We start from the raw sequence: 461373 nt of genomic DNA, 5'->3' as shown, positions 1-461373 counted from the left end.
GGTCGGGCCCCGCGTCATCCTCGACGACCTGTACGAGCGCACCGGCGTGCGCTGGAGGCCGCCCAACGGCGACCCGTCGCGGTTCGGCTCGGTCGAGGTCGCGGCCGGCGAGGTGGCCGCCGCGTACGCGGTGCTCGCCCAGGCCGCCGCGACCGGCGACCCGGTGGCGGCCGCGGTGCTGGGCTGGATGACGGAGGTGCCGGAGTCGCAGACGTTCGGGGCGCGCCAGGCGGTGGGCAGTGCGGATGCCGCGGTCAAGTGCGGCTGGTACGGCGGCCCCGACGAGACGTGCCTGCGTACGCACGCGGTGGCGGTCGTGCCGCAAGGAGGCACGAGGGTGAGCGTGGTCGTGGCCATGACCGCGCTGCCCTACACCGACCCGTACGAGCGCGAGGTCTACCGCGAGCGGGTCAACACCGGCATGTCCGTGGAGGACCGGCACGAGAAGCTGGCGGGCGAGCTGCTGCGCGGCCTCATGACGCGGACGATGACCGAACTGGGCCACACCGAGCGCTGAGCGTCGAGCCGCGGCCGCCCCGAGCGCCCAGCCCGGAGCCGGGTCAGGCTGGAGCCGGGTCAGGCCGGACGCTGAGCGGTGAGTCAGGTTGCGTTGAGCGTGGGGTCAGGTCGAGCGCTGAGCGCGGGGTCAGGTCGGGCGCTGATCGGGGAGCCAGGTCGACGTTGAGCGTGAGGTCAGGCCGGGCGCTGAGCCCGCTTCAGCTCCTCGATGATCTGCGCGAGCTCCGGCGGGTCGACGCCCTCCGGCAGCTCCTCGGCCCACACATGGCCGCGGAAACCGGCGACCTCCTCGTCGGTCAGCGCACTGGGCACCACGGCGGGCCTGGCCTCGTCGAAGCGGGCGAGGTAGAACGGCTCGCGCCGCACGTACCGTACGCCGAGCCAGGTGAAGTCGCGATCGATCTCCACCATGTGCTCCGACACCGCCGCGCCGGGCAGCCCGGTCTCCTCGGTCAGCTCACGCTTGGCGGCCTCCAGCGGGCTCTCGCCGGGTTCGAGCCGGCCGCCGGGCGGCTCGAAGATGTCGATGCCGGCGATCCAGTCGTACCAGTGCATCAGCAGCACCCGGCCGTCGCGGTCGAGGCAGACGACGCGGGCGGCGGGGGTGTCCTGGACCTCGGTCATGCGTCCTCGGCGATCACGAGCGCGAGCAGCCCGGGGAAGCGCTCGTCGAACTCGGCGCGGCGCAGCCGGTTGAGGCGGCGCGCGCCCTCGTCGCGCTGCTCCAGCAGCCCGACGTTGCGCAGGACCGAGAAGTGGTGGCTGAGCGTGGACTTGGCGACGGGCAGGTGGTTGAACGTGCCGCAGGCCCGCTCCCAGTCGGGCACCCCGGCCAGCTCGCGCACGATGCGGCGGCGGATCGGGTCGGCGAGCGCCTCGAGGGCGGCCTGGAGCGTGACCTCGGCGGGCGCGGTGTGGGTGAGCCCGCGGGCCCTGCTCGACGTGGTACGCACGTTCTGTTCCATCTCAGTCGAACATCCTACCTGCGGGTTCACCGCTTCATGGCCCCGTCGGCGATCGCGTCGGCCGCCTCGCCGATGGCCACGCCCACGATCTCCAGCCGCCGCACCAGCTCCCGTTCCTTCATGGCCTCGGCGGACAGCTCGCCGGAGAAGATGCGGGAGATCTCGTACTGGTACATGCGCCGGATGGCGCCGCCCGCCTTCTTCGCCTCCAGCGCGTCCTGGGCGACCACCGAGGGCCGGGAGGTGAGGTTGCGCACGGCGTTCTCCAGGGCGTCGATGCCGACGATGACCTGGTCGAGCAGCGGCGTGAAGCGGATCTGGTCGGGCACCCGGTACAGGTGGGACTCGCGGACGAAGTCGCGCAGCGAGTCGAGCACGTCGTCGATCGAGCGCGAGAGCCGGAACAGGTCCTCGCGGTCGATGGGGGTGACGAGGGCGGTCTTGAGCTCGTCGATGAGGCGGGCCCGCTCCTCGTCGCCGAGGTGCTCGATCGAGCGCATCTGCTCGTGCGCGCCCGTTCTGCCGACCTCTCCGCCGATCATGGCCATGGCCAGCCACGCGCCCTCTTTCGTGGCCTCGAGCTGGCCGAGCAGCGCCTCGGACAGCGCGCTGTCCATGCGCCCTGTCATGAGGTCCCGGATCCGCCTCAGTCGTTTCACGTACGCACCCCCACTAACGAGATCGTCACGACAGCCTCACGCCCGCGAATCCCTTCACCAGTAGTGCGAGGCCCCATCCCAGGAGCCCGCTGGCCGGCAACGTCAGCAGCCAGGCCGCCGCGATCTTGCTCGCGGCGTACCAGCGGACCCGCCCGCCGCCTTGCGCGACGCCCGCGCCGATGAGCGCACCGGCGATGGCCTGGGTCATGCTCACCGGCATGCCGGCCGCCGCGGACGCGATCACGGCCGTGCCGGCCGACAGCTCGGCGGCGACGCCGTGCGGGGGCCGCGAGACGATGATCTCGCGGCTGAGCGTGCGGCCGCCCCTGGGCAGCCCGTACATGGTGCCGATGCCGAACAGCAGCGCGACCAGCACCGTGTACTGGACGGGCGCCCCCGTGAACCCGGCCGCGACCATGAACACGGCCAGCATCTTCTGGGCGTCGTTGGCCGCGTACGCCAGCGTCTGCAGCAGGAACCCGGCCCAGTGCCAGCGCCACAGGCCCCTGGCGGTGGTGGCGGCGACCAGCACCCGGATGAGCACCCACGCCAGCAGCCCGCCGACGAAGGGCGCCGCGATGCCGAACGCCAGCACCAGCGCGACCGACCCGCCGGAGACCGGCAGGCCCCAGCCGAGCCCGGCCCCGGTGAGCCCGCCGACCACGGCCAGCGTCAGGCTGGTCGGGCGGCCTTTCGCGCTGAGCACGGTCACCACGATCAGCGCGGCCACGACCGCGATCGTCATCGCGGCGCGCCCGCCGGGGTCGTCGAAGGAGGCCAGCCGGTTGACGAACGTCAGCGCCACCTGGTGGGTGAGCAGCGGCACGGTGGCCACCGCGACGACGAGCACGGCGACCCCGGTCACCGGCCGCACGGTGGGCAGTTTGAGCCCCGTCGCGACCAGCGCACCGCCGTCGTTGACCCCTGAAATCACGGCGAACAGACAGGCCACCACGATCAGTACGACGGCGTCCAAGGAAACGTGCTCCATCTCCGCCCCGCCGGCCTGCGACGAGGCAATTCACGCCACCTACGGTATCGGTCCAGGTTTCAACCGACTTAACTACCCTGGAACAGAACCAACAGCATCACTGCCTCGGGACTTCCCGGGTACCCTCGACGGTGACCGCCCAGCCCGGAAGTCTGACGCTCGGGGGCGGCCCATTGTTCGAAGTCCGCGAGAGTGAAGGCATGACCAGCCCCGCCGAATACATCCTGACGCTGTCCTGTCCCGACCGGCCCGGCGTCGTGGCCGCCGTCTCCGGCCTGCTCGCCGGACACGGTTGCAACATCATCGAGAGCCAGCAGTTCGGCGACAGGGTGGGGCAGCGCTTCTTCATGCGCGTGCAGTTCTCGGCGCCGCTGGGCGAGGACGAGCTCAACGCCGCTTTCGCCGCGCTCGCGCCCGACTTCGCGATGGAGTTCACGGTCCGCGACGTGGCCAGGAGGCCGCGCGTGATGATCATGGTGAGCAAGTTCGGCCACTGCCTCAACGACCTGCTCTACCGGGTACGGTCCGGGACGCTCGGCATCGAGATCGTCGCCGTCGTCTCCAACCACCCTGACCTGCGGCCGCTCACCCAGTCGTACGGCATCGACTACCACCACCTGCCGGTCACCCCCGAGACCAAGCCCAAGCAGGAGGCCGAGGTGATGGCGCTGGTCGAGCACTACCAGGTCGATCTGGTGGTGCTGGCCCGCTACATGCAGGTGCTGTCGGAGGAGCTCTGCGAGAAGCTGGCGGGGCGGGCCATCAACATCCACCACTCGTTCCTGCCGTCGTTCAAGGGCGCCAAGCCCTACCACCAGGCCCACAACCGCGGCGTCAAGCTCATCGGCGCGACCGCCCACTACGTGACCGCCGACCTCGACGAGGGCCCGATCATCGAGCAGGAGGTGGTCAGGGTCAACCACAGCCACTCGCCCGAGGACCTGGTGGCGATGGGGCGCGACGTCGAGTGCCTGACGCTGGCCAGGGCGGTCAAGTGGCACGCCGAGCAGCGGGTGCTGCTCGACGGCCACAAGACGATCGTCTTCCCGCGCTAGGACCGGTACGTCCTGGAGCCCGGCCCTTGAGCTCGGTTCTATAGCCCGGTGTGCCGGGCGAGGAAGGTCAGCGTGTCGGCCCACAGGTCCGCCGACCTGCTGACCGCGCGGGCACCGTGACCCACCTCGGCCTCGTTGCGCAGCAGCACCGGCTTCCCCGAGGCGGAGGCGTGCTGCAGCGCCGCGCACATCTTCCAGGCGTGCAGCGGGTGAACCCGCGTGTCGGACTGGAAGACCGTGAACAGCGTCGCCGGATAGTCCACTCCCTCCTTGACGTGGTGGTAGGGGGAGTAACCCAGCAGCCACTGGAACTGCTCGGGGTCGTCGGCGGAGCCGTACTCGACGTTCCAGGTGGCGCCGAGTCCGAACTTCTCGTACCTGATCATGTCGAGCAGCGGCGCCGAGCAGACCACGGCCGCATACAGCTCGGGACGCTGCGTCAGCGCCGCGCCCACCAGCAGGCCGCCGTTGGAGCCGCCGGAGATGCCGAGCTGCTCCCGCGTGGTGACGCCGGTGGCGATGAGGTGCTCGGCGGCGGCGTGGAAGTCGTCGAACACGTTCTGCTTGTCGGCCAGCATGCCCGCGCGGTGCCACTCCTCGCCCTCCTCGCCGCCGCCGCGCAGGTTGGCGATGGCGTAGACGCCGCCGGCCTCCACCCAGGCCAGGATCGAGGCGGAGTAGCCGGGGGTCATGGACAGGCCGAAGCCGCCGTAGCCGTACAGGATGGTGGGCCGCGGGCCGGACGCCTCACCCGCCGGCGAGATGATCAGCATGCGGACGTCGGTGCCGTCCTTCGAGCGGTAGACCACCTGCTCGGTACGGACCGGCGGCACCTCCACCACGCCCGGCGAGGCCGCCCACAGCGTGGTCTCGCCCGTCCGCGCGTCGTAGCGCTGCACGGTGGGCGGGGTGGTGTTGTCGGTGTAGCCGAACCACGCCTCGTAGCCGCCCTCGGGACGCTCGGCGATGCCGCCGATCGTGCCGAGCCCCGGTGTCGGCACCTCGCCGATGCGCTCGCCGGTCGCCAGGTCGTGCACGGTGATCTCGCTGATGGCGTGGCGGGTCCAGCCCACCAGCATGACCGGGCGCTCCAGGTCGTCGAGGATCGCGAAGTCGGACAGCACCGCCTCGGGGTCCTCGGGGATCAGGTCGCGCCAGCCCTCGAAGCCCGGCTCGGACGGGTCGGTGACGCACACCCGGCCCCGCCGCGCCTCGCGGTCGGTGTGGATGTACAGCTTGCCGTCGCGGCCGAACACCAGCCCGGTCTGCGCGTCCACGCCCTCCTGCACGACCCGCAGCTCGGGCCGGTCGATCGGCGAGGCCGTCAGGTCGGCGACCCACAGGTCGTTGCGCGGCGCGGTGCCCTCATGGGCCGAGATCTGCAGCCAGCGGCCGTCGCGGGAGACCGAGACGCCGTAGTAGTTGGTCATCTTCAGGCCCTGCCCGAAGATCATCACGTCGTCCTCGGCGGAGGTGCCGACGCGGTGCAGGTAGACACGGCGGTGGAACTGCCGCTCGTCCTCGGGCACCTCGTGCGCCGGCAGCCGGCGCACGTAGTAGAACGCCTCGCCGCCCGGCAGCCAGGCCACGGGGGAGTAGCGGCAGCGGTCGATCGGCCCCTCCACGCGCTCGCCCGTGGCGACGTCCATGACGTACAGGACCGACTCCTCGTTGCCGCCCACCGAGAGCTGGTAGGCGAGCAGCCGCCCCTCCTTGTCGGGCTGCACCGCGTCGAGCGTGGTCAGCCCCGACGGGTCGATCGCCGTCGGGTCGATCAGGGCGCGCTCGGTGCCGTCCGGCTCGACCACGTAGTAGACGGCGTGCTCCTTGTCGGGCGTACGCCGGGAGAAGAAGTAGCGATCGCCGCGCCAGGCCGGCACCCCCACAGAGCCGGACTTGAGCAGCTCGGCGATGCGGTCCTTGAACCGCTGCTCACCTCGCTCCTGGGCGTACAGCTCGGCCTGCGCGTTCAGCCACCCCTTGGTCTCGGGGCTGTCCGGGTCCTCGAGCCAGCGGTACGGGTCGGGGACGGGGGTTCCGTGCAGGATGTCGACGGTGTCTTCGCGGCGTGCGCTCGGGTACGGCTCTCGCGTCATGGACCGAACCCTACTGCCAACGGGCATGCGTAAAGTGCTGGTCGAGCGGGCATAAAACGTATCGTGCGTCCCACTGGTCATTCCAGGGTGAGATTTTTTGGGGTGGCGGGGACCGCGGTGCAAACGCCAAACTGGGTGACAGGACGGTGCCGTGGTGACCACCCGTCGGGCCGTCCGGCGGAGGTCCATTGTGACGGAAGCACGAGTGCCCCAGGAGGGGTCGATAGCCGGGACATGCCGCGGCATGTCCCCTTTGATACGCGCGCAGTACGGAGAGGCCCGATAATGCGCCAGGTCCTGCTGCTCAACGCCACCTACGAGCCCTTGACCACCTTGTCGCTGCACCGGGCGATCGTCCTGGTGCTGCGGGACAAGGCCGAGGTCGTCCACCGCGACGGCCGCGGCGCGGTGCTGCGCTCCGCGAGCCGCACGCTCGACGTGCCCTCGGTGATCAGGCTCCGCAGATATGTCCGTATCCCCTACCGTTCCCGCATTCCGCTGACCAGGGCCGCCCTCATGCGGCGCGACGACTACCGCTGCGCCTACTGCGGGCAGAAGGCCGAGACGATAGACCACGTGATCCCCCGGTCGCGAGGCGGCACCCACACGTGGGAGAACTGCGTCGCCTCGTGCACCACGTGCAACCACAGGAAGGCCGACAAGTACCTCGAGGAGCTGGGGTGGACGCTGCGCGTGCGCCCCGCGGTGCCGAGGGGCGCCCACTGGCGGCTCATCGGCGCCTCCCTCGTCGGCGACCCGCAATGGGCGCCTTACTTGGAAGCCGCCGCATAAGTCCGGCATAACACCACATTGAGGGTGGAGGCCGCGCCTGACAGCATGGTCAGGCATGTGGACCTTCACCTCGGACGTCGAGGAGTACGCCGCGGTCGCCGAGCCCTTCCTGCTCGGCGACCCGGTCCGCAATACCGTCGCGCTCACGGTGCTGGCCGCTCTGCGCGCGGGCATGCCCGCCAAGGGCGCCCGTTTCGGCTGGTGGACGGTCGACGGCGAGGTGCGCGGCGCGGTCTTCCACACGCCGCCGCATCCCGCCGGGCTCTTCGCGGTGCCCGTGGAGGCGGTCGCCCCGCTGGTGGCCGGGTTCGGCGGCGATCTGGCCGTGGCCGTCGGCCCGCTGGACGTGACCGCCGAGGTCGCCCGGCTGCTCGGCGCGCCCAAGCGGGTGGTCTCCGAGCGGCTCTACCGCCTCGGGACGCTCGCCGTGCCCGACGTCGCGGGCCGGGGCCGTCCCTGCGTGCCCGGCGACTTCCCGCTGCTGGTGAGCTGGTATCACGCCTTCGGCGAAGAGGTCGGCATGGGCGAGGGGGACGAGGTCGAGCGGGTCGCCAGGCGGCTGGCCGGCAGGGAGCTGTTCGTGTGGGAGGCCGACGGCGTTCCCGTCGCCATGGCCGCGCTCTCGCCTGCCTGTGGCGGGGTGTGCCGCATCGGGCCCGTCTACACGCCGCCGTCACGCCGCAAACGCGGTTACGGGGCCGCCGTCACGGCGTACGCCAGCCGTACGGGGAGGGACGAGCGCGGGGCCGAGGTCGTGCTCTTCGCCGACCTGGACAACCCCACCAGCAACGCCATCTACCAGGCCATCGGCTACGAACCGGTCGGCGACTACGCCCATGTCATGTACGCCTGACGCGGTTACCATGGCTGCATGCCGCGTTACGACTTCAGATGCCGCGCCTGCGGCTCCACCTTCGAGGTGTCCCGTCCGATGTCGGCCTCCGACGACCCGGCCGTCTGCCCCGAGGGCCACGACGACACGGTGAAGCTGCTGTCCACGGTCGCGATGACCGGCAGCGCCGCCGCGCCCCGAGCGGGCGGCGGCTGCTGCGGGGGCGGGTGCTGCGCCTCCTAGCCGGTCTCCCGGCCGGTTGTCACTGTGGTCCTCCGGCCGGTCGCCGCTCCGGTCCTCTGGCCGGTCGCCGCTCCGGTCCTCTGGCCGGTCGCCGTTCCGGCCTCGCGGCCGGTCATCGCTGTGGTCCTGCGGCCGTGCTCCGGTCGCCGCCGGCCAGCCCGTGGCGGCGGCGACCGCCATCCTCGCCATCCGCTCGACCGTCGCGACGCCCGCCTCCATGGTGGGGCTGCGCTCCGACAGCACGGCGATGACGAGGTCGTGGCCGGCGACGATGAGCCGGCCCACGCTGTTGACCGTCCACAGCCCGCCGTGCTGCTCGGCGGGCAGCCAGCCGTTCTTGAGCGCCGCCTCGCCGCCCGCGGCCGCCGCGCTGACGCCCCACGCCTGCGACGGCTCCACCGACGACATCAGCTCCAGCGCGTAGCGGCGCGCCCGGTCGGGCAGCGGCCCACCGGGTACGAGCAGCCGCTCCAGCACCTCCACCTGCTCCGACGCCCGGCTGCGGGTGTAGCCCACCTCCGTGGCCGCGCCCGGTTCGATGTGTCTGACGCCCAGCCTGCGCAGCGTGCGGGCCAGGCCGTCCGCCCCGCCGACCGCCGCGTAGAGCTCGCGGGCGCAGTGGTTGTCGCTGTGCCGGATCATCTGCGAGACCAGGCGCTGCTCGTACGCGCTGAGCCGCCGGTCCCGCGCCCGCATCAGGAACGCCAGCAGCACGTCCACCTTGGCCACGCTGGCCAGCAGGAACGAGGCGCGCTCCCGAAAGGCGTAGCGGGCGCCCGTGGTGCGGTCGTGGACGGCCAGCGCCGCCCGGCCGGGACGCCCGCGCAGATAGCGCTCAAGCCGCCGGTCGAGGGCCCGCCACACGTCGGCGGGCGGCGCGCTCTCGGCCGGCGCCGGCGCGTGCTGGACGGGGAGGCTCGGGGGCGGCGCCGCCTCCTTGGTCCCGGCACTGCCGGGGAGGGCGAGCAGCAGGGCGGCGAACAGCGACAGCTCCCGTACGCGCATGTGCGGGAGCCTGCCAGCCGCCACTTCAACGGCCGGGACGTCGCAGGTCAAGCCCCGGCCAGATCTCGCGCCGCGCCCAGGGGTGACCGGGTGTTACGCGGCGTTGGACGCGCGCCGCTTGCGGCGCTGGAACGGCAGGAAGCGGTCGGCGAGGTGCGGCCTGGACGGCGTCAGCGTCGGCTCGACCGCGATGATCCGGTCGAACCTGAACGCCCTGATCGCCCGGCGCATCCGGCACACGCCGACGAGGTACCAGTATTCGCGGTGCACCAGGCACGTCACCGGCTCCACGTCACGGACGGTCACGTGACCGGAGGCGTCGCGGTAGTGCAGGCGGACGTTGAGCCGGCTGGTGATGGCGTCGGCCATGAGCCTGGCCCGCGCGGCGACGTCGGCGGGCAGCGGCTCGGTGAGGGTCGTGAGCGTGGTGGCGATGACGTCGTCGTCGAGGTCGAGGTGCTGGAAGGCGTGCTGCAGGCCACGCCGTGCGGTGACGGCCTGCGGCCCCGCCCCGAGGTGGGCGAGGGAGAGAGCGAGGGCGGCGATCTCGGCGGTCGTCAGCGGGCGGGAATCGTGCTTCACGACTGTCGTCATACCCCAACAATAGAGATGACCGCCGACAGTTTTCGAAAGTCTGTCCGGAAGGACAGTCCTCTCATCAGGCGCTGCAGGAAGGGTGCTCCACAGCCGGTCCGGCCGGAGGCGCGGCAGGTCGAGCGGGATGAGGCCCGCGCGGAAGGCCAGGACGAACGACGAACGGCTCCGAGCCGGACGCCACGACCGCGTTCATGGAAGAACCCCCGCCGGAGGGCGGCGGGGGTTCGTTCCGTCAGAGGTCAGCGGGAGAGCTGCGAGAGGTCGCGAGAGGCGCCCGTGGAGGCGGACGTCGTCATCGCCGCGTACGCCTGCAGCGCCGCGCTCACCGGCCGGTTGCGGTCGCGCGGACGGTAGCCGCCCAGGTCGGCCAGCAGCCGCTCGCGCCGCCGCGCCAGCTCGTCATCGGAGACCCGCAGCTCCAGGGTCCGGTTGGGGATGTCGATGTCGATGATGTCGCCGTCCTCGATCAGCGCGATCGCCCCGCCCTCGGCCGCCTCGGGGGAGGCGTGGCCGATGGACAGACCGGAGGTGCCGCCGGAGAAGCGCCCGTCGGTGATCAGCGCGCACGCCTTGCCCAGGCCCTTGCCCTTGAGGAAGGACGTCGGGTAGAGCATCTCCTGCATGCCGGGGCCGCCCTTGGGGCCTTCGTACCGGACGATGACCACGTCGCCGGCCTTGACCCGGCCGCCGAGGATGCCGTCGACGGCCTGCTCCTGCGACTCGAACACCACGGCGGGGCCGCTGAACTTCCAGATCGACTCGTCCACGCCGGCGGTCTTGACCACGGCGCCGTCGCGGGCGATGTTGCCGTACAGGACGGCCAGGCCGCCGTCTGCGGTGTAGGCGTGCTCGATGTCGCGGATGCAGCCGTTCTCGCGGTCGAGGTCGAGGGTGTCCCAGCGGTTGTCCTGGGAATACGCCTTGACCGTGCGGACGTTGCCGGGCGCCGCGTGCCACAGCTCGACGGCCTCGGGCTTGACCGACGGCGAGCGCACGTCCCAGGCGGCCAGCACGTCGCCGAGCGTGCCGCCGGCGACCGTGTTCACGTCGCGGTGGATCAGCCCGGCCCGGTCGAGCTCGCCCAGGATGGCGGGGATGCCGCCGGCGCGGTGAACGTCCTCGACGTGGTACTTCGCGGTGGCGGGGGCGACCTTGCACAGGCACGGCACCCGCAGCGAGAGCTCGTTGATCTCCTTGAGCCCGAAGTCGACCTGCGCCTCGCGGGCGGCGGCCAGCAGGTGCAGGATCGTGTTGGTCGAGCCGCCCATGGCGACGTCGAGTGCCATCGCGTTCTCGAACGCCTCGCGGGTGGCGATCGAGCGCGGCAGCACCGACTCGTCGCCGTCCTCGTAGTAGCGGCGGGTGATCTCGACGAGCTTCCTGCCGGCGTCCTCGAAGAGCTGCTTGCGGGCCTTGTGGGTGGCCAGCACGGTGCCGTTGCCGGGCAGCGCCAGGCCGATGGCCTCGGTCAGGCAGTTCATCGAGTTGGCGGTGAACATGCCGGAGCACGAGCCGCAGGTCGGGCAGGCGTTCTCCTCCATCTGCAGCAGCTCGGCGTCGGAGACGGAGTCGTCGGCGGAGGCGATCATGGGGTCGATCAGGTCGAGCTTCTTGCCGGGCGTCTTGCCGGCCTCCATGGGACCGCCCGACACGAAGATCGTCGGGATGTTCAGCCGGAACGCCGCGAGCAGCATGCCCGGCGTGATCTTGTCACAGTTGGAGACACAGATCAGCGCGTCGGCACAGTGGGCGTTGACCATGTATTCGACGGCGTCGGCGATCAGCTCGCGCGACGGCAGCGAGTAGAGCATGCCGCCGTGGCCCATGGCGATGCCGTCGTCGACCGCGATCGTGTTGAACTCGCGGGGGATCGCCCCGGCCTCCCTGATCGCCGCGGACACCACATCGCCCACCTCGCGCAGATGCACATGACCGGGGACGAACTGCGTGAAGCTATTGGCCACCGCGATGATGGGCTTGCCGAAATCGCTCCCGGCTACGCCGGTCGCCCGGAGCAGGGCCCGGGCACCGGCCATGTTCCTGCCATGGGTGACTGTACGTGACCTGAGGGCGGGCATTGGCGCTTCTCCCATCGCTTAGTGAGTCTTCACATGGTACGACCACCGCCCGGTAAATGAGACGACTGTCCAGACGGCGGACAGCCGTTATCCGATCGTGCCCTTCAAGATCGACGAGGCCATGACAAGCGGCCGCCCGCCTCGGAGAGCGAGGCGGGCGGCCGGTGACGTCAGCGGGGGATCGCGGGGATCCCGGCGGAGAGCAGGGGCTCGCCGAAGGGGCGTGGGGGGATCAGTCCTCGCCGTAACGCGGGGGCAGCACCTGCGCGGCGATCTCGTAGATGCGGTCGATCTCGGCGGCGGTCAGCGCCCGCTCGCGCTTGGTGATCCACTTGCGAGCCCGGTGGCCCTCGTAGACGTCCACGTCGCGAATGGTCATGATCTTCCATGGGACCGCGGGGCCGTAGATGGCCAGCGACGGCACGACCGAGATCTCGCGGCCGAACTTCTCGCTGATCAGCTTGCTGGCCTCGGACGCCTCCCACTTGGCCTCGGAGAGCCGGTCCTTCTTGTCGAACGGGCCGTGGAAGAGCTTCTTGCCCATCTGCACGCGTACGGGCAGACGGCGATCCCACTTCTCGGAGTCGACCGCGTAGACGCCCGTGGGACCCACCACCAGATGGTCGATCTGCGCCTCGCTGCCCGGAATCGCCCGGGCGTGCAGCGTGCGGTAGCCGCTGCGTTCGAGTCTGCGCAACTGCGCTTCGGTGCGGCGCTCGGCCACCGACGTGCGCCGCCACGCGGGCACGGACGAGTTGGACCGCGAACGGTAGATCGCCTCCGCGATGGCCGCGATCACACCGGCGGTCACTCCGATCCGCCAGTCGCGCACGAGGAAGCCCACCACGATCGCGACGGCCACGCCCAGCAGGACGCGGTTGCGCAGGCGGCGGACCCGTGGTTGCTGCAGCAGGCTGAGCACGGACGCGCGCTCGACCGGCGCGTACGTGGAAGTGGGCGCCGAAGGCTTCGCAGCGGCGGTCTGCTCGCTGCTTTCTGGCCGGTCGCTCACCCAGATGGGCGAGGTGTTGTGACCGTCTTCACGCTGGTTGTCGGAGTCCACGCAACTCACCGTAGCCCGGGGTTTCAATCGATTCCTAGTGTTGCCGCGTCCATAGTTTTATGGCCCGGCTCATCGTGTTCCACGCAGGTTTTCGGGGTATGTCTTCTGTTCTTCTCTAGAGATGCCCGAGGGGTCCGAACGTGCCTGAACTCCATGAGCTCTCCGCGCTCGATCAAGCCCGCTCCATCCGTTCGCGCGACATCTCACCCGTCGAGCTCACGCGCCACTACCTCGACCGGATCGAACGCATCGACCCGGGCATCGGAGCGTACGTGACCGTGACCGGCGAGCAGGCACTCGACCAGGCACGACGCATGGAACGCGAGCTGCCCGACGGACCGCTCGCCGGAGTGCCCGTCCCGGTGAAAGATCTTAACCTGGTGAAGGACGTTCCGATCGGTTTCGGCTCGGCCACGTACCGTGACTTCGTGGCGCCCGTGGACGACACCATCGTCGTACGCCTGCGCGAGGCCGGCACGATCATGCTCGGCAAGACCGCCACGCCCGAGTTCGGCCTGCCCTGCTACACCGAGACCGCGGTCGGACCGCCCGCCCGCTCCCCGTGGGACCCGCGCACGTCGGCGGGCGGATCCAGCGGGGGAGCCGCCGCGGCCGTGGCCGCCGGGCTCGCCCCCGCCGCCCAGGGCAGCGACGGCGCCGGCTCGATCCGCATCCCCGCCTCCGTCTGCGGCCTGTACGGCATCAAGCCCACGCGCGGCCGCATCAGCTTCGCCCCGATCATCCCCGACCTGGCCGGGCTGTCCACCAACGGCCCCATCGCGAGGACCGTCGCCGACGCCGCCGCCCTGCTCGACGTCATGGCGCACAACATGCCCGGCGACCTCTACCTGGCGCCGCCGCACGAGGGCACGTTCCTGGAGTGCGCCCGCCGCGAACCCGGACGGCTGCGCATCGCCCGCTACGCCGATCCCGTCGTGCCGGAGGCGGAGGTCCATCCTGAGGTGCTGCTCGCGTACGAGGAGGCCGCCAAGACCCTCGCCGACCTCGGCCACGACGTCGTCGAGATCCCCCGGCCCTTCGGCCCCGAGCTGGTGCCCGCGTTCGTCACCCTCTGGTACGCCTTCGCCTGCATGCACCCCGTACCCAAGGAGAACGAGCACCTGCTGCGGCCGCTCACCCGCTGGCTGCGCGGGCGCGGCGACGCCACCACCGCGCCCGACTTCCTCCAGGCGCAGGCACGGCTCCAGCTCGCCACCCGCGCCGCCCTGGAGATCACGAACGCCTACGACGCCGTCCTCACCCCGACCGTCACCCAGCCGCCGCGCCCCGTCGGCTGGTTCGAGGACGTGCACGATCCCGAGGAGACGTTCGAGCGGATGAAGCGCTTCGCCGCCTTCCCCGCCATCTACAACGTCACCGGCCAGCCCGCCGTGAACCTCCCGCTCCACTGGAGCGCCGACGGGCTGCCCATCGGCGTCATGCTGGCCGGCCGGATCGGCGGCGAGGGCCTGCTGATCTCCCTGTCGGCCCAGGTCGAGGCGGCCAAGGGCGGCTTCTGGGGCGACCGGCGGCCACCGATCTGGTGAGACACCCGCGCCGGGTCTGGCCGGACTCAACGGTGCGGTCTACGGTCATGGCATGAACAGCGCGGCAGAGATCCTGCTCGTCCTCATCGGGGGGTCCATGGGGCTGTTCGTTCTGATCAGCCTGCTCGTCCTGGTGCCCGGACGCGGCGGGCCCCGCCCCGACCGCTCCGGCCCCGTCTGGCTGGGCGGTCCCTCCAGGAGCGAACGCGGAGTGAGCACGTCCGGCGTGGTGCTGGCGGACCGGGTGCCGCAGTGGGCCGAGACGCCTGAGCACGACTGGCGCGCCCTCGCCGAGACCGCCGAACCGAGCGGCCGCGTCGGCGGCGCCTCAGCGGGCTGGTGAGGCGGCCGTGCGAGGACTGACCGCCGCGCAAGCCGGGTCGCGGGGAGGTGCCCGATGCGGGGACTGACCGCCGCGCAGGCCGACGACATCAGGCAGGCGCTGCACACCGCCGAGCGTCGCAGCGGCCTGCGCTTCGCCCTCTACCTGGGCGAACCCGCCGGCCCGCGCCGCCACTTCGCCGAACGCCTGCACGCCGCGCTCGGCCCCGAGGCCCCCGACGCCGTGGTCGTCTTCGTCGACCCGGCGGGGCGCGGCCTGGAGATCGTCACCGGCGAGAACGCCAGGCGGCGGCTCAGCGATGCCGCCTGCCGCCTCGTCGCGATGTCGATGGCCACCGCGTTCAGCGTGGGCGACATCGCCGGCGGCCTCCTGTACGGCGTCGCCGCCCTGGGCGAGCAGGCCACCGCCCGCCGCTGACCTCGGTCGCGTACCGCCGCGCCGGGAGCGGCAGGACGGCGGCGAGGAGGGGACGGCGGGGAGGGGACGGCGAGGAGGGGACTCAGAGACGTTCGAGGAGGGTGATGATGTGCTTGCTGACGCCCTCCAGCAGCCTCGACGGCTCAATGGGGGAGTCGGCGATCGCCGAGAACAGCGACGGCAGCCCCGGCAGCGGGAACCCGTCGTCCTTCAGCGCGGCCGCGCCCACGGCGTTCTTGTCCAGCGTGGCCCGGCTGCGCTCCCAGGCGTCCAGCACCTCCTCCGGCGACGGCACCCCGAACCCGTGGCCCACCGGCGCCGCGTGGCGCAGCCGTACGAGCGGGGTGTCGGCGAAGGCCAGCGCCGTACGGGCCCGCGTCTCCAGGCCGGCCCGCGCCTCGGGATCGATCCAATCCATGGCCGTGCAGGGGTTGCGGCAGGTGGCCACGCACACCGCCAGCGCCCCGGCCACCTGGCTGTGCTGCCGGTCGAAGTACGCCCGCCACCCCTCGGCGGGCTCCACCGACACGCGCAACGTACGGTTCGTGGCGGACTGCTCGGACTTGGTGTGATCGCACTCCCGATCCCCGATCACCCCGAACCTGCTCCCCACCGCGCTCAGCCCCTCCGGCCACTTCGCCGGGTCCCCGGCGTGGCCGAGCTGCGGCTCGAACGCCAGCAGCGGCAGGTACTCGCTGGCGATGTGCACGGCCGCGATCATCGGGCTGAGCTCGCGCCGGTCCCACCGGGCCGCGATGACCTCCAGCAGCAGTCCGTACGCGGGCCGCAGCGACTCCAGGGCACCGCGCGGCTGCTGGCGCGGGGTCTGCGGCATGTGGCATGCGCGGGCCTGCCGCCGCAGGTCGGCGGGCACCGCGCGGGCCTCGGCCGCGAAGTCCTCGGCGTCGAGCGAGAGCAGCCGCTGCCCGAACTCGCACACGTCCGCGATCTCCGCGGCGGATACGAGCGCGCCGAGATCGGCGAAGGCGTAGCGGCGGGCGAGGGCGATGAGCAGGTCACGAGTCGAGTCCACGCGACGACTTTCTCACGTTCGGCCGACGATTACGGAAATGAACCCCTTCTCGCCGCGACCCGAGCGTGGAACGCCCCGGCCGAGGCGCGCCGGAACCGAACGCGGGAGCCGCCGCAGCGGCGCCCGTCAGCACAAGCCGAACTGGCGCTACGGCCACCAGCGGGCGGAGGTCAGGGGCAAGGGGCGCGGATGCACTGGATCTTGCCGGGCGGCTTGCCGATCGACGGCTCCGTGGTGGGCTCCTCCGGCCCGGGCGTCAGCGTCGGCTGCTCGTCCGTCGGCTCGGGCTCTGGCTCGGGCTCGGAGGTCGTGGTGGGCGGCGACGTGGGCGTGCGGGTGGGGGTGGTGGGCTCCACACTGGGCTGCGGGGCGGTGGGCACGGGCGACTTGACGGACGCCGTCGGCTTGGGGGTGTGTGAGCGCTTGACCGGCTGCGTCGTAGGCCGCTTGGTGCCGGCCGTCGGCGTGGGCGGCTCGATGTCGACCGGCGTGCCGAGGAAGGTGGGCGGCGAGACGGTGGCCCCGCCGCTGGTCGGCTCGGCGGGACGCCACCACACCCACCCGGCCATGACGGCCGTCACGAGCACGGCGACGGCCATGGTGAGCCCGGCCCGCAGGGCCTTGCTGCGCCGCCGCGGCGCGGGCAGCTCGCGCGGCGCGCTGAGCGCCCTGCGCGCCGCCTCGGCCATCTGCGGCGCGGACTGCCAGCGCGCCTCGGGCGACTTCTCCAGCGCCCTGGCGACGACCTGCCGCGGCCCCGGCGGCACGCTGTCGGGCAGCCGGGGCACGGGCGAATTGAGGTGCTTGAAGATGATCTGTACGGGGGTGTCACCCTGGAACGGCAGCTGCCCGCTCAGGCACTCGTACGCCACCACGCCGAGCGCGTAGATGTCGACGGCCGGCGTGACGTCGCTGGCGGTGGCCATCTCGGGCGCGCAGTAGCCGGCCGAGCAGAGCATGGTGCCGGTCGCGGTGAGGTTGCCCGCCGAGGCCGAGTGGGCGATGCCGAAGTCGGTGAGCACCACGCCGCCGCCGGCCCTGACCATGAGGTTGGCCGGTTTGACGTCGCGGTGGACGATGCCCTGGGCGTGGGCGGCGGCCAGCGCGTCGGCGACCTCCGCGACCAGCCGCATGGTGGCCTCGACGCCGAGCGGTCCGCGCCGCAGCACGCGGTCGAGCGACTCGCCCTCGACGTAGGCCATCACCAGGAAGCTGACCCGCCGGCCCTCCACCTCGCAGACGCCGTAGTCGTAGACGTCGACGACGCCGGGGTGCCGCAGGGTGGCCATGGCCCTGGCTTCGTTCTGGAAGCGCTGGATGAAGGTCGGGTCCTCGCTGAGCGCCGGCATCAGCACCTTGACCGCGACCGTGCGGCCGAGCACGGTGTCGTCGGCACGCCAGACCTCGCCCATGCCGCCTCCGCCGAGGCGGTCGCCGAGCACGTAGCGGTCGTTGAGGGTGGTCCCCGGGCCTAGCACTGTTCGAGGCTAACACCGCTGCCGCGGCGACACCGTCAACTCCGTGTAGCCGGTAGGCCACCGAGACCTACCGGCTACACCGATGAGACCCGATTCAGGCCGAAGCGGCGTCCTTCTCCCGGTTGCGCAGGGCGCGGCCGACGCCGTCGGCGCCCTCCAGGACGAGCCGGCGCAGCGCCTGCGGCGGCTGGGCGTCGTCGAGGAAGCGCTGGGCGGCCTCCACCGTGGCCGGCTCGATGAGCAGCGCGGGGAAGCAGCCCGTGGCGAACGTCGACGCCTGGTCGAACGTCCACTCCTTGTAGATGCGCCCGACCTCGGCGAAGTACTTCTCCCGGTACGGCGCGAGCAGCTCCACGTGGTGCGGGTCCTGGAACCCGGCGATGGTGGCCCTGGCGATGTGGTTGGCCAGCTTGCCGCTCACGATGCGCTCCCACGCCGCCGCCTTGGCCTCGGCCGTCGGGATGGCGGCCCGGCACGTGGCGGCCGAGCGCTCGCCGGTGGCGGTGGGGTCGCGGCGCAGCTCGGCCTCGATGTCGTCCGCGCCGCGCCGCCCGCCGGAGACCAGCGCCTGCAGCAGCGTCCAGCGCAGGTCGGTGTCCACGGCCAGGCCCTCGGGCACCGAGGTGCCGTCGAGGATGTCCTGCAGCAGGTCGAGGTCGGCGGGCGAGGTGGCGACGGCGGCGAACGCCTGCACGAACGCGAGCTGGTGGTCGGAGCCCGGCTCTGCGGCGGCGATCAGCTTGCGCAGCTCGGTGGCCAGCAGCGCCAGGCCCTCCGCGCGCCAGGCCGGGTCGGCGTACTGCTGCACGGCCTGGCGGGCCTGGCGCAGCACCGCCTGCAGGACCGTGAGGTCGCTGACCGTGGCGACGCCGGAGACGACGAGCCTGACGTAGTCGCGGGTGGACATCTCGCCGTCGCGGGTCATGTCCCAGGCCGCCGACCAGCACAGCGCGCGCGGCAGCGACTCGGTGAACTTCGCGATGCCGCCGTCGACCAGCGTCCGCAGCGAGCGCTCGTCGAGGCGGATCTTGGCGTAGGTGAGGTCGTCGTCGTTGAGCAGCACCAGGTCGGGCTGCTCGGCCCCGACCAGCTCGGCCACCTTCGTACGGGCGCCGACGACGTCGAGCTCGACCCGCTTGGTCCTGGTCAGCTCGCCGTCGGCGAGCTTGTACAGGCCGATCGCGATGCGGTGCGAACGCAGCGTCGGGTAGTCGGCGGGGGCCTCCTGCAGCACCTCGAACGAGGTGAAGCGGCCGTCGGACACCTCGAACTCCGGCCGCAGCGTGTTGACCCAGGAGGTCTCCAGCCACTCCTTCGACCAGGAGGACAGGTCCCGGCCCGAGGTGCGCTCGAGGGCGTCGAGCAGGTCCTTCAGCTCGGTGTTGCCCCAGGCGTGCTGGGCGAAGTAGTCGCGTACGCCGGCCAGGAAGTTGTCCAGCCCCACGTACGCGACGAGCTGCTTGAGCACGGAGGCGCCCTTGGCGTACGTGATGCCGTCGAAGTTGACCTCGACCGCCTGCATGTCGGGGATGTCGGCGGAGATGGGGTGCGTCGAGGGGAGCTGATCCTGGCGGTAGGCCCAGGCCTTCTCCACGTTCGCGAACGTCGTCCACGCGCCGCCGCCCCACCGGGTGGCCTCGGCCTGGGCGAGCACCGACATGTAGGTGGCGAACGACTCGTTGAGCCACAGGTCGTCCCACCAGCGCATGGTGACGAGGTCGCCGAACCACATGTGGGCCATCTCGTGCAGGATCGTCTCGGCGCGCCGCTCGACCAGGGCGTCGGTGACACGGGAGCGGAAGACGTAGTCCTCCAGGAACGTCACGCAGCCCGCGTTCTCCATCGCGCCCGCGTTGAACTCGGGCACGAAGAGCTGGTCGTACTTGCCGAACGGGTAGCGCACGCCGAACACCCGGTGGAAGAAGTCGAAGCCCTGCCGGGTGACCTCGAGGATGTTGTCGGCGTCGAGGTGCTCGGCCAGCGAGGCGCGGCAGTAGACGCCGAGCGGGATGCCGTCGTGCTCGGAGGTCACCTTGTGGTACGGCCCGGCCACCAGCGCGGTGATGTAGGTGGAGATGGCCGGGGTGGGCGGGAACTCCCACCGCTTGGCCGCCTGCACCGTGCCGTGCTTGCCCTTGTGCTCGGGCAAGTCGGTCACCGTCTCGACGGCCGCGTTGGAGACGACCTCCCAGTCGGCGGGGGCCAGCACGGTGAGCTTGAACGCCGCCTTGAGATCGGGCTGGTCGAAGCACGCGTACATGCGGTGCGCGTCGGCCGTCTCGAACTGGCTGTGCAGGTAGACCTTCTGGTCAACCGGGTCGACGAAGCGGTGGAGTCCTTCGCCGGTGCGCATGTAGGTGCAGTCGGCGTCGATGACGAGCTCGTTGCTCTCGGCCAGCGACGGCAGCGGGAAGCGCCCGCGTTCGGCGTCGTAGGCCGACACGTCGAGGTCCTCGCCGTTGAGCGTGACCCGCCTGACGTTGGCGCCGTGCAGGTCGATGAAGGTGGACGACCCAGGAGCGGTGCTGGTGAAGCGGACCTTCGTGACGCTCTCGAAGCGCTCGTCTCCCTCGGTCAGGTCGAGTGCCACGTCGTACGACTCGACCGTCAGCAGCCGGGCGCGCTCGCGAGCCTCGTCCCGGGTCAGGTTGCCTGCCAACTTGTGCTCCTTTTCACCACTTCGTCGGGGTTGTCGGTATCCTGCCACGCCGGGAATAGGACCCGAACCACCTCAGGTTACGGGCTGACATGACAGAGAAGATTCCCGTGGACCTCTGGTTCGACCCCGCGTGTCCGTTCGCCTGGATCACATCGCGGTGGCTGCTCGAGGTCGAGAAGGTCCGGCCGATCGAGCCGCGCTGGCGGCAGATGTCGCTGTACTTCCTCAACGAGGAGAAGGACGTCCCCGCCGATTACCTTGAGCGCGCCGCGAAGGGCATGGGCTCCGTACGGGTCATCGCCGCGGCCGCCGCCAAGCACGGCGAGGAGTACATCGGGCGGCTCTACACCGCCATCGGCACCCGGCTGCACAACCAGGGCCTCGGCAAGGAGCCCGAGCGGCTGCGCGAGGTCATCGAAGACTCGCTCGACGAGGTCGGCCTCGACCGTTCGCTCGCCGACGAGATGCGCTCGGAGGAGTGGGACCCGGCCATCCGCGCCTCCCACGAGGAGGGCATCGGCCTGGTCGGCGAGGAGGTCGGCACCCCGATCATCCGCGTCGGCCAGAACGCGTTCTTCGGCCCGGTGATCACGAAGATCCTGCGCGGAGAGGACGCGGGCAAGCTCTGGGACGGCGTCCTCCAGGTCACCCAGTACGACGACTTCTTCGAACTGAAGCGCACCCGGACCAAGCGTCCGCAGTTCGACTGACACTCCGGGAGCAGAAAAGTCGGTCGCGGTGTAAAGGGGCTTATCCCTGATTATGGATGAGCCCTCGCGTCCAGGGCCCGGTCGCTGTCAGTATGGGGTCATGCGTCAGCTGTACATCGACGGCTCCTGGACCGCATCGGCTTCCGCCGAACCCATCGAGGTCGTGAACCCGGCCACGGAAGACGTCATCGACCATGTGCCCGCCGGCACCCCCGACGACGTCGAGTCGGCCGTGGCCGCGGCGCGGCGCGCCTTCCCGGCGTGGGCGCGCACGAGCCCCGCCGAGCGGGGCAGGCTGCTCGCCGAGGCGGCGGAGCTGCTGAGACAGCGATCGCATGACATGGCCAAGACGATCGCCACCGACATGGGTGCGCCGCTGGGGTTCGCGCTCAAGGTGCAGACGCTCATGCCCGCGACCGTCCTCGCCTCCTACGCCGAGCTGGCGGAAAGCCACCAGCGCGAGACGCGCACCGGCAACTCGCTGGTGGTCAAGGAGCCCGCCGGCGTCGTCGCGGCCATCACGCCGTGGAACTATCCGCTGCACCAGATCGTGTGCAAGGTCGCGCCCGCGCTGGCCGCCGGCTGCACGGTGGTGCTCAAGCCGAGCGAGGTGGCGCCGCTCGCCGCGTACGCGCTGACCGAGATCTTCGACGAGGTGGGACTGCCGCCCGGCGTGTTCAACCTCGTCAGCGGCCGCGGGCCCGTCGTCGGCGAGGCCATGGCCACCCACCCCGACGTCGACATGGTCTCCTTCACCGGCTCCACCGCCGCGGGCCGCAGGGTGGCCTCGCTGGCCGCCGAGACCGTCAAGCGGGTGGCGCTCGAGCTCGGCGGCAAGTCCGCCAACGTCATCCTGCCCGACGCCGACCTGCCGCTCGCGGTCAAGGTCGGCGTGGCCAACTGCTTCGTCAACGCCGGGCAGACCTGCTCGGCCTGGAGCCGCATGCTCGTCCAGCGCGACCAGTACGACGAGGCCGTGCGCCTGGCCGTCGAGTACGCCCGCGGCTACCGCGTCGGCGACCCCTTCGACGACTCCACCAAGATCGGCCCGCTGGTGTCGGCCGCCCAGCGCGACCGGGTCATCCGCTACATCATCCGGGGCGAGGAGGAGGGCGCCCGGCTGGTGGCCGGCGGCACCGAGCGGCCGCACGAGCGCGGCTACTACGTCGAGCCCACGGTCTTCGCGGGCGTGGAGCCGGGCATGACGATCGAGCAGGAGGAGATCTTCGGCCCGGTGCTGTCGCTGATCCCGTACCTCGACGAGGACGACGCCGTCAAGATCGCCAACGGCACCCGGTACGGCCTGGCCGGTGCCGTCTGGGCGGGCACCCAGGAGCGCGCGCTCGAGGTCGCCGGCCGCCTGCGCACCGGTCAGGTGTCGATCAACGGCGGCCGCTTCAACCCGATGGCCCCCTTCGGCGGCTACAAGCAGTCGGGGCTGGGCCGCGAGCTGGGCGAACAGGGCCTGGAAGAATTCTTCGAGATCAAGGCCCTGCACCTCTGACCGGCGTCCCGGCACCTCTGACCGGCGTCCCGCGCTGCCTCACGCGCCCCCACGCCGCGAAGCGGCCTTGCGCCTCTCGCAGCAGCGCTCCGCCTCAGAGCGGGGCTGCGTCTGCGAGTGGCGCTGCGCGTGAGTGGCTCTGCGCCTCTGGGCGGTGCTGCGCCTCCGCGCGGCGCTCCTCCTCTCACCGGCTCTGCGCCCTCATCACAGGGACCTTGCGCCCCTGCTGGTGTCGGCCCCGCCGGGCGGCGTGAAGGCAAGAGGCGCACGCGAAGCGCGGCGCTAGGCGGCTCGGGGCGGCTCTAAGGCGGCGCCGGGACCTCGGGGACGAGCAGCCGGGCCGCCCGGCGCCGACGCGAGCGTTGCAGGCCACGCCGCGGCGCCGCTGCCTCCGTACGGGCGCGCGCACGGCGCGAAGCCGTCCAAGTCAGCGCGACCGTTGTGGATGCAGGCGCGCATGCCGACACGGACGTTCCAGGCGCGCATGTCGGCAGAGGCGTCGCAGGCGCGCAAACGTACGTGCCGGGCGGCCCGGCCGGTCGGCACGAGCGTTTCAGGCGCGCAGCCGCCCGTGCCGCCGCCGTGGGCTCAGACGAGCAGGCCGCCCGTGGCCAGGATGTTCTGGCCGGTCACCCAGCGCCCGTCGGGCCCGGCCAGGAACGCCACCACCGCCGCGATGTCGTCGGGCCTGCCGAGCCGCCCCAGCGCGGTCATGGCAGGCGTGCGCTCCAGCGCCTCGGGCGGGTTGGCCCCGCGCAGCATGTCGGTGTCGGTGGCGCCGGACGAGACCGCGTTGACCGTGATGCCGCGCCCGCCGAGCTCGCGCGCGGCCACCTTGGCGAACTGCTCGATCGCCGCCTTGCTGGCGCAGTAGAGGGCCAGGGTGGGCGCGGGCACCTGGGTGTTGAGCGAGGAGACGTTGATGATCCGCCCGTTGTCGCGCATCACCCGGCCCGCCCACTGGATGGCCAGGAAGACGGCCTTGGTGTTGACCGCGAACACCCGGTCGTAATCTTCGTTCGTGATCGCGTCGATGGGCTTTTGCGCCTCGGCGGTGGCGGCGTTGTTGACCAGGATGTCGAGGCCGGGCAGCCGCGCCTCCGCCTCGGCGAACAGCCGCCGCAGGTCCTCCTCGTCGCCCACATCGGCGCGTACGGCGTGTGCGCCCGTTTCCTTGGCGACCTGCTCGGCCGCCTCGTCGGAGCTGCGGTAGCAGAAGACGACGTCGGCGCCGTCGGCGGCCAGGCGCTCGACGATCGCCTTTCCGATGCCTCTGGCGCCGCCGGTGACCAGCGCGCCCTTGCCGGAAAGTACGCTCATGCCGCCCAAGCTACGCCTGAAGCAGGATCGTCCGGGCCTCGGTTCGCGGCAGGCGATCAACATAGAGCTTGCCGTCGAGGTGGTCGGTCTCGTGCTGCAGGCAGCGGGCCAGCGAGCCGCGGGCCTTGAGCCGTACGGGCCGCTGCAGCCGGTCGAGGCCCTCGACGGACACGCCCGCCGCGCGGGCGACCGGAGCGTAGAGCGGCTTGCCCGTTCCCCGGTCGGTCACCGACAGGCAGCCCTCCTGGTCGATCACCTCTTCGGAGTCGTCGACGGTCAGCACCGGGTTGATCACGTGTCCCCTGCGCCCGGCGATGTCGTAGACGAACAGCCGCCGCGACACGCCGATCTGCGGGGCGGCGAGACCGACGCCGTTGACCGCGTACATGGCCTCGAACATCTCCTCGATGAGCCTGCGCAGCTCGCGGTCGAAGTCGGTCACCGGCTCCGCGGGCGTGCGCAGGACGGGGTCGCCGATGGCCCGGATCTCTCGCATGGGTCTTGCTCTCGCTTCCGTGTAAGGACTGGATGCGGCTAGGAGTCCTTACTGTAGCGGCCGCAACCCTTCATCGGGGGCTGTGAAAGACTGGAACCGTGCGTGTCTACATCGGTGCCGACCATGCCGGCTATGAGCTCAAGAACCACCTCGTGTCCTGGCTGAAGGACCATGGGCACGAGGTGACCGACTGCGGTCCCTTCGTCTACGACGCCGAGGACGACTACCCCGCGTTCGTGCTGCGCGCGGCCGAGGGCGTCGCGGGCGACCCTGGCAGCCTGGGCATCGTGATCGGCGGATCGGGCAACGGCGAGCAGATCGCCGCCAACAAGGTGCGCGGCATCCGCGCCGCCCTGGCCTGGAGCGAGGAGACGGCCAGGCTGGCCCGCGAGCACAACAACGCCAACATCGTCAGCGTCGGCGCTCGCATGCACTCCATCGAGGACGCCACCAGGTTCGTGGAGGTCTTCCTCTCCACGGCGTTCTCCGGCAGCGAGCGTCACAGCAGGCGCATCGCGCAGCTGACCTCCTACGAGACCATCGGCCAGCTGCCCTCGCTGCCGTCGTAGTCAGCCCTTGCGCTTGGCCTCGCGCCTGGGCATCTCATCACGCAGGGGCCGCCGGTCGGCGGCCTCCTGCTGCTGCTTCGACGGTCTCGACACGTCGCGGGCGCGCATGGCGACCACCGGCGTGATCTGCAGACTTTGCAGTGCCATGACTTCGAGCCTACGCCAGGATCCGGCGCCGGTCGCGGGACCGGCGCCGGGAAACCGGCCCTAGAAGACCGGCCCTAGAAGACCAGCCCCGTCCACGGCTTCGGGCTCCACGACATCGCCGTGGCGAGCCTGCGCACGGTGCCCGCGGTGTGCTCGCGCAGCAGGCCCGCGTGAAGCTGCTCGGTGAGCAGGCCGTCGCCGAGGTAGGCCGAGCCGAGCGAGGCCACCGGCAGCGTGACGTCCGGCTCGTCGTCCACCGGCTTGCACTCGGCGCCCGACAGGTCGGCGGTCAGCCGCCAGCGGCCCGCGTTCCACGGGCACACGTCGTCCTCGACCTCGATCACCGCGTCCACCGGCGCCGAGTACGACCGCGCCGACAGCGCGCGGTCCACCTCGACCAGGCGCACCCACAGCTCGTCGGACCAGCGGGCGCGGACCTGGCGGTGGTCGGCGAGCAGCGCGAGCAGCGGGTCGTCGGCCGGCCTGCCGTAGGTCTCGACGCGGGTGACCAGGTCGCGGTCGAGCACGCTGCGCCACAGCAGCGCGTAGGCGGCCGGGTCGGCCGCCTCGATCTCGCCCAGGTACAGCGTGCCCGCGGGGAGGTCGTTGTCGTCCCACGACGCCTTAATGCGGAACAGCGCGTAGCCGCGGACACCCTGGTCGTCTTCGGCCAGGATCGAGCGCAGCGGGCCGTGGCCGTTCTGATCGGGCTCTTCGTCGGCGAAGATCTCGTCCCAGATCTCCCGGCTGCGCACGTAACGGCCCGGGCGCTGGGTGACGACGGAGGCGAACAGCTCCTCCAGCTCCGCACGCACCTCGGCGGGCTGCGCCACCCTGAGCCGCAGCGACGGGTCCTGGGGAGCGTTCGGCACGAACGCCGAGCGGTGGGTGTCGATGCGGAACGGCAGGTTGGTGGACGCCCTTCCGTACCCGTACCGGCCGTAGATGACCGACTCGGAGGCGTAGAGCGCGGCCACGGGCTCGCCGCGGTCCCGGATGTCGGTGAGCTGCCTGCGCATGAGCGAGGACAGCACGCCGCGGCGGCGGTGCGAGGGCAGCACGGCGACGGCCGTCACCCCCGCGACGGGCAGCTGCCCGCCTGGCACCGTCATCGTGAAGCTGAAGATGGAGGTGACGCCGGCCATCTGGTCGCCGTCGAAGGCGGCGAGAGTACGGTCGAACTCGGTTCGAGCCTTGTTCCGCTCAAGAAGAGCGGGATGCAGCGTCCAGCCGAACGCCTCCTGGAGCACCCGGTTGAACGCCGGCCACTCCGACTCGTCTATCGGACGGATCGGGTACGTCATTCATCCACGGTAGGAGCGGGCAAAGGGGTGGGGCCACCGAATTATCCCTGCTTAATGATCAAGGCGTTGGTCAAGTGGGCTGCCCAAACACGGGTCAGACCGATACAGTCAGGCCCATCATGAGTTCCCGTCCGGCGCCGCTGATCCCGCCACGGGTCCGCGCCGCCTTGGTGCGGGTGCCGTTCTTGGTGCATGTCGTTCGGTTTGTCCGGCGCGTGCTGATCGCCCGCGACCGTAACCTGCTCATCACGCTCACCGTGCTGGCGCTGGTGATCGGGTTCCTCGCGGCCGAGGTCTCCCACGAGTGGTTCTCGCCTTCGCTGCTCATCCTCGTCACGCTCGTCGGCGGGCTCCAGCTCCGGCTGCGCAGCCTGGTCAAGCTGCTGGTGGGCGTCGGTGTCGCGCTCGGCTACATCGCCGTCAATCTCGGCGTCGGCCGGATCGGGCTCGGGCTCGGCGTGACCATCCTGTTCACCTCCGTGCTCGCCGTGCTCATGGCGCGCACCCGGGGCAAGCTCGGCGTGCAGGGCCTGCGCGGCGACGCGATGCTGCTGGAGCTGCGCGACCGGCTGAAAAGCCAGGGCGAGCTGCCGCCGCTGCCCAAGGACTGGGGCGCCAAGGTCGTGCTCAAGCAGGCCGGCGGCTCGTCGTTCGGCGGCGACTTCCTCGTCTCGATGCGCGACGGCGACACCGTCGAGATCGCGCTGGTCGACGTCTCGGGCAAGGGCGTCGATGCCGGCACGCGGGCGCTGCTGCTGTCGGGCACGTTCGGCGGGCTGCTCGGCTCCGTCGACGACTTCCTGCCCGCCTGCAACGCCTACCTGCACAGGCAGCGAGCCGACGAGGGCTTCGTCACCGCCGTGCACCTGCGACTCGACCTCGCCACCGGCGACTACACGATCACCTCGGCCGGGCATCCACCGGTGGTGAAGTTCGACGCGGGCACCGGCAACTGGCAGGTCGCCTCCGCCAAGGGCGTCGTGCTCGGCGTCGTACCCGACCTGCACTGCGAGCCCGACAGCGGCACCCTGCGCAAGGGCGATGCGCTGCTGCTCTTCACCGACGGGCTCATCGAGCAGCCGGGCCGCGACATCGACGCCGGGCTCGACCGGCTGCTCGGCGAGGCGGAGCGGCTGCTGCCCTCCGGCTTCCGTGACGGCGCAAGAGCCCTGGTCAACGCCATGGTCTCCGGCCACAACGACGACTGCGCGCTGGTGCTCATCTGGCGCCCGTGACGTTTCACACGGGACGAGTCGTGACAGCGGTCACTGGCGACGCCCGCCGTCCGCTTGAGAAGCTCTAGGGGGTCGGGCCCCCGGCGGAGCGGCGCGGCTCCACCGGGGCCCGTCACGACACTCTCCCGCGCGCCGGACCGCTCACAGCCAGCCGCAGTCGCTCGCGATGCGGACCGCGTCGAGCCGGTTGCGCGCGCCCGTCTTGCACATGATGCGCGACAGGTGATTGCGCACGGTGCCGACCGACAGGAAGAGCTGGTCGGCGATCTCCGTCGAACGCGCGCCGCCCGCCGCGATGCGCAGCACGTCGAGCTCACGCCTGGTCAGCGGGTTGTCGGCGCAGCGCAGCGCGGCCACCGCCAGCTCCGGCTCGATCGCCCGCCGGCCCGCGGCCACCTGGCGCACGCCCTCGGCCAGGCGCTCGGGGCGTACGCACAGGCTCATGAACCCCAGCGCGGGACCCGCCAGCGCCTCGCGCACCTGCGCCGGGTTGGGCGAGGCCGACAGGATCAGCACCCCGCACCGGGGCGCGTGCTCGGCGAGCAGGTCGCGCGCCGGCGGCCCGGGAAGGTCGAGATCGACGACGGCCACGTCGGGATCGGCGCTCTGCGCCGCCAGGACGACCTCGTCGGCGTGTCCGGTCTCGGCGACCACCCGCATGTCGGGCTCGGCCCCGAGCGTGGCGAGCAGACCACGGCGCACCAGCGGCAGGTGCTCGGCGATCAGTATGCGGATCAAGACGCCCCCCTCCATCGTCTCTTAGGGTGATCGTCTGATCGCAAACTGTCAATGCTTGTCAAAAGCGGTAAGCCGTAAGGCGTGGCGAGTTCGACTACTCTGGGGCTGTCGGACCTAATCGTCTGTCCCAATCGTCTGCCGGGAGCGCGCCTAGATGAACTGGCTTTACGCCGTGGGGATCATCCTGTTCCTCCTCGGTCTGATGGTCTCCATCGCGCTGCACGAGCTCGGCCACCTGGTCCCCGCCAAGCTCTTCGGCGTCAAGGTCACCCAATACATGGTGGGCTTCGGCGGCACGGCGTGGTCCCGGCGCAAGGGCGAGACCGAATACGGCATCAAGTGGATCCCGTTCGGCGGCTACATCCGGATGATCGGCATGTTGCCGCCGCGTCCCGGCGACGACCCCCGCAAGGTGCGCAGCACCGCCACAGGGCCGTTCCAGGGGCTGATCGAGTCCGCCCGCGACGCCGCGCAAGAAGAGGTGCGGCCCGGCGACGAAGACCGTGTCTTCTACCGCAAGAAGTGGTGGCAGAAGGTCATCATCATGTCGGGCGGCCCGGCGATGAACTTCGTACTCGCCTTCGTCTTCTTCAGCATCCTGCTGGTCGGCATCGGCCTGCCCACCTGGGCGCCGATCGTCTCGCCCGACACCAACACGTGCGTGATCCCCATCAGCGAGCAGCGTACGCAGTGCGCGCCCGGCGACAAGCCGACCCCCGCCGCGCAGGCCGGCATGAAGCCCGGCGACAAGCTCGTCACCTTCGACGGCAAGAAGATCGGCTCGTGGGAGGACGCCACCAAGCTCATCCGCTCCCACGGCCCCGGCCCGGCGAAGATCGGCATCATCCGCGACGGCAAGCCGATGACGCTCGACGTCACGCTCATCGCCCAGGACCGGCCCAACCTCGAAGACCCGTCGAAGATCGACAGGAACGTCGGCTTCCTCGGCGTGCTGCCCACCGAGGTGATGCAGAAGCAGAGCATCGGCCAGGTCATCGGCTACATGGGCGACCTGTCGGTCCGGGTCGCGGGCTCCCTGCTCAACCTGCCCAACAAGATGGTCGGCGTCTGGCACGCCGCCTTCTCCGGCGAGGAGCGCGACCCCGAGGGCCCGGTCGGCGTCGTGGGCGCGGGCCGCATGGGCGGCGAGATCCTCGCCTCCGACCTGTCCACCGAGAAGAAGATCGCCATCTTCGTCAACCTGCTGGCCGGCTTCAACCTGGCGATCGGCATGTTCAACCTGCTGCCGCTGCTGCCGCTCGACGGCGGCCACATCGCGGGCGGCCTGTGGGAGGGCATCAAGCGGGCGTACGCCAAGATCATGCGCCGGCCGGAGCCCGCGTACGTCGACATCGCCAAGGTGTTGCCGGTGACGTACGCGGTGGCCATCGTCATGATCATCATGGCCGGTCTCCTCGTGTACGCCGACCTCGTCAACCCGCTCACGCTGACCAACTGACCCGGCTGCCGCCGCTGCGCTGAGGCGGCGAGGGAGGGAGCACCGGCCGCCGATGGCGCGCGGGCTTTCCAGGCTTTCCGGTGGGATCAGCCGAACGGCCGCGGAACGCGGCCGTTGCACAGCAGCCCGTCCATGAGGACCGCCAGCATGTGCTCCACACCGGCCCGGTCGGCGGCCGACTGCTCGCCGGCCCAGGCGACACCGGCGGCCAGGTGAAGGACCTGCGAGGCGTCGATGTCATCCCGGACGGCGCCGCCGCGCTGGGCCGTCGCGACGAGTTCGTACGCAGCGGCGCGCATGGCATGGCAGGCCGAGTACAGCGGCGACGTTTCGTCGTGGAGCACGGTGGCGACGCTCGCTGCCAGCCCTCGATACGTCATGAGGTGGTTGACGAAGAGCTTCAACCAGGCCACGAGCGCCTCCCCTGGTGAGTGCTCAGCCTGAAGCCTGGCGGCCTCGGCGGCGAGGGCTTCGTAACGGTCGTCGAGTACGGCCGCCACCAGAGCCTCGCGGGTGGGGAAGTGGCGGTAGAGCGTACCTGAACCCACGTTGGCGTCGCGGGCGATGTCATCGAGCGAGGTCTCCACGCCCGCGCGCGCAAACGCTGCCCTCGCCGCAGCGAGCAGCCTTTCCCGATTGCGCTGCGCGTCTGCCCGCATTGCCCGCATTGCACGCGATGCCCTCTTGTCGCCCATTGCTCCCTTCCGCTCGAACCATTGTAGCGGGGACTGTCTCCGGATACGGTCAGTCTTACCGGAGATAATCCCCGGATGGCGGCCGTCGTGTGGCAAGGAGGCTACGGCAGTGATCACAGAAGTGAAGGCGAAGCTGGGACGCGTGGGAGTGTGGCTTGGCGGACGCCGCTTCCATGACACCCCGGTCGAAAGCTGGCGCCACGCGGTGCGGCGCATTGAGCAACTCGGGTATGGCTCGCTATGGGGGCCTGAAGGAATCGGCGGCAAGGACGCCTTGGCCAACGCAGGCATTCAACTCGCCGCGAGCAGGCACTTGCTGATCGGTACCGGAATCGCCAACATCTGGGCGCGTCATCCCGCCACAATGCAGGGCGGCGCCGCGACGTTGGCCGAGGCCTACCCCGGACGGTTCGTCCTCGGAATAGGCGTCAGCCAACGGCTTCTGGTCGAAGCCGGCGGGCTGGACTACGGCCGTCCCCTCAAGGTCATGCGGGACTATCTCGACGAGATGGACCAAGCGATGACGCGCAACCCGCCGGCTGCGCCGTTCGTCCGGGTGTTGGCCGCCTTGCAGCCCCGCATGGTGCAACTGGCCCGCGACCGCACCGACGGCGTCCATTCGTATGCGGCCCCGGTCGAACACACCGCGCTCGTCCGCGAGGCCCTGGGGAGCGACAAGTTGCTCATCCCCGAACAGGCGTTCGTCATCGAACCCGATCCTGAGCAAGCCCGTGCCATCGCGCGGCGGTACCGAGGCAAGATCAGCTCCGATTCGCCGTACGCGCGCAATTGGCTACGTCTCGGCTATGGCCACCAGGACATGGCCAACGGAGGAAGCGATCGGCTGGTCGACGCGCTGGTCGCGTGGGGCACCCCGGACGCCATCGCCGCGCGTGTTCAAGCGCAACTCGACGCCGGCGCCGACCACGTGCTTGTCCATCCCCTCGCAGATGACATGTCCACGGCCATCGAGCAACTCGAACACCTTGCGTCTGCATTGCCTCCTGGATGGGGGTGAGGCTGTCAGTTCAGGCGACCCAGGGCCCCATCGCGGACCCGGCACTCCGAACGCTCAACCGCATAGGGGCCGCCGGCGCAAACGCCGTCTCGATTCGTGGATGTACATCACCAGATGCGATATCCCCTGGTCATCCCCTGGTCATCCCCTGGTTTCAGTTCATCGAGATGTGCACGTGGTCGTAGTGGTTCTCGGTGATGCTGCCGCGGTCGGCCATGGCGCGCCAGCCGGTGCCGGAGTTGATGCGCTGCTTCCAGATCACATACTTCACGCCGAGCTTGTCCTTGTTCTGCAGCGCCCACTCGGCGATGCGGTCGCCGAGCGCGTTGTTGGCGGGCGTCGGCATGGTGCCGCCGGTGCTCATCATGAAGTCGCAGGCGCGGCCGAGCGGGTGCTCACCGCTGGAGCCCGCGCGGAAGCAGCCCACCGTGTACGGCAGCGAGAAGTTCTTTTCGATCTGGGCCTTCATCAGCCGCGTACGCGGGGTGATGTTGTCGGGGCCGCCGGGCAGCTCGGGCGCCCAGGTGCCGTTGGACCTGCGGCCCGTGGCGACCGGCACCAGGTCGCGCAGCTTCTTCTCGATGTCGCTGATGACGCCTTCGGCCTCGCGGCGCTGCTTCGCCACCTCGGCCGCGTCCTTCTTGATCTTGGCGGTCAGCGCGGCGGCCTCATCGCTGGCCTTCTTGCGCTCGTCGCGGGCCTTGGCGACGCTCGCCACCATGGCCTGCTGCTCGGCGGTGAGTTGTTCGAGCAGGGCCGCGGTGCCGGCGTCGCCCGGCATCATGAAGCCGGGCAGCGACGGGTCGATGTTCTGGTAGCGCAGGCGGGCGATCTCGGCGACCCGCTGCTCGGCGGCGGCCAGGGTCTGCTCGGCGGCGGCCAGCCTGGCCTGCGCGGCTCTGGCGGCCTCCTGTGCCTTGGCCAGCTCGACGCGCTTGAGGTTGTACTTCTCGATGAGCTTGTCGACCTTGCTGTTCAGCTGCTTGAGCTGAGCGCGGAGCTCGGACTCTTTCGGTTTCGGGGCGGCCGTCGCCGCGTGCGCCGGGAGGACGGCGATGGCGGCGGCGGCGATGAGACCGATGGCAAGTTTCGCGGGGGACGAAGCCGCCACGTATGAGTTCCTCTCCCTCTGCCGGCCGGGTTAGCTGACGGGTTCGGGCATGGGAGTCGCTCCCTACCGCCGTAGCGGATTCACCCCAAGGTGCGGTTGGGTCCCCGGCTCCCGGGCGACGCGCCCAGGATTAGGCGGGCATCAGCCGCGTTACGGCCGATGCATATGGGGATATTAGTGGTAGATCATGAGTCATGCGACCTTAAGTAGAAATCTATTAGTGATCGATCTGTGATCGGATCATGCGCGCCGCTTCCTCGGGCCGCACGTCGTTCACGAACGCCCCCATCGCCGACTCCGAGCCTGCCAGGTACTTGAGCTTGTTGGGCGCCCGCCGGATGGAGAACAGCTCCAGGTGCAGGTACGCCAGATCGCGCCCCGTACGCACCGGCGCCTGATGCCAGGCCGAGATGTACGGCATGACGACCCCGAACAGCCCGTCGAACGCCCGCAGCACCGAGGTGTAGAGCGGCGCGAACGCGGCGCGCTCGGCGTCCGTCAGCGCCGCCAGGTCCGGCACCTGCCGGTGCGGATAGATGTGCACCTCGAACGGCCAGCGCGCGGCGGCCGGCACGAAGGCCGTCCACAGCTCGTTCGAGGCGACCACCCGCGTGCCCTCGGCCCGCTCGGCGGCCAGCACGTCGGCGAACAGGTTCCCCGGCCCCTTGTAGCGCTCGGCGGCTCCGAGCTGCAGCTTCGTCCTGGGCGTGACGTACGGGTACGCGTAGATCTGGCCGTGCGGGTGCGCGATGGTGATGCCGATCTCCGCGCCCCGGTTCTCGAAGCAGAAGACCTGCTCGACGCCCTCGATGCCGGACAGCTCCGCCGTACGGTCGGCCCACGCCTCCATGACCAGCACCACCTGCTCGTCGGAGAGCGCGGAGAAGGAGGAGTCGTGGTCGGAGGTGAAGCACACGACCTCGCACCGCCCCACACCCGGACGGACCTCGCTCAGCCCGCCCACGGCCTCATAAGTCCCGAAATTTCCGGAGAAGGAGGGGAAGCGGTTCTCGAACACGACCACGTCGTAGTCGTACGAAGGGATCTCCGTCGCGCGCTCGTCCGACGACGGGCACAGCGGGCACTCGGCCGTGCCGCCGGTCGGCAGGAACGTCCGCGTCTGCCGGTGCCCCGCGATCGCGATCCACTCCTCGGTGAGCGGGTCGTAGCGCAGCTCCAAGGCCGGCGGCCGGGGGTCGAGCCGGCGGCGGTCGATCGCGCTCCTGTCGGCGTCGTCGCGCCGGTCGTAGTAGATCAGCTCCCGGCCGTCGGCGAGATGGGTGATGGTGCGCTTCACGACGAGCCCTCCGCGATGATCAGTTCGCCGGCCCGTTCAGCCAGCTCCGTACGTGCTTCCTCCGGCAGGCCCGCGTCGCTGACGACCACGTCGGCCTCGTCCAGCTCGGCGATCGTGCTGATGCCCACCGTGTTCCACTTCGTGTGGTCGGCCGGGACGACCAGCCGGCTCGCCGCCGCCACCAGCTCCCTGTCGGTCTCCGACTCCAGCAGGTTGGGCGTGGTGAACCCGGCCCGCACGCTCATGCCGTGCACGCCGAGGAAGAGCGTGTCGACGTGCAGGCGGCGGATCGCGGCCACCGCGACCGGCCCCACCAGCGCGTCGGACGGCGTGCGCACGCCACCCGTCAGCACGACCGTGCGGTCGGCGCGCGGGTTGCGGTGGAAGACCTCGGCGACCGGGATCGAGTTGGTGATCACGGTCAGCTCGGGCACGCCGATCAGGTGGTGCGCCAGCGCCCACGTGGTGGTGCCCGCCGACAGCGCCACGGCCGTGCCGGGGCGTACGAGCATGGCCGCACGCTTGGCGATGGCCTCCTTCTCCTGCTGCTGCCTGGCCGACTTGGCGGTGAAGCCGGGCTCCTCGGTCGAGCCGGGGCCCAGTGCGGTGGCTCCGCCGTGCACCTTCTCCAGCAAGCCGCGCTCGGCCAGCACCTCGAGGTCGCGCCGGATGGTCATGTCGGAGACGCCGAGTTCGCGTACGAGGTCGGCCACTCGCACGCCGCCGAGCCTGCGGACGCGTTCGAGTATCGCCTGCTGACGCTGCTGTGCGAGCACACCTGCTCCTTCCAACACATTCCACCAAATTATGACATGGACATGTTGGGGAATGTTAGTTCGTGCGGAGCGCTTGCGCTGGTCACCGTGTGGGGAGACGTTGAGTCAGAAGCAGTGCCGATCACCGGGAGGCGACCTATGGCAAGGCGCGCACGCAAGGCCAGGGCACGCAAGAAGAAGAAGGCGAACCACGGAAAGCGCCCCACCGCGCGATGACGGACGGCAGGGTGGCCGCCGCCGATCGCGGTCACCCGCCCGCCTAACCAGGCAGTTCCGTGAGCGCCTGGTCGATGCGCTCCTGCGGCAGCATGTAGTCCTCCAGCTCGTCCGCCAGATACCGGTCAAAGGCGGCCAGATCGAAGTGCCCGTGACCGCACAGCGCGGTCAGGATCACCTTCTCCTCGCCGCTCTCCTTGCACCGCAGCGCCTCCGCGATGGTCTCCGCCAGCGCGTGCGTGGGCTCGGGCGCGGGCAGGATGCCCTCGGTCCTCGCGAACCGTACGCCCGCCGCGAAACACTCCCGCTGCGACCGGGTCACCGCCGTGAACAGGCCCAGCTCGTACATGTGCGACAGCAGCGGCGACATGCCGTGATAGCGCAGGCCGCCCGCGTGGATCGGGTCGGGCACGAACGAGTGGCCCAGCGTGTGCATCTTCAGCAGCGGCGTGAACCCGGCCGCGTCGCCGTAGTCGTAGGCGTACACGCCGCGCGTGAACGACGGGCAGGCCGCCGGCTCGACCGCCCTGAACTCCGTCTCCAGCCGCCCCGCCAGCTTCTCCCGCAGGAACGGGAAGGCCAGGCCGGCGAAGTTCGAGCCGCCGCCGGTGCACCCGATCACCAGGTCGGGCATCTCGGGAAGCTGCGCGAGCGCCTCCTCGCCGATGACCGTCTGGTGCATCAGCACGTGGTTGAGCACGGAGCCGAGCGCATACCTGGCATCGTGGTTCGCGGCGGCCACCTCCACCGCCTCGCTGATCGCGATGCCCAGGCTGCCCGGCGAGCCGGGGTCGTCGGCCAGCACCTTGCCGCCCGCCTTGGTGACGGGGGAGGGGCTTGCGTGCACGGTCGCGCCGTACACCTGCATGAGAGAGCGCCGGTACGGCTTCTGGTCGTAGGAGGCGCGCACCATCCAGATCCGGCACTCCACGTCGAACTGCGAGCAGGCGAACGCCAGCGCCGAGCCCCACTGTCCCGCGCCCGTCTCCGTGGTGAGCAGCCGCACGCCCTCGCGCGCGTTGTAGTACGCCTGCGGCACCGCCGTGTTCGGCTTGTGCGAGCCCGCGGGCGAGACGCCCTCGTACTTGTAGTAGATCCTGGCCGGCGTGCCCAGCGCCTTCTCCAGCCGCCGGGCCCGCATCAGCGGCGTCGGCCGCCACAGCCGGTAGACGTCGAGGACCTCCTGCGGGATCGGCACGAACCGCTCGCCACTCACCTCCTGCGCGATCAGCTCCGCAGGGAACAGCGGCGCGAGATCGTCGGGGCCCACGGGCTGCCGCGTGCCGGGATGCAGCGGCGGCGGAGGCGGCTCCGGCAGGTCCGGAACGATGTTGTACCAGTTGTTGGGGATCATCGCCTCAGTGTGCGCCGCCGCGTGCCCGCGTTCCAGTACCGCCCGGCATCAGCACCGCGAGCCGCGCCGGATGGTCCGACCGCACCACCACGTCCGCGCTGCGCTGAGGGGCGGCCTCGCGCTCGTACCGCTCGTACGCGGGCAGCCGCCACCGCTCCTCCTCCTGCGTGCCGCGTTCGAGCGCGCCCGGCGACAGCCACAGGTGCACGCTCACCTCGAACGCCAGCCCCCGCCCCAGCAGCAGCGTCCCGTCGACCAGCACCACCCCGCCGGGCGGCAGCTCCTCGTACGGCAGCCGGTACGCCCGGTCGATCGCGCTGTTCCACAGCGCCGGCAGCACCCGCCCCGAACCGCCCGGCTCCAGCGGGTCCAGCACCTCCCGGCGCAGGGCCTTCACATCCAGCCAGTCGTCGTAGAAGGCGTCGGGGTCGGTCCTGCCGAACTCCAGCCGCAACGACGCGGGCCGCAGGAAGTCGCCCGCCGACACCCGTAGCACCGGCCGCCCGCGCAGCCGCACCGGCGCGACCAGCTCGTCGGCCAGCGCTGCTGGCCGTGCCGCGGGCGCGCCGTCCACCGCCACCCGGACGTACGAGCCGGGCGGGCGGTCACAGATCAGCTCGGCCAGCTCCTCGACGAGAGCCTCACGGGAGATCGGTCGCGCACGCACCCCACCCAGCCTACGAGCGTGGCGCATCGGGACGGAAAGGACGGCATCCGGTGTTCGCCCGGCGCGGAAGACGCGGAAGGCCAGGCTCCCCGGCGTGGGGGTTGACCTGGCCTTTCCGTCTCTTGGAGCGGACGACGGGAATCGAACCCGCGTAGCTAGTTTGGAAGACTAGGGCTCTACCATTGAGCTACGTCCGCGCGAACCGGTCGAACTCTGGTCTAGACTTCATCCGGTCGTCAGAGCGTAAGCGTACCGGAGTCCCGGGGCGCTTGCGCAACCGGCGAGACGGGGCGTGGCGCAGCTTGGCAGCGCGCTTGCTTTGGGAGCAAGAAGTCGCAGGTTCAAATCCTGTCGCCCCGACCAGCGCAAAAGGCCCTTCCCGAGCCGGGAGGGGTCTTTCGCCTAATTGGTGAGTGATTGAGCCTCGACGGCGCGAACATGTGGTCCATCGCCACAGCGCCGGGCCTGGGGTACCGGCCAAGCCTGCTTCCGGCGGACGGCTTCGTCACTGCGGTGCCGCTGTGGCCGACTCGCCGCCGAGATCTCCCCAGGTGGCACGCTGTTGTCCGAGATCATTTACACGAAGCTTCGGGGCAATCCCCGCAGCGCCACGGGGTGGTTCGAAAGGCCTTGTACGCTGGCGGGCCTTCGCCCCACAGGCGTCGCTCAGAGTTGGCGATGTTCCGCTCCGTTCGATCACTAGGTGTACTTGGCCATGGCCCGCTCAGCCGCGCGGCTTGGGCAGGGCCTGGTGATCTGCGCGGTGTGGGTATTGGGAGAGCAGGTCACCGCGACTTCCGGCGCCGACGAGCTAGGGACTGTCTCGCCCAGGCCGGGTTGACACAGTGGTCGAAGCACCGCCTACCTGGGTCACAAGCGATAACGGAGTAAGACCCACAGATGCGCCAGGTGGTACGCCATGAAGGCCGGAGTAGCCGAATAGGGCCGATGAGTTCAAAGGATGCCTTGAGGTTGCGCTCCGATCTGGGGTGACCGTCGCGCAGTACAGTTGCTGCTCATTGCAGCGCTTGGTGGGAGGACGGGCTGGCTAGAGTCATGGTGCTTAGGGTGGACGCGTTCTCGGAGGCGATAGCGTTCTCCACCCGCTCCACGAGCGTCTTGAACGCCGAATCGTCATTGAGACCCTCATAGACCCCTGTACGGGTCTTGTAATGGAACAGCTCGTGGCCGAGTGCTTGCTCGGTGGATCGATAGTTCTTCCACTGCTCCCTGTAGTGGTACACGCTCTCCAGTGAGACCAGCGTCACGACCATCAGGCTGATCAGCGTGGTGGCGATGTCGATGAAGGGAAGGTCGATGTTCACGAGCACAGGGACGACTGCTCCTCCGACCACAGCCAAGGTACTGAGCCGGAGGTGAAGGGCTTTGGCCTTGATCGCCTTGCGGTCGTATCAACCCCTGTACTGTTCTAGGCGCTGTTCGATGTACTCGGTCGGTCCGAGCGTCGTGCCCATCTGAGGCGGTTCCGCTGACGAGGAGGACGGGTCTGCTGGCATGCTCTAACCTTCCGCACGCTTCGGATCGGAGTGGCACGCACCCTTATGTGCAGCCCCAAGCTGAGGACTGGCGCGGGTGATCTTATTGGTCGGCGATGTCGCTTTGCCAGCTGAGTGACTAATTGTGTAACGGTCCAGGCGTACAGGTGTGGACATGCGTGACCGGGTCGGGCCATGCTCGCAGGGCGAAATGCGAACTGGGCCGACGAGCACTACGACCACATCGACAGGCTGCGCCTGGCCGGTCTCGGCGTTCCCGTGCACGTCCCCGAGGGAGCGCGCCTCCAGGGTCTCGACGTCGTCGGGCACGCCCCGGGCGAGGAGTTCGACGCGGCGGGTTTCCACGTCAGGACGGTGGGCGGGCGGCACGCGATCGTCTACGGCGACAGCCCCGACTGCCCCAACCTCGGCTACGTCGTCGACGACCGCCTCTACCACCCCGGCGACTCCCTCGACTCGCCCGAGCCGTCGCGCCCGAGCGGGCGTTCGGCATCCACGACGGCCAGATCAACGAGCGCGGCCTGGAAGCCGTCAACCATCGGCTCGCCACCGAGACCGGCGGTGTCTGCTCGTGGCTGCCCCCTGGTGGCGTCGCCCCGTGAGCATGCCCGCCCTGAGCATGCCCGTCCTGAACATGCCCGTCCTGAACATGCCGGGCCTGCATGCCGGGCCTGAGCAGAAGGGTGCATTTACCTGCACTTCATCGGGTAGCCAGCGCGATTCCCCCCGCGCGTCCGCGTCCTTAGCGTCGGACGTACCGAATCAAGGGGAGGCAGATCATGGCGATAGCACCGCAAAGCCGCACCACCGGCAGGGTCGCGCACGTCGCTCTGTGGGTTCTGCAGGTCGTGCTGGCCGGGTTCTTCGTGATGAGCGCACTGGGGAAGTTCACCGGGGCCGAGCCGGCCAAGTCCACGTTCGAGGCGATCGGGTGGGGTGACTGGTTCCGCCATCTGACCGGCGTCCTGGAGGCGGCGGGGGCGGTGGGGCTCGTGGTGCCGCCGCTGGCCGGGCTGGCCGGGCTGGCGTTGGTGGCGCTGACCGCGTGCGCGGCGCTGACGGAGTGGCTGGTGCTCGGGGGACCCGGCGTGCTGCCGCTCTCCGTGCTCGTGCTCTGCGCGGTGATCGCATGGGGCCGCAGGGACTCGACGAAGCGCCTGTGGTCGCTGGTCTCGAGGCGCTGAGGGGCATCATGGCGGCCATGGACCTCTTCGACGGCGATCCCATGGCCGAGCCGCTGACCTACCCGGGCCGGATCCCCGAGGGCTCCGGGGTGCTGGACGGAGACGCGTACGTGCCGCTGCGGCCCCACGGCCGGCCGGAGACGTGGCGGGCAGGGGAGGGGACGCTCAGCGGGCTGCTGGCGGCGCGGGGGTGCGCGCCGCTGCACGCCCGCCACCGCGTGATCGCCGTCGGGTCCAACGCCGCGCCCAGCCAGGTGCGCAGGAAGTTCCTGAATCACGGGGTACGCCCGGTCGTCCCCATGACGGTCGCCGACGTGCCGGGCATCGCTCCGGGCGTCTCCGCACATGTCAGCAAATGGGGGTATGTGCCCGCCGCGCCGGTGCCGGCCCCGGGGGAGACCGCCAGGCTGTTCGTGCTCTGGCTCGACGAGCAGCAGCTCGCCGCGCTCGACCGCACCGAGCCCAATTACGTACGCCGCCCGCTCGCGCACTCCGTCACCCTGGAGGGCGGCACCCGCCTGCCGCCTCCGTTCGTCTACGAGGGCAGGCACGGCTGCCTGAGGGACTCGGACGGCGACGGCCGCCCGCGCCGCCTGACCGCCCAGCGCACGCTGATCGGGTCGCTGCTCGACGGCTCCGCCGCCCTGCGCCGCCTGTGCGGCGACACGCCCGAGAAGTTCGTGGCGAACGTCAGGCACGACGCCGTACGCGCGGCCGCCTACAAAATCCTCCAAAGCCACTTTCGCGCCGAACAAGATGACATATCGGAATAAGGTCGGTCGGCGTGATCGACACCCGAACCGTTCCGCCCCTGACCGGCGACGAGCGGACCATGCTGACCAACTGGCTCGAATGGCACCGCGCCACTCTCGCCGTCAAGTGCGCCGGCCTCACCGACGAGCAGTTGCGCCTGCGCTCGGCGGAGCCCTCGGCGATGTCCCTGCTCGGCCTGGTCAGGCACATGGCCCACGTCGAACGCGTATGGTTTCGCGTCGTGCTCGACGGCGAGGCCCTGCCCAAGCTCTGGGACAAGGACCGCGACAACGACGCCGACTTCAAGGAGGTGGACACCGCCTCGGTGAAGGAGGCGTTCGACGTGTGGCAGGAGGAGATCGAGCGCGCCCGCGCCATCTCGGCCGCCAAGCCGCTCGACGCGGTGGGAGACCGTAACGGGCGCGAGTGCACCCACCGCTACATCCTGGTGCACATGATCGAGGAGTACGCCCGCCACAACGGTCACGCGGACCTGCTGCGCGAACGGATCGACGGCGTCACCGGCGAGTGAGCCCGCCTTCGAGACCCGCTCAGGCGTCGGCGCGGAACAGCGCCCAGACCGCCTTGCCGCCGCGCGCCAGCGGGTCCCAGCCCCAGCACTGGCTGTAGGTCTCGACGATGTAGAGCCCGCGCCCGTTCTCGGAGATGAAGTCGGGCTCCTTGGGCGTCGGCACCTCGTCGCTCGGGTCGGCCACGGCCAGCAGCACGTGCGGCGCGACCCGCATGAGCAGCAGCTCGATCCCGTGCCGGCCGCCTGCGTACATCGCGTACCTGACCGCGTTCGTGACCAGCTCAGAGACCACCAGGGCGGCGTCGTCGCTCAGCTCGTGCAGGCCCCAGCGGCGCAGCGTGTTGCGGGTGACGTCCCGCGCGGTCTTGACCGAGTCGGCCTGAAAGGGCAGCGGGCACGAGGTGGTGTAGGGCTTGCCACCCGTGAACAGGTGGTCGAAGCCCACCTCACGGGTGATCTGCAGGCAGTCGGCAGTGGCCAGAGGGTCCTCCACCATGCTGCCGATACCTCCCCGTAAAGCCTTGGTCAGTGCATGTATGGCCCAATATGCACTAAGCCATCATGGGTCACGAACGCGGCAGCTGCAAGACCCAAATGCACGTGCAGGTGCAATGTGCAACCGCAAGCGGCGTTTCGGGGTCATAGGTATCCGAATCGGACACCACGCTGAGACCTTGTCATACCTGGCGGTGTGGTGTCACTGTGTGTGCGGACCTTGATAGGAGGCAAAGTGACGCAGAACCAGCCGGGTTCCGGGCCGACGGCGCTGCGCATCCTCCTGGGCTCCCAGCTGCGCAAGCTCAGGGAAGCGAAGAACGTCACTCGCGAGGAGGCCGGCCACATCATCCGCGGGTCGGAATCCAAGATCAGCCGGATGGAACTCGGCCGAGTGGGGTTCAAAGAACGTGACGTGGCGGACCTGCTGACCCTGTACGGGGTGGTGGATGAGGAGGCTCGCGCCGCGGTGCTCGACCTGGTCGCCACCGCCAACGAACCGGGCTGGTGGCACCGGTTCAACGACGTCCTGCCCACGTGGTTCCAGGCGTACGTCGGCCTCGAGGAGGCCGCGACCAGGATCAGGACCTATGAAGTCCAGTTCGTGCCGGGACTGTTGCAGACCAAGGAGTACGCAAGGGCTGTGGTGACCGCCGGGGCGGCGGGCATCGGGGCGGAGGAGATCGCCAGGAGGGTGGACCTCCGTCTGGAGCGCCAGCGGATTTTCGACAAGCCCGACGGACCCGTCTTCTGGGCGGTGATCGACGAGGCCGCGCTGCGGCGGCCGATCGGCGGCGTCGAGGTGATGAGGGCGCAGATCGAGCACCTCATCGACCTCATGCGCCAGCCGAACATCACCATCCAGATCATGCCGTTCAGCTACGGCGGGCACAGCGCGGAAGGGGGCGCGTTCAGCATCCTGCGCTTCGCCGACACCGACCTGCCGGACGTCGTTTACGTCGAGCAGCTGGCGAGCGCGCTCTACCTGGACAAGCGTGAGGATGTGGACCGATACACCGAGGTGATGGAGCGGTTGTGCGCCGTCAGCACCACCCCGGATGAGACGATCGAGCTGCTGAGGACGATCGCGGACGAGTTCTGATCGCGTTTTCTCAAAGCGGTGGCGTCGTGGTTGGGTATGCATCTGCCCTAGACTGGCCATCGGCGTTGGATGCCGCCGTGGCGGAGCATGCCCAACACCGCTCATGTGGGCGCGGCGCGTGAGCCGTACCGAATGGACGCGCCCGCGATCACTCGTAGCTTGATCAAGGAGACCATTCCGTGAAGACCGCTGTCGAGGAGCTCAGCCCGACCCGGGTCAAGCTCACTGTCGAGGTGCCGTTCGACGAGCTGCGCCCGAGCATGGATGCGGCGTACAAGAAGGTCGCGCAGCAGGTGCGCGTCCCCGGGTTCCGGCCTGGCAAGGTTCCGGCCCGCATCATCGAGCAGCGCTTCGGCCGGGCGGTAGTGCTGGAGGAGACCCTCAACGACGCGGTGCCCAAGCTGTACGGCCAGGCCGTCGACGAGGTCGACGTGTTCCCGGTCAGCCAGCCGGACATCGAAGTCACCAAGATCGACGACGGTGAGCAGATCGAGTTCACCGCCGAGGTCGACATCCGGCCCAACTTCGAGGTCCCCGACTACCAGGGCATCGAGGTCACGGTCGACTCCGCCGAGGTCTCCGACGAAGACGTCGACGCCCAGCTCGACGCGCTGCGCCAGCGGTTCGCCACGCTCACCGGCGTCGACCGCCCCGCGGCCAACGGCGACTTCGTCGTGATGGACCTGCGCGCCGAGATCGACGGCGTCAACATCGAGGAGCAGCAGGCCAACGAGGTCTCCTACGAGGTCGGCGCCGGCTCCGTGCTGCAGGGCCTCGACGACGCGCTCCAGGGCATGTCCGCGGGCGAGGAGAAGAGCTTCAAGACCGAGCTGGTCGGCGGCAAGAACGCCGGCGAGGAAGCCGACGTCATCATCAACGTCAAGTCGGTCAAGGAGAAGGTCCTCCCCGAGCTCGACGACGAGTTCGCCCAGCTCGCCAGCGAGTTCGACACGCTCGACGAGCTCAAGGCCAGCATCCGCGAGCAGGCCCGCCGCAACAAGCTGATCGACCAGGTCGTGCAGGCTCGCGAGAAGGCGCTCGACGCGCTGCTCGAGAAGATCGACATTCCGATCCCCGAGAGCGCGCTCAAGGCCGAGATCGACGCCCGCAAGCACAACCTCGACCACCAGATCGCCGAGAGCGGCCTCAGCCGCGAGGCCTTCTTCCGCCTCTACCAGACGACGGAGGAGGAGCGCTTCGCCGAGTTCGAGAAGAACTCCGCGCGCGCCATCAAGGTCGGCTTCGTGCTCGACAAGATCGTCAAGGCCGAGGAGCTGGGCGTCTCCGAGCAGGAGCTGACCAACTTCGTCGTGCGCCGCGCCATGGAGATGGGCGTCCAGCCCAACGACCTGGCCAAGCACCTCGCCGACAACGACCAGCTCACGCTGGCCATGGTCGAGATCGTGCGCGACAAGGCCAAGTCCGTCCTGGGCGACGCCGCCAAGGTCGTCGACACCGACGGCAACGAGGTCGACCTCAAGGCCATCTACACCGAGATCAACGGTGAAGAGGTCGTTCAGGAGGAGAGCGAGTCCTCCGAGGAGGCCAAGCCCGAGGCCTGACGCCTCACCCGGCTTCGGAAAGCCCCCGGGGACGGTCCCGGGGGCTTTCCCATGCCCGGTCGGCCGTGACCGGCGCTGAGAGAGCCCAGCACGCATCGTGGGCGCGCGGGGCGTACGAGAGCCGACTCGGGCACGTGACGCTCTCAGAAGCCGTCTCAGCGCTCCCAGCGCCCCGCCCGCGTCCCCGACCCTGCGTTCCGCAGGGGCTTACACCTCGTACGGTCACGAAAGCCGCACGCGAGGACAGCCGCCGCGCCGCCCGAACCTGCGCCGTCAGCGAACAGCGCCAGGGACCGGGCATGAGCTGTAGGCGGCGCGCGTTAAGGTCACAAGCAAAGCCAATCGATTACGACGCATCGGAAGGTGACGCTGTGACCAGCCCGCCGACCTTCTATCAGCCTGAGTCTCGAGGCCGTGAGAACGGCTCCGCCTTCCGGCTTGAGGACCAGCTCTACCAGCGCCTGCTCCGGGAGCGCATCATCGTGCTCGGGCAGGAGGTCAACGACGAGATCGCCAACCGCATCTGCGCCGAGCTGCTGCTGCTCGCGGCCGACGACCCCGAGCGCGACATCACGCTCTACATCAACTCGCCCGGCGGCTCCGTCAGTGCCGGCATGGCCATCTACGACATGATGGAATACGTGCCTAACGACGTGTCCACCGTGGTCATGGGCATGGCGGCATCGATGGGGCAGTTCCTGCTCACGGCCGGGGCCAAGGGCAAGCGTTACGCTCTGCCGCACGCCCGGGTGATGATGCACCAGCCTTCCGGCGGCATCGGCGGTACCGCCGCCGACATCGCCATCCAGGCCGAGCAGATGCTTTATGTGAAGAAGACGCTGGCCGAGCGGATCGCCTACCACACCGGGCAGCCGCTGGAGCAGATCGAGGCCGACTCCGACCGCGATCGCTGGTTCACGGCCGAGGAGGCCAAGGACTACGGCTTCATCGACCACGTGGTGCGCAGTGCGCGTCAGGTGCCCTCCGCGGGCCCGGTTTCCTAGGGGGAGCTGACATGAACATCCAGAGCCGTTACGTTCTCCCCTCCTTCGTCGAGCGCACGTCGTACGGCGTGAAGGAGATGAACCCCTACAACAAGCTCTTCGAGGACCGCATCATCTTCCTCGGAGTGCAGATCGACGACGCGTCGGCCAACGACGTGATGGCCCAGCTGCTGACGCTGGAGTCGCTCGACCCCGACCGTGACATCAGCATCTACATCAACTCGCCCGGCGGCTCCTTCACCGCCATGACGGCGATCTACGACACGATGCAGTTCGTCCGGCCGGAGATTCAGACCGTCTGCCTCGGCCAGGCCGCCTCCGCCGCGGCCGTGCTGCTGGCCGGCGGCACCCCGGGCAAGCGGTTCGCGCTGCCCAACGCCCGGGTGCTGATCCACCAGCCGTCCACCGAGGGCGGTGGCCAGGGAAGCGACATCGAGATCCAGGCCCGCGAGATCCTGCGCATGCGCACGCTGCTCGAGGACATCATCGCGAACCACACGGGCAAGACCTCCGCCCAGATCCGCAAGGACATCGAACGCGACAAAATTCTCAACGCGGTCGAGGCAAAGGCGTATGGTCTGATCGATGACATCATCCCGTCCAGGAAGAAGCGAGCTCAGGCCGTCGCTTCCTAGACGAGACGTGACGCACCGGGGCGCTGCCCGATAGGGCACGTTCCGGTGCGACTCGCCGCTAGGGGGCTCACTGAGGGCCCAGAAGACGGTAACGTCGAAACCTGAGCGGTTCGGCCTAGTCCGGAGGATGTCCGGAGACACTGCTCTCGTGAGCAGGGCGGTCCCACGCAAAGGAGTATCTGGGGTGGCACGCATCGGCGACGGGGGAGACCTGCTGAAGTGCTCTTTCTGCGGAAAGAGCCAGAAGCAAGTCAAGAAGCTCATTGCCGGTCCAGGCGTCTACATCTGCGATGAGTGCATCGATCTCTGCAACGAGATCATTGAGGAGGAGCTGAGCGAGTCCTCCGAACTCAAGTGGGACAACCTGCCCAAGCCGAGGGAGATCTACGAGTTCCTCGACGCCTACGTCATCGGTCAGGACAAGGCGAAGAAGGCTCTCTCGGTAGCGGTGTACAACCACTACAAGCGGGTGCAGTCGGGCGACCGGGGCAGAGACGACGGTCTCGAGCTGGCCAAGAGCAACATCCTGCTGCTCGGGCCCACGGGCTCGGGCAAGACGCTGCTGGCGCAGACGCTGGCGAAGATGCTCAACGTGCCCTTCGCCATCGCCGACGCCACCGCGCTCACCGAGGCGGGATACGTCGGCGAGGACGTCGAGAACATCCTCCTCAAGCTCATCCAGGCCGCCGACTACGACGTCAAGAAGGCCGAGACCGGCATCATCTACATCGACGAGGTCGACAAGATCGCCCGTAAGAGCGAGAACCCGTCGATAACGCGCGACGTCTCCGGCGAGGGCGTGCAGCAGGCGCTGCTGAAGATCCTGGAGGGCACCACCGCCTCGGTTCCTCCGCAGGGTGGCCGCAAGCACCCGCACCAGGAGTTCATCCAGATCGACACCACCAACGTGCTGTTCATCTGCGGTGGTGCGTTCGCCGGCCTGGAAAAGATCATCGAGTCGCGCATCGGCAAGAAGGGCATCGGCTTCAACGCGATCATCCGGTCGAAGGAAGAAGTCGACACCGCCGACATCTTCGCCGACGTGATGCCGGAGGACCTGCTGAAGTTCGGCATGATCCCCGAGTTCGTCGGCCGGCTCCCGGTCATCACCTCGGTGCACAACCTCGACCGCGAGGCCCTCATCCAGATCCTCACCGAGCCCCGCAACGCGCTGGTCAAGCAGTACCGCAAGCTGCTCGAGCTCGACGGCGTGGAGCTGGAGTTCACCGACGGCGCCCTCGAGGCCATCGCCGACCAGGCGATCCTGCGCGGCACCGGCGCCCGCGGCCTGCGCGCCATCCTGGAGGAGGTGCTCCAGTCCGTCATGTACGAGGTGCCCTCCAGGCAAGACGTCGCCAGGGTCGTCATCACCCGAGAGTCGGTGCTCGAACACGCGATCCCGACCCTCGTACCGCGCGACCAGCTCGCCGCCAAGCAGCAGCGCACCCCGCGCGAGAAGTCGGCCTGAGCGCCGCCTCCGGCAGCGCAGCCGACACCGCCGGCGCCCCGTGGTCATAAACCATGGGGCGTTCCGCTTTTCCGTCTCCCTAGAATTGGATGCTGTGACAACGCCAGAGCTGCCCACCCAATACACACCGGCCGACGTCGAGACCCGCAGCTACGAGCGCTGGGTATCCGAAGGCTACTTCCGCGCCGACCCGGGCAGCTCGCGCGAGCCGTACACCATCGTCCTGCCGCCGCCCAACGTGACGGGCGTGCTGCACATCGGCCACGCACTCGACCACTCCATCCAGGACGCGCTGACGCGCCGTGCCCGCATGCGCGGCTACGAGACGCTCTGGCTGCCCGGCATGGACCACGCGGGCATCGCGACGCAGAACGTGGTCGAGCGTGAGCTGGCCAAGGAGGGCAAGTCCCGCCACGACCTGGGGCGCGAGGCGTTCGTCAAGCGCGTCTGGGAGTGGAAGGAGGAGTCCGGCGGCCGCATCCTCGGCCAGATGCGCAAGCTCGGCGACGGCGTGGACTGGTCGCGCGAGCGGTTCACCATGGACACCGGGCTGTCGCGGGCCGTACAGACGATCTTCAAGAAGCTCTTCGACGACGGGCTGATCTACCGCGCCGAGCGCATCATCAACTGGTGCCCGCGCTGCCTGACCGCACTCTCCGACATCGAGGTCGAGCACAGCGAGGACGAAGGCGAGCTCGTCTCCATCCGCTACTCCGACGAGATCGTGGTGGCCACCACCCGCGCCGAGACCATGCTCGGCGACACCGCCGTGGCCGTCCACCCGTCGGACGAGCGGTACGCGCACCTGATCGGCACCATGGTCGAGGTGCCGCTGACCGGCCGCATGATCCCGGTGGTCGCCGACGAGCACGTCGACCCCGAGTTCGGCACCGGCGCGGTCAAGGTGACGCCCGCCCACGACCCCAACGACTTCGAGATCGGCCGCCGCCACGACCTGCCGTCGATCGCCATCATGGACGAGCGCGGCGTGATCACCGCGCACGGGCCCTTCGAGGGGCTCGACCGGTTCGAGGCGCGTCCCGCGGTGGTGGCCGCGCTGCGCGCCGAAGGCAAGATCGTCGACGAGAAGCGGCCCTACCTCCATTCCGTCGGCCACTGCTCGCGCTGCAAGACGGTGGTCGAGCCGCGGCTGTCGCTGCAGTGGTTCGTCAACGTCGCGCCGCTGGCCAAGGCCGCCGGCGACGCCGTGCGCGACGGGCGTACCCGCATCCACCCGCCGGAGATGGCCAAGCGTTACTTCGACTGGGTCGACGACATGCACGACTGGTGCATCTCGCGCCAGCTCTGGTGGGGCCACCGCATCCCGGTCTGGTACGGCCCCAACGGTGAGGTCGTCTGCGTCGGCCCCGACGAGGAGCCGCCCGCTGGCTACGTCCAGGACCCCGACGTCCTCGACACCTGGTTCTCCTCGGGCCTGTGGCCGTTCTCCACGCTTGGCTGGCCCGACCGCACGCCCGACCTGGAGCGCTTCTACCCGACCTCGGTGCTGGTGACGGGCTACGACATCCTGTTCTTCTGGGTCGCCAGGATGATGATGTTCGGCCTGTACGCCATGGACGGCGAGCCGCCGTTCCGTGTCGTCGCGCTGCACGGCATGGTCCGCGACCAGTACGGCAAGAAGATGTCGAAGTCCTTCGGCAACGTGGTCGACCCGCTCGACTGGGTCGAGCGCTTCGGCGCCGACGCCACCCGCTTCACGCTGCTGCGCGGCGCCAACCCCGGCGCCGACGTCGCGGTGAGCGAGGAGTGGGCGGCAGGCTCGCGCAACTTCTGCAACAAGATCTGGAACGCCACCAGGTTCGCCCTGATGAACGGCGCCGCCGTGGGCTCGCTGGAGGGCGCCGAGCTGACGGCGGCCGACCGGTGGATCCTGTCGCGGCTGCAGTCCGTCATCACCCAGGCCGACGCGGCGTTCGAGGAGTTCGAGTTCGCCAAGGCGTCCGACCTGCTCTACCACTTCGCCTGGGACGAGGTGTGCGACTGGTACCTCGAGCTGGCCAAGATCCAGCTCGCCGAGGGCCTTGAGCACACCCGGCTGGTGCTCGGCCACGTGCTCGACGCGCTGCTGCGGTTGCTGCATCCGCTGGTGCCGTTCGTGACCGAGGAGCTGTGGCGGGCCGTCACCGGCGGCGAGTCGATCGTGATCGCCCCGTGGCCCACGGCCGACCCGCGCTACACCGACCCGGCCGCCGAGGCGGAGATCGAGGCGTTGCAGGAGCTGGTGACCGAGGTCCGCCGGTTCCGCTCCGATCAGGGGCTCAAGCCCGGCCAGAAGGTGGCCGCGCGGCTCGGCCTGTCCGGCACGCCGCTGACCGGCCAGGAGAGCGCCATACGCGCGCTGCTGCGCCTGACGGAGCCTGGGGAGTCGTTCAGCACCACCGCGCGCCTGACGGTGAGCGGTGTGACCGTTGAGCTCGACACCGCCGGCGCCATCGACGTCGCGGCCGAGCGCAAGCGCCTGGAGAAGGATCTCGCCGCCGCCCGCAAGGAGGCCGCGCAGGTGGCCGCCAAGCTGGGCAACGAGCAGTTCATGGCCAAGGCGCCGCAGGAAGTGGTGGCCAAGGTCAAGGCACGTGCCGAGCAGGCGTCCGCGGACATCGAGCGCCTTGAGGCACAGCTCGCCGCTCTGGGCGTTTAGACCGTACGGTCGCCGGGAAGGTCCATTTGTTACCGGAGATGGACCTTCCCGGTCCCAGAGGCTGGTAAAGTTTTGAACCGCAGGGCCGCCCGGCCCTGACATCCCAGTGAACGAACCCCGATCTTCGGGTTGCGTCCGCCGTGCGGTTGGACAAGAGCCGAATGTTGGAGTAAGTTTGAAGGGTTGCCTCGGAGAGAGGCGAGTCCGGAAGATCCCGGAACGGGCGGTTTGACAAGATTCGTCCGGATCGGGTAATCTGGAGGAAACGAAGTGTGCGCCTCGCGCACCAGGGTCTCCCAAGGATTCTGGTGCGGATGTACGCGTCCGTTTCTTGAGAACTCAACAGTGTGTTAAAAGCCAGTGCATGATGCATTACCCCGTCATGTTTCCATGACGTGGATTCCTTTTAGTTGGCATCAATGTTGTTGATGTCGGCTGGGATTGTTTTCCAGACATTGTTTGGAGAGTTTGATCCTGGCTCAGGACGAACGCTGGCGGCGTGCTTAACACATGCAAGTCGAGCGGAAAGGCCCCTTCGGGGGTACTCGAGCGGCGAACGGGTGAGTAACACGTGAGCAACCTGCCCCTGACTCTGGGATAAGCCTGGGAAACTGGGTCTAATACCGGATACGACCTCCGGCCGCATGGTCTGGTGGTGGAAAGTTTTTTTCGGTTGGGGATGGGCTCGCGGCCTATCAGCTTGTTGGTGGGGTAGTGGCCTACCAAGGCGACGACGGGTAGCCGGCCTGAGAGGGCGACCGGCCACACTGGGACTGAGACACGGCCCAGACTCCTACGGGAGGCAGCAGTGGGGAATATTGCGCAATGGGCGGAAGCCTGACGCAGCGACGCCGCGTGGGGGATGACGGCCTTCGGGTTGTAAACCTCTTTCAGCAGGGACGAAGTTGACGTGTACCTGCAGAAGAAGCGCCGGCTGAACTACGTGCCAGCAGCCGCGGTAATACGTAGGGCGCAAGCGTTGTCCGGAATTATTGGGCGTAAAGAGCTCGTAGGTGGCTGGTCGCGTCTGCCGTGAAAGCCCGCAGCTTAACTGCGGGTCTGCGGTGGATACGGGCCGGCTAGAGGTAGGTAGGGGCAAGTGGAATTCCTGGTGTAGCGGTGAAATGCGCAGATATCAGGAGGAACACCGGTGGCGAAGGCGGCTTGCTGGGCCTTACCTGACGCTGAGGAGCGAAAGCGTGGGGAGCGAACAGGATTAGATACCCTGGTAGTCCACGCTGTAAACGTTGGGCGCTAGGTGTGGGGGTCTTCCACGATCTCCGTGCCGGAGCTAACGCATTAAGCGCCCCGCCTGGGGAGTACGGCCGCAAGGCTAAAACTCAAAGGAATTGACGGGGGCCCGCACAAGCGGCGGAGCATGTTGCTTAATTCGACGCAACGCGAAGAACCTTACCAAGGTTTGACATCACCCGGACCGGTCTAGAGATAGATCTTCCCTTTTGGGCTGGGTGACAGGTGGTGCATGGCTGTCGTCAGCTCGTGTCGTGAGATGTTGGGTTAAGTCCCGCAACGAGCGCAACCCTTGCTCCATGTTGCCAGCAACCTCTTCGGAGGGTTGGGGACTCATGGGGGACTGCCGGGGTCAACTCGGAGGAAGGTGGGGATGACGTCAAGTCATCATGCCCCTTATGTCTTGGGCTGCAAACATGCTACAATGGCCGGTACAGAGGGCTGCGATACCGTGAGGTGGAGCGAATCCCTAAAAGCCGGTCTCAGTTCGGATTGGGGTCTGCAACTCGACCCCATGAAGTCGGAGTCGCTAGTAATCGCAGATCAGCAATGCTGCGGTGAATACGTTCCCGGGCCTTGTACACACCGCCCGTCACGTCACGAAAGTCGGCAACACCCGAAGCCCGTGGCCCAACCCTTGTGGGGGGAGCGGTCGAAGGTGGGGCTGGCGATTGGGACGAAGTCGTAACAAGGTAGCCGTACCGGAAGGTGCGGCTGGATCACCTCCTTTCTAAGGAGCATCTTCACTCTTCACCGGCGAGTGTCTGGTGGGGTGGTGACAGCTCACTAGTGGAGCACTGGTTATTCGGTGCAGCGCGGTCGCTGCCTGGTTAGTACCGTCTGGTCTTCTCCTTCGTGGGGATGGCTGGGAGTGGGAAGGGCAGGTTCAGGGGTCGTGGGGTATCGGGCACACTGTTGGGTCCTGAGGAAACGGGCGACCGGTTCCTTGGAGACAGGGCCATTGAAGAGTCCGGTGATTATCGGGCTTGGATGTGGATCGCTGTTTGTTGTTTGAGATTTGCATAGTGGACGCGAGCATCTTTGTGGCCAAGTTTTTTAGGGCACACGGTGGATGCCTTGGCATCAGGAGCCGATGAAGGACGTGGGAGGCTGCGATAAGCCTCGGGGAGTCGCCAACCAGACGTTGATCCGGGGATGTCCGAATGGGGAAACCTAGCACCAGTCATGTGGTGTTGCCTCCGCCTGAATGTATAGGGCGGTTGGTGGTAACGCGGGGAAGTGAAACATCTCAGTACCCGTAGGAAGAGAAAACAATAGTGATTCCGTGAGTAGTGGTGAGCGAAAGCGGATGAGGCTAAACCGGGCGTGTGTGATAGCCGGCAGGCGTTGCATGTTCGGGGTTGTGGGACCTTCCGGTGGCTTCTGCCGGAGCCACGAGCAGTGATAAATCCGTCTGATAGTCGAAGCCTCTGGGAAGGGGCGCCGTAGACCGTGAGAGCCGGGTAGGCGAAATTGGATGGACTGTTGGAGGGGATCCCAAGTAGCACGGGGCTCGAGGAATCCTGTGTGAATCTGCCAGGACCACCTGGTAAGCCTAAATACTCCCTGGTGACCGATAGTGCACGAGTACCGTGAGGGAAAGGTGAAAAGTGCCCCGGTGAGGGGTTGTGAAAGAGTACCTGAAACCGTGTGCCTACAAGCCGTAGGAGCTTAGCTGGGCTTGCTCAGCTGTGATGTGACTGCGTGCCTTTTGAAGAATGAGCCTGCGAGTTATGGTGTGTGGCGAGGTTAACCCGTGTGGGGGAGCCGTAGCGAAAGCGAGTCTGAAGAGGGCGTTTGAGTCGCATGCTGTAGACCCGAAGCGGGGTGATCTACGCATGGGCAGGTTGAAGCTCAGGTAAGACTGGGTGGAGGACCGAACCCACCAGGGTTGAAAACCTGGGGGATGATCTGTGTGTAGGGGTGAAAGGCCAATCAAACTCCGTGATAGCTGGTTCTCCCCGAAATGCATTTAGGTGCAGCGTTGCGTGTTTCTTGCCGGAGGTAGAGCACTGGATGGCCGATGGGCCCGACAAGGTTACTGACGTCAGCCAAACTCCGAATGCCGGTAAGTGAGAGCGTGGCAGTGAGACTGCGGGCGATAAGGTTCGTAGTCGAGAGGGAAACAGCCCAGATCACCGACTAAGGCCCCTAAGCGTGTGCTAAGTGGGAAAGGATGTGGAGTCGCAGAGACAACCAGGAGGTTGGCTTAGAAGCAGCCATCCTTGAAAGAGTGCGTAATAGCTCACTGGTCAAGTGATTCTGCGCCGACAATGTAGCGGGGCTCAAGCACACCGCCGAAGTCGTGGCACTGACAGGATCTTCGGGTTCTGTTGGTGGGTAGGGGAGCGTCGTGCAGCCGGTGAAGCAGCAGAGTGATCTAGTTGTGGAGGCTGTGCGAGTGAGAATGCAGGCATGAGTAGCGAATCGAGGGTGAGAAACCCTCGCGCCGGATGACCAAGGGTTCCTGGGCCAGGTTAATCCGCCCAGGGTAAGTCGGGACCTAAGGCGAGGCCGACAGGCGTAGTCGATGGACAACGGGTTGATATTCCCGTACCCGCTTCAACGCGCCCATACTGAACCCCTTGATACTAAGAGTCCTTAAGTCCCTCGGTCCTTCGGGATTGGGGTGAGGCTGAACGCTCGGCCTGATTGGGTAGTAGGTAAACGATGGGGTGACGCAGGAAGGTAGTCCAGCCCAGGCGATGGTTGTCCTGGGGTAAGCATGTAGGGCGGAACGTAGGCAAATCCGCGTTCCTTTTGCCTGAGATGTGATGCCGAGCCGATTGTGGTGAAGTGGATGATCCTATGCTGCCGAGAAAAGCCTCTAGTGAGTGTTGTGGCGGCCCGTACCCTAAACCGACTCAGGTGGTCAGGTAGAGAATACTAAGGCGATCGGGTGAACTGTGGTTAAGGAACTCGGCAAATTGCCCCCGTAACTTCGGGAGAAGGGGGACCTCTGCTGGTGATGGCACTTGCTGCTGGAGCTGGTGGGGGTCGCAGTGGCCAGGGGGAAGCGACTGTTTACTAAAAACACAGGTCCGTGCGAAGTCGTAAGACGATGTATACGGACTGACGCCTGCCCGGTGCCGGAACGTTAAGGGGACCGCTTAGCTGACGTAAGTTGGCGAAGGTGAGAACTTAAGCGCCGGTAAACGGCGGTGGTAACTATAACCATCCTAAGGTAGCGAAATTCCTTGTCGGGTAAGTTCCGACCTGCACGAATGGCGTAACGACTTCCCCGCTGTCTCAACCGCAGACCCGGCGAAATTGCACTACGAGTAAAGATGCTCGTTACGCGCAGCAGGACGGAAAGACCCCGGGACCTTCACTACAGCTTGACATTGGCGTTTGGAGCGTCTTGTGTAGGATAGGTGGGAGACTGGGAAGCTCGGACGCTAGTTCGGGTGGAGTCGTTGGTGAAATACCACTCTGGTCGTTTTGAACGTCTAACTCTGGTCCGTGATCCGGATCGGGGACAGTGTCTGGTGGGTAGTTTAACTGGGGCGGTTGCCTCCTAAAGGGTAACGGAGGCGCCCAAAGGTTCCCTCAGCCTGGTTGGCAATCAGGTGTTGAGTGTAAGTGCACAAGGGAGCTTGACTGTGAGACTGACGGGTCGAGCAGGAGCGAAAGCTGGGACTAGTGATCCGGCATCGGCGTGTGGAAGCGGTGTCGCTCAACGGCTAAAAGGTACCCCGGGGATAACAGGCTGATCTTCCCCAAGAGTCCATATCGACGGGATGGTTTGGCACCTCGATGTCGGCTCGTCGCATCCTGGGGCTGGAGTAGGTCCCAAGGGTTGGGCTGTTCGCCCATTAAAGCGGTACGCGAGCTGGGTTTAGAACGTCGCGAGACAGTTCGGTCCCTATCCGCTGCGCGCGTAGGAGACTTGAAAGGGGCTGTCCCTAGTACGAGAGGACCGGGACGGACGAACCTCTGGTGTGCCAGTTGTACCGCCAGGTGCACGGCTGGTTGGCTACGTTCGGAAGGGATAACCGCTGAAGGCATCTAAGCGGGAAGCTCGCCTTGAGATGAGGTCTCCCACCCACGTTGTGGGGTAAGGCTCCCGGGTGATGACCGGGTTGATAGGCCGGAGGTGGAAGCGCGGTAACGTGTGGAGCTGACCGGTACTAATAGGCCGAGGACTTGACCACAAAGCTTTTGCTCGCGTTCACTAGGCAATTCTGAGACAGCAAATGGTGTGCTGTTTCGTGGGGTTACGGCGGTTATGGCGGGAAGGAAACACCCGGTTACATTCCGAACCCGGAAGTTAAGCTTCTCAGCGCCGATGGTACTGCACTCGGGAGGGTGTGGGAGAGTAGGTCACCGCCGGACAATCTTTGATGAGAGGGGTCTTGGTATCTGGTTTCGGATACCAAGGCTCCTCTTTTTTGTGTGTGTTGGGGGTGGGGTTCTGGCATCTGTTGTGGTGTCGGAGCCCCTCTTTTGCATGCCTGGGCTTTTTTGTGTGTGCGGGCTTTTTGTGTGTCCGGGTTCTTTGGCTGGTGGTGGGTGGGTCGGGATTCGGCTGGTTCTGGTTTCTTAGGTCGACATATCGCTCGTCGGAGATGCGGTCTCTCGTCGGCTGCCAAAGCTTCAGGCGCGGGGTCGTGGTGCGCTTGACGGGCCTTTTCCTGCGGCTCTGGGGCGGCCTCTTGAATGGTCTACCGGAGCTGCTTCGCCGGTCTTATGCGGGGCTTTTTCGAGGGCGGAGGCATTCCTCTGCAGGAGCATTACCGTGGCGCTCAGAGGCGGTTCTTGCGCTCGGAAGCCCGGGGCGCTGAGGGGGCTTTGCGGCTTCTCTGAGGGCTCTGGCCGGGGTTGTCGGAGGCCCTCCGCGTTACGGGGGCGTACGGACCGGTGTGGGAGGTCAGTAGGGTTGAGGGGTGGATTATCGTGCGGTAGAACGCGCGATCATGGATCGTGGCGTCGAGTGGGATTTCGAGCCGACGCTCGATCGGATCGCGGCCCTTCTTGACCTGCTCGGCTCGCCGCAGCGGGCGTACCCCGTCATACACATCGCCGGCACCAACGGCAAGACGAGCACGGCGCGGCTGACCGAGGCGCTGCTGCGCGAGCGCAACCTGAGGGTGGGGCGGTTCACCAGCCCGCATCTGGTGTCGATGCGCGAGCGGATCACGGTGGACGGCGAGCCGCTGAGCGAGGAGCGCTTCGCGCAGGTTTACGAGGAGATCATCCCGTACGTCGAGCTGGCCGACACGCAAGGCCGGCGGATCCAGTTCTTCGAGCTGCTGACGGCGATGGCGTTCGCGGCGTTCGCGGACACGCCCGTCGACGTCGCGGTGATCGAGACCGGCATGGGCGGCTCGTGGGACGCGACGAACGTGGCGGACGGTGTGGTGTCCGTCATCACGCCCATCTCGCTCGACCACACCGACCGACTCGGGCCCGACATCCCCAGCATCGCGGCGGAGAAGGCCGGCATCATCAAGCAGGGGCAGACGGCGGTGCTCGCGCAGCAGGAGCTGGCGGCGGCTGAGGTGCTGATGCGCCGCGTGGCCGAGGTCGGCGCGGTGGTGGCGCGCGAGGGCCTGGAGTTCGGGGTCATGAGCCGGGAGGTGGCGATCGGCGGGCAGCTGATCACCTTCCGCGGGCTCAAGGGCGTCTACGACGACGTCTACCTGCCCCTGTACGGCGCTCATCAGGCGAGCAACGCCGTGTGCGCGCTGGCCGCGGTAGAGGCGCTGACCGGCGGCGACGACCAGCTCGACGTCGATCTGGTGCGCCAGGCGTTCGCGACGGCGTCCTCGCCGGGGCGGATGGAGGTGGTGCGGCGTTCGCCCACGGTGGTGATCGACGCGGCGCACAACCCCGGAGGCATGCAGGCGACGCTCGACGGGCTGCATGAGGCGTTCGACTTCGCCAAGGTGATCGGCGTGGTCGGCGTGATGCGGGACAAGGACGTCGAGGCGCTGCTCGAACTGCTGGAGCCGGTGCTCGACGAGGTCGTGCTCACGCGTAACTCCTCGCCCAGGTCGATGCCCGTGGCGGAGCTGGCCGCGCTGGCCGAGCCGATCTTCGGCGACGACCGCATCCACGTCGTCGAACGCCTCGACGACGCCATCGACCAGGCCATCGGCATCGCGGACGCCGAGGGCGAGTTCAGCGGCACGGGCGTGTTCATCACCGGGTCCGTCGTCACGGCCGGCGACGCGCGGTTGCTCCTCAAAGCGGACGGAACACCATGAAGTTCGACGTCACTCCAGGCATGCGCAGGCTCGGCGGCACCGTGCTCGGCATGGAGGCCATCGTCGCCGCGCTCGTCACGCCTGTGGCGATCAACGGCGGAGTGGCGACCGGGCTCGCCGTGACCGTCGGCATCGGGCTCGCCGTGCTGTGCGTGGTCATCGCGGGCCTGCTCAAGTGGCCGTTCGGGTACATCGCCGGGACCGTCGTGCAGGTGCTCGCGATCTGCACGGGGTTCCTCGTACCGACGATGTTCTTCCTCGGCGCGATCTTCGCCGCGCTGTGGATAACGGCGATTATCGTCGCTCGCCGTGTCGAGGGCGCTACTTCCCGCTAAAGTCGGCCACTATGGCCGTCCCCCAAGTACGCGGCCGCCGCTTCAGGCGCGCCCTAGTCGATCGTGGTCGCTCGACATTCTGCTCGGGCTCCTTATCGTGATCTCGCTGCCTCTGGCGGTGGTCGCGGTGCCCAACACGCTGTCCGTCGTCGCCGGGCTGCTGCCCCCCGACCTCGCCGGGGCCGGGCTCATGCGGACGCACGGGCTCGCGCTGCCAGCGCTGATGCTGGCGGTGCCGCTCGCGGTCGCGCTGACGCGGCGGGTGCCCGCGGCGCCGCTGCTGGTCGGCGCGCTGGCGCTGGTCGCCGTTTCCGACGCGGCGGGCGGCTACGCGGCGTCGGAGCTGCTCGTCGGCGTGGTGCGGGTGCTGCGCGGCCTCGGCTCCGGCGGGGTGCTGGCGATCACGCTCGTCGCCGTCTGGGACCGGGCGCCGGTGCTGCGCGGGCTGTGGGCGGGTGTGTTCGCGATGAGCCTGCTCACGGCGCAGGCGCTCGCGCTGTGGCCGCTGGACGAGGTGACGAGCTGGCGGGTGACGCTGCAGCCGTACCCGATGGTCACGGGCATCGCGCTGGGGCTTGCGGCCGTGCATCTGGTCGTGTGGATGATGGCCGGGCGGCCGGTCGGCGAGGGCTTCGAACGCGGCGAGCTGAAGCGGCTGCTGCTGCTCCTGGGGCCGGTGGCGGTGGTCGCCGCGGCGGCCGTCAGCACGGCGAGCGCCGGCTGGCGGTCCGGGGCGGTGATGCTGATCGCGGCGCTCGCGGTGACCGGTCTGCTGGGGCTCGCCTCGGTCGGCGGCGTGCACCGGCGTGTGATGGCGTACGTGATGGTGGCGGTCGGCGTGGTGCTGCTGCCGAGCGCGGCGCAGGTCACGATGGCCGAGATGGGCGGGCTCGGCGGTCCTGGGCTGCGGGGCCTGTGGGTGGCGTACACGGTGGCCGGAGTGCTCGCGATCCTGGCCGCGGTGGCGGTGCGGCTGCTCGCGCGCGGCGGCGGTCGCTGGCTCGTGCCGCTGGGGCTGCTGGCCATGGTGGTCGGGCTCTGCTCGGTGCGGCTCGTGGTGCCGTCGGCCGACGGGATGGTGCTGACGGTTCCGTTCAGCCTGCTCGCCGTGGGGGCGGCGGTCGCGGTCACGGCGGCGCTGCAGGAGGTCGGGGTCGGCGCGGCCGCGTACGGGCTGACGCTGTGCTGCACGGGCGTGCTGGCGGGGTTCCTGCTCGGCGCGGGCGTGCAGATGGCGATGCTGGAAGGCGTACGGTCGCCGCAGGAGCTGGTCGACGGCTTCATGGGGGCGCTGCACTGGTGGGCGCTGATCAGCGGTTTCCTGATGGTGGCGATCATCGTGCTGGCCGCGCTGACGGCACGGCGGCCCGGCAGGGATCCCGCGGTGCCCGAGACGCCCTGCGCGGGGCCGCTTGAGCCCACCGACGTGCTGCTCGTGTCCGCGCCCGCCGGCGACCGGCTCGCCGCTGAGGCGCCGGGCGTGGCCGAGCCCGTCGTGACGTGGGGGTCGCTGAGCCCGGGTGACAAGCCCGCACCCGCGGTGCCTCCTCCCGGGCAGTCGCCCGAGGACTCCGGCTCCAGGTGAGGTGCCGCCGTACGGGATCGCCCGAGGATGCCGGTTCCAGGTGAGGCGCCGCCGTACGGGATCGGATGAGGAGGAAACGAGGGTAGGGGCGCGCCACGGTAAGCTGAGTGCCCTGCTACGGCGGCGCGTGGGCGCGTGCCCCGCGACGCGACCTCGCGGCCAGGCCGGTGCCCGCGGCCGCGATCACACCCATGTTCGAAGGAGAACCCCACGTGTCCGAGCGCACTCTTGTCCTGATCAAGCCCGACGGGGTTAAGCGCGGCCTCATCGGTGACGTGATCGCCCGTGTGGAGCGCAAGGGCCTCAAGGTCGTGGCGATGGACCTGCGCACTCTCGACGCCGAAACCGCCAAGGCGCACTACGCCGAGCACGCCGAGAAGCCGTTCTTCGGCGAGCTGGTCGAGTTCATCACCTCGGGGCCGCTGGTCGCCATGGTCCTCGAGGGGCCGCGGGCCATCGAGTCCTTCCGCGCGCTGGCCGGCGCCACCGACCCGGTCAAGGCCGCCCCCGGCACGATCCGCGGCGACCACGCCCTCGAGATCGGCGAGAACGTCGTTCACGGCTCCGACTCGCCCGAGTCGGCCGCCAGGGAGATCAAGATCTTCTTCCCCGACCGGTTCTGAGCGATCCGCTTCGGCGAGCCCGCGCAGCCTCGGCTGCGCGGGCTTTTCTGTCGGTGGGGCGGCGTAGGGTTCTGGCATCGCGGACGCCGGGTGTGGGCGGCCGGGACCGCTGTGGCTCAAGTGGTGGATCGTTCCAGTCGGCTATCGGATGTTGTGGTGCAATCCGGGCAAAGCTGCGGTTGAGGTAGGGGCTGGAGATTTTTGACAGGCGCGATGGCTCATTGCGCGCATCGGTGGGTACGTCACGTTACGATTCGAATTCATTCCGTAGTCACTCGCGAACGACGTTACGGAGGGCTCCGTTCCCCATGGGCAGCAAGCTCGCGTTCCTCGGCCGTGACATGGCGGTCGACCTGGGCACCGCCAACACGTTGGTCTACGTGCGTGGCCGCGGCATCGTGCTCAACGAGCCGTCAGTCGTCGCGATCAACACGGCTACCAGCAAGATCGTGGCGGTCGGCATCGAGGCGAAGCGGATGATCGGCCGCACACCGGGCAACATCATCGCGGTCCGCCCGCTCAAAGACGGTGTGATCGCCGATTTCGACGTCACCGAACGGATGTTGCGCTACTTCATCCAGCGGGTGCACCGCAGACGTCATTTCGCCAAGCCGCGCATCATCATCGCCGTGCCGAGCGGCATCACGAGCGTGGAGCAGCGGGCGGTGAAGGAGGCCGGCGACCAGGCGGGGGCCAGGAAGGTCTACATCGTCGAGGAGCCCATGGCCGCGGCCATCGGAGCCGGGCTGCCCGTCCACGAGCCCACCGGCAACATGGTGGTCGACATCGGCGGCGGCACCACCGAGGTGGCGATCATCTCGATGGGCGGCGTGGTCACCAGCCAGTCGATCAGGATCGGCGGTGACGAGCTCGACCAGGCGGTGATCGCGTTCGCGAAGAAGGAATACTCGCTGATGCTGGGCGAGCGCACCGCCGAGGAGATCAAGATCGCCATCGGCTCCGCCTGCCCGATCGGCGAGGAGTCGCACGCGGAGGTGCGCGGGCGCGACCTGGTCAGCGGGCTGCCCAAGACCGTCATCGTGTCGAGCGAAGAGATCAGGAAGGCCACCGAGGAGCCGGTCAACGCGATCGTCGACGCGGTCAAGACCACGCTCGACAAGTGCCCGCCCGAGCTGTCCGGCGACATCATGGACCGTGGCATCGCGCTCACCGGCGGCGGGGCGCTGCTCAAGGGGCTCGACGAGCGGGTCAAGGCCGAGACCGGCATGCCGGTCCACCTGGTCGACAACGCGCTCGACTCGGTGGCCATCGGCTCCGGCAAGTGCGCGGAGGAGTTCGAGGCGCTCCAGCAGGTCCTGGTGCCGGAGTCGCGACACTGATGAGAGACTCACGCCGTGCCCGGCTCGTCCTGGGAGTGCTGCTTGCGGCCGCACTCGTCATCCTGACCGTCGACCACCGCACGGGTGACAGCTCGCCGCTGCGCCCGCTGCGCGCGGCCGGCGCCTACCTGTTCGGCACGGCGGAGCAGTTCAGCAGCGTGGTCGTGCAGCCCGTCGGCGCGTTCCTGCACGCGCTCGTCACCGCCCCGGCCGCGCAGGAGCGCATCGAGGCGCTCAAAGAGGAGAACGCGAAGCTGCGGGCCGGGCTGCTGGCGGGCAAGCTCGACGCCGACCGGTCCAAGGAGCTGAAGAAGATGCTCGGGCTGGCCGGCATCGGGGGCTACAAGACGGTCCCCGCCAACGTGATCGCCAGGCGCGGGCTGCCCGGGTTCGAGGATGCCGTGCAGATCGACGTGGGCACCGGCGACGGCGTACATCCGGAGATGACCGTCATCAACGGCGACGGGCTGGTGGGGCGGGTGCTTCAGGCGACCTCCCACACCTCGACGGTGGCGCTGATCAGCGATCCCGCCTCATCCGTCGGGGCACGCCTCGAGGGCGGCAAGGAGATCGGCGTCGTGCACGGCGTAGGCGAGCACGGGCGGCTGGTGCAGTTCCGGCTGCTCGACTCGACGGCGCCGCTGAGCAGGGGCGGGCGGATCGTCAGCTTCGGGTCGCAGAACTGGCGGCCGTACGTGCCGGGGGTGCCGATCGGGGTGATCGAGCGAGTGGAGTCCACGCCCGGCGAGCTCACCCGCATCGCCTACGCGCGGCCGTATGCGGACCTGACGGCGCTCGACGTGGTGGGCGTGGTGGTGGAGGCGCCCAAGCGCGACCCGCGCGACGCGGTGCTGCCTTCGAAGGAGACGGCGCGATGAGGCGAGGCGCGAGCGGTTACGGAAAGGGGGCGTGGTGATCGGCGGGTTCTCCGTGGTGCTGGCGCTGCTGGCGCAGGTCATGCTGGTCAACCGGATGGCGCTGCCCGGCGGCGGCGCGCCCGATCTGGTGCTGCTCGCCGTCATCGGCACCTCCCTGACCAGAGGGGCGGCGCCGGGGGCCGTGCTCGGGTTCTGCACCGGGCTGCTGGTCGACGTCATGCCGCCCACCGCGCATCTCGTGGGCCAATACGCGTTCGTGCTGGCGCTCGTCGGCTACGTCGCCGGGCGCGGCGCGGGCGGGCCCGTCACCACCGTCGTGCTGTGCGTACTGATGGCGCCGCTGCTCGCGGCGGCCGTGGGCGGCCTCATCTCCGACCCCCGCGTATCGCTGGCCACCCTCACCGAGCAGGTGCCGGTCACGATCGTCTACACGCTGCTGGTCTCGCCGATCGTGATCTGGCTGACGACTAGGGGCAGACAGGCGAGGTTCTCGACATGACCAGGATGCGGGCGCGGTTGCTGGTGCTGCACGTCATCGTGGTGACGCTGCTGGTCGTGCTGGCCATGCGGCTCTGGCAGGTGCAGGTCGTGCGCGGGCAGGAGTTCGTGACGCGGGCGACCGAGACCAGGACGCGGACGGTCATCGTGCCGGCCGTGCGCGGGCAGATCCTCGACGCCAAAGGACGCCCCCTGGTGCGCAACAAGACCGCGCTCGTCGTCTCCGTCGACCGCAACCAGCTCCTGCGGATGAAGGATCGCGGCATCGGCGTGCTCCGCAAGCTGTCGCAGGTGCTCGGCAAACCGGTCGCCGACCTGCAGCAGCGCATCACGCCCTGCGGGCCCGGGGTGGGCAAGCCGTGCTGGGCGGGGTCGCCGTACCAGCCGGTCCCGCTGGACGAGAAGGTCGACACCCGCGAGGCGCTGCAGATCCTGGAGCGTCAGGAGGAGTTCCCCGGGGTGACGGCGGAGATCCACTCCGTGCGGCAATACCCGCTGGGCCGGTCCGGGGCGCAGATGCTCGGCTACCTGCAGCCCGTCACCGAGGCCGAGCTGGAGAAGCGCGAAGGGCTCAAGGCCAGCTTCTCCGGGGTCGACCTGGTGGGGCGCGACGGGCTCGAATACGTCTACGACGACGCGCTGCGGGGCAAGGCCGGGTGGCGCAGGGTCCAGGTCGACCGCATGGGCAAGGCGCTCGGCGTCGAGGAACAGGTCACACCCGTCCCCGGCGACCACCTGGTGACCAGCATCGACGCGCGGGTGCAGCTGGTCGTGGAGAAGGCGCTCGACCGGGCCATGAAGTCGGCGCCCGCTGCCGACGGCGGGGCGGCGGTGGTGCTCGACGCCCGTACCGGGCGGGTGGTGGCGCTGGCCAGCGCGCCCAGCTACGACCCGGAGATCTGGGCGGGCGGCATCTCGGCGCGCGGCTACCAGTGGCTGCTGTCGGAGAAGTCGGGCAAGCCGCTCGTGTCGCGGGCGATCAACGGGCAGTTCGCGCCCGGCTCGACGTTCAAGATCACCTCGGTGACGGCGATGCTGCGAGCCGGCTATCCGCTCAACGGCACCTACGGCTGCCCCGGCTCCGTCAACGTGGGCGGGCGGGCGTTCAACAACTTCCGCGGCATCCCGCTGGGCACGCTCAGCCTCCACACGGCGCTGGTGAAGTCGTGCGACACGATCTTCTACAAGGCGGCCTATGAGCAGTACCTCAAGGACGGCGGGCGCTATCCGAAGAAGAAGCCGAAGGAGATCTTCGCGAACACCGCGCGGGCGTTCGGCTTCGGCTCGCCGACCGGGGTGGACCTGCCCGGCGAGTCCGCCGGCCGCATCCCCGACCGGGCCTGGAAGAAGGCCATGTGGCAGAGCACCAGCGCCACCAACTGCGAGCGGTCGCGCAAGGGGTACCCGGAGGTCAAGGACAAGGCGCGGGCCGAGTTCCTCAAGCGTCTGGCGCTGGAGAACTGCACCGAGGGCTTCCTGCTGCGGCCCGGTGACTCGGCCAACTTCTCCATCGGCCAGGGCGACGTGCTCGTCACGCCGATGCAGCTCGCGCGTGCCTACGCGGCGCTGGTGAGCGACGGCAAGGTGCGCAGCCCGCGCATCGGGTGGGCGCAGGTGCGGCCCGACGGCAAGGTCGTGCGGACCATCCCGGTGCCGGTCGTCGGCAAGCTGCCGCTGAGCGAGAAGGAGCGGCGCTACATCAAGAACGCGCTCAGCCACGTCGCCGAGGACGGCACCGCGGCGGGGGCCTTCGCCGGGTTCCCGATGAACAAGGTGCGCGTGGGCGGCAAGACCGGCACGGCGGAGGTCTGGGGCAAGCAGGACACCTCGTGGTTCGCGTCGTTCGCGCCGACGAAGAATCCTCAGTACGTCGTCGTCGTGATGGTCTCCCAGGGTGGCATGGGCGCCCAGACGGCCGCACCGGCTGCCAGGGAGATCTACGAGGGCATCTACGGCATCAAGCGCAAGCCCGCGGTGCCTGGTGGGCGGCTGACGACCCGGCTGCCCAGGTTCGCCCCCGACGGAACGGTGGCCGGGGGATGAGCGGGCTTGCGGTCGCCGGTGCTCGGGGCTTGAGCGGGCTCAGACCCCTTGGCGGCCTCAGCCGAAGCGGGCTCGGGGTCGGCGATGCTCGGGGCTTGAGCGGGTCAGCTGCCGGCAGCGGTCGGTGGATGACCTGGTATGGCGTCGGCGGGGGCCGCGGCGGGGGCGGGCTTGTCACCGGCGGTGGTCGTGGGAAGGGCGGGCTTGTGGCCGGGGGTGGTTGCGGCCTGAGCGGGCTTAGAGCCGGTGGGGCTCTGGGCCTGAGCGGGCTCAGGGCCATCAGGAGCCTGGGCGTGAGCGGGTCTGGAGCGGGTGGTGGCCACGGCGGGCTCGGGGCCGTGCGTGGTCGCCGGGCGAGCGGGCTTTCGGCCGAGGGTGGTCGCGGGGTGAGCGGGCTTTCGGCCGAGGGTGGTTGTGGTTTGGGAAGGCTCGGGGCCGAGGGGTGTCGGGGGGCGAGTGGGGGCGCGGGCCTTGGTCGTCTGGGACTGAGTGGGCTTGGGCTGGGGCTGGGACTGAGTGGGCTTGGGCGGGGGCTGAGTGGGGCCGGGGGCCTGGAGGGGAGGGGTGTGAGGTGAACGCGCGTACGGTGGCGATCCGGCGACCCTCCCTCCTGCGGCGGATGGCGCGCGAGAACTCCGTCGTGCGCAGGCTCGACGGGCTGATGCTGGTCGCCGTGCTGGGGCTGTCGGTGATCGGCACGCTGCTGGTGTGGTCGTCGACCAGGACGTGGGCGCCGGGATCCACGGGGCTGGTCAAGAAGCACATACTCAACGAGACCATCGGCATGGTGCTGTGCGGCCTCGTGGCGATGATCGACCATCGGGCGATGCGGGCGTACGCGCCATTGGTGTACCTGCTGTCGCTGGTCGGGCTCGGGCTGGTGCTGACGCCGCTGGGCGCGACGATCAACGGGTCGCACTCGTGGATCCTGCTGGGCGGCGGGTTCGCCGTGCAGCCGTCGGAGTTCGCGAAGGTGGGGCTGCTGCTCATCATCGCGATGCTGCTGGCGCAACCCGCGGAGGGCACCGACCGGCCACGCGGGCTGGATGTGGTGCTGGCGCTCGTCGCCGCCGGCGTCACCATGGGCATGGTCATGCTCCAGCCCGACCTGGGCACGGCGATGGTGCTCGCGATCATCACGGCGTCCGGGCTGGTCATCTCGGGAGTGCGCAAACGGGTCATCGCGCTGATGACGCTGGCCGCCGGGGCCGCGGTGTTCTCGGTGTTCTACTTCCAGATGCTGGAGCCGTACCAGGTGGCGCGGTTCACGGCGTTCGTCGATCCGAACGTGGACCCGCGCGGGGTCGGCTACAACAGCACCCAGTCCATGATCGCGATCGGGTCGGGGCAGCTGCTGGGCAAGGGGCTGCTCGGCGGCGGGCAGACGACCGGGCGGTTCGTGCCCGAGCAGCACACCGACTTCATCTTCACGGTGGCGGGGGAGGAGTTCGGGTTCCTCGGGTCGGTGACGGTGGTGATGCTGCTCGGCGTGGTGCTGCTACGCGGGCTGAAGATCGCCAGGCAGTGCGAGGACCGGTTCGGGACGCTGGTCGCGGGCACGATTGTGTGCTGGTTCGCGTTCCAGGCGTTCATCAACGTGGGGATGACGATCGGGATCATGCCGATCACCGGCCTGCCGCTGCCGTTCGTCTCCTACGGCGGTACCGCCACCTTCGCCAACCTGATCGCGGTCGGGTTGCTGCAGGCCATCAAGATCCGGCGGCAGTCGTTCGACTAGCGCCTGCCTGTCTGCCTGCCACTCTGCGCATCGTCTGCCGGTCTGCTCTTCTGTCAGTGCATCGCATGCTGGTCCTGCCCTCGTGGCGGTGCAGCAGCAGGCTAGCGAGTGCGCGTTCGGAGACGGTGGTGTTTGTGCTGGTCAGTGGGGTTTTGTGGGGTCGGTGCAGGGCGTGACGACGGGAAATGTGACGGCGGACTCGGCAGGTGCCGAGCGCCGCTACGCTTGGACGTATGCCTGTCGAGTCGATTTTCCACCGCCTGGAAGCGCTCCTGCCGAAGGTGCAGAAGCCCATCCAGTACGTCGGGGGTGAGCTCAACTCGACCGTCAAGGACTGGGACTCCGCCGACGTGCGGTGGGCGTTGATGTACCCGGACGCCTACGAGGTCGGGCTGCCCAACCAGGGCATCGCCATCCTCTACGAGATTCTCAACGAGCTGCCGGGCACGCTCGCCGAGCGCACGTACGCGGTCTGGCCGGACCTTGAGAAGCTCATGCGCGAAGAGGGCGTGCCGCAGTTCACCGTCGACGCGCACCGCCCGGTCCGCGCCTTCGACGTGCTCGGCGTGTCGTTCGCGACCGAGCTCGGCTACACCAACCTGCTGACCGCGCTCGACCTGGCCGGCATCCCGATGCTGGCCGTCGACCGCGGCGAGGACGACCCGATCGTGCTCGCGGGCGGCCACGCCGCCTTCAACCCCGAGCCGATCGCCGACTTCCTCGACGCGGCCGTGCTCGGCGACGGGGAGCAGATCTCCATCGCCATCACCGAGGTCATCCGCGAGTGGAAGGCGGAGGGCCGGCCGGGCGGCCGTGACGAGCTGCTCATGCGCCTCGCCGAGTCCGGCGGGGTCTACGTGCCGAAGTTCTACGACGTCGAATACCACCCCGACGGGCGCATCAGGCGCGTCGCGCCCAACCGGCCCGACGTGCCGTGGCGGGTGCACAAGCACACGGTGATGGACCTCGACGAGTGGCCGTACCCGAAGAAACCGCTCGTGCCGCTGGCCGAGACGGTGCACGAGCGGTTCAGCGTGGAGATCTTCCGCGGCTGCACGCGCGGGTGCCGCTTCTGCCAGGCAGGCATGATCACGCGTCCCGTACGCGAGCGCTCGATCACCACGATCGGCGCGATGGTCGAGAACGGCATCAAGCAGTCCGGCTTCAACGAGGTGGGCCTGCTGTCGCTGTCGTCCGCCGACCACTCCGAGATCGGCGACATCGCCAAGGGCCTCGCCGACCGCTATGAGGGCACCAACACCTCGCTGTCGCTGCCCTCGACCCGGGTCGATGCGTTCAACATCGACCTGGCCAACGAGTTCTCCAGGAACGGCAGGCGCTCGGGCCTGACGTTCGCGCCGGAGGGCGGCTCGGAGCGCATGCGCAAGGTGATCAACAAGATGGTCACCGAAGAAGACCTGATCCGCACCGTCACCACGGCCTACTCGCAGGGGTGGCGGCAGGTGAAGCTCTACTTCATGTGCGGGCTGCCCACCGAGCAGGACGAAGACGTGCTCGGCATCGCCGACCTGGCCAAGAAGGTCATCAAGGCGGGCCGTGAGGTGACCGGCAGCCGCGACATCCGCTGCACGGTCTCCATCGGCGGTTTCGTACCCAAGCCGCACACCCCGTTCCAGTGGGCGGCGCAGGCCGACCACGAGACCGTCGACAGGCGGCTCAAGGCGCTGCGCGACGCGCTGCGCAGCGACAAGGAGTACGGCCGCGCCATCGGCTACCGCTACCACGACGGCAAGCCGTCCATCGTGGAGGGGCTGCTGTCGCGGGGCGACCGCAGGGTCGGCGCCGTCATCAGGGCCGTCTGGGAGGACGGCGGCCGCTTCGACGGGTGGAGCGAGTACTTCTCGTACGAGCGCTGGATGAAGGCCGCCGAGAAGGTCGGCGTCGACGTCGACTGGTACACCACCCGCGAGCGCGAGGAGAACGAGGTCCTGCCGTGGGACCACCTCGACGCCGGGCTCGACCGCGAGTGGCTGTGGCAGGACTGGCAGGACGCCATCTCCGGCGGCGAGGTCGAGGACTGCCGCTGGACCCCGTGCTACGACTGCGGCGTGTGCCCGACCATGGGCACCGAGATTCAGATCGGCCCGACGGGGCGGAAACTCCTTCCTCTGACGGTGGTCTAGCGCGCTCAGTGGGCGAGCCGTGTCTCGGCGTACACGTTCACGCGCGAACGCGGCTTATCCTGAGACGTAGGAACTCTTACAAGGGAAGGACGACAAGCTCTGAAACCTGTTCCCGACGGGCCACCGCCCGCGCCCACGGTGCAGCGCCTTCGTGTGCGTTACGCCAAGCGCGGCCGCCTGCGCTTCACCAGCCACCGCGACATCTCGCGGGCCGTCGAGAGGGCGGTCCGCCGTGCCGGCATTCCGGTGGCCTACAGCGCGGGCTTCTCGCCCCACCCGAAGATCTCCTACGCGGGCGCGGCGCCGACCGGCGTCGCCAGCGAGGCCGAATACCTCGAGATCGGTGTCACCGCGCAGTGCGACCCTGACCAGGTCAGACAGGGCCTGGACGCGTCGCTGCCGCCCGGTCTCGACGTTCTCGACGTTGTGGAGGCGGGCCCGGGGGGCCTGGCCGACCGCTTGGAGGTCTCCGACTGGGAGGTGCGGCTGCCCGGTGCCGACCGCGAGCTCGCCGAGGTGGCGGTGGAGAAGTTCCTCGCGGCAGGCACGGTGGAGGTCGAGCGCCTCACCAAGAAGGGCCCCCGTCGCTTCGACGCGCGGGAGGCCGTCGTGAGGCTCACGGTGTCCGAGGGAACCGCCAGAACCGCAGCTCAGGTGCAAGAGGAGCCGTGTGTCATACTGCGCATGGTTGTTCGGCACATGACGCCTGCCGTTCGACCCGACGACGTGCTCACAGGGCTGCGCCTTGTGGCCGACTTCGCGCCGCCGGTTCCCCCCGAGGTGACCAGGCTGGCGCAGGGGCCGCTCGACGCGACTACTGGTGCGCTTGCCGATCCGCTCGGCCTGGACCGCGACGACACGCGCGGCGGCGAGGCGGAACCGGCGGGTGAGCACGTCGCCGGTTAAGGACGTGCCCGGCGAGAGCCGAGCACGACCGCTGACAGGACTTGGCGCCGGCGCGCTCTCATCGAGAGCGCCGGCGGACAACGAGACACGAGGGCTCCTGCGCGGCGCGGCGACGCGCCCGGGAGCTGACGGGAGAGCGCCCGCATGCTCGACAACGAGCCCAACGCCGGGGCCACTGGCCCTGACGGGGAGACAAATGAACAGCCCCAGGTGACCAGGCGTCGCCGCTCCAGCAGGCCCGCGGGCCCTCCGCCGGAGCTGCCAGAGGAGCCGGCGTCCGTGCCGGTCACCGTCGCCGCCGCGAGGACGGCGCCGGCGGTGGTCAAGGTGGAGCCGGTGCAGATCAACGCCGTGCAGCGCGCGGCGGGTGAGCCGGCGCCCGAGCTGCTCGCCGCCGTGGACGACACGCCGAAGGTGAAGACCGTTCCAGCCGGTACGGCCATGCTGGCCACGCCTGCCGTGGAGACCGTGCCGAGCGGCGCGTCGGGGACGAGCCGGACCGAGAACGGCCAGGTGACCGGGGTTGAGGCGGCCGAGGAGGCCGCCGCCGAGAAGCCGAAGAAGACCACGAGGACGCGTTCCACCGCCACGACGACGCGGCGGCGTGCGACCAAGAAGGCCGCTGAGGCGGAGGCTCAGGAAGAGCCCGCCGAGGGTGCGGCCGCCGCGCAGGAGAAGCCTGCCGAGGCTGAGGTCCCCGCGCCGGCCAAGCGGACCAGGACGCGGAAGAAGGCCGCGGCGACGGCCGAGACCGCCGCCGATGCGCAGCCGGCCGAAGGCGCCGCCGCCGCGGGCGGTGAGACCGCCGCCGGTGCCGCGACCGCTGACGGCACGGCGGCCGGCCATGGTGCGGCCGCTGACGGTACAGCGGCCGATGCCGGTGCCGCGGCGGAGGGCGTTCAGGACGCCGGTGCCGTTGCCGGCGAGACCGCTGCCGCCGCCGCTGAGGCCGGTGAGGAGGCGCCTGCCCGGCGGACGCGGACGACGCGTACCCGCACCAGGACGACCGGCACGACCAGGCGCAGCCGCGCCGCCCGCGCCGCCGAGGAGAGCGCCGAGGGCGAGCCTGAGGCGAGCGCAGAGGCCGCGGCAGGGGCGGAGGCGACGGCGACCACCGAGGTGGCCGGTGCGCAGGCCGGAGAGGCCGCTCAGAGCGCCGAGGCCGCGGCCGGCGCCACAGCCGGCGACCAGGACGCCGAGGTCGCCGCGAGCGCTGAGACCACCGCGGACGTGACCGCGCAGGCCGCCGCAGCCGGGAGCGCCGAGGCCGGCCGGGACGACGATGACGTCGTCGAGACCCTGCCCGAGGACGAGCCGCTCGACGACGAGCCCGCCGGCGAGGACCTCGACGAGGACACCGTGCGGCCGAGCCTGCTCGCCGACCCGTTCGCGCTGAACGCGCGCAGGGAGTCCGAGCCCGGCACCGCGTTCCTGCGGCCCGCCGCGATCTTCGAGCCGCTGTTCCAGGCGCCCGACCCGAGCAAGGCCAAGCCGGCCGTGCCGCGCAGGACCGAGCCGGAGCCCGAGCCCGACCTGGCCGACGCCGACGACGTCGTGGACGAGACGGTCACCGACGAGGAGACCGACCTCGACGCGCCCGACGAGCACGAGGAAGAGACCGGCGGCCGCCGCCGTCGCCGCCGCAGGGGCGGCCGTGGCCGCGGCAAGTCCCGCGAGCGCGACGAGTCCGAGGACACCGAAGAGCCGCAGCCGGAGGAAGAGCACGAGGAGGAGCCGGTCGCCGAGGAGGCGCCGCAGGAGGAAGAGGTCTCCACCTCGCGCCGCCGTCGCCGTCGCCGCCGCAGGGGCACCGACGAGAACGTCGAGCCGGCCAGCGACGACCCGCCGAACACGGTGGTGCGCATCCGCGCGCCGCGCTCCGGCCGTACGGCGGCGCTCGACACCGCCACCGACGGCGTGCAGAGCGTGCGCGGCTCGACCAGGCTCGAGGCCAAGAAGCAGCGCCGCCGCGAGGGGCGCGAGCTGGGCCGCCGGCGTCCGCCGATCATCACCGAGTCGGAGTTCCTGGCCCGCCGCGAGTCGGTCGACCGGATGATGGTGGTGCGCCGCCAGGGCGACCGTACGCAGATCGCGGTGCTCGAGGACGGCGTGCTCGTCGAGCACTACGTCAACCGCGAGGCCAGCCAGTCGTACGTGGGCAACGTCTACCTCGGCAAGGTGCAGAACGTGCTGCCCTCGATGGAGGCGGCGTTCGTCGACATCGGCAAGGGCAGGAACGCCGTCCTGTACGCCGGTGAGGTGAACTTCGACACCGTCGGTCTGGAGGGGCAGCCGAAGCGGATCGAGTCGGCGCTGAAGTCCGGCCAGTCGGTGCTGGTGCAGGTCACCAAGGACCCGATCGGCCACAAGGGCGCGCGGCTCACCTCCCAGATCAGCCTGCCAGGGCGTTACCTCGTCTACGTTCCCGACGGGTCGATGACCGGCATCAGCCGCAAGCTGCCCGACAAGGAGCGCAGCCGCCTCAAGAGCATCCTGAAGAAGGTCATGCCGGAGAACGCCGGCGTGATCGTGCGCACGGCGGCCGAGGGCGCCTCGGAGGAGGAGCTGGCCCGCGACGTGGCCAGGCTGTCGGCGCAGTGGGAGAACATCCAGAAGAAGGCCAAGTCGGCCAGCCCGCCCGAGCTGCTGTCGGCCGAGCCGGACCTGACGATCCGGGTCGTGCGTGACGTCTTCAACGAGGACTTCACGAACCTGGTGGTGCAGGGCGACGACGCCTGGGACACGGTGGACGAGTACGTCAAGTACGTGGCTCCCCACCTGGCCGAGCGGCTGTCGAAGTGGGACACCGAGCAGGGCGACGTCTTCGAGCAGTACCGCATCGACGAGCAGCTGGCCAAGGCGCTCGAGCGCAAGGTGTGGCTGCCGAGCGGCGGTTCGCTGGTCATCGACCGCACCGAGGCGATGACCGTCGTCGACGTCAACACCGGCAAGTTCACCGGCCAGGGCGGCAACCTGGAGGAGACCGTCACCAGGAACAACCTGGAGGCGGCCGAGGAGATCGTCCGCCAGCTCCGGCTGCGCGACATCGGCGGCATCATCGTCATCGACTTCATCGACATGGTGCTGGAGTCCAACCGCGACCTGGTGCTGCGGCGGCTGCTTGAGTGCCTGGCCCGCGACAGGACCAAGCACCAGGTGGCCGAGGTCACCTCGCTGGGCCTGGTCCAGATGACCCGTAAGCGGGTCGGCCAGGGGCTGCTTGAGGCGTTCTCGACGCCGTGCGAGTGCTGCAACGGGCGTGGCCTGCTGATTTCGACCGAGCCGGTCGAGAGCAAGCCCGAGCCGCGCGGCACGCAGGGCAAGATGGCGGTCGAGAAGGCGGTCGCGGAGAAGGTTTCCGCGGCCAAGGACACCTCAGGCCGTGATACCGTGACCGGTGCGCTTGATGACGTCCCGGCTGAGGACGACCAGGCAAACCAGACTTCCGGCAGGGGGCGGCGACGCTCGCGCCGAGCCAAGTCCGCCGAGTAGCTCTCGGCGAGCTTCCGACGATCCGTCCGGTTCGCCTAGGGGCCCGGTAATCCGGTACCCTGGTGAACCGGTGCGTCAGGTGACGTGCCCTGTTGGCGCGCTTACTAAGGTTCGTCGGTCACAGACCGGCCGAATGACGGGCGCAGCATTCGGCGGCCTCCTCTCCGTGAGGCGGCTGATGATCGAAAGCAACAGTGAGTCAGTAGAAGGGTTCCGCGGTGTACGCGATCGTTCGTTGCGGCGGCAGGCAGCAGAAGGTCTCCGTCGGTGACGTCCTCGAGGTGGACAAGGTCGCCGGCGAGGTCGGCTCTTCGGTAGCGCTGCCGACGGTGCTCGTCGTCAACGATGGCGACGTGACGACCGAGGCGGGCAAGTTCACGGTCAACGCCGAGATCATCGGTGAGACCAAGGGCCCGAAGATCAACATCCTCAAGTACAAGAGCAAGACCGGTTACAAGAAGCGCCAGGGCCACCGCCAGCGGTACACCCAGGTGAAGATCACCGGCATCGAGCAGGCCTGACGGGAGTTTGAGAGATGGCACACAAGAAGGGCGCGTCGTCCACCCGGAACGGTCGTGACTCCAACGCCCAGCGGCTTGGTGTGAAGCGCTTCGGCGGCCAGCTGGTGAACGCGGGCGAGATCATCGTCCGTCAGCGCGGCACCCACTTCCACCCCGGCGACAACGTCGGCCGTGGTGGCGATGACACGCTGTTCGCGCTCAAGGCGGGCCACGTGCAGTTCGGCGTCAAGCGCGGCCGGCGAGCCGTGAGCATCGTTCCCGTCGCGGAGTAAGGTTCCTCCTTCTCCTTCGACTTTTCAGGGGTGGATCGACCGATCGCGTGTCGATCCGCCCCTTTTGCTGTTCGTACGGCCGGGATGCTCCCATAACGGCCGGGGCGTTTGGGTATGAGAGGCCTCCTTGCGGGGCGATGGAGGGATAAGGGCATGCCGGACTTCGTGGACCAGGTGGTCCTGCACGTCAAGGCCGGTGACGGAGGGAACGGATGCGCCTCCATCCACCGGGAGAAGTTCAAGCCGCTCGGCGGCCCCGACGGGGGCAACGGCGGGCGCGGGGGCGACGTCATCTTGGAGGTCGACCCCAACACGGCGACCCTGCTCGACTACCACCGCCGCCCGCACCGCAAGGCGCCCAACGGCAAGCAGGGGCAGGGCTCACACCGCGACGGCGCCAACGGCGACGACGTGATCCTGCCGGTGCCCAACGGCACCGTGGTCAAGGACGCCGCCACAGGTGAGGTGCTGATCGACCTCGTGGGCGCCGGTACGCGGTACGTCATCGCGCAGGGCGGCCGTGGCGGTCTGGGCAACGCGGCCCTGGCCACCGCCAAGCGCAAGGCGCCCGGGTTCGCGCTGCTCGGCGAGCCGGGCGACGAGCTCGACGTGGTGCTGGAGCTGAAGAGCGTCGCGGATGTCGCGCTGGTCGGGTTCCCGAGCGCGGGCAAGAGCTCGCTCATCGCGGCGCTGAGCGCGGCCAAGCCGAAGATCGCCGACTACCCGTTCACCACGCTGATCCCCAACCTGGGCGTGGTGACCGCGGGCGAGAACGTGTTCACGGTCGCCGACGTCCCCGGGCTGATCCCCGGCGCGTCGGAGGGCAAGGGGCTCGGGCACGAGTTCCTGCGCCACGTCGAACGCTGCGACATGCTCGTGCACGTCATCGACTGCGCGACCATGGAGCCGGGCCGCGACCCGATCACCGACTACGAGGTCATCGAGGCCGAGCTGCACGCGTACGGGAAGCTGGAGGACCGGCCGCGGCTCGTCGTGCTCAACAAGACCGACGTGCCCGACGCGCGTGAGCTGGCCGAGCTGGTCAGGCCCGAGTTCGAGGAGCGGGGGCTGCGGGTCTTCACGATCTCGGCGGCGACCCGCGAGGGGCTGCGCGAGCTGGCGTACGCGATGGGCGAGTGGGTCGCCGCGGCCAGGGCCGCCAAGCCGATCGAGGAGCCCACGCGCCTGGTGATCAGGCCCAAACAGCTCGGCGAGGCCGGGTTCCAGGTGCGGCGGGTCAACGACAACCTGTTCCAGATCACCGGCGAGAAGCCGGAACGGTGGATCAGGCAGACCGACTTCACCAACGACGAGGCCGTCGGCTACCTCGCCGACCGGCTGGAGCGGCTGGGAGTCGAGGAGGAGCTGGTCAAGGCCGGGGCCGAGCCCGGGGCCGAGGTGGTCATCGGGCCGATGGAGGGCGGTTACGTCTTCGACTGGCAGCCGACGGTGAACGCCGAGTCCGTACGGCAGGGGCCGCGCGGCACCGACAACCGGCTCGGCTGACCACAGCGCCGGCCGGTTCGTTCACGGACGGCCGGCCCCGCACCGGCCTCCGCCCCTCGCGGACGGCTGGGTCGGCCGGGAGATCGGACGGGGTCGGCCCGTGAGATCGGACGGCTGGGTCGGTCGGCCCATGAGGTCGGACGGCTGGGTCGGCCCGTGAGGTCCGTACGGTCCGTGCGGAGAGCGCGAGCGACCGCCACACCCCGCTCCGAAGACGCGGGCTCGTCCGCGCAGAAGCGCCGTCCGCGGGGGTTCAGTGGCCGCGTGGGGCGGCTTCCGCGGCTGCCCGGACGGTTGGGCCGGGGGCCGTTCTCCGGGGCGGTGGGCGGCCGTGGAGCCGGTGCGTCAGGTCGGTGTCCCGAGCCGGTTTCCGGCCCGTCTCAGGGGTTGAGCACGATTCAAGCCGTCCTGGTGCGAGCGGATAGGCTTCCACACGTGCGGGAACAGATCAGCTCAGCGTCGAAAGTCGTTGTCAAGGTCGGCTCCTCCTCGCTCACCACCCCTCAGGGAACGATCGACGTCGATAGGGTCGATGCCCTGGTGGACGTGCTGGCGGCGCGGCGCCGGGCCGGGACGCAGATCGTCCTGGTCTCCTCCGGAGCGATCGCGGCGGGCCTCGGCCCGCTCGGGCTGAGCACGCGACCGCGCGACCTCGCCACCCAGCAGGCCGCCGCATCCGTCGGCCAGGGCGTGCTGGTGGCCCGCTACACCTCTTCCTTCGCCCGCTACTCGCTGCGCGTCGGCCAGGTGCTGCTGACCGCCGACGACATGATGCGCCGCGCGCACCACGCCAACGCCCAGCGCACCCTCAACCGGCTGCTGGAGCTCGGCATCGTGCCCATCATCAACGAGAACGACACGGTGGCCACGGACGAGATCCGCTTCGGCGACAACGACCGGCTGGCGGCGCTGGTGACGCATCTCATCCACGCCGACGCGCTCATTCTGCTGTCGGACGTCGACGCGCTCTACGACGGCCCGCCGAGCCGCAGCGGTTCGCGCCGGCTGGCCGAGATCCGCGGCCCCGAGGACCTCGTCGGGGTCGAGCTGGGCAAGAACGGCGCGTCCGTCGGCACCGGCGGCATGGTGACCAAGGTGCAGGCGGCCAGGATCGCCACCGGAGCCGGCGTGCCCGTGGTGCTGACCGCGGCCGCCCACGCGGCCCAGGCGCTGGCCGGCGCCGACGTCGGCACCTACTTCCACCCCGACGGCCGCCACCCGGGCACGCGGCTGCTGTGGCTCGCCCACGCCACCACCGGGCGCGGCCGGCTCCACCTCGACCAGGGCGCCGTCGAGGCCATCGTGGGCCGCCGCAAGTCGCTGCTGCCCGCCGGGGTGACCTCGGTGGAGGGCGACTTCGCCGCGGGCGATCCCGTGGACCTGTGCGCCCCGCACGGCGGCGTGGTGGCCCGCGGGCTGGTGAACTTCGACGCCGCCGAGATCCCCGGCTTGCTCGGGCGTTCGACCAAGGAACTCGCGAGCACGCTGGGCCCCGAATACGAACGCGAGCTGATCCACCGCGACGACATGGTCATACTGGAATCCCACAACTGAACGTTCCAACGAGGAGCACGCGATGTCCGAAGAGTTCCTGAGCGTCGCCCGCGCGGCACGAGAGGCCGCCGCCGAGCTGGCCCCGCTGCCGCGGGCGCCCAAGGACCGGGCGTTGCGCGCCCTCGCCGACGCCCTGATCGCCCACGCCGCCGAGCTGGTCGCGGCCAACGCCGAGGACGTCGAGCGGGCCAAGGCCCAGGGCACATCCGAGGCGATGATCGACCGGCTCCGGCTCGACGAGGCCAGGATCGCCGCCATCGCCGAGGCCGTACGCCAGGTGGCCGATCTGCCCGACCCGGTCGGCGAGGTGGTGCGCGGCTCGACCCTGCCCAACGGTCTCGAGCTGCGCCAGATCAGGGTGCCGCTGGGCGTGATCGGCATCATCTACGAGGGCCGCCCCAACGTCACCGTCGACGCCGCCGCGCTCTGCCTCAAGAGCGGCAACGCCGTGCTGCTGCGCGGCTCGTCCAGCGCCTACTCCTCCAACACCGCGCTCGTCCGCGTCATGCAGGAGGCGCTGGAGGGCACCGAGGTGCCGGCCGGGGCCGTCCAGCTCGTGCCGGGACGAAGCCGCGACTCGGTCAAGGAGCTGATGCGGGCCCGCGGCCTGGTCGACGTGCTGATCCCGCGAGGCGGCGCGTCCCTGATCAACTCGGTGGTCGAGGAGTCCACGGTGCCGGTGATCGAGACCGGCGTCGGCAACTGCCACGTCTACGTCGACGCCGAGGCCGACGTCGACCTGGCCGTGCAGATCCTGGTCAACGCCAAGGCGCAGCGGCCGTCGGTGTGCAACGCCGCCGAGACGTTCCTCGTCCACGAGGACATCGCCGACGCGTTCGTGCCCAAGGCGCTGGCGGCGCTGCGCGAGGCCGGCGTGACCGTCCACGGCGACGAGCGGATCGCCGCCTACGACCCGCAGGTCGTGCCCGCGACCGAGGACGACTTCACCGCCGAATACCTCTCGCTCGACATCGCCGCCGCCGTGGTCGGCTCGCTGGAGGAGGCCGTGGCCCACATCAGGCGCTACGGCTCCGCCCACACCGATGCCATCGTCACCCGGTCGCAGCGGGCCGCCCGGCGGTTCGTCGCGCTCGTCGACTCGGCCGCCGTGGCGGTCAACGCCTCCACCAGGTTCACCGACGGCGGCGAGTTCGGGTTCGGCGCCGAGATCGGCATCTCCACCCAGAAGCTGCACGCGCGCGGCCCGATGGGCCTGCCCGAGCTCACCTCGACCAAGTGGGTCTACACGGGCGAAGGACATCTGCGCACGTCAGAGGGCACGGTGGTGGCCGGTTAGTCGGCGTGTCGGCCTGACCGGCGCGGGTGGCGTCGCTTGACTGGGGCACATGGAAATCGTCGTCGCCCTCGCCTTCTCCGCTGCGGTGCTGTTCGGCGCGGACCGGCTCATGCTGTGGCTGGAGCGCCGAGGTCACGTCAACTGGCGCGGGAAAGGGCGCAGGCGGCTGTCGGACGAGCCTGTCACGCGGCTCGACAGCATGCTCTCCGACCACACACGCCGATAAACCTTCGGCGTGCCTCAAGCGGTGACAGCGGCACCGGCGCTAGGGTTGTGTCCCTTATGGGCGCGCCGGGCGGGGAGGGACGGTGAGCAAGCTCGGCAAGGTCGGGCCGTACAGCCTGGTCGAGCGGCTCGGCCGGGGTGGCATGGGCGAGGTGTATCTCGCGACCACCCGCCGCGGCGAGCGAGTCGCGCTCAAGGTCCTGCACGACCTAGCCGAAGACGAGACCTCGCGCATCCGATTGGAGCGCGAGGTCCGAGCGCTGCGCAGGGTCGAGAGCCCGTACGTCGCCAAAGTGCTCGACGCGGACCTCGACGGCGCGCGGCCGTACCTGGTGATGGAGCACATCGAGGGCGACACGCTGCTGGAGCGCGTCCGCAAGGAGGGCCCGCTCGACGTCTCCGAGCTGGTCGAGCTCGCGCAGGGCATCGCCGCCGCGCTGGCGATCATCCATGCGGCCGGCGTCGTGCACCGCGACCTCAAGCCGGGCAACATCATCATGGGCGCGCGCGGCCCGGTGCTCATCGACTTCGGCATCGCCCAGGTGCTCGACGCGACGCGGCTGACCATGACCGGTACGTTCCTCGGCACGCCCGGCTACACCGCGCCGGAGATCTTCGCCGACGAGCAGGTCGACTCGCCCGCCGACGTGCACGCCTGGGCCGCGACGGTGGCGTTCGCGGCGACGGGGCGGCCGACGTTCGGGCGGGGCACGGCCGAGGCGCAGATGTACGCGGTGCTCAACGGCCAGGCCGACCTCAAGGGCGTGCCGGTGGAGCTGTTGCCGCTGATACGGGCGGCGCTCAACAGGGAGCCCGGTAAGCGGCCCACGGCGGCTCTGCTGGCCGATCGGCTGTCCAGGCTGGCCAAGGCCACGAGCGCGGCTGAGAGCGAGCCTCAGGCGGCCTCAGGGCGCGTTGCCGACGCTGCGGAGGAGTCCGGCAAGGGTACGGCCGCGCGCGGCAGGGCGGCGCCGGATGAGGCCGCGACGCCGCGCGGCGAGGCCAGAGCGAGGAGCCGGCCCAATGTGCCCGCCGAGGGCAAGGTGCCGCCGCCGCGCAGCCGGGGCGGCCGGGCCGTGCCGGAGAGCGGGCGTCCCGGGCGTGCTCTGCCGGAAGGCGGGCGTGCCGGGCGGGTCGTGCCCGAGAGCGGCCGGGCCGGGAGCCGGGCGGTGCCCGACGGCAAGGGGCAGGCGCTCGCGCGCAGCCGGGCCGAGGGCAAGGTGCCGCCGCCGCGCGGACGTACCGGCGGGGACGGCAAGACCACCGGGCCCAGGGCCAAGGTCACCGCGTCGCGGCAGCGTACGGCGGCGGCCGTCAGGAGCAGGACGGCCACGCAGGACCGGCGCAAGACCGCCGGGCTGCGCGAGACGCACACCACGCTGCCCGCGGGCAACGGCGCGCTGCTGCTGCTCGCGGTGCTGGCCGTGCCGTGCGTGGTGGTGTCGGTGATCTGGCCGATCGCCTCGATCGCCATCACGACGCTGTTCGTGGTGCTGACCAGGACCCTGTGGATGAGCCACTGGATGGTCTGGAAGCGCAGCTCCCGGCGCATGCGGGTGCTGCTGCGGGTGCTGCTCTTCCCCGTCGCGCTGGCCGGGGCGGCCTCGTCGGCGGTCGTGTGGCCTGGCGTGCCCGTCGCGGTGGCGGCGGGCGGTGCGCTGTGGGCGACCGGCGGCGGTGAGATCACGCCCGATTGGTGGCAGGAGGCCGCGCCCGTGACCGTGGCCGGGGTGGTGTTCGGGATGCTCTGCGGCGGGATCACCGGGCGCGAGATCGAGCGGGTCGGGCAGCGGCTGCCCGAGCTGCGCAGGGAAGGGCTGCGCGCGCTGGCCGTGCTGGGCGGGTTCGTCGCGCTGTGCGCGGCCGCCGTACGCGCCATCGCCCTGCTGCTCTGACCCTCGGCTCGCCGCCTTCTCGCCGCGGGGTCCCGTGCGCCTGCGGCTCGCCGGTGAGGCTCATGGTGGCCCGCCGCTACGGGCGGCGGGCCGGCGCGGCCGATCAGGCGGATCCGCCGCGCGGAGGCGGTGTCGTACTCAGCGGTGTCGTACGCACCTGGGGCGGTGCAGTGCTCAGTCGCGGCGGGCGAAGCGGTTGAAGATGCGCTCGCCCGCGTTGACCGCGCCCTCGGCGACGTCGCGTAGCACGCCGATGAACGGGTCCTGCGACTGCTGCCAGGAGGCGCGGTAGGACTCCGCCGCCGCCTTGATCTCGTCGGTGACCCTCGCACTGGCGTCGTCCTCCCGACGGGGGTAGTCGCCGCCGATGATCCGGTCGTACTCGCCGCTGCGCTGCCACTTGTCCAGCTCCGCCACGCGCACCACCGCGAACGGGTGGGTCGTGCCGAGCAGGTTGAGCACCTTGAGGAAGCCGTCGCGAAGGTCGCCCGCGGTGTCGTACTCCTGGAACTGCTCCAGGAACGCCTCGATGTTCATCTCGTGGGTGTAGTCACCGCCCGCGAGCTTCATCAGCGCGCGCTTGGCCGACTCGGGGTTCTGCCCCACGAGCAGGCCGCCGCGGTCGGACGACAGCTCGGACTTGCGGTACCACTCCTCCAGGCCCGCGACGATCGCCCGCAGGCCGATGTAGCCGAGCGGGATCCAGGCGACGCGGGTGGCGAGGCGGGTGAGGATGTCGAGCATCGTCCGGTAGACCGCGTGCCCCGACAGGATGTGGGAGGTCTCGTGGCCGATGACGAAGCGCTGCTCCTCCTCGTTCATGAGGTTGAGCAGACCGGTGGTCACGACGATGAACGGGTCGTCGAAGCCGATCGCCTTCGCCTGCACCTGCGGGTCCTGCTGAACGTAGATCTCCGGGATCCGGTGCAGGTCGAGGGTGTAGGCGGCGTCGCGGCCCATGTCGTAGAGGGAGCGGAACTGGGTCTCGCTCACTCGTACGGCCGACGCGAGGTACATCAAGCGGAGCCGGCGCTCACTGACGAGGCCGGACATCTGCTTGAGAACGGTATCGAACCCACTCAACTTGCGCAGAGCGACCAGGGCGGACCGGTCTGCGGGGTGTTCGTAGGCTCGGGACGAGATGCCTGGCAGTTGGACGCGATTGCGGTCCGGGGTGGTCGTCATGCCCGGCATGCTACGTCCGCAACGGAAGTGATGCGCGGTCATCCTGAAGGGGGGTGCCGTCGAGTTGTCCGGAAGCGTCCGCGTAAGGTCCGTTTCATGATGAATGCGCCTGGTGTGCAGGGGAAGCGGCGAGTAGGTGTGATGGGTGGGACGTTCGACCCCATCCACCACGGGCACCTCGTCGCCGCCAGCGAGGTGGCTCACCACTTCCAGCTCGACGAGGTGGTCTTCGTGCCGACGGGCCGGCCGTACCAGAAGTCGGAGCGGGAGGTGTCGGCGCCCGAGGACCGCTACCTGATGACGGTCATCGCGACCGCCTCGAACCCGCGCTTCTCCGTCAGCCGGGTGGACATCGACCGTCCGGGACCGACGTTCACGATCGACACTTTGCGCGATATCTCGAAAATTTACGGTCCTGAGGTCGAACTGTTCTTCATCACCGGCGCCGACGCGCTCGGCGCCATCCTCGGCTGGCAGAGCGCCGACGAGTTGTTCCAGCTCGCCCATTTCGTCGGCTGTACGCGCCCCGGGCACACCTTGCACGACCCCGGCCTGCCGGAGGGCCGGGTGACGCTGCTGGAGATCCCCGCGCTGGCCATCTCGTCGTCCGAGTGCCGGCAGCGCGTCGCCAAGGGCGAACCGATCTGGTATCTGGTGCCCGACGGAATCGTGCAGTACATCAACAAGCGAGGGCTGTATCGCTCGGCCGGATGAGCCTGCTCAGGGCGTCCTCGTGGCGTAGGTGAGGGGTTTCGGCCCGGAAGGGTACCCTCAACATAAGGGCATGCTGCCGACACAGGAGGACAGACCCGCATCGTGACCGCATCTGACAAGGCCGTCCAGCTCGTGCGCATCGCCGCGGAGGCCGCGGCCGACAAGCTGGCCGATGACATTCTGGCCTACGACGTGAGCGAACAGCTCGTCATCACCGACGCCTTCCTGCTCTGCTCCGCCACCAACGACCGCCAGGTTCGCGCCATCGTCGACGAGATCGAGGAGCGGCTGCGCACCGAGGCCGACGCCAAGCCCGTACGCCGCGAAGGCGAGCGTGAAGGGCGGTGGGTGCTGCTCGACTACATCGACATCGTCGTGCACGTACAGCACGAAGAGGACCGCACGTTCTACGCCCTCGAGCGCCTGTGGAAGGACTGCCCGGCCATCACGCTGCCGGAGAGCGTCATGCAGGCCAATCTCCAGCGGGCGCGCGCGTGACCGACCGACACGACCTGGCGCCTCGCGCCGATTGCGAGCGGTCCGCATGAGCAGAAGGATCGTGTGCCTGCGTCACGGACAGACCCTGTGGAACGTCGAGCAGCGTTTCCAGGGCCACTCCGACATCCCCCTCGACGAGACCGGCATGGCGCAGGCCGAGCGTGCGGCCTCGCTGCTGGCCGCACTGCGGCCCACCATGATCGTCTCCTCCGACCTCCAGCGGGCCAACGACACCGCGCAGGCCCTGGGCAGGCTCGTCGGCCTCGACGTGGCGATCGACAAGGACTTCCGCGAACGGGGCGGCGGCGAATGGGAGGGGCTGACCCGGGAGGAGATCGCCGCCCGGTGGCCCGAGGAGTACGCCGCCTGGGAGGCTCCGGGCGGAGAGCCCGTCACCGAGGTCGCCACCAGGGTCGCCAATGCGATGCGGCGCTGGGCGGCCCGCCTCGACGACGACGGGCTGCTCGTCGTCGCCTCCCACGGCGCCGCCCTGCGGCTGGGCATCTGCGAGCTGCTCGGGCTGCCCGAGCAGCTCTGGCCGGCGATCGGCGGGCTGGGCAACTGCTCCTGGTCCGTGCTGCAGGAAGGGCGGCGCGGGTGGCGGCTGCTCGAGCACAACGCCGGCACGCTGCCCGAGCCGGTGCGCAGCGACGACAAGCCGGAAGCGGAGGTCTGACCACCTGCCCGGGTGCGGTCCCGGCCTGTAGGTCTGCCTCCCTCCCGCCGGGTGCGGCCTGTGTGAACGGGCTGTACCCGGCTTTTCGCATGCCCGGGCATGGCGCCGGAGTGGCGGGTGAGGTCTGCCGGGGTGACTGGGACGGTTGCGATTAGGTGAATCGGGGCGGTTGGCTATATGCTCTCGGAGCGCCGCAACGGGTGGACTCGGAGCGGTGACCAGGGGCTATAGCGCAGTTGGTAGCGCGCCTCCATGGCATGGAGGAGGTCTGGGGTTCGAATCCCCATAGCTCCACGTTCGAAAGCCTTGCCCCGCTGATCGCCGGGCAAGGTTTTTTGCTGTGCGGGGCGCTCCGAGCAGCGGGACATCGTGCGCGCGGCGCCGCCGGACGGAGCGGTGCCGCGGCGCCCGTGAGCATGGGAAAAGGCCGGGCGCTGAGCCCGGCCTTGAGGGGAGGAACGGGTCAGTGCTGGGCCGCCTCGCGGTGTGCGGCGCGGCTCGCAGGGACGGCGGTGAGGCTGAGGACCACCGTGACCACCCCGACGACCCAGGACGTCCAGGACGCCCCCTGGCCCTCGGTGTACGTGATGGCCCACGGAGCGACGAACAGCAGCACACCCCACAGGGCGTTGAGCCATTCCGTCGCCACGGTGCCCGGCTTCGCCAGGGAGACGAGCGAGGTGAGCGCGATGAGGACACCCAGGACGATCAGTGAAGCGGCGGCACCCGAAGCGCCGTCGACCCAGATCGGGGAGAGTGCCGCGTAGATGCCGGCGACCAGGGTGACCCAGTCCTGCCAGCGTGACCATGCCTTCATGAGAACCTCCGCCATCGGCGTTTGTACTCGGCTGGCCTTTTCGGTCAGTCGATCGCTGCAACCCGGCGGGGGTGGCAGCGATTCCACTGTGCTATGTGACCTTTTCCACAGTGTACGTCCCGGCACGTGAGGTGTAGCGGGGCGTTCGGCGGCACTTCGGCAGGGCCGGGCGGGGGCCTTCGCGCCGGCTCGATCACCGGCGGTTGTAGCGGGCGGCAAGCTCGTATGTCGTCGTCGCCATCCGCTCGCGTAACTCCGGCGGCGACAGGACCTCGGCGTCGGTGCCCAGGCGCAGGAACTCGCACACCGCGTGCTCGATCGACTCGATCGGCACCGTCACCTGCGTCCAGCCCTCCTCGTCGGGCGCTGAGGCGCTCTCTCTGGCCGCCGCCACCACGCCGGGCGTCATCAGGTCGGCCAGGCGTTCGACGCCGCGCGGCGACAGCCGTACGATCGCCTCGCCCCAGCGCAGCCGGGCCTCGAACTCGGCGAGATACCCCTGCCAGTACGCCTGCAGATCGAAATCCTCCGGCCGGGCGAACCCGCCGGGCAGCGTGTGCAGGTCGAGGATCTGCGAGACGCGGTACGTGCGGACGTGCTCGCCGGAGCGCGCCACCAGGTACCACCGTCCGGCCTTGATGACCAGCCCGTACGGCTCCAGCCGCCGCTCCACCTCCTGAGGCGCCCGCCAGCGGCGGTAGCGGACCTGGAGGGGACGCTCGTTCCAGACGGCGTCGGCCACGGCCGGCAGGTGGGTGACCGGCTCGGGGTCCCGGTACCAGGTGGGCGCGTCGAGGAGGAAGCGTTCCTGGATGCGTCCGGCGCGGTCGCGCAGCTCCACCGGCAGCGCGGCCATCAGCTTGAGCTGCGCCGCCGCCACCACCGCCCCGAGCCCCAGTTCGGCGGCGGGGCCGGGCAGCCCGGCGAGGAACAGCGACTCGGCCTCGTCGGCGGTCAGACCGGTCAGGCGGGTGCGATAGCCGTCCAGGAGCCGGTATCCCCCTTTGGGGCCCGCGTCGCCGTAAAGGGGGATACCGGCCGCGTGGAGGGACTCGACGTCGCGGTAGATGGTGCGTACGGACACCTCAAGCCGCTCCGCCAGCTCCTGCGCGGTCATCCGGCCCCGTGTCTGCAACAGCAACAGGATGGAGACCAAGCGGGAGGCACGCACATCGCTGACACTACCTGTCAGTGACCCGGTCTTACCGTGCCGCGCATGAACGACTTCGACTTCCTCGCCGGCCGCTGGAACGTCCTCAGCCGCCGCCTCATCAAGCCTCTGTCGGGAAGCGGCGCATGGGAGGAGTTCCCCGGTTTCTCGGTGGCCACCCGGCACTTCGGCGGCGCGGCCAGCGTCGATGAGATCGAGTTCCCGACCAAGGGGTTCAGCGGGATGACCGTGCGGCTGTACGACGTGCGGGCCGGGCAATGGGCCATCTACTGGGCGAACAGCGCCACGGGGCGGCTGGACACCTCGGCCATGGTGGGCGGGTTCGACGGGGACCGCGGGAAGTTCCACGGCGAGGAGACCGTGGCGGGGCGGCGGGTGCGGTGCAGGTTCGTCTGGACGGTGATGGGCCCCGGCGCGGCCCGGTGGGAGCAGGCGTTCTCCGATGACGGAGGGCGTACGTGGGAGACGAACTGGACGATGGACTTCAGCCGGGCGTGACCGCCTGCGTCGCGGCGGGGAGCGGGCGCGTGGTCGCGTCGGCGTTGCTGCGTGCCCACAGGACGGCGGCGACGGCCCCGGCGGCGATCAGCAGGACGAGCCCGCCTGCCACGATCACCCACCACCAGGCGGACCTGGGCGGCTTGGCCTCGTAGACGGGCACGTCGGGGAGCAGGTCGGGGGTGTACGGGAGCCGCTGCGTATGGGGCGACTCCGCCGAGCCCTGGGGGAGCGGAGCCGGGCGCGGGAAGCGGTGCCTGATCGTCCGGTCGGGGTCGGCGCCGGGAGCGGAGCCGGAATCGAGGTTGATGGTGGGCTCGAAGTCGGGGGTGCGATCGGAAGCGGGGTCAGGGCCGGGGGTGTGTTCGGGAGCGGAGTCGGGGGCGGGCTCGTGCGGGCCGGGCTGCTCTCGCGTCATGATCCCCTCAGACGAGCTGCGTGATAGGGATTTACGCCGACATTGTCACACTTCTCCCGGCTGTGTCGTCCAGCCTGCATGACATCTGTACTCGTCACAGGAGGCAGCGGGCGGCTCGGCCGCGCGGTGCTGGAGAAGCTGGTCGCGGCCGGGTACGACGTGCGGGCCGTGAGCCGGTCACGCAGGGCCGGCGCAGGAGGCGTGCGATGGGTGGTGGCGGACCTGACGACCGGGCATGGCCTGGCCGAGGCCGTGTCGGGGGCCGACGTCGTCCTGCACCTGGCCTCGGCGCCGTACAAGGGGCGCTACACCCGGCGGGTGGAGCTCGACGGCACGGCGGCGCTGCTCGCGGCGGCGCGCGAGGCCGGGGTGCGGCATCTCGTCTACGTCTCGATCGTGGGCGTGGATCGGGTGCCGTGGGGATATTTCCGTACGAAGGTACGCGCTGAGCGGCTCGTCCGGGACGGCGGCGTGCCCTGGAGCATCGTGCGGGCCACCCAGTTTCACGAGTTCGTGGCCGAGGCGTTCCAGGGGATGGCCAGGTTCGGCGTCATGGTCGTCGATCCGGGCGTCCCGGCTCAGCCGGTGGACGTACGCGACCTGGCCGGGCACCTGGCCGGGGTGGTCGCCCGCGGGCCCGCCGGTGCGATCGAGGAGTACGGCGGGCCCCAGACCCTCACCATGGAGGAGGCCGTACGGCGGTGGCTGCGGGTGCGCGGGCTGCGGCGGCCGGTGCTGCGGGTACGCGTCCCCGGCGCGCTCGGCCGTGCCTTCCGCGCCGGTCACCTCGTCACCGAGGCGGCCCCTGCGGGCGCTATCACCTGGGACGACTACCTGGCCGGGCGCTCCAGCGGGGATCGTCCCGGCAAGGTCTGAGGTCGGCTCCTGCGTCCATTTGCCGTGCCGGTCGCGTGCTACTGCTCGGAGGGAGGCTGGTAGCCCTGGGACGGCGGCTGCCAGCCCTGCTGCGGCGGCTGTCCACCGGGTTGGGCCTGCTGGCCGGGCTGCTGCGGTGCCCAGCCGGGCTGTGCCTGCCCACCGTGCCCGCCGGGCTGGGACCATCCGGGATCGGGCTGGTGGCCGGGCTGCGGCCAACCGTGCTGACCCTGGTCGGGCTGCGGCCAGCCGGGTTGACCGTGCTGGGCGTGGTGGCCGGGCTGGGTGGGCCAGGTCTGCGGCTGCCCGGCGGCGGCCGGTTGCGGGGTGCGGCGGGCGACCACGCCGAAGATCAGTAAAGATATGCCGACCGCCTGCGCCAGGGTCCCGAGCCCGGTGCCCACCGGCAGGACGATCTCGTACGCCGTGCGCCCGAGCTTGTCGATCAGCGTGCTCATGGAGAAGGAGACACCGACCTGGCCGATGAACCCGACGAGGAGCACGACGCACCCCGCGATACCGAGGTTCGCGCCGCGACCGTGGTCCTTCTTGCGCACCGCCAGCAGGATGATCCCCCCGACGAAGACGATGACCATGAGCAGCGCGTTGATGATGTTGATGACGAGGTTCAGCATGCCCATCCGGTGAAGACTCCCATGGGGGGACGAAAGGTGACCTGACGACGCTACGTGGCTCGGCGGAGATCTTCCACCGCACGTGTGATCGAGTCGAGGTCGTGGCTGCCCTCGTACCGTACGCCGTTGATGAAGAGCGTGGGCGTGCCGCGCACGCCGCTCGCCTGCCCCGACTCCTCGTCCACCGCGATCCTGGCGACGTGGCGCGGTACGTCGGCCCAGGGCTCGACGCCGAGCTGGGCGGCGTAGCGCTCAAGGTCGGCGTCGGTGAGGAAGCGCTGGTTGGAGTAGAGGATGTCGTGCATCTCCCAGAACCGGCCCTGGTCGGCGGCGGCCTCGGCGACGATGGCGGCGGGGGCGGCGCGGGGGTGCAGGGTGCGCAGCGGGAAGTGCCGGAAGACCATGCGCACATCGGGGTTCTGCCGCAGGACCTCCTCCAGGATGGGCTGGAGGCGGCCGCAGTAGGGGCATTCGAAGTCGGCGTACTCGACGATCGTCACCTTGGCGCTGGCGGGCCCGCGTACATGGTCGCCCCGCCCCACGGGCACGGCCAGCGTCTTCGGCAGGTCCTGCGACGGCTCGGCGTCGGGCGGGGCGCACACGCCGCCACGGTTCCACGCCAGCCGGAAGATCACCCAGCCGAGCGCGGCCGACAGCAGCGAACCCGCCAGGATGCCGATCTTCGCCTGGTCGTGCAGCGCCGGGTCGTCGAAGGCGAGGTCCACGATGAACAGCGCGACCGTGAACCCGATGCCGGACACGGCGGCCCCGCCGAGCACCTGGCCCCAGACGAGGTTGCCGGGCAGGATGCCCCACTTGAGCCGCAGCGGCAGCCAGGTGCCGAGCGCGATGCCGGCGAACTTGCCGACCAGCAGGCCCAGCGCGACGCCGATGGCGATGGGCGAGGTCACGGCGGCGCTCAGAGTCTCGCCGTCGAGCCGCACGCCGGCGTTGGCCAGCGCGAAGACGGGCACGATGACGTAGCTGCTCCACGGGTGCAGGCGGAGCTGTAGCCGCTCGTTCACCGAGACGGCCCGCTGGACGCGCCGCGCGGCCTCCCTGGCGGCGGCCGCGCTCGGCGCGACCGTGAACCCCTGCACGGCCTCCCCGGCCAGCAGCAGCTTGTGGTCGGTGGGGGCGTAGACGAAGACGAGCATGCCGAGCGCGATGCCGACGAGCGTGGGGTGCACGCCGCTCTCCAGCGTGGCCAGCCACAGCGCGAACCCCAGCACGATGTACGCGGGCGCCCGCCAGATCTTCAGCCACCGCAGCGTGACGATGGCCGCGAGCACCAGCGCGGCGATGATCAGGGCGGGCACCGACAGCTCGGCGGTGTAGAAGATCGCGATGATCATGATCGCGAGCACGTCGTCCACGATCGCCAGCGTCAGCAGGAAGGCCCGCAGCGGCTCGGGACACCGGGCCCCGACCACGGCCAGCACGCCCAGTACGAACGCGGTGTCGGTGGCGATCGGCACGCCCCATCCGCCGGCGCCGGGCCCGCCCGCGTTGAACAGCAGGTAGACCGCGGCGGGGACGAGCATGCCGCCGAACGCCGCCACCGCCGGTACCGCGATCAGCCGCCGGTCCCTGAGCTGCCCGAGCCGCACCTCGTAGGAGACCTCGAGGCCGATGAGGAAGAAGAAGAGCGTCATCAGCCCGTCGTTGACCCAGTGGCGCAGGTCGAGGCTGAGCTGGGCGTCGCCGAACGACAGGCCGACCGGCGTGTGCCAGAACGCCTCGTAGGTGTCGCCCCACGGCGAGTTGGCCCAGAGCAGGGCCAGCACGGTGGCGACGAGCAGCACGCTGGTGCTGCCCGCCTCGGTCCGCAGGAACGACCGCAGCATCTCCCATCCCCCCTCGCAGCGATCCTAGGCGGGAGGGATGCGTGGCAGAACGCCGCCTCCAGGAGGGACGCGAGTGACGCTAGCCGGTCTCGAAGAACAGGTGGAAGGCGGCGTCGCGGGCGAGCAGGAAGCCGACGATCGCCAGCGCCCAGCTCAGCATCGACCCGGAGTGCTTGGCCAGCCAGGCACGCAGCCGTTCGAGCTTCGGCTCGAGCCGGGCTCCGGCCGCCGCGCGCAGCACCATGAAGGCCAGCGCGGGCAGGATCATCACCAGCACGTACGCCGCCAGCACCGGCAGCCACTGTGCCGCCCGCAGTCCGGCGCTCGTCATGATCCCGACCGCGCCGAGGTACGGCAGCATCGTGGCCACCTCGACCGCCCCGGCCGTCAGCCCGAGCAGCACCATCGTGCGCGGCCCGCCCACCTTGGGGGTGAACGTGCGCTCCGGCAGCCCGCGCTTCGCCCGCCGCTTGGGGTCGAAGCGGAAGCTCAGCGCGAACAGCACGACACCGATCGCGAGCTGCACCGCGTAGGCGGCCCGGCTCTGCAGCGCGCCGCCGAACGCGTCCATGGCGGCCCCGGCTCCCAGCATGAGCGCCACCCCGACCAGGAAGTAGAAGCCCGCCACGGTGGCCAGGTAGGTGAGCAGCCGGCCGCCGCGTCCCCGTTCCGTGGTCAGCAGCAGGAAGACGGGGATGCCGAGGGTGCCGAAGCTCGTGCTGTCGATCAGCGCCAGAGCCGCGAGCGTGAGCAGCAGCGCGACGGTCATGAAGCGATGATGCCGACCGAGGCTTCCCGGCCGCCTCCTCCGGCGGGCTGAACCCGGCGTACATCCTTATGCTCATCCCCTCCGGAGGTGGCCCGGAGGAGCTGGCGGTGGCCCGGAGGAACCGGAGGGGGCCAGAGGAACCGGAGGAGGCCCGGAAGAGCCGGCGAGGCCCGGAGGAGCCGGAGGTGGCCCGGAGGAGGGCCAGGGGCCGGAGGAGCCGGAGGAGGCGCGGGCGTCAGAGGTTGCGCAGGTAGGCCAAGGAAGGCGCGAAGAAGTACTCGCCGCCCTTCATCGTGACGGTCTGCGCCACCTGCGACTGCGGAACGGACGTCTCCGGCTTGCCCCAGACCTTGGGGAAGCTCACCTCGATGTCACGCTCGCCCTGCCCGATGACCGGGTCGTGGCCGGTCGCCGGCATCTCGAAGTCGGGGTTGTTGGCCCAGGTCTGCTGCATGAACTCGAACTGGCCGAGCAGGCTCGAGTTGAACGCCATGAACAGCAGGCCGACCTCGCCGCTCGGGCGCTCCTCCGGCGGGGAGTCGTCCCACGGGTCGTCGGTGCGCTCGCCGTACGTCTGCCCGCGCCGCGCCATGCCCACCTCGCGCCCGAACGAGCGCGGGTTCGTCTTCCTGACGTGCCCCGAGAACGGGCACTTGGAGCCGTCGTCGGCGTCGAACGTGAAGTCGTTGACGACGGGACCTCCGGCCGGCCTGGGCTTCAGCGTCAGCGGGGTGCCGTCCTTGAAGCGGCCGACGAGCATGGCGCCCGCCCGCTCGCGGTCGGCGCCCTGCAGGCCGAGGCCGTCGGCCAGGTCGCGCTCGATCTCCTTGAACGCCCGCACGTTCTGCTCCAGCTTCCTGAACACCAGGTAGCTGCCGTGGTGGCGGGTGGGGTCGGGCGCGAACGGGTCGGGCACGAGCACGTTGCCCAGCGGGAACGCCGGATCCCAGTGCTTCCTCGGCTCCTTGTCCACCTCGTCGGCGAGGAACAGCGGCTGGCTGCGGCCGTCGACGTAGCCGAAGTGCTCGATGCCGTCGCCCGCCAGGTTGCGCATGCCCTGACCGCGCTCCTCGCCCAGCAGCCTGGCGCTCTCGGGCAGGTCGTCGATGATCTCCTGGCGCAGCCGATCGACCGGGGCGCGCTCGGCGTCGCCGATGAGGATGACGGCGTGGATCTCCCGCTGGTAGGTGCGCTCCCACTCCTCGACGGGCGGATCGTTGACGATGGCGACGCGCCGCTTCATGCCGTCGCGGAAGACCGGGTCGCCGAACCTGCGCACCTCTTCGGCCGAGTGGCCGAGGTCGCGGTAGCCGGCCTTGCTGATGCCGACTCCGACGTACGGGGTGCCGGGCCAGCGGCAGGCCGCGAAATCGCGCACCTCCTCAAGGTGGTGGCGGGCCGACTTCATTTTGGTGGTGGCCAGGCGGCGCAGAAACGCCCGCCCTTCGGCCACGTCGTTGAAACGGACGAACAGCACGGACATGTGCTCGCGTACGTGGGCACGCAGGATGTTCGGCTGCAGATTGTCCAGCATGGCCTTGGTGTCGGCGTCGAGCGAGGCCGAATCCCAGGCGAGAGGTCGTTCATTGTCAAGGTCGACAGGCATGCCGCTGTCCCTTTCCCCGTTCACCCGATCACATGAAATCGGACCCCCTGCGCGTTGAGGGAGGAAAGGGCGGCGGAAATCCCCCGGTATTCAACGCGTCCAACCATGACGACTGTCGACGGCCCGGGAAAGTTTCCGGCTCAACGGGATCGCTGCATTTCCCGATGCGGGCTACGCCGCCGGGCGTATCCGGGCCGCCTCCCTGGGGACGATGGCCGGGCGGCCGCGCGGTGGCAGCGTGGTGGCATGGATGTGCTCCGCCGGCTGCTCGGCCGGCTGTCGGTGCTGTACGTGCTGGTCTTCTTGACGTTCGCGCTGGCGCACGCAGGGGTCGCGATCGGCCCCATCCGCGAGCCGGTGATCGTGCCCGCCGTCATCGTCGAGACGCTGTGCGCCGCCGCCCTCGCCGTAGGCGCGTACGGCGCGCTGGCCGGACGGGCGTGGGCCTGGGACGGCCTCCTCTACGGCCACGCGGCCGCGCTGGGCGGGGTGCTGCTCGGCATCGCGGCCACCACCCTGCGCGGAGGCGGCGGGGACGCGGATGCGCCTAGCGCGTTGCTGCTGACCTATCACGCCACGATGGCGGTCGTGCTGACCGCCGGGCTGGTGGGCGCCTTCTACGTCTCCCGGGCGCGCACGTAGTCACCCTTCCAGGGTGCGCAGGTAGCCGGCTGCCGCTTCGAGGTCGTCCTCGCCGAACACGCGGATGCCCTCGGACTCCAGCAGCGCCGTCGTGACGCCCTGGCCTGGCGTACGCCGCCCGGAAAAACTCCCGTCATAGACGGAGAGCGCACCGCAGGAGGGGCTGCCCTCCTTGAGCACCGCCATCCGGATGCCGTTGGCGCGCGCGACCGCGAGTGCTCCCCGCGCGCCGGCCACGAACGCGGCGGTCACGTCGGCGCCGTCGCTCGTCAGCACGCGTGCCGAGCCCGCGAGGACCGCAGCGCCGCCCAGACCGCCCTCGATCTCGGATGCGGGGCGCGGGACCGGCAGCCCGCCCGCCACCTCGGGGCAGAACGGCACCAGCCGCCCCTCCTCCCGCCACCCGGCGAGCAGGGCGGCCGAGCTGGTCTTGGCGCGGCCGTCGTAACGCACCTTGCGGCCCATCAGGCAGGCGCTGACGAGGATCTTCTCCACGTCTTCGATCCTATGAGCGCGATCGGCACCAGCGAGACCGCGGTCAGGCCCGCCACCACCCAGAACGCGTACGCGAACGGCCGGGCGACGCCCGCCGCGGTGAACGCCTGCAGCGCCATGGTGAGCACGGCGACGCCGAACGGCGCGGCCAGGCGGACGGCGATGGTGCTCAGCGTGGTCGCCGCCGGGATCGCGGAACGCTCCAGCGTCGCGAACGCCGCCGCCATCACCGACGTGGACACCAGCCCGTGCCCGAGCCCGACCAGGAACATCGGCGCGAAACCGCCGCCGAGCAGCGCGAAGGCCACGATGCCCGCCGTCGCCACGACCACGCCCGCCGCGCCGATGCCGCGCCCGCCCTTGCTATCGCCGAACAGCCGCAGGTCCAGCAGCGTGCCCGGCGAGCGCAGGGCTCGTACGACGAACGCCGCCACCAGCGCCAGCCCCGCCGGCAGCACCGGCAGCGCGCCGCCGCCCGGCTCCGACAGCCCGTAGACGACGGCCGCGAGCCCGGGGGAGAGCAGCGCCAGACCGGCCAGGTCGAGCGGCTGCGGGCGGTCGCCGGGCTCGGCGAGCAGCAGCACGAGCGCGGCCAGCCAGACGCGCCGCGCGCCGAACCTGCCCGTCGCCCAGCCGGTGACCGGCACCGTCATGGACAGGGCGAGCAGGTAGGCGGTGACCGTCCACTGGACGGCCGCGTGGCGGCCGAGCTCGGCGCCCGCACGATGACGCTGTACTCGTACATCGAGCGCAAAGAGGACCTTCTCGCGCTGATGGCCGATGAGATCGCCGCCGAGGCCCACGTCGACGAGCCGCTACCGGACGACTGGCGGGAGGCGCTGCTGCTGCTCGCCCGGCGCGAGCGCGACCTGGTGCGCCGCCATCCCTGGCGGGTCGATCTCATCTCCCAGCGCGTCCCCGTCGGTCCCAACGGGCTGCGGCACGTCGAGCAGAAGCCGGCCGCCATCGACCGGCTGGCGGCGAGCGGGGTGGCGGTCGGCCGGCTGACGGCCTGGCGGATCCTCGCGGCGTTCAACGACTACATGACCGGCTTCGTGATCAGGGAGGCGCAGGAGCGCGGTGCGCCCCGCGAGGAGGGGATCAGCGAGGCCGAGCGGGCCGCGCTCGCCGAGCCGTACATCAGGGAGCTGGTCGCGGGCGGCGAGTTCCCCCGGCTCGGGCCGATGATCGAGGAGGGCGTGCAGGGGGCGGACGACAATTTCGAGCGCGGTCTCGGGTGGGTGCTCGACGGCATCGAGGCGCACCTGCGCGGAGGGCCGGAGGGCCGCTCATGAAGCCGACTGCGGGCCGGTCCTGAAGGCGGGCCCTGAGCCGGTCAACGGCCGATCGCGCAGGGGCCGGTCGTCGGCGGGGGCGACGCCCCCGGGCGATAGCCTTACCCCCGATGAACACCACCGTCTCCACGATCGTCATCTCGGGCTCGCTGCTGCTCATGCTGATGAGCCTGATCAACGCGATCCGCAACCGGCCGATGGGCATGGTGCTGCTGGTCGGCTTCGCACTGCTGGAGGTGGCGGTGCTGGTGCAGGCCGGGTTCGTGATCGCCGGAGTGGTGGGCGGCGCGGGACCCGACGACAAGGCCACGCTGTTCGGCTACGTCGGCGGGGAGGTGCTGATCCCGCCCGCGGCGGTGTTCCTCGCGCTGGCCGAGCGCAGCAGGTGGGGCTCGGCGATCCTGGCCGTGGCCGGGTTCGCGATCGCCGTGATGACGGCCAGGCTGCTGCAGATCTGGCAGGGCGTGGCGTGACCGGCTCGATCAGCACCGGCCCCGGGCGCGCGCTGATCGCGGTCTACGGGCTGTTCGCGCTGGCCGCGGGGTCGCGGGCGGGCGTGCAGATCGCCACCAGGTTCTCCGAGGCGCCGCTGGCGTACTCGCTGTCGGCGTTCGCCGCCGCGGTCTACATCCTGCTCACCGTCGCGCTGTGGCGCGGCGCGCGGCGGCTGGCGCTCGTCTCGCTCGGCATCGAGCTGGCCGGGGTGCTCGTCATCGGCACGCTCAGCCTGGTCGATCAGGCGGCTTTTCCCGACGAGACCGTGTGGTCGGCGTACGGCAAGGGTTACCTGTTCATCCCCCTCGTGCTGCCTCTGGTGGGCCTGTACTGGCTGTGGCGCCGGCGTTAACGCCGTCATCGCCTGGGCAGTGGCAGAGCCCATGAGCATGATCGAGCATTCAGAAGACGTCAAGGTCCCCGTACGCGTCGCGTACGACCAGTGGACGCAGTTCGAGAGCTTCCCCGAGTTCATGGAGGGCGTGGAGTCGGTCAAGCAGCTCAGCGACACCCGCACGCGGTGGGTGGCCGACATCGCCGGTGTGAGGCGCGAGTTCGAGGCCGAGATCGCCGAGCGGCACCCCGACGAGCGCGTCGCCTGGCGCAGCGTCGATCGCCCCCACCACGCCGGTGTGGTGACCTTCCACCGCATCGACGACAACACGACCAGGGTCACCCTCCAGATGGAGTACGACCCCGAGGGCTTCGTCGAGACGGCGGGCGACTGGCTGCAGCTCGTCCGCATGCGCGTGATCGGCGACCTCAAGCGGTTCAAGACGTTCATCGAGTCGCGCGGCGGAGAGACCGGCGCGTGGCGCGGCGACGAGCCGGGGCCGCACCAGGAGGGCTCCACGTACGGTGGCGGCGGCCGGCCGGTCCCGCCCGGCACGGTCGGCGGCGACGGCAGGGAGCCCGGCGGCACGCTGCCTCCTCCCGGCCCGATTCCCCTGAACGAGCCGCCCGCAGGCCCGCCCCGGCCGGTGCTCTGACCAAAACGGCGTCTATTCCCCGAGGCCGAAAGAGCGGTGTACATCACATTCGGCGCCCCACTCAAAACTCGCATTTAACGGCGGATAACCTTATTAAGTCCGGATTGGCGCAGGTCAGGGCCTGTGCCGTGCGACCCGAGAGCGCGCGGAGCGAGTAACAGGAACCCTCGGAACCCCTCCGAGGGTTCTTCAACGCCCGGAATAAACGGGGATTTTGTCCCTGTTAGGGTTGGCATTCGTCCCATGATTTGATGAGTGGAGGATTGTCTTCAGTCATGAGCGTGCTCGCGCAAGAGTCCCGTGGCGGTAGCGGCAGCGGCAGCAGCACCCGCCTCGCTTGGCTCCTCGTTCTGGGAATCGTTCTGGCCGCACTCAACCTGCGCACCGGGGTCACCAGTGTCGGTCCGCTGCTCGATCAGCTCGCCGCCGGGCTCGGCATGTCCAGCGCCGGCACCGGCCTGTTGACGACCCTGCCCGTGCTGGCCTTCGCCAGCGTAGGCGCCGTGACCCCGTCGCTCGCCAGGCGGATCGGGGAGCATCGGCTGCTGCTGCTCGCCCTCGTCACCCTGGGCGCGGGACTCCTCGTCAGGTCGCTGGTGGACTCCGCACCGGTGTTCCTGGTGAGCAGCGCCGTCGCGCTGTCGGGCGGCGCCGTGGGCAACGTGCTGATCCCGACGCTGGTCAAGCGCCACTTCCCGGCGCGTACCGGGATCATGACCACTGTGTACACCACCGCACTCGCGGTCGGCACCATGCTGGCCGCCGCCGCGACCGTGCCGATCGAGCGCGCGGTGGGTGACTGGCACGTCGCGCTCGGCGTGTGGGCCGCCCTGGCGCTCATCGCCGCCGTTCCGTGGCTCGCGCTGCTGCGCAACGAGCCGGCGCGGGACGCCAACGCCAAGCACGCGGGCATCGGCCGCCTGGCGCGCAGCAAGCTGGCCTGGATGGTCGCGATCTACTTCGGCAGCCAGTCGATGATCGCCTACATCTTGTTCGGCTGGCTCGCGACCATGCTGACCGACAACGGCTTCAGCACCGCTGAGGCGGGGCTGATCCTCGGCCTCTTCACCGCGCTGAACATCCCCGTCTCGATCGGCGTGCCCATGATCGCCTCGCGCTTCGGCGACCAGCGGCCGCCCATCGTCGGGCTCATCGCCTTCTACGTGGTCGGCTTCCTCGGCCTGTGGTTCGCGCCCTCGGCGGCCTGGGTGTGGGTGGTGTTCGTGGGCATCGGGATGGGCTCCTTCCCGCTGGCGCTGATGCTGCTGGCGCTGCGCACCCGTACGCCGGAGAGCACCGCCGCCCTGTCGGCCTTCGGCCAGAGCGCCGGCTACCTGATCGCCGGTGCCGGTCCGCTGCTGGTCGGCGTGCTGCGGGATGTGACCGACGGCTGGACGGTGCCGTTCGTGCTGATATTCGTCGTGCTCACCGTCCAGCTCCTCACCGGCCTGTACGCGGGCCGCAACCGCTATCTGGAGGACGAGCGCCCCGCTGCCACAATGGCCGGGTGAAATCCACGCTCGTCACCTTTCCCAGCGGCCTGACCAGCGGCCGCTCGCAGATCGTCGGTACCGTGCCGGTCGAAGGTGGTCGGCACGGTCTCGTCGTTTCCGAAACCCCCTTCCATCCGCTCGACCACACCTGGCCCGACCAGCCCGCGGACCGGGGCACGATCGGCGGCCTGCCGGTCGTCGACTGCGTGACAGGAGCGCTCCCCGAGGACGGGGAGATCCTGCTCGGCACCGACATCCCCGTACGGCGCGGCGCCGAGGGCTGGGAGTGGCTGGTCGTGCACGTCACCGACTCGCCGCTGCCCGTGGGCACGGAGGTGGAGCTCGAAGTGGACCGCGAGCACCGTACGGGGCTGTCGGCCGGTCACACCGCCTGCCACCTCGCCGCGCTCGCGCTCAACGCCGCGCTGGCCGGCCGGTGGCGCAAGGAGGCCCGGCCGGATTCGCTCGGCCACCCCGACTTCGACCAGGCCGCCATCACCTCGTCCCGCATCGAGCCGTACGGCAGCGTGGACGTCTACCGCCTCGGCAAGTCGCTGCGCAAGAAGGGGTTCTCCGCCGACGACCTCGACCCGTCGGCCGTCGCGGATGAAGTGAACGAGCGGCTGGCCGGATGGGTGGCGGCGGACGCCCCCGTACGCGTGGAGGTGCCGGGGCCCGAGCTGACCGCCCGGCGCACCTGGCACTGCTCGCTGCCCGACGGCGAGGCGTCGATCCCGTGCGGCGGCACCCACGTCACCCGTACGTCGGAGCTCGGCTCCGTCTCGATCGCGCTCACGCTGGACGACGCGGCGCTCACCATGAAGACGACTGTCAGCATGTGTTGACAGCCGGCCCCGTGTCAGCACATGCTGACACCATGGACGTAAGAGAGCTGGCCGAGACGGCCGCCGGCCGCGACCCAGGCGACGGCCTGCGCGCCGTGGCCGCTCTCAGAGCGCTGCTCGAGGAGCTGGAGGCGGCCCACGTCTCCAACGCCCGCGCGCAGGGCTGGTCGTGGGAGCAGATCGCCGACGCGCTGGGCGTACGCCGCCAGACGGCGCACCGTAAGCACGCCCGCAGGACGGGGAAGGCAGGGGGTCGATGATGTTCACCAGGTTCACAGAAGGTGCCCGCCGGGCCGTGGTCGCGGCCGGGATCCATGCGCTCGACGCCGGACGGCCCACGCTCGACGCCGCGCCGATCCTGCTCGGGCTCGCGGAGGTACAGCCGTTCGCGCTGAAGCACTTCACCGCCGACCCGGCCGACGTGCGCCGGCTCGCCGGGCTGCCCGACCCGCGCGCGCTGCTCGCCACGCTCGGCATCGACCTCGACGAGGTGCACCGCCGCACCCGTGCGGGCGCCGAGGACCCGCGGCGATGGAGCCTGCGCCGCTCGCGCGTGCGCCCGCTGCGCGTCACCCTGTACGGGCCGCTCGGCTCGCTGCCTCTCACCCCGGCGGCCAGGAAGGTCGTGGAGGTGGCCAAGTCGCGGCCGGGCCCCGTCACCGGCGAGCGCCTGCTGTGGGGGCTGCTCGCCGACGGCGGCAACGGCGCGCGCCGGATCCTGCGCGCGGCCGGGGTGGACGTGGCGGCGCTGGTACGCGAGGCCGCCATCCCCGCCCGCCGCGCCGCCTGACCGCCCGCCGGGCCGCCTGACCGCCCGCCGGGCCGCTGACCGCCCGCTCTACCGCCCGGCCGCCCCGGCGTGCCGCCTGATCGAGTGCGGCGGAGTCGGGTCACGCCCTCATAGCGCCGCCCGCATGATGGGCGGCGGGCGGTTAGACGGCGGGGCTGAGGTGGGCGAGTTTGTCGGGGTTGGCCATCACGTAGATCGTCTCGATCCGGCCGTCCACGACGACGAGCGAGAGCACGCCGACGACCCGCCCGCCTGCCGACATCACCAGGGCGGGCGCGCCGTTGATCGCCTGGATGTCGTACGACACCTCCGCCCCGGCCGCCTGGCCGACCGAGGCCATGAACCTGGCGATGTTCGCCGGGGTCTTGATGGACAGCAGGAAACGGCTGACGTTGCCGGACCCGGTGATGACCCGCAGCGCCGCCTTGGCCTTGCCGCCGCCGTCGCTGACCATCGCCACCTGGTCCGACAGCAGCGAGATGAGCCCGTCCAGGTCGCCCTCCATCGCCGCGTCGAAGAAGCGCTCGGTGATGCGCCGCCGCTCGTCCCGGTCGACGTCGTAGCGGGGCCGCCGCTCGCGTACGTGGTCGCGGGCCCTGCGGGCGAGCTGCCTGACGGCGGGCTCGCTGCGCCCGACGATCTCCGCGATCTCCGCGAACGGCAGGTCGAACGCCTCGCGCAGCACGAAGACCGCCCGCTCAAGGGGTGTCAGCGTCTCCAGCACCACCAGCAGCGCCAGCTCGACGGAGTCGGCCAGCTCGGCGTGCTCGGCGGCGTCGGGTCCGGTGCTGATCGGCTCGGGCAGCCACGGGCCCACGTACGACTCCCGCCGCGTCTTCGCCTGCCGCAGCCGGTCGATGGCCAGCCGCGAGGTCACCGTGACGAGGTACGCCTTGGGGTCGGCGATGTCCGCCCGATCGGCTCCGGACCAGCGCAGCCACGCCTCCTGGACGACGTCCTCGGCGTCCGTCACGCTGCCCAGGATGCGATAGGCGACGGACATCAGCAGGCCACGGTGCTCCTCGAAGGTCGGCATGAACCCTAAGACGTATCACGGAACCGCGACGTGACACGAGGGCTCCCAACCTCCGTTATAGTTGTGGATCGCAAGGGGCTATAGCGCAGTTGGTAGCGCGCCTCCATGGCATGGAGGAGGTCTGGGGTTCGAATCCCCATAGCTCCACCCGATCGAAAGCCTCGCCGTCCGGCGAGGCTTTTCGCATCTCCCGGTCGTTCAGCGTGCGGAGAGCTCGTCGAGCACGGCCAGGTAGTGCGGGTTGCGCATGGCGCCGAGCACATTGCCCCACGGGTCGACCACCGACGCCGTCACGAAGCCCGAGCCGTCGCCCTGCTCTCTGATCGCCCGGTGCTCCTTGGCGCCCATGCTCAGCAGCCGCTCCACCGTGGCCTCCAGATCGTCCACGTGCCAGTACGCGATGGCGCCCGCGGGCCGGTCGGTCGTGCCGGGCCCTGCGGCGCAAGGTGGGCGTAGCGGGTGTCGATGATGCCGAACTCGTGCTGGTAGTCGCCCAGACGGAACTCGACGTATCCGGGCCGGTGGTAGTACGGCTCGATGCCGAGGAACTCGGTGTACCAGGACTGCGCCGCCTCCAGGTCGGCGGCCCAGAACGTCAAAGTGGCGATTCCGCGGAGCGTGTCGGTGGCCACCGCGCGCCGGGATCTGGAGGCGCTGCCGGCGGCGGGCGTCCCCGTCTATCCGCAGGCGGGCCGGGGCGGCGGGTGGCGGTTGCTGGGCGGGGCGCGTACCGACCTGAGCGGATTGTCCTCCTCGGAGGCGCAGGCGCTGTTTCTGCTCGCCGGGCCGGCCGCGCACGCGACGCCCGAGGTGAAGTCCGCGCTGCGCAAGCTGCTGCGGGCGTTGCCGGAGACGTTCAGGGAGGAGGCGGAGGCGGCGGCGAGCGCCGTCGTGGCCGATCCCGCCGCGTGGGGCGCGGTGGGCAAGGAGCCGCCCGGCCTGATCAGGGTGCTGCGGGACGCCACCTGCACGGTCCTCGGCGAGGAGGAGGATGGGCGGGACAGGGTGCGGGTGGCGGCGCCGATGGCCCTGTCGCTCGCCGAGCAGCTCGCCGGGTGGGGCGCGCGGGCCGAGGTGGTGGGGCCCGATGAGGTCGGGGCGGAGCTGGCGCGCATCGGCGCTGAGCTGGTCGCCCGCTACGCCTCCTGAGCGGGGAGGCCAACGCAGGCGCGGAGCCGGTGGCTCACTACACCCCCTGAGCGGGGCGACCGGTGTGGCGCACCTCGCCGGCGTGGCGAGAACCCTCGTGCGGTGAGCAGGGCCTGAACGCGGCGGGAAAGCAGAGGGCCGGAGGTGGAAGCCTCCGGCCCGTTTTCTATGTCAAGCGGCCGGGACGGCCGCCGAGGGTCAGGAGTAGTGGCGCGGGCGGCGCCGGCCGAACGACTTGCCGACGTGGAAGCCGCCGGGCAGGTGCACCGACACGTGGCGGCGGCCGTCGGGCGTGGCCGAGACGTGGAAGCGGCGCCCGCCGAAGCTGCTGCTGATGCCGTGTCGCGAGAGGTCGACCCGGAACGGACCGAGTTTGACCGACTTGCTGTAGTGCCAGCCCATGTGCCTCCTCCGCCGTCATGCGCTCTGCCAGAAGAACGTCCGGCGCGGCGGCCGGGTTCCCGGCCCGACTGGTCGGGCGTTCGCGCGCGCAAGTGGACCTCGGCCCGGCCGGCACCCCGGGTCTACGGTGAGAGCAGGTTCCGGCGAAGGGTCATCGACATGTTCGTGATCGCTCATCTGAGCGACGTCCACATCGGCGCGACTCCCGAGGCCGTCAGCCGTACGGAGGCGGTCATGCGGTATCTGGACGCGCTGCCGGGCGAGCTCGACGCGGTGCTCGTCACCGGCGACATCGCCGACCACGGCCGCGCCGAGGAGTACGAGACCGCCGCCAAGCTGCTCGCCTCCCGCCACGCCGTGCTGATCGGCCCCGGCAACCACGACGTGCGCGCCGAGTTCCGCCGCGTCCTGCTCGGCGATCAGGGGGAACGGAGCACCCGGCCGGTCAACCAGGTGCTGCGCACCCCGAACGCGATCTACGCGATGTGCGACTCCTCGATCCCCGGCGAGGACGCGGGCCGCCTGGACGACGAGACGCTCGGCTGGCTCGGCGGCGTGCTGGCGGGCAGTGGCGGGCTGCCGGTGTTCGTGGCCTTCCACCACCCGCCGGTCCAGCTGCACGGCCCGGCCATCGACGGCATCAGGCTGCACGAGACCGGCCGCCTTGAGGCGCTGCTCGCCGAGCACCCGAACGTGCCCGCCGTGCTGGTGGGGCACGCCCACACGGCCGCCGTCACCACGTTCGCGGGCCTGCCGCTGCTGGTGGGCGGCGGCGTGGTCTCCACGCTGACGTGGCCATGGGAGGGCGGGGTGACCTTCGACGACTGCATCGACTACGCGCTGCCGCCGCTGATCGCCTTCCACGTCTTCGATGAGAACGCGGGCCGGGTGACCACCCACTACCGCGTCGTGCCGTGAGAGCGGCGGCGGGCCTGTGCGGAGGCCCGCCGCCGGGTCTCACCGCTCGCTGAGCTCGATGAACGTCACCGAGTATGCCGGGAAGTCGTAGGTGAAGGCCGAGGAGAAGCCGTTCACCCGCTGCCGCCGCGGCGAGATGCGATCGGGGTCGGAGATCGAGTTGACGTCGGACGGCTCTCCGGTCAGCGACGTCACGGTGGCCGACGGGCGCAGCCGGGCCGTGCCGAGGTCCACGCTCGCGCGTACGGCGCCGTCCTGGGCGTTGACGACCTTGAGCGTGATCGTCTTCCCGTCCCTGGAGACCACCTGGTACAGCGGCTCGACCCGGGAGTCGTCGACGAACTCGTTGATCTTCTCGCCGTCCAGCCAGGTCGTGATCGTGCGCCCGCTGACCTGCACCTTCAGCCGGTAGTCGCGGCCGGTCTCGACGGTGGTCGGCGACGTGGCGATCGACGACTTACCGCCGCCCACGGCCTTCTCGACGGCGGACTGGGTGTTGTTCCAGCCGCCGACGTTCCACCAGTAGAAGTTGCCGCTGTCGCGGACCCCGAACATGAGCAGGAAGCCCTCGGCCCCGGCGGTCTTGCGTGCCGTCACCTCGATCGTGTAGTTCGACCAGTCGGCCGAGCCCGCCGTGGAGCGGGCGTCCTCGACTTGGGCGGTCTGCACGTACGCGCCGTCCTCGACGGCCCAGGTGCCGAGGCCGGGCGACCAGCGGTCCGCGCCCGCCGAGAAGTCGTCATCCAGCAGCACGGTGCCGTCGGCCGCGGTGACCTTGACGTCGTCGTAGCGGACGGCGGTGTTCCACGCGCCCAGCCCGACGGCGCCCTTGATGTCCTCGACCGGCCTGGGCTCGCCCTCGAACCTGCTGGGCACGATCCGGTCACCGACGTTCGTGGAGAACAGCCGCTGCACGTGGTAGCTGGGCGAGCCGTACGCCTCGTCGTTGTCGAACCAGATGAGGTCGGGCGTCCAGTCCACATAGTCCACGTTGGCGAGCAGCGGCGCGTACGACGCGAGCCGGACCACGTCGGAGTTGCGCTCGATGCCCGTCAGGTACGACGCCTCGCTGAGCGCGTTGTAGAAGGTGTTGCCCCGGGAGGCGTACTCGCCCACGAACACCTTCGGCCCCTCGCGGTCGTAGGAGTCGTAGCGGCGGTTGTTGGCGAGGAACCAGTCGGGGTTGTTGTAGTAGTGCTCGTCGACCAGGTCGGCCTTCTGGTCGCGGGCGAACTGCCACATCCGGTCGAACCAGGCGCCCTGCGAGGTCTGCCCGGCGTTCGAGATGATCTTGATTTCCGGATGCTTCGCCCTGATGGCATCGGCGAACTTCGGATAGTTGGTGAAGAACTCCTCGTAGATCTCCTCGTTGCCGAGCCCGATGTACTCAAGGCCGAAGGGCTTCGGATGCCCCATCTCGGCCCGCTTCTTGCCCCAGGTGGAGGTGACGGGGCCGTTGGCGAACTCGATCAGGTCGAGCGTGTCCTGCACCCAGCGGGCCAGCTTGGCCTCGTCGGTCAGCGGGCGGTTCTCGCCGCAGCCGTTCACGCCCACCGACAGCACCGGCAGCGGCTTGGCCCCGATGTCCTCGGCGAACTGGAAGTACTCGTAGTAGCCGATGCCGTAGCTCTGGTTGTAGCCCCAGAAGTTGAAGTTGGTGGGCCGCTCCTCGACCGGGCCGATCGTCTCCTTCCACTGGTAGATGCGGCGCCGGTCGCCGGTCTCCGCGTACGGGTCGTAGGTGCCGACGTTCGTCACGCAGCCGCCGGGGAAGCGCAGGAAGCTCGGCTTGAGATCGGCGATCAGCTCGGCCAGGTCGGCGCGCATCCCGTGCCCCTTGAACGTCTTGCGCGGGAACAGCGAGACCATGTCGAGGTCGGTGCGCCCGGCGGGCGCCTGGACGACGAGCCGCCCGGCGTCGGTGGTGGCCGAGGCGGTGAACGATGCGCGGTACTTGGCCCAGCCGCCCGCCTTGACGCGCACAGTGGCCCGGCCCAGCACCTTCGTGCCGTCCTCGACCGTCACCGTGAGCGTGGCGGGCTCGGCCCGCCTGGCCCACAGCGACAGGTCGTAGCGCTCGCCGGCCTTCAGCGGCACGCCGCGGTTGAACCCGGCGTTGCTCACCCCGGCCGTGCCCCCGCCGGTCACGTCGAGCCGCAGGTAGTTGCGGTTGTTGGAGTTGAGCGGCTCTTCGCCGGAGACGGTCAGCGTGGCGGTGGCGCCGCGCTCTGCCTTGCTCCAGGCGGTCAGGCCCGTGTAGCCGGGCTCGTCGATGGAATTGAACTCGAACGAGCGGTTCTGCACCAGCTCGGCGTACAGGCCGCCGTCGGCGGCGTGGTTGATGTCCTCGTAGAAGACGCCGTACAGGTCGGGGCTGACCTTGGTGCCCTTGGCCCGGGTGTCCACGGTGAGCTCGCCCGTGCTGTAGCGCTCGATCCGGAACTTCGCGGCCTCACCGGGCGCCGCCATCACGAGCGCGCCGCCCTTGACGGCGACGGCCTGATCGCCCGAGGCGAGCCTGACCTTGCCGCCGCCCGCGTCGGTGAGCCGGAAGACCGAGCCCTTCCCGCTCAGCCGCAGCTTGGCCGCGGCCTCCAGATACGTGCCGCCGGACTCCTTGAGCTTCACGCCGTCGCCGCTCGGCTCGGCGGTGAAGGCGAGGCTCGTCATGTCCGCCGACGCCGAGGCGCGCACCGTGCCCGAGCGGTCCGCGCTCAGGTACGGCAGCGCCGGAGCCCGCAGCGTGAACGTCCCCTCCGGCACCACCGCCCGGCCGGGAGCCGCCTTGATCGCGAAGTATTCGAAGCCCACCCGCATGGAGGTGCCGTTCTGGGCCGAGAGCCCGAACAGCCCGACCTGCCCGACCGACAGCCGGGCGGTCATCTTCGCCGCCTGCACCCAGGCGGAGCCGTCCCAGTACGAGGAGACGAACTCGTCGCCGGTCCTGGCCAGCTTGAGTATCTCCGCGCTTGAGCCGGGCCTGGCCGCGAACTGCGCGGTGAAGGCCGCCCCGACCTCGGTGGCCGTCTCGATCACCGGGCCGCCCGCGAAGCCCACGTGGGCGAGGCCCGCGCGCACGTAGTTGTCCCAGTCCTGCCAGGCCAGCAGGCCCGCGCTCTGGTAGTCGAGCGCCACGGGGGCGCTGAGCTTGGTCACCACCTCGAAGTCGCCGTCGGGGACGTCCACGAGGAACAGGTTCCTGGCGTTGTTGGTGGCCTGGTGCGTGTCGCCGGTCGAGGTGTCGAGGCGTAACGCGCCGCCGGACAGGCTCCAGCGGGAGTCGTCGGGGGAGAGCACGCTCCAGTCGGGCCCGAGCGTGGTGCCGTCGAACTCGTCCACGATCGCGCCGTCGGGGATCGGATCGGGGGCGGGATCGGCCGGGGCGCGGGCCGGTGCGACCAGGGAGGCGGCCACGAGCAGGGCCGACAGGGCGATGCGCGACATGAGCGGGGGGCTCCTCATGGGTTGTTAGCGTTAACACATAAGTGAGCGTTAACAACTGCGATCGGCGATTAGTTAAGGACGTCCGACCAGGGGCGTCAAGAGGCGGCTGTGTAACCCGACCGTAATCCGGCGAGCCCTTGACGGGAGTGATTGTGAGCGTTCACAGTCGGGGCCAAGCCAGGAAAGGAGCACGGCTGTGAGATCCACCCTGGGGCGCCGCCCGCCCGTCATGGCCGACGTGGCCAAGGAGGCCGGCGTGTCGCATCAGACGGTTTCGCGCGTGCTCAACGGCCATCCGAACGTCCGCAGCGAGACCCGTACGCGGGTGCTCCAGGCCATCGACAAGCTCGGCTACCGCCGCAACCTCGTCGCCCGCGCCCTGGTCACCAAGCACTCGAGGACGCTCGGCGTGGTCAGCTTCGACACCACCCTGTACGGCCCGGCCAGCACCGTCTACGGCATCGAGCAGGCGGCCAGGGCGGCCGGCTACTTCGTCAGCGTCGTCAGCCTCACCTCGATCGACCGGGCCGGCGTCCGCGACGCCCTCGACTACCTGGCCGAGCAGGGCGTGGACGGCGCCGTGGTGGTCGCGCCGCAGCGCTCGGCCGCCGAGGCGCTGGCCGACCTGCCGCCCGGCATGCCCGCCGTCGCGGTCGAGGGAGCGATCGGGGGCGAGGCCGGCGGCGGACAGGCCGGTGACGTCTCGGTCGTCTGCGTCGACCAGGTCGCGGGCGGCAGGCTCGCCACCGAGCACCTGCTGTCGCTCGGCCACGAGACGGTCTGGCACGTCAGCGGCCCCTCCGACTGGCTGGAGGCCGAGGGGCGCCTGGCCGGGTGGCGGGCAGCGCTGGAGGAGGCGGGCCGGGAGGTCCCGCGCCCGCTCGCCGGCGACTGGAGCCCGCGCTCGGGATACGAGGCGGGCCGCAGCCTGGCGCACATGAGGAACGTCACGGCGGTCTTCGTCGCCAACGACCAGATGGCGCTGGGCGTGCTGCGGGCGTTCACCGAGCAGGGGGTGAGAGTGCCCGAGCAGGTGAGCGTGGTCGGCTTCGACGACGTCCCCGAGTCGGCGTACTTCTCGCCGCCGCTCACGACCATCAGGCAGGACTTCGACGCGGTGGGCAGGCACGGCATCGAGGTGCTGATACGGCAGCTCGAAGGCGGCCACGACGGGCGGGAGCGGCTGGTGGTGCCGCCCTCGTTCGTGGCCAGGGCCAGTACGGCCCCCGTGGCCTGAGCCGCCGCGGCAAGGCAGGACGCGCTGCCCCCCGAGCCGGGGTGTTAGCGCTCACACCAGGAAGGAAACCCCCCACGTGTTCAAGAGGATCTCGGCGCTGATGCTCGCCGGGCTCACCGCGCTCGCGGTGACGTCCTGCGGCAGCGAGGGCGGCGGCACCGGTGGCGACGCAGGCGCCGGTGGCGGGAAGGACGACGCGATCGTCATGGGCTTCTCCCAGGTCGGCGCGGAGAGCGGCTGGCGTACCGCCAACACCAAGTCCGTGCAGGAGGCGGCACAGGCGGCGGGCATCGAGCTCAAGTTCTCCGACGCCCAGCAGAAACAGGAGAACCAGATCAAGGCGATCCGCTCGTTCATCCAGCAGCGGGTGGACGTCATCGCCTTCTCCCCGGTGGTGGAGTCGGGCTGGGACCCGGTGCTGAACGAGGCCAAGAGGGCGAACATCCCGGTCATCCTGACCGACCGCGCGGTGGACTCCCAGGACACCTCGCTCTACAAGACCTTCCTCGGCTCGGACTTCGTCGAGGAGGGCAGGAAGGCCGGTCAGTGGCTGGTCGAGGAGTACAAGGACTCCGACGAGACCGTCAACATCGTCGAGCTGCAGGGCACGACCGGCTCGGCCCCGGCCAACGACCGCAAGGCCGGCTTCGCCGAGGTCATCGGGAAGGACCCCAAGTTCAAGATCATCGCCTCGCAGACCGGCGACTTCACCCGGGCCAAGGGCAAGGAGGTCATGGAGGCCTTCCTGAAGGCCCACCCGGACATCGACGTCCTCTACGCGCACAACGACGACATGGGGCTCGGCGCCATCGAGGCCATCGAGGGCGCGGGCAAGAAGCCCGGCGAGGACATCAAGATCATCACCGTGGACGCGGTGCGCGACGGCATGCAGGCGCTCGCCGACGGCAAGATCAATTTCATCGTCGAGTGCTCGCCGCTGCTCGGCCCGCAGCTCATGGACCTGGCCAAGAAGATCGTGGCGGGCGAGCAGGTGCCGCCCAGGGTGGTGACCGAGGAGACCACCTTCACCCAGGAACAGGCCAAGGAAGCGCTGCCCAGCCGCCAGTACTGACCGGGCGCCGCAGGGCGTGACGACGAGGAGCGGCGGCCCGGCGCAGGCGTCCGGGCCGCCCCTCATGCACGGAAAAATCCACGGAAGGGGAAAGGCACATGGCCGTACCCGCGCCGGTCCTGACGATGAGCGGGATCGGCAAGAGGTTTCCGGGGGTGACGGCCCTGGACGGCGTGAACCTGCGGCTGCTGCCCGGCGAGGTGCACGCGCTGATGGGCGAGAACGGAGCGGGCAAGTCCACCCTGATCAAGGTGCTCACCGGCGTGTACGCCGCCGACGCGGGCACCATCGAGCTGGACGGCAGGCCCGTGGCGTTCGGCAGCCCGCTGGAGGCGCAGCAGGCCGGCATCAGCACGGTCTACCAGGAGGTGAATCTCTGCACGAACCTGTCCGTCGCCGAGAACATCCTGCTCGGCAGGGAGCCGCGCCGCCTGGGCCGCATCGACTGGCGGCGCATGCGGGCCCGCGCGGGCGAGCTGCTGGCGCGCCTTGAGCTCGATCTCGACGTGGCCGCGCCGCTGTCGTCGTACTCGCTGGCCGTGCAGCAGATGGTGGCGATCGCGCGGGCCATCGACATCGACGCGAAGGTGCTGATCCTGGACGAGCCGACCTCCAGCCTGGACGCCGACGAGGTGCGGCAGCTGTTCAGGGTGATGCGGCGGCTGAAGGACGAGGGCATCGCGATCCTGTTCGTCTCGCACTTCCTCGACCAGATCTACGAGATCTCCGACCGCATGACGATCCTGCGCAACGGCCGGCTGGTCGGCGAGTACGCCACCCGCGAGCTGCCGCAGGTCGAGCTGGTCGCGAAGATGATCGGCAAGGAGCTGGCCGCGCTGGAGCGGCTGCACGGCGCCTCCGAGGTGGCGGAGCGGCCGCTGGTCGAGGCGCGCGACCTCGGCCGCACCGGGGCGATCGAGCCGTTCAGCCTGACCATCCACGAGGGAGAGGTGGTGGGGCTGGCCGGGCTGCTCGGCTCCGGCCGTACGGAGATCGCCCGGCTGCTGTTCGGCGCGGACCACGCGAGCACCGGCGAGATCGCGATCGGCGGCCGGCCCGCCTCGCTGCGCACGCCGCGCGCGGCGATGAACCACAAGATCGCCTTCTGCTCGGAGAACCGCAAGGCCGACGGGCTGATCCCCGACCTCACCGTGCGCGAGAACATCATCCTCGCGCTCCAGGCCACCCGGGGCTGGACCAGGCCGGTGCCCCGCGACCAGCAGGACGAGCTGGTCAGGAAGTACATCGAGGCGCTCAAGATCAGCCCGCCCAACCCCGACCACCTGGTACGCGACCTCAGCGGCGGCAACCAGCAGAAGGTGGTGCTGGCCAGGTGGCTGATCCTGGAGCCCAGGCTGCTCATCCTGGACGAGCCCACCCGCGGCATCGACGTCGGCGCGAAGACCGAGATCCAGCGCCTGGTGGCCGAGCTGTCCGGCGGCGGGATGGCGGTGCTGTTCATCTCGGCCGAGCTTGAGGAGGTGCTGCGGCTCAGCCACAAGGTCGAGGTGCTGCGCGACCGGCGGCTGGTGGCCGAGCTGCCCAACGACGCCGGCCTGACCACCGACGTGCTGATGGAGACGATCGCGAGCGGAGGGCGGACCTCATGAGACGCCTGATCTGGCCGATCGCGGTGCTCATCGCGCTGCTGGCGCTGAACGTGTTCTTCACGCCCGGCTTCTTCTCGATCGAGGTCAAGGACGGCCACCTCTACGGCAGCCTCATCGACATCCTGCGCTTCGGCGCGCCGCTCATCCTGGTCGCGCTCGGCATGACGCTGGTCATCGCGACCGGCGGCATCGACCTGTCGGTGGGCTCGGTGGTGGCGATCTCGGGCGCGCTGGCCTGCCTGCTGATCAGCGGGGACGCGAGCGTGTTCACCGCCGTTGCGCTGGCGCTCGGCCTGTGCCTGGTGCTCGGGCTGTGGAACGGGTTCCTGGTGGCCGGCATCGGCATCCAGCCGATCATCGCCACGCTGATCCTCATGGTGGCCGGGCGCGGGCTCGCCCAGCTCATCACCGACGGGCAGATCATCACCGTCAACAGCCCGGCGTACAAGGAGATCGGCGCCGGCTACTGGCTGGCCCTGCCGTCCGGCATCATCATCGTGGCGGTCGTGCTGGCCATCACCGCGTTTCTGACGAGGAGGCTGGCGCTGGGCGTGCTCATCGAGTCGGTGGGCGGCAACGCCGAGGCGAGCAGGCTCGCCGGCATCAGGTCGCGCGGGATCATCGTCATGGTCTACGCCTTCGCCGCCCTGTGCGCGGGCGTCGCCGGCCTGATGATCAGCTCGAACGTCTCCAGCGCCGACGGCAACAACGCCGGCCTGTGGATCGAGCTCGACGCGATCCTGGCCGTGGTGATCGGCGGCACCTCGCTGGCCGGCGGGCGCTTCTCGCTCGGCGGCACCGTGCTGGGCGCGCTCATCATCCAGTCGCTGACCACCACGATCTACTCGATCGGCGTGCCGCCGGAGACGACGCTGCTGTTCAAGGCGCTGGTGGTGACGGCGGTCTGCCTCATCCAGTCGCCGTCGTTCCGTGCGAAGGTGCTGCGCGGGCGAGGGCGCGGGCGTGCGGCGCCGCCCCCGGTCCCGGCCCCAGCCGCACAGGAGGAGACGAGCGCGCCGGACGGAGTGAGGTCATGAGCACGATGAGCGGGACGGCGGCGCTCGGGCGGGTGTCCGTGCCGTCGAAGTACCTGCCGGTCCTGGTGACCGGCTGCCTGTTCGTGGCGATGTTCGTGGCGGGCGGCATCCGCTACGAGGGCTTCGCCCACGGGCAGGTCATCTTGAACGTCTTCATCGACAACGCGTTCCTGCTGGTGGTGGCCGTCGGGATGACGTTCGTGATCCTGACCGGCGGCATCGACCTGTCGGTCGGCTCGGTGGTGGCGCTGTCGACGATGATCGCGGCCAGCCTCATGGAGGGGCCCGGGTGGCCGCCGTACCTGGTGGTGCCGCTGGTGCTGCTCATCGGCTCGGGGCTCGGGCTGGTGATGGGGTACATCGTGCAGGCCTTCGACATCCAGCCGTTCATCGTGACGCTGGCGGGCATGTTCCTGGCGCGGGGCCTGTGCTACACGATCGGCACCGACTCGATCCCCATCCGCGACGCCACGTTCACGGCGTTCGCGCAGGCCAGGATCGATCTGTTCGCCGATCTGTGGATCTCGCCGAGCGTGGTGATCGCTGCCGTGGTGGTCGCGGTGGCGGCGTACGTGCTGCACTACACCCGCTTCGGCCGGTCGGTCTACGCGACGGGCGGCAACGAGCAGTCGGCGATCCTCATGGGGCTGCCGGTGGGCCGTACGAAGATCATGGTCTACACGATCAGCGGGTTCTGCTCGGCCCTGGGCGGGGTGCTGCTGACGTTCTACATGCTCTCCGGTTACGGGCAGCACGCCGCGGGCATGGAGCTCGACGCGATCGCGGCGGTGGTCATCGGCGGCACGCTGCTGACGGGCGGCAGCGGGTTCCTGCTGGGGACGGTGCTCGGCGTGCTCGTGCTCGGCCTGATCCAGACGATTCTGAGCTTCGAAGGGACGCTGTCGTCGTGGTGGACGAAGATCGTCATCGGCGCACTGCTCTTCGTCTTCATCCTCCTGCAGCGGCTGTTCTCGGTGCGGACGCGGAGGTGAAACGCTGGTAACCGGTAAGAAACCTGCCCATTTGCCCGCTCCGACGGGTGTCACGCCTGGTCAGAGGGGAGGCGGGCGGCTCGCGCAATCGACTGGAAAGTTACCATCAGGTTATGCCCGGGCGTTGACATGGTCGTTGTTAGCGATAACAATCGGGCGAAGCAGGTGTGTGCTTTGTTGTGATTCGTCCGGTTCTACGGACGGATCTCCTTACTTTATCCGGCAGCAGCCGCGTTCCAGCGCTGCCGCGACCCCCATGGAAAGGGACACTCATGAGGTTGGGACGAATCGGGGGCGTGGTGTCGGCCATCGCGCTCGCCGCGACCATGACGGCGTGTGGATCGAGCACGAAGACCATCGACGCCGAGACATCGGCTTCGGCCGCCGCCGGCAACGCGGGCGCCCTGATCGGCGTCACGATGCCCACCAAGTCATCCGAGCGCTGGATCCACGACGGTGACAACGTCAAGAAGCAGCTCGAGCAGCTCGGTTACAAGGTCGACCTCCAGTACGCGGAGAACGACATCCCGACGCAGGCCAACCAGATCGAGAACCAGATCACCAAGGGCGCCAAGCTCCTGATCATCGCCTCGATCGACGGTACGGCCATCACTTCGCAGCTCCAGCAGGCGGCCGACGCCAACATCCCGGTCATCGCCTACGACCGGCTGATCCGCAACAGCCCGAACGTCGACTACTACGCGACCTTCGACAACTTCAAGGTCGGCGTGCAGCAGGCGACGTCGCTGCTCAAGGGCCTCGGCGTCGAGGACGGCAAGAAGGGCCCGTTCAACGTCGAGCTCTTCGCCGGCTCGCCCGACGACAACAACGCCACGTTCTTCTGGAACGGCGCGATGTCGGTGCTCCAGCCGAAGATCGACGACGGCACGCTGGTGGTCAAGAGCGGCCAGACCGACTTCAAGCAGGCCGCCATCCTGCGGTGGGACCCCGCCACGGCGCAGAAGCGCATGGAGGACATCATCACCAGCACCTACACCGGCGGCACCAAGGTCGACGGCGTGCTCTCGCCGTACGACGGCCTGTCCATCGGCATCCTGTCGGCGCTGAAGAGCTCCGGCTACAGCAAGCCGTACCCGATCGTGACCGGCCAGGACGCCGAGCTGCAGTCGGTGAAGTCGATCATCGCCGACGAGCAGTACTCCACGATCTTCAAGGACACCCGCAAGCTCGCCGAGCAGACGGTCAAGATGGCCGACGCCGTGCTCAAGGGCCAGCAGCCCGAGGTGAACAACACCAAGGACTACGACAACGGCAACAAGGTCGTGCCCTCGTACCTGCTCGACCCGGTGATCGTCGACAAGAGCAACTACAAGGACGTCATCGTCGGCAGCGGCTACTACACCGAGGACCAGCTCAAGTAAGGGACCGTGCCCCGGGGACGGCGTCTCGATGACGTCCCCGGGGCGGTATCCCTGAACGCGAGGGGCATATGACCGAGCACATCTTGCGGATGAGCGGGATCACCAAGACGTTCCCGGGCGTCAAAGCGCTCCAGGACGTCAACCTGTCGGTGCGCAGGGGTGAGATCCACGCCATCTGCGGCGAGAACGGCGCCGGCAAGTCGACGCTGATGAAGGTGCTGTCGGGCGTCTACCCGCACGGCACCTACGAGGGCGAGATCACCTTCGAGGGCAAGCGCTGCGAGTTCGGCGGCATCCGCGACAGCGAGCACGCCGGCATCGTCATCATCCACCAGGAGCTGGCGCTCAGCCCGCAGCTGTCGATCGCCGAGAACATCTTCCTCGGCAACGAGCGCGCCACCCGCGGCTTCATCGACTGGAACCGCACCAACTACGAGGCCGCCGAGCTGATGAAGCGGGTCGGCCTGCGCGAGAACCCGACCACGACGATCTCCGACATCGGCGTGGGCAAGCAGCAGCTCGTCGAGATCGCCAAGGCGCTGTCGAAGAAGGTGAAGCTGCTCATCCTCGACGAGCCCACCGCGGCGCTCAACGACGACGACTCGGCCCACCTGCTGGACCTGCTGCGCGGGCTGCGCGACGAGGGCATCACCTGCGTGATCATCTCGCACAAGCTCAACGAGGTGATCGCGATCGCCGACTCCGTCACGATCATCCGCGACGGGCGCACGATCGAGACGCTGGACATGGCCACCGACAACGTCACCGAGGACCGCATCATCGCGGGCATGGTGGGCCGCGCGCTCGACAACCGCTTCCCGCCGCACGAGCCGAAGATCGGCGACGAGGCGCTGCGCATCGAGGACTGGACGGTCTACAGCCCGGCCCAGCCGGACCGCAAGGTGGTCGACGGCGCCTCGCTCATGCTGCGGCGCGGCGAGATCGTCGGGCTCGCGGGGCTCATGGGCGCCGGGCGCACCGAGCTGGCGATGAGCGTCTTCGGCCGCACGTACGGGGTGCACATCTCCGGCAAGATCTTCAAAGACGGCAAGCCGGTCGAGATCCGCAACGTCCAGGACGCGATCAGCCACGGCATCGCCTACGCCTCCGAGGACCGCAAGCGCTACGGGCTCAACCTCATCCAGGACATCAAGACCAACATCAGCGCCGCCGGGCTCAAGAGCCTGGCCAAGCGCGGCTGGGTGAACGAGAACGAGGAGTACCGGGTCGCCGAGGAGTTCCACAAGAGCATGAACATCAAGGCCCCGAGTGTGGACAGCATCGTGGGCCAGCTCAGCGGCGGCAACCAGCAGAAGGTCGTGCTGTCGAAGTGGATCATGACCGAGCCGGACGTGCTCATCCTCGACGAGCCCACCCGGGGCATCGACGTCGGCGCCAAGTACGAGATCTACACGATCATCAACAGGCTGGCCGACCAGGGCAAGGCCATTCTGGTGATCTCCTCTGAGCTGCCCGAGCTGCTCGGCCTGTGCGACCGCATCTACACGCTCTCCGAAGGACGCATCACCGGAGAGGTGCCCCGCCAGGAGGCCACCCAGGAAAGCCTCATGTATCTCATGACCAAGGGACAGGAGTAGCTCCCATGAGCAGCATCACGCCCACCGGCCTGCGTGAGGCCGGAGCCGCGGGCGAAGGAGGAAAGGCGCCCAGGCAGCCGGGCCGGGTGTCGCTCGGCGGCGTATCGCTCAACCTGCGATCGAGCGGCATCTACATCGCCTTCGCGCTCATCATCGTGCTGTTCTCGGTGCTCACCGACGGCGCGCTGCTCCAGCCGCAGAACATCTCCAACATCATCGTCCAGAACTCCTACGTCCTGATCCTCGCGATCGGGATGATCCTGATCATCATCGCCGGGCACATCGACCTGTCGGTCGGCTCGGTGGTGGCGGTCACGGGAGCTCTGGCCGCGGTGCTCATGGTCAACATGGGCTGGCCGTGGCCGCTGGCCCTGCTCGCCACGCTGGTGGCGGGCGCGCTCATCGGAGCCTGGCAGGGCTACTGGATCGCGTACTTCGGGATCCCGGCGTTCATCGTGACGCTGGCCGGCATGCTGCTGTTCCGCGCGCTGACGCTGACCGTCCTCGGCAACCAGGGCATCGGGCCGTTCCCCGACCAGGTCCGTACGCTGGCCAACGGCTTCACCGACGGCTACCTCGGCAACATCGGCCTCGGCCCGCTCGGCGGCGCCGACCTGTTCAGCCTGCTCATCGGCATCGTCGCGATCGCCGGCATGGTCGCCGCGCAGTGGCGCACCAGGAGCGCGCGCAAGGGTTACGGCCAGGCCGTCGAGCCCATGGCGCTGTTCGTGCTGAAGATGGCGGCGGGCGCCGCGATCATCCTGTTCCTGGTGGTGCAGCTCGCCCGGTTCAAGAACCTGCCGTGGGTGCTCGTGCTGCTGGCGATCCTCGTGCTGGGCTACTCGCTGATGGCCAACCGCACGGTCTTCGGCCGGCAGATCTACGCCATCGGCGGCAACCTCCAGGCCGCGATCATGTCCGGCGTGAAGGTCAAGTCCGTCGTGTTCTGGATCTTCGTGAACATGGGCGTGCTGTCGGCCATCGCCGGCATCATCTTCGCCGGCCGGCTCAACCAGGCGGGCCCGACCGCGGGCAACAGCTTCGAGCTCGACGCGATCGCCGCGGCGTTCATCGGCGGCGCGGCCGTGCAAGGCGGCGTCGGCAAGGTGGTCGGCGCCATCACCGGCGGCCTGATCATGGCGGTCATCAACAACGGCATGTCGCTGATCGGCTCCCCGAGCGAGCGGGTCATGCTCGTCAAGGGCGCGGTGCTGCTCGCGGCCGTCGCGTTCGACGTCTGGACCAAGCGCAGGGCGGGTGCCGCAGGACGCTGAGAGCTCATGGGGAGCCCGCCACCAAGATCACGCGGGCTCCCCTGAGTAAGATCCCCCCGAGCGAAAGGAGAGACCGTGACGACCCCCAAGCGTCGCGTGCCGGTCATGGCCGACGTGGCCAGGGAGGCGGGCGTGTCGCACCAGACGGTCTCCCGGGTGCTCAACGACCATCCCAACGTCCGGCCGGACACCCGCGCCCGCGTGGAGGCGGCGATCAGCCGGCTGGGCTACCGCCGCAACCTCGCCGCCCGCGCCCTGGTCACCAAGCGCTCGCGCACCCTGGGCGTGGTCAGCTTCGACACCACCCTGTACGGCCCGGCCAGCACCATCTACGGCATCGAGCAGGCGGCGAGGACCGCCGGCTACTTCGTCAGCATCGTCAGCCTGAAGTCGATCGACACCGCGAGCGTCGGCGACGCCATCGACTACCTCGCCGAGCAGGGCGTGGACGGCGTCGTGGTGGTGGCGCCGCAGCGCTCGGCCGGGCGCGCCCTGGAGAACCTGCCCGCCGGCATGCCCGCGGTCGCGGTCGAGGGCACGCACAGCACCGATGTGTCGGTGGTCTGCATCGACCAGGCCGAGGGCGCCAGGCTCGCCACCCGCCATCTGCTGGAGCTGGGCCACGAGACGGTCTGGCACGTGGCAGGCCCGCAGGACTGGCTGGAGACCGAGGGCCGCATCGAGGGCTGGCGCTCGGCGCTGGAGGAGGCGGGCCGCCCGGTGCCCGAGCCGCTGGCCGGTGACTGGAGCCCGCGCGCCGGCGACGAGGCCGGCAAGAGCCTGGCCGGCATGGACGGCGTGACCGCCGTGTTCGCGGCCAACGACCAGATGGCGCTCGGCGTGCTGCGCGCCCTGTCCGAGAAGGGAGTGCGGGTGCCGGAGCAGATGAGCGTGGTCGGCTTCGACGACATCCCCGAGTCCGAGTTCTTCTCGCCGCCGCTCACCACGGTCAGGCAGGACTTCGACGTGGTGGGGCGCCACTGCATCGAGGTGCTGCTGCGGCAGATCGAGGCGGGGCCGGCCGCGTTCGAGCGGCTGGTCGTGCGGCCGAGCTTCGTGGTGCGGGCCAGCACCGCCCCTGTCCGGTAGATGATGGGCATGCCCCCGGAAACCCCTGGAGTTCAATGTGAACGCTAACAAGTACGTCGTCGGAGTGGACTTCGGCACGTTGTCAGGACGTGCCGTCGTCGTACGCGTCAGCGACGGCGCCGAGCTGGGCAGCGCCGTCCACGAGTACGCGCACCGCGTCATCGAGCAGACCCTGCCCGGCACCGACGTGCGCCTCGGCCCCGACTGGGCGCTGCAGTCGCCGCAGGACTGGCTCGACGTGATCAAGAACGCGGTGCCGCAGGCGATCGCCGCCGCGGGCGTGCCGGCCGCCGACATCATCGGCATCGGCACCGATTTCACCGCCTGCACCGTGTTGCCGACCACGGCGGACGGCACGCCGCTGTGCTTCGAGACGCCGGAGGTGCCGCACGCCTGGCCCAAGCTGTGGAAGCACCACGCCGCGCAGCCGCACGCCGACCGCATCAACGAGCTGGCCGCACGGCGCGGCGAGAGCTGGCTGCCCCGCTACGGCGGCAAGATCTCTTCGGAGTGGGAGTTCGCCAAGGCGCTGCAGGTGCTGGAGGAGGCCCCCGAGGTCTACGCCAGGGCCGAGCGCTGGATCGAGGCCGCCGACTGGATCATCTGGCAGCTCACCGGCGTGGAGAGCCGCAACATCTGCACGGTCGGCTACAAGGGCATCTTCCAGGACGGCAGCTACCCGTCGCGGGAGTTCCTGGCCGAGCTGAACCCGGGCTTCGCCGACTTCACCGACAAGCTCGCCACTGGCCAGGTCGGCGACGACGTGAACGGCGTCACGCTGGCCCCGCTGGGCGGCCTGGCCGGCCGGCTCACCGCGCAGGCGGCCGAGTGGACCGGCATCCCCGAGGGCGCGGCCGTCGCCGTCGGCAACGTGGACGCCCACGTCACCGCGGCCGCCGCCGACGCCGTCAGGCCCGGCCAGATGGTCGCCATCATGGGCACCTCCACCTGCCACATCATGCCGAGCGACCGGCTGGCCGAGGTGCCCGGCATGTGCGGTGTCGTCCAGGACGGCATCGTGCCGGGGCTGTGGGGCTATGAGGCCGGGCAGTCCGCGGTCGGCGACATCTTCGCCTGGTTCGTGGAGAACTTCGGCACCGAAGGCCACGACGAGCTGACCGCGCTGGCCGAGAAGCAGGCCGTCGGCCAGCACGGGCTGGTCGCGCTCGACTGGTTCGGCGGCAACCGCTCGGTGCTGGTCGACCACAACCTGTCCGGCGTGATCGTCGGCCAGACCCTGGCCACCAAGCCCGAGGACGTCTACCGGGCGCTCATCGAGTCCACCGCCTACGGCGCGCGGATGATCGTCGAGACGTTCGAGCAGTCCGGCGTGCCGGTCGAGGAGTTCGTGGTGGCCGGCGGGCTGCTGAAGAACTCCTTCCTCATGCAGGTCTACGCCGACGTGCTGCGCCGCCCCCTGTCGGTCATCGGCTCCGACCAGGGCCCCGCGCTCGGCTCGGCCATCCACGCCGCGGTCGCCGCCGGCGCCTACCCCTCCATCGAGGAGGCCGCCGCGGCGATGGGCAAGCGCACCGAGCGGGCCTACGAGCCCGACCCGGACCGCGCCGACGCCTACGACCGGCTCTACGCCGAATACCGCAGGCTGCACGACTTCTTCGCCGACGGACGGATGCTGCACACGCTGCGCGCGATCAGGAACGAGGCAAGCGCATGACTTCCCCCGATGTGACCACTCTCCGCAAGACGGTCGCGGACCTGCACGCCGAGCTGGTCCGCTACAACCTGGTGGTGTGGACGGCCGGCAACGTGTCGGGCCGCGTGCCGGGTGAGGACCTCTTCGTCATCAAACCGTCAGGCGTTTCCTACGACGAGCTGACCCCGGACAACATGGTCGTGTGCGACCTGGACGGCAACCTCGTCGAGGGCGAGCACTCGCCGTCCAGCGACACCGCCGCGCACGCCTACGTCTACCGCAACATGCCCGACGTGGGCGGCGTCGTGCACACCCACTCCACGTACGCCTCGGCCTGGGCCGCCCGCGGCGAGGCCATCCCGTGCGTGCTGACCGCGATGGCCGACGAGTTCGGCGGCGAGATCCCGGTCGGGCCGTTCGCGCTCATCGGCGACGACTCCATCGGCAAGGGCATCGTCGAGACGCTCAAGGGCCACCGCTCCAAGGCCGTGCTCATGCAGAACCACGGGGTGTTCAGCATCGGCAAGGACGCCAAGGCCGCCGTGAAGGCCGCCGTGATGTGCGAGGACGTGGCCCGTACGGTGCACATCGCCCGCCAGCTCGGCGACCCGCTGCCCATCGCGCAGGACGACATCGACCGCCTCTACGACCGCTATCAGAACGTCTACGGACAGAGGAGCCCGCGTTGACAATCTGGTTTCTGACCGGCAGCCAGGGGCTGTACGGCGAGGACACGCTGCGCCAGGTGGCCGAGCAGTCCCGGCGCATCGCCGAGCAGCTTCCCCTGCCGGTGGAGTGGAAGCCCGTCCTGACCGACGCGGCGGCCATCCGGCGGGTGATGCTGGAGGCCAACGCCGACGACGACTGCGCCGGCGTGATCGCGTGGATGCACACGTTCTCCCCGGCGAAGATGTGGATCGCCGGGCTGGACGCGCTGCGCAAGCCGCTGCTGCACCTGCACACGCAGGCCAACGTCGAGCTGCCGTGGGCCACCATCGACATGGACTTCATGAACCTCAACCAGGCCGCACACGGCGACCGTGAGTTCGGGTTCGTCCAGACGCGCCTCGGCGTGCCGCGCAAGACGGTGGCAGGGCACGTCAGCGACCCTGCGGTGGGCGAGCGCATCCTCGCCTGGCACCGGGCCGCGACGGGCCTCGCCGAGCTGCGCACGCTGAAGCTGGTCCGCTTCGGCGACAACATGCGCGACGTGGCGGTGACCGAGGGCGACAAGGTCGAGGCGCAGCTCCGCTTCGGCGTCTCGGTCAACACCTACGGCGTCAACGACCTGGTCGAGGCCGTGGACGCCGCCTCCGACGCCGAGGTGACCGCGCTCGTCAAGGAGTACGAGGAGCAGTACCGCGTCGTGCCGGAGCTGCTCGGCGAGCGCAACGAGTCGCTGCGCTACGCGGCCAGGATCGAGCTGGGCCTGCGCGGCTTCCTGGAGGCGGGCGGCTACAAGGCGTTCACCACGAACTTCGAGGACCTCGGCGGGCTGCGCCAGCTCCCCGGCCTGGCCGTGCAGCGGCTGATGGCCGACGGCTACGGCTTCGGCGGCGAGGGCGACTGGAAGACCTCGGTGCTGGTGCGGACGCTGAAGGCCATGACCGGCGGCAAGGGCGGCACCTCCTTCATGGAGGACTACACCTACAACCTGACGCCGGGCCAGGAGCTGATCCTGGGCGCCCACATGCTGGAGGTCTGCCCGTCGATCGCGGCGGACACGCCGTCGTGCGAGATCCACCCGCTCGGCATCGGCAACCGCGAGGACCCGGTGCGGCTGGTCTTCGACGCCGAGCCCGGCCCGGCCATCGTGGTGGGCCTGGCCGACATGGGCGACAGGTTCCGCCTGGTGGCCAACGAGATCGACGTGGTCGCCCCGCCGCAGCCGCTGCCCAAGCTGCCGGTGGCGCGCGCGGTGTGGAGCCCGCGCCCGAACCTGCGCACCTCCACCGAGTCGTGGCTGACCGCGGGCGGCCCGCACCACACGGTGCTGTCGAAGGCGGTGGGCCGCGAGGAGCTGACGGACCTGGCCGACATGCTGGGCGTGGAGCTGGTGATCATCGACGCCGACACCACGACCGAGCGGTTCGCCAAGGAGCTGCGCTGGAACCAGGCGTACTACCGGCTGGCCCAGGGCCTGTGAGCCCGGCGGGTTCCCGCGCCGGGCTCACAGGCCCGGCGCGGGGACTCGCGGGCACCCGCCGGAGGGCGGCGGGCGATGTTGTGGGAAGGTGAACCGCGTGACGCTGACCAATTGGGCTGGAAACACCACATTCCACGCGAAAGAAGTCCATCATCCGACGTCCCTCGACGAGCTGCAGCGGCTCGTCGCGGGCAGCAGCAGCGTACGGGCGCTGGGCAGCGGCCACTCCTTCAACCACGTCGCCGACACCACCGGCGACCTGGTGGTGCTGGACCGCATGCCCGAGCTCGTGGAGATCGACAGCGCCGCCGCCAAGGTGCGCGTCGGCGCCCGCATCACCTACGCCCAGCTCGCGCCGCTGCTGCACAAGGCCGGGTTCGCGCTGGCGAACATGGCCTCGCTGCCGCACATCTCCGTCGCCGGCTCGGTCGCGACCGGCACTCACGGCTCCGGCGTCACCCAGCCGGGCCTGGCCTCCGCCGTGTCCTCGATCGACCTGGTCACCGCCGACGGCTCGCTGCTGACGCTCTCGCGCGGCGACGCCGACTTCCCCGGCGCGGTCGTCTCGGTGGGGGCGCTCGGCATCGTCACCTCGCTCACGCTCGACCTGGTGCCCGCGTTCGAGCTGCGCCAGTACGTACGCGAGGGACTGACCCCCGACGCGCTCGCCGACTTCGACGCGATCATGGCGAGCGGCTACAGCGTCAGCCTGTTCACCGACTTCCGCGACACCCGCGTGTGGCTCAAGCGCGAAGACGAGCTGACCGACCCCGACTGGTACGGCACCACGCCCGCCGACGGCCCGCGCCACCCGCTGCCCGCCATGCCGCCGGACACCTGCACCGGCCAGCTCGGCGTCCCCGGCCCCTGGTACGACCGGCTGCCGCACTTCCGCGCCGACTCCCCGCCCAGCGGCGCGGGCGACGAGCTGCAGTCGGAGCTGCTGCTGCCCAGGGAGCACGCGGTCAAGGCGCTGCGCGAGCTGTTCGCGATCGGCGACCGCATCCGCCCGGCCCTGCAGATCTCCGAGATCCGCACCATCGCCGCCGACGAGCTGTGGCTGAGCCCGTTCAACGGCCGCGACACCGTCGGCATCCACTTCACCTGGGTCAGGGACGTCGACACCGTCATGCCCGTGCTGGAGCTGGTCGAGCGGACGCTGGCGCCGTTCGACCCGCGGCCGCACTGGGGCAAGCTGTTCACCCGCTTCCCCGAGTGCCCGCCGCGCTTCAAGGAACTGGCGCGCAGGCTCGATCCCACGGGCAAGTTCGGCAACGCGTTCACCCGCGTACTGCTGGGGGAGTAGCGCACCCGCGCGGGGCTGCGCCGCATGACGTAGCCCCGCACCGGTCCGCGAGACGATGTGCCGCGCCCGCCCGTCGGCGATCGTGAAGGGCATGACAGACCACCCCTTCAGATTCGGCGCCGTCGGTGGGCGGGCGCCCGATGCCGCCGCGTGGACCGGCCTCGCCCGCAGGGCCGAGAGCCTGGGATACGACACGCTGCTGGTGCCCGACACGCTCGGCACGTTCTCGCCGTTCCCCGCCCTGGCCGCGGCCGCCGCGGCGACCACGACCCTGCGCCTCGGCACGTACGTGCTGAGCGTCGCCAACCGCACCCCGCGCGCGGTCGCGTGGGAGACCGAGACCCTCCAGACGCTCAGCGGCGGCCGGTTCGAGCTGGGGCTCGGGGCCGGGCGGCCGGACGCCGAGCAGGACGCGGCGGCGCTCGGCGTGCCCTACGGCACCCCGGGCGAGCGCGTCGAGCGGGTCATGCGGACCATCGACGCCGTCGGGAACACGCGGATCCTGGTGGCCGCGTCAGGCCCCAAAATGCTGCGCCTGGCCGCGCAGAAGGCCGACACGATCGCGCTCGGCCTGCCGGTCCACTACACCGAGGAGCAGGTGGCGGCCAGGCTGGACGAGCTGTACGAGCTGTCCGGCGACCGTTTCCACGACCTGGAGCTGGCCATGAACCTGGCCTTCGCCGGCGAGGACCCGCCCGGCTGGGTAGCAAGCCGCTTCGGGCTCACCGGCACCGGCGTGCTCATCGGCACGCCCCAGCAGATGGCGGACACGCTGCTGCGCCGCCGCGACAGCCTCGGCGTGTCGTACGTCTCGGTGAACGCCCAGTGCATGGAGGCGTTCGCGCCCGTCGTGGAACGCCTGGCCGGAACCTGACAGGAGTTGACAGGTAAGCCTGCCAGGCTGTCCTCATGACCCGGATGACAGCCAAAGGGACTTTCGATATCACCGTCTGGACGCCGCAGCCGCCGGTGCACGAGCGCGACGGCGTCACGATCCAGCTCGTCACCCTCAACAAGACCTGGCACGGCGACCTGACCGGCAGCAGCGTCGTCACCATGCTGACCGCCACCACGCCGGTGGAGGATTCGCGCTCGTACGTGGCGATGGAACGCTTCGAGGGCACCCTGCACGGCCGGTCGGGGTCGTTCGTGGTGCAGCACGACGGCGTGAGTGACGCGGGCGCTCAGTCGACGCTGGTCAGGGTCGTGCCGGAATCGGCGACCGGCGAGCTGCGCGGGCTCAGAGGCCAGATCGGCATCTCCATCGCCCCCGACGGCACCCACTCGTACACCTTCGACCACACGCTCTGAGCGCATCTTCGGCCGCACGTTCCGAGCCGCCCCGCCGTACCGAACAGTGGCGGTAAAACCGGTGGCCTCTCGGGCGCCGCCCGTGAAACGGTCGAGTCCTGATGATCCGATGGAACGAGGCAGGACACGAGCGATCGGCGCCCTGGCGATCCGTGCTCGGCGCGCCGCCACCCGCCCGCGTGGTCGTCGCCGACGACCGCACCAGAGCCGCCACCGCGTATCGGCTGGCCTGCGAGGGCACCGCGCTGCTGTGGCGCGGCGACTTCCACAACGCGCGGCAACTGCTGGCCGCGATGGGGCGGCGCGGCAAGCCCGCCGCCCCTGGCAGCGACTTCCACCGCTACCGTCAGGCCCGTGCGCAGCGCGCCCGCACCCTCGGCATGCTGCTCATCCCGTACGACGCGGGTCACGTGGTGCCGCTGCGCCGCGCCCCCGACGTACGGGCGGCCTGCGCCGCCGTGCACGGCCCGCACGCCCCGCCCGCGGTGGGCCCGCTGCGCGAGCTGCTCGGCCTGATCGGCGCGCACGAGTGGCGGGTGAAGGGCGTGCACGTGCCCGCGCTCGGCGCCCGCGTCCACCCGCACTACGGCGTCTTCTCCCCGGTCAGGAGCGAGTACGTCGACCTGGTGGCGCAGGCGCCGCTGCCCGGCGACCGGCTGGCCTTCGACATCGGCACCGGCACAGGCGTGCTCGCGGCCGTGCTGGCCAGGCGCGGGGTGCGCCGCGTGGTGGCCACCGACCTCGACGCGCGGGCCGTCGCGTGCGCCGGCGACAACCTCGGCAGGCTGGGGCTGGCCGACCGGGTCGAGGTGATGAAGGCGGACCTGTTCCCGCCCGGCCGCGCGCCGCTGATCGTCTGCAACCCACCGTGGCTGCCCGCCAAGCCGGTCACGCCGCTCGACCACGCGGTCTACGACCCGGGCGGCCGCATGCTGCGGGGCTTCCTGGACGGGCTCGCCGAGCATCTGGAGCCCGGGGGCGAGGGCTGGCTCATCATGTCGGACCTGGCCGAGCACCTGGGGCTGCGCGGCCGGGGCGAGCTGCTCGCGGCGTTCGAGCAGGCGGGCCTGCGGGTGGCCGGCCGCCTCGACGTGACACCGCGCCACGGACGTTCCCGTGATCCGGACGACCCGCTGCACGCCGCCCGCGCGGCCGAGGTGACCTCGCTCTGGCGGCTGCGCCGCTGACCGCCGCTGTCTGCCCGGGTCCCGGACGCGTGGCCCGGCCGCCTGGTATGGCCGGACACCGGCCCCGGCGCGCCCGCATGTTAGCCGGGGCCTCTCCGCGGCAGAGGAGACGTATGCATATTGCGGGAGTACAGACCGTTTTGCCCGAACATCGTTACGGGCAAGCGGAGATCACCGAGGCGTTCTCCCGGCTGACCGACTGCGACGAGGAGCTGCTTCGCCGGTTCCACGCGGCCACCGGCGTCCAGGGCCGCAACCTCGCCCTGCCCCTCGCCGACTACGCCAAGCTCGACTCCTTCGCGCGCGCCAACGACGTCTACGTCGAGCGCGCGCTGGAGCTCGGTGAGCAGGCACTTGCCGGGGCGCTGCGCAAGGCGGACATCCCTCCTGAGAAGGTCGATCTTCTGCTGTTCTGTTCGACCACCGGGCTGTCCACGCCCTCGCTCGACGCCAAGATTGCCCAGCGGATCGGGCTGCGGCCCGACGTCAAACGGGTGCCGGTGTTCGGGCTCGGCTGCGCCGCCGGCGCGTCCGGGCTGTCCCGCCTGCACGACTACCTGCGCGGCTGGCCGGCACACGTCGCCGTGCTGGTCTGCGTGGAGCTGTGCTCCCTGACCATCCAGCGTGACGACACCTCCATCGCGAACCTGATCGCCAGCGGGCTATTCGGCGACGCCGCCGCCGCGGTCGTCGCCACCGGGCGCGGGCCCGGCCCCGAGGTGGTCGCCACCCGCAGCCGCCTGTATCCCGACACCGAGCACCTCATGGGCTGGAACGTCGGCGACCACGGCTTCCGCATCATGCTGGACGCCGACCTCACCTCCTTCGTCGAAGAGGTGCTCGCCGCCGACATCAAGGCGTTCCTCGCCGACTACGGGCTGACCACCGACCAGGTCGCCAACTGGATCTGCCACCCCGGCGGGCCCAAGGTCATCGAGAAGATCGTGGACACGCTCGGCCTGCCGCCGAAGGCGCTCGACGTGACCTGGCGATCCCTGCGCGAGCACGGCAACCTGTCGTCGGTCTCCGTGCTCCACGTCCTGCAGGAGACCCGGGCCGGCCCGGCACGCCCGCCGTGCTGATGGCCCTCGGCCCCGGCTTCTCCGCCGAGCTGCTGCTGCTGCACTGGTGAGCGCTTATCTCGTCCTCGTCGGGCTGGTCGTCCTGGAACGGCTGGCCGAGCTCGTCGTGGCCCGGCGCAACCTCGCCTGGGCCCGCGCGCGGGGCGGCGTCGAGTACGGCAGGGGGCACTACCCGTTCATCGTGCTCCTCCACGTGGCGCTGCTGGCCGCCGCGCCCGCCGAGGTGTGGGCTTTGCACCGGCCCTTCCTGCCCGCGCTCGGCTGGCCGATGCTGGCCCTCGTCGTGCTGGCCCAGGGGCTGCGCTGGTGGTGCATCCGCACGCTCGGGCACCAGTGGAACACCCGCGTCGTGGTGGTGCCCGGCCTGCCGCTCGTGGATCGCGGGCCCTACCGGTGGTTCCGGCACCCCAATTACGTGGCCGTGGTCGCCGAGGGCATCGCGCTGCCGCTGGTGCACACCGCCTGGGTGACCGCCGTGGCGTTCACCGCCGTCAACGCCGCGCTGCTCGCCGTCCGCATACGCGTCGAGGAGCGGGCTCTGGCACTCTGAGGTGCCATGGACGAAGTGCTGACCATGATGCGCGAGGCGGCCGGACGTACCGCCGACCTCGTCGAGAGCGTGTCCGGCGACGAGCTCTCGCGACCCACGCCCTGCTCCGAGTACGACGTCAAAGGGCTGATCAACCACCTGGAATGGGCCATGACCCTGTTCGAGTCGGTGGGGGAGGGCGGCGGGTTCCCGCCGCAGAAGGAGTACACCGGCGACTTCCGCGCGCGGGCCGAGCGCATGCTGGCCGTCTGGGAGCGTCCCGAGACGTGGGAGGGCACGTGCGAGGCCATGGGCGGCCTGCCCAAGACGACGCTGGCCCGCATGGCGCTGACCGACCTCGTCGCCCACGGCTGGGACCTCGCCAAGGCGACCGGCCGCGACTTCCAGGCGTCGCAGGCGGCGGTGGAGCTGCTGGTGGAGTTCGTCGCGCAGCAGGCGCCTGTGGGGCGGAAGATGGGCGCGTTCGGGCCCGAGGTGAAGGTGGCGGACGACGCTCCCGCGTTCGACAGGTTCCTCGGCCTCATCGGGCGGGACCCGGCCTGGAAGCCGTGACGCACTGAACGGGCCGTGGCCGCCTTGCGCGCGGGCCGCGATGCTGAGCGGCGCCGTGTCACGGCGCCGTCCCCTTCTCGCGGGCTCGCCGCCTCAGGGATCTCACCCGTCACAAAGCATCACGTGCTGATCGCGGTTTGTGCTCGCTTGTATCACCGGCCCGGCCGGGCTGTGCGGTATTCCGTCGTACGGCTCGGAGGTGTTGAGATGAAATTTCGGCCTTTAGCGGCGAGCATCGGCCTGGTAGCGCTCCTCGGCCTGGCGGCCTGTGGCGGTGGCGGCGCCACGAGCGGCGACACCAGGCCCGCGCCGGCCCGGCAACCGGGCGTACCGGAAAGCCGGATGACCGCCACGACCGCACCCGATGAGCAGAACGAGCGGGACGAGCAGGAGACCACGACGGCGCAGATCTCCACGTTCGCGCTGGACGTGGACACCGCCTCGTACGGCTACGCCCGCCGCGCGCTCGAGGAGGGCCGCTGGCCCGCTCCCGCCGAGATCCGGCCAGAGGAGTGGGTCAACGCCTTCAGGCAGGACTACGCGCAGCCCTCCGACGACGGCTTCACCGTGCACATGGACGGCGCCATGCTGCCCGGCCGCGACGAGGCCGTGATGCGGGTGGGCCTGCAGACCCGCGCCTCCGACCCGGCGGCCCGCCGGCCCGCGAACCTCACGTTCGTGGTGGACGTGTCCGGCTCGATGGCCGAGCCGGGCCGGCTCGACCTGGTGAAGGCGGCGCTGCTCAAGCTGCTCGACCAGCTCGCGCCCGGTGACCAGGTCTCCATCGTGTCCTTCAGCGACGACGCCGACGTGCTGGCCAGGATGACCCCGCTCACCGCGAGGGACGAGCTGCGCGCCGCCGTCGGCGAGCTGGCCATCGGCGGCGGCACCGACCTGGAGTCCGGCCTGGTCGCCGGCTACCAGGAGGCGGCCAAGGCGTACCGGCCGGCCGCCACCAACCGCGTCATCGTGCTCTCCGACGGCCTGGCCAACCAGGGCGACACGCAGTGGCGGTCGCTGCTCGACCGGGTCAAGGACTACGCGGGCAGGCAGATCACGCTGCTCACCGTCGGCGTCGGCCGCGAGTACGGCGACGAGCTGATGGAGCAGCTCGCCGACAATGGCGACGGCATGGCCGTGTACGTCAGCACCCAGGAGGAGGCCGACAAGCTCTTCACCACGCAGCTTCCCGCCACCATCGAGCTGCGCGCCCGCGACGCCAAGGCCCAGGTCGTCTTCAACCCCTCCGTGGTGGAGAGCCACCGCCTCATCGGCTATGACAACCGCACCATCGCGGCCGAGGAGTTCCGTGACGACGCCCGCGACGGCGGCGAGATCGGCCCCGGCCACTCCGTCACCGCCCTGTACGCGGTCAAGCTCAAGCCCGGCGCGCGCGGTCAGGTCGCCCAGGCCACCGTGCGCTGGCAGGACCCCGACACCAGGGAGGCGTCGGAGGCGAGCGAGACGCTGTCCTCCGGCGACCTGGCCGGCGACCTGTGGGGTGAGGCGTCACCCCGGCTGCAGGTGAACGTCGTGGTGGCGGCGTTCGCCCTGTACCTGCGCGACAGGAAGGCGTTCGGCATGGACTTGCCCGAGCTGGCGAAGCACGCCTGGCCTTGCGCCCGTGACCGAGGATCCGATGGTGTCCGAGCTGGCCACGCTCATCGAGAAGGCCAGGTCGATCGCATGATTCCGGTCCCGGGGTTCCGGCTCCTTGCCGGGGCCCCGGGAAAAGGCGTGCAGAGAGGGTCTCAAAGTCGGATACACTCGTACAGGCACGCGGGGCTATGGCGCAGTTGGTAGCGCGCCTCCATGGCATGGAGGAGGTCTGGGGTTCGAATCCCCATAGCTCCACAGCGCGTGACGAGGCCGCTCCCGGGGTTCGGGAGCGGCCTTTTTCACGCCTTCTCTTCGGCGGCCGCGGCCCGTACGTGGTCGGCGGCGCGGAACGTGCGGCGGTAGGCGAGCGGCGCGACGCCGACGGCCGCGTGCAGGCGCTGGCGCAGCGAGACCGCCGTGCCGAAGCCCGCCCGCCTGGCCACCTCCTCCACGCCCAGGTCGGTCGTCTCCAGCAGGTGCCTGGCGTGGCGGACCCGCTGGCCGGTCAGCCACTTCGCCGGGCTCTGCCCGGTCTCCTCGCGAAAGCGCCGGGTGAACGTACGGATGCTCATCTTGGCGTGCTCGGCCAGCGCGGCGAGGTCGAGCGGGGCGTCGAGGTTGGCGAGCATGTACTCACGGGTGGCCGCCGTGCCGCCGCCGGCCTCGTCGGGCAGCGGCCGGTCGATGTACTGCGCCTGGCCGCCCTCGCGCCACGGCGGCATCACGCACCGCCGGGCCGCGGCGTTGGCCACCTCGCTGCCGTGGTCGCGCCTGATCACGTGCAGGGCGAGGTCGAGCCCGGCGGCCACGCCGGCCGACGTCAGCACGTCGCCGTCGTCCACGAACAAGACGTCGGGGTTGAGCGCGACCCGCGGGAAGAGGCGAGCGAAGCGCGGCGCCTCGGCCCAGTGCGTGGTGGCCGCAGGCCGTCCAGCAGCCCGGCCGCCGCCAGCACGAACGAGCCCGTGCAGATCGACATGACGCGGGGCCGCCCCTGCAGCGCGGCGCGGAGCGTGCCGGAGATCGTGCCATCCCGCAGCACCGCACCGCCGTGGACGCCGGGCACCACCACGGTGTCGGCGGTGTCGAGCACGTCGAGGTCGTGGTCGGGCAGCACGGTGTAGCCGGCCTCGCAGCGTACCGGCATGCGGCCCTCCGAGCAGGTCACCACCTCGTACAGGCGCTCGCCCGACGGCGTGCGCGCCGCATGGAAGACCTGGCCGGGCACCCCGAGGTCGAGCGGCGCGAAGTGGTCGAGCACCAGCACGGCGATGCGATGAACCATGGCCGGATTCTTGCACATATTGGCTTTCCGGCCACTCGTGGCGATGCGCGGTGATCCTCCAGGATGTCCGCATGACTGTGCGCACCACCCCCGCCACCCGCCGCAGGGTGCATCGGGCCTGGTACGTGGCGGCCGTCGCGTTCGTGGCCATCCTGGGCGCGGCCGGCTTCCGCGCCACCCCCGGGGTGCTGATCACCCCGTTGCAGGAGGAGTTCGGCTGGTCGGCGGGCACGATCTCGTCGGCGGTCTCGATCAACCTGGTGCTCTACGGGCTGACCGCGCCGTTCGCCGCAGCCCTCATGGACCGCTTCGGCATGCGCCGCGTGGTCGCCGCCGCGCTGCTGCTGATCGCCGCGGGCAGCGGGCTGACCGTGCTCATGACGGCGAGCTGGCAGCTCCTGCTGTTCTGGGGTGTGCTGGTGGGCCTGGGCACGGGGTCGATGGCGCTGGTGTTCGCCGCGACGGTGGTGGACCGCTGGTTCGTCCGCCACCGGGGGCTCGTCACGGGCGTGCTGACCGCCGCGGGGGCCACCGGGCAGCTCATCTTCCTGCCCCTGCTCGCGCACCTCGCCGAGGGGCCCGGGTGGCGCGTCGCCTCGCTGACCGTGGCAGGGGCGGCGCTGGCCGTGGTGCCGTTCGTGTGGTGGCTGCTGCGCGACCGTCCCGAGGAGGTCGGCACCACCGCGCTCGGGGCGGAGCCCGGCGCCGTGCGTCCCGCGCCGCCCACCGGGGTCAATGCGGCGGTCAGGGCCGTCACCGTGTTCGCGAGCGCGGCGCGTACCCGCCCGTTCTGGCTGCTCGTCGGCGGCTTCGCGATCTGCGGCGCCAGCACGAACGGCCTGGTCGGCACCCACTTCATCCCCGCCGCTCACGACCACGGCATGGCCGAGCCGGTCGCCGCGAGCCTGCTCGCCGTCATCGGGATCTTCGACATCGTCGGCACCGTCGCATCCGGCTGGCTCAGCGACAGGATCGACCCCAAGGTGCTGCTCGGCGTCTACTACGGACTGCGCGGCCTGTCGCTGATGGTGCTGCCCGGCCTGTTCGCGGCCACCACCGAGCCCAGCATGCTCATCTTCATCGTCTTCTACGGTCTCGACTGGGTGGCCACCGTGCCGCCGACCGTCGCCCTGTGCCGGAAGATCTACGGCACCGACGGCGCCGTGGTGTTCGGCTGGGTGTTCGGCTCGCACCAGGTGGGCGCCGCGATCGCCGCCGTCGGCGCCGGACTGACCCGCGACCACCTGGGCGCCTACGACCTCGCCTGGTACGCCGCGGGCGCCCTGTGCCTCCTCGCCGCCGGCATGTCACTGGCCATCGGGCATGCTAGAGGGCGATGAACGCCGAGCTTTATGTGTTGCCGCTGGTCGTGCGGATCGAGCGCGCCACGCCCCCCGAACGCACCGATGCCCTGGAGGCCGCCGCCAAGGCGGTGCTCGACCTGCTGGCCGACCCGGGGGAGTGGGCCGCCGAGGTGCACGCCTGGGAGGCGACCGGGAAGATCCGCAAGGTGGTGCGCAGGGCCAGGGGCGCCGAGTGGCGCCGCGCCGTCGCGCTGCCCGGCCGTACGATCGAGCACCGCACCGCCGAGGTGCGCGTGCACCCGCCCGTGCCGCTCGACGGCTGGCCCCGCGACCTGGCCAGGCTCCAGGTCAAGGGCACCGAGCTGACCGACACCGTCGCGCCGGGCCCCGCCGAGCCGCCCATCCTGTGGGAGAACCCGGCGCTGGAGATGTCCGCGGGCAAGGCCATGGCGCAGGCCGGGCACGCCGCCCAGCTCGCCTGGTGGGCCAGTGACGAGGGCGAGCGGGCGGCCTGGCGGGAGCAGGGGTTCCCGGTGACCGTGCGCAAGGCGGAGAGCCCGGCCGCGTTCGAGGCCATGGCGGCGGCCGGGCTGCCGGTGGTGCGGGACGCGGGGTTCACGGAGATCGAGCCGGGCTCGTGCACGTTCGTGGCCGACGCGCCGTGGCTGGCCGGACGGGTGGCCCGACCCTGAGGCTGATCGAGGAGGGTGGCCGCTTTCTGCCCCGACCAGACCGAAAAGGCGCCTTTCCGGAAACGCCAAGATTGCACTTCGGTAGCTTCATGGGCGCAATGCCGGGATATGTCGTACGCTCCCGTCGTGCCACATGGGGAAGATGAGGTCAAGGGTTCCCAAGTGAGACCGCCCGTGCGTCGCGGGATCCCGGCTTCTCCCCCCAAACGCTCCCGCATCGGTGACATTCGGATGCGGGTGGTGTACCGGGGGCTGGCCGTGGCCGGCGCCGTCGTGGTCGTCGCCGCGACGCTGGCCGTGGTGCTCCCGTCCGAGCCGGACGAGGTCGCGGCGGGGCCGGTTACCGCGCCGCCGGCCGCACCGTCCTCGTCCGGCTCCGCACCTGTGCCCCCGCCCACTGCGTCTCCGTCGGCCACTCCCGTCAAGGAGCGGGCGACGCCGCGTCCGGGCACCTCGCTCGCGCCCGGCTACACGGCCATGGAGGCCCTGTACGCCGACCCGCGCGTGCCCAGGCTGACCCGCTCCGTCAAGCGCATGCCCCTGCGCTCCCCGGGCAAGCGCTTCATCAAGGACCGCAGGGCCTGCTGGTGCCGAGGCTGCCCCGGCCGTGGAAGAGGTACGGGGCGGCGCCGTTCACCACCAAGCAGGTGCTGCCCAAGCAGCGCGGCACCGCGTTGCGCGGCGTCTTCGTCACCTGCCCCCTTCCGATCATGAAGCAGAAGTCCCCGCGCGACACGGCGCTGCTGGCCGCCCGCTGGACGCTCAACCACCACCCCAAGGGCTCGCGCATCACCTGGCTGGCCTCCCAGCCGGTCAAGCGCGGATGGATGCTCGCCTACCGCGTCACGTACGGCAAACACAGCTCCCGCGCCGCCGTCGTCGTGGTCGACGGGGGAATGAGCAAGCCGGGACTGGCGTTCGTGTCAGTGCCGGATTCGCAGCGCAAGCAGTGGCGCGACATCGGCCGCGTGGCCTCAGGGGTGCGTGTTCTAGGCTAGAAAGATCATGAAAGCGGCGATGTTGGGGAGTGACGCCGTGGAACGCTCTGGACCGCCGCAGGCGCCGAATAAGGGCAAGGGTAAACCGCCCTGGCGTTCGGAAGGCCTGCCCGGCACGCCCGGAGGCCGGCCCAAGATCAATTGGTGGCGCTTCATCGTCACCTTGCTCGTGGTGTACGCGGGTTTCTTCGTCGTGTCGTCGTTCGTCGACAGCGGCTCGGTGGAGACGATCTCGTACACCGAGTTCACCAAGCAGGTGAACGCCAAGAACGTCAAGGACATCTACGCCCAGGGCCTGTCGGTCGAGGGCGACCTGCGCACGCCGGCGAAGAACCCCGAAGGCGGCGCCACGTACACGCGCTTCGCCACCGAGATCCCTGCCTTCGCCAACACCGACCAGCTCGACGAGCAGCTCGCCAACGGCCAGGTGGAGATCACCTCCAAGCCGATCACCCGCGGCTTCTTCTCCAACCTGCTGCTGTCGCTGCTGCCCGTGCTGCTGTTGGCCGGCCTGTGGATCTGGATCATGCGGCGCGGCGCCAGCATGATGGGCGGCGGCCTGGGCGGGCTCGGCAAGTCGAAGGCGGCCAAGCCCGTCGACGCCAACCAGGTGCGGGTCACGTTCGAGGACGTCGCGGGCATCGACGAGGTCGAGAACGAGCTCGTCGAGATCGTCGACTACCTCAAGGACCCCGCCAAATACCGCAGGCTGGGCGCCAAGCTGCCCAAGGGCGTGCTGCTCGCCGGCCCTCCCGGCACCGGCAAGACGCTGCTGGCCAGGGCGGTCGCCGGTGAGGCCAAGGTGCCGTACTTCTCCGCCAGCGCATCCGAGTTCATCGAGATGATCGTCGGTGTGGGCGCCTCGCGGGTGCGCGACCTGTTCGAGGAAGCACGCAAGGTGGCGCCGTCGATCGTGTTCATCGACGAGATCGACGCCATCGGCCGCGCCAGGGGCGGCGCCGGCGGCATCGGCGGCCACGACGAGCGCGAGCAGACGCTCAACCAGATCCTCACCGAGATGGACGGCTTCTCCGGCGCCGAAGGCGTGATCGTCATCGGGGCCACCAACCGTCCCGAGATCCTCGACCCGGCGCTGCTGCGTCCCGGGCGCTTCGACCGTACGGTGCAGGTGGGCCTGCCCGACGCGGCCGGTCGCACCGCGATCCTCGCCGTTCACACGCGCGGCGTGCCGCTCGACGGCGAGGTCAGCCTCGAACAGATCGCCAAGACCACGCCCGGCATGACCGGCGCCGACCTGGCCAACCTGGTCAACGAGGCGGCGCTGCTCGCCGCCAAGCGCGGCCGCGAGAAGGTCACCATGTCCGACTTCGCCGACGCGCTGGAGAAGCTGCAGCTCGGCGCGGCCCGCAGCATCGTCATGCCGGAGGAGGAGCGCACCCGCACCGCCTACCACGAGGCCGGTCACGCGCTGCTCGGCATGCTCCAGCCCGGCGCCGACCCGGTCAGGAAGATCTCCATCATCCCCCGCGGCCGGGCGCTCGGCGTCACGCTCTCCACCCCCGACACCGACCGCTACGCCTACGACGAGCAGTACCTGCGCGGGCGCATCACCGGCGCGCTCGGCGGCATGGCGGCCGAGCAGGTGGTGTTCGGCGTCATCACCACCGGCGCCGAGAACGACCTCGAACAGGTCACCATGATCGCCCGTGGCATGGTGGGCCGGTGGGGCATGTCGGAGAAGGTCGGCCCGCTGACCATCCTGCCCAACGACGGCCAGCAGCCGCAGGCGTCGCCCGTCACGCTCGCCATGGTCGACGAGGAGGCGCGGCGGATCGTGGACGAGTGCTACGAGCGCGCCGTTCAGATCCTCACCGACAACCGCGACAAGCTCGAGGCCATCGTGGGGGCGCTGCTCGAGCACGAGACGCTGGACGAGACCGAGGCGTACGCGGCGGCCGGGCTGCCGAGGCCCGACGAGGACGGCAAGCCGGACGCCTCCGGCGGCGAGGGCGACAAGCCGGCCGCGTCCTCGGACGGTGACGGTATGTCTCCCGCGTCCCCCGACGGGGACGGCAAGCAGACCGCCTCCGCCGACGGGGACGGGAAGCCGGCGGCCGCCTCCGACGTGAACGGGAAGCCGGCCGCCTCTTCGCGCCCGACGGCCTCGCCGCAGCACTCGCCCGCGGAGGTGCGGCGCACGGCGGCGGAGGGGCGCTGACGTTTGCCGCAGGGCTCTGCTGACGGGTTGCCTCAGAGCTCTGCTGACGGTCGCCGCACGCTCTGCAGACGGTTCCCGCAGGGCTCTGAGCGACGGCGTGTCCTTTCCAAAATTTAGGACATTCCGGACGTTGCTTGGAGTCCTGCTCGGGAACGTTTCCCGAGACAAGTGTGATCGGGGGACCGTCGTGACACTTAATGACGAGCTTCTCGCCGGACTCGGAGCCCCAGGGCTGGAACAGATCGCGGGGATGCTCGGTACCGACCAGCTCACGGCCCGCAAAGTCACCGAAGCCGTGTCCGGAACGATCGTGGGCGGCCTGGCGTACAACGCCGCACACCCGGACGGCGCCGACGCCCTGCGCGGAGCGCTCGACGACCACATGGACGCCGACCCCTTCAACGGCGATGTCGCCTCTCTGACCCGCGACGGACACAGCATCCTCGGTCACATCTTCGGCGCCCAGGCCACCGAACGGGCCGCCGCCCGGCTCGCCCAGCTCGCCGGCGTCGGCTCCGCGCGCATCATGAAGCTGATGCCCCTGATCGCCCCCATGATCATGTCCCTGCTCGCCAACCGGGCCGTCGAACGCGGTATGGACTCCGCTGCCCTCGCCGACGACCTCGACCGCGAGCGGACGTCTCTCTCGGGCGGGCTCGGAGAGCTCATCGACGAACTGCTGGGCGACGTCCTCGACGGGAGCGGCATGCCGCGGCCGCCCGCGCCGTACCCGGCGTATCGGACGGAACGGGAAGTGACGCCGGGGAGCACGTACAACGCGGACTGGTGATCGTTCGCGTGCTGTTCGTTTTCCGGATTCTCCCTACAACCCCGACTGGAGCTTCCACCTCGACCCCGACACGATCTCCTTCTTCGACCTCACGACGGAGGTCTGCGACGCCGGCACCCAGTACGTGGAGGACCACCTGGACGAGGTCGGGGGCGCGTTCCTGCCGGGCAACGTGTGGTGCCCGTGGCGCTCCCACCTGGTGGAAGAGGTCAGCGGCTCCTGAGGGCGCTTCGTAGCGACTGACGGCGCGGCACTTTCGATGGCCGGGAGTGCCGCGTTCTTCATGTTTGTCTGGGCCGGTGTGCCGCGCGCTCGTTCCGGCTCGTGCGACGCGTTCGTTCTGACTGGCGTGCCGCGCTTGATTTGGCCGGCGTACCGCGCTCATCGCGTTGAGCCCACCAGCACCCGGCCGCTTCCATCGCCTCTATCGCCGGGCGCAGGGCTCGGTGCCCCGCGAAGCCGCCTCCAACGCGTCCATCGCCGGGCTCGGAGCGCGGCGTGCCTCGAAGCAGCGTCTATGAAGCAGCGTCCATCGGCCCGGCGTGGTGCGTCCCGAAGCCGCTCCATCGCGGGCTCCCGGTGCGGCGCGCTCCCGAACCACCGCCTCGCCGACCGCGCGAGGAAGCCGGGTTCCGGTGCGGCCCCTGCCCGGAGCCGCCGCCCGCGCCTCGTATTGGTGCCCGGAGCCGCCGCCCGCGCCTCGCGTTGTTGCCTGCAACCACGCGAGGCGCCATCACGCCGCAACTGGCACCTGCGGCCCGCCTCATCGCCCGCACCGTCTGGCCGCACGCACGCTCGCCTGCCCGCGCCACGCCGACGTTGATTCACCGATCTGTGCGGTCGCCTCGTCGTTCGGTGGCATCGGCGACCGTCTCTCCTGGGCCGTGGGTGCTGGGGCGGTTCGCTGCGGGATGGACGACCCGCCCGGGTGGCTGCTTGACAACGAGGGCCGGGAGTGACATGGGGCCGTCCTGCGGCCGGTAGGCTGTTGTGGTGATCGTTCTGGCTTCAGCCTCCTCCGCACGCCTGGCTCTCTTGCGCAGTGCCGGGCTCGACCCGAAAGTGATCGTCAGCGGCATCGACGAGGATTCCTACTCCGCCTATTCTCCCGCCGCGCTCAGCCTGGTGCTGGCCAAGGCGAAGGCGGAGGCGGTGGCGAGCGGGCTCGACGAAGGACTGGTCATCGGCTGCGACTCGATCCTGGAGCTCGACGGCCGCCCGTACGGCAAGCCCGCGACCCGCGAGGAGGCCATGGAGCGGTGGCGCCTCCTGCGCGGCCGCACGGGCCGTCTCGTCACCGGTCACTGCGTCATCGACGTCGCCGCGGGCCGCCAGGCGGCCGAGGTCGGCACCACGGTGGTGCGCTTCGCGCAGCCGTCCGAGGAGGAGATCGCCGCGTACGTCGAAACCGACGAGCCGCTCAACCTGGCCGGGGCGTTCAGCATCGAGGGACGCGGTGGCTGGTTCGTGGACAGCATCGAAGGCGACCACGGCAACGTGCTCGGGATCTCCCTGCCGCTGCTGCGCGAGCTGTTCGCCGAACTCGGTTACTCGATCACGTCGTTCTGGCGCTAGCCTGCCGGGCATGCGAGCAGTGCGTGATTTCACCGGCGGGGTCGGCTTCTTCTTCGAAGGGCTCGGGTGGGTCGCCAGGCATGGCAGATGGTGGCTGTTCGGGCTGATTCCGGCGCTGATCGCGTTCGCGGTCTACGTGATCGCGTTAGTCCTCCTCGGGACGAACGCCTCCGACCTGGCCACGTTCCTGACGCCGTTCGCCGATACGTGGAGCTGGCGGGAGATCTTCCGCGGGGTGGTGGCCGTCGCGCTGGTCCTGGGCGGGCTGGCGGTGGCTGTGCTGACGTTCACGGCGGTGACCCTGACCATCGGCGACCCGTTCTACGAGCGGCTGTCGACCGAGGCGGATCCCTTGGAGTCGGAGGACGACCAGCCGTGGTGGCGTACGCTGCCGCGATCCATCCGCGACAGCCTGGTGACCCTCTTCTACATGCTGCTCTTCACGGTCCCGCTGTTCTTCCTGGGGTTCGTGCCCGTGGTCGGCCAGACCGTGGTGCCGGTGCTGGGTGCGCTCGTGTCCGGGTTCTTCATGACCGTCGAGCTCACCACCTTGGCGCTGGAACGTCGTGGCATGGCGCGCAAGGAGCGTTTCGCGTTGTTGCGGGCTAATAAGGCCAGTGCGCTGGGGTTCGGGGTGGCGGTCTTCGTGCTGTTCCTGGTGCCGTTCGTGGCGGTGATCGCCATGCCGGCGGCGGTGGCGGGGGCGGCTCTGCTCGTACGGAACCGGTTGGCGCCTGTCGCCTGACCTGCGTACGGGGGCCTTGTCCACCTGCGTACGGGGGCCTTGCCCACCTGCGTACTGGGGCCTTGCCCACCTGCGTACGGGAGTTCTGCCTATCTGCGCGCTGCGGGCGACGAGGCCGCAACCCGTGATCCACAGCAAAGAGTCTGAGACCACCTGATGGCGCGATGCCCGCGGTGCGGGCGATGAGGCCGTAAGCCGCTATCCACAGGGTCGCCTCGCGCCTCTTCCGTCGTCCACAGAACCGCATTCGGCCAATCCAGAGCCTTCGCCGCCCGGCACCCTATGGGGCCATGACGACGAACCGCTCGCCTCGCCCGGCCTCTCGTACCCCCATCACCTCCAGCTCACCATCGGCGTTCGTCCCGGCGCCACGCTCGCCCATCACCCGTGCCTCCACACCCACCACGGAAGTCACCGGCACGTGGGGCTTTACACCCTCAGCCCTGGAGAGCTCGGAGCTCAAGACCGCAGCAACCGCGAAGACCGTCCAAGACGGGCCTGCCGCGGAGACCTCAGAGCCCGACACCTTCAGTCCTGCTGCCCTGTACCCCAACAGGACCGACACCCGCAGAGCCGAGTCCGACAGGACCGACGCCGACGGGCTGGATGCCGACTGCCGTGACATCAACGGGACAAGCACCGACAGGGCGGACACCGACGGGCAGGAAACCGACCGCGGGGACGCCGTGATGACGGACACCACCGTTATGAAGACGGCCGGCTCGGACGCGAGCGGCACGAGGACGGCCGGCTCGGGCGCGAGTGCCACGAGGACGGCCGGCACGGACACGAGTGCGAAGAAGGGAACGGAGGAGGGCAGCCCGGACGGTGACATCTCCGACCCCTTCAAGTTCTCGTCCGAGCCGTGCCTGACGCTCACCTGCCCCACCGACATCCTGGCCGCCGTCCCCTACCTGGTGGGCTTCCACCCCGCCACGAGCCTCGTCGTGGTCGGCCTGGCGAACGGGCGCGCCAAGATGGTGGCCAGGTGGGGCCTGCCCTTCCCGCCCGGCACCCTCAACGCGATGGCCCCGCTCATCGACCGCGAAGAGGTCACCGACATCGTGATCGTCGGCTACGGCCCGGGTGACCTGGTGACACCGGCGGTCGACGAGGCCAGGAACCTCGCGATGGCGACCGGCGTGCACGTGGGGGAGGCCCTGCGGGCACATGAGGGCCGCTACTGGTCCTACATCTGCGACGTACCGACCTGCTGCCCAGCCGAAGGCACCCCTTACGACCTCTCGACGAGTCCGATCGCGGCCGAGGCGACCGTACACGGGCTGGTGGCCCTCCCCAACCGCGAAGCGCTCGAACGTACCGTCGCCCCTGTGACGGGCCCCGTGCGGACGGCCATGCGCAAGGCCACGTCCGAAGCGATCGCCGGCTTCAGAGCGGACCTCATGGCCGCCCGCGACCTCGACACCTTCGCCCGGGACTTCGTCGCCGACGGCTTGGCCAGGGTCCGCTCGGCCCTGGAGATTCATACGGGAGGAGGCCGGCTCAACGACGAGGAGGCGGCGAAGCTGGGCCTGGCCTTGGCGGTCATGAGAGTGCGAGACGAGGCATGGACCCTCATGCACGAGTCCCACGCCGCGCTCTGGAGAGACCTGACCCGCCGCCTGGAGCCGCGCTTCGTACCCCCGGCCGCGTCCCTGCTCGCCATGGCCGCCTGGCGCGCCGGCGACAGCGTCCAGGCCACGGTCGCCCTCGAACGCGCCCTGACCACGGACCCCGGCTACTCGATGGCCAACCTGCTCATGCACGCACTTCACAACCTGCTCTCCCCGTCCATCCTGCGCGACCGCCTCCCCACCCCTGCAGAACTGGACACCGCCATGGGCCCCGTCAGCCCCGCCTGGCTCCTCCCCCTGATCAACCTCCTGGACGAAGAAGGTCCAGACCCCACGGAGTAACGCACCTCGCCAGGGGCCGAAGGTACGCGCTCAAAGCCACCCACCTCAGCACCCGGCTCACCCCTCAACACACACCGCGAGGCACGGTCGCCTAGGAGCCCGCAACCCATCACCACGCAGCCACGCCGACGTCCGACTGTCACGGCACGAGGTCGCCGACGACAGCTGGCCTTCGGCCGCGCACCCCTGCATGCGGGAAGAAGGGCCGACGTCCGACTGTCACGGCACGAGGTCGCCGACGACAGCTGGCCTTCGGCCGCGCACCCCTGCATGCGGGAAGAAGGGCCGACGTCCGACTGTCACAGCACAGGTCGCCGACGACAGCTCGCTTCCGGCCCCGTCCCCGCCCGCATGCGGAAGGAAGGTCTGCATGATCACCCGTTGGACCGCCTGAACAAGGAGGTCGAACGTCGCACCGCCGTGTTCGGCATCGTCCCCAACCCCCGAAACACTGCTGCGGCTGGGCCGGTATCCCCTCACCCGCCATCCTCAGAGCTACGTTCCTGTGTCTCAGAGGCTGATCGCGGTCCCCTCGGCTGGGGTGTGTCCCGGCGTCATCTTTGGCTGGAAGGCGTCCCGGCATCGCCATCGGCCGGGAAGCGTTCCGGTACCGCCGTCGGTTGGGTTGTGTGCCTGCCGCGCCATCCGCTGGGCTGCATCCCCATGCAGCCTTCATCAAGCGGTGGCTTTCGCTGCCTGTCGCTGGGCGGTATCCCCGTCTGCCTGTCGCTGGGCGGCACCCCGTCTCCCCGGCGGCTGGGTGGCACCCCGCTCCCTGGCCGCTGGGTGGCATCGTGGTGGGCGCGTTTGCTGGGCGGCCTCCTCGTGTCCGCGTTCGCTGGGTGACGCTGCCGGGCCGTCGTCCCACTACGGCATCGCCCGTACCGGGTTGTGCATTGCCGACGTTCTGTTCCTCAGGGTGCGGTCGCTGGCGGGGGAGAGCAGCTGACGAACTTGGGAAACTCCGGCTGCGAAAGAACCCTGCGGCCGTAACCCCGGTGGGTCGCCGGCGAACTCGGGAAACGCTAGCTGATCAGAGCAGGTCACCAGGGGACTTTTGGGCATGACGACAGTCGGGGTAGCGCTCGGCGACGGAGAGGAGGCTAAAGGGAGCCTTCTTCTCTTTTGCGGCGCTCGTTGTAGGTGCGCATCCGCTGCGGGTACCCCGTCAACTGCACGTCGTACACCGGCAAGGCGAGATCGCGGGCGACCTTGTGGATCACGGCGGGGGAGCCGACTCTGCGCCTGGTCCACTCGCCGTCGTCGGCCACCGCCACGGCGGTGGTGTCGGTGGCGAAAGTCTCAGGTTCGACGTAGAACTCGACGCCTCGCCGCGAACGGGCAAAGGCGATGAGCGCCTCGATGTCAGCGTCAGTCGCCTCGCGGTCGAACTTCGCGATCTTGCGGCCGCGCAGTCGACGAATGCCGTAGCGGTCTCGCCATCTCATGAATCCTTTTTATACCGTCTCGGGCTCGAGCGCGTCGGGGACGATCTAGGGGACGCATCCGGGATTCTCCTGATGCACGAACCGCTCAGGCGACGCAGTATGTCAGTATCAGCTCGATACTCTGAGGGAGAGGCATGGCGAATATGGCTGGGGTGCCGAAAACCCCCGGGCCGGGGCGGATGCCGCCAGCTCATCTGCGCGTCACCAACCAGGACCGCGAACACGTGGTGGAGCACATCAAAGCCGCCTACGCGGACGGACGCTATGACAAGCTTGAGTTCGACGAGCGTTTGGAACGCGCGATGACCGCGCGCACGCACGGCGACCTCATGCCCATCATGAATGAGATCTACGGCCCGAACGCCGTGCCACAGCTCGCCCCCATGCCGCCCGCTCCGGTGGCGCAGGAGGGTCCGGCCGAGAGCCACGAGCGCCTCGGCGGCGCCCTCGCCCACCTGATCCCGCTCCTCGGGTTCCCGATCGTCGGCCCGCTGCTCCTGCTGGTAACGGGCGCGAAAACCTCGCCCTACATGCGCAAGCACGCCCTCGAAGCGCTCAATTTCCAGATCACCGTGGTCGGGGCCACGATATTGCTGCCGTTCACCGTCGTCGGGATCGTGCTCTTGCCGTTCATCCTGGTCTTTGGGGTGGTGCTTTCCGTGGTCGGCGGCGTCAAGGCCCTGCAGGGGGACGATTTCCGTTACCCGATGACGCTCCGCCTGGTGAAGTGACCGGGCCGGTCTCATCTTCAGTTTCGGGGGCGTTTCTGTACGTCGTCGCGTCGTCCCGCCGAGGTTCGTGCATCTCGGCGGGTGTACTGCTTTTTGGTGCGATATGGGGGTCGAGTGAGTCCGCGTCCCTGATATAAATCAGGGTGGATTTCGGTGAATGTCCTGCTCAGGCGGCTGCGGTTAGGGTCTTCTGTTTGTGGCGATGGGCGGGTGTTTGCCGGCGCAGCGCGTGGTCGTCGTCCGCTCGGCAGAACTCGCGGGCTCGCGGGCTCACGAGATCACGGGCTAACGACGCTTGCGGGCTTACGGCGGCCGTGGGCTTATGGCCGTTTGGGGCTCACGGGTGCGGGCTCATGGGCTCACAGGCTCATAGCGTTCGGCAGGGCCACGGCGTTCGGCAGGGCTCACAGCGTTCGGCAGGGTCCCGGTGTTTGGGGCCGTGGGTGGTCGGCCCCGCAATGCTGCGGGAGGCGTGTAAGCGTCCTGCGGTCAGCGGGCGAGGACCTCGTACTTGACCTGCATGACCCCGGCGCTGGTGTTGCCGATGGCGGCGAAGGCGGCCGTGGAGAGGTCGAGGCAGCGGCCTCCGACGTACGGGCCTCGGTCGTTGATGCGGACCGTCACCGACTCGCCGGTTCTGGGGTTGGTGACGCGGACCTTACTGCCCAGCGGGAGGGTCTTGTGGGCGGCCGTCATGGCGTTGGGGTTGAAGCGTTCGCCGCTGGCCGTCATCTGGGGCTCGCCGTAGTAGGAGGCGCCGCAGGTGCCCGAGGAGATGACGCGGAGCTTCGGCTTCTTGGGCTTCGACGCTGCCGGTCGGTTTGCGGTGCTCTGCTCGGTAGAGGTGGTACGGGTGCCGCTTGAGGTTCTCTGGTCGGCCGCAGAACGTCGGTGGGTGGATGAGGGGCGTTCGGTGGAGGTGGGTGCCGATGGCGAGGGAACCGCGGCGTTGGGGAGGGTGGCCGAGTTCTGGTGGTCGGGGGAGGTGGTGGGGTCTGGCTGGGTGGCCCTCGCCAGGTCCTGGGTGGGTGCGGGCGACGGGGATGCCTTCGTGGTCGGGGAAGGCGGGGTGAGGGCCGCTGCGGGCTTGGGGGAGTCGTCGTTGCCGATCATGGCCCAGGCGGTGGTCGAGGCGGCTGCCGCGATGGCCACGCCGGCTGTGATGGCGGCCCAGCGGCGCTGGCTCGGGGAGAGCTTGCGGGTCTGCGGGGACGGCTTGCGAGAGTGCTGGCCCAAGGTAAACCACGGTCCTGGATAGGGGATAGGGCAGGGAAAGGCCGGGCCGGCAGGGGTGGATGGCGTACGGCGGCCGATCCGACGGCGGGGCAGGGGGCCCGCGCGGTCGGGGACGAAGATATGCGACAAACAGCAGGTAAAGGCAACTTAATGGGACATCCAGTGATGTTTCTCACCGTGGTTAAGTCCGTCCCAAAGGGTGGATCTTGATCCAGGCGGTGCGGGAGGTCGCCCGCCGACCGCAACCACGAACGCGAGCATCGTCGGCTTCTTTGCGCGGACGGTGGGCTGCACGTCGGCTGCGGTGGGGCTCGTTCGGGACGCTCGTCGGGGGCGGTGACGCAGCGTCGCGAGCGCAGCGCAGATCGTGGGTGAAGCGGAGGGGGTTGAACCGCTCCGGTTGAGGGATGAACGTGGTGGCGAGGGCCCGTTCAGCCAAGGGCAGGCCAAGCGCTCCGGGAGAGCTGAAGCGCTCTGGGTAGGGCACGGCACCTCAGGCAGGCCGAGACCTACCAAGGCAAGCCAAGGCAAGCAAGCCCTGTCAGGGCGGTCCAAGACCCGTGAAGGCAGGCCAAGACTTGTTAGGGCGCAAGACCCGTCAAGGTGGGCGGGACCTTTCAAGGCGGGCCTCAAGGCGGGCCAAGACCTTTCAAGGCGGCCCAGACCTGTCAAGGCGAACCAAGACCTGCGAGGGTAGGTCAACGCCTGTCAGGGCAGACCGAGGCAGGGATGCGTGTCGGGCTTGGCCAGAGTCCCCTGGGTGCCCATAGGCGCGGGCGCTCTCAGCCGGTGGAGGGTCTGGCGCGCTTCTCACCCGACGACCTGATCCTGGAGCGCGGCGCTGCCGAGAGCCCCACGGTGCACGGGCGAGGGTTCTTTCCCGCAGTGCGCGGGCGTGCGTTCAGAGGAGGAGGGCGCGGACCGTGTCGACGGTGTCGGCTTCCTCGGGACGTTTGTCCGGGCGGTAGCGCAGGACGCGGGCGAAACGGAGGGCCATGCCGCCGGGGTAGCGAGGCGAGCGCTGCACGCCGTCGAACGCGATCTCCACGACCAGCTCAGGGCGCAGCCGTACGGTCCACGAGTCGGTGGGCCCCTCGGCCAGCTCCAGGAAGCGCTCGGTCTGCCAGGCGAGCAGCTCGTCCGTGAGCCCCTTGAACGTCTTGCCGAGCATCACGAACCCGCCCTCCGGGTCGCGTGCACCCAGGTGGAGGTTGGAGAGCTTGCCTTCGCGGCGGCCGTGGCCCCATTCGGCGGCAAGGACCACCAGGTCGAGCGTGTGGCGGGGCTTGACCTTGATCCAGCCCGCGCCGCGTCGCCCGGCCGCGTACGGCGAGTTGAGCGACTTGACCACGAGCCCCTCATGCCCTGCCTTGACCACGTCGGTGAAGAACTTCTCCGCCTCCGCCACGTCCCCCGTCACCAGGCGCGGGGTCAGCAGGGCCGGCGGCACCGTACGGGCCAGGACCTCCTGGCGCTGCGAATAGGGCAGATCGAGCAGGTCGGCGCCGTCGACGCGCAGCGCGTCGAAGAAGAACACGCTCAGCGGCGTGCGCTCGCGCAGCTGAGCGACGTTGGTCTTGGAGGAGACGCGCGCCGAGGTCACCTGGAACGGATGCGGGCGGCCGTCCGGGCGCAGGGCGATCACCTCGCCGTCGAGTACGAGGTCGCCGGACGGCATCTCCAGGACCGCCTCGACCAGCTCGGGGACCTGCGGGGTGATGTCGTCGAGCGTACGGGTGAAGACCCGCACCTCTTCGCCGGAGCGGTGGGCCTGCACGCGGATGCCGTCGAGCTTCCACTCCAGCGCGGCCGGGGCGCCGGCCTTGTCCAGGGCGGCGGCGACGTTGGGGGCGCTGCCCGCCAGCATCGGCGCGACCGCTCGCCCCACCTCCAGCCGGAACGCCCGCAGCGCCTCCACCCCGCCGCTCAGCGCCGCCGCACCGACGGCGGGCAGCGAGCCGCGCAGGGTCAGCGCCCGGCGTACGTCGGCTGACGGCGCACCCGACGCCTTGGCCACCGCCTCGATCATGACGCCGTCGAGGGCCCCCTGCCGCAGCTCCCCGAACAGCAGCCGCCGCATGAACTGCTGCTCCTGGCTCGTCAGCCCCGCGAACAGCTCGGCCACCAGCACCTTGCGCGCCGCCTGCGAACCCTGGCCCGACACCGCCTTGATCCGGCTGAGCAGCGCGTCGACCGACGTCAGCGTGGCGGTGGCGGCCAGCTTGGGCTGCGGGATCTCCTCCAGCGTGCGCCAGCCCACGCCCACCTGGCGCTGGGGCAGCTCGCCCGACAGGTAGGAGATCGCGATCTCCGCCTCGTCCGGGCCGACCCGGCCCAGCAGCTCCGCCAGGTGGCCGATCTTGCCTAGCCTGGCGGACGTGCGCGTCACCGCCTCGGAAACCCGGACCACGTCGATCAGAAGCACACGCCTATGGTGCCTCACGGGGGTGACATTTCCCCACCTGATATCGGCATATCTGCAGAGTGTGTCGGTAAAGCGGGTGAAGGCCCTGGATATGGTGCTGTGGCGAAAAAGGGGATCTAGTCGGCTGTTGGTGTGGCGGTAATACTCCGCCTCCGCGCGCGGGCGGGAAATGCGAGGGGAGAGTGGGTGGATACGGGGCGGTGGACAGGCGAGGGCGGGTCTCCGTAGTGGAAGCGGTACGCGGGCGTGCGTCGGTAGATGTCCGCGGCCGAAGGGGGCGGCGCGTCGGGAGGTGTACGTGGTCGAAGGGGGGCGGCGCGTCGGGAGGTGTACGTGGTCGAAGGGGGGCGGCGCGTCGGTGGGTGTCCGTGGCGGAAGGGGGCGGCCGGGCGCGCGTTGGTGGGGACGCCCGGAGTAGGAACGGGGTCGCGAACGTTGCGAGCGGGCGTGGGCGCCGCCGTGGCTGGGCGTCGATGGCGGGGCGTCGATGGCGGGGCAGGGTCAGTGGCGGGACGGGATGTCGGTGGGACGGGGTGGGTGGCAATCGGGGTTCATGGCGCGCGTGCTTGCCGAGGCGGGAACGCTGCCGGGGACCCTCGTGGCGGGTGCCTGCGGCTGGGAACGAGTGCGCAAGCGCGAAGGGGTCGATGGGGGCGGGTGTCGGACGCTGGTGGGGGGAGAGCGTCTGCGCGGAAGCGGGTGCGCGAAGTCCCGGTCAGCGCCCGGGGCGAAGACGATGCCCCGAGCGCGAGGAGTGAGTGGGTGGCCGGGTCGTGGGGGCGCTGATACGCGGGGTGCGCGGCGTGGGCCGGAGGCGGAACGGGTGCCGCGAACGTCTGCGGTGGGTGATCGCGGCCGGGACAGGTGCTGCTGCGCGCAGGGGCGTGCGTTCGCGGTCGTGCGAGCTCGTCGGGCCGAGCGTTCGCCAGCAACAACTGCTCGGGGCGGTGTCGCGGTGAGACCGTGTGCGCGGGGAGAGCGGGTGCGCCGTAGGCCCGTGTGCGCGGGGAGAGCGGGGGTACGCGGTGGGACCGTGTGCGCGGGGAGAGCGGGGGTACGCGGTGGGACCGTGTGCGCGGGGAGAGCGGGTGCGCCGTGGGCCCGTTAGCGGGTGCGCGGGAAGGGGTGGGTCCCGGGGCCGTGCGGGGCCGGGGCGTCCTTTCGTTGAGGGCGCCCCGGCTCAAACGGACGTCAGTTCACGCCGAGCAGGTCGACGACGAAGATGAGCGTCTCGTTCGGCTTGATGCGCGGCGGAGCGCCGCGGGTGCCGTACCCGAGGTGCGGCGGGATGACCAGCTTGCGCCGGCCGCCCACCTTCATGCCCACGACGCCCCGGTCCCAGCCGCTGATGACGTGCCCGGCGCCCAGCGGGAACTCGAACGGCTGGCCGCGGTTCCACGACGCGTCGAACTCCTCTCCGGACGAGAACGAGACGCCCACGTAGTGGACGCGTACCTTCTGGCCGGCCTTCGCCTCGGGGCCGTCGCCGACGGTGATGTCCTCGATTTCGAGATCGGCGGGCGGGTTGCCACCGGGGAAGTCGATCTCGGGCTTTTCGAGTGCCACGAATAGGCTCCTGTTGTCGTTGAACACGGACCCGACGACTCTATGCGGTGGCGCGGCGCGGTCGTGCAGAGCCACCCGTCCCCAGATGTCACCAGCTCTGGTGCAGCGGCATGCCCTCGGCGTACCCGGACGTGCTCTGGACCCCGACGACGGCCCGCTCGTGGAATTCTTCCAGGTTGGACGCCCCCGCGTACGTGCACGCCGACCGCAGCCCGGCCACGATGGCGTCGATCTGATCTTCGACGCTTGGCCGCTTGGGGTCGAGGTACATGCGCGAGGTGGAGATGCCCTCCTCGAACAGCGCCTTCCTGGCCCGCTCGAACGGGGTGTCGTCGGCGGTCCGCAGCCGGACGGCGCGCGCGGACGCCATGCCGAAGTTCTCCTTGTACTTGCGGCCGTTGGCGTCGGTGTGGGTGTCGCCGGGCGACTCGTACGTTCCGGCGAACCAGGAGCCGATCATCACGTTGGAGGCGCCGGCGGCCAGGGCGAGCGCCACGTCGCGCGGGTGCCGCACGCCGCCGTCGGCCCACGCGTGCCGCCCGAGCCTGCGGGCCTCGGCGGCGCATTCGAGCACGGCGGAGAACTGCGGCCGACCCACGCCGGTCATCATCCGGGTGGTACACATGGCGCCGGGCCCGACGCCGACCTTGACGATGTCGGCTCCGGCGTCGACCAGGTCGCGTACGCCGCCGGCGGTCACGACGTTGCCCGCCGCGACCGGCACGCCGGGGTCGAGGGCTCTGACGGCGCGCAGAGCGGAGATCATCTTCTCCTGGTGGCCGTGCGCGGTGTCGACGACCAGGCAGTCGATGCCGGCGTCGAGAAGCTCCTTGGCCTTGGCGGCCACGTCGCCGTTGACGCCGACGGCGGCGGCGATGCGCAGCCTGTTCTGATCGTCGACGGCTGGCTGGTAGAGGGTGGCGCGCAGCGCGCCCGTACGGGTGAGGATGCCGACCAGCCGCCCGTCGCCGTCGACGATGGGCGCGAGGCGGTGGCGGCCCTCGTGCAGCCGCTCGAACGCGCCGCGCGGGTCGAGCCCGGCGGGCAGGGTGAGCAGCTCGCTCGACATGACCTGGGAGAGCTGGGTGAACATGTCGACGCCCTGGCAGTCGGCCTCGGTGACGACGCCGACGGGGCGGTTCTCCCAGTCGACCACGATGACCGCACCGTGCGCCCGCTTGGGCAGCAGCTGCAGGGCCTCGCCGACGGTGGCGTGCGGGGTGAGGGTGAGCGGTGTGTCGTGGACGAGGTCGCGCTTTTTGACCCAGTCGACCACGTTGGCGACGACGTCGAGGGGGATGTCCTGCGGGATGACGGCGATGCCGCCCCGCCGTGCCACGGTTTCGGCCATGCGCCTGGCGACCGCGGTCATGTTGGCCACGACGATGGGGATGGTGGTGCCCGTGCCGTCGTTCGTCGAGAGGTCGACAGCGAGCCGCGAACCGACCGCGGAACGCGACGGCACCATGAACACGTCGCTATAGGTCAGGTCGTAATGGGGCTCGAGGTCGTTGAGAAATCTCACGTTCATCCATCTTATGTGCTGACTGGTCAACAGGGGTTTTCCCCCTTTCCGGGGGCCTTATGATCGGCCCGGACACTTTTGGGGGAGGGAGGGTCTGTGAACGTCACGGAAAGGGCCGAGCTGATCGTTGTCGGCTACGTCGTTCGCACCACCAATGCCGACGAAATGGATCCGGCGCGCGCGAAACTGCCGGCGGTGTGGCAGCGGGCGGGCGCTCCTGGAGCTTTCGCCCATGTGCCGGGCCGTGTCGACGAGAACCTGTACGCGGTGCTCACCGACTTCGAGAGCGATCATCACGGGGCCTTCACGCAGATCGTCGGCACGGGCGTGCGCACGGTGCCGCGCCTGCCGGAGGGGATGGTGGCGGTCCGCGTGCCGGCCGGGCAGGCGATGAAGATCGAGGTACGCGGGCCGATGCCGCAGGCGCTGACCGACACCTGGCAGCAGGTGTGGAAGCACACCGAGTCGGGCGGTGCTCCGGCGCGCGCCTTCACCACGGATCTCGAGGTGCATCACCCCGAGGGCGTGGACCTGTACATCGCGGTCTGACGGACCGGATGCAAAGGTGCATCGCGGTCTGACGGATCGCGTTCAGAGGTACGCAGCGGTCTGACCAGACCGCATCCGAAGGTTGAGAGACCGAGCACGGCGGCCGCCGTGCTCGGCGGCCACGGCCAGGCCGGGCGGCAAGGGCGCGCGGCTGCACGAGGCGATCACGCTCAAGGACTACGCGCCCGCCGCCCGCCGGCACTCCGGCTGACGGACGGTCAGGCGAGCACTCCCTGCTCGCGGAGCTTGGCCGCCTGCTCAGCCGGGAGCCCCCAGCCGGACAGGTCCTCAAGGCGGGTGGCGGGCGACAGGTCGGGAGCGGGCACGCCGAGCAGGCGCGGCGCGGGCATCGGCTGGACGACGCCGCCGACGTCGGTGAACGAGCCGCGCGCCACGTTGTGCGGATGCGCGGCGGCCTCGGCCATCGACAGCACGGGCGAGACGCAGGCGTCGGAGCCGTCGAAGACCTCCTCCCACTCGGCGCGGGTGCGCTTGCGGAACTCCGCGGCCAGCCGGTCGCGAAGGGCCGGCCACTGGGCGGGGTCGTTCCTGTCGGGGAGGCCGGGATCACCGTCCAGACCCATGCGGCGCAGCAGCTCGGCCCAGAACTTCGGCTCCAGCGCGCCGACGGCGAGGTACTGCCCGTCGGCGGTCTCGTACGTGTCGTACTGCGGGGCCCCGGTGTCGAGCAGGTTGGTGCCGCGCGGGCCCCAGGCGCCGCTCTGGACGGCCTGGTAGAACATGGCGAACAGCACGGCGGCGCCGTCCACCATGGCCGCGTCGATCACCCGGCCCTTGCCGGTGCGCTCCCGCTCGTACAGGGCGAGCAGCACGCCGTAGGCCAGCATGAGCCCGCCGCCGGCGAAGTCGCCGAGTATGTTGATCGGCGGGGTGGGCTTGCCGCCCGCGCGGCCGAGCATCGACAGCACGCCGGAGATCGCGATGTAGTCGATGTCGTGCCCGGCGGTCGGGGCGAGCGGCCCGTCCTGGCCCCAGCCGGTCATCCTGCCGTAGATCAGCCTCTCGTTGACGGCGTGCAGGTCGTCGGGGCCGATGCCGAGCCGTTCCGCCACGCCGGGGCGGAAGACCTCGATCACCACGTCGGCGTTCCTGGCCAGCTCCTTGAACGCGGCCACGCCCTCGGGCGACTTCAGATCGAGCCCGATCGTGTGCTTGCCGCGGTTCATGACGTCCCTGCGGGGAGCGTCGCGCACGGCGCCGACCCGGTCGACGCGCAGCACGTCGGCGCCGTGGTCGGCGAGCATCATGCCGGCGAACGGTCCTGGGGCGAGCCCGGCGAGCTCCAGCACGCGCACGCCGGTCAGCGGACCTCGGCTAGTCTCGGGCATCGGCCTCTCCTTGCTTGGGATCCCGACCAAGTAGAACAACATTCGGTGATCTTCTGCAAGCGGCCTTGCCGACCTCCCCGCGAAGTCCGGGCAGGTATGGGAAACTTGCCCACTGTTCGGGTGGTCTACAGGTGGCCGTCGATGACGGCTGCCTGCAGCAGGCGCACACGCGCCGCTACAGGGGTAGGACATGGTTTCGGAGAGCAACCGGCTCATCGCAGGGCGCTACCAGTTACTGCGCGAACTGGGCCGCGGCGGGATGGGTGTGGTCTGGGAAGGCCGCGACACGCTGCTCAACCGGCAGGTGGCCATCAAAGAGGTGCTGCTGCCGGACAGCCTGTCGCCGGCCGACAAGGAACGCCAGCTCCTGCGGACCGCTCGCGAGGCCCGTACGGCGGCCAAGCTCAACCATCCCAACGTCGTCGCCATCTACGACGTGGTCGAGGAGGGCGGCCGGCCGTGGATCGTGATGGAGCTGGTCAGCCACCCGTCGGTGGAGCAGGTCGTGCTCACCACGGGTGCGCTGCCGGTGCGGGAGGCGGCGAGCCTGGGCCGTCAGGTGCTGTCGGCGCTGCGCGCCGCCCATGAGGCGGGCATCCTGCACCGCGACGTCAAGCCCAGCAACATCCTGTGGTCGGAGAAGGACGGCCGCGCGGTGCTCATGGACTTCGGCATCGCGACCGTCGAGGGCGACGTCTCACTGACCAGCACCGGCATGGTGACGGGCTCGCCGAGCTTCCTCGCGCCGGAGCGGGTACGCGCCGAGAACGCGGGCCCGGCGTCCGACCTGTGGTCGCTGGGCGCCACGCTGTACGCGTGCATGGTCGGCCGCTCGCCCTTCGACCGCGGCGACGCGATGTCCACGCTCAACGCGCTCCTCACCGAGGAGCCCGACTACCGGCGCATCCCGCCGATCATGCACCCGATCCTGAAGGGCCTGCTGCAGAAGGAGCCCGAGGACCGGGTGGACGCCGACGAGGCCGACCGGCTGCTGCAGGCCATCATCGCGGCCAAGCCGGCGCCCGTGGACTTCGACGATCCGGATCGCAAGCGCGGTGGCGGCCGCGCCCTGCTCGCCGCCGCCGCGACGGTGGTGCTGGTGCTCACGGGCGGCGCGGTCGCGTACTTCAGGACGGCCTCGCCCGCCGAGGGCACGCCGCGCGCCACCACGCAGCCGGCCGCCGCGACCAAGCCCATCACGCCGACGGCCACGCCCACGGCGACGCAGACGAGCGCGACGCCGACCCCCACGCCCAGCGCCGCCAGGCGCGCCCCCCTGGTGCGGGTGTGGAAGTCGCGCGACGGCTGGGCCATCCTGCGGCCGACCGGCTGGCGGGGCGCGCTCGGCGAGGCGTACACGGAGTGGACCCGCCGCGACCGCAACGCCCACCTCGGCGTGGAGGCCGTCTACAGCCGGCTCGACCCTCACCAGCTCATGCGCGACTCGCAGGAGACGTTCCGGCAGAACGCGCGCACGGTGGTCAACCGCGGGCAGCGCACGGTCATGCACAAGGGCATCAAGGCCGTGGAGTGGGAGTTCACCTGGATCGCGGGCGAGCAGAACGACGCCGCCTGGGTCCGGCCCGGCACGCGCTACCACGAGATCCGCAGGGCCCTGGCCACCGACGAGGCCGCGTACGTGCTGTCGTGGACGGTCACCGAGGACCAGTGGCTGCGTAACAGGGCACTGATGCGGCAAGTGATCGGCAGCTTTACTGTGAGGGCATGACCCCCTGGAACCTGCTGGCCCTGCCTCCGCTTCCCGAAGAGCTGCTCCGCGGCCTGCTCGCGCCGCTCGGCGACCGGGTGGAGGTCAGGGTGCCCGCCTCCCGCGACCGCGCGGCGCTGCTCGCCGCGCTGCCGGAGGCGGAGATCGTGCTGGGCGACTGGACCGGCGAGCTCGTCATGGACGCCGAGGCCGTCAAGGCGGCGCCGCGCCTCGCGTTCGTGCAGCAGCCGTCGGTCGGAGTCGACGGCCATGACCTCGACGCGCTGGCGGCGGCCGGGGTGCCGCTGGCCAACACGCCGGGCGTCAGCGCCGTGGCGGTCGCCGAGTGGTGCCTGGCCGCCACGCTGGCGCTGCTGCGCAAGCTGGCCGAGGCCGACGCCGCCGTACGCGCGGGCAAGTGGCCGCAGCAGAGCCTGCAGCCCCACGAGCTGCGCGGCCGGCGGGTCGGCGTGGTCGGCTACGGCCCGATCGGCGCCGGCTGCGCCGCGATGTTCCGCGCGCTCGGCTGCGAGGTGTCCTACTGGACCCGCACGCCGCGCGAGGACCCCGGCTTCGCCGACCTCGACACGCTCGTGTCCACCTCCGACGTCGTGGTCGTCGCGATCGCGCTGTCGGCGCAGACCCGCGGCCTCATCGACCCCGGCCGCATGAAGCAGGGCGCGCTGCTGGTCAACGCGGCCAGAGGCGGCGTGGTGGACCAGAAGGCGCTGGTGGCGGCCCTGAGCGAGGGCCGGCTGGGCGGCGCCGCGCTCGACGTGTTCGACGTGGAGCCGCTGCCGCCCGGTGACCCGCTGCGCGAGCTGCCGAACGTGTTGCTCTCCCCGCACGTGGCCGGCGTGACCGCCGAGTCGACCGGCCGCCTGCTCACCGTCACCCTCGACAACCTCGCCGCCGCCGTCGAGGGCCGCGAGGTGGACGGCGTCCTGAACGGCGTTCGGCCGGTGATCGTCCGAAAACTTCCGCAATCACCTACCAATTAGGCGATTCACCTGGCACGATAAACAGTTTTCGTGTCTTTAACGCACCCCGGTCTGTTCGGGCCGGGCGGGTGGAGATACCGTGCTACGGACGATCTCTACCAGCTCAAGGGGGTGCTACGTGAACGAGCGACGCGTACCTGAAGGGCGCGGCGCCGGCACGGCACCGACGGAGGAGGGGCCGTGACGACGACGATGTCGACACACCGACGGGCAGTAGAGCAGATTCGGCAGTCGTACGCCGAGATCCCGGGCGACGCGGCTCCCCGGCTGGCCAAGGCCACGTCCAACCTCTTCAGGTTCCGCGACGGCGGCAGGACGGCCAAGCTCTCGGCCAAGGATCTCGACGAGGTCATCAGCGTCGATCCCGAGACGATGACCGCCGAGGTGCAGGGCATGACCACCTACGAGCACCTGGTGGACGCCACGCTGCCGTACGGGCTCATGCCGTACGTGGTGCCGCAGCTCAAGACCATCACGCTGGGCGGCGCCGTGACCGGGCTCGGCATCGAGTCCACGAGCTTCAGGGACGGCCTGCCGCACGAGTCGGTCGAGGAGCTGGAGATCCTCACCGGCGACGGCCGCATCGTCGTCGCCCGCGACGACAACGAGCACCACGAGCTGTTCCGCGCCTTCCCCAACTCCTACGGGACGCTGGGCTACGCGCTGCGCATCAGGATCAAGCTGCGCAAGGTGCAGCCGTACGTGCACCTCACCCACGTCAAGTTCACCGACGCGGGCAAGTGCATGCTGGCCATGCAGGAGATCTGCGACAGCATGGTGTACCAGGGCGAGAGCGTCGACTTCGTCGACGGCGTCTTCTTCGGCCCCGGCGAGATGTACATCACGCTCGGCCGCTTCGCCGAGCGCGCCCCGTACGTCTCCGACTACACCGGCATGCGCATCTACTACCAGTCGATCAGGCAGCGCAGCCGCGACTGGCTGACGATCCGCGACTACCTGTGGCGCTGGGACACCGACTGGTTCTGGTGTTCGCGCGCGTTCGGCGTGCAGCAGCCGGTGGTGCGCTCGCTGATGCCGCGCCGCTGGATGCGCTCCGACGTCTACCGCCGCCTGGTCGCGCTGGACAGGAAGTTCGGCCTGACGGCCCGCATCGACCGCTGGCGTGGCAAGCCGGTGAGCGAATCGGTCATTCAGGACGTCGAGACGCCCGTCGAGCGCGGGGCCGAATTCCTGGAGTTCTTCCACGAGAAGGTGGGCATGACTCCCGTGTGGATGTGCCCGCTGCGCGCCGGGTCTCGGTGGCCGCTCTACCCGCTCGAGCCGGGCAAGCTCTACGTCAACTTCGGATTCTGGGGAATGGTGCCGCTGCCAAAGGGCCAGTTCGACGGTTACTACAACCGGCTCATCGAGCGTTCCGTGCACGATCTCGACGGCCACAAGTCGCTCTACTCGACCTCGTACTACGCGCGTGAGCAGTTCTGGCAGCTGTACAACGGCGACGCCTATTGGCCGGTCAAGCAGGCATACGACCCCAACGGACGCCTGCTCGACCTGTACGAAAAGTGTGTGCGGGGAAGGTGAGCAGATGGCTCTGGCAACCATCTTTGAGAAGATCGTCGGCCCTGAGGCGAACATCGCGTTCACGGCGTACGACGGCAGCAAGGCGGGGCCCGACGGCGCCGACCTGGCCATCGAGGTCAAGTCGCCGATCGCGGTGGCGCACCTGGCGCACGCGCCGGGCGAGCTGGGCCTGGCGAGGGCGTACATCTCGGGGCACATCGATGTCCAGGGCGACATGTACACGCTGCTGGACCGGATGTGGAACATCACCACCAACGACCTGACGACCGCCGAGAAGATCGCCGCCGTCCGCTCGCTGGGCATCAAGCCGCTGCTCATGCGGGTGCCGCCGCCTCCGCAGGAGATGCGGCAGAGCGCGCTGGCCAGGCTCGGCTCCCGGCACGCCAAGCAGCGTGACGCGGAGGTCATCCACCATCACTACGACGTCTCCAACCGCTTCTACGAGTGGGTGCTCGGCCCGTCGATGGCCTACACCTGCGCCTGCTTCCCCAGCGAGGACGCCACGCTGGAGGAGGCCCAGTTCGCCAAGTTCGACCTGGTGGCGCGCAAGCTCGGGCTCAAGCCGGGCATGCGCCTGCTCGACGTCGGCTGCGGCTGGGGCGGCATGGTCATCCACGCCGCCAAGCACTACGGCGTCAAGGCGCTCGGCGTCACGCTGAGCCGCCAGCAGGCCGAGTGGGCGCAGAAGGCGATCGCCGACGCGGGGCTGCAGGACCTCGCCGAGGTCCGCCACATGGACTACCGCGACGTCACGGAGACGGGCTTCGACGCGGTCAGCTCGATCGGCCTGACCGAGCACATCGGCAAGGCCAACGTGCCGCGCTACTTCGAGTTCCTGTACGGCAAGCTCAAGCCCGGCGGCCGCCTGCTCAACCACTGCATCACCCGGCCCACCGGCAAGGAGAAGACGTTCAACAAGGGCGGCTTCATCAACCGTTACGTCTTCCCCGACGGCGAGCTGGAGTCGGTCGGCTGGCTGATCCGGCAGATGGAGGACCTCGGCTTCGAGATCCGCCACCAGGAGAACCTCCGCGAGCACTACGCCAAGACGCTGCGCCACTGGTGCGACAACCTCGACGCCAACTGGGACGACGCGGTCGAGGAGGTCGGCATGGGCACCGCCCGCGTGTGGGCGCTCTACATGGCCGGCTGCATCGTGGGCTTCGAGCGCAACAAGGTGCAGCTGCACCAGGTGCTCGGGGTCAAGCTCGACGAGAAGGGCCGCTCCGGCGTGCCGCTGCGCCCCGCCCGCGACTGGCCCTGATCCTGATGTGAACCGGCATGGCGCCGGGCGTGCCGGCCGCGCGCCCGGCGCTGATCCGGTTCATGGCACGGAACACAGCACGGCTCCCGGACCACATGGCCCGGGAGCCGCGGTGACACCCCCGTGACGTCAGGAGACGGCGGCCTGCTCGCCCGTCGTCGCCGTGCAGCGGTGCCGGTCTTTGGCATGGCGCTCTTTCGCGTGCCGCCCCCGGCTCGGAGGGAGCTCCTTCTGGGCGTCCTCCAGCGTCTCCTGTGGCTGCTCCTTCGGATTGTGGGGCTTAGCGTGCCTGCCCACGTGCTGTCTCCTTCGTTGTCCCCCAACTGCTTAAAGTGACCGTATGGCTACCCTCAGCGCCGGGGCAAGGGGGTTATCCGGTAAAGGAGAAGTCGTTACCGACAAGCGACCAAGCCATCCGCGCGTCCGCGCTGATCAGGTAGAACAGGCGGTTCCGTTCAGGGTGAAAGCGGCCGGTTCGCCGGTGTCGCCGTTGTGCGTGCCCTGGAAGCCGAACGACGCCGAGCCGCCCGGCGCTATCGAACCGTTATAGGAGACGTTGCGCGCCGTCACCTGGCCGCTGTCCGGCGTGATCGTGGCGTTCCACACCGACGTGATCGTCTGGCCCGCGGGCAGCGTGAAGCCCAGCGTCCAGGACGACAGCGGCGACTGACTGGTGTTCGTCACCTTCACCTCGGCGGTGAAGCCGGTGTTCCAGGTGTTCATCGTGTACGTGACCTGGCAGTCGCCCGGCGGCTCAGGCGTGATCGTCGGGTTGGGGCCGGGGTCGTCGTCGGCGAGGCCGAAGAAGTCGATGACCATGGCCGCCATCCCGCTCTGCGGCAGGCTGTGGCCGACGCCCTGCAGGCTGATCGCCTCGACCGGGGCCGTCGTGCCGGTGCCGCCGTAGCGCGTCCTGGTCCAGCCGGAACGCGGCTGGTCGGTGAGGCTGGGCGTCTGGCTCAGGCCGTGGACGTTGGTCCACTGCTTGATCTGCTCCTGGAAGTTGGGGTAGCGCAGCGTGGCGTCCTCGGTGCCGTGCCAGATCTGCATGCGCGGGCGGGGGCCGCTGTAGCCGGGGTAGGCCGCGCGTACGAGGTCGCCCCACTCCTGCGGGGTCTTGCTGATCTGGCCATTGGCGCAGGCGCTGTTCCAGCTCGACCCGTCGGTGGTGGCGAAACAGCCGAACGGCACGCCGCTGAACGCCGCCCCCGCCGCGAACACGTCGGGGTAGGCGCCCAGCAGGACGTTCGTCATCATGGCGCCGGAGGAGGCGCCGGTGACGAACGTGCGCGCCGGGTCGGTGTTGTAGCGCTGCTGGACGTACCTGACCATGGAGACGATCCCGACCGGGTCGCTGCCGCCGTCGTGCCGCAGCGCCTGCGGCGATGAGACGTCGAAGCAGGAGCCGCTCCGCGTCGCGGACGGATAGATGACGATGAACTTGTGCTGGTCGGCGAGCCGGGCGAACTCCGTGCCCGAGTAGAAGGCGGGGCCCGACCCGGTGCAGTAGTGCACGGCCACCAGCAGCGCGGGACGGTCGGGGACGCCGTCGGGGACGTACAGGTGCATGCGAAGGTTGGTGGGGTTCGTCCCGAACCCGGTCACCTCGGTGAGCTGCGCCGAGGAGGCCGGGGGTGCGGTGATGAGGCCGGTGACCACGAGCGCCGCGAGGGCGATCAAGGCGCCGGCCAGTCGAGCTCTCAGCTTCATCGAGATCCTCTCGCAACTGCGGCCGAAATATTGCGAGTGTGAGCAGAAAATTTCGGTCTCGCAATGGGCCTCGTGCGGGCCGCCAGGCTCAGAGGCCGTGAGCTGCCGCGAGAGCGTCTCGGAAGCGAGAACTCTATGAAACTTTCGGCCGTCAGGCGTCGCCGGCCAGCTCCTCCAGCGTGTCCTTGAGCCCCTGCCAGGCCACCGCGGCGTCGGGGGTGCGGGCGTGCGGACTCCGGAACCACCGGACGAAGTCGGCCACGTCGTCCAGCGCCCAGCGCAGCCGGTAGAGCGTCATCAGCCGCTCGTCGGGGGTGCGCCCGGTGGCCTCGGCGTAACGCGCGCGGTCCTCGGCGGTCTCGGCGACCAGCCACAGGTCCCGCTCAGCAGCGGCCACGCCCACCGTGTCCCAGTCGACCAGCAGCAGCCGGCCGCGCGAGCGCAGCAGGTTGCCGGGATGGGGCTCGCCGTGCGTCACCACCGGCTCGCCCGGCTTCTCCGCCAGCAGGTCGAACTCCTCAAGCGCCCGCCGCAGCGTCCCCGCGTGGCTCGTGACCAGCTCCCTGGCCGGCTCGGAGTAGGGGCCGCCGAGCCAGGGCAGGTCGCCGTCCTCCTCCGCGGCCAGCCGCTCCAGCAGGGCGCGGCCCGACGGCTGCACCGGGGCGAGCGGGGCGGACAGCGGCGGCGGGGTGGCGTGCAGCGCGGCGAGCAGGTCGATGACGGCCGCGCGCTCGGCGTCGTCCTGCTCGTCGCCGAACTCTCCCGAGCGTCCCTCCACGTACGGGTACACGCTCATCGCGTAGCGGCGGCTGTCGAGCCTGCGCAGGGTGGCGCCCTCGTCGTCGCGCAGCGGTGACACCACGAAGTCGAGGCCGGCCTGCTCGCGCAGCTCCGCCGCCGTGTCCAGGGCGAGCCGCACCTCGTCGTACGCCCGCCGGCGCACGTCGACCACGGTCACGAACCAGCGCCCGCCCCGGCCGTCCGCCACCCAGTGGTAGTCGCCGAACCCGACAGGTGCGTATTCGAGCGTCGCCGCATCGACGCCCCACGCCTTCAGCGCGGGCCGCAACATCGCCTCATCGAAGTCCTGTGGCCGATCCCGCATGCCCAGCAAGCTACCGGGACCGGCCCCGCGCCTTCATCCCGATTGATCGGATCGCTCAATCAGCTCGGTGGCGGCGAGCACGTCGGTGACGGCGTGGTCGGCCTCGTCCGGGCGGGGCACGAGCCCGTGGTCGATCCGTTCGTCACGATCCCGAGCGTCCATCCGGCGGCGCGTAACCGGGCGAGCCCGTCCAGCACCTCCGCAGGGCACGTCACCAGCCACGGCACCGCCTCCGCGCCCAGGCGCCGCTGGGCGGCGAACTCCGCGGCCCAGCGCTCGAACGCGGCGTGCCGGTCGATCAGCGTGTTGTCCAGGTCGAAGAGGGCGAGGGGCATGCCCGCGCGCTACCAACCGCGATCAAGAACCCGGTCGTGAGCAGGGCGCCGCCCGCACGACCGGGGCGGCGCCCGTCGAGCGCCCTTACGGCCTCAGCCCGCCGAGCGCAGCTCGCGCTTGAGGATCTTGCCGGTGGCCGTCATCGGCAGCGAGTCGCGGAACTCGATGATGCGCGGGTACTTGTAGGCCGCCATGTTCTCCTTGCACCAGGCGATCAGCTCGTCCTCGGTGATCGTCGCGCCGGGGTTGCGGATGACGTACGCCTTGATCTCCTCGCCGTGCGACTCGTGGGGGACGCCGACGACGGCGGCCAGCGAGACGTCGGGGTGCGTGACCAGCACCTCCTCCAGCTCGCGCGGGTAGACGTTGAAGCCGCCCCGGATGATCATGTCCTTGGCGCGATCGACGATGGAGTAGTAGCCGTCGGCGTCGCGGGTCGCGATGTCGCCGGTGCGGAACCAGCCGTCCCGCATGACCTCGGCCGTCGCCTCGGGCCTGCCGTAGTAGCCCTTCATGATGTTGTGGCCGCGGATGGCGATCTCGCCGGGGCCCTCGCCCTCGATCGTCTTCCAGTCGCCGTCCACCAGCTTCATCTCCACGCCCCAGATGGGGGTGCCGATGGTGCCGGGCTTGGCGGGCCTGCCGGGCTGGTTGAAGCTGGCGACGGGCGACGTCTCGGAGAGCCCGTACCCCTCCAGGATGCCGATGCCGAAGGTGCGCTCGAAGTCGTTGAGCACCTCGACGGGGGAGGCCGCGCCGCCCGCGACGGCGACCCGCAGCGAGCGCGGCACCTCCATGCCCTCGGAGTGGATCTTCGTCAGCATGCCCCAGTACATCGTGGGCACGCCGGCGAAGAACGTCACCTTCTCCTTCAGCATCGTCGCCAGCGCCTCCGCGGGGTCGAAGCGGGGCATCAGCACGACGGTCGCGCCGCGCAGGAAGCCGGTGTTCATCACCACGGTCTGGCCGAAGGAGTGGAAGAGCGGCAGCACCGCGAGGTAGACGTCGCCGCCTTCCTCGGCGGGGAACATCTTGTCGCTGACCATGGCGTTCATCACCATGTTCTGGTGGCTCAGCTCCGCGCCCTTGGGCAGGCCGGTGGTGCCGGAGGTGTAGAGGATCACCGCCGTGTCGTCGGGGGCGGTCTGCACGGTCTCGAACTCGGATGGCAGCCCGTCGATCGCCGCCCAGATCGACTCGCCGTACTCGGACTCGGTGGCGAGCGGGGTCGCGGGCAGCACGAAGAAGTGCTCACAGCGCTCGGCCGCCTCGAAGCCCGCCTTGCCGCGCTCGCCGAGCGGGAGCTCGGGGGTGCCTTCGAAGCAGAACAGCGCCTTGGCGTCGCTGTCGTCGAGGTGGTAGGCGATCTCGCGCGACTGCAGCAGCACATTGAGCGGTACGACCGTGGCGCCGGCCTTGAGGATGCCGAAGTAGACGAACGGGAAGTACGGCAGGTTCGGGCAGGCGAGGGCGACCTTGTCGCCCTTGGTGATACCGCGCGCCACCAGCAGGTTCGCGACCTGGTTGGCCACTGTGTCGATCATGGAGTACGGCAGCCGCATGTCGCCGAAGACGATCGCGGTGCCGTCGGGGGTGTTCCTGGCGCTGTCCTCCAGGACGATCGACAGGTTGAGCATGACGCCTCCCTATAGAACGGCTTCGCGGTCATCTTGTCAGGACCCCCATACCGACCGGTAGGTAGCGCGGGTCACAAGTGGATATGGACGCGTTCCCCGGGCGTGGAGTAAGCAAGGGGCAGGTGATCGAGCCCCGTGGAGGAGACCAATGGAGTACGACTACGTCATCGTCGGGGCCGGCTCTGCGGGGTGCGTCCTGGCCAACCGGCTCTCCGCGGATCCGGGGCTGTCGGTGGCGCTGATCGAGGCCGGCGGCAAGGACGACAAGCTGGAGATCCGCATGCCGGCGGCGTTCTTCAAGCTCTTCAAGACCGAGTACGACTGGAACTACTCCACGGTCAAGCAGGGCGAGCTGTCCGGCCGCGAGCTCTACTGGCCGAGGGGCCGGGTGCTGGGCGGATCGTCCTCGCTGAACGCCCAGATGTGGGTGCGCGGCTGCCAGCAGGACTACGACCAGTGGGGCATCCCGGGCTGGGCCTACGACGACGTGCTGCCGTACTTCCACAAGGCCGAGCACCGCGTCGGCAGCAACCGCGGCGGCGTCTACGGCACCTCCGGCCCGCTCTACATCTCCGAGCTGCGCAGCCCCAACGAGACCACGGCCGCCTTCCTGCGGGCCTGCGAGGAGCTGGGCATGACCCGGCTGCCCGAGCTGAACGGCCGCTCCAACGAGGGCTACAGCCCCACCCCGGTCACCCAGCTCAGGGGCCGGCGGTGGAGCTCGGCCGACGCCTACCTGCGCTCGGCGGGCAACCGGCCCAACCTGCACGTCATCACCGGCGCCACCGTGTCGCGGGTGACGTTCGACGGCAGGCGGGCGACCGGCGTCGAGCTCAGCGGCGGCCGCCAGGTCAAGGCCAGGCTGGAGGTGGTGCTGGCGGCCGGGGCCATCGGCTCGCCGTACCTGCTGATGCGTTCGGGCGTCGGCGCGGCCGGCGAGCTGCGCGACGCCGGGGTGCCGGTCGTGCACGACCTGCCCGAGGTCGGCAAGAACCTCCAGGACCACCTGGTGACCGGCGTGTACGTCGAGTGCCGCAAGCCGGTGACGCTGACCAAGGCGGAGTCGCTGCCCAACCTGCTGCGCTACCTCGTGCTGCGCTCCGGCATGCTGACCACGAACGTGGGCGAGGCGGTGGCGTTCATCAGGACCTCGCAGGACGAGCCCGCGCCGGACATCGAGCTGGTGTTCGCGCCGGTGCCGTTCAAGGACCACGGGCTCACCCCGCCGACCGGCCACGGCCTGACCGTCGGCGTGGTGCTGCTGCAGCCGGAGAGCCGCGGCAGGGTCGGGCTGAACGGCCGCGACGTCGTCATCGACCCCGCCTACCTGACGGCCGAGGCCGACCTCCGGCGGCTGGTCGCGGGGTTGAAGCGGGCCAAGCAGGTGGTCGCGACGGAGGCGATGAAGCCGTACGCGGGCGGGCCGATGGAGCCGTACTGGGGGCCGGAGACGGACGAGGAGCTGGCCCGGTGGGTACGCGAGCGCGCCGAGACCCTCTACCACCCGGTCGGGACGTGCAGGATGGGCGACGACGACAGCTCGGTGGTGGACCCGGCGCTGCGCGTGCGTGGCGTGGAGGGGCTGCGGGTGGCCGACGTGTCGATCATGCCGACGCTCAACCGCGGCCACACCCACGCCCCCGCCATCATGATCGGCGAGAAGGCGGCGGACCTGATCAGAGGCCACAAGGCTTGAGCCGTTCACCCGGCTGCCGCGCATCAGCCCGGCTCCGCCGGCGTTCTGACGCCGCGGTTTACCGGCGGGCATCCTCGCTGGTCAGGTGGCGAGAAGCCCGGGCCGGGCGACAGGGCGCGTGCTAGGTTTCGCTCTCATGGAGATCAGGACGATCCACGCCAACGGTGTGGAGTTCGCGTATCTGACACTGGGGGAGGGGCCGCTGGCGCTGTGCCTGCACGGCTTCCCCGACACCGCGCACACCTGGCGGCACCTGATGCCCGCGCTGGCCGAGCGCGGCTATCGCGCGGTCGCGCCCTTCATGCGCGGCTACGCGCCCACGGAGGTCCCCGCCGACGCCGCGTACGAGACCGCCGCGCTGGTGGCCGACGTACGCGCCCTGCGCGAGGAGCTCGGCGGCGGCGAGGACGCCGTCATCATCGGCCACGACTGGGGCGCCTTCCCCGTCTACGCCACCGCCGGCCGCTTCCGCCGCGCCGTCGCGCTCGCCGTGCCGCCGCCCGGCGCGATGGGCGCCGCCTTCCTCGACTACGAGCAGCTCAAGCGCTCGTTCTACATCTACCTCTTCCAGACCCCGCTGGCCGAGCAGGCCGCCGCCGTCCCCGGCTTCTTCGAGAACCTGTGGCGCGACTGGTCGCCCGGCTACGACGCGAGCGAGGACCTCGCCTTCGTCCGGCGCAGCATCGGCGAGCCCGCCAACCTGTCCGCCGCCATCGGCTACTACCGCGCCATGCTCGGCACCACGCCGCCGTCCGGCCGCTACCCGGACGTCGAGCCTGCGGTCACCGGCCCCGTCCTCTACCTGCACGGCGCACAGGACGGCTGCCTGGCCGCCGGCCTGGCCAAGGACGCCGTCAACCACCTGCCCGATGGCTCGCGGGCCGAGCAGGTCGACGGCGCCGGGCACTTCCTCCACCTCGAACGTCCCGCCGAGGTCAACCGCCTCATCCTCGACTGGCTCGGCCCCGCCTCCTGACGCCTCTCCGCCGCCGCTCGCCGCGGCCGGCCAGGTCCTGCCGCCGCGCACGTACACCGTACGTAAGAAGCATTGACGTAAGTGGATGCTTTTCCCATGATTGCCACATGAGCGTCCTGGACTTCGATCTGTCGGACCGCGACTTCTGGGCCCGGCCCATGAGCGAACGGGAGGAGGCGTTCGCGCGGCTGCGCAGCCTGGACGGCCCCGCCTTCTTCGAGGAGATGGAGATCTCCTACGCGCCCAAGGGTCCCGGCTACTACGCCCTGGTCAAGCACGCCGACATCCTGGAGGCCAGCCGCAACCCCGAGATCTTCTGCTCGGGCGACGGAGGCGCGACGAACATCCCCGACATGCCGGCGGAGTTCGCCGAGTACTTCGGCTCGATGATCAACATGGACGATCCCCGCCACGCGCGGCTGCGCAGGATCGTCTCGCGCGCCTTCACACCGAAGATGATCAAGCAGTTCGAGGCCGACGTGGAGGCCGCCGCCGCGGGCATCGTGGACGACCTGCTGGCCAAGGGTCCGGGCTGCGACTTCGTGACCGAGGTGGCCGCCCGCCTGCCGCTGAAGATCATCTGCGACATGATGGGCATCCCCGAGCGGGACTACCAGTACGTCTTCGACCGCTCCAACGTCATCCTCGGCGGTTTCGACCCCGAGTACACCGGCGGCGACCTCGACCAGATCGCCGAGCGCCTGCTCACCGCCGGCATGGAGCTGCAGCAGCTCGTCCAGGACCTCGCCGCGCACCGCGCCGAGCATCCCACCGGCGATCTCACCTCGTCACTGGTGAACGCCAATATCGACGGCGAGCGGCTGACCATGCAGGAGCTGGGCTCGTTCTTCATCCTGCTGGTCGTCGCGGGCAACGAGACCACCCGCAACGCCATCTCCCACGGCCTGCACATGCTGACCGAGAACCCCGACCAGCGCGCGCTGTGGCTGGAGGACATCGACGGCCGCGCGCCCGGCGCGGTCGAGGAGATCGTCAGGCTCGCCTCCCCGGTGAACTTCATGCGCCGCAAGCTCACCAGGGACTACGAGATGAACGGCCACCTCTACCGCAAGGGACTGAAGGTCGTGCTGTTCTACTGGTCCGCCAACCGCGACGAGTCGGTCTTCCCCGACCCGCTGCGCTTCGACATCACCCGCAACCCCAACCCGCACGTCGGCTTCGGCGGGCCGGGGCCGCACTTCTGCCTGGGCGCTCACCTGGCCAGGCGCGAGATCACGGTGATGTTCCGCGAGCTGCTGCGCAGGGTGCCGCGGATCGAGGGCGGCGAGCCCGACCGCCTGCACTCCAGCTTCATCAACGGGATCAAGCACATGGAGTGCAGGTTCTAGCCGGCGCGGGTGCTAGCCGGCGTCGGTGAGCCTGATCTGGTTCATCACCGTACGGATGTCGGGCAGCAGCGACTTCTTGTCGGCCGGGATCGACATGAACACGATGGCCGGCTTGGCGGCTCCGGTGTTCACGGCGATCGTCGCGATCGTCGCCTTCTCGGTGTCGGAGGTCAGCGAGTACGCGATCAGCCGCCCGGTCTGGTCGCCCACCTTGATCGGCTGCTGGGCGATCTTGCGGACCTTGTTGCCGGTGGGGAAGAACCGCTTGCGCGCGTCCAGCACCACCTGCTTGATCACCGGCTCCAGGTTGTCCTGCTCGTAGTAGGAGGCCATCCGCTCCTGGAGCGGGCCCGCCATGATCACGGCGTAGCGCTGCGGCGCGACCTGCACGTACTGGCGGTGGGTGAAGTTGTAGGTGCCGTTGATGGTGGCGGCGGGGCGCTGGTCGAGCTGCCATTCACCGCCCAGGCGCGGCACCGAGATGCCGGCCGAGGCGACCGCGAGCCGGCCGGTGACGGGGCTGGCCTTGCCGGGGTACCTCGGCAGCGGGCCGATGGACGTGGCGGTCTTGGTGGCGGTCGGCTTCTTCGACGCGGTGGCCTCCGTCGCCGCCGTCTCGCCTGCGCTCGCCGCGTCGTCGGAGGCGAGCGGGCCCCACAGGAACGCCCACAGCAGCGCCGCGACCAGCGCCACCACGACCGAGCCGCCGAGCGCGTAGACCCAGACCGGCTTGCCGGAGTCCTCGTCGAGGTCGTCCTGCTCGCCCATGGCCTGGTAGTTGTCGCCGAACACCGTGTTCCAGAGCTCCTGCTGGCGCTCCGGCGGCGGCGTGCGCGAGCCGCTGATCTGGCCGGCGGTGACGAACCTGTGCTCAGGGTCTGACGGGTCGCGGCTCAGGTTGGAGCCGGGGCGGGCGGACTGGTCTTCGGCGGCGGGCGAGCCGGTGTGTGTCGAATCCATGGAGGTGGAGGGGACCGCGCGTTCGTTGAGGAGGTTCTCGGTGTGCTGGGCGTAGGTGACCGTACGCTCGTCGGCCGGATGTGACCGGTGCTGCTGGGACTGCGGCTGGTCGTGGGACTGCCGGGGAGGCGGCAGGTCCTGTCGCGGGGTGTTGCTCTTGTCGTACATCACCGTGCGTTCCGCCGGTGGCGGGTCGGCCGGCTTGTCGGCGGGCGGCCACGGGGCGGGGCTGGACAGGTTGGACCACGCGTCGTGCGACGGCGCGGGCGGCTGCGCCCAGGCGGGCACGGGGTCGGCGGGCTGCCCCGGTGGCGGGGTGCCCTTCGAGGAGACCTCGGGCCAGCCGCCGGGCCCCGCGGGGCTCTGCGGCGGCGGCACGGGCTCGGGCCACGACGTCTGCGTGTCCTGCGGGTTCGCCTCGGGCCATGAGGTGATGGGGCCGCTCTGCGGGGACGACTCCGGCCATCCGCCGCCGCGCGGCTGCTCGGGCCACGACGGCGGCTCGGGGGCGCGGCCGCCGCCCTCGTGCCGGCCGCCGTCGTGCCGGCCGCCGTCGTGCGGGCCGCTGCTGGGACGGCCGTCCTCGAAACGGCGCTCTATGAGCCCGCCGTCGTGCCGGCCCGGCTGGGGCGGGCGGATTCGGGGCGGACGGGCTCGATGAGGTCGGGCCGCGTGTTGTCGGGGCTCGTGGACGCGGGCTCGTAACCGCCGGCGTCCCTGCGCGCGCCCCGGGGGCGCGGCGCGGCGGGCGGCTCGGGCCACGAGGGGTCCTTGCGCGGCGGCTCTGGCCAGGACGGCTCCGGCGTCCGCCGCGGCGGCTCAGGCCAGGAGGTGGGCGCCTCGGCCGCGGGCGGCTCGGGCCAGGCGGGCGCGGGAGGCGTCTCGCGCCTGGGCGGCTCGGGCCAGGACGAGGGCATATGAGGTCCGGAGTTCTCCGTTGCCATTGCCGCCGGTCCTCCCGAGTTCGTGTCCGGATGTCCCGTTATATCCGGATTTGACGTGTCACGCATGATCCCATGGGATTTTCCAGGAGACCCCGGTGGTTCCGCAGCGAAACGAGCGAAGCCATGCGGATCGGTAGGCGGATCCTGCAGGGGCAGGTCGTTCTCCGGTCTATCTCGCTCAGCTGGGTACACCACGGCGACAAGGCTATTCTTACGGGAAGAATGAGGTCACAACGGATACATCACCATCAGGTCTCGCCGGACCTGAAGGATCCATTGTGCCCGCAGAGCCCTGCCGAGTGCCTGCAATCAGCCGAAGACGTGCGCTAGGCTTGACACATGCGTTCCGCGACCCTGCTTCTTAGCGGGCCGCGACGGCCCTGAAGTTCTCGCCGTCGCGGCTCCACCCCTCGTTGTGTGCACGAGGGGTTTTCTTATGGGTCCGAATCAAGTCCAGAAGGGCAGTAGCCGTGAGTGAGTATGACCCGCAGGCGCTGCAGGCCAAGTGGCAGCAGCGATGGGAGGAACAAGAACCCTACCGTGCCAGCGAAGACCCCGCGGACCCCCGCGAGCGCCGCTACATGCTGGACATGTTCCCCTACCCCTCGGGTGACCTCCACATGGGCCACGGCGAGGTGTTCGCCATCGGCGATGTCGTAGCCCGCTATTGGATGCAGAAGGGCTACAACGTCCTGCACCCGATCGGCTGGGACTCCTTCGGCCTGCCCGCCGAGAACGCCGCGATCAAGCGCAACGCGCACCCCGCCGAGTGGACCTACGCCAACATCGAGACGCAGGCCAACTCGTTCCGCCGCTACGCCGTCTCCTTCGACTGGTCGCGCCGCCTGCACACCAGCGACCCCGACTACTACCGCTGGAACCAGTGGCTGTTCATCCGCTTCTTCGAGCGCGGGCTGGCCTACCGCAAGGGCGGCCTGGTCAACTGGTGCCCCAACGACCAGACGGTGCTGGCCAACGAGCAGGTCGTGGGCGGCAAGTGCGAGCGCTGCGGCGCCGACGTCATCAGGCGCGAGCTGACGCAGTGGTACTTCAAGATCACTGACTACGCGCAGCGCCTGCTGGACGACATGGACCAGCTGACCGGCTGGCCCGAGCGGCTGCTGACCATGCAGCGCAACTGGATCGGCCGCTCCGAGGGCGCCGACGTGCAGTTCGAGATCGAGGGCCGCGACGAGCCCGTCACGGTCTACACCACGCGCCCCGACACCCTGTACGGCGCCACGTTCTTCGTGGTCGCCGCCGACGCGGCGCTGGCCGACGAGATCGTCACCGACGAGCAGCGCCCGGCGTTCGAGGCCTACCGCGCCGAGGTGGCCAAGCTGAGCGACATCGAGCGCCTGTCCACCGAGAAGGAGAAGACCGGCGTCTTCCTGGGCCGGTACGCGATCAACCCGGTCAACGGCGAGCGCATCCCGGTCTGGGCGGCCGACTACGTGCTGTCCGACTACGGCCACGGCGCCATCATGGCGGTGCCCGCCCACGACCAGCGCGACCTGGACTTCGCCCGCAAGTTCGACCTGCCGGTGAAGGTCGTCGTCCACACCGGCCTGGCCGACCCCGGCGAGACCGGCGTGGCCACGCCGGGCGAGGGCACCCTGGTCAACTCCGGCCCGCTGGACGGCCTGTCGAAATCCGAGGCCATCCGGAAGATCATCGAGATCCTGGAGGCCGAGGGCAAGGGCCGCGGCGCGGTCAACTACCGGCTGCGCGACTGGCTGCTGTCGCGCCAGCGGTTCTGGGGCACGCCGATCCCGATCATCCACTGCCCCGACTGCGGCGAGGTGCCCGTCCCCGACGAGCAGCTGCCGGTCACGCTGCCCGACATGCGCGGCGAGGCGCTGGCGCCCAAGGGCGTCTCCCCGCTGGCCAGCGCCACCGAGTGGGTCAACGTCGAGTGCCCCAAGTGCTCGGGTCCCGCCAAGCGCGACACCGACACGATGGACACCTTCGTCGACTCGTCGTGGTACTTCCTGCGCTACTGCTCGCCGGGCTACACCGAAGGCCCGTTCGACCCCGAGCAGGTGCGCAAGTGGGGGCCGATCGACCAGTACGTCGGCGGCATCGAGCACGCGGTGCTGCACCTGCTGTACTCCCGCTTCTTCACCAAGGTCCTGTACGACATGGGCATGGTCGACTTCACCGAGCCGTTCATGCGCATGCTGAACCAAGGGCAGGTGATCAACGGCGGCAAGGCCATGTCGAAGTCGCTGGGCAACGGCGTGGACCTGGGCCAGCAGATCGACGAGTTCGGCGTCGACGCCGTACGCCTGACGATGATCTTCGCCGGTCCGCCGGAGGACGACATCGACTGGGCCGACGTCTCACCGGCGGCCTCGCAGAAGTTCCTGGCCAGGGCGCTGCGCGTGATGTCCGACGTCACCAGCGAGCCGGGTGTCGCGTTCGACGGCGGTGACGCCGAGCTGCGCAAGGTGACCCACCGCACGATCGACGAGGTCACCAAGCTGATCGAGGCTCAGCGCTTCAACGTCGCCGTGGCGCGCATGATGGAGCTGACCTCGGCCACCCGCAAGGCCATCGACTCCGGCCCCGGCCCCGCCGACCCGGCGGTGCGCGAGGCCGCCGAGACGCTGGCGATCATGCTGTCGCTGGTCACCCCCTACACCGCCGAGGAGGGCTGGGAGCGGCTGGGCCGCACCGGTTTCGTGGCGTTCGCCGGGTGGCCGGAGGCCGACCCCGCGCTGCTGGTGCAGGAGTCGGTCACCTGCGTGGTGCAGGTGGCGGGCAAGGTACGCGACCGGCTGGAGGTCTCGCCCGACATCACCGAGGCCGAGCTGCGCGAGCTGGCCCTGGCCTCGGAGAAGGTCGCCGGTTACCTGAACGGCGCGCCGCGCAAGGTGATCGTCCGGGCGCCCAAGCTGGTCAACATCGTCCCGTAGGTCACACCTCGCGCAGGGCCGGCAGCAGCTCCTTCTCGGCCCAGTCGAAGAAGTGCTGCTGCCGGTCGTGCCCGATCTGCACGAGCGCCACGTGGGTGAACCCGGCGTCGGCGAACTTCCTGATGCCCCGCACGACGGCCTCGACGTCGTCGCCGCACGGCACGCTCTCGGTCACGTCCTCGGGGCGGACCGTTTTCGTCGCGGCGGCGAAGTTCACCGGGCCGGGCAGCTCGGCCATGACCTTCCAGCCGCCGACGCTCGACCAGCGCCACAGCTCGTGCGCGCGCTGGATCGCGGCGTCGCGGTCGGTGTCGTAGGAGATGGCGAGCTGGCCGTAGACCGGCTTGCCCTCCCCGCCCGCGGCCTTGAACTGCCGCACCACCTCGGTCATCGGCTCGTTGATGACCAGCACGTCGCCATACTGGGCGGCCAGCTCGGCCGACTGGCCGCCTGATGCGGCGATGCCGATGGGGACGGGCTCGTCCGGCAGGTCGTACAGCTTGGCGGAGTCCACGTCGTAGAACTCGCCCTGGTGGGTGACGTACTCGCCGCTGAACAGCTTCTTGATGATCAGCACGGCCTCGGCGAACATGCGGTGCCGGGTGTCCACCGGCGGCCAGCCCTCGCCGATCACATGCTCGTTGAGGTTCTCGCCCGCGCCGAGCCCGAGGGTGAAGCGCCCCTTGCTCAGCACGCCCATCGTGGCGGCCTTCTGCGCCACCACCGCCGGGTGGTAGCGCATGATCGGGCAGGTCACGTACGTCATGAGCGGCAGCCGCTCGGTCACCTGGGCGGCCGCGCCGAGCACCGACCAGCAGTAGGGCGAATGCCCCATCTCCTCAAGCCAGGGGAAATAGTGGTCGGAGATGACGGCGAAGTCGAAGCCGATCCGCTCGGCCGCCGCGGCGTAGCCGACCAGCTCGTGGGCCGGCGTCTGCTCGGACATCAAGGTGTAGCCGATCTGTACCATGCGTCCCGGCTACCCCGCTTTGCTCACATTAGCGGCGGCGAAGCGGAGATCAATGATGGTCGCGCTCGCACAGTTCCTCGATCACCAGGCTCAGCCCGATGCCCAGCAGCCACACGTCCTTGACCACGCCGATGCCCTCATGGCTCGGGCGCAGGCTGCCCTCCTTGCGCATGCCGGGCGTGCGCAGGTAGAGGCCGACCAGCCCTGCCGCGAAGCCGGTGAGCGCCGCACCGGCCAGCAGCGACGGCACGAACGGCGCGAGCAGCGCCGCCCCGAGCGCGATCTCGCCGCGCGCCAGCAGCCGGACGAACTTCGCCGGCTCCATCTTCCCCAGGAACGGGTACGTCGTGGCCGCCATGCCGTGCAGACCCGCCGCGGCACCCTCGTCGGCCCCGAGCATGTCGATCCCCGAGTTCAGGATGACGGCCCCGGCGGCCAGGCGGGTGGGCATGTGGTGGGCGCGGGTGAAGATCCTCATCGGTGCCTCACAAGGTCGGGAAAAATGGGCAGGCGTCCCCTTCCCTTGGGGGCTGCGTACATCCCGACCTTGGGATTTCCCTGGGTGTGACGTGCCCTCGGGTGGAAGAATTCTTGGGCTTCGCTTGGCGTCGGCGATTAATGTGCAGGGGTGACAAATGGCGCATACCTGAGATACCCGCACCTGCACGGTGACCTGGTCACCTTCGTCGCCGACGACGACGTCTGGCTGGCCCCGCTGGAGGGAGGGAGAGCCTGGCGCTTCACGGCCGACCGCGTGCCGGTCTCCAATCCGCGATTCTCCACCGACGGCAGCCGCATCGCGTGGACCAGCACCAAGGAGGGCGCCGCCGAGGTGTTCGCCGCCGAGCTCGACGGGCCGGAGGGCGAGCGGCTCACCTACTGGGGCGGGGCGGCCGCCACTGTGGTGCGCGGCTGGACCCCCGGTGGTGACGTGCTGGCGGTCAGCGCGGCCGGGGAAAGCTCGTTCTCGCGGCGCTGGGCGTACGCGGTGCCGCTTGACGGCGGGCCGGCCACGCGGTTGCCGTACGGGTGGGTCAGCGACGCCGCCGTGGACGGAACGCGGGTCGCCACCGTGTCGTCGCTGTGGCGCGAGCCCTCCCATTGGAAGCGCTACCGGGGCGGCACCGCCGGCAAGATCTGGGTGGACGCCGAGGGCAGCGGCGAGTTCGTCCGGCTGTTCGCCGACAGCACCGCCCAGTACTGGTCGGTGAGCTGGGTCGGCGACCGGCTGGTCTTCCTGGCCGACATCGACGGCGTCGGCAACGTCTACTCGTCCCTGCCCGACGGCTCCGACCTGCGCAAGCACACCTCACACGAAGAGTTCTACGCCCGCCACGCCACCAGCGACGGGCAGCGGGTGATCTACTCGCACGCCGGTGACCTGTGGCTGCTGGAGAGCCTGGACGCCGAGCCGTACAAGCTGGACGTGCGGCTCGGCGGTCCCCGGCCCGGGCGCGCCAAGCGGCCCGCGCCGCTGCGGGTGGGCTCGTACGCGCCGGACGCCACCGGCCGGGCCAGCGCCGTCGAGATCCGCGGCACGGCCCACTGGGTGACCCACCGCGACGGCCCCGCGGGCGTGCTGCGCGCCGAGCCCGGCGTCCGCGTACGGCTGCCGCGCGTGCTCGACGCCGACGGCAAGGCCGTGTGGATCTCCGACGCCACCGGCGAGGACGCCCTGGAGATCGGCACCCCCGGCGGCGAGATCAGCACGCTGGCCGCGGGGCAGCTCGGCCGCGTGCTGGAGCTGGCCGCCGCACCCGACGGCAAGCACGTCGCCGTCGCCAGTCACGACGGGCGGCTGCTCGTCGTGGACGTGGAGAGCGGGAACATCAGGGAGCTGGACCGCACCGACCAGGGCGACATCTCCGGCCTGACGTTCTCGCCCGACTCCGGCTGGCTGGCCTGGGAGTTCCCGCACGAGGAGCTGTTGACGCAGATCAAGCTGGGCCGCGTGGACGGCAGCTCGGTCATCGAGGCCACCCCCGCCAGGTTCAGCGACTACAGCCCCGTCTTCACCAAGGACGGCAAGCACCTCGCGTTCCTGTCCGCGCGCACGTTCGACCCCGTCTACGACACGCACGTGTTCGACGTGTCCTTCCCGTACGGGGTCCGGCCGTACATCCTGCCGCTGCAGGCCACCACGCCCTCGCCGTTCGACCCCTCGCTCCAGGGGCGCGGCTTCAACGGCGAGGACGACAAGCCCGCCAAGGGCGACGACAAGCAGAGCGACGACGCGCCGCCGCGCACCGAGGTGGACGCCGAGGGGATCTTCGACCGCGTGGTTCCCGTGCCGGTGCAGGCCGCCCGCTACGGCAACCTGCGCGCCGCCAAGGACGCGCTGCTCTGGCTGCGCTACCCGGTCGCCGGCCGGCTCGGCGACGGCAGCGAGCAGAACCACGAGATCGTGCTCGAACGCTACGACCTCAAGAAGCGCTCCAAGTCGGAGCTGACCAGGGAGGTGCGCTCGTTCGAGGTCAGCGGCGACGGCTCCCGGCTCGTCACCAACGGCAAGAACGGCCTGCAGACCAGGGCCGCGAGCGAGGGCGACGAGGCCGTCACCATCGACCTCGACCGGATCAACGTGCAGATCGACCCGGTGGCCGAGTGGCGCCAGGGCTTCCGCGAGGCCGGCCGCCTCATGCGCGACCACTTCTGGCGCGCCGACATGGGCGGCATCGACTGGCAGGGCGTGCTCGACCGCTACGAGCCGCTCGTCGAGCGCATCGGCGCGCACTCCGAGCTGATCGACCTGCTCTGGGAGACGCAGGGCGAGCTGGGCACCTCCCACGCCTACGCCATCGGCTCGGGCGGCGGCTCCGACCCGCGCCGCCGCCAGGGCCTGCTCGGCGCCGACCTGACCAGGGACGAGGACGGCGTCTGGCGCGTCACCCGCATCCTGCCCGGCGAGACGTCCGACCACGCCGCGCGCTCGCCGCTGCTCGCCCCCGGCGTCGCGGTCCGTCCCGGCGACGCGATCGTCGCCGTCGGCGGACGCCCGGTCGATCCGGTACGCGGGCCGCTCGCGCTGCTGGCCGGCACCGCGAACCAGCCCGTCGAGCTGACCGTGCGGCCCGCATCGGGCGGGGACGTGCGCCGGGTCGTGGTCACCCCGATCGACGACGAGACCCCGCTGCGCTACCACGACTGGGTGGCCGGTCGCCGCGCGTACGTCAAGGAGGCGTCCGGCGGGCGGCTCGGCTACCTGCACATCCCCGACATGCAGGCGCCCGGGTGGGCGCAGTTCCACCGCGACCTGCACACCGAGATCGCCTGCGACGGGCTGATCGTGGACGCGCGGGAGAACGGCGGAGGCCACCTGTCCGAGCTGGTCCTGGAGAAGCTGTCGCGCAAGGTCACCGGATGGGCGCTGGTCCGCGGCTACCGGCCCATGCGCTATCCCGAGGACTCGCCGCGCGGGCCCGTCGTGGCCATCGCCGACGAGTTCGCCGGGTCCGACGGCGACATCTTCAGCGCGGGCATCAAGAACCGGGGGATCGGGCCGCTCGTCGGCGTGCGGACGTGGGGCGGCGTGATCGGCATCGACTCCCGCTACTCGCTCGTGGACGGCACCGTGGTGACCCAGCCGCGGTACTCGTTCTGGCTGGAGGGACCCGGCTGGGGGGTGGAGAACCACGGCGTCGATCCCGATGTCGAAGTGGTGATCACGCCGCAGGACCGGGTCGCCGGGCGTGACCCGCAGCTTGACAAGGCGATCGAGCTGGCGCTGGCGGCGCTGGAGGAGAACCCGCCCGCCACGCCGCCCGAGCTGCCGCCGCTGCCCGCCTCCTGACCCGCCTTCCGGCCGGGCCATCGGTCGCCCGCCACCTGGCCGCCGCGCATCCGGTACGGCCTACCCGCCTCTTCCCGGCGGGCCGCCCCTTCGGGCCTGCGCCGTCATGGCCCGGCCGCCTTCATGGCCGGGCGCTGTGGCGGGCGGCCCGGCCGGTGGGTCAGCGCACGGTGGCCAGGCGGGTGAGGATCTCGTCGAGTATGGCCTCGGTGGTCGCGAAGTTGAGCCGTACGCAGTGCTCGCCGCCGGGACCGAAGCCGGCGCCGTCGTTCAGCTTGACCTTGGCCTCGCGCTCGATCACCTCCGCCATGCCCGGCCGCCCCACCTCCAGCCAGGCCAGGTACGTCGCATCAGGCACCCGGTAGCGGAACGTGCCGGGCAGCCGTTCGGCGATCGTGCGGCGGTTGCGGTCGAGCAGGGCCAGGGTCTGGGCCAGCCAGGCGTCCCCGTGCCGCCAGGCCGCGACCGTGGCCTCGACGCCGAACACGCTGGGGGAGCCGTACACGAAGGGCGGCTGTGCCTCAAGGGCGGCGCGGACGCCCGCGTGCCCGAGGTGGGCGACCGAGCAGCGGATGCCGCCCAGGTTGAACGCCTTCGTCGCCGAGGTGAGGGTGACCGTGCGTTCCGGGAGGACGGTGGCGAACGGGATGTGCCGGTGCGGCTCGTACACGAGGTCGGAGTGAATCTCGTCCGCGATGACCAGCAGGTCGTGGCGTTCTGCGCACTCGGCCAGCGTCTCAAGCTCGGCGCGGGTGAAGGCGCGGCCGGTCGGGTTCTGCGGGTTGACCAGTAACAGCACCCGGCAGCCCGACAGGTCGGGCACCTCGAAGCGCCAGGTGTCACCGTCAGGTTCGAGGCGGATGGGGTGGAGGGGACGGTCCATGACCTGCAACGTGGTCAGGAACGGGTGGTAGGCGGGGGTGTGCACGGCCACCCCGTCGCCGGGCCGCGTCCAGATCTGGAGCAGCACCTGCAGCGCCTGGTTGAGATCGTTGAACGAGCGGACGAGCGAGGGGTCGGCGTCCCAGCCGTACCGGGCGGACATGCGCTCGGCGAACGCCTCGGCCAGCGGGCCCGCGGTCGGGTCGAGCAGCCAGGCGGGGTAGCCGAGGTCGCCGGCCGCACGCTTGGCGAGGACCTCCTGGACGGCGGGGGCCGTGGGCAGGTCCATGTCGGCGACCCAGGCGGGAATGACGCCCGGTTCCACCGCCGCCCACTTCAGCCCATCATGCACTGATTTAAGGTCTATTGGGGGATATGCGTCCTCCACGCGGCCATTCTAGGATCTTTCAATGTGATGAGGCGGTGGCGCGGCTTATGGCAGGCTGGGCGGCCATGACTCCCCACCCGAAGATCGGCGCCATCGTCGAGACGTACCTTTCCGTGGCCGACGCGGAGGCCCCCGGGCTGGTGGAAGGGCTCTACCTCGAAGGCTCGGCGGCGCTCGGCGACTACCAGCCCGAGACCAGCGACGTCGACTTCGTGGCCGTCACCACCGAGCCGCCCGCGCCCGGCGTGCTCGAACGCATCCACACCCGCCTCGGCGCCCACCCGTTCCAAGGCATCTACCTCACCTGGGACGACCTCGGCCACGACCCCGCCGAGCTGGGCGAGCGCCCGCAGGCCGAGGGCAGCAGGCTCAACCGGCGCGGCGAGCCGAACCCGGTCACCTGGCACACCCTCGCCCGCCACGGGCTGACCTGCCGGGGGCCGAAGCCCGAGGAGCTGGAGATCTGGAACGATCCCGCCGTGCTGGCCGCGTGGATCGACGGCAACCTCGACCGTTACTGGCGGCGGCTCGTCACCCGCGCCTCCCACCTCGTCTCGCCGTGGGGGCTGACCTGCCTCGGCGGGTACGGCACGGTCTGGGTGGTCACCGGCGTCTCCCGCCTGCACTACACGCTGGCCACCGGGGAGATCGCGTCCAAGACGGCCGCCGCGCTGCACGCGCTGGAGACGTTCCCCGAGCGGTGGCACCGGGTGGTGAACGAGGCGCTGCGGCTGCGCCGCGACGACTCCGCGCAGCCGTCGCTGGCCGGGCTGGTCTCGGGGCTGGCCGAGCACTTCGGGACGCCGCGCCGCTCGCTGTACGGCTCGCCGTTCGAGCGGCGGCGGGACGTACTGGAGTTCGCCGATCAGGTGATCACGGCGGGGCACCGGCTGTACCAGGCGCGGGGGGATTGACCGGGCCTCGGGCTCGGGGTACGAATGCGATCCCGACGACGCGGAACCCGGTGGCGCAGTGTTAGCGCTAACACCAGCTCCCTTCCACGCCCGGGGCTCCCGGCCGGGCCGCGTGATCGAAAGGACGCCTATGACCGCACTCTTACGGACAGCCCTCGGCCTGCTCGTGGCCACAATGCTCCTCGTGATCCTTCCACCGGGCGCCGCCCACGCCTCCCCGGCCGTGCAGTACACCAACCCCATCGCCGCCCAGCGCGCCGACCCGCACATCTTCCGGCACACCGACGGCTACTACTACTTCACCGCCACCGTCCCCGAGTACGACCGCATCGTCCTGCGCCGCGCCACCACCATCCAGGGCCTGGCCACCGCCCCCGAGACCGTCATCTGGCGGCGGCACACCACCGGCGAGATGGGCGCCCACATCTGGGCACCCGAGATCCACTTCATCAACGGCAAGTGGTACGTCTACTTCGCCGCGGGCCGCGCCGACGACGTCTGGCGCATCCGCATGTACGTCCTGGAGAACGCCGCCGCCAACCCCCTGACCGGCAGCTGGACCGAGCGCGGCCGCATCGTCACCCCGTGGGACACGTTCTCGCTCGACGCCACCACTTTCGTCGCGGGCGGCGTGCGCTACCTGCTCTGGGCGCAGCAGGAGCCGGGCATCGCCACCAACTCCAACCTCTACCTCGCGCGGATGGGCGCCGACCCGTGGACCATCACCGGTCCCGTCACCCGGCTCACCGTGCCCACGCTGGCGTGGGAGACGCGCGGCTACAAGGTCGCGGAAGGGCCCGCCGTGCTGCAGCGCAACGGGCGGATCTTCCTGACGTACTCCGCGAGCGCCACCGACGCCAACTACTGCATCGGCCTGCTCACCGCCTCCGCCTCCGCCGACCTGCTGCAGGCGTCGTCGTGGACCAAGAGCCAGACGCCCGTCTTCGCCAGCAACGCCGCCACCAGCCAGTACGGGCCGGGGCACAACTCCTTCACCGTCTCCGAGGACGGGCAGAGCGACCTCCTCGTCTACCACGACCGGAACTACCGGGACATCTCCGGCGACCCGCTCAACGACCCGAACCGGCGCACCCGCGTACAGAAGGTGTACTGGCGCTCCGACGGCACGCCCGACTTCGGCATCCCCGTGGCGGACGGGGTCACGCCGGTGCGGCTCATGGCGTACGACGTGGCCGGGGCGGCCGTACGGCACTGGGATTTCCGTGCCCGCCTGGAGAGCGACGTCACGCCGCTGGCCGACTCACAGTTCAGAATCGTCAGCGGGCTGTCCGGCAGCGGCACCGTCTCTCTGGAGTCGGCCAACTTCCCCGGCTACTACCTGCGGCACCGCAACTTCGAAACGTGGGTGCACCAGCGGGACGGCTCCGCCCTGTTCGACGCGGACGCCTCGTTCATCCGGCGCAGCGGTCTGGCCGGCAGCGGCACCGTCTCGTTCGAGTCGGTCAACTATCCCGGCTACTACCTGCGGCACCGGGCGGGGACGGTGTGGGTGGAGCGGGACGACGGGACGAGCGCGTTCCGCAGCAGCGCCAGCTTCATCTTGGAGTGAACGCCGGGGCGGCGGACAAGCGTGGCCAGGGCCGGCGGCACCAGAGCGCGGAAGAGCAGCGACACCAGGAAGCGCGAGGAACCGCCGGCCCGGTCACCCATGCGACATCGGGGCCGCGAAGCTGTGCGACAGGCGGAGGCACGAGAGGAGGATGTACCTCGGCTGTACCTCGGCGAGCGATCGGAAACGGTCTCGTGACGCACGTCGCCGCCCGCGCGGAGGAACACCCTCTGCTCGGACGGACGCCGCCTGCGCGGACGGGAGAGCGCCTGCGCGAACGGACACCGCCTGGGCGTACAGGCACCGCTTGGTGTGCGGACATCGCTTGCACGGACGGACACCGCCTGGGCGGACGGACACCGCCTGGGCGGACGGCCGCCGCCTGGGCGGACGGACACCGCTCGGGTGCGCAGACACCGCTTGGGCGCGCAGAGACACCACGAACGTCCCGACGCCCAAACGCCGCAGCCGCACTTACGGCGCAGACACCGCGAACGCGCAGGCGTCCAGTACCGCAGACGCCGCCCGGACCGGAAGCATCGCCGTCCGGACCGGACGCGCCGCCGCCCGGACCCGACGTACACCCGGACCCGACGTACACCGCCTTGACCGGACGCGCCGCCGCTCGGACTGGCCGTGCACCGCCTGGACCGGACTGGACGTACAGCCACCCGGACTGGCCCCTAGACGTACCGCCGCCCGAACTGGACATGTACCGCGGGGACCGGACGCCGCCCGACCTGCAGACGTCAGGAACGCACCGACGGCGGAGAGGTGGAGACACCGCCCCCGCGTGGAGACGTTGGGACACCGCCCGCAGGGAGAGGTGGAGACACCGCCCCGCGTTAGGAGACGCACACCACGAGACCCTTCCCGCGAAGAGTCAGATACGAGTGGGACCCGAGTGAGGAGAGACCAGGAGGTCAGAGGCGGCGGAGTACCGCTACCACCTTGCCCAGCACGCTGGCCTCGTCACCGGGGATCGGCTCGTAGTTGGGGTTGTGGGGGACGAGCCAGACGTGGCCGTCCTTCCGCTTGAAGGTCTTCACCGTGGCCTCGCCGTCGATCATCGCGGCCACGATGTCGCCGCTCTCCGCGACGGGCTGCTGGCGTACGACCACCCAGTCACCGTCGGCGATAGCGGCCTCGATCATCGAGTCACCGGTGACCTGGAGGAGGAACAGCGTGCCCTCACCGACGAGCTGCTTGGGCAGCGCGAAGACGTCTTCGACGCTCTCTTCGGCGAGGATCGGGCCACCGGCGGCGATGCGGCCGACGAGCGGGACGTAGGCGGCGGTCGGGCGGTTGACCGTGGGCTCCTCGGTGCCCGCGTCGGGGTCGACCCACAGCACCGGCTCGCCCGGGAGGCGGACCTCCAAGGCGCGCGGGCGGTGCGGATCGCGCCGCAGGTAACCCTTGCGCTGAAGGGCGGTGAGCTGGTGCGACACGCTGGACGTGCTGGTCAGCTGCACCGCCTCGCCGATCTCACGCATGGAGGGCGGATATCCGCGCTGCTGCACCGAGTCGCGGATCACCTCGAGGATCTTGCGCTGCCTGGGTGTCAAGCCCAGCGCGTCTCGTCGGCGCACCGCGAGGTCATTGACCCCGTTTGTGCCATCCCGCTCGGTCATGCTCTTCCTCCTCGCCTGGCGGCCCGCCTCACCGGCGGACCTCCCGGTGTGTGGTCCTGATGTCGCACACAGCGACCGTATCGCTGTTGAAGATCATCTTCAAACAATTGTTCGAGTCTTCCTCGAAATTGTCGCCAGTGTGGTGTACAACATCGTACGGGAGTTCGATCGACACCGTGTTCGATTCGCCGATCTTATTTGGCCTTTTCCTCAGGCCGCACGGCAGGAGGTCATCCATGCGAACGCCCACAAACTCGGACACGACCAGCGGAGACGTCAACCGGCTCACCTTGATCGCCGAAGCGACGCGGAGTGACGATCGACGGACAGACAATACGCGGGCGGGGGGGTAGTGTTCGCGTGAATTCCGGCAAGAGGTTGGGGCCCCGTGGGAGTCGTGGGGGGAGGCCCCATTTGCACCTCGTACCACCGCCGCGCACCGGCGAAGACGTCGAGCAGTCGGCACAAAACAACGGGATTCCGGACGAGATAGGGATTACGGGAACGCGCCGTGCATCGGGAAGTCGCGACACGCCCGACAGCATCGGCGACGCGCTTCGAAACGAAAGACGCCCGGCCGGGGCGAGCCGGGGGAGCGGCGACCTGGGAGGCTCCGCGCCGTCCAGGAGCGGAGAAGCAGCGGCGGGTAGCGCGGAGACGAGCGACACGCCGGCCTGGGCCGTAGCAAATCCTGGCAGGTCGCGCTGGTGGCAGCGCGGCGGGGATGGGCTGCGCGACGAGGCGTCCCAGCCCGGCAGGCCAGGCCGGTGGCAACGCGGCGGGGACGGGCTGCGCGACGAGGTGTCCCAGCCCGGCAGGCCAGGCCGGTGGCAGCGCGGCGGGGATGGGCTGCGCGACGACGTGCCTCTGCCCGGCAGACCACGCCGACGCGGGACGAACGCCAGCGGCCTACCCCCCGACCCCACCCCCTCCCGGGCTCGCGAGGGCAGTGCCCGCACCGCGTCCACGCCCGTCACCGGAGGCGGCGAGGGTCCCGGCGATCTCCAGCGAGGTGACGGCGCGGGCGGCGAGTCCTCGGCGGCCGGTACCGGGAGCTGGGACGCTCCTGCGCCTCTCCGTAGTGGCGACGGCAGGGGTCACGCCCTGCCGTCGCCCGCCGTCGGACGTAGCAACGCTGCCGCCCGTCTCCGGTGGGACGATGGCATGATCCGCGCATCCTCGGAGGACGGAGCCGGGAGCCCCGGCGGTCCTACGCGGCGTGGTGATGGCGTAGGCCGCGCATTGCCAGGGACCGCGGGTAGGAGTGGGGACGCTCCTACGCGTGCTCGGCGCGGAAGTGGCAGGGGGCGCGCCTTGTTGAGTGCCGCTGGTGGGAGCGGCGGTGCTCCTGAGGCTCTCCGGCGCGGTGACGGCGGTGCTCTCGAAACTCTTCGGCGCGGTGATGGTGGTGGTCACGCCGTGTCGCCGTCCACCGCCGGACGCAAAGACGACGCTCCTGCTCGTTCCCAGCGCGGTGATGGCAGGGGGCGCGTCTCCTCGGCGGGGGCCGGAGTAGGGGGCGGCGCTCCTGCTCGCCTGCGGCGTGGTGATGGCACGGGCCGCGTTTCGTCACCGGCCTCCGCTGGAATCGGCGGCCCCTCTGGGCCGTCTCGGCGTGGTGAGGGCAGGTCTCCTAAGTCGTTCCGGCGTGATGAGGGCAGGTCTTCTGGGTCGCTCCGGCGTGGTGAGGGCAGGTTTGACACCCCTCTTGGCCGTGTCCTCGCTTCCCGGAGCGTGCAGGGCAAGGCCATTGGTGGCATCGCCCTCTTCCGGCGCTTCCGGAAGCGAGCCGACGCTGGTGAGGTCGGCGGCGTACCCCAGCGGGCTCGGCTGACGCTTATTCAGGGAGAGGCCGGGACGCGTGAGTCGGAGCGAGCCGGCAGATCCGGGCGACGCTCTGCGCCGGCCACCAAGGAACACGGCGGCGCGCTTTCATCGGGCCGAACCAGCGGGGCCGCGAGGCCAGGGGCGAGCGCGACCAGGCGGGGGAAGGCGGCAGGTCGGCAGGCGGAGGCTGACCCCGAGGCGGGATCGCAGCGCGAGACGACGGGCGAGCGCGAAAAGGCGGCTCTCGCTTCCCGCCGGGGCAGCGTGGTCCAGCGGGGCGGCGCGGCTCGGCGGGGCGGCATGGCTCAGCGGGAGAGCACCCTCGGGCGCGGGAACGCTGCCGTGCAGGACGGCGCGACCTGGCGGCCCGGTCGAGCTGGGCAGGGCAGTGCGGCGGGGCTGGGGAGTGCGATCGGGCGGCAGGACCGGACCGGGCGGGACGGTGGGTCTGGGCGAGACAGTGCGATCGGGCGGGGGAGTTCGGCCGGGCGGGGGAGCGCCGCGAGGCCCGTGAGCGTGGGCGGGCGGGAGCGAGGCGGTGCGCCTGGGCTGGGGAGGGCCGGGGCGAGGCGGCAGGCGGCTCCTGTGCGGTTGACGCGGCGCGGACGGATCGTGCTGGTCGTCGCGGCGGCGTTGCTGTCGCTGGGCGGCTTCTGGCTCGGCACGCGGGCCGCTGGTTACGCGGCGGTGCAGGTAGTGGTGACCGACCACACCGGCCTGCCGTGGGTGGAAGTGCACAAGGGGGATACGTTGTGGAAGATCGCTGATGCGCTCGCGGAGGGGGAGGACCCCGCTGCTCTGGTGGAGGAGATCAAGCGGCTGAACGGCCTGCCCGACTCCTTCATCCAGCCCGGCAGCCGTCTGTACGTGCCGAGAAACGCCGCCGCGTTACGGTGATCGACCCCCAAGGCGATCGCTCCGGGGCAACAGCATTCCGGGCGAGCCCGCCACCGTGTTCGGTGTTCGGGTGGGGTGCACTATGACGATCACTTCCGGGTGGGCTGCGCTACGGCGGTCAGCCCCTGAAGGGGTGCGCCACGCCGGTCAGTTTCCGAGGGGGTGCGCTACGGCGGTCAGCCCCTGAGGGGGTGCGCCACGCCGGTCAGTTTCCGGGTGAGGGTGCGCAACCGCGATCAGCTCACCGGTGGGTGCGTTACGCCCATCAGCTTCCGGATGAACGAGCCGCGATGATCAGCGCCCGGGTATGTGCGCCACGCTGATCCCTCGACACTCCGACCCCCGAAGATCCCGGCAAGGCCGCACCCCGCCTGGCAGGGGAGCACCCGGAGGGCGGGGCAGTGCGGCCGGAGGGGAGAGCTTGGGGCCCGTGTAGGTGGGAGCGCGTGAGTCGGGTGCGGAATGCGTTGGCAAGCGTGACTGGTTGGTCGGATGAAACGGCGGTCATCGCGACGGGAGGAAGCGTGGCGAGTGTCGGTCGGTCTCGCTGTGAGATTCGTTCACGTGCGAGGCCGAACACAACCGATGTGACGCTCTCACCTGCGAGAAGATCACCCGCGGCGGCGCGACACGCCCGGGACGCGTGAGCCCGGTGGGCTGATCAGCGACTTCGGCGGAAAGAGTCGGCTCGAGTTGCGTTCATGGCGGCGCGCTTCTACGGTTGGACCACAACATCTAGTAGTTTCACCGATGTAGTTCACCACACCTTGTGTTTCCGTGACCGCTCCATGGGGTGCCGTGGAGCGTGCTTCAGCGTCCCGTCACGGGGTTTTCTGCGGCGTGTGGTGGCCGCAGGTCTTGGAGGCGAAAAAGCGTGCACTGTCCGTTCTGTCGCCACCCTGACACCAGGGTCATCGACAGTCGCTCGACGGACGACGGTGCGGCCATCCGGCGCAGGCGGACCTGTCCCGAGTGCGGACGCAGGTTCACCACGCAGGAGACCGTACTGCTCATGGTGAGCAAGCGCAGCGGAGTGACGGAGCCGTTCTCGCGTGACAAGGTCGTCGCGGGCGTACGGCGGGCCTGCCAGGGCAGGCCGGTCAGTGAGGATTCGCTGGCGCAGCTGGGGCAGCGGGTGGAAGAGGCCATCAGGGCGAAGGGTGCGGCCGAGATCCCGTCCAACGAAGTGGGGCTGGCCATCCTCGGGCCGCTGCGCGAGCTGGATGAGGTGGCGTACCTGCGGTTCGCATCGGTGTATCGCGGTTTCGAGAGCCTGGCGGACTTCGAAGCCGAGATCAAACAGTTGAAGGCGGAGAAGGGGGAGTCATGACGGAGACGGCCAGCGGTTCAGTGGCGCGCGGGGGCAAGCGTCCGCGTAAGGGCCTGAAGATGAAGCGGATCTTCACCAAGCCCGGTGTGCACCCGTATGACGAGATCAAGTGGGAGCGCCGGGACGTCGTCATGACGAACTGGCGCGACGGGTCGGTCAACTTTGAGCAGCGAGGTGTCGAGTTCCCCGACTTCTGGTCGGTGAACGCGACGAACATCGTGACGACCAAGTACTTCCGTGGCGCCGTGGGCACGCCGCAGCGCGAGTGGAGCCTCAAGCAGCTCATCGACCGGGTCGTGGGCGTCTACACGAAGACGGGTCTCGAGCACGGCTACTTCGCGAGCGAAGAGGACGCCGAGATCTTCGACCATGAGTTGAAGTACGCGTTGGCGCACCAGATATTCGCGTTCAACTCGCCGGTGTGGTTCAACGTGGGCACGCAGTCGCCGCAGCAGGTGAGCGCGTGCTTCATCCTCTCCGTGGACGACACGATGGAGTCGATCCTGGAGTGGTACAAGGAAGAGGGCGTGATCTTCAAGGGCGGCTCCGGGTCGGGTGTCAACCTGTCGCGGATCCGTTCCTCGAAGGAGTTGCTGTCGAGCGGCGGCACGGCCAGCGGGCCGGTGTCGTTCATGCGCGGCGCCGACGCGTCGGCGGGGACGATCAAGTCCGGCGGCGCCACCCGCCGGGCCGCCAAGATGGTCGTGCTCGACGTCGACCACCCCGACATCGAGGAGTTCATCGAGACGAAGGCGCGCGAGGAGGACAAGATCCGCGCGCTGCGCGACGCCGGGTTCGACATGGACCTCGGCGGCAAGGACATCGTCTCGGTGCAGTACCAGAACGCCAACAACTCCGTCCGCGTCTCCGACGAGTTCATGCGCGCGGTGGAGAACGGCGGCGAGTTCGGCCTGCGCGCCCGCCTGACCGGCGAGGTGATCGAGAAGGTCGACGCGCGGACGCTGTTCCGCAAGATGGCCCAGGCCGCCTGGGAGTGCGCCGACCCCGGCATCCAGTACGACGACACGATCAACGACTGGCACACCACCCCCGAGACCGGCCGCATCACCGCCAGCAACCCCTGCAGCGAGTACGTCCACCTCGACAACTCCTCCTGCAACCTGGCCAGCATCAACCTGCTGAAGTTCCTGCAGGACGACGGCTCCTTCAACATCGCCGACTTCGTCAAGCTGACCGAGCTGATCATCACCGCGATGGACATCTCGATCGTCTTCGCCGACTTCCCGACGGAGAAGATCGGTGAGACGACGCGGGCGTACCGGCAGCTCGGCATCGGCTACGCCAACCTCGGCGCGCTGCTGATGGCGACCGGCCACGCCTACGACTCCGACGGCGGCCGGGCGGTGGCGGCGGCGATCACGTCGCTGATGACCGGTGTGTCCTACCGGCGCAGCGCCGAGCTGGCGAGCGTGGTGGGCCCGTACGAGGGCTACGCCCGCAACGCCGAGCCGCACAAGCGGGTCATGCGCAAGCACGCGGCGGCCAACGACGACCTGCGCACCATCGGCACCATGGACGCCAAGATCCACGCCGAGGCGACGCGTCAGTGGTCGGAGTGCCTGAAGCTGGGCGAGAAGTACGGCTACCGCAACGCCCAGGCCAGCCTGCTGGCCCCCACGGGCACGATCGGCCTGATGATGGACTGCGACACGACCGGCATCGAGCCGGACCTGGCGCTGGTCAAGTTCAAGAAGCTCGTCGGCGGCGGCTCGATGCAGATCGTCAACCAGACGGTCCCGCGGGCGCTCAAGCAGCTCGGCTACCAGCAGGAGCAGATCGAGGCCATCGTCGAGTACATCGCCGAGCACGGCCACGTCGTCGACGCCCCCGGCCTGCGCCAGGAGCACTACGAGGTGTTCGACTGCGCGATGGGCGAGCGGGCGATCGCTCCCATGGGGCACGTCCGGATGATGGCGGCCACGCAGCCGTTCCTGTCCGGCGCCATCTCCAAGACCGTCAACCTGCCCGAGTCGGCCACGGTCGACGACATCGAGCAGGTCTACCTCGAGGGCTGGCGGCTCGGACTGAAGGCCCTCGCCGTCTACCGCGACAACTGCAAGGTCGGCCAGCCGCTGTCGGCCGGCGACAGCGCGAAGAAGCAGGAGCAGAAGGCCGAGCCGGAGGTCAAGGTCGTCGAGGTCAACCGGCCGACCCGCCGCCGCATGCCCAACCAGCGGCCGAGCACGACCACCCGGTTCACGGTGGGCGGCGCGAAGGGCTACATGACCGCCTCGTCCTACCCGGACGACGGTCTCGGCGAGGTCTTCCTCAAGATGTCCAAGCAGGGCTCGACGCTGGCGGGCGTCATGGACGCCTTCTCGGTGGCGATCTCCATCGGCCTCCAGTACGGCGTGCCGCTGGAGACGTACGTCAGCAAGTTCGTCAACATGCGGTTCGAGCCGGCCGGGATGACCGACGACCAGGACATCCGGATGGCCACCTCGGTGATGGACTACATCTTCCGCAGGCTGGCCCTTGACCACCTGCCGTACGAGGAGCGGGCGGCGCTCGGCATCTTCTCGGCGGCCGAGCGGGCGGCGCAGCAGCGCGGCGAGGACCCGGCGGCGCTGCAGGAGGCGGTCGACCGCGAGGCGCTCGCGCAGTCGGCTCCGATCGAGTCGGCGGCCGCCGCGGCTGCCGCCACCGCCGAGCCGAAGGCCGAGAAGGAGCTGCCGGCCGTCAAGCAGGAGCTGACGCTGGAGAGCCACCGGCGCTTCACGGCCGACGCGCCGCTCTGCATGACCTGCGGTACGAAGATGCGCCCGGCGGGCAGCTGCTACGTCTGCGAGGGCTGCGGTTCGACCAGCGGCTGCAGCTGATCTGACGCCGCTGATACGGGCGGTCGCGTGACGACCGTGTGAACGAGGGGGCCCGGATTCCGATCCGGGCCCCCTCTGCGTTGCTTACGCGGTGGGTCAGAAGTCGAGCACTGAGCGCAGCACGTCGGGTTTGTTGGTGATGATGCCGTCCACCCGGTACGTCACCATCCGCCGCATGACGTCGGGGTCGTCCACCGTCCAGGTGAGGACGTCCATGCCGAGCTTGTGGACCTGGCGCACGTACCCGGCCGTCACATCGTCGTACGGCGGGTTGATCTGGTCGGCGAACGAGGCCAGCCCCGGCAGCTCACCGGTCGAAGGCGTGCCCAGCAGGCCGATCGGCACCTGCGGCATCAGGCGCGCGAACCGGCGCATGGAGTTCCAGTCGAACGACTGCACCACCAGCCGCCCCGGCGCCAGCCAGGAGGAGTGCCGGCGCAGCTCGGCGGCGATGCGGCTCTCGATACCCGGGTAGAGGCTCGGGGACTTGACCTCGAGCAGCAGGCCGATGCCCTCGTCGCGCATCTCCTCCAGCGCCTCGCCCAGCGTGGGCACGGGCTCGCCCTTGTACTTGCCGGACTTCCAGGAGCCGGCGTCGAGCTTGCGGATCTGGGCGAGGGTGAGATCGCCGACGTTCCACGGAGCGAGGTCCGGGAAGCGGCTCTCCACGTCGGTGGTACGGGTCAGCGTGGTGTCGTGCATCAGGACCAGGTGGTGGTCCTTGGTCTCCTGAACGTCCAGCTCGAACATGTCGGCGCCTTGGTCGGCGGCCAGGCGGAACGCGGCGAGGGTGTTCTCCGGCGCGTACGCGGAGGCACCGCGGTGGGCGACGGCGGTGACCGTCGCCGCGGCGCTCTCCACCGCGCTGGTCGCGTTCGCACCGGGGGCGGCAGGGGTGGGGAAGATGAGGGACAGTGAGGCAATGGTCAGCACGGCGAGCCGCTGAATCATGAGTCTCCTCTGGTGGGAAGAGATGACGACTCGACGGTGACAAGATCTTGTGACTTCGAGTTGAGGGGAGGGTAACCCAGCGGTGCCGCACGGATGAGCAATAGACATGCGGATCGAAGGTAAAGAAATCCGCGGGTTGGCCGACCTCGGGGAGGTTCGCGCGGCATTACGCGACATACCGTGCCAAGGGGGCAGGCGGCGGGGAGGGACGTTCCGCGCGAACGGCGCAGGCGGGTGGTTCTGTGCGAACGGCGCAGGCAGGCGGTTCCGTGCAAACGGGGGCGTGCGGGTGATTTCGTGTGGACGGTTGCGTGTGGGCGATTCCGTGTGAAGGGTGCAGGCGGGTTGTTCTGTGCAAACGGGGGCGTGCGGGTGGTTTCGCGTGGACGGTGGCGTGTCGGGGGTTCTGCGCAAAGGGCGCAGGCGGGAAGTTTCGCGTGAACGGTGGCGCGCGGGGCGGCTCTGCGCGAACGGTGGCTCGTCCGGCGAGGCGCGGCGTCAGCCGATGGGCAGGGACGTTCCGTACAGGCGGCTCACACGGATCCTGATCACGAGGCGCTGGTCCGCCACCATCCGACGCAGAAACGCCTCCTCCTGCCCCGGCCCCGAGACGGCGGACGGCGGCTGCATCGCCAGCAGCTCCCTGCCCACCTCGTCGCCCGGCTCGGTGCTCACCGGCGACAGCTCGGCCTCCCCCTCGGCCACGACGAAGGCCATGAAGTCGTCGCTGGCGACGTACAGCGCGCAGCGCGGGTCCTTATGGAGCCGGCGCACCTTGAGCCGCCCGGCGATCGTGGAGATGCGGACGACGCGCTGCTGCGGGTCCCAGGTGTAGGCGACGGTCGACAGATGGGGGTGGCCGCTGCTCTGGTTGGTGGCCAGCGCGCCGAAGCGCTGCGCGGCCAGGAGGCCGGACAGTTGCTCATCCCGCATGGACTGGGGCGCGGGCCCCGCTCCCGGACCGTACTTCTCCGCCATTCACCGACCCATCGGCTAGATAAGGGGAAATATCACCTTATATCGAGATGCCGAGCTGGCGGCTGAAGGTCTGCAGGTCAGAGATCACCCAGTATTCGGCGAATCGCCCCTCCCGGGCCCGCAGAATGTCGTGCCCGCTGAAGGCGACCCCGGTGCCCTCGGGCGCCGTCGCCCCGGGCAGCCCACCCCGGTAGATCCCCGCGAACGTCCACCGCGCCGCCACGAGATCGCCGTCCACGATCGGCCCCACGTCGAGGGTCAGGTGCACGCCGGCGAACGGCTCGTGCGCCTGCCGCAGCGCCTCGGCGAGTCCTTCGGGCCCCGAGACGTCCATGCCGGGCCAGTGACCGACGAAGCCGGGGGTGACCAGCTCGCCGGTCAGGGAGAAGTCGCCGTTCCACAGCTCGAAGAGCCATCGTCGGTAGAGGTCGGCCGGCATACGTCCCCCCTACCCGGTGACCTGTAGGTTACGACTCATGAACCTCGCCATTACCAGTGGATACGTTGTGCCCGTCGACGGCGACCCCATCGACGGGGGAACCGTCCTCATCCAGGACGGCAAGATCGCCGCCGTCGGCCGGGACGTCGCGATCCCCGAAGGCACCCGCGTCGTCGACGCCGCGGGCCGCTGGGTGCTGCCCGGCTTCGTGGAGGCCCACGGTCACCTCGGCGTGTACGAGGAGGCCGAGGGCTGGGCGGGCCAGGACACCAACGAGATGACCGACCCCAACGGCGCCCGCCTGCGCGCGCTCGACGCCATCAACCCGGCCGACATGGCCTTCGGCGACGCGCTGTCCGGCGGCGTGACCACCGCCGTGATCAAGCCGGGCTCCGGCAACCCCATCGGCGGCCAGACGGTCGCGGTCAAGTGCTGGGGCAGGACGGTCGACGAGATGCTGATCAAGGAGCCGGTCAGCGTCAAGAGCGCGCTCGGCGAGAACCCCAAGCGCGTCTACGGCGAGCAGAAGAAGCTGCCCTCCACCCGCCAGGGGGTCGCCGCGGTGATCCGCGACGCGTTCATGAAGGCACAGGACTACAAGGCGAGGAAGGCCGCGGCGGCGGACGAGGGCAAGCCGTTCGACCGCGACGCGACGCTGGAGACCCTGGTACGCGTGCTCGACGGCGAGCTGCCCTGGTGCCAGCACACCCACCGCGCCGACGACATCGCCACCGCGCTGCGGCTGGCCGACGAGTTCGGCTACCGCCTGGTGATCAACCACGGCACCGAGGGCCACCTGCTGGCCGACATCCTGGCCGAGCGGAACGTCCCGGTCATCATCGGCCCGCTGTTCACCAGCCGGTCGAAGGTCGAGCTGCGGGAGCGCTCGCTGCGCAACCCCGGCATCCTCGACCGGGCCGGCGTCGAGGTGGCGATCACCACCGACCACCCCGTCGTGCCCATCCACTTCCTCGTCCACCAGGCCACGCTGGCGGTCAAGGAGGGGCTCGACCGGGCCGCCGCGCTGCGCTCGATCACCGTCAACCCGGCCCGCATCATGGGCATCGACGACCGGGTGGGCGCGCTGCGTCCGGGCCTCGACGGCGACGTGGTCATCTGGGACGGCGACCCGCTCGACGTGATGAGCCGCGCGGTGCAGGTTTTCATCGCGGGCCGGGAAGTGTATTCCTACGCAGACGGCGAATCCGTGGTGGCAGATCCTTATTACCGGGAATCGAGCGACCGTTAAGCGTGCGTGACGGCCGGGGCGCATAGCCGGTCGGGGAGACGGGAAGAGAGGGCACCACCATGACTGCTCCGCTGCTCGCCCAACGCCCCAGCAAGGCCCTGCTGATCGGGCTTGTCGCCTCCGGTCTCCTCGCGCTCATCGTGCTCGCGGTGATGCTGCACGCCGGCGGTCCCGTCGGGTTCGGCCTGTCCGCGCTGCTGGGCCTCGCACCCCTTCCGGTGCTCCTCGCGGCCGTGCTCTCGCTGGACAGGCTCGAGCCCGAGCCGAAGCTCAACCTGGCCTTCGCCTTCGCCTGGGGCGCGGGCGTGGCGATCGTGGCGGGCATCGCGCTGACGCTCGCCGGCCAGGAGCTGTTCACCAGGGCCGGGTACGCCGCCGCGACCGTCCGCGACGTGGGCTCCATCGTGCTGGCCCCGGTGATCGAAGAGGCGCTCAAGGGCTCCGCTCTGCTGCTGCTCCTGCGCAGGCGCGCGGAGATCGACGGGCTGACCGACGGCATCGTGTACGCCTCCATGACCGGCCTCGGCTTCGCCACCGTCGAGAACGTCGGCTACTACCTGCTGGCCTTCGGCGAAGACGGCCCCGGCGCGGCCGTGCAGCTCTTCGTGATGCGCGGCCTGATCGACCCGCTCGGTCATCCGATCTACACCTCGATGATCGGTCTCGGTGTCGCATACGCGCTGACCCGCGGCACCGCGGGCAGGTACGCCGCCATCCCGCTCGGCTACCTGGGCGCGGTCTTCCTGCACGGCCTGTGGAACGGGGCGGCGAGCACAGGGTCGCTGAACGTGCTCGGCGGCGCGTACCTGGTGATCATGGTGGCGCTGATCGTGCTGATCGTGGTGACCGTCAACGAGCGCCGCCACCTCATCGCGAAGATGGCCTACTACCTGCCCGCCTACCAGGCCACGGGGCTGATCAGCGACGCCGATCTGCGCATGCTCACCACGCTGTCCACCCGCAAGGCGGCCCGCAGGTGGGCCAGGAAGGCGGGGCTCGGCCGGGCCATGAGCGACTACCAGCACGCGGCGACCGAGCTGACCATGCTGCACGTCAGGGCCGAGCGCAAGGGAATGGACCCGGCGCGGTTCGCGGCCGAGCGCGACGCGTACCTGGCGGCGATGGCCAGGTCGCGCCGCTGGTGAGGGGCGCCGGTACGAGCGGCGCGGCGGGCGCGGGTGAGGCTCGCACGGGCGGCACGAAGGGCGCGGGTGAGCTCGTACGAGCAGGACGGCCGGCGGGGGTCAGGCTCGTACGAGCAGGACGGCGGGCGCGGTCAGGCCGGTGAGCAGGATCGCGGCCGTCACCGCGACCGTCGTGCCCTGCGACAGGCCGAAGGCCGCCACAGCGGCCGCCATGCCGGCCGCGCCCAGCGACGAGCCGATGTACCTCGCGGTGTTGTTGGCCCCCGAGCCCATGCTGACCCGGTGGGCGGGCACGCTCTCGATCGCCAGGTGGCTGATGGAGGAGTTGATCAGCCCTGAGCCCGTCCCGCTGACCGCCAGCCCGGCAACGAGCAGCGGCAGCGACAGCGAGGTGGCCAGGCTGAGCAGGCAGAGGTAGCCGGTCGCGCTGAGCGCGAGGCCGAGCGCGAACCGTTCGGCGGTGCGCAGGCGTACGCGGGCGGACAGCAGCGACGTGACGAAGGACATCCCCGCCCAGACCGCGAACAGCCAGGCGGTGTCCAGCGCGGTCAGCCCGTACGACGCCTGCAGCAGCGTCGGCAGGTAGCTGAGCAGTCCCACCACCGCCGTGCCCACGATCACCGCACCGCCGGTCGCGACCAGGAACAGCGGACGCCGGAACAGCGCCATGTCGAGCAGCGGCTCGCGCCGGCGCAGCTCGACGGCCACGAACGCGGCGATCAGCACCGCGGCCGCTCAGAACGCCCACACCACGACAGGCCGCGACCAGCCCAGACGCCCCTCGGTCACGCCCGCGACCAGCGCCGCCAGGCCGAGGGTGAGCAGCACCACGCCCGGCAGGTCCGGCCGGCGCGGCGCGGGCGCGCGCGACTCGTCGAGCGCCCTTGCCGACACCACGGTCAGGGCCAGCGCGGCGGCGGCGGTCAGCCAGTAGACCGCCCGCCAGCTCACCGCCGTCGCCACCAGGCCGGACAGCAGCGGGCCCGCCATCGTGCCGAGCCCGATCATGGCGCCGTAACGGCCGGTCGCGCGCACCCGGGCGGCGCCGGTGGGGAAGGCGTGTCCCACGATGCCCAGGCCGGCGGCCAGCATGGCCGCGCTCGCCCCGCCCTGCACGAGCCTGGCCAGCACGAACGTCACCACGCCCGGACTCGCCGCGGCCAGCACGCTCGACGCGGCGAGCACGCCGCTGCCGATCACGAGCACCATCCTGCGCCCGTAGTCGTCCGCGAGCCCGCCCGCGACCAGCAGCGATGACGACAGCCCGAGCGCGATCGAGCCGAGGATCCACACCGGCCCCGTCGGCCCGGCCTCCAGCGACCGCGCGATCTGCGGCAGCGTCACCATCGGCGAGGAGAAGTTCGTCATGGCGAGGAACGGAGCCGACGTCGCCACGGGAAGCGTCCACCGCCGGGGAACGGCCACCGAAGGTTCGGTCATTGAACTCACACCGCGCACGGTAGCACGGTTCGGTGAATGAACTAACATGTGGGGCGTGGCGCTCGGAAAGGACTACGCAGGCCAGGACTGCTCGCTGGCCAGCGCGCTCGAAGTGATCGGAGAGCGGTGGACGCTGCTCGTCGTCCGCGACGCCCTGTACGGCGTGCGCCGCTTCGCGGACTTCCAGGCCCACCTCGACATCCCGAAGGCCGTGCTGTCCCAGCGCCTGTCCACGCTCGTCGCCGCCGGCGTCCTCGAACGCCGCCGGTACCAGGACTCACCGCCGCGCCACGAGTACGTCCTGACCCCCATGGGTCACGAGCTGTGGCCGCCCGTGCTGGCGCTGATCGGATGGGGCGAGCGGCACCTGTCCGAGCGCGGCCCGCGCCGGCTGTTCCACCACGTGGCCTGCGGCATCCGGCTCGATCACGCGTCCCGCTGCCCGTCCTGCGATCGTACGGTCCCTCTTGAGGAGATCGAGATCCGCCCGGGTCCCGGCCTGCGCCACGACGCCAGGCAAGATCCGGTCAGCCGCGCCCTTCAGACCCCGCACCGGATGCTTTCCCCCATTTCTGAAAAGATTGGGGAAACCCCCGAAGGGAGATCACATGACGTGGACGGAGATCGAGTCGGAGGCTGAGCTCCGCGAGCTGCTGGGAGAGGTCAAGCCCCGGGCCGCCACGAAGGACCGGCCTCGCCTGCACCAGCGCGACCGCGAGTGGCTGGCGGCCTCGCCGTTCTGCCTGATCGCGACGTCCGACGACACCGGCGCCTGCGACGTCTCGCCCAAGGGCGACCCCGCGGGGTTCGTCCACGTCATCGACGACACCACGATCGCCATCCCGGACCGGCCGGGGAACCGCAGGGCCGACGGATTCCGCAATATCCTGAAAAATCCGCACGTAGGGCTGATCTTTCTGATTCCGGGGCGGAACGAGACCCTCCGCATCAACGGCCGCGCCCGGCTCGTCCGCGAAGCGCCGTTCTTCGACGAGATGATCGTCAAGGGTCACCGCCCGCATCTCGCGCTCGTCGTCGAGATCGAGCAGATCTTCCACCACTGCCCCAAGGCGTTCCTGCGCTCGTCGCTGTGGAAGCCGGACACCTGGAACCCCGGCGCGCTGCCGTCGCACGCGCGGATCATCAAGGACGTGCAGCCGGTGGAGGAGACGCTCGAAGAGCTCGAACGTTACTACGGCGACTCTTACAAGGAGCGCCTGTACGGCTGAGTCGAAAGGGCGCCTGAACGGCTGAATCGGAAAGGCGCCTGCACGGTGGATCAAGACCGCTTGAAGCGCCTGAGCGGCTGCATTCGCCGCCTCGCGGTCCGGGCCCGGGTCGCGGCCCGGACCGCGGTGAGGCTCGGCGAACGGGGGTCTCAGGCGGCGGGGGTCGGCCCGCCCGGAAAACGGATGACGTTTCTGCCGGTGTAGGCACGCAGGTCGACGACCTTGGCATCGGCAGGGGGCTTGCGACGGCGATCCGCCGACCGGATGTCGCGGATCTTGTGCCTGGCAACAGCTGGCGGCACCACCACAAGCCTCTTCATCGTGAGCCCCCCGTGATAGTCCTGTTACCTATGTTATCTACAGATACCCCCGTAAGTTCGGTGTAAGGAGCAAGTCAGTAGGGAAGCCGGCGACCCGCCGGCGACCGCAGGTCGAGCTCCAGCGCCGGCCGGGGGCGCCGCTTGGCCGACTTCGTGACTCTGACGCGTTTCATGGTGTTTCCCCCTTCCGAAGCGCGTCCTTCTCCTTAACGTCCGTGTGCCGCGTCGGCGACGCGATGACGGCTCCTTGCCCGCCGCCATGCGCGCCAACCTAATCCGGGCCGCCTGCTCGCTCAACGTATTTCTACGAAGACGGCAGGAGTCTCTCGTGACGGGTGAATGGTCGCGGCGGGTGCTGATTCGTTTGAGAACGGGGACCGGCGCGTCTCTCGCGTCCCCTCTTCCGCACCCTACCCCTGACTCGCCACCTCATCAGCGCCGCTCATAAGGCCTGGTCATCAGCCCTGGCAGTTGCCCCACGACTTGCGCCCGCCCCACGCGGTGACGCGGTTGTCGGGGTCGCGCGTCCAGCCGCTGTAGCGCACACACTTCCAGGCCCCGTCGATGTGGCCGGCCTCGGCGTAGTAGCGGTAGCGCTGGACGTCCTCGCTCCGGCCGCCGCCGCGCACTTCGAGGTAGGCGCCGGTGGTCGTGCGGGCGCCCACGTAGGCGGTCTTGATGGCGGCCACGCAGTTCTTGCCGCTGCGCTTGTTGTACATCAGGTAGACGTGGCCGAACACGGCTCCGCGCGGGGTCTTCATCGCCCGGTGGCCGTCCTTGACGCGGTGGAAGCCCTTGCCGCAGACGCGTTCGGGGGTGTACGCGGCCGCGGCGGCGTACGCGGGGGCGGGGACGGCGGCGATCCCGGCGGCGGCGAGCGCGGCCGCGATGATCGTTCGGGTCAGCACGAAGAACCCTTCTGGAAGGTGAGCATGAGCAGGACGATCTTTACTGTGCTTTGACCGAAATTTCAACCGAAACGATCGGATGCCCGTCATGTCGGGACTAGTGGTGAAAGGCCGGAATATAGAGCGCTCTTGGGGAAGGGGGACCGCGTAACCGGGTATGCGACCGGGCGGACCGACCGATTGAGGGGATCACCATGGCCGTCTGCGAGACCTGCGGAAACGACTACGACATGGCCTTCGAAGTGCGCGCGCAGGGAGCCGTGCACACCTTCGACTGCTTCCAGTGCGCGATCGAGGCCATGGCGCCCATCTGCGAGCACTGCGGCACCAAGGTCATCGGGCACGGCGTGCAGTCGGGCGAGCACTGGTACTGCTGCGCCCACTGCGCCCGCCAGGAGGGCACTCAGGGCATCGTCGACCGCGTGATGGCCGGCACCGCCACCTGACCCCGCCCCGATGTAGCAACGCCGCCCAAGGAGGAAGCGCGACGTGCCGCGCCGCCGCGCCCGAGCCGAGCGCGGCGCGACGAATCGCGGCCTGGTCAAGGTGGACGAGCCTGAGGCCGGGGCCAGGCGGCGAAGCCTGAGCGTGGCGCGCGGCCGGGATCAGGCGGCGAAGCCTGAGCGTGGCGCGCGGCCGGGATCAGGCGGCGAAGCCTGAGCGCGGCGCGCGGCTAGGTCAGGCGGTGAAGCCGATGTCCTCGTACTGGAGGTCGAAGAAGCCGCGCGCCCCCACGTTGGCCAGCGTCTCGCGGACGGCCACCATCTGCGGGCGCTGGTAGAGCGGCAGCACGTTCACCAGCGGCCAGAGCAGCTTGTCGGCCTCGTTGGTCAGCGCACGCGCCTGCACCGGATCGAGGCTCTGCGCGGCCCGGCTCATCGCCTTGTCGATCTCCGCAGACCCGGTACGCCCGAAGTTCGCGTTCCAGTTCTGGCCGTTGGTCGCGTTGGCGTAGATGCCGTAGCTGCTGGAGACCGGGAACGGCGTGCCGATGTAGGCGAACGGCGTGATGTCGAAGTTGCCGGGGATGACGTACTTGGTGAAGAAGTCGTCGCTCGGCACCGCCTTGATGGTGAGCTTCACCCCGATCTGCGCGAGCATGCTCTGCGCCAGCTCGCCCTCGGCCTTGCTGATCTGCACCCCCGACGGCACCACGAACCGCAGGTCGAGCGTCCTGCCCTGCCTCTGCCTGACCTGGCCGTTCAGCTTCCAGCCCGCCGCGTCGAGGAGCTGCTTGGCCTTCTCGGGGTTGTAGACGCCGAGCTCACCGGCGTTGTCCTGGTAGCCCTCCTGGGTGTTCATGAAGAAGTGGTTGTTCAGCACGGTGATCGGCCAGTCGAGGCCCTGCAGGTCGGACTGCGCGATGGCCTGGCGGTTGATGCCGAGCTGGATGGCCTGGCGGACCCGTACGTCCCTGAGCAGGTCGCTGGAGCCGTTGAAGGTGAAGTGCCGGAAATCGGGGCCGGCGGCCGTGCGCACCTGCGCGCCCGTGGTGGCCTTGGCCCGCGCGTAGTCGGGGGCGGACGGCCCGATGTCGATGATGTCCAGCTCACCGTTGCCGAACGCGCTGATCAGCGAGTCCTGCTCGGAGGCCCGGAAGATGATCCGGTCGAGCTTGGCCCGCCGGCCCCACCAGGCGTCGTCGCGGACCAGCGTGATCGTCTTGGCCGTCTGGTCGAACCCGCCGAACTTGAACGGCCCCGCCGTCACCGGGATCTTGTTGAGCCACGCGGTGTTGAACGACTCGGGGTTACGGTTGGTCGAGGCCGGCAGCAGCGGCCCGAACAGCGCCTGCCAGTCGCCGAACGGCCGTTCGAACGTCACCACCACCTCGTAGTCGTCCTTGCCCCGCGCGACCTTCTCGATGTCCTGGTAGCCGGTGGAGGAGACGATGCGGTAGTCGGGGTCGCGCCCGTTGAGCGCCTGCCACTGGGCGCGGTAGTCGGCCCACGTGATCGGCTTGCCGTCGGACCACTTGGCCTTCGGGTTGAGCCGGTACGTCACCACCTGCTTGGGCTTCTGGCTGGTCACCCGGGCGTCGAGCACGTAGTCGGTGTCGACCGAGATCTCCGCCTTCTCGTTGGAGACGAACGGCCCCGGCAGCAGCGCGTTGCTGACCACCGCGGCCATCGCCAGGTTGCCGTCGACGTGGTTCCTGTTCCACTGCGTGGGGAACTCGTTGATGCCCCAGCGCAGCGTCCCGCCGTCCTTGACCTTCTCGCGCGGCTGCGGGTTGATGTCGTACGCCTTGAGCTCCCGCTCATCCCCGGCGCTGTCAAGGCCACTCGCGCCGCTGCCCTGCTGGTCGCCGCAGCCCGCCAGCAGCAGCGCACACGCCACGGCGGCCGACACGAGTCGACGTGATCGTTTCATCGAGCGTATCCCTCCCGGATCGAGCGAGGTCTAGACGACTTCGCGCCTGTCTGCGTAGTGGCAGGCCGCCCCCTGGTCCTCGTCGCCCACCATCCGCACCTCGGGCTCGACCTCGACGCAGAGCCGGCGCTCCGCATCGGTCAGCTCGGCGCGGAACTTGGGGCACCTGGTGCGGAAGCGGCAGCCCGAGGGGGGATGGGCGGGGCTCGGCAGGTCTCCTTCGAGGAGGATCCGTTCGCGGGAGCGCTCGCGTACGGGGTCGGGGAGGGGGATGGCCGACAGCAGCGCCTGCGTGTACGGATGCATCGGTGTGCCGTAGACCAGCTCCACCCGCCCGATCTCGGCGATCCTGCCGAGGTACATCACGGCCACCCGGTCGGCGATGTGCCGCACCACCGCCAGGTCGTGCGCCACGAACAGGTAGGACAGCCCGAGCCTGGTCCGCAGCGAGTCGAGCAGGTTGATCACTCCAGCCTGGATCGACACGTCGAGCGCGGAGACCGGTTCGTCCAGCACCAGCAGCCGGGGCTCCAGCGCGAGCGCCCTGGCGATGGCGATGCGCTGACGCTGGCCGCCGGAGAAGTCCTGCGGGTAGCGGGCCGCGTGGGAGGGGTCGAGGCCGACGAGCGCGAGCAGCTCACCGACCCGGCGCGCCGGGTCGGGCCTGCCGTGGGTCCGCAGCGGCTCGGCCAGGATGTCGTGGACGGTCATGCGGGGGTCGAGCGAGGCCAGCGGGTCCTGGAAGACGACCTGCATGTCGCGGCGGATCTCGTTGCGTTCGGCCCTGGTGAGCTTGGCGGTGTCGTGGCCGAGCACGACGATGCCGCCCTCCTGGGGCGCGGCCAGCTCGAGTATCTGCGTCAGCGTGGTGGTCTTGCCGCTGCCCGACTCGCCGACCAGGCCGAACGTCTCGCCCTGGCGGATGTCGAAGCTGACCCCCGCCACGGCGTGCACGGTGCCCACCCGCCGCTTGAAGATCGCGCCCTTGAGCAGCGGATAGTCCTTGACCAGGTGGCGCACCTCCAGCACCGTACGCTCGCCGCGCACCGCCAGATGGGTGCCCTTTTCGGGGGCCGCGTGCCTGCCGGGCGGCCGGGGGTGCACCTCCTGCCAGCGGATGCACGCCGCCCGGTGGCCCTCGCCGACGTCGAAGAGCGGCGGCTCGGCCTTTTCGCACTCGTCGATGCGCATCGGGCAGCGCGGTGCGAACGGGCAGCCGGACGGCAGCTCGCTCGGCGACGGCGGGTTGCCCTCGATCGGCGTCAGCGGCCGGCGGGCGCCCGCGTCCACGCGCGGGATCGAGCCGAGCAGCCCCACCGTGTACGGCATCCGCGTCCGGTAGAAGACGTCGTCCACGCCGCCCACCTCGACGGGCCGCCCCGCGTACATGACGAGCACCCGGTCGGCGAACCCGGCCACCACCCCCAGATCGTGGGTGATCATGATGATCGCGGCGCCGGTCTTGGCCTGCGCCCGTTTGAGTACCTCCAGCACCTGCGCCTGGATGGTGACGTCGAGCGCCGTCGTCGGCTCGTCGCAGATGATCACATCGGGGTCGTTGGCGATGGCCATCGCGATCATCACGCGCTGCCGCATGCCGCCGGAGAACTCGTGGGGGAAGGCGAGCGCCCGCTCCGACGGGTGAGGGATGCCGACGAGGTCGAGCAGCTCGACGGCCTTGACCAGCGCGGTCTCCTTGCTGACCCGCTGGTGGACGCGGACGGCCTCGGCGATCTGGTCGCCCACGCGGTAGACCGGGGTGAGCGCCGACAGCGGGTCCTGGAAGACCATCGACATGGTCTTGCCGCGGAAGGAGTTGAGCGTGCGCTCGGGGGCGCCGATCAGCTCGCGGCCGTGCAGGCGTACCGAGCCGGTGACCCGCGCGCTCGGCGGCAGCAGCCCCATCACGGCGGCGGAGGTGACCGACTTGCCGGAGCCCGACTCGCCGACGATGCCGAGCACCTCGCCGGGGCGTACGGCGTAGCTCACCCCGCGCACGGCGGGCACGTCGCCGAACGACACCGTGAGGTCGCGTACCTCCAGCACCGGCTCGGCCGTCATCGCGCCCTCCGCGATGAGGAGGGGTCGAACGCGTCCCGCAGCGCGTCGCCGACGAGGTTGACCGCCAGCACCGTGATCACCAGCAGCCCGGCCACGAACCAGAATGTCCACGGCGCGTAGACCGCGGTCTTGGAACCATCGGCGATGAGCGTGCCGAACGACACGTCGGGCGGCTGGATGCCGAACCCGAAGTACGACAGCGAGGTCTCGGTGAGTATGGCGCTGCTGACGTTGAGCGTGGCGTCCACGATGAGCAGCGAGGACAGGTTGGGGATGACGTGGCGGAAGATGATCCGCACCGGCGGTACGCCCATGTAGCGCGCGGCCTGCACGTACTCGCGCTGTTTGATCGAGATCGCCATGCCCCGCACGATCTTCGAGGTGACCATCCACAGGAACAGCGCCAGCATGATCACGAACAGCGGCCACTGTCCCGCGCCGAACAGCGGCGACAGGATCGCGAGGATGAGGAACGCCGGCAGCACGAGCAGCAGGTCGGTCACCCAGCTCAGCGCCCGGTCGGTCCAGCCCATGAAGTAGCCGGCGAACGCGCCCACGATCGCTGCCAGCGCCGTGGACACCAGCGCCGCCAGCAGCCCCACCACCAGCGACTTCTGCATGCCGCGCATGGTGACGGCGAAGACGTCGGCGCCCGTTTGGAGCGTTCCGAACCAGTGGCGCGCCGACGGCGGCTGCAGGAACGCGGTGAAGTCTTTGTCGGTGTACGTCCACGGGCTGAACAGCGGCCCTGCGAAGGCCAGCAGGAACATCAGCGCGAGCACCGCGAACCCGATGCGCCCCTGCGTGGAGGCGAAGAAGCGCCTGGACACCACGCGCGCCCTGGACGGCGCCCTGACGACCGTGCCGTCGGACAGCTCTTCCGCGAGCTCCTCGTCTGACAGCGTCATCCGGCCCGCACCCTCGGGTCGAGCGCGGCGTGCAGCAGGTCGGCGGCCAGCGAGGCGCACAGCACGGCGACGGCGGCCAGCAGCGAGATGGCGGCGACGGTGTTGACGTCGTTGCTGAAGATCGAGTTGATGAGCTGCTCGCCCAGGCCGTGCCAGCCGAAGATCTTCTCCGTGAACGTGGCCCCGGTCAGCAGCGCGCCGAAGGTGAACGCGAAGTAGGTGACCACGGGGATCATCGCGGTGCGCAGCGCGTGGCGGGTCAGCGCCTTGCGCCTGCTCAGCCCCTTGGCCCTGGCCGTGCGGACGAAGTCGGCGCCCAGCACGTCGAGCATCATGTTGCGCTGGTAGCGGCTGAACACCGCGATCAGCCCGACCGACAGCGAGATCGTCGGCAGCACCAGGTGTTGCAGCCGGTCGGCCACGTGGCCCCAGAAGCCGGTGGTGAGCCCGTCGCTGTATTCGCCGCTGACCAGCAGCAGCGGGCGGCCGAACACGTTTTCGTTGGCCCACGACGCCACCAGGATCAGCATGTTGGCCAGCACCACCACGGGCACCGCGAGCACCACGAACGACAGGCCGGTGGACAGCCGGTCGAACCAGCCGTACTGGCGGACCGCGGCCAGCGCGCCGGTGGCCACGCCGAGCAGGCTGCCGCACACCAGGCCGAGGATGACCAGCCGGAACGTCACGCCCATGCGGCGCTTGATGTCGTCGTTGACCGGCGCGCCCGCGACCGTCTTGCCGAAGTCGCCGCGCAGCACCCCGCCCGCCCAGGTCGCGTACCGTTCGAGCAGCGGCGTCTTGTCGTTGAGGTTGAGCGCCGTGAGCTGGGCGTCGACGACGGCGGGCGGCGGCTTGGGAGTGCGGTCGGCGTAGTTGGAGCGCGGGTCGAGGGCCATGGCGGCCAGGAGGTAGGCGAGACTGGCGGCCACGATCACGAGCACGGCGTAGTTGAGCAGCCTGCGGGCCAGGAACCCCGCCATCGCCCTCCCCTCCTACGCAGCCGAACGTGCCGACACGCCACCGAATGTGGCCCATCGTAGCCATATTGCTACACGAAGTGAGGGGGTGGCGCACCTGATGCGCCGAAGAAAGTCGGGCCGGGAGCGTCAGCGGCCGGCGAGCTCGTCCACCGCGGTGCGGACGTCCTCGCCGGTGATCGTGGTGAGGTCGGCGGCGCTGGCCGATCCGCCGCGCGCGGCGTGGGCGGCGAGCCGGACGTCGCGGCGCATGGCCGCGCGCTCGAACAGCGAGCGGGCGAAGCGGCCGTTGCCGAGCCCGTCGATCAGCCGTTCTTCGCACACCCAGGCGAACACCTCGTCGAGCCTGCTCAGCGCCTCCTCGTCGAAGGTGTCGCCGGCCTGCTCGGCGAGCAGCACCGCGATCTGCCGCAGCTCGGCGGGGGTGTAGCTGGGGAAGGCCACGCGCTGGTTGAAGCGGCTGGCCAGGCCGGGGTTGGTGGCGAGGAAGGCGTCCATCTCGCGCTCGTAGCCGGCCAGCACGATGACGAGCCGGTCGCGGTCGTCCTCGGCCCGCTTGAGCAGGGTCTGCACGGCCTCGGCGCCGAACGCGTCGCCGCCCTGGTAGCCGGGGTTGACCAGGCTGTAGGCCTCGTCGATGAAGAGCACGCCGCCGAGCGCCCTGTCGATCAGCTCGTTGGTCTTGATCGCGGTCGCGCCGAGGTGCTGGCCGACCAGGTCGGCGCGGTGCGCCTCGACCACGTCGGGCCTGGCCAGCAGGCCGAGCGCGGCGAAGATGCGGCCGAGCACGCGGGCGACCGTGGTCTTGCCGGTGCCGGGCGGTCCGGTGAAGACGAAGTGGCGCATCTGCTGCGGCGTGGGCAGGCCGCGCTCCTGGCGCATCCTGGCCACCTGGAGCTGGGCGGCGATCGCGTGCACCTGCCGCTTGACCGGGGCGAGGCCGGCCATCCTGTCGAGGTCGGCCAGCGCCTCCTCCAGCGTGGGCGTGGCGACGTAGCCGCGGAAACGGGCGGTCAGCTCCTCGAACGCCTTGGTGACGTCGGCCGTGGTGGTGGTGACGAGGTCTTCGGTGGTCGGGGTGCCGCCCGCGCCCACCACGCGCACGTCGCGGGCCTGCGCGGCGGCCTCCACCAGGCTGCGCGCGAAGCGGGCGTTGCCCAGCTCGTCGACCAGGCCACGGCGGTGGACGTCCTCGTAGAGGCCGAGCAGCACGCGCCGGGTCTCGGTCGTCATCGTGTCGCCCCTGCGCCGCTGCAGCAGCTCGGTGACCTCGACCAGCTCGGCGGGGGAGTAGCCGGGGAAGCGCACCCGGGTGGCGAACCTGCTGGCCAGGCCGGGGTTGCTGGACAGGAACGCGCTCATCTCCTGCTCGTAGCCGGCGAGGATGATGATCAGCCGGTCGCGGTCGTCCTCGGCCCGTTTGAGCAGGGTCTGCACGGCCTCGGCGCCGAACCTGTCGGGCTGGCCGTCGGATGAGTTGATCAGCGCGTACGCCTCGTCGATGAAGAGCACGCCGCCGAGCGCCCTGTCGACGAGCTCGTTGGTCTTGATCGCGGTCGCGCCGAGGAACTCGCCCACCAGGTCGGCCCGCTGCGCCTCGACGACGTAGGGGGTCTCCAGCAGGCCGAACGCGTAGAAGATCTTGGCGAGCGCGCGGGCGACGGTGGTCTTGCCCGTGCCCGGCGGGCCGACGAAGACGAAGTGCCTGGTGGGACGGCCGGTGGAGTAGCCGGCCTCGGCGCGCAGGCGGCCGGCCTCGATGGAGGCGGCGATGGAGCGCACCTGCTCTTTGACCGGCGCGAGGCCGATCATGCTCTCCAGCTCGGCGAGCGCCTCCTCGACGGAGATCTGCGGGGGAGCGGCCTGCTTGTCCTGCGGGGCCTCGAGGCGGCCCTCGCGCGCCCTGACGCGGACCTGCTGCTCCTCGGCGGCGGCGGTCTCGGCCCTGACCCGGCGGGCCAGCAGGAACCGCTGCACGAGCACGGCCCCGGCGGCGGCGTACGCCACCCAGACCGCGATCGTGTCGGAGACGAGGGCGACGGCGGCGGCGAGCACCCCGGCGGGCACGAGCGCCATCAACGTGGTCACCCACGGCGTCACCCAGCGGATCAGATGGGCGGCCCCCGCGACGGGCAGTGACAGCGCGACCATGAGGTGCACGGTGCCCGCGCCTGGCGGGAACAGCGTCGCGAAGACCGGCAGCGCCAGCACCACCCAGCCGGCGACGACCAGCACGGTGGCGGCGGCCCTGGGAAAGCGCATGGTCAGCGCGACGAAGGCGAGCAGCAGCAGCACCAGGGGGAAGGTCTGCAGGAGGTCCCAGCCGAGCGCGGCGCCGACGCCCATCGCGGCCACGAGCACGACCGCGTAGACGACCCGGCGCACGGCCGGGGGAATCTGGAAATAACGCAGCCGAACCTTCTCGAACAGATCCCGCGCCACGGCCCTCCCCGCGGTCTGGGTCCTGCCGGACTCACGCATCACGCCTCCCCGGTCCGCCCCCGGTTATACCGCACCGGGCCGACGGTTGGGCGGTCCTGACACGCTAGGTCGAGGTCACGAAACGGGCGATGTGCCGGCCGAGCTCGGCTCCCGCGTCCTCTTGCAGGAAGTGCCCCGCGCCGTTGATCACGGGATGCTCCAGGCCGGAGGCGCCGCGTAGCGACTTGCGAAGAATGGGCGCCATGCCCCCGGTGATCGGATCGCCGTCGGAGAACGCCACCAGCACCGGGCGGTCGAGCGTGGTGAGGATCTGCCAGGCAGCGCGGTTGGCGGGCGCCGCGGGGTCGTCGGGTGTGGTGGGCACCAGCCCCGGCATGGCGCGCGGCCCCGCCTTGTACGGCTCGTCGGGGAACGGCGCGTCGTAGGCCGCCCGCACCCGCGGCGGCAGCGTCGTCTTGCAGCCCGCCTGGACCAGCCTGGCGACGTCCAGCACGCGCGCCTTGCGCACGGTCTCCCTGAAGCGGTGCCAGACCTCGGGCATGGGAATGTCACCGGTCGGCAAGCCCGTGTTGGCCGCCACGATCCTGGCCACCCTGCCGGGGTGCTCGGCGGCCAGGCGCAGCCCGATGAGGCCACCCCAGTCCTGCCCGACGATCGTCACGCCGGTCAGGCCGAGCGCGTCGTACAGCAGCGCCCTGGTCCACTCGACGTGGCGGGCGTAGGTGTGGTCGGCCGGGTCGGCGGGCTTGTCGGAGCGGCCGAAGCCGATGAGGTCGGGCGCGATCGCCCGCAGCCCGGCCGCCGCCAGCTCGGGCATGACGTGCCGGTAGAGGAACGACCAGCTCGGCTCGCCGTGCAGCAGCACGACGGGCTCGCCGCCGGCGGGGCCGGCCTCGACGTACGCCATCCGCAGACCGTCGCCGACCTCGGCGTAGCGCGGCTCGTAGGGAAAGTCGGGCAGTCCGGTGAAGCGCTCATCCGGGGTGCGCAGAATCCGCATAGAACAATATTCTCATCAGCGCCGCTGGTGCCGTCCGGGAAACTCGCCGACAAGCACCTCCTTGGGCGTCACCCACAGCACGTCCGAGCCCGCCTGCGCCACCCCGCGCACCTCCACCCAATACCGGCGCTGCGTCGGATCGGAGGCGAACACCGCCACCCTGGGGTCCTCCTCGATGGCCCGCCACGCCTCGGTCTCGGCGATCAGCCGCAGCTCGCCCGACGAGGTGACGCCGGCCACCGCGCCCGCCACCCGGGGGCCGAGCGCGTCGCCGTAGGACAGCACGATGCTGCGGGCGTAGGAGAAGGTCTGGCGGACCTGCGCGTCCAGCGGGACCGAGGGCTCCGCGCCCATCGGCAGGTCGCACATGAGCATCGACGAGCGCCACGGGCCGGGACCGCCGCGCCACCAGGCGAGCAGCGCGCGCCCCGCGTACACCACGGCCGTCGCGAGCAGCGCGCCAAGCCCGATCCGCCACGGCCACGCCTGCCCCAGCAGGCCGCCCGCCGCGCAGCCCGCCGCGCCCAGCACCACCAGCGCCGCGGCCGCCGACAGCGCACGGTCGCCGTGCCGACGGGCCCGCAGGTAGCTCCGCACCATCGGGTACGGTACCGCCACCGCGGCCACCGCCGCCCGCGGCTCCACCGCCAGCGCGCCGCCCACCAGCGCCACCAGCACCGTCCACGTCCTGCCGAGCACGATCCACAGCAGCACGCCCACGTTGCGCCGGGCCGTGCGCTCGGCCGCGCGCGCCGGCAGCGTCTCGGCCAGCGCCAGGAGCGGACGTCCCCGCCACGTCTCGGCCAGCACCCTGACCGCCGCCAGTGCAGGCCAGCTCAGCACCACATAACCGGCCAGCCCCGCCCAGACCGGGTCCAAGGCGGGCGGCAGGGCCGGCACCGCGCCCAGCAGCAGCCAGGCGGCGAACGCCGGGATCGCCAGCGCCGCCGACACCACCGACACCCCCAGCCAGGGATCGCGGCACAGCATCGCCCTGGCGTACGCCCACGGCGTCACCCGCCGCGCGTGCCTGACGGTGAGCGGCACCAGCAGCGCCAGCACCGCGAACCCGCCGAGCCGCGCCTGCGCGCCCCAGTCGAGCAGCAGCGCGGCGGCGGCCACGGCCAGCGTGGCGATCGCCGGCAGCAGCCTGACCTGGCGCGACCACACCTCCAGCGCCCGCCTGGCCCGCCCCGTATCGCGGTGCGCGACCGGCCACGCCGGATCGTGGTGTGCGCGCGGCGGGTCCCAGCGCACCAGCGCCAGGCCCAGGTTGACGCGGGCCTGCGGGTTGCCGGGGTCGATGGCCAGCGCGGCCCGGTACGAGCGCTCGGCGCGTACGTGCTCGCCCCGCAGCAGCGCGAGGTCGCCCAGCATGACGGCGGGCGATGGCTGCTCGGGCGCGAACTTCCCGGCGAGCGCCGCGTGCTCGACGGCCTCCTGCCAGCGGCCGGGGATCCGGCGCAGCACCGAGGCGAGGCGCAGCCTGGCCGGCCATGAGCCCGGCGACAGCTCCACGGCGCGCCGGGCGGCGGGCAGGGCGTCGGCGTCGCGGCCGAGCCGCTCGTGGGCGAGGCTGATGAGCCGCTGCGGCCACTCGGCCGTGGGCTCGCGGTCGGCGGCGTAGCGCGCGGCGTCCAGCGCGGATTCTGGACGGCCGGCGTTCAGCCTGGTCACGGCCTCTTCGCACCATTCGCGGGAGGACCGGTCGGATGGCTCGGTGGTGCTGTCACGTCCGTCGGTCCCCACAGGTCCCATGATCGGCTGTCAATCGATCGATGGATAGATCCCGACATATGGCTGTATCTCTCTAGAGAGATCCGGCCTGACCGTGGATCGTCCGATACCGCTATGACAAGTGCCTGACATGGCCTAAGCTGCCACGCAAGCCCGAGCGCCGGAGCCACGACACCCCACCGCGGCTTCGCCGCCGGTCGATCAACAGCACGTGCGGGCCCTGTGATTCGGATCGGCCTGCAAGGAGGCCCATGACCGTCACACAGGCCGCACCCGTCGTACGCGTCGCCGACCGGAACCCCCAGGAGCGCCGCTGGTCCATCCTGGTGCTGCTCTGTCTGAGCCTGCTGCTCATCACGGTCGACGCGACCGTCCTGCACATCGCGGTGCCCGCGCTCACAGCCGCGCTCGAGCCCTCCGCGGTGCAGCTCCTGTGGATCATCGACATCTACTCGCTGGTCGTCGCGCCGCTGCTGATCATGTTCGGCACGCTCGGCGACAAGTACGGGCGTAAACGGCTCGTCCTCTGGGGGTTCGCGCTGTTCGGCGTGGCCTCGGCGGGTGCCGCGCTCGCCCCGATGCCGCTGACGCTCATCCTCGCCAGGGCGCTGCTCGGCGTGGGCGGCGCGATGATCATGCCGGCCACGCTGTCGCTGATCCGCCAGGTCTTCACCGACCGGCGCGAGCGGGCCATCGCGCTCGGCGTCTGGAGCGCGGTCGCCGCGGCCGGCGCCGCCGTCGGCCCGCTCATCGGCGGCGTGCTCGTCGGCATCTGGTGGGGCGCGGTCTTCCTCATCAACGTGCCGATCCTGCTGGTGCTGCTGCCCGCCGCCGTACGCCTGCTGCCCGAGTCGCGCGAGCGCCCCGACCGGCCGTGGGACGCCGCCAGCGCGATCCTGTCGGTGCTCGGCATCCTGGCGCTGGCCTTCGGGCTGAAGGAGGCCGGGTCGGGCAGCCTCATGCCGCTGTGGGCCTCGGTGCTGGTGTTCGCGGCCGGGCTGGGGCTGCTCGCGGCGTTCGTTCACCGGCAGACGCGGCTGCGCGAGCCGTTCCTGCAGATCGGGCTGTTCAAGCGGCGGCCGTTCACCACCGGCGTCGCCGGGGTGCTGCTCGGCGTGTTCGCGCTGGTCGGGCTCCAGCTCATGCTCGCCCAATACCTGCAGCTCGTGCTCGGCGACAGCCCCGTACGCGCGGCGCTGCGCATGCTGCCCCTGGTCGCCTCGGCCATCGCCGGCGGGCTCGCCGCCGCCCACATCCTGCCCAAGATCGGCATGCGGGCCACCATGAGCGGCGGCCTCGCCCTCGTCGCGCTCTCCCTGACCCCCACGCTGACCTGGGGCGTCGAGGGCCATCCCGTGATGCTCGCGTGCTGCTTCATCGGCATCGGCTTCGGTGTGCAGGTGGCGCTGCTCGCCGCGTCCGACACGATCATGGCGGCGGCGCCCGAGTCGCAGGCGGGCGGCGCGGCGGCGATCGAGGAGACCGCGTACGAGCTGGGCGCCGGGCTCGGCGTGGCCGTGCTCGGCACGATCACCACCATCGTCTACGCCCCCGGGCTCCCGCCCGTCCCCGGCGTGCCGGACAGCGGCATGGACGAGGCCCGCCAGTCGCTGGCCTCGGCCGCCCACGTCGCCGAGCAGATCGGCGGCCAGACGGGTGGTGCGCTGCTCGACGCGGCCCGGTGGGCCTTCGTCAACGCCCTGCACACGACCGTCGTCGTGAGCGTCGTCCTGCTCAGCCTGACCGCCGTGCTGGTGGCCATGCTGCTCCGCCGTGATTGAGGTGTGCCATGTCCCGATCAGGGCAGACATCTACCGTGAGACAGGCCCTCCGTGACCTCGCCGCTCTGGTCGCCCGCTTAGGCGTGGGCGGGATCTTCTTCTCCAACGGCTGGGCCAAGCTCGAAGACGGCCTGAAGATCACCGGCGCGAAGTTCATGGAGCAGGGCGCGCCCGCCCCCGGCGCCTGGGCCACGGTCACCATGCTCGCCGAGCTCATCGGCGGCGCGCTGCTCATCGCCGGGCTCGCCGTCTCCATCACGGGGCTCGTCCTCTTCGCCGAGGCGCTGGCCGTCTTCCTGGTCGCGCCGCCGCTCAACCCCATCACCCTCAACGAGCTGATCCTGCTCGCCGCGGCCTCGCTGCTGCTCGCCGTCGTCGGCGCGGGACGGGTGTCGGTCGATCACATGGTCGTCATCAGACGCAGGGAGTCGGAGGCAGCCGACGAGTTCGCCGCCGACACCGAGGCCGACCGCGTGATCGCCGCGCTCAAGGGGCCCGAGGCGCCCAAGCCGCCCGATCCGATCGAGAAGCCCGCCGAGCCCGCCGCCACACCGGCGCAGGCCCGTACGCCCGCCAAGCCCCCCGCGAAGACACCCGCCAAGCCCCCCGCGAAGACACCCGCCAAGCCCCCCGCCAAGACACCCGCGAAGCCCCCCGCGAAGACGCCCGCGAAGGCACCGGCCGCGGACGAGGACACCGTGCCGCACCCCAGGCCGGGCGCCACCGCCAAGGATCAGGGCGACGGCGGCGAGGATCAGGGTGACGGCGGCGAGGGCACGGCGTCCCCCAGCGACACGCTCGTGGCCGGGCGCAAGAAGTCCGCGCCGCGCAAAAGCCGGCCCGCCTCCGGGTGATCCGAAATCCCTTGGGTTCCAGCCCGCGCGGCGTTAGACTCCCCGACACATGAGACCGATGAAGATCCTCGCCCTGGCCGCGCTCGCCGTCTCGTTAACCGGCTGCCAGGCGGGCGGGCTCTTCGCGCAGGAGCCCAAGCCGGCGGCGGCCCGGTCCGCGAACGACACGGCCCAGGAGGCGGCACAGGAGACGGCACAGCAGCCCGCCCAGAAGCCGGCGCAGCCGGCCGCCCCGACCTCCACCGCACCGCCCGACAAGGTGCTGGCGAGCAGGGAGGGCTCGTTCGAGCACACCAAGTTCAGGGTCGACATCGTGCAGTTGCTGCGCCGCGACCGCTTCGTCAACCTCACCTTCACCGTCACGGTGCTCGATGATGGCGGCGATGTAACCGGCTGGAGTGTGCACAGCGCCTTCTCGGCCTCGCCCAGCGCTCAGCCGAAGGTGGACGGCGTCTTCCTGGTGGACGTCAAGAACGCCAAGAAGCACCTGGTGGCGGTCGACAGCGAGGGCAAGTGCGTGTGCTCCCGGATCCAGGCGCTGTTCCTCAAGAAGGACGACACCGCGGTGCTCTCGGCCACGTTCGCCGCTCCGCCGCCCGACGTGACGACCGTGGACGTGCACATCCCGAACGTGGGGACGCTGTCCGATGTTCCGATCTCTTAGCGCCGCCGCGCTGGCCCTGCTGCTCGGCGGCGCTGCCGAGCCGACCCAGCCGCCGCTCGCGGGGGAGACCCCGGTCAACGCGCCGGTCCTCGACATCGACCCCAGGACCCTCGACGTCAGCGGCAAGGTGCTCGACATCACCGAGCGGACCTCCAACCTGGACGAGTCGGTGACGAACGAGACCAGCGGCCGGCAGCGGACGATCATCGTCGCCGCCGACGTGCTGTTCGCCTTCGACAAGGCCACGCTCTCCGGCAAGGCCAAGAGCCGCCTCGACCAGGCGGCCGACGTACTGAAGAAGGAGGCGCAGGGCAAACCCGTCTCGATCGACGGCTACACCGACTCCAAGGGCTCCGACTCCTACAACCTCGACCTGTCCAAGCGGCGGGCCGAGGCGGTGCGCGACAAGCTGGCCGAGCTCGTGCCCGGCGTCCAGTTCAGCGTGGCGGGGCACGGCGAGGCCGACCCCGTCGCGCCGAACACCCTGCCGGACGGCAAGGACAACCCGGAGGGGCGCGCCAAGAACCGCCGCGTGGAGATCTCCTTCACGAAGTGAGCGGGGCTCACATGCCGGCGGTGAGGCGGGCGACCGTGCGCATCTTGTTCATCGCGTCCAGCGCCGCCACCTTGTACGACTCCGCCAGCGTCGGATAGTTGAACACCGCGTTGACCAGGTAGTCGATGGTGCCGCCGCACCCCATCACGGTCTGCCCGATGTGCACCAGCTCGGTGGCTCCCGTACCGAAGACGTGCACGCCGAGCAGCCGCCGGGTCTCGGGGGAGACCAGGAGCTTGAGCATGCCGTACGAGTCGCCGATGATCTGCCCTCTGGCCAGCTCCCGGTAGCGGGAGACGCCCACCTCGAACGGCACCTTGTCGCGGGTCAGCTCGTCCTCGGAGCGGCCGACGAAGCTGATCTCGGGGATGGTGTAGATGCCGATGGGCGGCAGCTCGGCCAGGTCGCCCGCCGGTTCGCCGCAGGCGTGCTGGGCGGCCAGCCTGCCCTGCTCCATCGAGGTGGCGGCCAGGGCGGGGAAGCCGATCACGTCACCGACGGCGTAGATGTGCGGCACCTCGGTGACGAAGTTCTCGTCCACCTTGATCCGGCCCCGGTCGTCGGCGGTCAGCCCGGCGGCCTCCAGGCACAGCTCGGCGGTCTTGCCCTGGCGGCCCGCCGAGTACATGACGCAGTCGGCGGGGATGATCTTGCCGCTCTCCAGCAGGGTGAGCGCGCCGCGGGGCCGCCGCTCGACGGCCGCCACGTTCTCGCCGAACCTGAAGGTGACCGCGAGGTCGCGCAGGTGGTACTTCAGCGCCTCGACGATCTCCAGGTCGCAGAACTCCAGCATGCGGTCGCGCCGCTCGACCACCGTCACCTTGGTGCCGAGCGCGGCGAACATGGAGGCGTACTCGATGCCGATCACACCGGCGCCCACGACGACCAGCGTCTCGGGGATGCGGTCGAGCCGCAGGATCGCGTCCGAGTCGATGATCGTCTTGTCGTCGAACTCGACGCTGTCGGGCCGGGCCGGCGAGGTGCCGGTCGCGATCACGATCTTGTCGGCGGTGACCTTCTTCTCCTCCTGGCCCTCGCCGGTGATGCCGATCGTGTGCGGGTCGAGAAAGCGGCCGGTGCCCTGGAGCACGGTCACGTGGTTGCGGGCGAGCTGGCTGCGGATCACCTGGATCTCGCGGCCGATGACGTGCTGGGTGCGCATGCCGAGGTCGGCGACCGTGATCTCCTCCTTGACGCGGTAGCTCGCGCCGTACAGCTCGCGCTGGTTGAGCCCCGTCAGATAGAGGACCGCCTCGCGCAGCGTCTTCGACGGAATCGTGCCCGTGTTGATGCAGACGCCGCCGATCATGTTCCGTTTCTCGACCACCGCCACGCGCCTGCCGAGTTTCGCGGCCGCGATGGCCGCCTTCTGACCGCCCGGTCCCGAGCCCAGCACCACAACATCGAAGTCCGCCACGCCGTCCAGTGTGCGGGCGGCACATCCGGCGGAAAACCCCCTTCTGGAAGACTCCGGGCTATGGCTCGCAGATTCACGCAGGTGGACGTCTTCTCCGACACCCCGTACCTCGGCAACGCGCTCGCGGTCGTGATCGACGGCGAGGGGCTGAGCACCGAGGACATGCAGCGCGTCGCCAGGTGGACGAACCTGTCCGAGACCACCTTCCTGCTGCCGCCGGGCAGCCCTGAGGCCGACTACCGGGTCCGCATCTTCACCCCCGACCAGGAGCTGCCGTTCGCCGGGCACCCCACGCTGGGCTCCTGCCACGCCTGGCTGGAGGCGGGCGGCGAGCCCCGTACGAAGGGGCAGGTGGTGCAGGAGTGCGAGGCGGGGCTCGTCACGCTGCGGATCACCGATGACGGCCTGGCCTTCGAGGCGCCCCCGCTGGTCCGCTCGGGCCCGGTGGACGAGGGGCTGCTCGGCGGGGTGGCCGCCGCGCTCGGGGTGGAGCGCGGCGACATCGTGGCCGCCGAGTGGGTCGACAACGGCCCCGGCTGGATCGGGGTGCTGCTGGCGGACGCCGAACGGGTGCTCGCCCTGCGGCCCGGCACGATGCCGCAGGCGGTCGGCGTGGCCGGGCCGTACCCCGAGGGCTCGGAGTGCGCCTTCGAGGTGCGGGCGTTCTTCCCGCAGCACGGCGCCACCATCGAGGACCCGGTCACCGGCAGCCTGAACGCGTCGCTGGGGCAGTGGCTGCTGGGCAGCGGGCGGGCACGCGCCCCCTACATCGCCTCCCAGGGCACCGTGATCGGCAGGCGGGGCCGCGTCCGCATCTCCGCGGACGACGACGGCCGGGTCTGGGTGGGCGGCGCGGTCACCACCTGCGTCACCGGCGGCCTCACCCGCTGAACCGCTGCGCGAGCGCGAACCGCACCCGGTCGCCTGGCCGCAGCTGCGCGGCCACCGGCAGGTCCGCGCTCAGCACCACCGCGATCACCGGGTAGCCGCCCGTGGGCGGATGGTCGGCGAGGAACACGATCGGCTGCCCGCTGGGCGGCACCTGGATCGCCCCCGTGACCATGCCCTCGCTCGGCAGCTCGCCCTGCCTGGCCCGCGCCAGCTCGGCCCCGAGCAGCCGCACGCCCACGCGGTTGCTGTCCTGGCTCACCTCGTACGGCCGGTCGCACAGCACCTTCAGCGCGCCGGCCTCGAACCAGTCGTCGCGCGGCCCAGGCACCACCCGCAGCACGGGCGGCCGCGGCCCGGGCAGTGGCGCCTGATCGACGGTGATCGTCCCGTCGGGCACGCCGACCGGCAGCACCGTGCCCGCCCGCAGCGGCGGCGGCCCCAGCCCGGACAGCGAGTCGGTGGACCTGCTGCCCAGCACCGGCTCGACCGCGATGCCGCCGCGCACCGCCACGTACGTGCGCAGCCCCTCGGCAGGCAGGCCGAACCGCAGCTCGGCGCCGGCCGGCACCCAGAACGGCGCCCCCATGCCGGGCCGCACCCCGGACGCGCCCGCCGCCCGCACCTCCAGCGGCGCGCCGGTCACCGCCACCCAGGCGGCGTCGGCGAAGCGCAGCCGGGCGCCGCCGAAGGTCAGCTCGATCCCGGCCAGCCACTCGGCGTTGCCGACCAGGCGGTTGGCCAGCCGCAGCGCGGGCGCGTCCGCCGCGCCCGAGCAGGGCACTCCCAGATGCGCGAACCCCGGCCGCCCGAGGTCCTGGACCGTCGCGTACGGCCCCGGCGCCACGACCTCGATCATGCCGCCTCGAATCGCACCCGGGTGCCGGGACGGAACAGCGACGGCGGGTCGGCCGTCACGTCCCACACCCGCACCGGCGTCCGCCCGATCAGCCGCCACCCGCCGGGCGAGGCCGTCGGATAGACCGCGGAGTACGGCCCCGCGATCGCCACCGACCCGGCGGGCACCGACGTGCGCGGCGTGTCCAGCCTGGGCATCTCCAGCACCGGATCGAGGCCGGTGAGATAGGCGAAGCCGGGGGCGAACCCCAGCCAGCCCACCACCAGCTCGCGCCCGGTGTGCCGGGCGATCACCTCGTCCGCGGAGATCCCGGCGAGCTTCGCCACCGAGTCGAGGTCGGCCCCGTCATAGACCACGGGGATCGTCACCAGCGGCCGGTCGGGCGCGTCGCCCGCCGCCGCCCTGCCGCTCTCCTCGCGCACGACCGACTCCAGGCGCGCCCGCAGCCGTCCCTGATCGGCCCCAGGCGCCACCACCAGCACCGTCTCGGGGCCCGGCACGATCTCCACCACCCCTTCGGGACGCTCTTCCCGCAGCGCCGCGTCCACGCGGTGCGACAGCTCCAGCGATCCCGTCTCCACGAGCAGCCCGTGCTCCCCGGCCGTCCTGATCACGCGAACGCCTGGAGGACCACTCCGGCGGACAGCAACGCGTCGCGCACTCCCTGCGCCAGCCGGACCGCGTCAGGCGTGTCTCCGTGGACGCAGATGGATCGGGCGGAGATCGGCACCGAACCGCCGTCTACGGCCGTCACAGAGCCTTCCAGGGCCATCTGGCGGGCACGTGAGGCCACCGCCTCGGCGTCGTGGATGACCGACCCGGGCTCGCGGCGCGGCACCAGCGTCCCCTTCGGCGTGTAGGCCCGGTCGGCGAACGCCTCGTTCACCGTCGGCACGCCCTCGGCCGCGGCCACCTTGTGCACCACCGAGCCGGGCAGCGTCAGCACCGGCAGCGAGGGGTCGTAGTCGGCCACCGCCTCCACCACCGCCGTGGCCTGCGCCTCGTCGCGGCAGATCCGGTTGTAGAGCGCGCCGTGCGGCTTGACGTAGGAGACCCGGCCGCCCATCGCCCTGGCGATGCCGTCGACGGCGGCGAGCTGGTAGAGCACCTCCGCGCACAGCTCCTCGGGCTCGACCTCCATCTCCCTGCGCCCGAAGTGCGCCAGGTCGCGATAGGACACCTGAGCCCCGATCGCCACGCCCCGGTCGACGGCCGCCGCGCACGTGCGCCTGATCGTCACCGGGTCGCCCGCGTGAAACCCGCAGGCCACGTTCGCGCTCGTGACGATGTCCAGCAGCGCGAGGTCGTCGCCGAGCCGCCAGATGCCGAAGCCCTCGCCGAGATCGGCGTTCAGGTCGATCACCATGCCACCCACCATGCCACCCACCGTGCCGTCCACCATGCCATCCACCATGCCACCCATCATTGGGGCAACGGCTATCTCGGCGCGACGAACAACGTCTGACCGGCCGCGCCGATCTCGCCGTTCTCGTCATAAAGGGTGCTCCGGGTCAGGCCGCGGCCGGACGGGCCGTGCACGGTCGCGGAGTCCATGCACATCCATTCGCCGGTCGCGGCGCGGAACAGTGAGATCGTCAGATCGACGTTCACGAACAGGTGGGTGTCGAAGCCGAGCGCGGCGCTGATGCCGTTGCCGCTGTCGGCGAGCAGCGCCACCCGTTCGAACGGGGCCGGCTCCTCGCCCTCCACCAGCGGCACCCGCTGCCTGGCCCATACCGTCGCGGGGCCGGCCTGCGCGGGGCCTCCGGCGACGAAGCGCCACTCCATCGCGCGGCCGTAGCCGAAGCCGGAGGCGATCCAGGAGTCGTCGACCGGCGCCGAGCCGGGCGGGGCGGGCGCGTCCGCGGCGCCCACGGAGGAGGTCTCGGCGGCGCGGATCCGCCACAGGGTGGCCCTGACGTACTCGCGGCCGCCCGACGACACGCTCGCCGACAGGCACTGCACGCGCTTGCCGTCGCGTACGACGTCGGTGCTCACCTCGAGCTCGGCCACCGGCACCGGAGCGAACACGTCGGCGGCCAGCCTGGACGGCTCGAGCCCCGGGCGCGGCGCGGTCTGCGCCAGCTCGTGCGCGATCAGCGCGGCGACGGGGCCCATGTGCTGCGTACGCGGATCCCACGGGCCCTGGGTGTGCTCGGAGGCCAGGTAACGGCCGCGGGCGAGCCGCCGGTAGAACGCCATGGAAGAAGACTCTAAAACTCGTCCGGGATGTCCGCGATGTCGTCGAGCGCCGCCGCCAGCTCGTCGGGATGGCCGCCGATCCGCTCGACGATCTCGATCAGGACATGGAGCACGTCGTGGCGGTCGTGGCCGAGATCGAGCAGCCGCTGCGCCGCCTCCCAGAGCTGCGGCGGGTCGCCGTCCCACAGCCGGCTCGCGATCTCCTCGTGCCAGGCCAGGTGCTCCTGGTCCATGCCCGCGTCGTGGTCGATCTCGAGTAACGTACGGCGGTCCGCGGGGTCGGCCGGGTCGAGCCGGTCGAGGTCGATGCCGTTGTGCGTGCCCTGCAGGTAGGGGAAGGCGAAGGCCCGCCTGGCCAGCGCCGACAGGTCGCCGTCCGGCAGCAGCCGCTCGAGCAGCGCCCGGTCGAGCCCGAACGTCGTCGGGTCGCGGTAGGCCTCGGGGAACTTCCCTATCGCCTCCCACACCGCGTCGAGCGTGGCCTTGAGCCCCTGCTCGGGCAGGCCCGTGCGGCGCGCGGCGAAGCGCACCCACGCCGCCAGCACGTGCGGCATCGCCTCCTGCTCCGCCTCGCTCAGCATCACCTTGCGCGGCAGCCAGTCGAGCAGGAACGTCTCGCACTTGATCGGGCTCACCCGCAGCGGCCGGTTGAAGTCCTGCTCGCAGCCGTAGTCGATGATGTGGTCGGCGCAGCGCGAGGCCGCCGACGGGTCGGACAGGTGCTCGGCGTCGTCGGAGGCCAGGAACTCCGCCGCCAGCATGGCCCGCCGCTCCCTGCTGTAGGGGGCCTCGCTGTGCAGCGGCGCGGGCCGCTTGCGCCCGGGGGCAGCGCCTTCAGCCTCGCCCTGGCGAAGGCGTGGTAGGCGCTGTAGCTGTCGCTGACCGGCGGCGGCGTCTTCGGCTCCCTGGTGGCCTTCATCGCCGACTCCAGCAGCGCCCTGGCCTGGTCGGGCTCGATCTCCTCGAAGATCAGCAGCGGGTTGTCCTCCGCCTCGGCCCTGGCCTGCTCCAGCAGCTTGTCGACCTGCGAGGAGACCCAGGCGTCGCGGGCCATGCCGTTCATGTTGTAGTCGACCACCAGGACCAGCGCGTGGCGGTCGATCGGCTGGTCGCTGTCGTTCCACCGGTAGGCGAAAGTGCAGATCACGGTGTCCTGGTCGCCGTAGGCGTCGCGCGAGACGTAGCAGGCCGGGCTTGACCGCGCCCACCCGGTCGGCCCAGCCGGGACGGGCCACGCCCGACTCCATCATCGCCAGCGCCGCGCCCTCGGCCTTGGCGCCCTGGCGCGCGGTGCCCAGGTAGGCCAGGCAGATCAGCAGGGTCAGCGAGGCCGGAGTGCCGGCCTTGGCGGCGTAGTCGACCAGCCCCTCCCCGAGCACCTGCTCGACGTCACCGCCCCTGACGCGCCTGCCCCACCAGGCGCCGATCATGTCGGAGACCATCAGCTCCGCGTCGAGGGGAGTGCGTACGGCCAGCAACTCACGAGCCGCCTGCAGCATCTCCTTGAACACGTCATCTGGAGGAGTGCTCTCCCCGGGAACTCGTCGGTGTCGGCGCACACCCTCACTCTCTCGTATTCCGGGCGCGGACAGTGCGGAGAACACGGCCCGGTGACCTCGATGTTATCGGCGATGGCGAGCGCGCCGGCACACGCCGATCAGGACACTTCGCGCCACGCCTGCCTCGTCCCGCGCGCCTCGCCGCTCCCTCAGCGGTGGCCGCGCGGCGGCGGCGCGGAGTTGACGATCGCGAGCAGGTGCTCGCGCGCGATGCGTTCTACGATCTCGGGTGTCGCCGAGATGCCCAGATGCTGCGCGCACGCGCACACGTCGGCCACGCATCGGTCGATCGTGTCCACGGGCACGGTCAGGAACTCTTCGGCCAGCCTGTGACTGACCGGCTCCCGCAGGAACCGTGTGGCCAGAGCGAGCATAGGAGTGAGATTCCTCTGGAACCCTAGGGGCAAACCCCCAGGAATGTCTGCAGGGCGACTTGCGCTCCCATTTCACCTTTTCTCGGGCGCGTGTCAAGGCTCCCTAGAGCCTGTGTTCACTTCACCCGGCGGGCTTTCATGCGAAGCTGTCTCCATGCGCATCCAGCTCGCCCAGCGGAGTGAGGCCGACGAGCTCCTCGGCCGCAGCCCGCTCGCCCTGCTCGTCGGCATGCTGCTCGACCAGCAGATCCCCATGGAGTGGGCGTTCACGGGGCCGTACACGATCTCCGAGCGGCTCGGGCACGACCTGACCGCCGAGGAGATCGCCTCCTACGACCCCGAGGCGTTCGCCGCCCTGCTCGCGGAGAAGCCGGCCGTGCATCGCTACCCCAAATCCATGGCGGCCCGCATCCAGGCGCTGGCTGCCTATATCGTCGAGCACTACGACGGAAGGCCGGAGAAGATCTGGGCCGACGCCGCCGACGGTCAAGAGTTGGTGAAACGACTCATGGCCCTGCCGGGATACGGCAAGCAGAAGGCCCAGATCTTTTCGGCATTGCTGGGCAAGCAGTTGGGGATCCAGCCACCAGGCTGGCGGGAAGCAGCCGGACTCTACGGCGAGGAGGGGTCGTACCGGTCGGTGGCCGACGTGGTCGACGCCGACAGCCTGGCCCGCGTGCGGGCGGCCAAACAGGAGGCCAAGCGCGCGGCCAAGGGCCAGTAGGGCCAAGAGGCCGTGGCGGGGATCCGCCCCGGCGATCTGGCGCTGTAACCTGATCTTGCTGCGCAATGTGGAGCGACTTTGACAGGATGCGTAGACCCTAGAGGCGACAGGGCCGCGGCGGGGGCTTCCGTCCGTACATGCCCATCGTCGATGATGTACTGCAGGATCCGGTCGCCCGGAGCTGCGCTACGCCGATACACAGTTATGGAGATGTGCCGCGTGGGAGACCCTGGCACGCGACGGAGGTGCGGACCATGAGCGCCGAGACCTCCGTTCCCCGTCCCCGGGAGTCGGATGTGGACATCTCAGACTCCGCCCTCTTCAAGGGCATGCTGTCGGAGGCCGAGTTCGCCTTCGCGTTCTTCGACGCCGAGGGCCGCATCCAGCGGGTCAACGACGTCTTCAGCGACGTCGTCAACGTGCCTGCGGACCGCATGCTCGGCCGGCAGCCGGTCGAGGTGCTGGCCGCCGACCTCAGCCAGATCATCACGCACGCCGTGCAGGCGGTCATCGAGGGTGACGCGCCGGTCACCGAGGGTCGCGTCCGCGTGCGCACCGCCGAGGGCGACACGCGGCACTGGTCGCTGTCGTTCTCGCCGGTTCACGACGACACGGGCGAGCTGCGCGCGATCGCCCTGATCGGCCTCGACGTGACCGAGAGCCGCCAGACCGAGGAGGCGCTGCGCCGCAGCGAGGAGCGCTACCGCTCGCTCGTCGAGGCGCAGTCCCAGCTCGTCTGGATCACCTCGCCCACCGGCGCCGTGGTCGAGGACGCGCCGCAGTGGCGCGCCATCACCGGCCAGGGCCTGGAGGAATACCTCGCCAACGGCTGGCTCGACGTCGTCCACCCCGAGGAGCGGCAGCAGACCGAGGAGGCCTGGCGCGAGGCGCTGCGCGGCCGCACGATGTTCGAGTGGAACTACCGGGTGCGCACCCGGGCCAGCGGCTACCGCCACTTCGAGGTGCGGGCCGTGCCGATCATCCGCCATGGCAGGGTGGTGGAATGGGTCGGCGCCAACACCGACGTCACGCCGCAGCGCGAGGCCGAGGAGATGCGCGGCAGGCTGACCGACCAGCTCGGCGCCGCCGCCCTGCGCACCGCCCGGCTGCAGGGCGCCACGGCCATGCTGGCCGAGGCGCTGACCGTCGAGCAGGTCGTCCAGGTCATCATCGACGTCGGCCGCACCGCCCTGGCCGCCGACCGCTCCGCCGTCGCGCTGCTCGACACCGACCGCGCCGCGCTCAAGCTGATCAACGGCGAGGGCATCATGGAGGCGTCGGGCGTCACCGGTGACGAGATCCCGCTGTCGCACTCCAACGTGATGACCATGGCGGTCAACAGCCGCCGCCCGGTCTTCGCCGAGTCCCCCGAGTCGCTGAAGGCCCAGCTCCTTGAAGCGGGCGGCGACGAGGAGATGCTGGAGCAGTTCCTCGCCCAGGGCGACGAGCAGGCGTGGGTCGGCCTGCCGCTGCTGGCCGCGGGCCGGGCGCTCGGCGCGCTGCGCTTCTCCTTCACCCGCCCGCAGAAGATCTCCCAGGAGGACGGCGTCTTCCTGGAGGCGCTGGCCGGCCAGTGCGCGCTGGCGGTCGAGCGGGCCACGCTGTTCGAGCGCGAGCACCGCACCGCCGAGACGCTGCAGCGCAGCCTGCTGCCCGACCGCCTGCCGGTGGTCAAGGGCCTGGTGCTGGCCCAGCGCTTCCGCTCCGGCAGCCGCCACGTCCAGGTCGGCGGCGACTGGTACGACGCGTTCGTGCTGCAGGACGGGCGTGTCGCGGCGGTCGTCGGCGACGTCATGGGCAAGGGCGTCAAGGCGGCGGCCGGCATGGGCCGCATCCGCAACGCCATGCGGGCGCTGGCGCTGACCAACCCGCCGCCCGCGGCCGTGCTCACCGGTCTCGACCGCGTCTTCGAGGCCACGGAGGAGGAAGAGCAGGTCACCACGCTCGCCTACATGGTGGTCGAGCCGGTCACCGGCGAGGGCACGCTCGCCATGGCCGGTCATCCGCCACCCGTCCTGGTATCGCCGCAGGGCACGGCGATTCTCTGCGACGCCGAGCCCGGCACTCCGCTAGGCTGGCCGACCAGCCGTCGGCAGTTCAGGTTCGTGGTGCCGCCCGGCCACACCGCCGTGCTCTACTCCGACGGTCTCGTCGAGAACAGGAAGCGGGGGCTGGATGCGGGACTCGCAGAGCTTTGCAGTGTTGTGACCGAAGCGCCGCCGGAGGTGGTGAGCAGTCCTCACATGCTGCTGGACTTCCTGGTTGACCGGATGTTGTCTGGATATGAACAGGATGATGACGTTACCGCGCTCGCAATTCACGTCCCACCGGCCACGAAGAGTGACTGAATGAAACAGTCATAACGGTTGCTTTCGGGTATCAGTGCCCCGCTTACGTACGCACTACTGTCTTGGTCGGCCTAGGGTGGAGGTCAACCGCCGGGAGGTGGCCGTATGGATCGCGGGGTCGTGCCACAATGCTGTGCAGGTCCGTCGCGGTCCGCACGGCCTCACCGATCTCCGAGAGAGGCAACAGCCCCCCAGCGGGCATCTGGGTCCATAGTCGCCACGCGTTCGTTCGAGAGGTGTTCGTGTCGCCTGCAAGTTCGACTCGCTCGAAGCCACAAGAGCTGAACGAGCCCGTCATTCAGCGACTGCTCGAGCGTGGGCGCTCGCAGGGTTTCCTCGAGTCTGAGGATGTCCGTCAGGCCTTCGAGGAGGCGGACATCCCCATGTCGCACGCCGCCGCGTTCTTGCGGAACCTCAGCAAAGAGGGCGTGACCGTGGTGGTGACCGCCGCGGATTCGGCTGCGCCGAAGAAGTCTCGTCCAGCAAAGCGCCGCACCGCCGCCCCCGTCAAGACCAAGACGGCGGCGGCCGCAAAAGAGCAGCAGCCCGAGACCGTGACCGCGGTCGTGGGCACCGCTGAAGCCGAGCCGGCCGCCAAGAAGGCGGCCCCTGCCAAGAAGGCCGCTCCGGCGGCGAAGAAGGCCGCGGCATCCGCCGCCGCCAAGAAGGCCGAGCCGAAGAAGAACGCTGGGCCTGCCGAGAGCAAGACCAAGGCGACCAAGGCGCCCAAGACGGCCGACGTCCCGCGCGCCGACGCCGATGACGACGAGGACCTTGAGCTCGACGGCGACGTAGTGCTCGACGACCTCGAGGACATCGACGTCGACGACGAGATCGTGACCGACGACGACGCCGAGGCCGACGCTGACGACGACGCCGACGACGACGACGCGCCCAAGGCCGCCGGGTCCGCCGACGAGAAGAACGAGGACGAGGTCCTCATCCTCTCCGACGACGACGATGACGCGCCGGTCGCCCAGGTCGCCGCCGCCGGCGCCACCGCCGACCCGGTCAAGGACTACCTCAAGCAGATCGGCAAGGTCCCCCTGCTCAACGCCGAGCAGGAGGTCGAGCTGGCCAAGCGCATCGAGGCCGGCCTGTTCGCCGAGGAGCAGCTGGGCAGTCCCGAGGCCGAAAACCTGCCGGTCGACGTCAAGGCCGAGCTGGAGTGGATCGCCGAAGACGGCCGCCGCGCCAAGAACCACCTGCTGGAGGCCAACCTCCGGCTCGTGGTCTCGCTGGCCAAGCGCTACACCGGGCGCGGCATGCTGTTCCTCGACCTGATCCAGGAAGGCAACCTGGGCCTCATCCGGGCGGTCGAGAAGTTCGACTACACCAAGGGCTACAAGTTCTCCACGTACGCCACGTGGTGGATCCGGCAGGCGATCACGCGTGCCATGGCCGACCAGGCGCGGACCATCCGCATCCCGGTCCACATGGTCGAAGTGATCAACAAGCTGGCCCGCGTCCAGCGGCAGATGCTGCAGGACCTCGGCCGTGAGCCCACGCCGGAAGAGCTGGCCAAGGAGCTGGACATGACGCCCGAGAAGGTCGTCGAGGTCCAGAAGTACGGCCGCGAGCCCATCTCCCTCCACACCCCGCTGGGCGAGGAGGGCGACAGCGAGTTCGGTGACCTCATCGAGGACTCCGAGGCCATCGTCCCGGCCGACGCCGTCAGCTTCACGCTGCTGCAGGAGCAGCTGCACTCGGTTCTCGACACGTTGTCGGAGCGCGAGGCGGGTGTCGTGTCGATGCGGTTCGGCCTCACCGACGGCCAGCCCAAGACGCTGGACGAGATCGGCAAGGTTTACGGGGTCACCCGTGAGCGCATCCGCCAGATCGAGTCCAAGACCATGTCGAAGCTGCGTCACCCGTCCAGGTCGCAGGTCCTCCGCGACTACCTGGACTGATCCTTCCCCTCGGGGCCCCGCGCGGGCGGCCCCGCCTGGGTGTGCCAGACGCCCCGCCGGAATGTGGTTCCGGCGGGGCGTTTCGGCGTTCCGCTGCGCCGCTTGGCGGGCCTACTTCCGCGGCGCTGCCGCTGCCCCCCTGATTCACGCAGTGCTGCTTCTGCGGCGCTGCTTCTGCGGCGCTGCGTTCGTGGTCCCGCTTCCGTGGGTCCTCTCCCGTGGCCCTGCGTCTGCGGCACTCGGGCCTTTCCACGCTGTGCCGGGACACGCCGTCCGGGCGCGTTGTGCCGGGACACGCCGTCCGGGGGCGCTGTGCCGGGTCGTGCTGTCCGGGCGCGTCGCCCGGGGTCCTTCGTCGGTCGGAGGGGTTGGTCGCGTTCAGGCCGACAGGTGCACGTCCAGGACCCAAGGGCGGGTGGCGCGGGCCGGAGCGGTGAGGCGGGTGATGTAGCCGAGGGAGTCGAGGAGTTTCGCCAGCTCGTCGGGGGTGGACGGCTGGGTGGGCTGGTGGAGGAGGGCGCGGGCGATCTCGCCCCGGGTGGCCTTGGCCATGTGGCTGACGACCTTGCCGTCCCTGAACACACGTACCGTCACCGAGCGCGACCCCGGCTGCCAGGCCCCCGCGTACGTGGCCGAACGCAGGTCCACCACCAGCCCCGGCAGCCGGTCGAGCTCCTTGGAGATCCCCGGACGCCAGAAGGCGGCAAGACCGCCGAGCGGCGGCAGGCTGACGCCCATGGACAGGCGGTAGGGCGGGATGCGGTCAGTGATTTTCACCACACCCCACAGGCCGGAGAAGATCAGCAGGCTCTCCTCTGCCCGCGCTCGCGCCTCGCCGTCCAGAGTCGCCAGGCCGAGGTTGTCGTACAGGACGCCGGTGTAGAGGGCGCCGGCGGGCAGGGTGGGCGCGGTCGCCAGCGCGAGGTTCTTGTCCAGCTCGCCCGCGAGGCCCGGCGTCAGGCCCAGCACCTCAAGGGCGTCGCGGCGCTTGGAGGCGCGTACGAGCGCGTTCATCACCCGCTTGCGTGACTTGCCGAGTGAGGGGAAGGACAGCTCGCCCACGGGCGGGCCGTCGCCCTCCGACGCCTTGCCTTCGGACGGCGGCAACAGGATCAGCACGGTCACCTAGCCTATGGCCCTTACCGGGGCACCTTTCCGGAGGGGCTCCCGGCTCCGCAAGGGCTTCCGGCGCGCGGGTGAAAGGTCCGTCGCTAGGCTGCGCGGGTGAATTTCGACCTGCTCGTTCATGAGGCTTGGCCCGCTTATGAGGTGCGGGCGTACGAGGGCTGGCTGCTGCGACACTCCGGCGGGGTGACCAAGAGGGCGAATTCCGTGCTGGCGCTGGAGCGGCCGGCCGATCTGGACCGGGCGATCCGGGCGGCCGAGGACTTCTACCGCGAGCGCGGGCAGCGGTGCGTGTTCTCGGTGGGTCCTGGGACCATGCAGGGGCTGGACGACGAGCTCGAACACCGGGGGTACGAGGTGGTCGATCCCACGCTCATCATGTCGGGGACGCCCAAGGGCGAGCCCGCCCCCGAGGTCAGGATCCAGGAGCGGCCCTGGCCGGGCTGGCTGGAGACCTGGTGGGCCGTGGACGGCCGGTACGCCGACGGGATCGCGGCGGCCGAGCGGATCTGCACCGGCGTGCCGGCCTGGTACGCCGCGTACGAGGAGGACGGCCGGGCGGTGGCCGTGGGCCGGGCGGTCCCGCAGGGCGACACGCTCGGCATCTACTGCATGGCGACGCTGCCCGAGGCCCGGCGCAGGGGACTGGCGAGGACGGTGCTGCGAGCGCTGGTGGCGCACGCGGGCGGCGGACCGGCGTACCTGGTGGTGACGTCGCGGAACGCGGGCGCGCAGGCCCTCTACCGCGGCGAGGGCTTCACCGCCGTGGGCCGCTACCACTACCGCGCGGCCCCTCTCTGACCCGCACCCCCTACCCCGGTATCACCGCGATCAGGTTCCCCGGTATGACGACACGGCGGCCACCTCCCCTCTAGCCTTCGCCCCCCAGGGATCGGCAGGCGGGAGCGAGGGGGAGACAGGCATGCGGCCGTACGAGACGGCGCCGTCCACCGCGAAGGCGACCACGGGCGCCGATCCCGGCCTGCCGCACGAGGGGACCGGCCTCGTCGGCTCCCGCCGCCGGGCGCTGCGCCGCACGCGCGCCGCCGCGGACCGGGGAGAGGCCGGTCCCGGCCCGAGTCCGTCCGAATCCGGGTCTTAGGCTGTGTCCATGACCTCGAAGGTCGTCGGTCCGCGCGCGGTGGTCGCGGGCTCGTCGCGCCGGTGGGTACGGCTGATGCCCGCGGTCACCGCGCTCGCGCTGTGCGTCTGCCTGCTGCCGGCCACCGGCATCCTGCTCACCAAGTTCTACGGCCTGATCGCCGGCGTCGGCGCCGTGCTGACCATCACGCAGGTGGCGCCGCTGCTCCTCGCCGTCGTACGGCCGCTGCCCGCCTGGGGCATGATGTTCACCGCCGACGTGGCCGGGGCGCTCGTCCTGCGCGCCGCGGACTTCCCTGAGCAGCTGATGTGGCCGTTCCCGTCCACGGTGATCCTCGCCCACACCGCGGTCTGCCTCGCCCTGGGCCTGAGCGAGCGGGGCCGGACGCTGCTGCTGGTGTGGACGGCCACGGCGGTCGCGAACGTGATGCTGCTGTTCTTCACACCGCACGGCGTCGAGGCCAGGAACCTGCTGTTCACCGTGCTCGGCGGGGCCGCCCTGCTGATCGGCGGCGTGCTGCGGGAACGCGCCGAGGTGCGGCGCAAACTGGTCGAGCAGGAGACGATCAGCGAGGCCGAGCGCGCCCGGCGGACGCTGCTGGAGGAGCGGGCCAGGATCGCCCGTGAGCTGCACGACGTGGTGGCGCACCACATGTCCGTCATCACCGTCCAGGCCGACACCGCCGAATACCGCCTCGACCGGTTGCCGCCGGAGGTGCGGGAGGAGTTCACGAACATCGCCGCGACCGCGCGCAACTCGCTCGGCGAGATGCGGCGCCTCCTCGGCGTCCTGCGCAGCAGCGAGGAGACGTACGAGGAGCTCGCGCCCCAGCCGGGCCTGGCGCAGATCGGGCAGCTCGTGGACGCGACCGCGCGGGCGGGCGTGCCGGTGGACTTCGTTCCCTGCGACGTGGAGGTGCCCGCCGCCGTCGGCCTGTCGGCGTACCGGATCGTCCAGGAGGCCCTCGCGAACGTCGTGCGGCACGCACCGGGAGCGCGCACGCAGGTCTCCTTGTCGGTGCCGGAGCCGGGCGACGGCGGCGACGGCGCCGGGCGGCTGAACGTCCTCGTCGTCAACGGGCCGCCTCCCCAGCAGCCCGCCGCGCCGTTAGAGTCGAGCAGCACCGGGCACGGGCTGGTCGGTATGCGCGAGCGGGTACGGCTGGTCGGCGGCACTCTCGAGCTCGGACCGCTGCCGGACGGCGGCTTCCGGGTGGCCGCTCGGCTGCCCTTGAGCGAAGAGGACTCCACGTGACGACACGCGTCATCATCGTCGACGACCAGGCCATGGTGCGCGCCGGTTTCGCGGCACTGCTGGCCGCGCAGGGCGACATCGACGTGGTGGGCGAGGCGTCCGACGGCGCGCAGGGCGTGGAGCTGAGCCGCCGCACCCGCCCCGACGTCGTGCTGATGGACGTGCGGATGCCCGTGATGGACGGCCTGGAGGCCACCCGCCGGCTGCTCTCGCCCCCGGCGGGGGTGACCCATCGGCCCCGCGTGCTCATGCTGACCACGTTCGACGTCGACGACTACGTCTACGAGGCGCTGCGGGCCGGTGCCAGCGGCTTCCTGCTGAAGGACGCGCAGCCGGGCGACCTCGTCGCGGCGGTCCGCATCGTCGCCAGGGGAGACGCGCTGCTCGCCCCGTCCGTGACGCGCCGGCTCATCGCGGAGTTCGCCAGGCAGCGTCCCCTGACCCGCGGCAAGTCCGCGCAGCGGCTGAAAGAGCTGACAGAACGCGAGACCGAGGTGCTGACCCTCGTGGCGCGCGGCCAGTCGAACCAGGAGATCGCCCAGACCCTGATCCTGGCGGAGCAGACCGTCAAGACCCACGTCAGCCGCATCCTCACCAAGCTCGACCTGCGCGACCGCGCCCAGGCCGTGATCTTCGCGTACGAATCCGGGCTGGTGACCCCGGGCGAGTAGCACGCCCGCACGCCACCCCCTACTGCGGTATCCCTGCTTTTGGCTCCCCGGTATGACGCGGCGGACACGGCCGCCGCCGCAGACTCCTACTCAACCTTTTGAGCCCATCCCCCACGTGAACGGGGTTCTTCCAGGTCTCGGCTCGAAGGTGAACGCCTGTCGCACACCGGGCCGACATCCGGCCTACGCGACCTGACGCCATCACCCAGGAGGTTCCGCAGTGCCACCACAGGACGACACGACCGCACCCGCCGCCACCGAGACGAAAATCGTACGGGCGGGTGACTTCGAGGTCGGGGTCATCGAGAGCGGGTCCGGCGTGCCGCTCGTGCTCGTGCACGGCGGAGAGAGCGACCGCACCCAGTTCACGGCGCTGCGGTCCCACTTCGGCCCGGGCATCCGGGCCATCTCGTACGACCAGCGCGACTCGGGCGTCACCGTCAACCCGCCGCATCCGTACACGATGGCCGACCTCGCCGACGACGTCGTGGCCCTGCTGGACGCACTGGACCTGCCTCAGGCGCACCTGCTGGGCACGTCGTTCGGCGGCGCCGTCGCGCAGCACGCCGCCCTGCGGCACCCCGAGCGGATCGCCTCCCTCATCCTGGTCGCCACCGCACCCAGCTGGGCCATGCAGAGCGGGGTGGCCGACGAGCTGCTGTCCATGAGTTACGAGGAGCGGCAGCGCAAGGCGCTCGACCTCTTCTTCACCCCCCAAGGCCAGGCCGCGCAGGGCGACCGGGTGAAGGTGCTCGTCAAGCGCAGCCCCGAGCAGAACGCCCGCCGCGAGCAGGTCATCCAGCAGCACGAGGTCCGTGACCGGCTGCCGGAGATCACCGTGCCGACCCTCATCGTGCACGGCTCGGAGGACCGGCTGGCCCCGTTCGCCGACGCGCAGCTGATGGAGAAGGAGATCCCGAACGCCCGGATGCGGGTCATCGAGGGCGGACGGCACGCGATCGCGACGGAGTTCCCCGACACGATCGCGCGGTGGGTGCGCGAGTTCATAGGGGTGGACGCGTGAGCGCCGCCGCCGCACCCCGGCACGTTCAGAAACGGAAGGAGATGCAGCATGAGTGACGCGGCCCGCGAGGTTGCGGATCAGATGGCCAAGGCGGCCGGGGAGTGGATCGACTCCCTGGACGCCGAGCAGCGCAAGCTGGGTGTCGGACCGGTTCCGGGCGCGGGGGAGGCGTCCGAGGCCGAACGCACCAGCTGGTACTACACGCCCACCGACCACGGCGGGCTGACGTTCTCCCAGCAGCGGCCGGCCCAGTACCGCATGGCGATGCGGCTGCTCGCGAGCGGGCTGTCGGAGGCCGGGTACAACACGGTCGCCACCGTCATCGGCCTGGAGAACGTGCTCGACCGCGTCGAGGACTTCTCGGTGTACTGGGGCCGCGAGCGCTCCCGCGACCCCGGCATGTACTACCTGCGCGTCTTCGGCGAGCCCGGCGGGACCGAGCCGTGGGGCTGGCGCTTCGGCGGCCACCACATCTCGGTCAACTTCCTCGTGATCGACGGGCGGGTCGCCGCCAGTACGCCCCTGTTCATGGGCGCGGACCCGGCCGCCTCGCCCCTGCTCGGCGGTGCGCTGCTGCGCCCGCTGGGAGCGCCCGAGGACCTGGCCGGCGAACTGGTCCGCTCCCTGGGGCCCGATGCGGCCAGGCAGGCCATCCTGCTGCCGCGGCCGCCGTACGACGTCGTGGCGGGCAACAGCCCCCGGGTCGACGACCGCCTGATCAAGCGCCGCGAGCTGTGGCGTCCCGAGCAGAACGTGCCGGACCGCCCCGACCAGCCGCACACCCTCCTGGACGACGAGGAGCGGCGCGCGGTGTCGCTCACGCCGCCGCTCAAGGGCGTGCCCGCATCCGAGCTCGACGCCGGGCAGCGTGAGCTGCTGCGCGCCCTGCTCGGCACCTACCTCGGCCGGGTGCAGGACGGCATCTCCCCGCTGTCGCGCTACGACGACCCGGCGCAGCTCGACGCCGTGCACTTCGCCTGGGCCGGCTCGACCGAGCCCGGCGCGCCGCACTACTACCGCCTCCACGGCCCGCGGCTGCTCATCGAGTGGACCAAGGTCCACCGGGGCGCCAACCACTCCCACGCCGTCTGGCGGGACCCGGAGACCGACTTCGGCGGCGACGTGCTGGCCGAACATCACGCCGCACACCACGCGTCCTGATTCACGGCGTCCCGAGCGCCCCCGCACCCCCGGTCCGGCACGTGACCCCGTCCCGCGTGTCCACCCCCCTCACGGCCCGAGCCCCCACGCGTACGCACGCCACGGGGCCGAGCCGGCGTGTACCCAAGCCACCCGTGCCCCCCGGAACGGAAGGTCACCATGGCCGGTCAGCACCACGCACCGACCGACGCACCGCCTCACCAGACCCGCCCCACGCTGCGCGGACTCTTCGGCATGTCCGCATCCACCCACTGGCTGGCCTCCGCGACAGCCCAGTCCGTGCTGGAACGCGGCGGCAACGCCTTCGACGCCGCCACGGCGGGCGCGTTCGTCCTCCACGTCGCCGAGCCCCACCTCAACGGGCCCGGCGGCGACCTCGTCGCCGTGCTGGCCACCGCCGACGACCCGGCCCCGCGCGTGCTGGCAGGTCAGGGCCACGCCCCGCGCGCCGCCACCATCGAGCACTTCCACGCCGAGGGGCTCGACCACGTCCCGGGAGCGGGCGCCCTGGCCGCCGCCGTCCCCGGCGCCGTCGACTCCTGGCTCTGGCTGCTGGCCGAGCTGGGCACCTGGGAGCTCGACGAGGTCCTCGCCTACGCCATCGAGTACGCCGAGCACGGCGTGCCCGTCGTGCCCCAGCTCGCCCGCGTCCTGGCCACGGTCGAGGACCTCTTCCGCGAGCACTGGCCGACCTCGTACGAGCTGTGGATGCCCGGCGGCCGCGTCCCGCACCCGTACAGCATGCTCACCAACCCCGTCTACGCCCGCACCCTGCGCAGGCTGATCGCCGAGGGCACCGGCATGACGCGCAGGGCGCGGATCGAGTCCGCGCGCCGCGCCTGGCGCTCCGGGTTCGTGGCGACCGCCGTGGAGGAGGCCGCCGCCGTGCCGCACCGGCACTCCTCGGGCACCGACCACGCCGGAGTCATCACCGCCGCCGACTTCGCCGACTTCGAGCCCTGGCTCGAACCCGCCGTCACCGCCAGGTTCCGCGGGATCACGGTGGCCAAGGCGGGCCTGTGGTCCCAGGGGCCCATGCTGCTGCAGGCCCTCACCATGCTCGACCACTTCGACGACGCGCGGATCGACCCGTCGACCGCCGAGGGCGTCCACACCATCACCGAGGCGCTGAAGCTGGCCATGGCCGACCGGGAGGCGTACTACGGGGACCTGGACCCGGCGGACGCCAAGAAGGTGCTGGGCCGGCTGCTGTCCCCCGAGTACGCCAAGGAACGCGCCGGTCTGATCGGCCCGGTCGCCGCCACCGAGTTCCGGCCCGGCGACATCGGCGTCAGGCGGCCGTACGTACCGCCTCTGGAGACGCGCCGGCCCGAGGTGCAGGCCGACGGCGTGGGCGAGCCCACCGTGCAGCAGACCGGGCAGACCAGGGGCGACACCTGCCACATCGACGTCGTGGACCGCTGGGGCAACATGATCTCCGCCACGCCGTCCGGCGGCTGGCTGCAGTCCTCCCCGGCCATACCCGAGCTCGGTTTCGCGCTCGGCACGCGGCTGCAGATGACGTGGCTCGACCCGGCCGCGCCCTCGTGCCTCGTGCCCGGCCGCCGTCCGCGGACGACGCTGACGCCCACCCTGCTGCTGCGCGACGGCGCCCCCGTGGCCGCGCTCGGCACACCCGGCGGCGACCAGCAGGACCAGTGGCAGCTCATCTACCTGGTGCGCACTCTCGCCCTGGGCTTCGACCCGCAGCAGGCGATCGACGCGCCCGCGTTCCACACCACCGCGGTGCCGAGCTCGTTCTGGCCGCGCACCTGGACGCCGGGCGGGCTGGTGATCGAGGGACGCGTGGACCTGGCGATCGTGGACGAGCTGCGCCGGCGGGGCCACGACGTCACCGTCTCAGGGCCGTGGAGCCAGGGCAGGCTCTCGGTCGTCACCCGCGACCCGGACAGCGGCGTCCTGGGGGCGGCGGCGAACCCGCGCGGCGCACAAGGCTACGCGGTGGGTCGATGAGCAGCGTGGCGACGATGGCGCGACGGGTCTCGCTTCCCGGCCTGATGCTCGCTCTCACCTTCGCGACGGGCGTCGTGGACGCCGTCGGATACCTGCGGCTCGACCAGGTGTTCGCGGGCAACATGACCGGCAACGTGGTCATCCTCGGCATGGCCGCCACGGGCACCACGGACCTGCCGGTGCTCGGCCCCGCCGTGGCGCTCGTGCTCTTCCTCGCCGGCGCCGCGCTGGGCGGGCGGGTGCTGCGCACCGCGGAATCCGGCTGGGACGTCCGGTGCACGGGCCTGCTGACCGGCGTCGCGCTGATCCTGGGCCTGGCGGCGCTCGTCCTGGTCGTCGCAGGGGCGGACGCCATCCCGGGCCTGCGCCCCGCGATCGCCGCCTCGCTCGCCCTGGCCATGGGGATGCAGGCGGCCACGGCCCGCCACCTGGCGGTCAAGGACGTCACCACCGTCGTGGTCACCTCCACACTCACCGGGCTCGCCGCCGACTCCCGGCTGGGCGCCGCCCGCTCCCAAGGCGCGTTGCGGCGGGCCGCCGCCGTCGCGTGGATCATCCTCGGCGCGGCGGCCGGCGCGGCGCTGTGCCAGGTGCACGAGGGCTTCGCGGTCGCGGTGGCGGCGCTCGTCGTCCTCGCCGTCAGCGCTCTCGGCCACCTCACCGCCCGGTCCGATTCCCACCCGGTGCCGGCCACGACAGGACAAGCCACCCCTCCGGCGGACACCCCCGCGTCCGCGCGGCCGGTGGCGCGTACGGACAAGGGCGTCCCGCGTGCCACCGGCCCTCATCTCGCCCGGCACCAAGGGAAAGGACGCCCATGACCACACCCCCCACCGCCCCGCCGGTCCGCATGAGCAGGGCCGCCGTGGCGGCGCTCGCACTGCTGGCCATCGCCATGGGCTCGCTGGAGTCCGTCGTGGCGCCGACGCTGCCGCTCCTGCAGCGCGAGCTGAACATGACCCCGACGGAAGGGGCGCTGCTCAACATCGTGCTCGCCGTCACCGGCGCGCTCGTCGCCCCGATCGCCGGCAAGTTCGGCGACCGCTACGGCGGCAAGCGGGTCCTGATGCTGCTGACGGCCATCGTCTCGGCAGGCGGCCTGACCTCCGCCGTCGCGCCCAACCTGCCGGTGCTCCTGGTCGGCCAGATCCTGCAAGGCGCGATGGTGGGCTCGCTGCCCCTGGCGGTCATCGTGGTGCGCAAGCACCTGCCGCAGGGCGAGGCCAAGGCCGCCATCGGGCTGATCAGCGGGATGCTGGTCGGCGGCTCGATGGTGGGGCTGCTGGTCGCGGGACCGGTGGCGGAGTCGCTCTCCCGGCACTGGATGTTCGCGCTGCCCACCATCGTGATCATCGCGGTCACCCTGCTGACGAAGAAGCTGCTGCCCGCCGACGCGCCGGGGGCATCCGACGGCTCGCGCCTCGACTGGCCCGGCCTGCTGCTGCTCAGCGGCGTGCTGTGCACCCTCATGCTCACGCTGATCCTGGCGGCCGACGCGGTCTCGCAGCCGCTGCCGTTCATCGTGATGCTCGTCGTGCTGGCCGCCTTCGTGACCGGGTGGATCGCCGTCGAACGCCGCGCCACCGCGCCCATGATCGACCTGCGGATGCTGGCCCGCCCCGTGGTCTGGAAGTCGTGCGTGGTGACGTTCGTGATCTGCCTCGGCACCGCCAACGGCGCCTACCTCGTGCCTCAGCTGCTCGACGTGTCAGGCGACGGATACGGCTTCGGGCTGTCCCCCAGCGCGATCGGCTTGATCCTCCTGCCCGGCGCCGTCGCCTCGACGCTGGCCGGGCCGCTCGGCGGGATCGGCGAGCGGCGCTTCGGCCCGCGCGCGATGACCTTCGTCTCGACCGTCATGATGGCCGTCGCCCTGCTCGGCCTGGCCGTCGCGCACGACGAGATCTGGCAGGTCACGCTCGGCAAGGCGATGATCGCGCTGGCCAACGGCCTGTGCGTCACGGCCATGATGACCAGCGTCGCCTCCTCCGTCGCCGAGAACGAGACCGGCATCGCCACCAGCATCATCCTGGTGACCCGCGTCACGGGCGGGGCCGTGGGCGGCATGCTCGGCGGCGCGCTCCTCACCGCTCAGATTCCCCCGGCTCACACGTGCCAGGCCGAGTCCGGCTTCGTCACCGGCTTCTTCATCGCAGGCATGACCGCGGCGCTGTGCCTGTTCGTCGTCCGCACCATGAACAAAGGAGTCAAGGCATGACACTCACCGATGCATCCGGCGGCGGCCGCGTCTCGCCCGCCCGCACCGTCCTGGTCTCCGGAGCGAGCATCGCGGGTCCCGCCGTGGCGTACTGGCTGAAGCGCTACGGCTACGAGGTCACCATCGTCGAGAAGGCGCCCGCGCCGCGGGGCGGCGGCTACGCCATCGACATCCGCGGCACCGCCCTGGGCGTCATCGAGCGCATGGGCCTGCTGCCCTGGCTGCAGGAGGTGCAGGTCCATGTCAACCGGAGCACCTTCGTGGAGAACGACGGCGACGTGGTGGCCACCCTGCGCCCGCAGGCCGTCACCGGCAGCGTCGCGGGCCGGGACCTGGAGATCCGGCGCGGCGACCTGACCGAGGCGCTGATCTCGACGGTCCGCGACGACGTGGAGTTCATCTTCAACGACTTCATCGTCGGCATGAGCGAGACCGGCCACGGGGTGGACGTCACCTTCAAGTCGGGGACCGCCCGCACCTTCGACCTGGTGATCGCCGCGGACGGCATGCACTCGCACACCCGCGAGCTGGTCTTCGGCCCCGAGCAGCCGTTCCACCGCTACATCGGCTACTGCTTCGCCATCTACACCATGGACAACATCCTCGATCTCAAGGACGAGATCGTGATGTGGAACGATCCCGGCCGGGCCGCCGCCTTCTACGCGGCGAAGAACGAGGTGAACGCCATGCTCACCTGGGCCCAGCCGGAGACGCCGTTCCACGCCTTCGGCGACCTGCAGGCCCAGCGCGACCTGATCAGCGAGGTCTACGCCGGCGCCGGCTGGGTGGTGCCGGACATGGTGGCCGCCCTGCAGAAGGCGGACGACGTCTTCTTCGACGCGGTCGCGCAGATCCGCATGCCCCGCTGGACCAGCGGCCGCCTCGCGCTGGTCGGCGACGCCGCGCACGCGCCGTCGTTCCTCACCGGGCAGGGCACCAGCACGGCCCTCGTCAGCGCGTACATGCTGGCGCTCTCGCTCGCGCGCGCGAACGGGGACCACGTGGCGGCCTTCGCCGCGTACGAGCGCGACACCCGCGGCTTCGTCACCGCGAACCAGGACCTGGTGGGCACGGGCCGCGCCACCCTCATGCCGACCACCGCCGAGGAGCTGAGGAAGCGCGACGACAGACTGCGCAGCCTCAGCGAGCTGCCGCCCACGCAGGGCAACCCGGTGCATTCCTCGCTCGTCCTTCCCGAGCCTTACACCGGCCGGTAGGCCACCCGCCTCCCGGGTGCCGGGCGCGGTCTGGGGCCGGGCCTCCGGCGGGCGCCGACGACGCCGCTCGCCGCCGCCTTCGTCCCTCGGCCGCGCCCGCCACCCGGGCCTCCCAAGCCCCGTCCCGGGCCCTACCGGCGGCCTCCGGTCGCCCGGGACGGCTTCTCTCCTCGGCACGGACGCGGACGACACGGTCGCGGACCGGGCCGCACCGGCCCTGCTCCGGACGGTCATCGCGTGGTGGCGGAGAGCACCGGGTGGCGGACCGATGAAAGCACAACGGCGACTCCGAGCGGACCCGGAGTCGCCGTCGTGCGTTTCGCTCTATGTGGTTGTCTTACACGACCAGCGCCGTATCAGCGCTCGTCGTTGCGGGCGGTTGCAGGGGTTTCGCTGAGCCGGGCCGACTCGTCCACGATGTCGGCGCCCTTTTCGCGCAGCGCTGCGATGTGCTGACGCCCATGGTGAGCGCAGAACAGCAGCTCCCCACCCACAGGCAGGGTCGCGCGAATGTAGGCCTGGGCGCCGCAGCGGTCGCAGCGGTCGAGGGCCGTCAGCGGCTTAACGGGGGCGAGAGCTCCAGTCACGTATCGCCTTTCGTGTCACCCTCGCCGGAGCGAGGATCTGGCGTCAGTCACTTGGAACAACATCTAACCGGACGTGGACGTTCCCAACCGCCCCCTCGCTACGCCGAGAGCGGAATGTGTCCGAAAGTAATGACGATCAGCCCGTTGGTAACGGCAAACGAGCGGCCATGGCAAGCTTGTACGCGCGCGTGCGGTAAGAACGGTAGGCTACGCACACGTGTTCGATGACTAGGCCAGGGGAGCTGAAGTGACGCTAGTGGAGGCGGGTTACACGGCTCGTCACCTGTCGGTGCTCGAGGGTCTCGAGGCCGTCCGCAAGCGCCCGGGCATGTACATCGGGTCCACCGACAGCCGCGGGCTCATGCACTGCCTCTGGGAGATCGTGGACAACGGCGTCGACGAGGCGTTGGCCGGCTACTGCGACCGCATCGAGGTCGAGCTCTACGCCGACGGCTCGGTCGAGGTGCGCGACAACGGCCGCGGCATCCCCGTCGACATCGAGCCCAAGACCGGCCTGGCCGGCGTCGAGCTCGTCTACACCAAGCTCCACGCGGGCGGCAAGTTCGGCGGCGGCTCCTACGCCGCGTCCGGCGGCCTCCACGGCGTGGGCGCCTCCGTGGTCAACGCCCTGTCGGCGCGCCTCGACGTCGAGGTCGACCGCGACGGGCGGGTCCACGAGATCAGCTTCAGGCGCGGCGTCCCCGGCATCTTCGACGGCGAAGGCCCCAAGGCCAAGTTCAAGAAGAAGTCCGGCCTGCGCATCGGCGACACGATCCCTAAGAACGTCACCGGCACCCGCGTCCGCTTCTGGGCCGACAGGCAGATCTTCCTCCCCGACGCCGAGATCTCCCTCGACGAGATCCACGTGCGCCTGCGCCAGACCGCGTTCCTGGTCCCCGGTCTGACCCTGGCCGTCTACGACAGCAGGCACGAAGAGCGCACCGAAGAGGAGTTCCGCTTCGACGGCGGCATCGCCGAGTTCGTCGAGTTCCTGGCCCGCGACGAGCCGCTCTGTGACGTGCTGCGCCTGCAGGGCGTCGGCCACTTCCACGAGACCGTGCCCGTGCTCGACGAGCAGGGCCACATGACGCCCACCGAGGTCCAGCGCGAGCTGAGCGTCGACGTGGCGCTGCGCTGGGGCAAGGGCTACGAGTCCACCGTGCGCTCGTTCGTCAACGTCATCGCCACGCCCAAGGGCGGCACCCACCTGACGGGCTTCGAGCGCGGCCTCGTCCGTACGATCAACGAGGTCCTGCGCGAGACCCGCCTGCTCAAGAACGGCGACGACCCCGTCACCAAGGACGACATCTCCGAGGGCCTGACCGGCGTGGTCACGGTCAGAGTGCCCGAGCCGCAGTTCGAGGGGCAGACCAAGGAGGTGCTCGGCACCTCCGCCGCCAGCCGCATCGTCTCCCACGTCGTCTCGCGCGAGCTGAAAGAGCTGTTCACCAACCCGCCGCGCGGCTACAAGCAGCCGCTCAGGTCGGTGCTGGAGAAGATCGTCGCCGCCGCCAAGGCCCGCATCGCCGCCCGCGAGCACCGCGACAACCAGCGGCGCAAGAGCGCGCTGGAAAACTCCGCGCTGCCCGCCAAGCTGGTCGACTGCCGCAGCGACGACGTCGACCGCAGCGAGCTGTTCATCGTCGAGGGCGACTCCGCGCTGGGCACCGCCAAGCTGGCCCGCGACTCCGAGTTCCAGGCGCTGCTGCCGATCCGCGGCAAGATCCTCAACGTCCAGAAGGCGTCCGTGAGCGACATGCTCAAAAACGCCGAGTGCGCGGCCATCATCCAGGTCGTCGGGGCCGGTTCCGGGCGCACGTTCGACATCGACTCCGCCCGCTACGGCAAGGTCATCCTCATGGCCGACGCCGACGTCGACGGCGCCCACATCCGCTGCCTGCTGCTCACCCTCTTCCACCGCTACATGCGGCCGATGGTCGAGGCCGGGCGCGTCTTCGCCGCCGTGCCGCCGCTGCACCGCATCGAGCTGATCAACCCGGGGCGCGGCAAGGAGAAGTACATCTACACCTACTCCGACGCCGAGCTGCAGAAGGTGCTGCGGGACCTGGAGCGGCGCGGCAAGCGGTGGAAGGACCCGGTGCAGCGCTACAAGGGTCTGGGCGAGATGGACGCCGACCAGCTCGCCGAGACCACGATGGACCCGCGCCACCGCATCCTGCGCCGCGTCCGCATCGAGGACGCCGAGGCGGCCGAGCACATCTTCAACCTGCTGATGGGCAGCGAGGTCGCGCCGCGCCGCGAGTTCATCGTCAACAGCGCGGCCGAGGTCGACCGCGACCACATCGACGCCTGACCCCGCGCCATCGGGTCATCCGGTCTCATCGATCGGCCGGGCTGCCGCGGCGTGGCCCGGCCGGTCGCCCTGGCCTGACTCACGCGGGCCGCGGTCCGGGGAGGTCTGCTGGGCGGCGTTCGGCTCGGCCCGACGTCGCGATCGGCTCGGCCCGATGTCGCGATCGGCTCGGCCGGGGGCGCCTGATCCCGCGCCGGGTGGTTTCTCGGTGAGCAAGGCGGAGCGCGCAGCTCGCCCGCCGACCCGGCCGACGCGACCAGGCCGGTCGGATCGACTCACGAGGTCGAGTCGCTCGGCGCGACTCACGCGGCGGGGCTGGTCGGTTCGACTCGTGAGATCGGGCAGCTCGGCGCGACCCGCCGGCGGGGTCGGTCGGTTTGACTCGCGAGGTCGAGCTGCTCGGCGCGACACGCGCGGGCCGCGCTGCCCGGCCTGGAGCGGTCGGCGGGGGCGCCCAGCCTGAACCGGTCCGCTGGACGCCTGTTCGCCGGTCCGCCCGACGTGCCCGGTCGGCCTGACGTGCCCGGTCGGCCTGACGTGCCCGGTCGGCTCGACGTGCCCGGTCGGCTCGACGCGCCCGATCTGCCGGCCCGCGTCCGCGACGGCGGGGCGATTTATCGGGTCTCGGGCAGAGGTTGATCCGAAACGGCCTTCAGCGTGGCCCGAGAGGCTTCTGCGTAGGGCCGGGACGAAGCCAGAGACGGGAGGGGCCGACGGGCCTCAATGGGCTTGTGAGGCGTTTAAGGCGTGCCTTGGTCACCTTTGACCGCCTGCGGCTCTTGCCTTGCGCTGATGGCGTCTCAGGGCCGTACCGAAGCCCTTCAGCTCGGTCAGCCGGTGTACGGCGACAACCGGCCGGTGTGTACGTCGTAGATGGCGCCGGCCACCGGCATGTCCGAAGGCAGGAACGGTGTGCTCGCGATCCGGGTGAGGTCGTGGCGGAGCGCGGCGGCCTGGTCGGGGACGGTGTGGAACTCCAGGCTGCGGGTGTCCACCCCCTGGGCCAGGGTGAGCTCGTGTACGTCGGCGTCCGTCACCTTCGTCATGCCGCAGTCCGTGTGCGGCATCACGAGCACCCGCTCCACGCCGAGCAGGTAAACGGCCAGCACCAGAGTGCGCAGGACGTCATCGGTGACGCGAGCGCCGGCGTTGCGCAGGATCTTGGCGTCGCCGGGCTTGAGCCCGAGCAGGCCGAGCGGGTCGATACGGGAGTCCATGCAGGTGACCACGGCCAGCCCACGGGCCGCGCGGCCGGTCAGCTCAGAGGCGCCGAAGCTTTCGGCGAACGTGGCGTTGGCGGCGTAAAGGTCGTCGAACGCACTCATGCCTCAAATGATCCCGCACCTCATATAAGTGATGTTCGCGGGGGCCCGACTGGCCGTACTTGGCAAACGTCCCACGAAAGAGCCTCACTTCGAGTGATGATGTCGTAGCCGTACGTACGTCACCGAAGAAGGTTTGTCGTGAGTAGGTCAGAATCGCTCGCCGAGTACCTCCGTGCTCAAGCCCGGCGTCGCCTCGACCGCGTGGAGTCCAGGGATGAGGGGCGGAACGCCAGGTGCGCGCTCGCGCTCCTCGACGCCGCCGCCTACGCGGCCACCCTGCCTGACGACGACCCGCTCATACAGATGCTCGACCAGGCCGGTTGCTTCGGTCCGCTGGGGTGCGAGGAGTTCGATCCGGGGAGGCCGGCACCAAGCTGATCCGGCACTGGGAGGGCGGGGAGCCGCACGATCTGCTCCTTGCTCTGCCCGCCGCCATCGCCGCCGCCGCTTCCTAGCCGGGCCGCCGGGCTCGCCGGTTGCGCGCACGCCGGACCGCCGGGCTCGCCGGTTGCGCGCACGCCGGACCGCCTCGGCGGCCGCACCGGGGCGCATGCTGGACCGCCTCGGCGGCCGCACCGGGGCCCGGCGGCGCTGAGCATGCCGGACCGCCTCGGCGGCCGCACCGGGGGCCAGGCGGCGCTACGCATGCCGGCGTGGTGGACGCCGGTGCCGTGACGCACCGGCCGCGACAGCGCCCGGCCGAACCGCGCCGAACGGGTCTTGCGAGGCTGCCGAGGCGGTGCCGGACGAAGGGCTCAGGCAGGCTCGTTGCCCGGCTTCCACTTGATGCCGCAGCCGATCGACGGGTTCTGCTCCTGCGGCACCGGCTTGCCCTCCAGCACGGCGTCGATGGCGGCCCGCAGCGACGCGCCGGTCACCGGCTCCTTATTCCCGGGCCGCGCGCCGTCGAACTCGCCCCGGTAGACGAGCCGCAGGTCGCCGTCGTACAGGAAGAAGTCAGGGGTGCAGGCGGCGCGGTACGCCTTGGCCACCTCCTGGGTCTCGTCCAGCAGGTACGGGAACGTGAACCCCGCACGCCGCGCCTGCTCGGCGAGGTGTGTGGGATCGTCATCCGGGTAATTCACACTGTCGTTGCTGCAGATGGCGACCATCGACAACCGCGCGCCGTAGTCCTTGGCCAGCGCGCCGATGCCGTCTTCGATGCGCCGCACGTACGGGCAGTGGTTCGACAGGAAGGCGACGAGCGTGGCGGGCGAGCCTTCGAGGTCCTTCAGCGAGACGCTGCCGCCGTCGATGGCGGTCAGGTCGAAGGCGGGCGCGGGAGTGCCGAGTGGAACCATGAACGAGTTAGCAGCCATGACGTCCATTGTCATCATGGAGAGGCGGGACAGTGATGGGCGGGATCGCCGCGTTCAGGACCACCGTGCTCGATTGCCCCGACCCTAGGGGGCTGGCGGAGTTCTACTCCCGGCTGCTGGGCTGGCCGATCACCTCGGCGGACGACGAATGGGTGGTGGTCACCGACGGCGGGTCGCCTTTCCGGCTGGCGTTCCAGCTCGCCCCCGACCACCGGCCGCCCGACTGGCCGGGCGGCTCGCGCCCGCAGCAGATGCACATCGACGTGACGGTCACCGACATGGACGAGGCCGAACGCCAGGTGCTCGCGCTCGGGGCGCGCAAGCACGAGCACCAGCCGAGCGAGGACGACTCCTTCCGCGTGTTCCTCGACCCGGCGGGCCACCCGTTCTGCCTCTGCGTCGATTCAGCAACCGACTGACGCGGGGCGTACGAGCCCGGGCCGGGCGATGGGGACTGCTCCCGGCCCGGGATGAGGGGCTGACCTCCGCACATCGCGAGAGGTCAGCCCCGACTCCCAGCGCGCAGCCCGAAGGCCAGAGCCCGGAGCCTCCGAGCGTCAGCGGGTCGCCTGGACCAGCAGGTCCACCGCCTTACGGACGTTCCCTGCGGCCACCTCATGGTCGGCGAGCGCCTGCAGGCCGGGGCGCTTGCCGGCCTGCCGCGCCACGTCGCGGGCGACCGACGCCACGGCGTCGTCCACCTCGTACGCATCGCTCTTCGACCGGTCAAGCAGCGTCGCGGCGGCCGCCGGCGCGCCGAGCACCGTACGCCGGTCGCGGACGGAGCCGTCAGCGTTCCAGTGGCGGCAGGACAGGGCCGGGGTGAGCGCGAGTGCCGCCGCCTTGGACGCGACGTCGCCGCGCGCCGGCCGGTCGCGGGCCGCGGCGATCAGGTCGGCGACGGCGGCACCGCGTACGGCTCATCGACGACCGGGCCGGAGTGAGACGGGCGCGGGGGACGCCGGAGCGTCCCCGCCCGCCGTTACTCCTCGTCGGAGGCGGACGATGTCTGCTCGGTGGCCGAGTCAGAGCCGCCCGGCAGGGCCTCGGGGCTGGAGGCCAGCGCGCCGCCGATGGCGCCGATGGTGTGGGTCAGGCGTACGCCGGAGCCGTCGCGGCGGCCCAGCTCGCCGGGCAGCGGCACCGGCTTGCCCACCGCGGAGACCGCCTTGGCCGGGGCCGGGCCCGCCCAGGCGAGCAGCAGCACGTCTTCGCCCTTGAGGAACCGCTGGGCGCGGACGCCGCCGGTGGCGCGGCCCTTGGGCGGGAACTCGGCGTAGTCGGAGACCTTGCCGCCGCCCACCTGGGTGCCGGGCAGCGCCGTGGAGGACCCGGCGATGGTGACCACATGGGCCGGACGCTGAGGATCGACGGAGCCGAACCAGATCACCCGCGCGCCCTCGTCGAGCCGGATGCCGGCCATGCCGCCCGCGGGCCTGCCCTGGGGACGTACGAGCGAGGCTGGGTAGCGCAGCAGCTGCGCGTTGGAGGTGATGAACACCAGGTCGTGCGACTCCGACACCAGCTCGACCGCGCCCACGACGCGGTCGCCCTCCTTCAGCGTGATCACTTCGAAGTCGTCGCGGTTGGCCGGATAGTCCGGCACCACGCGCTTGACCACGCCTTGGGCGGTGCCGAGCGCCAGGCCGGGACTCTCGGGATCGAGCGAGCCCAGCCCGACCACCTTCTCGTCGGGCTCAAGGGAGACGTACTCGGAGACCGGATGCCCGCCCGACAGCGACGGCGGGTCGTCCGACGACGGCAGCGTGGGCAGATCGACCACCTGGATGCGGATCAACCGGCCGTGTGAGGTGATGACGCCGACCTCGCCGCGTACGGATGTGCGCACCACGCTGACCAGCACGTCGTGGGCCGACCGCTGGCCGTCGCCGGGCAGCGGCGAGGCGTCGGCGGTGCGGGCCAGCAGGCCGGTCGAGGACAGCAGCGCCAGGCATGGGTCGTCGGCGACCTGCAGCTCCGTCACCGGGGCGCGGGTCACGCCCGGCGACTCCAGCAGCTCCGTGCGGCGCGGCGTGCCGTACTTCTTCGCGACGTCGGCCAGCTCGCTGGAGACCACCTGGCGCAGCTTGGTCTCGGAGGAGAGGATCTCGTTGAGCTTGGCGATCTCGTCGGTCAGCGTCTCCTTCTCCCGCTCCAGCTCCAGCTTGTCGTAGCGGGTCAGGCGGCGCAGCGGCGTGTCGAGGATGTAGGACGCCTGGATCTCGGTGAGGTCGAAGACCTCCATCAGGCGGGTGCGCGCCTGGGAGGAGTCGTCGCTGGACCGGATGACCTGGATGACCTCGTCGATGTTGAGCAGCGCGATGATGAGGCCGTCGACCAGGTGCAGGCGCTCCTCGCGCTTGCGCCGGCGGAACTCCGAGCGGCGGCGCACGACGTCGAGCCGGTGGTCGACGTAGACTTGCAGCAGCTCGCGCAGCCCGAGCGTGCGGGGCTCGTCGTCGACCAGCGCGACGTTGTTGATGCCGAACGTCTCCTCCATCGGCGTGAGGCGGTAGAGCTCTTCGAGCACCGCCTCGGGGATGAAGCCGTTCTTGATCTCGATGACCAGCCGCAGGCCCTTGTGGCGGTCGGTGAGGTCCTTCAGGTCGGCGATGCCCTGCAGCTTCTTGCTGGTCACCAGCTCCTTGATCTTGGCGACCACGCGCTCGGGGCCCACGTTGTACGGCAGCTCGGTGACGACGATGCCCTTGCGCCGCGGCGTGATCTGCTCGATGGAGCACTTGGCCCGCATGCGGAACGTGCCGCGCCCGGTCTCGTACGCGTCGCGCACGCCCTGCAGGCCGATGATCTGGCCGCCGGTCGGCAGGTCGGGCCCCGGCACGAACTTCATCAGCTCGTCGAGCGTCGCGTCGGGCTTCTTGATCAGGTGGCGGGCGGCGGCGACGACCTCGCCGAGGTTGTGCGGCGCCATGTTGGTGGCCATGCCGACCGCGATGCCGCTGGTGCCGTTGACCAGCAGGTTGGGGAAGGCCGACGGCAGCACGACCGGCTCGGTCTCCTGGCCGTCGTAGTTGGGCTTGAAGTCGACCGTCTCCTCGTCGATCGACTCGACCATCAGCATCGCCGCGGGGGCCAGCCTCGCCTCGGTGTAACGCATGGCGGCCGGCAGGTCGTCGGGCGAGCCGAAGTTGCCGTGGCCGTCGATGAGCGGCAGGCGCATCGAGAACGGCTGGGCCAGGCGGACCAGGGCGTCGTAGATCGCGCTGTCGCCGTGGGGGTGCAGCTTGCCCATGACGTCGCCGACGACGCGCGAGGACTTCACGTGGCCGCGGTCGGGCCGCAGGCCCATCTCGTTCATCGAGTAGAGGATGCGCCGCTGGACCGGCTTGAGGCCGTCGCGAGCGTCGGGCAGCGCCCGCTGGTAGATCACCGAGTAGGCGTACTCGAGATAGCTCCTGCGCATTTCAGAGGAGACGTCGATGTCGACGATCCGCTCCTCGAAGTCCTCGGGCGGGGGTGCTGTCGTGCGTCGGGCCATCGTATGCTGCGCGGCTGCCTCGGCCGTCGCGCCGAGGGGAAGCGCATCCTCCTTCTGTTCTTGTGCTCTAACCGTAGCCGTCAGCTCGCTGGAGAAGCGTCAGATCGGCGTGCGAGGCGGCGATGCGGCCCGTCTCCCGGCGCCGCGCGCGGGCGGCGGGCCGGCGCGGCCACGCGGCCGGAAGGGGTGGGGACGTCTTCGCCTATGGCAGATGATCGCACGAGCCAGGTCGTCTGTGGCGTATCCATGGTGTCGCTCACGCTTGGGGTGCCCGGGGAGAAGATGGCGTCGACCATCATGCCGAGGCTCCGATCCTACTCGATCCGTACGAGTTATCGCAGACTTGTTCGATCGGCGCGCGCTCCTTTGGCCGATCAATTGCTTGGTCTTGCGTTCGGTGCGAGGGATCCGCATCCGTCTCCGGAAGGCGTCATGATCGAGTTCCATCCCGTGACCGAGCACATCGGCGCGCCCGGGTTCCAGTGCGGGCTGCGCCGGCGCCGGGCAGGCCGGCCTTCTGGGACATCCGCTCCACCCAGCACCACGCCGTCGCCGACTCCATCGAGCGCCGCCGCATGCACCGCGTCACGATCAACGCCTTCCCCGAGCACGCCGACCCGGCGTGAGCCGCGTCCGGGGGCGGGATCGGCGAATTCCGTCGCCCGGAGCTGGTAACAAGGGAGGCATGATTGATGCCCCCGACGCCGCGATGCTGCGGGAAGAGGCCGAAGAGCGGCTGCAGGCCCTGGCCGGCGAGCACGCCAGGCTGCGTGACGACCAGTGGGCCGCCATCAAGGCCCTGGTGCTCGACCGCCGCAGGGTGCTCGTCGTGCAGCGCACCGGCTGGGGCAAGTCGGCCGTCTACTTCGTGGCCACCGCGCTGCTGCGCGAGCTGGGCGAGGGCCCCACCGTGATCGTCTCGCCGCTGCTCGCGCTCATGCGCAACCAGATCGCCGCCGCAGAGCGCGCCGGCATCAGAGCCGTGACGATCAACTCCGCCAATCCCGAGGCGTGGGAGGAGATCTACGGCCAGGTCGCCGACGGCATGGTCGACGTGCTGCTGGTCAGCCCCGAGCGGCTCAACAACCCCGACTTCCGCGACAACGTCCTGCCTGAGCTGGCCGAGAGCGCCGGGCTCGTCGTGGTCGACGAGGCCCACTGCATCTCCGACTGGGGACACGACTTCCGGCCCGACTATCGCCGGCTGTCCACGCTGTTCGCGCAGCTCCCGCCCGGCATCCCCGTGCTGGCCACCACCGCCACGGCCAACGCCCGCGTCACCCGCGACGTCGCCGAGCAGCTGCGCCTGCCGCCCGAGCTGCGCGGCGAAGACGACGACACGCTCGTCCTGCGCGGCCCGCTCGAGCGCGACAGCCTCCACCTGAGCGTCGTCCGCCTGCCCACCGCCGAGCAGCGGCTGGCCTGGCTCGCCCAGACGCTGCGTGAGCTGCCCGGCTCCGGCATCGTCTACACCCTCACCGTGGCCGCCGCCCACGAGATCGCCGGCTACCTGCGCGACCAGGGCTTCGAGGTGGCCGCCTACTCCGGCCAGACCGAGCCGTCCGAGCGCCTGGCCGCCGAGGAGGCGCTGCTCGGCAACAAGATCAAGGCGCTGGTCGCCACGAGCGCGCTCGGCATGGGCTTCGACAAGCCCGACCTCGGCTTCGTGGTCCACGTCGGCGCGCCGCAGTCGCCGGTCGCCTACTACCAGCAGGTCGGCAGGGCCGGGCGCGGCGTCGAGCGGGCCGAGGTCATCCTGCTGCCCGGCGCCGAAGACCGCGAGATCTGGGCGTACTTCGCCTCGCTGGCCTTCCCGCCCGAGCCCCTCGTCCGTACCACGCTCAAGACGCTCGAAGAGCGCGGCGTCATGTCCACCCAGGCCCTGGAGTCCGCGGTCGATCTCAGCCGGGGCCGGCTGGAGATGATGCTCAAGGTGCTCGACGTCGAAGGCGCCGTACGCCGGGTCAAGGGCGGCTGGGAGGCCACCGGCGCGCCGTGGGAGTACGACACCGAGCGCTACTCCCGCATCGCGGCGGAGCGCCGCGCCGAGCAGGAGGCCATGCTGGCCTACCTCACCACCACCGAGTGCCGCGAGCAGTTCCTGCGCCGTCACCTCGACGACGACACCGCCACGCCCTGCGGCCGCTGCGACAACTGCACCGGCAGCCACCGCTCCACCGAGATCGCCGCACAGGCCGTCGAGACCGCGCGCGAACGCCTTACCAGGCCGGGCGTCGAGATCGAGGCCCGCAGGCAGTGGCCCACCGGCATGCCCGACCTGTCCGGGCGCATCAAGCCCGAGCTGGGCGCCGAGCCCGGCAGGGCGCTCGGGCGGCTCACCGACATCGGCTGGGGCAACCGGCTGCGCGAGCTGCTCGCCGGCGACGACGCCCCCGTGCCCGACGACGTGTTCGCCGCCGTGGTCAAGGTGCTGTCGGCGTGGGAGTGGAAGGAGCGGCCCGTCGCGGTGGTCAACGTGCCGTCGGCGAGCCGGCCGAAGCTCGTGCGCGGGCTGGCCGAGCGCCTCGCGCAGGTGGGGCGGCTGGCCTATCTGGGGGAGCTGGGCTACCGCGCGGGCTCGCCGGGGCGGCAGTACAACAGCGCGCAGCGGGTGCAGGCGGTCAGGGCCACCCTCGCCATGCCGAAGGATCTCAGCGCCGCGATCGGGCGGTGCGGCGGGCCCGTGCTGCTGGTGGACGATCGTGTCGACACCGGCTGGACCATGACGCTGGCCGCGGCTCAGGTGCGCCACGCGGGCGCGCCCGCGGTGCTGCCGCTGGCGCTCGCCGTGACCAGCTGAGGAAGGGCTTCCTTTGAGAACGGCCTGAGGGCTGGAACGGCGGGCCAGGGGCTCGAAGGGCCGCCGGAGCGAAACGGCGGGCCAGGCTCGGGCGGGCCGCCGGGCAGAAACGGCGGGCCCGGCTCGAAGGGCCGGCCGATCAGAACGGCGGGCGGGCGCCCAGGTGCAGGATCGCCTTGGACGCCAGCCTGCAACCCGAGGCCAGCGCCTCGGCCGGGGGCTTGCCCTCCAGCCACGGCGGCAGGAACCCGGCACAGAACGCGTCACCGGCCCCCGTGCCGTCGACGACCTTCTCGACCGGCTCGGCGGCCACCCGCACGGGGTCGGGGCGGCCGTTGCTGAACCACAGCGCGCCGTCGGCGCCCATCTTGATCACGACCTGCGGGAACCACGCCGTGAGCACCTTGGCCGCCGCCTCGGCGTCGTCGCGGCCGGTCAGCACCTTGGCCTGGTCGACGTTGGCGAACAGCAGCTTCGCGCCGTTGGTCCACTCGAGGAACGGCTCGGCTCCCGTACGCTCCAAAGGCGCCGACGACGCGCAGTCGACCGAGATCGACATCCCGGCGTGCCGTGCCATGTCGAGCGCCGCGAGCCCGGCCTCGCGCGACCCCTCGTTGATCAGCGTGTAGCCCGACAGGTGCAGGTGGGAGCCCTGGGTGAACAGGTCGCGCGGCAGGTCCTCGGGCGACAGGGCGGCGTTGGCGCCGGGGTCGGACAGCATCGTGCGCTCGCCCTTGTGGGTGACCAGCACCACGCACGTGCCGGTGGGACGCTCGGGGTCCATGACGAGCCGGGCGTCGACGCCGTAGCCCATGAGTTCCATGTCGCGGTTGCGACCTGTGATGTCGGCGCCTCTGCGGCCGATGAAGGCCACCTCCGCGCCCTCGACGGCGAGCCAGGACGAGATGTTCGCCCCCGAGCCTCCGCCGTGCATCGTCACGATCGCCGGGGTGTCGCTCGCCCGGGCGAGCGCATAACGGGCGCGCGCGACCGCGTCGGTCATGAGATCGCCCACCACGACGACCCGCGTCATGATGTCACCACCTTGCTGCCTACAGATCGAGCCTGGCCACGGCAAAACGCCACCGCAAAACTAACAGCTTCCGAGCTGCTCGTGGGGCGTACCCCTATTACCGGGCAGGAGTCGATGCACAAGCGTTGCCCAATGGGGCCCCAGCGTCTTGACATGTGGGATCCGGGTTTACGCTCGTGTCTGTGGAGGCACAATATCCGGCCCACTGGGAGGCCGATGTCGTCCTTGCCGACGGAGGCACCGCGCACGTGCGGCCCATCAAGCCCGCCGACGCCGACCGCCTCCGTTCGTTCTACTCCCGCCTGTCCGACGAGTCGATCTATTTTCGGTTCTTCGGCCCGCGCCCCCGGCTCTCCGACCGCGAGGTCGAGCGCTTCACCAACGTCGACTACGTCAACAGGGTCGCGCTGATCGCCACCATCGGCACCGAGATGGTGGCCGTCATCCGCTACGACCGCACAGGACCCGGCGAGGCCGAGGTCGCCTTCCTCGTCGAGGACGCCCACCAGGGCAGGGGAGTGGCGTCCGTGCTGCTCGAACACCTGGCGGCCACCGCACGCGAGCGCGGCATCGAACGCTTCATCGCCGACGTGCTGCCCGCCAACATGCGCATGATGGGGCTGCTGCGCCAGGCCGGTTACACGGCGCAGAGCCAGTTCGAGGACGGCGTCGTACGCATGACGCTCGACCTCACGCCCACCGAGACCTCCGCCGAGGTCACCGCCGCCCGCGAGCACCGCGCCGAGTCCCGCTCGATCGCCCGGCTGCTCACCCCCGGCTCCGTCGCGGTGATCGGCGCCTCGCGCGAGCCCGGCGGCGTCGGCCAGACCGTGCTGCGCAACCTGCTGGCCGCCGACTTCACCGGCCCCGTCTACCCCGTCCACCGCGAGGTGCGTGCGGTGGCGGGCGTGCGCGCGTACCCGAGCGTGACCGCCATCGACGACAAGGTCGATCTCGCCGTGGTCGCCGTGCCCGCCGAAGGCGTCATCGACATCGTCAAGGAGTGCGCGGAGAAGGGCGTGCACGGCCTGGTCGTGGTCTCGTCCGGCTTCGGCGAGACCGGCCCCGAGGGCAGGGCCAGGCAGGACGAGCTGGCCCGCATCGCCCGCTCCTACGGCCTGCGCGTCGTCGGCCCCAACTGCCTCGGCATCGCCAACACCGACCCCGCCGTCAAGCTCAACGCCACGCTCGCCGCCACCGTCCCCGGCCGGGGCAACGTCGGCTTCTTCAGCCAGTCGGGCGCGCTCGGCACCGCGCTGCTCCAGCGGGTCGCCCAGCGCGGCATGGGCATCTCGACGTTCGTCTCGGCGGGCAACCGGGCCGACGTCTCGGGCAACGACCTGCTGCAGTACTGGGAGGAGGACGACTCCACCGAGGTCATCCTGCTCTACCTGGAGTCGCTCGGTAACCCGCGCAAGTTCACCCGGCTGGCCAGGCGCATCTCCCGGCGCAAGCCCGTCGTGGTGGTCAAGAGCGGCGGCACCCCGTCCGGCCACTCGGCCGCCGAGCTGGGGCTGCCCGACTCGGCGATCAGCTCGCTGTTCGAGCAGGCGGGGCTCATCAGGGTGGACGACCTCATCCAGCTCTTCGACGTGGGGCAGCTGCTGGCGTACCAGCCGCTGCCCGACGGCCCGCGGGTCGCGCTCGTCACCAACTCCGACGCGCTCGGCCTGCTCGCCGCCGACGCCTGCCTGTCCGCGGGTCTCGAACCCCGAGAGCCCGTCAACCTCGGCCCGGCCGCGGGGCCCGGCGAGTACGGGGCCGCGCTCGCCGGCGAGCTGGCCTCCGGCGAGGTGGACGCCGCCGTCGTCATCTACATGCCGCCGATCCCGGGCGACACCGACGCGGTGGCCGCCGAGCTGCTGCGCGTCTCGAAGGGCTCCGGCAAGCCGGTGCTCGCCACGTTCGAGGGGCATCTCGGCATGCACCCGGCGCTGCGCGTCCCCGGGGACGAAGGGCCCGCACGCGGGTCCATCCCGTCGTACGCCGCCCCCGAGGAGGCCGTACGCGCACTCGCCCACGTCGTCCGCTACGCCCGCCGCCGCGCCCAGCCGGTGGCCCCGCCGCCCGAGCTGACCGGCATCGACACCCAGCGGGCGCGGACGCTGGTCCGCGAGACGCTGGCGGGCACCGCGCCCGAGACCCCGCCTGGCGGGTTCGCCCAGCCGGGGCCGCCCGTCGAGATCGACGCGGCCGAGCTGCTGTCCTGCTACGGCGTTGAGGTCTGGCCCGCCGAGGTCGTCCGCTCGCCCGACGAGGCGGTGGCCGCGGCCGAACGGCTCGGCTGGCCGGTGGTGGTCAAGGCGGCCGACCCCGCGGCCTCGCGGCGGGCGGGCACCGTACGCCTCGGGCTGACCGGCCCCGAGATGGTCCGCCACGCCTACGCCGAGCTGGTGCGCGAGCACGCGGAGCTGGCCGTGCAGCGGATGGCGCCGCAGCCCGCCGTGCCGACCGTGGTCGGGGTGATCGAGGACCCGGCGTTCGGGCCGGTGGTGTCGTTCGGGCTGGGCGAGGTGACCGCGCGGCTGCTGGCCGACCAGAGCTTCCGCCTCGCGCCGCTCACCCGCGAGGACGCCTCCGACCTGATCCGGTCCGTACGCGCCGCGCCGCTGCTCTTCGGCCAGTACGGCTACCCGCCCGTCGCGGTGGACGCCCTGGAGGACCTTCTCGTACGCGTCGGGCGGCTCTCCCACGATCTGCCCGAGGTGGCCAGGCTCGACCTCGACCAGGTGCTCGTGGGGGAGTCGGCGGTGGTGATCCTCAGCGCCCGCGCGACCCTGCGCACCCCGGCGGGGCCGCGGCTCGACGGCGGCCCGCGCCGGCTGTCGTGACCGGGCCTGTGGGCGCTGACGGGGGTGCGTCAGCCCTGAGCGAAGGGGGAGGGGCCGAGTGCCCGCTGATGACCCGGCAAAAGACGTTATAGAGCGTTATATCCGGCGGGTGAGTGCACTGCCCGTCCCTGGCAGGATGGAGCCATGAGGGAAACCCGAGTCTCAGCCGCGGGCCTGCGCGACGCGATCGAGCGCAGCGGCTACTACCCCGACCTCGTCACCGATGCGGTCGAATCCGCGCTGGGCAAGGAGGCCGTGACCGCGTTCGTGGTCCACCACGAGGCGACCTTCGATCCCGCGATGGAGGTGCGCCGCCACGTCACCGTGCTGGTGCTGACCGCGACCCGGCTGCTCGTCTGCCACACCGACGAGCACCCCGCGGTGGAGGGGGTCTCGGCGTCCCACGCCTCCACCACCACCGAGGCGGTGCGGCTGAGCCGCGTCCAGTCGGTCGCGGTCACCCGTGTGGTGCCCGACCCCGCCTCCTACGTGCCCGGCGTCCCTCCCACGGAGGTGACGCTCACCATCGGCTGGGGCGCCATCTCTCACGTCGATCTCGAGCCCGCCACCTGCGGCGACGAAAACTGCGAGGCCGACCACGGCTACACCGGCGCCATCACCGCCGACGACCTGTCGCTGCGCGTCAGCGAGGCCGCCGACGGGCCCGAGGCGGTCTCCCATGTGCTCGCCTTCGCCAAGGCCCTCTCCGAAGCCACCGCCCGCGCCACCGCCTGACCCTCGCCCACCCGCGCACCTCTCACCCGCCAACCGCCACCCCACCCGGCTGCGAGCGCCGCGCGCAGATCACCCGTGCCCGCGCCGTGTCGCCGCACGCGGATCAGGCCCGCTCCTGGGCCGTGTCGCCGCGCGGATCAGGCCCGCTCCTGGGCCGTGTCGCCGCGCGGATCAGGCCCGCGCCCGCGCCGCGTCTCCGCGCGCCGTCCCGTGCTCGGGCTCGCGTGCGGTGTCCGCGTGGGCGGCTTCCGCTGTGCACGTGCTCGCGCACCTAGCGCGCTCAGCGCCGGCGTTCGTGCGGCGGGACTGTGGAGTGCCGTTCGCGCCGGGCGCCGACCCGTGCTGACGCATGCGGCACCTGGGCTTGCGGGCACTCGCCCGCGCCGCGCTGAGCGTGTCGGTCGCTGAGCGTGTCGGCCCGCTGAGCGGGCGCCGTTTCACGCCCCCGCACCCACGGCGAGTCGTCCGTGTCGGTGCCGTGCGCACGCCAGTCCGTCAAGAGCCGCTCGTGCCGGTGCTTGCGCGGTGGGCCTGCGGGGTGTTGTCCGCGTCGCGCGCCGCCCCCGGCAACGCCACCGGCGACTCCACCCGCGCCTGCGCGCTTGAGCACTGCCTGCGCCCTGACCCGTACCAGCGTCGTCCGCGCCGCGTGCTCGCGTCGACCTACGCCTGCGCCCGCCCCCGCCCTGGCCCGGGAGCGTTGGTCGCGTCGGTGGTCAGGTCGTCTCCGCGTCCGCCTGCTGGGCGTCGTCCGCCCTGCGTCTGTGTGGTGGGGCCGGCGCAGTCTCGGCGGTGCAGTTCCTGGGCGCTCGCCTGGCTTTTCGCGCTGCTCTGCCGCCCCTGCTGAGGGTGTCGCGGAGCGCCGGGCGGGCGATCGGGGCGGGGCTAGACTGAGGGGCATGCTGGTGCCCGGATACGGCGGCGCGTCGCTGGCCGACTTGCCAGGTTCCCTGCTGGCCGCGCTCGGGCTGCCAGAGCCTAACCTGCTCGACCTCGATGCCGCCGACCGTGTGTGCCTGTTCCTGGTCGATGGTCTCGGAGCGGAGCTGCTCGACGCCCACCCCGAGCGGGCCCCGTTCCTGGCGGCGCACCGTACGTCCAGGACGCTCAGCGCCGGGTTCCCCGCCACCACCGCCACCAGCCTGTGCACCCTGGGCACCGGCCTGACGCCCGGTGAGCACGGCATGGTGGGCATGATGCTGGCCGTGCCCGGCACCGGAAGCATGCTCAACTGCCTGCGCTGGACCTTCCCGGGCGACGAGCCGATCGACCCCGAGGTGTGGCAGCCGGCCCCCACCGTCTACCAGCGCGCCGCCGCAGCGGGCATCGAGCCGGTCTACGTCGCCCCCGCCGAGCTGGCGGGCACCGGTCTGAGCCGGGCCACCTTCCGCGGCGTCCGGCACGTGGCGGCCGGCTCGGTCGACGAAAGGGTGGCGAGGGTCCACGACGTGCTGCGGGAGCGCCGCCGTTCCCACGTCACCGTCTACTACGGCGACCTCGACGCCGCCGGCCACATGCACGGCTGGGGCGGCGACGAGTGGCTGCGGCAGCTCGAGATCGTCGACGCCATGGCGAGCCGCCTGGCCGAAGGCATGCCGCCCGGCTCCGCCCTCTACGTCACCGCCGACCACGGCATGGTCAACGCCACCGAGAAGATCGATGCGGAGAGCGTCCCCGAGCTGGCGGAGGGGGTGGCGATGCTGGGCGGCGAGGCCAGGGCACGCCACGTCTACACCCGTCCGGGGGCCGCAGGGCAGGTGCTCGACGCCTGGCGGGAGACGCTGGGCGACAAGGCGTGGGTGGTGTCGCGCGAGGAGGCGGTCGAGTCGGGCTGGTTCGGCCCCCGCGTACGCGAGCCGTGGCTCGCCCGCATCGGCGACGTCGTGGCCGTCCCCCGTACCGACCTGGCCATCACCGCTCCCAGCAGGCATCCCGTCGAGGCGCAGTTCGTCGGTTACCACGGCTCGCTGACGGCGGCAGAACAGCACGTCCCGCTTCTGGAGGTACGCCCGTGACCAGCCCGCTCATCACACCCGCCGCGCTCGCGGAGCTCGCCGATCGTGGCGGGGTCACCGTGCTCGACGTGCGCTGGCGGCTCGGCGGGCCGCCCGGCATCGAGTCCTACCGCGAGGGCCACATCCCGGGCGCCGTCTACTGCGACCTCGACACCGACCTGGCCGGCCCGCCCGGCACGGGCGGGCGACACCCGCTGCCCAGTGCGGAGGCGTTCCAGAGCGCGATGCGGCGGCTCGGCGTCTTCGACGGCCGCCCTGTCGTCGTGTACGACGACGCGGCCGCCACGACCGCCGCCCGCGCCTGGTGGACGCTGCGCTACTTCGGCCACCAGGACGTCCGCGTGCTCGACGGCGGCCTGCCCGCCTGGATCGCGGCCGGTCACCCCGTCACCAAGGAGGTGCCCGCACCCGTCGAGGGCGACTTCACCGCCAGGCCGGGCGGCATGCCGATGCTGTCGGCCGACGAGGCGGGCGAGCTGGCCGGGCGCGGCGTGCTGCTGGACGCCCGCGCCGCCGAGCGCTACCGCGGCGAGGTGGAGCCCGTCGATCCCGTGGCCGGGCACGTCCCCGGTGCGGTCAGCGCCCCGACCACCGACAACGTCGGCCCCGACGGGCGCTTCCTGGCGCCCGATGAGCTGCGGTCGAGGTTCGCCGGGCTGGGCGTCGGCGAGGGGACGCGGGCGGGCGCGTACTGCGGCTCCGGCGTGACGGCCGCACATGAGGTGCTGGCGATGGAGATCGCGGGCCTGCCGGCGGCGCTGTACGTCGGCTCCTGGTCCGACTGGGTCAGCGACCCGTCCCGCCCCGTCGCCACCGGCTGACCGGCAGCGCCTGCGCCAGGGCGCCCCGGGGTCAAGCGGCCAGGGTCGGGTGACTCGGCTCAGGTGGCCGGGGCTGGGCGACCTCGGCTCAGGCGTCCGGGCTCAGTAGAGCGGGAAGTCGCCTGCGCCGAAGCAGGTGAAGCCCACCTCGCCGGTCTTGGCCGCCGCACACGCCAGCGCCGCGTCGGGTGCCTGCCCGGCCGCCACGAGCTCGTGGAAGGTGCTCATCACCGCCCGTGCCTCCTCGTCGCCTATCGGCACCATGCCGGCGATCACGCACGACGAGCCCTTCGCCAGGAACGTCCCCGGCAGCCCGAGCGGCGCGCCCTCCATGGGCGTCCGCGACATCCCGGAGTTGCACGCCGACAGCACCACCAGCCCGGGCGTCCGGGGCAGTTCCAGCAGGTCGTACGCCATGAGCGCGCCGTCCTCCAGCGTGATGCCCGACCCCAGCGGGGTGCGCGCGTGGAACGTCCCGTGCGCCGCCAGGTGCACGACGTCGGCCGTGGACAGCGCCTCCCGCACCGGCCCCACCCGCCCCTCTGTGAGCCGTCCACCGGGGTGGCAGCGCACGACGTGGGCCACCTCGGTACGAGCGTGCTCCAGCTCCGGGCCCGCCGCGGCCACCACCACGGGCGGGCTCCCGGGCCGGCGAGCAGCAGCGTCGGCGTTGGCACGCGCCCGCAGCCAGGCGGCGGTGCCGGCCGCCACGCTCACCGGGCGTTCGCGGAGGGCGGGGAGCGCGCCCCAGGGGAGCTTGTGCAGGCCGGCCACCGGCACGATCACCAGCGGTCGATCATCGAGGTCGGCCAGCAGGGGCCGCAGGACGAGCTCTTCGAGGGCGACGGCGGCCGCGTCGGTGTCGTGGCGCTGGGTGGGGCGGCGCAGGGCGTACCGCAGGCGCAGGATCGCCTCGCTGATCTCCTGAAGGTCGCCGACCCGCCGCAGCAGCAGGTGCCGCTCGGTGATCATGACGGCGAGCAGTGCGCCGCGGTCGGCCACATACTCGACCAGGGCGCTGCCTCCCAGCTCCGCCCGTACGCGTTCGGGGTCGGGGAGCGCGCTCGCGTGGGCGGGCGAGGCGACGGCCCGCCAGCGTTCGGCCCACTCGAACACGGTGCTCGCGCTGCCCTCCCGTACGGCCAGCTCCAGCCCGAACGCCGCCAGCCGCTCGCCCGACCTGGCCGCGTGCGCGCGCAGCGACGGGTCGTCGAAGCCCTCCACGCGCCCGCTCACCTCGGCCAGCCCGTCGCGGACGGCGGTGAAGGCTCCGGCGGGGTCGTCCAGGAGCGCCGACTTGAGCGCGAGCGCGTGCTGGCGCACCGTTCCCGGGATCAACGCGGCCCGCACCGGTCGTCCGGCCCGCGCCGCCTCGGAGTCCGGCGCCCGCTCCCCGACCCGCTCATCGGGCCGTCCAGCAGGCTGTTCTGCCGCCCTGGTGAGGTGGGTGAGCTGGTCCAAGGCCGTGCGGCGGTCGTCCAAGGAGAGCGCCGTCTCGGCCGCGACCAGCCGCAGTGCCGCCGCGACGGCCACGTGAGCGTCGCACTCCTCCAGCTCTCCGGCGCACTCGGCCAGCTCGGTCAGCAGCTCGCGGGTGACGGGACCGAGCGCCAGCCGTGAGCGCAGCACCACCTCCCTGGCCAGCGGCAGCCACGTCGTACGCTGCTGCGCCGCGAGCTCGGCGGCGGCCTGCTCGGCCACCTGCAGGGCCCGGTGCGGGTCGCCGGTGAGCAGTTCCACCTGGGCGAGCTTCAGCCGCGCCTCGGCCAGCGCCACCAGCGCCCCGGACGCCTCCAGGTCGGGTACGGCCAGGTCCAGCATCGCCCTGGCCTCGCCCGGCTGGTTCACGGCCAGGAGGGCATCGGCGAAGTCGGCCCGCATCGTGGCCAGCCGTTCGGGAAAGCCGAAGAGGGCGTCCTCGGCCTCGTGGTAGTGCTTGAAGGCGGCGGCGAGGTCGCCGCGACGTACGGAGAGAAAAGGCAGGTTGGCGGCGGACAGCCGGGCGAGGTGCCGCAGCCCGGCCTCCTTGGCGATGCGCAGGCAGTCCGTGAGGTCGCGTAGCGCCGCGTCCCAGTCGCCCCGGTACGAGTGGATGAGCCCTCGGTTGAGCAGCCCGCCGGCCAGGAACCTGCGGTCGTCCATGGTGCCCGGCGCCTCCGCGAGGGCCCGTATCGCACGGTCGCAGGACGAGATGGCCTCCTGGTGACGCCCCAGCCGGGCGAGCGCGACCGCGCGCTGCGTGTCGAGCTTGGCGCGGTCGATCGGCGACAGATGAGCCCAGGCCAGGGCGGCCACGCGCAGCGCCTGGAGCGGATGGCCACGCTCGGTGCGTACGGTCACCAGCGACAGCCGCGCCTGCGCGACCCGCCCGGGCGGAGCGTCCGGCAGGGCGATGGCCTCCAGCAGGTGGTGCTCGGCGCTCTCCAGGTCGCCCAGCTCGCGCGCGGCCAGCGCCATCGACCGCAGCGCCACGGTTTCGGCCTCGGGGCACCCGTCACGCCTGGCGGCCTCCCTGATGGCGCCGGCGACTCGCAGCGCGCGGTCGGGTTCGACCAGCGAACGCATCAGCGCGGACTCCGCCGCCTGGACGAGCGGATGGACGCCCCTCGTGACCTGCTGGTCCGTCGCTGCGCTCATAACCGGCCTCGGAGGAGGAGACGGCCGGGAGCAACGCGCGGACTCCCGGCCGGGTCAGGGGTGGGTGCGCACCCCCGTGGCCGGTGTCGGGTCAGGGGTGGGTGCGCACTCACGTGGTCGGTATCGGTCAGGGGCGGATGCGCACCCACGTGGTCTGTACGGGTGGGTGCCCCGGCCTGTGGCACACCACGCTCAGCCACCCGGGCGGCAGGCCCGTGGCGACGAAGTGGCCGGTGGGGGCGATGCGCCGGGTCAGGGTCAGGTGCGGCGACCGTACGTCGACGAGCGCGCCTTCGCCGGGATAGGGGGAGATGTGACCGGCGACGTCGATGAGCCCGTCGCCCTCCGTCACCTCCAAATCGAACGTGAGGCCGGCGGCGATGAACCGCACCAGATGGGAGCTGTCGTTGTCGCGCACGCTGCGGATCGTGGCGGACTCGGTGTGGGCGGCGGTCACGGCCATCGGGACCCGAAGCCGATAGGCGTCACGTGCGGCGGCGGAGACGTGACCCGGGATCGGGTCGTTCCCGGCGGCCAGCCGGAGGGCCGCCAGGAAGTACTCGTCGTTGATCATTGCGCTGTCTCCTGTAGTGAGAGCAGAGTGCGCAGTTTCTCCAGGCAGCGTGCCTTGGTGGGCCCGATGCTGCCGTCGGGCAGCCCGAGCCGTGACGCCACCTGCTGGTTGCCGACCTCGTACGCGACAAGTTCCAGGATCGAGCGGCAGGGTTCTTGCAGTGTGGAGACCGTCTTCCAGAGCCGGCGCCGCCCGTCGGCCTCCAGCACGGCGGCGGCCGGGTCGGGCTCGTCGACCGGATCGGTCACGGAGACGAGGGGCGGCTCCTTGCGCTGCATGGCAAGGGCCTCGCGACGAACGGTGGTCACGAGCCAGCCGCCCACGCTCGCCGGTTCCCTGATGTCGTGCAGATGCTGCAGCAGGCGGAGCCAGGCGCCCTGGACCGCGTCGGCGGCGTCGACCGGGCTCAGGCCGCAGGCGCGGGCCACCGCCCACATGCGCGGCCCGTACCTCGCTTCGAGCTCGTCCCATGCGGCCCGGTCGCCCTTGGCCGCGGCCGCGAGCAGCTCCGCTGGATCACGCAGATCCCGCATACGGCCTCCTTCCGCCCGGCCAGGGGAGGCGATCATGCCTCCCCGTGATGGTCCGGGGACTGAGCGTAAACTCTACAGACTCGCCGGGAAGAGGACTCCCAGATCCTGAATTTGCGGGGTCGCCTCGGAGTCGAGGAGCCTGTCGATCCACTGCCGTGCGGGTTCGTTCCTGGCGGCGTCGGCGATGGCTCCGGCCACCAGCGCCGTGGCGAACGACGTGCCGCTCCACGCCGCGTACCCCTCGAAGTCGCCGGTGTGCAGGTAACTGCTCGTCAGCCAGTCGCCCCGGGCGCAGGCGTCCACCCACGTGCCGTAGCCGGAGTAGGGGGCCCGGCACTGCTGGGAGGCGTCCACGGCGGCCACGCCGACCACGAAGGGCAGCGCCGCGGGCCAGAACGGGTGGTCGGAGGCGGTGTTGCCGGCGCAGGCCACGGTCACCGTGCCGGTCGGCGTGGCGGCGAGCTCGGCGATGGCGTCCGACAGCAGGGGCGGCGGCCGGCCGTCGAAGGTGTAGCCGCCGAACGACAGGTTGAGCACGTGGGGCGGCCGCTCGCGCATGCGGTGCAGGGCGCGTACGACGGTCGCCTCGTCGGTCACGCCGTCGCCGTCGAGCACCCGGTGCACGCGCAGCGACACGCCCGGGGCCCGCCGGGTCAGAAGTCCGGCGATGAACGTGCCGTGCCCCGCCTGCTGGCCCTCCATGGCGTCGGCCTCCTGGGGGCCGAGCCTGGCGTACCAGTCGCTGCCCGCCCACCACGGGTGCTTGGCCACGCCGGTGTCGAGCAGCCCCACGACGACGTCGGAGCGCGGCCGGTGATGCGGCCGGTGACCGATCGGAGGCGTGGGGAAGGGCCGTGAGGCCGGGCCGCCGAAGAACAGCGGCTGGCCGCGGAAGACGTGGTTGGGAGAGGCCCGCAGGCCCTGGTCGCGCAGCTCGGCGGTGAGCTCGCACGGATCGACGCCGTCGGCCAGATGGACGACGCAGACGCCGTCGGCCTCGGAGACCGCCTGGGTCCAGCGGCGCGCGGCGGACAGCGCCGTGCGGTCGGTCAGCACCTGACGTGGGCGGACGAACGCCTCCCCGACTGATTGGATGTCCATGAGCCGGTATCTTTCCTTGGGAGGCGACCTGTCACCCGCCACTTCAGCACCAACTTGGTATGGCCCCCCTCTGGTGCCGATCAGCGACCGACGGTAGTCTCTCCCTAGTCACTTGTGATCATCCCGGGACGAGGCCGTTGGGGAAGGCGCACCTCGTACCGAACGGGAGGTCCGGTGTCTGCTCGTGGCGTTCTTTACGTCCACTCGGCTCAGCCCGCGCTGTGCCCTCACATCGAATGGGCAGTCGCGGGTGTCCTTGGCGTGCCCGTAGACCTGACGTGGACTCCGCAGCCCGCCGCGCCCAATGTCGTGCGGGCCCAGGCGGAGTGGGAGGGACGGCCTGGCATCGCGGCGGCCATAGCCTCCTCCCTCATGGGCTGGCAGCGTCTCAGGTTCGAGATCACCGAGGATGCCTCACCCGGGGTCGACGGCTCCCGCCATGCCTACACGCCGTCGCTCGGCCCGTTCACGGCCGTGATCGGCGCGAACGGCGACATCATGATCCCCGAAGACCGGCTGCGCACCGCGATGATGATGGCCGCGCAGGGGCGGTGCGTGCTTGAAGACGAGCTGGACAAGCTGCTGGGCCGGCCGTGGGATGAGGAGCTGGAGCCGTTCCGGTACGCCGGGGACGGCGCGCCCGTCAGGTGGCTGCACGCGGCCGTGTGATCGCCGGGGACGAGGCCGCCGGGGTGCGAGGGAGGCTCCCCGTGCGCCCGTCCCGCCGCCTGACGCGCGTGACGAACGCCTTTGACACGTGTAGAGCCCTGATCAGTCTGAAGAGCGCCTGCTGCTCGTAGAGAGCGCCTGTGAAAGACGAACGAGGCCCCGCACCGAAAGACGGTGCGGGGCCTCGTTCGTATCGCTCTAGCGGCTGCACAGCCGCGCCCTGGGGCGGTCCTACAGCGGGATGTTGCCGTGGGCGCCCCTGGCCGGGGTGGCCTGGGAGAGCACCTTGGCGATCGCGCCGCGCGTCTCGGCGGGCTTGATCACCTCGTCGATGACGCCCAGCTCCTGGGCCCTGACCAGCCCGCCGGCGAGCTGCTTGTGCTCTTCGGCCAGGCGCTGCTCCAGCTCGGCCCGCTCCTCCTCGGGGACCGCGGCGAGCTCGCGGCGCTTGAGCACGCGCACCGCGGCCACCTCGCCCATGACCGCCACCTCGGTGGTCGGCCAGGCGAAGACCTTGGTGGCGCCCAGCGCGCGGGAGTTCATCGCGATGTACGCCCCGCCGTACGCCTTCCTGGTGATCAGCGTGACCCGCGGCACCGACGCCTCGGCGAAGGCGTGCAGCAGCTTGGCTCCGCGCCGGACCACGCCGTCGTGCTCCTGGCCGACGCCGGGCAGGTAGCCGGGCACGTCCACCAGCACGACCAGCGGCACGCCGAACGCATCGCACATGCGGACGAACCGGGCGGCCTTCTCGGCGGAGGTCGCGTCGAGGCAGCCGCCGAGCCGCATCGGGTTGTTGGCGATCACGCCGACCGTGCGCCCGCCCATGCGGCCGAGCGAGGTGACGATGTTGGGCGCCCACTTGGGGTGCAGCTCCAGGCCGGGCTCGTCGAGCAGGCCGTTGACCAGCGGCTTGACGTCGTAGGCGCGGCGCGCGGAGTCGGGCAGCAGGGACGAGAAGTCGACCTCGCCGATCTCGCCGAGGCGGATGCGGCCCTGGTGGCCGAGCAGCGTGGCGAGCCGGCGCGCCTTGACGAAGGCGTCGGTCTCGGTCTTGGTGACGATGTGGGCCACGCCGCTGCGCTTGGCGTGCGGCTCGGGCCCGCCGAGCGCGGCGGCGTCGACGTTCTCGCCGGTGACGCTGCGGACGACGTCGGGGCCGGTGACGAAGATGCGGCCGGTGTCGGCCAGGATGACGAGGTCGGTGAGCGCGGGACCGTAGGCGGCGCCGCCGGCGGCGGGGCCGACCACCACGGAGATCTGCGGCACGACGCCGGACGCCTTGGTCATGGCGGCGAAGACCCGGCCGACCGCGTGGAGCGACTCGACGCCCTCGGTGAGGCGGGCGCCGCCGGAGTGCCAGATGCCGATGATCGGCACCCGCTCGCGTACGGCGACGTCGTAGGCGTGCACGATGTGCTCGCAGCCCTCGCCGCTCATGGCGCCGCCCTGGACGCGGGCGTCGCTGCAGAACGCGACGACGGGAACGCCCTCGACGCGGCCCGTGGCGGCCAGCGCGCCGCTCTTGTCCTCCGGAGTGATCAGCCGCAGCGAGCCCTCGTCGAGCAGCGCGGTCAGGCGGACGACGGGATCGCGGGGATCAGCGGGCTCCTGATCGGAGCCCTCGCTCACCACCCGGTTGTCGAGCACGGTCATTTAAGCCCCCTTAAAGACGACGGCCACGTTGTGACCGCCGAACCCGAACGAGTTGTTGACCGCGGCGATGTCGCCCTCAGGCAGCGCGCGGTTCGCCTCGTGGACGAGGTCGACCTCGATGCCGTCGTCGAGGTCGTCGATGTTGATCGTGCGCGGGACGATCCGCTCGTGCAGGGCCTTGATGGTGAAGACCGACTCGATGCCGCCGGCTCCGCCGAGCAGGTGTCCCGTCATGGACTTGGTGGAGGTGACGAGCGGGTGGCTGCCGATGGCCTTGGCGATGGCCTGCACCTCGCCGACGTCGCCTGCCGGGGTCGAGGTGGCGTGGGCGTTGACGTGCTTGACGTCGTTGCCGGAGATGTCGGCGTCGGTGAGCGCCATCGTCATCGCCATGATCTGGCCGCGGCCCTCGGGCTCCGGCTGGGTGATGTGGTGCGCGTCGGCGGAGTAGCCGACGCCCGCGCAGTAGGCGTAGATGCGCGCGCCGCGCGCCTTGGCGAACTCCTCCGACTCCAGCACGACGATGCCCGCGCCCTCGCCCAGCACGAAGCCGTCACGAGCGCGGTCCCACGGGCGGGAGGCGCCCTCGGGGTCGTCGTTGCGGGTCGACATGGCCCGCGCGGCGGCGAAGGCGGCCATGTTGAGCCCGTGGATGGCGGCCTCGGTGCCGCCCGCCACGACCACGTCGGCACGGCCGGCCCTGATCATGTCGAGCGCGTAGCCGATGGCCTCGGCGCCGGACGCGCAGGCCGACACCGTGGCGTGCACGCCGGCCTGGGCGCCCAGGTCGAGCCCGACCCAGGCGGCCGGGCCGTTGGGCATGAGCATCGGCACGGTGAACGGCGACAGCCGGTTCCAGCCGCGCTCGCGGTAGGTGTCGTAGGCCGACAGCGTGGTGTTGATGCCGCCGATGCCGCTGGAGACCACGACGCCCAGCCGCTCGGGCGCCACCTCGGGGGCGCCGGCGTCCTTCCATGCCTCGCGGGCCGCGACCAGCGCGAACTGCTCGCTGCGGTCGAGCCGCCGGGCCTCGGGCCGCGGCAGCACCTCGGTGGGATCGACCGCGGCCGTCCCCGCGAACTTCACGGGGACGGTGTCGACCCAGTCGGTCTCCAGGGTCTTGACGCCCGACCGACCGGCGAGGAGCGCCGACCAGGTCGAGGTGACGTCTCCACCGACGGGCGTCGTCGCGCCAAGCCCGGTGACGACGACACGTACCCGGTTCGCACTCACGTTTCGCGCTCCTTGCTGGTCAGTGATCGGTTGATCGGTGAAACAATCCGAGGTCAGCCCTGGATGAAGTTGAGGACGTCCTTGACCGTCTTCAGGTTCTTGAGCTGGTCGTCGGGAATCTCGACGCCGAACTCGTCCTGGGCGGCCACGGCGATCTCGACCATGGACAGGGAGTCGATGTCGAGGTCGTCCACGAAGCTCTTCTCGGGGGTCACCTCCGAGGCCGGAATGCCGGTGATCTCGTTGATGATCTTGCCGAGGCCTTCGAGGATCTCCTGCTCGGTGGCAGCCATGTCGCTAGTTCTCCTTTGATTTCCTGGGTTCTGTACGGGCGATGCCGCACAAGTCTGGAAGGGCGAGCGGGACCCCGTCAGGGGATCTCGATCACCTGTCCGGCGTACGTCAGACCCGCGCCGAAGCCGAGCACCAGCGCCAGGCCACCCGACTGCACTTCGCCGCGCTCCAGCATGCGCGAGAGCGCGAGCGGGATGGAGGCGGCCGAGGTGTTGCCGGCGTGGACGATGTCGCGGGCGATGACGGCCTTGTCGGCGCCCAGCTTACGGGCGATCGACTCGACGATGCGCAGGTTGGCCTGGTGAGGCACGAACGCGGCGAGCTCCGACGGATCAACGCCAGCGCGCCGGCAGGCCTCGAGCGCCACCGGGTGCAGGGCGGTGGTGGCCCACCGGAAGACGGTCTGGCCCTCCTGGTGGAGGCTTTCGTTGCGGTTCTTGATGTAGATGGCGTCGGCCTTGTCGCCGGCGCTGCCCCACACGACGGGGCCGATGCCGGGCGTCTCGGCCGGACCGACGACCGCCGCGCCGGCGCCGTCGGCGAAGATCACGGCAGTGGAGCGGTCGGTCCAGTCGACCCACTGCGACAGCTTCTCGGCGCCGATGACCAGGACGTGCTTGGCCGAGCCCCCGCGCACGGCGGCGCTGGCGGTGCCGAGCGCGTAGCAGAAGCCGGCGCAGGCGGCGTTGATGTCGAAGGCGCCGGGGGCGGTGATGCCCAGGCGGTGCGCCACGACGGCCGAGGCGTTGGGGATCTGGGTCTCCATCGTGCAGCTCGCCACGATGACGAGGTCGATGTCGTCGGGCGTCAGGCCGCTGGCCGCGAGTGCCTTGCCGCCGGCGATGGTGGCCATGTCCTCGACGGTCTCGGCCGGGGAGGCGATCCTGCGCTCCTTGATGCCGACCCGGGACTGGATCCACTCGTCGTTGGTGTCCATGGTCTTGGCCAGGTCGTCGTTGGTGACGACGTTGGCCGGCTGGTAGTGGCCGAAGGCCAGCACCTTGGCGCCGGGAACGATGTCGGGGATCTTCATGGGATCAGCTCCCTGGCCGCGTCGAGGTCGTCGGGGGTCTTCAGCGCCACGGTGCGCACGCCGCGCAGCCCGCGCTTGGCCAGGCCGGTCAGCGTGCCGCCGGGCAGCAGCTCGATCATGTCGGTCACGCCGAGCGCGGCCATGGTCTCCATGCAGGAGTCCCACCTGACAGGGCTGCTCACCTGCTTGACCAGCTTCCGCAGGAACTCGGCGCCGCTCGCGACGGCCTGGCCGTCGGCGTTGGACAGCAGCGTGACCTTGGGGTCGGCGGGCTCGACGGCCTCGGCCGCGGCGCGCAGGCTCTCGACCGCCGGTGCCATGTGGTGGGTGTGGAACGCTCCCGCCACCTTCAGCGGAATGAGGCGGGCGCGGGCCGGCGCGTCCTCCTTGAACGCGGCGAGCTGCTCGAGCGTGCCGCCCGCCACGATCTGGCCGGCGCCGTTGATGTTGGCGGGGGTCAGGCCGTGCTTTTCGATGGCCGCGAGCACGTCGGCCTCGACGCCGCCGAGCACCGCGGTCATGCCGGTCTCGGTGACGGCGGCCGCCCTGGCCATGGCCCTGGCGCGCTCGCGGACGAGGCCCAGCGCCTGCTCGGGGGTGAGCACCCCGGCGAGCGCGGCGGCGGCGAACTCGCCGACGCTGTGGCCGGCCAGCACGTCGGGGCTCGCGCCGAGCGCCTCGGCGGCGGCCAGCGCGGCGGCGACGAGGAGCGGCTGAGCCACGGCGGTGTCGCGGATCTCGTCGGCTCCAGCGGTGGTGCCGTAAGCGATCAGGTCGAGCTCTACGACTTCGGACCAGGCGCCGAGCCGGTCGGCGAGGCCGGGCAGCTCGAGCCAGGGAGTCAGGAAGCCCGGTGTCTGGGCACCTTGGCCCGGGGCGACGAGTACAAGCACAAAAACCACCTTGCCCTGTAGGACTTCGACACGCGGATAGAGATCCGCACGAACTTTGTCCGGGGTGATTTGTAGGTTCCCTACAGTGGGAGTTTCGGCGGCATTACGTTAGCGATCGCCATGTTTCGGCGTTTTCGGACAGCCTGCCGAGGATGAGACCCACCTGCAGAGTGAACGCCGAGCGGCCCTCGGTCGGCTGGTAGCCGGTCAGCTCGGTGATCTTCTTGAGGCGGTAGCGCACGGTGTTGGGGTGCACGAACAACAGCCGCGCCGTCGCCTCCAGCGAGGTGCCCTGCTCCAGGTACGTCGCCAGCGTGTCGAGCAGCGGCGTGCCGGCCAGCGGCAGATAGACGTTCTCGATGAGCTGCTGCCTGGCGTCGGCGTCGCCGTCGAGCGCCCGTTCGGCCAGCAGGTCTTCGGCGTGCACCGGCCGGGGCGCGTCGGGCCAGCCGCAGGACGCCTTGAGCCCGGCCAGCGCCGCCCTGGCCGACCTGGCGGCGGCGTGCAGGTCGGGCACCTCGGGGCCGATGACGATGGGGCCCACCCCGAACCTGGACACGACCTGCTTGGCGGCGTCGTTGGCGTTGCTCGCGCCGCCCACGATCACGATCAGCCGGTCGGCCTGGACTCCGGCCAGCAGGTCCATGCCGATGCGCCTGCCCTTTTCGCGCAGCCCGTCGATGACCGCGCGCGGGTCGTCGTCGGGCGCGTTGCCGGCGATGACCACCACGGGGGAGGAGGTCCAGCCGAGCGCGGCGGCCCAGGAGTGCAGGCCGTCGTCCACCTCGCCGCGCACGAGCGCGTCGACGATCAGCGCTTCGAGCCGGGCGTCCCACGAGCCCCTGGCCTCGGCCTCGCGCGCGTAGACCTGGGCGGCGGCGAAGGCGACGTCGCGGGTGTAGCGCAGCATCGCCTGCTGGAGCTGGTCCTCGCCGCCGGGTGCGGCCAGCTCGTGGGTGCGCGCCTCGACGACCTCGACGACGACCCTGACGACGTCGACGGTCTGCTGGAGCGAGATGGAGCGCTTGAGCTCGCGCGGCGCCGTACCGAAGAACTCGATGCTGGGTGTGGGACGGTTCTCGCCGGCGTGCTGGAACCATTCGACGAACGCCGCGATGCCGGCCTGGGCCACCAGTCCCACCCACGAGCGGTCCTCCGCGCTGAGCGCGCGGAACCACGGCAGTTGCTCGTCCATGCGCGCCATCGCCGCGGTGCCGAGCGCGCCCATGGCGCGCTCGAGCCTTCGTGTGGTGTCCTCCCGGGTCCGGTCTGTCACGCCTCCTAGAGTGCCAGGTCCCCCCGGATGTCCGGAACGGCGGTCAGCGCCGTACCGGGAGGGCGGTTCAGATGACCGCGACGGCGGTGATCAGGCCGATCGCGACGTGCGTGGTCGCGAGCAGCCGGGCGCCGGGCTGCAGCTCCTGCTCCTTGATGAGCTCGCGGACGGAGATGCCGACGATCTTGTCGAACAGCAGCATCGCCAGCGTCTGGACCACGATGCCGACCAGGCCGTACACCGCCGTGCTCGCCAGGCCCTCCGACAGCCGGCCGCCCGCCGCCCAGATGGAGGCGGCCACGATGAGGCCGATCGCGATCATGGCGGAGGTGGCGAGCAGGGTGGCGTTGGGGTTGCGCTCGGAGCGGATGACCTGGCTGAGCTTGCCCGGCGTGGCCAGGTCGATCACGTAGAAGCCGACGATCATCAGGATGACGCCGACGGCGGCGTACGCGGCGATGATGCCCGAGCCACGGGCGAGGGTCTCAAGGAGGGTCACTGCAGTTCCATTCGAATGAAGGACACGGGTCGGGACAGATCAGTCAGCGATGCGGTGCGGGACGAAGGAGGAGGTGTCGTCGGTGATGTAACCGGTCGTCTCCCTGATGCCGAGCCCGGCCGCCTCGTCGGCGACCACCCAGGCGCCCAGCACCGGCCGCTGCCCTTCGAACTCCGGCAGCGGCTCGAAGGCCTGATGCACGTAGCCTTCGCGGCCGTACATGCCGGGCGTCTCCCGGACGCCGCCCGGGGTCACGATGCGCATCGACGCGCCTTCCCTGCCGAGCAGCGGCTTGGAGATGAACGAGGTCAGCTCGCGCGGCCCGTCGAGGTAGGCGGGCAGCAGGTTGGGATGGCCGGGGTTGAGCTCCCACAGCACGGCCAGCAGCGCCTTGTTGGACAGCAACGCCTTCCACAGCGGCTCGACCCACGTGCCGTAGCGTACGGCGTGCCGCCCGAACTCGTCGGCCAGCATCCACTCCCACGGGTACAGCTTGAACGTCGAGCGCATCACGCGCCCCTCGACGTCCACGAAGCAGCGGTTGAGCGGGTCCCAGCCGATGTCCTCCATGGCGATGGCCACGGTCTCGATGCCCGCCTGCTCGGCCGTCTCCTGCAGGTAGGCCACGGTCATGGCCTCCTCGCCGGTCTCGTCGGCGTTGGTGAAGGCGAAGTGGGTGGGGCCGGGCGGCAGGCGCAGCTCGCGCCAGCGGTCGATGAGCCGCTCGTGCACCGAGTTCCACTGGTCGCCGCCGGGGAAGACGTCCTGCAGCCAGAACCACTGCACCACCGACGACTCCACCAGCGACGTGGGCGTGTCGGCGTTGTACTCCAGCAGCTTGGCCGGGCCGGTGCCGTCGTAGCGCAGGTCGAAGCGGGCGTACAGGTGGTCGTCGCGGCGCTCCCACGAGCGGGCCACCGCCTCCCAGGCCCACTCGGGGATGGCGAAGTCGGCGAAGCGGCCGGTGGCGACCACGTGGTCGGCGGCCTGGAGGCACATCCGGTGCAGCTCCTCGACCTGGCTCTCCAGCTCTTCGACCTCGTCCATGGAGAAGACGTAGTGCACGGACTCGTCCCAGTACGGGCGGCTCAGCCCGGCCGGGTGGGCGGCGCGGTGGTAGGCCAGGCCGTGGCCTTCGATGATCTTCTCCCAGCCGTCCCTGGGAGGGGAGTGCTCGCGGCGCATCGCTCAGCCCCCGGAGCCCCAGCCGCGGCCGCCGAAGCCGCCTCGCTGGATCGACTTGCCGCTCCTGCTGCTGATGATCACGTTGGACGGCTTGAGCGTGGTGCCGTCCATGACCCGGTTGCCGACCCGGCGGCCGCCGTAGTACCAGACGTACGCGCCGTGGGAGCCGCCGTAATAGTGGTGGCGGGTCGAGGTGCCGTCGTCGTCGCAGTAGGAGTCGTCCACCACCACGTAGCCGTCGCCAGCCGGCGTGCTGCCGGGGGTGGCCGTGAGCGGGCTCGGGCTGTCCGTCGGGGTCTGGGTCGGAGTTGAAGTCGGGGTCGGGGTCGGGGAGGCGCTGTCGCTTGCCGAGAGGGAAGCGGACGGGGAGGCGGTCGGTGTCGCGGGGAAGTCGCCGTAGCCGGGTGGCAGGTCGCCGTCCAGCAGGACGCAGTCGGCCGTGACCTGCTCGTCGTCGTCGACCGCCGCGCAGTAACCCACGACCATCACCGACACGACGCCGAGGACGGTCAGTGGGATGACTTTGGACGATTTGCGTGGCGGTTGCTTGGACGCCTTGGACGGCTGTGGCATGAAACTCCTGCTTTCCTGAGCCGATCACACTAGCGGCGGCCCTTACCCCCGATCAATGGCCCCTGGCAGATTTGCCCTGTTCAGGGTTGGTGCTCCCGGTCGCCGCCCTACTGGGGTAGGACTGGACGCATGGATCCCGTCGAGGCCCTGCGCGAGATCGCCTTTCTCCTCGAGCGCGCGGGTGAGCCCCCGTACCGCGTGCGTGCCTTTCGCCGCGCCGCCGCGGTGATCGACGAGCTGTCCCCGCAAGAGCTCGCCCGTCTCACCCGCGACGGCGGGCTCGGTGATCTCCCCGGGATCGGGAAGGTCACCGCTCTTGTGGTCAACGAAAGTGTTAAAGGTCAGGTTCCTACCTATTTGCGGCAATGCGGGCGACCGTAGACGTCCAGCTCGACGAGGAGACCGCGCGGCTGCGGGCGGCGCTCAAGGGCGATCTGCACAGCCACTCCGACTGGTCGGACGGCGGTTCGCCGATCGAGGAGATGGCGCGGGCGGCCATGGCGCTCGGGCACGACTACTGGGCGCTGACCGACCACTCGCCGCGCCTGACCGTGGCCCGGGGGCTGACGGCCGGGCGGCTGGAGCGGCAGCTCGACGAGGTGGCCGCGCTGAACGAGCGGCTCGCGCCGTTCAGGATCCTGACCGGCATCGAGGTGGACGTGAACCCCGACGGCTCGCTCGACCAGGAGCCCGAGCTGCTCGACCGGCTGGACGTGGTGGTCGCCGGCGTGCACTCCAAGCTGCGCATGGGATCCGAGGACATGACCCGCCGCATGGTCACCGCCATCGCCGACCCCCGTGTGGACGTGCTCGGCCACTGCACCGGGCGCATCGTGCAGGCGGGCGGCAAGCGCGGGGCCAAGCGGCCCGAGTCGGAGTTCGAGGCCGAGCTGGTCTTCGAGGCGTGCCGTCAGTTCGGGGTGGCCGTCGAGATCAACTCGCGGCCCGACCGGCTCGATCCGCCCAAGCGGCTGTTGCGGCTGGCGTACGAGATGGGCTGCCTGTTCGCGATCGACTCCGACGCGCACGCGCCGGGGCAGCTCGACTGGCAGCGCTTCGGGTGCGAGCGGGCCGCCAGGTGCGGGATCGAAGCGGACCGCATCGTCAACACCTGGCCGCTCGACCGGCTGCTGGAGTGGACGCGCGCCTGACACGCCCGCCCCCTGGTCACCGCGCCTGACGGACCTCCTGCCGTGCCGCGCGCGTCCGCCTGCCGTGCCGCGCGCGTCCGCCTGCCGGCCCTGCCCGCTGGAGTGGACGCGCCCGTGAGCGGAAGAATCGCCGATCGTCACGTGGTGGAAAGCCGGGCGAGGCGCACCTGCACTCGCGTGAGGTGCCGCGCTCCGCTCGGCCGCCGGCGGAGGCGTGAGACTTCCCTGGCGGCGGGGTTACCTGGGTGTCGCGGGGCCGCCGCGAGGCCCGCGATTGTCGGTGGCGGCGCGTAGCGTTCCGGCTGTGAACCGTACCGACCGGCTCTACGCGCTCGTCGAAGAGCTGCGCGCCATCGCGCCCCGCTGCCGCTCGGCCCGCGAGCTGGCCGAGCGGTTCGAGGTGAGCGTACGCACGATCGAGCGCGACATCACCGCGCTGCAGGAGTCGGGCGTGCCGATCTACGCCGAGCCAGGCCGCAAGGGCGGCTACGCCATCGACAGGAAGGTGTCGCTTCCCCCGCTCAACTTCACGCCCGCCGAGGCCGTCGCCATCGCGGTGGCGCTCAGCAAGGCGGGCGACCAGCCGTTCGGCCGCCAGGCCCGTAGCGCGTTACGCAAGGTGGTGGCCGCCATGCCGGGCCCCGAGGGCGAGCTGGCCAGAGAGCTGGCCCGCCGCGTGCTGCTCGCCAGGCCGCAGTCCGAGCCGGGGGAGGAGATCCGGCCGCTGGGCGGCGAGGGCATCTCCAGGGCCATCGAGGAGGCGCTGCTGCGCCGCCGGGTGCTCAGGCTCGAATACGCCGACGCGAAGGGTGCGCTGACCACGCGCGACGTCGAGCCTGGGGTGTTCCTGGGCGGGCGCGGCGGGTTCTGGTACCTCGTGGGGTGGTGCCGGCTGCGCGACGACGTACGCGTCTTCCGCCTCGACCGCATCGCGTCCGCCACTGTCACCGCCGAGCGCTGTCCCGACCGGCCTTTGGAGGGTTTCGCCACCGATGTGCCAGAGATGGTCGTCCACGGCACCGTGCTCGACTGACAATCCGAGAATTCTTTCGAAAACACCGACATAGGGTTGTCGCCTTCGCCGGTCATCGTGGATCTGTCCGCACCCCCGAGGAGACGACGGCGTCCATGAACCTTCATCTCAGGTGATCATCCGCTCGCCGGTCGGAGAGAGCGCCTTCCCCGCGAGATCCCGGCACGGCGAGCGGGCCGCCCCGCGGCACGGGGCGGGTCACCCATCGCCCTGGACACGCCGCCGATCGCCGAGCGGCGGCGCGTCCAGGGCCCTGCGCCGGCGCCCCCAGCGTCCCCGAGCGTCCCCGAGCGTCCCCGAGCGTCCCCGAGCGTCCCCGAGCGTTCCCGAGCGTTCCCCGGCTTCCCCGAGCGTCCCCCGGCGTACCCGGTGCCCGCCTCCTTGCGCCGGCGTTCCCTGACGTCCCCCCTTCCCGCGCCGGCTTCGGAAGTGGGCGGCCCTGGGCGATCGCTCAAGGGCAGGCCGCCGCCGCTGCGGCCGTCCCTGGGCGGCCGTTCGGCGGCGGTCGTCTTACAAGGAGGCGGCCGACAGCCAGCGGTCGAGCAGGTCGCGGTCGCCGTGCACGGTGACCGCGCCGGGGGAGCGGCGGTTGTAGAGCACGAGCAGCAGGTCGCGGACCGGGCCCCGCAGGGCCACGTCGCCCTTGGCGTGCCCGCGCTCCCACGTGATCTTCCCGGCGGGGCCCTGCGTGATGGTCCACTCGCCGTCGGCGTCGCTCGCGTGGAGGTGGATCGTGGCCCCCTCCACGTCGAGCTCGGCCAGCGGTTTGGTGACCCAGCGGGCCTCCGGCAGGTTGTGCAGGAGCTCCTCGATGCCCTCGATCGCGGTCTCCGCCGGGAACTCCGGCTCGACGCCGAGCGCGATCTCGACGTCCGCCCGGTGCACCAGCAGCTCGAAGAACATCCGGCGCGGCCACCACGAGGCCCGCTTGTCCGGGCCCCACGTCCACACGGTCGTCGACGGGTCGGTGGCGCGCAGCGTCTCCAGCATCTCGGCGGCTCCCGCCGTCAGCCACGCCGCGTCGCCGTGGGCGCCCTCCGGCAGTCCGGTGGGCACCTGAAACGACCAGATCCGCTCTTGCACCTGGTTGCGCAGCACGTGCACCGCCCAGCGGTGCATCTGCCCGACGTGGGTGACCACGTCGCCGACCGTCCAGCCCGGGCAGGTCGGCACCGGGACCGTCAGGTCGTCCGCCAGCGTCGCCAGCCTGGCCGTCTCGGCCTCGATTCGAGCGAGGTAATCAGTCACCGTGCCTACATTAGGCGGCCGGGCACGTCGTTCCCTTCTGCGGCATCTTGCCTTCGATCAGGTACGCGTCCACCAGGCCCTGGACGCACTTGCTGCCCGACAGGTACGCCCCGTGCCCCTCACCCTCGTACGTCACCAGCGTCGCGGTCTTGAGCTGGGCCGTCAGCTTGGGCGCCCACTCGTACGGCGTGGCCGGGTCGCCCTTGCCGCCCACCACCAGGATGGGCGCGGAGCCGGTGGCGTCCACGTGCCGTGCCTCGTCGCTGCCCTTGGCCGGCCAGACCGAGCACAGCCCGCCCGAGCCCTCGCTGCCGAACAGCGGCGAGATCTTCAGCGCCGCCGCCTCGGTGCGCCGCAGCGTCGCCTCGTCGGGACGTTCGGCGGTGTCGACGCAGGTGATGGCGGGGAAGCTGGTCATCTGCGTGGAGTAGTTGCCGTTCGGATCGCGCCCGGTGTAGGAGTCGGCGAGGTAGAGCAGCGCGTCGCCCCGCCCCTTGAGCGCCTCGCCCAGCGCCCGCTCCAGGAACGGCCAGGTCAGCTCCGAGTAGAGCGCGGCGGCCACGCCGGTGGCGGCCAGGCCCTGGGTGAGCGCGCGGCCGCCCACCTGCAGCGGCTTGGTGGTGAGCTGGTTCATCAGCCGGGTGACGTTGGCGTCGGCCTCGGCCTGGGTCTTGCCGACCTCGCAGTTGCCCTCGGCCACGCACGCCTTCAGGAAGCTCTCGTACGCCTTCTGGAAACCGCGCGTCTGGGCGATCGTGCGCTGCTCGAAGGTGACCGTCGGGTCGAGCGGCGCGTCCAGCACCATGCGGCCGACGTTCTTCGGGAACAGCGTGGCGTAGACGCCGCCGAGCTGGGTGCCGTACGACATGCCCACGTAGTTGAGCTTGGCGTCGCCCACGGCCTCGCGGATGCGGTCCATGTCGCGGGCGGCGTTCACGGTGCCGATATGGGGCAGGATCTTGCCGGAGTGCTGCTGGCAGAGGGAGGCGAACTCCTTGTTGACCGCGTCGGCCTCCCGGCGCGTCTCCTCGTTCGCGGGAAGCGTGTCGAGCGAGGTGAACCTGTCCATCTCGGCGCCGTCGCCGCAGCGCACGCCCGAGCTGCGCTCGACGCCGCGCGGGTCGAAGCTGACCAGGTCGTAGTGGGCGCGCAGCGTGGTGAGCGCCTTGGCGGCCTGGTCGAGCGTGTCCACGCCGGACGCCCCAGGCCCGCCGAAGTTGAACACCATCGAGCCCAGCTTCTTCTTGCCCGTGGCGGGCAGTTTGATCAGCGCCAGCTCGATCTTCTCGCCGTCGGGCTTGGCGTAGTCGAGGGGCACCGCGAGCTTGCCGCACCGTACGGACTTGTCCTGGGCGGCCGGAGGCTCGCCGTCGGGACGCTTGATGTCGGTGCACGGACCCCAGGCGATCGAGCCGGACCCGGCGGCGGGCGCGGGGCTGGACCCGTCACGGGTCTCGGAGGCCGGCTGGGCCGGTGCGGTGGAGCAACCTGCGGCCGCCAGGACCAGGGCGGCGGCGATAACGCGACGCATGACGAAACTTCCCCTCACATCTCTTCAGGGGGAAGTAGTGCCCACAATACGGCAACCTGCACCAATGGCCGGTGAAGCGGCACGCACCCCTCCTGAACGTGCCGCCTCACCAGCGCGACGGGGCGGACGGCAGAATATGGCGGCGCTCCCGCGAATCATTTCCCACGGGAGCGCCGGACGACGGATGGCTCAGACGCCCATCGACTGGGTGTCGTTGCTCTCCGCGCCGCCCGCCTCGGTGACGCCGTTCTTGAGGTGGTAGCGGGCGATGGCCTCGCGCAGCACCTCGCCGTCGAGCTCGCCCCGCTTGACCAGGCTGTTCAGCACGGCCAGCGTGATCGAGGCGGCGTCGACGTGGAAGTGGCGGCGCAGCGCCGAGCGCGTGTCGGACAGGCCGAACCCGTCGGTGCCCAGCGAGGTCCAGTCACCCGGCACCCACTGCGCGATCTGGTCCGGCACGGCCTTCATGTAGTCGCTGACGCCCACGAACGGGCCCTGCGCCTCCGACAGCGCCTGCGTGACGTAGGGGACGCGGCGCTCGGCGTCGGGGTTGAGCAGGTTGTGCTCGTCGCACTTGAGCGCCTCGCGGCGCAGCTCCGACCACGACGTCGCCGACCACACCGCGGCCGACACGCCCCAGTCCTCGGCGAGCAGCCGCTGCGCCTCCATCGCCCACGGGCCGGCCACGCCGGAGGCCAGGATGTTGGCCTTGGGCCCCTCGGTCTGCGGGCCGTCGGCGAACTTGTACAGGCCCTTGAGCAGGCCCTGCACGTCGATGCCCGGCGGCTGGGCCGGCTGCAGGTAGGGCTCGTTGTAGACGGTCAGGTAGTAGAAGATGTCCTCCGGCTGGTCGCCGTACATCCTCCTGAGGCCGTCCTTGACGATGTGGGCCAGCTCGAACGCCCATGACGGGTCGTAGATGACGGCCGCCGGGTTGGTCGAGGCGAGCAGTGGCGAGTGGCCGTCCTCGTGCTGCAGGCCCTCGCCGTTGAGCGTGGTGCGGCCTGCGGTGGCGCCCAGCAGGAAGCCGCGGCCCATCTGGTCGCCCATCTGCCACATCATGTCGCCGGTGCGCTGCCAGCCGAACATCGAATAGAAGATGTAGACCGGGATCATGTGCTCGCCGTGCGTGGCGTAGGAGGTGCCGGCCGCGATCGCCGAGGCCATCGAGCCCGACTCGCTGATGCCCTCGTGCAGGATCTGGCCCTGCACGGCCTCCTTGTACGACAGCAGCAGCTCACGGTCGACCGCCTCGTACGTCTGCCCGTGCGGCGAGTAGATCTTCGCCGTCGGGAACATGGCGTCCATGCCGAACGTGCGGGCCTCGTCGGGGATGATCGGCACGAACCGGTGGCCGATCTCCTTGTCGCGCATGAGGTCCTTCAGCAGCCGGACGAACGCCATCGTGGTGGCGACCTGCTGCTTGCCCGAGCCCTTCTGGAAGGTGGAGTAGACGTCGTCGCCGGGCAGCTTGACCGGCTTGGCGCGGACCACCCGCTTGGGCAGCACGCCGCCGAGCGCCGCGCGGCGCTCCTTCATGTACTGGATCTCGGGGTCGTTCTCGCCCGGGTGGAAGTACGGCGGCAGGTCGGCCTCCAGGGCCGAGTCGGGGATCGGCAGGTAGAGCCGGTCCCTGAACTCCTTCAGCTCGGCCTTGGTGAGCTTCTTCATCTGGTGGGTGGCGTTGCGCGCCTCGAAGTCCTTGCCCAGCGTCCAGCCCTTGATGGTCTGGGCGAGGATCACCGTCGGCTGGCCGACGTGCTCGCGGGCCGCCTTGAACGCGGCGTAGACCTTGCGGTAGTCGTGGCCGCCGCGCGACAGCTTGCGGATGTCGTCGTCGGACAGGTGCTCGACCATCTTGCGCAGGCGCGGGTCGGAGCCGAAGAAGTGCTCGCGGATGTAGGCGCCCGACTCGACGGAGTACGTCTGGAACTGGCCGTCGGGCGTGGTGTTCATCTGGTTGACCAGCACGCCGTCCACGTCGGCCGCGAGCAGCGGGTCCCAGTCGCGGCCCCACACGACCTTGATCACGTTCCAGCCGGCGCCGCGGAAGAACGCCTCCAGCTCCTGGATGATCTTGCCGTTGCCGCGTACCGGGCCGTCCAGCCGCTGCAGGTTGCAGTTGATCACGAACGTGAGGTTGTCGAGCTCCTCGCGTGCCGCCAGGCCGATCGCGCCCAGCGACTCGGGCTCGTCCATCTCGCCGTCGCCGAGGAAGGCCCAGACGTGGCTGCGGCTGGTGTCCTTGATCTGGCGGTTGAGCAGGTAGCGGTTGAACCGCGCCTGGTAGATCGCCGCGATCGGGCCAAGACCCATGGAGACCGTGGGGAACTCCCAGAAATCGGGCATCAGCCGCGGGTGCGGGTAGGAAGGCAGCCCGTGGAAGCCGTGCGACAGCTCCTGGCGGAACGCGTCGAGCTGGGCCTCGTTGAGCCGGCCCTCGAGGAAGGCGCGCGCGTAGATGCCGGGGGCCGCGTGACCCTGGAAGAAGACCTGGTCGCCGGACTCGCCGTGGTCCTTGCCGCGGAAGAAGTGGTTGAAGCCCACCTCATAGAGGGACGCGGCGGATGCGTACGTGGCGATGTGGCCGCCGACGTTGGTGCGGGCGTTGGCCCTGGACACCATGACGGCCGCGTTCCAGCGGATGTAGGCGCGGATGCGGCGCTCGATGTGCTCGTCACCCGGGAACCAGGGCTCACGCTCCGGCGGGATCGTGTTGATGTAGTCGGTGCTGCGCAGGCCCGGCACGCCGACCTGGTGCTCGCGGGCCCGCTCCAGCATGCGCAGCATGAGATAGCGGGCTCTGGTGCGGCCTTCGGTCTTGACGACGCTGTCGAGAGACTCGAGCCACTCGTTGGTCTCGCTGGGATCGACATCAGGCAGCTGGCTGGGTAGGCCGTCGCTGATGATCGAGAATCGCTGGCGTCCGGAAGCCACTGGGTCTCGCCTTCCGAGATGGACTGATGTCTGGTCTGGGTCGCCTTCCATCCTGGTCGCTAGCCGGAGAAAACGCATCTCTACTAGCAAGTAACCAGAGTGTCCCTGCTGGCAGGGCAGCCCCTGATGGCCTAGACCACCGATGGTAGGACGAATCGCCACCAAAGGTTACATGTCGCAAGCAATTTAACAAGACCAGAAAACTCACGAAATTTCGCTCGAATCCTGGCTGCTTGCGCGATGTCTCCTCCGTAGTCTTAGCCTCCCCCTAGGGGAGGCTTCTCACGCGTGAGCGGGCGAGTCTATCCGCCCTGCTCGCCGGGGCGCTCCAGGATGGCTTTAAGACGACAACCTCCGACCGGCCCCTACGCCACGAATCCGCCCCTGGCTTTCACGCGGCGAACCCCTCGGTATGGGGGCACCTATCGGTATGGGGACACCTTAGGGAACGGGGCGCCACAAATTCGTCCATAACGGACAGAGCGCGCTCGTCGTCCCGTGCCTCAGACTCCTGTTCCTCGGCCGTTCCTCGGCCCGGTCGGGCGATCGAGGGTGCTCGTGGGCTCTTGGTGCAACGCCCGGCGCCGTCTCGGACGCGGTGCCGGCGCGGCCGGGTGCTCTACGCGTACTACTACAGGTGCTGTACGCGTACTACTAAGGGAGACGCTCCGCGCCTACCGAGGGAGACGCTCCGCCTCCGCCTACTAAGGGGAGGCGCTCCGCGGTTCGCTGAAGGGGCCGAGGGCTCTCCGCCGTCACTTCGATCGCCTTCGCCGCCATCTTGCCGCGCCGCTCCTCAGCATGCCTCCTTAATAAGAAGGTCTCCTTACAAGTCGCCTCGCTCCTGCCAAGGGGCCGGCGGCGGCATGCGTCGGTGATGCGTCCCCCTCGGCGGGTGATCGGTGGGGCGGGCCTGGTCGCTTGGGGCCGCGCTCGGGACCGGCTGAACACGGGGCTATCCGAGTCTGGCGGCATTCGGCCTGGCGGGATTCGAAGCCCGGCATCGAGCCGGCCCGGCACGAATCCGGCCCGGCATCGAGCTGGCCCGGCACCGGACCTGGCACCGGCCGGACCTGGCGCCGACGGGATCTGAAAACGGCCGGGAGCGTAACCTGCCGGGCCTGGAAGTGCTCGAAGGTGTGGGCCGGCGGTACCCAGGCGGGGCACCGCCGGCGGCGAGCGGGCCCAACGCATCCGCCCCTTCTCCGTAACAATTCGGTCATGATTTTCCGTCGCCCTCCAGAAGCGGCAAAACTTAGGAATCTCGCTTTTCATCCGGCATTCCGCGTACCAATGTGAGAGGTATGAATGCGACGGTTGGCGACCGCCTCCTGGTACATGGCAATACCGTTGGTGAAAGGGACAGGAGCGGCGTGATCACGGAGGTCCGGGGGCCGGACGGGGCGCCCCCGTACATCGTGGCCTTCGACGACGGCCACACCGGGATCGTCTTTCCGGGGCCCGATGCCGTGGTGCTGCATCAGTAAGATTCCCGCGTGAGATCTGAAATCATCGCTGTGGCCACCGGTTCCCGGGAGGCGGTGCACGACATCACGGCCCAATGCGCCGATTTCGTGCGGGCTCAGGGCGGCGACGGGTTGCTGCACGTGTTCGTGCCGCACGCAACGGCCGGGGTCGCACTGCTCGAGCTGGGTTCGGGCAGCGACGACGACCTGCTGGCCGCTCTGCGTGATCTGCTGCCCGCCGATGATCGCTGGCGCCATGCCCACGGCTCGCGAGGTCACGGCCGGTCGCACGTCATGCCCGCGTTGATCCCGCCGTACGCCACGATCCCCGTGCTGGGCGGGCGAATGGCGCTCGGCACGTGGCAGTCGGTCGCCTTGATCGACTTGAACGTCGACAACCCGCAACGCCAGGTTCGCCTGTCGTTTTTGTCTGATTGATTCCGGCCGACCAGGGCCGTACCCGTGGCGACCGTTGACGACTGAGGGTCACAGCGTGTGGACTGTGCCGAAGCGATAAACCGCATAAGCGGGGCCACTCAAGCAGGAGGGATAAACGTGAGCGCGACCGCGGGTCAGGCGCAGGGCGAGCGCGGCCTGGCCGAACGGCTCGGCCTCAAGCCGGGTCAGGTGGTGCAGGAGATCGGTTGGGACGAGGACGTCGACGACGAGCTTCGCGAATCCATCGAAGACCTGACCGGCAACGAGCTGCTGGATGAGGACGCTGATGAAGTCGTCGACGTGGTGCTGCTGTGGTGGCGTGACGGTGACGGCGACCTCTTCGACGCTCTGACCAACGCCATGCGAGCACTCGCCGACGGCGGCCAGATCTGGCTGCTGACTCCCAAGGCCGGGCGCGAAGGCCACGTGGAGCCGAGCGACATCGGGGAGGATGCCGCCACCGCGGGTCTCTCGCAGACCAGCAGCATCTCCGCCGCGGCCGACTGGTCCGGGACCAGGCTCGTCCCGCCGAAGGGCAGCCGCCGATAGGGGCCGCAGCGCCTGCCGTACGGCAGGATGGACCTGTGAACGCACATCCTGCCGAGGTCGGCGCCCAAGCTCCTGATTTCGAGCTACAGGACCAGCACGGCACCCCGGTGAGCCTGCGACAGTTCCGGGGCGAGAAGGTCGTGCTGGTCTTCTACCCGCTGGCGTTCAGCGGGATATGCGGCAGCGAGCTGTCCGCTCTGCGCGATCAGCCCATCGAGGGCGCGCGGTTGCTGACCGTGTCCGTGGACTCGGTCTTCGCACTCCGCGCGTGGGCTGATCGCGAGGGCTACGCGTTCCCCCTGCTCTCTGATTTCTGGCCACATGGACAGGTCGCTCAGGCGTACGGTGTGTTCGATGAAGAGAAGGGCGTCGCCCGCCGGGGGACCTTCATCCTCGACGGCGAGGGCGTGATCCGGTGGTCGGTGGTCAATCCGATCTCCGAGGCGCGTGACATCGCCGACTATGTCAAGGCACTCGCCGACATCACTTGACGTTCAAGGACATCGCCGACTTCGGAGGATACGATGCCCTGCTTCCGGTGCGGGGCCCGGCAGACGGACCCGGTGCGCGGAGTGAGCCCGTGGCAGCGCGGGGTGCGCAACGATTCCCAGGTGCTCATCTGCCCGGACTGTCAGCGGCTGCACGACCTCGACCTCGACTCCTGCGCGACGTGCGGGTCCACGGCGCTGTTCTGCCGGCTGGGCGAGGTCGAGTGCAGGGGCTGCGGGGCCGTGTGGATGGCCCGCTCGTCCGCGGGCCCGATCGACCCGGCCGCCGTCGCCGCGCCGCCCGGGCTGTCGGCTGAGGTGGAGGCCGCGCTCAACCGCGTCCTCGGGCGGGCCTGAAGGGCCCTGTACGGTCCCCGGGGCGCCCGTTCGGCTCCCTCGCTCCTCACAGCGGTTTGCGGGGCTCTGTGATGCTTTGGGACCTCGTGGGCACGTACGTGCGGTTGAGCCGAGGAGGCAGGGCAGGCCGGCGAAGTGCTGATCGGCATCCCCGTTCACCTGCCGATCTCGCCGATCTTGTCTCTGGGGCCGGACACCCTTTCCAGACATTTGCTGAGCTGCGCTATCGTCTCCTTCCGTGTCCGCAATGAGTTCGTTCGTCGTCGCGCTTGACGTCGGTGGCACGTCCATGAAGGGCGGCCTGGTCAGCGAGTCCGGCGCGGTGCTGCTGAGCGAGCGGCGCCCCACCCCTCGGAGCGAGGGACCGGAGGCGGTCGTGGCCGCGATCTCCGACTTCATCAGCCACCTGGCCGCCTCGGGCGACGGCATCCCCGCCGGCGTCGGGCTGGCGGTACCCGGGCTGGTGACCGAGGACACCGCCGTGTACGCGACGAACCTCGGGTGGCGCGACGTCCCCGCCACGGACTTCACCACCCTGGACATCCCGGTCATGCTCGGGCACGACGTCCGCACCGGGGGCCTGGCGGAGAGCATCCTCGGCGCGGGCCGCGGCGTGTCGGACTTCCTCTTCCTTCCCATCGGCACGGGCATCGCCGGCGCCTCGATCATCCGCGGCGAGGCGTACGGCGGCGCCGCCGGCTGGGCGGGCGAGATCGGCCACACCCCCGTCTTCCCCGACGGCGAGCAGTGCGCGTGCGGGCAGTTCGGCTGCCTGGAGACGTACGCGTCGGCGGCCTCCGTCGGACGCCGCTACAGCCAGCGGGCCGGCGTCGAGGGCGTCAAGGCCGAGCAGGTGGTCTCCTCCGACGACCCCATCGCCATCGAGGTCTGGGACGAGGCCGTGGAAGCGCTGTCGCTGGCGCTGGCCACGTACACGCTGCTGCTGGACCCGTCCCTCATCATCCTGGGCGGCGGTCTCGCCGAGGCCGGTCCCGCCCTGTTCGATCCCGTACGCACGCGCCTGGTCAAGCGCCTGGCCTTCCGCGAGGCGCCCCCGCTCGTACCCGCCGCGCTCGGCGTCGACGCGGGCATGCTCGGCGCCGCCCTCCTCGGCTGGCGCGCCGCCGGCCGCCCCGAGCTGGGACCCGGGTGGGTGGTGGATGTGCGATCGGGCCCGTTGGTGTCGTAAGGTGTAGTGCCGATCAGGGGCGGTTAGCTCAGCGGTAGAGCACTCGCCTTACAAGCGAGGGGTCACTGGTTCGAACCCAGTACCGCCCACCTGCGACATCAGCCCCGTCTCCACTTAAGGAAACGGGGCTTCGTGCCATGAGCGTGCCATCAGGCTCCGGCGTCGCCGGTGATCTTCGCGTTCATCGCATCTCGCGGCTCCATGCGTGATCATGGGCCGGATCCGGTGCCGGGGTGGACCGTCTCGGTGACGGCTGTGGCGGAGTGGTCCGCCAGGCGTGAGATGCCCCCGGAGGGGAGAAAGCGGGCGGTTACCGGACTTCCCCTGCCTTCTGGTTCCATGATCGTCCATGAACGCAGCCCGAACGACCGTCCGGAGAAGGTGGCTCAAGCTTCTCACGGCCCTTCTCGCCATCCTCCTCCTCGGGTCGATGGGCCTGTACGAGCTGATGAACGCCCGGACCTTCCAACTTGCGGGAGACCTGACCGACCGCGTGGCGACCGGTGAGAAGGTCGTCGCCCTGACCTTCGACGACGGCCCTGACGAGCACACCCCCGAGATCATCGACGTCCTCGCCGAGCAGCGCGTTCGCGCGACGTTCTTCGTCGTCGGCTCTCAGGTCGAGGCCCGGCCGCAGGACGCGCGGGCGCTGGTCGCCGCAGGCCACCAGCTCGCCAATCACACCTACAACCATCGGCGAATGGTCTTCGTTTCCCCCGCCACGGTGGCGAGTGAAATCGAACGCACCGATGCGGCCATCCGGAGGGCCGGGCAGCGCGGCGAGATTCTGTTCCGCCCGCCGACCGGCAAGAAATTGCTGGTGCTACCGCTGTATCTGGCCGGCAACCAGAGGCGCACGGTGATGTGGGATGTGGAGCCGGATTCGGGTAAGACTCCGACCGCCACCGAGATCGTCACGGCTGTGCGCAAGGAGACGAAGCCAGGATCGATCATCTTGCTCCACCCCTGGTACGCCGGCGGGCGGAACACTCGCGAAGCCATCAAGGGCCTGATCACCGGCCTTCGTGAGGACGGATACCGATTCGTCACGGTCTCAGAGCTGCTCGCCTTGCGAGATCGTTGACATGGGTCCTGCCCTTGTCTCATTGCGTTAGGCCGCTGCTTCGAACCCGGTACCGCCGCCCGGTCCGGAACTCATGTCGTCCGGTACGTTCCGCGTTGCTCCCGCCAGTGCCGCGACCACCGGTGGCGCTGCCGGCGTCGCGGCGCGAGGCACCGGCGAAAATGAGAAGCGCTCGTGAAGGGCGTTCGCTAATCTGACGGTGGCATAAGGCGGAAAGCGCTTCGAAGATACCTTCAAACCGCTTCAGCGGCAGCTTTCCGTCTTTGCGTCCCCCAATTGAACAGCACCTTCCCGGTGCGACGATCGATGCGGTTTCGCTGTATGAAGCCGCCGCCGTCAGTTTCTCGGGAGGGATAAGATGCCGGAGAACGTGCCCGGTGCGAAGGCGAGGAATGCTTCGTTAAGGTGCCGGAGAAATCCGGTTCCCTGACCCGGGTCTCGTCGGCTCGGCCGGCGGATCCTGGCTTATAGCCCTTCGCCGCTTGGATCTCGGGCACGTTCTCCTGAACGGATCCCTCCCGGTCTAAGTCCGAGGAGGATCCGTCGTCTCATGGCGAAGTTCAACCACGCCGCGCGCACGGCCGCGACGTCTCCGGTCGTCACGGAGCGGACGCCGTCCGTGCGCACGTACGAGGGCGCTCCCGGCTACGTACGCGACGCCAAGAGCGAGCTCTTCCTCCTCGCGGTCACTCACATGGTCGGCGAGCCCACCATGTACGAACGGCCCAGGAAGCGCGACCGGCGGTTCCGGAGGCTCGTTCACCAGGTGGCGGTCGAGGACGGCGAGTGGCTGGCCAGGTTCCTGCCGTGGCTGCGTACCGAGGCGAACATGCGTTCCGCTCCGGTCGTCGCCGCGCTCGAAGCGGTCAGGGCGCGGCTCGACGCGGGGCTGCACGGACTGAACCGGCAGCTCGTCGACGGCGTGCTCCAGCGCGCCGACGAGCCGGGCGAGGCGCTCGCCTACTGGACGTCCAGGTACGGACGATCCATCCCGAAACCGGTCAAGCGCGGCATCGCCGACGCCATCCGTCGTCTCTACAACGAGCGGAGCTTGCTCAAGTACGACACCGCCTCCAAGGGCTACCGCTTCGGCGACGTCATCGACCTCGTCCACCCGTCCCCGCACCCGGACAAGCCGTGGCAGGGCGACCTCTTCAAGTACGCGCTCGACCGGCGCCACAGACGCCGTAACGGCATCCCCGAGCGGCTGTCGGTGCTGCGCCGGCGCGCGCACCTGATGGCGCTGCCGGTCGCCGAGCGGCGCGCCGTGCTCACCGGCGACGATCCCGAAGAGGTGGCGGCGAGGCTCGCCGGGGCGGGCATGACCTGGGAGGCGCTCGCCGGATGGCTCCAGGGGCCCATGGACGCCGCGGCGTGGGAGGCCGTCATCCCGAGCATGGGGTACATGGCCCTGCTGCGGAACCTGCGCAACTTCGACCAGGCGGGCGTCGGCGACGCCGCGGCCGAGAAGGTCATGGCCAAGCTCGCGGACCCGGACGAGGTGGCCAGTTCGCGGCAGCTCCCGCTCCGGTTCTACTCCGCTTACGTGGCGGCGTCGTCCCGGTGGCGGCCTGCGCTGGAGCGGGCGCTCGCCCTCGCGACCTCGTGCATGCCGTCGTTCCCTGGCAGGACGCTCGTCCTCGTCGACACGTCCGGGTCCATGACGTGGCTTCGGATATCGGCGCGTTCTACGGTCTTGCCGGTGCAGACGGCGGCGCTGTTCGGCGCCGTCCTCGCCGCCCGGGGCGACCAGGTGGACCTGTACGGCTTCGCCGACGGCGTCTTCAAGCACCGGGTCCGGCCGGGCGGCTCGGTACTGGAGGAGGTGCAGGCGTTCTGCGAGCGGATCGGCGAGGTCGGTCATGGAACGCGCATCGCCGATGCGGTGCGGGCGACGTACCGGGGGCATGATCGCGTCGTCATCCTGTCGGACATGCAGGCCATGATCGGGTTTGCGAGCGACGGCGTCATGGACTCGGCGCCGGGCGACGTCCCGATGTACGGCTTCAACGTGCTCGGCTACAAGACCGCCGCGATGGCGACAGGGCGGGCTGACCGGCACGAGTTCGGCGGCTTCTCCGACGTCGCGTTCAGGCTGATCCCGCTGCTGGAGGCCGGGAAGAGCGCCGACTGGCCGTTCTGAGCCTCACGGGCTCGTGGTCGGGACCCAGTAGCGGCGCTTGCGTTCGGTGATGCCGATGAGCCGCCCGCCGTTGGCCTCGATGACCCGGCGTGAGGCGACGTTGGTCAGGTCGCACATGATCAGGGCCCGGTCGATGCCCAGCGAGCGGGCGATCGGCAGCGCGGCGGCCAGCATGGCCGTCGCGTGGCCCTGGCGGCGGGCGCTGGGGCGGACGTCGTAGCCGATGTGCCCGCCCTGCTCCTCCAGGGCGGGGGTCAGGCGGTGGCGGATGGCCAGGCGGCCGAGGAACCGGTCGCCCTCGGCCCACCAGAGGGTGGTCATCGGTACGAAGCCCGGCCGCACCCCCTCCTGGGAGCGCTCGTTGAGCACCCGCGTGACGTACGCCTGGAAGGCCGCCGGGCTCGTCAGGGCCTGCGGATCGACGTCCTCGACGAACCACGGCACGGGAAAGTCGCGGTCGGCGCGGAACTCCGCCATCGCGTCCCGGAAGGACGGCAGCAACGCGGGGTCCGGGTCGATCAGCTTCGGCATGGCGACCATGGTGCCCGCGACAGGGCGCGACGCCAAGTCTCACCTCCGGGAGGCGGGCCGCCTCGGGCCGTAAGGTCGTGTTGTGGATGATCAGAGGGCCCAGGCTCACGCTGCCGCTGGAGCGCTGTTCTTCGACGACGTCGGCCGGTTGCTGCTGGTCACGCCTACGTACAAGTCCTCTCTGGACATACCGGGCGGGTACGTCGAGCCGGGGGAGACCCCGCACGAGGCGTGCGTCCGTGAGGTACGGGAGGAGCTGGGCATCCAGCCGGCCATTGGGCGCCTTCTCGTGGCCGACTGGGCGCCGGACTCCAGGGACGGCGACAAGGTGCTGTTCGTGTTCGACGGCGGGGTGCTGAGCGACGAGCTGCTCGGGCGGATCACGTTCGCGGACGGCGAGCTGAGCGCGTACGCGTTCCACCCCGTCGAGGAGCTGGACGAGCTGCTGATCGAGCGGCTCGCCCTCCGGCTCAAGGCCGCCGTCACCGCGTACGAGCGCGGCGAAACCGCCTATCTCGAACACGGCAGGCCGGTCTAGATGGCGGCAGGAGACCCACGCGTGGTTCCACGCGCACCTGATCGACCCGAATGACGTCGATCCCCGCGTCTACGATTGCGAGCTGAACCTGCAGGCCATGGCCTGGTTCAAGCGGGAGGCCACGCACTCACTCGAGCGGGTGCCCGGTTATCTCGCGATCCTCGCCAGGCACGGGGTGGAGTGCGTGCGGGTCAGAGGGACGATCCGGGCAGGGTGATCTACGAGGACCCCCATCAGATCGTCGCCGTCCCGTACGGCGGGAGTTAGCGGCGCCGGCCCCGGCGGTTGCGTGGGGGAGAGGTGCGGCGGGCGGTGCTCTTCTGCGCGGGCTTTCTGGATGTGCGGGGCTTCTCCGCCGGTGCGGTGGCGGCGGGGGTGCGGCCGCGGTGGCTGTTGACGGTCCGGCCGCGGACGATGCCGATGAAATCTTCCATCAGGTCCGTGGTGGCGTCGGCGAGCCAGGCGAGCCCGATCTGCGACTGCGGCGCGTCCGTCACCGGCCGGTACGTGAGGTCCTTGCGGTGGTAGAGCCGGGCCAGTGACTGGGGGACGAGCACGAGCCCCGCGCCGGAGGCCACCAGCGGGATGGTCTCGGCCGTGGTGTCCGGGCGGGTGAAGGCGGGCAGGCCGGGGCGTTCCGTCCACTCCAGGGCGTCGTCGAGCGGGTGGAAGATCTCCTCGTCGGCCAGGTCGGCCAGCGTCACCTCGTCGGCGGCGGTCACCACATGGTCCTTGGGCACCACGACCACCGTCGTCTCGATGTAGAGGGGGATGACGTTGAGCCCGTCGCGGTCGATCGGCAGCCGGACGAACCCGGCGTCGGCCCCGCCCTCGCGCAACAGCGACAGCACCTCGGGGGTGGGCGCCATGACCAGGGTGATCGGCACGTCGGGCTGCCGCTCGGTCCACACCCTGGCCCACTTCGCGGGGGTCACGCCGGGCGCGTACGCCAGCCGGAACGTCTCACCATCGGTCACCGCCACAGCGTACCGATGTCAGCGAACCCGCCCCGACTGGCTACGCTTGGCGACATGACCTCGTCCAAACCGAAGAGCATCCAGACGATGAAGCCCGAGACGGCGGCCAAGAAGCTGGGCGTGCTCTTCTCGGCGACCCCTGCCGAGTTCCGCGCGGGCGTCGTCTCCAGGGACGAGCTCAACGCGATGCAGAAAGAGCCGCCCGCCTGGCTCACCGAGCTGCGCCGCAACGGCCCGCACCCCAAGCAGGTCGTGGCCGCCAAGCTCGGCGTCTCCATCTCGGGCCTGGCCAGGGCCGGCATCACCGAGCCGCTCACCACCGCCGAGATCGAGCAGATCAAGGCGGAGCAGCCGGAGTGGCTGGAACGCGAGCGCTCCGTCTACGCCGAGGCCCGCAAGGAAGCCGCCCGCCTCAAGCAGCAGAAGCAGGACAAGCAGGACTATCAGGAGAAGCGGGAAAGGCGGCAGCGTTAGCCTGCCGCCCCGAGCGCTCCCGCCCCCACTCCCGCCGTCTTCAGGCCGCGCTTCTCGCTTGAGGCCGTGAGTCCCGGCGGCTCAGGTGTGCGGGTGGACGGTGACGAAGATGCCGCGCACCTGGGTGCCGTCCGGGTCGTCCCAGACGCCGGAGACGTGCCCGATCGCGTCCTTCGGGAGCGGCGCGGCGACCTGAAGGACCCGGTGCAGGCGCAGGGTCGTGCCGGGCGGGCCGGGCAGCGTTGTGCCCTCGGCGTCATCGGCGTCATCGGCACTGTCGGCGGTGCCGCGCGCCGCCGTCCCCTGCGCCGCGGGGGCGGTGTAGGCGCGGGTGACCGTGGGGTCGGGGGTGTCGCTGACGTTCTGGGCCTGGGCCTGGACGCGTCCCGCCACGAACGCGGTGAGCTGGGTGATCAGGACGGGGTCGTGGCAGCCGTCGTAGATCCAGCGCCGTCCCAGCACCCCGTGCTCGGCGGTACCGAGCAGCGCGTGCTCGGCGCCGTCCAGCGCGGCTCCCCGATACGTCAGCGGCACCAGGTACGTCGTCGCCGCACCGCCCGACACATCGTTGAGCACCATGAACTCGATGCCGACCTCTCCCTCGGGGTCGTCGAGCCGGAAACCGCCCGCCCTGACCAGCTCGGGCCGAGCCGGGCCGCCGCGGTACCACGGCCGGGTGGGCAGCCAGGGCGTGAGCAGCTCCAGCTTGGTCGGCTTCATCGTCGTGCGGTGGATGACGGCCATACCGGGAGATCCCTCTCGTCGAGCGGACACGGACCTCCCGGATTGTACGGATGCATCCCCGGTGTCAGACCGTCATGGGCTCGCCGTTGGCGATGACGTTCTTGAGCACGAGGTTCTCGACGTTCTCGATGACGTTCGGGGTGGCGGTGGTGCCGAAGTCCACGTCGGTGAGCGTGACGTCGCGGATGGGCGCGTCCGGGTAGCCGCGCAGGTTGAGCGCGCGTTCGGCGGTCCCCACGGTGACGTCCCTGACGTCGATCCCGCGTACGGACGGGTTGAACCCGTGCCCGGGCCCCTCCTCGTAGAAGAAGTTCACGTCGATCACCGAGCCGCCGACCTGGCCGATCTCCAGGTCCCTGGCGTGGAAGCCCTCGATGAAGCCGCCGCGCACGGAGTTCGTCTTGAACCGCAGCGCGATGTCGAGGTTGGGGCTGGACATCGCGCAGTCCCTGATGAACACCTCGCGCACGCCGCCGGACATCTCGCTGCCGATCGTCATGCCGCCGTGCCCGTCGCGCATGGTGCACTTCTCGACCAGGATGTGCTCGCTCGGCACGTTGACCCGGCGGCCGTCGGCGTTGCGGCCCGACTTGATCGCGATGCAGTCGTCGCCCGTGTCGAACGTGCAGCCGCGGATCACCACCATGCGGCTCGACTCGGGGTTGCAGCCGTCGTTGTTGGGGCCGTGAGAGACGACGGTGACGTTCTGGACGAGGACGTTCTCCGACAGCGTCGGGTGGATCTCCCACATGGGCGAGTTGACGATGGTGACGCCCTCGATGAGCACGTTGCGGCACCGGTACGGCTCGATGAAGGACGGCCGCAGATAGCCGCCCTCACCGTAGCGGCGCCGGGCCACCGGCACACCCCCCTCGGCTTGGGCGAACAGCGCGGCGCGCGCTGCTGACTGCTCGGGTTCGCCCGGGTCCCAGCCGTGGTCGCGCTGCCCCTTCCACGGCCACCAGTGGTCGTTGCCGGCCCGACCGTCCAGCGTGCCTGAGCCGGTCACCGCGATGTCGCTGCGGCCGTAGGCGTAGATGAGCGGCGAGTAGTTGAACAGCTCGACGCCCTCGAACCGGGTCAGCACCAGCGGCAGGTACGCCCCCGGGTCGGTGCTGAACAGCAGCGTCGCACCCTCCTTGACGTGCAGGTCCACCCGGTCGAGCAGGTGGATGGGGCCGGTGAGGTAGCGGCCTTCCGGCACGTCCACATGGCCGCCGCCCGCCTCGTGGCAGGCCCTGATCGCGGCGCGGATGGCGGCGGTGCAGTCGGTCGTGCCGTCGCCGCGCGCGCCGAAACGGGTGATGTCGAAGCGGCGGTGCGGGAAGACCGGCGGGCGGACGCGGGCGGCGATGCGGTTGGCACGGGCCCAGGGTGCTCCCGGGTGCGCGGTCGACGCGCCGGCGGAGGACTCGCGGGCGAGGGCGGCTCGGGGGTGAGAATCGGAACGGCGGCGGACATCGCCAGGGCACGCATGGCGGCACGGCGGCTCAGCACGGCAACTCTCCCTGTCACGCTCGGGGTGGCCCGGAGCATATGCCGACCCGTTGCGGTGATCTAGGGGTCAGGCGGCTGTTCGTGCTGGAAACGCGGTGCAAACGGTTGCAGGATTCGTGCAGGGGCCGCGCGCGGGACGGCCGCAGGGGCCACGGCGGCGCGCAGGGCTGTCAAGGGCGGCGCCGCAGGGCTGTGCGGCAGGGCGCCGCGACCGCCCAGGCATGGGCGGTCGCGGCGCGGAGCGGGCTCAGCAGGTGCTGGCGCCGTCGAAGTTGCGGACGCCGCGGGGCACCTTCGACCAGATGGTGCCGCCGGGACGGACCGTGTGGCAGCTGCCGTCGGTGCCGTGGGCCCACACGATCTTCAGGCGCAGGGTTCTGCTGCAGTCGTTGCGGGCGTAGCCGGTCTTGGTGATGGTGCCGGTGGTCTGCCAGACGACCACGCAGGACGGCGCGTTACCGGCGGGCGCCATGGCCTGGGCGGGAGCGGCGGCCGCGCCGAGGGCGCAGCACGCGACGGCGAGGGTGGTAAGAGTCTTGCGCACGGAACGTGTCCTTCCTGATGCCATCAGTTACCCAACGAGTAGTAATCGATTGACTACAGGAAGTCAACGACATGGATCATAAGGAAAGTGTCCGCATATCTATACAAAACGGACATCGAGCTACTAACCTGGCATCGCTCCAGTGGGGGCCGCCTGGAGCGCCAAACGTCGCAGACGTCGGGGCCCCTCCCGCCCCCGGAGGGGCCCCGCGCCCATGTCTCGGGGTCCCGTTGTGTCCCTCATATGGCGAAAAATCGAATGAGGGCGACTCGCTGCACCTCTAGGGTGTGATCCGTGACCAAGCTCAATCAGATCCTCGCCGTCGAGAAGGGTGTGAAGTCGGACGTCCAGCGCAAGGTGACGGACGCCTACAACCGGATCCAGAAGGCGCCCCTGCTGTCCGGTCTCTCTCGCACGTACCAGCCGATCGACGATGAAGGCGAGCAGCTGCCGCCCGAGTCGACGCGCGTGCAGGTGCAGGCCGAGGAAGTGCTCAAGGACGTCGGTACGGCGCTCACCCGGCTCTTCGACGTGACCGCCACCAAGGACTGGGCCAACTGCGAGGCCAAGGCCGACGTGGTGGTCGACGGCGAGGTGCTGCTCGAGGACGTGCCGGTGACGTACCTGCTCTTCCTGGAGAAGCAGCTCAGCGAGGTCTACGCGTTCGTCTCCAAGCTGCCCACCCTCGACCCGGCCGAGACCTGGACGCGCGACGAGGCCACCGACACCTGGCGCACCGAACCCGTCAAGACCACCAGGACGAAGAAGGTGCCGCGCAACCACGTGCTCGCCGAGGCGACCGACAAGCACCCGGCGCAGGTGCAGGTCTACAACGAGGACGTCGTCGTGGGCTACTGGACGAAGATCGCCTTCTCCGGCGCGATGCCGCAGCGGCGGGTGAACGAGCTGCTGGCCCGCGTACAGAAGCTGCAGGACGCGGTGAAGTACGCGCGCGAGGAGGCGAACGGCACGGAGGTCGTCGACCGTAAGATCGGAGACAAGGTGTTCGCCTACCTGTTCAGGTGAACCCTCCCCTAGACCCCCTCGCCTTCGGGCGAGGGTGCGCCAGGAGCGCAAGCTGAGGCTGAGGGCTGAAGCTGAACGGCGGTGAGTTGGGGGTTCGAGTCCTCCCCGGGGGCACATGCCCCAGGTGGCCCAAATGGTAGAGGCAACCGCCTGAGACTCAGATTCTCGCTCCAGATTCAGCATTCGCCGCCGGACGCCGAAGTGACCGAGGACGGGCTGTGATGGTGAGATGCCGGTTCGACTCCGGTTCGGGGCTCTTTCCTGCCCCGGTGGCTCAATGGTAGAGCGCACGTCATAACGACTGATCCGTTCTCTTGAAAGACTCCGGCGCCGAATATGGCGGCATCACTCAGGCCCCCCGGTATGGGTAGACCGGGGGGCCACCGCCTTTTCGCAGGTTCTTCACACGCCGTGTGATCAGCGGCGGCGCAGCCTGCCGGCGGCCAGATCCAGGACATGGATGCGCTCGTGGTGGGCGCCCGAGCCGCCGCCCCGTCAGCGCCCCCGACGCCCCCGACGCCCCGGACGCCCCGGACCGCCCGTACAACGTGGAAAAACTGCTCTAGGGCCCTTGCCGGGGCGCGGCCGCGGGACGATGGTGGAAGGAGACCCGGCCGGGGCCTGCTACCCGGCGGGAAGTCCCGCCCGGACGGCGAGATGGGTGGCGGTGACCGGCGAGGCCACCAGACCTGCCGCCGCTTGACGGCACCTCGGCCGCTCCGGGTGGGACGCGGGTCGCCGGCAGGCGCCCTCGCCCGGCGCGCCGGACCAGAGCCTTCCCAGCGCGCGCTACCAACGGTGGTGGACCTGCGGGCGGATGAGCTCGTCGTAGACGTCGCGGACCGTCGCGAGCGCCGCCTCGTCGAGCGGGGGCAGGGCGTCGGCGGCGGCGTTGGCCCTGGCCTGCTCGGGGTTGCGGGCGCCCGGGATCACCACCGAGACCCCCTCCTGGTCGAGGATCCAGCGCAGCGCGAACTGCGCCATCGTCGCCCCCGGCGGCACCAGCGGCGCCAGGCGGCGCACCGCCTCAAGGCCGGTGGCGAAGTCCACGCCCGAGAACGTCTCACCGACGTCGAACGCCTCCCCATGCCGGTTGAACGTGCGGTGGTCGTCGGGCGCGAACGTGGTGTTCTCGTCGTACTTGCCCGACAGCAGGCCGCTGGCCAGCGGCACGCGGGCGATGATGCCGACCCCGGCGGCGCGGGCGGCGGGCAGGACCTGTTCGAGCGGCTTGAGGCGGAAGGCGTTCAGGATGATCTGCACGGTCGCCACGCCGGGCCTGGCGATCGCGGTCAGCGCCTCCTCGCAGGTCTCCACGCTCACGCCGTACGCGGCGATCTTCTTCTCCGCCACCAGCGTGTCCAGCGCGTCGAACACCGCGTCCGTCGAGTAGACCGGCGTCGGCGGGCAGTGGAGCTGCACCAGGTCGATGGTGTCCACGCCGAGGTTCTTGCGGGAGCGCTCGTTCCAGGCGCGGAAGTTCTCCATCACGTAGTTCTCGGGGATCTGCTCCACCCGGCGGCCCATCTTGGTGGCCACCGTCAGGCCCGGGTGCTCCTTGGCGAAGCGGCCGACGATCTGCTCGCTGCGGCCGTCGCCGTAGACGTCGGCGGTGTCGATGAAGGTGACGCCCGCGTCCACCGCCGCTTCGAGCGTGGCGATCGCGTCGGACTCCGTCACCTGGCCCCAGTCGGCGCCGAGCTGCCAGGCTCCGAGGCCGACCACACCGACCTGGCGTCCGGTACGTCCCAACACGCGCTGTTCCATGGGTGTCTGCCTTTCTCGAACGTGACCAGGCACCAGTGTCCCGGATGCCAGGACCCTCAGCGCACGCCGGGGCCAGGGGAGCGCGCGAGGCGGGGGAGCGCGGCACGTACCCTAACTGCCATGATTCGTCCCGCCACACCCGCTGACGTGCCCGAGATCGTCAGCATGATCCGCGAGCTCGCCGAGTACGAGAAGGCCGCACACGAGGTGCGCGTGACCGAGGAGCAGCTCCGCGACACCCTCTTCTGCGACCACCCCGCGGCCTTCGCGCACATCGCCGAGCAGGACGGCGAGGTGGTGGGGTTCACGCTGTGGTTCCTGACCTACTCCACCTGGCGCGGCGTGCACGGCATCTACATGGAGGACCTGTACGTCCGCCCGCAGTACCGGGGCGGCGGCCACGGCAAGGCGCTGATGCGCGAGCTGGCCAGGATCTGCGCCGAGCGCGGCTACGCCCGCCTGGAGTGGGCGGTCCTCGACTGGAACGAGCCGTCCATCGCCTTCTACGAGAAGCTGGGCGCGGTCAACCAGAGCGAGTGGTACCGCTACCGGCTGACCGACGAGCCGCTGCTCCGCCTGGCCGGCGAGGCGGCCGCCCGACCGTGATCCCGCCGTGAACGCGGCCACGCAGGTCACGCACAGTGACGTGACCTGCGTGACACAAATGCGGATCAGACGCCGGCGTGCGTCCTGCTCCGCGTGCTCTCGGACTGATCGAACATGCCCATCTCGGGCTCCTCGAGCTCGCGGTGGGTCTCCTCTATCCGCAGCGCGACGCCGATCGCGAAGAACGTCGGCGCCCACTCGCCTACGAAGATCCCCCACCTGTCGGCCCGGTCGAGCCCGGCCTTCTCGGCCTTCGTCGATACCGCCCAGCTGGCGAAAGCCAGCGCGATCGACGCCAGGCCGCACGTGTACATGTGGCCGGACTTCACGCCCATCTTGTGCAGCTGTTTGATCATGATTCCCCCTTGTCTGAGAGCTGTTACCCCAGCAGGGGGCCGATAACCGATCATTAACGCCATGTTTCGAGGGTGACGGTTGTGCGGTGCTTGTTACCGAGGTGAATCACACGTAACGAACGCACAGCCACGCAGGGTCATCGTGCGTAATGAGCCCTTCCTACCTTGGGCATCCCCGGACGCCGAGCGTAGGAGAGGTCGATGGCGCGCTGGATCGCCGAGTGGCACCCCGATGACCCAGCCTTCTGGGAGAGCACTGGCCGGCGGGTGGCCCGGCGTAACCTGATCTTCTCGATCGCGGCCGAGCATCTCGGCTTCACCGTATGGACGTTGTGGAGCATCGTGGCGACCAAGCTCGGGTCGTACGAGTTCTCCACCGACCAGCTTTTCTGGCTGGTCGCGCTGCCCAACTTGATCGGCTCCGTGCTGCGGGTGCCCTACACGTTCGGTCCCGCCAGGTTCGGCGGGCGCAACTTCACCGTGGCGAGCGCGCTGCTGCTGCTCATCCCGGCGGTGCTGCTGGGCGTGGCGGTCAACAACCCGGGGACGCCGTACTGGCTGTTCCTGGTGATCGCGGCGCTGGCCGGGTTCGGCGGCGGGAACTTCGCCTCCAGCATGGCCAACATCACCTACTTCTATCCGCGCAGCAAGCAGGGCATCGCGCTCGGGCTGAACGCGGCGGGCGGCAACATCGGCGTCAGCTCGGTGCAGCTCGTCATGCCGCTGGTCATCGGCTCGCTGGGGCTGGCCGCCGCCGGATGGTTCTGGGTGCCGTTCATCGTGGCGGCCTCGATCTGCGCGTACTTCTTCATGGACAACCTCACCAGCGCCAAGGCGAACCCGCGTGAGCAGCTCGCGGTGGCGGGCAAGGCGCAGACCTGGGTGATGTCGTTCCTCTACATCGGCACGTTCGGCTCGTTCATCGGCTACTCGACGGCCTTCCCGCTGCTCAGCCAGAGCCTCTTCCCCGACGCGCCGTACGCGGCGGTCGCCTTCGTCGGCCCGCTGCTCGGCTCGCTGGTCAGGCCGGTCGGCGGCTGGCTCGCCGACAGGCTCGGCGGCGCCCCGGTCACCTTGTGGAACTTCGCCGCGATGGGCGGCGGCGTGCTGCTGGTGTGGCTGGCCGGCGCGGGCGGCTCGTTCTGGCTGTTCTTCCTCGCCTTCCAGCTGCTGTTCGTCACCTCCGGCATCGGCAACGGCTCCACGTACCGGATGATCCCGGCGATCTTCCAGGCCAAGGCCGTGGCCGAGCGCGGACCCGGCGAGGAGGCCCTGCTGCACGGCAAGCGCCAGGCCAGCGCCGCCATCGGCATCATCTCGGCGGTCGGCGCGCTCGGCGGGTTCCTCATCAACCGGGCGTTCGGGATGTCGTTCGCCGCCTCGGGCAGCCCCGCCGCCGCCTTCCTCGCCTTCGGCCTGTTCTACGCATCCTGCTTCGCCCTGACCTGGTGGTGCTACACCCGCAAGGTCGGCGTCAACATGGTGGCGAGCCTCGCGCATGCCAGGGTCTGACGTGACCGCGACGCACTGTCCGTACTGCGCGCTGCAGTGCGGCATGAAGATCGGGCCTGGGCCGGCCATCACTCCGCGCACGGACATCCCGGCCAACGCCCCCGGCTCGCTGTGCCAGAAAGGGTGGACCGCCGGCGAGCTGCTCACCAACGGCGAGCGCCTCACCACCCCGCTCCTGCACGGCGAGCCCGTGGAGTGGGACGTCGCGCTGGACTACGTGGCCGAGCGGCTGTCCGCCATACGCGCCGAACACGGCCCCGACGCCGTGGCCGTGTTCGGCGGCGGCGGGCTGACCAACGAGAAGGCGTACTCGCTGGGCAAATTCGCCAGGGTCGCGCTCGGCACCAGCCAGGTCGACTACAACGGCCGCTTCTGCATGTCGTCGGCCGCCGCCGCGTCCATCAGGGCGTTCGGCATGGACCGGGGCATGCCGTTCCCGATCACCGACCTGGCCGAGGCCGACGTCGTCATGCTGGCCGGGGCGAACGTGGCCGAGACCATGCCGCCGTTCGTCCGCCACCTGAACGGGCCCCGCCTCATCGTCGTCGACCCGCGCCGCTCGCCGACCGCCCGCCTCGCCTGGCTGCACCTGCAGCCCACCCCCGGCACCGACCTGGCGCTCGCGCTCGGCCTGCTGCACATCGCGATCGGCGACGGGCTCGTGGACGAGGAGTACGTGGCCGCCCGCACCACCGGTTTCGACGAGGTGCGCACCGCGCTCGCCTCCTGGTGGCCGGAGCGGGTCGAGCGGATCACCGGCGTGCCGGTGCACAAGATGCGCCAGGCGGTCAGGGCGCTCGCGGCGGCGGAGCGGGCGTACATCCTGACCGGACGCGGCGCCGAGCAGCACGCCAAGGGCACCGACACCGTCACCGCGTTCATCAACCTGGCGCTCGCGCTCGGCCTGCCCGGCACGGAGGGCTCCGGCTACGGCTGCGTGACCGGGCAGGGCAACGGCCAGGGCGGCAGGGAGCACGGCCAGAAGGCCGACCAGCTCCCCGGCTACCGCAAGATCGACGACCCGGCCGCCCGCGCGCACGTGGCGGGCGTCTGGGGGATCGCGCCCGACGACATCCCGGGGCCGGGGCGGTCGGCGTACGAGCTGCTCGACGCGCTCGGCACCCCCGAAGGTCCCAGGGCGCTGCTGCTGTTCGGGTCGAACCCGGTCATCTCGGCGCCCGCCGCCGAGCACGTCGCCGAGCGCATCGGCTCGCTGGAGCTGCTGGTGACCTGCGACTTCGTCATGTCGGAGACCGCCGCGCTGGCCGACGTGGTCTTCCCGGTCACGCAGTGGGCCGAGGAGACGGGCACGATGACCAACCTGGAGGGCCGGGTGCTGCTGCGCCGCAGGGCGCTGACCCCGCCTCCGGGGGTGCGCAGCGACCTCGACGTCATCGCCGCGCTGGCCGCGCGGCTCGGCCACACCTTCGAGACCGAGCCCGCCAAGGTGTTCGACGAGCTGCGCCGCGCCAGCGCCGGCGGGCCCGCCGACTACTCCGGCATCACCTACGAGCGCATCGCGAACGAGACCGGCGTGTTCTGGCCGTGCCCGTCGGAGGAGCACCCGGGCACGCCCCGCCCGTTCCTCGACCGCTTCGCGCACCCCGACGGCCGGGCCAGGTTCGTGCCCGTCCAGCACCGGGCCGCCGCCGAGGAGATCGACGACGACTACCCCGTCTACCTGAGCACCGGCCGGGTGCTGTCCCACTACCAGAGCGGCGCGCAGACCCGCAGGATCGCGCCGCTCGTCGAGGCCGCACCCGAGCCGTACGTCGAGCTGCACCCCGACCTGGCCGAGCAGCTCGACATCGCGGCCGGTGACGTCGTGCGCGTCAGCAGCAGAAGGGGCGAGAGCAAGGCCGTGGCCAGGATCAGCGACGCCATCAGGCGCGACACCGCGTTCATGCCCTTCCACTGGGAGGGCGCCAACAGGCTGACCAACCCGGCCCTGGACCCGGTGTCGCGGATGCCGGAGTTCAAGGTCTGCGCCGTCAGGGTGGAGAGGGATTCATGAGGCTCGTCGTCGTGGGCAACGGGATGGCCGGGTCACGCCTGGTCAGCGAGGTACGCACGCGTGACCCGCACATGAAGATCACCGTGTTCGGTGCCGAGGAGCGGCGCCCGTACAACCGGATCCTGCTGTCCAACGTCCTGGCCGGCAGCGCCAGGCCCGATCAGGTCCGCCTCGTCGACCCGGGCTGGTACGAGGCCCACGGCGTCGAGGCCGTCTTCGGCGACCCGGTCGCCCACATCGACAGGGAGACCCGGCACGTCGTCACCCGCGGCGGGCGGCGTGAGCCGTACGACCTGCTGGCCCTCGCGACCGGCAGCGACGCGATCGTGCCGCCGATCCCCGGCGTGGAGCGGGCCGTCCCCTTCCGCACGCTCGACGACTGCGAGCGCATCATGCGGGCGGCCGAGCAGGCCCGCGCGGCCGTCGTGATCGGCGGCGGGCTGCTCGGCATCGAGGCCGCCCGCGGCCTGGCCGGGCGCGGCCTGCCGGTCACGCTGCTGCACCTGGCGGGCCACCTCATGGAACGCCAGCTCGACGTGGAGGCGGGCCAGGTGCTCGGCGAGACACTGACCGGGCTCGGCGTCGGCATCCGCACCGGCGTCAGCGCCTCCGCGGTCGAGGCGGACGGCGTCCGCCTCGACGACGGCGAGCTGATCCCCGCCGATCTGGTCGTGCTGGCCTGCGGCGTGCGGCCGGTGACCGGGCTCGCCGCGGACGCCGGGCTGGAGGTGCGGCGCGGCATCGTCGTGGACGACGAGCTGCGCACCGACGACCCGTCGATCTTCGCGATCGGCGAGTGCGCCGAGCACGACGGCACCGTGTACGGCCTGGTCGCGCCCGCCTGGGAGCAGGCCACGGTGGCCGCCGAGGTCATCACCGGCGGCAAGGCGCTCTACCGGGGCTCCCGCCTGGTCACCAGGCTCAAGGCCAAGAGCGTCGAGCTGGCCGCGATGGGCGAGACCCAGCTCGGCGAGGAGCAGGCCGAGGTGGTGCGCTTCAGCCACCGCGCCCGCGGCACCTACCGCAAGCTCGTCATCAAGGACGGCCGGCTGGTCGGCGCGATCCTGCTGGGCGAGAGCGACGCCGTCGGCACCCTCACCCAGCTCTTCGACCGCGGCGGGCCGGTGCCGGGCGACCGGGCCGGGCTGCTGTTCCCCGGGCTGGCCGCGGCGCCCGTGGCCGACAGCCCGACGCTGATGCCGGACGCGGCGACCGTCTGCCGCTGCAACAACGTGACCAAGGGCCAGATCAGGGCGTGCTGGGAGGCGGGCGCCCGCGACGTGGACGGAGTGGCGGCCGCCACCAGGGCCACCACCGGATGCGGAACCTGCCGCGACGCCGTGGAGGGCATCGTCGGCTGGCTGTGCGAGCAGGAAGGGATCTCAGTGTGAACAGGATCGTCGTCGTCGGGTACGGCCCGACCGCCCACCGGCTCGTCGAGACGCTCACGAGCAAGGGCTTCCACGGCAGCGTGACCGTCATCGGGGAGGAGCCGCGACCGGCCTACGACCGCGTCCACCTCACCTCCTACCTGTCCGGCACGTCGGCGGACGACCTCACCTACGCGGTGCCGGACGGCGTCGTCACCCGGCTGAACACCCGGGTCACCGGCATCGACCGCGAGGCCAGGCGGGTGACGCTGGCCGACGGCGGGACCGAGCCGTACGACGTGCTCGTGCTGGCCACCGGCTCGACCCCGTTCGTGCCGCCGGTGCCCGGCGCCGAGCACGCCTTCGTCTACCGCACCATCGAGGACCTCGACGCCATCAGGGCCGCCGCCAAGGACGCCGAGCAGGGTGTGGTCGTCGGCGGCGGGCTGCTCGGCCTTGAGGCCGCCGACGCGCTGCGCGGGCTCGGCCTCAAGACCCACATCGTGGAGATGAGCCCCTGGCTGATGCCGCGCCAGGTCGACGAGGGCGGCGGCTCGGTGCTCAAGTCGCACATCGAAGGGCTCGGGCTGACCGTGCACACCGGCGCGGGCGTCCAGGAGATCGTGCACGACGACGGCGAGGTGAGCGGCCTGCGCAAGCCCGACGGCACCGTCATCGACGCGCAGGTCGTGGTCTTCTCCGCGGGCATCAGGCCGCGCGACGAGCTCGCCAGGCAGGCCGGGCTGGAGGTCGGGCCGCGCGGCGGCATCGTGGTCGACTCCGGCATGCGCACCTCCGACCCCGCCATCTACGCCGTCGGCGAGTGCGCGCTGGCCGGCGGCATGATCTACGGCCTCGTCGGGCCCTGCAACACGATGGCCGAGGTGGCCGCCGACCGCATCATGGGCGGCTCGGCCACGTTCGAGGGCGCCGACATGTCCACGAAACTCAAGCTGCTCGGCGTCGAGGTCGCCCAGTTCGGCGCCATGGACGGCGCGCTCGACGTCACCTATATGGACCCGGTGGCCGGCGTCTACAAGAAGCTGTTCATCAGCGACGACGCCCGCACCCTGCTCGGCGGCATCTGCGTGGGCGACGGCGGGCCGTACACGGCGCTGCGGCCCTTCGTCGGCAAGGAGCTGCCCGCATCGCCGTCCGACCTGCTCTTCGCCGGGGCCGGCGCGGCGCTCGACCTGCCCGACGAGGCGCAGGTCTGCTCCTGCAACAACGTGTGCGCGGGCGACATCCGCACCGCCATCGCCGACGGCGCCACCGAGGTGCCCGCCATCAAGGCGTGCACCCGGGCCGGCACCACCTGCGGAAGCTGCGTGCCGATGCTCAAGCAGCTGCTGGAGAAGTCGGGCGTCGAGGTCAGCAAGGCGCTGTGCGAGCACTTCGCGTACTCGCGGGCCGAGCTGTTCGACATCGTACGGGTGCGCGGCATCACCACCTTCTCCGAGCTGATCGCCCAGCACGGCCAGGGCAGGGGCTGCGACATCTGCAAGCCCGCCGTGGCCTCCATTCTCGCCTCCCTGCACAACGGGCACGTGCTGGAGGGCGAGCGGGCCGCCCTGCAGGACACCAACGACGCCTTCCTCGCCAACATCCAGAAGAACGGCACGTACTCGGTCGTCCCGCGCATCCCCGGCGGCGAGATCACGCCCGAGAAGCTCATCGTGATCGGCGAGGTGGCCCGCGACTTCGGCCTCTACACCAAGATCACCGGTGGGCAGCGTATCGACCTGTTCGGCGCCCGCATCGAGCAGCTTCCCGAGATCTGGCGGCGGCTCGTGGACGCCGGGTTCGAGTCGGGCCACGCCTACGGCAAGGCCCTGCGTACGGTGAAGTCCTGTGTCGGCTCCACCTGGTGCCGCTACGGCGTGCAGGACTCCGTGGGCATGGCCATCGCGCTGGAGCTGCGCTACCGCGGCCTGCGCTCGCCCCACAAGATCAAGTCGGCCGTCTCCGGCTGTGCCCGCGAGTGCGCCGAGGCCCGCTCGAAGGACTTCGGCGTCATCGCCACCGAGCAGGGCTGGAACCTGTACGTCGGCGGCAACGGCGGCTTCAAGCCCCGCCACGCCGACCTGCTCGCCAAAGACCTCAGCACCGACGAGCTGATCAGGACCATCGACCGGTTCCTGATGTTCTACATCCGCACCGCCGACCGGCTGCAGCGCACCGCCGCCTGGATCGAGTCTCTGGACGGCGGGCTCGACTACCTACGCGAGGTGATCATGGAAGACTCGCTCGGCATCTGCGCCGATCTCGACGCGCAGATGGAGCACCACATCGCCACGTACGCCGACGAATGGGCCGCCACCCTGGAGGACCCCGAGAAGCTGAAGAGGTTCGTCAGCTTCGTCAACGCCCCCGGCGTTCCCGACCCGTCCATCGTGTTCGCCAGCGAGCGCGGCCAGATCAAGCCGGTGATGTCCCGATGAGCTGGACCGAGATCTGCGCTTACGACTCCCTGCTCCCGGAGACCGGCGTCTGCGCCCTCGTGGACGGCGTCCAGGTCGCGGTCTTCCGCACCTTCGACGGCGAGCTCCACGCGCTCGGCAACCTCGACCCGTTCAGCGGCGCGTACGTGCTCTCGCGCGGCATCGTCGGCACCAGGAAGGGCGAGCCGACGGTCGCCTCACCGCTGCACAAGCAGGTGTTCTCGCTGGTGACCGGGCGGTGCCTGGACGACGAGAGCGTCTCGGTGCCGACCTATCCGGTACGCGTGAACGCGGCGGGCGTCGTCGAGGTCACCCTGGAGGCGCCCGGCCACGAGGCGCCGGCGATGCCCGGCTACGCGCCGGTCTCGCTGTCCGCCTCCAGGGTGCCGGCGTCGGCCGGTGGATAGACGTGGGGGCTGCGATGCGCCACCGGGAGCACGCACCGCCGTCCTGACTCGACGCTTTCGCAGCGTTCGGCGTCCTCGCGCTGCGGGAGGGGTTCGGGGTTCGCCATGATTCGCGGCACTGTAGGCACGCTATCGGCGCACCCCGGCCCGCTGGTATCAGGACGGCAACGAAAGAACCTCTGACCTGTCTCTCCCGAACCCGTTAACCGCTACCGTCTGAAATACCCGCACCCGGTAAAGGTGCCGTGCGAAGTGGCTAAACCCCGCATTCGCCGTTGAGCGGCGGGGGCATCTAAGCGGCCATGAGCAAGATTTTTCAGCGCAGGGCACTCCTGCTGGCCGCGATCGTCCCCGCCCTCATGGTTGCGGGCTGCGCCGCCAACACCCAGGCCATGAAGGGGGCCGCGAGCCCCACCGAGATGGAATCCCCAGGTGCCGACACCTCTCCTGAGGACTCGGCCTCGCCGGGCGACACCGCGGGCGGCGGGCAGGCGGAGACGGCCGTCCAGGGCTTCTTCGACGCGCTCAAGTCGGGCGACGTGGACCAGGTCACCGACACCTTCGCCGACGACGCGGTGGTCCTGCTCGCCGGGCAGCCCACGGCGGAGGGCAGCGAGGCTATCAAGTCGCTGTTCGAGAAGCAGCTCCAGGGCGGCAACGGCATGAAGCAGGCCACCCACACCATCGACGAGACCCGCACCGCCGGCGCGGACGACGCCATCGTCCGGGCGACGAGCAAGCAGGGCAACGACAACATGCGCGAGCTGTTCGTGCTCACGCGGGAAGGCGAGGAGTGGAAGATCTCGCAGTTCATGAACAACAAGGGCTGACGAGATCCGATCCGTGACGCCCTGATCGGGGGATTGACGAGCGCGCCGCGAGGAAACCGCCTCGCGGCGTTCAGGCGCTCGCCGCAGGGCGTCGTCAAGGCGCTGTACAAGGCGCTGTCATGGTGTGGAAGCGGGGGAGGCGGCGGGTCGCAGAGGGCCTGCCGCTGCCCTGACCGGCCCGCGAACGTGGCCGAGCCGGGCGCTGCCAGGGCCGCGTGTATCGCGAAGGGGGCAGCGCTGCTGGAGCCGGTATCGCGACCGGGACGCTGCCAGAGCCGGTATCGCGACGGGGACGCTGCCAGAGCCGGTATCGCGACGGGGACGCTGCCAGAGCCGCGGGCATCGCACAAGGGGCATCGCCGGAGCCGCGCGTCGGCGGCGCCGAGCCCGGCGCTGGGTTCGCAGGTCCGGCGCTAGGTACGCGAGGATCGGCCGGGGATGCGGGGGCTGATACGCCGCTGGTCCACCAGCGCGAGGTAGACGGCGAAGGCCCCGCGAGTCCACATGTCGGCCTGCTGCGCGGTCAGGCTGATCTCCTCGCCCTCATGCGAAACGATCATGTATCCGTTCAGCGGCAGGGGCTTCCACGCCACCAGCACGTTCTCGTAGACGAGCAGGTCGAGCATCGCGGATAGATATTCGCGTCCCGAGGCGGACACGGCGCAAGCCTCCTCGCTCCTCGCCGAATTCTCGCCCTCGCCTTTCTCGCCTCCCATTGTGCGCGCCTGGAGGGGATTTTCGCGCCTGCTCCGAAGGGAAAACGGCCCGCCGATCGAGAAATGGGCCCGCCGATCGAGAAATCGGCCCGCCGATCGTTCCGGGTACCGGGAACCTCTGCCGGGCCTGCGGTGTATGGGGACCGGAGGTGGTTCTCATGCGGAGAACGATGATCGCACCGGCCGCGCTGGCGCTCGCGGCGGCCCTGCTACCGGCCCTTGATTCCGGGGCGGCATTACCGGCGTCCGCTTCTGAGACGAGGTCCGCAGTGGCGTCCGCTGCTGAGGCGGTGGGCCTGCGTGCGGGGGCGGCGGGGGCCTCTGCGGTGGTGGGCGTTCGTGCGGGGGCGGCGGGGGCTTCTGCGGTGGTGGGCGTTCGTGCGGGGGCGGCGGGCGCTTCTGAGGCGGCCGGTGTGCGCGCGAAGGCGAATGGTGGATGGGCGGTGACGTTGCTCGATCCCGTGCCGACCCGGTTCGAGAGCGGGCACACGTACGCGGTGGGGTTCTGGGTGCTGCAGCACGGCACCCACCCGTTCGAGGGGGAGCTGGAGCCGGTCGGGCTGCGGCTTACCCGGGCGGACGGCCGCAGCGTGACCTTCCCGGGGACGCCCCTGCCCGAGGCCGGGCACTACGCGACGTCGGTGGCGGTGCCGCGGGGGGAGTGGAAGGTGGAGGCGCTGCAGGGGTGGTTCCCTCCGTACGAGGTGGGGGTGCTCAAGGTGCCCGGTGACTTGCGCGTCGCGCCGGTGCCCGCCCAGATGGTGTCGGGCCGGCGTACCGAGGAGCGCTGGGGAGCGATCCGGCCTCCGGAGGTCGAACCCGGCGAGGTCCCGGTCTACGTCCCCGCCCCTGCCGCCGCGCTCGATCGGGTCGCGGCCCCCGCCAAGAGCCCGGCACCCGGCGCCCAGGCCCAGGGCACCACGCCTCCGGTGACGGACGCGACCACCGGTGACAGCACGGCGGGCGAGGATGGCACGGCGGACACGAACGGGACAGCGGCCGATGCCGGCTCGGCGAGTGTGGCGGGCGGGCGGAGTGCGGCCCCGGAGGCCGGGGTGCCCGCCTACGCCCTGCTGATCGCCGCCGTTGCCGGCGCCGGGCTCGCGGTGGCGGCGCTCCGGCTGGCGGCACGGCGACGGCGGCAGGAGCCGGACCCGCCGACGGACCCCTCAGCGGACACCCTCGCCTTCCCGTAACGGCCGCACCCGTGCCGGATGCCCTGGCCGTGAGGGCGGTGCCCAGGCCCGGTCATCCGCGCCTTCCCGTGACGGCCGCATTCGCGCGGGATGCCCTGGCCGTGAGGGGGTGCCCAAGCTGACGCTCCCGCTTCACCGTGACGGCCGCACCCGCGGCGGTCAGCGGCGTGCGGTGAGCCTCAAAGGTCTTGTTCCTGCTTGTCCAGGAGAGCGATCGAGACGGCGACGGCCTTGGCGCAGTCGCGGTTTTCGATGGCCTCCAGCAGATCGGCGTGCCAGGGGTCCGGCTCGAAGGCCGCCTCCTCCTGGTCCCTGACGCTGTCGTGCAGCGCCTCGCTCATGCTGCGGTAAAGGTCGCCGAGCAGCGCGTTGTGGGCGGCCATCGCCACGCTGACGTGGAAGTCCACGTCGGCGTCGGCGAACGCGTCGAGGTCGCTCGCCTCGGCGGCGGCGTCTCGGCGGGCCAGGGCCGCACGCATCGCGGCCAGGTCGTCGTCGGTGCGCCGCTGCGCCGCCAGCCGGGCGGCGACGAGGTCGAGGCCGCGCCGTACGTCGATGATGTCCATCGCCGCCGCCTTGTCGAGCCGGCGCCGCAGGGCGACCTCGGACTCGTCGGTGGCGGTGACGTACGTGCCGTCGCCCTGCCGGGTGTGCAGCAGCCCGGCGTGGGCCAGGACGCGTACCGCCTCGCGTACGGACAGCCTGCTCATGCCGAGGCTCTCCGCGAGCCGGCTCTCCGACGGGATCTTGGTGCCGACCGGCCACACCCCTTCGGCGATCTCCCGGCGAAGCTCGGCGATGGCGGCGTCCACGAGTGAGGTCCGAGCGACGTTACGCATCCACGTTCTCCTCAAACGGCTGACGCCATCCACCCTAGATGCCGGAAGGGGCGGTTGGACGATCACCCCTGGGGCCGGGCGAGTTCGGCGGCCAGCCGTTCGATGGTCTCGCGGCCTTCGAGCGGGCGCAGCCAGGCGGCGGGCAGTGCCTCGCGCCCGCGCAGCGCGCCGACGATGTTGCCGCACACCGAGCCGGTCGAGTCGCTGTCGCCGGAGTGGTTGACCGACAGCAGCAGGGCACGCTCCACGTCGGGCTCGGCGAGGGCGCAGTAGACGCCGATGGCCAGGGCCTCCTCGGCCACCCAGGCGCCGCCGAGCGACTCGACCGCCTCAGGGCCGGGCGTGCCGGTCGCGGCCAGGTCGAGGGCGGCCTGGAGCGCGGCGGAGGTCTCCTCGTGCTTCGGGTAGCCGGCCAGCAGGCCGAGGGTGCGGCGTACGGCGGGTTCGAGCGCCTCGCCCGCCATGAGGTGCGCGATGATCGCGGCGAACGCGCCGGCGGCCAGGTAGCCGGTGGGATGGCCGTGGGTGATCTGCGCGCAGGCCGCCGAGAGCTCGAACGCCTCCCTGACCGCCCGCTCCCCGCCCTCGGGCGGTGCGATCAGGCCGAACGGGGCGGAGCGCATCACGGTGCCGCAGCCCTTGGAGTCGCGGTTCACCGGACCGGGCTCGCCCCACGGGGCCGGTCCCGGGAAGGGCCGGTGCAGGCCGGACAGGCAGGCGTTGCCGGGGGCGCGCCTGGAGTACAGCCAGCCCTCCTCGCGCAGCGAACCCGTGTGGTGCGGCAGCGAGGCAGGGGGCGGGGTCCGGTAGTCCTGGGTGTCCAGCCACCGCAGGTACGCCCGCCGCACCGCCTCCACCGTGTCGCTGTTCACCCGGCCCACGTCCACCGGATTCTCGTCCACCGGGCGCCCGTCCACGGGGCCGGTGTCCGTGCGCACGCCCCGCGCGTCGGCGGGCGCTTTGGTCGCCGCTTCGTTACCGTGAGCCGCGGATGTGGAGGCGCGGGCGGTCAGGAGGCCCTCGACGGTGAAGAGCGTCATCTGGGTGTCGTCGGTGATCAGCCCGGTCGTGCCCCGCAGGCCCTCGACGTACCCGCCGATGCCGGCGGCGCCGTGAGCCCTGCGGATGTCCCGCAGCGAGTCGAACTCGATCGGCGCTCCAAGCGCGTCACCGATCGCACCGCCCAGGAGACAGCCCAGCACCCGATCCAGAACATCCATACGTCGGATCTTGCCACCTTCCTGACCGTCTGAGACGGTGGCGCTTGTTCACCAACGTCCCGGAGGTCACGCGTGTCACAATTACGCCCAGCCCTCTTCGCGGTCGCCCTCACCCTCGCGATCGCGACCCCGGCCCAGGCCGCGACCGGTCCGGCCATCACCGTCAAGGACGGCCGCACCCAGCCGGTCTTCTCGTACGCGGACGCGATCCGCGAGCACGTATATGTCGAGTCCACCGTCGACAGCGACTCCGACGGCGCGCTCGACAGGGTCAGGGTGGACATCATCCGGCCCAAGGAGTCCGGCCCGGCGCTCAAGGTGCCGGTGATCATCGATGAGAGCCCGTACTACGACAACTCGGGTCGCGGCAATGAGGGCGAGCGGAAGGTGTACGACGCCGCCGGAAATGTCGTGAAATTCCCGCTGTTCTACGACAACTACTTCGTCCCGCGCGGCTACGCCGTCCTCAACGTCGACATGCTCGGCACCACCAAGTCCGACGGCTGCCCCGACATCGGTGGCAAGGCCGACGTGCTGGGCGGCAAGGCGGTCATCGACTGGCTGAACGGCCGCGCCAAGGCGTACCGGGCCGACGGCACCCCGGCCGTGGCCGACTGGACGACCGGCAAGGCCGCCATGATCGGCAAGTCGTACGACGGCACCCTCGCCAACGCCGTCGCCGCGACCGGCGTGGACGGCCTGAAGACCATCGTCCCGATCTCGGCGATCAGCTCCTGGTACAAGTACCAGCGCTCGAACGGCGTCATCTACAACTACGACTACGCCTCCTGGCTCGCCGGCTACATCGACACCGACCCGGCGGAGAAGTGCGCGCACGTGCGCGACAGGATGGACGCCGAGGACGGCGACGACACCGGAGACTACAACCGGTTCTGGGCCGAGCGCGACTACATCAAGGGCCTGCTCGGCGACGCCTCCAAGGTCAAGGCGAGCGTCTTCGTCGTCCACACCGTCAACGACCTCAACGTCAAGCCCGACAACTTCTCCGTCTGGTGGAAGGCGCTGGCCGACCGCAACGTGCCGCGCAAGATCTGGGTCGGCCAGACCCAGCACGTGGACCCGTTCGACTTCGAGGGCCGCAGGGGCCTGTGGGTGGACACGCTGCACCGCTGGTTCGACCACTGGCTGCTCGGCGTGCGCAACGGGATCATGAACGAGCCCCGCGCGGACGTCGAGGTGGCCCCGGCGAAGTGGATCACCCAGCGCGACTGGCCGGCTCCGCTCGCGCTCAAGGTGCCGCTGCGCCCGTCGGCCGACGGCACGCTCGGGCTGAGGCCCGCCAAGCGCAACAGCACCGCCTCCTTCACCGACGTGCGTATGAGCGAGAACGACATGGTGGCCGACGTGGGCACGGACAAGCCCGGCCGGGTCGCGTTCACCACGGGCCCGCTCCCGCTGAACCTGCGCCTGTCCGGCACGCCGACCGCCGACCTGCGGGTGAAGCTGGACAAGCCGGCGGCCAACCTGACCGCGCTGCTGGTGGACTTCGGCACCGACACCCGCGTCGACTGGCGCAACAACCAGGGCATCACCACGCTCACCGAGGAGGACTGCTACGGCGAGAGCACCGCTGAGGACGACGCCTGCTACCGCAAGGTCGTCACGAACGTGGCCACCCGCCCGCTGGAGATCGTCGCCCGCGGCTGGATCGACGTGCAGAACCGCGACTCGCTCAGCGAGGCCAAGCCGCTGCCCGTGGGCACGTACGGCACGGTCAAGTGGCTGACGCTGCCGCAGGACTACACGTTCAAGAAGGGCCACCGCATCGGCCTGATCGTGGCCGGCACCGACTCCACCTACACCGGTGAGCAGGCCACCGGCGCCAACGTCACCATCGACCTGCGCAACAGCAGCGTCAGCGTGCCGTTCGTGCTCGGGACCCCGCTGGCCGACGTGCCGAAGGACGCGACGACGTTCCGCGGCCCGGCCGAGCCGGCGCTGCCGGAACCCGAGCCGGGGTTCCACTTCTTCTAAAGATCCCTCTCGGGTAGGGGGCCCGCACCGGGCCTCCTACCCGGCTCCTGCCCGGCTGCTATCCGCAGCTCGCGTCGGGGGAGGGCGTCCAGGCGACGTTCAGGGTGAGCGTGCCGCCGGCGGTGGTGGTGCCGCCCGTGGTCTCGCCGTCGCCGGTCGCGGTGCCCGCCCACTTGACGGTGATCTTCCCGCGCCGTACGTCAGGCCAGGCGTCGCAGCGCTCCAGCCGGTCGGGGACCCGGAAGCGGGTGCCCGAGACGGTGATGCCGTCGCTGCCGGTCGCGGAGACGATCTCGCAGTCGCCGGTGCACGCCAGCGCGAACGATCCCGTACGCCGCTCGCCCAGCCACGCCGACGACGGCGACAGCTCGGCCACCGGGGCCGCGGGCTTCGGCAGGGCGCTCTTCCTGGGCACGGCCTTGATGCCCGATCCGGCGGCCTCATCGGCACCCGCACCGGACGGCTCCCGGCCCTGCGCCTCTCGCCCGGTCGCCTCTGGCCTGGCCTTATCGGCCTTCGACTCCCTGCCCGCCGCCTCACGTCCCGTCGTATCGGAGCCTGGCGCCTCGCGCGCCGGCTCCTCGGGCCGCGCGCTGCTCCCGGCCTCCGGCTGCGGGCTGGTCGTGGCCTTGCTCTCGGAGCCGCCCCCACCGCCGCCGGCGGAGCCGGGCGCCGCGCTGGACTGGGCGGCGGCCTTGCTGAGCGCCGGCTGCCCCGCCTGGCCGTTCATGAGTGCCCAGATCAGCCCGGCGGCCAGCAGGCCCACGCCGGAGATCAGCGCCAGCCTGACCACGGTCCTGATCGGGGCGCCCTGCTCGGGGTCGTCGTCGGGCGGCTCGCGCCAGTACTGCTGCCACTGCCCGCCGTCCCCGCCGGGCGGCTGGACGAAGTTCGCCACCGTGATTCCGCCGTACCGGATGACCGGGGCCTCGTGGCGCACGCCGTTGCTCTCGCCCTTGAGCGCGGTGCTGTAGACGAGCTTGTCGCCGTTCACGCCGCCCCGGAAGGGCCTGGTGCGGCTCGGCGGCGTGAACGGATGCCGCCCGCGCACCGACGGCGCCGCGATGGGCTCCCCGGGGGCCTGATCGACGGCATCGCGGCCGGTTCCGATATCAGCGCCGGTGCCTGCGCCGGTGTCCGTGTCGTACTCGGCGTACGTGGGGGCGGCCAGCGGCATCGGCATCGGCTGACGTGGCGCGGGCGGCTTCGTGATGCCCTCCAGCGGCAGCCGCGCCGCGGGGATGGTCGGGGGCTCCTGGTCGGCGGCGGCCGCGCCCGCCGCCGACCAGGGCTCTCCCGGGGTCGCCGTCGTGGGGCCGGCGACCCGGGCGGACGGCATGGCGTCGGCGACCGGCGGAGACTGCGACGACGTCTCCACCAGTGTGCGTGCCTGCACCGGGAAGCCGTCAGCCCGCCAGAGAGGTCCCTCGCCGGGCAACGGCTGCGCGGACGCCAGCCGGTTGGGAAGCGTGCCGGGCAATGTGGCGATGGGCAGGCGGCGCAGCAGCGCGGCCGCCGTCATCGTCCTGGGCGCGGCCCGGCAGGACGCGCAGGAATGGATGTGCCGGCCGATCCTGGCCCTGGCCCGGCGGCCGGGCGCGGCGACCCACGCCTCCATCCGGGCGGCCAGGTCGGGGCAGCCGTCGCGGGAGCGGGCCGCGATGATCGCGGCGAACCACTCCTCCAGGCCGGATGCGGCCCTGGCGACGATGCCGTGCACCTCGGCGGCGGGCAGCTCGAAGATCACGGCCAGCTCGGCGTCGGACAGGCCGTGCCGTACCGAGAGGTCGAGCAGCTCACGCTGCGGCCGCTCCAGCGACAGCAGGGCCTCGGGCAGCAGCTCCGACATGCGGCCGGGGCGCGACCAGGAGCCGATGCTCGCCGGTGTCGCCACGAACGCCCGGTGCGCGCGGGCCACCGCGTACAGCCAGGGGCGGCGCAGGGCGGGATCCACCACGCGGTCCGCGTACAGGTGCGCCGTGATCGCGGCGCCGGCCACGGCCTGCTCGGCGTCGCCTGCGGCGAGCTCGGTGCGGCAGTAGTCGTAAAGGCGGGCGCCGTGCTTGTCGCACAGGTCACGGATGGCCTGGCGTGCGTCGTCCGGCAGGGTTCGCCACATCCGGTGTCACCTCCTCCATTCGGTACGCGGGCGGGTGGCGGTCAAGCGTCAGGCCCTCCCCACGGCTTTGGGCACGGCGTTCTGGATCGGCTTCACGGGATGCGGCACCGGGTCGAGCAGCGACGCCTGGGCCAGGTAGGCGCGGGTGGCATCGGGGTCGCCGGCGATGGCCCGCAGCCCGGCCATGGCCGCTTCGAGCCTGGCGCTGTCACGTTCCCGCACGCCGGCGGGCCGTGTCTCGCCGCGCGGGATCACCCGGTGCATGAGCACCGAGCGCCGCCGCCACGCCCACGCCTCCAGCGCGGCCGCGGGGGCGTACCCGCCGATCACCGCCGCGATCACCTTGGCGGCCTCGGCGGCGTCGTGGATGCCCGCGTTCATGTTGAGCCCGCCGATGGTGGAGGTCGAGTGCGCCGCGTCGCCCACGAACAGCACCCGTCCGCACCGGTACGAGGTCAGCACCCCGCGCGAGAGCTGGAACCTGTCGGCCCCCGTCACCCTGATGGGCTCGGTGGCGCCCGGCAGAGACCGGCGGACCAGCAGCGACAGGTTCGACGGCGACAGTGGCTCGTGCGCCTCGCACGGCAGCTTGAAGATGATCCGCCAGTGGTCGGGCAGCGCGAGCAGCGTGCACGACTGCTGCACGTCGCGTACGTACGTCAGCGGCGCCAGGCTCGGCAGCAGCCGGTCGAGCGGCGCGTCGGTGAAGACCCGCAGCGCCTGGGCCGTGCAGGTGTTGCGGGGGAACGGCAGGCCGAGCGACGCCCGCACGGTGCTGTGCGCGCCGTCGGCGGCGATCATGTACCGGGCCCGCGTCCAGGTGTGGCCGACGCGGACCCGGATGCCCGTGCCGCCCTCGGCGATGCCGTCCACCTGCGTGCCGAAGCGCACGTCCACGCCGGGGTAGACGTTGAGCGCCTCCAGCAGCAGCGGCGTCAGCGCGCTCTGGTCGGCGTGAATCCTGAAGGGGTGCTTGGTCAGGCCGTCGAGCCGGTTCATGCCCATCTCGGCCAGCACGAGCCCCGACCTGTCGCGCCACTGCACCCGGTCCACCACCCGGCCGCCGGCGACCAGCCTGGCGGCCACGCCGAGGTCGGCGAGCAGGTCGAGGGTGGCGGGGTGGAAGGTGCAGGCGCGCGGCTGCCTGGGCAGCTCGGTCTCCCGCTCCAGCACGGTGACCGGGATGCCGGCCCTGGCCAGGGAGAGCGCGGCGGTCAGTCCCGCCGGCCCGGCTCCGGCGACGATGACGCCGTTCATGCCCTGCCTCCCGTGTGCGCCACCCTCCGCACGACCGTCCTGCGGTGGGGGAGGGGGCTGAACGTCACCTGCCGCCCGAACGCCCTGGACAGCGACCACCAGGCCACGCAGAGGTTGGTGGTGAGCAGCCTGCGCTCGTTGCCGGTGGTCAGCGGCCCGAGCACGGGCAGGGTCGGCAGGCCGGTGCCGGTGAACAGCAGCGCCGCGTCCTCCGGCGGCTCGGCCGACTCGACCTGGGCGATCAGCTCCTCGGGGGTGACCGCGTACGAGGAGTAGCCGTCGCTCGCGCGGATCTGCACGACCTGCGTGACGGTGACGCCGGCCGTCTTCCAGAACCGTTCGGCGAGTTCGGTCACCCACGGCTCGTACGGCGAGACCAGCACGATCTCGCTCACGCCGAGATGGTCGAGCGCTTCGCGGGTGGCCATCGTCGCCGAGGCGACCGGCAGCTTCGTCGCCGCCGTCAGCTCCATGCACTGGGCGCGGTCCTCGTCGGGGCCCAGCAGGTAGCGGGGCTCCGTGCAGGCCATGACCAGCGCGTCCAGCCGCAGGCCGCCGAAGGCGCGCGCCATCGCGGGCAGCGCGGCGTTGTAGCTCTCCAGGCGGTCGGTCAGCGCGGGCAGCGGGCTGATGGGGAGGCGGGTGACGTACATGTCGGCACGCGAGCCGAACAGCCGGGTGAGTTCCGGCTCGGCGGAGGGGTTCTCCGGCGCGACGATCACGCCGATCCTGCCGCGGCTCACAGCGTGCCCCGGACGGTGCGCATGGTCTTCCTCCTGTGCGGGAAGGCGAGAAACGGTCACGAGGCTCGGTGCCGGAGCGCCTGGTCGATCTCGGTGATGGCCTCGACGGACACCTGCCGGATGCGGCGCAGCCGGTGCACGGTGCGCGCCTGCGGAGGCGGGCCCGCCCTGTCCTCGTCGCCGTGGGGTGGCGGCGGGCCGGGCCTCACGCCCCGCGGGTGCACTTCGTGCGGTTGTGACCTGCGCGTTTCGTCGGTGAGCATGGGCGCTCCTGATCTATAGCGGGGGTCCTGATCGGTTGCGGGCGAGGTCGGGGGCCTGCGGGCGGGCGCGGCCGCGTGCCGCGTACCCGGCCGGAGGCGGCGCGCCGTGCGGCGAGGAGCCGGCGCGGGACCGCCGGCCCCTCCTCCGCCGCGCGCTGAGATCGTCGTCCGGTCTCACGTCCCGCCGCCACGGCGACCCGCACCAGCGCCGTGGCGGCGAGCAGAACGGCGGCCGGCGGGACGGCCGAGGGCCCGTGCCCTGGCACTGCCGCCCGCCGGGACGGCCGGTCGATCGGCTCTGTGGCGCCCGCCCTGCCGATCGACCCGCCGATGCCGCGAAGATGAAGCCGGCCCCAGGCGCTACCCCTCGAGTTGGCCAGCACGCCAGCCGCTACCGCGCTGGCCAACAGCACCGCGCCGACTGAGTCGGGCACGTGCCGCACGGTGCCGGAGGGGCGGGGAAGCGCCGGGGCCGGCGCTGGGTGCGCTGCCACCGTTCCCGCACTGTCGGCGTACGGGCTTGGCAGGCCGCGCGCGGCCCGCACCCTCCCGTCGCCTGATGGCAGCGCCGGCATTCCGGCGCCTGCGCTCGTGCGCACCGGCGCGCCGCCCGAAGGCGGCCGGCCGGTCGAGTGAGCGCCGGTGTACGGCGCGAGCGAGGCGGAGAACCGCGCCGCGGCGCCGATGTCGGGACGGGACCCGTGAGGACGCCGGCCGTCGCCACGGAACCCGTCAGGACGGAAGCCATCCGAACGGGGCCGCCCTCCCCGCTGTCCTGGCCGGGGTGCGGCCGTGATGACCGCGGTCGCGCCCGTGCCTCGTGTGGTCGTCATCGGGCCGTCACCGCTCTCGCGGCCACGTTCGGGACGCTGACGCAGACCATGCGCTCCGTCAGCCCGGCACCGTGTGCCACCAAGCGGGGCCCGGCCGTCCGCGTACGCACCGGTCCCGCACCACCGGCGACCGTACGCGCGACCTTCGAGGCCAGGACGAGGTGCTCGCCGCAGCGCCGGGCCACCTTGGCCTCGAGACCGGCCACCTGCGCCAGCCTCAGCCGCATCGGCTCCAGCGACGACCGGCGTTCGAGCCCTTCGAGGTCGGCCAGCCTGGCGGGCCAGCGCAGCGCGTCGGCGCAGCGGGCCTCGACCTCGGCGGGCACGTCCCGCGCAGGGTGCCCGTCGTGGCACAGCCGGGTGGCGAGCATGACGGCGGTGAACGCCGTCTTGTCGAAGTCGGCCAGCCGTCCCTTGAGGGCCGCGCCCAGCATCCTGACGCGGTGGCTCAGGCAGACCGCACTCCACCCGAGCAACAGCAGCCGTTCCGGTCCCGTCTCCGTGTGCCAGCCGGCCAGCCGCAGCTCGCGGGCCATCCGGTGGTAGTAGCGCCAGCGGTGACGGGGGCTGTCCAGCCAGACCTGGAGGCCGCCCAGAGGCAGCTCGGCGACATGAACCTCGTCGCCCGCCTCATGCCCGGCCACGCGGGCGCAGATGCGGCGCACCGCCTGTTCCTGCCCGGCGGAGACCGGATCCTCCAGGAACCGGGAACCATCCCGGTGCTCCATGGTCATGTCCGGTGCCACCTCCTTACCCGGGGAACTCTCCAGAACCCGTAGGCTGTTAAGCCACAGTTACCACGCACTCCTGATAGTCCGCTTATATGGTGGGATATGTCAACTCACAGTTTGCGAATAAGTTGATACCCCATCGCGTGGCAGAGCTTGCCCGCATGGCAGGGGACACCGGGCCCCGCGTCCCTTACGCTGGAAAAGTTCACGGGCGGTAGGAGGTGCGCCGTGGCGAACTTCGCCGAGCGGCTCGATCTCGCGCTGACCAAGCGCGGTTACACCGGCGCGCAGGTCGCCGCCGCCCTGACGGAGGCCGGCATCCCGATCACGCGCGCCTACATCAGCCAGCTGCGCACCGGCAAGCAGACCAACCCGACGCTCCAGGTGCTCAGGGCGCTGGCCTCCTGCCTGCAAGTGAGCGTGGGCTGGCTGGTCGGTGACGACTACCTCGAATCGGGCTCGGTCGAAGACCTGCAACTGCGGGCCGCCTCACTCGGGCTGGCCGCGTCCGGGCTGTCGGAGAGCTCGCTCGAAGTGCTGCGCGGCGTGGTCGAGCTGGCGCGCAAGGCCGAGGGCCTGCCGGAGGAGCCCGAGCGCGAGCGCACCGCCGACATCCCCGACGCGGTCGCGCCGCTGAGCGACCCGCAGCGCCGGGCGCTCGGCAAGCGGCTGCACGGCCTGCGCGTGTCCGCCGGGCTCTCGGCCGAGCAGGTCGAGACCGCGCTCGGCAAGGGCGCCGCGGCGATCCCCGCCATCGAGGAGGGCCGCATCGCGCCCGCGCCCATCACGGTCGAGCGCCTGCTGACCCTTTACGGCGTCACCGCGCCGCCCATCCGCGAGTACGTCCTGAGCCTGGCCAGGGGTGAACGCGAGGCCGCCTGGTACGACGCCCAGACGGTGCCGGTCTGGCTGGCCACCGGCTACGCGCTCGAACAGCGCGCCACCGTGATCCGCAGCTACCACACCCAGTTCGTCCCGCCGCTGCTGCAGACCGAGGAGTACGCGCGGGCCGCCATCACCGTGGCCGGCCCCGCCACCTACGGCCAGCAGACCGTCGACGAGGCCGTGGCCCTCGTCATGGCCCGCCAGGAGGCGCTGCCCCGCGACAACGGGCTGGTGCTGTGGGCCGTGATCGACGAGAGCGTGCTGACCCGCTCGATCGTCGGGCGGCACGTCCAGCTGCGCCAGCTCGACGTGCTCCTTGAGCATGCCAAGCGGCCCAACGTCTCGCTGCACGTGGTGCCGATGGACGATCCCGTGTACGTGCCGCGCACCGGGCCGTTCACGATCTGGCGCTTCGCCGAGGCGTACGAGCCCGACATCGCCTGCGTCCACGGCATCGAGTCCGACACGCTGATCAGCGACGCGGCCTCGGTGGAGGTGTACCACCAGGCGTTCACCAAGCTGTCGGTGACGACGACCACCCGGGACGAGACGTTCGAGGTGCTCAACCAGCATCGCGAAAGGCTTTCGCGTTCGCTCGGGAAATGAGCGGCTTACCGCCGCACTAGATCTTTCACGCCGCGCCGCTTTCCGCCTGCCGGAAAGGTCGCTTCCTGCCGGTTGAATCGTCGAATACCGGGCCGCGCGCCACCCTGCCGAGATCGCCCTGGTTGGGCGGAGTAACCGCCTTGCGAGATCGTTCGTGCCGCGTCGCGCGCCTGCCCCACGAGATCGTTGATGCGGGGCCGTACCCCGTCCCGTGAGATCGTTGTGCCGGGACCGCGCGCCTGCCCCGTGAGGTCGTTGATGCGGGGCCGCACTCCCGCCCCGTGAGGTCGTTGACGCAGGACCGCTTCCCGCCCGCGAGATCGTTGATGCGGGGCCGCTTCCCGCCTGCGAGATCGTTTATGCCGGGGATGGGGTAACTGACATATACCCAAAACCAATAGTTTTTCCGGTTGTTTTTCCCGGTCTGCGGGGGATCATAAGGCTTGGGTCATCGAGTGGGGTCCGTAAGGACAACTTTCTCCGAGATTGTGGGCGAGGGGAAAGGGGCAACACTCAATGCGTCAGCGTGCCATCCGAAATCTGGCGAAGCTGGAGCTGACCCAAGCGAGAGTCACCCGGATTCTCGACGCCGCGGCCGGCGGGAAGAACCATTTCTCGGCCGATCGTGACGTCGTGCGGCGCTACGACCAGGCCGCACCCGTCACCACCACGGCCGCCCGTGCCGTGCTGCGGTTCCTGACCCGGGTGGTCCACCACCTGGCGCTCCAGGGAGTGGACCAGTTCGTGATCGTCGGCAGCGGGGTGCCCAGCGGCCTGCCGCCGGGCCTGCAGTTGCACGACGTCGCGCGCAGGGGGCTGACCGCGTCCGTGCCTCGCGTGGTCTACGTCGAGAACGACCCGATGGTGCTGGCCGGCGCGCGCGCCACCATCGAGCCCATCACCGATTGCGTCCGCGTCGTCGAAGGCGACCTGAGCGAGATCGACGAGGTGCTCGACGACCCCGTGCTGCAGACGTTCCTCGACTGGGACCGGCCCATGGCCGTGCTGCTGCTGTCGGCCTACAGCCTCAACGACGACGAGTACTTCCACTACGTGATCAAACGTATCCGCCAGGTGGCCCCCGAGCAGAGCTACCTGACGCTGGTGCAGACCACGTTCGACGCCATACCCGCCGAGCTGCTGCCGGCCATCCACGACCTGCTGGCGATGACGCTGCCGGGGCACGCCGTACGCACCCGGGAAGAGGTCAAGGCGCTGCTCGAGGGTCTGAACCTGGTCGAGCCGGGGCTGGTGTGGGTCCCGGACTGGCGGCCCGACGCCCTGGAGGACTGCGATCCCGGCGCGTCCGGCACGTACGGGGCCGTCGCGCACATCCCATGACGCGGACGGCGGGGCCGGACAAGAACCGGCCCCCGCGCGAACGGCCCCTTCGAGCGGGGCCCGGTCGGCCCGGCCCGGCCCGGTCCGGTGGGCTCAGTCCCACCAGAACGACCAGGCGTGTCCCCCGATGATCTGCTCGGCGTACCCCTGCAGGTCGCCCGGCCCCTGCACCACGTTGTCAGGACAGAACGTCCAGTGCTCGGCCGCCACGTGCAGCGCGTGATCGGGATCGACCGGCGGCGCCGCCACGCTCAGGTCGAGCGTGTTGAACCCGACGCTCACCACGCGCGCCCCGAAGCGGTCCTCCCAGCTCCGCACGACCGCGGCCATCGGCACCATCCACTCGTTGTGGTGCAGCGCCCCCTGCCAGCCCATGACGGCCAGCGCGTCGGCGCCCCTGCCGGCCGCGACCAGCCCCAGCGGCATCCCCTTGGCCGCGAGCTCGCCGGCCAGCCACTCGGCCACCGCCTCGGGATCGGCCCGCAGCTTGCCGGGCGGTGCGGGACCCGGACAGATCGCGCCGAACGGCTCTAACTCCGACAGCGCCTCAGGCGGCATCTGCGCCACCCACTCCTCCCACACCTCGGCCATGAAGCCCTCGGCGGTGAAGTGGTCGATCTGGCGGGGATCGTCCGGCACGACCTGCCCGACCCCCCATGGCTGCGCCGACTCGTCCAGCAGCAGCGGCCACAGACCACTGTGCGGGTGCCATTCGCGCAGCAGCGCCCAGTCGGCGCCGGTCGCATGGTCATCGCTCATCCAGAACGCCGGTCGCGGTGCCTTGCCCTGCCCGGTGTAGCCGGGGTCTGGCCAGACGACGTCGCCGGGAGGCAGCGTGATGGGCAGTCTCCTCCCCCTGCCGCCGTCGGCGAACAGCTGGCACAGCTCGCGTGGCAGCTGATGATCGCTCATGCCCTACCGTTCCGATACCGAATGCTGTCTCGGAGATGGTAGTGCGGCCGGTCGTCTCGGCACCTGCGGCGGGGGCAGGGGTTGCGCGCACCGGGCAGAATGGTGGGCTGTGATCCCCTTCGACGCGGTTCTCACCGACTTCGACGGCGTGCTGCGCCACTTCGACCACGCTGCCCAGGCCGAGATCGAGGCCCGTTACGGCCTGCCGCTCATCAAGACGGCCTTCGACCCCGAGCTGATCATGCCGGCCACGCTCGGCCGGCGCACCGAGGCCGAATGGGCCGAGTCGATCGCGGTGGCCCTGGGCGGCGACGAGCGCGCCCGGCAGGCGGTGGCCGAGTTCATCGAGATCAGGTTCTGGGTGGACGAGCAGGTCAAGGAGCTGCTCGCCCGGGTGCAGGCGCACGTGCCCGTGGTCATCGTGACCAACGCCATGGACACCCTGGAGTCGCACATCGACATGCTCGGGCTCACGTACTTCGCCGACGCCGTGGTCAGCAGCGCCAGGGTCGGCGTGGCCAAGCCCGACCGGCGCATCTACGAGATCGCCGCCGAGCAGGCGGGTGCCGCGCCGGAGCGCTGCCTGTTCGTGGACGACCGGCTGCAGAACGTCGAGGCGGCCAGGGCGCTCGGCATGACCGGCGTCCACTACCGCACGTTCGACGATCTCGCCGCAGTGCTGGGTTGAACCGGGCCGGGTCGAACCGGGCCGGCCTGAATCGGGCCGGGTTGCATCGGGCGGGGATGAGCGGCGCCGGATTGAACCGGGCCGGGATGAGTGGGGTGGGGTGCCGCGCGATCGGGCGCCAGGAGCGAGCGGGCGTCTCCGGCGCGGCTCGCGCCGTCCGCGCCGGAGACCTTCCGGCCGCCGTCCCCCGCCCCTGCGGGCGGGCTGCGCTCCTCGCCGGGCTGGAGGAACGGCGGCTGAGCGCCGGTCAGTACCCGCCGTAGGGATTCTGGGAGGGGGGCCGGGTGGCTGGGGCGCTCGTCTTCTGGCCCGACGGCTTCGGCGCAGCGGCCGCCCCGTTCGAGCTGACCTTCGTGCCCTTCGGCGCGATCACGCCGATCAGGCCGTGCTTGGTGCCGTCGATGCCGGCGGAGAACCACAGGGCCTTCTCGCCGCCGGTCGCCGCGGTGCCGGGCTCCAGGTCCCACAGACCGGGCAGCACGATCGGCTTGCCCGCGGAGTCGCGCAGCGCGCCGAGGTGACGGCCCCGCTTGTACGCGTGCACGGTGCCGTCGCCGAAGTTGCCGACGAGCAGCGCGCCCGCGTACTCGCCCCAGCCCTTGGGCGCGGCGGTCAGACCCCAGGGGGCGTTGAGCCCGGCCCGGGAGATGCGCCCGGTGAGCCGCCCGTTGGCGTTGAACCGGCTGACGAAGCCCTTGCCGTCGCCGAAGACCGGCTTGCCGGTCTTCGGGTCGCGCAGGGCGTAGGCGACCCAGATGTTGCCGTTGACCACCGCCACGTTGTAGGCCTTGTAGCCCTTGGGCAGCGCCGAGTCCCTGAACTGCCAGCGGGCCAGCTTGACGCGCCGGAAGTCCTGGTCGAAGGCGTGGATGCGGCCACTGGCGAAGTCGGCAGCCAGCAGGAACGCCTCGTCCTCGGTCTGGACGAGCTCCAGCCCCTTGTAGTCGGCGCCGCGGGTGAAGGCCGCGATGATCGCGTTGGCCGGGTCGACCTCCGCGTTCCAGCCGGTGATGGCGCCGCTCGGGCTGGAGAAGATGAACGTGGCCGGCTTGCCCTTGACGGTGAAGCCGTTGCCGGGGTTGAACACCTGGCCGGTCGGGGCTCCGCCCGGGATCGCCACCTCCGTCTTCTCCTTCTTGCCGGTGCCGGAGTAGACGGTGGCGGTGCCGGTCCCAGTGTTCGAGACCCACAGAGTCTTGCCCATGGCCAGGCCCCACGGGTTGACGACCTTGGGGTCGGTGACAGGGGCTTTGCCCTTGACGTCCGACACAAGGTTGATGACGTCGAAACGCGTCCTGGTGGTGGCGTGTGCGGGAGTGGTGAGAGTCGCTCCCAGAACGACCGCAACAGCGCAGAGTGTGATGATGCGTGGCCGCATCCGGTGCCTCCTAATGAGCGCTTGTGACGCGAGATACGTGGGCGGCGGGTAGCGGGTTCAGCCGGACCGGAAATGGAGTTCTCAGCCGTCCTGAGGGGGAGAGGAAAAGCATGAAAGTCTTGGGCATCGACATCGGCGGTTCCGGCATCAAGGGCGCGCCGGTCGACACGGAGACCGGTGAATTGGTGGAGGAGCGGCTGCGCATTGCCACGCCTGAGCCGTCGGGGCCGGACCCGGTGGCCGGAGTGGTGAGCGCGATCAAAGAACATTTCGACTGGAACGGTCCCGTCGGCGTGACCTTTCCCGGCGTCGTCGTGGGCGGTGTGGTGCGCTCGGCGGCCAACATCGACCGCTCGTGGATCGGCGTGGACGCGGCCCGGCTGTTCGGCGGCGCGACCGTGCTCAACGACGCCGACGCGGCGGGCCTGGCCGAGATGCGCTTCGGCGAGGGGCGCGGGCGGCAGGGGACGGTGCTGGTGCTCACGTTCGGCACCGGCATCGGCAGCGCGCTGTTCACCGACGGGGTGCTCGTGCCCAACACCGAGCTGGGGCACCTGGAGCTGCGCGGCAAGGACGCCGAGCACCGCGCCTCCGCCAGGGTGCGCGAGGAGCACGACCTGAGCTGGGAGAAGTGGGCGGGGCGGGTGGAGGAGTACCTGCGGCACGTCGAGATGCTGTTCTCGCCCTCGCTGATCATCATCGGCGGCGGTGTGAGCAGGAAGGCCGAGAAGTTCCTGCCGCACGTGAAGCTCGACACGCCCATCGTGCCCGCCGGTCTGCAGAACCAGGCCGGCATCATCGGCGCCGCTCACGCCGCCGCCGGACGCGCATAGCCGCCGCAAGCGTCCGGCCGCGCGACGGCCGCGCATAGCCGCCGCAAGCCCCCGGACGCGTGACGGCCGCTGCAGGCCCGTCGCGCGCCGAGGTCTTTCACGGACGTGGTGCCCGAGCCGGTCACCGCGAGCAGGCCCGTCGCGCGCGCCGGGCCTTTCACTTCACGCCGGCGGCGTCAGCCTCCGAGGGCCTCGGCCATGGTGGCGAGGCGGCGCGCCAGCGCCTCCGCCTCCTCCGGGGTCATGGGGGAGTTCATCCGCTGCTCGACGGCCGTCACATCGGCCCTGGCCGCATCCAGGCGCCGCCGCCCCTCCTCGGTGAGCCGGGCGGGCAGCGCCCGGCCCGACGGGGCCGTCGCGGGCCGCTCGACGAGCCCGGCCTCCTGCAGGTGCTGCAGCAGCACGTTCATCGACTGCCGGGTGACGAACGTGCCGCGCGCCAGCTCGGCGTTCGACATGCCGGGCCGCTGCCTGAGCAGCTCCAGGCACGAGTACTGCGGGGTGGTCAGCCCGTGGGCGCGCAACGCGTCGTCCATGGCCGCCCGCAGGGCCGCCTGCACCCGCTTGAGCTGGTAACCCACGCTGAGATCGAGGTCCTCTTGCGCCATGTCAGCATTCTGACATACAGTCTCTATGTCAAAGTCCTGACATCGCAGAGGAGACACCATGACCGCCATCGGAATCGACTTCGTCGCCCTCCAGGTCCGTGACCTCGACAGGGCCGCCGAGTTCTACGAGAGCCGCCTCGGCCTCAAGCGCGCCCCCTCCGCCCCGCCCGGCGCCGTGGTCTTCGCCACCGAGCCCGTTCCCTTCGCCGTACGGGAGCCGCTCCCCGGCGTCGAGCTGCCCGAGCGCCCCGGCACCGGCGCCGTCCTGTGGTTCGCCGCCGACGACGCCCAGAAGCTGCACGACGAGCTCAAGGAGGCCGGCGTGCCGATCGTGGCGCCGCCGGCGGACGGCCCGTTCGGGCGCGTGTTCAGCTTCGCCGACCCCGACGGCTACGTGATCACCGTGCACACCCGCTAGGGCGGCGATATTTGGGATGCGCGCGGCGGGCGCGTGGGGCAGCATGGACGGTTGGCTCCGGTGACGCGGGGCTCAAATATCCTGAAAGCAGTATGGGAACGCCTTCGTTGTCCTCGCCGTCCACACCTTCCCACCAGGCCCACCAGGCCCGACCGGCCCGTGCCGATCGGCCGGCCCGGCCTTCCGGATCCCTCGCGGAGATCCAGGCCCGCCTGCCCGAGCTCATGCCGCGCGACCAGCGGCGGCTGCGGCGCAGGCTCGACGGCATGCGCCGGGTGCGCTCCCGCGAGGCGCGCGACAAGATCGCCGCCGAGATTCTGGCCGACGTGGAGCGTGCCGAGCAGCGCCTCGAACGCCGCCGCGCGGCCGTGCCGGCGGTGACCTACCCGGAGAACCTTCCGGTCTCGCAGCGCAAGGACGACATCCTCGCCGCGATCCGCGACAACCAGGTCGTGATCATCGCCGGCGAGACGGGCTCCGGCAAGACCACCCAGATCCCCAAGATCTGCCTGGAGCTCGGGCGGGGCGTACGCGGTGTGATCGGCCACACCCAGCCCCGCCGCATCGCCGCCCGCACGGTCGCCGAGCGCGTGGCCGAAGAGCTCGGCACCGAGCTGGGCGAGGTGGTCGGCTACAAGGTCCGCTTCACCGACCAGGCGAGCGACCGCACCCTGGTCAAGCTGATGACCGACGGCATCCTGCTGGCCGAGCTGCAGAACGACCGCATGCTCGACCAGTACGACACGCTGATCATCGACGAGGCCCACGAGCGCAGCCTCAACATCGACTTCATCCTGGGCTACCTGAAACAGCTGCTGCCCAAGCGCCCCGACCTCAAGGTCATCATCACCAGCGCCACCATCGACCCCGAGCGCTTCTCCCGCCACTTCGACGACGCGCCCATCATCGAGGTCTCCGGCCGCACGTACCCGGTCGAGGTGCGCTACCGCCCGCTGGGCGACGACGACGACCAGACGCAGGGCATCGTCGACGCCTGCCGCGAGCTGATCGGCGAGGGCCCCGGCGACATCCTGGTGTTCCTGTCCGGCGAGCGGGAGATCCGCGACGCCGCCGACGCCCTGGGCAAGGCCGAGTTCCGCAACACCGAGGTGCTGCCGCTGTACGCCCGGCTGAGCGCCGCCGAGCAGCACCGCGTCTTCCAGGCCCACACCGGCCGCCGCATCGTGCTGGCCACCAACGTCGCCGAGACGTCCCTGACCGTGCCCGGCATCAAATACGTCGTCGACCCCGGGTACGCGCGCATCTCCCGCTACAGCCACCGCACGAAGGTGCAGCGGCTGCCGATCGAGCCGATCTCGCAGGCCAGCGCCAACCAGCGCAAGGGCCGCTCCGGCCGTACGTCCGAGGGCATCTGCATCCGGCTGTACGAGGAGGAGGACTTCCTCAACCGGCCGGAGTTCACCGACCCCGAGATCCTGCGCACCAACCTGGCCTCCGTCATCCTGCAGATGACCTCCATCGGGCTAGGCGACATCGAGGCGTTCCCGTTCGTCGAGCCGCCGGACCGCCGCCAGGTCAAGGACGGCATCAACCTCCTGCACGAGCTGGGCGCGTTCGACGCGGGCAACAAGCTCACCCCGATCGGCCGCAAGCTCGCCCAGCTCCCCGTGGACCCGCGCCTTGGCCGCATGGTGCTGGAGGCGGAGAAGAACGGCTGCCTGCGCGAGGTCATGGTGATCGCCGCCGCGCTGTCCATCCAGGACCCGCGCGAGCGCCCCGCCGACAAGCAGCAGCAGGCCGACGAGAAGCACCGCCGCTTCGCCGACCCCGAGTCGGACTTCATGGCCTACGTCAACCTGTGGAACTACCTGCGCGACAAGCAGAAAGAGCTGTCCTCCAGCGCGTTCCGCCGGCTGTGCAAGGCCGAGTTCCTCAACTACCTGCGCGTGCGCGAGTGGCAGGACATCTACAGCCAGCTCCGCCAGACGCTCGGCGTCCAGCCCAACAGCCGGCCCGCCGACCCGCAGCAGATCCACGCCTCGCTGCTGGTCGGCCTGCTGTCCCACATCGGCGTCAAAGACGTGCTGGACAAGCAGCGCGATCAGGGCGGCCGCCGGCCGATCCAGGAGTACATCGGCGCGCGCAACGCCCGCTTCGCCATCTTCCCCGGCTCCGCGCTGGCGAAGAAGCAGCCGCAGTGGGTCATGTCGGCCGAGCTGGTCGAGACCTCGCGCCTGTGGGCCAGGGTCAACGCCAAGATCGAACCCGAGTGGGTCGAGCCGCTCGCCCAGCACCTGGTCAAGCGCACCTACTCCGAGCCCCACTGGGAGAAGAAGCAGGGCGCGGTGATCGCCCTGGAGAAGGTCACGCTGTACGGCGTGCCGCTCGTCGTCGGCCGCAAGGTCAACTACGGCCGCATCGACCCCGACCTGTCGCGCGAGCTGTTCATCAGGCACGCGCTGGTCGAGGGCGACTGGGACACCCACCACAAGTTCCTCAAGGAGAACCGCCGGCTGCTCGGCGAGGTCGAGGAGCTGGAGAACCGCGCACGCCGCCGCGACATCCTCGTGGACGACGAGACGCTCTTCGACTTCTACGACCAGCGGGTGCCCGCCGACGTCGTCTCGGCCCGCCACTTCGACGCCTGGTGGAAGAAGGCGAGCAAGGAGCAGCCCGACCTGCTCACGTTCTCGCCCGAGATGCTGGTCAACGAGGGCGCCGACGTCAGCGCCCGCGACTACCCCGACACCTGGAAGCAGCTCGGTCAGCGGATGAAGCTGACCTACCAGTTCGAGCCGGGGGCCGACGCCGACGGCGTCACCGTCCACGTGCCGCTGGCGCTGCTCAACCAGATCACCTCCGACGGCTTCGACTGGCAGATCCCCGGCCTGCGCGAAGAGCTGATCACCGCGCTGATCCGGTCGCTGCCGAAGAACCTGCGGCGCAACTTCGTACCCGCGCCCAACTACGCCAAGCAGGTGCTGGCCGGGGTCAAGCCGGGCGGCGAGCCGCTGCTGGAAGCCGTCGAGCGCGAGCTGTTCAAGCTCACCGGGGTACGCGTGCCGCGCGACGCCTGGCAGCTCGACCAGGTGCCCGACCACCTGCGCATCACGTACCGGGTGATCGACGAGAAGCGGCGCACGGTGGCCGAGGGCAAAGACCTCGACGAGCTCAAGCGCCGCCTGGCCCCGCGCCTGCGCGAGACGCTCTCCCAGGCCGGTGACGACCTCGAGCAGACCGGCCTGCACACGTGGAGCTTCGGCACCCTGCCCAAGGTGTTCGAGCAGGGACGCATGAAGGGCTATCCGGCGCTCGTGGACGCCGGCGACTCCGTCTCCATCAAGATCTTCGAGACCGAGGCGGAGCAGCGCCGCTCCCACTGGCCGGGCGTGCGCCGCCTGCTCCTGCTCAACGTCACCAACCCCGCCAGGTCCCTGCTCGGCGGCCTGTCCAACCAGGCCAAGCTGGCCCTGTCGCGCAGCCCGCACGGCGGCGCGGTGGCGCTGTTCGACGACGTGATCAACGCGGCGGTCGACAAGCTCATGCTGGAGGCGGGCGGCGCCGTCTGGGAGCCGGACGCCTACGACCGCCTCTACCAGCACGTCCGCGCCAACCTGTACGACACCGCGAGCGACGTGCTGGCCAAGGTCGAGCAGATCCTCAGCGTCTGGCACGAGGCGGGGGTCCGGCTGGAGTCCCTGCGCCCGAGCGCCGCCGCCGACGACGTACGCGACCAGCTCGGCAGGCTCGTCTATCCCGGCTTCGTCACCGCCACCGGCTATCGCAGGCTGCCCGACGTGCTGCGCTACCTGCGCGCCATCGACCGCCGCCTCACCAAGCTGCCCGAGGACCCGTGGCGCGACGAGGAGTGGATGGACCGCGTCCACAAGGTCGAGGACGACTATGACGAGCTGCTGGACAAGCTGCCTCCGGCGCGGCGGAACGACCCCGACGTGGTGGAGATCCGGTGGATGATCGAGGAGCTGCGGGTGAGCTTCTTCGCCCAGACCCTCGGCACCCCCACGCCCGTCTCGGAGAAGCGCATCGCCAAGGCGATGGACCGGCTCCTGCCCTGAGCTTTGGCGCGGTCGCCGACACGCCCGGCGCGTGAGAGAATCGCCCCTTGCGTCGATTGTCCGGTTCTCCAGGGCCGGGTGGCCGGCGCTCCGTGGCCGTTCGCGCAGGAGGATCGATGATCAGAGCAGTGGTGTTCGACGTCGGTGAGACGCTCATCAGCGAGAACCGCATCTGGCGCCGCTGGGCCGAGCGGCTGGGCGTCACGCCCTTCGAGCTCATGGGCGCGCTGGGCGGCATGGCGGCCATGGACCGGCCGCACACCGACGCCTTCCGCCTGCTGCGCCCCGAAATCGACCTCGACGCCGAGGCGGCGGCCTGGGAGCGCGACGACCCCGACGGCCTGCGCAACCGCTTCGACGCCGATGACCTCTACCCCGACGTGCGCGAGGCGCTGGCGGCCATCAGGGCGGCGGGATACCAGGTGATCATCGCCGGCAACCAGCCGCGCCGGGCCTACGACGCGCTCGTGGCCATGGACCTGCCCGCCGACTCGGTGCACACCTCCGACGGCTGGGGGGTGGCCAAGCCGGAGGCGGGCTTCTTCGCCAAGGTGGCCGAGGTCGCGGGGTGCGCGCCCGGCGAGATCCTGTACGTGGGGGACAGGCTGGACAACGACGTGCTGCCGGCCGCGAAGGCGGGCATGCGCACCGCGCTGCTGCGCCGCGGCCCCTGGGGTTACCTGCACGCCGAAAGGCCGCAGGCGAAGGCCGCCGATGTCATCATCGACGACCTCCACGCCGTGCTCCCCGCCCTGCGCGACCTCACCTGAGTCACCTGGCGGGCGACCCTCGCGTGCGACTCCTTGCGGGCGACAGGCGAGGTCGCCGGACCGCGCCTGAGGTCCTCGGCGCGCGGGTCAGCTGAGGTGCGCGGGTCAGCTGAGGTCGTCCTCCGAGTCGATGCGCAGCGCCCGCTCCTCGGGCGACAGGTCGTCGGTGTCGCCGACGTACAGCGTGGCGATCTCCTCGCCGTCCAGGTCGGGGCCGAGCCCCTCGTCCGGCTGGGTCAGCCGGTGCTTGGGGCGCGGCCCGCGCAGCCGCTCGGGCGCCTCGCGCCGCAGGCGCTCGTCGAGCGTGTCGTGATGCCGGGGGTCGTCTTCGACGATCTCATGCCGGAATCCGAGGTCGTCGGTCCACTCCTCGACCTCGATCTCCTGCTCGTCGGCCAGACCGAACCGATCCGGCGGCAGCTCCGTCATACGACTACCCCTACCCTCTGGACGGGCCGGAATCCTAGGATCCGGCCTTCTTCGAAAGCCTGGGCCGGTTTCCGGGCGACCCTGTAGCGGCACCCGCTACCCGAGGGGTCAGCGTCCAATCGCGGAGCCGACGAGCGAGCGCGGGTCGGCCGCGCCCGCCAGCATGCCGTCCTCGCGTACGTCGATGAGGTGGGCGTGGCCGAACGAGCTCCCGTAGGGGAGCGCCGCCACCCGGTGGCCGAGCGCCGCGAGCCCGTCGGACCAGCCGGCGCCCTCCTCCAGGTCGAGCACGGCGTCGTCGGGCGCGTCCCAGGTGTCGAACCCGGTGCCGCCGGTGCCGAGCCGCCAGCGCGGCGCGGCGATCGCGCGTCCCGGCTCCTCGCCGTGGCGCAGCAGGCGGGTGATGACCTGCAGCAGGATCTGCGGCTGGGCGTCGCCGCCCATGGTGCCGACGACGGACCTGAGTGTGCCGTCGGGGCGGGTGATCAGGGCCGGGGTCAGCGTGTGGGGCGGGCGGCGGCCGGGGCCGTACTCGGCGGGATGGCCGGGCTTGAGCGAGAAGCCGATGCCGCGGTTGTGGAGGTTGATCCCGGTACGGGGCTCGAACACCATGCTGCCGAACCCGGCCGCGTTCGACTGGATGAGCGAGACGCCCATGCCGTCGCCGTCGACCACGCACAGGTACGTCGTGTCACCGGGCTGTGCGGGCGCGGCGAGCCGCAGCCTGGACCGGGAGTCGATACGCGCCCGCCGCCGGTCGATCTCGGCCGGGTCGAGCAGGTCCTTGGCGTCCTCGTGCAGCACGTCGAGCCGGTCGTGCCCGGCGATCCTGGCCGACTCGGCGAGCAGGTGGGCCCAGGCGGGGTGGGCCGGCGATGCGGGCAGGTCGAGGCCCTCGGCGATGGCGAGGGACATCAGCAGCAGATAGCCCTGGGAGTTGGGCGGCATCGAGTAGACGTCGTGTCCGTACGCGCGGGTCTTGAGCGGCTCCACCCAGTCGGCGCCCGGCAGCGCCAGGTCGGCCTCGATGTACTCGCCGGCCCCGAGCTCCATCAGGCCCTGACCGAACTCGCCCAGGTAGAAGCCCTTGCGGCCGCGTTCGGCCACGGCCTTGAGCGCGCGGGCCACGCCGGGCCGGGTGACGCGGTCGCCCGCGGCGCGTACGGAGGCGAAGTCGCCGCCGCCGGGCCGCCGGGCGGCGCTCGCCGCGCCCGCCGGCATCAGCGGCGAGGCGGGGAACCCGGCTTCGGCCAGCCGGATCGCGGGCGCCAGCAGCTCGGCCATGGGCAGCCTGGCGTACTTGGCGTGGAGCGCGACCCATCCGTCCACGCACCCGGGCACGGTGACGGATCTGATGTCGTGCAGGTGGGGCATGCGGGTATGGCCCTCGGCCCGCAGGCGGGCGGGATCGGCACCGGATCCGGCCCGTCCTGAGGCGTTCAGCGCGGTGACGGTCGCACCGTCGTGGACGAGGGCGAACAGGTCGCCGCCGAGCCCGCACATGTGGGGGGCGACGACCGCGAGCACGGCGTTGGCGGCGATCGCCGCGTCGGCGGCCGAGCCGCCGCGCTCCAGCATCGCCAGCCCGGCCGCCGATGCCAGGTGGTCGACGCTGCACACCATGCCGGATGGCGCGTATCTCGTGTTGTGCACGGCACGAGCGTACGCGCCTTCGTCACGCCCGACGTCACTCCTTCTCGCGCAGCCGCGCCTTGGTCTCCTCGAGCTCCTGGCGCAGGGCGGCGATCTCCCGCTCCAGCTCCAGGATGCGGCGGATGGCGATGAGCGTCATGCCTTCCTCGGCCATGCGGGTGACGTGCTGGACGATGAGGATGTCGCGCCGCGAGTAACGCCGCTGGCCGCCGCTCGACCGGCTGGGCTTGATCACGTCGTGCTGGTCGAGCCGGCGCAGGAAGGCGTGCTGCACCTTCAGCATCTCCGCCACCTGCCCGAGCGAATAGAGAGGCGCGTGCTCGTCGTCGAGGGGCAGGTCCGGCATGTCATCTCCTCACGTGGTCGGGGGCGGGGGCGGTCCGAGGATGCCCGCCCCCGGACCGCGTGTCAGGCCTTGAGAGCCTTGGGCTCGCCGCGCCGGATCGCTACCTTACGCGGCTTCGCCCGCTCCAGAACGGGGATGCGCACGGTGAGCACGCCGTTCGCGTAACCCGCGTCGATCTTGTCGCTGTCGAGGTGCTCCGACAGGTAGACACGCCGCGTGAACGTGCCCATCGAACGCTCGCGCACGAAGAGCCGCGCGTCGTCGGGAACCTGCTCCTCGCGCCGGGCGGTGACGCTCAGGACGCCGCGGTCCACGGTCACGTCGATCGAGTCGGGGTCGATGCCGGGCAGGTCGAAGCGCAGGATCACGTCGTCGTCGCGGCGCACGCCGTCCATCGGCATGATCGCGCCGTCGCCGTCGAAGGCCTGCCGGGCGATGCGGTTGAACTGGCGCTCGAACTCCTGCAGGAACGGGTCGATCGAGGTCAGCAACATTTCCACGTCCCTCCCTTGTTGGTTGTGAGTCTGTAGCTAACCTCCAACTTCAGTTATAGGTTAGCTACTCATCCGTTCGCAACCAAATCGGGGGAAAACCTATTCCCGCCCAGGTCAGGCGAGGATGCCGCTCAGCAGGCCGAGCACATGCCACGTTCAAACGCGGTCAGACGAATTCCGCGGGCTGGTCCCGGCTCACCAGGGCCGCGTAGTGCCCGCCGCGGGCGATCAGCTCGTCGTGGGTGCCGCGCTCCACGATCCGCCCGTGGTCGAGCACCACGATCTGATCGGCGTCGCGCACGGTGGACAGGCGATGGGCGATGGTGATCGTCGTACGCCCCTTCGCCAGCGCGTCGAGCGCCTCCTGCACGGCCTTCTCCGTCTGCGTGTCCAGCGCGCTGGTCGCCTCGTCGAGCACCAGGATCGGCGGGTCGCGCAGGATCGTACGGGCGATGGCCAGGCGCTGCTTCTCGCCGCCGGAGAAGCGGTAGCCGCGCTCGCCCACCACCGTGTCGTAGCCGTCGGGCAGCGCCGCGATGTGGTCGTGGATGCGCGCCGCCCGCGCCGCCGCCTGAAGCTCCTCGTCGGTGGCCGACGGGCGGGCGAAGCGCAGGTTGTCGGCGACGGAGGCGTGGAACAGGTACGTCTCCTGCGAGACCACCCCCACGGTCGCGCTGAGCGTCTCGAACGTCAGCTCACGCACGTCCACGCCGTCGATGGTGACCCGGCCGCCGGTGACGTCGTACAGGCGGGGCAGCAGGTAGCTCAGCGTGGTCTTGCCCGAGCCCGTCTCGCCCACGATGGCCAGCGACGAGCCCGCGGGCACCGTCAGGTCGATGCCGGTGAGCGTGGGCGTGTCGCCGTAGGAGAAGTCGACCTGCTCGAAGCGGACCTCGCCGCGCACGTCCGTCAGCTCCCGTGTACCGGGTTGGATGTCCACCGGCAGGTCGAGATACTCGAAGATGCGCCCGAACAGCGCCAGCGAGGTCTGCACCTCGACGCCGAGCCGCAGCAGCGACACCATCGGCCGGAACAGGCTCGTCTGCAGCGTCGTGAACGCCACCAGCGTGCCCACCGAGATCGCCTCGGTGTGACCTGCGGCCCAGTAGATGGTGGCGGGCATGGCGGCCATCACGAGCTGGATGGACGCCTGCCGCCAGCGCCCCGCCATGCTGGTGGCGACGCCCAGCTCGGCCAGCTCGTGCGAGGACCTGGCGAAGCGCTCGGTCAGCTCCGCCGAGCGGCCCATCGTGCGCCCGAGCAGGATGCCGCTGATCGACAGCGACTCCTGCACCATGGAGGCGATGCCGGCCAGCTTGCGCTGCCGCTCGGAGGTGATGCGCTTGCGCTCGGCACCGACCTTGCGGCTGATCCACACGAACACCGGCAGCAGCGCGAGCGAGAGCAGCGTCAGCCGCCAGTCGAGCGCGGCCATGGCGACGACCGTGGCGATCACCGTGGTCAGGTTGGAGACGAGCGAGGCGGCCGTCGAGGTGACGACCGCCTGCATGCCGCCGATGTCGTTGGCGATGCGCGACTGCACCTCGCCGGTTCTGGTGCGGGTGAAGAACGCGAGCGACATGCGCTGCAGGTGGGCGTAGACGGAGACGCGCAGGTCGTGCATGACCCGCTGGCCCACGGTGGTGGACACCAGCGTCTGCAGCACGTCGAACACCGTCGTCGTGATCGCCACGAGGATCATGCCGAGCGCCAGCAGCGTGAGCAGCCCGGCGTCCCTGGCCGGGATCGCGACGTCGAGCACTTCGCGCAGCAGGAACGGCGAGGCCAGCCCCACCAGCGAGGACAGCAGGATGAGCAGGGCCACGACGGCCAGGCGGCCGCGGTAGGCGCCGAACAGCCTGATGATGCGCCCGATCGGCGCGCGCGGTTCCTCCGCCAACGTGGAGCTCCCTTCGCAGACGGCCATCCCCACAGAGGGTAGGTCGCGGCCGGCCGGCGAGCCGCGCGCGGGCGGGCCAGGAACAGCCTGCGCCGCGACGACTTCGGCGCCCGCCGGAGAGCCGCGCGTGGATGGGGTCAGGACTGATCCGGCAGGTTCCTCGGCAGGTAGCGCCCGGACAGGCGGGCCAGCTTCAGGCTGAGGTGCAAGGCCAGCCGCTCACCGCCGTCCTTCAGGTCGGTGCGCGCCAGCTCCTCCACCCGCTGCAGCCGGTAGTACAGCGAGGTGCGGTGCAGCCGCAGCGCCCGCGAGGTGGCCACCGCGCTGCCCGCCAGGTCGAGGTACGTCTCCAGCGTCTCCAGCAGCGGCAGGTACTGCTCGTCGGCGAGCAGCCCTTCGAGCCCCGGATGCAGCTCCTGGTCGGGCAGGCGGGTGAGCATCCGGTAGACGCCGAGCCTGGCCCACTCCGCCGTGGGCCCGAGCCCCGGCACCCGGGCCGCCACCTCGGCCGCGCGCCTGGCCTCCCGGTACGACTCCGCCGCCTGCGCGAGCTCCGGCCTGGACCGCCCGATCCCGACCACCACCGGCACCGGCATGGCCGCGTGCAGCTCGTCGGCCGGCACCGGCGGCCCCGCCGTGAGCAGCACCCCGTGGTCGTAGCGCACCAGGTGCAGCGGGTGGTGCCCGCTCAGCCGCCGCCGCAGCGCCAGCAGTCCCTGCTCCACCGCCAGCCGGAGCGCGTCGTCCGGCTCGGCCGTACGCGGCCTGGCCACCTGTACGGTCACCGGCTGCGCCTGCGGGAAGGCGCCGGCCTCGATGAGCTGCCTGGCCGCGTCCTCCTCGCCGAGCAGCAGCCCGGTCACCGCCTCCAGCTCCCGCTGCGAGGCGAGGTCGCCGGCCAGGCTCTCGTGGAATAAGGCCAGCGCCAGGCCCGGCGCCGCGCGGGCGGCCTCGGCGACGTCGGCGTCGGGCATGGGCGGTTCGGCGTCGATGAACCACAGGAAGCCGAGCAGGCCGTCGGCGTGCCGTACGGGGACGCAGACCCGCGGCAGCAGCCCGAGCTGCGGCGCGCCCGGGGTGCGCAGCGGCTCGGTGGCCTCGTTGATCCCGGCGGCGCGCAGCCACTGCCGCACCTCGGGCACGGTGTGCCGGCGCAGGATCGAGTCGCGGCGGACGTCGTCCACCGCGCCGCTCTGCTCGCTGTAGGCGACCACGCGCTGGTTGCGGTCCTCCAGGAGCAGGGGGCGCCCGAGACGCGTGGCGAGCTCGTCCACGGCCCGCTGAAGATCCGCCACGATGGCACCTTTACCTGCATTTTTCATCAAATGACGGAAATGTCACTACAGGTCTTCCCTACAACTGCTCGGTGATCTCCGTCAACAGTCTCTATACGGTCATGCCGTGAACGCCCCGAAGAAGCTGCTGAAGGGTCTCCTGGCGGCCATCGTGCTGTTCCCGGTGAGCCTGGTGGCGACCCCCGCTTCCGCAGCACCCCCCGAGAACCCGGAACATCCCTGGCGGCGCGACCACTGGCCGCAGACCCAGCCCTGGCAACTCGACGAGTCCCTCGACGCCGGTGAGCAGGCTCTGCGCAAGACGCCGAGCAGCGGGCTCAAGCCCATCGACCCGCAGAACTGGAAGAACCCCGACAACATGACGTGGGCGGACTACAAGAAGCCGCCCGGCACGAAGTGGAACGACCCGAACGTCAAGGGGTCGCAGCGCACCTTCAAGGGCGCGCTCGTGCTGCTCGACTACCCCAACCAGCCGTTCGTGGTGACCCAGCCGCAGAACTCCACGGTGTACGGCAACCCGAGCGCCGACGCCCACGACATCCCGCGCGAGAAGGTCGCCAAGTTCTACGAGGACTTCCTCAACACCCCGAACGCCCTCAACAAGGGGCACACCATCCACGAATACTGGATGGAGGACTCCGGCGGCCGCATCGGCGTGGAGCTGACCGGGTTCGGCCCGTACATGATGCCGGGCAAGGACCACGAGTACGCGATGGAGTACCAGCGCGAGTCGTGCCCGGCCGGCGACACCTGCAACAGGAACCTGCGCGCCGACGGCAACGCCGCCTGGATCGCCGACGTCGGCCAGGAGGTGGCCGACCAGTTCGACTTCATCTTCTACCTCAGCGCCGGGCAGGACGAGTCGGCCACCTGGCAGGAGTTCGGGATGATGAAGTTCCCGACCAAGGAGGACGTCACCGACGAGTGGGGCCCGCCGGACGACGCGCTGCCCAACTGGTCGCCCACCCGCTACGTCGAGTGGACCTCCTGGCAGGCCGGCTCCAACTTCTGGCCCAACGCCCGCTTCGGCATCGACTCGGTGCAGGCCGAAAGCTCCGGCATGGCGACGTTCGCCCACGAGCTGAGCCACATCATGGGCATCGCCGACAACTACAACAACCCGTACGGGCAGCCGCCGCGGCGCTCGTACACCGGCATCTGGGAGATGCTGAGCCGCGGCAGCTTCAACGGACCCGGCGGCCCGCACTCCCGCTGGCTGATCCCGCCGGTCGCGGGCGCGTCCCTGGGCTCCCACCACATGCTCCGCAACAAGATCAAGCTGAACATGGTGGACGAGGCGAACGTGCTGCGGCTCAGCCGCGAGGCGCTCGCCGAGTCGGGCCTGGTCACCGCCAGGGTGACCGCGCGCGTGGTCAAGCCGGGCAAGAACGAGCTGTCCGGCATCAACATCGCCATGGATCAGGACCGCAGCAGCTGCGACACCACCGATCCGCTGTGCGACGGCGGCGGCTACGACAACTACACCATCGAGGTCGTGGACCGCATGGGCAGCGACTCGTTCACCCCCGACTCCGGCGTTCTGCTCGCCAAGACCAAGAACGAGGACCGGGCGCCGTTCGAGTGGGTGATCGACGCCAACCCGCAGGACATCGGCATGACCGACTACGTGCTGCCCGACGGCACGAAGGTCCCGATCACCGTCGGCGACTACCGCCAGCTCTCCGACGCCCTCTTCCACGCCGGCACCGACTCCGGCAGCGAGTACGAGTACGTCGATGAGGCCAACCGGCTGCACTTCTACATCACCGACGTGCACCGCAACCGTGAGGGCGAGCTGTCGTACACGGTCGCGATCCGCTCGCTCGACGGCGCGGGCCCGCAGCGGCGCGGGGTCAAGCTGCTGCCCTCGGCCGGCCTGCCGTCCGGCAAGAACGTCTCCACTTGCAAGTTCCCGCTGATCAACACCGGCAAGAAGGCCCCGGCGCGCGGGCAGCACCCCGAGGACGTCAGCGCCTACCTCAACGCCGACATCTACCGGCTCACGGCCGAGGTCCAGGGCAAGGGCTGGAGCGTCCGCGTGCCGAACGCGCTGGCCTCCGTGGAGTTCGGCAAGCAGAAGCTGGTCAGCGTGGACGCCGTGCGCGACGGCGGCGCTCACGTGGCCAAGGTCAAGCTCACGGCCACGTCTGAGAGCGACCCGGCCAAGAAGATGACGGCCACCTGCACCGTCATCGGCTGACCGGCGATCCACTGGACGACGATGGGGCGCGGCAGGCGCGGGCCGTGCCTCATCGTCCCCAGATCGGCTAGGTCAGGGGCGAGCGGAGCAGCTCGCCCGCCGTCTGCCTGGCCTCCATGATGCTCTCCTCGAACAGCTTGCGGACGTGGCTCGCCTGGTCCGACAGCTCCCTGATGCGGTCGTGCGCCAGCTCGTCGCGTACGGTCTCCGCCAGCAGCTGCTGGTACTCCGGCGTCTTGGCGGCGAGCTTCTCCAGCCGCTGGTGCGCGTGATACGCCTTGTCCGCCTTGATCACCTGCTTGGCGTACTTCTCAAGGTGGCGTACGCGCCGGGTCAGCGACGTCCAGGCCGCGTCCAGCGCGCTGGTGTACGGCCGGAACGCCTCCTCCATGTCCGGCGGCAGCTCACGCGGCACCAGCTTGCGCTGCTCGGCGTGCATCGACGACAGCCGCCGCAGCCGCTGCGCGATCTGCCAGAGCTCCTCCGGCAGCGACACCTGGTTGTCCACGCTGTCGATCAGCCGTTCCTTGTGCACGGTGGAGTTCAGGATGGCATCCACGGCGTTCTGCGCCCTGCGCAGCAGCATCTGGCAGGGATGATCGAGATCCTCGGGTAGCACGTAGTGCTCGGCGTGCGCTCTGGCCAGCTGCAGTCTTCGCCTGGTCGTGCGGTAGGCGCCGTCCGTCGCCAGCCACCTGAGCAGCACGATGACACCGGCTCCCATGCCCATGACGAACAGCGGCGCGCTGCCGGTGATCATGAACAGCAGAAGGAGGAGGGCCGGGAGGACGAACAACACGGCCGGATTGTGTGTGGTGTCCATGCGCGCACCGGTACGAGCCTGGCGGAGAATGTGCGGGCTCGACCGCAGCTCGGCCGAGACCTCCGGGCGCAGCGATGGATCGATCACCAGCCGGGGAGGCAGAGCTCGTGGATCCATACGTTCATGCTGCGTTATGAATCTCCAATTCGCTGCATTCTCGGGGACATATAGGGTCGTGATCGTGAGCGAGACGACGAGGTGGATCGACCTTGAAGGCGCGGTCAACGCGCGTGACCTGGGCGGATTGCCCACGATTGACGGTGGCCGCACCCGGCGCGGGCGGCTCTACCGCGCCGACAACCTGCAGGCGCTCACTCCCGCCGACGTGGCGCTCCTCGTCGGCGAGCTCAACCTGCGGCACGTGGTCGATCTGCGCTCGACCGCCGAGGTGCACCTGGAAGGCCCCGGCCCGCTGACCCGGGTGCCGGAGGTGCGCCACCACCATCTGACGCTCTTCGCCGAGGGCGGCCGGCACACCGACGTCGATGCCGACACCGATGCCGACACTGATGCCGACACTGATGCCGACACTGATGCCGACACCGAGGCCGACGCCGCCATAGATGGCATCGACGGCGAGCGGGTGCTGCCCTGGGTGGACCGGGTGCTCGACGAGGAGCTGCGGGTCACCGGGTTCTACTTCGGCTACCTGCGCGACCGGCCCGACGCGGTGGTGGCCGCGCTGCGGACGATGGCGCTGGACGACGGCGCTGCGCTGGTGCACTGCGCGGCGGGCAAGGACCGCACCGGCGTGGTGTCGGCGCTGGCCCTGGAGGTCGCGGGCGTCACCAGGGAGGCCATCGTCGAGGACTACGTGGCCACGGGGGAGCGGATCGAGCTGATACTCAAGCGGCTGCGCAGCAGCGACACGTACCGGGACGACCTCGACTCCAGGCCCGCCGACGACCACATGCCGCGCGCCCGCTACATCGAGCAGTTCCTCGGTGTGCTCGACGACCGGTTCGGCGGCCCGATGGGGTGGCTGGCCGCGAACGGCTGGACCGACGCCGACACGGCGGCGCTCCGCGGGCGCCTGCGCGACTGACGGCCCGGCGCTTTGGACCGACGGGCCGCTCTGAGGACGGCGAGCCGCTTGTGGTTGGCGGGCCGCTCTGAGGACGGCGAGCCGCTTGTGGGCGGCGGGCCGTTTTGAGGACGGCGAGCCGCTTGTGGGCGGCGGGCCGCTCTGGGGACGGTGAGCCGCTAGCGGGCGGAGGGCCGCTTGGACGGCGGGTTGTTTCCGTGCGGACTGCCCGGCTTCAGCCGAGGTTGACGACGACGCCTTCGGAGGCCGACCGGCGGGCCGCCTCGATGACGGTCAGCGCCTCCACAACGCTCTGCGGATCCACCGGGGGCGCGCCGCCGTCGCGCAGCGCCGCCGCCACCTGCCGGTAGAAGTCCAGGTACGCCCCCGGCTCGGTGCGCACGACGCGCCGCTCATCCGCGGGCTGATCCTCGGTGCCCAGCACGCCCCAGCGCTCCTCCACGTCGTCGCCGAAGCCTGGCGTGTCGGGCGTCATCCCGGCCCGCAGCCGCTCCTCCTGCACGTCCATGCCGTGCTTGACGAAGCCGGACGCCGAGCCGAGCACCCGGAACCTGGGCCCGAACCGGGCGGCCACGGAGCTGACCCACAGGTGCGACCGCGCCCCGTTCGCGTGGGTCAGCGCGATGAAGGTGTCGTCGTCGGCCGCCACCCCTTCGCGCCGCACGTCGCTCTCGCAGTAGACCGCGCGTACCGGGCCGAGCAGCTGCAGCGCCTGATCGATCAGGTGGCTGCCGAGGTCGTAGAGCAGCCCGGGAACATCGTCAGGGCCGCCGCTCTCACGCCAGCCGCCCTTGGGCACCGGACGCCATCGTTCGAAGCGCGACTCGAAGCGCAGCACCCGGCCCAGCGCCCCTTCCTCGACCAGGCGGCGCACGGTGCGGAAGTCGCCGTCCCAGCGGCGGTTCTGGAACACGGTGAGCATGAGGCCGCGCTCCTCGGCCAGGCGGATCAGCTCGCGCCCCTCATCGGCGGTCCTGGCCAGCGGCTTGTCCACGACCACCGGCAGGCCCTCCTTGAGCGCGGACGCGGCCGTTGACACGTGGGTGCGGTTGGGGGAGGCGACCACGACGAGGTCGCAGCGGCCCCACAGCTCCTGTACGTCGTCCACTGCGGCGGCCCCGTACCTGGCGGCCACCTCGGCCCGGCGATCGGGGTTCCTGGTCACCACGGCGGCCAGGGACAGGCCGGGGGCGGCGTGGATCAGCGGGGCGTGAAAGTAGGCGCCCGCCGTGCCGTAGCCGACGAGGCCGACGCGGATCTCGCTCATCGGCTCAGGGTAACCGCTGCCCACCCGCCCGCCCTAGAGCGCCCGCTACTCCTCGTCACGCCCGCTACTCCTCGTCACGCTCGGCCAGGAAACGCTCGAACTGGGCGGCCAGCTCGTCGCCGGTGGGCATCGGCGTGGCCTCCGCCAGCAGGTTCTCCTTCTGGGCGCCCGCGGCGAACGCGTCGTACTGCTGCTCAAGGCCGATGATCGCGGTGGACAGCTCGGCGGAGGCCCTGATCTGCTCCTCGATCTCCGTCGTCGTACGCCGGGCGGCCTCGTGCAGCTTCTCCATCGGGAAGACCAGCCCCGTGCCGCGCGTCACCGCCTCGAGCGCGGTCACGGCGGCGGTCGGGTACTCGGCCTGCGACAGGTAGTGCGGCACGTGCACGGCGTAGCCCACGGCGTCATGGCCCTTGGCGCCCAGCCGCAGCTCCAGCAGGGCAGCCGCGCTGCCGGGCACCTGCACACGGCCGAACACGCTGGACTGCGTGGAGATCAGCTCGGGCCGGCTGGCGTGCGCGGTGATGCCGAGCGGCCTGGTGTGCGGCACGGCCATGGGGATACCGTGCACGGTCACCAGCTTGCTCACGTTCAGCCGCTCCACCAGCTCGCCCACGGCCTTGGCGAACAGCTCCCACTCCCGGTCGGGCTCCGGTCCGTTCATCACCAGGAACGGGGTGCCGGTCGCGTCCTCGGCGGCGTGCACGGCCAGCTCGGGGCTCTCCCAGTCCACCCACCGGTCGGTGTCGAACGTCATGATGGGACGCCGCGACCGGTAGTCGAGCAGCCGGTCCACGTCGAACCTCGCCACGACCCGGTGCTCCAGCTCGGCCAGCAGGTGGCCCAGCGCGAGGCGTCCGGCACCGCCCGCGTCGACGAAGCCGTCGAAGTGGTACAGCAAGACCGGATCATGCAGCTCGGGCGCGTCGTCTGCGAGCTCGTAGAGATCCTTCGGGTCGAACACGGTTGGACAGCCTTTCCCTAGGTACTCTTCACCAGAACCTACGGCGGGTCGGAACGATTCCGTGCAGGGCACCCTATCGAGGGAAGAACGGATATATGGACCGGGCGCCCGAGCCCGAACGGTTCGTCGGGAGGCTGTTCGGCCTGGCCAGAGCGGGGGAGACCCGCGACGCTCAGGACGTACGTCGAGACCGGGGCGCCGGTCGGCCCTGATCGACGGCAAAGGTGACACTTTCCTGATGCCGGAGGCTTATCACGGTCACGCCGCGACTCTGTGCATGCTTGTCACACTCGGCGCGGACCCTGAACCGGGCCGGCGGCCGGAGATGAACGCCGTTTGCGGGTGCGGTGCCCGAGAAGTCGTCCGCCGTGGTCAGAGCGTTGCCGGATGGCGGGGCCGATTCGGAGGTCAAGCGTCCGTCTGTCCTGCATACTCGTAAATGTCGGCAAATTTCCAGATTCTTAATGGTTCGTGCAGATCGCTTCATAGTATGAAATACCGATAAAAGAGCGCGAAATTGTCGAGTGTGGCCTTTCGGACACTCTCTAGTCATGCTGGTAGGCGTGGCTACATCTGCGTACTCCTTCAGTAGGCGACCACTCCGCATCCCTCCGCTGCCATGTCCGTTCCCGAACGAGGTCAACGTGCATGCCTCAGAGGTCGACAAGGAGAGCCACCTATGGCTGGCCGCCTCCAACATGCTGAACGGCGCCGAGACCATCGAGCACTTCCGGCGCTCCAAGATCGGCCTGCTCGCGGCACGGACCAACCCCACCGTGCCGCGCGAGAGCCTCCGGCTGATCAACGACTGGTACAACTGGCTGTTCGCCTTCGACGACGCGTTCTGCGAGGGCGAGCTGATGGGGCACCGTGCTTCCGCACTGGCCCGCGCCCTGCCACCGCTCCTGGAGATACTCGACGGTCGCCGGAGACCCCCCGACGACGACCCGTTCGGGCTCGCCTTGCAGGAGCTCCTGCAACGGATCTCCGAATGCGCCACCCCCGCCCAGGTGGACCGGTGGCGGACCACGGTGAAGGAATACCTGTTCGCCCAAATCTGGGAGGCCGCCAACCGCGAGGTGGACCTCATCCCCACCCCCGAGGACTACGTCCTGATGCGCCGCATCACGGGGGCCACCTACACCTGCTTCGCGCTCATCGACGTCGGCGGCGGCTACCGGCTCGAAGCCGAGGAATGGCACCACCCCGATGTCCGCACGCTCTCCGACCTCGCATGCGACCTCATCGGGTGGGACAACGACCTGCTGTCGTACGCCAAGGAACGCGGCAACGACAAGGCCCGGCACAATCTCGTCACGGTGCTGGCAACCCACAAGTCCCTCACCCTGCAGGAGGCGCTGAGCGAGGTCGCGCAGATGCACAACGACGCGATCAACGCATTCATCGCTCGGCGCTCGGCGCTCGAACAGTGGGCGTCGCTTCCGGTCCGCAAGTACGTCCGCGGCCTCGAACACTGGGTTCGCGGCCACATCGAGTTCTCCCTCGGCAGTGCCCGTTACGTGCACGCCTGGCCTGACGGCACACAGTGGCCGGAGGCCGTCTGACGGTCCCCCGAATCAGTCCTCGTCGGAGGCGTCCGCGTCGTCGAGCGCGAGCGCGGACGCCTCATCGAGGTCGAGCCTGGCGCCGTCCTCGAAGGCGTTCTTGTAGGCGAGCTCGCCGAGCTGCCGCTGGCACAGGCGTACGCAGTCATTGTGCTCGTCGGTCATCCAGGGCGCGCCGAGCTGCGGCAGCCCCGCCGTCCTCCAGTTCTGATGCAGCGCCCCGAGCAGCTGGACGGCCGTCAGCGACCGGCCGAGCTTGACGAAGATCCGCGCCGTCGTCTCCAAGGCCGTCAGCGTGCCCATCGTGTCGTGGAAGTGCCGCTTGATGCGCAGCGCCTCCCTGGCGTTCTGCAACGCGTCCGCGGCGCGGCCGGCCGCGAGCCTGGTGCTGGCCAGCGCCCACTGCGCGTGGGAGCCGACCCACAGCTCGCCGCGCTCCTGGCACACCTGCAGGCAGTCCTGCAGCAGCGACTCGGCCTCGTACAGCTCGCCCTGTGTGGTCAGCACGATCGACAGCTCGACGATCGCGGGCAGCAGGCCGGGGTTGAGCTCCTTGTTGTCGGTGTTGAACTCGATCGCCACCCCGAGCAGCGCGCTGGCCTTCTGCAGATCGCCCTGGAGCAGCGCCGCCGTGCCCTGCATCTTCGAGGCCAGGATCACCGCGCGCGAGTCGCCGACCTGCACGGCCTCGGTGCTGCACGTCTCGGCCGCCGCCAGTGCTCCCGCGCTGTCGCCCTGCGCGCTCTTGGTATAGGAGAGCACCCACAGCGCTTTGCAGCGCTCTCTGCTCACGGTGGGATTGGCCTCAAGCGCCCGCTCCAGATAGAGACGGCCCTCGCGGGCGAAGCCGCAGCACACCCACATGAACCACAGCGACGACAGCAGGGTGAGCGCCAGCGGCTCCTTGCCCGGCGTGGACAGCGCGTGCTCAAGCGCGAGGCGGACGTTGTCGTGCTCCTGCCGCATGCGGACGAACCAGTAGATCTGCCGCGGCCCCGACCAGGCGTCCTCGCTGCGCTGCGCCAGGCTCAGGTAGTACTCCAGGTGGCGCTGGCGCAGCTGCTGGGTCTGGCCCAATTTCTCCAGCCACTCCTCGCCGTACTCGGCCAGCGTGTCGATCAGCTTGTAGCGCACGCCCGCGTGGTTGCTTCTGATGAGCAGGATCGACTTCTCCACCAGGCCCGTCACCAGGTCGGTGATGTCCTCCGACGGCAGCCGCCCGTCGGAGCAGACGAAGCGGGCCGCCTCCAGCTCGAAGTCGCCGGCGAACACCGACAGCCGCGCCCACAGCAGCCGCTCGGCGGGCTCGCACAGCTCGTGGCTCCAGCCGATCGCCGCGCGCAGCGTCTGGTGCCGCGGCAGCGCCGTACGGCTCGCGCCCGCCAGCAGGCTGAACCGGTCGGCCAGTAAAGCGAGGATCTGCTCGACCGACAGCGCGCGCAGCCGCACCGCCACCAGCTCGATCGCCAGCGGGATGCCGTCGAGCCTGCGGCACAGCTCCGCCACCGGGCCGATGTTGTCCTCATCGAGCACGAAGTCGGGCACGCTGGCGCTCGCGCGGGCCGCGAACAGCTGCACCGACTCGTTGGTGAACAGGCTCTCCGCCGGGTCGTCACCCGGCACCTGCAGCGGCGGCACCGGCACGACGTGCTCGTACGGCAGGTGCAGCGACTGGCGGCTGGTGGCCAGCACCTTCAGGTTGGGCGCCGCCTCCAGCAGCTCGTGCACCAGCTCGGCGCAGCCCTGCACCAAGTGCTCGCACGTGTCGATGATGAGCAGCATGTCGCGCTCGCCCACCCAATCCGACAGCGACTCCGACTCCGCCCGCGAGGACTGGTCGGCGATGCCGAGCGCCGAGGCGATCGTGTGCCTGACCATGCCCGCGTCCTGCAGCCGGGCGAGGTCGGCGAACCACACGCCGTCGGGATATTGGGCGCGCACCTGATGGGCCAGGCGCAGCACCGTACGCGACTTGCCCACACCTCCGATGCCTGTCACGGTCACCAGGCGTGACTCGTTGAGGTGCCGTTTGAGGTTGGCGAGGAGACGTGTCCTGCCGATGAAGCTGGTCAGCTCCGCCGGTAGATTGCCTTCTCGCCGCCAGCCTGTCGGGGTGGCCATGAGCAGCCTCACGGGGGGATCGGCGACACCTGCCTACGCATCGTACCGCTGACCTCGCGAACTGTCCTTGATCCCGACGACACATCGGGAATGGGTTTGTACGCCTCGGTAGCATGTACGGCGTGAAGGATTTCCTACCCGAGCAGACCTTGGACGACACCGACCTCGGCTGGGGCGACTGGCGCGAGGCCGACGACGACTCCTTCTACCTCGAGAACCGGCCCCCGCACTGGGACTGACCAGGTGACCTCCGGCGACCACGTTCTGCGCCCCGCCAGGCCCGCCGACTACGACGCCATCGCCGCCGTGGTCGACGACTGGTGGGGCCGGCCGGTACGCGCCTCGCTGCCCCGGCTCTTCCTCGACCACTTCCACGCCACCAGCCTCATCGCCGAACGCCCCGGCTCCGGCGACCTGGCCGGCTTCCTCATCGGGTTCCCGTCGCCGTCGCTGCCCGACGATGCGTACATCCACTTCGTCGGCGTCCACCCCGCGGCCCGGGGGAGCGGTCTGGCGCGCACCCTGTACGAGAGCTTCTTCGCCCTCGCCCGTGATCACGGGCGGCGGGTCGTCCGGGCGATCACCGCGCCCGTCAACACGGCGTCCATCGCCTTTCACCGCAAGATGGGCTTCACGGTCTCCGGCCCGGTGCCCGACTACAACGGCCCCGGCACCAGCCTGATCACCTTCACCCGTTCTCTCTGACGGTTTCTCCGTACGTCGTCCGGCGAGAGGCGTCCGTGTTGTGCGGCGAGAGGCGTACGGACGGCACGTCAAGCACTTTGCGTAACTTATCCACCACTTTCCGTATGTGTTGATCGTTGATCGGGAAAGTCTCTGATCACGGCAAGGAGGTGGTTCGGTGGCGCATATCCTCACCCGGCGGAAGCTGACCGGCGAGCTCGTCGCGGAGTTCCTCGGCACGATGGTGCTCATCTTGTTCGGCTGCGGCGTCGTCGCACAGGTCATCGCCGCCGAGCTGGGCGACCACGACAGCATCGCGTGGGCGTGGGGGATCGGCGTGACGCTCGGCGTGTACGTCGCCGGCCGGACCACGGGAGCCCACATCAACCCGGCCGTGACGCTGGGATTCGCCCTGTTCAGGGGGTTCCCGTGGCCGAAGGTCCTGCCGTACGCGCTGGCCCAGACCCTCGGCGCGTTCGTCGCCGCGCTCATCGTGCGCTGGAACTACACCGAAGTGCTGGCCATGGCCGACCCCGGGCACACGATCAAGACCCAGATCGTCTTCTCCACCCTGCCCGGCAACGGCACACTGCCGGTCTCCATGTGGGGCGGGCTGCGCGACCAGATCATCGGCACCGCGATCCTGCTGTTCGTCATCTTCGCGCTCTCCGACGTCCTCAACATGGCGCCGGGAGCGAACATGGGGCCGTTCCTCATCGGCCTGCTCATCGTCGGCATCGGCATGTCGTTCGGCACCGACGCCGGTTACGCCATCAACCCGGCCCGCGACTTCGGCCCCCGCCTGGCCAGCTGGCTCACCGGCTACGAAGGCGCCTGGCGAGATCAGCATGGGGACCCGTACTGGTGGGTCCCCATCGTCGGCCCGCTGGTCGGCGGAGCGCTCGGCGCCGCGCTCTACCAGCTGTGCATCGCCCGTTTCCTGCCGCAGGGCGAGGACCGCGACACCGTCAAGCCGTCAGATTGAGAGTGAGCCATGCCTGATTTCGTCGGCGCGGTGGATCAGGGCACCACCAGCACCCGCTTCATGATCTTCGATCACGACGGCGCCGAGTACGCGAAGTACCAGCTCGAACACGAGCAGATCCTGCCCAGGGCCGGCTGGGTCGAGCACAACCCGATCGAGATCTGGACCAGGACCGCCGCCGTCATCCAGACCACCCTTCAGCGCACCGGCCTGCACTTCGACGACCTGGCCGCGCTCGGCGTCACCAACCAGCGGGAGACCACCGTGGTGTGGAACCCGCGTACCGGCCGCCCTTACTACAACGCCATCGTCTGGCAGGACACCCGTACCGACCGCATCGCCGCCGCGCTCGAAAGCGACGGCCGCGGGCAGGTCATCCGCGACAAGACGGGGCTGCGGCCGGACGCGTACTTCTCCGGCGGCAAGATCCAGTGGATCCTCGAGAACGTGGACGGCGTCCGCGAGGCCGTCGACCGCGGCGAGGCCGTTTTCGGCAACACCGACACCTGGACGCTGTGGAACCTCACCGGCGGCGTCAACGGCGGCGTGCACATCACCGACGTCACCAACGCCAGCCGCACCATGCTGATGGACCTCGACACGCTCGACTGGGACGACGAGCTGCTGTCGTTCTTCGGCATCCCGCGCCAGATGCTGCCCGAGATCCGCCCCTCCTCCGACCCTTCGACCTACGGTGTCACCTTCCGGTACGGCCCGCTCGGCGGCGAAGTCCCCATCACCGCCATACTCGGCGACCAGCAGGCCGCCACCGTCGGCCAGGTCTGCTTCGCGCCCGGCGAGGCCAAGAACACCTATGGCACCGGCAACTTCCTGCTGCTCAACACCGGCACCTCCCGCGTACGCTCGGAAAGCGGCCTGCTCACCACCGTCGCCTACAAGTTCGGCGACCAGCCCGCCGTCTACGCGCTCGAAGGCTCGATCGCCGTGACGGGCTCCGCCGTGCAGTGGCTGCGCGACCAGCTGCACATCATCACCTCCGCCCCGCAGAGCGAGACCCTGGCGCGGCAGGTGGCCGACAACGGCGGCGTGTACTTCGTACCGGCCTTCTCCGGGCTCTTCGCGCCGTACTGGCGGGCCGACGCGCGCGGCGCCATCGTCGGGCTGTCCCGCTTCAACACCGACGCCCACATCGCCCGCGCGACCCTGGAGGCCATCTGCTACCAGACCCGCGACGTGGTCGAGGCGATGCAGCGCGACTCGGGGGTGGTCCTGGACGTCCTGCGAGTGGACGGCGGTGTCACCTCGAACGACCTGTGCATGCAACTCCAGTCCGACATCCTCGGCGTTCCCGTCAGCCGCCCCACGGTCTCCGAGACGACCGCCCTGGGCGCGGCGTACGCGGCCGGCCTCGCCGTCGGCTACTGGCAGGACACCGACGAACTCAGCACCCACTGGGCGGAGGACCGCCGCTGGGAGCCGACGTGGACGGAGGAGCAGCGCGAACAGGGCTACGCCGGCTGGAAGAAGGCCGTCACGAAGTCCTTCGGCTGGCTCGACTAGCGCCGCCGAACCGACCCCGCCCTTCGACCGGCTCGGGGCACTGAGACGGACATGGGTGTGGGGCTAGTGGTGTGGGTGGGGCTGACCACGTTGTGGGGCTGGTGGTGTGGGTGGGGCTGACCACGTTGTGGGGCTAGTGGTGTGGTAGGGCTGACGCGGATGCTGGGCGAGCGGAGTGGGGTGGGGCCTGACACGGTAGCGATGAGGTCGCGCTCCCACCCGGTCGGGCGAGACCGTGCCCACCCGGCGCACGAGGTTCCGGGCCTGCCGGTCTGGCGAGCTTGCGTCTCCCACCCGCCGGGCCTTTGGGCTCCTAGCCTGCCACGCGAGATGGCGTGTCCTGCCGGTCTGGCGAGCTTGCGTCTCCCACCCGCCGGGCCTTTGGGCTCCTAGCCTGCCACGCGAGGCGGCGGGCCCTGCCGGTCCGGCGAATTCGCGACACCTCGCCCGGCGCGTGACATTCGTGCCCCGTCCGTCTGGCGAGGCTGTGTTCACAGGTCCCGGCGGACGAGGGACGCACACCCTCGCCGCCGGGACGCACAGCGTGCGCAGCAGCCGGCTCTGCCGGGTGGCGGCTCACCGGCGGTCGGTCGGCGGACCAGCTCAGCTCACTACGTCCTTCGTACGGAAGCGGCGGAAGGCGATCGCGATCAGGATGGCCGCGTACGTGATCGACACCGATGCGCCCTTGGCCATGCCGCTCCAGTCGAGCTCCGGCGCCAGGGCGTCGAGCCAGGCGTTGTTCCAGAACGTGGGCAGGAACTCGCGCAGCGACCCCAGCGCCTCGACCGCCTGCAGGATCGTGCAGACGATCCACAGCCCGACCGCCCCGCCCACGGCGCCGAGCGGGGAGTCGGTCATGGTGGAGAGCAGGAACGCCAGGGCGGCCACCACGAGCTGGCTGACCAGGGCGTACCCGATCACGATGCCGAACCGGGGCAGGACGTCGAGCGCCGGTATGACCTCTCCGGTGCCGGGCACCTGGATGTCGTCCCAGCCGAACGCCAGCGTGCCGGCGAGCAGCGCCATCAGCGGCAGGCAGATCACCGCCGCGGCCGCGTAACCGAGCGCGACGATCAGCTTCTGGCGCAGCAGCCGGTCGCGGGGGATCGGCGCCGCCAGCAGGTAGCGCAGCGACGACCAGTTGGCCTCGCTGGCCACGGTGTCGCCGCAGAACAGCGCCACCGCCACCACCAGCAGGAAGTTGGCGGAGACCGACAGGGCGAAGGCGGCGAAGTTGAGGCCGCTTTCGGTGGCGAGGTCGGAGATGCGCAGCGACGACTGCCCCTGCCCGCTCGACTGCGGCCCGAACTGGAACGCGATCACCAGGATCCACGGCAGTGCGAGCAGCAGCCCGAACATGCCGATCGTGCGCCGCCGCTTGAACTGCCTGACGATCTCGACCCGCAGCGGCAGCGTGCGGCGGGGCGCGTAACCGGTCGCGGCGGTCATGACTTGTCTCCGATGAGGTCGAGGAACACGTCTTCCAGGCGCGGCCCGTGCCCGTTGCCGGTCGCGGCCGAGCTGAGCAGCCGCGACACGGGGCCGGTCGAGACCAGCCGCCCGCGCCGCATCACCACGACGTGGCTGCAGCTCTGCTCGACCTCCGCCAGCAGGTGGCTGGAGACGATCACGGTACGGCCGTCGCGCGCGTAGCGCTTGAGCACCTCACGCATCTCGCGGATCTGGGGTGGGTCGAGCCCGTTGGTGGGTTCGTCGAGCACGAGCAGGTCGGGCAGGCCGAGCATCGCCTGGGCGATGGCGAGGCGTTGCCGCATGCCCTGGGAGTAGGTGCGTACGGCCCGCTCCAGCGCCTTGCCGAGCCCGGCGATCTCCAGGGCCTCGTCGAAGTGCGCGTCGGCGACGGGCCTGCCGGTGGCCGCCCAGTAGAGCTCGATGTTGTCGCGGCCGGACAGGTGCGGCAGGAAGCCGGGGCCTTCGACGAACGAGCCCAGCCGGGACAGCACGGGCGCGCCCGGCGTCACGCGTTCGCCGAAGATGCGGATCTCGCCGGCGTCGGGCTGGATGAGGCCCATCATCATCCGCATCGTGGTCGTCTTGCCCGCGCCGTTGGGGCCGAGCAGGCCCAGCACCTGGCCCTGCTCGACGCGGAACGACAGGTTGTCGACGGCCAGCTCACCGTTGCGGTACGCCTTGGTCAGCCCGCTGATCTCCAGCGGCACCTCCGAAGAAGAGGCCGTGGGCCCTTCGTCCGCGGCGGTGTCACCGGAGCCGGCGCGCTCGTGTGCCTTGCTCCTGTCGCCGTTCACGACGACCACGCGCGCGGACGGCGAACCGCCCGGGCTCACCTTCTCGGTGCCGTTGGAGCTCACCTTCTCCGCGGCCGCGCTCTCGCCGTCTGCGCCTTCCGCAGCCCTTCCGTTGGAGCTTGCGTTCTCTACGGACCTGCTCTCCACGGCCGTGCCATTCGCGACTGCGCCATCTGCGCTGTCCGCGACCGCGCCATCCGTGTTTGCGCCATCATCCGCGTTCACGCCATCCGCGACGGCGGCCTTCGCCGATGCGCCGGTGGCGGTGCTCACCACGTCGGGTGTCGGGTCCGTGCCGATCGGACGGGCGCTCTTACCGGCGAGGGCGGGGCGGCGGCGGGACGAGGTGCGGCCCGTCACCAGGATGACGGCGGCCACCACCACGGCGACCAGCGGCATCGCCCACACCCACCAGGCGACCCCGGTCGGCGCCGCGGCCAGCGTGCGGACGGTGGGGATCGTCACCGCCGGGGAGGCCAGCTCGACCTGGTAGGCGGCCGGCTGGTCCGGCGTCGCATAACCCATGTCGGTCGTCGTCACCACCAGGCGCAGGCGGTGGCCCACGGCGAAGCGGTGATCGACGGCCGGCAGCGTGATCGTCGCCTCGGCGCTCTGCGAGCCCTCCGGGATGGAGACCCGGAACGGCGCCACCAGCCCGGCGGGGAGTGTGGGCGGCTGGACGGTGTCGGCCACGTCGTACAGCTTGGCGAACAGCGTCACATCTCCCGAGCCCGACACCCTGACCTTGACGGTCGGGCTGCCCGTGAGCTGGAGCGGAGCGGTGAGCGGCTGCGACTCGAAGGCGGCGCTCTGGCCCGGCATGTCGATGGACACGCCGCTGCCCTGGCCGCCCAGCAGGCCGCCGATGCCGGGAACGCTGGAGATGGAGGCGGGCGCGCCGCCCGGCGGATTGACGATGTTCTGGGTGGGGCCCGCGAGCCGGACCGTGGTGGTGTCGGTGCCGGTCAGGCCGGGGTAGGAGCCGGCCTCGGGGTGGAGGCGGATGCGCTGGCGGGTGCCGGGGTCGCGCCCGCCGTCACGGGTCACCGTGAACGCGCTCACCGGCGGCGCGGCATCACCGGAGCCCTCACCCTTGAGGTAGCGGGCGAACCAGGCCGAGGTCTGCTCGAACAGCCAGTCGGCCTCGCCGTTGCCGCCGTCGTGGCCGCCGTCGAACCAGGCGATGCTCACCGGCGTGCCGCCGCTCGCGATGGCCTTGGCGTTGGCGTCGGCGTGGCTGATCGGGAACAGCGAGTCGCGCTGCCCCTGAATGAGCAGGGTCGGAGCCTTGATCTGCCCGGCCACCGTGACGGGGCTCGACTTGCGCAGCAGCTCCACCGCCTCGGGCGTGGCCCGGCCGTCGGTGGCGACCTTCTGGTAGATGTCGCAGATCTCGGGCAGGAACCGGCCGCAGCGCGCCTGCTCGGGCGTCAGTGGCGCGGCGGCCTCGCGGCGGCCGAGCAGCGAGGCGGTGTCGAGCGAGACGCCCTGGCCGAAGAAGATGCCGGCCCACATGCGCTTGAAGACCCCGTCGGTCCCGTCGGTCTCCCCCTGCCTGGCGGCGTTGGGGAACAGCGCGTCCGCCAGGTCGGACCAGGTGATCTGCGGGACGATCGCGTCGACGCGCTTGTCGTAGGCCGCCGTCATCAGCGCGATGGCGCCGCCGTAGGAGCCGCCCGCGATGCCCACGCGCGGGTCGCCCGCCGCGTCGAGCTGCACGTCGGGGCGTTTGGCGAGCCAGTCGATGAGCTGCTTGACGTCTTTGACCTCGTAGTCGGGCGAGTTGAGCGCGATCTGACCGCCGGAGCGGCCGAAGCCGCGTGCCGACCACGTGAGCACGCCGTAGCCCTGCTGGGCGAGGCGGATCGCCTGGTCACGCATGCTTCGCTTGCTGCCGCCGAACCCGTGGGCGAGCATGACGACGGGAGCTTTCCCGCCATCGGGCGGCGGGAAGAACGTCGTGTCGAGCTGGACCTGTTGGTCGTCAGCCGGTCCATCGACGACGGTTATCTGCTGGTCTTGGCCCCGCACTTGAGGCGCCGACGGCCATACGAGCCATGTCGCCACCCCAATGAGGGCGAGTGCCACTACCAGAGCGGCCACACGCTTCATGTGGTGAGCCTACTTTCCGCACCTGAGAGATCCCTGAGACGGCGTACGCGCGGACGCACGCCGAGTGACGAAGCGGCAGAGCAGGGGGTCTTCACGACGGTTGTCACGCCAGGAGCGCGTAGACCGTCGTCGCCTGGGCGGTGACGTCGGAGCCGCCGTCGGCCCGCATGGTGATGTCGGCGAAGGCCAGCGTGCGCCCGAGCTTGGTCAGGCGTACGTCGACCAGCACGTCTTTGCCGGTCACCGGCCGCTGGAACGTAGTGGACTGCTGCACCGTCGTCATCGGCACGAACCCGCCGCGCGCCGCCGAGATCGCGACGACCGTGGCCGTGTCGGCGGCGGCCATCATGGCCTGGCCGCACAGCCCGCCGCCCTCTCTGGCCAGGTCGTCGGACCAGGGGAGGCGGACGATCGCGTGGCGCTCGCCGACCTCCTCCACGCGCAACCCGAGCTGACGGATCCAGGGGGCGAAGTATTCCTGGAGGATCGCCTCTGCTTCTTCTGAAGTCACGCGGCCATCATGCACGCTGGACGGGACGGGCGGACCGCCTCGCTCACGACCTGTGGACAAGCGGCCCCGGCCCGCCGACGCCTGTGGACGAGCCGGGAGGACGGACGCGCATGCCGGCCATGAACGACGACGACAACAGCGACAACAGCGACAACAGCGACAGAAACGACGACAACGCCGCGGTCGAGGTGTTCCTGCCCTCCACCTACGAGAAGGCCGTCCCGTACAACCTCTTCGCCCGCCTCCGCGAGGAGAGCCCCGTCTGCCGGATTCCCGAGCCCGCCGTCGGCCCCTGGCGGGCCGGTCCCGGTTACTGGGCGGTTTTCCGGCACGCCGACGTCAAGCATGTCCTGCGCACCCCCGAGGACTTCTCCTCCCACCTCGGCGCCACCCAGATCCGCGACCCCGACACCCCGGCCGACCTGGAGTTCGTCCAGGTGCAGATGCTGAACATGGACCCGCCTGGCCATTCCAGGCTGCGCAGGATCGTGGCGGCGGCGTTCACGCCGCGCGCCGTGCGCGCCCTGGAGCGGACGATCGCGCAGCGGGCGGCGGCGCTGTTCGAGGAGGGGGAGTGCGACTTCGTGGAGGTGGCCGCCGACCTGCCCGTGTGGACGCTCGCGCACATCATGGGCGTGCCCGAGCAGGACAAGCGGCTGCTGTACGACTGGGCGTCCCGCGTCATCGGCTACCAGGACGCCGACTACGCGGGCCTGTCCACGGCGGACGTCAACGCCCTGACCCCCATGGGCCGCCGGGCCGTGCAGGTGAGGCCGCGGCCGGAGCCGGGCGTCAACCCGCGGTCGCGGGCGGCGCTCGCCGACATGTTCGCATACGCGCACGCGCTGGCCGAGTCCCCCGTGGACGACGAGTCGATCATGTCCGCGATGCGCAGGGGCGGCTTGACGGAGGCCGAGTTCGAGAACATGTTCTTCCTGTTCGCCGTCGCCGGGAACGAGACCCTGCGCAACGGCATCCCCGGCGGCCTGCTCACGCTCCTTGAGCATCCCGCCGAGTTCGACCGCCTGCGCGCCGACCCGGTGCTGCTGGACTCCGCGATCGAGGAGATGCTGCGGTTCTGGCCGCCGGTCATGCACTTCAGGCGTACGGCGACCCGCGACCTCACGCTCGGCGGCCGGCGGATCAGGGCCGGCGAGAAGGTGGTCGTCTACCACGCCTCCGCCAACCGTGACCCGGCCGTCTTCCCCGACCCGGACCGCTTCGACATCGCCCGTACCCCCAACGACCACGTGAGCTTCGGTTTCGGCCCGCACTTCTGCCTGGGCGCGCACCTGGCCCGCGCCCAGCTCCGCTCGGTGTTCAGGGAGCTGCTCTCCTGGGACGTCGAGCTCGTGGGCACGCCCCGCCGTCTCGTCTCCAACTTCCAGAACGGCCTCAAGCATCTCCCCGTACGCCTGCGCCGCCGCACGAGCAACCGCTGAGGCCACCACGACAACCGCGGAAAAACCCCGCGACTGGCCGCACCCCCCGCCGCCTACCATCGGTGCCTGTGGTGGACTACCTGAGCATCAACCGGGCCGACTGGAACGCGCGCGTCCCCCTCCACGTCTCCAGCGACTTCTACGACGTCGAAGGTTTCAAGAAGGGACGCAACGCGCTGCGTACGACATCGTCTACACCGGCATCGGCGCTCTCGTCTGGCTGCCCGACATCACCCGCTGGGCCGAGACCGTCGCCAGGCTCCTGAACCCCGGCGGCTTCCTCTACCTCGCCGAGTTCCACCCGATCACCGAGGTGTTCGACGACGAGACCGGCACCGCCCTCACGCACGACTACTTCGACAAAGGGCCCCACATCTGGTCGGATCCGGGCACCTACACCGGCGGTCTGCACGATCACCCGACGTCGGTGCAGTTCAGGCACGGCATGGGCGAGATCGTCACGGCGCTCGTGAACGCAGGTCTGCGCCTTGAGTTCCTGCACGAGCACGAGTACACGCTGTTCCGCCGCTTCTACGCGCTCACCGAGCGCGACGGCGCCTACTGGGCTCCGGAGGGCGCGCCCAGGGTGCCGCTCATGTTCTCGCTGCGCGCCTGCGCACCTCCGGCGGCAGGGCGCTGATCTCGTACGTCGTCCTTCGAAGCGGCCCTGAAACCCCTCCGGGCACGGCTTTTCGGACGCTTGACCGTAAGATTTCCGGCGTGAAGTCTCCAGCATCGCTCAAGAAGGCAGCCGCCTGGGCCGCGCCCTACTGGACCCGCGGCGAGGCGGGCCGCGACACACCGCACGACCTGTTCAGGGTGCTCTACTTCGGCTGGCTGGTGGCGCTCACGCTCAAGCTGCTCGGTTCGGCCTGGGACGTCTCCTGGCACTTCAAGTGGCTGCGCGACGACCTGGCGCCCCCGCACCTGCTCAACTCCGTCGGCACGGCCCTCGTCGTCGCCCTGACCGTGATCCACGGCTACACCGGCTACGGCGTGGACAAGGCGGCGCTCAGGCTCATCCAGTGGGGCACCGGCGTCTTCCTCGTCGCGGTGCCGCTCGACCTGATCAACCACCGCATCAACGGGCTCGACATCACCTCGTGGAGCCCGTCCCACATGATGCTGTACGCGGGGACGTTCCTCATGATCGCAGGCGTCATCCGCGGCTGGTACATGGGAGCCCCGCCCGGCCGCGAGCGTACGGTCGTGCTGGGCGCGTTCTTCGCGTTCTTCCTGGAGAACGTGCACTTCCCCGAGCAGCACCAGGAGTACGGCGTGCTCTCGCTCGGCGCGTGGGACAACGGCGCGACCTACGCCGAACCGATCCTGCTGCGGTTCGCGGCCGACCAGATGCAGCGGCCGGTCGACAGGGAGATGATGGCCGGGTTCACGCTGCCCGTGCCCGACTACGTCTACCCGGTCTACGCGGTGATCGCCGGGCTGGCGGTGCTGGTGCTGGCCAGGCGGCTGATCGGCCGGTTCGGGGCCGCCACGCTCGTCGCGGCGGGCTATGTGGGGTTCAGGACGGTCATCTGGCCGCTGCTGACCTTCACCGGCTTCCCGCCGTCGGCGATCCCGTTCTTCCTGATCGCGGCCGGGCTGCTGGTGGACGTGGCGTTCCTGGTGCGCTGGCCGTACGTGCGGGCGGTGCTGGGCGCGGTCATCGCGACGGCCGCCGCGTATGGCGCGCTGGTCGTGCAGAACGCGGCCATGGGGCCCGTCTACGGCGCGATCAAGGGCCAGGAGGGGCTGCTCGGCGCGCCCCCACTGGCCACCTCGTCGGCGGTGTGGGCCGGGATCGGCCTGCTCGTCGCCTGGCTCGCGATCGAGGCCATCACGAGCCGGCGGAACGTGCCCGCCGGTGCCCCGGCCCCGGTGGTGGCGGCGCCGGCCACCACCTGAGCAGCGGCGGTCAGGCGATCGAGGAGCGGGTGATCGCCACCGCCACCCCGTACGCCAGACCCATCACGCTCACCTCGGCCACCGTCCACCCGATCAGGGCGGTGGCCTGTCCTTTCCTGATGGCGGGCAGCAGCCGGAACCGGATGTGCCCGGCCAGCGGCACCAGCAGCGCCACCAGCGCCGCCTTGGTCACCACCAGCAGCCCGTAGTCGCTGGTCACGATCGCGTCGGGCAGGGTCACGCCGGGCGTGAGCGCCATCGTGCTGAGACCCGTGATCAGCCCCGACAGCGACACCAGCAGCAGGCACATGGTGGCGATCTTGGAGAACCTGGGCAGCGCCAGGGCCAGCAGGTCGCGGCGCCGGGAGAGGAACGCGACCGTGACGATCAGCCCGCCGGTCCACGCCGCCGAGCCCATCACGTGGACCTCCATCGAGATCATGATGGGGTCGTGCCAGATCGAGTTGACCGCGTGGCCGGTGACCGGGATCGGCAGCAGCCCGAACAGCGCCACGATGATCCGCAGCTCGGCCGGCACCTTCTCGCCGAACCGCACCGCCATCAGCCCGATCCCGGCCGCCGCCAGCGCGCACGCGGCGCTGAACAGCAGGCCCTGGCCCGTGCCGACGCTGTCGACGTAGTCGGCGATCATTCCGAACGTCGGCACGACGCCGGGGTTCAGCTCTGCGGTCTGGAAGACGATGGTGAGCAGCGCGCAGATCGCCCACGCCCACGCGGCCGTCACGGCCAGCGGGCGCACCCGCCGCAGCACCGGCTCGGTACGCTCCGGCGCGTCGAAGCCGAGCAGCTTGGGCAGCAGGCTGAGCCCGACCACGGCCACGGCGGCGATGTCGAGCAGCGCCCGCACCACGGGCAGGCCGATCGCCACGACGGGCCCCGGCATGGGGATGCCCGGTACGGACTCCTGCGCGGTCAGCGAACTGGCCGCCACGGCGGCGACGACCGCGCACACCCCGAACGCGCCGGCCAGCAGCCGCCCGCCGGTCTCGCGCGTCTGGGGCAGCGGGGGAGCAGCGACACTCACGCCCCCGCCCCCTCACCGGGACGCCCGCCGCCGGCCCGGTCCCGGCTTCGCCTTCGCTCCCGGCGCCTGCGGTGGACGCGGCGGCCGCGGGCGCGGCGGGTGCCTCGGAGGGCGCGGCGGCCGGCGCCGCGGGGGCCGCAGAAGCAGTAGGGGCCACGGGAGCGGCGGGTCCGGCGGTGCCGGAGGCTGCAGGGGCCGCAGGAGCGGCGGGGGCCGAGCGGCGCAGTGCGACGACGGTGCCTATGGCGAGCACGACCAGCGCCCCCAGAACCCACACCACGGCCATCCCGGCACCACCGTTGGCGGCCGCCTCGGCAGCGGCCGCGTCGGAGCCGGGCTCCTGCGCGGCGGGTGGGGTGGCGGGCGCGGCGGCGCCTCCGGCCGTCACGGTGAACCCGATCTTCCCGGTGACCGGGTGCCCGTCGGCCGACAGGATGCGGTAGCCGACCGTGTACGAGCCGGCGGGCAACGGCTTGACCTGTACGGTGACGCGTTCGGCCGCGACGACGGCGGCGCCGTCGGCCCACGAGCCTCCGTCGGCGGACGTGACGCCTACCTGCGCGTACCCCTGACGCACCGCCTGGTCGAACACCAGCGTCACCCGTTCGGGCGGGGCCGTCAGCGTGGCACCGTCCTTGGGATCGCTGCTGATCAGCACGTTGTGCGCCCGCGCCGGCGACCAGAGCACCCCGGTCGCGGCGACGGCGAGCAGCAGGACCGTGAGTAGCCGCCTCACAGATCGCAACCTTCCATCGAACCTCGTCATGAACCTGTATATGGTCCCATCCATGGCGGACCTGTTCGGCGGCGCGGCCCCCTACTACGCGCGATACCGCTTCCGCCACCCGGAGCCGGCGATCGGGCATCTGGCGGAGGCGTTCGGGGCGGACAGCACGGTGCTCGACCTCGGCTGCGGCCCTGGCACGGTGGCGATCCCGCTGGCCGGGCGGGTGCGCGAGGTCCTGGCCGTCGATCCCGACGAGGACATGCTCGCGGAGGGCAGGCGCCTGGCGGCGCGGCGGCCGAACGTGCGCTGGATCGCCGGCGACTCCGAGCGGCTGCGGGAGCTGCCCGCGTTCGACCACGTGGTGATGGCCAGGTCGTTCCACTGGATGGACCGGCGGGCGGTGCTCGCCGAGCTGGACGCGCTGCTGCCGCCGGACGGCGTGGTGGCGCTGGTGGGCCCGGCGGTCGATCACCCCGAGTTGCCGTGGGAGCCGGCGATGCGGCGGGTGCGGGACGCGTTCGGCATCAACACGTTCACGGCGCGCAACAGCTACCAGGCGACCGGCGTGCCGCACGAGGCCGTGCTCGGCGGCTCGCCGTTCAGCGTGCTCGGCAGGGCGCGGTTCGAGCAGCGGCTGACGTACGACGTGGCGGCCGTGATCGGCCTGCAGCTGTCGTACTCCTACACCGCGCCGGCCCGCCTCGGCGACCGGCTCGGCGCCTTCACCGAGGCGGCCAGGCGCGCGCTGCTCGCCGACCATCCGCCGGGCACGTGGGAGGTGACGACGGTCACGGAGGTGCTGACGGCGCGACGCCCGCCCGGATCCCCATGAGCTTCCCCGTGCGCCTGCCGGCCCCGGGTCCGCCTCCGGCGGCTCTCGGCGCGGGCCGGAGGAGCCAGGCGGAGGCCGTCCGATGAGACCGGAGGGTGAGGGTCACAGGTTCTCCGCGGGCACCCCCAGCTCCATCGCCGCCGCCGTGCGGATGAGCACGTTGACCCGGCGCCGTGACAACACCTTGGGATGCGTGTGCGTCTGCACCGCCAGCCCGTCGATCAGGGCGAACAGCCGCCACGTGGTCGCGTCGGGATCCTCGCAGTCGAAGTCGCCGCTCGCCACGCCCGCCTCGATGATCGTGCGCATCAGCGTGCGGCCCCTGGCGTCGATGCGCCGCGAGATCTCCTCGAGCTCGTCACTGCGCATGGCCTCGGACCAGGCGTCGATCCACAGCCGCCAGCCCTCCGTGGGGATCGCCGGCGAGCAGAGCCTGAGCAGGGAGCGCAGGCGTTCGAGCGGCGTGCCCGAGGAACGCTCGACATCGGCGAGCGCCTCGAGATGCACGCGCGCCGCGTAGCCGAATGCCTGCGCGAACAGCTGCTCCTTGGTCTCGAAGTGGTAGAAGAGCAGGGCCTGGCTGACTCCGGCGGCCCTGGCGATGTCCAGGGTCCTGGTGTGCCCGAAACCTTGCTCCGCGATCACCTCGCAGGCCGTCTTCAGCAAATCCTCGCGCCGTAATCGGCTGAAACCAGTTGTCACAGCGAGTAACTCTAACTTCTGATCACTAGTATTTATAGGACAAAACGGACGTCGGTCCTTCTGGTTATGTGAAGCCCCTGTATGTCTCAGTTGTCCCGTTCATCATGATCATGGTAGCCATGGCACTAGAACGGCTTTCGGTTGGGGTCGCAACACATTCCGTCAGCCGTTACTTCTCGGCATTCTGACTACAAAACGGGCACCCTTGTCGGAGTCCTCGACCCGCAGCGTCCCGTGGTGCGTCTCGGCGATCTCCCGCGCGATCGGCAGGCCGAGACCCGTGCCGCCCGCGTCCCGGTTGCGGGCCGCGTCCAGGCGCAGGAAACGCCGGAACACCCGCTCGCGATCCTCGGGCGCGATGCCCGCGCCGTCGTCCAGCACCTCCATCACCGCCTGGCCGCCCTCGCCCCGCACGGTGATGGTGATCGTGCTCTCGGCGTGCCGCTCGGCGTTGTCCAGCAGGTTCGTCAGCAGACGCGCCAGCCGGTGCCGGTCGCCGGTGACCACCACGCCCGGCTGCAGCGAGGTGACGATCCGCTTCGAGCGCTGCCTGGCGGTCTCGCCGGCGACCAGCTCGCCCAGGTCCACCGGCTCCAGGGCGCCGGGCTCGCCCGCGTCCAGCCGGGCCAGCGTGAGCAGGTCGCTGACGATGTTCTGCAGCCGGTCGATGCTCGTCAGCAGCTTCGACGCGGTCTCGCGCCAGTCGTTCTCGTCGGGATCGAGCAGCGCCATCTCCAGCTCGGTCCGCATGGCCGTGATCGGGCTGCGCAGGTCGTGCGAGGCGTCGGAGACGAAGCGGCGCTGCTGGTCGAGCGCGGACTCCAGGCGTTCGAGCGTCTGGTTCGCGGTCAGGGCCAGGCCCTTGATCTCGGCGGCGGTCTCCGGTACGGGCAGCCGCAGCGAACCGTCGCCGGCGGTGATCTCGGCCAGCCGTTCGGTGATGTCCTGGACCGGAGCCAGCGTCCTGGCGACCACCCGCGAGACGCCGAACCAGGCCAGCGCCACCAGCGTCACGGTGAACAGGAGGAGGAACGCGATCGCGGCCGGGCTGACGTACCAAGGCGGCAGCGGGCCGAAGGCGTAGACGAGCCAGTCGCCCTCCGGCTCGTACACGCGAAACGACACCATGATCTCGCAGCGGCCGCCGAACTCGGGCAGGTCGCAGATCGTGGCGACGCGGGTGGCCTCGTCGAGCGCGGGGGTGGCGTGGCTCAGGCGCGGCGATCCCGCCAGGTTCGGCGTCGAGGAGACCACCTGCCCGGAGGCGTTCACCACCTGCAGCCCGTCGAGGTCCATCGAGGTCACGCGGGGGAGATGGTCGTCCTTGATGAGGTGCACCACCCGCAGCGCGCTGCTGAGGACCTCGCGGGTCCTGATGTCCACGATCGTGCTGCGCGTCGCCCAGAGCAGCAGCGCCGCCGCCCCTACGCAGAGCAGCGCCGTGGCCACGCCGGCGAGCGTCGCCAGCTGCGTGCGTATGGACCGGCCCGGCCGTGCGATCACTCCCCATCCCCCTCTGAAGGCCAGGTGACCACATCGGGCGGCTTCTCCTCGAATCACCGGAGATTCCATGACGAATCGGGCGGGCAAGCACCAGAGCAATGCTCTATGCGTGCCGCGGTGAGCTGATTAGAGTAAGTGAGCACTGATGCCGAGGAGTCGAAGTGAACCTTGCTGAGTATCGGCGTGCGGCCCGCCAGTGGCTGCAGGAGAACGTACCGTCCGGCGACTACCCCGAAGCGGAGGCCATCCCCCGCGCCAAGGAGTTCATGGCCAAGCTGTACGACGCCGGCTACTCCGGCATCAGCTGGCCGAAGCAGTGGGGCGGACAGGGCCTGACCCAGGCGGAGGAGCGGGCCTTCGCCGAGGAGGCCCGCGACTTCACCCTGCCCACCTACGTCTTCTCGATCGGCCTCGGCATGACCGGGCCCACGATCGTCGACCGCGGCACCGACGCCCAGCGCGCACGGTTCATCCGCCCGCTGCTGCGCGGCGAGGAGATCTGGTGCCAGCTCTTCTCCGAGCCCGGCGCCGGCAGCGACGTGGCCGGCCTGCAGACCAGGGCCGTCCGCGACGGCGACCACTGGATCATCGACGGCCAGAAGGTGTGGACGTCCGTCGCCCAGCACGCCGACTGGGGCCTGCTGCTCGCCCGCACCGACGTGGAGCAGCCCAAGCACAAGGGCCTGACCATGTTCGTGGTGGACATGCACCACCCGGGCGTGACCGTCAGGCCGCTGAAGGACATGTCGGGCCGGGCCAACTTCAACGAGGTGTTCGTCGACGCCGTCCCCATCCCCGACGAGCACCGCATCGGCGAGGTCAACGACGGCTGGAGCGTCGCCGTCACGACGCTGCTGCACGAGCGGCTGTCGATCTCGGCGGGCGTCGGCATGAGCGGCCAGAAGGAGAACCCGGCCGCGCTCGGCGCGCTGCGCAAGGAGGTCGACACCTCCGACCCGCTGGTCCGCGACCAGCTCGTCGAGCTGCACATCCGCAGCCGCGCCCTGGAGCTGTTCAACGAGCGGCTGGCCCAGGAGACGAAGGCGGGGGTCTTCCCCGGCGCCCGCGGCAGCGCCGCCAAGCTGCTGCTCGCCGAGCTGACCCAGTTCCAGGCCGACCTCGCCACCCGCCTCGTCGGCCCCGAGGCCACGCTGGCCGGCCACCCGCTCGCCCGCGCGATCTCCATGGCCCCCGGCATGGCGCTGGGCGGCGGCACCAACGAGATCATGCGCAACATCATCGGTGACCGCGTGCTCGGCCTGCCGCCGGAGCCGCGCGTGGACAAGAACGTGCCGTTCAAGGACCTGAAGGTGGGGACGCAGGGGTGAAGCTCGTACTCAGCACCGAACAGCAGGAGCTGCGCGCGGCCGTACGCGCCTTCCTCAGCGCCGCATCGCCGGTGTCGAAGGCCCGCGACGGTTACGACCCGCAGGTGTACGCGCGGCTGGGCGGCGAGCTCGGCCTGTCCGGCCTGATCGTCCCCGAGGAGTACGGCGGCGCCGGCGCCGGGCTGACCGAGCTGGCCGTCGCGCTGGAGGAGACCGGCGCGGCCCTGCTGCCGGGACCGTTCCTCGCCACCGCGTTCGCCGCCATCACGCTGAGCGGGGTGCCCGACAAGGAGCTGCTCGCCGGCATCGCCGAGGGCCGCATCGCCGCCACCGTGCACGCGAGCGAGGTCGCCTACGACGGCGCCACCGCCACCGGACGGCTCGGCCAGGTGCTCTCCGGCATGGAGGCGGACGTGCTGATCGTGCCCGCCGGAGCAGACGACGGCCCCGTGCTGCTGGCCGTCGAGCTGGCCGGGCCCGGAGTCAGCAGGAGCCCGCTGGAGACGCTCGACATCACCCGCGGCCAGGCCGAGGTGGTGCTCGCCGGCGCCCCGGCCCGGCTGCTCGGGCCCGTCCCCGAGACGGGCGTCTTCGAGCGGATGTGCGTGGCGCTGGCCGCCGAGCAGCTCGGCGTGATGCGCGCCGCGCTCGACGCCATCGTGGCCTACGCCAAGATCCGGGTCGCGTTCGGCCGCTACATCGGCTCCTACCAGGGCGTCAAGCACAAGCTCGCCGACATGCACGCCAAGCTCGAACAGGCCGAGTCGATCGTCAGGTACGCCGCGTGGGCCGCCGACGAGTCGCCCGCCGACCTGCCCGAGGCCGCCGCGCTCGCCCAGGCGTACGTCGGCCGCGCCTGCTTCGAGGTGGCCCGCGACCACCTGCTGCTGCACGGCGGCATCGGCTACACCTGGGAGCACGACGCCCACCTGTTCTACAAGCGGGCCAAGGCCGACGAGGTGCTGCTCGGCCCGCCCCGCCTCCACCGCGCCAGGCTCGCCGAACTGCTGGAGCTCTGAATGGACATCAGCGGGCTACCCGGCTTCTACGCCATCGCCGCCGCCGACCCCGGCCGCCTCGCCGTGATCGACGCCGACGGCACGCGGACCACGTACGGCGACCTGCTCGCCCGCGTCAACCAGGTCTCCCACGGCCTGCGCGCCCGCGGCCTCGCCACCGGCGACGTCGCCGCGGGCGTGCTGCCCAACGGCATCGACGCCCTGATCATGGTCATGGCCACCGCCCAGATCGGGCTCTACTACGTGCCGATCAACTGGCACCTGACCGCCTCGGAGATCGCGTACATCCTCAAAGACTGCGACGCCAAGGTCGTCGTGACCGGGCCGGAGTACGCCGTGCCCGGCGGCGAGATCGGCACGGACGGGCTCGCCGGAGGGCAGCCCGCCGGCGCGCCGGACGACCGCACCGCCGGGGCCGTCATGTGGTACACCTCCGGCACCACCGGCTTCCCCAAAGGCGTGCAGCGCCCGCTGCCCGGCAGGGAGCCCGAGGCGACGCTGCCGCTGCACCAGTGGTTCATCGGCGAGGTCGCCGACCTGAAGCCGGGCGACGCGCGGCACCTGGTCACCTCGCCGATGTACCACTCGGCGCCCTGCGCGCACGCCCAGCTCGCGCTGCACCTCGGGCACACCGTGGTCATCGCGCCCCGCTTCGACCCGGCCGGAACGCTGGAGCTGATCGAACGCCACCGCATCGACAACGCGATGATGGTGCCGACCATGTTCCACCGCATGCTGCGGCTGCCCGGCGACGTCAAGGCCAGATACGACGTCTCCAGCCTGCGGCAGGTCGTCCACACCGCCGCCGCCTGCCCCGTGGCGGTCAAGAAACAGATCATGGAGTGGTGGGGGCCGGTCCTGTACGAGTACTACGGCTCCACCGAGTCCTCCATCGCCTTCGCCGTCAAGCCGCACGAGTGGCTGGCCCGCCCCGGCACCGTCGGGCGGCCGGTGCCCACGTTCGAGGCGAAGATCTGCGACGAGTCCGGCGACGAGCTGCCGCCCGGCGAGCCCGGCCTGGTCTACGTCAAGTCCGGCATCGGCACGTTCGAATACCGCAAGGACCCCGCCAAGACGGCCGCCTCCAAGCTGGGGGAGCTGGGGGAGTGGTACACCCCGGAGACATCGGCTACCTCGACGACGACGGCTACCTGTTCCTGTGCGACCGGCGTACCGACATGATCGTCTCAGGCGGGGTGAACATCTATCCCGCCGAGATCGAGGCGGCGCTGCTCGAACACCCCGCGGTGGCCGACGTGGCCGTCATCGGGGTGCCCGACGAGGAGTGGGGGCACAACGTGGTCGCCCTCATCCAGCCCGCCGCGAGCGCCGAGCCCGGGCCTGCGCTGACGGCCGCGCTGCTGGAGCACTGCGGGCCGCGTATCGCCAGGTTCAAGCATTCCAAGGTGATCGAGTACCGCGAGACGCTGCCACGGACGCCGACGGGGAAGCTGTCGCGGTCGAAGGTGCGCGAGGACTACCTGGCCTCCCGGCCCGGCACCGGTTCCTGATCGGCGACGGGGCTTACTCGGCCGGGCTCATTCGGCCGACGGGGTTCACTCGGCGACGAGGAGGAGCGCCTTGCCCACCAGCCGGCGTTCCTCCAGCGCCGCGTGCGCCTCGGCGGCCCGCTCCAGCGGCACCGCGAGCCCCACCTCGGCCGTCAGCCGCCTGGCCGCGGCCTCCCGCATGGTCTGCTCGGCTAGCCCCCTGAACTCCTCCGGCGCGAACTGGACCTGCTCCATCCCGACGACCAGCACCCCGCGCCGCTCGGCCTCGGCCGGGTCGATCAGCGCGGCCGACCCGCTCGGTACCCCGTACGCGAAGAACCGCCCGCCCGGCCCCAGCAGCCGGAAGGCGGACCCGCCCACCTCGCCCCCGACCCCGTCGAAGACCACGTCGAACGTTCCCGCGAACTCGGCGTAGCCGATGACCTTCGCCGCGCCCGCCGCCGAGGCCGCTTCCCGCTTGGCCGGGTCGTGCGCCGCCGCCGTCACCGTCGCGCCGGCCGCACGCGCCAGCCGTACGACGGCCAGCCCGAGCGCCCCACCGGCCCCCGTGACCAGCACCTCGGCGCCCGGCTTCAGCTCCGCCGCCCCCACCAGGCTCAGCGCGGCCGGACCCACCTGGATCAGCGCCGCCGCCTGCCGCCACGTGACCTCACCGGGCACCTCCACGACGGTCTCCACCCCGGCGACGGCCCGCTCGGCGTACGCGCCTCCGCCGGGGAGCTGCGCGGCCACCCGCCTGCCCAGCCATCCGGCGTCCACCCCGTCGCCCACGGACACGACCCGCCCGGCCACCCCGGTGCCCGGCACGAACGGCGGCTCGGCGGGGAACCAGTCCCGCCCCCACCCGGCGCGCAACTGGGCGTCGATGGACATGACGTCCACCACGCAAACGCCGATGACCACCTGCCCGGGACCGGCCACCGGCTCCGGCGCCCGGCTCACCTGAAGCACCTCGGGGCCGCCGTACTTCGTCACTTCAACGACTCGCATGCGGCCGAGTCTGGTACCTCGACTTCGCTTGAGGTCAAGCGCCGGCGTGCGCGGCGAGGATTCGCCGCGCACGCCGGGCCGCACGCCGATCGCAGCAGCCGTCAGCCGAACAGGTTCTGCGCCTGCTGGAAGACCACGATCACGGTCAGCGTGCCGAAGAACAGCACCGACCAGATCAGCGCGCCCAGCCGGTACGAGCGCACCTTGAGCGCCTCCGGCAGCGCCTTCCGGTTGAGGACGATCAGCAGGATCGAGTACACGAACATCATCACGGCCGCGAAGCACGCCGAGAACACCAGCAGGATCAGCGGCTGGTCCAGGCCCGCCAGCAGGATCACCGTGCCGAACAGCGCCAGCGCCCACACCACGATGAAGTAGACGCGGTTGACCGAGATCGGCTTGTCCCGCAGGTAGACCGTCTTGATCGTGTCGGAGGCCAGCCGCGAGGTGTAGTCGACGATGCCCATCGCCGAGGCGAACAGCGCCAGCGCGCCGATCACCCAGAACAGGATGCCGAACCACGGCCCGACGACGTCCTGCAGCACCTCGCCCTCGGCCTGCAGGAAAGCGATGCTGTTCTCCAGCCCCGGCTTACCGAACACCGTCGAGTACGCCAGCATCGACATGAGCGCGATCGTCACGAACGACACGACCGCGAACGTCCACGCCTGCTCCACGTTCGCAAAGCGCCACCAGTTCTTCCAGCGCGCCAGGTTCTCCTTGGTCGGCGCGAACTGGAACCCGGTCGACGAGACCGCTTCCTCCTGGCCGGTGACTGGGCTGACCAGGCGCGGCACGTACAGGCCCATGCCGAAGCCCTTGTCGCGGATCCAGTTGCTCTGGCACAGGTTCTGGCCGCCGCCCGCGCCCGCGTACGCGATGGCGCCCATGAGCACGGCGAACTCCAGCGGCGGGACCGGGAACCGGGCGTCGACCGTCAGGCCCCGGCCGAGCTGCACCCAGCTCTCGGCGGTGATCGCGACCACGATGCCCACCACGATCAGCGTCGCGACCAGGGCGATCTTCACGAAGATCACCTTCTCCAGCGCGGTGTAGATCACCGGCGCCAGCGTCAGCCCGAGCGCGATCACGATCAGCATGGCGATCGCGATGTAGCGCACCGAGCCCTCACCCGTGCCGGTCAGGTACGTCACCATGGTCGCGGACGTGGTCACCCAGCCCGGCCAGAGGTTCGAGCACAACGTCATGATCACGAAGACCAGGCCCCAGTGCTTCCACATCCGGCTGAACCCGGTCAGCGCCGTCTCGCCGGTGGCCAGCGTGTAGCGCTCGATCTCCATGTTGAGGAACCACTGGGTGATGATGCCGATCGCGGCACCCCAGATGAAGACGAGACCGACCTGCGAGGCGATGTACGGCCACAGGATGAACTCGCCCGACGCCAGCCCGACACCGGCGCCCACCAGGCCGGGGCCGATGATGCGCCAGGTGGAGCGCGGCGGCTCGGGAAGGTCGCGGACTTCTACGGTGGGCAGGACTCGCGAAGGAACGGTGGGAGTGAACTCCGACATGCGGATCTCCTTGTTCGGCATTCCTGCCGTCACATTACAGAGACCTATAACGGCGGTGGAATACCTAAGTAATCGACACGACATATTCTCCGCGAGTGGTGAAACCCACCACAAGTCCGCCCGCCGCCATGGCTCCGCCCAGCGCCTCGCGCATCGCCCGCCGCCAGGCGCGGGCCGCGTACGCGTTGTCCCGGCGCAGGCGTTCGATGTCGCTCGGCGTGCCGACGAGGAGCGTACGGCTCTGTGGTGAAATGCCAGGCTCAAGCGCCGGCTGTGGTGAAATGTCGGGCTCAAGCACCGGCTCCCCGTTCGGCCCCTCCCACAGCCGCACGGTGGCTTCCCGTGGATCGTGATCTGCCCCGGTGTCTTCGTCGAGATGCCAGACCGCCATGAGCCTGTCGGACTCGTCCCCCTCGTTGATCGCATCGGCCATCACCCCGTAGAAGTCCGGCAGGTACTCCTCGGGGCGGGCGCCCAGCTTGACCAGGTTGAAGTAGGCATTCCGGCGTACGAGGGGGTCGAACGTCCACGTGATCCGCTCAAGCCCCCGCTCCAGGCACCACCACTTCTGGTGGGCCTTGAGCGCGTACCCGATGCCCCGTCCCACCACGGCGCCCGTCACATGCGAGTGCAGCGCCCGCCCCGCCGCCCGGAACCCGACCGACGCCCCCACCAGCTCGTCGCCCGCGTACGCACCCGCCACGTAGTTGCCGGTGTGCGCGAACTCCACCATCAGCTCCACCGTCGCCGGCACGTTCGTCGGCCCGGGCCGCCAGATCTCGTCGAAGAGCCGGTAGACCTGCTCGAACTCGCCGATCTCGCACAGCTCCCTGACCACCACCCCGGCCCTGGCCGCCGCCTCCTCGTGCTCCATGCCCCCATTTACGCACGTCACCGGTATGTGCCCGCACCCGGCACCACCCTCCGTCCCGGAGTCCGGACGGCGGGCCCGGAGGACGGGGGCGCGCCGGCGACCCGCCCCCGGCCACCTTTCACCCCATGGTCTTCGCGCCGTCGAGGGACTCGCGGATGATGTCGGCATGGCCCGCGTGCTGGGTCGTCTCGGCGATGATGTGCAGCACCACCCGGCGCGCCGACCAGCGCGCCCCAGGCTCGTTCCACGGCGCCTCCGGCAGCGGGTGGGCGACGTTGAGGTCCGGCAGGGTGGCGACCACCTCGTCCGTCCTGCGGGCCACCTCCTCGTACGCCGCCAGCACCCCGGCCAGCGTCTCATCGGGCAGCAGCCGGAAGTCGGCGGCCCGCTGGGCGAAGTCCTCCTCGGTCATGTCGGTGAAGTTCTTCATGGCCGAGGTGCCGTTCAGGATGAAGTCCACCCAGCTCCGCTCGACCGAGGTCACGTGCTTGATCAGGCCGCCCAGGCACAGCTCGCTGGCGGTCGTACGCGCGCGGGCCTGCTCGTCGGTGAGGTCGCGGGTGGTGAAACGCAGGAAGTGGCGGGCCTGCGCCAGCTCGGCCAGCAGGTCGGCGCGCTCGCCGGTCACTTCGGGGGTGCTGCTCAGCGTCTCAACGGTCATGGGTGATGCCCTTCTTCTCGGTCGCTTCCCCTCCACGATGACCTCCATTGCGGCCACTTTCCGTCCGCAATGACAAAGACAATGGAGAACATGGCGAACACCAGCACCCGTACGTTGCGACTGCTCTCCCTCCTGCAGACCCACCGCTACTGGCCGGGCAGGGAGCTGGCCGAACGGCTCGGCGTGTCGCCGCGCACCCTGCGCAGGGACATCGACCGCCTCCGCGAGCTGGGCTACCCGGTGCGGGCGCAGCGCGGCGTGGACGGCGGCTACCAGCTCGCCGCGGGCGCGGCCCTGCCGCCGCTGGTGATCGACGACGAGGAGGCGGTCGCCCTGGCCGTGGGCCTGCAGGCCGCCGCACAGAACCCGGTCGAAGGCATCGCGGAGTCGTCCGTACGGGTGCTGGCGAAGGTCGTCCAGGTGATGCCGGTACGCCTGCGCCGGCGCATCGACGCGCTGCGCGCCATGACCGTCTCCGCCGGCTGGGCAACCCCGCCAGGGCCGCCGCCGACCCCGCCGTCCTCACCACGGTCGCCCTCGCCTGCCGTGACAGCGAACGCATCCGGTTCTCCTACACCGCCGCCGGCGGCAACAGGACCGAGCGGAACGTCGAGCCGCACCGCCTGGTGTCCATCGGCCACCGCTGGTACCTCGTCGCCTACGATCTCACCCGCCACGACTGGCGCAGCTTCCGCGTCGACCGGATGTCCGCCCCCGAGAGCACCGGCGCCCGCTTCCGCCCCCGCGAGCTGCCCACCGCCGACGCCGCCGAGTTCGTCCAGGCCGGCCTCGACAACATGCAGCCGCAGACGTACCGGACGAAGGTCCTCGTGTACGCCCCGGCCGACGAGGTGCGGGCGCGCATCGGCCGGTGGGCCACGGTCGAGGAGGCCGAAGACGGGCACTGCCTCGTCTACATGGGCACCGACGACCTCGACTGGCCGATCATGGCCCTCGGCAGCCTGGAGGCCGACTTCCGCGTCATCACCCCACCCGAGCTCCTCACCCGCATCCACGCCTGGGGCGCCCGCTTCACCCGCGCCCGGTGACCACGTCCCCGCCTCTGGGCCACCCGCCGCGACCCTGACCCGATGACCCGCCAGCTCCACAACGCCGAGCTGCTGCTGCGCCGCGAGCTGCCCGCCTTCTGCTACGACTACCGGCCCGACCTGACCGCCCTCGCCGCCACCACGGCGCCGTGGTGCCTGGCCGCCGGGCGCGACAGCGTCGGCAAGCCGTATCACACCGCCGTCCGCCTGCTGTCGGAACGCCTTGGCGTACCCTGCCATGAGTTCCCCGGCGGCCACGTCCCGTACATGCAGCACCCGGAGGAATTCACCGCGACACTCAGCGCCGTCCTGGAGGGCTTCGCACCATGACGACCGATTCCAGACCGACGGGCGAGGTGCCCGAGCCGCCCACCCGGCCCAGGCTCACCCGCGAGTACCTCGCCACCGCCGCGCTCGCCCTCATCGACGCCCACGGCCTGCGCAAGTTCTCCATGCGCAAGCTCGGCACCGCGGTCGGTTTCGACCCCATGGCTTTCTACCGCCACTACGACGACCAGGAGGCGCTCTTCGACGGCGTCGCCGAGGCGATGTTCGACGAGATCGACGTGGACACCCTGCCCTGGGACGGCACCTGGCAGGAACTCGCCCGCGAATACTGCCTGCGGCTGCGCGACACCCTCCTGCGCCATCCCCACGCCGTCCAGGTGTTCGCGACCCGGCCGGTACGCTCTCCCGCCGCCATCGACGCCGGCGTCAAAATGCTGAGCAAGCTCCAGGCCGACGGCATCCCTCCGGCGCAGGCCCTGCGCCTCACCCGCTGCCTGCGCGAGTTCACCGTCGGCCACGCCCTCGCCATCGCCGTCACCAAGCTCGGCGCGGAACGCCGCAGCCGCAAACCCGAGCCCGGCAGCCCCGACTACAACCTCCTCGCCGAAGCCGCCGACGCCACCACCCTCGACGACCACTTCGAACCCGGCCTGACCGCCCTCCTGGAGGGCTTCGCCCACCCCACCTCCTGAGGTCACTGCCAGGTCTCGCCCCTTAGGGCCGTTGTGGGTGCCGCTCGTTGGGCTGGCCGCTGCGGGTTTCGCTCTCTGGACCCCGCTTTGGGCCTTACCCGCCGGGTAGCAGTGCGCCTGTCCGTTGAGGTCGCTGCGGGGCGTGCTTGCTGGGTAGTCGGTCACCCCGCACAACGGCCGATCAGCGGACCGCCTCGATCAGGGCGCGGAGGAGGGCCGTGCGGCCGGGGAGCTCCGACACAAGCACGTGCTCGTGGTCCGCGTGCGCCCCGCCGCCCACCGCGCCCAGCCCGTCGAGGGTCGGGCAGCCTACGCCGGCCGTGAAGTTGCCGTCGGAGGCGCCGCCCACCGAGGCGGAGGTGAGCGGCGGCAGGCCCAGCTCCGCCGCCAGCTCCTGGGCGCGGGCGAAGAGCGCGGCCGACATGGACGCTTCGAGCGGCGGCCGGTTAGGCCCGCCGACGACCTCCAGGCGGGTGCCGGGCACGACGGGCCGCAGGGCGTGCATCGCCGCGTCGACCCGCTCCTGCTCGGCCACCTCGGCGACCCGTACGTCCACCCCGACCGACGCGAAGGCGGGAACGGTGTTGAGCGTCGAGCCGCCCGACAGGACCGTCGGCGTCACGGTCGTCGCGCCCGCCCCCAGCCCGGCGATGGCCAGGATCTGGTGGGCCAGCTCGATGCCCGCGTTGGCCCCCTTCTCCGGCTCCAGCCCGGCGTGCGCGGCCTTGCCGTGGACGTTGACGGTGTAGAGCGAGGTGCCCTTCCTGGACGTCTTCAGCGCCCCGCCGTCGGCGCTCGCCTCCATGACGAACGCGGCGGCCAGCCCCCGCGCGGTGTCCTGGATCAGCCGCGACGACGTGAGCGAGCCGACCTCCTCGTCCCCGGTGATGAGCAGCGTGATGCCGTCGAGCGAGTCGAGCCCGGCCAGGGCGTGGAACGTCTGCACCAGCCCCGCCTTCATGTCGAACACGCCCGGCCCCCTGGCCACCCCGTCGATTACCGACCAGGGGTGGGTGGCGAGGCTGCCCATCGGCCAGACCGTGTCGTGGTGGCCGAGCAGCAGCACCTTGGGCGTGCCGAACGACCAGCGCAGGTGGGTGACACCGTCGATCACCAGGAACTCGGGCTCGCTGCCCAGGTGACGGGTGCCCATTGCGGCCACCACCTTGGCGCTGCGGGCCACGGCCTCCAGGTCGCTGGAGAACGACTCGCAGCAGACCAGCTCCTCAAGGTCGGCCAGCATGCCGGCGAGCTCCGGAAAGGTGGTGTGGTGGTCGGTCATGCCGGTCGTCCCCCGAAGGTCGTACGTACGTGAACCCGCATCAGAGCAGCTCCCCGAACAGGCGCCGCACATTACCGCCGATGATCTGCATGACGTCCTTCTCCGGCAGACCGCGCGCCAGCAGTCCTTCGGTCACCATGGGCAGCCCGGCGGGACCCTCCAGGCCCGGGATCGCCTTCTTCGGGTCGAGGCCCCTCACGGGGACGTCCTCGCAGCACGGCGGCGTCAGGTCGTCCATCACCTCGCGGATGAAGTCGGGCCCGAGCCCCACGTGGTCGATGCCGGCCACGGAGACGATGTGCTCGATGTGGTCGAGCAGCCGGTCGAGCGTCATGTCCTCCTCGCGCTCGGCGAGGAACGGGGCGAAGAAGTTGACGCAGATGACGCCCCCGTTGGCGGCGATGGCGCGGAGCTGGTCGTCGGTGAGGTTGCGGTGGTGGTCGCGCAGGGCGCGGGCGGAGGAGTGGGTGGCGATGACCGGCCTGGTGGCCAGCTCGAGCACGTGGGCGACGCCGGAGGCGCCGAGGTGGGAGACGTCGAAGATGATGCCGAGCCGCTCGATCTCCCGCAGCGCCTCGACCCCGTGGGAGGTGAGCCTGCTGCCGGTGTCGTCTTCGCCGCTGCCGTCGGCCAGGGGAGTGCGGCCGAAGTGGGCGATCGACGCCACCCTGACGCCCAGGCGGTGCATGGTGGAGATGAGCTCGACGTCGGCGTCGAGGCCGGGCATGCTCTCCATCGCCAGCACCAGCGCGATCTTGCCCGCGTCGAGCGCCCGGTCGATGTCGCCTGCGTCGAGGCAGAGGCTCACGTGGTCGGGATTACCCTCGGCCAGCACGTGAGCGCACTCGATCATGCGCAGCGTCTGCCGCAGCGCGCCCTCGGGCCGGTATTGGTCGTCGATGAAGACCGGCAGCACCTGCACGTTGACCCCGCCGTCCTGGAGCTGCGGCAGCCATCGCTCACGGAAGAACGAGGCCCACTGCTGCGGCGGCCGTGCGGAGACCGCCATGAGAAGGTCGTTGTGGGTGTCGGCCACGATAGCGCGCTGATGCAGGGGAAGCGTCATGCTCAGGACGTTATCGCGCGCCCGTGACCTGCACCATCGTGCCCCGGTCCGATCTTTGGCGTCCGATCCTGGTCTGACGCACCATCACGGCGGCTCCTACCCTGCTCCGACGGGCTGGTACGCGGGCTCCGGCGGCCTGGCCGTCAGCCTGCGGTAGAGCGTGGTGGGCCCAGGCCAGTTGTTCGTCACGCGCCCGTCGGCCGTCTTGTACCAGCTCCGGCAGCCCGCGCCCCACACCATCCTGCTCATGGCCGCGTCGAGCTGCCGCCGCCAGGCCGCCATCGCCTCCGGCCGCACCTCGATGGGCCCTGACCTGCCGAGGTACGGCAGGCACGCCATGATGTGCGCCACCTGGCACTCGATCATGAAGACGATGGAGTTGTGCCCGAGGTTGGTGTTGGGCCCGTACAGCATGAAGAGGTTCGGAAAGCCCGGCACGGAGATGCCGAGATACGCCTCGGCGCCGTCCTTCCACCGCTCGTGCAGCGAGCGCCCCTCGCGCCCGATCACCTCCATCGGCGTCAGGAACTCGGTGCTCTTGAAGCCGGTGGCGTACACGATGGTGTCCACCTCGTACGTGCCCGCACCGGTCTCGACCCCCTTGGGGGTGATGCGCGCGATGGGATCGGTCACCAGCGACACGTTGGGCCTGCTCAGCGCCGGATAGAAGGAACTGTCGATGATCACCCGCTTGCAGCCGGGCGGATAGTCGGGCGTGAGCTTGGCCCGCAGCCCGGGGTCGGGCACCTGATCGCGCAGGTGGCGCAGCGCCCGCTGCCTGAGCAGCCCCTCGCTCCAGCCCCGCGCCAGCGCCGGATAGAGGGTGCCCTCGGCGTAACGGTAGATCCACTCGCGGTACGCCCGCTGCAACCCCGGCACGAACCGGAACGCCAGCCGCGCGACCGGCCCGAACACGGCGTCCGGCTTGGGGATCACCCAGTTGGGCGTGCGCTGGAAGAGGTAGAGGTGCGCGGCCCGCTCCGCGACCCGCGGCACGAGCTGGGCCGCCGACGAACCGGTGCCGATCACCGCGACGCGCCTGCCGGTGAGATCGTGGTCGTGGTTCCAGCGGGCCGAGTGGAAGGAGACCCCCTCGAAGTCCTCTATGCCGGAAATGTCCGGCAGACGAGGCCGGTTGAGCTGTCCCACCGCCATGACGACCACGTCGAACGTCTCCGTACGCGCGCCGTCGGCGGACGACGTGGTGACGTGCCAGGCGCCGCCCTCGAAGACCGCCCGCCGTACCTCCGTCCGTAAGCGGATTTTCCGCCTGACGCCGTATTTATCGGCGCAATGGTGGAGGTAGCCGAGGATTTCCGGCTGCTCGGGGTAGCGCCGCGTCCAGCTCGTGTACTTCTCGAATGAGTACGAGTACAGATGCGAGGGAATGTCGCACCCCGCCCCGGGATAGGTGTTGTCCCGCCACGTCCCGCCGAGATCGTCCGCCTTCTCGAAGACGCTGTACGTGCGGATCCCGGCCTTCTCCAGCCGGATCGCCATGCACAGCCCGCCGAAACCCGCTCCGATGATCGCGACGCGTGGCGCCATGCCCGTCCCTCCGCAAGTCAGGATTCACTTACATTACGCCGAACGCCGCCGCCGCGACACCCCTCGATCTCCCGCGTACCGGTAGTCTGCGCAGGTGGCTGCTGTGACGTTGAATGACGTGATCGGAGTGCTCGAGGCGGCCTATCCGCCCGCCCGGGCCGAGTCGTGGGACGCGGTGGGGCTGGTCAGCGGAGATCCGGCGCAGGAGGTGCGGCGGGTGCTGTTCGCGGTCGACCCGGTCGCCGCCGTGGCCGACGAGGCGCTGGAGTGGGGCGCCGACCTGATCGTCACCCACCACCCTCTCTACCTGCGCGGCACCACCACCGTGGCCACCACCACGCCCAAGGGCCGCCTCGTCCACACTCTGATCAAGAACGACATCGCCCTCTACACCGCCCACACCAACGCCGACGTGGCCAACCCCGGCGTCTCCGACGCCCTCGCCAGGGCGGTCGGGCTGACCGGAGACCTCGTGCCGCTCCAGCCGTTCCCCGACGACCCGTGGCGCGGGCTCGGCCGCATCGGCGAGCCGCCCGAGGAGACGACGCTGGAGGAGTTCGCCGAGCGCGTGGCCAAGGGCCTGCCGCGCACGTCGTGGGGTATCCGCGTGGCCGGCGACCCCACACGTCCCGTGCGGCGCGTCGCGGTCAGCGGGGGAGCGGGCGACTCCCTGCTCGGCGCGGCCAGGGCCGCCGGCGTCGACGTCTTCCTCACCGCCGATCTCCGCCATCACCCGGCCAGCGAGTTCGTTGAGGCGGGTGGCCCTGCGCTGATCGACGCCGCGCACTGGGCGACCGAGTGGCCCTGGCTTGACAGCGCGGCGTCCATCCTGCGCGAGAGTGGCGTTAACGTTGAAACGCGTGTCTCCGCCACGGTCACCGATGCTTGGACAAGAGGATATTGATCATGAAAGCAGCCCCTGAGGCACAGAAGCGACTGCTCGACCTGGCAGAGCTCGACACCACGCTTGATCGGCTGGCACACCGCCGCCGCACCTTGCCCGAGCTGGCCGAGATCGACGAGCGCTCCAAGCTGTACGCCAGGCTCGTCACCCAGGTGATCGAGGCCGAGACCGAGGCGGGCGACCTGGCGCGCGAGCAGGCCAAGGCCGAAAGCGACGTCGATGCCGTACGCACCCGCGCAGAGCGCGACCAGAAGCGCCTCGACTCCGGGGCCGTCACCTCGCCGCGCGACCTCGCGAGCCTGCAGTCCGAGATCGCCTCGCTCCACAAGCGGCAGGGCGACCTGGAAGAGGTCGTTCTTGAGATCATGGAACGCCGCGAGGCCGCCGACACCAAGGTGACCGACCTGATCGCCAAGCGCGACGAGGTCCGCGCCGAGCTGTCGGCCGCCGAGGAGCGCCGCGACGCCGCGCTCGCCGAGATCGAGAAGGAGGTGGCCGAGGTCCAGGGCCGCCGCACGACCGTCGCCGGCGACATCCCCGCCGACCTGCTCAAGCTCTACGAGAAGCTCAGGGAGCAGTACGGCGTCGGCGCGGCCATGCTGCGCGGCGGCCGGTGCCAGGGCTGCAAGGTGGCGCTGTCCATCGCCGAGATGAACGCCATCAAGGCCGCCCCCCACGACGAGGTGCTCCGGTGCGAGGAGTGCCGCCGCATCCTCGTCCGTACCGCAGAGTCGGGCCTGTGACCTCCTACGTCATCGAGGCCGACGGCGGCTCGCGCGGCAACCCGGGTCCGGCCGGTTACGGCGCGGTCGTCAAAGACGCCTCCGACGGGCAGGTCCTGGCGGAGGCGGCGGAGGCGATCGGCGTCACGACCAACAACGTCGCCGAATACCGCGGGCTGATCGCCGGCCTGCGCGCCGCGCTCGACCTGGGCGGCGAGGGCGCGCAGGTGGCCGTACGCATGGACTCCAAGCTTGTCATCGAGCAGATGGCGGGCCGCTGGAAGATCAAGAACGAGGGCCTGCGCCCGCTGGCGGCCGAGGCGGGCTCGCTGGTCAGGCGGCTGCGGGTGACCGAGTGGACCTGGATCCCGCGCGAGCGCAACCAGCACGCCGACCGCCTGGCCAACGAGGCCATGGACGCCGCCGCCCAGGGCCTGGCGTGGAAGGCGGGCGGCGCCGCGTCCGGTGGGGCGGGGGAGTCCGCTCCGGCGGGCGCGTCCGATTCGGCGGGAGTGTCGGGTACGGCGGCGCCGTCCGTGCCGAAGCAGACCGACCTCCTCGACGCGGGCGACATCGCCGAGCTGTCCGCCCCCACGGCCTCGGTCGCCACAGCCCAGCAGACGACGGCCAGGCGTACGGGTGCGGGCACCGGCACCGGCTGGGCCCCGCCCACCCGCGTCGCCACCTCGCTGCTCCTGCTGCGCCACGGCGAGACCGAGCTGTCCGTCGAACGCCGCTTCTCCGGTCGCGGCGACGCCGAGCTGACGGCCAACGGCCTGGCCCAGGCGTCGGCGGCGGCCGAGCGGCTGGCGCGGGAGCCGTACCGGCTGGATGTCATCGTCTCCTCGCCGCTGAAGCGCGCCCGCCAGACCGCGCAGGCGGTCGCCCAGCGGACCGGCCTCGACGTGGAGGTCTGGGACGACCTCCGGGAGGCCGACTTCGGCGCGTGGGAGGGGCACACGTTCACGGAGGTGCAGCGCCGCTGGCCCGCCGAGCTGAACGCCTGGCTCTCCGACCCCGATGTGGCCCCGCCCGGTGGCGAGAGCTTCGCCGAGACCTCCCGCCGCGTGCAGGCGGCCAGGGAGCGCCTGATCGAGCGGTACGAAGGCCGCACCGTGCTCGCGGTCTCCCACGTCACGCCGATCAAGCTGCTCCTTCAGGACGCGCTCACAGCGCCCCTGCAGGGCATCTACCGCATGCACCTCGACCTGGCGTGCCTGTCGCTGATCGAGTACTACGCCGACGGCCCCGCCGTGGTGAAGACTTTCAACGACACGGCCCACCTCCGCTGACATCGCCCGGGGCCGGGTTCGTGGGCACGGCCCCGGGCATGAGCGATCAGATCTCGCCGTTGACGGGGGATGACCGAGGGTTTGATACCCTCCTGCAGACGAGTCGGCCGGGCGGCCGCGTCGGGCCTCCGGGCCCGCCGAGGAAGGTCCGGGCTCCACAGGGCAGGGTGGTCGGTAACACCGACCCGGGGTGACCCGCGGGAAAGTGCCACAGAAAGCAGACCGCCTCCCGGCCTCGGCCGGAAGGTAAGGGTGAAAGGGTGGTGTAAGAGACCACCAGCGCCTGCGGTGACGCAGGCGGCTCGGTAAACCCCACCCGGAGCAAGGTCAAGAAGGGACTCCCTTCGGGGTGTCCCGCGCGCGACGCTTGAGGGCTGCCCGCCCGAGTCGCGCGGGTAGACCGCTTGAGGCCGCCGGCAACGGCGGTCCTAGATGGATGGCCGCCCCTTCGCAAGAAGGACAGAACCCGGCCTACAGGCCGACTCGTCCTCTTCTTTTCCTTCGAACAGGCACGGGCCTGCATCGGAACATCATCGGGCTTTCTGCGGCCGTCGTCGCCACGGCGACGCGTATAAGGCCCACCTGGCTCACCTGCCCGACCGTTTCGGTCCGCTGGAACCACAGAGTCTCTGACCACGTCAAGGTAAAGCCCGGACGCCGGCGCGAGACCGGGTCGCAGCGTAGTGTCGATTCCAATCGAATGACCGTTCGATCGACCGGTATTGCGATGCCGTGGATGTGACTATCGCCTTTTGGTCACCTCTGATGTAACAGAACCTTCGGAGCTTCACGCCGACCATTCGAGCGATTCGTCGCCGCGAAACGAGAAGACATGAACGGTGATTTACTTCCGCCCGGTTCTGTTTCTCATGACAATCCTGCGGTTGTCCGGGTCATGGCGGCGATTGATGGACTGCGGCCGTCAGAGTGGGGAGCTCTGCTGTGCGACGCTTACCGGGCGGCCTTGAATTTCAAGCGCATGGGTAACGTTGACCATCTGGTCGAATTCGCCAAGAATCTTATCGCGACCGTTCATCTGCGTGGCGTCCCTGCATATGTGGAAGCGTTGGAGAACGCTCCTCCACATCGGAGCGGATCGGGCGGGCCCGCGGACGTGGACGAGGTGGTCAAAGTTTCGTTGGAGTAGCGATGGCGAGGCTCCGGCTCCAGCAGCGTAGTCGCAGGATCTTGGCGGAATGGCTGGGCTCGGACAGACCGAAAGAAGGGGATTCGGAGCTCGTCATCGAAGTTCTTCATTCGATTATCGATGGCACTTGGCGCCAAAGATGGTACATCGAGGATCAACCATATGACGGTCCTTTGATGCCGATTCAAATGATTTGGGCTAGTGGCACCTTGGTGGTGATGATCCGGATGTGGCCGGCAGAGGACCCTCCCGAATTTGAAGTGATCAATATTTTCGATGTGACCGAAATCCCGGAACTCGGCGTTCCTAGATCTTGCTGAGACCGCACACCGGCTCGAACCGCAGCCGATTTCGCACCGTCGTCCGTCGAACCCGCGTAGCCCTGGATGGCCGCGTCGGTGCGCATCATCCCGGCCGATTGAAGGATCAGGGAGCGTAGTGCGCGCTCTCGCAGCCCCTCTTCTGAATGGTGTGCGGACGCGTCGGACTCCGGTCAGCGCTTCAGTACGGCGGCGCCGAGGATGTGGGTGAGCGGCGGCACCGGGGGGTTCGGCGCGAAGGGGAAGCGGTCGATCCACGCCACCTCGAAGCCGGCGCGCTCGATCTCCGCCAGCGTGTCGCGGTTGGGGTGGCAGCCGTCGGCCGCGCGGTGCCAGGCGGGGGTGATCAGATCCTGAAGCAGGGCGATCGGGCGGCGCGGGGAGCGTACGTGCTCGTAGAAGTGGAGGCGGCCGCCGGGGGCGAGCACCCGGACGATCTCCGCCAGCGCGCTCCGCTGCTCCGGCACCGAGCACAGGACGAGCGAGACGACGGCGGCGTCCATCGTGCCGTCACCGGCCGGGAGCGCGCCCGCGTGGCCGGGCACCACGGACACCGGCACCGGTGCCGAGCGCGCCTGCTCGGCCGCGTGGGCGCGCAACGTGTCGTCCGGCTCCACCGCCACCACCTCCGTGACGGCTGGCGGGTAGTGGGGGAAGTTGCGGCCGTTGCCCGCGCCGATCTCGATCACCCGCCCCTGGAGGCCGGCAAGCAGGCGGCGGCGGTGCTCGTACGCGCCGCGCCGGTCGGCCAGCTCGGACGCCCGGATGTAAGCCTGCGCGAAGCGGGGATGCTGGAACTCGGCACGAGACGTGTTGACCATATGTACAGCATGCCTCGTACGCGCCGAGGCGGGGCGGGGACGGTCGCCCTGCCGGTGTGGAGACGGTCGCCCTACCGGGCGGAGGCGGCCGCCCTGCCGGTGTGGTGACGGTCGCTCTGCCGGAGCGGGGACGGTCGCCCTACTGGGGCGGAGGCGGCCGCCCTGCCACCCAACAGCGGCCGCCTCAGCCCCTCCGGCCCCTGGGAGCCGGGACCGGCGTCGCGAGGAACGCCGTGGGCAACGGGGCGGGCCTCGCCGGCACCGCGACCCTAACCCCGCCCGGCGTGCCCGGTCTGTGGAGAATTACCTAGAACGCGGCTCGTCGCGTGCTCGGCGGTCACGATCTCGCGGGCGGGCCCGCCCACGTACGGCGTGGCGGGCCGCAGCGGCGGCACCATGTGGACGCGCGCCGAGCTGATATCGAAGTACAGCCCGACCAGCTCCAGCTTGCCCGCCCTGACCTGCTCGTCGACCTTCCGGTACGTGCGCAGGTTCTCGAGCTGCTGCTGCACGTTCACCCGGCACAGCACGTCCAGTGCCCCGCTGTGCAGCCGGTCGCCCTCGCGCTCGATGAACGTGGCCAGGCTGTGGTATCCGTGCCGCAGCCACCGGCGCAGCCCCGGCAGGCTGCCCGCCTGCACGCCGGCGCTCAGGAGCCCCGCCATCGCCCCGCAGCCCGAGTGCCCGCAGACGGTGATGGTGCGGACGTTGAGCACCTGCGTGGCGTACTCGATGGCGGCCACCACCGAGTCGTCGTGCGGCTCCGCGCCCCTGCGCGGGACGAGGTTGCCGATGTTGCGCACGGTGAACAGGTCGCCGGGCCCGCTCGCGGTGATCAGGCTGGGCACGATCCTGGAGTCGGCGCAGGTGATGAACAGGTGCGAGGGCTGCTGCTTGCGCGCCAGCTCGGTGAAGATCGGGCGGACGAGCGGCGCCGTACGCCGGTGGAACTCGCGCGCCCCCGCGGTGAGCTGGCACTCGGCACCAGTGCTGTCGGGCGGCGTGGCGGCGGTGCGGCGCCGGTGCGCCCACGGCAGCCACGACCGGTCGGGCGCCTTCAGCGGCGACTTCTTCGGCAGCGTGCGGCCGCCGCTCGCGGCCAGCGTGTACCACTCGTCGTGGAGCTCGTCGATGTCCACGGTGCCGCCCATGCGCTCGTGGTCGAGGCGCCAGGAGTGCAGGGCCTCGAAGGCGGCGTTGTCCATGAAGTCGATGTTCAGATCGAGGTCCACATGGGAGCCCGCGGGGATGGCCCGCAGCTCGTGCGTCAGCCTCGGCACGCCGAGGAACGTCAGCGACCCCGAGATCGTCACCCGCAGCCGCCCGTCGCGGTCCTCACGCTTGAGCACCGTCAGCATGGTGAGGCGGCGCAGCGCCAGCAGCGCGGCCAGCGCCAGCCCCGCCAGCACGCCCTCGGCCAGCCCGAGCAGGATGACCGTGACCATCGTCACCACGTACACCGGCACCTCGCCGTGCCCGTGCACCTTCTTGACGTGGCCGAGGTTCACCATCTGGACGCCGATGAAGACCAGCAGCGCCGCGAGCGCCTCCAGCGGGATCAGCGTGATCGTCCAGCCGAAGCCGAACGCGAACACCAGCACCCACACCCCGTGCAGGATCGCCGACCACCGGGTGCGCCCGCCCGCCTGCACGTTCGCGCTGCTGCGCACGATCACCCCGGCGACCGGCAGCCCGCCGAGCGCGCCGGTGACCATGTTGGCCACGCCCTGACCGGTCAGCTCCTGGTCGAGGTCGGCCCTGCGGCCGGTGTGCATGCCGTCCACGGCCACGCAGCACAGCAGCGACTCGCAGCCCGCGAGCAGCGCCACCAGCAGCACCGCGCCCACCACCAGGTGCCAGTCGCCCTGCGGCAGCACCGGGAACGCCCACTCCGCCACGCTGTCGGACAGATCGACCCGTGTCACGTCCCAGCCGAACGCCCACGCCGTGACCGCCGCCGCGAACAGCGCCGCCAGCGGCGCGGGCACCACCTGGATCCGTCTGGGCAGCCGCGTCCACAGGGCCAGCACCAGGATCGTGAGCACGCCGACCGCGGCCTTGTGTCCGTGCAGGTTCGCGATCTGGCCGGGCAGCTCCACCAGGTTGGCCACGGCCGAACGCTGGGAGCTGCCGCCGAGCACGATGTGCAGCTGCGCGAGCGCGATGATCACGCCGACGGCGGCCAGCATGCCGTGGATGACCGCGGGCGAGACCACCAGCGCCGCCCTGGCCGCCTTGAACACCCCCAGCACGAGCTGCACGACCCCCGCCAGCAGGGTGATCATGCAGGTGGCCCGCCAGCCGTAGGTGTGCACGAGATCCACGACCACCAGCGACAGGCCCGCGGCCGGGCCGCTGACCTGTACCGCGGATCCGCCCAGAGCGCCCGCAACGATGCCGCCGACCACCGCGGCGATCAGACCGGCGACGAGAGGCGCCCCCGAGGCCATCGCGATGCCCAGGGACAGGGGCACCGCGACGAGGAAAACCACGAGCGAGGCCGGCACGTCATGTCGGAGGGTGCTCAGCCAGCTACTCTTCGTGTCGCGGAACATGGAGCAAACCCTATTGCTCCGTCTCCCCTGCTTTAGGGGGGCGTCACGCTGGTTTTACGGATTAATGGGTACGAAAGATCACCGATAGTAATCGTGGGGAAGATCCTGGTCAGGGGCCGCCCTGCGGTGGCTGCCGCTCCTGCGCCCCCTGCTGTAGGAGGAGCGGCCGCTCTCCGGGGCCGGAGGCTCGGGCCATGAGGCGGAGGCGGGGCTGGTGGTGATGTCGCCCGTCTCGTACGCGCCCATCGCGAACGGCGACGCAGGCTGCGCGGGAGGCGGCGTCGGCGCGGAGAGCACGTCGTAGTTGGAGACCGCCCGGCCGGGCACGGTCGGGGTGCCGGTGGCGGGGGAGGGACCGGTCAGCGGGTCGGAGTCGTCGGCCACGGCGTAGCCGGAACTCACCTCGTACGTGGCGGGGTAGGACGAGCGGGCCGCGGGCTGCTCGAACCCCGGCCAGGAGGTGGCACCGCCATAGGACGTGCCGCTGCTCGGCGCGGGGTCGTCGAGGATGTCGGGTGAGGGTGAGGCGGGCCACGAGCCGGACGTGGTGCTCGCCGCCGGCCTGGAGGTGCTGCCGTAGCCGGTGTCGAGCGGGTCGGGCGTGCCGCCGTACGCGGGGAACGGGTCGCTCGTCGGCGCGCCGTGGACGGGCGCGGCGGGCGCGGCGGGGAAGCTGCCGCTGGAGGTGGGGCTGACCGCCGGGAACGAGCCGCTGCCCGTCGCCGCCGGGGTGGCGGGGTAGGAGCCACTGGTCGTGCTGCTCGCGCCGTAGGAGCCGCCGGTGGCGGACTGGCTCGACGAGACGCCGCTGGAGGCGACCGGCGCCGGCCTGGTGGGGGGCTCAGGGGGCGTGGGGGCGGGCACCGGCTGGGCGCCCGGGCCGAGGATGCTCATGACGTCGGAGGTCGGCGCGGCGAACGTCACGGTGCGCTGCTCGGCGAGCTCGGCCTTGCTGGGGACGCGCTTTTGCGGCTCGACGAGGTCGGCGAGGCCGGCGGCGGGCTGGCGCTGAGAGGAGGACTGGCGCTGAGAAGAGGGCTGGCGCTGGGGGAGGGGGGCCTGAACGGTGGTCGCGTCGGGGTCGGCGGAGGCGGTGGCGGGCTGCGGCCTGGCCGAGCGCGAGGAACGCTTGGCGGGGCGCTCGCCGGGTCGTCCGGAGGGGCGCGCGGGCCTGTCGGCCTGGGCGGCGGGGCGCTGCTCGCGCTCGGAGTGACGCTCGGAGGTGCGCTCTGAGTGGCGGTCGGCGGAACGAGAGGAGGAGGATGCCTTCCTGGCGGCGACGGTGCCCCCTGCACCGAAACCGCCTTCTTCCGCCTCACTGCGGATGCTGGCCCAAAACTCCTCGTCATCGTCGTCGTTGACCGGGTTGCCCCACTCGTCGACGCCACGACGGCCACGCTGCCCGGTGCGCACCGGCTTCTGCTTCGGCGCGTCGATCGGGCTGAAATCAGGGCTGAAGTTGGCCATGCGCGGTTCGTGCTTGGCGAACTCGTCCGTGGAGCGCGTCTTGGTCTTCTCCTCCTTCTCGGCCATCTCCTTCAGCCGTTCGGGGGAAGCGAGCTCTCCCTGCGGTTCATCGAACGCATGCCCAGTGCCACGACGACGAGCACGAGGAGCACGACAGCGACCAAGCTCACTACGACCGCGATCATTGCACCACCCTCAAAGCCATGGCCTCTCTCTGGCACCGGTGAGATCGCGCGGCCATCGACGCGATCTGCCCCCTTTGATCACCAGTGCCTAACGATTGGATCTGATTGTGTCGGACCGGTATGAGAGTTGTCACACCCTACGTGAAGAATTGGTACACCGGCACTACATGTCGTGTTCGGGGTCTCACTCGATGCCCACCGCCGTCAGTCGTCCGCGGGCGATGGTCTTGCCGGCGATCTCTTTCAGGATCTGCGGAAGCTCCGGGCCCTCGTCGAGCTCGACCCTGTCGTTCAGCGTGTAGACGGTGAACCGGTAGCCGGCCTTCTCTTCGCAGGGCGGCTCGTAGCCCTCGCGACCGCTGGTCACCTTCGCCTGGCCGGAGCCTTCCGGCGGGTCGGCTGCGGCGTTGGGGCCCAGCTCGGTCGTGGTCGCCGGGATGTTGTAGATCACCCAGTGCACGGCCGAGTCCGACCCGGTGTGGCTGTCGACCACGATCGCGATCGACCTCGCCTCGGACAGCGGCTGGCTCGACCAGCGCAGCGGCGGGCTGCCCTGGTCGCCCTTGCAGGAGTATTCGCGAGGCAGCGGCTTGCCCTCGCGCAGCTCAGGACTCGTGACGTTGATCTCCGCGATGTCCTTCGCCTGGGATCTGCCGATGAAGCCGAGGCTGCCGCAACCTGCCGAGGCGAACGCGACACCCATCGCCGTCACGATGGCGGCGACGCGTCGCACGCGTGATGCCGTGGTACACAGCCCCATGCCGGACGATGCTACGCGGCTTGCGGCGGTGCGCAGACCGTTTCTCGATGGTCCGTGCTCGGTAAAGGATCCGAAAACGGCCGTATTGACGGCATCCGGGTAGTGAAGTTGGCCACATGAGAGGGGTACGAGAGGCCTCCTGGGAATGCGGGGGTTGGAGGGACGAAAGCCCTCTTACCTGCGCATTCGCCTTTTCGTCGGATGACCGGAAGATAGCCCGTTGACCACCGTAAAGGCGACATTGGTGTCGGGGTGGATAACGGCCGAAAAACCAGGTGTGCCAGCTCGTACGTAAGGGTAACGGAGCCGCTTCGTTGCGCGATCATCGGGGTTTCCGGACGGCGGCTGGCCACGTTGCGTGAGGCGATCGCGCAGTGGTGCGGTCACGCGCTTGCCGGGCCTGGCTGGCACGAACGTGGCCGCCGCCGACGTGGCCAGGCTCGACAGCCTGCGGCCGGCCGCCACCGAGCATGGCATCGCCCCGGCCGCCCGCCGAACCGACACGCCGAGCCCGGGCGGGGAGGCCGGTGGACAACGGGCATGCGAGCCGATCTCCTGCCCGGTTCGCACCCTAAGCTGGGCTTGTGACGTCAACAGGCCCGCTGCGGGATCCGGCGAACCGCGTCTCGCCCAAGGCCATCCGGCTGTGGCTGCTCGAATCCCTGGTCGCCTTGGTCTTCTTCGTGGGCGGCGCGCTGCTGGTGTCGACGTGGGTCGGCGGGAGCGGGTGGCCGTGGGTGCCCGACTGGCTCGCCGCCTCGCCGTGGCTGCCGCCGCTCGCGGTGGCGGTCGTCGTCCTGCCGTTCCTGGCGGCCGAGCCGTTCGTACGGTACGCCGTGCACCGCTGGGAGCTGTCAGGCGACGTCGTCTACGCCAGGTCGGGGTTCCTGACCAGGGAGTGGGTGTTCGTGCCCGTGAGCCGCATCCAGACGGTCGACAAGGGGCAAGGATGGTTCGAGCGCATGCTCGGGCTGGCGACCCTGGAGATCCGCACGGCCTCACACGCCGGCTCGTCCACCATCCAGGGCCTCGACTTCCACGTGGCGGCCCGGCTCGCCGAACAGCTCGCGCACCGGGCCGAACAACTCCGGGACGACGCCACATGACCGGCCCCCACCCCGCCCCGGACGACGACCCGAGGGACGGCACGGAACCGCCGGCACCTGATGCCGAGAGCCGTCCCGCGGGACCGCCACCACCGCACCCCGGTGCCCCGAGCCACCCGGTCGGGCCGCCGCCTCCGCCTCCCAGCGCCAGCAGCAGGCCCGCCGTGCCGCCCCCGCCGCCTCCTGGAGCCGGAGGTCATCCCGGTGTGCCGCCGCCACCACCTTCTGGAGCCGGAGGTCATCCCGGTGTGCCGCCGCCACCACCTTCTGGAGCCGGAGGTCATCCCGGTGTGCCGCCGCCACCGCATGGGCCGGGCGGGCCGTATCCGAGCGCGGGCGGTGGGCCGTATCCGAGCGCGGGCGGCGGGCCGTACCCGGGGCAAGGCGGCGGGCCGTATCCGGGGCAGGGCCATGGGCGGGGGCCGTGGGAGGGGCCGGTGCGGGTGGCGCAGCGGCTCAGCCCCAAAGTGCTGCTCATCGACCCCGTACGCACGCTCCCCTCCCTCCTCCTCCCGCTGGTGGGCGTGCTGTTCGTCGGCGGCTTCTCGGCCAGGTCGTACGCCTTCGCGGCGACGGGCGTCATCGCGGCCGTGGTGTTCTCGGTCGTCAAGTGGGCCACGTTCACGTACGAGATCGTCGGCGACCGCCTGGAGACCAAGCGCTCCCTGATCAGCCGCTCCATCCGCACCATCCCCCTGGAACGCATCCGCGGCGTCGACGTCAGCACTCCGCCCATGCACCGGCTGCTCGGCCTGGCCGTAGTCAAGATCGACACGGGGGCGAGCGGCGACGAGGAGGAGGCCAAGCTCGCCGGCGTCACCCTCGAAGAGGCGGAACGCCTGAAGGCCGTGCTCCTGCGCCACACGGCCGCGCCCGTCCCCGGCGGCGTCCAGGCTCAGGCGCACGAGCCCGCACCGCCCGCCGAACGTACGATCATCAGCGTGCCCCGCAAGTGGCTGCTGTACGGGCCGCTGTCCGGCGCGTACCTGCTGACCCCGTTCGCCTTCGCGGGCGGTGTCGTGGGGCTGGCGTTCCAGTGGGGCGACGAGCTGGGCTTCGGCCGGGACGCCGCCTGGAGCGTGGGGCAGTGGCTGTGGGAGCACCCGTACCTGCTGCTCGCCGTCGCGGTGCTGCTCGTGCTGGCGATGCCGTTCGCGGGCGGCCTCATGTACGCCGTCTTCAACTGGGACTTCCGCCTCAAGCGCCGCGACGGCTACCTGGTGGCCGAGCGCGGGCTGGTCAACCGGCGCAGCGTGTCGCTGGAGTTCCAGCGCGTACGCGGCTACGAGATCGTGGACGGCCTGGCCGAACGCTGGGCGGGCGTCGTACGCGTCTGGGCCATCGTGACCGGGCTCGGCGACTCGGAGACGCGCGGACAGCTCCTGCCCGACGTGCCGCGCGATGTCGCCTTCCAGGTCACCGGAGACGCCATCGGCCCCTACCGAGGCGACCTGCGGGAACATCCGCCGGTGGCGCGGCAGCGCCGCCTGTTCCGCGCGATCGCCCCGTGGGCGGTGGCGGCCCTGGCGAGCGCGGCCGGCGTCTGGTTCACCGGGGCGATGATCTGGTGGATCCTCCTCGTCCTGACCGCCCTGCTCGCCGTCGCCGGTGTCCCGCTCGGCCTCGACAGGTACGCCTCGCTCGGGCACGGCTACGACGGCCGGCGGCTCTCCGTGCGATCCGGGTCGCTGCGCCGCGCCCAGGCGGTGGTCGAACGCCGCGCGGTGGTGGGCTGGCGGCTGCGCCAGACCTGGTTCCAGCGCCGCGCCGGGGTGCTCACGCTGATCGCCGGCGCCGGGGCGGGAAAGGGCGGCTATTCGGCCGTGGACGTGTCGATGGATCAGGCGGTCGGCTTCGCCGGCGAGGTCACCCCGGAATGGCTCGCCCCCTTCCTCGACCGGAACCGCTGACGGCAGGTGCGCGTGGCCGTACGAGGGGGTGAACGCGGCCGGTTCCGGGGCGGCGACGCGATCTGGGCTGCCGCGTACGGGCTCTCAAGGGCCGCGCTGGCTTCGGCGCTGCCCCGGAGGTCTCGACGGACGCTGCCCTGGAGGTCCCGACGGACGCAGCGGCCCCGACCTGACCACTGACTGGGGCGGTTGCGGTGGCAGTGCGGCAGGCACTGGTGAGAAGCGCACCTCGCCGCATGCGGCGCTAGGGGTGGCCTTCGGCGCACCGGTGCGGGCTCGGTGTGCGCGCTGCGTGCTCAGTGGGTGGTCTGCCGGGTGTGGGCACGCAAGGCCAAGGGCCGTGGCGATGGCGGCGTTCGCCGGCGGAAGCGTGCGCAGGCCGTAGCGGGAGGGTTTCCCCTTGCCTGATGAACGCTTCCCGGCGACGAGCGGGGCGGTGGGCTCCGGTGGGTCAGTCCTGGCGGCGGGCGCCGAACATGATCTCGTCCCACGTCGGCACGGACGCGCGGCGGCCACGCGACTTGCGACGCCCAGCGGGCTTCGGCGCGGGCGCGGGCGTGGGTGCCGGCACCGGGACGGCCGGCGCCTCCTTGCCGTCGTCCTTGCCCGTCCGGGCCGCAGGGACCGCCGGAGGGGCGGGCTTCGGCTTGGGCGCGGGACGCGGCTTCGGCTCCGGGGCAGGCTCGGGCGCCTTCTCCTCGCGGCCGGCTTCGGCCTGCTCGGCGGCGGCCGCCGGCTGCTCCTGAGCCGGTGCGGGCACGGGGACCGCCGCCTCGCCGGACGCGGCCGGCTCCTCCGCGGAAGAGGGCTGCTCCTGCTCGGCCTTCGCGGGCTCGGCCGCTGCGGCCACGTCCGCTTCGGCGGGGGCGGGCTCGGCCTTCGCCGCAGCGGCGTCGGCGGCCGCGTCCTGGGCCTTGTCCGTCTCCGCGCCGTCCCCGTCCCCGGCCTCGGCGGTCGCGGCCTCGGCGGTCGCGGGCTCGGCGGTCGCGGGCTCGGCGGTCGCGGGCTCGGCGGTGCCGGTGGCGGCCGTGGCTTCGGGTTGAGCGGCGGCTTCAGGCTGAGAGACGGCGCTCGCGGCCTCGGCGCCGGTCTGGACATCGGCGGTGGCCTCGGCCTTGACCTCGGCACCGGCCTGGACGTCGGCGGTGGTCTCCGCCTTGACCTCGGCACCGGCCTGGACGTCGCCGGCGGACCCGGCGGCGACGGTGGTGGCCTCGGCCGTCGCACCCGTCTCGGCCACGGTCGTCGTCGCGCCCGTCTCGGCCACGGTCGTCGTCGCGCCCGTCTCGGCCACGGTCGTCGTCGCGCCCGTCTCGGGTACGGTCGCCGTTCCCTCGGCGCCGGCGGCCGGCTGCTCGGTGGCCGAAGCGGCGGCAGGGGCCTCGGACGCGGGTGCGGTCGCCTGGGCGGTGGTCGCCGCAGGAGAGTCCTGTCCGGCGGTCGCCGAAGACGTGCCCGACCGCTCGGCGGCGGCCGGGGAGGTGGTCGCCGGCGATGTGGCGGCCGTAGGAGCGCCGGTCTGCGGCACGGCTGCGGACGCCTCGGGCTCGGACGTGGTCTTCGCCTCGGCGGCGGGCTGCGGTACGGCCGTGTGGCCAGTGCTCGGCTGGGACGCCTGTCCTGTGGTGCCCTCGGCGGTGGTGGCGGGAGTCTGGGACGGGGTGGCCTGCCGAGCGGGTGCGCTGGTGGCGGGGGAGCCGGATGACGCGGCGGCGGGCGAGGGCTGCGGCGTGACGGGCTCTGTGCCGGGTGCGCGGTCGGCCGGAGCGTAGATGGAGGGCCCGGTGTCGCGGCCCGAGCTGAAGTCGGGCAGCCACGGCGAAGACCCGCCGCGGCGGGTCGAGCTCTCGCCGGGGCGGGCGTGGCCGGTCTCGCGGGCGGACTCGGGACGTGCCGGGTCGCGCGTGGGCGGGTGGAACGGCTCGCGGGCGCCCGGCTCGTGACGCGAGGAGTCGCGGGTCAGCGGGTCGAAAGGCCCGGGACGCGGTGTCTCGCGGGCAGGGTCGAGCGGCCTGGGACGCGAGGTGTCCCGAGCGGGGTCGAAGTCGGCCGGATCGAAGGGCCCGGGGCGCGAGGTGTCGCGGGTGGCGGTGTCGGAGCCCGGGGTGTCGGAGCCCGGGGTGTCGGAGCCCGGGGTGTCGCGGGCGGCCGGCTCGAAGGGCTCGGCGTCGCGGGCGCCGCTCTCGGCGTGGTCCTGGCGGGACGCGTCGCGGTCGCCCGGCCGTCCGGGCAGGTCGTAGCCCACGGCGGGCTCTTCGGCGGGCTCGCGCCGCAACGGGAACGGCAGCGTATCGGACGACAGCGGCGGCACCGGCTGCAGCTTGGCTACGCGCGGCGTGAACGGCGTGACCGTGGTGTCCTCGACCACGGGCGGCTCGGGGTCGAAGTCGGCGGAGGACAGGCGGAGGGCCTCGTCGTCGTGGGGAGTGACGTGACGCTTGCGCGGGTCGAAGAGCCACTCGGCGTGCCGGGTGTGGCCGTTCCAGACGTAGCCGAGCTTGACCCGCCACAGGCCGTCGTCGCGCTTGGCGCTGTCCCAGTCGATCTCGTCGGTGGGCACGCCGCGCCGGGTGAGGCGCTCGGCCACGAGATCACCGAGCGTGGGCCCGGGCGCGGACTCTCCCGGCATGCGTACGGCGACCCGCTGCGCCTGCTGGGCGACGTATTCCCGCTCTTGGAGCACCGGCCCCTCGAACCAGCGGACACGCTCGACCGGGATCCCGGCGGTCGCGGCTATCTCCTCCGCCGTCTCTCCGGCGCGGATGCGGGCCTGGATCTCCTTGGGACGCAACGGGCTCTCCACTTCGATCTCGTACTGGCCGAGACGGGAGAAGTTGCCGCGGACGGCAGCTCGGAGCCGGTCGTCCACGGGGAGCGTGAAGCGTGTCCCTCTCCCGGCAGTAGCCAGGACGAGGTAAGTGCCGTCCTCACTCACCGCGACGAGTCGGAGCTCCTGCATGCGAGTCCCTTCGTCAGCGTCGCCATTCTTCCCCCGGACCCTTGAGTCTCTCGCGTGTGCCGGTTGCCTGCCAGCACCGTACCCGGCATGTCCGAACATCGCCTTCCTGGGATAGCCCAAGGGCGATGTGACGCCGGTCACATTTGTGGAGTCCATTCCTCTAGAGCCCGCCATCGCGCATGAGGAGGTTATGCGGCCGCGAAGGGTTCTGGCGAATCGCGCCCCGGGCGTTCGTGCAGCCGAGCTTGTCGGCCAGGGCGGCCGGTCCTGAATTGGGATGAAGTGCCAGGTGGCGGGCGGCGACTCCGGCCAGGTACGGGGCGCGGGCGGAGTACGCGAGCCCGTCGGCGGTGACCTGGCAGGCACCGGTGTCGGAGGCTCCTATGACGAACATGCCGGAGCGGGACAGCGACCGCGCGGCCCTGCTCAGGGCAGGGGAGTCGGCACCGTCGATGGACAGGGCGGTGACGGAGGGGCCGCGGGCGTGCCGGTGTATCCAGTCCAGCCCGGCGAGCAGGTCGGACAGGGTGCCGGTGCCGGCACAGCCGAGCACGCGCACGGAGGCGATGCCGGCTTCGGGCGCGGCGCGGTGGGCGCGGGCGGCGACGCGGGTGCCGTGGCCCCGGCAGTCGCGCCCGGTGCCGCCGGTGGCGTCGAACGCCCGCCAGGCCCGATCGTCGAACCGGGCGCGGCGGACCTTGACGCCGCTGTCCACGACGTACACGGTGGTGCCGTCGCCGCCGCTCCTGACGGGGACGCGCCGGGCGGGTCCGCGGGTGGCCAGGGCGTGGATCTCGCGATCGGGCTCGATCGTCTGCACGCGCGGGTCGGCGCGCAGCTCGGCGAGCTCCGATGGCGTCAGGAAGGTGGCGAGGCCGGGCAGCGCCGAGGTGTAGTAACGGCGTACTCGCCAGCGCACCTCGCCGACGAGGTCGCGCGCGGCCGCGCGGTCGCGGGCCGTGACGACGTAGGGGCGGGCGGGCTCTGGCGGCATTTCGCGCAGGGCGAGTCCGGAGGCGGGCGTCATGGCCAAGGGGACGGCGGTCGTGGCTGCCGTTGCCACGGCCGCGGCGAGGTACACGGAGGGCAGGCCGAGTCGTCGGGGCACGATTTACAAGGGTGCCTGTCACGCAGCTCACAGGAACATCAGGACACGCAGTCGCGTCTATTCACGAGACAGCTCTTTACCTGACGCATGGCGAGAGAGGACTGATCCGGGGGATGAGCGGCGAGCGGCCGAAGTTCGAGCTGAGCCTGCCGCAGATCCTCGGCAGCGCCCTGGCGGCGGTGACGGCCGCCGTGGCCGCGTCGTACCTCGGTGTGGCAGGCACGGTGATCGGGGCCGCTGTCGTGAGCGTGTCGAGCACGGTGGCCACGGCGATCTACACCCACTACCTCAAGCGCACGGGGGAGCGGGTCAAGCAGCGCACGCAGGCCGCCAAGGAGGGCAAGGAACGCGAGGACGCCGAGGAGCCGCGCGCCCGTCGCAGGCTGCCGTGGGTGAAGGTGGCGGCCGCGGCGTCGGTCGTGTTCGGGGTGAGCATGGGCGGCATCCTCGTCTACCAGGCGCTCACCCACCGGACGGTGCACGAGCAGGTCACCGGCAAGAAGCCGGCCCAGGCCCAGCAGGCACGCCAGGAGCCGCGCCGTGAGCAGCGGCACCGGGACACCGGGTACTCGCCGCCCGCGTACGTCACCACGCGCACGCCCGGGCACGCCCCGGCCCCGACGCCGTCCGCCACGCCCACGCCGGACGGCACGAAGGAGCAGCCGTCCACGAAGCCGAGCGTCAGGCCGACTCCCAAGCCGGCTCCGTCCGGGAGCGAGTCCGGCGCGGTGCACCCGTCGGAAGCGCCGAGCACGCCGTCCCGCGACGGCGGGCGCCCGCCGGGGGCCGAGGAGCCGCAGGACCCGGCCGCGCCGTCGTCCCCGCAGGGGCAGGAGGACGAACCGGCCGGTCAGGACCGCGCGCAGCCGCTCTCCTGATCCGGCTCGGGACGCCGGAACGCGACCGTCCTCCCTCTGAGAGTCGCCCCTCGGATACGCGTCACGAAGGCCGCGGCTAGGGGCCGAGGACGGTGTCCAGGTAGGCGTTGGTGAAGAGCCGGTCGGGGTCCAGGCGGTCGCGCAGCGCCACGAAGTCGGCGAACTTCGGGTACGCCCCCGCCAGGTACGCGGCGTCCCGCGTGTGCAGCTTGCCCCAGTGCGGCCGCCCGTCGAGCCGGGTCATGATCTCCTCGACGCCCGCGAAGTAGGCGGAGTTGGGGGTCGGCCGGTAGACGTGGCAGGCGACGTACGCGGTCGGGCGCCCGTACGCGGTGGACAGCCACGCGTCGCTGGGCGGCGTCACCCGCACCTCCACCGGGAAGCCGATCTTCCAGTCCATCCGCTCGATCAGGTCGCGGAGTTCGCGCAGCGCCTGGGCCAGCCGCTCGCGCGGGATGGCGTACTCCATCTCCAGGAAGCGCACGTCGCGCCGCGCCGTGAACTGCTTGTACGAGGCGTCCACCGACGAGGAGTCGCCGAGCGCCGCCGCGCTGACGGCGTTGATGCGGGGGATGAGGCCGGGCAGCCGGGCGCCGAGCGCGCAGGCGGCGCCGAAGAGGGTGTTCTCCAGGAAGACGTTGTCCAGCCAGCGGCGGAACGCGCCGGGCGGCCTGGGCGGGCCAGGGCTGCGGTTGTTGGTCTTGACCAGGCAGGCGTCGGTGTGCGGCAGCCAGAAGAAGTCGAGGTGCTCGTTTTCCGAGGTCAGCTCGTCGAGCGAGCCGAGCATGTCGCTGAGCGCGAGCTTGCGCCGCCGGTTGTGCAGCAGGAAGGCCGGTTCGACGCGGAAGGTGACGCTGGTGAGTACGCCGAGCGCGCCGAGGCCGACGCGGGCGGCGTCGAAGAGGTCGTCGCCGGGGGAGACGGTGGTGAGCGTGCCGTCGGCGAGCACCATCTCCAGCTCGGCGATCTGGTCGGCGAGCCCGCCGCTGTCGCGTCCCGTGCCATGGGTGCCGGTCTGTACGGCTCCCGCCACCGTCTGCTCGGCGATGTCGCCCATGTTGGCCAGGGCCAGGCCGCGTTCGGCGAGCAGTTCGTTCAGCACGCGTAAGGGGGTGCCGGCGCGTACGGTCACCCGGTCGCCCGCGACGGATTCGATGCCGGTGAGCGCGTCGGGGCGGAGCATGATGCCGTCGGTGAGGGCCACCCCGGTGAAGGAGTGGCCCGTTCCCACCATGCGGACGCGGCGGCCGGAGCCTGCGGCGTCGCGTACGGCGCGGGCGACCTCCTCCGCGGAGGCCGGCACGCGGGTCTCCGCCGGGGTGCCCGTCTGGTTGCGCGCCCAATTGACGAAGGCCACGAGCACCCTCCAGCAGAAGAATCGTCCGGTCAGACGCGAACGATACTCACTGCTCCCAGCCCTCGGGAAGCGGGAAGGCGTCACCGGGCTCGAGCTTCTGGTCCTTGATCACCTCGGAGACCGTGACCAGGTGGTAGCCCTTGTTCTTCAGGGTCTTGATGAGCGCCGGCATGCCGTCGACGGTCTGCTTGACCCAGTCGTGCATGAGGATGATGCCGTTCTGCTCGGCGACCGCCAGCGTCTGCTTCTGGATGGCCTTGACGTTCTTGGAGCTCCAGTCCTTCGAACCGGCCGTCCACAGGATGATCGGCATGCCGAACTCGGTGGCGATGTCCGAGACCTGCAGGTCGGTGAGGCCGTACGGCGGGCGCAGCAGCTTGGGCTCGACGCCCGCGGCCTTCTTCACCGCGTCCTGCGTCTTCTTGATCTCGTCGCGGATCTTCGCGCCGTCGCTCTTGGTGAAGTCGGGGTGGCTGTAGCTGTGGTTGCCCAGCTCGTGCCCCTCGGCGACCATGCGCTTGACGAACTGCGGGCGGGCCTTCACGTACTGGCCCTCAAGGAAGAACGTCGCCTTGGCGTCGTACTTCTTCAGCGTGTCGAGCAGCTTGCCCGCGTACTTTCCGGGCCCGTCGTCGAAGGTCAGCGCGAGGCACTTGACCTGGGAGCAGTTGACCGGCTTCTTCGCCTTCGCCGTCTTCTTGGCGGCAGTGGACTTGGCTCCCTGGGCGGGGGCGGGGGTCGCCTCGGCGATGGCCGGCGCCGGGGCGAGAGTTGCGCAAACAGCCGCGATTGCTAGAAGTGAACTCAATTGTCGGGACATGACTAGTGCTTCCAGATTGTTGGGTGTTGCGAGGGATCTCCCGACCGTAGCGGATCAGCTCTCGGCGGGTGAAGCGGCCCCGGGAACTCTCAGCAAACCCGAACCACCGATCCCGATGGTCACCGCCACGACGGCCGCGGCCACGGAGAAGCCGTACGCGGCGGAGGCGCCGTACGCCTCAGTGAGCCGCCCGCCCGCCCACGAGCCCGCCGACACGCCGAACCCGATGGCCGTCGAGATCCAGGCCATGCCCTCGGTGAGCAGCGACTGCGGCACCAGCCGCTCGGTGAGCGAGAAGCACGTGATGAGCGTGGGCGAGATGGCGAAACCGGCCAGGAAGAGGGCGCCGGCCATGATCCAGGGGTGGCCGACGAACATGATCGGCACCAGGCCGATCGCGAACAGCGCCAGCGCCCTGACGAACCGGGCCCGCAGCGAGATCCGCCAGCGGCGCGAGCCGAACCACAGCCCCGACACCATCGAACCGCCGGCGAACGCCGCCAGCAGGAAGCCCGCCACGCCCTTGACCCCGTGCTCCTCGGCGAAGGCCACCGTGATCAGGTCGACCGAGCCGAAGATCGCGCCGAGCGCCAGCGCGACGGCCGCCAGCACGGTCACCCCGGGGATCAGGATCGGCGTCCCCGACCCCGACTTGAGCTCCTGCACGGGCGGCTGCGTGCCGCGCTGCGCGGCCAGCGCCAGGCAGCCGCCCAGCATGCACAGCATGGCCACGATCAGCCCCGCGTACGGGTTCACGGCGGTCGCGAGCACCGTGACCAGCGCGGGCCCGGTGACGAAGACCACCTCGTCGGCCACCGACTCGAACGCGAACGCGGTGTGCAGGCGCCCGGAACCGCCGTAGATGACCGACCAGCGGGCCCGCACCATCGAGCCGATCGACAGCGACGTGGCGCCCACGACCAGGCCGGACAGGTAGTAGGTCCAGTCGGGCAGCCCCCAGCCGGCGAAGATCATGAGCGCGGACAGCGCGAGCGCGTTCAGCACCGCGAACGGCGGGATCACCCGGCCCTGGCCGAACCGGTCGACCAGCCGCCCGGACAGGGGAGCGGCCACGGCGAAGGCGAGATTGGTCGTGGCGGCGACCGCGCCTGCCGTGGCGTACGACTGGGTGAGCGTGGAGATCAACAGGATGACGCCGATGCCGAGCATCGACATCGGCATCCGGCCGATGAGCCCGGCCAGGACGAACGCTTTGACCCCGGGCCTTTCGAACAATCCCCGGTAAGGCCCGACCACGCCGTTTCCCCCTTACTTGTGCAGGCTAACCATTGCGCACCGTATGTCCGGATGGCAAGTGATTTAGCGGCGGGGTGAGTTAACGTGTCCCGAGTGTCCGGTCTTCCCAGCTTCCGTGCGGTCATGCTCATGGTCGCCGCCGTGCTCGTGGTCACCGCCGCGGCCGCGGGCGTCGTGATCGTCCTGGATCAGGATCTGGTCGGCACCACCCGGGGGACCGCCCAGGAGCCCGTGCGCAGGCCCCGCCCCCAGCAGCAGGCGCAGACCCCGGCGCCCCGCCTCGACCAGATGGTGCCCACCGCCGAGCCGGTCAAGGACTTCGGCGAGGGCGGTCCCAGCGTCACCGTGACGCCGCCGCGGGTGCTCGCCGTCGCCGCCGGGACCGTGCCCAAGCAGACCAGGTTCCGGCTGGGCGAGCTGGCCCACGTGCAGAAGGTGATCGTGGTGGACGCCGGCGCCGTCAAGGTGTCGGGCACGCCGCTGAACCTGCTGGCCGTGAACCCCGCCGAGTTCCGCTCGTGGACCCCGCAGCCGGTCGCCGACCAGCCCGCCGTGTGGAGCGCGCTGACCAGGGGCGAGCTGGTGGCCGACGCGGCGGCGATGAGGAAGTACGGCATGATCCTCGGCGCCTACTACCAGGTGGACGGCGGCCCAAGGCTGCGCGTGGCCGCCTCGGCGAGCCTCGGCCTGCACGGCGTCGACGGGATCATCAGCGCCGACCTCGGCAGGTCGCTGGGGTTCGCCCAGGGCGTGGCCGTGCTGCTGCACGGCAAGGAGGGCAAGATCAGCCAGGCGGGCGTGAAGAAGCTGCTCGGCAAGGGCAGCCAGGTCGTCCTGCTCGACGCCGCCGCCCGTACGCCCAAACGACAGCAGCAGCGGCGGCAGCCCGCCGAGCAGCAGGTCACCGTCGGCCGCCCGCGCAGCTACCTGGAGCTGTACAAGGCCGCCGCCACCCGCTGCCCCGGCCTGTCATGGACGGTGCTCGCCGCCATCGGCCAGGTGGAGAGCGGGCACGGACGCAACAACGGGCCGTCCAGCGCGGGCGCGCTCGGGCCGATGCAGTTCATGCCCGCCACCTGGAAGCACTACGGCGTGGACGGCGACGGCGACGGCAAGAAGGACATCTGGAGCCCGTACGACGCCGTGCCCGCCGCCGCCGACTACCTGTGCGCCAACAAGGCGGGGCAGGGCGGCGAGCGGCTGCGCAAGGCGATCTGGTTCTACAACCACTCGTGGGACTACGTGAACAAGGTCCTGGCGATCGCCGACGCCTACGCCAAGGCGTATGCCTGACGCGCCACGCCTGACTCAGGAAGCCTGGGGACGCCTGCGCGGCGGCGGGCAGCAGGTCAGCGGGCAGGGCACCGGCTCCGGTTCCTCCATCAGCTCGCGCACCATCTGGACGAAGCGCGGGTGCGTGCCGGCCGTCGCCGCCCGCTCCATGGGCAGCTCCAGCTCGGCGGCCACCTGCCTGGCCTCGGTGTCGAGGTCGTAGACGACCTCCATGTGGTCGGAGACGAAGCCGATCGGCACCAGCACCACCGAGCGGGCGTCGGTCTTGCGCAGGTAGTCGCAGACGTCCGGCTCCAGCCACGGCACCTGCGGCGGGCCGCTGCGTGACTGCCACACCAGGTCCCACGGCTCGGTGCGGCCCAGTGCCTGGTTGACCAGCTCGGCGCTCCTGCGCAGCTGCGCCTCGTACAGGCCGCCTTCGGGCCGGCGGTCTCGGCCATGGAGACGGGGATGCTGTGGGCGGTGAAGACCAGCCTGGCGTCGTCACGGCCGAGCCGCTCGAGCGCGGCCCTGGTGTGGTCGGCCATCGCCGCCACGAACCCGGGGTGGTCGCCGTAGTGGCGCATCTTGACCAGCTCGGGGCCGCCCTCGATGGAGATCCGCTTGATGTCCTCGTAGTACTGGCGGCAGCTCGAATAGCCGGCGAACGCCGACGTGGCGAACACCGCGGCCTTGCGCACGCCGTCGGCCTTCATCTGCCGCACGGTGTCCTCGCCGAACGGATGCCAGTTGCGGTTGCCCCAGTAGACCGGCACGTCCACGACCTGGCGCAGCGCCTCGACCAGGTCGCGGTTCTGCTGGTTGATCGGGCTGACCCCGCCGAAGCTCTGGTAGTGCTCGGCCACTTCGAGCAGGCGCTCGCGCGGCACGCCGCGGCCGCGCACGACGTTCTCCAGGAACGGCATCACGTCGTCGGGACCCTCGGGGCCGCCGAACGACAGGACCAGCAAGGCGTCGTAAATTCCCACGTGACAACACTATGCGGGTGTGTCGGCGGTCCCTGCCGCGAGGTAGGTTCGGACGGGTGAGCGCATTCAACGACATACGCGACTATGTGGCCATCCCCCGAGTTCTCTCGCTCAAGCTCTCGCCCGACGGGTCGCGGCTGGTCTCCACCGTCCAGTCCCTGAACCCCGACGGCAAGTCGTTCGGCACCGCGCTCTGGGCGATCCCCGTGGACGGAGAGCCGTACCGGCTGACCCGGTCGGCCAAGGGCGAGTCGGCCGCCGTCTTCACCACGGGCGGAGACGTGCTGTTCACCTCCGCCCGCCCCGACCCCACCGAGAAGGACTCCACCGACGAGGTGCCCGCCCTGTGGCTGCTGCCCCGCGCCGGCGGCGAGGCCCGTCAGGTGGCGAGCAGGGCCGGCGGCATCAGCGCCGTGCGCACCGCGGGCGACGTGGTCGTCTTCGTCTCCGACGTGCTCGACGGTGAGGAGTCGGCCGACGCCGGCAAGCGCAAGGCCCGCAAGGACGCCGGGATCAGCGCCATCCTGCACGAGAAGTACCCGGTCCGTTACTGGGACCACGACCTCGGCCCCGGCCGGCCCCGGCTGTTCGCCTGGCCTCGGCGCCGACCGTCTCGAAGACGTCCGCGACCTGACCCCCGACGCGGGCGACGCGCTGCGCCAGGGCGACTTCGAGCTGACCCCCGACGGCGCCTCCGTCGTCGCGACCTGGCGGCTCTACCTGCCCAAGGGCGAGTCGCGTACGGAGCTGGTGGTCATCGACGTGGCCACCGGCGAGCGCCGCGTGCTGCTCAGCGACGACGACGCCGACTTCCAGGGCCCGCTCGCCGTCTCGCCCGACGGCACCAAGGTCGCCTGCACCCGCGACCGCAAGACCGGCTACGACGTCTCGGCGCGCTCCGAGCTGTGGATCGCCGACCTCACCACCGGGCAGGGCCGCGCGTACGCCCCCGACCTGTTCCCCATGGACGTCGCCTGGGCCCCCGACTCGTCGGCCGTCTACCTCGTCGCCGACCACCAGGGCCGCCGCCCCGTCTTCCGCGTGCCGCTCGACGGCGAGGTCACCAGGCTCACCGGCGACGACGCCGCGTACCTGCACGTCAACCCGTCGCCCGACGGGCGCTTCGTCTACGCCCTGCACAGCGGCATCGCGCTCGCCCCAGGCCCGGCCAGGATCGACGCCGCCACCGGCGAGGTCGCCGACCTGCCCTCGCCCGCGCCGCGCCCCGAGGTGCCCGGCACGCTCACCGAGGTCACCGCCACCGCCGACGACGGCGCGACCATCCGCGGCTGGCTCGCCCTGCCCGAGTCCGCTTCCGCCGCCGACCCGGCCCCGCTCGTGGTGTTCATCCACGGCGGCCCGCTCGGCTCCTGGAACGACTGGCAGTGGCGCTGGCAGGCGTGGATCCTCGCCCAGCAGGGCTACGCCGTCCTCCTGCCCGACCCCTGCATGTCCACCGGCTACGGCCAGGCGATGATCGACAGGGGCTGGGGCAACTGGGGCCCGCGCACCCAGGCCGACCTCGACGCGATCGTGGACGCCGCCATCGCCAGGGACGACATCGACGCCGAGCGCACCGCCGCGATGGGCGGCTCGTACGGCGGCTACATGGCCAACTGGCTCGCCGGTCACACCGACCGCTACAAGGCCATCGTCACCCACGCTTCGCTGTGGAACCTCGACCAGTTCTCCGGCACCACCGACTTCGCCACGTACTGGCGGCGGGAGTTCGGCGATCCCGGCGGCGAGCGCTACCAGCTGCTGTCGCCGCACAACTCGCTCGACCGCATCACCACCCCGATGCTCGTCATCCACGGCGACAAGGACTACCGGGTGCCGATCGGCGAGGCGCTGCGGCTGTGGTGGGACCTTTGCCGCACCGAGGTGGACGCGAAGTTCCTGTACTTCCCCGACGAGAACCACTGGATTCTCAAGCCGGGCAACATCGTCGCCTGGTACGAGACCGTGCTCGCCTTCCTCGGCCACCACGTGCTCGGCCAGGAGTGGAAGCGACCGGAGTCGGTGGCCTGATGACGGACTTCCTGAGGCTCGCCGAGGAGATCGCCCGCGAGGCCGGCGAGATGCTGCTCGCCAAGCGGCCCACGATGTCCCGCGAGATCGAGACCAAGTCAAGCCCCACCGACGTGGTCACCGCCCTGGACAAGGCGTCGGAGGCGCTCATCCGCGAGCGCATCACGGCCGCGCGGCCCGGCGACCGCATCCTCGGCGAGGAGCAGGGGGAGGCGCCCGGCGAGTCCGACGTGCGCTGGATCGTCGACCCGATCGACGGCACCGTCAACTTCCTGTACGGCCTGCCCGACTGGGCGGTGTCGATCGCCGTCGAGGTGGCGGGCGAGGTCGTGGCCGGCGTGGTGAACGTGCCGGCGCGCGGCGAGGTCTACACCGCCGCGCGCGGCGAGGGCGCCTGGCTCGGCGGTGAGCGGCTGCACTGCAACACCGGGGTGCCGCTGCCGCAGGCGCTGATCGGCACCGGCTTCGGCTACGCCAAGGCCCGCCGCGAGGTGCAGGGCGAGGTGGTGGCCAAGGTGCTGCCGCGCGTCCGCGACATCCGGCGCGGCGGCTCGTGCGCCATCGACATCTGCTCGGTGGCCGCGGGCCGGCTGGACGGCTACTACGAGCGCGGCGTCAACAAGTGGGACTTCGCGGCCGCCGCTCTCGTGGCGACCGAGTCGGGCGCCCGGATCGGCGGGCTGCACGGCAGGCCGATCGGCCCGGAGTTCGCGCTGTGCGCCGCTCCCGGCCTGTTCGAGGAGCTGCACGACCTGCTGGCGTCGCTGGACCCGCTGCGCGGCGCCTGAGCCGCGGGAGATGAGCGCCAAACGGCCGGGGCCACACGGCTCCGGCCGTTTCGCGTCGGCTAACGGGGCAGCGGGATGCCGTGATCGTCGGCCAGGCGCCGCAGGTCCTCGATCTCGGCGGTGAGGGTGTCGGCGAGGTAGTCGTCGCCGGCGCTGCGGGCCTCCCGCAGGTTCTTGTAAGCCTGGTCGAGGCGGTGTTCGATCGTGGTGGTGAACTCGCCCATCTCACCTACTCTCCGGGGGTCCGTTCCGTGCAAGGGCGAAGTATTGCCATCGTGGGCTGATGCCCGGGCAATGGGTGTCCCGCTGGCATACCCCAGGTCCTCGCCTTCTGAAACATGAATTTCACCAAGCTTCCGTAAGGCCGCCTCGCAGCGGCCCTGCGGCGCCCCTCGGCGTGGTCCGGAGCGGCCGGAACATGCCTTACCGTGCGCTTATCGAAGCTGTGGCCAGAATGAGTGACCGGAATGGGAGAGAGGTGTACCGAGCGTGCGCGTGCTGGTGGTTGAGGACGAGAAGGTGCTGGCCGACGCGATCGCGACGGGGTTGCGGCGCGAGGCCATGGCGGTCGACGTCGCCTACGACGGCGGCGGGGCGTTGGAGCGTACCTCCTACATCGACTACGACGTGATCGTGCTGGATCGCGACCTGCCGGTCGTGCACGGTGACGAGGTGTGCCGCAGGCTGGTGGAGCAGCGCACGGCCTCGCGCATTCTCATGCTGACCGCTTCGGGCGACGTGGACGACAAGGTGGAGGGCCTCGGCCTGGGCGCCGACGACTACCTGGCCAAGCCGTTCGTGTTCATCGAGCTGGTGGCCAGGGTGCGCGCGCTCGGCCGCCGCTCCGCCCCCGCGCTGCCGCCCGTGCTTGAGCGCGCCGGCATCCGGCTCGACCCCGGCAAGCGGCTGGTGGAGCGCGACGGCAGGGAGGTCGTGCTCACCAAGAAGGAGTTCGCGGTGCTCGAAGAGCTGATGCGGGCCGAGGGCGCCGTGGTCAGCCAGGAGGACCTGCTGGACAAGGCATGGGACGAGAACATCGATCCCTTCACGAACGTGGTCCGGGTGACCATGATGACGCTGCGTAAGAAGCTGGGCGAGCCGCAGGTGATCGAGACCGTGCCCGGGGTTGGGTACAAGTTGTGACGGACAGGCCAGAGCGTGAAGCGGGTCCGACGCACCCCATGATCAGCCCGCATTCCGAGCGAAAGGCGACGCGCGTACAGGAGACGCCGCCGCCACCGACGGGTCCGCCGGTGTGGGACGGCCCCCCTCCGCCCGCGCAGGCGCTCCACCAACGCTCCACCATGGAACGTGTGAAGGAGCTTCCCGGCAAGGTCAGCATCCGGTGGCGCCTGACCCTCACCTATGGCGCCCTGGTGTTCGCCGCCGCCGTGGCGCTGCTGCTGTCGATGTACGCCATCATCGGCAACGCCATCAGTGAAGCCTGGCCGACCATCGACCTCGGGCTGGACCCCTTCTCCGACGCGCGGCTGCAGCAGCGCTGGCAGCAGTTCCAGCAGATGGCCATCGACAAGGCCCGCGACGCGCTGCTGTACAGCTCCGTCATGGCGCTGGCGGGCGTGGGCATCCTCGCGCTCATCATCGGCTACTTCGTGGCCGACCGCACGCTGAAGCCCGTCGCGCAGATGACCGCGACGGCGCGGAAGCTGTCGGAGAGCACGCTGGCCCACCAGCGCATCGCGCTCGAAGGCCCCAACGACGAGCTGAAGGAGCTGGCCGACACCTTCGACGCCATGCTGACCCGGCTCAACGTCGCCTTCGACACCCAGCGAAGATTCGTGGCCAACGCCTCACACGAATTGCGCACGCCGCTCACCATCAACAGGACGGTCCTGGAGATCGCGCTTTCCGATCCGCAGGCGTCCGAGGATCTCAAAGCGCTCGGCCGTACCCTCCTTGAGGTCAACGCGCGTAACGAGAAGCTCATCGAGGGGCTGCTGCTGCTCGCCAGGAGCGAACGCGAACTCGCGGTGCGCAAACCGCTGGACGTCAAGGAGGTCGCTCAGTCGGCGGTCGAACAGGTCACGCCGTTCGCCGAGGAACACGGTGTGAGCGTGGTCACCGATCTGGTCAGCGCGCCTACCGTGGGCGATCCCGTGCTCCTGGAGCGGTCGGTGAGCAACCTGCTCGAGAACGCGGTGAAGTACAACATTCCCGAAAGCGGAAAAGTCTGGATCCGTACGGGAATGGTGGACGGGGCCTTGGTTGTTCAGGTGGCCAACACGGGGCAGCACGTCCCCGCGTACGAGGTGAACAGCCTGTTCGAGCCGTTCAGGAGGCTCCATGCGGATCGGGTGGATTCGGCCAAGGGCGCCGGTCTCGGGTTGTCCATCGTGCGCGCGGTCGTGCAGGCCCACGGCGGGAATGTCTCCGCCGTGCCGCGCGATGGCGGAGGGCTTGTGGTGACCATTCGGCTACCGGCGCGCTGACGCGGAGGCGTTCCTGGCGCGTTCGTCCGCGTGTTGTCGCAAGGGGGCGTCTCGTTCTCGCCGCACATGTGGTTGGATGTGCCGTCGAACACGGTGGTGCATGACGCCAAGGCTGTGGGTTTCGCCATATTTGGCTAACCATTGCCGACGGCAGCAGGCCCTGACGTGTTGGGAGGTTCGTCGTCCGTTTCCTCGGGGTACCGATGGGAAATCTCCCCGACGGAACGGGCACAAGATGGGCTTCCCGGACGTTAGAAGACGCGCGATGAGCGCGAAGACATATAGATGAGGGGGATGGAGTAAGCACAATGGCTACCGACTACGACAGCCCGCGCAAGACAGACGACGACCTGGGTGAAGACAGCCTCCAGGAGCTTCAGGCGCGGCGCACCGACAAGTCGTCCGGCAGCATCGACATCGATGAGACCGACCTGGCGGAGTCGCTCGAACTGCCCGGTGCCGACCTGTCGAACGAAGAGCTCTCCCTGCGGGTGATCCCCCGCCAGGCGGACGAGTTCACCTGCTCACGCTGCTTCCTGGTGCATCACCGCAGCCAGCTGGCCTCCGAGAAGAACGGCCAGCAGGTCTGCCGGGAGTGCGCCGCCTGACCACTGGAGCGACCGAGCTCCGGGTAAGGGGACAGAGGACCACGACAGCCCACGAACCCGAGCGATCGCGACATCAGTTACGGAGGCAACGCGTGGCCGAACCGGAGAAAGACCGCCAACCGGACGATGAGGTCGCCGGCCCCGACCGCGAGGTCGGCGAGCTCGTCGGCAGGCTCACCGCTCCGGGTGAGCTCGAGCCGGCCGAGCGGCGCAGGCTGCTCGGCCGACTCGCGCAGAGGCTGTCCGAAGGAGCGAAGCGGGCACGGGCGACCGGCGCCGGCCGCGGCCGCTGGCTTGCGGACGTCTTCCTCAACATCGCGCCGCGCATCCCGATCAGGGACCTGCACACCCTTTCCGAGCACCATCACGGCCTGACCGGCGAAGAGCTCGCCGACGACCTGGTGCGCACCGCCCAGAAGGCCACGATGACGGTAGGCGCCATCGGCGGAGCACTGGCCGCGGCCGAGTTCGCCGCGCCGCCCCTCCTGCTCTCCGCCCCCGCGCAGCTCGTCGCCGAGACCATCGTCGTCGCGGCCATCGAGGTCAAGCTGCTGGCCGAGTTGCACGAGGTCTACGGCGTCCACGTCCAGGGCTCGGGCGCCCAGCGCGCCATCGCCTTCACCGCCGCCTGGGCCAGGCAACGCGGCATCGACCCCCTCGCCCCCGCGTCCGTCTCCCTGGCGCTCGGTGCGGCCACCAAGACGGCCCTGCGCAATCGCCTCATGCGCACGCTCGGCCGCCATCTCAGCACGTTCGGGCCGTTCCTGACCGGCGCCATCGCCGGCGGGGCGCTCAACCGCATGGCCACGAAAAAGCTCGGCGAGGCCATCCGCGCCGATCTGCGCATCAAGGCCCCGCTGCCCGAGGCCCCCGCGCCGAAGCCGGTGCGCGGCGGGGCGCGCGGCGAGCTGGAGGGCTAGCCGGGCCCTCCCGGCCGTCAGGCCGGGTGCGGCCGCAGACCGTCGAAGGTCATGCTGAGCAGCGCGTCGGCCAGATCGTCCGCCGATGCGCCACGCCCCGGCCGGTACCACTCGGTGATCGAGTTGACGGTGCCGAACAGCAGCCGCGTCACCAGGCCGGGATCGACGTCGGCCCTGATGGCGCCCTCCGCCACCGCCTCGCCGACCAGCCCGCTGACGAACCGGTCGAACTCCCTGCGCCGCTCCAGCGCCGCCTGCTCGGTGCCGCTGTTGCCGCGCACCCGCAGCAGCAGCGTCACATACGGCAGCCGCTCCACAAGGATGCGCACGCTCTGCCTGACGACCCACTCAAGCCGGTCGATGGCCGAGCCCGACGCGGCGCGCTCGTCGGCCACCATCGCGAACAACCCGTCAAGCGCCCGGTCCAATGCCCTGGCGAGCAGCTCCTCCTTGCCCGGCACGTGGTAGTAGATGGCCGACTTGGTCACGCCGAGCGCCTTAGCGAGGTCCTCCATGCTGGTGCCGTCGTAGCCGCGCTCGTTGAAGACACCGACCGCGATCGACAGCACCGACTCGGGATCGAGGCCCCGCCCGCGCCTGCGCGCGGGCGGGCGAGCGGCCCCAGAGGCGGCACTGGAGGAAGCCTGAGAGGCGGTCTCAGGCACGGCGCTGGTCGATGACGCGTTTGAGCTTGCCCACCGAACGCTCCAGCGTCTCGGGGTCCACCACCTCGACCTCGACGCTCACGCCCACGGTCTCCTTGACGGCGGTGCGCAGCGCCTGCGCCGCCGCCTCGCGCCCCTCCACGAACCCGGGCCGCGCCTCGACCCTGACCGTCATCACGTCGAGCCGTCCGGGACGGGTGAGCCTGAGCTGGAAGTGCGGCGACAGGCCCTCGATCCCGAGCACGATCTCCTCGATTTGGGTGGGGAAGACGTTCACGCCGCGCAGGATGATCATGTCGTCGGTGCGGCCGGTCACCTTCTCCATGCGGCGGAACGCGGGCCGCGCGGTGCCGGGCAGCAACCGGGTCAGGTCGCGGGTGCGGTAGCGGATGACCGGCATGGCCTCCTTGGTGAGGGTGGTGAAGACCAGCTCGCCCTTCTCGCCCGGCTCCACCGGCTCGCCGGTGAACGGGTCGATGATCTCGGGGTAGAAGTGGTCCTCCCAGACGTGCAGCCCGTCCTTGGTCTCGACGCACTCGTTGGCCACGCCGGGGCCGATCACCTCCGACAGGCCGTAGACGTCCACCGCGTCCAGGTCGAAGGCGTCCTCGATCTCGGCGCGCATCTTCTCCGTCCACGGCTCCGCGCCGAAGATGCCGACCCGCAGCGACGTGGCGCGCGGGTCGAGGCCCTGGTTCGCGAACTCGTCGAGCAGGGCCAGCATGTACGACGGCGTCACCATGATGACGTCGGGCTTGAAGTCCTCGATGAGCCGCACCTGCCGCGGCGTCATGCCGCCGGAGACCGGCACCACCGTGCAGCCCAGCCGCTCGGCGCCGTAGTGGGCGCCGAGCCCGCCGGTGAACAGGCCGTAGCCGTAGGCCACGTGCACGATGTCGCCGGGCCTGCCGCCGGACGCGCGGATCGAACGGGCCATCACCTCGGCCCACACGTCCAGGTCGTGCTTGGTGTAGCCGACCACGGTGGCCCGTCCCGTGGTACCGCTGGAGGCGTGGATCCTCGCCACCTGCTCGCGGGGCACCGCGAACATGCCGAACGGGTAGCTCTGCCGCAGGTCCTCCTTCGTGGTGAAGGGGAACTTGGCCAGGTCGGAGAGCTCCTTGCAGTCGTTCGGGTGCACGCCCGCCTTGTCGAACTTCTCCCGGTAGAGGGGGACGTTGCGATAGGCGTGGTCGAGGGTGTGCCGCAGGCGCTCGAGCTGGAGCGCCATCAGCTCGTCGCGGGATACGCGCTCGATGGGGTCGAGCTCGTGGGGTGCGGGGGTCGTCCCAGTCTCATTTCGACCGTCTCACTTCAGCTCCCGGCTCCGGCCGCGGAACTCCGCGACCACCTGACCGTCGGGCCTGCGCACGGTGACGTCGTAGATGCCGCTGCGGCCGTAGCGCGTGCGCTCCTCCGCCTCGGCGATCAGCACGTCGCCCGCGTGAGCCGGGGAGACGAAGGTGATCTCCGCCCCCGCCGCAACCGTGACCGGCCCATGACTGTTGCACGCGCACGCGAACGCGGTGTCGGCCAGCAGGAAGACGTAGCCGCCGTGGCAGATGCCGTGCCCGTTGACCATCTGCCCGGTCACCGTCATCCGGCACACCGCCCGGCCCTCGCCCAGCTCCTCCGGCACGATGCCCAGGGCGGCTGATGCGGTGTCGGCCTCCATCATGCGGCGCGCACTATCCACAACGGTCTCCCTTGTCAACTGACCGAATGTTCGGTAAACCAATCACCAGCGGAACACGCCTGTCAAGAGCCACCACGCGCACCGGGGACAGCCGGGGCGTGAGCGGGAAGAGACTCCTAGGAGCGTGCACGCCGCCCCGGGCCGACCGGCCGGGAGCGGCAGTGCCTTGAGCGGGAGGAGACAGCGATGGCCAAGCCGTTCGCCTCGTCGGCGGACCTCGGCGAGAAGCGGCAGTCCCTGGAGGTCCTGGCGGACGGCGTGTACGCGCTCACCGCCGAAGGCGACCCCAACGTCGGAGCCATCGAGGGCGAGGACTTCCTCGTCTGCTTCGAGGCCATGGCCACGCCGGTGGCCGCCCGCCGCTGGCTGACCCGGCTGCGCGAGCACACCGACAAGCCGATCAGGTACCTCGTGCTCTCCCACTACCACGCGGTCAGGGTGCTGGGCGCGTCCGCGTTCGGGGCCGATGTGATCGTCACGCACGAGAAGACCCGCGAGCTGATCGCCGAGCGCGGCGAGCAGGACTGGGCCAGCGAGTACGCGAGGATGCCCCGCCTGTTCGAAGAGCCCGGCTCGATCCCCGGCCTGACCTGGCCGACGGCGACCTTCAGCGACCGCTTCACCATCGACCTGGGCGGCGGGCGCGGCGACCTGGTCCTGCAGTACTGCGGGCGCGGCCACACCGAGGGCGACCTGGTGGCCTGGCTGCCCGAGCAGCGCGTGCTGTTCGCCGGCGACCTGGTCGAGTCGCAGGCCGCCCTCTACACCGGCGACGCCTTCCACCGCGACTGGGCCTCCACGACGCTCGACCGGGTGGCCTCGTTCGGGGCCGAGACGCTGGTCGGCGGGAGGGGAGCGGTGGCGCGCGGCAAGGACGCCGTCGCGGCGGCCATCGGGCAGACCCGCGACTTCCTGACCGTCATGATGCGCGAGGTGAGCGCGGCCGGATCGGTGAAGGAGGCGTTCGAGCGCACGCACAAGGCGCTCGCACCCCGCTACGGCTCCTGGCCGATCTTCGAGCACTGCCTGCCGTTCAACGTCTCGCGGCTGTGGGACGAGCTGCACGGCGTCGAACGGCCCCGCATCTGGACCGCCGAGCGCGACCGGCAGGTCTGGGACGAACTCCAGTCATGACCGCCGAGCCGCAGGTCATCGTGATCGGCGCGGGGCCGGTCGGGCAGACCGCCGCGCTGCTGCTGGCCCGCTGGGGCGTTCAGGTGCTGGTGCTCGATCAGCGGCCGGAACGGGGGAGCGGCGGCTCGAAGTCGATCTGCCAGCAGCGCGACGTGCTCGACATCTGGGCCGCCGCGGGCGCCGGGCAGGTCGCCGAGGAGGGGCTGGCCTGGACCACCGCCCGCACCTACTACCGCGGCCGCGAGCTGTTCTCCTGGACGTTCGAGCGCGAGGGGCCGCTGCCGCCGTGCGTGAACATCTCCCAGACCCGCACCGAGCAGATCCTCGACGCCGCCATCGCCGCCCAGCCGCTCATCGAGGTGCGCTGGCAGCACGAGGTGACCGGGCTGACCCAGGACGCGACCGGCGTCACCGTCCACTGCGGGCAGCGGCGGCTGCGCGCGCCGTACGTGCTGGCCTGCGCGGGCGCGCGGGGCCAGGCGGTACGCGCGGCGCTCGGCGTGGAGTTCACCGGTGAGACGTTCGACGACCAGTTCCTGATCTGCGACATCAAGGCCGACCTGCCGGGCTGGGAGAACGAGCGCCGCTTCTACTTCGACCCGGTGTGGAACCCGGGGCGGCAGGTGCTCATCCACCCGTGTCCCGGGGGCACGTACCGGATCGACTGGCAGATCGCGCCCGACTTCGTCCCCACCGACGCCGACATCGCGCGAAAGATCCGGCAGATCATCGGCGACCGCCCCTACGAGCTGCTGTGGCACAGCACCTACCGCTTCCACTCGCGCCTGGCCTCCCGGATGCGGGTCGGCAGGGTGCTGCTGGCCGGCGACTGCGCGCACCTGGTGGCACCGTTCGGGGCGCGCGGGCTCAACTCCGGGGTGCCGGACGCCGAGAACGCCGCATGGAAGCTCGCCTTCGTGCTCAACGGCTGGGCGGGGGATGAGCTGCTGGAGTCGTACCACGTGGAGCGGCACGCCGCCGCGCGGGAGAACCTCGAGGTCACCGGCGCCACCATGCGCTTCCTGGTGCCGCGGACCGTGGAGGAGCGCATGCGGCGGCGGGCCGCGCTGGAGGGCGGGCGCGCGGAGGAGATCGACTCCGGCCGTTTCGCCGAGCCCTTCTGGTACGTCGACTCACCGCTGACCACGCCCGAGCCCTCACGCCCGTTCGCGGGCAGGCCGCCCAAAGGCAGGTCGTGCCCGCCGTCACCCGGCGTGATCCTGCCGGATATGGCGCTGCCGGGCGGCAGACTACGCGAGATCACCCGAGACGGATTTCTCGTGCTATTGGGTGATATGTGCAATTCGAGTTTGTTTGCGCAGGTCTTGGGCAAGGTCATTACGGCGCCGCTCGCCGTTCGCGGGCTCGCGGAGATCGATGGGACTGGCTCGCTCGCTGAGAGGCTCGGTGCCGGGCCGGATGAAGCATGGATCATCAGGCCCGACTCCCACATCGCCGCGATCCTCCCCCAGGCGGGCCCGGAGCAGGTAGCGGCCGCTGTTAGCCGCGCGCTCGGCGGCTTTCCTGACATATGACCCCATAGGAGGACTGCGTGACTGGCCGTAGCTCGTTCTTGATCGTCGCGAACCGATTGCCGGTGGACCGCACGATCGAACCCGACGGAACGGCCTCGTGGCGCAGGAGTCCTGGCGGGCTCGTCACCGCGATCGCCCCGGTGATGCAGCGCCGCCACGGAGCCTGGGCCGGCTGGCACGGTGCACCAGACGAGAAGCTCGAACCCTTCCAGCAGGACGGGATGAACCTCATCCCCATCCCGCTGTCCGCCCGCGAGGTGGAGCTGTACTACGAGGGCTTCTCGAACGCCACTCTGTGGCCGCTCTACCACGACGTCGTGGCGACGCCTGTCTTCGACAGGCAGATGTGGGAGGCGTACCAGTCCGTCAACCAGCGCTTCGCCGAGGCCGCCGCGGAGGCGGCCGAGGAGGGCGCCGTCGTCTGGGTGCAGGACTACCAGCTCCAGCTCGTGCCCGCCATGCTGCGCCGTTTGCGGCCCGACCTGCGCATCGGGTTCTTCTTGCACATCCCCTTCCCGCCCACCGAGCTGTTCTGGCGGCTGCCCTGGCGCAAGGACATCGTCGAAGGCCTGCTCGGCGCCGACCTGGTGGGCTTCCAGCTGCCCGGCGGCGCGTCGAACTTCCGCCGGCTGTGCCGCCGGCTGCTCGGGCTGCCGTACAAGGGGAACGAGATCTTCCTTGACGACCGCATTGTCACCACGCAGGCGTTCCCGATCTCGGTGGACTTCGCGCACCTCGACGCGCTCGTACGCGAGCCGCACATCGTGGCCAGGGCCAAGGAGATCAGGATCGAGCTGGGCGAGCCCGAGCACGTGCTGCTCGGCGTGGACCGCCTCGACTACACCAAGGGCATCGGGCAGCGCCTCGAAGGCTTCGGCGAGCTGCTGAAGGACGGGCGGCTGCGGCCGGGCGAGGCGGTGTTCGTACAGATCGCCACGCCCAGCAGGGAGCGCGTGGACGAGTACCGCAAGCTCCGCGACGACATCGAGCTGCAGGTCGGGCGGATCAACGGCGAGCACGCCCAGCTCGGCTACCAGCCCATCTGGTACTTCCACCAGTCCTACAACCAGGAGGAGCTGGCCGCGCTCTACCTCGCCGCCGACGTCATGGTCGTCACGCCCCTGCGCGACGGCATGAACCTCGTCGCCAAGGAGTACATCTCCTGCCACCACGACCTGCAGGGCGCGCTGGTGCTGAGCGAGTTCACCGGGGCGGCCGACGAGCTGCGGCAGTCGTACCTCGTCAACCCGTACGACGTGGAGGACATCAAGCGGCAGTTGCTGAACGCCATGCGGGCCACGCCGCACGAGCTGGCCCGGCGGATGCGGACGATGCGCCGCCGGGTCGCCACCTACGACGTGGACCGCTGGGCGAACGAATTCCTCACTGCCCTGGAGTCACCTGCTTCAGCGACTTCCACGCGTCGTAGCGCTTCTTGGCGGTCCGGTTGACCACGATCTGCGCCACCGACATGCCCACCCCCATGACGACGGCGTAGCCGATCGCCTCGCCGAGGCTGACCTCGGGTGATTCGGTGTCGACGGGCGGCTCCTTGCCGGTCGCCTTCGTCCAGGCGAAACCCAGGATCTTGCGGGCCGCCCACGCCGTCACCAGACCCACCAGGCCGCCGATGACGCGCCAGGCGATATCTGGCTTCTCCTCCGCCATGTCGCTCTCCCTTCCCCTTTGTAACGAACACTAGTCTCTACCGCTTGCCGGGCCCGCGAAGCCGTACCATAAGGAGGCATGACTCAACAGCGACTACGCCGTCCCTCCATGCCCCAAAAGCCGACTCTCGACGGCTTGGAGCAGGTATGGGTAGCTCGCTGGGACGAAGAGGGCACCTACCGCTTCGACCGGTCCGCCTCGCGTGAGCAGATCTATGCCATCGACACGCCGCCCCCGACCGTGTCGGGCTCGCTGCACATCGGTCACATCTTCTCCTACACCCACACCGACATCATGGCGCGCTACCAGCGCATGCTCGGCAAGTCGGTGTTCTACCCGCTCGGCTGGGACGACAACGGCCTGCCGACCGAGCGCCGGGTGCAGAACGTCTACGGCGTGCGCTGCGACCCGTCGCTGCCCTATGACCCCGACTTCGTGCCGCCGGAGAAGCCCGGCAAGCGGGAGATCTCCATCTCCCGGCGCAACTTCGTGGAGCTGTGCCACAAGCTGACCGCCATCGACGAGCAGGCGTTCGAGGAGGTGTGGAAGCGCATCGGCCTGTCGGTCGACTGGTCGCTGCTCTACACCACGATCAGCGACGAGGCGCGGGCGGTCTCGCAGCGGGCGTTCCTGCGCAACCTGCTGCGCGGCGAGGCGTACCTCGCCGAGGCCCCGACGCTGTGGGATGTCACGTTCCGCACCGCGGTCGCCCAGGCCGAGCTGGAGGACCGCGAGTGGCCGGGCGCGTTCCACAAGATCTCCTTCTACGGCGAGAAGGGCTCGGTCTACATCGAGACCACCAGGCCGGAGCTGATCCCCGCCTGCGTGGCGCTGGTGGCCCATCCCGATGACGAGCGTTACAAGGACCTGTTCGGCACCTCCGTGCTGACCCCGATCTTCGGTGTCGAGGTGCCGGTGCTCGCCCACCGCCTGGCCGAGCCCGACAAGGGCACCGGCATCGCGATGATCTGCACGTTCGGCGACGTCACCGACGTCACCTGGTGGCGCGAGCTGCACCTGCCCACCCGGCCGGTCATCGGCTGGGACGGCCGGCTGCTGCCCGAGCCGCCCGAGGGCGTCGATCCCGGGCCGTACAAGGAGCTGGCCGGCAAGACCGTCCACAGCGCCCGCGAGCGCATCGTGGAGATGCTGCGCGAGTCGGGCGACCTGGTGGGCGAGCCCAGGCCGGTCAAGCGCACGGTGAAGTTCTACGAGCGCGGCGACAAGCCCCTTGAGATCGTCACCACCCGCCAGTGGTACATCCGCAACGGCGGCCGCGACGAGGAGCTGCGCCGCCGGCTGCTGGAGCGCGGACGCGAGCTCAACTGGCACCCGCCGCACATGCGGGTCCGCTACGACAACTGGGTCGAGGGGCTCACCAGCGACTGGCTGATCTCCCGCCAGCGCTTCTTCGGCGTGCCCTTCCCGGTGTGGTATCCGATCGACGAGAACGGCCAGCCCGTCCACGACGCGCCGATCCTGCCCACCGAGGACATGCTGCCCGTCGACCCGTCGTCCGACGTGCCGCCCGGCTACACCGAGGAGCAGCGCGGCGTGCCCGGCGGGTTCATGGCCGACCCCGACGTCATGGACACCTGGGCCACCTCGTCGCTCACCCCGCAGATCGCCGGGCGATGGGGCACCGACGACGACCTGTTCAAGCGGGTGTTCCCCGCCGACCTGCGGCCCCAGGCCCACGAGATCATCCGCACCTGGCTGTTCTCGACCGTGGTGAGGTCCCACTACGAGTTCGGCGAGGTGCCCTGGAGCGACGTGGCCATCTCGGGGTGGATCCTCGACCCCGACCGCAAGAAGATGTCCAAGTCCAAGGGCAACGTCGTCACGCCGCTCGACCTGCTCGACAAGCACGGCTCCGACGCGGTGCGCTACTGGGCGGCCAACGGCCGCTACGGTGTCGACACGGCCTTCGACCCGGGGCAGCTCAAGATCGGGCGGCGGCTCGCCATCAAGATCCTCAACGCCTCGAAGTTCGTGCTCGGCCTGGCCGAGAGCGACGGCGAGGTCACCGAGCCGCTCGACCTGTCGATGCTGGCGGCGCTGGCCGACACCGTGCGCGAGGCCACCGAGGCGTTCGAGTCCTACGACCACACCAGGGCCATCGAGGTCGTCGAGCGCTTCTTCTGGGCGTTCTGCGACGACTACCTGGAGCTGGTCAAGGCGCGGGCGTACGAGTCGGGTCCCGCCTCCGCCTCGGCGCACGCGGCGCTGCGGCGGGCGCTCGACGTGCTGCTGCGGCTGTTCGCGCCGTTCCTGCCGTTCGTCACAGAAGAGGTCTGGTCGTGGTGGCGCGAGGGCTCGGTCCACCGCGCCTCCTGGCCGGTCGCCGAGCGCGGCACCGGCGATCCCGCCGTGCTGGCCGTCGCCTCCGACGTGCTGGCGCAGGTGCGCAAGGCCAAGTCCGAGGCCAAGCTGTCGATGCGCGCCGAGGTGTCGCGGCTGTCGGTGTGGACGCCCGACGTCGAGCTGCTCAAGCAGGCCCAGGACGACGTGTGCGCGGCGGGCAACGTCGAGGAGTTCGTGCTCGATCACGGCGAGCAGCTCAAGGTCGAGGTGGACCTGTCGGCGCCCGAGCCCGTCGCACAGCCCGAGTCCGCCTGACGGCCCGAGTCCGACTCGAAGGCCGTCTCAGGCGCCGGCCCCGGGCCCGGCTTCTCGCCGGCCGGGGCCGGCGTCTCTGGCGGCGTCCCTTGTGGCGTCCCTGGTGGCGTCCCTGGTGACGTCCCTTGTGACGTCTCTGTGGACGGCGACGAAGAGCGAGTAGGCCGCACCGTCCGCCGGTGGCGGGCGGTCGCGGAAGTCGTCGATCACCTCGCGCAGCCGCCGCCACAGCTCCGCGTGGTCCTCCTCGGTGAGCCGCACGCCGAGCCTGGCGAACTCGCCCTCCGCGACGTCGATCAGCCGCACCTCCTCCAGGAACGCGCCGAGCATGGCCGCGTTCGCGCCGGTCACGCCGCTCTCGCAGACGTCCATCTCCCACGTCTTGCCGGTGGTGCGGTAGGGGATCTCCGTCGAGCCGCGCGGGCCGGGGCGGCGGGGCTCGGCCGCCAGGAAGCCCGTCTCCACGAGCTTGCGCACATGGTGCAGCGTCGTGGCGGGGTTCGCGCCCAGCCGGCCCGCGATCTCCTTGTTGGTCAGCGCCTCGTCCAGGCAGAGCCGCAGAATGCGCAGGCGCGTCGCGGAGGCCAGTGCGCGGGCCTCCGTCTCGGTGGCGGGGCGGCGTTGGGTGGCCATGGCAGGTCACTCTATTACCGGGTGACTCTCCGCCTATCCCTCCACACCTGGATGAAGTCGGCATTCCGCTAGCGGTAGTCGCACACCCCCGTCGGGAAGATCTGCTTCAGCCGGGCCCGCTGCTCGGCGGTGGGCTTCCAGGAGCCGTACAGGCCCTTCGCGATCGCCCGCTCGACCGGCTGCAGGCGGCACTTGAAGACGCCGCCCTCGATCGGGCCGCCCGCCACCGTACGCGAGGTGCCGTACAGGGGGAAGCGCTTGGTGCACGCCCCAGGGGCGCGGCGGTCGAGCACGCCGTCCCAGACGTGCGGACCCGCGGCGATCTCGGTGCCGTCGGTGGCGAAGCAGCGGTCCACGGCCTTGGGCGGCTTGTTGCCGATCACGCCGCGTGACGGATGCCTGCGGATGTTCGCCATCCACTCGTCGATCACCTTGAGCGCCTCCGGCGTCTGGTCGAACTCGGGCCCGTCCGGACGCGCGTCGGTGAACCAGATGACCTGGTTGCCCGCCTGGCCGTCGTGGTTCAGCATGCGCTTCCTGGCGGCGAACGACTGGTGCGCGTTGTGCATGTCCAGCTCCTCCTCCAGGTAGTGGCGCCAGTCGATCACCGGGATGTCGATGTCGCCGCCGAACACCAGGCCGCTGCGCAGCACGTTCCTGATCGCCGCCGGGTCGCCGGTGCGGCGCGGCGCCGGGTCGCCCTGGTGGGCGTTGCGCGCGCTCCACGGGTCGAAGTCGGCGGGACAGACCGAGGGCACGAACGGGCAGCCCTCCTGCACCATGTCCTTCGCCTCCTTCCACGAGCCCACGCGCGCGTTGAGGTCCAGGAACTCCTCCGGCGTCAGCACGCCGTCCCTGAGCGCCTTGAGGCCGTACTGGACGCCCACGTTGTCCCACGTCGAGCGGGCGTAGCCGTGCTCGTCCACGCCGTAGACGGTGCGCAGGTCGTCCCAGTGCGTCCACTGCACGGTGTCCTTGACGCCCGGCGGGTCCATGCGCTCCCACTCGGGGTCGTTGTTCGACGTCCACAGCGGGTTCATGGTCAGCGGGGTCAGGCCGCGCCAGCCGTTCACGCACTCGTCGGAGCCGGGCTTTCCGGTGTACGGGTTCGCGACCGTGCCGCTCGCGTTCATGCCGATGAGCGCCGTGCGGTCGTCCCACTTCGCCCAGCGCGGATGGGCGTCCATGTAGCGTTCGAGCAGCTCGCAGTCGCCCACGTGGATGGTCTGGGTGACCATGTCCGGATACGAGTACTGCGGGATCGCGGCGTCGATGATCCGGGTGCCGTGGTTCTGGGCATAGATGTACTGCTGGATCGCGCCGCCCGACGCGCCCACGCCCACCGTGTAGAGCGGCGGGCCGTACCGCTCGATGAAGCGCTCCTTGACCATCAGGGCCGTCTCGCCGCCCAGGATCAGGTTGTAGTGCGTGTTCGTACGGGTGCCGGACGAGTACATGATCGCGTAGCCCTGGCCGAGCTGGTACGCGTCCAGCGCGCCGCCGCCGATCGTGCCCTGGTCGTGGCCGATCGCCACGCCGCCGTCGAACCGGTAGACCGCCCGGCCGGTCCAGCCGTCCTCCAGCATCGCGATCGAGTACAGGAAGCGGTTGATGACGCCGCGCTCGCGCTTGACGACGAAGTCGACCGTGCGGCCGTCAGGCAGCGTCGTCGTCGCCATGTCGGCGGGCCGCTCGGCGGGCATCGGCTTGAACGTGCCGTCCGTCGAGCGATAGAGGCGGTCGGTCACCGTCGGCGCGAAGCAGTCCTTGCTCCAGCCGCCCTCGACCCGCATGCCCTGGCCGTCCTGGTTGTCGGCGACGGGCGGGCCGAGGCCGCTGCGCTCCGTCTTGCATAAGAACGGGTACTGGTGCGGGCCCGAGAAGATCGGGCCCTCGATGGGGTGGTTGCGTAAGCGGATGCTCGTGCGGTGGTGGCCCGCGACGGCCGTGATCGTGTTCTCCCCGATCCGCAGGCCGGTCACCAGGCCCGTACGGCTCTTGCCGGTACGGGTGAACGCCGCCGTGACGTCCTCGCCGTTGCGCAGCACCCTGATCTTCGCGTCTCCGTGCACCCTGATGAGGGCGTCGCCGCCGCTGACCTGGTCGGGGCGGCTGGACAGTACCTCCAGCGCCGGCCGGGCGGCTTCGGACGCCTGCCCTGCGGCGGAGGCGGTGGCAGAGGCGGAGGCAGAGGCGGAGGCGGAGGCGGAGGCCGGGGTGGCGACGAGGCAGGACGCGAGCATGGCGAGGATCACCGGAGCCTTCATCATGGTCACGACGGTGACACGGCCCCGCCCGCTTGCACAGACCCGATCTTGCCGCCGTGCGGAGCCGCGCCGGCCGCGTGCGCGTACGCGCGGGGGCTGCGCTGATCGTGTGCGTGCGTGTATGCGAGGGCCGCGTTGATCGCGTGCGCGCGTACGTGCTGGGAGGCGCTGATCGTGTGGCGCGTGTCGCACGGGCGTGCATGGGGCCGTGGCCGCGGCTCGTGGGCGATTTCGCTCACAGCGGTCGGGGCGATATCCGCGCGCGTCACGGGCCCGGACATGCCAGTCTGGAACACGTGCTGCCCGACCGCCCAACCAAGCTCGTGCCGCCCGTGCTGGCCAGGATGGCCGCATGGTCCGGTTGCCTGATCCTCGTCGGCGTGGTCGTCTACTTCATCGTCCAGGCCATCGCACGCCTGGCGTTCGTGGCGCTGCCCGTGGCGATCGCGCTCCTGCTGACCGCGCTGCTGTTCCCGCTCACCAAGAGCCTGCGCAACGCCGGCATGCGGCCCATCTACGCCACCTGGATCACCATGCTGGTCGCGCTGGCCGTGCTCGTCGGCACGGGATGGCTGGTCGGGGCGCGGGCGAGCGAGGAGTTCCCCGGCCTGGTCAGCCAGGTCCAGGAGACCGCGAGGACCGTGCAGGAGTGGCTGATCACCGGGCCGCTCCACCTCGAAGAGGCGCAGATCACCGACTACGTCGACGAGATCGCCGCCATGGTCAACGAGCAGCGCACCGCCATCACCGGCACCGTGCTGTCGGCCGGCGCGGTCGCCATCGAGGTGCTCGCGTCCATCGTGCTGCTGCTGTTCGTGACGTTCTTCTTGCTCAAGGACGGCGATCGCATCTGGGTCTGGTTCCTGAAGGCGTTCGGCTCGGTGGCGCCCAGGGTCGACCGCGCCGGGAGGGCCGCCTGGACCACGCTCTCGCACTACGTCCAGGGCACCGTGGCGGTGGCCGCCGTGCACGGGCTCATCATGGGCGTCGTGCTCGCCGGCATGGGCGTGCCGCTGTGGGCGCCACTGGCGGTGATCATCTTCTTCGCCAGCTTCATCCCCATCGTCGGCATCTTCTTCGCCGGCACCGTCGCCACCCTGGTCACCCTGGGCGCCAAGGGGCTCGTCTACGCGCTGATCTTCCTCGGCATCCTCATCGTGGAGCAGCAGCTCGAAAACCACGTTCTCCAGCCGCTGATCGTGGGCCGGGCGCTGCACTTCCACCCGCTGGCCATCATCCTCGTGCTGTCCGTGGGCGGCGTCCTGGCCGGCATCGCGGGCGCCGCCGTGGCGGTCCCGGTCGCGGCCGTCATCTACCGCGCCCTGCCTGAGCTCCGCCACAAGCCGCCGGAGCTGCCCCCGGGCCACGACGACTCCACGGCCCCACCGGGCTCACGCCCACCCGGCGACACCCCCGACCGCCACGGTGACGGTGGGGGTCCTTCCGGCGGTGACGGCGACGACTGGGGCCGTCCTGATGACGGTGACGACTGGGGCCGTCCTGATGACGGTGACGACGCTGGTCGTGACCGCCGTGGTGACGGCGGCGGCACTCGTGGCCGTCGCGGCGGTGGTGGCGGTGGTGGTGGCCGTCGCGGGGGTGGTGGCGGTGCTCACGGCGGCCGTAGTGACGGTGGCGAGCGGCGGGACGCCGTCCTCGCACGAGACGACAGCTCCTCGCCCGACGGCGACGCCCGCAGCGACGCAGGACAGGACGGCCGTGCTGCGCAGGCGGAGGATGCTATGCAGACGAGCGGCGCTGGGCACGCCAGCGGTGCTGTGTAGGCGAGCGGTGCCGTGCAGGCAGGCGGTGCTGTGCGCGCGGTCGGTGCTAAGGCCGGTGCGGTGGCGAGGCGCGGATGGCCGTGCGTCTCGCGATGGGCGCGATGCGGGAAGCGACACCCGCGATGCCGGGAGCGACGTCACCGGCCCTGGTGCCCCCGGCCCTGGTGCGGAGGTCGCCTCTTCCCGTGCATAGTCCTCGGGGATCTTCCCGTGCGTAGCCTCGGGCGGCCGTTCGGTGCGAAGCGGCGTGACCCGGGAGCGGCGACTCAGGCGTCTCGGGCGCGAGCGGCTTTCCACGTGAGCCGTCCGCCGGGCGGAGGGCGGTTTGCACGGTGGCCGTCGGCGGTCGGCGCGCGCTGGCCGGGTTGTGCTAGCTGTCTGTCGGGTGGAGGGCGGTTTGCACGGTGGCCGTCGGCGGTCGGCGCGCGCTGGCCGGGTCGTGCAAGCCGTCCGTCAGGTGGAGGGCGGTTTGCCGCGTGCGGGGTTCCCTGGGAGCGGGGAGGGCGCGGGTGGGCTGGTCGCGTGGTTCGGGTGGTGGCGGTACGGAGTAACCTCATCACCCGTGACGCGTTCCTCCCTCACCACTCCGCCGCCCGGCGCAGAACGCCCGGAGGCGCCGCCGGGGGCGCCCGCGCCGGGCACCGTCCTGGGCTCCCACTACGGCCGGTGTTTCGGATGCGGCAGCGAGCACCCGACGGGGCTGCACCTGAAGGCCAGGACGCCCGACGGTGCGACCGTCGAGGCCGAGTTCACGGTGGGGGAGGCGCATCAGGGCGCGCCGAAGCTGGCGCACGGCGGTGTGCTGGCGACCGCGATGGACGAGGTCATCGGTATGTCCGTCTACCTGTTCCGCAAGCCTTATGTGACGGGACGGCTGGAGACCGACTACCTCCTCCCCGTTCCCGTGGGCACGACACTCCACCTGCGTGCCTGGTGCAACGGCATCGTGGGCAGGAAGGCGTACCTTGAGGCTGAGGGGCGCATCGGCGCTCCAGACGGACCGGTCGCCGTCCGCGCGGCAGCGCTGTTCATCGAGGTGAACATGGAGCACTTCGCCGAGCACGGCGATCTGGCCGCCATCGAGGTCGAACATCCGGACTACGAGGTGAATCCTTGAGCAGCAGAGTAGAGGTCCTCATCCAGCGGCTCGACAGCGAGCTGCCGATGCCGTCGTACGCGCACGCGGGCGACGCCGGCGCCGACCTCTACGCGGCCGAGGACGTGGAGCTGAAGCCCGGCGAGCGCGCCGTGGTCGGCACGGGCGTGGCGATCGCGCTGCCCGACGGCTACGCGGCGTTCGTCCATCCGCGGTCCGGCCTGGCGGCCAAGCACGGGGTCACGCTCGTCAACGCGCCCGGCACGGTCGACGCCGGCTACCGGGGCGAGATCAAGGTGACGTTGATCAACACCGACGCCAAGGAGCCGTTCCGGCTGCGCCGGGGCGACCGCGTGGCGCAGCTCGTCGTGCAGCGCGTGGAGCGGGCCGCCTTCTACGAGGTGGAGCGCCTGCCGGGTTCCGTACGCGGCGCGAACGGGTTCGGGTCCACAGGGCGTTGACCGGTGCGGGGCCCGAGACGGGGCCCGGAGATGGTCGTCAGACGTACAACGGGCCGGCCCGATGAACAGGGAGAGTGAGGAACGTGTTCCGACGTCGTCGTCGACGTGAGCAGCCGGAGCCGGTGGTCGAGCAGGAGCCCGCGCCGCCGATGCGTGAGTCCGGCCCGTGGGACGCCGACGAGCCACATCCGGACAACGACCGCATCGACCTGGGCGGTCTGCGACTGCCGCACAACCCTGACTTCGACGTGCGGCTGGCCTCCGTCGGAGACCAGCACGTCGGCGTGGTCGTCCTGTACGACGAGAGCTCGCTGCAGCTGCAGGCGCTGGCCGCGCCGCGCAGCATGGACCTGTGGGACGAGATCAGAACGAAGATCGCCGGCCAGGCTGGTCACCTGCAGGAGCAGGAGGGCCCGTTCGGCACGGAGCTGAGCGGCGAGATGCGGGTCGACGGCGGCAGCAGGCCGGCCCGCTACATCGGCATCGACGGGCCCCGCTGGTTCCTGCTCGCGGTCATCTCGGGCAAGGCGGCGGTCGATGACGCGACGGCCGAGGCGTTCCACGAGTTCATCAAGGACGTCGTGGTCGTCAGGGGTGACGAGCCGATGGCGCGGGAGGAGCCGATCCCGCTGCGCCGCCCCAACGACCCGAGCCGCCAGGAGACGGCCGAGCGGTCGAGGTTCAACCCGTACAAGCGAGGGCCTGAAATCAGCGAGATTCGCTAGCGGCCGACATCACATAGGCTGAGGCATCATGGGTACGGCAGAGCCCCCCAAACGCGGGGGATTGCGCGGGTTCTTCAGCCGGCTGGCCTCCCCCAGTCAGAGATCGAGGCCCGCGAGCTGCGGGAGGACGCCGACGAGGTCGGCGCCACTCCGATCGTCTCGTGTGGCGGCCGCCGCCGCTTCTGCGTGGCGGGTACGCTACGTACGGTGACACTGCGTCCGAGAGGCGGTGCTCCTGCTCTCGAGGCCGAGCTCTATGACGGGTCCGACGTCATCGACCTGGTCTGGCTCGGCCGCCGCAAGATCGCGGGCATCGAGCCGGGCCGCACGGTCAAGGCCGAGGGCCTGGTCAGCATGCAGGACGGGCGCAAGGTGATGTTCAATCCGCGTTACGAGCTGCGGCCAGGGAGTTGATCAGGTGAGTGCCGAGGCGGAAGAGGTCGCCCACGACACCGTGGAAGCGGCGGTTCGAGCACAGCTGGCGAAGGCGCTCGGCGGTGTCCGGGGCATCATCGAGGCGGCGGTGCCGACGATCGCGTTCACTTTGTCGTGGATCTTCAGCGAGGATCTGAAGCTGTCGCTGATCATCAGTATCTCGCTGTCGGTGTTGTTGCTGCTCGTACGGCTGCTGCAGAGGTCCACGCCGCAGTTCGTGATCAACAGTCTGATCGGCATCGCGATCGGTGCGTTCTTCGCCAGCCGTACGGGCGACGCGAAAGACTACTTCCTGCCCGGCATCCTCTACAACGCCGGCTACGCCGTGGTGATGCTGATCTCCATCGTGACCCGGTGGCCGATCGTCGGATTCCTCATCGGCTCGGTCACGGGCGACCCGACGGGCTGGCACAAAGACCCGGGCATCGTGAAGCTGTGCACGCGGCTGACCTGGCTGCTGATGCTGCCGTGCGCGATCCGGGTGGCCGTGCAGGGGCCGGTCTACCTGTTCGGCGGCGGTGACCAGGCGGTCGCCGCGCTCGGCTTCGCCAAGATCATCATGGGGTGGCCGTTGCAGGTGGCGGCGCTGGCGGCCATGGTCTGGGTGCTCGGCCGCGGCCGCACCCCGGTCAAGCCTCCGGTCGCCCCCGCCTGACCCCTCCGGCCTCGGCCGGTACGGGACAGTACAAGACGGCACAAGACGTACGAACCTGGCCTGAGCTTCGGCCCGTACCCCGCCCGAGTGGAGGACCGGCGGGGTGCGGGCCGCACCCATGTGAGCAGAGTGTGCCCGGTAGGGCGGGGGCTGCGCCCGGGAGAGGCTGGAGCGCGAGGCTGCGCCCGGGAGGGGCCGGAGTGCGAGGCTGCGCCCGGGAGGGGCCGGAGTGCGAGGCTGCGCCCGGGAGGGGCCGGAGTGCGAGGCTGCGCCCGGGAGGGGCCGGAGCGCGGGGCTGCGCCCGGGAGGGGCCGGAGTGCGGGGCTGCGCCCGGTGAGCCGGGACGCGTCTGCCGCGGCTGTGGGACGCGTCTGCCGCGCCCCACGGCAGACGCGTGCGGGTCAGCGGTCGTCGTGTTCGGGGTCGAAGGCGGTGGGCTCGGCGGGCAGCGTGTAGCGGGCGGCGATCAGGTCGGCCATCCGCCGCCGCGTCTCGCCTGGGTCTGCGGCCTCGTCCCCCTCCAGCGCCGCCGCCTCCTCGGCCAGCTCGGCGTCGCCGAGACTCTCGCGTATCCACGTCGAGTAGTCGCCGCGCCGCAGGTGGTGCAGCCAGGTGTCGTCGTCCACGCCCTCGCTCAGCTCCACGAACGTGTGCAGGTTCCTGGCCCGCAGCCGCAGCCGCTGCTCCGGCCCGGTGAAGTAGAAGCTCTTGTCCTTGGACATGGTGCCGGCGGCGTACTTGCGGCGGTGCCGGGTGCGTTCGACGCGGGCGGGCGCCAGGGTGAGCCGCCGGGCGGAGCCGGTGCCGTCGAGCCACAGCGCGATGTCGCCGGACGCGCCGGTCACCGGGGGCGCGTCGAGCCCGCGCGCGGTGGCGAACGCGGCGAGCGTGTTCTCCGGGTTCTTGCCGACCGCGACGGTGCTGTTGACCATGCGCAGCGCGGCCGGGCTGAGCGCGTCGGGATGCACGGTGATCATCAGTACCGAGCCGAGGTCGCCGGGGCTCTGCAGCGGCACGTGGCGGACCTCGGCGGGCATGAGGTGGTGCGCCTCGTCGAGGATGAGCCAGTGCGGGTGCCCGAGCCTGGCGCGCAGGCCGGCGACGCGGGGCAGCAGCTCGGCGAAGTATGCGGGCCGGTCGCGCAGCTGCAGGCCGATGAGGTTGATGACGACGCTGTGGGCGGGGTGCTCCAGCGTGTGCAGGACCTCGTCGATGGCGGGCACCCGGTCGGGGTCGCCGAGTACGGTCACGCCCGGATATTCGGCGTAGTCGCCTTCGGGGTCCACGATGACGCACTGGTAGCCGTCGCCGACGAGCCGTTCGAGCAGCGCGGTGGTGACGGTGGACTTGCCGCTGCCGGAGGGCCCGGCGACCAGCAGGCCCAGCCCGTACGTCGGCAGCCGCACCTCGGCGCCGTCGTCGTGGCCGAGCAGCACGTGGTGACGGGCGAGTTCGAGGCCGTCGAGGTCGCCCGCCAGCAGCTTGCCGGCCAGCTCGGCCACCCCCTGCCCGGCCGCACCGTCGAGGGCCAGGTCGCAGGACTCCCTGAGCGCGGGCGTGGCGTTGGCCACGGCGGCCCCGCACTCGGCGACGCTCAGGAACGCGTGGTCGTTCTCGCCGTCGCCGACCGCGACCGTGCCGTGCCGTGACAGGCCGAGCCGGTCGAGTGCGGCGGCCAGGCCGCTGGCCTTGTTGACACCGGGCGGCAGCACCATGACCGCGCCCTTGTTGTAGATGACCTGCAGCTCCAGGCCCAGCTCGCGGATGGCTTCGAGGACCGTCACGTCGTGCGGTTCGCGGGTGGCCACCACGACCTGGCCGACGCCGAGCGGGGTGACGCCCGCAGCGCGCAGGCGCTCGGCGAGCTCGGGCGGCGGGGGCGTGGCCAGGGCGTCGCAGGTGCGCTGGTGCGGGTCGTACAGCAGCCCGCCGTTCTCGGCCACGATCAGGTCGAACAGGGCGGGGTGCGGGAAGACCGACAGCAGGTCGTCCAGCTCGCGGCCGGTGACCAGCAGCAGCTTGATCCCGGCCTTGGACAGGCGTTCGAGCGCCGCTATGGCCTCCTCGTCCGCCTGGCCGCCCCTGGCGAGGGTCTCGTCGTAGTCGGTGGCCAGCACGTTGTAGCGCATGGCCCTGCCCTACCCGCTCAAAGGTAAAGATCTCCGGGTGGAACGCTGAACCAGTCGATCCACTCTCGGGGGTACAAGCCTGGCGAACATTCGCCTCTTACTTATCGGGGGACCGCCATGTACAGATGCGCTATCGCCGCCGTCACCATGACCGCCGCGGCGCTGCTCCTCTCCACCACGCCCGCGATCGCCGCCACCTTCCAGGGGGCGGCTCACCCGTGCGGAACGGGTGTGACGGACGTGCTCAGGCTCAAGCCGTTCACGATCTGGACCACCGACGGCGGGTGCGCGACGGTGTGGTTCAAGCGCAAGCACGACCACCACCACAAGCACGTCGGCCTGTTCTGACGCGCGGGCCCGAGCGCGGGCCCGAGCGAGGGCCCGCGTGCGGCTAGTGCTGCGACAGGAGGTGGGCCAGCTCCTGCTCCACCTCCTGGCTGGCAACGAACAGCAACTCGTCTCCGGCCTCCAGCGGGTCGTCGGCGGTCGGCACCAGCACGCGGCCCTCGCGCAGGATCGCCACCAGCGCCGAGTCGGCGGGCCACGGCACCGAGCCGGCCCGCTGCCCCACCACCGGCGCGTCGTCGGCCAGCGTGAGCTCGACCAGGTTGGCCTGTCCTTGGCGGAACGTCATCAGCCGCACCAGGTCGCCGACGCTCACCGCCTCCTCCACCAGGGCGCTGAGCAGGCGCGGCGTCGAGACCGCGACGTCGACGCCCCACGACTCGTTGAACAGCCACTCGTTGTTGGGGTGGTTGATGCGGGCGACCACGCGCGGCACGCCGTACTCGGTCTTGGCGAGCAGCGACACCACGAGGTTGACCTTGTCGTCGCCGGACGCGGCCACCACGACGTGGCAGTTGTTGAGCCCGGCCTCGTCGAGCGAGGCGATCTCGCAGGCGTCGGCGAGCAGCCACTCGGCCCGCGGCACGCTGTCGATCTTGATGGCGTGGGGGTCGCTGTCGATGAGCAGCACCTCGTGGCCGTTCTCCAGCAGCTCGGCCGCGATGGAGCGGCCCACGGCGCCGGCTCCGGCGATGGCGACGCGCATCACTCATCCCCTTCCGGTGCGGCGGCGAGCACCTTGTTGATGCGATCCATGTCAGACTCGGCGGCGATCACGTGCAGCACGTCGCCCTCCTGCACCACGGTGTCGGGGGAGATGGTCACGGCCTCGCCCATGCGGTTGATGAAGGCGGCGCGGGTGCGGGCGCGCTCCTCCAGGTCGGTGACGCGGGTGCCGATCCACGCGGGGTTGACGACGACCTCGGCCAGGACGATGGTGCCGGTCGGGTCGCGCCACAGCGGCTCGGCCCCTTCGGGCAGGATGCGGCGCATGATCTGGTCGGCCGTCCAGCGGACGGTGGCCACCGTCGGGATGCCGAGCCGCTGGTAGACCTCGGCGCGACGGGGGTCGTAGATGCGGGCCACGACGTTGTCGACGCCGAAGGTCTCGCGGGCGACCCGCGCGGAGATGATGTTGGAGTTGTCGCCGCTGGAGACCGCGACGTAGGCGGCGGCCGACTCGATGCCGGCCTCGATGAGCACGCCACGATCGAACCCGATGCCGGTCACCCGCCGCCCGCGGAACCCGGCACGCAGCCGGCGGAATGCCTGCGGGTCGCGATCGATGATGGCCACGGAATGCCCGCTGTCTTCGAGGATGTGCGCGAGGGTCGATCCGACCCGGCCACACCCCATGATCACAATATGCATGTCCCCCCGCATCTACGCGGTCGGCCGGTTGCTCGACACCAGTATGGCCCTCGGGGGGAGCACCTCGGGCCGGGCATCGGCCTGCGACTAGCATCTCGTTACGTGGCGAAGGTAACGGATCTTGTCAAACGCTTGCTCGTGGGGCGCGCCCTGCGAAGCGGGCAGCTCCACGAGCAACTTCTCCCCAAACGGATCGCGCTACCCGTCTTCGCGAGCGACGCGCTCTCGTCGGTCGCCTACGCGCCACAAGAGATCCTCGTCATCCTCTCCCTGGCGGGGGTCTCGTTCTATTCCTACAGCCCGTGGGTCGCCGCCGCGGTCGTGGTCGTGATGATCACGGTGGTGGCGTCGTACCGGCAGAACGTCCACGCCTACCCCAGCGGCGGCGGCGACTACGAGGTGGCCACCACCAACCTCGGCAGGAACGCCGGGCTCACCGTGGCCAGCGCCCTCATGGTCGACTACGTGCTGACCGTCGCGGTATCCGTCGCCAACGGCGTCGACTACGTCGGCGCGACCCTCCCGTTCGTCGCCCAGCACAAGCCGGCCGTCGCCATCGCCATCGTCATCCTGCTCACCGTGGTCAACCTGCGCGGCGTCCGCGAGTCCGGTGCCGCCTTCGCCATCCCCACGTACGCGTTCATGGCCGCGATCCTGCTCCTGCTCGTCTGGGGCGGGTTCCGCACGCTGCTGCTGCACGAGCAGCTCCAGGCCCCGAGCGCGCACTTCACGGTCGAGCCCGAGCAGACCAACCTGACCGCCTTCGCCGCCGCGTTCCTGGTGCTGCGCGCGTTCTCGACCGGGTGCGCGGCGCTGACCGGCGTCGAGGCGATCAGCAACGGCGTGCCCGCGTTCCGCAAGCCCAAGAGCAAGAACGCGGCCTCCACGCTGCTGATGATGGGCCTGATCGCGATCACCATGTTCAGCGGCATCGTCGCGCTCGGCCTGGCCTCGGGGGTCAAGTTCGCCGAGCCGTCCGTCGTGGCCGAGGACCTGCTCAAACCGGACGGCACGCCGGTCGGCCCCGGCTACCACCAGCAGCCGATCATCTCTCAGGTGGCCGACGCGGTGTTCGGCGGCGGGTCGCTGCCCTTCGTGGTGATCTCGGCGGTGACGGCGCTGATCCTGTTCCTCGCCGCCAACACCGCGTTCAACGGCTTCCCCGTGCTCGGCTCGATCCTGGCCCAGGACCGCTTCCTGCCGCGCCAGCTCCACACCCGCGGCGACCGGCTGGCCTTCTCCAACGGCATCATCATCCTGGCGCTCGCCGCCTGCCTGCTGCTGTGGGGCTTCAAGGCCGACGTCAGCCGGCTGCTGAACCTGTACATCGTCGGCGTGTTCGTCTCGTTCACGCTCAGCCAGACCGGCATGGTCGTCCACTGGACCCGCCACCTGAAGACCGAGACCGACCCGGGCGTCCGCCACCAGATGCACCGCTCGCGGATGATCAACTTCGTCGGCGCGGTCATGACCGGTCTCGTGCTGATCGTCGTGCTGCTGACGAAGTTCCTGGTCGGGGCCTGGATCGTGGTGATCGCGATGCCGGTGCTCTTCCTCATGATGAAGGGCATCAGGCGTCACTACGACAACGTCGCGGCCGAGCTGGAGCTCACCGAGGACTACGACGCGTCCATGCTGCCCGCGCGCAACCACGCGATCGTGCTCGTCTCCAAGATCCACAAGCCGACCATGCGCGCCCTCGCCTACGCCCGCGCCACCCGGCCGTCCACGCTGGAGGCGGTCACGGTCGGCGTTGAGGGCGAGGAGGCGCGCAAGCTGCAGGAGGAGTGGGAGCGGCGCGGCATCCCGGTGCCGCTGAAGATGCTCGACTCGCCGTACCGGGAGATCACCCAGCCCGTCCTCGACTACGTCAAGACGCTGCGCAGGCGCTCGCCGCGCGACGTGGTGACGGTCTTCATCCCCGAGTACGTCGTCGGCCGCTGGTGGGAGCACCTGCTGCACAACCAGAGCGCGCTGCGGCTGAAGGCGCGCCTGCTGTTCAAGCCCGGCGTCATGGTGACCAGCGTGCCCTGGCAGCTCCACTCCTCCAACCGGCTCATCGGCAGGCCCGAGCCGTACGCGCCGGGCGCGGTGCGGCGGCCGGGGCACCGGACGCCAGGGCACCGGGAGAAGAGCCCTAGCTGAGCAGGGCGCGCAGCCGCCGGGTGTCGCCGGCGTCCCAGCCGGGCGGCGGGGCGACGGCGGCCCAGCCGTCCACGATGTTCGCGCCGTAGCGGTGGCCGTGGCCCGCGGGCACGTCGAGCGCGGTCGTCATGTCCACCAGCACCTGCCAGAACGTCACCAGCGGGAACCAGTTCATCTCCGGGTTGACCCCGGGCCCGCGCCTGCCCTCCAGCCAGGCGGGACGGTCGTAGATGAGCTCCGGCGACCACCACACGACCGGGTCGGTGGCGTTCTGCAGGTAGACCACGCGCGGGTGGCGCCACGGGGCCGGCGGCGTGGACAGGTCGCCCGGCCGCTGGGCGAACCTCGCCGTCTCGCCGTCGTCGTAGACCGGCCGCCACACGGGACTGCCCGGCTCGCGGTCGCTGGTCAGGCGGTGCCAGATGCGGTTGGCGTTGGGCGGGCCCACGAACATCGCGCCGTCCGCCTTCGCCGTCAGGTCGTCCAGGTCGCGGAAGCTCTCCTCCAACTGGTACGAGCCCAGGCTCTCACCTGACAGCAGCAGCTTGGGCCGCTTGCCGGCGGGCAGCCGCGCCCACCGCGCGCGCACCGCGTCGAACAGCGCCCGCCCCGCGGTCGCCGCCCTGTCCCTGTCGAGCAGGAACGACGCCCAGCTCGGCAGGTACGAGTACTGCATCGCGACCATGGCCGAGCTGCCGTTGTACATGTACTCCAGCGCGTCTGCGATGCGCGGATCGACCCACCCGGTGCCGGTGGTGCCCAGCACGGCCAGCACCCGGCGGCCGAACGCGCCCGTGCGCTCCAGCTCGCGCACCGCAAGGTCCGCCTGCGCGGTCAGTGACGAGGCGCTCTCCAGTCCGACGTACACCCTGATCGGCTGGACGGCGGGCCTGCCCGAGAAGGCCGACAGCTTCGACGGGGTGGCGGCCGAGGCGGTGAAGCGGCGTCCCTCGCGGCCCAGCGACTCCCACGAGACGAGCGAACCGGGGCCGCCGGAGACGTACGCGGAGGTGGGCCTGCGCACGCCCGGGTGGGTGCCCTCGTTCGCCACGGACGAGATGTCGTTGATCCGCGCCACGAACGCGTTGAACAGCACGTCGTTGGCGAACACGGTGACCGCGAGCCCGATCGCGATCACCCCCGCGACGTGGCCCAGGTAAGGCGGGACGAAGCGGTCGAGCCAGGCGTTCAGCTTCCGCCCGGCCAGGCGGACGAGCCGGGCCAGCAGCAGGGCCAGGAAGAAGAGCACGACCGTGAGCGCCAGGATCACCGGCGGGAACCAGGTGATGCGGGTGTCCATGCCCATGAGGGCCCGCAGGTCGCGCTGCCAGTCGTAGCTGTACCAGAGCGTCACCGCCGACAGCGCGGCGCAGCCCGCCAGCATGACCCGCCAGATGATCCGCCGCGCCCGCTCCGGCGGCCGGTAGCGGATCACCGCCCGGCCGAGCGCCCCCAGCGCGGCGCCCACGGCATAGCCGAGTATGGCGGTGACCGCGCCCATCACACCTTGGTACAGCCATGGCCTGGGCAGCAACGACGGCGTCAGCGAGGCGCAGGCGAACAGCGTGGCCAGCAGGGTGCCGCCGAAGCCGGGCCTCCGCCGTACCACTCTGTCCATGACCCCTTACAGTAAGCGCTCGCACCCGGCTGGGACGCTGCGGGCCTGGGCATAGGCTGTCTGCTGTGGAACAGGCAACTCTCGAGCTGACGGTAGGTCCGGTCGCCCACGGCGGCTGGTGTGTGGCGCGCCACGAAGGGCGCGTCGTGTTCGTACGGCACGCGCTGCCGGGCGAGCGGGTGATAGCCGCCGTCACCGAGGAGACCTCCCGCTTCCTGCGGGCCGACGCGATCGAGATCCTCGAAGCCTCACCCGACCGCGTGGTGCCGCCCTGCCCCTACGCCGGACCCGGGCGGTGCGGCGGCTGCGACTGGCAGCACGCCACCCTCGATGCGCAGCGCAGGCTCAAGGCCCAGGTCGTGGCCGAGCAGCTGCGCCGGCTCGCGGGCATCGAGCGCGAGGTCGTCGTCGAGGAGGTCCCAGGTGCCAAGGACGGGCTCGGCTGGCGCACGCGCGTGCAGTTCGCCGCCACCCCATCCGGCGAGCTGGGCTTCCGCAAGCACCGCTCACACGACATCCAGGTGATCGACGCCTGCCTGATCGCCCACCCCGAGGTGGAGGCGGTGGGCGCTCAGGACCACCGGTGGCCCGGCGCCGCCGTGGTCGAGGTCATCGCCTCATCCGGGGGCGAGCGCGCCGTCGTGGTCGCGCCCAGGCCGCGCCGCAGCGTGCCCGTGCCCGAGCTCGACGCGCCCGCCTCGATCCTGCTCGACCAGGGCAGGGGCCGCACGGTCGCGCGACGCGGCTCGGGGGTGCTGCACGAGCAGGTGGGCGACCGCGAGTTCCGGGTGGCGGGCAGCGGCTTCTGGCAGGTGCACCCGGGGGCGGCCGAGACGCTGCTCGACGCGGTGCTCGCCTACGCCGCGCCGGAGCCGGGGGAGTGGGCGCTCGACCTCTACTGCGGGGTCGGGCTGTTCGCCGCCGGGCTGGCCGAGGCCGTGGGCCCCGAGGGCGCGGTGTTCGGGCTGGAGTCGGAGGCGGCCGCCGTCCGCGACGCCCGCGCCAACCTGCGCGACCTGCCGCAGGCGCGCGTGGAGCGCGGGCGGGTCGAGGAGGCGCTCGACCGTTTCCAGATCGAGCGGGCCGACGTCGTCGTGGTGGACCCGCCGCGCGCCGGGCTCGGCCGCGAGGTGGTCGAGCGGGTCAGTGCGCTGGAGCCCTCGCGCATCGTGTACGTCTCCTGCGATCCCGCCACGCTCGCCCGCGACCTGGCCTGGTTCCGCGACCACGGCTACCCCCTGTCCGACCTGCGGGCCTTCGACGCGTTCCCGATGACCCACCACGTGGAATGCGTGGCGCTGCTCGTGCGGCAAGGCTGATCTTCACCGCGCCAATGTGACGCAGATCTCAATGCACGATTTTCGGCCCTCGCGCCTTCGGGTGCGGGGGTCGATTCGTCCGTGCCCATAGGGGTTTCGGTACGACCGGACGGGGTTGCACAGGCGCATCACCCATCACGGTGGTTTACCGGTTTTGCTGCCCAATGTCTCCGTTCGGATGACAAATCGGTATCGGTCCCGACAGAATGCGGTGCCATCCAGCGTCTACCGCAACTGGAGGAAACCCCCTATGCGTAGACCCCTTGGGGTACTCGCCGCAGCCGTCAGCCTGGCAGCGATCGCCACGCCACTCAGCGCGGCGCAGGCTTCCGCGGCCACGGAGGCGGCTCGGTGCCGTGTGAGCGTGGCCAAGCCGCGTGTCAGCGACGCACTGAAGATCCAGTCCTGGGCAGTCCGCCGGGGCTGCTTCGACGACGCGCTCCTGCGCATCCGCATCAAGCGGGCCGTTCCCGGCACCGACCCGGTCGTCAAGAGCGGGGCCACCAGGGACGGCCGCATCACGCTCGCGCTGCCCTGCAAGGCGGGTACGTACTACGCGGTCGCCACCGACTACCGCGGGCACACCGCGAAGTCCAAGGCCGTCAAGCTCACCTGCACCCCCGGTAGCGGCATCCCGACGCCCGCCCCCACCAAGCCCGGCACCCCGCCGACGAGCAAGCCCAGCACGCCGCCGCCCGCCAACGGCAGCGGCACCGTCGGCACCGCCGAGGAGAACGAGGTCGTCCGGCTGGTCAACGCCGAGCGGGCCAAGGGCGGCTGCAAGCCGCTCAAGCACGACGCACAGCTCCACGCCGCCGCGTACGGCCACTCCGCCGACATGGCCGCGAAGAACTACTTCGACCACACCTCCAAGGACGGCCGCTCGTTCATGGACCGCATCAGGGCGGCCGGCTTCACCGGCGGCAACGCCTGGGCGGAGAACATCGCCATGGGCCAGCGCACGCCCGCCGAGGTGATGAAGTCCTGGATGAACAGCTCCGGGCACCGCGCCAACATCATGAACTGCCGGTACACGCTCATCGGCGTCGGCGCGGCCAAGAACTCCAAGGGCCAGATCTACTGGACGCAGGACTTCGCCGCCCGCTGATCCCCCGGACCACGGCCTCGCCAGGAGGGCCGGCGGCGCTCGTGGCGGGGAAGGGGGCCGCGCCTGTACCCTTCCCCGCCACGACGCGAAGCCCCCGTCCGTTGAGACGCGAAGCTCTCGCCCGGCGCGAGGCGGAGCCCTCGCCCGCCACTAGGCGAAACTCTCGCCCGTCGCGACGCGAAGCTCTCGCCCGTCGCGACGCGAAGCCCCGCCCGATGTGACGGGCAGCCCGTCCTTCGGAGGCTGTGGTTCAGCCCATCTCTTCGAGCTTGCGCCCCTTGGTCTCTTTGACCCACTTGCTGACGAAGAGGAACGACAAGGCCGCGAACAGCGCGTACATGGCGTACGTGAGCGGCAGGTTCCAGTCGGCCAGCGCCGGGAACGACACCGTGATCGCCCAGTTGGCGAGCCACTGGGCCGCGGCGGCGACGCCCAGGGCGGCGGCGCGGATGCGGTTGGGGAACATCTCGCCGAGCAGCACCCAGACCACGACACCCCACGACAGCGCGAAGAACAGCACGAAGAAGTTGGCCGCGATGAGCGCGATCGCGCCCTGCGGATCCGGCAGCGAGACCGCCTCGCCCTCGCCCTGCGCGAAGCTGAACGCCCACGCGGCCGTGGCCAGCGAGATCGCCATACCGGCCGAGCCGATCAGCAGCAGCGGCTTGCGCCCGATCCTGTCCACCAGCGAGATCGCGATGAACGTGCCGATGATGTTGATGATCGAGCTGGAGAAGCTGATCAGCAGCGAGTCGCTCTGGTTGATGCCGACCGACTGCCACAGCACGGACGAGTAGTAGAAGATCACGTTGATGCCGACGAACTGCTGGAAGGTGGAGAGCACGATGCCGATCCAGACGATCGGCAGCAGGCCCAGCGCCTTGCCGCGCAGGTCTCTCAGCCCCGGAATGCGTTCCGTGCGCAGCACGTGCTGGATCTCCGCGATGCGCTCGTCGAGGTCGGTGTCCTCGCTCTCGATCTCGGCCAGCACCTGGCGGGCCCGGCTCGTACGTCCCGACATGACGAGATAACGCGGCGACTCGGGAATGGTCGAGGCGAACAGCAGGAACAGCAGCGCCGGCACCAGGCAGGCGCCCAGCATCCACTGCCACGCCTCCAGCAGCCAGATGCGGTTGTTCACATCGCCGCCCGCCACCCGCGCGAACACGTAGTTGACGAGCTGCGAGACCGCGATGCCGAGCACGATGGCGAGCTGCTGGAACGAGCCCAGCCTGCCCCGGTAGGCGGGCGGGGCCACCTCCGCGATGTACGCGGGTCCCAGCACCGACGCCATGCCGATCGCGAAGCCCGCCACCACCCGCCAGAACGCCAGGTCGTACACCGCGAACGGCAGCATCTGCCCGATCGAGCTGACCGCGAACAGCGCCGCCGCGACCTGCATGGAGCGCGTACGCCCCCACCTGTCGGCCAGCCCGCCGCCCGCCCACGCGCCCACGGCCGACCCCAGCAGCGCGATGGCCACCACGAAGCCGATCTCGACCGGACCCACCTGGAAGTGGCGCTGGATGCCGACCACAGCGCCGTTGATGACAGAACTGTCGTAACCGAAGAGGAACCCACCGATGGCCGCGGCCGCGGTGATGAAGACCACGTGACCCAAATGCTCATGATGGGTGTATCGAGTAGCCATGCAGGTCCTTCCCCCTGAATGGTCCCGAACTACCCTCTGATCACCCACGTATTCGAAGCGCGACCGTCACGGGCCTACGACGTCGAGCGCGCAGGGCCGCAGGAGCGAACATGCGCAGGGGCGCGCGTGCGTGGAGGGCGGTCGCGTGGAAGCGGGAGCGGGCGTGCCCTGAGAGCGGAAGGACGCAGGGCAGGCGTGGCGGGCAGGGCGTAGGTGGCGGGGAAACGGGCAGCGTTTCAGGAGCGGCGCCGGGCGCGGGGCAAGCGAATCGCTCACATCCATCCCGCGCCCGGCGTCCGCCACGAACCTCGGACCGCCGAGATCCAGCCCGGTCGGTACGCGCGGGCTCCCGCACCCGCTGGGGGACGTGCGCGGGAGGAACGCCACACCATGACGAGCGCCGGCGGCGCGCTCACGGACGCCCGGAGACCGCCGTCTACAGCGGCGCCGATCGCCGGGCACGTGAGGAGCCGAAGACCGCCGGCCAGCGAAAACGGCCGTCAGCCGTTACGAGACGTGCGGGAGCACCTCGGCGGCGATCAGCTCCAGGTGCTCCATGTCCTGCAGGTCGAGAATCTGCAGGTAGAGCCGCTCGGCACCCAGCTCGGCGAACTTGCCGATCTTCTCCAGCACCTCGGCGGGGGTGCCGCCGAGGCCGTTCTCGCGCAGCGCGTCGGGGTTCTGCCCGATCGCCGCGCACCGGCGCTCGTACTCGGCCTCGTCGGCGCCGACGACGGTGGTCTGCGCCGCGGACAACCGCACGTTGCGCCCGGTCGCCTCGCACGCCTTCCGTACGCGGTCGAACGCCTCACCGGTCTCGGCCGGCAGGCGGAACGGCACGTTGTACTCGTCGGCGTACGCGGCCACCAGCCGCGGCGTGCGCTTGGCCCCGGTGCCGCCGATGATCACCGGCGGGCGCGGCCGCTGGGCCGGCTTGGGCAGCGCGGGAGAGTCGGCGAGGCGGTAGTAGCTCCCCTCGAAGGAGTACGTCTTCTCCGCCGTCCACAGACCGGTGATGATCTCCAGCTGCTCCTCGAAGCGGCCGAACCGCTCGTTGACGGGCGGGAACGGGATGCCGTACGCCGAGTGCTCCTGGTCGTACCAGCCGGTGCCGAAGCCCAGCTCGACCCGGCCGCCGCTCATCTGGTCGACCTGCGCCACGCTGATGGCAAGCGGGCCCGGCAGCCGGAACGTGGCCGGCGAGACCAGCGTGCCCAGCCGGATCGTGGAGGTCTCGCGGGCCAGGCCGGCAAGGGTGATCCAGGCGTCGGTCGAGCCGGGACCCGGGTCGCCGGGACCGATGCGCTGGTAGTGGTCGGACCGGAAGAACGCGTCGAAGCCCAGCCGCTCGCTGGTCTGGGCCACGGAGAGCAGGTCGTCATAGGTGGCGCCCTGCTGGGGCTCGGTGAAGATCCGCAGCTTCATGACCACATTATCCGCACACAACGGACGTGAACCGGAAAAGGGCCGCGCCACGCCGTACGTGCTTGCTAACGTTCAGCGGCAGCGACGAATCGTAGCCGATCGACCACACGGGGTTGCCCATGTCTCGGCACAGGAGGGAGCCGGGCACGCTCCCGCGCCCGCTCGCCGTTCTCGGGGCGATCGCCCTGGCCGCCGGCACCGCCGCGGCGATCCGCATGCTCCCGGCGGATGCGGAGCCGCGTCCCGCCCGCCCGCCGGCCGCCACGCCGGTCGCCACGCAGGTCGAGCAGCAGCCCCAGGGGGAGGCGTTCAGCGGGTTCGTGGCCTTCGCCGACGCCGCCCGCTCGCCCGCGCTCGACCTGGCGGCCGACTCGCGCCGCACCGGCGTCCGCTCTTACGCGCTCGGCCACGTGGTGGCGGCGACCGGTGCCTGCGTCCCCACCTGGGCTCCCGCTTCCAGCGGCGAGTCACGCGTGGCCATCGGTGGCTCGGCGGCGACTCCGACGGGTGAGCCGGGTGCGACCTCCGGCGGCTCGGCGGCGACTCCGACCGACCGGCCCGGCGTGCCGAATGACGGCCGCAACGGGCGTAGAGGCAAGGGGCGGGCGAAGGGCGGCGTGACGGAACGCGTGCGGAGGCTGCGGGCGGCAGGCGGGGACGCGATGCCGGTGTTCGGCGGCCCGCGCGGCCAGGACCTGGCCGCCGCCTGCGCGAGGCCGGGCGCGCTCGCCGCCGCCTACCGCCGTGTCGTGCGGGCGTTCGACGCGACCGCCGCCGACTTCGAGATCCGCGACAGCGCCGACCGCGCCGCCGTGCTGCGCAGGGCCCGAGCCATCGCGGCCATACAGCGCGAACGGCCGCTGCGGGTCGGCTTCACGCTTCCGCTCGGCCGCGACGGCCTGTCGGCGCAGGACGTCGCCATGCTGCGGGCCACCCGCAAGGTGGGCGCGCAGGTGAGCACGGTCAACCTGCTGACCCCCATCGAGCCGCGCGCCACGTCGGCGGGCGGCCGGCTGGACCTGGTGGCGGTGGGTGTGCGCAAGGCGGCGGGCCAGCTCGCCCAGATCCACGACCTGCCGAGCGCGGACGCGGCGTACCGGCGGCTCGCGCTCACGCTGATGCCGTCGAGCGCGGACGATCTCACCGTCCAGGACGCATGGAGGCTGGTCGCGTACGCCAACCGCCACCGCCTGGCCTGGCTGTCGTTGCGCGGAACCACCCCAAGACCGGGCGTGGCACGCATTCTTTGGCATAACCCGCCCAATAGATAAGATTTCGCTGGCCTGGGAGGTTCCCGGGGGACTTTCGGTCAGCAGGGGAGGGGCGTGATGGGTGCACGTCCCGAGACCGCGAAGAAGATCCTGCTGTACTGGATGGACGGCAGCGTCGGGCTGATGTGCCTGCTTCTCGCGGGCTTCTCGGTGGCCGGCATGGTGAGCGGCTCGCTCGACGCCGTTCGCGGGGTGGCGAGCCTGGTGCTGCTGGTCCCGTACTTCGTGCTCTTCACCATCGTCCTGCACGACGGCTACGACGGACCCAGCAAGCCCACGGTCAAGCTGATGGTGACGGGGCTGCTGGGCGTCGCGCTGCTCATGCTCATCCCCCACGCGGGCGTGTCCGCCGGCATGTGGGTGGACACCGCGACGCTCTGGCTGTCGCTGGCGGCGCTCTATCTGCGGCCGCGCGCCACGTTCTGGCTCGCCGCGGCGGTAGTCGCGGCGATCACCGTGTACGTGGTGCTGGTCACCGGCCAGGCGTGGCCCGGCGTGCTGCTCGGCACGACGTTGTCGGCCGCGGCGGTGATCGTGACCATGCTGTTGTGGCGGTGGCTGTGGTGGGTGATCAGAGACGCCCACCGGGGCAGGGAGGCCAGGGCCAGGCTCGCGGTGGCCGAGGAGCGGCTGCGCTTCGCCCGCGACCTGCACGACCTGCTCGGACACAGCCTGTCGGTCATCACGCTGAAGAGCGAGCTGGCCGCCAAGCTCGCCACCAAGGACCCCGGCAGGGCCGCGTCCGAGATGGCGGAGGTGCGCGCGCTCGCCGGCGAGTCGCTGTTCGAGGTGCAGCAGGCCGTGCACGGCTACCAGGCGCTCGACCTGGACGAGGAACTGGCGGGCGTACGGGCGGCGCTGGAGGCGGCCGGCGCCACCTGCGTGATCGAGGCCAAGACCGACGGCCTGTCGCCGGCCGCGCGGACGCTGCTGGCCTGGGCCGTGCGCGAGGGCGGCACGAACATTCTCAAGCACAGCTCGGCCACGCGCTGCGCGATCAAGATCGACGCGGGCGTCCTGGAGATGGTGAACGACGGAGTGACGGCCTCTCCGGCGGAGGCGGGCAGCGGCCTGCGCGGCCTGTCGGAGCGGCTGGTCGCGGCGGGCGGCTCGTTCTCCGCCCGGCCCACCCCTGACGGTGAGTTCGTGCTGCGGGCGGTGGTGCCGGCGTGAACGTCATCGACCGCATCAGGAACGCGAACCGGCTGACCAAGGTCCGCTGGCTCATCGTCTACTGCACCGACCTCATCCTGATCTTCCCGTTCTTCGGCTACTTCGCTTTCTTCCTGCTCCTGCAGGCAGGAATGGGGTGGCCGCCGATCGCGCTCGGCGCCGTGGCGCTGACGGTCTTCGTCGTGCTCAGCCCGCGGCCGTTCAGGATCGCCGTCAGGGGCGGACCGCGGCCCACCGTCATCCTGGCGGTGACCGGGGTGATCACGATCGGGCTTGTGCTGGGCTTCGCGCAGTTCTGGACGGTGCCCACGTGGCTGGCGCTGATGACGCCGTTCGTCCGCAGGCGCACGCTGTTCATCCTGGTCGGGGCGTCGCTGGTGGCGGTCCCCGGGTGGGCCTGGCTGCTCGACGACTACTCCGTGCTGCCGGCGCTCCTGGTCCTGGGCGTCTTCACGTTGATCTCGGTGGGCGCGGTGTGGGCGAACCTGTGGCTGTGGCGGCTCACCCAGGAGGCCTACGAAGGGCAGGAGGCGATGGCCAGGCTGGCGGTCTCGGAGGAGCGGCTGCGCTTCGCCCGCGACCTTCACGACCTGCTCGGGCAGAGCCTCACCGACGTGGCCCACAGGACCGAGCACGCCCAGCGGACGCTGCTGACGGACAAGGAGGCGGCGGCGGCCGAGATGTTCGAGGTGCGCGACCTGGCCAGACGCTCGCTGCGCGAGGTGCGCACGGTCGTGCAGAACTACCGGGCCGTCGACCTCGACGAGGTGCTGGCCAGCGTGCGCGCGGTGCTGGAGGCGGCCGACGTGCGCTGCACCGTGCGCGCGGACACCGCGAGCCTGAGCCCCGAGGCCCGTACGCTGCTCGCCACCGTCGTCCGCGAGGGCGCCACGAACGTGCTCAAGCACAGCAAAGCCGAACGTTGCACGATCACGATCGAAGATGGGGTGCTGGAGATGTCCAACGACGGGGTGACGGGGCCGGTCGGCGAGCATGCGCCGAACGGCCTGGCCGGGCTGGCGCAGCGGCTGCGCGCGGCGGGCGGCACCCTGGAGGCCGAGCCCGACCAGTCCGGGCGCTACCTGCTGCGGGCGGCGGTGCCGGCATGACCACGCGCGTGCTGCTCGCCGACGACGAGCACCTGATCCGCGGCGCCATCGCGGCCCTGCTCGACCTTGAGGACGGCATCGAGGTGGTGGCGCAGGTCGGCCGGGGCGACGAGGTGCTGGCGGCGGTCGAGGAGCACCGCCCCGACGTGGCGGTGCTCGACATCGAGATGCCCGGCATGGACGGACTCAGCGCGGCCGAGCAGATCAGCTCCCAATGCAAGATCGTCATTCTGACCAGCTTGGGCAGGCCCGGCTACCTGCGCCGGGCGATGGCCGCAGGGGTGAGCGGCTTCCTGGGCAAGGACGCTTCGGCGGAGGAGCTGGCGATGGCCATCCGCAAGGTGCAGTCGGGCGGCCGCTACCTGGACGCCGAGCTGGCCGCCGCCGCGATGGCCGCCGGCGACAGCCCGCTGACCGAGCGGGAGCGCGACGCGCTGCGGCTGGCGGCCGACGGCGCCACGATCGCGCGCATCGCCGCCGAGCTGCACCTCACCGAGGGCACCGTGCGCAACTACCTGTCGAGCGCGATGACGAAGCTGAACGCTCAGAACCGGCTGGAGGCCATCCGCACCGCCCAGCGCATGGGCTGGCTCTGACGCCCGCGGCACAGGACATCGGAACGCCTCCCGCACAGGACGTCGGGACGGCTTGCCGGAGGACACCGGCCGCGCCGGAGGGGAGGCCCGGCGCGGCCGCCGCGGGCTCAGCAGTCGACGTAGGCGGACCTGCTGCTCGCCTTGTACGAGCAGGAGTCGACCTGCCTGCCCTTCCGGTCGAGCAGGTAGGCGGTGTCCTCGTCGTTGTTCCACACGTACTGCTTGCGGTTCCAGTAGACGACGGCGACGCCGTCGTCGCCCTGTCCGGTGCGCAGGGTGACGCGCTTCTTGGCGCGTAAGACGACCTTGCCGAACTTGTAGGTGTAGCCGCTCTTGTCGCGCACCTTCCACCCCTTGAGGTTGACGGCTCGCCTTGAGGTGTTGAGCAGCGTGATGTACTCGGCGTTCAGCGAGTCGTTGGTGCGCCGGTCGGCGCCGGGGGAGTCGTAGTAGATCTTCACGATCCGTACGGGATGCGGAGCGGTCCGCGCGGCGGCCGGCAGGGCGGTGCCGGCGGCCAGCGTGACGGCGGAGACGAGCGCGGCGACAGCGGGGGCGACTCTCACCAATAGGTCCTCTCGTCATTGATCAGGATGAAGCGACAGAGAGAGGACGGCGGAGCGGCGCGGGTGGTTGGCACGCGCGTTAGAACCGGTCGGACGGACCCCGTTGAACCGGTCAACCGGAAGCGGCCCTGTCCCACCTGATCGGACGGCATCCCCGGCCCTGAGCGCGTTTCCGGACGCACATCTCGAAAGCGTCACGACTATTGACGGAGCGGACACGCGGATTTTACGTTCGCGGTACTTATCCGGTTCAGCAGCCCCTTTGGGGCCGCTTCTACTGAAGAGTGCATCGCTCCCGGGCTGTTCGACGGGAGCGATCTTCGCACCCGGATGGGAGCGCTCCCAGACAGCGTTTCCTGACGGGCGACTCGGGGTCTCTGACAGGACGTGCATACCTTCGCGCCGCCGCGCGGAGTAAGGAGAGAGACGATGCGTAACCGGGCTCGGATGATGATCCCGCTCGTCGCGGCGGGACTGCTCGCCGCGGCCTGCACCGGAGGCGGAGGCACGCCCGCCCCCTCCGCCCCCCAGGCACAGAGCCAGGGGGCGGTGGCCAGCGCCAACCCCGACCAGCTCCCGCGCAACGAGACCCTCTACACCACGGGCACGCAGTGGGGGCCGCCGGCCAACTACAACCCCATCAGGGAGTGGGACTCCGCGGTCGGCACCAAGGGCCTGGTCTACGAGACGCTCTTCCACTACGACATCAACGCCGCCAAGCTCGTCCCGTGGCTGGCCGAGAGCGGCTCGTGGACCGACGACACCACGTACGAGCTCAAGGTCCGCCAGGGCGTCAAGTGGTCCGACGGCCAGCCGTTCACCGCCAAGGACGTCGTCTTCTCCTTCGAGCTCGGCAAGATGGAGACGATCCCCTACCACCAGCTCTGGGACTGGCTGAAGTCGGCCGAGGCGGTGGACGACCAGACCGTGAAGTTCACCTTCTCCAAGGCCAACTACCAGCAGTGGGACTACATGCTCTACAGCCGGTCCATGGTCCCCGAGCACATCTGGAAGGACCGCTCGGAGTCGGAGGTGCTCGACGGCACCAACGACAACCCGGTGGCGACGGGCGCGTACACGTTCCTGAGCAAGGACCAGGACCGCGTGGTGCTGCAGCGGCGTGACGACTGGTGGGGCAAGACGGCGCTCAACATGGAGCCCAAGCCGCGCTACATCGTCGACATCGCCACCCCCAGCAACGAGGTCGCGATGGGCATGCTGCTGCAGAAGGGCCTCGACCTCAGCAACAACTTCCTGCCCGGCGTGGCCAACCTGGTCAAGGGCAACTTCGGGCTGACGACGTACTACAACGAGCCGCCGTACATGCTGTCGGCCAACACCGCCTGGCTGGTGCCCAACACCACTAAGAAGCCGATGGACGATCCCGCCTTCCGCAAGGCGCTGGCCACCTCCATCGACGTCGGCAAGATCGTCGAGAGCGTCTACGGCAACCTCGTCAATGCCGCCAGCCCCACCGGCCTGCTGCCGCAGTGGGACAAGTTCATCGACAAGGACGTGGTGGCGAAGTCGGGCTTCACGTTCGACACCGGCAAGGCCAAGCAGCTCCTCGCCGACGCCGGTTACAAGGACACCGACGGCGACGGCTTCGTGGAGAACAAGGACGGCTCCAAGATCGACCTGACCATCATCGTGCCGTCCGGCTGGACCGACTGGATGGAGGCGGCCCGGTCGATCTCCGCCAGCGCCAAGAGCGCGGGCATCCAGATCACGCCGGAGTTCCCCGACTTCAACGCGCTGGTCGAGCAGCGCGCCAAGGGCGACTTCGACCTGCTCATCAACAACGAGCGGGGGTTGTCCAACAGCCCGTACACCTACTACGAGTACATCTTCCAGCTTCCCATCAGGAAGCAGCAGAACACGGTCAACTTCGCCCGGTACGAGAACAAGAAGGCCTGGGAGCTCGTCCAGCAGCTCGACCAGGTGAAGACCGACGACATCCCCGGCATGCAGAAGATCATTTCCCAGCTCCAGCAGATCCATCTGGACGACATGCCGGTGATCCCGCTCTGGTACAACGGCCTGTGGGCGCAGCACAGCAACGCCGTGTGGAAGAACTGGCCGTCGTCGGCCGAGGGCGCGCCCAAGACCGGCGCCGTGCTCTGGCGCAACTGGCTGGAGCTCGGCGGTTTCGAGACGCTCACCCAGCTCCAGCCCGCCGGCTCGTGACGAGCTGACCGAGAGAACCTCCCCTGCTCCTCCGCCTCCGCCCCCTCTCATGGGAGGCGGAGGGGCCGCTTTGGAGACACATACCTGTGCGTCGTTACTTCGGCAGGAAACTGCTCATCTACGGACTGACCTTCTTCGTCGCCGTCACGGTCAACTGGATGATCCCGCGCTTCATGCCGGGCGACCCGGTCGCCAGCATGGTCGCACGGGCCAACGTCACCAAGCCCGAGGCCGTCGAGGCCATGCGGGCCTACTACACGAATCTCTTCGGCCTCGACCAGCCGCTCTGGCAGCAGTACCTCAACTTCTGGGGCACGCTGCTGCGCGGCGACTTCGGGGTGAGCATCTGGCTGTTCCCCACCCCGGTCGCCGACGTGATCATGCAGGCGGTGCCGTACACGCTGGGGCTGATCGTCCCGTCGGTGCTGCTCAGCTGGGTGGTGGGCAACCAGTTCGGCGCGTACGCCGCCCGCCGCAAGCTGCTCGACAACACCGTGCTCCCCGTCGGGTACGTGCTGACCGCCATGCCCTACATGTGGCTGGCGGTGCTGCTGGCCTGGGGGCTCGGTGTGCTGCTCGGCTGGTTCCCGGTGGCCGGCGGCTACAGCTTCTCGATGCGGCCCACCTGGTCGTGGACGTTCCTGCTCGACCTGCTGCACCACTGGGCGCTGCCCTTCCTGTCGCTGTTCCTGGTGGCGCTGGGCGGCTGGGCCATCGGCATGCGCAACATGATCATCTACGAGCTCGAATCCGACTACTCCAACTACCTGGCGGCGCTCGGCGCGCCCAGCAGGCTCATCCGCCGCTACGCCTTCCGCAACGCGGTGCTGCCCCAGGTCACCGGCCTGGCCCTGCAGCTCGGCACGCTGGTGGCGGGCGCGCTGGTCACCGAGATCGTCTTCGCGTATCCGGGGCTCGGCAGCCTGATTCTCAAGGCGATCCAGAACAAGGACTTCTTCCTGCTGCAGGGCACGTTCCTGTTCATCGTGCTCGGCGTGCTGATCGCCAACTTCATCATCGACATCGTCTACGTCGTGGTCGATCCGCGGACCAGGGCGGGAATGGCGGGTGCCCAGGCATGAGCGTGATCCAGGACGTCGCGCCGCACGAGCCGGCCGTGCGGCGCGAGGCGCTGCACTTCGCGGTGCGCAACGCCAAGCTCATGGCCGGCTTCGGCATCGTGGCCGCGCTGCTGCTGCTCGGCCTGCTGGGGCCGCTGCTGGTGAGCGGCAATCCCAACGACTACGGCCCGCAGCCGATGAGCCCGCCGAGCGGCGAGCACTGGCTCGGCACCACCACGTTCGGGCAGGACGTGTTCCTGCAGTTCGTGCACGGTCTGCGGGCCACCTTCGTGGTGGGGGTGATCGGCGGCGGGATCGCCGCGGTCATCGGCATGGCCATCGGGTTCGTGGCCGGCTACCGCGGCGGCATCATCGACGAGGTCCTCAACATGCTGACCAACGTCGTGCTGGTCATCCCCACCCTCGCCGTGCTGCTCATCATCAACGCCTACCTGGGCATCCGCAGCGTGGCCGTGCAGGGCCTGTTCATCGGGCTCACGCAGTGGCCGTGGGCGGCGCGGGCGATCAGGGCGCAGACGTTCTCGCTGCGTACCAGGGAGTTCGTGGACCTGGCCAGGATGAGCGGCGCGGGCACCTGGCGGATCATCGTCAGGGAGATCGCGCCGAACATGAGCTCCTACCTGTTCATGACGTTCATCCTGCTGTTCGGCGGCTCGGTGCTGATCGGTTCCTCGCTCGACTTCATCGGGCTCGGACCCACGGAGGGCGTCTCGCTCGGGCTGATGTTGCAGAACGCCCATCAATGGAGCGCGCTGCAACTCGGCATGTGGTGGTGGTTCGTGCCGCCGGGAGCGGCCATCACCGCCATCGTGGGCGCCCTGTACGTGGCCAACGTCGGCCTCGACGAGGTCTTCAACCCGAAGCTGAGGGAGACATGAGCCTGCAGGTCAGCGAGCTGAAGGTGTACTACAGGACGCTCAGGGGCGACGTACGCGCACTCGACGGCATGACCTTCGAACTGCGCGACGGCGAGATCCTCGGCCTGGTCGGCGAGTCCGGCTGCGGCAAGAGCACGCTCGGCAAGTCGCTCATCCGCATGGACGGCCGCATGCGCCGCGTCGGCGGCACGGTCGTGCTCGACGGCCGCGAGCTGCCCATCGACGACGACCGCAAGATGAACGAGTTCCGCTTCCACGAGGTCTCGCTCATCCCGCAGTACGCCATGAGCGCGCTCAACCCCACCCGCAAGATCCGCAAGATGGTCACCGAGCTGCTCGCCTCGCGCGGCGCCACCCTCGACCTGGCCGAGCTGGAACGCCGCATGGACCAGGTGGGGCTGCCCCGCGAGGTGCTCGACCGCTATCCGATCGAGCTGTCGGGCGGCATGAAGCAGCGCATGGTGATGGTCATCTCGACGCTGCTGGACCCGTCCCTGCTGATCGCCGACGAGGTCACCTCCGCGCTCGACGTCTCCACGCAGAAAGCCGTCACGCGCGCCCTGCTCGGCTTCAGGGACAGCGGCTACGTCAAAAGCATGATCTTCGTCACGCACGACCTCGCGCTCACCCACCACCTCGCCGACACGATCATGGTCATGTACGCCGGCCGCCTCGCCGAGAAGGCGCCGTCCGACGTGATCATCAAGTCGCCGCGGCACCCGTACACGAAGCTGCTGCTGGAATCCCTGCCCGAGGTCGGCGTGCGCTACGCCGACCGGCGGCTCGAAGGCATCGCCGGCGCCCCGCCGTCGCTGCTCAACCCGCCCGCCGGCTGCCGGTTCCGCGACCGGTGCCCGATCGCGGGCGAGGAGTGCGCCGAGGATCCGCCGGTGGCCGAGCTCGCCCCCGACCACCACGTAGCCTGCTGGAAGGCCTGATGCTGACACTGCGCGAGGTCACCAAGGAATACAAGATCGGCGCGTTCGGCGGTAAGACCGTCGCGGCCGTCAAGGGCGTGAGCTTCGACGTCGTGCCCGGCGAGGTCGTCTCCCTGATCGGGGAGAGCGGCAGCGGCAAGAGCACGATCGGCCGGATGATCCTCGGGCTCCACCCCGTCACCAGCGGCACGATCACCTTCGACGGGCGGCCGGTGCGGGCGGGCAAGGAGTACTACCGGCACGTGCAGGGGATCTTCCAGGACCCGTTCAGCTCGTTCAACCCGGTGTTCAAGGCGGACCGGGTGTTCGCGATGATCAAGGAGGCGTACTATCCGGGCGTGCCCGCCGCCGAGTGGGCCGAGCGGGTCGAGACGTCGCTGCGCGACGTGCGGCTCAACCCCGCCCAGGTGCTGGGGAAGTACCCGCACCAGCTCAGCGGCGGGCAGCTGCAGCGGCTGCTCATCGCCCGCGCGCTGCTGCTCGACATCAAGCTGCTGGTCGCCGACGAGATCACCAGCATGCTCGACGCCTCCACCCGCATCGACGTGCTCAACCTGCTGGCCGAGCTCAAGACCAGGGGCCTCGGCGTGCTCTACATCACCCACGACCTGTCGCTCGGCACGTACCTGGCCGAGCGGACCGTGGTGCTGCGCAGGGGCAAGGTGGCCGAGATGGGGCCGACCGACGAGGTGTTCGGCGACCCGCTGCACCCGTACACGCGCGAGCTGCTGTCGGCGGTGCCGCGCCTGCACGAGTCGTGGGACGACGCGGTGCCGGTCGACTCCTGCCTCTATCACGAGCGGGGCGGCACGGGCGGCCTGCTTGAGGCCGCGCCGGGGCACTTCGTGGCCTGCGCCGCCCTGCCGTCCTGCCCCTCCGGCGAGGTCTGAGCGGGCCGCGTCAGCCGCGGCGGTGGAAGCGCCGGTGCGCCAGGCTGAAGACCAGCGCGCCCAGCCAGAGCACGAGCAGCGCCTTGAAGACGCCGAAGCCGCCGAAGATCAGGCTGAGGAACAGCAGCATGGTCAGCATCGGCACCAGCGGGTGCGGCCCGCGCCGGTGGCGGCGCATGTGCCCGTGCCAGCCCCGCATGTGGTGGCGCATGTCCCGGTGGGCGTGGCGCATGGCCTCCATCTGCCGGCGGTGCGCGTGCATGGCGGCGTGCCAGTCGCTCATCACGTACGGGCTCGCCGGCTCCTGGTAGGCGGGCCCGTGGGGTGACGGCCGCCCGCCCGGCAGGTCGGCCGTCACCTCGGCGAGCTCGCGAGCGGTTTTGGCGGCCAACGTGCGGTCGAGGCGCTCGTCGAGCTCCTCGTGGGTGAGCCCGCCCTGCGCGAAGTGCTCGCGCAGAGCGGCCATGGTCTGCTCGCGTTCGGCGTCGCCGATGCGGAGATCTCTGGCGTCCATGACGGTTACCTCGCTCTCTCCGTACCGGCTGTCCAGCGCGGCGCCGGCCATCGTTCTCACTCCTCGCCCGGGTCGTCGTCCGCCAGGATCTGGTAGAGCTTGCGCCGGGTCTCAACCAGAGTCTTACGCGCTTCGCGGATTTGTGCGTCGTTTCCGGTCTGGAGAACCTGCATCATGGCGAATGCCGACTGCCGGGTGATGTGCCAGAGATCGGCGGTGTTGTCGTCGATGTCGGGACGCATCTCGTCCCACGGCGCGCGGACCTCGTCGGCGTGCGCCTCGATGTAGTCGCGCCCTTCCTGGGTGAGCCGGAAGGTCTTGCGGCCCTCGTTCTCCTCCGAGATCACCAGGCCCTCGTCGGTGAGCTGCTGCAGCGCCGGGTAGACGGCGCCGGGGCTGGGCTTCCAGCCGCCCTCGCTGCGCTCGGCGATCTCCTGGATGATCTGGTAGCCGTTGCGCGGCTCCTCGGCGAGCAGGGCCAGGATCGCGGCGCGCACGTCGCCCCGCTTGGCCTTGCGGCCGCGGCCGCCGCCCCAGCCGCGCCCGCCCCACGGGCCGGGCCCCCAGGGGCCGCGCCCGAAGTCGAACGGGAACGGGCCGCCTCTGCCGCGATGCCGGTGCTCGTGCGGGCCGCCATGGTGCGGGCCGTGGTGGGGACCGCGGTGCGGGCCGCCCCTGCGCCCGCCGATCTGCTCGAAAGCGTCGGCCATCGCCTGGAACGCCTCGCGGGCCGCGCGCTTGTAGTCGTGCGCGCCGAACCAGGCTCCGCCCGCCGCCATGTGGTGAGTCATATCTCCTCCTATATCGTGACTCAGTCTCGATGCGTCAAAGATATATCGAGAACATGTCGACAGACAAGTCACGGACAGGTGTGAGCCAGATCACGAAAAAGTTGCGGAATCCGGGGAACAGGATCCGGGAAGTCACCGTTGAACCCAGCAGACGAGGTCGTTCCGCGTCGGCAGGGCTGGGGGGTGCTGTCGCCGCGGAGACGACCTCGTCTGCGTTTTCAGGGGTTTCCAGGGTTTTCGAGCGTGCGCGTGCGCGCCACACTCCACTTCCCGCCCGGCGCCGGCGGGCGCGTAAAGAGCCGCTTTGCCGTACAGTCCCGGATCATGATGGGGCACACTCACGCGATGACCGGGGCCATCGCATGGCTGGGGCTGGCGCCGCCGCTCGCCGCGCTCCCGCTGCTGAACGAGTCCACCCGGTGGGTCGAGACCGGCATCATGGCCACCGCGCTCACCCCTGCCGAGCTGATCGCCGGCGCCATCATCTGCGCGGGGGCGGCCATGCTGCCCGACCTCGACCATCCCAGCGCGACCATCGCGCAGACGTTCGGGCCGATCACGTGGGCGCTGAGCAAGCTCGTCTCCTGGCTCAGCGGCGGGCACCGAGGGGCCACCCACTCCCTGCTGTTCGCGGTCGGGCTCGGACTGGGGGCGCACTGGCTGGCCAGCACCTATCCGCTCGGGCGCGACATCATGGTCGTCCTGCTCATCGGGCTCTCCCTGCGGGCCATCGGCGTCGGCATCCCGGGCAACAAGCTCGGCTCCGCGATGATCAACATCGGCCTCACCGCCGGCCTGTACGCGGTCTTCCTCTCGCTCAACGTCGGATACGCCTGGCTCGGCCTGGCCGTCGGCGTCGGCTGCTTCATCCACGTCGTGGGCGACTGCATGACCGAACGGGGCTGCCCGGTGCTCTGGCCGCTGGGGGTGAAGTTCGTGCTGCCGTGGAAGATCGGCATCAAGACCGGCAGGAAGTTCGAGCAGAAGATCCTCGCGCCGATCCTGTCGGTCGTCATCGTCGGCCTGCTCTTCTGGCGGCTTGCGCCCGTTTAACTTGATGTCGAGATATTCTGTAGATATCTTGATGTCGAGACATCCGCCGCGGCCTGCGAGTTAGGCGCACCTAACGTGCTGTCCGCTTCCGCAGTGCGGCAGGATTCTGTCTGAACACCTGTCTATGGAGGAGGCGAATCATCGTGTCCGCGAACAGCTTCGGCAGCCGTGACACGCTCCGCGTCGGCGACGCGTCATATGAGATCTTCCGGCTGGATGCCGTCGAGGGCGCCGCACGTCTCCCGTACAGCCTGAAGATCCTGCTGGAGAACCTCCTCCGCACCGAGGACGGCGCCAACATCACCGCCGACCACATCCGGGCGCTGAGCAACTGGGACCCCCACGCGACCCCGAGCGTGGAGATCCAGTTCACGCCCGCCCGCGTCATCATGCAGGACTTCACCGGCGTGCCCTGCGTCGTCGACCTGGCCACCATGCGCGAGGCCGTGCGCGACCTCGGCGGCGACCCGTCGCGCATCAACCCGCTGGCGCCCGCCGAGATGGTCATCGACCACTCCGTCATCGTCGACTACTTCGGCCACCCCGACGCCTTCCAGCGCAACGTCGAGCGCGAGTACGAGCGCAACCGCGAGCGCTACCAGTTCCTGCGCTGGGGCCAGACCGCCTTCGACGAGTTCAAGGTCGTGCCGCCCGGCACCGGCATCGTCCACCAGGTCAACATCGAGCACCTCGCGCGCGTCGTCATGACCCGCGACGGCAAGGCCTACCCCGACACCTGCGTCGGCACCGACTCCCACACCACGATGGAGAACGGCATCGGCGTGCTCGGCTGGGGCGTCGGCGGCATCGAGGCCGAGGCCGCCATGCTCGGCCAGCCGATCTCCATGCTCATCCCGCGCGTCGTCGGCTTCAAGCTCAGCGGCAAGCTGCCCGCCGGCGCCACCGCCACCGACCTCGTGCTGACGATCACCGAGATCCTGCGCAAGCACGGCGTCGTCGGCAAGTTCGTCGAGTTCTACGGCGAGGGCGTCTCCTCGGTGCCGCTGGCCGACCGCGCCACCATCGGCAACATGAGCCCCGAGTTCGGCTCCACCTGCGCCATCTTCCCCATCGACGGCCAGACCATCGACTACCTGCGCCTGACCGGCCGCTCCGAGGAGCAGATCGCCCTCGTCGAGGCGTACGCCAAGGCCCAGGGCCTGTGGCTCGACCCGTCGGCGCCCGAGCCGGTCTTCTCCGAGTACATCGAGCTCGACCTGAGCACCGTCGTGCCGTCCATCGCCGGCCCCAAGCGCCCGCAGGACCGCATCCAGCTGTCGGACGCCAAGGAGACCTGGCGCCGCGACGTTCACAACTACGTCACCGACGATGTGGACGAGGCCTCCGAGGAGAGCTTCCCCGCCTCCGACTCGCCCGCCTCCAACGCCAGCGCCAACGGCCGGCCCCACAAGCCGGTCACCGTGACGCTCGCCGACGGCACGTCGTGCGAGATCGACCACGGCATCGTCTCGATCGCCGCGATCACCTCCTGCACCAACACCTCCAACCCGTACGTCATGCTCGGCGCGGCCCTGCTGGCCCGCAACGCCGTGGAGAAGGGCCTCACCCGCAAGCCGTGGGTCAAGACCTCCCTGGCCCCCGGTTCGCAGGTCGTCACCGGCTACTTCGAGCGTTCCGGGCTCCAGCCGTACCTCGACAAGATCGGCTTCAACCTCGTCGGCTACGGCTGCACCACCTGCATCGGCAACTCCGGGCCGCTGCTCCCCGAGATCAGCGAGGCCATCCAGGCCAACGACCTGGCCGTCACCGCCGTGCTGTCGGGCAACCGGAACTTCGAAGGCCGCATCAACCCCGACGTCAAGATGAACTACCTGGCCTCGCCGCCGCTCGTCGTGGCGTACGCGCTGGCCGGCACCATGGACATCGACCTCAACAACGAGCCGCTCGGCATCGGCAACGACGGCGAGCCGGTCTACCTGCGCGACATCTGGCCGTCGCCGGAAGAGGTCGCCGCCGTGGTCAACTCCTCGATCGGCCGCGACATGTTCGAGCGTGACTACGCCGACGTGTTCAAGGGCGACGAGCACTGGCGCTCGCTGCCGGTCCCGACCGGCGACACCTTCGAGTGGGACCCCGACTCCACCTACGTCCGCAAGGCCCCGTACTTCGACGGCATGCCGGAGAAGCCGGAGCCCGTGCGCGACATCCACGGCGCCCGCGTGCTCGTCAAGGTCGGCGACTCCGTCACCACCGACCACATCTCGCCCGCCGGCTCCATCAAGGTCGGCACCCCCGCCGCCCAGTACCTCCAGGCCAATGGCGTCGAGGTGAAGGACTTCAACTCCTACGGCTCGCGGCGTGGCAACCACGAGGTGATGATCCGCGGCACGTTCGCCAACATCCGCCTGCGCAACCAGATCGCGCCCGGCACCGAAGGCGGCTACACCCGCGACTTCACCCAGCCCGACGGGCCCGTGACGTTCATCTACGACGCCTCGGTCAACTACGCCGCCGCCGGCATCCCGCTGGTCGTCCTGGCCGGCAAGGAGTACGGCTCCGGCTCCTCCCGCGACTGGGCCGCCAAGGGCACCGCGCTGCTCGGCGTCCGCGCCGTCATCGCCGAGTCGTACGAGCGCATCCACCGCTCCAACCTCATCGGCATGGGCGTGCTGCCGCTGCAGTTCCCGGAGGGCGCCTCGGCCGCGTCGCTCGGCCTGACCGGCGAGGAGACCTTCGACATCACCGGCGTCGAGGAGCTCAACAAGGGCGGCATCCCGCGCACCGTCCACGTCAAGGCCGGCGACGTCGAGTTCGACGCGATCGTCCGCATCGACACGCCGGGTGAGGCCGACTACTACCGGCACGGCGGCATCATGCAGTACGTGCTGCGCTCGCTGCTCGCCAAGTGACGCCGTAGGAGTGCGGCCCGCAGCGCCGCGGTCGCGGGTGACCACCGGCGTCCGCGGGCCGCACTCACGCGCCTGCCGCTCTTGTCGGGCCGCTGCCCTCGCGGGGGTGTCCGCCCGTGGGGCTCACGGCCTCTCGCGGGCGTGCCTTCGTCAGGGCCACGTGTCCGGGCACGCGTGCCTTGGCGTCGGCCGCGCACGCGTGGCACTCCTTCGTGGGAGTCCGTGACGTTCTTGGGAGCGCGTGACGAAGGACACGGATGCCGGCGGAATGCGGCGGCGCGTACGTGGCGTTGTGCGAGCCGGGCTCACCGCACGTCCGGTGAGACGGACAGCTTCCCGTGTTCCTGTTCCGGTCATGAGCCTGGGCGGGGGGACGGGAGCCCTTGGCCGGCGTGCCGGGGGTTGGGCGCGATCCTCACGCGCCCGTCTCGGGGGAACCACCCGAACACATCAAGAGCCGCCCTGCGGGACAATCCCCGCTGGGCGGCTCTTGTGTTCTCCGCGCCCGGCGTGCCGTGCCACCTGTGTCCGGCCGGTCGCGTCGTCAGGAGGAGTCAGGACACCTCGCGGGCTGGAGCCGGCCACGTGTCGCAGGCGGTGGGGAGAGGGTTCGCGTGCCGCGGGCAAGCCGGGCTGCGGGGCGGTGGTCGCGAGGAGCGCGGCGACCGCGCGGTCACTCTCGTGGTGGTGAAAGCAACGGAGAGTAGCAGTGGTTGACTCGCCTGCATGGCGAATCTGGCATTGGTGCTGATAGTCGGTAGTGTGGCGGTTTTCGTGGGGGCGATCGTCCAAGGGGCCGTGGGGTTCGGGCTCGGACTGGTCGCCGCGCCGCTGCTCACGTTGCTCGCCCCCGACCTCATGCCCGGTGCCGTGCAGGTCGTCAACATGACGTTGCCGCTGTTCACGCTGGCCGTGGAGTGGCGGCGGGTGGACTGGCGAGGGCTCGGGTTCGCGGTGCTCGGGAGACTGCCGGGCAGTGCGCTCGGCGCGATCATCGTCGTCTACGTTTCCGTACACGCCCGGAGCATCTTCGTCGCGGTCATGGTGCTCGTCGCCGTGGCGCTGACGGCGCGGGCCATGAGCGTGCCGCGCAACGCGCTCACCGTCACCTCGGCCGGGTTCGTGTCAGGGGTCACCGGCACCGCGACCGGCATCGGCGGCCCGCCCATCGCGCTCGTCTACCAGAACGCCAAGGGGCCGCAGATCCGGGCCACGCTGGCGATGTTCTTCTTCCTGAGCGCCGTCCAGTCGCTGGTCATCCTCGCGATCGTGGACGAGCTGCCGTCCGGGGCGCTGCTGGTGGGCGGGGCGCTGATCGTGCCGATGCTGCTCGGGTTCCTCGTGTCCGGGCCGCTGCGGCGTTACCTCGACGGCGGCAAGGTGCGTACGGCCGTCCTCATCGTGGCGGCGGCCTCGGCGGTCGGCCTGATCGTGCAGAACGTGCTCGGCCAGGCCCTCGCCTGAGCTCCGCCCTGAGCTCCGCCCTGAGCTCCGCCCTGAGCTTCGCGGAGCCCTCTGCGCCCGCCCCGGCCCCAGACGCGGACCGGAACGGGCGCAGCCTCAACGCACGGGCCCTCAAGGGGCGCAGGCCCTCAACGCACGGGCCCTCAACGCGCGGGCCTCAAGGGGCGCAGGTATCAAACCGCACGGGCCCCAAGGCGCAAGCCCCGAAGGCGCCCGCTCAGCGCCGCGGGCTCCCGCGTGCCGTCACTCGCCGCGGCCGGCGACCATCCCGGTGTAGGCGCCGATCACCTTGACCTGGGCGGGGGAGGCGCTCTTGGGCGGGATGTGCGCCGCCACCTGCAGCAGCTCGCCCACCTTCATGTACTTGTAGTACTTGCCCCGCAGCAGGCCGCTGTTCTTCCGGTAGACGTAGTAGCGCTGCGGGCCCTGGTGCACGTCGTACACCTGGGTGCGCGCGAATGTGGTGAAGACGAGCGCGCCCCCGTCGGCCGTGCGCAGCGCGTACGACGGATACTCCTTGGCCGGCGCGACGTGCTCGGTCACCTTGGCGAACTGCCGCATGTTGGCGCGGCTGCTGGCGGCGTCGGTGGTGAGCTCGTCGGAGGCGAAGCGGCTCTTGGCGGCGTTCGAGCCCTTGCCCGTCAGGTGCACCGAGTAGTTCCTGGCGAACTGGGCGGGCGACATGAGCAGGCCGGTCCCGTCGGCCTGGTCCACCTCGGCAGCCGCGCCGGAGGCGTCCTTCTGGATCTTCGGCAGGTCGCCGGCGTCGAGCGCCTCGGAGATGTCGGGGGCATAGACCTGCTTCCACGCGCCGTCCTGGTGTGCGAAGAGCAGGTACGTGGGGTCCTTCGCGGTCTCCTTGGCCCGCTTCCAGTACGCCGTCGCCAGGAACCACCGCTTGGAGGCCGGCGCGACGAACGTGGCCTTGACGTACTCGAACGGCTTGTAGTCGCCCGCCTTGGTGCCCAGCCTGCGCGCCGACAGGTCGCCGGCCTTGTCGATGGCGAGGCTGGAGCCGCCCTCGTACGTGGCCAGCAGCTTGTCGTCGAGCGTCTTGTTGGCCTTGTTGTTGCGCTCGATGTAGTCGGCGATCACCGCCTGGGCCGTCAGCGGCTGCTCGGTCGCGGACGGCGACGGCTTGGGTGTCTGCGACGTCCCGGACGCCTTGGGCGACGCGGTCGCGGACTCCGCCGCCTTCCACGCCGCCGTGGGGTCGAGTCCCGGCAGGCCGGAGCAGCCCGCCACCAGGCATCCGGCAAGCACGCCACCGGCCACGCGTCCGAACCGCTGCACCTTCTCGCACCTTCCGTAAAGCGTCACAAAGTGGCCCAAACCTACCAACAACCGCGCTCCCGCCGGCCCGGCACTCCGTGGTCGCCTCCCGAGGCGATCCTCACAGCGGGCGGCCGGCAGGCGTCCGGAAGGTTGAGGCGACGTTTCTGGATTGTTACCCGAAACAACAAATTCGGGCCTTCAACCCCCTTCACAACTGGTTCGTCCCGGAATACGTTGCCGCAAACAACATTCATCCGGGCCCCTTCCGGAAGAAAGGACCCTGCACCATGCGCAAGGGGATCCTCAGCCTGACCGCCTCGGCAGCAGCGCTCGCCCTCGGTCTCACCGCCTGCGGGGGCGACAGCGGTCAGACCACGACCACGACAACGGACTCGGCATCGGCCTCGGCCTCGGGTGCGGTGGGCAAGATCGGCGTGATCATGCCGGACAGCAAGTCCTCCGCCCGTTGGGAGACGGCGGACCGCAAGTACCTCGAAGAGGCGTTCAAGGCCGCGGGTGTCGAGTACGACATCCAGAACGCGCAGAACGACAAGACGCAGTTCCAGACCATCGCCGACCAGATGATCACGAACGGCGCCACCGTTTTGATGATCGTCAACCTGGACAGCGGCACCGGTAAGACCGTCATCGAGAAGGCCAAGTCCCAGGGCGTGGCCACGATCGACTACGACCGGCTGACGCTGGGCGGCGGCGCGGCGTACTACGTCAGCTTCGACAACACCAAGGTCGGCAAGCTCCAGGGCGAAGGCCTGGTCAAGTGCCTGACCGACAAGAAGGCGGACAAGCCCATCGTCGCCTACCTGAACGGCTCGCCGACCGACAACAACGCGACGCTGTTCAAGGAGGGCTACGACAGCGTGCTCAAGCCGAAGTTCGACTCCGGCGAGTACGTCAAGGGCCCCGACCAGTCGGTGCCCGACTGGGACAACACCCAGGCCGGGACGATCTTCGAGCAGATGCTGACCCAGGAGCCGAAGATCGCCGGCGTGCTGGCCGCCAACGACGGCCTCGGCAACGCCGCCATCACCGTGCTGAAGAAGAACAACCTCAACGGCAAGGTGCCGGTGACCGGCCAGGACGCCACCGTCCAGGGCCTGCAGAACATCCTCGCGGGCGACCAGTGCATGACCGTGTACAAGGCCGTCAAGAAGGAGGCCGACGCCGCCGCCAAGCTCGCGGTCGCGCTGGCCAAGGGTGAGAAGCCCACGACGAGCGGCAGCGTCAAGGACCCGGAGACGGGCCAGGACGTGCCATCCGAGCTGATGGAGCCGCAGGCCATCTACTTCGACAACGTCAAGGACGTGGTGGCCGACGGCTACGTCACCAAGGAGGAACTGTGCACCGGCGAGTTCGCCGAGAAGTGCACTGAAGCTGGCATTCAATGACGCGGCGGGGTGCGGCCGGCGTCACCGGCCCGGCCGTACCCCCGTTTAGGGAGATCCATGACCCCCCTCCTTGAAGTGCGCGGGATCGACAAGAGCTTCGGCCCGGTGAAGGTCCTGCACGAGGTCGAGTTCGCCGCGTACGCCGGCCAGGTCACAGCCCTCGTCGGCGACAACGGCGCAGGCAAGTCCACCCTGGTCAAGTGCATCGGCGGCATCCACCCCATCGACGCCGGCCAGATGCTCTTCGACGGCAAAGAGGTGCAGATCAACAGCCCGCGCGACGCGGCCGAGCTGGGCATCGAGATCGTCTACCAGGACCTCGCCCTGTGCGACAACCTGGACATCGTCCAGAACATGTTCCTCGGCCGCGAGCGCAAGAACGGCATCCTCCTGGACGAGGACACCATGGAGGAGCTGGCCGAGCGGACGCTCAGCGACCTGTCCGTCCGTACCGTCAAGTCCATCAGGCAGCAGGTCTCCAGCCTGTCCGGCGGGCAGCGGCAGACCGTGGCCATCGCCAAGGCCGTGCTGTGGAACAGCAAGGTCGTCATCCTCGACGAGCCGACGGCGGCGCTGGGCGTGGCCCAGACGGCGCAGGTGCTCGAGCTGGTGCGCAGGCTCGCCGACACCGGCCTGGCCGTCGTGCTCATCTCCCACAACATGAACGACGTGTTCGCCGTCTCCGACCGGATCGCGGCGCTCTACCTCGGCAGGATGGCCGCCCAGGTCAAGACCGCCGACGTGACGCACGCGCAGGTCGTCGAACTGATCACATCAGGCCGCAGCGGCGATCTGGGCCTCAAGAACGGGGTCACCTCATGAACAAGGTCAAAGAACTACCCGGCGAGGCCATCGTCGAGGCGGCGCAGACTCCGTCCATCAAGAACAGCTTCCTCGCCTACATGCAGCGGGTGCGCGGCGGTGACATGGGCGCGCTGCCCGCCGTGCTCGGCCTGGTCGTGCTCTGCGCGGTCTTCGCCGTGGCGCGGCCGTCCTTCGTCACGGCGATCAACTTCGCCAACCTGTTCACCCAGGGAGCGGCCATCACGCTCATCGCGATGGGCCTGGTGTTCGTGCTGCTGCTCGGCGAGATCGACCTGTCGGCCGGGTTCGCGAGCGGCGTGTGCGCGGCCGTGCTCGCCGTCACGCTGACCGAGCTCGGCCTGCCGTGGTACGTCTGCATGCTGGCGGCCATCCTCACCGGCGTCGTCATCGGCACCGTGCTCGGCACCCTGGTCGCCAAGGTCGGCATCCCGTCGTTCGTGGTCACGCTCGCGGCCTTCCTCGCCTTCCAGGGCCTGGTCCTGGTGCTGGTCGACGAGGGCACCAACATCTCCATCCGCGACAGCGTGGTCGTCGCCATCGCCAACAAGAACCTGCCGCCGTGGCTCGGCTGGGCGCTGTACGCGGTCTGCGTGGCCGTCTTCGCGGTCGTTCAGCTGCGCAGGGCCAGGACCCGCACCAAGCGTGGCCTGACCGCCGACCCGCTGTCGCTGATCGCCTTCCGCGTCGGCATGCTGGCGCTGTTCGCCGGCCTCGCGGTCGCCGCGCTCAACCTGGAGCGCAGCCGCAACCCCGCGCTCGTCTCGCTCACCGGCGTGCCGATCGTGGTGCCGATCATCCTCGCGCTGCTGGTCTTCTGGACGGTGGTGCTGCGCCGCACCTCGTTCGGCCGTCACCTGTACGCGGTCGGCGGCAACGCCGAGGCCGCCCGCAGGGCCGGTATCCCCGTCGACCGGATCAAGATCAGTGCGTTCGTGATCTGCTCGTCCATGGCCGCCATCGGCGGCATCGTGGCCGCCTCGCGCGCCAGCTCCGTCGACCCCAACACGGGCGGCAGCTCCGTCCTGCTGTACGCGGTCGGCGCCGCCGTCATCGGCGGCACCAGCCTCTTCGGCGGCAAGGGCCGGGTGCTCGACGCCGTGCTCGGCGGCGCGGTGGTCGCGGTGATCGAAAACGGCATGGGACTCATGGGGTACGGTTCCAGCGTGAAGTACCTGGTCACGGGGTCGGTCCTGCTGCTCGCGGCGGGTGTCGACGCTCTGGCGCGCAAGCGGGCGTCGGCCGCTGGTTTAAGGTGATCAGCGATCCGCAGCCCCTGAAGGAACCCCAGACCATGCGTGCCGGCCCGTCACAAGAGGACATCAGGCGCCACAACCTCGGCGCCCTGCTGCGCCATGTCCACCTGGGCGGGCCGATCTCGCGGGCCGAGCTGACCTCGAAGATGGGGCTCAACCGCAGCACGATCATGGCGCTGACCTCCGACCTCACCGCCGCCGGGCTGGTGCGCGAGGAGCTGCCGCGCGAGACCGGCCGGGCCTGGCCCTCGCTCGTGGTGCGGCCGGAGTCGTCGCGGGTCTACGTCTTCGCCTTCGACGTGGGCCCTGACCGGATCGCCGCGGCCCGCGTCGGTCTGGGCGGGGTGATACTCGACCGGCGCGAGGCCGCACGCGACCGCGACCGCTTCGACCTGGACGAGCTGACCGGCACGCTGGCCGGGTTCGCCCGCCAGATGCGCCGCAAGACCAGGAACGACACCGTCTGCGTCGGGGCCGCCGCCGCGGTGTCGGGCGGCGTGCGCAAGGCCGACGGCGTCGTCAGCTTCGGGCCCAACCTCCAGGCAGAGGAGGTGCCGTTCGGGGAGGAGCTGGCGCGGCGGCTCGGCCTCGGTCTGCCCGTCAGCGTGGGCAACGACGCCAACCTGGCCGCGCTCGCCGAGCACAGCCGCGGGGTCGGCGTCGCCGTACGCGACCTCATCTACCTGCACGGCGACGTCGGCATCGGCGGCGGCATCATCTCCGGCGGCCACTTGATCGGCGGGCACGACGGCTACGGCGGCGAGATCGGCCACATGGTGGTCAACCCCGGAGGCCGGGCCTGCGGCTGCGGCTCGCACGGCTGCCTGGAGGCCGAGGTGGGGGAGCGGACCCTGCTGGAGTCGGCCGGGCGGGTCGCGGACGGACGCCGGGGGCGCGACGCCGTACGCGAGGTCGTCGAGGCGGCCGACCGGGGGGACATCGTGGCCCAGGAGGCGCTCAGCCGGGTCGGTGACTGGCTCGGGCTCGGCGTCGCGAACCTGGTGAACATCTTCAACCCCGAGCTGGTGATCTTCGGGGGGATCCTGCGGGAGATCTACCTCGGCTCGGCCGCGCAGGTACGCTCGCAGCTCGCCTTGCACGCCATGGCGCACCAGCGCGAACGGGTCCGCCTGCGCACGTCCGCGCTCGGCGACTCGGCCCCGCTCGTCGGCGCCGCCGAGCTCGCCTTCGCCCACGTCCTGTCCGACCCTTTGGAAGTCCTCGCCCGCGCCAACGGCTGACCCGCCGGCCCCTCTCTGGGGAAGGACAGCGGCCCCGGCGGCGCTTCTCCCTCTCCGAGGGACAGCAGCCCGGCGGCGGGAAGGCCCTTCGCCACCCCACCTCCCCTCAGGGGACAGAAACCCGGAGGCGCACTCTCCTCCCGGTGGACGGCAGTCCGGTGGCCCTCTCTCCTCCCGGAGGACGGCAGTCCGGCGGCGGGGAAGCGGTGGGCGGCGGGTCGGCTCCTGCGGCCCTCTTTCGCCGAAAGAACGGAAGGCAGGCGGCCGGGAGAGGGGTGAGAAGGACGGAAGAGCGGCGGTCGCCAGACGCTCAGGTGACGCGGTCGGTGGCGGCGGTCCAGGTGTTGCAGAAGCCGGTCGCGCCGCCCCGGTACCCGCGATCCTGCCACCACGCCAGGTTCCGTGGCTTGCCGTGGATGTCGCTCTCGTCGGCCATCCGTACGGCCGCCACCCAGTCACGCCACGAGATCCCGGGCTTGATGCTCTTGAGCGTGGCGCTGTAGAAGACCCCGGCGAAGCATTCGGCCTGCATCTCCAGCCGGTGGCTGAGCAGCCGCCGGGCCTTGGCGGAGGCGGGGGCGTGCAGGGCGGCGTGGGCGTCGAGCACGCCGATGAGGTGCTGCACGTGGTGCCCCCACTCGTGGGCGACCGAGTGCGCGATGTTCATCCTGAACGGGTCGCGCAGGTCGGCCTTGCTGATGCGGATCGCGATCGTGCTCTGGTCGGGGCAGTACTGCGCCCCGCTGCTGGTGATCGTCCCGCACACGGAGTCCCGCCCGGTGGTGACCGTGACGGCGGGCGGCGTGTACGCAAGGCCGGCGGCGGCGAACCTGGACGCCCAGAAGCGGTCGGCGCAGGCGGCCATCGCCCGGTGGAAGGACGTGAGCGAGGCCACGCTGCCCAGCTTGATGCGCGGGATCGAGCAGGACTGCCGGACCACGTCCCCGCCCATCACGCTGAGCAGCCCGGACTGCGGGACCCGGGCGGCGGCGCTCGCGGGCGGCGGTGTGATGAGCCCCGCGACCAGGCACGCCGTCAACGCGAAGGCCGCCGGCGCTAAGAGGGAAAGGCGCATGATCGCGGATCATAAGCCTTCATAGGGGGATCTACCGCACCTTGGACGCCGGGCTCGTCCAGGTGTTGCAGGATCCGGCCGACTGGGACGTGAAGCCGCGCTGCAGCCAGAAGGCGTTGCTCTTGTCGCTGCCGTGCGTCTGGTCGGAGCCGCTGCGCACGCCGATGGCGTCGAGCGCGACGGCGTTGTGCGTGCCCTTGGTCAGGATGGTCCAGTCCGAGTCGGGCCGTCCCAGCGAGTCCCAGACGCGGCCGACGAACACGCCGGACATGCACTGCGCCTGCAGCTCCAGGCGGCGCAGCGCGGCGAGCGAGCGGTCCTCACTCCCCTTCTTGAGGATGATCCGGTCGGCGGCCTTCATGATGCCGGTGAGCTGCTGGACGTGGTGCCCGTACTCGTGGGCGAGCACCTGCATCAGCGCCAGGTCGGTCGGCTCCTCGACGATGTCCGGGCTGAGCAGGAAGGTGATGGAGCGGTCGAGCGGGCAGTAGACGGCCTGCGCGCCCCCGGGGAAGCGCCCGCACGTGTTCTTCGCGCCCGGCTTCGTGATGATCTTGAAAGCGGGCTTGGTGAAGCGGTGCCCGGCCTTGCGCACGACCGGGGCCCAGGCGCGGTCGAGGCAGTCCTTGACGGTCTCGAAGTACAGCTCCGCCTCCTCCAGGGAGCCGGTGCTCACCTCGGGCTCCTCGCAGGTCCGCACGCCGGGCTTGCCCGCCTTGTAGAGCGCGTTCTTCGTCAGAACGGACGGGTAAGTGGAGGAGGCCGCGTGCGCGGTGCCGGCGAACAGCACGCCGGCCAGTGCGCCCGCCATGAGCGCTAAGAGGGGGATACGCATGGCACGGCACCCTAGTGAAAATCCGGGCCGGTAGCGAAGGAATACGCCGTCAGGTGACGCTCCGGGCGCTGGCCGCCCAGGTGTTGCAGGCACCGGGGGTGCCGCGGTTGAAGCCCCGCGTCATCCACGCGGCCTGCGTCGGGCCCTTGCCGTGGTCGTTCTGCGGCCAGCCCTTGGCGCCGTTCTTCCTGAACCAGCCCACCGTGTACGCCCAGTCGGCGTCGGTGACCAGCGACGTGCCCTTCATCGTGCTCATGAACGCCGCCGAGAAGCACTCGGCCTGCAGCTCGGACCTGCGCGACAGCTGCAGCCTCCTGGCCTTGCCCGCGACCGTGCGCGCCGCCCAGTAGTAGTCCCAGATGCCGGAGACCTGCTGTACGTGGTGACCGTACTCGTGGGCGATCAGCCGGGTGATGCCCAGCGGGAAAGGGTTGCGCAGCTGGTCCTTGCCGATCATCAGGTACATCGTGCGGTCGGTCGAGCAGTAGACGCCGTCGGCGCCGGTGTTCCAGGTGCCGCACGGCGTCTTGACCTTGCGGGTGATGATGCGCAGCCGCGGCTTGCTGAACGGCATCCCGGCCTTGCGGAACTGCGCCGCCCACGCCTTGTTCAGGCAGGCCGTCACGCGGGTCAGGAAGCGCCGGTACGCAGAGATGCTGCCCGCGGGCAGCGTCCCCGGACGGCACTTCACGTCGGTGAGCCGGCCGGTCTTGTACAGCGGGTTGGCGGTGGCCGTCGCCCGCCCGGCGATCGTGGCGCCGCCGTTGTGACCCTGGCCCGCGCTGGCCGGCGGCGCGACGACCTGCCGCCCCCCGTGTGCGGGCGCGGCCGAGGTCGTCGCCACGTCCGCGAGCACGACGGTCAGCGCGGCCGCGGCCAGGGCGAGCGCCACGCCTGCCGCGACGAGCGCGACGATCCTGCTTGCGGGGAGGGAGTTCATATGGACCGCAAGACTAGGTCAAGAGAGGACATATGTGGGTGGATTTGACTTGATGGAGTCAGTGAGGGCTTCGCGAACTAGACTCGGGGGATCGACGCAAAAAAGCAGAGGGGAGTCGCCTCCGTGAGCGGGTTGCTGGGCTCGATCAAGGGACCGCAGGACGTCAAAAGGCTTGCCGTCGAGGAGCTGTCAGGGCTCGCGGGAGAGATCCGTGATCTGCTGGTCGACGCGTGCGCCAGGTTCGGCGGTCACCTCGGCCCCAACCTCGGCGTGGTCGAGCTGACCATCGCCGTCCACCGCGTCTTCGACTCGCCCCACGACCCCATCATCTGGGACACCGGCCACCAGGCGTACGTGCACAAGCTGCTCACCGGCCGCGCGGCCGGCTTCGAGGCGCTCAAGCAGGAGGGCGGCCTGTCGGGCTACCCGAGCCAGGCCGAGTCCGAGCACGACTTCGTGGAGAACTCCCACGCCTCCACCGCGCTGTCGTACGCCGACGGCATGGCCAAGGCGTTCAAGCTGCGCGGCGCCCACGACCGCACGGTGGTCGCGGTCATCGGCGACGGCGCGCTGACCGGCGGCATGGCCTGGGAGGCGCTCAACAACATCGCGGCCAACAAGGACCTGCCGATCGTCATCGTGGTCAACGACAACGGCCGCTCGTACTCGCCGACGATCGGCGGCCTGGCCTCCCACCTGTCCTCGCTGCGCGTCAACCGCCGCTACGAGGACATGCTGGAGTACGTCAAGGACAAGCTGGGCCACGTCCCGGTCCTCTACGACGCCCTGCACGGCTTCAAGAAGGGCGTGAAGGACGTTCTCGCGCCGCAGGTGATGTTCGAGGACCTCGGGCTCAAATACGTCGGCCCCATCGACGGCCACGACGAGCAGGCCATGGAGGCGGCGCTGCGCAAGGCCCGCGACTTCCGCGGCCCGGTCATCGTGCACGCCGTCACGCAGAAGGGCCGCGGCTACAGCCCGGCGGAGAACCACGACGAGGACCAGTTCCACTCCCCGGGCGCCTTCGACCGCGCCACCGGCGCGGAGAAGCCCAAGGGCCGCATCTGGACCAACGTCTTCAGCGAGGAGCTGGTCAGGCTCGGCAAGGAGCGCGACGATCTGGTCGCGATCACCGCCGCCATGCTCCACCCGACGGGGCTCAACGCCTTCGCCGAGGCGTTCCCCGACCGCATCTACGACGTCGGCATCGCCGAGCAGCACGCGCTCACCAGCGCGGCGGGGCTCGCGCTCGGCGGCCTGCACCCGGTGGTCGCCGTTTACGCCACGTTCCTCAACCGCGCCTTCGACCAGCTCCTCATGGACGTCGCCCTGCACCGCCTGCCGGTCACGGTGGTGCTCGACCGCGCGGGCGTCACGGGCGACGACGGCGCCAGCCACAACGGCATGTGGGACCTGTCGATCCTCCAGGTCGTCCCCGGGCTCAAGATCGCGGTGCCGCGTGACGGCGACCGGCTGACCGAGCTGCTGCGCGAGGCCGTGGAGGTCTCCGACGGCCCCACCGTGCTGCGCTTCCCCAAGGGCCCGGTGGCCGAGCCCGTCGAGGCGGTCGGCAAGCTCGGCGAGATGGACCTGCTGCGCACCCCCGAGAGCGAGCCCGACGTGCTGCTGGTGGGCGTGGGCCCGATG

General features: G+C 70.6%; 402 protein-coding genes, 6 tRNA genes, 3 rRNA genes, 1 other RNA gene, 6 pseudogenes and 1 riboswitch (2 of these 419 running past the window's edge). Of the genes and pseudogenes, 239 read left to right on the top strand and 179 right to left on the bottom strand.

What is annotated here, in order from left to right; genetic code table 11:
* Positions 1-517, top strand: the 3' portion of a protein-coding gene (locus tag ACFMQL_RS05155) for a hypothetical protein (RefSeq protein ID WP_364057779.1). It extends 263 nt beyond the left edge of the window; only the last 517 of its 780 coding nucleotides appear in the window; the start codon falls outside the window, past its left edge; it ends in the stop codon at positions 515-517.
* Positions 518-693: 176 nt separating this feature from the next.
* On the opposite strand, the gene ACFMQL_RS05150 is transcribed toward ACFMQL_RS05155, so the two are convergent.
* The 4 genes from ACFMQL_RS05150 to ACFMQL_RS05135 form a co-directional block, all read right to left on the bottom strand.
* Positions 694-1143 (bottom strand): NUDIX domain-containing protein, encoded by a 450-nt coding sequence (locus ACFMQL_RS05150; RefSeq protein ID WP_364057776.1) that lies wholly within the window; start codon positions 1141-1143, stop codon positions 694-696.
* The gene (locus ACFMQL_RS05145; RefSeq protein ID WP_378784730.1) at positions 1140-1484 is read right to left on the bottom strand and encodes an ArsR/SmtB family transcription factor; all 345 of its coding nucleotides are present in this window, start codon (positions 1482-1484) and stop codon (positions 1140-1142) included. Before ACFMQL_RS05145 ends, ACFMQL_RS05150 begins: the two co-directional genes overlap by 4 nt.
* A gap of 26 nt (positions 1485-1510) precedes the next feature.
* The gene (locus ACFMQL_RS05140) at positions 1511-2101 is read right to left on the bottom strand and encodes a DUF47 family protein (RefSeq protein WP_364057770.1); all 591 of its coding nucleotides are present in this window, start codon (positions 2099-2101) and stop codon (positions 1511-1513) included.
* 67 nt (positions 2102-2168) lie between these two features.
* Positions 2169-3119: an inorganic phosphate transporter gene (locus ACFMQL_RS05135; protein ID WP_364057767.1), complete on the bottom strand. Its 951-nt coding sequence runs from the start codon at positions 3117-3119 to the stop codon at positions 2169-2171.
* Between the two features lie 215 nt (positions 3120-3334).
* On the opposite strand from ACFMQL_RS05135, the gene purU reads away from it, so the two are divergent.
* Positions 3335-4189: a formyltetrahydrofolate deformylase gene (purU, locus tag ACFMQL_RS05130; RefSeq protein ID WP_364057764.1), complete on the top strand. Its 855-nt coding sequence runs from the start codon at positions 3335-3337 to the stop codon at positions 4187-4189.
* A 38-nt stretch (positions 4190-4227) separates the two neighbouring features.
* Here purU and ACFMQL_RS05125 read toward each other — a convergent pair whose 3' ends face one another.
* Positions 4228-6285: a prolyl oligopeptidase family protein gene (locus tag ACFMQL_RS05125; RefSeq protein WP_378784728.1), complete on the bottom strand. Its 2058-nt coding sequence runs from the start codon at positions 6283-6285 to the stop codon at positions 4228-4230.
* Positions 6286-6570: 285 nt separating this feature from the next.
* On the opposite strand from ACFMQL_RS05125, the gene ACFMQL_RS05120 reads away from it, so the two are divergent.
* The 3 genes from ACFMQL_RS05120 to ACFMQL_RS05110 are packed head-to-tail and all read left to right on the top strand — an operon-like array spanning position 6571 to position 8152.
* Complete coding sequence (locus ACFMQL_RS05120; protein WP_364057758.1) at positions 6571-7077, top strand: HNH endonuclease; 507 nt, start codon at positions 6571-6573, stop codon at positions 7075-7077.
* A 55-nt stretch (positions 7078-7132) separates the two neighbouring features.
* The gene (locus ACFMQL_RS05115) at positions 7133-7930 is read left to right on the top strand and encodes a GNAT family N-acetyltransferase (RefSeq protein ID WP_364057755.1); all 798 of its coding nucleotides are present in this window, start codon (positions 7133-7135) and stop codon (positions 7928-7930) included.
* 18 nt (positions 7931-7948) lie between these two features.
* Positions 7949-8152, top strand: a complete 204-nt coding sequence (locus tag ACFMQL_RS05110; protein WP_364059533.1) for a zinc ribbon domain-containing protein — start codon at positions 7949-7951, stop codon at positions 8150-8152.
* Positions 8153-8401: 249 nt separating this feature from the next.
* Here ACFMQL_RS05110 and ACFMQL_RS05105 read toward each other — a convergent pair.
* The 4 genes and pseudogenes from ACFMQL_RS05105 to ACFMQL_RS05090 form a co-directional block, all read right to left on the bottom strand.
* Positions 8402-8848 (bottom strand): annotated as a pseudogene (locus ACFMQL_RS05105) (serine hydrolase); the annotation flags it as partial.
* Positions 8849-9250: 402 nt separating this feature from the next.
* Entirely contained in the window at positions 9251-9751 is a 501-nt protein-coding gene (locus ACFMQL_RS05100) for a WYL domain-containing protein (RefSeq protein WP_364057752.1), read from the bottom strand.
* A 242-nt stretch (positions 9752-9993) separates the two neighbouring features.
* A complete protein-coding gene (gene ilvD, locus ACFMQL_RS05095) occupies positions 9994-11832 on the bottom strand; it encodes a dihydroxy-acid dehydratase (protein ID WP_378784725.1) in 1839 nt (612 codons plus the stop codon).
* A 232-nt stretch (positions 11833-12064) separates the two neighbouring features.
* Positions 12065-12895 (bottom strand): nuclease-related domain-containing protein, encoded by an 831-nt coding sequence (locus ACFMQL_RS05090; RefSeq protein ID WP_364057746.1) that lies wholly within the window; start codon positions 12893-12895, stop codon positions 12065-12067.
* Between the two features lie 140 nt (positions 12896-13035).
* Here ACFMQL_RS05090 and ACFMQL_RS05085 point away from each other — a divergent pair, with 140 nt between their 5' ends.
* The 3 genes from ACFMQL_RS05085 to ACFMQL_RS05075 are packed head-to-tail and all read left to right on the top strand — an operon-like array spanning position 13036 to position 15202.
* Positions 13036-14442 carry an amidase gene (locus ACFMQL_RS05085; RefSeq protein ID WP_378784723.1) on the top strand — a complete coding sequence of 469 codons (1407 nt, stop codon included), beginning with the start codon at positions 13036-13038 and terminating at the stop codon, positions 14440-14442.
* 52 nt (positions 14443-14494) lie between these two features.
* Complete coding sequence (locus tag ACFMQL_RS05080) at positions 14495-14785, top strand: hypothetical protein (protein ID WP_364057740.1); 291 nt, start codon at positions 14495-14497, stop codon at positions 14783-14785.
* Between the two features lie 54 nt (positions 14786-14839).
* On the top strand, positions 14840-15202 hold the full coding sequence (locus ACFMQL_RS05075; RefSeq protein WP_364057737.1) for a TPM domain-containing protein: 363 nt from the start codon (positions 14840-14842) through the stop codon (positions 15200-15202).
* An 82-nt stretch (positions 15203-15284) separates the two neighbouring features.
* On the opposite strand, the gene ACFMQL_RS05070 is transcribed toward ACFMQL_RS05075, so the two are convergent.
* From ACFMQL_RS05070 to pepN, 3 genes are all read right to left on the bottom strand, one after another.
* The gene (locus ACFMQL_RS05070) at positions 15285-16235 is read right to left on the bottom strand and encodes a hypothetical protein (protein ID WP_364057734.1); all 951 of its coding nucleotides are present in this window, start codon (positions 16233-16235) and stop codon (positions 15285-15287) included.
* Between the two features lie 170 nt (positions 16236-16405).
* Positions 16406-17713: a protein kinase gene (locus ACFMQL_RS05065; protein ID WP_378784721.1), complete on the bottom strand. Its 1308-nt coding sequence runs from the start codon at positions 17711-17713 to the stop codon at positions 16406-16408.
* 94 nt (positions 17714-17807) lie between these two features.
* Positions 17808-20372, bottom strand: coding sequence for an aminopeptidase N (gene pepN, locus ACFMQL_RS05060; RefSeq protein ID WP_364057728.1), 2565 nt, complete (start codon positions 20370-20372; stop codon positions 17808-17810).
* Between the two features lie 89 nt (positions 20373-20461).
* On the opposite strand from pepN, the gene ACFMQL_RS05055 reads away from it, so the two are divergent.
* Both ACFMQL_RS05055 and ACFMQL_RS05050 read left to right on the top strand, forming a co-directional pair.
* The gene (locus ACFMQL_RS05055) at positions 20462-21082 is read left to right on the top strand and encodes a disulfide bond formation protein DsbA (RefSeq protein WP_364057725.1); all 621 of its coding nucleotides are present in this window, start codon (positions 20462-20464) and stop codon (positions 21080-21082) included.
* A 100-nt stretch (positions 21083-21182) separates the two neighbouring features.
* Positions 21183-22586 (top strand): aldehyde dehydrogenase family protein, encoded by a 1404-nt coding sequence (locus tag ACFMQL_RS05050; RefSeq protein ID WP_364057722.1) that lies wholly within the window; start codon positions 21183-21185, stop codon positions 22584-22586.
* 588 nt (positions 22587-23174) lie between these two features.
* Here ACFMQL_RS05050 and ACFMQL_RS05045 read toward each other — a convergent pair.
* Positions 23175-23906 carry an SDR family oxidoreductase gene (locus ACFMQL_RS05045; RefSeq protein ID WP_364057719.1) on the bottom strand — a complete coding sequence of 244 codons (732 nt, stop codon included), beginning with the start codon at positions 23904-23906 and terminating at the stop codon, positions 23175-23177.
* Between the two features lie 10 nt (positions 23907-23916).
* Positions 23917-24402, bottom strand: coding sequence for a peptide deformylase (def, locus tag ACFMQL_RS05040; RefSeq protein WP_364057716.1), 486 nt, complete (start codon positions 24400-24402; stop codon positions 23917-23919).
* A gap of 98 nt (positions 24403-24500) precedes the next feature.
* On the opposite strand from def, the gene ACFMQL_RS05035 reads away from it, so the two are divergent.
* The gene (locus ACFMQL_RS05035; protein WP_364057713.1) at positions 24501-24971 is read left to right on the top strand and encodes a ribose-5-phosphate isomerase; all 471 of its coding nucleotides are present in this window, start codon (positions 24501-24503) and stop codon (positions 24969-24971) included.
* Here the strand turns inward: ACFMQL_RS05035 and ACFMQL_RS05030 are convergent, their stop codons facing one another.
* Positions 24972-25118: a hypothetical protein gene (locus ACFMQL_RS05030; protein ID WP_355420198.1), complete on the bottom strand. Its 147-nt coding sequence runs from the start codon at positions 25116-25118 to the stop codon at positions 24972-24974.
* Positions 25119-25192: 74 nt separating this feature from the next.
* The gene (locus ACFMQL_RS05025; protein ID WP_378784718.1) at positions 25193-26422 is read right to left on the bottom strand and encodes a GNAT family N-acetyltransferase; all 1230 of its coding nucleotides are present in this window, start codon (positions 26420-26422) and stop codon (positions 25193-25195) included.
* A 119-nt stretch (positions 26423-26541) separates the two neighbouring features.
* On the opposite strand from ACFMQL_RS05025, the gene ACFMQL_RS05020 reads away from it, so the two are divergent.
* Positions 26542-27657 (top strand): PP2C family protein-serine/threonine phosphatase, encoded by a 1116-nt coding sequence (locus ACFMQL_RS05020; RefSeq protein WP_378784716.1) that lies wholly within the window; start codon positions 26542-26544, stop codon positions 27655-27657.
* 141 nt (positions 27658-27798) lie between these two features.
* Here the strand turns inward: ACFMQL_RS05020 and ACFMQL_RS05015 are convergent, their stop codons facing one another.
* Positions 27799-28395, bottom strand: coding sequence for a response regulator transcription factor (locus ACFMQL_RS05015; RefSeq protein ID WP_364057701.1), 597 nt, complete (start codon positions 28393-28395; stop codon positions 27799-27801).
* A gap of 154 nt (positions 28396-28549) precedes the next feature.
* Here ACFMQL_RS05015 and ACFMQL_RS05010 point away from each other — a divergent pair, with 154 nt between their 5' ends.
* Positions 28550-29854 carry a site-2 protease family protein gene (locus tag ACFMQL_RS05010; protein ID WP_364057698.1) on the top strand — a complete coding sequence of 435 codons (1305 nt, stop codon included), beginning with the start codon at positions 28550-28552 and terminating at the stop codon, positions 29852-29854.
* Between the two features lie 86 nt (positions 29855-29940).
* On the opposite strand, the gene ACFMQL_RS05005 is transcribed toward ACFMQL_RS05010, so the two are convergent.
* Positions 29941-30513 (bottom strand): TetR/AcrR family transcriptional regulator, encoded by a 573-nt coding sequence (locus ACFMQL_RS05005; RefSeq protein WP_378784715.1) that lies wholly within the window; start codon positions 30511-30513, stop codon positions 29941-29943.
* A gap of 145 nt (positions 30514-30658) precedes the next feature.
* Between ACFMQL_RS05005 and ACFMQL_RS05000 the strand changes: the two genes are divergently transcribed.
* Positions 30659-31567 (top strand): TIGR03620 family F420-dependent LLM class oxidoreductase, encoded by a 909-nt coding sequence (locus ACFMQL_RS05000; protein ID WP_378784714.1) that lies wholly within the window; start codon positions 30659-30661, stop codon positions 31565-31567.
* A 154-nt stretch (positions 31568-31721) separates the two neighbouring features.
* Here the strand turns inward: ACFMQL_RS05000 and ACFMQL_RS04995 are convergent, their stop codons facing one another.
* The 3 genes from ACFMQL_RS04995 to ACFMQL_RS04985 all read right to left on the bottom strand — a co-directional run bounded on the left by ACFMQL_RS04995 (position 31722) and on the right by ACFMQL_RS04985 (position 34751).
* Complete coding sequence (locus ACFMQL_RS04995) at positions 31722-32678, bottom strand: hypothetical protein (protein WP_364057689.1); 957 nt, start codon at positions 32676-32678, stop codon at positions 31722-31724.
* 5 nt (positions 32679-32683) lie between these two features.
* A riboswitch (cyclic di-AMP (ydaO/yuaA leader) is annotated at positions 32684-32825 on the bottom strand.
* Positions 32826-32895: 70 nt separating this feature from the next.
* On the bottom strand, positions 32896-33975 hold the full coding sequence (gene galT / locus ACFMQL_RS04990; protein ID WP_378784712.1) for a galactose-1-phosphate uridylyltransferase: 1080 nt from the start codon (positions 33973-33975) through the stop codon (positions 32896-32898).
* On the bottom strand, positions 33972-34751 hold the full coding sequence (locus ACFMQL_RS04985) for a DeoR/GlpR family DNA-binding transcription regulator (RefSeq protein ID WP_364057683.1): 780 nt from the start codon (positions 34749-34751) through the stop codon (positions 33972-33974). Before ACFMQL_RS04985 ends, galT begins: the two co-directional genes overlap by 4 nt.
* A 138-nt stretch (positions 34752-34889) precedes the next feature.
* Here ACFMQL_RS04985 and ACFMQL_RS04980 point away from each other — a divergent pair, with 138 nt between their 5' ends.
* Positions 34890-34967: a 50S ribosomal protein bL37 gene (locus ACFMQL_RS04980; RefSeq protein WP_378790134.1), complete on the top strand. Its 78-nt coding sequence runs from the start codon at positions 34890-34892 to the stop codon at positions 34965-34967.
* Positions 34968-35010: 43 nt separating this feature from the next.
* Here the strand turns inward: ACFMQL_RS04980 and ACFMQL_RS04975 are convergent, their stop codons facing one another.
* The 3 genes from ACFMQL_RS04975 to ACFMQL_RS04965 form a co-directional block, all read right to left on the bottom strand.
* A complete protein-coding gene (locus tag ACFMQL_RS04975; RefSeq protein ID WP_364057680.1) occupies positions 35011-36321 on the bottom strand; it encodes a TrpB-like pyridoxal phosphate-dependent enzyme in 1311 nt (436 codons plus the stop codon).
* A 4-nt stretch (positions 36322-36325) separates the two neighbouring features.
* On the bottom strand, positions 36326-36988 hold the full coding sequence (locus ACFMQL_RS04970; protein WP_378784707.1) for a uridine kinase: 663 nt from the start codon (positions 36986-36988) through the stop codon (positions 36326-36328).
* A gap of 123 nt (positions 36989-37111) precedes the next feature.
* A tRNA-Gly gene (locus ACFMQL_RS04965) sits at positions 37112-37185 on the bottom strand.
* Between the two features lie 89 nt (positions 37186-37274).
* On the opposite strand from ACFMQL_RS04965, the gene ACFMQL_RS04960 reads away from it, so the two are divergent.
* Positions 37275-37351 (top strand) — tRNA-Pro (locus tag ACFMQL_RS04960).
* Between the two features lie 653 nt (positions 37352-38004).
* Here the strand turns inward: ACFMQL_RS04960 and ACFMQL_RS04955 are convergent.
* Positions 38005-38388: pseudogene (locus ACFMQL_RS04955) on the bottom strand (DUF4231 domain-containing protein); the annotation flags it as partial.
* Positions 38389-38679: 291 nt separating this feature from the next.
* On the opposite strand from ACFMQL_RS04955, the gene ACFMQL_RS04950 reads away from it, so the two are divergent.
* The 4 genes from ACFMQL_RS04950 (at position 38680) to ACFMQL_RS04935 (ending at position 40974) form a co-directional block, all read left to right on the top strand.
* Positions 38680-39180 carry an MBL fold metallo-hydrolase gene (locus tag ACFMQL_RS04950; protein WP_378784705.1) on the top strand — a complete coding sequence of 167 codons (501 nt, stop codon included), beginning with the start codon at positions 38680-38682 and terminating at the stop codon, positions 39178-39180.
* A 104-nt stretch (positions 39181-39284) separates the two neighbouring features.
* Entirely contained in the window at positions 39285-39689 is a 405-nt protein-coding gene (locus tag ACFMQL_RS04945; RefSeq protein WP_364057669.1) for a DoxX family protein, read from the top strand.
* A gap of 17 nt (positions 39690-39706) precedes the next feature.
* Complete coding sequence (locus tag ACFMQL_RS04940; protein WP_364057666.1) at positions 39707-40462, top strand: hypothetical protein; 756 nt, start codon at positions 39707-39709, stop codon at positions 40460-40462.
* A gap of 11 nt (positions 40463-40473) precedes the next feature.
* On the top strand, positions 40474-40974 hold the full coding sequence (locus ACFMQL_RS04935) for a DinB family protein (RefSeq protein WP_378784704.1): 501 nt from the start codon (positions 40474-40476) through the stop codon (positions 40972-40974).
* 19 nt (positions 40975-40993) lie between these two features.
* Here ACFMQL_RS04935 and ACFMQL_RS04930 read toward each other — a convergent pair whose 3' ends face one another.
* Positions 40994-41470 (bottom strand): ATP-binding protein, encoded by a 477-nt coding sequence (locus ACFMQL_RS04930; RefSeq protein ID WP_364057663.1) that lies wholly within the window; start codon positions 41468-41470, stop codon positions 40994-40996.
* Between the two features lie 234 nt (positions 41471-41704).
* Between ACFMQL_RS04930 and ACFMQL_RS04925 the strand changes: the two genes are divergently transcribed.
* The 28 genes from ACFMQL_RS04925 (at position 41705) to ACFMQL_RS04790 (ending at position 80211) form a co-directional block, all read left to right on the top strand.
* A complete protein-coding gene (locus tag ACFMQL_RS04925) occupies positions 41705-42571 on the top strand; it encodes a helix-turn-helix transcriptional regulator (RefSeq protein ID WP_364057660.1) in 867 nt (288 codons plus the stop codon).
* A gap of 179 nt (positions 42572-42750) precedes the next feature.
* A complete protein-coding gene (gene tig / locus ACFMQL_RS04920) occupies positions 42751-44133 on the top strand; it encodes a trigger factor (RefSeq protein ID WP_364057657.1) in 1383 nt (460 codons plus the stop codon).
* A gap of 371 nt (positions 44134-44504) precedes the next feature.
* The gene (locus ACFMQL_RS04915) at positions 44505-45137 is read left to right on the top strand and encodes an ATP-dependent Clp protease proteolytic subunit (protein WP_364057654.1); all 633 of its coding nucleotides are present in this window, start codon (positions 44505-44507) and stop codon (positions 45135-45137) included.
* Positions 45138-45148: 11 nt separating this feature from the next.
* On the top strand, positions 45149-45772 hold the full coding sequence (locus ACFMQL_RS04910) for an ATP-dependent Clp protease proteolytic subunit (RefSeq protein WP_364057652.1): 624 nt from the start codon (positions 45149-45151) through the stop codon (positions 45770-45772).
* A gap of 184 nt (positions 45773-45956) precedes the next feature.
* On the top strand, positions 45957-47240 hold the full coding sequence (gene clpX, locus ACFMQL_RS04905) for an ATP-dependent Clp protease ATP-binding subunit ClpX (protein ID WP_138691280.1): 1284 nt from the start codon (positions 45957-45959) through the stop codon (positions 47238-47240).
* An 85-nt stretch (positions 47241-47325) separates the two neighbouring features.
* Entirely contained in the window at positions 47326-49899 is a 2574-nt protein-coding gene (locus ACFMQL_RS04900) for a valine--tRNA ligase (protein ID WP_378784701.1), read from the top strand.
* Positions 49900-50355: 456 nt separating this feature from the next.
* Positions 50356-51880, top strand: a 16S ribosomal RNA gene (locus ACFMQL_RS04895).
* A 315-nt stretch (positions 51881-52195) separates the two neighbouring features.
* A 23S ribosomal RNA gene (locus ACFMQL_RS04890) occupies positions 52196-55304 on the top strand.
* A 64-nt stretch (positions 55305-55368) separates the two neighbouring features.
* Positions 55369-55485, top strand: a 5S ribosomal RNA gene (gene rrf / locus ACFMQL_RS04885).
* The 16S, 23S and 5S rRNA genes sit together here, the layout of an rRNA operon.
* 581 nt (positions 55486-56066) lie before the next feature.
* A complete protein-coding gene (locus ACFMQL_RS04880) occupies positions 56067-57359 on the top strand; it encodes a folylpolyglutamate synthase/dihydrofolate synthase family protein (RefSeq protein WP_364067191.1) in 1293 nt (430 codons plus the stop codon).
* The gene (locus ACFMQL_RS04875) at positions 57356-57694 is read left to right on the top strand and encodes a DUF4233 domain-containing protein (RefSeq protein WP_364067189.1); all 339 of its coding nucleotides are present in this window, start codon (positions 57356-57358) and stop codon (positions 57692-57694) included. The genes ACFMQL_RS04880 and ACFMQL_RS04875 overlap by 4 nt, the downstream gene beginning before the upstream one ends.
* A 97-nt stretch (positions 57695-57791) precedes the next feature.
* Positions 57792-59279: a hypothetical protein gene (locus ACFMQL_RS04870; RefSeq protein WP_378784699.1), complete on the top strand. Its 1488-nt coding sequence runs from the start codon at positions 57792-57794 to the stop codon at positions 59277-59279.
* A gap of 212 nt (positions 59280-59491) precedes the next feature.
* Complete coding sequence (ndk, locus tag ACFMQL_RS04865) at positions 59492-59902, top strand: nucleoside-diphosphate kinase (protein WP_364067185.1); 411 nt, start codon at positions 59492-59494, stop codon at positions 59900-59902.
* Positions 59903-60210: 308 nt separating this feature from the next.
* Positions 60211-61242: a rod shape-determining protein gene (locus ACFMQL_RS04860; protein ID WP_378784698.1), complete on the top strand. Its 1032-nt coding sequence runs from the start codon at positions 60211-60213 to the stop codon at positions 61240-61242.
* Entirely contained in the window at positions 61242-62120 is an 879-nt protein-coding gene (gene mreC / locus ACFMQL_RS04855; RefSeq protein WP_378784697.1) for a rod shape-determining protein MreC, read from the top strand. Before ACFMQL_RS04860 ends, mreC begins: the two co-directional genes overlap by 1 nt.
* A gap of 34 nt (positions 62121-62154) precedes the next feature.
* A complete protein-coding gene (gene mreD, locus ACFMQL_RS04850) occupies positions 62155-62619 on the top strand; it encodes a rod shape-determining protein MreD (protein WP_364067179.1) in 465 nt (154 codons plus the stop codon).
* Positions 62616-64661 (top strand): penicillin-binding protein 2, encoded by a 2046-nt coding sequence (gene mrdA, locus ACFMQL_RS04845; RefSeq protein WP_364067177.1) that lies wholly within the window; start codon positions 62616-62618, stop codon positions 64659-64661. Before mreD ends, mrdA begins: the two co-directional genes overlap by 4 nt.
* Positions 64662-65232: 571 nt before the next feature.
* Entirely contained in the window at positions 65233-66399 is a 1167-nt protein-coding gene (rodA, locus tag ACFMQL_RS04840) for a rod shape-determining protein RodA (protein ID WP_364067175.1), read from the top strand.
* A gap of 233 nt (positions 66400-66632) precedes the next feature.
* Positions 66633-68543, top strand: a complete 1911-nt coding sequence (locus tag ACFMQL_RS04835) for a TIGR03960 family B12-binding radical SAM protein (RefSeq protein WP_364067173.1) — start codon at positions 66633-66635, stop codon at positions 68541-68543.
* A 153-nt stretch (positions 68544-68696) separates the two neighbouring features.
* Positions 68697-69449 carry a TIGR03936 family radical SAM-associated protein gene (locus ACFMQL_RS04830; protein WP_378784695.1) on the top strand — a complete coding sequence of 251 codons (753 nt, stop codon included), beginning with the start codon at positions 68697-68699 and terminating at the stop codon, positions 69447-69449.
* 279 nt (positions 69450-69728) lie between these two features.
* Positions 69729-72941: a ribonuclease E/G gene (locus tag ACFMQL_RS04825; RefSeq protein WP_378784694.1), complete on the top strand. Its 3213-nt coding sequence runs from the start codon at positions 69729-69731 to the stop codon at positions 72939-72941.
* Between the two features lie 218 nt (positions 72942-73159).
* Positions 73160-73462, top strand: coding sequence for a 50S ribosomal protein L21 (gene rplU, locus ACFMQL_RS04820; RefSeq protein ID WP_364067168.1), 303 nt, complete (start codon positions 73160-73162; stop codon positions 73460-73462).
* A 14-nt stretch (positions 73463-73476) separates the two neighbouring features.
* Positions 73477-73734, top strand: a complete 258-nt coding sequence (gene rpmA, locus ACFMQL_RS04815; protein ID WP_364067166.1) for a 50S ribosomal protein L27 — start codon at positions 73477-73479, stop codon at positions 73732-73734.
* Between the two features lie 153 nt (positions 73735-73887).
* On the top strand, positions 73888-75240 hold the full coding sequence (gene obgE / locus ACFMQL_RS04810; RefSeq protein ID WP_364067164.1) for a GTPase ObgE: 1353 nt from the start codon (positions 73888-73890) through the stop codon (positions 75238-75240).
* 435 nt (positions 75241-75675) lie between these two features.
* Entirely contained in the window at positions 75676-76794 is a 1119-nt protein-coding gene (proB, locus tag ACFMQL_RS04805; protein ID WP_364067162.1) for a glutamate 5-kinase, read from the top strand.
* Positions 76795-76816: 22 nt separating this feature from the next.
* Positions 76817-78091, top strand: a complete 1275-nt coding sequence (locus ACFMQL_RS04800; protein WP_364067161.1) for a glutamate-5-semialdehyde dehydrogenase — start codon at positions 76817-76819, stop codon at positions 78089-78091.
* Positions 78092-78140: 49 nt separating this feature from the next.
* Positions 78141-78317: a hypothetical protein gene (locus tag ACFMQL_RS04795; RefSeq protein ID WP_364067159.1), complete on the top strand. Its 177-nt coding sequence runs from the start codon at positions 78141-78143 to the stop codon at positions 78315-78317.
* An 82-nt stretch (positions 78318-78399) separates the two neighbouring features.
* Positions 78400-80211, top strand: a complete 1812-nt coding sequence (locus ACFMQL_RS04790) for a protein kinase (RefSeq protein WP_378784690.1) — start codon at positions 78400-78402, stop codon at positions 80209-80211.
* A 174-nt stretch (positions 80212-80385) separates the two neighbouring features.
* Here the strand turns inward: ACFMQL_RS04790 and ACFMQL_RS04785 are convergent, their stop codons facing one another.
* Positions 80386-81405 (bottom strand): M48 family metallopeptidase, encoded by a 1020-nt coding sequence (locus ACFMQL_RS04785; protein WP_378784688.1) that lies wholly within the window; start codon positions 81403-81405, stop codon positions 80386-80388.
* 87 nt (positions 81406-81492) lie between these two features.
* Here ACFMQL_RS04785 and nadD point away from each other — a divergent pair, with 87 nt between their 5' ends.
* The 4 genes from nadD (at position 81493) to ACFMQL_RS04765 (ending at position 83578) form a co-directional block, all read left to right on the top strand.
* Entirely contained in the window at positions 81493-82110 is a 618-nt protein-coding gene (gene nadD, locus ACFMQL_RS04780) for a nicotinate-nucleotide adenylyltransferase (RefSeq protein WP_364067154.1), read from the top strand.
* A gap of 102 nt (positions 82111-82212) precedes the next feature.
* Positions 82213-82608 carry a ribosome silencing factor gene (gene rsfS / locus ACFMQL_RS04775; protein ID WP_364067152.1) on the top strand — a complete coding sequence of 132 codons (396 nt, stop codon included), beginning with the start codon at positions 82213-82215 and terminating at the stop codon, positions 82606-82608.
* A gap of 46 nt (positions 82609-82654) precedes the next feature.
* Entirely contained in the window at positions 82655-83284 is a 630-nt protein-coding gene (locus ACFMQL_RS04770) for a histidine phosphatase family protein (RefSeq protein ID WP_378784687.1), read from the top strand.
* Positions 83285-83505: 221 nt separating this feature from the next.
* Positions 83506-83578 (top strand) — tRNA-Ala (locus tag ACFMQL_RS04765).
* 169 nt (positions 83579-83747) lie between these two features.
* Here ACFMQL_RS04765 and ACFMQL_RS04760 read toward each other — a convergent pair.
* Positions 83748-84101 (bottom strand): SPW repeat protein, encoded by a 354-nt coding sequence (locus ACFMQL_RS04760; protein WP_364067148.1) that lies wholly within the window; start codon positions 84099-84101, stop codon positions 83748-83750.
* Between the two features lie 193 nt (positions 84102-84294).
* Positions 84295-85272: a YafY family protein gene (locus tag ACFMQL_RS04755; RefSeq protein ID WP_364067146.1), complete on the bottom strand. Its 978-nt coding sequence runs from the start codon at positions 85270-85272 to the stop codon at positions 84295-84297.
* Positions 85273-85317: 45 nt separating this feature from the next.
* Between ACFMQL_RS04755 and ACFMQL_RS04750 the strand changes: the two genes are divergently transcribed.
* Positions 85318-85770 (top strand): hypothetical protein, encoded by a 453-nt coding sequence (locus ACFMQL_RS04750; protein ID WP_364067144.1) that lies wholly within the window; start codon positions 85318-85320, stop codon positions 85768-85770.
* Here the strand turns inward: ACFMQL_RS04750 and ACFMQL_RS04745 are convergent.
* Entirely contained in the window at positions 85757-86188 is a 432-nt protein-coding gene (locus ACFMQL_RS04745; RefSeq protein ID WP_364067143.1) for a hypothetical protein, read from the bottom strand. The genes ACFMQL_RS04750 and ACFMQL_RS04745 overlap by 14 nt on opposite strands.
* 78 nt (positions 86189-86266) lie before the next feature.
* Between ACFMQL_RS04745 and ACFMQL_RS04740 the strand changes: the two genes are divergently transcribed.
* Complete coding sequence (locus ACFMQL_RS04740; RefSeq protein ID WP_364067141.1) at positions 86267-87064, top strand: NAD(P)H-binding protein; 798 nt, start codon at positions 86267-86269, stop codon at positions 87062-87064.
* A gap of 38 nt (positions 87065-87102) precedes the next feature.
* On the opposite strand, the gene ACFMQL_RS04735 is transcribed toward ACFMQL_RS04740, so the two are convergent.
* The 4 genes from ACFMQL_RS04735 to ACFMQL_RS04720 form a co-directional block, all read right to left on the bottom strand.
* Complete coding sequence (locus tag ACFMQL_RS04735) at positions 87103-87705, bottom strand: hypothetical protein (RefSeq protein WP_364067139.1); 603 nt, start codon at positions 87703-87705, stop codon at positions 87103-87105.
* A gap of 44 nt (positions 87706-87749) precedes the next feature.
* Positions 87750-89546: a Na+/H+ antiporter NhaA gene (nhaA, locus tag ACFMQL_RS04730; RefSeq protein ID WP_364067137.1), complete on the bottom strand. Its 1797-nt coding sequence runs from the start codon at positions 89544-89546 to the stop codon at positions 87750-87752.
* 79 nt (positions 89547-89625) lie between these two features.
* Positions 89626-90315: a GAP family protein gene (locus tag ACFMQL_RS04725; protein WP_364067135.1), complete on the bottom strand. Its 690-nt coding sequence runs from the start codon at positions 90313-90315 to the stop codon at positions 89626-89628.
* A gap of 235 nt (positions 90316-90550) precedes the next feature.
* A complete protein-coding gene (locus ACFMQL_RS04720) occupies positions 90551-91921 on the bottom strand; it encodes a Dyp-type peroxidase (RefSeq protein WP_378784685.1) in 1371 nt (456 codons plus the stop codon).
* Positions 91922-92167: 246 nt separating this feature from the next.
* On the opposite strand from ACFMQL_RS04720, the gene ACFMQL_RS04715 reads away from it, so the two are divergent.
* Positions 92168-92563, top strand: a complete 396-nt coding sequence (locus tag ACFMQL_RS04715) for a hypothetical protein (RefSeq protein ID WP_364067132.1) — start codon at positions 92168-92170, stop codon at positions 92561-92563.
* Here the strand turns inward: ACFMQL_RS04715 and ACFMQL_RS04710 are convergent, their stop codons facing one another.
* Both ACFMQL_RS04710 and ACFMQL_RS04705 read right to left on the bottom strand, forming a co-directional pair.
* Positions 92564-93058: a DUF523 domain-containing protein gene (locus ACFMQL_RS04710; RefSeq protein ID WP_364067131.1), complete on the bottom strand. Its 495-nt coding sequence runs from the start codon at positions 93056-93058 to the stop codon at positions 92564-92566.
* The gene (locus tag ACFMQL_RS04705) at positions 93028-93711 is read right to left on the bottom strand and encodes a hypothetical protein (RefSeq protein WP_378784684.1); all 684 of its coding nucleotides are present in this window, start codon (positions 93709-93711) and stop codon (positions 93028-93030) included. Before ACFMQL_RS04705 ends, ACFMQL_RS04710 begins: the two co-directional genes overlap by 31 nt.
* A gap of 45 nt (positions 93712-93756) precedes the next feature.
* Here ACFMQL_RS04705 and ACFMQL_RS04700 point away from each other — a divergent pair, with 45 nt between their 5' ends.
* The 8 genes from ACFMQL_RS04700 (at position 93757) to ACFMQL_RS04665 (ending at position 98965) form a co-directional block, all read left to right on the top strand.
* Positions 93757-94353 (top strand): TetR/AcrR family transcriptional regulator C-terminal domain-containing protein, encoded by a 597-nt coding sequence (locus tag ACFMQL_RS04700; protein ID WP_378784683.1) that lies wholly within the window; start codon positions 93757-93759, stop codon positions 94351-94353.
* Between the two features lie 110 nt (positions 94354-94463).
* Positions 94464-94826, top strand: a complete 363-nt coding sequence (locus tag ACFMQL_RS04695) for a hypothetical protein (RefSeq protein ID WP_364067127.1) — start codon at positions 94464-94466, stop codon at positions 94824-94826.
* Complete coding sequence (locus ACFMQL_RS04690; RefSeq protein ID WP_364067125.1) at positions 94823-95200, top strand: hypothetical protein; 378 nt, start codon at positions 94823-94825, stop codon at positions 95198-95200. Before ACFMQL_RS04695 ends, ACFMQL_RS04690 begins: the two co-directional genes overlap by 4 nt.
* Before the next feature lie 31 nt (positions 95201-95231).
* Positions 95232-95837, top strand: a complete 606-nt coding sequence (locus tag ACFMQL_RS04685; protein ID WP_364067124.1) for an SRPBCC family protein — start codon at positions 95232-95234, stop codon at positions 95835-95837.
* A gap of 275 nt (positions 95838-96112) precedes the next feature.
* Positions 96113-97348 carry an MFS transporter gene (locus tag ACFMQL_RS04680; RefSeq protein WP_364067122.1) on the top strand — a complete coding sequence of 412 codons (1236 nt, stop codon included), beginning with the start codon at positions 96113-96115 and terminating at the stop codon, positions 97346-97348.
* On the top strand, positions 97345-98175 hold the full coding sequence (locus ACFMQL_RS04675; RefSeq protein WP_364067120.1) for a metal-dependent hydrolase: 831 nt from the start codon (positions 97345-97347) through the stop codon (positions 98173-98175). The genes ACFMQL_RS04680 and ACFMQL_RS04675 overlap by 4 nt, the downstream gene beginning before the upstream one ends.
* A 32-nt stretch (positions 98176-98207) precedes the next feature.
* Positions 98208-98435: a helix-turn-helix domain-containing protein gene (locus tag ACFMQL_RS04670; protein ID WP_364067118.1), complete on the top strand. Its 228-nt coding sequence runs from the start codon at positions 98208-98210 to the stop codon at positions 98433-98435.
* A complete protein-coding gene (locus ACFMQL_RS04665; protein ID WP_378784682.1) occupies positions 98432-98965 on the top strand; it encodes a Clp protease N-terminal domain-containing protein in 534 nt (177 codons plus the stop codon). Before ACFMQL_RS04670 ends, ACFMQL_RS04665 begins: the two co-directional genes overlap by 4 nt.
* Positions 98966-99107: 142 nt before the next feature.
* Here the strand turns inward: ACFMQL_RS04665 and ACFMQL_RS04660 are convergent, their stop codons facing one another.
* Complete coding sequence (locus ACFMQL_RS04660; RefSeq protein ID WP_378784681.1) at positions 99108-100001, bottom strand: RNA polymerase sigma-70 factor; 894 nt, start codon at positions 99999-100001, stop codon at positions 99108-99110.
* 74 nt (positions 100002-100075) lie between these two features.
* Here ACFMQL_RS04660 and ACFMQL_RS04655 point away from each other — a divergent pair.
* A tRNA-Ala gene (locus tag ACFMQL_RS04655) sits at positions 100076-100148 on the top strand.
* Between the two features lie 51 nt (positions 100149-100199).
* Here the strand turns inward: ACFMQL_RS04655 and ACFMQL_RS04650 are convergent.
* Both ACFMQL_RS04650 and ACFMQL_RS04645 read right to left on the bottom strand, forming a co-directional pair.
* Complete coding sequence (locus ACFMQL_RS04650; RefSeq protein ID WP_364067112.1) at positions 100200-100388, bottom strand: hypothetical protein; 189 nt, start codon at positions 100386-100388, stop codon at positions 100200-100202.
* Complete coding sequence (locus ACFMQL_RS04645; RefSeq protein ID WP_378784680.1) at positions 100352-100600, bottom strand: VOC family protein; 249 nt, start codon at positions 100598-100600, stop codon at positions 100352-100354. The genes ACFMQL_RS04650 and ACFMQL_RS04645 overlap by 37 nt, the downstream gene beginning before the upstream one ends.
* A gap of 1 nt (position 100601) precedes the next feature.
* On the opposite strand from ACFMQL_RS04645, the gene ACFMQL_RS04640 reads away from it, so the two are divergent.
* Positions 100602-101150, top strand: coding sequence for a WYL domain-containing protein (locus ACFMQL_RS04640; RefSeq protein ID WP_364067108.1), 549 nt, complete (start codon positions 100602-100604; stop codon positions 101148-101150).
* A 198-nt stretch (positions 101151-101348) separates the two neighbouring features.
* Here ACFMQL_RS04640 and ACFMQL_RS04635 read toward each other — a convergent pair whose 3' ends face one another.
* A complete protein-coding gene (locus ACFMQL_RS04635; RefSeq protein WP_378784679.1) occupies positions 101349-101552 on the bottom strand; it encodes a DUF4236 domain-containing protein in 204 nt (67 codons plus the stop codon).
* Positions 101553-101711: 159 nt separating this feature from the next.
* Between ACFMQL_RS04635 and ACFMQL_RS04630 the strand changes: the two genes are divergently transcribed.
* Positions 101712-102470: a metallophosphoesterase gene (locus ACFMQL_RS04630; protein WP_378784678.1), complete on the top strand. Its 759-nt coding sequence runs from the start codon at positions 101712-101714 to the stop codon at positions 102468-102470.
* A gap of 39 nt (positions 102471-102509) precedes the next feature.
* On the opposite strand, the gene ACFMQL_RS04625 is transcribed toward ACFMQL_RS04630, so the two are convergent.
* Positions 102510-105914, bottom strand: coding sequence for an alpha-L-arabinofuranosidase C-terminal domain-containing protein (locus ACFMQL_RS04625; RefSeq protein WP_378784677.1), 3405 nt, complete (start codon positions 105912-105914; stop codon positions 102510-102512).
* Between the two features lie 229 nt (positions 105915-106143).
* Between ACFMQL_RS04625 and ACFMQL_RS04620 the strand changes: the two genes are divergently transcribed.
* The 21 genes from ACFMQL_RS04620 to ACFMQL_RS04520 all read left to right on the top strand — a co-directional run bounded on the left by ACFMQL_RS04620 (position 106144) and on the right by ACFMQL_RS04520 (position 128847).
* Positions 106144-107151, top strand: a complete 1008-nt coding sequence (locus ACFMQL_RS04620) for a LacI family DNA-binding transcriptional regulator (RefSeq protein ID WP_364067206.1) — start codon at positions 106144-106146, stop codon at positions 107149-107151.
* Positions 107152-107227: 76 nt separating this feature from the next.
* Positions 107228-108223, top strand: coding sequence for an ABC transporter substrate-binding protein (locus tag ACFMQL_RS04615; RefSeq protein WP_378784676.1), 996 nt, complete (start codon positions 107228-107230; stop codon positions 108221-108223).
* Between the two features lie 98 nt (positions 108224-108321).
* A complete protein-coding gene (locus ACFMQL_RS04610) occupies positions 108322-109833 on the top strand; it encodes a sugar ABC transporter ATP-binding protein (protein ID WP_364067098.1) in 1512 nt (503 codons plus the stop codon).
* On the top strand, positions 109830-110870 hold the full coding sequence (locus ACFMQL_RS04605) for an ABC transporter permease (RefSeq protein ID WP_364067096.1): 1041 nt from the start codon (positions 109830-109832) through the stop codon (positions 110868-110870). Before ACFMQL_RS04610 ends, ACFMQL_RS04605 begins: the two co-directional genes overlap by 4 nt.
* A 5-nt stretch (positions 110871-110875) precedes the next feature.
* Positions 110876-111862, top strand: a complete 987-nt coding sequence (gene yjfF, locus ACFMQL_RS04600; protein WP_378790133.1) for a galactofuranose ABC transporter, permease protein YjfF — start codon at positions 110876-110878, stop codon at positions 111860-111862.
* 272 nt (positions 111863-112134) lie between these two features.
* Complete coding sequence (chvE, locus tag ACFMQL_RS04595; protein ID WP_364067092.1) at positions 112135-113244, top strand: multiple monosaccharide ABC transporter substrate-binding protein; 1110 nt, start codon at positions 112135-112137, stop codon at positions 113242-113244.
* Between the two features lie 68 nt (positions 113245-113312).
* Positions 113313-114842: a multiple monosaccharide ABC transporter ATP-binding protein gene (gene mmsA, locus ACFMQL_RS04590; protein WP_378784675.1), complete on the top strand. Its 1530-nt coding sequence runs from the start codon at positions 113313-113315 to the stop codon at positions 114840-114842.
* A 5-nt stretch (positions 114843-114847) separates the two neighbouring features.
* Entirely contained in the window at positions 114848-116116 is a 1269-nt protein-coding gene (gene mmsB, locus ACFMQL_RS04585) for a multiple monosaccharide ABC transporter permease (RefSeq protein WP_364067089.1), read from the top strand.
* Positions 116117-116191: 75 nt separating this feature from the next.
* Positions 116192-117205 (top strand): LacI family DNA-binding transcriptional regulator, encoded by a 1014-nt coding sequence (locus tag ACFMQL_RS04580; protein ID WP_378784674.1) that lies wholly within the window; start codon positions 116192-116194, stop codon positions 117203-117205.
* Positions 117206-117242: 37 nt separating this feature from the next.
* Positions 117243-118880 (top strand): ribulokinase, encoded by a 1638-nt coding sequence (gene araB, locus ACFMQL_RS04575; RefSeq protein ID WP_364067085.1) that lies wholly within the window; start codon positions 117243-117245, stop codon positions 118878-118880.
* Positions 118877-119548: an L-ribulose-5-phosphate 4-epimerase gene (locus tag ACFMQL_RS04570; RefSeq protein WP_364067083.1), complete on the top strand. Its 672-nt coding sequence runs from the start codon at positions 118877-118879 to the stop codon at positions 119546-119548. Before araB ends, ACFMQL_RS04570 begins: the two co-directional genes overlap by 4 nt.
* Positions 119545-121005, top strand: coding sequence for an L-arabinose isomerase (araA, locus tag ACFMQL_RS04565; protein WP_364067081.1), 1461 nt, complete (start codon positions 119545-119547; stop codon positions 121003-121005). Before ACFMQL_RS04570 ends, araA begins: the two co-directional genes overlap by 4 nt.
* Before the next feature lie 97 nt (positions 121006-121102).
* Positions 121103-122311 carry an FAD-binding protein gene (locus ACFMQL_RS04560; protein ID WP_378784673.1) on the top strand — a complete coding sequence of 403 codons (1209 nt, stop codon included), beginning with the start codon at positions 121103-121105 and terminating at the stop codon, positions 122309-122311.
* 91 nt (positions 122312-122402) lie between these two features.
* On the top strand, positions 122403-123185 hold the full coding sequence (locus tag ACFMQL_RS04555) for an LLM class flavin-dependent oxidoreductase (protein WP_378784672.1): 783 nt from the start codon (positions 122403-122405) through the stop codon (positions 123183-123185).
* Positions 123186-123229: 44 nt separating this feature from the next.
* Positions 123230-123622 carry a DUF3224 domain-containing protein gene (locus ACFMQL_RS04550; protein ID WP_364067076.1) on the top strand — a complete coding sequence of 131 codons (393 nt, stop codon included), beginning with the start codon at positions 123230-123232 and terminating at the stop codon, positions 123620-123622.
* A gap of 101 nt (positions 123623-123723) precedes the next feature.
* The gene (locus tag ACFMQL_RS04545; protein ID WP_364067075.1) at positions 123724-124809 is read left to right on the top strand and encodes a methyltransferase; all 1086 of its coding nucleotides are present in this window, start codon (positions 123724-123726) and stop codon (positions 124807-124809) included.
* A gap of 140 nt (positions 124810-124949) precedes the next feature.
* Positions 124950-125891 carry a type III polyketide synthase gene (locus tag ACFMQL_RS04540; RefSeq protein WP_378784671.1) on the top strand — a complete coding sequence of 314 codons (942 nt, stop codon included), beginning with the start codon at positions 124950-124952 and terminating at the stop codon, positions 125889-125891.
* A 46-nt stretch (positions 125892-125937) separates the two neighbouring features.
* Positions 125938-126441, top strand: a complete 504-nt coding sequence (locus ACFMQL_RS04535) for an isoprenylcysteine carboxylmethyltransferase family protein (protein WP_364067072.1) — start codon at positions 125938-125940, stop codon at positions 126439-126441.
* 6 nt (positions 126442-126447) lie between these two features.
* On the top strand, positions 126448-126993 hold the full coding sequence (locus ACFMQL_RS04530; protein WP_378784670.1) for a TIGR03086 family metal-binding protein: 546 nt from the start codon (positions 126448-126450) through the stop codon (positions 126991-126993).
* Positions 126994-127200: 207 nt separating this feature from the next.
* Positions 127201-128796: a von Willebrand factor type A domain-containing protein gene (locus ACFMQL_RS04525; RefSeq protein ID WP_378784669.1), complete on the top strand. Its 1596-nt coding sequence runs from the start codon at positions 127201-127203 to the stop codon at positions 128794-128796.
* Positions 128775-128847 (top strand) — tRNA-Ala (locus ACFMQL_RS04520). Before ACFMQL_RS04525 ends, ACFMQL_RS04520 begins: the two co-directional genes overlap by 22 nt.
* A gap of 44 nt (positions 128848-128891) precedes the next feature.
* On the opposite strand, the gene ACFMQL_RS04515 is transcribed toward ACFMQL_RS04520, so the two are convergent.
* Positions 128892-129434, bottom strand: coding sequence for a GlxA family transcriptional regulator (locus ACFMQL_RS04515; protein WP_378790132.1), 543 nt, complete (start codon positions 129432-129434; stop codon positions 128892-128894).
* Complete coding sequence (locus ACFMQL_RS04510; RefSeq protein WP_378784668.1) at positions 129413-129877, bottom strand: DJ-1/PfpI family protein; 465 nt, start codon at positions 129875-129877, stop codon at positions 129413-129415. Before ACFMQL_RS04510 ends, ACFMQL_RS04515 begins: the two co-directional genes overlap by 22 nt.
* Positions 129878-129948: 71 nt before the next feature.
* Between ACFMQL_RS04510 and ACFMQL_RS04505 the strand changes: the two genes are divergently transcribed.
* The 7 genes from ACFMQL_RS04505 to ACFMQL_RS04475 all read left to right on the top strand — a co-directional run bounded on the left by ACFMQL_RS04505 (position 129949) and on the right by ACFMQL_RS04475 (position 138160).
* A complete protein-coding gene (locus ACFMQL_RS04505) occupies positions 129949-131217 on the top strand; it encodes an MFS transporter (RefSeq protein ID WP_364067067.1) in 1269 nt (422 codons plus the stop codon).
* Positions 131214-131873, top strand: coding sequence for a peptidyl-tRNA hydrolase (locus tag ACFMQL_RS04500; protein ID WP_364067066.1), 660 nt, complete (start codon positions 131214-131216; stop codon positions 131871-131873). Before ACFMQL_RS04505 ends, ACFMQL_RS04500 begins: the two co-directional genes overlap by 4 nt.
* Positions 131874-132460: 587 nt before the next feature.
* A complete protein-coding gene (locus tag ACFMQL_RS04495; RefSeq protein ID WP_378784667.1) occupies positions 132461-132871 on the top strand; it encodes a hypothetical protein in 411 nt (136 codons plus the stop codon).
* 19 nt (positions 132872-132890) lie between these two features.
* Positions 132891-135050 (top strand): ATP-dependent zinc metalloprotease FtsH, encoded by a 2160-nt coding sequence (ftsH, locus tag ACFMQL_RS04490; protein WP_378784666.1) that lies wholly within the window; start codon positions 132891-132893, stop codon positions 135048-135050.
* 130 nt (positions 135051-135180) lie between these two features.
* Positions 135181-135840 (top strand): DUF937 domain-containing protein, encoded by a 660-nt coding sequence (locus ACFMQL_RS04485; RefSeq protein WP_364067062.1) that lies wholly within the window; start codon positions 135181-135183, stop codon positions 135838-135840.
* 993 nt (positions 135841-136833) lie between these two features.
* The gene (locus ACFMQL_RS04480; RefSeq protein ID WP_364067061.1) at positions 136834-137415 is read left to right on the top strand and encodes a nucleoside triphosphate pyrophosphatase; all 582 of its coding nucleotides are present in this window, start codon (positions 136834-136836) and stop codon (positions 137413-137415) included.
* Between the two features lie 10 nt (positions 137416-137425).
* The gene (locus tag ACFMQL_RS04475) at positions 137426-138160 is read left to right on the top strand and encodes an EI24 domain-containing protein (RefSeq protein WP_364067059.1); all 735 of its coding nucleotides are present in this window, start codon (positions 137426-137428) and stop codon (positions 138158-138160) included.
* A 280-nt stretch (positions 138161-138440) separates the two neighbouring features.
* On the opposite strand, the gene ACFMQL_RS04470 is transcribed toward ACFMQL_RS04475, so the two are convergent.
* Positions 138441-138860 carry a hypothetical protein gene (locus ACFMQL_RS04470; protein ID WP_378784665.1) on the bottom strand — a complete coding sequence of 140 codons (420 nt, stop codon included), beginning with the start codon at positions 138858-138860 and terminating at the stop codon, positions 138441-138443.
* Here ACFMQL_RS04470 and ACFMQL_RS04465 point away from each other — a divergent pair.
* Positions 138850-140076 carry a DUF4192 domain-containing protein gene (locus ACFMQL_RS04465; RefSeq protein ID WP_378784664.1) on the top strand — a complete coding sequence of 409 codons (1227 nt, stop codon included), beginning with the start codon at positions 138850-138852 and terminating at the stop codon, positions 140074-140076. The two genes, ACFMQL_RS04470 and ACFMQL_RS04465, sit on opposite strands and share 11 nt — an antisense overlap.
* Positions 140077-141179: 1103 nt before the next feature.
* Here ACFMQL_RS04465 and ACFMQL_RS04460 read toward each other — a convergent pair.
* Positions 141180-141524: a hypothetical protein gene (locus tag ACFMQL_RS04460; RefSeq protein WP_364067057.1), complete on the bottom strand. Its 345-nt coding sequence runs from the start codon at positions 141522-141524 to the stop codon at positions 141180-141182.
* A 134-nt stretch (positions 141525-141658) separates the two neighbouring features.
* On the opposite strand from ACFMQL_RS04460, the gene ACFMQL_RS04455 reads away from it, so the two are divergent.
* Entirely contained in the window at positions 141659-142255 is a 597-nt protein-coding gene (locus tag ACFMQL_RS04455) for a DUF1707 and DUF4870 domain-containing protein (protein ID WP_364067056.1), read from the top strand.
* Positions 142256-142744: 489 nt separating this feature from the next.
* On the opposite strand, the gene ACFMQL_RS04450 is transcribed toward ACFMQL_RS04455, so the two are convergent.
* The 4 genes from ACFMQL_RS04450 to ACFMQL_RS04435 all read right to left on the bottom strand — a co-directional run bounded on the left by ACFMQL_RS04450 (position 142745) and on the right by ACFMQL_RS04435 (position 149007).
* A complete protein-coding gene (locus ACFMQL_RS04450; protein ID WP_378784663.1) occupies positions 142745-143491 on the bottom strand; it encodes a septal ring lytic transglycosylase RlpA family protein in 747 nt (248 codons plus the stop codon).
* Positions 143492-144392: 901 nt separating this feature from the next.
* Positions 144393-145916 carry an ATP-dependent DNA ligase gene (locus ACFMQL_RS04445; RefSeq protein ID WP_378784662.1) on the bottom strand — a complete coding sequence of 508 codons (1524 nt, stop codon included), beginning with the start codon at positions 145914-145916 and terminating at the stop codon, positions 144393-144395.
* A 1191-nt stretch (positions 145917-147107) separates the two neighbouring features.
* On the bottom strand, positions 147108-147482 hold the full coding sequence (locus ACFMQL_RS04440) for an FKBP-type peptidyl-prolyl cis-trans isomerase (RefSeq protein ID WP_364067052.1): 375 nt from the start codon (positions 147480-147482) through the stop codon (positions 147108-147110).
* An 88-nt stretch (positions 147483-147570) separates the two neighbouring features.
* Positions 147571-149007: a GuaB1 family IMP dehydrogenase-related protein gene (locus ACFMQL_RS04435; protein ID WP_378784661.1), complete on the bottom strand. Its 1437-nt coding sequence runs from the start codon at positions 149005-149007 to the stop codon at positions 147571-147573.
* 96 nt (positions 149008-149103) lie between these two features.
* Between ACFMQL_RS04435 and ACFMQL_RS04430 the strand changes: the two genes are divergently transcribed.
* Both ACFMQL_RS04430 and ACFMQL_RS04425 read left to right on the top strand, forming a co-directional pair.
* On the top strand, positions 149104-149556 hold the full coding sequence (locus ACFMQL_RS04430; protein ID WP_364067050.1) for an effector binding domain-containing protein: 453 nt from the start codon (positions 149104-149106) through the stop codon (positions 149554-149556).
* Between the two features lie 82 nt (positions 149557-149638).
* On the top strand, positions 149639-149767 hold the full coding sequence (locus ACFMQL_RS04425) for a hypothetical protein (RefSeq protein ID WP_364067048.1): 129 nt from the start codon (positions 149639-149641) through the stop codon (positions 149765-149767).
* A 7-nt stretch (positions 149768-149774) separates the two neighbouring features.
* Here the strand turns inward: ACFMQL_RS04425 and ACFMQL_RS04420 are convergent, their stop codons facing one another.
* Positions 149775-150905: a CaiB/BaiF CoA transferase family protein gene (locus ACFMQL_RS04420; protein ID WP_378784660.1), complete on the bottom strand. Its 1131-nt coding sequence runs from the start codon at positions 150903-150905 to the stop codon at positions 149775-149777.
* Between the two features lie 190 nt (positions 150906-151095).
* On the opposite strand from ACFMQL_RS04420, the gene ACFMQL_RS04415 reads away from it, so the two are divergent.
* The 4 genes from ACFMQL_RS04415 (at position 151096) to ACFMQL_RS04400 (ending at position 156420) form a co-directional block, all read left to right on the top strand.
* Positions 151096-152634: a serine/threonine-protein kinase gene (locus ACFMQL_RS04415; RefSeq protein ID WP_364067046.1), complete on the top strand. Its 1539-nt coding sequence runs from the start codon at positions 151096-151098 to the stop codon at positions 152632-152634.
* Positions 152631-153614, top strand: coding sequence for a 2-hydroxyacid dehydrogenase (locus ACFMQL_RS04410; RefSeq protein WP_378784659.1), 984 nt, complete (start codon positions 152631-152633; stop codon positions 153612-153614). The genes ACFMQL_RS04415 and ACFMQL_RS04410 overlap by 4 nt, the downstream gene beginning before the upstream one ends.
* Before the next feature lie 192 nt (positions 153615-153806).
* Positions 153807-155156: an FAD-binding oxidoreductase gene (locus tag ACFMQL_RS04405; protein WP_364067204.1), complete on the top strand. Its 1350-nt coding sequence runs from the start codon at positions 153807-153809 to the stop codon at positions 155154-155156.
* 4 nt (positions 155157-155160) lie between these two features.
* The gene (locus tag ACFMQL_RS04400; protein ID WP_364067043.1) at positions 155161-156420 is read left to right on the top strand and encodes a cyclopropane-fatty-acyl-phospholipid synthase family protein; all 1260 of its coding nucleotides are present in this window, start codon (positions 155161-155163) and stop codon (positions 156418-156420) included.
* 129 nt (positions 156421-156549) lie between these two features.
* Here the strand turns inward: ACFMQL_RS04400 and ACFMQL_RS04395 are convergent, their stop codons facing one another.
* The 5 genes from ACFMQL_RS04395 to ACFMQL_RS04375 all read right to left on the bottom strand — a co-directional run bounded on the left by ACFMQL_RS04395 (position 156550) and on the right by ACFMQL_RS04375 (position 161208).
* Entirely contained in the window at positions 156550-156717 is a 168-nt protein-coding gene (locus ACFMQL_RS04395) for a hypothetical protein (RefSeq protein WP_364067042.1), read from the bottom strand.
* A 135-nt stretch (positions 156718-156852) separates the two neighbouring features.
* Positions 156853-158130: a PHB depolymerase family esterase gene (locus tag ACFMQL_RS04390; RefSeq protein ID WP_378784658.1), complete on the bottom strand. Its 1278-nt coding sequence runs from the start codon at positions 158128-158130 to the stop codon at positions 156853-156855.
* A gap of 151 nt (positions 158131-158281) precedes the next feature.
* On the bottom strand, positions 158282-159235 hold the full coding sequence (locus ACFMQL_RS04385; protein WP_364067040.1) for a phosphotransferase: 954 nt from the start codon (positions 159233-159235) through the stop codon (positions 158282-158284).
* A gap of 59 nt (positions 159236-159294) precedes the next feature.
* A complete protein-coding gene (locus tag ACFMQL_RS04380; RefSeq protein WP_364067039.1) occupies positions 159295-159570 on the bottom strand; it encodes a hypothetical protein in 276 nt (91 codons plus the stop codon).
* Between the two features lie 93 nt (positions 159571-159663).
* Entirely contained in the window at positions 159664-161208 is a 1545-nt protein-coding gene (locus tag ACFMQL_RS04375) for a long-chain fatty acid--CoA ligase (RefSeq protein ID WP_378784657.1), read from the bottom strand.
* 148 nt (positions 161209-161356) lie between these two features.
* Here ACFMQL_RS04375 and ACFMQL_RS04370 point away from each other — a divergent pair, with 148 nt between their 5' ends.
* The 3 genes from ACFMQL_RS04370 to ACFMQL_RS04360 all read left to right on the top strand — a co-directional run bounded on the left by ACFMQL_RS04370 (position 161357) and on the right by ACFMQL_RS04360 (position 165229).
* On the top strand, positions 161357-162904 hold the full coding sequence (locus ACFMQL_RS04370; protein WP_378784655.1) for a GMC family oxidoreductase: 1548 nt from the start codon (positions 161357-161359) through the stop codon (positions 162902-162904).
* Between the two features lie 136 nt (positions 162905-163040).
* Entirely contained in the window at positions 163041-163880 is an 840-nt protein-coding gene (locus tag ACFMQL_RS04365) for an alpha/beta hydrolase (protein WP_364067035.1), read from the top strand.
* A 107-nt stretch (positions 163881-163987) separates the two neighbouring features.
* Positions 163988-165229: a cytochrome P450 gene (locus tag ACFMQL_RS04360; RefSeq protein ID WP_364067034.1), complete on the top strand. Its 1242-nt coding sequence runs from the start codon at positions 163988-163990 to the stop codon at positions 165227-165229.
* Positions 165230-165241: 12 nt separating this feature from the next.
* Here ACFMQL_RS04360 and ACFMQL_RS04355 read toward each other — a convergent pair whose 3' ends face one another.
* Positions 165242-166567 (bottom strand): hypothetical protein, encoded by a 1326-nt coding sequence (locus tag ACFMQL_RS04355; protein ID WP_378784654.1) that lies wholly within the window; start codon positions 166565-166567, stop codon positions 165242-165244.
* A 218-nt stretch (positions 166568-166785) separates the two neighbouring features.
* Positions 166786-167133: a hypothetical protein gene (locus ACFMQL_RS04350; protein WP_378784653.1), complete on the bottom strand. Its 348-nt coding sequence runs from the start codon at positions 167131-167133 to the stop codon at positions 166786-166788.
* Between the two features lie 446 nt (positions 167134-167579).
* Between ACFMQL_RS04350 and leuS the strand changes: the two genes are divergently transcribed.
* On the top strand, positions 167580-170051 hold the full coding sequence (gene leuS, locus ACFMQL_RS04345; RefSeq protein WP_364067202.1) for a leucine--tRNA ligase: 2472 nt from the start codon (positions 167580-167582) through the stop codon (positions 170049-170051).
* Between the two features lies 1 nt (position 170052).
* Here the strand turns inward: leuS and ACFMQL_RS04340 are convergent, their stop codons facing one another.
* Entirely contained in the window at positions 170053-171021 is a 969-nt protein-coding gene (locus tag ACFMQL_RS04340) for a TIGR03557 family F420-dependent LLM class oxidoreductase (protein WP_378784651.1), read from the bottom strand.
* A gap of 49 nt (positions 171022-171070) precedes the next feature.
* Positions 171071-171499 carry a hypothetical protein gene (locus tag ACFMQL_RS04335; RefSeq protein WP_364067030.1) on the bottom strand — a complete coding sequence of 143 codons (429 nt, stop codon included), beginning with the start codon at positions 171497-171499 and terminating at the stop codon, positions 171071-171073.
* Positions 171500-171649: 150 nt separating this feature from the next.
* Between ACFMQL_RS04335 and ACFMQL_RS04330 the strand changes: the two genes are divergently transcribed.
* Positions 171650-174811 carry a PDZ domain-containing protein gene (locus ACFMQL_RS04330; RefSeq protein ID WP_364067028.1) on the top strand — a complete coding sequence of 1054 codons (3162 nt, stop codon included), beginning with the start codon at positions 171650-171652 and terminating at the stop codon, positions 174809-174811.
* A gap of 160 nt (positions 174812-174971) precedes the next feature.
* Here the strand turns inward: ACFMQL_RS04330 and ACFMQL_RS04325 are convergent, their stop codons facing one another.
* Complete coding sequence (locus ACFMQL_RS04325; protein ID WP_364067027.1) at positions 174972-176045, bottom strand: aminotransferase class I/II-fold pyridoxal phosphate-dependent enzyme; 1074 nt, start codon at positions 176043-176045, stop codon at positions 174972-174974.
* Between the two features lie 101 nt (positions 176046-176146).
* Between ACFMQL_RS04325 and ACFMQL_RS04320 the strand changes: the two genes are divergently transcribed.
* Both ACFMQL_RS04320 and ACFMQL_RS04315 read left to right on the top strand, forming a co-directional pair.
* Positions 176147-176995: an aminoglycoside adenylyltransferase domain-containing protein gene (locus ACFMQL_RS04320; RefSeq protein ID WP_364067026.1), complete on the top strand. Its 849-nt coding sequence runs from the start codon at positions 176147-176149 to the stop codon at positions 176993-176995.
* A gap of 184 nt (positions 176996-177179) precedes the next feature.
* Entirely contained in the window at positions 177180-178565 is a 1386-nt protein-coding gene (locus tag ACFMQL_RS04315; RefSeq protein ID WP_378784649.1) for a family 43 glycosylhydrolase, read from the top strand.
* A gap of 923 nt (positions 178566-179488) precedes the next feature.
* Here the strand turns inward: ACFMQL_RS04315 and lexA are convergent.
* Entirely contained in the window at positions 179489-180196 is a 708-nt protein-coding gene (gene lexA, locus ACFMQL_RS04310) for a transcriptional repressor LexA (RefSeq protein WP_364067022.1), read from the bottom strand.
* Between the two features lie 2439 nt (positions 180197-182635).
* Here lexA and ACFMQL_RS04305 point away from each other — a divergent pair.
* From ACFMQL_RS04305 to ACFMQL_RS04295, 3 genes are all read left to right on the top strand, one after another.
* The gene (locus tag ACFMQL_RS04305; RefSeq protein WP_378784647.1) at positions 182636-182920 is read left to right on the top strand and encodes a LysM peptidoglycan-binding domain-containing protein; all 285 of its coding nucleotides are present in this window, start codon (positions 182636-182638) and stop codon (positions 182918-182920) included.
* 874 nt (positions 182921-183794) lie between these two features.
* The gene (gene nrdR / locus ACFMQL_RS04300) at positions 183795-184250 is read left to right on the top strand and encodes a transcriptional regulator NrdR (RefSeq protein WP_043614619.1); all 456 of its coding nucleotides are present in this window, start codon (positions 183795-183797) and stop codon (positions 184248-184250) included.
* A complete protein-coding gene (locus tag ACFMQL_RS04295) occupies positions 184247-187090 on the top strand; it encodes a vitamin B12-dependent ribonucleotide reductase (RefSeq protein WP_364067016.1) in 2844 nt (947 codons plus the stop codon). Before nrdR ends, ACFMQL_RS04295 begins: the two co-directional genes overlap by 4 nt.
* 96 nt (positions 187091-187186) lie before the next feature.
* On the opposite strand, the gene ACFMQL_RS04290 is transcribed toward ACFMQL_RS04295, so the two are convergent.
* From ACFMQL_RS04290 to ACFMQL_RS04280, 3 genes are all read right to left on the bottom strand, one after another.
* Positions 187187-188041 carry a glycerophosphodiester phosphodiesterase family protein gene (locus ACFMQL_RS04290; protein WP_364067014.1) on the bottom strand — a complete coding sequence of 285 codons (855 nt, stop codon included), beginning with the start codon at positions 188039-188041 and terminating at the stop codon, positions 187187-187189.
* A gap of 498 nt (positions 188042-188539) precedes the next feature.
* Positions 188540-188974: a TIGR03618 family F420-dependent PPOX class oxidoreductase gene (locus ACFMQL_RS04285; RefSeq protein ID WP_364067013.1), complete on the bottom strand. Its 435-nt coding sequence runs from the start codon at positions 188972-188974 to the stop codon at positions 188540-188542.
* A gap of 82 nt (positions 188975-189056) precedes the next feature.
* Positions 189057-189458 carry an ester cyclase gene (locus ACFMQL_RS04280; protein WP_378784644.1) on the bottom strand — a complete coding sequence of 134 codons (402 nt, stop codon included), beginning with the start codon at positions 189456-189458 and terminating at the stop codon, positions 189057-189059.
* A gap of 37 nt (positions 189459-189495) precedes the next feature.
* Between ACFMQL_RS04280 and ACFMQL_RS04275 the strand changes: the two genes are divergently transcribed.
* Together ACFMQL_RS04275 and ACFMQL_RS04270 are read left to right on the top strand one after the other, a co-directional pair.
* Positions 189496-190707 (top strand): amidohydrolase, encoded by a 1212-nt coding sequence (locus ACFMQL_RS04275; protein WP_364067009.1) that lies wholly within the window; start codon positions 189496-189498, stop codon positions 190705-190707.
* A 59-nt stretch (positions 190708-190766) separates the two neighbouring features.
* The gene (locus tag ACFMQL_RS04270; protein WP_364067007.1) at positions 190767-191852 is read left to right on the top strand and encodes a PrsW family intramembrane metalloprotease; all 1086 of its coding nucleotides are present in this window, start codon (positions 190767-190769) and stop codon (positions 191850-191852) included.
* A gap of 99 nt (positions 191853-191951) precedes the next feature.
* Here the strand turns inward: ACFMQL_RS04270 and ACFMQL_RS04265 are convergent, their stop codons facing one another.
* Positions 191952-192578, bottom strand: a complete 627-nt coding sequence (locus ACFMQL_RS04265) for an MFS transporter (protein ID WP_378784642.1) — start codon at positions 192576-192578, stop codon at positions 191952-191954.
* Positions 192579-192587: 9 nt separating this feature from the next.
* Positions 192588-193247 (bottom strand): MFS transporter, encoded by a 660-nt coding sequence (locus ACFMQL_RS04260; protein ID WP_378784641.1) that lies wholly within the window; start codon positions 193245-193247, stop codon positions 192588-192590.
* A gap of 91 nt (positions 193248-193338) precedes the next feature.
* Between ACFMQL_RS04260 and ACFMQL_RS04255 the strand changes: the two genes are divergently transcribed.
* A complete protein-coding gene (locus ACFMQL_RS04255; RefSeq protein WP_364067003.1) occupies positions 193339-193932 on the top strand; it encodes a helix-turn-helix domain-containing protein in 594 nt (197 codons plus the stop codon).
* Positions 193901-194521: a pyridoxamine 5'-phosphate oxidase family protein gene (locus ACFMQL_RS04250; RefSeq protein WP_364067001.1), complete on the top strand. Its 621-nt coding sequence runs from the start codon at positions 193901-193903 to the stop codon at positions 194519-194521. Before ACFMQL_RS04255 ends, ACFMQL_RS04250 begins: the two co-directional genes overlap by 32 nt.
* A 149-nt stretch (positions 194522-194670) precedes the next feature.
* Here ACFMQL_RS04250 and ACFMQL_RS04245 read toward each other — a convergent pair whose 3' ends face one another.
* Positions 194671-194841 (bottom strand): hypothetical protein, encoded by a 171-nt coding sequence (locus tag ACFMQL_RS04245; RefSeq protein WP_364066999.1) that lies wholly within the window; start codon positions 194839-194841, stop codon positions 194671-194673.
* A gap of 458 nt (positions 194842-195299) precedes the next feature.
* Complete coding sequence (locus ACFMQL_RS04240; RefSeq protein WP_378784639.1) at positions 195300-195749, bottom strand: hypothetical protein; 450 nt, start codon at positions 195747-195749, stop codon at positions 195300-195302.
* A gap of 194 nt (positions 195750-195943) precedes the next feature.
* Here ACFMQL_RS04240 and ACFMQL_RS04235 point away from each other — a divergent pair, with 194 nt between their 5' ends.
* The gene (locus tag ACFMQL_RS04235) at positions 195944-196195 is read left to right on the top strand and encodes a hypothetical protein (protein WP_364066995.1); all 252 of its coding nucleotides are present in this window, start codon (positions 195944-195946) and stop codon (positions 196193-196195) included.
* A gap of 232 nt (positions 196196-196427) precedes the next feature.
* Here ACFMQL_RS04235 and ACFMQL_RS04230 read toward each other — a convergent pair whose 3' ends face one another.
* The 7 genes from ACFMQL_RS04230 to ACFMQL_RS04200 all read right to left on the bottom strand — a co-directional run bounded on the left by ACFMQL_RS04230 (position 196428) and on the right by ACFMQL_RS04200 (position 207190).
* Entirely contained in the window at positions 196428-198122 is a 1695-nt protein-coding gene (locus ACFMQL_RS04230) for an ABC transporter family substrate-binding protein (protein WP_364066993.1), read from the bottom strand.
* 30 nt (positions 198123-198152) lie between these two features.
* On the bottom strand, positions 198153-200183 hold the full coding sequence (locus tag ACFMQL_RS04225; RefSeq protein WP_364066991.1) for an ABC transporter ATP-binding protein: 2031 nt from the start codon (positions 200181-200183) through the stop codon (positions 198153-198155).
* Complete coding sequence (locus ACFMQL_RS04220) at positions 200180-201091, bottom strand: ABC transporter permease (RefSeq protein WP_364066989.1); 912 nt, start codon at positions 201089-201091, stop codon at positions 200180-200182. Before ACFMQL_RS04220 ends, ACFMQL_RS04225 begins: the two co-directional genes overlap by 4 nt.
* A complete protein-coding gene (locus tag ACFMQL_RS04215) occupies positions 201088-202074 on the bottom strand; it encodes an ABC transporter permease (protein ID WP_364066988.1) in 987 nt (328 codons plus the stop codon). Before ACFMQL_RS04215 ends, ACFMQL_RS04220 begins: the two co-directional genes overlap by 4 nt.
* Before the next feature lie 126 nt (positions 202075-202200).
* The gene (locus ACFMQL_RS04210) at positions 202201-204552 is read right to left on the bottom strand and encodes an AAA family ATPase (RefSeq protein WP_378784637.1); all 2352 of its coding nucleotides are present in this window, start codon (positions 204550-204552) and stop codon (positions 202201-202203) included.
* A 64-nt stretch (positions 204553-204616) separates the two neighbouring features.
* Positions 204617-205513, bottom strand: a complete 897-nt coding sequence (locus ACFMQL_RS04205) for a haloalkane dehalogenase (protein WP_364066985.1) — start codon at positions 205511-205513, stop codon at positions 204617-204619.
* A gap of 15 nt (positions 205514-205528) precedes the next feature.
* Positions 205529-207190: a hypothetical protein gene (locus tag ACFMQL_RS04200; RefSeq protein WP_364066983.1), complete on the bottom strand. Its 1662-nt coding sequence runs from the start codon at positions 207188-207190 to the stop codon at positions 205529-205531.
* A gap of 311 nt (positions 207191-207501) precedes the next feature.
* Between ACFMQL_RS04200 and ACFMQL_RS04195 the strand changes: the two genes are divergently transcribed.
* From ACFMQL_RS04195 to ACFMQL_RS04180, 4 genes are read left to right on the top strand one after another with little or no spacing between them, the layout of a single operon-like run.
* A complete protein-coding gene (locus tag ACFMQL_RS04195) occupies positions 207502-209031 on the top strand; it encodes an MFS transporter (protein WP_378784635.1) in 1530 nt (509 codons plus the stop codon).
* Between the two features lie 35 nt (positions 209032-209066).
* A complete protein-coding gene (locus tag ACFMQL_RS04190) occupies positions 209067-209885 on the top strand; it encodes a DoxX family protein (RefSeq protein ID WP_378784634.1) in 819 nt (272 codons plus the stop codon).
* Positions 209886-209934: 49 nt separating this feature from the next.
* Complete coding sequence (locus ACFMQL_RS04185) at positions 209935-210549, top strand: hypothetical protein (RefSeq protein ID WP_378784632.1); 615 nt, start codon at positions 209935-209937, stop codon at positions 210547-210549.
* Positions 210533-211105 (top strand): OmpA family protein, encoded by a 573-nt coding sequence (locus tag ACFMQL_RS04180; protein ID WP_364066975.1) that lies wholly within the window; start codon positions 210533-210535, stop codon positions 211103-211105. The genes ACFMQL_RS04185 and ACFMQL_RS04180 overlap by 17 nt, the downstream gene beginning before the upstream one ends.
* A gap of 7 nt (positions 211106-211112) precedes the next feature.
* On the opposite strand, the gene sthA is transcribed toward ACFMQL_RS04180, so the two are convergent.
* Positions 211113-212522, bottom strand: a complete 1410-nt coding sequence (gene sthA, locus ACFMQL_RS04175) for a Si-specific NAD(P)(+) transhydrogenase (protein WP_364066973.1) — start codon at positions 212520-212522, stop codon at positions 211113-211115.
* A 60-nt stretch (positions 212523-212582) separates the two neighbouring features.
* Here sthA and ACFMQL_RS04170 point away from each other — a divergent pair, with 60 nt between their 5' ends.
* Entirely contained in the window at positions 212583-213413 is an 831-nt protein-coding gene (locus tag ACFMQL_RS04170; RefSeq protein ID WP_378784630.1) for a PhzF family phenazine biosynthesis protein, read from the top strand.
* Here the strand turns inward: ACFMQL_RS04170 and ACFMQL_RS04165 are convergent.
* The 6 genes from ACFMQL_RS04165 to ACFMQL_RS04140 all read right to left on the bottom strand — a co-directional run bounded on the left by ACFMQL_RS04165 (position 213403) and on the right by ACFMQL_RS04140 (position 218404).
* Positions 213403-214269: a biotin-dependent carboxyltransferase family protein gene (locus tag ACFMQL_RS04165; protein ID WP_364066969.1), complete on the bottom strand. Its 867-nt coding sequence runs from the start codon at positions 214267-214269 to the stop codon at positions 213403-213405. The genes ACFMQL_RS04170 and ACFMQL_RS04165 overlap by 11 nt on opposite strands.
* A complete protein-coding gene (locus ACFMQL_RS04160) occupies positions 214266-214883 on the bottom strand; it encodes an allophanate hydrolase subunit 1 (RefSeq protein ID WP_364066968.1) in 618 nt (205 codons plus the stop codon). The genes ACFMQL_RS04165 and ACFMQL_RS04160 overlap by 4 nt, the downstream gene beginning before the upstream one ends.
* A complete protein-coding gene (locus tag ACFMQL_RS04155) occupies positions 214880-215635 on the bottom strand; it encodes a 5-oxoprolinase subunit PxpA (protein ID WP_364067200.1) in 756 nt (251 codons plus the stop codon). Before ACFMQL_RS04155 ends, ACFMQL_RS04160 begins: the two co-directional genes overlap by 4 nt.
* 71 nt (positions 215636-215706) lie before the next feature.
* Positions 215707-216471: a thioesterase family protein gene (locus tag ACFMQL_RS04150; RefSeq protein WP_364066966.1), complete on the bottom strand. Its 765-nt coding sequence runs from the start codon at positions 216469-216471 to the stop codon at positions 215707-215709.
* An 11-nt stretch (positions 216472-216482) separates the two neighbouring features.
* Entirely contained in the window at positions 216483-217232 is a 750-nt protein-coding gene (locus ACFMQL_RS04145; RefSeq protein WP_378784628.1) for a hypothetical protein, read from the bottom strand.
* 947 nt (positions 217233-218179) lie between these two features.
* Entirely contained in the window at positions 218180-218404 is a 225-nt protein-coding gene (locus ACFMQL_RS04140; RefSeq protein WP_364066965.1) for a hypothetical protein, read from the bottom strand.
* Between the two features lie 154 nt (positions 218405-218558).
* Between ACFMQL_RS04140 and ACFMQL_RS04135 the strand changes: the two genes are divergently transcribed.
* The 3 genes from ACFMQL_RS04135 (at position 218559) to ACFMQL_RS04125 (ending at position 223386) form a co-directional block, all read left to right on the top strand.
* A complete protein-coding gene (locus ACFMQL_RS04135; protein ID WP_364066963.1) occupies positions 218559-219128 on the top strand; it encodes an HhH-GPD-type base excision DNA repair protein in 570 nt (189 codons plus the stop codon).
* Positions 219129-219382: 254 nt separating this feature from the next.
* A complete protein-coding gene (locus ACFMQL_RS04130) occupies positions 219383-221476 on the top strand; it encodes a SpoIIE family protein phosphatase (RefSeq protein WP_364066961.1) in 2094 nt (697 codons plus the stop codon).
* Between the two features lie 242 nt (positions 221477-221718).
* Positions 221719-223386 (top strand): RNA polymerase sigma factor, encoded by a 1668-nt coding sequence (locus tag ACFMQL_RS04125; protein WP_364066960.1) that lies wholly within the window; start codon positions 221719-221721, stop codon positions 223384-223386.
* A gap of 378 nt (positions 223387-223764) precedes the next feature.
* Here ACFMQL_RS04125 and ACFMQL_RS04120 read toward each other — a convergent pair whose 3' ends face one another.
* On the bottom strand, positions 223765-224505 hold the full coding sequence (locus ACFMQL_RS04120; protein ID WP_364066958.1) for a peroxide stress protein YaaA: 741 nt from the start codon (positions 224503-224505) through the stop codon (positions 223765-223767).
* A 105-nt stretch (positions 224506-224610) separates the two neighbouring features.
* Here ACFMQL_RS04120 and ACFMQL_RS04115 point away from each other — a divergent pair, with 105 nt between their 5' ends.
* The 9 genes from ACFMQL_RS04115 to ACFMQL_RS04075 all read left to right on the top strand — a co-directional run bounded on the left by ACFMQL_RS04115 (position 224611) and on the right by ACFMQL_RS04075 (position 235132).
* Positions 224611-225312: a GNAT family N-acetyltransferase gene (locus tag ACFMQL_RS04115; protein ID WP_364066957.1), complete on the top strand. Its 702-nt coding sequence runs from the start codon at positions 224611-224613 to the stop codon at positions 225310-225312.
* Positions 225313-225622: 310 nt separating this feature from the next.
* Complete coding sequence (locus ACFMQL_RS04110; protein ID WP_364066956.1) at positions 225623-226867, top strand: sensor histidine kinase; 1245 nt, start codon at positions 225623-225625, stop codon at positions 226865-226867.
* Complete coding sequence (locus ACFMQL_RS04105; RefSeq protein ID WP_364066954.1) at positions 226864-227538, top strand: response regulator transcription factor; 675 nt, start codon at positions 226864-226866, stop codon at positions 227536-227538. Before ACFMQL_RS04110 ends, ACFMQL_RS04105 begins: the two co-directional genes overlap by 4 nt.
* Positions 227539-227758: 220 nt before the next feature.
* On the top strand, positions 227759-228562 hold the full coding sequence (locus ACFMQL_RS04100) for an alpha/beta hydrolase (protein WP_364066952.1): 804 nt from the start codon (positions 227759-227761) through the stop codon (positions 228560-228562).
* Positions 228563-228610: 48 nt separating this feature from the next.
* Entirely contained in the window at positions 228611-229723 is a 1113-nt protein-coding gene (locus ACFMQL_RS04095) for a DUF3500 domain-containing protein (RefSeq protein ID WP_364066950.1), read from the top strand.
* Between the two features lie 234 nt (positions 229724-229957).
* Positions 229958-231697, top strand: a complete 1740-nt coding sequence (locus ACFMQL_RS04090; protein WP_378784624.1) for a gamma-glutamyltransferase family protein — start codon at positions 229958-229960, stop codon at positions 231695-231697.
* 14 nt (positions 231698-231711) lie between these two features.
* Complete coding sequence (locus ACFMQL_RS04085) at positions 231712-232518, top strand: YoaK family protein (RefSeq protein ID WP_378784622.1); 807 nt, start codon at positions 231712-231714, stop codon at positions 232516-232518.
* Complete coding sequence (locus ACFMQL_RS04080) at positions 232515-233915, top strand: MFS transporter (protein WP_378784621.1); 1401 nt, start codon at positions 232515-232517, stop codon at positions 233913-233915. The genes ACFMQL_RS04085 and ACFMQL_RS04080 overlap by 4 nt, the downstream gene beginning before the upstream one ends.
* Positions 233912-235132, top strand: coding sequence for an FAD-dependent monooxygenase (locus tag ACFMQL_RS04075; protein ID WP_364066943.1), 1221 nt, complete (start codon positions 233912-233914; stop codon positions 235130-235132). The genes ACFMQL_RS04080 and ACFMQL_RS04075 overlap by 4 nt, the downstream gene beginning before the upstream one ends.
* A 356-nt stretch (positions 235133-235488) precedes the next feature.
* On the opposite strand, the gene ACFMQL_RS04070 is transcribed toward ACFMQL_RS04075, so the two are convergent.
* The gene (locus ACFMQL_RS04070) at positions 235489-235719 is read right to left on the bottom strand and encodes a hypothetical protein (protein WP_364066941.1); all 231 of its coding nucleotides are present in this window, start codon (positions 235717-235719) and stop codon (positions 235489-235491) included.
* A 247-nt stretch (positions 235720-235966) separates the two neighbouring features.
* Here ACFMQL_RS04070 and ACFMQL_RS04065 point away from each other — a divergent pair, with 247 nt between their 5' ends.
* Positions 235967-238033, top strand: coding sequence for a DNA topoisomerase IV subunit B (locus ACFMQL_RS04065; protein WP_364066939.1), 2067 nt, complete (start codon positions 235967-235969; stop codon positions 238031-238033).
* Between the two features lie 830 nt (positions 238034-238863).
* Here the strand turns inward: ACFMQL_RS04065 and ACFMQL_RS04060 are convergent.
* The gene (locus ACFMQL_RS04060; protein WP_364066937.1) at positions 238864-239358 is read right to left on the bottom strand and encodes a carbonic anhydrase; all 495 of its coding nucleotides are present in this window, start codon (positions 239356-239358) and stop codon (positions 238864-238866) included.
* 138 nt (positions 239359-239496) lie between these two features.
* Here ACFMQL_RS04060 and ACFMQL_RS04055 point away from each other — a divergent pair, with 138 nt between their 5' ends.
* The gene (locus tag ACFMQL_RS04055) at positions 239497-239736 is read left to right on the top strand and encodes a hypothetical protein (RefSeq protein ID WP_378784618.1); all 240 of its coding nucleotides are present in this window, start codon (positions 239497-239499) and stop codon (positions 239734-239736) included.
* A gap of 377 nt (positions 239737-240113) precedes the next feature.
* Here ACFMQL_RS04055 and ACFMQL_RS04050 read toward each other — a convergent pair whose 3' ends face one another.
* Positions 240114-240677, bottom strand: a complete 564-nt coding sequence (locus ACFMQL_RS04050; RefSeq protein ID WP_364066934.1) for a thioredoxin family protein — start codon at positions 240675-240677, stop codon at positions 240114-240116.
* Between the two features lie 35 nt (positions 240678-240712).
* Here ACFMQL_RS04050 and ACFMQL_RS04045 point away from each other — a divergent pair, with 35 nt between their 5' ends.
* On the top strand, positions 240713-241096 hold the full coding sequence (locus tag ACFMQL_RS04045) for a VOC family protein (RefSeq protein ID WP_364066932.1): 384 nt from the start codon (positions 240713-240715) through the stop codon (positions 241094-241096).
* A gap of 138 nt (positions 241097-241234) precedes the next feature.
* Here the strand turns inward: ACFMQL_RS04045 and ACFMQL_RS04040 are convergent, their stop codons facing one another.
* Positions 241235-241441 carry a hypothetical protein gene (locus tag ACFMQL_RS04040; RefSeq protein WP_378784615.1) on the bottom strand — a complete coding sequence of 69 codons (207 nt, stop codon included), beginning with the start codon at positions 241439-241441 and terminating at the stop codon, positions 241235-241237.
* A 218-nt stretch (positions 241442-241659) separates the two neighbouring features.
* Entirely contained in the window at positions 241660-244176 is a 2517-nt protein-coding gene (locus tag ACFMQL_RS04035) for a DNA topoisomerase (ATP-hydrolyzing) subunit A (RefSeq protein WP_378784614.1), read from the bottom strand.
* A 482-nt stretch (positions 244177-244658) separates the two neighbouring features.
* Here ACFMQL_RS04035 and ACFMQL_RS04030 point away from each other — a divergent pair, with 482 nt between their 5' ends.
* Both ACFMQL_RS04030 and ACFMQL_RS04025 read left to right on the top strand, forming a co-directional pair.
* Positions 244659-244802 carry a hypothetical protein gene (locus ACFMQL_RS04030; protein WP_378784613.1) on the top strand — a complete coding sequence of 48 codons (144 nt, stop codon included), beginning with the start codon at positions 244659-244661 and terminating at the stop codon, positions 244800-244802.
* Positions 244803-244861: 59 nt separating this feature from the next.
* Positions 244862-246976, top strand: coding sequence for a RecQ family ATP-dependent DNA helicase (locus ACFMQL_RS04025; protein ID WP_364066925.1), 2115 nt, complete (start codon positions 244862-244864; stop codon positions 246974-246976).
* A gap of 139 nt (positions 246977-247115) precedes the next feature.
* On the opposite strand, the gene ACFMQL_RS04020 is transcribed toward ACFMQL_RS04025, so the two are convergent.
* Positions 247116-248009, bottom strand: coding sequence for a sugar kinase (locus ACFMQL_RS04020; RefSeq protein WP_364066923.1), 894 nt, complete (start codon positions 248007-248009; stop codon positions 247116-247118).
* Between the two features lie 182 nt (positions 248010-248191).
* Here ACFMQL_RS04020 and ACFMQL_RS04015 point away from each other — a divergent pair, with 182 nt between their 5' ends.
* The 4 genes from ACFMQL_RS04015 to ACFMQL_RS04000 all read left to right on the top strand — a co-directional run bounded on the left by ACFMQL_RS04015 (position 248192) and on the right by ACFMQL_RS04000 (position 254411).
* Complete coding sequence (locus ACFMQL_RS04015; protein WP_364066922.1) at positions 248192-250840, top strand: GNAT family N-acetyltransferase; 2649 nt, start codon at positions 248192-248194, stop codon at positions 250838-250840.
* A 144-nt stretch (positions 250841-250984) separates the two neighbouring features.
* Positions 250985-251575, top strand: a complete 591-nt coding sequence (locus ACFMQL_RS04010; RefSeq protein WP_364066920.1) for a DUF5998 family protein — start codon at positions 250985-250987, stop codon at positions 251573-251575.
* An 899-nt stretch (positions 251576-252474) separates the two neighbouring features.
* Entirely contained in the window at positions 252475-253590 is a 1116-nt protein-coding gene (locus ACFMQL_RS04005) for a nucleotide pyrophosphatase/phosphodiesterase family protein (protein ID WP_364066918.1), read from the top strand.
* Positions 253587-254411: a sulfurtransferase gene (locus ACFMQL_RS04000; protein ID WP_364066916.1), complete on the top strand. Its 825-nt coding sequence runs from the start codon at positions 253587-253589 to the stop codon at positions 254409-254411. Before ACFMQL_RS04005 ends, ACFMQL_RS04000 begins: the two co-directional genes overlap by 4 nt.
* 102 nt (positions 254412-254513) lie before the next feature.
* Here the strand turns inward: ACFMQL_RS04000 and ACFMQL_RS03995 are convergent, their stop codons facing one another.
* The 4 genes from ACFMQL_RS03995 to ACFMQL_RS03980 all read right to left on the bottom strand — a co-directional run bounded on the left by ACFMQL_RS03995 (position 254514) and on the right by ACFMQL_RS03980 (position 259256).
* On the bottom strand, positions 254514-257048 hold the full coding sequence (locus ACFMQL_RS03995; RefSeq protein WP_378784611.1) for a CHAT domain-containing protein: 2535 nt from the start codon (positions 257046-257048) through the stop codon (positions 254514-254516).
* Positions 257049-257175: 127 nt separating this feature from the next.
* Positions 257176-257622 (bottom strand): hypothetical protein, encoded by a 447-nt coding sequence (locus ACFMQL_RS03990; protein ID WP_364066912.1) that lies wholly within the window; start codon positions 257620-257622, stop codon positions 257176-257178.
* A complete protein-coding gene (locus ACFMQL_RS03985; protein ID WP_364066910.1) occupies positions 257619-258155 on the bottom strand; it encodes a sigma-70 family RNA polymerase sigma factor in 537 nt (178 codons plus the stop codon). The genes ACFMQL_RS03990 and ACFMQL_RS03985 overlap by 4 nt, the downstream gene beginning before the upstream one ends.
* Positions 258156-258227: 72 nt before the next feature.
* Positions 258228-259256 (bottom strand): S8/S53 family peptidase, encoded by a 1029-nt coding sequence (locus tag ACFMQL_RS03980; RefSeq protein WP_364066909.1) that lies wholly within the window; start codon positions 259254-259256, stop codon positions 258228-258230.
* Between the two features lie 174 nt (positions 259257-259430).
* Here ACFMQL_RS03980 and ACFMQL_RS03975 point away from each other — a divergent pair, with 174 nt between their 5' ends.
* Positions 259431-259925 (top strand): DUF3145 domain-containing protein, encoded by a 495-nt coding sequence (locus tag ACFMQL_RS03975; RefSeq protein ID WP_364066907.1) that lies wholly within the window; start codon positions 259431-259433, stop codon positions 259923-259925.
* A gap of 231 nt (positions 259926-260156) precedes the next feature.
* Here ACFMQL_RS03975 and ACFMQL_RS03970 read toward each other — a convergent pair whose 3' ends face one another.
* From ACFMQL_RS03970 to ACFMQL_RS03930, 9 genes are all read right to left on the bottom strand, one after another.
* Positions 260157-261581: a carboxyl transferase domain-containing protein gene (locus tag ACFMQL_RS03970; protein WP_364066905.1), complete on the bottom strand. Its 1425-nt coding sequence runs from the start codon at positions 261579-261581 to the stop codon at positions 260157-260159.
* Positions 261582-262814, bottom strand: coding sequence for a beta-ketoacyl-ACP synthase II (gene fabF, locus ACFMQL_RS03965; RefSeq protein ID WP_364066903.1), 1233 nt, complete (start codon positions 262812-262814; stop codon positions 261582-261584).
* 53 nt (positions 262815-262867) lie between these two features.
* Positions 262868-263107, bottom strand: coding sequence for an acyl carrier protein (locus ACFMQL_RS03960; protein ID WP_364066901.1), 240 nt, complete (start codon positions 263105-263107; stop codon positions 262868-262870).
* 77 nt (positions 263108-263184) lie between these two features.
* Positions 263185-264141: a beta-ketoacyl-ACP synthase III gene (locus ACFMQL_RS03955; protein WP_364066899.1), complete on the bottom strand. Its 957-nt coding sequence runs from the start codon at positions 264139-264141 to the stop codon at positions 263185-263187.
* Positions 264138-265034, bottom strand: a complete 897-nt coding sequence (locus ACFMQL_RS03950; protein ID WP_364066897.1) for an ACP S-malonyltransferase — start codon at positions 265032-265034, stop codon at positions 264138-264140. The genes ACFMQL_RS03955 and ACFMQL_RS03950 overlap by 4 nt, the downstream gene beginning before the upstream one ends.
* Before the next feature lie 103 nt (positions 265035-265137).
* Positions 265138-266262 (bottom strand): helix-turn-helix domain-containing protein, encoded by a 1125-nt coding sequence (locus ACFMQL_RS03945; protein ID WP_364067197.1) that lies wholly within the window; start codon positions 266260-266262, stop codon positions 265138-265140.
* Between the two features lie 115 nt (positions 266263-266377).
* The gene (locus tag ACFMQL_RS03940; protein WP_364066895.1) at positions 266378-266809 is read right to left on the bottom strand and encodes a DUF350 domain-containing protein; all 432 of its coding nucleotides are present in this window, start codon (positions 266807-266809) and stop codon (positions 266378-266380) included.
* 39 nt (positions 266810-266848) lie between these two features.
* On the bottom strand, positions 266849-267994 hold the full coding sequence (locus ACFMQL_RS03935; RefSeq protein ID WP_364066893.1) for a glutathionylspermidine synthase family protein: 1146 nt from the start codon (positions 267992-267994) through the stop codon (positions 266849-266851).
* A gap of 3 nt (positions 267995-267997) precedes the next feature.
* The gene (locus ACFMQL_RS03930) at positions 267998-268567 is read right to left on the bottom strand and encodes a hypothetical protein (protein ID WP_378784607.1); all 570 of its coding nucleotides are present in this window, start codon (positions 268565-268567) and stop codon (positions 267998-268000) included.
* Between the two features lie 129 nt (positions 268568-268696).
* On the opposite strand from ACFMQL_RS03930, the gene ACFMQL_RS03925 reads away from it, so the two are divergent.
* From ACFMQL_RS03925 to ACFMQL_RS03915, 3 genes are all read left to right on the top strand, one after another.
* Positions 268697-268948 (top strand): hypothetical protein, encoded by a 252-nt coding sequence (locus ACFMQL_RS03925; protein ID WP_378784605.1) that lies wholly within the window; start codon positions 268697-268699, stop codon positions 268946-268948.
* Entirely contained in the window at positions 268933-269718 is a 786-nt protein-coding gene (locus ACFMQL_RS03920; RefSeq protein WP_378784604.1) for a PHP domain-containing protein, read from the top strand. The genes ACFMQL_RS03925 and ACFMQL_RS03920 overlap by 16 nt, the downstream gene beginning before the upstream one ends.
* A gap of 304 nt (positions 269719-270022) precedes the next feature.
* Positions 270023-270751: a YafY family protein gene (locus tag ACFMQL_RS03915; RefSeq protein WP_364066887.1), complete on the top strand. Its 729-nt coding sequence runs from the start codon at positions 270023-270025 to the stop codon at positions 270749-270751.
* Positions 270752-271261: 510 nt separating this feature from the next.
* Here the strand turns inward: ACFMQL_RS03915 and ACFMQL_RS03910 are convergent.
* The 3 genes from ACFMQL_RS03910 to aceE all read right to left on the bottom strand — a co-directional run bounded on the left by ACFMQL_RS03910 (position 271262) and on the right by aceE (position 276467).
* Entirely contained in the window at positions 271262-271999 is a 738-nt protein-coding gene (locus tag ACFMQL_RS03910; protein WP_378784603.1) for a maleylpyruvate isomerase family mycothiol-dependent enzyme, read from the bottom strand.
* Between the two features lie 10 nt (positions 272000-272009).
* Complete coding sequence (locus ACFMQL_RS03905; protein ID WP_378784601.1) at positions 272010-273530, bottom strand: alpha/beta hydrolase; 1521 nt, start codon at positions 273528-273530, stop codon at positions 272010-272012.
* 189 nt (positions 273531-273719) lie between these two features.
* Positions 273720-276467 (bottom strand): pyruvate dehydrogenase (acetyl-transferring), homodimeric type, encoded by a 2748-nt coding sequence (gene aceE, locus ACFMQL_RS03900; protein WP_364066881.1) that lies wholly within the window; start codon positions 276465-276467, stop codon positions 273720-273722.
* Between the two features lie 1304 nt (positions 276468-277771).
* Here aceE and ACFMQL_RS03895 point away from each other — a divergent pair.
* The 9 genes from ACFMQL_RS03895 (at position 277772) to ACFMQL_RS03855 (ending at position 284181) form a co-directional block, all read left to right on the top strand.
* Positions 277772-277954: a DUF1918 domain-containing protein gene (locus ACFMQL_RS03895; protein ID WP_364066879.1), complete on the top strand. Its 183-nt coding sequence runs from the start codon at positions 277772-277774 to the stop codon at positions 277952-277954.
* A 9-nt stretch (positions 277955-277963) separates the two neighbouring features.
* Positions 277964-278371: a secondary thiamine-phosphate synthase enzyme YjbQ gene (locus ACFMQL_RS03890; protein ID WP_378784598.1), complete on the top strand. Its 408-nt coding sequence runs from the start codon at positions 277964-277966 to the stop codon at positions 278369-278371.
* A gap of 117 nt (positions 278372-278488) precedes the next feature.
* Complete coding sequence (locus ACFMQL_RS03885) at positions 278489-278920, top strand: DUF3052 domain-containing protein (RefSeq protein ID WP_364066875.1); 432 nt, start codon at positions 278489-278491, stop codon at positions 278918-278920.
* A 35-nt stretch (positions 278921-278955) separates the two neighbouring features.
* Positions 278956-279411, top strand: a complete 456-nt coding sequence (locus ACFMQL_RS03880) for a peroxiredoxin (protein ID WP_364066873.1) — start codon at positions 278956-278958, stop codon at positions 279409-279411.
* A 72-nt stretch (positions 279412-279483) separates the two neighbouring features.
* Complete coding sequence (locus tag ACFMQL_RS03875; protein WP_378784596.1) at positions 279484-279765, top strand: hypothetical protein; 282 nt, start codon at positions 279484-279486, stop codon at positions 279763-279765.
* A gap of 247 nt (positions 279766-280012) precedes the next feature.
* Positions 280013-280954 (top strand): ROK family protein, encoded by a 942-nt coding sequence (locus ACFMQL_RS03870; RefSeq protein ID WP_364066870.1) that lies wholly within the window; start codon positions 280013-280015, stop codon positions 280952-280954.
* Positions 280955-280971: 17 nt separating this feature from the next.
* Positions 280972-281043, top strand: a tRNA-Val gene (locus ACFMQL_RS03865).
* Positions 281044-281384: 341 nt separating this feature from the next.
* The gene (locus ACFMQL_RS03860) at positions 281385-282038 is read left to right on the top strand and encodes a polysaccharide deacetylase family protein (protein WP_378784594.1); all 654 of its coding nucleotides are present in this window, start codon (positions 281385-281387) and stop codon (positions 282036-282038) included.
* Positions 282039-282588: 550 nt separating this feature from the next.
* Positions 282589-284181 (top strand): TROVE domain-containing protein, encoded by a 1593-nt coding sequence (locus tag ACFMQL_RS03855; RefSeq protein WP_378784592.1) that lies wholly within the window; start codon positions 282589-282591, stop codon positions 284179-284181.
* A 3-nt stretch (positions 284182-284184) separates the two neighbouring features.
* On the opposite strand, the gene ACFMQL_RS03850 is transcribed toward ACFMQL_RS03855, so the two are convergent.
* Complete coding sequence (locus ACFMQL_RS03850) at positions 284185-284712, bottom strand: GNAT family N-acetyltransferase (RefSeq protein WP_378784590.1); 528 nt, start codon at positions 284710-284712, stop codon at positions 284185-284187.
* An 82-nt stretch (positions 284713-284794) separates the two neighbouring features.
* On the opposite strand from ACFMQL_RS03850, the gene ACFMQL_RS03845 reads away from it, so the two are divergent.
* A complete protein-coding gene (locus tag ACFMQL_RS03845; RefSeq protein ID WP_364066862.1) occupies positions 284795-285250 on the top strand; it encodes an NUDIX hydrolase in 456 nt (151 codons plus the stop codon).
* A gap of 263 nt (positions 285251-285513) precedes the next feature.
* Here the strand turns inward: ACFMQL_RS03845 and ACFMQL_RS03840 are convergent, their stop codons facing one another.
* On the bottom strand, positions 285514-286227 hold the full coding sequence (locus ACFMQL_RS03840; protein WP_364066860.1) for a LysR substrate-binding domain-containing protein: 714 nt from the start codon (positions 286225-286227) through the stop codon (positions 285514-285516).
* 54 nt (positions 286228-286281) lie between these two features.
* Here ACFMQL_RS03840 and ACFMQL_RS03835 point away from each other — a divergent pair, with 54 nt between their 5' ends.
* Complete coding sequence (locus tag ACFMQL_RS03835) at positions 286282-286701, top strand: DUF5997 family protein (protein ID WP_364066858.1); 420 nt, start codon at positions 286282-286284, stop codon at positions 286699-286701.
* An 81-nt stretch (positions 286702-286782) separates the two neighbouring features.
* Here ACFMQL_RS03835 and ACFMQL_RS03830 read toward each other — a convergent pair whose 3' ends face one another.
* The 3 genes from ACFMQL_RS03830 to ACFMQL_RS03820 all read right to left on the bottom strand — a co-directional run bounded on the left by ACFMQL_RS03830 (position 286783) and on the right by ACFMQL_RS03820 (position 289486).
* The gene (locus ACFMQL_RS03830) at positions 286783-287445 is read right to left on the bottom strand and encodes a 1,4-alpha-glucan branching protein (RefSeq protein ID WP_378784588.1); all 663 of its coding nucleotides are present in this window, start codon (positions 287443-287445) and stop codon (positions 286783-286785) included.
* Between the two features lie 64 nt (positions 287446-287509).
* The gene (locus ACFMQL_RS03825; RefSeq protein ID WP_378790131.1) at positions 287510-288751 is read right to left on the bottom strand and encodes a glycoside hydrolase family 28 protein; all 1242 of its coding nucleotides are present in this window, start codon (positions 288749-288751) and stop codon (positions 287510-287512) included.
* A 438-nt stretch (positions 288752-289189) separates the two neighbouring features.
* Positions 289190-289486, bottom strand: a complete 297-nt coding sequence (locus ACFMQL_RS03820) for a hypothetical protein (protein WP_364066852.1) — start codon at positions 289484-289486, stop codon at positions 289190-289192.
* Positions 289487-289780: 294 nt separating this feature from the next.
* Here ACFMQL_RS03820 and ACFMQL_RS03815 point away from each other — a divergent pair, with 294 nt between their 5' ends.
* Positions 289781-290512, top strand: a complete 732-nt coding sequence (locus ACFMQL_RS03815) for a hypothetical protein (RefSeq protein ID WP_364066850.1) — start codon at positions 289781-289783, stop codon at positions 290510-290512.
* 789 nt (positions 290513-291301) lie between these two features.
* Here the strand turns inward: ACFMQL_RS03815 and ACFMQL_RS03810 are convergent.
* The gene (locus tag ACFMQL_RS03810) at positions 291302-292279 is read right to left on the bottom strand and encodes an aldo/keto reductase (RefSeq protein WP_364066848.1); all 978 of its coding nucleotides are present in this window, start codon (positions 292277-292279) and stop codon (positions 291302-291304) included.
* Between the two features lie 120 nt (positions 292280-292399).
* Between ACFMQL_RS03810 and ACFMQL_RS03805 the strand changes: the two genes are divergently transcribed.
* Positions 292400-292885 carry a GNAT family N-acetyltransferase gene (locus ACFMQL_RS03805; RefSeq protein ID WP_364066846.1) on the top strand — a complete coding sequence of 162 codons (486 nt, stop codon included), beginning with the start codon at positions 292400-292402 and terminating at the stop codon, positions 292883-292885.
* A 65-nt stretch (positions 292886-292950) separates the two neighbouring features.
* Here the strand turns inward: ACFMQL_RS03805 and ACFMQL_RS03800 are convergent, their stop codons facing one another.
* Positions 292951-293241, bottom strand: coding sequence for a hypothetical protein (locus tag ACFMQL_RS03800; RefSeq protein WP_364066844.1), 291 nt, complete (start codon positions 293239-293241; stop codon positions 292951-292953).
* 201 nt (positions 293242-293442) lie between these two features.
* Here ACFMQL_RS03800 and ACFMQL_RS03795 point away from each other — a divergent pair, with 201 nt between their 5' ends.
* The 6 genes from ACFMQL_RS03795 (at position 293443) to ACFMQL_RS03770 (ending at position 301815) form a co-directional block, all read left to right on the top strand.
* Positions 293443-294753 carry an MFS transporter gene (locus tag ACFMQL_RS03795; protein WP_364066842.1) on the top strand — a complete coding sequence of 437 codons (1311 nt, stop codon included), beginning with the start codon at positions 293443-293445 and terminating at the stop codon, positions 294751-294753.
* A 1-nt stretch (position 294754) separates the two neighbouring features.
* On the top strand, positions 294755-296767 hold the full coding sequence (locus ACFMQL_RS03790; protein ID WP_378784585.1) for a molybdopterin oxidoreductase family protein: 2013 nt from the start codon (positions 294755-294757) through the stop codon (positions 296765-296767).
* On the top strand, positions 296764-298158 hold the full coding sequence (locus ACFMQL_RS03785; RefSeq protein ID WP_378784583.1) for an FAD-dependent oxidoreductase: 1395 nt from the start codon (positions 296764-296766) through the stop codon (positions 298156-298158). Before ACFMQL_RS03790 ends, ACFMQL_RS03785 begins: the two co-directional genes overlap by 4 nt.
* Positions 298155-300578: a nitrite reductase large subunit NirB gene (gene nirB, locus ACFMQL_RS03780; RefSeq protein ID WP_364066836.1), complete on the top strand. Its 2424-nt coding sequence runs from the start codon at positions 298155-298157 to the stop codon at positions 300576-300578. Before ACFMQL_RS03785 ends, nirB begins: the two co-directional genes overlap by 4 nt.
* Complete coding sequence (gene nirD / locus ACFMQL_RS03775; RefSeq protein ID WP_378784581.1) at positions 300575-300985, top strand: nitrite reductase small subunit NirD; 411 nt, start codon at positions 300575-300577, stop codon at positions 300983-300985. Before nirB ends, nirD begins: the two co-directional genes overlap by 4 nt.
* Before the next feature lie 302 nt (positions 300986-301287).
* A complete protein-coding gene (locus ACFMQL_RS03770) occupies positions 301288-301815 on the top strand; it encodes a nuclear transport factor 2 family protein (protein WP_364066832.1) in 528 nt (175 codons plus the stop codon).
* A gap of 413 nt (positions 301816-302228) precedes the next feature.
* Here the strand turns inward: ACFMQL_RS03770 and ACFMQL_RS03765 are convergent, their stop codons facing one another.
* Positions 302229-302474, bottom strand: a complete 246-nt coding sequence (locus ACFMQL_RS03765) for a hypothetical protein (RefSeq protein WP_378784578.1) — start codon at positions 302472-302474, stop codon at positions 302229-302231.
* 500 nt (positions 302475-302974) lie between these two features.
* On the opposite strand from ACFMQL_RS03765, the gene ACFMQL_RS03760 reads away from it, so the two are divergent.
* Positions 302975-303727 carry a hypothetical protein gene (locus ACFMQL_RS03760; RefSeq protein ID WP_364066829.1) on the top strand — a complete coding sequence of 251 codons (753 nt, stop codon included), beginning with the start codon at positions 302975-302977 and terminating at the stop codon, positions 303725-303727.
* A gap of 179 nt (positions 303728-303906) precedes the next feature.
* Here the strand turns inward: ACFMQL_RS03760 and ACFMQL_RS03755 are convergent, their stop codons facing one another.
* Both ACFMQL_RS03755 and ACFMQL_RS03750 read right to left on the bottom strand, forming a co-directional pair.
* Positions 303907-304566, bottom strand: a complete 660-nt coding sequence (locus ACFMQL_RS03755) for an FCD domain-containing protein (protein WP_364066827.1) — start codon at positions 304564-304566, stop codon at positions 303907-303909.
* A 62-nt stretch (positions 304567-304628) separates the two neighbouring features.
* Positions 304629-305786, bottom strand: a complete 1158-nt coding sequence (locus ACFMQL_RS03750; RefSeq protein WP_378784575.1) for an ADP-ribosylglycohydrolase family protein — start codon at positions 305784-305786, stop codon at positions 304629-304631.
* A 72-nt stretch (positions 305787-305858) separates the two neighbouring features.
* Here ACFMQL_RS03750 and ACFMQL_RS03745 point away from each other — a divergent pair, with 72 nt between their 5' ends.
* The gene (locus tag ACFMQL_RS03745) at positions 305859-307781 is read left to right on the top strand and encodes a Xaa-Pro dipeptidyl-peptidase (protein ID WP_364066823.1); all 1923 of its coding nucleotides are present in this window, start codon (positions 305859-305861) and stop codon (positions 307779-307781) included.
* A gap of 58 nt (positions 307782-307839) precedes the next feature.
* Here the strand turns inward: ACFMQL_RS03745 and ACFMQL_RS03740 are convergent, their stop codons facing one another.
* The 5 genes from ACFMQL_RS03740 to ACFMQL_RS03720 all read right to left on the bottom strand — a co-directional run bounded on the left by ACFMQL_RS03740 (position 307840) and on the right by ACFMQL_RS03720 (position 313730).
* Positions 307840-309900, bottom strand: a complete 2061-nt coding sequence (locus tag ACFMQL_RS03740) for a hypothetical protein (RefSeq protein ID WP_378784574.1) — start codon at positions 309898-309900, stop codon at positions 307840-307842.
* Positions 309901-309948: 48 nt separating this feature from the next.
* Positions 309949-311157, bottom strand: coding sequence for an FAD-dependent monooxygenase (locus ACFMQL_RS03735; protein ID WP_364066819.1), 1209 nt, complete (start codon positions 311155-311157; stop codon positions 309949-309951).
* Entirely contained in the window at positions 311154-311900 is a 747-nt protein-coding gene (locus ACFMQL_RS03730) for a hypothetical protein (protein WP_378784572.1), read from the bottom strand. Before ACFMQL_RS03730 ends, ACFMQL_RS03735 begins: the two co-directional genes overlap by 4 nt.
* Before the next feature lie 56 nt (positions 311901-311956).
* Entirely contained in the window at positions 311957-312163 is a 207-nt protein-coding gene (locus tag ACFMQL_RS03725; RefSeq protein ID WP_364066815.1) for a hypothetical protein, read from the bottom strand.
* Positions 312164-312992: 829 nt separating this feature from the next.
* Positions 312993-313730: a hypothetical protein gene (locus tag ACFMQL_RS03720; protein WP_364066813.1), complete on the bottom strand. Its 738-nt coding sequence runs from the start codon at positions 313728-313730 to the stop codon at positions 312993-312995.
* Between the two features lie 225 nt (positions 313731-313955).
* Between ACFMQL_RS03720 and ACFMQL_RS03715 the strand changes: the two genes are divergently transcribed.
* Complete coding sequence (locus ACFMQL_RS03715; protein ID WP_378784570.1) at positions 313956-315218, top strand: Scr1 family TA system antitoxin-like transcriptional regulator; 1263 nt, start codon at positions 313956-313958, stop codon at positions 315216-315218.
* Positions 315219-315734: 516 nt separating this feature from the next.
* Positions 315735-316559: an SAM-dependent methyltransferase gene (locus tag ACFMQL_RS03710; RefSeq protein WP_378784569.1), complete on the top strand. Its 825-nt coding sequence runs from the start codon at positions 315735-315737 to the stop codon at positions 316557-316559.
* 93 nt (positions 316560-316652) lie between these two features.
* Here the strand turns inward: ACFMQL_RS03710 and ACFMQL_RS03705 are convergent, their stop codons facing one another.
* Complete coding sequence (locus ACFMQL_RS03705; RefSeq protein WP_364066807.1) at positions 316653-317471, bottom strand: DUF4253 domain-containing protein; 819 nt, start codon at positions 317469-317471, stop codon at positions 316653-316655.
* Positions 317472-317580: 109 nt separating this feature from the next.
* On the opposite strand from ACFMQL_RS03705, the gene ACFMQL_RS03700 reads away from it, so the two are divergent.
* Positions 317581-318159, top strand: coding sequence for an HAD-IA family hydrolase (locus ACFMQL_RS03700; protein ID WP_364066805.1), 579 nt, complete (start codon positions 317581-317583; stop codon positions 318157-318159).
* A 247-nt stretch (positions 318160-318406) separates the two neighbouring features.
* On the opposite strand, the gene ACFMQL_RS03695 is transcribed toward ACFMQL_RS03700, so the two are convergent.
* Positions 318407-319537 (bottom strand): TIGR03118 family protein, encoded by a 1131-nt coding sequence (locus tag ACFMQL_RS03695; RefSeq protein WP_378784567.1) that lies wholly within the window; start codon positions 319535-319537, stop codon positions 318407-318409.
* 110 nt (positions 319538-319647) lie between these two features.
* Between ACFMQL_RS03695 and ppgK the strand changes: the two genes are divergently transcribed.
* Positions 319648-320370 (top strand): polyphosphate--glucose phosphotransferase, encoded by a 723-nt coding sequence (gene ppgK / locus ACFMQL_RS03690; protein WP_378784565.1) that lies wholly within the window; start codon positions 319648-319650, stop codon positions 320368-320370.
* 176 nt (positions 320371-320546) lie between these two features.
* On the opposite strand, the gene ACFMQL_RS03685 is transcribed toward ppgK, so the two are convergent.
* Entirely contained in the window at positions 320547-320978 is a 432-nt protein-coding gene (locus tag ACFMQL_RS03685) for a MarR family transcriptional regulator (RefSeq protein ID WP_364066799.1), read from the bottom strand.
* Between the two features lie 58 nt (positions 320979-321036).
* Here ACFMQL_RS03685 and ACFMQL_RS03680 point away from each other — a divergent pair, with 58 nt between their 5' ends.
* From ACFMQL_RS03680 to ACFMQL_RS03670, 3 genes are all read left to right on the top strand, one after another.
* On the top strand, positions 321037-321396 hold the full coding sequence (locus ACFMQL_RS03680) for a VOC family protein (RefSeq protein WP_364066797.1): 360 nt from the start codon (positions 321037-321039) through the stop codon (positions 321394-321396).
* A 92-nt stretch (positions 321397-321488) separates the two neighbouring features.
* Positions 321489-325433: an ATP-dependent RNA helicase HrpA gene (gene hrpA, locus ACFMQL_RS03675; protein ID WP_378784563.1), complete on the top strand. Its 3945-nt coding sequence runs from the start codon at positions 321489-321491 to the stop codon at positions 325431-325433.
* 116 nt (positions 325434-325549) lie between these two features.
* Positions 325550-326203: an HAD family hydrolase gene (locus ACFMQL_RS03670; RefSeq protein ID WP_364066795.1), complete on the top strand. Its 654-nt coding sequence runs from the start codon at positions 325550-325552 to the stop codon at positions 326201-326203.
* A gap of 105 nt (positions 326204-326308) precedes the next feature.
* On the opposite strand, the gene ACFMQL_RS03665 is transcribed toward ACFMQL_RS03670, so the two are convergent.
* The 6 genes from ACFMQL_RS03665 to ACFMQL_RS03640 all read right to left on the bottom strand — a co-directional run bounded on the left by ACFMQL_RS03665 (position 326309) and on the right by ACFMQL_RS03640 (position 332320).
* Positions 326309-326632 carry a DUF5709 domain-containing protein gene (locus ACFMQL_RS03665; protein WP_364066793.1) on the bottom strand — a complete coding sequence of 108 codons (324 nt, stop codon included), beginning with the start codon at positions 326630-326632 and terminating at the stop codon, positions 326309-326311.
* Between the two features lie 108 nt (positions 326633-326740).
* On the bottom strand, positions 326741-328285 hold the full coding sequence (locus tag ACFMQL_RS03660) for a gamma-glutamyltransferase (protein ID WP_364066791.1): 1545 nt from the start codon (positions 328283-328285) through the stop codon (positions 326741-326743).
* A gap of 34 nt (positions 328286-328319) precedes the next feature.
* Positions 328320-328631 (bottom strand): MerR family transcriptional regulator, encoded by a 312-nt coding sequence (locus ACFMQL_RS03655; protein WP_364066789.1) that lies wholly within the window; start codon positions 328629-328631, stop codon positions 328320-328322.
* A gap of 62 nt (positions 328632-328693) precedes the next feature.
* Positions 328694-329125 carry an Hsp20/alpha crystallin family protein gene (locus ACFMQL_RS03650; RefSeq protein ID WP_364067193.1) on the bottom strand — a complete coding sequence of 144 codons (432 nt, stop codon included), beginning with the start codon at positions 329123-329125 and terminating at the stop codon, positions 328694-328696.
* 166 nt (positions 329126-329291) lie between these two features.
* Entirely contained in the window at positions 329292-331025 is a 1734-nt protein-coding gene (locus ACFMQL_RS03645) for an ABC transporter ATP-binding protein (protein WP_378784562.1), read from the bottom strand.
* Between the two features lie 137 nt (positions 331026-331162).
* Positions 331163-332320: a PucR family transcriptional regulator gene (locus ACFMQL_RS03640; protein WP_378784561.1), complete on the bottom strand. Its 1158-nt coding sequence runs from the start codon at positions 332318-332320 to the stop codon at positions 331163-331165.
* Between the two features lie 106 nt (positions 332321-332426).
* Between ACFMQL_RS03640 and ACFMQL_RS03635 the strand changes: the two genes are divergently transcribed.
* Positions 332427-334520: a M6 family metalloprotease domain-containing protein gene (locus ACFMQL_RS03635; RefSeq protein WP_378784559.1), complete on the top strand. Its 2094-nt coding sequence runs from the start codon at positions 332427-332429 to the stop codon at positions 334518-334520.
* 67 nt (positions 334521-334587) lie between these two features.
* On the opposite strand, the gene ACFMQL_RS03630 is transcribed toward ACFMQL_RS03635, so the two are convergent.
* Positions 334588-335460 (bottom strand): hypothetical protein, encoded by an 873-nt coding sequence (locus tag ACFMQL_RS03630; protein WP_364066781.1) that lies wholly within the window; start codon positions 335458-335460, stop codon positions 334588-334590.
* Positions 335461-335524: 64 nt separating this feature from the next.
* On the opposite strand from ACFMQL_RS03630, the gene ACFMQL_RS03625 reads away from it, so the two are divergent.
* Positions 335525-336388 (top strand): tyrosine-protein phosphatase, encoded by an 864-nt coding sequence (locus ACFMQL_RS03625; protein WP_378784558.1) that lies wholly within the window; start codon positions 335525-335527, stop codon positions 336386-336388.
* A gap of 214 nt (positions 336389-336602) precedes the next feature.
* Here the strand turns inward: ACFMQL_RS03625 and ACFMQL_RS03620 are convergent, their stop codons facing one another.
* Both ACFMQL_RS03620 and ACFMQL_RS03615 read right to left on the bottom strand, forming a co-directional pair.
* Positions 336603-337655 (bottom strand): Gfo/Idh/MocA family oxidoreductase, encoded by a 1053-nt coding sequence (locus ACFMQL_RS03620; protein WP_364066777.1) that lies wholly within the window; start codon positions 337653-337655, stop codon positions 336603-336605.
* A 64-nt stretch (positions 337656-337719) separates the two neighbouring features.
* Positions 337720-338619 (bottom strand): PAC2 family protein, encoded by a 900-nt coding sequence (locus tag ACFMQL_RS03615; RefSeq protein ID WP_364066775.1) that lies wholly within the window; start codon positions 338617-338619, stop codon positions 337720-337722.
* Positions 338620-339263: 644 nt separating this feature from the next.
* Between ACFMQL_RS03615 and ACFMQL_RS03610 the strand changes: the two genes are divergently transcribed.
* On the top strand, positions 339264-340184 hold the full coding sequence (locus ACFMQL_RS03610) for a hypothetical protein (protein ID WP_378784557.1): 921 nt from the start codon (positions 339264-339266) through the stop codon (positions 340182-340184).
* 12 nt (positions 340185-340196) lie between these two features.
* Here ACFMQL_RS03610 and ACFMQL_RS03605 read toward each other — a convergent pair whose 3' ends face one another.
* On the bottom strand, positions 340197-342305 hold the full coding sequence (locus tag ACFMQL_RS03605) for an ATP-binding protein (protein ID WP_378784555.1): 2109 nt from the start codon (positions 342303-342305) through the stop codon (positions 340197-340199).
* A gap of 243 nt (positions 342306-342548) precedes the next feature.
* Between ACFMQL_RS03605 and ACFMQL_RS03600 the strand changes: the two genes are divergently transcribed.
* From ACFMQL_RS03600 to glpK, 3 genes are all read left to right on the top strand, one after another.
* Positions 342549-343010 carry a GNAT family N-acetyltransferase gene (locus ACFMQL_RS03600; RefSeq protein WP_364066771.1) on the top strand — a complete coding sequence of 154 codons (462 nt, stop codon included), beginning with the start codon at positions 342549-342551 and terminating at the stop codon, positions 343008-343010.
* 157 nt (positions 343011-343167) lie between these two features.
* Positions 343168-343974, top strand: a complete 807-nt coding sequence (locus tag ACFMQL_RS03595; protein ID WP_378784554.1) for an MIP/aquaporin family protein — start codon at positions 343168-343170, stop codon at positions 343972-343974.
* 9 nt (positions 343975-343983) lie between these two features.
* Positions 343984-345495 (top strand): glycerol kinase GlpK, encoded by a 1512-nt coding sequence (gene glpK, locus ACFMQL_RS03590; protein WP_378784552.1) that lies wholly within the window; start codon positions 343984-343986, stop codon positions 345493-345495.
* A gap of 603 nt (positions 345496-346098) precedes the next feature.
* On the opposite strand, the gene ACFMQL_RS03585 is transcribed toward glpK, so the two are convergent.
* From ACFMQL_RS03585 to ACFMQL_RS03575, 3 genes are all read right to left on the bottom strand, one after another.
* On the bottom strand, positions 346099-346947 hold the full coding sequence (locus ACFMQL_RS03585; protein ID WP_364066765.1) for an ABC transporter permease subunit: 849 nt from the start codon (positions 346945-346947) through the stop codon (positions 346099-346101).
* The gene (locus tag ACFMQL_RS03580; protein WP_378784550.1) at positions 346944-349877 is read right to left on the bottom strand and encodes a CocE/NonD family hydrolase; all 2934 of its coding nucleotides are present in this window, start codon (positions 349875-349877) and stop codon (positions 346944-346946) included. Before ACFMQL_RS03580 ends, ACFMQL_RS03585 begins: the two co-directional genes overlap by 4 nt.
* A gap of 103 nt (positions 349878-349980) precedes the next feature.
* Positions 349981-350388, bottom strand: a complete 408-nt coding sequence (locus ACFMQL_RS03575) for a PaaI family thioesterase (RefSeq protein ID WP_364066762.1) — start codon at positions 350386-350388, stop codon at positions 349981-349983.
* A gap of 110 nt (positions 350389-350498) precedes the next feature.
* Between ACFMQL_RS03575 and ACFMQL_RS03570 the strand changes: the two genes are divergently transcribed.
* The 3 genes from ACFMQL_RS03570 to ACFMQL_RS03560 all read left to right on the top strand — a co-directional run bounded on the left by ACFMQL_RS03570 (position 350499) and on the right by ACFMQL_RS03560 (position 353735).
* The gene (locus ACFMQL_RS03570; protein ID WP_378784549.1) at positions 350499-351830 is read left to right on the top strand and encodes a cytochrome P450; all 1332 of its coding nucleotides are present in this window, start codon (positions 350499-350501) and stop codon (positions 351828-351830) included.
* A 313-nt stretch (positions 351831-352143) separates the two neighbouring features.
* Positions 352144-352470, top strand: coding sequence for a hypothetical protein (locus ACFMQL_RS03565; RefSeq protein ID WP_364066756.1), 327 nt, complete (start codon positions 352144-352146; stop codon positions 352468-352470).
* A gap of 80 nt (positions 352471-352550) precedes the next feature.
* Complete coding sequence (locus ACFMQL_RS03560; RefSeq protein ID WP_364066754.1) at positions 352551-353735, top strand: hypothetical protein; 1185 nt, start codon at positions 352551-352553, stop codon at positions 353733-353735.
* Positions 353736-353745: 10 nt separating this feature from the next.
* Here the strand turns inward: ACFMQL_RS03560 and ACFMQL_RS03555 are convergent, their stop codons facing one another.
* Positions 353746-354780, bottom strand: coding sequence for a CopD family protein (locus ACFMQL_RS03555; RefSeq protein WP_364066752.1), 1035 nt, complete (start codon positions 354778-354780; stop codon positions 353746-353748).
* Positions 354781-355177: 397 nt separating this feature from the next.
* A pseudogene (locus ACFMQL_RS03550) lies at positions 355178-355546 on the bottom strand (copper resistance protein CopC); the annotation flags it as partial.
* 22 nt (positions 355547-355568) lie between these two features.
* Between ACFMQL_RS03550 and ACFMQL_RS03545 the strand changes: the two are divergent.
* Complete coding sequence (locus tag ACFMQL_RS03545) at positions 355569-356339, top strand: class I SAM-dependent methyltransferase (protein WP_364066748.1); 771 nt, start codon at positions 355569-355571, stop codon at positions 356337-356339.
* 102 nt (positions 356340-356441) lie between these two features.
* Here the strand turns inward: ACFMQL_RS03545 and ACFMQL_RS03540 are convergent, their stop codons facing one another.
* Together ACFMQL_RS03540 and ACFMQL_RS03535 are read right to left on the bottom strand one after the other, a co-directional pair.
* Positions 356442-357041 (bottom strand): TetR family transcriptional regulator C-terminal domain-containing protein, encoded by a 600-nt coding sequence (locus ACFMQL_RS03540; RefSeq protein ID WP_364066746.1) that lies wholly within the window; start codon positions 357039-357041, stop codon positions 356442-356444.
* A gap of 162 nt (positions 357042-357203) precedes the next feature.
* A complete protein-coding gene (locus ACFMQL_RS03535; RefSeq protein WP_378784548.1) occupies positions 357204-358544 on the bottom strand; it encodes a sensor histidine kinase in 1341 nt (446 codons plus the stop codon).
* A gap of 161 nt (positions 358545-358705) precedes the next feature.
* Between ACFMQL_RS03535 and ACFMQL_RS03530 the strand changes: the two genes are divergently transcribed.
* Genes ACFMQL_RS03530 through ACFMQL_RS03515 form a run of 4 tightly spaced genes read left to right on the top strand, consistent with a single transcriptional unit; the run spans position 358706 to position 362402 of the window.
* Complete coding sequence (locus ACFMQL_RS03530; protein ID WP_364066742.1) at positions 358706-359872, top strand: acyl-CoA dehydrogenase family protein; 1167 nt, start codon at positions 358706-358708, stop codon at positions 359870-359872.
* Complete coding sequence (locus tag ACFMQL_RS03525) at positions 359869-360891, top strand: acyl-CoA dehydrogenase family protein (protein ID WP_378784547.1); 1023 nt, start codon at positions 359869-359871, stop codon at positions 360889-360891. The genes ACFMQL_RS03530 and ACFMQL_RS03525 overlap by 4 nt, the downstream gene beginning before the upstream one ends.
* Complete coding sequence (locus tag ACFMQL_RS03520) at positions 360892-362073, top strand: AMP-binding protein (RefSeq protein WP_378784546.1); 1182 nt, start codon at positions 360892-360894, stop codon at positions 362071-362073.
* Positions 361998-362402 carry a hypothetical protein gene (locus ACFMQL_RS03515; RefSeq protein WP_378784544.1) on the top strand — a complete coding sequence of 135 codons (405 nt, stop codon included), beginning with the start codon at positions 361998-362000 and terminating at the stop codon, positions 362400-362402. The genes ACFMQL_RS03520 and ACFMQL_RS03515 overlap by 76 nt, the downstream gene beginning before the upstream one ends.
* Positions 362403-362447: 45 nt before the next feature.
* Here ACFMQL_RS03515 and ACFMQL_RS03510 read toward each other — a convergent pair whose 3' ends face one another.
* The 4 genes from ACFMQL_RS03510 to ACFMQL_RS03495 form a co-directional block, all read right to left on the bottom strand.
* Entirely contained in the window at positions 362448-363392 is a 945-nt protein-coding gene (locus ACFMQL_RS03510; RefSeq protein ID WP_364066736.1) for a zinc-binding dehydrogenase, read from the bottom strand.
* Positions 363393-363493: 101 nt separating this feature from the next.
* Positions 363494-364924, bottom strand: a complete 1431-nt coding sequence (locus tag ACFMQL_RS03505; RefSeq protein WP_364066734.1) for an Nramp family divalent metal transporter — start codon at positions 364922-364924, stop codon at positions 363494-363496.
* Positions 364925-364988: 64 nt separating this feature from the next.
* The gene (locus tag ACFMQL_RS03500) at positions 364989-365798 is read right to left on the bottom strand and encodes a GNAT family N-acetyltransferase (RefSeq protein ID WP_378784542.1); all 810 of its coding nucleotides are present in this window, start codon (positions 365796-365798) and stop codon (positions 364989-364991) included.
* A 118-nt stretch (positions 365799-365916) separates the two neighbouring features.
* The gene (locus ACFMQL_RS03495) at positions 365917-366459 is read right to left on the bottom strand and encodes a DinB family protein (RefSeq protein WP_364066730.1); all 543 of its coding nucleotides are present in this window, start codon (positions 366457-366459) and stop codon (positions 365917-365919) included.
* A 90-nt stretch (positions 366460-366549) separates the two neighbouring features.
* Here ACFMQL_RS03495 and ACFMQL_RS03490 point away from each other — a divergent pair.
* The 3 genes and pseudogenes from ACFMQL_RS03490 (at position 366550) to ACFMQL_RS03480 (ending at position 368488) form a co-directional block, all read left to right on the top strand.
* Positions 366550-367508, top strand: a pseudogene (locus ACFMQL_RS03490) (helix-turn-helix transcriptional regulator).
* 42 nt (positions 367509-367550) lie between these two features.
* Positions 367551-367838 (top strand): hypothetical protein, encoded by a 288-nt coding sequence (locus ACFMQL_RS03485; RefSeq protein WP_378784540.1) that lies wholly within the window; start codon positions 367551-367553, stop codon positions 367836-367838.
* Positions 367835-368488, top strand: a complete 654-nt coding sequence (locus tag ACFMQL_RS03480) for a TetR/AcrR family transcriptional regulator (protein WP_378784538.1) — start codon at positions 367835-367837, stop codon at positions 368486-368488. The genes ACFMQL_RS03485 and ACFMQL_RS03480 overlap by 4 nt, the downstream gene beginning before the upstream one ends.
* A 181-nt stretch (positions 368489-368669) precedes the next feature.
* On the opposite strand, the gene ACFMQL_RS03475 is transcribed toward ACFMQL_RS03480, so the two are convergent.
* The 3 genes from ACFMQL_RS03475 to ACFMQL_RS03465 form a co-directional block, all read right to left on the bottom strand.
* Entirely contained in the window at positions 368670-369770 is a 1101-nt protein-coding gene (locus ACFMQL_RS03475) for a M20 family metallopeptidase (RefSeq protein ID WP_364066722.1), read from the bottom strand.
* A gap of 40 nt (positions 369771-369810) precedes the next feature.
* Entirely contained in the window at positions 369811-370836 is a 1026-nt protein-coding gene (locus ACFMQL_RS03470) for a dipeptidase (protein WP_364066720.1), read from the bottom strand.
* A gap of 96 nt (positions 370837-370932) precedes the next feature.
* A complete protein-coding gene (locus ACFMQL_RS03465) occupies positions 370933-372384 on the bottom strand; it encodes a flavin-containing monooxygenase (protein ID WP_378784536.1) in 1452 nt (483 codons plus the stop codon).
* A 103-nt stretch (positions 372385-372487) separates the two neighbouring features.
* Here ACFMQL_RS03465 and ACFMQL_RS03460 point away from each other — a divergent pair, with 103 nt between their 5' ends.
* The 6 genes from ACFMQL_RS03460 (at position 372488) to ACFMQL_RS03435 (ending at position 376769) form a co-directional block, all read left to right on the top strand.
* Positions 372488-373288, top strand: a complete 801-nt coding sequence (locus tag ACFMQL_RS03460) for a Nif3-like dinuclear metal center hexameric protein (protein ID WP_364066716.1) — start codon at positions 372488-372490, stop codon at positions 373286-373288.
* 2 nt (positions 373289-373290) lie between these two features.
* Positions 373291-374031, top strand: a complete 741-nt coding sequence (locus ACFMQL_RS03455) for a C4-type zinc ribbon domain-containing protein (RefSeq protein ID WP_364066714.1) — start codon at positions 373291-373293, stop codon at positions 374029-374031.
* Positions 374028-375302, top strand: a complete 1275-nt coding sequence (locus ACFMQL_RS03450; protein ID WP_378784534.1) for a bifunctional RNase H/acid phosphatase — start codon at positions 374028-374030, stop codon at positions 375300-375302. Before ACFMQL_RS03455 ends, ACFMQL_RS03450 begins: the two co-directional genes overlap by 4 nt.
* A 99-nt stretch (positions 375303-375401) precedes the next feature.
* An RNA gene (gene rnpB / locus ACFMQL_RS03445) (RNase P RNA component class A) lies at positions 375402-375792 on the top strand.
* A gap of 342 nt (positions 375793-376134) precedes the next feature.
* Positions 376135-376449, top strand: coding sequence for a hypothetical protein (locus ACFMQL_RS03440; protein WP_378784532.1), 315 nt, complete (start codon positions 376135-376137; stop codon positions 376447-376449).
* Between the two features lie 41 nt (positions 376450-376490).
* Positions 376491-376769, top strand: a complete 279-nt coding sequence (locus ACFMQL_RS03435; RefSeq protein ID WP_378784531.1) for a hypothetical protein — start codon at positions 376491-376493, stop codon at positions 376767-376769.
* Positions 376770-376942: 173 nt separating this feature from the next.
* Here ACFMQL_RS03435 and ACFMQL_RS03430 read toward each other — a convergent pair whose 3' ends face one another.
* The 4 genes from ACFMQL_RS03430 to ACFMQL_RS03415 all read right to left on the bottom strand — a co-directional run bounded on the left by ACFMQL_RS03430 (position 376943) and on the right by ACFMQL_RS03415 (position 382530).
* Positions 376943-377590, bottom strand: coding sequence for a class I SAM-dependent methyltransferase (locus ACFMQL_RS03430; RefSeq protein WP_378784529.1), 648 nt, complete (start codon positions 377588-377590; stop codon positions 376943-376945).
* 269 nt (positions 377591-377859) lie between these two features.
* A complete protein-coding gene (locus ACFMQL_RS03425; RefSeq protein ID WP_378784528.1) occupies positions 377860-380145 on the bottom strand; it encodes a SulP family inorganic anion transporter in 2286 nt (761 codons plus the stop codon).
* A 78-nt stretch (positions 380146-380223) separates the two neighbouring features.
* The gene (locus tag ACFMQL_RS03420; protein ID WP_378784527.1) at positions 380224-381678 is read right to left on the bottom strand and encodes a hypothetical protein; all 1455 of its coding nucleotides are present in this window, start codon (positions 381676-381678) and stop codon (positions 380224-380226) included.
* A gap of 303 nt (positions 381679-381981) precedes the next feature.
* Positions 381982-382530 carry a YbhB/YbcL family Raf kinase inhibitor-like protein gene (locus ACFMQL_RS03415; protein WP_364067226.1) on the bottom strand — a complete coding sequence of 183 codons (549 nt, stop codon included), beginning with the start codon at positions 382528-382530 and terminating at the stop codon, positions 381982-381984.
* A 611-nt stretch (positions 382531-383141) separates the two neighbouring features.
* Between ACFMQL_RS03415 and ACFMQL_RS03410 the strand changes: the two genes are divergently transcribed.
* Both ACFMQL_RS03410 and ACFMQL_RS03405 read left to right on the top strand, forming a co-directional pair.
* Positions 383142-383663, top strand: coding sequence for a PH domain-containing protein (locus tag ACFMQL_RS03410; RefSeq protein ID WP_364067228.1), 522 nt, complete (start codon positions 383142-383144; stop codon positions 383661-383663).
* Between the two features lie 437 nt (positions 383664-384100).
* On the top strand, positions 384101-385573 hold the full coding sequence (locus tag ACFMQL_RS03405) for a PH domain-containing protein (RefSeq protein WP_378784526.1): 1473 nt from the start codon (positions 384101-384103) through the stop codon (positions 385571-385573).
* 451 nt (positions 385574-386024) lie between these two features.
* On the opposite strand, the gene sepH is transcribed toward ACFMQL_RS03405, so the two are convergent.
* Together sepH and ACFMQL_RS03395 are read right to left on the bottom strand one after the other, a co-directional pair.
* On the bottom strand, positions 386025-388532 hold the full coding sequence (sepH, locus tag ACFMQL_RS03400) for a septation protein SepH (RefSeq protein WP_378784524.1): 2508 nt from the start codon (positions 388530-388532) through the stop codon (positions 386025-386027).
* Positions 388533-388692: 160 nt separating this feature from the next.
* Entirely contained in the window at positions 388693-389640 is a 948-nt protein-coding gene (locus ACFMQL_RS03395) for a protease inhibitor I9 family protein (RefSeq protein ID WP_364067234.1), read from the bottom strand.
* A 113-nt stretch (positions 389641-389753) separates the two neighbouring features.
* On the opposite strand from ACFMQL_RS03395, the gene ACFMQL_RS03390 reads away from it, so the two are divergent.
* Positions 389754-390518, top strand: a complete 765-nt coding sequence (locus ACFMQL_RS03390; RefSeq protein ID WP_364067236.1) for a hypothetical protein — start codon at positions 389754-389756, stop codon at positions 390516-390518.
* A 76-nt stretch (positions 390519-390594) separates the two neighbouring features.
* On the opposite strand, the gene ACFMQL_RS03385 is transcribed toward ACFMQL_RS03390, so the two are convergent.
* Genes ACFMQL_RS03385 through ACFMQL_RS03375 form a run of 3 tightly spaced genes read right to left on the bottom strand, consistent with a single transcriptional unit; the run spans position 390595 to position 393952 of the window.
* Complete coding sequence (locus ACFMQL_RS03385) at positions 390595-391875, bottom strand: D-arabinono-1,4-lactone oxidase (RefSeq protein WP_364067238.1); 1281 nt, start codon at positions 391873-391875, stop codon at positions 390595-390597.
* A 46-nt stretch (positions 391876-391921) separates the two neighbouring features.
* Complete coding sequence (locus ACFMQL_RS03380) at positions 391922-392695, bottom strand: polysaccharide deacetylase family protein (RefSeq protein ID WP_364067240.1); 774 nt, start codon at positions 392693-392695, stop codon at positions 391922-391924.
* A gap of 54 nt (positions 392696-392749) precedes the next feature.
* The gene (locus ACFMQL_RS03375) at positions 392750-393952 is read right to left on the bottom strand and encodes an MFS transporter (protein ID WP_364067242.1); all 1203 of its coding nucleotides are present in this window, start codon (positions 393950-393952) and stop codon (positions 392750-392752) included.
* A 93-nt stretch (positions 393953-394045) separates the two neighbouring features.
* On the opposite strand from ACFMQL_RS03375, the gene ACFMQL_RS03370 reads away from it, so the two are divergent.
* Positions 394046-395245: a lytic murein transglycosylase gene (locus ACFMQL_RS03370; RefSeq protein ID WP_364067244.1), complete on the top strand. Its 1200-nt coding sequence runs from the start codon at positions 394046-394048 to the stop codon at positions 395243-395245.
* Between the two features lie 15 nt (positions 395246-395260).
* Here the strand turns inward: ACFMQL_RS03370 and ACFMQL_RS03365 are convergent, their stop codons facing one another.
* The 3 genes and pseudogenes from ACFMQL_RS03365 to ACFMQL_RS03355 form a co-directional block, all read right to left on the bottom strand.
* Entirely contained in the window at positions 395261-395608 is a 348-nt protein-coding gene (locus ACFMQL_RS03365; protein WP_378790130.1) for a ferrochelatase, read from the bottom strand.
* A gap of 125 nt (positions 395609-395733) precedes the next feature.
* Positions 395734-396150, bottom strand: a pseudogene (locus ACFMQL_RS03360) (ferrochelatase); the annotation flags it as partial.
* Positions 396151-396295: 145 nt separating this feature from the next.
* Complete coding sequence (locus ACFMQL_RS03355) at positions 396296-396505, bottom strand: hypothetical protein (protein ID WP_378790276.1); 210 nt, start codon at positions 396503-396505, stop codon at positions 396296-396298.
* On the opposite strand from ACFMQL_RS03355, the pseudogene ACFMQL_RS03350 reads away from it, so the two are divergent.
* Positions 396495-398244 (top strand): annotated as a pseudogene (locus ACFMQL_RS03350) (S9 family peptidase). The gene ACFMQL_RS03355 and the pseudogene ACFMQL_RS03350 overlap by 11 nt on opposite strands.
* Positions 398244-399032, top strand: a complete 789-nt coding sequence (locus ACFMQL_RS03345; RefSeq protein WP_364067250.1) for an inositol monophosphatase family protein — start codon at positions 398244-398246, stop codon at positions 399030-399032. The pseudogene ACFMQL_RS03350 and the gene ACFMQL_RS03345 overlap by 1 nt, the downstream one beginning before the upstream one ends.
* Positions 399033-399091: 59 nt before the next feature.
* On the opposite strand, the gene ACFMQL_RS03340 is transcribed toward ACFMQL_RS03345, so the two are convergent.
* Entirely contained in the window at positions 399092-399256 is a 165-nt protein-coding gene (locus ACFMQL_RS03340; RefSeq protein WP_364067252.1) for a hypothetical protein, read from the bottom strand.
* A 265-nt stretch (positions 399257-399521) separates the two neighbouring features.
* Here ACFMQL_RS03340 and ACFMQL_RS03335 point away from each other — a divergent pair, with 265 nt between their 5' ends.
* The 4 genes from ACFMQL_RS03335 (at position 399522) to ACFMQL_RS03320 (ending at position 403010) form a co-directional block, all read left to right on the top strand.
* Complete coding sequence (locus ACFMQL_RS03335; protein WP_364067254.1) at positions 399522-400175, top strand: response regulator transcription factor; 654 nt, start codon at positions 399522-399524, stop codon at positions 400173-400175.
* Positions 400176-400213: 38 nt separating this feature from the next.
* On the top strand, positions 400214-401482 hold the full coding sequence (locus ACFMQL_RS03330) for a sensor histidine kinase (protein WP_378784522.1): 1269 nt from the start codon (positions 400214-400216) through the stop codon (positions 401480-401482).
* Between the two features lie 308 nt (positions 401483-401790).
* A complete protein-coding gene (locus ACFMQL_RS03325; protein ID WP_020542847.1) occupies positions 401791-402090 on the top strand; it encodes a DUF4193 domain-containing protein in 300 nt (99 codons plus the stop codon).
* A 92-nt stretch (positions 402091-402182) separates the two neighbouring features.
* Positions 402183-403010, top strand: a complete 828-nt coding sequence (locus tag ACFMQL_RS03320; protein WP_364067258.1) for a hypothetical protein — start codon at positions 402183-402185, stop codon at positions 403008-403010.
* 17 nt (positions 403011-403027) lie between these two features.
* Here the strand turns inward: ACFMQL_RS03320 and ACFMQL_RS03315 are convergent, their stop codons facing one another.
* The 3 genes from ACFMQL_RS03315 to paaI all read right to left on the bottom strand — a co-directional run bounded on the left by ACFMQL_RS03315 (position 403028) and on the right by paaI (position 405353).
* A complete protein-coding gene (locus ACFMQL_RS03315) occupies positions 403028-403579 on the bottom strand; it encodes a TetR/AcrR family transcriptional regulator (RefSeq protein WP_364067260.1) in 552 nt (183 codons plus the stop codon).
* Between the two features lie 88 nt (positions 403580-403667).
* Positions 403668-404933, bottom strand: a complete 1266-nt coding sequence (gene paaK, locus ACFMQL_RS03310; RefSeq protein WP_378790129.1) for a phenylacetate--CoA ligase PaaK — start codon at positions 404931-404933, stop codon at positions 403668-403670.
* Between the two features lie 51 nt (positions 404934-404984).
* Positions 404985-405353 carry a hydroxyphenylacetyl-CoA thioesterase PaaI gene (gene paaI, locus ACFMQL_RS03305; RefSeq protein ID WP_364067684.1) on the bottom strand — a complete coding sequence of 123 codons (369 nt, stop codon included), beginning with the start codon at positions 405351-405353 and terminating at the stop codon, positions 404985-404987.
* 204 nt (positions 405354-405557) lie between these two features.
* On the opposite strand from paaI, the gene ACFMQL_RS03300 reads away from it, so the two are divergent.
* Genes ACFMQL_RS03300 through ACFMQL_RS03290 form a run of 3 tightly spaced genes read left to right on the top strand, consistent with a single transcriptional unit; the run spans position 405558 to position 409491 of the window.
* Entirely contained in the window at positions 405558-406505 is a 948-nt protein-coding gene (locus ACFMQL_RS03300; RefSeq protein WP_378784520.1) for an MBL fold metallo-hydrolase, read from the top strand.
* Positions 406502-408040 (top strand): FAD-dependent monooxygenase, encoded by a 1539-nt coding sequence (locus tag ACFMQL_RS03295; protein WP_364067266.1) that lies wholly within the window; start codon positions 406502-406504, stop codon positions 408038-408040. Before ACFMQL_RS03300 ends, ACFMQL_RS03295 begins: the two co-directional genes overlap by 4 nt.
* Before the next feature lie 17 nt (positions 408041-408057).
* Positions 408058-409491: a trehalose-6-phosphate synthase gene (locus ACFMQL_RS03290; RefSeq protein WP_364067268.1), complete on the top strand. Its 1434-nt coding sequence runs from the start codon at positions 408058-408060 to the stop codon at positions 409489-409491.
* On the opposite strand, the gene ACFMQL_RS03285 is transcribed toward ACFMQL_RS03290, so the two are convergent.
* Positions 409424-409708 carry a DUF4235 domain-containing protein gene (locus tag ACFMQL_RS03285; protein ID WP_364067270.1) on the bottom strand — a complete coding sequence of 95 codons (285 nt, stop codon included), beginning with the start codon at positions 409706-409708 and terminating at the stop codon, positions 409424-409426. The genes ACFMQL_RS03290 and ACFMQL_RS03285 overlap by 68 nt on opposite strands.
* A gap of 78 nt (positions 409709-409786) precedes the next feature.
* On the opposite strand from ACFMQL_RS03285, the gene valS reads away from it, so the two are divergent.
* Complete coding sequence (valS, locus tag ACFMQL_RS03280; RefSeq protein WP_378784518.1) at positions 409787-412327, top strand: valine--tRNA ligase; 2541 nt, start codon at positions 409787-409789, stop codon at positions 412325-412327.
* A 27-nt stretch (positions 412328-412354) separates the two neighbouring features.
* Here the strand turns inward: valS and ACFMQL_RS03275 are convergent, their stop codons facing one another.
* Together ACFMQL_RS03275 and ACFMQL_RS03270 are read right to left on the bottom strand one after the other, a co-directional pair.
* On the bottom strand, positions 412355-412960 hold the full coding sequence (locus ACFMQL_RS03275; protein WP_378784516.1) for an ArsR/SmtB family transcription factor: 606 nt from the start codon (positions 412958-412960) through the stop codon (positions 412355-412357).
* A 68-nt stretch (positions 412961-413028) separates the two neighbouring features.
* Positions 413029-415230, bottom strand: a complete 2202-nt coding sequence (locus tag ACFMQL_RS03270) for a DUF6351 family protein (protein WP_378784515.1) — start codon at positions 415228-415230, stop codon at positions 413029-413031.
* A 293-nt stretch (positions 415231-415523) separates the two neighbouring features.
* Between ACFMQL_RS03270 and ACFMQL_RS03265 the strand changes: the two genes are divergently transcribed.
* The 6 genes from ACFMQL_RS03265 to ACFMQL_RS03240 all read left to right on the top strand — a co-directional run bounded on the left by ACFMQL_RS03265 (position 415524) and on the right by ACFMQL_RS03240 (position 420383).
* Positions 415524-417011, top strand: coding sequence for an AI-2E family transporter (locus tag ACFMQL_RS03265; RefSeq protein ID WP_378784513.1), 1488 nt, complete (start codon positions 415524-415526; stop codon positions 417009-417011).
* A gap of 562 nt (positions 417012-417573) precedes the next feature.
* Positions 417574-418128, top strand: coding sequence for a PaaI family thioesterase (locus tag ACFMQL_RS03260; protein WP_364067278.1), 555 nt, complete (start codon positions 417574-417576; stop codon positions 418126-418128).
* A gap of 47 nt (positions 418129-418175) precedes the next feature.
* Positions 418176-418568, top strand: coding sequence for a dUTP diphosphatase (dut, locus tag ACFMQL_RS03255; RefSeq protein ID WP_378790128.1), 393 nt, complete (start codon positions 418176-418178; stop codon positions 418566-418568).
* An 83-nt stretch (positions 418569-418651) separates the two neighbouring features.
* Positions 418652-419293 (top strand): DUF3710 domain-containing protein, encoded by a 642-nt coding sequence (locus ACFMQL_RS03250; RefSeq protein ID WP_364067282.1) that lies wholly within the window; start codon positions 418652-418654, stop codon positions 419291-419293.
* A gap of 207 nt (positions 419294-419500) precedes the next feature.
* Positions 419501-419707, top strand: coding sequence for an OB-fold nucleic acid binding domain-containing protein (locus tag ACFMQL_RS03245; protein WP_225289212.1), 207 nt, complete (start codon positions 419501-419503; stop codon positions 419705-419707).
* Between the two features lie 4 nt (positions 419708-419711).
* Complete coding sequence (locus ACFMQL_RS03240; protein WP_364067286.1) at positions 419712-420383, top strand: DUF3159 domain-containing protein; 672 nt, start codon at positions 419712-419714, stop codon at positions 420381-420383.
* Positions 420384-420784: 401 nt separating this feature from the next.
* Here the strand turns inward: ACFMQL_RS03240 and ACFMQL_RS03235 are convergent, their stop codons facing one another.
* Positions 420785-422512, bottom strand: a complete 1728-nt coding sequence (locus ACFMQL_RS03235; RefSeq protein ID WP_378784512.1) for an HAD-IIB family hydrolase — start codon at positions 422510-422512, stop codon at positions 420785-420787.
* Between the two features lie 117 nt (positions 422513-422629).
* Here ACFMQL_RS03235 and ACFMQL_RS03230 point away from each other — a divergent pair, with 117 nt between their 5' ends.
* A complete protein-coding gene (locus ACFMQL_RS03230) occupies positions 422630-422860 on the top strand; it encodes a hypothetical protein (RefSeq protein WP_364067290.1) in 231 nt (76 codons plus the stop codon).
* Between the two features lie 43 nt (positions 422861-422903).
* Here ACFMQL_RS03230 and ACFMQL_RS03225 read toward each other — a convergent pair whose 3' ends face one another.
* Both ACFMQL_RS03225 and ACFMQL_RS03220 read right to left on the bottom strand, forming a co-directional pair.
* The gene (locus ACFMQL_RS03225) at positions 422904-423563 is read right to left on the bottom strand and encodes a TrkA family potassium uptake protein (RefSeq protein ID WP_364067292.1); all 660 of its coding nucleotides are present in this window, start codon (positions 423561-423563) and stop codon (positions 422904-422906) included.
* Entirely contained in the window at positions 423563-424228 is a 666-nt protein-coding gene (locus tag ACFMQL_RS03220) for a potassium channel family protein (RefSeq protein ID WP_378784510.1), read from the bottom strand. The genes ACFMQL_RS03225 and ACFMQL_RS03220 overlap by 1 nt, the downstream gene beginning before the upstream one ends.
* A 102-nt stretch (positions 424229-424330) precedes the next feature.
* On the opposite strand from ACFMQL_RS03220, the gene ACFMQL_RS03215 reads away from it, so the two are divergent.
* On the top strand, positions 424331-426373 hold the full coding sequence (locus ACFMQL_RS03215; protein WP_364067296.1) for an APC family permease: 2043 nt from the start codon (positions 424331-424333) through the stop codon (positions 426371-426373).
* Here the strand turns inward: ACFMQL_RS03215 and ACFMQL_RS03210 are convergent.
* The gene (locus tag ACFMQL_RS03210; RefSeq protein WP_364067298.1) at positions 426366-427991 is read right to left on the bottom strand and encodes an alpha/beta-hydrolase family protein; all 1626 of its coding nucleotides are present in this window, start codon (positions 427989-427991) and stop codon (positions 426366-426368) included. The two genes, ACFMQL_RS03215 and ACFMQL_RS03210, sit on opposite strands and share 8 nt — an antisense overlap.
* A 65-nt stretch (positions 427992-428056) precedes the next feature.
* On the opposite strand from ACFMQL_RS03210, the gene ACFMQL_RS03205 reads away from it, so the two are divergent.
* Together ACFMQL_RS03205 and ACFMQL_RS03200 are read left to right on the top strand one after the other, a co-directional pair.
* Positions 428057-429310 carry a class I SAM-dependent RNA methyltransferase gene (locus ACFMQL_RS03205; protein ID WP_364067300.1) on the top strand — a complete coding sequence of 418 codons (1254 nt, stop codon included), beginning with the start codon at positions 428057-428059 and terminating at the stop codon, positions 429308-429310.
* A 364-nt stretch (positions 429311-429674) separates the two neighbouring features.
* Entirely contained in the window at positions 429675-430418 is a 744-nt protein-coding gene (locus ACFMQL_RS03200) for a CAP domain-containing protein (RefSeq protein ID WP_364067302.1), read from the top strand.
* A gap of 250 nt (positions 430419-430668) precedes the next feature.
* On the opposite strand, the gene ACFMQL_RS03195 is transcribed toward ACFMQL_RS03200, so the two are convergent.
* Positions 430669-432069: a sugar porter family MFS transporter gene (locus ACFMQL_RS03195; protein WP_364067304.1), complete on the bottom strand. Its 1401-nt coding sequence runs from the start codon at positions 432067-432069 to the stop codon at positions 430669-430671.
* Positions 432070-432576: 507 nt separating this feature from the next.
* Complete coding sequence (locus ACFMQL_RS03190) at positions 432577-433494, bottom strand: LLM class F420-dependent oxidoreductase (protein WP_364067305.1); 918 nt, start codon at positions 433492-433494, stop codon at positions 432577-432579.
* 119 nt (positions 433495-433613) lie between these two features.
* On the opposite strand from ACFMQL_RS03190, the gene ACFMQL_RS03185 reads away from it, so the two are divergent.
* The 4 genes from ACFMQL_RS03185 to ACFMQL_RS03170 are packed head-to-tail and all read left to right on the top strand — an operon-like array spanning position 433614 to position 437643.
* Complete coding sequence (locus ACFMQL_RS03185) at positions 433614-434765, top strand: hypothetical protein (protein ID WP_378784508.1); 1152 nt, start codon at positions 433614-433616, stop codon at positions 434763-434765.
* Positions 434766-434822: 57 nt separating this feature from the next.
* Complete coding sequence (locus tag ACFMQL_RS03180) at positions 434823-435938, top strand: sensor histidine kinase (RefSeq protein WP_378784506.1); 1116 nt, start codon at positions 434823-434825, stop codon at positions 435936-435938.
* Positions 435935-437047, top strand: a complete 1113-nt coding sequence (locus tag ACFMQL_RS03175) for a sensor histidine kinase (RefSeq protein ID WP_378784504.1) — start codon at positions 435935-435937, stop codon at positions 437045-437047. The genes ACFMQL_RS03180 and ACFMQL_RS03175 overlap by 4 nt, the downstream gene beginning before the upstream one ends.
* Positions 437044-437643 (top strand): response regulator transcription factor, encoded by a 600-nt coding sequence (locus ACFMQL_RS03170; RefSeq protein WP_364067313.1) that lies wholly within the window; start codon positions 437044-437046, stop codon positions 437641-437643. The genes ACFMQL_RS03175 and ACFMQL_RS03170 overlap by 4 nt, the downstream gene beginning before the upstream one ends.
* A gap of 107 nt (positions 437644-437750) precedes the next feature.
* On the opposite strand, the gene ACFMQL_RS03165 is transcribed toward ACFMQL_RS03170, so the two are convergent.
* On the bottom strand, positions 437751-438209 hold the full coding sequence (locus tag ACFMQL_RS03165) for a lamin tail domain-containing protein (RefSeq protein WP_378784502.1): 459 nt from the start codon (positions 438207-438209) through the stop codon (positions 437751-437753).
* A gap of 429 nt (positions 438210-438638) precedes the next feature.
* On the opposite strand from ACFMQL_RS03165, the gene ACFMQL_RS03160 reads away from it, so the two are divergent.
* The 5 genes from ACFMQL_RS03160 (at position 438639) to ACFMQL_RS03140 (ending at position 444184) form a co-directional block, all read left to right on the top strand.
* On the top strand, positions 438639-440396 hold the full coding sequence (locus ACFMQL_RS03160) for an ABC transporter substrate-binding protein (RefSeq protein WP_364067317.1): 1758 nt from the start codon (positions 438639-438641) through the stop codon (positions 440394-440396).
* Positions 440397-440482: 86 nt separating this feature from the next.
* Positions 440483-441478, top strand: coding sequence for an ABC transporter permease (locus tag ACFMQL_RS03155; RefSeq protein ID WP_364067319.1), 996 nt, complete (start codon positions 440483-440485; stop codon positions 441476-441478).
* Positions 441475-442356 carry an ABC transporter permease gene (locus ACFMQL_RS03150; RefSeq protein WP_378784500.1) on the top strand — a complete coding sequence of 294 codons (882 nt, stop codon included), beginning with the start codon at positions 441475-441477 and terminating at the stop codon, positions 442354-442356. The genes ACFMQL_RS03155 and ACFMQL_RS03150 overlap by 4 nt, the downstream gene beginning before the upstream one ends.
* Positions 442353-443294, top strand: a complete 942-nt coding sequence (locus tag ACFMQL_RS03145; protein WP_364067323.1) for an ABC transporter ATP-binding protein — start codon at positions 442353-442355, stop codon at positions 443292-443294. The genes ACFMQL_RS03150 and ACFMQL_RS03145 overlap by 4 nt, the downstream gene beginning before the upstream one ends.
* Positions 443294-444184, top strand: coding sequence for an ATP-binding cassette domain-containing protein (locus tag ACFMQL_RS03140; RefSeq protein ID WP_364067325.1), 891 nt, complete (start codon positions 443294-443296; stop codon positions 444182-444184). Before ACFMQL_RS03145 ends, ACFMQL_RS03140 begins: the two co-directional genes overlap by 1 nt.
* Positions 444185-444194: 10 nt before the next feature.
* Here the strand turns inward: ACFMQL_RS03140 and ACFMQL_RS03135 are convergent, their stop codons facing one another.
* Together ACFMQL_RS03135 and ACFMQL_RS03130 are read right to left on the bottom strand one after the other, a co-directional pair.
* Positions 444195-444749: a DUF1707 domain-containing protein gene (locus ACFMQL_RS03135; protein ID WP_378784499.1), complete on the bottom strand. Its 555-nt coding sequence runs from the start codon at positions 444747-444749 to the stop codon at positions 444195-444197.
* A 5-nt stretch (positions 444750-444754) separates the two neighbouring features.
* Positions 444755-445489, bottom strand: coding sequence for a PadR family transcriptional regulator (locus tag ACFMQL_RS03130; RefSeq protein ID WP_378784498.1), 735 nt, complete (start codon positions 445487-445489; stop codon positions 444755-444757).
* A 324-nt stretch (positions 445490-445813) separates the two neighbouring features.
* Here ACFMQL_RS03130 and ACFMQL_RS03125 point away from each other — a divergent pair, with 324 nt between their 5' ends.
* The 3 genes from ACFMQL_RS03125 (at position 445814) to ACFMQL_RS03115 (ending at position 450876) form a co-directional block, all read left to right on the top strand.
* Positions 445814-446542, top strand: a complete 729-nt coding sequence (locus ACFMQL_RS03125; RefSeq protein ID WP_378784496.1) for a metal-dependent hydrolase — start codon at positions 445814-445816, stop codon at positions 446540-446542.
* A gap of 143 nt (positions 446543-446685) precedes the next feature.
* On the top strand, positions 446686-449412 hold the full coding sequence (gene acnA, locus ACFMQL_RS03120; protein ID WP_378784495.1) for an aconitate hydratase AcnA: 2727 nt from the start codon (positions 446686-446688) through the stop codon (positions 449410-449412).
* Positions 449413-450174: 762 nt separating this feature from the next.
* Entirely contained in the window at positions 450175-450876 is a 702-nt protein-coding gene (locus tag ACFMQL_RS03115; protein ID WP_364067331.1) for a sulfite exporter TauE/SafE family protein, read from the top strand.
* A gap of 243 nt (positions 450877-451119) precedes the next feature.
* Here the strand turns inward: ACFMQL_RS03115 and ACFMQL_RS03110 are convergent, their stop codons facing one another.
* On the bottom strand, positions 451120-452169 hold the full coding sequence (locus tag ACFMQL_RS03110; protein ID WP_378784494.1) for a hypothetical protein: 1050 nt from the start codon (positions 452167-452169) through the stop codon (positions 451120-451122).
* A 269-nt stretch (positions 452170-452438) separates the two neighbouring features.
* Between ACFMQL_RS03110 and ACFMQL_RS03105 the strand changes: the two genes are divergently transcribed.
* Genes ACFMQL_RS03105 through ACFMQL_RS03090 form a run of 4 tightly spaced genes read left to right on the top strand, consistent with a single transcriptional unit; the run spans position 452439 to position 456876 of the window.
* Positions 452439-453557, top strand: coding sequence for a sugar ABC transporter substrate-binding protein (locus ACFMQL_RS03105; RefSeq protein ID WP_378784492.1), 1119 nt, complete (start codon positions 452439-452441; stop codon positions 453555-453557).
* A gap of 57 nt (positions 453558-453614) precedes the next feature.
* Positions 453615-454379: an ATP-binding cassette domain-containing protein gene (locus tag ACFMQL_RS03100; protein ID WP_364067337.1), complete on the top strand. Its 765-nt coding sequence runs from the start codon at positions 453615-453617 to the stop codon at positions 454377-454379.
* Positions 454376-455638 carry a sugar ABC transporter permease gene (locus tag ACFMQL_RS03095; protein ID WP_378784490.1) on the top strand — a complete coding sequence of 421 codons (1263 nt, stop codon included), beginning with the start codon at positions 454376-454378 and terminating at the stop codon, positions 455636-455638. The genes ACFMQL_RS03100 and ACFMQL_RS03095 overlap by 4 nt, the downstream gene beginning before the upstream one ends.
* 35 nt (positions 455639-455673) lie before the next feature.
* Entirely contained in the window at positions 455674-456876 is a 1203-nt protein-coding gene (locus tag ACFMQL_RS03090) for an ROK family protein (protein WP_378784488.1), read from the top strand.
* Between the two features lie 310 nt (positions 456877-457186).
* Here ACFMQL_RS03090 and ACFMQL_RS03085 read toward each other — a convergent pair whose 3' ends face one another.
* Genes ACFMQL_RS03085 through ACFMQL_RS03075 form a run of 3 tightly spaced genes read right to left on the bottom strand, consistent with a single transcriptional unit; the run spans position 457187 to position 459726 of the window.
* A complete protein-coding gene (locus ACFMQL_RS03085) occupies positions 457187-457951 on the bottom strand; it encodes a neutral zinc metallopeptidase (RefSeq protein WP_364067342.1) in 765 nt (254 codons plus the stop codon).
* Positions 457952-457982: 31 nt separating this feature from the next.
* Positions 457983-458786 carry a neutral zinc metallopeptidase gene (locus tag ACFMQL_RS03080; RefSeq protein WP_364067344.1) on the bottom strand — a complete coding sequence of 268 codons (804 nt, stop codon included), beginning with the start codon at positions 458784-458786 and terminating at the stop codon, positions 457983-457985.
* Between the two features lie 49 nt (positions 458787-458835).
* Positions 458836-459726: a neutral zinc metallopeptidase gene (locus ACFMQL_RS03075; protein ID WP_364067345.1), complete on the bottom strand. Its 891-nt coding sequence runs from the start codon at positions 459724-459726 to the stop codon at positions 458836-458838.
* A gap of 132 nt (positions 459727-459858) precedes the next feature.
* Between ACFMQL_RS03075 and dxs the strand changes: the two genes are divergently transcribed.
* Positions 459859-461373, top strand: partial view of a 1-deoxy-D-xylulose-5-phosphate synthase gene (dxs, locus tag ACFMQL_RS03070; RefSeq protein ID WP_364067692.1) — the 5' portion only. It continues 366 nt past the right edge of the window; only the first 1515 of its 1881 coding nucleotides appear in the window; it begins with the start codon at positions 459859-459861; its stop codon lies beyond the right edge, outside the window.

The sequence above is a fragment of the Nonomuraea fastidiosa genome (genome assembly GCF_042751225.1).
In the GTDB taxonomy this organism is placed as follows: Bacteria; Actinomycetota; Actinomycetes; order Streptosporangiales; family Streptosporangiaceae; genus Nonomuraea; species Nonomuraea fastidiosa.
The sequence above is the reverse complement of the archived record's forward strand: the minus strand, read 5'-3'. Positions and strand labels throughout refer to the sequence as shown.

Coding starts and splice junctions, on each gene's coding strand:
- ACFMQL_RS05150 (WP_364057776.1), bottom strand. CDS start 1,143: ATGACCGAGGTCCAGGACACCCCCGCCGCCCGCGTCGTCTGCCTCGAC.
- ACFMQL_RS05145 (WP_378784730.1), bottom strand. CDS start 1,484: ATGGAACAGAACGTGCGTACCACGTCGAGCAGGGCCCGCGGGCTCACC.
- ACFMQL_RS05140 (WP_364057770.1), bottom strand. CDS start 2,101: ATGGACAGCGCGCTGTCCGAGGCGCTGCTCGGCCAGCTCGAGGCCACG.
- purU (WP_364057764.1), top strand. CDS start 3,335: ATGACCAGCCCCGCCGAATACATCCTGACGCTGTCCTGTCCCGACCGG.
- ACFMQL_RS05125 (WP_378784728.1), bottom strand. CDS start 6,285: ATGACGCGAGAGCCGTACCCGAGCGCACGCCGCGAAGACACCGTCGAC.
- ACFMQL_RS05120 (WP_364057758.1), top strand. CDS start 6,571: ATGCGCCAGGTCCTGCTGCTCAACGCCACCTACGAGCCCTTGACCACC.
- ACFMQL_RS05115 (WP_364057755.1), top strand. CDS start 7,133: ATGTGGACCTTCACCTCGGACGTCGAGGAGTACGCCGCGGTCGCCGAG.
- ACFMQL_RS05110 (WP_364059533.1), top strand. CDS start 7,949: ATGCCGCGTTACGACTTCAGATGCCGCGCCTGCGGCTCCACCTTCGAG.
- ACFMQL_RS05100 (WP_364057752.1), bottom strand. CDS start 9,751: ATGACGACAGTCGTGAAGCACGATTCCCGCCCGCTGACGACCGCCGAG.
- ilvD (WP_378784725.1), bottom strand. CDS start 11,832: ATGCCCGCCCTCAGGTCACGTACAGTCACCCATGGCAGGAACATGGCC.
- ACFMQL_RS05080 (WP_364057740.1), top strand. CDS start 14,495: ATGAACAGCGCGGCAGAGATCCTGCTCGTCCTCATCGGGGGGTCCATG.
- ACFMQL_RS05075 (WP_364057737.1), top strand. CDS start 14,840: ATGCGGGGACTGACCGCCGCGCAGGCCGACGACATCAGGCAGGCGCTG.
- ACFMQL_RS05055 (WP_364057725.1), top strand. CDS start 20,462: ATGACAGAGAAGATTCCCGTGGACCTCTGGTTCGACCCCGCGTGTCCG.
- ACFMQL_RS05050 (WP_364057722.1), top strand. CDS start 21,183: ATGCGTCAGCTGTACATCGACGGCTCCTGGACCGCATCGGCTTCCGCC.
- ACFMQL_RS05045 (WP_364057719.1), bottom strand. CDS start 23,906: ATGAGCGTACTTTCCGGCAAGGGCGCGCTGGTCACCGGCGGCGCCAGA.
- def (WP_364057716.1), bottom strand. CDS start 24,402: ATGCGAGAGATCCGGGCCATCGGCGACCCCGTCCTGCGCACGCCCGCG.
- ACFMQL_RS05030 (WP_355420198.1), bottom strand. CDS start 25,118: ATGGCACTGCAAAGTCTGCAGATCACGCCGGTGGTCGCCATGCGCGCC.
- ACFMQL_RS05025 (WP_378784718.1), bottom strand. CDS start 26,422: ATGACGTACCCGATCCGTCCGATAGACGAGTCGGAGTGGCCGGCGTTC.
- ACFMQL_RS05020 (WP_378784716.1), top strand. CDS start 26,542: ATGAGTTCCCGTCCGGCGCCGCTGATCCCGCCACGGGTCCGCGCCGCC.
- ACFMQL_RS05010 (WP_364057698.1), top strand. CDS start 28,550: ATGAACTGGCTTTACGCCGTGGGGATCATCCTGTTCCTCCTCGGTCTG.
- ACFMQL_RS05005 (WP_378784715.1), bottom strand. CDS start 30,513: ATGCGGGCAGACGCGCAGCGCAATCGGGAAAGGCTGCTCGCTGCGGCG.
- ACFMQL_RS04980 (WP_378790134.1), top strand. CDS start 34,890: ATGGCAAGGCGCGCACGCAAGGCCAGGGCACGCAAGAAGAAGAAGGCG.
- ACFMQL_RS04975 (WP_364057680.1), bottom strand. CDS start 36,321: ATGATCCCCAACAACTGGTACAACATCGTTCCGGACCTGCCGGAGCCG.
- ACFMQL_RS04950 (WP_378784705.1), top strand. CDS start 38,680: ATGCTCGCAGGGCGAAATGCGAACTGGGCCGACGAGCACTACGACCAC.
- ACFMQL_RS04945 (WP_364057669.1), top strand. CDS start 39,285: ATGGCGATAGCACCGCAAAGCCGCACCACCGGCAGGGTCGCGCACGTC.
- ACFMQL_RS04940 (WP_364057666.1), top strand. CDS start 39,707: ATGGACCTCTTCGACGGCGATCCCATGGCCGAGCCGCTGACCTACCCG.
- ACFMQL_RS04930 (WP_364057663.1), bottom strand. CDS start 41,470: ATGGTGGAGGACCCTCTGGCCACTGCCGACTGCCTGCAGATCACCCGT.
- ACFMQL_RS04910 (WP_364057652.1), top strand. CDS start 45,149: ATGAACATCCAGAGCCGTTACGTTCTCCCCTCCTTCGTCGAGCGCACG.
- ACFMQL_RS04880 (WP_364067191.1), top strand. CDS start 56,067: ATGGATCGTGGCGTCGAGTGGGATTTCGAGCCGACGCTCGATCGGATC.
- ACFMQL_RS04875 (WP_364067189.1), top strand. CDS start 57,356: ATGAAGTTCGACGTCACTCCAGGCATGCGCAGGCTCGGCGGCACCGTG.
- ACFMQL_RS04860 (WP_378784698.1), top strand. CDS start 60,211: ATGGGCAGCAAGCTCGCGTTCCTCGGCCGTGACATGGCGGTCGACCTG.
- mreC (WP_378784697.1), top strand. CDS start 61,242: ATGAGAGACTCACGCCGTGCCCGGCTCGTCCTGGGAGTGCTGCTTGCG.
- mrdA (WP_364067177.1), top strand. CDS start 62,616: ATGACCAGGATGCGGGCGCGGTTGCTGGTGCTGCACGTCATCGTGGTG.
- ACFMQL_RS04835 (WP_364067173.1), top strand. CDS start 66,633: ATGCCTGTCGAGTCGATTTTCCACCGCCTGGAAGCGCTCCTGCCGAAG.
- rpmA (WP_364067166.1), top strand. CDS start 73,477: ATGGCACACAAGAAGGGCGCGTCGTCCACCCGGAACGGTCGTGACTCC.
- obgE (WP_364067164.1), top strand. CDS start 73,888: ATGCCGGACTTCGTGGACCAGGTGGTCCTGCACGTCAAGGCCGGTGAC.
- ACFMQL_RS04800 (WP_364067161.1), top strand. CDS start 76,817: ATGTCCGAAGAGTTCCTGAGCGTCGCCCGCGCGGCACGAGAGGCCGCC.
- ACFMQL_RS04795 (WP_364067159.1), top strand. CDS start 78,141: ATGGAAATCGTCGTCGCCCTCGCCTTCTCCGCTGCGGTGCTGTTCGGC.
- ACFMQL_RS04785 (WP_378784688.1), bottom strand. CDS start 81,405: ATGCCGGGCATGACGACCACCCCGGACCGCAATCGCGTCCAACTGCCA.
- nadD (WP_364067154.1), top strand. CDS start 81,493: ATGATGAATGCGCCTGGTGTGCAGGGGAAGCGGCGAGTAGGTGTGATG.
- ACFMQL_RS04770 (WP_378784687.1), top strand. CDS start 82,655: ATGAGCAGAAGGATCGTGTGCCTGCGTCACGGACAGACCCTGTGGAAC.
- ACFMQL_RS04760 (WP_364067148.1), bottom strand. CDS start 84,101: ATGAAGGCATGGTCACGCTGGCAGGACTGGGTCACCCTGGTCGCCGGC.
- ACFMQL_RS04750 (WP_364067144.1), top strand. CDS start 85,318: ATGAACGACTTCGACTTCCTCGCCGGCCGCTGGAACGTCCTCAGCCGC.
- ACFMQL_RS04745 (WP_364067143.1), bottom strand. CDS start 86,188: ATGACGCGAGAGCAGCCCGGCCCGCACGAGCCCGCCCCCGACTCCGCT.
- ACFMQL_RS04740 (WP_364067141.1), top strand. CDS start 86,267: ATGACATCTGTACTCGTCACAGGAGGCAGCGGGCGGCTCGGCCGCGCG.
- ACFMQL_RS04735 (WP_364067139.1), bottom strand. CDS start 87,705: ATGGGCATGCTGAACCTCGTCATCAACATCATCAACGCGCTGCTCATG.
- nhaA (WP_364067137.1), bottom strand. CDS start 89,546: ATGCTGCGGTCGTTCCTGCGGACCGAGGCGGGCAGCACCAGCGTGCTG.
- ACFMQL_RS04725 (WP_364067135.1), bottom strand. CDS start 90,315: ATGACCGTCGCGCTGCTGCTCACGCTCGCGGCTCTGGCGCTGATCGAC.
- ACFMQL_RS04720 (WP_378784685.1), bottom strand. CDS start 91,921: ATGCCTGTCGACCTTGACAATGAACGACCTCTCGCCTGGGATTCGGCC.
- ACFMQL_RS04715 (WP_364067132.1), top strand. CDS start 92,168: ATGGATGTGCTCCGCCGGCTGCTCGGCCGGCTGTCGGTGCTGTACGTG.
- ACFMQL_RS04705 (WP_378784684.1), bottom strand. CDS start 93,711: ATGACGGTGCCGGTCACCGGCTGGGCGACGGGCAGGTTCGGCGCGCGG.
- ACFMQL_RS04695 (WP_364067127.1), top strand. CDS start 94,464: ATGAACACCACCGTCTCCACGATCGTCATCTCGGGCTCGCTGCTGCTC.
- ACFMQL_RS04685 (WP_364067124.1), top strand. CDS start 95,232: ATGAGCATGATCGAGCATTCAGAAGACGTCAAGGTCCCCGTACGCGTC.
- ACFMQL_RS04680 (WP_364067122.1), top strand. CDS start 96,113: ATGAGCGTGCTCGCGCAAGAGTCCCGTGGCGGTAGCGGCAGCGGCAGC.
- ACFMQL_RS04670 (WP_364067118.1), top strand. CDS start 98,208: ATGGACGTAAGAGAGCTGGCCGAGACGGCCGCCGGCCGCGACCCAGGC.
- ACFMQL_RS04665 (WP_378784682.1), top strand. CDS start 98,432: ATGATGTTCACCAGGTTCACAGAAGGTGCCCGCCGGGCCGTGGTCGCG.
- ACFMQL_RS04660 (WP_378784681.1), bottom strand. CDS start 100,001: ATGCCGACCTTCGAGGAGCACCGTGGCCTGCTGATGTCCGTCGCCTAT.
- ACFMQL_RS04635 (WP_378784679.1), bottom strand. CDS start 101,552: ATGGGCTGGCACTACAGCAAGTCGGTCAAACTCGGTCCGTTCCGGGTC.
- ACFMQL_RS04630 (WP_378784678.1), top strand. CDS start 101,712: ATGTTCGTGATCGCTCATCTGAGCGACGTCCACATCGGCGCGACTCCC.
- ACFMQL_RS04625 (WP_378784677.1), bottom strand. CDS start 105,914: ATGTCGCGCATCGCCCTGTCGGCCCTGCTCGTGGCCGCCTCCCTGGTC.
- ACFMQL_RS04620 (WP_364067206.1), top strand. CDS start 106,144: ATGGCCGACGTGGCCAAGGAGGCCGGCGTGTCGCATCAGACGGTTTCG.
- ACFMQL_RS04610 (WP_364067098.1), top strand. CDS start 108,322: ATGGCCGTACCCGCGCCGGTCCTGACGATGAGCGGGATCGGCAAGAGG.
- ACFMQL_RS04605 (WP_364067096.1), top strand. CDS start 109,830: ATGAGACGCCTGATCTGGCCGATCGCGGTGCTCATCGCGCTGCTGGCG.
- yjfF (WP_378790133.1), top strand. CDS start 110,876: ATGAGCGGGACGGCGGCGCTCGGGCGGGTGTCCGTGCCGTCGAAGTAC.
- chvE (WP_364067092.1), top strand. CDS start 112,135: ATGAGGTTGGGACGAATCGGGGGCGTGGTGTCGGCCATCGCGCTCGCC.
- mmsA (WP_378784675.1), top strand. CDS start 113,313: ATGACCGAGCACATCTTGCGGATGAGCGGGATCACCAAGACGTTCCCG.
- mmsB (WP_364067089.1), top strand. CDS start 114,848: ATGAGCAGCATCACGCCCACCGGCCTGCGTGAGGCCGGAGCCGCGGGC.
- ACFMQL_RS04570 (WP_364067083.1), top strand. CDS start 118,877: ATGACTTCCCCCGATGTGACCACTCTCCGCAAGACGGTCGCGGACCTG.
- ACFMQL_RS04555 (WP_378784672.1), top strand. CDS start 122,403: ATGACAGACCACCCCTTCAGATTCGGCGCCGTCGGTGGGCGGGCGCCC.
- ACFMQL_RS04550 (WP_364067076.1), top strand. CDS start 123,230: ATGACAGCCAAAGGGACTTTCGATATCACCGTCTGGACGCCGCAGCCG.
- ACFMQL_RS04545 (WP_364067075.1), top strand. CDS start 123,724: ATGATCCGATGGAACGAGGCAGGACACGAGCGATCGGCGCCCTGGCGA.
- ACFMQL_RS04530 (WP_378784670.1), top strand. CDS start 126,448: ATGGACGAAGTGCTGACCATGATGCGCGAGGCGGCCGGACGTACCGCC.
- ACFMQL_RS04525 (WP_378784669.1), top strand. CDS start 127,201: ATGAAATTTCGGCCTTTAGCGGCGAGCATCGGCCTGGTAGCGCTCCTC.
- ACFMQL_RS04510 (WP_378784668.1), bottom strand. CDS start 129,877: ATGGTTCATCGCATCGCCGTGCTGGTGCTCGACCACTTCGCGCCGCTC.
- ACFMQL_RS04505 (WP_364067067.1), top strand. CDS start 129,949: ATGACTGTGCGCACCACCCCCGCCACCCGCCGCAGGGTGCATCGGGCC.
- ACFMQL_RS04500 (WP_364067066.1), top strand. CDS start 131,214: ATGAACGCCGAGCTTTATGTGTTGCCGCTGGTCGTGCGGATCGAGCGC.
- ftsH (WP_378784666.1), top strand. CDS start 132,891: ATGTTGGGGAGTGACGCCGTGGAACGCTCTGGACCGCCGCAGGCGCCG.
- ACFMQL_RS04475 (WP_364067059.1), top strand. CDS start 137,426: ATGCGAGCAGTGCGTGATTTCACCGGCGGGGTCGGCTTCTTCTTCGAA.
- ACFMQL_RS04465 (WP_378784664.1), top strand. CDS start 138,850: ATGACGGACACCACCGTTATGAAGACGGCCGGCTCGGACGCGAGCGGC.
- ACFMQL_RS04460 (WP_364067057.1), bottom strand. CDS start 141,524: ATGAGATGGCGAGACCGCTACGGCATTCGTCGACTGCGCGGCCGCAAG.
- ACFMQL_RS04455 (WP_364067056.1), top strand. CDS start 141,659: ATGGCGAATATGGCTGGGGTGCCGAAAACCCCCGGGCCGGGGCGGATG.
- ACFMQL_RS04420 (WP_378784660.1), bottom strand. CDS start 150,905: ATGCCCGAGACTAGCCGAGGTCCGCTGACCGGCGTGCGCGTGCTGGAG.
- ACFMQL_RS04415 (WP_364067046.1), top strand. CDS start 151,096: ATGGTTTCGGAGAGCAACCGGCTCATCGCAGGGCGCTACCAGTTACTG.
- ACFMQL_RS04410 (WP_378784659.1), top strand. CDS start 152,631: ATGACCCCCTGGAACCTGCTGGCCCTGCCTCCGCTTCCCGAAGAGCTG.
- ACFMQL_RS04405 (WP_364067204.1), top strand. CDS start 153,807: ATGTCGACACACCGACGGGCAGTAGAGCAGATTCGGCAGTCGTACGCC.
- ACFMQL_RS04400 (WP_364067043.1), top strand. CDS start 155,161: ATGGCTCTGGCAACCATCTTTGAGAAGATCGTCGGCCCTGAGGCGAAC.
- ACFMQL_RS04390 (WP_378784658.1), bottom strand. CDS start 158,130: ATGAAGCTGAGAGCTCGACTGGCCGGCGCCTTGATCGCCCTCGCGGCG.
- ACFMQL_RS04385 (WP_364067040.1), bottom strand. CDS start 159,235: ATGCGGGATCGGCCACAGGACTTCGATGAGGCGATGTTGCGGCCCGCG.
- ACFMQL_RS04380 (WP_364067039.1), bottom strand. CDS start 159,570: ATGCCCCTCGCCCTCTTCGACCTGGACAACACGCTGATCGACCGGCAC.
- ACFMQL_RS04375 (WP_378784657.1), bottom strand. CDS start 161,208: ATGCTCAACCTGTCGATCGTCCTGGAGGACAGCGCCAGGAACACCCCC.
- ACFMQL_RS04370 (WP_378784655.1), top strand. CDS start 161,357: ATGGAGTACGACTACGTCATCGTCGGGGCCGGCTCTGCGGGGTGCGTC.
- ACFMQL_RS04365 (WP_364067035.1), top strand. CDS start 163,041: ATGGAGATCAGGACGATCCACGCCAACGGTGTGGAGTTCGCGTATCTG.
- ACFMQL_RS04360 (WP_364067034.1), top strand. CDS start 163,988: ATGAGCGTCCTGGACTTCGATCTGTCGGACCGCGACTTCTGGGCCCGG.
- ACFMQL_RS04350 (WP_378784653.1), bottom strand. CDS start 167,133: ATGGCAACGGAGAACTCCGGACCTCATATGCCCTCGTCCTGGCCCGAG.
- ACFMQL_RS04340 (WP_378784651.1), bottom strand. CDS start 171,021: ATGGTACAGATCGGCTACACCTTGATGTCCGAGCAGACGCCGGCCCAC.
- ACFMQL_RS04335 (WP_364067030.1), bottom strand. CDS start 171,499: ATGAGGATCTTCACCCGCGCCCACCACATGCCCACCCGCCTGGCCGCC.
- ACFMQL_RS04320 (WP_364067026.1), top strand. CDS start 176,147: ATGACTCCCCACCCGAAGATCGGCGCCATCGTCGAGACGTACCTTTCC.
- lexA (WP_364067022.1), bottom strand. CDS start 180,196: ATGACCGAGCGGGATGGCACAAACGGGGTCAATGACCTCGCGGTGCGC.
- ACFMQL_RS04295 (WP_364067016.1), top strand. CDS start 184,247: ATGACGGAGACGGCCAGCGGTTCAGTGGCGCGCGGGGGCAAGCGTCCG.
- ACFMQL_RS04290 (WP_364067014.1), bottom strand. CDS start 188,041: ATGATTCAGCGGCTCGCCGTGCTGACCATTGCCTCACTGTCCCTCATC.
- ACFMQL_RS04285 (WP_364067013.1), bottom strand. CDS start 188,974: ATGCGGGATGAGCAACTGTCCGGCCTCCTGGCCGCGCAGCGCTTCGGC.
- ACFMQL_RS04280 (WP_378784644.1), bottom strand. CDS start 189,458: ATGCCGGCCGACCTCTACCGACGATGGCTCTTCGAGCTGTGGAACGGC.
- ACFMQL_RS04275 (WP_364067009.1), top strand. CDS start 189,496: ATGAACCTCGCCATTACCAGTGGATACGTTGTGCCCGTCGACGGCGAC.
- ACFMQL_RS04270 (WP_364067007.1), top strand. CDS start 190,767: ATGACTGCTCCGCTGCTCGCCCAACGCCCCAGCAAGGCCCTGCTGATC.
- ACFMQL_RS04255 (WP_364067003.1), top strand. CDS start 193,339: ATGTGGGGCGTGGCGCTCGGAAAGGACTACGCAGGCCAGGACTGCTCG.
- ACFMQL_RS04250 (WP_364067001.1), top strand. CDS start 193,901: ATGACGTGGACGGAGATCGAGTCGGAGGCTGAGCTCCGCGAGCTGCTG.
- ACFMQL_RS04245 (WP_364066999.1), bottom strand. CDS start 194,841: ATGAAGAGGCTTGTGGTGGTGCCGCCAGCTGTTGCCAGGCACAAGATC.
- ACFMQL_RS04235 (WP_364066995.1), top strand. CDS start 195,944: ATGGCCGTCTGCGAGACCTGCGGAAACGACTACGACATGGCCTTCGAA.
- ACFMQL_RS04230 (WP_364066993.1), bottom strand. CDS start 198,122: ATGAAACGATCACGTCGACTCGTGTCGGCCGCCGTGGCGTGTGCGCTG.
- ACFMQL_RS04225 (WP_364066991.1), bottom strand. CDS start 200,183: ATGACGGCCGAGCCGGTGCTGGAGGTACGCGACCTCACGGTGTCGTTC.
- ACFMQL_RS04220 (WP_364066989.1), bottom strand. CDS start 201,091: ATGACGCTGTCAGACGAGGAGCTCGCGGAAGAGCTGTCCGACGGCACG.
- ACFMQL_RS04215 (WP_364066988.1), bottom strand. CDS start 202,074: ATGGCGGGGTTCCTGGCCCGCAGGCTGCTCAACTACGCCGTGCTCGTG.
- ACFMQL_RS04210 (WP_378784637.1), bottom strand. CDS start 204,552: ATGCGTGAGTCCGGCAGGACCCAGACCGCGGGGAGGGCCGTGGCGCGG.
- ACFMQL_RS04205 (WP_364066985.1), bottom strand. CDS start 205,513: ATGCGGATTCTGCGCACCCCGGATGAGCGCTTCACCGGACTGCCCGAC.
- ACFMQL_RS04195 (WP_378784635.1), top strand. CDS start 207,502: ATGACCGTCACACAGGCCGCACCCGTCGTACGCGTCGCCGACCGGAAC.
- ACFMQL_RS04185 (WP_378784632.1), top strand. CDS start 209,935: ATGAGACCGATGAAGATCCTCGCCCTGGCCGCGCTCGCCGTCTCGTTA.
- ACFMQL_RS04180 (WP_364066975.1), top strand. CDS start 210,533: ATGTTCCGATCTCTTAGCGCCGCCGCGCTGGCCCTGCTGCTCGGCGGC.
- ACFMQL_RS04170 (WP_378784630.1), top strand. CDS start 212,583: ATGGCTCGCAGATTCACGCAGGTGGACGTCTTCTCCGACACCCCGTAC.
- ACFMQL_RS04165 (WP_364066969.1), bottom strand. CDS start 214,269: ATGATCGAGGTCGTGGCGCCGGGGCCGTACGCGACGGTCCAGGACCTC.
- ACFMQL_RS04155 (WP_364067200.1), bottom strand. CDS start 215,635: ATGGTGATCGACCTGAACGCCGATCTCGGCGAGGGCTTCGGCATCTGG.
- ACFMQL_RS04150 (WP_364066966.1), bottom strand. CDS start 216,471: ATGGCGTTCTACCGGCGGCTCGCCCGCGGCCGTTACCTGGCCTCCGAG.
- ACFMQL_RS04145 (WP_378784628.1), bottom strand. CDS start 217,232: ATGCTGGCGGCGGAGTTCCTGGCCTCCGACGACGCCGAGCACCTGTCC.
- ACFMQL_RS04140 (WP_364066965.1), bottom strand. CDS start 218,404: ATGCTCGCTCTGGCCACACGGTTCCTGCGGGAGCCGGTCAGTCACAGG.
- ACFMQL_RS04135 (WP_364066963.1), top strand. CDS start 218,559: ATGCGCATCCAGCTCGCCCAGCGGAGTGAGGCCGACGAGCTCCTCGGC.
- ACFMQL_RS04130 (WP_364066961.1), top strand. CDS start 219,383: ATGAGCGCCGAGACCTCCGTTCCCCGTCCCCGGGAGTCGGATGTGGAC.
- ACFMQL_RS04110 (WP_364066956.1), top strand. CDS start 225,623: ATGACCTCGAAGGTCGTCGGTCCGCGCGCGGTGGTCGCGGGCTCGTCG.
- ACFMQL_RS04095 (WP_364066950.1), top strand. CDS start 228,611: ATGAGTGACGCGGCCCGCGAGGTTGCGGATCAGATGGCCAAGGCGGCC.
- ACFMQL_RS04090 (WP_378784624.1), top strand. CDS start 229,958: ATGTCCGCATCCACCCACTGGCTGGCCTCCGCGACAGCCCAGTCCGTG.
- ACFMQL_RS04085 (WP_378784622.1), top strand. CDS start 231,712: ATGGCGCGACGGGTCTCGCTTCCCGGCCTGATGCTCGCTCTCACCTTC.
- ACFMQL_RS04080 (WP_378784621.1), top strand. CDS start 232,515: ATGACCACACCCCCCACCGCCCCGCCGGTCCGCATGAGCAGGGCCGCC.
- ACFMQL_RS04075 (WP_364066943.1), top strand. CDS start 233,912: ATGACACTCACCGATGCATCCGGCGGCGGCCGCGTCTCGCCCGCCCGC.
- ACFMQL_RS04060 (WP_364066937.1), bottom strand. CDS start 239,358: ATGAGTGCGTTCGACGACCTTTACGCCGCCAACGCCACGTTCGCCGAA.
- ACFMQL_RS04050 (WP_364066934.1), bottom strand. CDS start 240,677: ATGGCTGCTAACTCGTTCATGGTTCCACTCGGCACTCCCGCGCCCGCC.
- ACFMQL_RS04045 (WP_364066932.1), top strand. CDS start 240,713: ATGGGCGGGATCGCCGCGTTCAGGACCACCGTGCTCGATTGCCCCGAC.
- ACFMQL_RS04035 (WP_378784614.1), bottom strand. CDS start 244,176: ATGGCCCGACGCACGACAGCACCCCCGCCCGAGGACTTCGAGGAGCGG.
- ACFMQL_RS04025 (WP_364066925.1), top strand. CDS start 244,862: ATGATTGATGCCCCCGACGCCGCGATGCTGCGGGAAGAGGCCGAAGAG.
- ACFMQL_RS04020 (WP_364066923.1), bottom strand. CDS start 248,009: ATGACGCGGGTCGTCGTGGTGGGCGATCTCATGACCGACGCGGTCGCG.
- ACFMQL_RS04010 (WP_364066920.1), top strand. CDS start 250,985: ATGAGGGAAACCCGAGTCTCAGCCGCGGGCCTGCGCGACGCGATCGAG.
- ACFMQL_RS04005 (WP_364066918.1), top strand. CDS start 252,475: ATGCTGGTGCCCGGATACGGCGGCGCGTCGCTGGCCGACTTGCCAGGT.
- ACFMQL_RS03995 (WP_378784611.1), bottom strand. CDS start 257,048: ATGAGCGCAGCGACGGACCAGCAGGTCACGAGGGGCGTCCATCCGCTC.
- ACFMQL_RS03990 (WP_364066912.1), bottom strand. CDS start 257,622: ATGATCAACGACGAGTACTTCCTGGCGGCCCTCCGGCTGGCCGCCGGG.
- ACFMQL_RS03985 (WP_364066910.1), bottom strand. CDS start 258,155: ATGCGGGATCTGCGTGATCCAGCGGAGCTGCTCGCGGCCGCGGCCAAG.
- ACFMQL_RS03980 (WP_364066909.1), bottom strand. CDS start 259,256: ATGGACATCCAATCAGTCGGGGAGGCGTTCGTCCGCCCACGTCAGGTG.
- ACFMQL_RS03970 (WP_364066905.1), bottom strand. CDS start 261,581: ATGACCGTGCTCGACAACCGGGTGGTGAGCGAGGGCTCCGATCAGGAG.
- ACFMQL_RS03960 (WP_364066901.1), bottom strand. CDS start 263,107: ATGGCTGCCACCGAGCAGGAGATCCTCGAAGGCCTCGGCAAGATCATC.
- ACFMQL_RS03955 (WP_364066899.1), bottom strand. CDS start 264,141: ATGAAGATCCCCGACATCGTTCCCGGCGCCAAGGTGCTGGCCTTCGGC.
- ACFMQL_RS03945 (WP_364067197.1), bottom strand. CDS start 266,262: ATGGGCGCGCTCGGCACCGCGGCGATGGCGCGCATGGACGAGCAACTG.
- ACFMQL_RS03935 (WP_364066893.1), bottom strand. CDS start 267,994: ATGCGCCGCGAGCACTCCCCTCCCAGGGACGGCTGGGAGAAGATCATC.
- ACFMQL_RS03930 (WP_378784607.1), bottom strand. CDS start 268,567: ATGCCACAGCCGTCCAAGGCGTCCAAGCAACCGCCACGCAAATCGTCC.
- ACFMQL_RS03925 (WP_378784605.1), top strand. CDS start 268,697: ATGGATCCCGTCGAGGCCCTGCGCGAGATCGCCTTTCTCCTCGAGCGC.
- ACFMQL_RS03920 (WP_378784604.1), top strand. CDS start 268,933: ATGCGGGCGACCGTAGACGTCCAGCTCGACGAGGAGACCGCGCGGCTG.
- ACFMQL_RS03905 (WP_378784601.1), bottom strand. CDS start 273,530: ATGCGTCGCGTTATCGCCGCCGCCCTGGTCCTGGCGGCCGCAGGTTGC.
- ACFMQL_RS03895 (WP_364066879.1), top strand. CDS start 277,772: ATGAATGCGACGGTTGGCGACCGCCTCCTGGTACATGGCAATACCGTT.
- ACFMQL_RS03870 (WP_364066870.1), top strand. CDS start 280,013: ATGAGTTCGTTCGTCGTCGCGCTTGACGTCGGTGGCACGTCCATGAAG.
- ACFMQL_RS03860 (WP_378784594.1), top strand. CDS start 281,385: ATGGGCCTGTACGAGCTGATGAACGCCCGGACCTTCCAACTTGCGGGA.
- ACFMQL_RS03855 (WP_378784592.1), top strand. CDS start 282,589: ATGGCGAAGTTCAACCACGCCGCGCGCACGGCCGCGACGTCTCCGGTC.
- ACFMQL_RS03850 (WP_378784590.1), bottom strand. CDS start 284,712: ATGCCGAAGCTGATCGACCCGGACCCCGCGTTGCTGCCGTCCTTCCGG.
- ACFMQL_RS03835 (WP_364066858.1), top strand. CDS start 286,282: ATGACCTCGTCCAAACCGAAGAGCATCCAGACGATGAAGCCCGAGACG.
- ACFMQL_RS03830 (WP_378784588.1), bottom strand. CDS start 287,445: ATGGCCGTCATCCACCGCACGACGATGAAGCCGACCAAGCTGGAGCTG.
- ACFMQL_RS03810 (WP_364066848.1), bottom strand. CDS start 292,279: ATGGAACAGCGCGTGTTGGGACGTACCGGACGCCAGGTCGGTGTGGTC.
- ACFMQL_RS03805 (WP_364066846.1), top strand. CDS start 292,400: ATGATTCGTCCCGCCACACCCGCTGACGTGCCCGAGATCGTCAGCATG.
- ACFMQL_RS03800 (WP_364066844.1), bottom strand. CDS start 293,241: ATGATCAAACAGCTGCACAAGATGGGCGTGAAGTCCGGCCACATGTAC.
- ACFMQL_RS03795 (WP_364066842.1), top strand. CDS start 293,443: ATGGCGCGCTGGATCGCCGAGTGGCACCCCGATGACCCAGCCTTCTGG.
- ACFMQL_RS03785 (WP_378784583.1), top strand. CDS start 296,764: ATGAGGCTCGTCGTCGTGGGCAACGGGATGGCCGGGTCACGCCTGGTC.
- nirD (WP_378784581.1), top strand. CDS start 300,575: ATGAGCTGGACCGAGATCTGCGCTTACGACTCCCTGCTCCCGGAGACC.
- ACFMQL_RS03770 (WP_364066832.1), top strand. CDS start 301,288: ATGAGCAAGATTTTTCAGCGCAGGGCACTCCTGCTGGCCGCGATCGTC.
- ACFMQL_RS03755 (WP_364066827.1), bottom strand. CDS start 304,566: ATGCGTAACGTCGCTCGGACCTCACTCGTGGACGCCGCCATCGCCGAG.
- ACFMQL_RS03750 (WP_378784575.1), bottom strand. CDS start 305,786: ATGGATGTTCTGGATCGGGTGCTGGGCTGTCTCCTGGGCGGTGCGATC.
- ACFMQL_RS03740 (WP_378784574.1), bottom strand. CDS start 309,900: ATGTGGCGAACCCTGCCGGACGACGCACGCCAGGCCATCCGTGACCTG.
- ACFMQL_RS03735 (WP_364066819.1), bottom strand. CDS start 311,157: ATGAACGGCGTCATCGTCGCCGGAGCCGGGCCGGCGGGACTGACCGCC.
- ACFMQL_RS03725 (WP_364066815.1), bottom strand. CDS start 312,163: ATGCTCACCGACGAAACGCGCAGGTCACAACCGCACGAAGTGCACCCG.
- ACFMQL_RS03720 (WP_364066813.1), bottom strand. CDS start 313,730: ATGACCATGGAGCACCGGGATGGTTCCCGGTTCCTGGAGGATCCGGTC.
- ACFMQL_RS03710 (WP_378784569.1), top strand. CDS start 315,735: ATGCGTCAGCGTGCCATCCGAAATCTGGCGAAGCTGGAGCTGACCCAA.
- ACFMQL_RS03705 (WP_364066807.1), bottom strand. CDS start 317,471: ATGAGCGATCATCAGCTGCCACGCGAGCTGTGCCAGCTGTTCGCCGAC.
- ACFMQL_RS03695 (WP_378784567.1), bottom strand. CDS start 319,537: ATGCGGCCACGCATCATCACACTCTGCGCTGTTGCGGTCGTTCTGGGA.
- ppgK (WP_378784565.1), top strand. CDS start 319,648: ATGAAAGTCTTGGGCATCGACATCGGCGGTTCCGGCATCAAGGGCGCG.
- ACFMQL_RS03685 (WP_364066799.1), bottom strand. CDS start 320,978: ATGGCGCAAGAGGACCTCGATCTCAGCGTGGGTTACCAGCTCAAGCGG.
- ACFMQL_RS03680 (WP_364066797.1), top strand. CDS start 321,037: ATGACCGCCATCGGAATCGACTTCGTCGCCCTCCAGGTCCGTGACCTC.
- hrpA (WP_378784563.1), top strand. CDS start 321,489: ATGGGAACGCCTTCGTTGTCCTCGCCGTCCACACCTTCCCACCAGGCC.
- ACFMQL_RS03670 (WP_364066795.1), top strand. CDS start 325,550: ATGATCAGAGCAGTGGTGTTCGACGTCGGTGAGACGCTCATCAGCGAG.
- ACFMQL_RS03665 (WP_364066793.1), bottom strand. CDS start 326,632: ATGACGGAGCTGCCGCCGGATCGGTTCGGTCTGGCCGACGAGCAGGAG.
- ACFMQL_RS03655 (WP_364066789.1), bottom strand. CDS start 328,631: ATGCCGGACCTGCCCCTCGACGACGAGCACGCGCCTCTCTATTCGCTC.
- ACFMQL_RS03650 (WP_364067193.1), bottom strand. CDS start 329,125: ATGTTGCTGACCTCGATCGACCCGTTCCTGCAGGAGTTCGAGCGCCAG.
- ACFMQL_RS03630 (WP_364066781.1), bottom strand. CDS start 335,460: ATGGATCCACGAGCTCTGCCTCCCCGGCTGGTGATCGATCCATCGCTG.
- ACFMQL_RS03620 (WP_364066777.1), bottom strand. CDS start 337,655: ATGAGCGAGATCCGCGTCGGCCTCGTCGGCTACGGCACGGCGGGCGCC.
- ACFMQL_RS03605 (WP_378784555.1), bottom strand. CDS start 342,305: ATGGCCACCCCGACAGGCTGGCGGCGAGAAGGCAATCTACCGGCGGAG.
- glpK (WP_378784552.1), top strand. CDS start 343,984: ATGCCTGATTTCGTCGGCGCGGTGGATCAGGGCACCACCAGCACCCGC.
- ACFMQL_RS03585 (WP_364066765.1), bottom strand. CDS start 346,947: ATGACCGCCGCGACCGGTTACGCGCCCCGCCGCACGCTGCCGCTGCGG.
- ACFMQL_RS03580 (WP_378784550.1), bottom strand. CDS start 349,877: ATGAAGCGTGTGGCCGCTCTGGTAGTGGCACTCGCCCTCATTGGGGTG.
- ACFMQL_RS03570 (WP_378784549.1), top strand. CDS start 350,499: ATGCCGGCCATGAACGACGACGACAACAGCGACAACAGCGACAACAGC.
- ACFMQL_RS03545 (WP_364066748.1), top strand. CDS start 355,569: ATGGCGGACCTGTTCGGCGGCGCGGCCCCCTACTACGCGCGATACCGC.
- ACFMQL_RS03520 (WP_378784546.1), top strand. CDS start 360,892: ATGGACATCAGCGGGCTACCCGGCTTCTACGCCATCGCCGCCGCCGAC.
- ACFMQL_RS03510 (WP_364066736.1), bottom strand. CDS start 363,392: ATGCGAGTCGTTGAAGTGACGAAGTACGGCGGCCCCGAGGTGCTTCAG.
- ACFMQL_RS03505 (WP_364066734.1), bottom strand. CDS start 364,924: ATGTCGGAGTTCACTCCCACCGTTCCTTCGCGAGTCCTGCCCACCGTA.
- ACFMQL_RS03500 (WP_378784542.1), bottom strand. CDS start 365,798: ATGGAGCACGAGGAGGCGGCGGCCAGGGCCGGGGTGGTGGTCAGGGAG.
- ACFMQL_RS03495 (WP_364066730.1), bottom strand. CDS start 366,459: ATGACCGTTGAGACGCTGAGCAGCACCCCCGAAGTGACCGGCGAGCGC.
- ACFMQL_RS03485 (WP_378784540.1), top strand. CDS start 367,551: ATGACCCGCCAGCTCCACAACGCCGAGCTGCTGCTGCGCCGCGAGCTG.
- ACFMQL_RS03480 (WP_378784538.1), top strand. CDS start 367,835: ATGACGACCGATTCCAGACCGACGGGCGAGGTGCCCGAGCCGCCCACC.
- ACFMQL_RS03475 (WP_364066722.1), bottom strand. CDS start 369,770: ATGACCGACCACCACACCACCTTTCCGGAGCTCGCCGGCATGCTGGCC.
- ACFMQL_RS03470 (WP_364066720.1), bottom strand. CDS start 370,836: ATGACGCTTCCCCTGCATCAGCGCGCTATCGTGGCCGACACCCACAAC.
- ACFMQL_RS03465 (WP_378784536.1), bottom strand. CDS start 372,384: ATGGCGCCACGCGTCGCGATCATCGGAGCGGGTTTCGGCGGGCTGTGC.
- ACFMQL_RS03455 (WP_364066714.1), top strand. CDS start 373,291: ATGAAAGCAGCCCCTGAGGCACAGAAGCGACTGCTCGACCTGGCAGAG.
- ACFMQL_RS03440 (WP_378784532.1), top strand. CDS start 376,135: ATGAACGGTGATTTACTTCCGCCCGGTTCTGTTTCTCATGACAATCCT.
- ACFMQL_RS03430 (WP_378784529.1), bottom strand. CDS start 377,590: ATGGTCAACACGTCTCGTGCCGAGTTCCAGCATCCCCGCTTCGCGCAG.
- ACFMQL_RS03425 (WP_378784528.1), bottom strand. CDS start 380,145: ATGTTCCGCGACACGAAGAGTAGCTGGCTGAGCACCCTCCGACATGAC.
- ACFMQL_RS03420 (WP_378784527.1), bottom strand. CDS start 381,678: ATGGCCGAGAAGGAGGAGAAGACCAAGACGCGCTCCACGGACGAGTTC.
- sepH (WP_378784524.1), bottom strand. CDS start 388,532: ATGCAGGAGCTCCGACTCGTCGCGGTGAGTGAGGACGGCACTTACCTC.
- ACFMQL_RS03390 (WP_364067236.1), top strand. CDS start 389,754: ATGAGCGGCGAGCGGCCGAAGTTCGAGCTGAGCCTGCCGCAGATCCTC.
- ACFMQL_RS03380 (WP_364067240.1), bottom strand. CDS start 392,695: ATGTCCCGACAATTGAGTTCACTTCTAGCAATCGCGGCTGTTTGCGCA.
- ACFMQL_RS03345 (WP_364067250.1), top strand. CDS start 398,244: ATGACGGACTTCCTGAGGCTCGCCGAGGAGATCGCCCGCGAGGCCGGC.
- ACFMQL_RS03340 (WP_364067252.1), bottom strand. CDS start 399,256: ATGGGCGAGTTCACCACCACGATCGAACACCGCCTCGACCAGGCTTAC.
- ACFMQL_RS03330 (WP_378784522.1), top strand. CDS start 400,214: ATGATCAGCCCGCATTCCGAGCGAAAGGCGACGCGCGTACAGGAGACG.
- ACFMQL_RS03325 (WP_020542847.1), top strand. CDS start 401,791: ATGGCTACCGACTACGACAGCCCGCGCAAGACAGACGACGACCTGGGT.
- paaI (WP_364067684.1), bottom strand. CDS start 405,353: ATGATGGAGGCCGACACCGCATCAGCCGCCCTGGGCATCGTGCCGGAG.
- ACFMQL_RS03300 (WP_378784520.1), top strand. CDS start 405,558: ATGGCCAAGCCGTTCGCCTCGTCGGCGGACCTCGGCGAGAAGCGGCAG.
- ACFMQL_RS03295 (WP_364067266.1), top strand. CDS start 406,502: ATGACCGCCGAGCCGCAGGTCATCGTGATCGGCGCGGGGCCGGTCGGG.
- ACFMQL_RS03285 (WP_364067270.1), bottom strand. CDS start 409,708: ATGGCGGAGGAGAAGCCAGATATCGCCTGGCGCGTCATCGGCGGCCTG.
- valS (WP_378784518.1), top strand. CDS start 409,787: ATGACTCAACAGCGACTACGCCGTCCCTCCATGCCCCAAAAGCCGACT.
- ACFMQL_RS03275 (WP_378784516.1), bottom strand. CDS start 412,960: ATGGCCACCCAACGCCGCCCCGCCACCGAGACGGAGGCCCGCGCACTG.
- ACFMQL_RS03270 (WP_378784515.1), bottom strand. CDS start 415,230: ATGATGAAGGCTCCGGTGATCCTCGCCATGCTCGCGTCCTGCCTCGTC.
- dut (WP_378790128.1), top strand. CDS start 418,176: ATGCCGTCGTACGCGCACGCGGGCGACGCCGGCGCCGACCTCTACGCG.
- ACFMQL_RS03235 (WP_378784512.1), bottom strand. CDS start 422,512: ATGCGCTACAACGTGCTGGCCACCGACTACGACGAGACCCTCGCCAGG.
- ACFMQL_RS03230 (WP_364067290.1), top strand. CDS start 422,630: ATGTACAGATGCGCTATCGCCGCCGTCACCATGACCGCCGCGGCGCTG.
- ACFMQL_RS03225 (WP_364067292.1), bottom strand. CDS start 423,563: ATGCGCGTCGCCATCGCCGGAGCCGGCGCCGTGGGCCGCTCCATCGCG.
- ACFMQL_RS03220 (WP_378784510.1), bottom strand. CDS start 424,228: ATGCATATTGTGATCATGGGGTGTGGCCGGGTCGGATCGACCCTCGCG.
- ACFMQL_RS03210 (WP_364067298.1), bottom strand. CDS start 427,991: ATGGACAGAGTGGTACGGCGGAGGCCCGGCTTCGGCGGCACCCTGCTG.
- ACFMQL_RS03195 (WP_364067304.1), bottom strand. CDS start 432,069: ATGGCTACTCGATACACCCATCATGAGCATTTGGGTCACGTGGTCTTC.
- ACFMQL_RS03190 (WP_364067305.1), bottom strand. CDS start 433,494: ATGAAGCTGCGGATCTTCACCGAGCCCCAGCAGGGCGCCACCTATGAC.
- ACFMQL_RS03185 (WP_378784508.1), top strand. CDS start 433,614: ATGTCTCGGCACAGGAGGGAGCCGGGCACGCTCCCGCGCCCGCTCGCC.
- ACFMQL_RS03180 (WP_378784506.1), top strand. CDS start 434,823: ATGGGTGCACGTCCCGAGACCGCGAAGAAGATCCTGCTGTACTGGATG.
- ACFMQL_RS03170 (WP_364067313.1), top strand. CDS start 437,044: ATGACCACGCGCGTGCTGCTCGCCGACGACGAGCACCTGATCCGCGGC.
- ACFMQL_RS03160 (WP_364067317.1), top strand. CDS start 438,639: ATGCGTAACCGGGCTCGGATGATGATCCCGCTCGTCGCGGCGGGACTG.
- ACFMQL_RS03150 (WP_378784500.1), top strand. CDS start 441,475: ATGAGCGTGATCCAGGACGTCGCGCCGCACGAGCCGGCCGTGCGGCGC.
- ACFMQL_RS03145 (WP_364067323.1), top strand. CDS start 442,353: ATGAGCCTGCAGGTCAGCGAGCTGAAGGTGTACTACAGGACGCTCAGG.
- ACFMQL_RS03140 (WP_364067325.1), top strand. CDS start 443,294: ATGCTGACACTGCGCGAGGTCACCAAGGAATACAAGATCGGCGCGTTC.
- ACFMQL_RS03135 (WP_378784499.1), bottom strand. CDS start 444,749: ATGGCCGGCGCCGCGCTGGACAGCCGGTACGGAGAGAGCGAGGTAACC.
- ACFMQL_RS03130 (WP_378784498.1), bottom strand. CDS start 445,489: ATGACTCACCACATGGCGGCGGGCGGAGCCTGGTTCGGCGCGCACGAC.
- ACFMQL_RS03125 (WP_378784496.1), top strand. CDS start 445,814: ATGATGGGGCACACTCACGCGATGACCGGGGCCATCGCATGGCTGGGG.
- ACFMQL_RS03105 (WP_378784492.1), top strand. CDS start 452,439: ATGCGCAAGGGGATCCTCAGCCTGACCGCCTCGGCAGCAGCGCTCGCC.
- ACFMQL_RS03100 (WP_364067337.1), top strand. CDS start 453,615: ATGACCCCCCTCCTTGAAGTGCGCGGGATCGACAAGAGCTTCGGCCCG.
- ACFMQL_RS03095 (WP_378784490.1), top strand. CDS start 454,376: ATGAACAAGGTCAAAGAACTACCCGGCGAGGCCATCGTCGAGGCGGCG.
- ACFMQL_RS03090 (WP_378784488.1), top strand. CDS start 455,674: ATGCGTGCCGGCCCGTCACAAGAGGACATCAGGCGCCACAACCTCGGC.
- ACFMQL_RS03085 (WP_364067342.1), bottom strand. CDS start 457,951: ATGCGCCTTTCCCTCTTAGCGCCGGCGGCCTTCGCGTTGACGGCGTGC.
- ACFMQL_RS03080 (WP_364067344.1), bottom strand. CDS start 458,786: ATGCGTATCCCCCTCTTAGCGCTCATGGCGGGCGCACTGGCCGGCGTG.
- ACFMQL_RS03075 (WP_364067345.1), bottom strand. CDS start 459,726: ATGAACTCCCTCCCCGCAAGCAGGATCGTCGCGCTCGTCGCGGCAGGC.